Below are 431,902 nucleotides of genomic sequence, written 5' to 3' on the forward strand. Positions count from 1 at the left end.
AACCAGTTCCGACCGACCGTTTGGGGTGAGATCGACTCCAGCTCCGCGAAACCGGGCCATCCCGACCCGCCGGAACACCCGACATCAGGAAACTCCGTGTCGATCGCCCGACAGGAGGGACATCGTTTGGCCGACCGGCCACTCGGGCACAGGACGGTGGTGACCAGCCTCGATGCCTCGTCCGTGGTGGAATTCCACTACTCGTCGCGCCGACATCGCACCGCCAAGCTCCTCGCTGTGCTGGGCGCCGCTGCCCTCGTCGCCGTGTACGCGGCGCTGTTCGATGAGCCGTGGTGGCAGGTGCTGCTGCGGTTCGGCACGATCGGCGTCGGCGTCGCGTTGACCACCGCCTGGCAGCTGCGCCGTCAGCCTCGGCTGCCGCTGCGGTTGACCGACGAAGCGCTGGAACTGACCGGACCGCACGGCAGCAATCTCCGCATCGACTGGGCCAACGTGGCGCGCGCTCAGGTCCGTGGCCGCCTGGAACCGCGACTGGTGGTCACGCCACTCGATCCGCAGCAGACCCGGCCGCCGATGCGGCCCGGCCAGTGGTCGACCCTCGGACGCGGCCCGTACGAGTTGGTCGCCCGGCTCGCCTGGATGACGCCCGGCCCCGACGTGCTGCGCCGTGAGCTGGCCCGGCGGCTACCGACCACCTGACCGACGTCGCGACGACATGCAGCTCTCAGGAGCGGGCGAGCCGCCGCAGCAGCGAGTCGGCGCCCAGCGGGTAGGCGCCGTGCCGGCGTACCCCGTCGGCGACCTCGCGGTCGGAGGAGACCACCACCACGGGGCGACCCGCCGGCTCGGCACGGACCAGCCGCCGGATCAGCTCGTCGGCGGTCTCGCCCTTGCGGGAGAAGAGCACCCGGACGCCGCGCGGCGCGGGTGGCAACCCGTGCATCCGCTCGGCGCCGTCGAAGACGACGGTGATCTCGTCGCCGGTCTGCGCGGCGATCCCGCCGAGCCCGGTGATGAGACGTTTGCGCTGCTGCTCCAGGGACATGTCACCGAAGCCGCGCTTGGTGACGTTGTAGCCGTCCACCACGAGGTGCGCCCGGGGCAGGGCGAGAAGCTGGTCGAGCCGGGCCGGGTCGTCGGTGTCGCGGGCGCGTGCGGCGGGGCTGGCCGGGGCGGTGCCCGGTTGCTCGGCGAACGCGTCGGCCACGAAGTCGGCGGGGAGTTTGTCCACCGGGTCGAGGGCCAGCTCCCGGCGCAGGCCGACGGCGGCCTGACCGATGGTCTCCAGCAGCAGCCAGAGCCGGGCGTCGTCGACCGAGCGGGCCTCCTTGGCGCTCGCGCGGGCCACTCCGGCGGCGGCCTCCGCCTCGGCCAGCCGGGCCCGGGCGCGGCGCAGCTCGGCGTCCACGTCGGCGCTGGCCCGCGCGGCCCGGCCGCGTTCGGTGGCCAGCAGTTCGGTGGCCTTGCGCTCGCGAGCCTGGGTCTCCCGCAGGGTACGGGCGACCTGCCGGGACTCCTCGCGGAGCTGACCCAGCTCCTCACGGACGCGGGCCAGCTCGTCGCGCAGCTTCTCCGCCTCGACCCGGGCCACCGCCCGGTCGTGCTCGGCGCGGGTGGCCCGTTGCTCGGCCTCCCGGACCAGCTCGGCGACGACAGCGCTGTCCGCCTCGGCGCGAACGGCGGCGCCGCTGGCGTCGATCAGCTCCCGCCAGCCGCGCGGCCTGGCCAGGTAGGCCAGCGCGGCGACCTCGACCGGGTCGGCGGCGGCGGGCGCGGTGCCCTCGACGACGGCGGCCCCGAGGTCACCCGCGTCGGCCAGGACGCGGGCGGTGACCCGCTGCCGGAACAGCGGGTCGGCGGTGAGCTGGGCGGCGATGACCGGCGCGCCGAGCCGGGCCCGCCGGTTGGGGGCGAACTTGGCCACCCGGCGCAACGGCACCGGCACCTCGTCGGCGGGCAGCGTGGGCAGGACGGCGGCGGTCAGCGTGACGATCCGCTGCCGGACCGGCTCGGGCAGGGTCGGCTCCGGCTCCGGCAGGGCCGGCTCCGGCTCGGACACGGCCGACTCCGACTCGGCCGACTCCGGCTCGGTGCCCTGGCCGTCGCCTGCCACCGTGGGGTCGGATGCCCCGGATGTCTCGCTGACTACGTTGTCGTCCGGGTTGCTGACGACCCCGTCGAGCGCGACCAGATCCTCCTGTGGGAGGTGGTCGTCGTGCGGCTCGGCGAGGGGCATGTGGCAAGTCTCCCACCGCGACCGGGCCCACCGCCCGGTGAGTGAGCCGATCTCTCATCCTAGCCCCATGGTGACTGGTGGGACGGCTGCGACGGGAGTGTCGGACCGAGGCGCTAGCGTGCCGCCGATGGCACAGGCGGAGTACGTCCAGGAGTCGCTGGCCGGTCTCGACCCGGCGGCGGGTGGGGTGGACCCGGCGCTGCCGCTCTACGCGACCACCTTCGTGGTGGTCGACCTGGAGACGACCGGCGGCGCGCCGGACGGCGGCGGCATCACCGAGATCGGCGCGGTCAAGGTGCGCGGTGGTGAGCAGTTGGGTGTGCTCGCCACCCTGGTCAACCCGGGGCAGCCGATCCCGCCCTTCATCACCGTGCTCACCGGCATCACCCAGGCGATGCTGCTGCCTGCGCCGCCGATCGAGCAGGTGCTGCCGAGCTTCCTGGAGTTCATCGCCGACGCGGTGCTGGTGGCCCACAACGCCCCGTACGACGTGGGCTTCCTCAAGGCCGCCTGCGCGAAGCACGGCTACCGCTGGCCCAATCCCCGCGTGCTGGACACGGCGGCGCTCGCCCGTCGGGTGCTGACCCGCGACGAGGTGCCCAACCGCAAGCTCGGCACCCTGGCCGCCTATTTCCGCACCACCACCCAGCCCACCCACCGGGCGCTCGACGACGCGAAGGCGACAGTCGACGTGCTGCACGGGCTGATCGGTCGGCTCGGCGGGCACCGGGTGGACACGGTCGGCGACGCCATCGAGTTCGCCCGGGCGGTCACGCCGACCCAGCGCCGCAAACGGCACCTGGCCGAGGGGCTGCCCAAGGCCCCCGGGGTCTACATCTTCCGGGCCGCCGACAACCGCCCGCTCTACGTGGGCACCTCCGTCGACATCGCCACCCGGGTGCGCAGCTACTTCACCGCCGGGGAGAAGCGCGCCCGGATCTCCGAGATGTTGGCGGCGGCCGAGCGGGTCGAGGCGGTGGAGTGCGCCCACTCGCTGGAGGCGGAGGTCCGCGAGCTGCGGTTGATCGCCGCGCACGCCCCGCCGTACAACCGACGGTCGAAATACCCGGAGCGCATGCTCTGGCTCAAGCTGACCGACGGTCCGTACCCTCGGCTGTCGATCGTGCGCGACCTCTCCCCCACCGACACCGCGTATCTCGGGCCGTTCACCTCCCGGCGGGCCGCGGAGCTGGCCGCCGCCGGTTTCCACGACGCGGTGCCGCTGCGTCAGTGCACGCACCGACTCTCGCTGCGCACCATCACGCCGGCCTGCGCGCTGGCCGAGCTGGGTCGCTGCCCGGCACCCTGCGAGCACAAGATCACCCCCGAGGAGTACGACCACCAGGCCGCCGCGCCCTTCCGCACCGCCACCGCCAGCGACCCGCAGCCGGTGGTGGACGCGCTGCTCGCCCGAATCGACGTGCTCTCCCGGGACCAGCGCTACGAGGAGGCGGCGGTAATGCGGTCCCGGCTGGCCGCGGTGCTGCGGGCCACAGTGCGGATGCAGCGGCTGGCCGCGCTGACCGGCATCGTCGAGCTGGCCGCGGCACGGCCGGCCGCCCGGGGCGGCTGGGAGTTGGCGCTGGTGCGGCACGGCCGACTGGCCGGTGCGGGGGTGTCCCCGCCGGGTGTGCACCCACGGCCCACCCTGACCACCATCCGGGCGACCGCCGAGACGGTCTCGGGCGGGCACGGCCCGGTGCCTGCGGCCACCGCCGAGGAGTCCGAGCGGATTCTGTCCTGGTTGGAACGACCGGAGACCCGGCTGGTGGAGATGTCCTCCGGTTGGTCCTCCCCGGCCGGTGGTGCGGGGCGGTTCCGTGACCTGCTGGCGAAGGCCGAGAACGGCGCGTCCCATCAACTCTCGACCGAACGCTCATGACCAACTGACCGATCGGACTACGTCGACTCGCTTAGGCTGTTAGAGAAGTGCAGTCCTGCCCGATTCGTGGGCCTGCTCCCCGCCGCCGGGTTTCGGCGATGCGGAGCCGGGGTGAGGAGGTGTCCCTCGTGGACGTCGACGCCGGACACGGCGCCGCCCTGGGGGGCGCCCTGCCGACACAGCCGGGTGAGCTGCCGCTCGCCCGCCGGCTGCGGTCGTTGCTCAGTTGGCCGACCACCGACTCCGACCCGGTCACCCAGCTGGTGCGCACCCACCGGGGCATCCACGCCGGCACCGACCCCGCGGTGCTGCGACGGGCGTACACGATCGCGGAGAACATGCACCGCGGGCAGTTCCGCAAGAGCGGGGAACCGTACATCACCCATCCCCTCGCGGTGGCGCAGATCTGCGCCGAGCTGGGGATGGACACCACCACCCTGGTCGCGGCGCTGCTGCACGACACCGTGGAGGACACCCGCTACACCCTCCAGGCGCTCTCCGAGGATTTCGGCGGCGAGGTGGCCCACCTGGTCGACGGGGTGACCAAGTTCGACAAGGCGTTCTACGGCAAGGCCGCCGAGGCCGAGACGATCCGCAAGATGATCGTCGCGGCCGCCAAGGACGTCCGGGTGCTGATCATCAAGCTGGCCGACCGGCTGCACAACATGCGTACCCTCGGGGTGCGCTCGGCCTCCTCCCGGGAGCGGATCGCCCGCAAAACCCAGGAGGTGCTGGTCCCGCTCTGTGACCGGCTGGGCATCCAGACCCTCAAGCGCGAGCTGGACGACGTGGTGCTGCTGCACCTGGAACCCGACGAGCACGCCCGGCTGGCCCGGCACGTGCACGACCGGCCGGGGTGGGACGCGTACCTCGACTCGGTGGTCACCCGGGCCAAGGTGGCGCTCAAGCGCAGCCGGGTCGACGCCGAGGTGAGCCCTCGTCCCCGGCACCTCTACTCGATCTGGAAAGACACAATCGCCGGCGAGCACACCGCCCCGTACGATCTGCCCCGCATCGTGGTGGTGGTCGACGGCCCGGCCACCGACTGTTACGCCGCGCTGGGCGCGATCCACGGCACCTGGCGACCGATCCCCGGCCGTTTCAAGGACTTCATCGCCTCCCCCAAGAACAACCTCTACCGCTCGCTGCACACCAGCGTCTGCGGCCCACAGGACCGCACTGTGGAGGTGCTGATCCGCACGGAGGAGATGCACCGCTCGGCCGAGTACGGCATCGCCGCCGACTTCCGCTTCCCCCGTTCGGGGGCCAGCAGCGCCGGGGCGCGCGCCGAGCAGTTGGACTGGCTGCGCCGGGTGCTCGACTGGGAGCCGGGTGCGGCCGACCCGGCGCAGTTCCTCGAGTCGCTGCGGTGCGACCTCGCCGAGGGCCAGATCCAGGTCTTCGCCGAGGGGCGGCAGATCGTGCTGCCGGCCAGCGCGACGCCCGTCGACCTCGCGTACGAGCTGGGCAACGAGCGGGGCGACCACTGCCTCGCCGCACGGATCAATGGTCGGCTCGCCCCGCTGAGTTCGGAGCTGGACGAGGGCGACGTGGTGGAGATCTTCACCGAGAACGACGGCGACAACGGTTTCGAGGCCGGTGTCGCGCCGCGCGGCCCCCGCCGGGAGTGGCTGAGCTTCGTCAAGTCACCGCACGCGCAGATGCAGATCAACCGGTGGTTCGCCGAGCACACCGAGCCGGGCATCACGATCAGCGACAAGGTCCGGCTCGGGCGGGCCACCATCGGGCTGACCCTGCGTCAGCACAATCGTGGCCTCGCCAGCGACCTGCCACTGCTGCGCCTCTCCGAGGAGCTGGGCTATCCCGACCTGGAGACCCTGCTGGTCGCGGTCTTCGACCGGGTGATCGAACCAGACACCGTCGTACGCCAGCTCATCGACCTGGTCGACCACCGGCAGTGACCGGGCCGGCCCCGGCGCGTCCGAAGGACATTCGTGACCACTAGCCTGGAGTCATGATCCCCCGCTCCCGCGCCACCGGTCGGGCCATCTTCTACCAGGCCTTCTACCGGCTGCCGCTGCCGGTGCGTCGGCGCCTGGTCCGGCTGGCCGTGCCCAAGTACATCGTCGGCGCGGTCACCCTGGTCCGCGACAGCGAGGCGACGGGCGCGGGCCGTCTGCTCATGCTGCGCCAGCCGCCCGGCCGGGGCTGGTCGCTCCCCGCCGGCCTGCTGGACCGTGGCGAGCCCCCGGTGGTGGGAGCGGCCCGCGAGCTTTTCGAGGAGTCCGGCATCCGGCTCCCCCCGTCCCGGTTGCGCCCGGCGGTGCCGAACGCGATCGTGCACGCCAAGGGCTGGGTGGACATGGTCTTCGAGACGGAGGTCCCGGCGTCCACCACCGAGCTGGCGGTCGACGGCGCGGAGGTCTTCGAGGCCGCCTGGCACCCGCTGGACGACCTGCCCAAGCTGAGCTGGGCCACGGCCCGGCTGCTCGCCTACTACGACATCGGGCCGCTGGCCGGGCAGTTCCCGCCACCGGTTCCCGACAACCTGCCATGACCGGCGCGGCTGGCGTGCCGGCGGAGCTGTGCGCGGTGGTGCTCGCCGCCGGCGAGGGCACCCGGCTGCGCCCGCTCACCGAACGGGTCCCCAAGGCGCTCTGCCCGGTGGGCAACGTGCCACTGCTGGACCTCGCGCTGGCCCGGCTGGCAGGGCTCGGCCTGACCGGTGCCGCCCGGGTCGCGGTGAACGCCTGCTACCTCGGTGACCAGGTGGTCGCCCACGTCGGCGAGCGCGCGCACCTGTCCGTCGAGCCGGGTGACCCGCTGGGCACCGCGGGCGGGGTGGCCCGTCTGCAGGACTGGATCGACGGGCGGCCGGTGCTGGTCGGCAACGCCGACGCGTACCTGGCCGATCCGGCGGCTGCGCCCGGCCCGGACGTGGCGGCCATGCTCGACGGGTGGGACGGGCACACCGTACGCCTGCTGGGTCAGCCCGCAGCGGACCCGGCGGCGCCGGGCACCTTCGCCGGGCACTGCTTCACCGGGTTCTCGCTGCTGCCCTGGCGGCTGGTCCGCGACCTGCCGGTCGTCGTCTCCGACCTGGTCCGCGCGGTGTGGCGCCCCGCCGAGGCGGCGGGCGCCCTGGAGGTGGTGCCATTCCCGGGCACGTTCTACGACACCGGCACCCCGGCCGACTACCTGGCGGCCAACCTGCACGCCGCGGCCGGTGGCGTCCTCGTCGACCCGTCGGCCACGGTGACCGGTCGCTGCGTGGAGTCGGTGGTCGGCGCGGGCGCCCGGGTCGGCGGCGACGTCCGCCGGGCAGTGGTCTGGCCGGGCGCGACAGTGCGCGACGGCGAGCGGCTGCACGACGCGATCCGGGTCGGGGACGACCTGACAGTGCCCTGCGCCGCGCACGGCTGAGGCCCGACGGCTCCCGCCTCCAGTTCCCGACCGAAACATCTAGCATGGGCGACGACGCCGACGAACGGAGAGATGTCCCGTGATCACCGCGATCGTGCTGATCGACTGCGCCACCGATGCGATTCCCGAGGTGGCGGAGACCCTGGCCAACCTCCCCGGCGTCAGCGAGGTCTACTCGGTCGCCGGGCACGTCGACCTCATCGCCATCGTCCGGGTCCGCGAGTTCGACCAGATCGCCCAGGTCATCGCGGGCAGCATCTCCAAGGTGCCGGGTGTGCTCAACACCGAGTCGCACATCGCGTTCCGGGCATACTCGCAGACCGACCTGGAAGAAGCGTTCGCGATCGGGCTGGCCAGCGCCGACTGAGCCGCACGCACGGCGGCCGGTCCACCGCGCGGGTGGACCGGCCGTCTGCTGTCGCTACGTCAGCTCTCGCTGGGAGCCGGCGTTTCGGTGGTGCCGCCGCCCGGAACCGGGGACTCGGTGTTGCCACCCGGAGCCGGCGACTCGGTGCCGGTGCCGCCCGGAGCCGGCGACTCAGTGCCGGTGCCGCCCGGGCTGGGCGTACCGCTGGCGCTGGTCTGCGGAACCGGGATGCCCAACTGGTTGGCGAGCTGCACCAGCTCGTCGTAGTGCGCCTGCAACGTCGGCAGAGCCGTCTGCGCCAACTGGACCACCGACTGCTCGGAGCCCTGCGAGATCTCCGTCTGGGTGGCCTGGATGGCCTGGACGTGACCGGCCAGCTCACTGGTCACCCAGAGCCGGTCGAACTCCGCACCGCTGGCGTTGTTCAGCTTGTCGATGACCGCCTGCTGATCGGCGCTGGGCTCGTTCGGCAGTTCCACCCCGAGCTGGGACGCGGTCTGCTGCACCGTCTGGTCCAGCTGGGTGTGGTCGGTCTTCAGCATCGCACCCAGGTCCTTGACCCCCTGGTCCTGACCCTTCTGCTGGGCCAGGTCACCGGCGGTGATCTCGAACAGGTTGACCTGGTGAACCGCCTGCAGGTACTGGGTGTCCTGCGTTGACGGCTGTGCCGCGGCCTGCGCGGCCGCAGCCGGCGCGACACCGACGAGTACAAGCGCGGCCAACAGGCCGAGGCGTTTGATACCCAACATGCTTCCCCCCCTTGAGACGTTGGACCGCACGGATACCCGGCTCACCGGGGTTATTCCTGCGATCGCCCGTCGCGCGGGGTCTACCGGTCCCGTCGTGGCCGTCCGACTCCGCCTCGCCTGGGCGGCGGGTGCGGATACGACGTGGCGCCCGCCGGAATCCGGCGGGCGCCACGTAACGGTGCGATCGGGCGATCAGCGGCGGCTCTCTCCGCTGCCGATCTCCTCGCGCTCGGGCCGGGCCTCGACCGGCGGGTACCCCGGCGAGACCGGCGCCTCGACCGGCTTCTCGATCGGGTAGAAGAAGCCCCGGATGGCCGGCCCGAGGGCGCCCAGCCGGTTCATCTTCTTCGGCACGACCCAGCCGACGTACTCGAGCTCGCCGTGACCGTCCGCGTGCCCGTTCGACGCGCTGAGCGGCTGGTGCACCTCGACGAACCGGCCGTCCGGCATGCGCCGGATGATGCCGGTCTCGACGCCGTGCGCGAGAACCTCCCGGTCGTGCTGCTGCAGACCGAGGCAGAGCCGGTAGGTGATGTAGTACGCGATCGGCGGGAGCACCAGCAGACCGATCCGACCAGCCCAGGTCATCGCGTTCAGGCTGATCTGGAACTTGTCGGCGATCACGTCGTTGGCGCCGGAGAGCGTCAGAACGATGTAGAACGCGACGGCCATGGCGCCGACGGCGGTCCGGGCCGGAACGTCACGGGGCCGCTCGAGCAGGTTGTGGCTGTTGCGGTCCTTCAGGTGCCGGGCTTCCAGGAACGGGTACATCGTCGACAGGCCCACCAGGATGCCGGGCAGCACGACCGTCGGCCAGAACAGCGGCGGGATGACGTACCCGTCGCCGAGCGGGATGTTGATTTCCCAGGCCGGCATGAGTCGGGTCGACCCGTCGAGGAACATGACGTACCAGTCGGGCTGGCTGGCGGCCGAGACCACCCACGCCTCGTACGGGCCGAACAGCCAGATCGGGTTGATCTGGAACAGACCGCCCATCAGCGCGATGACGCCGAAGACGACCATGAAGAAGCCGCCCTGCTTCAGCGCGTACCGCGGGAACATCCGCTCGCCGACCACGTTGTTGTTGGTCCGGCCGGGGCCGGGCCACTGGGTGTGCTTCTGCTTGAAGACCAGGCCCAGGTGGACGCTGATCAGCGCGACCAGCAGACCCGGGATGAGCAGCACGTGGGCGATGAAGAACCGGCTGATGATGATCGTGCCCGGGAACTCGCCGCCGAAGATCGACGAGGTGAGCCAGGAGCCGATCACCGGGATGGACAGCATGATCGCCGAGGCGATCCGCAGGCCGGTGCCGGAGAGGCCGTCGTCCGGGAGCGAGTAGCCGGTGAAGCCGGCCAGGAAGCCGACCCAGAACAGCAGCGAGCCGATGATCCAGTTGGTCTCGCGCGGCTTGCGGAAGGCGCCGGTGAAGAACACCCGCAGCATGTGCACGACGATCGCGGCCATGAACAGCAGCGCTGCCCAGTGGTGCATCTGCCGCATCACCAGACCGCCGCGGACGTCGAACGAGATGTCCAGGCTGGAGGCGTACGCGGCGGACATCGGCGTGCCCTGCAACGGCGCGTAGCTGCCGTCGTAGACCACCTCGGTCATCGCCGGCTCGAAGAAGAAGGTGAGGAACACACCGGTCAGCAGCAGCACGACGAACGAGAACAGCGCGATCTCGCCGAGCAGGAAGGACCAGTGGTCCGGGAAGACCTTGTTCAGCAGTTTGCGCAGCGGGGTGGCCACCGCGAAGCGGTCGTCCACTCCCACCGCGGCCTTACCCGGCGTCGCCGCAAGGTCAAGCTTTCGACGCTTCATGGCCGCTCCCAGAAGTCAGGCCCGACGGTCTCGGTGTAGTCGGACTTCGCCACGAAGAACCCCTCGGAGTCCAGCTCGATCGGCAGCTGCGGCAGCCGCCGGCTGGCCGGGCCGAAGATGGGCTTGGCGTTGTCGGTGATCAGGAACTGGGACTGGTGGCACGGGCAGAGCAGCCGGTTGGTCTGCTGCTCGTAGAGGCTGGCAGGGCAGCCGGCGTGCGTGCAGATCTTGGAGAACGCGACGTAGTTGCCCCACATGTAGTCGCCGTGGCCGATCTTCTCGTTGGCCTGACGCGAAGCCAGCGCGTCGGAGTCGCGGAGGTGGATCAGCAGCGTCGGCGAGTCGGCGTGTCGGTTGCTCACGCCGTGCTCGATGCCGGGGAAGACGGTCAGCTGCCCACCGCTGCTGATGTCCGCCGGGCGGACCGGCCGGCCGTCCTCGCGGACGAGGCGGATCCGCTCGCTGCCCTTGGCTGCGGCGAACCCGGTGGTGAACATCTGGTTGTTCTTGTGGGGATCGGAGATCAGACCGCCGACCAGCGGTGCGGCGGCGACCGCGGCGACCGGCGCGAGACCGGCCAGCAGCGAGATGCCGAGTAGGGGGCGACGCTTCACGCCCAGCTCGTCCGCCATGTAGAGCATGGTCTGGCCGGTGATGATGCGACCTTCGGAGTCCACCTGGCCCTCGTGCCGGTCCTGGATCGAGACCTCCTTGGGCAGCAACTTCTTGCCCCAGGTCAGGATGCCGAAGCCGACGGCGAGCAGTGCGATGCCGAGGGTGAAACCGAGCAGCGGGGTGTAGAACTTGTCGCCGCCCCGACCCGGCTCGTACTGCCACGGCCACGCGATGTAGATGACCATGAAGGCGGTCGCGGCAAGACCGGTGAGCAGGAAGAAGCCGGCGACCACCCGGGTCAGCCGACGCTCCGCCTTGGTGCCGGGCAGCACCTGCGGCTCGTAGTGGACGATCTCGATGTCGTCCCGACGCGCGCCCTCACGAACGATGTCGAACCGGGTCAGCTTGGGGTCGTTGACGTCGAGCGGCTCCCGGCCCTGGGGGGTCGGGTGCTCGGTGGGGGTGCTCATGCCGTCACCTCGCTACGGGTGGCGCCGAGCGGCACCACTGCGCTGATGGGGAGTATCCGCTCGGTCACGACTTGCCCGCAATCCACAGGCTGGCGAAGACGAGCGCCACGATGCCGACCAGGAAGATCGCCAGGCCTTCGGTGGAGGGGCCGTACCGTCCGAGGTTGAAGCCGCCCGGGTCCTGGTCGTGCTTCAGCGTCTCCTGGATGTAGGCGATGATGTCGGCCTTCTGCTCCGGCCGAAGCTGGTTGTCGCCGAACACCGGCATGTTCTGCGGGCCGCTCAGCATCGCCGCGTAGATCTGGCGGTCGGTCGCGGGGCGCAGGCTCGGGGCGAACTTGCCCGAGGAGAGCGCGCCGCCGCCACCACCGAACGCGTGGCACTGCGAGCAGTTGATCCGGAACAGCTCACCGCCGGACGCGATGTTGCCGTCCTCGCCGAGGTCGTCTCCCTCGGGCACGACCGGGCCGCCGCCCAACTCCTGGATGTACTGGGCCAGCTGACGGGTCTGCTCGTCGGTGAAGAGTGGGGGCTTGCGGTGGGCCTGGGCCTCCTGGCGGGCCATCGGCATCCGCCCGGAGCTGACCTGGAACTCGACCGAGGCCGCGCCGACGCCGATCAGGCTCGGCCCGCGGCCCTCGACACCCTGGGCGTTGCGACCGTGGCAGGTCACACAGCTCACGTCGAACAGCGCCTTGCCCTCGGCGGCGGCGCCGGTCAGCTGCGGGTTGTCCTGCGCCTGGGCACCCGGGGCGAAGACGGTGTAGGCGCCGCCGGCGAGCATCAGCGCGGCGATCAGCCGGACCGCGGCGCCCAGCCGGCGGCGGCCCCTGCTGCGCGCGGCGGGCCGCTCGCGCAACCGCGCGAGCAGACCGCGTCGGCGGTCGTTGTCAGAAGTCATGAGCGGTGTCCTTAACCGGTTGGACCTGTCTCAGGGGACGGAGCAGCAGCGCGGAATGTGACGCGCAAGATCACTGAAGCCAGTAGATCATGGCGTACAGCCCGATCCACACGACGTCGACGAAGTGCCAGTAGTACGACACGACGATCGCCGAGGTCGCCTGCGCCGGGGTGAACCGGCCCATGGTCGTACGGACCATGAAGATGATGAAGGCGATCAGACCGCCGGTCACGTGCAGGCCGTGGAAGCCGGTGGTCAGGTAGAACACCGACCCGTAACCGTCTTCGTTGATCTTGATGCCGTCGGCGACCAGGTGCCGGTACTCGTTCAGCTGGCCGAGCACGAAGATCAGGCCCATCACGAAGGTGATGGTGAACCAGCGCCGAAGCGCGTGCACGTCACCCTTCTCCGCCGCGAAGACGCCCAGCTGGCACGTCACGGAGGACAGCACCAGGATCACCGTGAAGGTGGTCGCGTACGGGATGTTCAGCGCTTCGGTGTGCTTCTCCCACTGCTCCGGCGCAGCCGCGCGGATGGAGAAGTACATCGCGAACAACGCCGCGAAGAACATGAGTTCGCTGGAGAGCCACACGATCGTCCCGACGCTGACCATGTTCGGTCGGGTCAGAGAGTGGATCCGGCTCTTGTCAATGGCTGGGGCCGCAGTCACGCCGTCATTATTGCCCCTGACCGGGGGCGGCGATCAGCGGGGTGGCAAACCTGCGCCTTCCGTGGCCCCACCGTCAGGGTCCGGTTCGCCTGGCCTAGCCTGAAAAGCGTGCTGCACGTCGATCCGATCCTCGCCGCCACCTCGGCCCCGCCGCCGTTCACCGTCGGCACGGTGCTGACCGAGACCCGGCTGGACAGCTGGCTGGCCCTCGGCCTGGTGCTCGCCGCAGGCCTGTACCTCTACGGGGTGTACCGGCTGCGCCTGCGGGGCGACCGCTGGCCGATCGCCCGTACCGTGTTCTTCATCGGCCCCGGCCTGGGCGGCATCGCGCTGGTCACGGTCAGCGGACTGCACGCGTACGACACCGCGCTGCTGTCCGTGCACATGATCCAGCACATGGTGCTGTCCATGGTGGCGCCGATCTTCCTGGCGCTGGGCGCGCCGATGACCCTGGCCCTGCGCACCCTGCCGGTCGGGCCGCGCAAGCGCCTGCTGGCGATCGTGCACAGCCGTGTCGCCCGGGTCTACAGCTTCCCGCTGGTGGCGTTCGCCATCTTCGTGGTCAACCCGTTCGTGCTGTACTTCAGTGATCTGTACCGCTTCACCCTCGAACACGCCTGGGCGCACGAGCTGGTGCACGCGCACTTCATCATGACCGGCTGCGTGTTCTTCTGGCCGCTGCTCGGGCTCGACCCGCTGCCCGGCCGCTGGCCGTACCCGGCGCGCGCGCTGCTGATGCTGCTCTCCGTGCCGTTCCACACCGTGCTCGGCCTCACCATCATGCAGAGCACCACGCTCTTCGGCGGGGACTGGTACCCGTCGCTCAACCTCGCCTGGTCGGACCCCTGGGACGACCAGGTGGTCGCCGGCGGCATCCTCTGGGCGGGTGGTGAGTTCGTCAGTGTGACCATGCTCGCGGTGCTCGTCGTCCAGTGGGTCAAGCAGTCCGAACGCGAGGCCCGACGGGTCGACCGCGAGCTGGACCGCCAGGAGGCCCGCGAGCGCGCCGCCGACGCCGCGGCCACCTGAGCTGCCCGGACGGTACGCCCCGACGATCGGTGGCGGGCGGGATGTCGGCTACGTCACCCCGACCGGTACGATCGGCGGGCAGCTACGAGGTGGGAGTCAGTGCCGCAATGAGTGAGCGCAGCGAACGAATCATCAAGCGCAGTGCGATGGTGCCTCGTGACGGCACGGAGCGAAGCGGAGTGCCGGCATGAGCGATCGTCTTTGCACCGTCCTGCTCTACAGCGACGACCCGAAGGTCCGTGATCGGATGCGGATGGCCGTCGGCACCCGGCCCGCGCCCGGTCTGCAGATCGAGTTCGTCGACGCGTCGACCTACGCGGAGACCATCCGACTGGTCGACGACTACGAGATCGACCTTCTGGTGCTCGACGGTGAGGCGAGCCCGGGTGGAGGCATCGGCATCGCCCGGCAGATCAAGGACGACCGGGACGACGCTCCCCCGACCTGCCTGGTGATCGCCCGCGCCGCCGACCGATGGCTGGCCGCGTACGCCGAGGTCGACGCGACGCTGGTGCACCCGCTCGACCCGGTGACCACCGGCGGCACGGTGGCCGAGCTGCTGCGGACGCACGCACCCGCCTGACGTCCCACGCTCCTCCGGCACCGCCACGGCGCCGGACACTCGGCGCTGGTTCCAGCCCACCCGCACTTCGCACGCTCGGGAGGCCCGTCATGGGCGATCGGACCTGGCCGCACCTGCTCAACTCGCTGCTGCGCGGCGACGAGCTGTCCACCGCCGACACCGCCTGGGCGATGGGCGAGATCATGGCCGGCTCGGCGGGTGCCGCGCAGGTCGCCGGCTTCGCGGTGGCGTTGCGGGCCAAGGGTGAGACGTCCGCCGAGTTGGCCGGGCTGGTGGAGACGATGCTGAGCCGGGCGGTCCCGGTGGACCTCCCCGACGAGCTGCGTTCCACCGCGCTGGACGTGGTGGGCACCGGCGGTGACCTCGCCCACACGGTCAACATCTCCACGATGGCCGCCCTCGTGGTGGCGGGTGCCGGCGTCCGGGTGGTCAAGCACGGCAACCGGGCCGCGTCGTCCTCCTGCGGCACCGCCGACCTGTTGGAGTTCATGGGTGTCCCACTCGACCTCGATCCGGACGCGATCGTCCGCTGCGTCACCGAGGCCGGCATCGGGTTCTGCTTCGCGGCCCGGTTCCACCCGGGGATGCGGCACACCGGCCCGGTTCGACGGGAGCTGGGCGTGCCGACCGTCTTCAACTTCCTCGGCCCGCTTACCAACCCGGCCCGGCCCCGCGCGGGCGCCGTGGGCTGCTTCGACCTGCGGATGGCCCCGGTGATGGCCGGTGTGTTCGCCGACCGTGGTGACTCCGTCCTGGTGATGCGCGGCGAGGACGGGCTGGACGAGTTCACCACCGCCGCGCCGACCCGCGTCTGGGCGGCCCAGGGAGGGACCGTACGCGAGGCCGTGCTGGACGCGACGGACCTGGGTGTCCCCAGGTCCACCCTCGCGGACCTGCGGGGCGGTGACGCCGCGTACAACGCGGATGTGGCCCGTCGCCTGCTGGCTGGCGAGACGGGCCCGGTCCGGGACGCGGTGCTGGTCAACGCGGCGGCGGCGCTGGCCACCCAGGGCCCGCTCGACGGCGACCTGACCGAGGCGTTGCGCGCCGGCCTGGACCGCGCGGCCGAGTCGATCGACTCCGGTGCGGCCGCCGTGACCCTCGACCGCTGGATCGCCACCGCGACCGCCACTGCCACCGTGGCCTGACCTCGGCGTCGCCGCTCGGCGGCGAGGGCCTGGATCGACTCGGGTTCCTTGACACTGCGGCGTCCGAGCCGCCCGGACACCCCGATGCCAATGATGTCGAGTGGATCACCCTGGCGGCACCAACGGCAGGGGGTCCCAGCGACGGGCCACGGGAGATTTGTCGGACCCGCGTGGGAAACTACAGGCGAGTAGTTATCCGATTCCGTCCGTGCGCCGCTGTCGCGTTCGGGGGCGGGTCGCCTGGTTCGAGAGGAGACGCCCGTGTCGCACCGCGAGCTGTACTGCGACGTCTGTGAGGGCGTGGCACCGTTCGAGGTGCCGCCCTGCGTCGACGGTCACGACGCCGACTGTCCTGAGCTCATCTGCACCGGCTGCGGTGCCGCCGTGGTGCTGGTCACCGCGATCGCCGTTCCGGTCACCCAGCTGGCCGGCCGTCGACGTCGCCAGCCCACCCGCCGCCACGCCGCCTGACCCACGGCGCCGCCAGACACGCAGTGCCGTCCGGCCTCCCGCACGACGAAAGGCCCGCTCCCCACTCGGGGAACGGGCCTTCGTCACGCAGGTCGGTCGCGAGCGACCGGGTGGATCAGTGCTCGGCGGTGCGCCGGGTGCCGCTGTAGTACTCGAACAGCAGCCCGCAGGCGGAGAAGACGACAGCCACCAGACCGGCGCCGATCAGCCAGTACTGCCAGAACACCATGCCGAGCGCGGCGATCGCGGCGGCCAGCGCCAGGCCGAACGGCCAGTAGCTGCCCGGGCTGAAGAAGCCGACCTCGCCGGCGCCGTCAGCGATCTCGGCGTCCGGGCGGTCCTCCGGGCGCAGGTCGATACGCCGGGAGACGAACCAGAAGAAGCCACCGCACATCGTGCAGAGCAGGAACGACAGCAGCAGGGCCACAGTGCCGACCCACTCGATGCCACCGGACGCGCCGTTGGTCCAGGCGCCGTAGAGGATGGTGGCGCCGAGCAGGAACGCGGCAATGATCAGGAAGATACGCCACTCGGTCTTCATATGGCTGCCTCAGCTTCCCGTGCGGGCCGGAACGTCGTCCGGGTTGAAGTTGCCCTGCGTCCGGCGGGTGTCGAACGGCCGCGTGGTCTCCGCGTACGGCTGCTCACCGATCTCGGTCAGCGCGTCCTGCGTGGACTTGCCGCCCTGCTTGGCCGCCAGGAACTGGTCGTACTTCTCCGGCGACACCACCCGCAGCTCGAAGTTCATGAACGCGTGGTAGCTGCCGCACAGCTCGGCGCAGCGCCCGACGTAGGCGCCCTCGGCGTCCAGGCTCGAGACCTCGAACACGTTGCGGATCTTGCCCGGCATGACGTCCCGCTTGAACAGCAGCTCCGGCACCCAGAACGAGTGGATGACGTCGCGGCTGGTCTCCTCGAACCGGATGGACCGGTTGGTCGGCAGCACCAGCACCGGGATGACCTCACTGGTGCCGAGCGTCGACGCGGTGGTGCGGGCCTCCGGGCCCTGGCCGTCGCGGTAGTTGAACTGCCAGTTCCACTTGAAGGCGACAACCTCGACCGTGACGTCCGGGTTCTTCGACAACTTGTCGACGTCGGTCTGCACGATCGCCGTGTAGTAGAAGAGCACGGAGACGATCAGGATCGGCGCGATGGTGTAGAGGAACTCCATCGGCAGGTTGTAGCGGGTCTGCACCGGCAGCGTGTTGCCACGCTTGCGGTAGCGCACGACGCACCAGAAGATCAAACCCCACACGAAGACACCGACCGCGAGCGCGGCGATGCAGGAGGCGATCCACAGGTCGTACATCCGCTTCGACTCCGGCGAGATGCCGCCCTGCGGCCAGCCGAAGCCGTCAAACGCCTGCCCTACGTCACAGCCCGTGAGCAGGACCAGCAGCGCCACGCCACCGAGACCGAGCCCGGCCAACCGACCAGCACCACGCCCCCGGCGGCCACCGACCCCTGGGGAAGCGCTGTGCCGTACGGCCGACGGCCGTACCTCCGAACTCCTTGCGACCACCTGGTCCTGCCTCCCTAGCGCGCCGCGGTGGGTCTTTCCTCAGCACCGACGGCAAAGGCGTCACCGACGGTCGCAGATTACTCGACCATGACGGAGTCGGCCGTGGTGGGGTCACTGTCCACCCCCCATTGGGGGGATGATGGGCATACCACCGCGATAGCGTGTCGATCTGTGAGCGCATCCTCGGTCTACCTGGACGCGGCGACCGCCGCGCCGATGCATCCGGTCGCGCGGCAGGCGCTGCTGGCCGCCTTCGACGACGGCTGGGCCGACCCGGGCAAGCTCTACAGCCAGGCCCGCCGGGCACGGCAACTGCTCGACGCCGCCCGCGAGGCCACCGCGCTGACGCTCGGCGTCCGCGCGGACGAGGTGTCCTTCACCCCCAGCGGTACGACCGCAGCTCACGGCGCGGTGCTCGGTGGCCTGGCGGGGCGCCACCGGGTCGGGTCGACGCTGGTGCACTCGGCGATCGAGCACTCGGCGGTGCTGCACGCGGCGGAGCGGCACGTGGCGGCGGGTGGGACCGCGACCAGTGTGCCGGTCGACCGGGTCGGTCGGCTGGACGTGACCTCGTGGTCGGCCGCCGTTCGCGCACCCGGTGTCGCGCTGGCCGCTCTGATCACAGCCAGTCACGAGGTGGGGACCGTGCAACCGGTCGCCGAGGCGGCCGCGATCTGCGCCGAGGCGGGGGTGCCGCTGTACGTCGACGCCGCCCAGTCGGTCGGCCGGGTGCCCCTGCCGGCCGGCTGGTCGGTGCTCAGCGCGAGCGCCCACAAGTGGGGCGGTCCGCCCGGGGTGGGGGTGCTGGCGGTCCGTAAGGGCACCCGCTGGGAGTCACCCTGGCCGGCCGACGAGCGGGAGGGTGGTCGTACCCCCGGGGTGGTGAACCTGCCCGCGGTGGTGGCGGCGGCGGCGAGCCTGCGGGCCGCGGCGGCCGACGCGGCGGCGGAGGCGGCCCGGCTGGACCCGCTGGTGGACCGGATCCGGACGCGGGTCGCGGCGGACGTGCCCGACGTGGAGGTGGTCGGCGACCCGGTGCTCCGGCTCCCCCACCTGGTCACCTTCTCGTGCCTGTACGTCGACGGTGAGGCGCTGCTGCACGCACTGGACCGGCGGGGCTTCGCCGTGTCGTCCGGCTCGTCGTGCACGTCGTCCACGTTGCGTCCCTCGCACGTGCTGGAGGCGATGGGGGTGCTCTCGCACGGCAACGTGCGGGTCAGCCTGCACCGGGAGACGACCGAGGCGGACGTCGAGCGGTTCCTCGACGAACTGCCCGGGATCGTCGCCGAGCTGCGCGCCGACGCCGGGGTGGTGGGGCTGTGACGATGCCGGACGAGGTCATCGACTGCCGGGGGCAGCGCTGCCCGCTGCCCGTGATCGCGGCGGCCCGGCGGTTGCCACAGCTGCCGGTGGGCACTGTGGTCCGGGTGCTCGCCGACGACCCGGCGGCGGCGGTCGACCTTCCCGCCTGGTGCCGGATGCGCGGCCAGGAGTTCCTCGGGTCGGTCAAGGGCCCGGACGGCCCGGCCTACGACATCCGCCGCCGCCACTGACCCCGCTTCATTCGTCGATCCAGATCAGCCTCAGTCGACGGCCCGGCCGGGCAAAGGGCCGCCCCGTTCGTGATCGTTGGCTGCTGAGCAGCAGTTCGCTCGGCCTGTCGTGCTGCCCAGCTGCCAACGATCACAGGAGGCAACGAGCTATGGCAGGAGGTGGGGGCGGACCTCGTCCGCCGCGGTGTCACCGTAGGACTCGGCGAGCCGCTTGACGAACAGGTCGCGGCGGACGTCGTACTCCTGGGTGCCGACCGTCTCCAGGACCAGCGTGGCCAGCAACGAGCCGACCTGGGCGGCCCGCTCCAGGCCGACCCCCCAGGAGAGCGCGGTGAAGAAGCCGGCCCGGAAGCCGTCCCCCACCCCGGTCGGGTCGACCGCCCGGATCTCCCGCGCGATCGGCACGTGGATCGGGTCGATGCCCCGTCCGGCGATCTCCACACCGTGCTTGCCAAGCGTGGTGACCCGCACCTTGACCAGGTCCAGCAGCTGGTCGTCGCTCAGCTTCGCCTTGCTCTGCAGCAGCGACTTCTCGTAGTCGTTGGTCATCAGGAACTCGGCGCCCTCGATCAGCGCCACCACGTCCTCGCCGCCCATCCGGGCGAGCTGCTGCGACGGGTCGGCGGCGAACGCGTACCCGCGGGTCCGGCACTCGGCCGAGTGCCGGAGCATCGCCTCGGGGTCGTTGGCGCTGACCAGCACCAGGTCCAGTCCGCCGAGCCGGTCGGCGACCGGGGCGAGCTCGATGTTGCGCGCCTCACTCATCGCACCGGCGTAGAACGACGCGATCTGGCACATGTCCGTGTCGGTGGTGCAGACGAACCGGGCGGTGTGCGCCACCTCGCTGATGTGCACGGAGTCGCAGTCCACGCCGTGGCGCTCCAGCCAGGAGCGGTAGTCGGCGAAGTCCGCCCCCACAGCGCCGAGCAGCACCGGGCTCAGACCGAGCTGCCCCATGCCGAAGCAGATGTTCGCCGCCACGCCACCTCGGCGGAGCACCAGGTCGTCCACCAGGAAGGAGAGGGACACCTTGTGCAGCTGATCGGCGATGAGCTGGTCGGCGAAGCGGCCGGGGAAGCTCATCAGGTGATCGGTGGCGATCGAGCCGGTGACGGCGATCTTCATGTCAACCCTCGGGGTCGGGAGCAGGGCGCGGTCAGACTACCGGCCCGGCAACCCGGCGGTGACCGGTCGGTCGGACAACGGCAACCGGCCCGTCACGAAAGCGTCGGGACCGCTCCCAGGCGGCATCACGCCCGGGCCGGAACGACGACGGGGCCGTCCCGAAGGACGGCCCCGTCGTCGTTGGTGCGTGGTGCGTGACTCAGTTGAACGAGTCACCGCAGGCGCAGGAGCTGCCCGCGTTGGGGTTGTCGATGGTGAAGCCCTGGGCGTCGATCCGGTCGGCGAAGTCGATCGTCGCGCCGGAGAGGTACGGGGCGCTCATCCGGTCGACGACGACCTCGACACCACCGAAGTCGGTGACGACATCACCGTCGAGCGAGCGCTCGTCAAAGAAGAGCTGGTACCGCAGGCCGGAGCAGCCGCCCGGCTGCACGGCGACGCGGAGCCGCAGGTCATCGCGGCCCTCCTGCTCGATCAGGGCCTTGACCTTCTGCGCCGCGACGTCGGTGAGGACGACGGAAGTAGGGGCCTGGGCCTCGACGGAAGTAGGGGCCTGGGCCTCGGTCGACTCGGTCTGCGCTGGCGTGGTCACGTGGAAGTCTCCCTGCGCGGTTTTGGGTCCGGACGCACTGGCCAACGCCGCGCGCCGTCCAGTGATTCCCGGTTGTGGTCCTCCGCCGATCGTACGCCGCCTCGGCCGGGTGCACCCGCGTGGCGTGACGCCCGCCCCAGGTGGACCCGGTCGTCAGGCGGCCGGAACGCTCAGCGGCTCCACTGCCGGGCCAGTCGGGCGCCCAGCTCGCGCAGCCCCTCGGCGGGCCGGCTCAGCGCGGCGTCGAGCCCGCCGCCCGCTTCCCCACCGAAGTGCTCGACCAGGCTGTACGCGTCGGTGACCCCGGCCGAGGCGGCCTCTCGCCGGCCGGTGCTCACCTGCCCGGCCACCACCACGCAGGGCACACCCCGGTCGCGGGCGGCACCGGCCACCCCGGCGACCACCTTGCCGCGCAGCGACTGGTGGTCGAACGACCCCTCGCCGGTGATCACCAGGTCCGCGGTGTCCAGCGCCGCGTCCAGCCGGGTGGCCCGGGTGACCAGGCCGATCCCCGACTCGCAGCCGCCGCCGAGGGCGAGGAGCGCCGCGCCAATGCCGCCGGCGGCGCCGCCCCCGGGCATCGTGCCGAGCCCCGCCGGGCAGCCGGCCAGATCGCGTTCCAGCACCGCCGCGAAGCGCTCCAACGCGGCGTCGAGCAGCAGCACGTCGGCGCGGTCGGCGCCCTTCTGCGGGCCGAACACGTTGCTCGCGCCGTGCAGACCGAGCAGCGGGTTGTCCACGTCGGTGGCCGCGACGAGCCGGACGCCACGCAGCCGGGGCACGCCGTCCACCGCGTCGACAGCGGCGAGCGCAGCCCCGCCGTACGGCAGCGCGGCACCACCGGCGTCGAGCGGTGTGACACCGAGCGCGGCGAGCATCCCCGCCCCGGCGTCGTTGGTGCCCGAACCACCCAGCCCGATCACCACCGTCCGGGCGCCGCTCTCCACAGCGGCGGCCACCAGCACCCCCAGCCCGTACGAGGTGGTGGTCTTCGGGTCGCGCTCGTCCGGAGAGAGCAGGTGCAGACCACACGCCTGGGCGCTCTCCAGGTAGGCGGTCGCGCCGTCGGTGGTGAGCAGGATCTCACCGGCGGCCGGACGGCCCAGCGGGTCGACCGTCGGCACCGGCACCCGCCGGCCGCCGAGCGCTTCGGCGAGCACCTCCACGAAGCCCGGACCCCCGTCGGCGAGCGGTCGGATCAGCAGGTCGTCACCATCGGTGACGGTGCGCCAGCCGGCGGCCACCGCGGCGGCCACCTCCGGTGCGGGCAGGGTGCCGGCGAACTTGTCCGGGCAGAGCAGCACGCGCATGCCGAGCAGTGTGGCAGCCCACACCGACGGAAGCTGCGTCGCGCTCGCGCTGTGGGACCATGGCTACGTGACTTCGACCTGGGTGGAACCCTCCAACACGGCGACGGCTCTGCTGCTGCTCGGCCGGGGCAGCGACCCCGACACCGAGCGCGGCGTCGAGTGTCCGGGCGACCTTCCGGCGCCCAGCGACCCGGATCTGGTGGCCCGCGCCACGGCCGCGAAGGCGAAGCTGGGCAGCAAGGTCTTCGTGCTGGGGCACCACTACCAGCGCGACGAGGTGATCCAGTTCGCCGACGTGACCGGTGACTCGTTCAAGCTGGCCCGGGAGGCCGCGGCCCGTCCGGACGCGGAATACATCCTCTTCTGCGGCGTGCACTTCATGGCCGAGAGCGCCGACATCCTCACCACCGACGCGCAGCGGGTGATCCTGCCCGACCTGGCGGCGGGCTGCTCGATGGCGGACATGGCGGTTCTGGGCCAGGTCGAGGCCGCGTGGGACACGCTGACCGAGCTGGGCATCGCCGGCGAGACCGTCCCGGTGACGTACATGAACTCCTCGGCCGACATCAAGGGCTTCGTCGGTCGCAACGGCGGCGTGGTCTGCACCTCCTCCAACGCCAAGCGCGCCCTGGACTGGGCGTTCGAGCAGGGGTCGAAGGTGTTCTTCCTGCCCGACCAGCACCTGGGCCGCAACACGGCGGTGCTGGAGATGGGCCTGTCGTTGGACGACTGCGTGCTCTACGACCCGCACAAGCCCGGCGGCGGGCTCACCCCGGAGCAGCTGCGCGACGCCAAGATGATCCTCTGGCGGGGGCACTGCTCGGTGCACGGCCGGTTCACGCTGGAGAGCGTCAACGACGTCCGGGAGCGGGTGCCCGGCGTCAACGTCCTGGTCCACCCGGAGTGCCGGCACGAGGTGGTCACCGCCTCCGACCACGTGGGCTCGACCGAATACATCATCAAGACCATCGAGGCGGCTCCGGCTGGCTCGGCCTGGGCGCTCGGCACCGAGCTGAACCTGGTCCGCCGGCTCGCGCTGGCGCACCCGGACAAGCAGATCATGTTCCTGGACAAGGCCGTCTGCTACTGCTCGACGATGAACCGGATCGACCTGCCGCACCTGGTCTGGGCCCTTGAGGAGCTGGTCGCGGGCCGGGTCGTCAACCAGATCACGGTCGACCCCGACACCGCGCACCACGCCCGGGTCGCGCTGGACCAGATGCTCGCGCTGCCCGGCGCGGACACCCCGCCACCGACGGCGTCCTGATCACGATCTGTAGCGCTCTTGGTACGCAAAAGTGCCGGATCACCGATTAATGCCACACACGCCGATGTGACCGAGTCCTTTTTCGTCACGGAGGGCTATGCTGCCCGGAGCGAAGAGACAGGCGGGCCGTTTCGACATGGCCGCATCCGGGGTAGCGAGAAGGCTCAGGCGCCCCACCAATAACACTGCAGCACCGACGCGCTGGAGGTTGCGTTGACCGACGACGTCCTGGTCGTTCACGGAGGCACTCCGCTCGAAGGGCGGATCCGCGTGCGCGGCGCGAAGAACCTGGTTTCGAAGGCGATGGTCGCCGCGCTCCTCGGCGACAGCCCGAGCCGACTGTTCGACGTGCCGAAGATCCGCGACGTCGAGGTGGTCCGGGGTCTGCTCGGTCTGCACGGCGTCAAGGTCACCGACGGCGCCGAGGACGGCGAGCTCGTCTTCGACCCGGCGAACGTGGAGAGCGCCAGCACCGACCAGATCAACGTGCACGCCGGTTCCAGCCGGATCCCGATCCTGTTCTGCGGCCCGCTGCTGCACCGACTCGGGCACGCGTTCATCCCGGACCTGGGCGGCTGCCACATCGGCCCGCGCCCGATCGACTTCCACCTCCAGGCGCTGCGCGAGTTCGGCGCCACTGTCGAGAAGCGGCCCGAGGGTCTGCACCTGTCCGCGCCGAACGGGCTGCACGGCACCAAGTTCGCCCTGCCGTACCCGAGCGTCGGCGCCACCGAGCAGGTGCTGCTGACCGCGGTGATGGCCGAGGGCGTCACGGAGCTGCGTAACGCCGCGGTGGAGCCGGAGATCATCGACCTGATCTGCATCCTGCAGAAGATGGGCGCGATCATCAAGGTCCACACCGACCGGGTGATCGAGATCCAGGGTGTGCCGAAGCTGCACGGCTACACCCACCGGCCGATCCCCGACCGGATCGAGGCGGCGAGCTGGGCGGCCGCCGCCCTGGCCACCCGTGGCCACGTCGAGGTGCTCGGCGCTCAGCAGGCCGACATGATGACCTTCCTGAACATCTTCCGATCGGTCGGCGGCGAGTACGAGGTCACCGACGCGCGCGCGCCGAAACTGGGCGACCTCGGCCAGGAGGGCGGCATCCGCTTCTGGCACCCGGGCGGTGAGCTGAACGCGGTGGCGCTGGAGACCGACGTGCACCCCGGCTTCATGACCGACTGGCAGCAGCCACTGGTCGTGGCGCTCACCCAGGCCCGCGGCCTGTCGATCGTGCACGAGACGGTCTACGAGCAGCGGCTGGGCTACACCGAGGCGCTCAACTCGATGGGCGCCAACATCCAGGTCTACCGCGACTGCCTCGGCGGCACCCCGTGCCGCTTCGGCCGGCGCAACTTCAAGCACTCCGCGGTGATCGCCGGGCCGAGCAAGCTGCACGCCGCCGACCTGGTCATCCCGGACCTGCGCGCCGGGTTCAGCCACCTGATCGCGGCGCTCGCCGCCGAGGGCACCTCCCGGGTGTACGGCGTCGACCTGATCAACCGGGGCTACGAGGACTTCGAGGCGAAGCTCGCCGACCTGGGCGCGCACGCCGAACGTCCGTAACCCCGCTCACCCATCGTTCGACCACGACGGCTCCAGGTTGCGCTGCGACCTGGAGCCGTCGGCCGCTGTACCGCGATGTGCACCGGGCGCGGACCGTTGGCTACCCTTGCCGCGTGCCGTCGCTCTTTCGCCGCAAGTCCACCGACCTCGTCGACGAGGCCGTCACCTCGGTGACCCCCGAGGAGACCGCCGAGCGGTCCCGGGGTTACACCCCTGCCAAGGGTCGGGAGACGCCCAAGCGGCCGACCGTCGGTCGCCGTCCGGCCGGCCCCAGCCGCCCCCTCACCAAGGAGGAGGAGCGGGAGCGTCGCCGCCAACTGCGCGCCGAGGCCGCCTCGGAGTTCCGCCGTGAGGGCGGCCCCCGCGACCGTGGCCCGGAGCGGCTGTTGGCCCGCAACGTGGTCGACTCCCGGCGTACGGTCGGCACCTGGTTCTTCGGCGGCGCGCTGATCGTGCTGATCGGGTCGAACGCGGCCATGCCGCCCCTGGTCCGGTTGATCTCGAACGTGCTCTGGGGCGCGCTGGCGCTGGGCGTGGTCATCGACTCGATCCTGATCTGCCGCAAGATCAGCAAGCTGGTCCGCGAACGCTTCCCGAAGACCGACCAGCGCATGGGCTCGCTCTACCTCTACGCGGTCATGCGGTCGATCACCTTCCGGCGCATGCGCGCCCCGGCTCCCCAGGTCAAGCTCGGCGACAAGGTCTGACCGGGTCGGCCCCAGGGTCACCCACGCACTGGACAAGATCCGCACAACATCAGGGATGACGCTGCCTCCGGCACACCGGAGGGAGCACTTTCCCCGAAGTTGTGCGGTTCCTGCTTGAGGACGGGTCTGGTTCAGCATGCTGAACAGCTGATGCTGTTCGCCGAACCGAACGTTGATCCAGTGGAGCGACCGTATGCCTCCGGAACCCGCGGCCCCGCTGGCCACCATCGCCGCCGCCCTCCGCCGGGAGCGCGAACGCGTCGGCATCTCGCTCACCGAGCTGGCCCGGCGGGCGGGGGTCGCCGAGTCCACGCTCTCCCAACTGGAATCGGGCACCGGCAACCCGAGCGTGGAGACGCTCTGGGCTCTGGGCGTGGCACTCGGCGTCCCGTTCAGCCGGCTGGTGGAGCCGACCAACGACGGCGTACGGGTGGTCCGGGCAGGGGACGGTCCTCGGGTCCGCTCCGAGCGGGCCGACTTCACCGGCACGCTGCTCAGCGCGGGCGAGGCACACCTGCGCCGGGACGTCTACCTGATCGAGCTGGAACCGGGCGCGATCCGCGCCGCGGACGGGCACACTCCCCACAGTGTCGAACACGTGGTGCTCGCCGCCGGCCGCCTGCGGGTGGGCCCCGAGACGGCTCCGGTCGAACTCGGCCCCGGCGACTACGCCACCTTCCCCGGTGATGCACCGCACCGCTACGAGGCGCTCACGCCCGGCACGTTCGCCGTCCTCATCATGGAGCACCCCTGACCGAAGCCGGTGATCCCGCCCGATACGGGCGGTCGGCCAGTGCGGTAAGGTCGGAGACCAGATTCTGTTATAGGACCAAATGTCCGAAACCATTGGGATAACGTTTGCGCCCGTGGGCGGCGCCACAGTGGCGGTGAGCGAGCCCACGCCGTTACCCTCCATCGGCAGCCACGGGCTGCCGGAGCGGGCGATCTGACCGGCACGCGAGGCACCAGCGCGACAATTTGCAACGAGGTGACAAACGCCGTGAGCGAGCGGACGCGAGCTGGCCACCGGGGCGTGGCAGGCGGCGACCGGACGCCCGGAGGTCACCCCGCTGCGGCTGCGGACAGCTCGCCTCTGTCGAGGATCGGCCGAGTGGCCGGGTGTGGCGACGGGCTCGGCGGATGAACGGCCGTTACGACGACCGGTGGCCAGACCCGAACGAGCCGTCCTGGGTGGTCGAACCGACCACCGAGTGGCACCCCCAGTTCCCCGGCCAGCGCTACCCCGGCGACATCGGCGCCATCCACCAGCCGTCACCGCGTGGCCGCGCCACTGTGAGCGGCCGAGCCGAGGTGCCGCCGCTGGCACCGACCCGCCCGGACGGCACCTACCTCGGCCGTTCCTGGGCCGACGAACCGCCGGCGGAACAGGCGCCCCCCAACCGCTCCTGGGTGGACGAGGGGCCGGACGAGACACCGACCTACGGCCGGGCCCGCAGCGAGGTCGACGCGTCCGCCTACGGGCGGTCCGACAGCGCCGACTCCCGTCACTACGACCACGAGCCGTACCGCAGGCCCCTGCCCGAGCCACCTCGGCGCGACGAGCGCCGCACCTCCGAGTCGGACCGCCGTACCGCCTGGTCCGACCGACGCCCCGCCGACGAGCGGGGGCCGGCGCGGGAGGCCGCCTGGCACCGCGACCAGCCCGCCTCCGAGCGGTACGACGGCCGCCGCCCGCAGCACGACCCCAGCGAGCGGGATCGGGGGTACCCGGGCGGAACCCCGGTCTCCCCCGCGCCCCGGTCCGACTCCGGCTGGATGCCCGAGCCGGACGACTCACCGCGTCGACGCGGCATGCAGGAGCGACCGGCCGCCGGCTACGAACGGCACCCCGGCGACGGGTACGGCGAACGACCCACCCGTGACCACAACGGCCGCACTGCCGACGACCACCTCCCCGACGCATCCGACCCGTGGGCGTCCGCGGACGCCCACCAGCGGTACCGCTCGGATGGATACCCGGACCGGACGGCCGACGACGTTCGACGCCCGGAGCGGCGTTACCGCGCGGACGAGGGCGTCGAGGCGGCACAGGCACAGGCACCCAACGGTGGACGACGGCGACGACCCGAGCCGGAGATGCCCGAGCAGCCCCGCCGCGACGACGACCGGCGTCGGCCCGACACCGAGCCGCAACGGCAGCAGCCTCGTGAGGCGGCAGCCCGCGCCGAGTCGTACCCGGATCGGCGCCCCCGCGAGGAGGCCCGACCGGACGCCTACCGCGAGGACGGGTATCGAGAGCACGGGCCACGCGAGCACGCGCCACGCGAGGACGGGTACCGCGAGCATGCGCCGCGCGAGCACGGGCCGCGCGAGCACGCGCCACGCGAGGACGGGTACCGCGAGGACGGGCCACGCGAGAACGGGTACCGCCAGCCTCGGCCGCAGCCCAGCCAACCGCCGGACGGCAGCCTGCCCTGGCCACCGCCGGGTCCGCTGCGTCCGGACCGCACCCGCGAGCAGAGCCACCGCACCGAGCCGCGCCGCGCCGCGGAGCCGCATCGTGCCCCCGACCCACACCGCGCCCCCGAACCACACCGCGCCCCCGAACCACACCGCAGCCCCGACCCGTATCGCGGCGCCGACCCGGGCGTCCCGTCGCGGCCGGCCGCTCGGCCGGAGCGGCCGCCGGTCCCGCCGTCGCGCCCGGACAAGCGCCCGGAGGCCACCCCCTCCCGGTACGACCAGCGCCCCGCACGTCCCGCCGCGACGGCTCCACCGGTCACGTCGGGTCGCGCCACGCCGGTCTCCCCGGAACGACCGGTGTCGCCAGCGCCCGTTTCTCCGGCTGCGCCCGGTCGGGATCGCCCGGTGTCGCCAGCGCCCGTCTCCCCCGCCGCGCCCGGTCGGGACCGCCCGGTGTCGGCAGCCCCGGTCTCCCCCGCCGCCGACCTGCCCGTCTCGGGTCCACCTGCCGCACGCCTACGGCTGGAGTACCTGCCCGCGCCGGTGGACCCACCCGTCTCCGACGAGCGGTCGGACGCCCCGCTGTCACCTGAGCGCCGAACGCCGGCCGACCCGACGCCGGCTGCCGGGCCACACCCCGCCCCGCCGCCGCGTTACCCCGGTCCGGACGTCGGGGACCGCCCGGTGGACCAGCGGCGCGGCGAGGACCTGGACCGTCGACGGGTCGACGACCCGGTGGACACCGGCGCGCCGACCGACCGCCGGCCGGTCCCGCCGGAGCGCCCCCACTCGCCGGCCCAGACGGGCTCGCCGGAGCGCCCCCACTCGCCGGCCCAGACGGGCTCGCCGGAGCACCCGCACTCGCCGGAGCGCCCGCACTCGCCGCAGTGGCCTTCCTCGTCCGAGCAGCAGGCCCCCACGGCGGACGCCCGCCCGCCGGTCGCGGCACCGCCCGCCTGGCAGGTGCAGGCACCGCCGGCCACCCGGCCGGCCCCGACACCACCCACCCCTGCCACCCCGATCCCTGCCACCCCGATCCCTGCCACGCCGAGCTCAGCCACCCCGCCCCCTGCGGCCCCGGCGCCCTCCGTGGAGGACGTCGACCTGGCGCTCCCACTGGCCCCCGGCACACCGCGCCGCTACGTGCCCCCGCCGCCCTCGGAAGAGCCGGTGGCGCCCGTTCGGCAGTCCGACGAGGTCTCGGCCGCCCGTGGGCCGGACGCGTGGTTCAGCCCCGCTCAGCAGGCCGAGCCCGAGCACAGCGAGGCGCCACCGTCGTCCGCCTCGGTCGACGAGGAGTCGGACGACAACCTCGATCTCTCGGCGTCGGCCACGACAGACCGGGACCCGTCGACACCCACATCCCTCGCTCACGACGCTCAGTCCCGCGAGCCCTCAGTCGGGTCGACCTCGGCCGACCTCCCGGAGCCGATCTCCGCGCCACCCACGGACCCGGCCACCGGTGCCACCCACACGTGGGCGGACGACCCAGACGACACACCGTCGGCCGCCGAGCTGGATTCGCTGGAGGGCGACCGGCCGGTCTCCGGCATCCCTGCCACGACGCTGCCGCATTACCAGCACGAGGACGTCGCCACTCGTCCCACCGAGGACACCGCCCCGATAGAGCACGACCCGACGGACGAGGCCGCGACACACGACCATTCGGGGTACGCGCCGGACGGTCAAAGCAGCACAGGACCGACGGACGTGTCGGCGGCCGACGACTGGTCGTTCCCCGTTGTGCCGCCGTCCCGACCCGAGACAGCTGACGGCGGCGCGCACGAACCCGTCTCGGCACCGCCGGTTTCGGCCCCACCGGTCTCCGCACCGCCCGCAACCCCGGTCTCCGCGCCACCGGCCTTCGCGCCACCTGTGTCCGGGCCACCTGTGTCCGCACCGCCGGTCGCCACGACACCCGTATCCGCACCACCCGCACCCTCGACCTTCGCGCCACCTGTGTCCGCGCCACCGGTCGCCTCAGCACCCGTATCCGCACCCCCCGCGCCGGTCTCCGCGCCGCCCGCACCACCGGTCTCCGCGCCCCCGGTCTCGGCACCACCGGTCTCGGCACCGCCCGCGTCACCGTTCGCTGCGGCGCCCGTGTCCGCGCCGCCCGCGCCGGCAGAACCGACCTTCCTGGCGCCGGTGTCCGCACCGCCCGCGTCGATGCCACCGCCCGACGCGGCGCCCGTCTCCGAAGGGCCGACCTCCCCCGCGCCCATGCCGGCAGCGCCCGTCTCCGCGCCACCCGCTTCGACGATGCCGACGTCCGCGCCACCCGTCTCCGCGCCACCTGCATTCGCGCCACCCGTCTCCGCGCCACCCATGCCGATGTCCGCGCCACCCGCCTCGGCCGTCCCCGGTCCGAGGAACGGCTTCAGCGGGGACAGCGCGCCGGTGTCCGCACCACCCGCCGCACCACCCGCGGACACCGCGCCGGCGGTGGCCCGCCCGTCGCTGGCCGACCCGGGCGACCCGGAGCAGGTCCTGGCCGCGTACCGCTGGCGGTTGGACCCGGTGACGCTGCGCGAGGAGCTGACCGAACCGGACGACCTGCGGGCCATTCGGCGGCGACTGACCGAGAAGCTGGGCTCGGCGAACGACAACCGCGCCCGGGCCCGGTTGCTGAGCCTCCGGGCGGTGGCCTCGCGGATCCTCGGCGACCTGGACGACGCGCTGGCCGATGGTCGGCTCGCCCTCACCTACGCCGAAGCCACGGGCGAGCTGCGCCGGACCGCGCTGGCCCAGGCCCGGTTGGCGCACGTCCTGCGCTGGCGCGGCAACTTTGCCGAGGCCGACCAGCTCTTCGCCCAGGCCAACTCGATCGAGCTTCCCGACCGGTTGCGGGCGGCGCTGCACGAGCACGCCGGGCGGTCGTGTTACGACCAGGGACGGCTCATGGAGGCCTGCGAGCACTTCGAGCAGGCACTCAACCTGCGCGGCGCCGGCGACGCCGAACTGCTGCACCGGGTCCGGGTGGCCCTCGACGCGGTCAGCGTCCGGGCCACGGCGGACGGCTTCGGGCCGTACCCCCGGGGTCGGGACGAGGTGCTCGACCGTGACCGACCCCCGGCGCCGGAACGCGACGGGTCGCTGTGGGGTTACACCGGCCAGGACGGCGAGATGGTCATCCCCGCCCGGTACGCCGAGGCACAGCCGTTCCACGACGGGTTGGCCTGGGTCCGCCGGCCGGACACCGACCGGTGGTCGTTGATCAACCTGCTCGGTACGACGGTGATCCCCCCGTCCTACCGGGCGGCGCACCCGTTCAGCGACGGCCTGGCCTGGGTGGTCGGTGAGGGCGGATGGTCGGCGATCGACGCGACCGGCACGGTGCAGGTGCCGCCCAACTTCGCCGAGGTACGACCGTTCCGCCGCGGGTTGGCCGCGGTACGTCGCGAGGGGTGGGGCGCGGTCGACCGGACCGGCCGGATCGTCGTGCCGACCCGCTACCACGGGTTCGTCACCGAGTTGGCCGACGGCCAGCAGGTCGACGGTTTCACCGACGAGGGGCTCGCCGTGGTCGACGTGGCGGGCCGGCGCGGTGTGGTGGACCGCACCAATGCGGTGCTGGTGCCGCCGACGCACCCGATGCTGGTCATCCACCCGGTGGCGTTCCTGTTCGGCAACGAGACCGGGCGGTGGGGTGCGCTGGACCGGCGCGGCCTGCCACTGATCGACCCGGTGCACCGCGATCGCGACGAGGTGCTGGAGGAGATCGACCGGCTACTGACCGACGCCAATCCGGTGCTCTGAGTGGCCGGTCGACGGTCGTGATCCACCGGAGTTAGGGTCGGTACATGGAATTCCGACACCTGGGCCGTTCCGGCCTGATGGTCAGCGAGATCTCGTACGGCAACTGGATCACCCACGGTTCACAGGTCGAGGAGGACGCGGCCTTCGCCTGCGTCCAGGCCGCACTCGACGCGGGAATCACCACCTTCGACACGGCCGACGTGTACGCCGGCACCCGGGCCGAGGACGTGCTCGGTCGAGCGTTGCAGAACGAGCGCCGCGAAGGGCTGGAGATCTTCACCAAGGTCTACTGGCCGACCGGGCCCGGCCGCAACGACCGTGGCCTCTCCCGCAAGCACATCATGGAGTCGATCAACGGCTCGCTGCGGCGGCTGCGCACCGACTACGTGGATCTCTACCAGGCCCACCGGTACGACAGCAGCACGCCGCTGGAAGAGACGATGGAGGCGTTCGCCGACGTCGTGCACTCCGGCAAGGCGCACTACATCGGCGTCTCCGAGTGGAGCGCCGCGCAACTGCGCGCCGCGCACCCGCTCGCCCGGGAGCTGCACATCCCGCTGGTCTCCAACCAGCCACAATATTCGATGCTCTGGCGGGTCATCGAGGCCGAGGTCGTGCCGGCCAGCGAGGAGCTGGGCATCGGGCAGATCGTCTGGTCGCCGATGGCGCAGGGCGTGCTCTCCGGCAAGTACCTGCCGGGGCAGCCGCCGCCGGCCGGTTCCCGCGCGACCGACGAGAAGTCCGGCGCGGGCTTCATCTCCCGGTTCATGAACGACGACGTGCTGACCCGGGTGCAGCAGCTCAAGCCGATCGCCGAGCAGGCCGGGCTGAGCATGGCCCAGCTCGCGGTGGCGTGGGTCCTGCAGAACCCGACCGTCTCGTCGGCGATCATCGGCGCGTCGCGTCCCGAGCAGGTGCACGACAACGTGAAGGCGGCCGGGGTCAAGCTCGACTCCGCACTGCTCAAGGCGATCGACGAGATCGTGGAGCCGGTCACCGAGCGGGACCCGTCGAAGACCGAGTCCCCCGCGCAGCGTCCCTGACGCCGCTCCCGGGTCGGCCGACGCGAGAGGTTCGCACCGGCCGGCCCGGTCAGCTCAGCCCGTTGCCAGGCCTGGTCAGCTCAGCCCTGCCGGTCAGCTCAGCCCTGCCAGAAGCGGATCAGGTCCAGGCCGGTGGCGTAGAGCCAGGACGGCAGACCCAGGGCGTCGCCGACCGCGAAGACCCCGTCGAAGAACCAGCCGCCGATGCGCGGGTTCCACAGCAGCGCGAAGAGCAGGATGAAGCCGTACGGCGCGAACAGGTCGTACATCTTGCGCCACTGCGGGTTGAGCCACGGCTGGATCATGTTGCCGCCGTCCAGACCCGGCACCGGCAGCAGGTTGAGCACGCTCGCGGTGATCTGCAGGAAGGCGAGCAGCGCCACCCCGGCCCAGAACTCCACCGGGCCACCCGCCGACTGGGTGCCGATCCGCACGGCCGCCACCAGCACCAGCGCGAACACCACGTTGGTCGCCGGGCCGGCGAGGCTGACCAGGGTGTGCCGCAGTCGACCCGGGATCGAATGCCGGTCCACCCAGACCGCGCCGCCGGGCAGGCCGATGCCGCCGAGCAGCACCACCACCACCGGCAACACGATCGACAGCAGCGGGTGCGTGTACTTCAACGGGTTGAGCGTCAGATAGCCCCGGTGGGCGATGTCCCGGTCGCCAGCCCGGTAGGCGACCACCGCGTGGGCGTACTCGTGCAGGCAGAGCGACACCAACCAACCGGACACCACGAAGAGGAACACGTTGAACCGGGCATTGCCGTACCCGTTCCAGGCCAGCACCCCGCCGGCCGCGAAGAGAGCGACCAGGCCGAGAAAGACCGGGCTGGGCCGGAAGGCCGCCTTGGGCACGCCGAGAACCAGCCCGTCGGCACCCGGCCGGTCGTGGGCCATCACTCGGCCGTGGGCAGCAGGCTCATCCGGTAGTCCACCCGGTCGTCCTCCATCAGCGCGACCGAGGTGACGCCGGACGCCGCGAGCTCCCGCCAGGTCTGACCGATCCAGGATTCGGCGTCGGCCTGGCTGCCGAACGATTCCGCCGGCCCTTCGACCGTCTGACCGTCCGTGCCCTCGTACCGCCAGCTCCACGCCATCTGCGCGTCTCCCCTCGCCGCTGAGTCCCGCCGGGACGAACCTTCGCGCAAGCGTAGTCGGCCACGCCGACGGCCGGACCGCGCGGAGGTTCCACCGCGCCTACCTGAGGGTATGCCGGCGGCATCGGCACGGAACGACGGCGCATGACGGGGGGCGAGACGATGAGCAGGCCGTTGCGGGAGTGGGACACCGCTGATCTACGGAACATCGCGGTACGGGGTGGCATCGAGGGTGCGAGGGAGATGGACCGGGAGGAACTGGTCGATTCTCTGCTCGCCCGGCCCGGCGGAGGTCTCTGGCAGGAGGATCCAAAGCCAGCGGACGTCAACCCCAACGACTACCTCTATCGGGCACCCGACGAACGGTGACCCCGGCCGGGAGAGCACACCTGTGCTGTCGGCACCTTCCGGGTGGCCCTAAGGTACGAGCATGTCCGTAGACGGGTGGAACACGGTCCTGGTGCTCGGCGGTACCCGGTCTGGCAAGTCCGAGTTCGCCGAGTCCCTGGTCACCGACGCGCCGGTGGTCCGCTACGTCGCCACCGCGCCCGAGGGCGACCCGGAAGACACCGAGTGGGCCACCCGGCTGGCGGCGCACCGCGCCCGGCGGCCGGGCAGCTGGACCACCGAGGAGACCACCGAGGACCCGCGCCGGTTGGCCGACGTGCTCGAGTCCGCCGAGCCGAACGAGACGCTGCTCGTCGACGACCTGGGCGGCTGGGTGACGGTGCTGCTCGACCCGGACCACCAGCCCGCCGACGACGTCGCAACGATCGCCGAGCTGGCCGAGGCGCTGCGCGGCTGCGCGGCGAGGGTGGTGCTGGTGAGCCCCGAGGTGGGGCTGTCGTTGGTGCCGACCACCCCGCTGGGCCGGGCGTTCACCGACGCGTTGGGCGCGGCCAACCGTGCGGTCGCCGACGCCTGCGACGCGGTGGCGCTGGTCGTCGCCGGTCAGCCGGTCTGGCTGAAGCCGGCCGCCACCACGATCGCCCAGTCCGCCCCTGCCGCCGCGCCGTCGGCTTCGGCCCGCGTGACCGGGCCGGTCGTCGCGAGCCTGGCCGACGCCGAGCCCACCCCCGAGGTGCAGCTGCCCGATGTGTTGACGCACGCGCCGCCGGCCGCCCCGAACCAGGAGCCCGGCAACCCCTGGGCCGCGCCGACCATGGCACTGCCGATGGTGGCCACCGGGCTGGTCATCCAGCCCGGCATGGAGCTGCCGATGCCCGACGAGTACGCGGGCCCACAGGCGGTGGACCGGCTGGCCAAGCTGGACGTACCGGGCGCCGGGCTGGGCGTGCTGGACCGGGTGGTCGGCTTCGCCGCCGGCACCCAGGGCACCTCGACCCCCCGCGCCTGGAGCTCGGTGCGGGTGTTGCTGCTGCACGGCGACCACGCTGGCGGCGGGTCGGCCGGCACCATCGCCGGTGAGTCGGCGCGACGAGCCGCGCAGGCCCGCGCGGGCAAGGGCGCGTTGGCGCGGCTGGCCGCCGAGAGTGGCGCCAGCCTCCAGGTGGTGGACGCCCCGGCCTCCGCCCCGATGGAAGACCAACCGGCGCTCTCACCCGATCAGGTGGAGTCCGCGCTGCGCTACGGCTGGCGGCTTGCCGAACAGGCGGCCGACGCCGGCGTACAGCTGCTGGTCCTGGGGGCGTGCGGAGCCGGCACCGAGGCGGCGGCCGCAGCGGTGCTCGCGGCGACGGCCGGCGCGGAGCCGCCCGCCGTGCTGGGCCGGGTGATCACCGACTCCGGTGAGATCGACGACGCGGCGTGGATGATCCGCTGCGCGGCGGTACGCGACGCCCTGCACCGCACCCGCCGCTCGTCGCGCGGTGCCAAGGACATCCTGGCCGAACTGGGCGGCGGCGACGTCGCGGTCGCCACCGGTGTGCTGCTCGGCGCCACCGCGCGCCGGGTGCCGGTGCTGCTCGACGGGCCGGTCGGGGTGGCCGCCGGCATGGTCAGCCGGGACCTGGCCGGGCAGGCCCGGCACTGGTGCCTGCTCGCCGACCACGGTGGGCACCCGGCGGTGCGGCTCGCCGCCGACGTGCTCGGCCTCACCCCGCTGCTCGACCTGCGGATGGATCTCGGTGAGGGCGCGAACGCGTTGGTCGCGCTACCGCTGCTGCGCTCGGTGCTGGCGCTGTCGGCCGCGCTGCCGGTCCACCCGTCGCTCGGCGGCGACGACGACGAAACGGACCCGGCCGCCGACGAGCCGCAGCCCGGCTACCCCGCCGTGAACGACCCGTACGTGAACGACAGCGACCCGGACCTCGCCGAGCCCGACTTCGCCGAACCGGAACCGGCCGGGCCGGGCCCGGCCAGCACCGGTGCGGACGAGCAGCCGGCGTCGGGCTGGCGTGCCGGCTGAGTCGCGGTTCCTCGCGGGCACCCGGCTCGCGCTCACCACGTTCACCACGCTGCCGGTGCGCGCCGGACGGATCGACCGCCCGGTGGCTGGCGCCGCGATGGCGCTCGCCCCGGCGGTCGGCGCGCTGCTCGGCGCCCTGCTGGCCGGTGTGCTGCTGCTGACCGGCGCTGTCGCTCCCCCACTGGTGGCCGCCGGTGTGACGGTCGGCGCCGCCGCGCTGCTCACCCGAGGGCTGCACCTGGACGGGCTCGCCGACACCGTGGACGCGCTCGGCTCGTACCGGCGGGGCGCGGCCGCGCTGGAGATCATGAAGAAGCCGGACGTCGGCCCGTTCGGGGTGGTCGCCCTGGTGGTCGTACTCCTGGTGCAGGCGGCGGCGCTGGCCGACCTGGCGGGGCGGTCCTGGCCGGCGTGTGTCGCGGCGGTGGTCACGGCGACCGCCGCCGGGCGGCTCGGCGTCACGGTGGCCTGCCGGCGGGGAGTGCCGGCGGCCCGGCCGGACGGGCTCGGCGCGCTCGTGGCCGGCACCGTCGGCCCGCTTGCCCTGACCGCCGGCGCGGTCGCCGTCGCGCTGCTGGCGGTCGGCGCGGTGCCGGGCCGCCCGTGGCAGGGGCCGCTGGCCGTGGCCGTCGCGCTCGCCGTCGCGTTACTGCTGCTGAACCACGTGGTACGCCGGCTCGGCGGGATAACCGGGGACGTTCTCGGCGCGACAGTCGAGGTGGTCACCACGCTGGTCTACCTGGGTCTGGTGCTGTCCGGCTGAACCGGGCGCGGCGGGCCGGGTAGCGTTCGGCTCGACAGCACCGGCACGGCCACCGGGGGAACCAGAAATGCTCATCACGGACGACTTCCTGCCCGTACCGGTGCCGGAGTCGCTCAGCGCGACCTACCTGGTGCCGATGGCGGGGCTGCCGAAGGTCAGCGCGAAGACCGCTGTGGCGGCGCTGACCGGCCGGCTGGCCGAGCCGGTCCACGGGCTGGCCAGGCAGATGCTGGACAGCCCGCTGATGAGCGTCGACACCCGGCCGATCACCGAGTTCCCCGAGCTGCCACCGGACCTGCTCACCGCGTTCGGCGCGACCGAGGAGCAGCTGGCCCGGCTGGCCGCGGCGACCCACCTGGTGGTCGTGCAGGCCGAGTACCGGCCAGGTTGGCCGCCCGCGCACGAGTGGGCGGCCCGGGCGGTCGCGGCCGCCGTGGCGGAGTCCGTCGACGGCGACGTGGTGGACGTGTTCGGCCTGCAGTTCCTCGACCCGGCGACCGCGTTGCGCTCACTCCCGGACGAGCACGGCCGCATCCGGCTGGTCGACTGGGTCCTGGTGCCGTACTCGTCGGACACCGAAGGGCTGTGGTTCACCACCAAGGGGCTGCGCCGCTTCGGGCTGCTGGAGTTGCAGACCCAGGGGGTGCCCGACCACCTCACCCGCGCCTGGGGTGCGGTGATGACCGGGGCGGCACGCCGGCTGCTGCGGGACTGGACCGACGGGCTCACCGGCGAGGAGGTGCCGGCGTTCGTGCAGCTCCCGGTGCTCGCCACGGTCACCGGTCACGACATCGCGGTCGCGTACGGCAACCCGGAGCAGCACGGCGCGACCGCCCCGGTGCTGCTGCGCCTGGAGCTGGACCCGGCGACCGACCCGGAGGCCGACTCGTTCCTCAGCCTGCGCCCACCGGCCGGGCACCCGGGTCCGGACGGGCGCTACTACGCCGCCGCCTGCGCGACCCTGTTCTCCGGGATCCAGCCGGACGTGCGCTACGCCCGCTCGGGTGACGCGATGAGCCGGGCGGTCGCCACCGCCCGGGCCGCGCTGGGTGACGCGCGCGCCCGTTTCGTCGCCGGCCACCTTCCCGCCGAGTCGCAGCTCGTGGTCAAGTACGGCCTGCCCGGCGACGACGGCCCGGAGTACGTCTGGGCGGGCGTCACCTCGTGGGAGGCCCCGGAGCGGATCGTCGGCGTGAGCGCCAGCGACGCCAACACCGACCCGTCGGTCCGCATCGGTGCCCCGGTCGTGGTGGAGGCGACCGACGTGGTCGACTGGGCGGTCCTGGACGCGACCGGCGTCATCGAGGGCGGCTGGACCCAGGCCGTCCTGGATTCCGGCGAACCCCCAACCCCCACGCGCTGACCAACCCCCACTTTTCCCAGTTGATCAAGAGGTTTGCGTCAGAATCTCGTCCGGACGTGACGCAAACCTCTTGGTCACCGGGGCGGGGCGGGGCGGGGCGGGGCGGGGCGGGTTACTTCACTGAGGGGGTTACGAAGGGGGGTTTTGTCAGCTTCAGGGGGGCTCGGCGGCCTCTGATGTCGATCTCCACCTCGTCACCCTCGGCCAGGTTGGCGTCGGTGTTCAACAGGGCCAGCGCAATGCCCTGCTTGCGGGTCGGCGAGAAGGTGCCGCTGGTCACCTCGCCGACCTGGGTGTCTCCCACGTGCAGGGTCATCCCGGGCCGCGGGATCGCGCGGTCGACGGCCACCAGGCCGCGCAGCGTACGCCGAGGGCCGGCGGCCTTCTCGGCGAGCAGCGCGTCGCGGCCCCAGAAGGCCGGCTTGTCCCAACCGACCGCCCAGCCGGAACGGGCCTGCACCGGGCTGATGTCCAGGGACAGGTCCTGCCCGTGCAGCGGATAGCCCATCTCGGTACGCAGCGTGTCCCGGGCGGCCAGGCCGCAGGCCCGCAGCTCGAACGCCGCACCCGCGGCGAAGAGCGCGTCCCAGACGGCCACGGCGTGCTCCGCCGGCACCACCAACTCGTAGCCCAGCTCGCCGGTGTAGCCGGTACGGCAGACGGTCAACTCCATCCCGGCCAGGCTCGCGGCGGAGAAGCTCATGTAGCCGTGCTCGACGGGCAGGTCGAGGGCGGCCAGCAGCTCGGCCGAGCGGGGGCCCTGGACGGCCAGCACGGCGTACGCCTCGTGCTCGTCGGTGACGGTGACCTGAGCGGGCGCGGCGGCGCGCAACCGGCGCACGACCTCGGCGGTGTTCGCGGCGTTCGGGATGAGGAAGACGTGGTCGTCGGCGTACAGGTAGGCGATGATGTCGTCCACCACACCACCGGTGGCGTCGTCGCAGCAGAGCGTGTACTGCGCTCGGCCGGGGCCGATCCGGCCCAGGTCGTTGCTGAGGCAGGCGTTGACGAAGTCGGCCGCGCCGGGGCCGCTCACCCGCGCCTTGCCCAGGTGCGACACGTCGAAGACCCCCACCGCGGTCCGCACCGCTGTGTGCTCCTTGAGCACACCGCCGCCGGCGTACTCCAGCGGCATCTCCCAACCCCCGAAGGGGGCGAACTTGGCGCCGGCGGCGATGTGCCGCTCGTGCAGCGGGGAACGACGCAGCCGGGTCGCGGCGGCGTCGGAGGTCACGTCGGTCATGGGTGGCAACTTACCGGGGGCAACGTGGCTGGTTAGCATCGGCGGGAGCCCGCTGGCGCTGTCGGCGGGACAGCCATGACGTCCGGCGGGTAGGTTCCGCCGGAGACCTTCACCGCCGGTACGCGACGCCGCGACCGGCCCGGCCCGCCCGGAGTAGCTTCAGTGACATCACCCCGCACCACCAACCTGAGCCTGGTCGACACCGACCCGGCCGAGCTCGCCGTCGACGCGATCGTGATCGGCGTGCACAGCCAGACCGGAGAGCAGGACGCCACCAGCGGCCTCGCCGGCACCCTGCTGCTCGCCAGCGGCGCGGAGAGCATCGCCGTCGCCTTCGACGGCAAGCTGACCGAGACCCTCGCGCTGCTCGGTGCGACAGGTGGGCCGGGTGAGGTCGTCAAGCTGGCCACGCTGGGCACCGTGACCGCGCCGCTGGTCGTCGCGGTCGGGCTCGGCCCGGAGCCGTCGGGTGCCGCCCCGGCCCCGGAGACGCTGCGCCGTGCCGCCGGTACGGCGATCCGGGCCCTGGCCGGCGCTCCGAAGGTCGCCCTGTCCCTGCCGCTGCCGGACGACGCGGACGCGTCGGCGGAGCTGCGCGCGGTCGCCGAGGGTGCGCTGCTCGGCGGGTACCGGTTCGCCGGCTACAAGACCCGCCCGCAGCCGACCCGGCGCGAGCCGGTCGCCGAGGTGCTCATCGCGGTGCCGGACGCCGGTGACGCGGGCGCCCAGGCGGAGGTCACCCGGGCGCTGGCGGTGGCGGGCGCGGTCCGGACCAGCCGGGACTGGGTGAACACCGCGCCGAACGAGCTGCGTCCGCCGTCGTTCGCCGACGCGGTCGCCGACGCTGCCCGTGCCGCGGGCCTCGGTGTCGAGGTGCTGGACGAGGCGGCGCTGGCCGCCGGCGGGTACGGCGGCATCGTCGCGGTCGGGCAGGGTTCGGAGGCCCCGCCGCGGCTGGTGAAGCTCACCTACACCCCGCAGAGCGGTGGCAACGGCAAGCGGGTCGCGTTGGTCGGCAAGGGGATCACCTTCGACACCGGCGGCATCTCGATCAAGCCGGCGCAGGGCATGTGGGAGATGAAGTCCGACATGGCGGGCGCTGCCGCGGTCGGCGCGGCCATGCTGGCGATCGCCGCGCTGAAGCCGGCGGTGGCGGTCAGCGCGTACCTGCCGATGGCGGAGAACATGCCGTCGGGCACCAGCTACCGGCCGGGCGACGTGATCACCATGTTCAACGGCAAGCGCGTCGAGGTGCTCAACACCGACGCCGAGGGCCGGATGGTCCTGGGTGACGCCATGGCCCGCGCCTGCGCGGACGGCACCGACTACCTGTTCGAGACCTCCACCCTGACCGGCGGCCAGGTGATCGCGCTGGGCAAGCGGATGGCCGGCGTGATGGGCACCCCGGAGCTGTGCGACCGGGTCCAGGCGGTCGGCGACGCGGTCGGCGAGCCGGCGTGGCCGATGCCGCTGCCCGACGACGTGCGCAAGGGCATGGAGTCCGACGTGGCGGACATCTCGCAGGTCAACGCCGGCATGGACCGGGCCGGTCACATGCTGCAGGGCGGGGTGTTCCTGCGCGAGTTCGTGACCGACGACGTGGCCTGGGCGCACATCGACATCGCCGGGCCGGGCTACCACTCGGGCGAGCCGACCGGCTACTGGACCAAGGGCGGCACCGGCGTCCCGGTCCGCACCCTGGTGCAGCTTGTCGAGGACGTCGCCGCCAACGGCTGACGGATTTCCGGAAGGGCCACCTGCGTTGGCAGGTGGCCCTTCCGCACGTTCAGTACTGCTCGGGGCGACGTTTGCGGCGCTCGTTGAAGTCGCGCATCCGCTGCGGGTAGCCCATCAGCCGGACGTCGTACACGGGGATGCCCATCCGGTACGCGAAGCGCCGGGCGCCGTCCGGGCCGTCGATGCGCCGGCGGGTCCACTCCCCGTCGTCAGCGATCAGGATGACAGTGGTCTCCGTCACCGTCGTGCGGGGTTCGATGTACGCCTCGACGCCGCGCCGACTGCGGATGAAGTTCTCCAAATGGTCCAGATCGCCGCGACTGGCAGCGCGGTCATGGCTCGGCACAGCCGTCTGTTTGCGGCGCCGGAACAAGCCCACCGGATCTCTCCCCCATGTTGCGTCATCGACGACGGTGCCAAGGGTACGTGTCGATGACGTGTCGTTGGGCACCTCGGTACGCACCCTGTGCCCAGTGGTGACAAGATGACCGAGGTGGGGTGTGTCCGTGTTACACCTCTGTGACCCCCGATGCAGCGACGCGACCTGGGAGTTGGACGTGAGCGAGCCGAACGAAGCGACCTTCGACATTGTCATTCTCGGAGGTGGCAGCGGCGGCTACGCGACCGCGCTGCGCGCCGTCCAGCTGGGCCTGAAGGTCGCGCTGGTCGAGAAGGGCAAACTCGGCGGCACCTGCCTGCACAACGGTTGCATCCCGACGAAGGCCCTGCTGCACGCCGCGGAGATCGCCGACCAGGCCCGCGAGTCGGAGCAGTTCGGCGTCAAGGCCGAGCTGATCGGCATCGACATGGCCGGGGTCAACTCGTACAAGGACGGCGTGATCGCCCGCCTGTACAAGGGCCTGCAGGGCATGTTGAAGGGCAACAAGGGCATCACGATCGTCGAGGGCCACGGCAAGCTGGTCGGCAAGAACGTGGTCGAGGTGGACGGCAAGCGTTACACCGGCCGCAACATCGTCCTGGCCTCCGGCTCGTACGCGAAGAGCCTGCCCGGCCTGGAGGTCGACGGCGAGCGGATCATCACCAGCGACCACGCCCTCACGATGGACCGGGTGCCGTCGTCGGTGATCGTGCTCGGTGGCGGCGTGATCGGCGTCGAGTTCGCCAGCGTGTGGAAGTCCTTCGGTGTGGACGTGACGATCGTCGAGGCGCTGCCCCGGCTGGTCGCCGCCGAGGACGAGGAGTCGTCCAAGGCGCTGGAGCGGGCGTTCCGCAAGCGGAAGATCAACTTCAAGGTCGGCAAGCCGTTCGAGAAGGTCGAGAAGACCGAGAGCGGCGTCAAGCTGACGATCTCCGGCGGCGAGACCGTCGAGGCGGAGTTGCTGCTGGTCGCCGTGGGTCGCGGCCCGAACACCGCCAACCTCGGGTACGAGGAGCAGGGCGTCAAGATGGACCGCGGCTACGTGCTGACCGACGAGCGGCTGCGCACCAGCGTGCCGAACGTCTACGCGGTCGGCGACATCGTGCCCGGCCTCCAGCTCGCGCACCGCGGCTTCCAGCAGGGCATCTTCGTCGCCGAGGAGATCGCCGGGCAGACCCCGGCCGTGATCGACGAGGTCGGCATCCCGCGCGTCACCTACTGCGACCCGGAGCTGGCGTCGGTGGGCCTCACCGAGGCCAAGGCCAAGGAGCAGTACGGCGCCGACAAGGTCAAGACGTACAACTACAACCTGGGTGGCAACGGCAAGAGCCAGATCCTCAAGACCACCGGCTTCGTGAAGCTGGTCCGGGTCGAGGACGGCCCGGTGGTCGGCGTGCACATGATCGGCGCCCGGGTGGGTGAGCTGATCGGTGAGGCGCAGCTCATCTACAACTGGGAGGCCTACCCGGCGGAGGTCGCCCAGCTCGTGCACGCCCACCCGACCCAGAACGAGGCCCTGGGCGAGGCGCACCTGGCCCTCGCCGGCAAGCCGCTGCACGCGCACGCCTGATCATCCACAACCGCGGCGTCCGGCGACGGGCGAAGATCCCACCAGGGGAATGAAGGAGTCTCAGAAAATGCCGGTATCGGTCACCATGCCCCGGCTCGGCGAGAGCGTCACCGAGGGCACCGTCACTCGCTGGCTCAAGCAGGAGGGCGACACGGTCGAGGTCGACGAGCCCCTGCTCGAGGTCTCCACCGACAAGGTCGACACCGAGATCCCGTCGCCCGCTGCCGGCGTGCTGAGCCGGATCGTGGTCGGTGAGGACGAGACCGCCGAGGTGGGCAGCGAGCTGGCTGTCATCTCCGGTGAGGGCGAGTCGACCGGCGGTGGCGAGGCCGCCCCGCAGGAGCAGGCCCCGGCCGAGGAGGTCGAGCCGGCCGCCGAGCCGACGGCCGCCGCCGAGGGCACCGCCGACGAGGTGGCCCAGGACGAGGCGCCGACCGAGGCGCCGGCTCCGGCCACCGCTTCCTCGGGCGAGGGCACCGCGGTGAAGATGCCGGCCCTGGGTGAGAGCGTCACCGAGGGCACTGTCACCCGCTGGCTCAAGCAGGTCGGCGAGACCATCGAGGTCGACGAGCCGCTGCTGGAGGTGTCCACCGACAAGGTGGACACCGAGATCCCGTCGCCGGTCGCCGGCACTGTGCTGGAGATCAAGGTCGCCGAGGACGAGACCGCCGACGTCGGCGCCGACCTGGCGATCATCGGCGTTGCCGGTGCGGCCCCCGCCGAGGCCAAGCCCGAGCCGAAGCCCGAGCCGAAGGCGGAGGCCAAGCCGGCGCCCAAGGCCGAGCCGAAGCCGGAGCCGAAGGTCGAGGAGCCGACCCCCGGCATGTCGTACAACGAGCCGGCCGCGGAGACCGAAAGCTCGGCGCAGCCGGCGAAGACCGAGCAGGCGTCGCAGCCTGCCGCGCCGGCCTCGACGCCGCCGCGTCCGTCCGCCCCGGCGCAGGGTGGCGGCGAGGAGGCCGCCGGGTACGTGACCCCGCTGGTGCGCAAGCTGGCCGGTGAGCACGGCGTGGACCTTTCCTCGCTCAACGGCACCGGTGTGGGTGGCCGGATCCGCAAGCAGGACGTGCTGGAGGCCGCCGAGAAGGCGAAGGCCGCCAAGGCCACCCCCGCTGCCGCACCCGCGCAGGCCACCGCACCGTCGGCGGCTGCTGCCAAGCCGGCCGAGAAGCCGCAGCCGAGCGGCAAGCGGGGCACCACCGAGAAGCTCCCCCGGATCCGCAAGGCCATCGCCAAGCGGTTGCACGAGTCGCTGCACGAGATGGCGCAGCTGACCACTGTGGTCGAGGTGGACGTCACCCGGATCGCCAAGCTGCGGGCGCAGGCGAAGGACTCCTTCGTGCAGCGGCACGGCGTGAAGCTGTCCTTCCTGCCGTTCTTCGCGCTCGCCGCCATCGAGGCGCTCCAGACGCACCCGATCGTCCAGGCCAGCATGGACCTGGAAGGTGGCACGATCACCTACCCGGCGGCCGAGCACCTGGGCATCGCCGTGGACACCGAGCGGGGTCTGCTGACGCCGGTCATCCACAACGCCGGCGACCTCAACCTGGGCGGCATCGCCAAGCGGGTCGCCGACCTGGCCGAGCGGACCCGGACCAACAAGATCAGCCCGGACGAGCTGGCCGGTGCGACCTTCACGCTGACCAACACGGGCAGCCGGGGCGCGCTCTTCGACACCCCGATCGTGCCGTCGCCGCAGTCGGCGATGCTCGGCACGGGTGCCGTGGTCAAGCGGCCGGTCGTGGTCAACGACCCGGAGCTGGGCGAGGTCGTCGCGGTCCGGTCGATGGTCTACCTGGCCATGTCCTACGACCACCGGCTGATCGACGGCGCCGACGCCGCTCGCTTCTTGACCACGGTCAAGGAGCGGCTGGAGGCCGGCAACTTCGAGTCGGAGCTGGGCCTGGCCTGATCTGCCCGCAACGCCGAGAGGGCGCCCCGGTCGTCGACCGGGGCGCCCTCTCGTGTGCGTCCTCAGGCCTTGAGCAGCGCGGTCGACACCTTCCAGAGCCGCTCGGCGGCCTCCGGGTCCAGCGCGTACGCGGCGACTCCCGTCCGCCCGCCGGGCTGGGCGGGGGCGGCCTCCTGACAGTCCTCGAAGTAGCGCCCGCCCACACCGTCGAGCAGTGGCGACGCGGCGACCAGCACCGAGGTCGCGGCACCCTGTTCGACGGTCTTCCAGGCCGCCGCGTTGCCCGCGCGCAGCCGGTCCAGTTCCTCCTTGCTGACGTAGCGCTGGAGGTTGGTCCGGATCGCCCCGGGCATCAGCGAGTTGGCCGTGATGCCGTCGTCGGCCCAGAGCCGGGACGCCTCGACGGCGAACAGCACGTTGGCCGTCTTGGACTGCCCGTACGCCTGCCACGGCTCGTACTCCCGCTGGTCGTACTGGATGTCGTCGAAGACCACCGGTGAGCGCAGGTGGGCGGCGGAGCTGACCGAGACGATCCTGGCCCCGTCGCCGGACGCGAGTGCCGGGCGCAGCCCGGTGGCGAGCGCGAAGTGGCCCAGGTGGTTCGTGGCGAACTGCATCTCCCAGCCCTGCGGGGTGCGGGACAGGGGCGCGGCCATGATGCCGGCGTTGTTGACCAGGATGTGCAGCGGTCCGTCCCAGTTGGCGACGAAGTCGGCGATCGAACCCTGGTCGGCGAGGTCGAGCGGGGCGACCAGGACGCGGTCGTTGCCGGTGGTGCCGGTGATGTCGTCGGCGGCCTTGTGGCCGGCGTCGGGGTTGCGGACGGCCAGGGTGACCTCCGCGCCGGCGCTGGCCAGGGCGCGGGCGGTTTCCACGCCGATGCCGGACGACCCGCCGGTGACGATCGCCCGCCGACGGACGAGGTCCACACCCCGGATCACGTCCATGGCCGTGGAGGTATGGGCGAACGAGGTGGTGATCGGGTTGTTCGTCGTCATGATCCATCCTTGTCCAGGGTGGGTCGGACCGACCGGCCCGCTGCCGGAGGCGGTAGTCCCGGTGTTTTCCCGAGCCGGACCGGAGGTAACGCCGGACACCGTCGCCATCGCTGTTCAGGCCTCCGAGCAGGCCGGACGCTGCCAGAGTGGGATCGTGGGCGGCTACCGGCGGGGTGGACAACTGGGACCGGCCGTCCCGATTGCTCCCGGTGCCCGGGTGGACAAGTTCGAGGTCTTCTTCGACCTGGTCTTCGTCTTCTCGTTCTTCATCATCACCCGGGCGACCGCCGCCAACATCTCCGGCCGGCAGCTGTTGCACGCCGCTCTGGTGCTCGCCGTGCTCTGGTGGATCTGGGTGGTGCACAGCCTGGTGGCCACCCGGGTCCGGCTCGGCGAGGGCTACGTCCCGGTGCTCATGGTGATCGCGATGGTCGCCCTGTTCGCGTTCGCGCTGGCGCTGCCGCAGGCCTTCAACGACCCGAAGGGGAGCGCCGCCGGCCCGATGCTGGTGGCCATCAGCTACGTCGTGGTCCGGGCCGTCCACATGATCCTCTACCAGCATGTGGTGCGGGACAGCCCGCAGGAGCGGCGGCAACTGCGGCGCTTCGCCCCGGAGCTGGCGGTGAGCATCGTGCTGCTGCTGGCCGCCGCGCTGATTCCGCCGCAGATCACCGACCCCGACCAGGCCGCCATGGTCCGCGACGGGCTGTGGATCACCGTGGTGGTGGTGCAGTACGCCACCGGCTTCATCGTCGGCACCTGGGGCTGGGGGGTGACCAGCGCCGAGCACTGGACGGAGCGCTACGACCTCATCCTGATCATCGCGCTGGGCGAGTCCATCATCTCCACCGGGGTGGGCGGCAATCTGCTCGGCAAGCCGGTGACCTGGCCGGCGGTGGCTGCCGCGGCGCTCGGCATCGTGGTCACCGCCGCCCTGTGGTGGGCGCACTTCGACTTCATCGGGCCGGCCGCCCGGATCGCCCTGCACGCGGCGGAGGGCGCCCCCCGGGTGGCCATGGCCCGCGACGCGTACGCGTACCTCTACCTGCCGATGATCGCCGGGGTGATCCTCTTTTCCATCGGCAACGAGGAGGTTCTGCACAAGATCACTGACCCGGCCGGCGGGATCGCCGAGAAGGTCGAGGGACCGGCCGTGCCGATGCTCTTCGGCGGGTTGATCTGCTACTTCGCCGTCAACCTGTTGTTCCAGCTGCGCACCCTGCACACCGTCAGCTGGACCCGCGTCGGCGTCATCGTGGTGCTCATCGCGGCCCTCCCGGTCGGTCAGCACCTGCCGGCGCTGGGCGCGCTCACCCTCGCGACAGTGATCTGCGTGGCGCTGGTGGCCGTGGAGGTGATGGTGATGTCGGATTCCCGGCACGCGTTGCGCTCCGCCGTCTTCCAGGAGCGGACCAGCCACGAGGCCCACGAGGCCGCCTGGCGGGCGCGCTGGCACGACGTCCGGGAGACCGACGAGCCAACCACGCCGTGATCGGTTCGGGATAGACTCCGGGGCAGCGTCGCGGTGTACCCGGCACGAAGGCCGCCGTGGGCATGGAGGCGCGGGGACAGCATGGGACAAACGTGCACCCGACCGGTTCACCGGCCGACCGGCTCGCCGCCGTCGGCAATCAAATGATCGAGATCCACCTCTGGCTCAGGGCGGAACTGACCCGTCTCCGGGCAAACCTCGACGCCCCGTCCCGGGACCTGCGGGCGCACTGCCTGACCTTCTGCGCCGCACTGGGCCGACACCACACCGGCGAGGACGCGGGCGCGTTCCGGCTGCTGGCCGAGCAGGTCCCCGAACTACGCCCGGTCATCGCGAATCTGATCACCGATCACGAGGTCGTGGCGGGGATCCTGGAGCGGGTCGAGGCGCTGCTCGCCGGCGACACGGCGGTGCCCCTCGCCCAGGTGCGCGGCGAGCTGGACGGGTTGGCCGCGCTGCTGGAGTCGCACTTCCGTTACGAGGAGAAGCGGTTGGTCTCCGCGCTGAACGCGCTCACCGGCCGACCCGGGACGGCCGAGGAACTCCTCGGTCTGACCGTGCCTCCGCAGGTCACCGACTGACGGCTGGGCCGGGCCGGGTTGCGGTGGGCCGCTCGGCCTCCGGCGCCGGCCCGGGCAGCCGCTCGTAGAAGCGGATCTTCTCTCGCAGGTGCTCGTACTGGCGGCTCAGCAGGAGCATCTGCTCCTCGACCCGAACAGCGTGCTGTTTCAGCAGCTCCCGCCGCTCGTCGACGGTGTGGTCGCCTTCGCGGGCCAGCTCCGCGTAGCGGCACATCTGAGCGATCGGCATCCCGGTGTCGCGCAGACAGCGAAACAGCACCAGCCAGCCGAGGTCGTCGTCGGTGAAGACCCGTTGACCGCCCGTCGTCCGGCCCACGTCGGCGAGCAGGCCGATCTTCTCGTAGTAGCGCAGGGTGTCGAGGCTGAAGCCGCTGCGACGGGCAGCCTCCGAGGGGGCGTAACCACTCATGTCGCGAGATCGTAGTGCTTGACCTGGAGCGCACTCCAGGTTGGAGGCTGGTGACCATGACGACGACACGAACGCTGGGACGCAGCGGCATCGAGGTGAGCGCGATCGGGATGGGGTGCTGGGCGATCGGGGGCCCGCTCTGGGGTGACGGTGGGCAGCCGTTCGGCTGGGGCGAGGTCGACGACGACGAGTCGATCCGCACCATCCACAGGGCAATCGAGCTTGGGGTGACCCTGTTCGACACGGCCAGCAACTACGGCGCCGGGCACAGCGAGCGGATCCTCGGCCGGGCCCTGGCCGGCCGGCGCGACAGCGCGGTGATCGCCACCAAGTTCGGCAACGTCAGTGAGGAATCCACCCGGCGGGCGCTCGGCACCGACGCCAGCCCGGCCTTCGCGGTACGCAGCCTGGAGGACTCGCTGCGCCGCCTCGGCACCGACCACGTCGACCTCTACCAACTCCACATCAACGATCTGCCGGTGCCCGCCGCGCTCGATCTGGTCGACACCCTGGAGGCCCTGGTCGACCAGGGCAAGATCCGGGCGTACGGGTGGAGCACCGACAACCCCGCCTCGGCGGAGGCGTTCGCGGCGGCCGGCCCGCACTGCGCCGCGATCCAGCACGACGAGTCGGTGCTGCGCGACAACGCGGCGGTGCTGGCGGTCTGCGACAGCCATGACCTGGCCAGCCTCAACCGTGGGCCGCTGGCGATGGGGCTGCTCACCGGGTCGACCCGGGCCGTCGGGGCGGACGACGTGCGCGGGCGGGCGCCGGAGTGGCTGGAGTGGTTCACCGACGGCCGGCCGACACCGCGCTGGGCGGCCCGGGTGGAGCAGGTCCGCGCGGCGCTCACCGCCGACGGGCGGACCCTCGCACAGGGCGCGCTGGGCTGGCTGCTGGCACGCAGCCCGCGTACCGTCCCGATCCCCGGCCTGCGCACGGTGGCCCAGGCCGAGGAGAACCTGGCGACCCTGACGCTCGGCCCGCTGAGCGCCGAGACGTACGCCGAGGTGGAGCGACTGCTCGCCGACCTGCGCCCGGCTCACGCGGCCTGACCGCCGCGGCCCTCGCCCCGGGCGCCGTCACCGGAAGTCGTCCGCGTGCTCGGCGGCCCACTGCCGGAACGTGCGCCCGGGGCGTCCGGTCACCTGCTCGACGTCCGGGGCGACCCAGCCGTTGCCGTCGGGATGGCGACCCATCTCCAGGAACCACTCGATCACCTCGGTCGGGTAGTGGTCCTTCCAGTACTCGCGGGCCTGTTCCGGGGTCAACTCGTCGAAGCGCACCGGACGGCCGATCGCCTCGCCGATCATCCGGACCGCGTCGCGGCGGCGAACCGGCTCCGGCCCGGTCGGCTGGTACACCCGGCCGGCGTGGCCGTCCTCGGTCAGCGCGGCCACGATGACCGCGGCGATGTCCGCCTCGTGGACCAGCGCGCTGTTCCAGTCCCCGAACGGCGCGCGCACCACCCCCTCGGCGCGGATTCCTGCCGCCCACTCGCTGGTGTTCGCCATGAACTCGCCGGGAAAGACGTGCGTCCACTCCAGGCCCGAGTTCTCGACGGCCCGGTGCAGCGGCCGGTGGGGCGCCTCGATCGGGTCGTCGTCCGCCCGGCTCGGATCGTTGTGGCCGAGATGGGTGACCCGGCGGACGCCGGCCTGTCGGGCCAGCTCCAGGATCTCCGCACCGGTGGTCAGCGGCCCGTACCCGTCCATCGCGACCAGGTGCATCCGCGTCACGCCGCGCAGCGCCGCGACCAACGTGTGGGGCCTGGCGAAGTCACCCGCCACCACCTCCACCCGGTCGGGCAGCGCGGTGGCCGCCGGCGACGCGGGATCGCGGGTCAGTGCGCGTACGTCGTGGCCGGCGCTGACCAGTTGCCGGACCACGCTGCCTCCGACGGTCCCGGTCGCTCCGGTCACCAGGATCGGCATGGTTCCTCCTCAGGGGATCGCCCGACGGCGGGCACGGCGAGCCGACCCCGCCATCCGGGGGCGCTCTCGGATGACTAATGCTCAGCCAGATCGAGGCCGGAAGCAATCGCGAACACCCCATTCACGTTTGCTCTGACCTGCGGAAACGCGCTGACCACCGAATGCGCGCGGCAGCCTATTTTGGCCCCGGGACCATTCGTTGACCTGCGCTTTCACACCGCACGAGGGTTCCGCGCAAAATCGTTCACCGGAACGCCCCCGCCACCGGCGGCCCCACGCATCTCCCGGTGGCGTTCTGGACGAAGATGGGGGTATGCGCATCCTTCTGGCCGGCGCGTCCGGCTTCCTCGGCACCCGGCTGGCCGACCGGCTCACAGCGGACGGGCACCAGATCACCCGGCTGGTCCGTCGGCCGCCGCGCGACCCGCAGGAGCGGCGGTGGGACCCCGCCGCCGGGCAGCTCGACCCGGCCGTGGTCGCCGAGGCGGACGCGGTGATCAACCTGGCCGGCGCGGGCGTCGGCGACAAACGCTGGAACGACGACTACCGGCGGTTGATCCGGACCAGCCGGGTGGACAGCACCACCACACTGGCGACCACCATCGCCGGGCTTCCCGCCGCCGACCGACCACGGGTGTTGCTCAACTCTTCGGCCGTGGGGTGGTACGGCAACACCGGTGACCGGGCCGTCGAGGAGGACGCGCCGGCCGGCGAGGGCTTCCTGGCCGACGTCTGCCGGGTGTGGGAGGCCGCGACCCGGCCAGCCGAAGACGCCGGGGTACGCGTCATCCGGATGCGCACCGGCCTGCCACTGGACCGCGACGGCGGGCTGCTCAAGCCGCAGCTGTTGCCATTCAAGCTGGGCATCGCCGGCCGGCTGGGCAGCGGCCGGCAGTGGCTGCCGTGGATCTCGTTGGCCGACTGGCTGGGCGCGACCCTCTTCCTGCTGGACCACGACGAGGTCGCCGGCCCGGTCAACGTGGTGGGGCCGAACCCGGTGACGAACGCCGAGTTCACCCGCGAGCTGGCCCGACAGCTGCACCGCCCGGCGATCATCCCGATCCCCGCGCTGGCGCTCAAGGTGGCCCTCGGCGGGTTCTCCCACGAGGCCCTGACCAGCACCCGCGTCCTCCCCGGCGTCCTGACGAGAGCCGCCTACCGCTACCAGCACCCCACCCTCCCCGAAGCTCTCCAGGCGGCCCTGACTCCCTGAACACCCCTGCCGCCGTTCGCGTTGATCATGAAGTTGTTGTCACCCGCCTCGGCGTGTCGTGGCAACAACTTCATGATCAGCAGGAGCCGGGGGCGCCGGGCGGAGCCTCGGCCCGCCTACCCCCGGGTGGTTCGGCCCTCGGCAGAATCGGCGGCCGGCAGGTCGCCGGCAGGCTGGCGTGGGCCGATGCTGGACCAATGGCGACCTTCTCCCTCCAGGCCACCCCGACCGACGCGACGAGCTGGGCCGAGCTGGCCCGCCGGGCCGAGACCGCCGGCTTCGACGCCCTGCTCGCCGCCGACCACCCCGGCGACGTGACGTCACCGTTCGTAGCGCTGGCCGCCGCCGCCCCGGTCACCTCGACGATCGGGCTCGGTTCCTACGTGTCGAACCTCGGCGTACGGGAACCGATGCTTCTCGCTGCCGACGTGGCAACCCTCGACCTGATCTCCGGTGGTCGGGCCCGGCTCGGTGTCGGCGCCGGTCACACCCCGGCGGAGTGGCGCGCGGTGGGCCGGGAACGCCCCGACGTGGCCGGCCGGGTCCGCCGTTGCGTGGCCGTCGCCGAGGCAGTCCGCGCCCTGCTCGACGGCGCCTCGGTCACCGTCGACTCGGCCGAGCTGACGATGCGCGAGGCGGTGCTGCGCGAACCCCGGCCGGTGCAGGACCGGATCCCGCTGACGATGGGTACGGCGAACTCGACGCTGCTGCGCTGGGCCGGCGCGCACGCCGACGTGGTCGGGCTGACCGGGTTCGGGCGTACCCTCGCTGACGGCCACCAGCACGAGGCGCGGTGGCGGGCCGACCAGATGGAGGCGCAGCTGGCCTGCGTGGCAGCCGGCGCGGCCGGCCGGACCGACCCGCCGGCGCTGGAGGCGCTGGTGCAGACGGTGGTGGTCACCGACGACGCGGAGGCTGCCGCCGCGGAGCAGGCCCGGCGCAACGGTATGACCGCCGCCGAACTGCTGGCCACCCCGTTCGTGCTGATCGGCACGGTGGACGAGATCGTCACAGCGGTCGCCGAGCACGAACAGCGCTGGGGGGTGACCCGGTTCGTGGTCCGCCGCGACGCGTTGGATTCGCTCACGCCGGTCCTGGCCCGGCTGGCCTGAGCCCGCGCCGACGGCCCGCGTCGGCCACCGGGTTGATCAAGAGGTTTGCGTCAGATTCCGGCCTCCGGATGACGCAAACCTCTTGATCAACAGGGCCTGGGGCGCGGGGTCAGCAGCCGATCACCCAGTAGTTGGGGGCGGTCTGCTTGAGCGCGCTGGTGTAGAAGGTGTTGTAGAGGCCCATCCGCTGGTTGGAGCCGTTCGCGTAGGCATAGCCACCGGACTGGTACGCCCGACCGGCCACCACGTGCGCGTAGTTGCTGGCGGTCACGCAGGTCACCGGCGTGGTCGGGGTCGGCGTCGGAGTCGGGGTCGGCGTGGCCGTCGGGGTCGGGGTCGGCGTGGCCGTCGGGGTGGGGGTCGGGTTGGTGCCGCCGCCGTTCAGGCCGAAGAAGAGCGCGTCACGGTACGTCGAGCAGATGGTGTCCAGGAAGTACGCGCCAGCGGTGCCGCACTGCTCCGCTGCGGAGCCCGGGTCGACCGGAGTGCCGTGGCCCATCCCGGAGACCCGGTAGAGGCGTACGTCGTCGTTGCCGTACACCTCCAGGCTGGTGTTGCCAGGCAGTGACGAGGTGCTGCTCGGGGTCTGCGAGACCCCCCGCACGTTGGTCCACTGGTCGCGGGACTCGGTGCCGTTGAGCGGGGTGACAGTGGTGTCCGAGGTGCCGTGCCAGATGGCCACCCGGGGCCGCGGGCCGGTGTAGCCGGAGTACGCGCCACGGACCAGGTCGCCCCAGGCGGCCGGAGTCTTGTCCGCGCCCGGGCTCATGCAGCTGAACGCGTTGACCATGCTGGTGGCGCAGCGGTAGGGAATCCCCGCGATGATCGATCCGGCGGCGAAGACGTCCGGGTAGGTGGCGAGCATGACCGCGCTCATCGCCCCGCCCGCGGAGAGGCCGCTGACGAAGACCCGGGAGGCGTTCACCCCGAAGTTCGCCTTGGCGTGGTCGACCATCTGCTTGATCGACAGCGCCTCACCCTGACCGCGGGTGGTGTCGCCCGACTCGAAGAAGTTGAAGCAGGAGTTGGCGTTGTTGCCGGAAGGCTGCTGGGCGACGATCAGCGAGAACTTCCACTGGTCGGCGTACTTCTGCCAACCGGAGTTGGCGAAGTAGCCGGACGCGTTCTGGGTGCACCCGTGCAGGAGGACGACGGCCGGGGAGTTGGCCGGCAGGTTGTCCGGCCGGTAGGCGTACATGGCGAGGTTGCCCGGGTTGGAGCCGAACCCGGTGACCTGGGTGAGGGTGGCTGCCTGGGCGGGGGCGGCGATGGCGACCGCTCCGGCCAGGGCGAGGGCGAGCCCGGCGAGCCCGCCGATCAGGCGGGTGATGGTGGACGAGGAGCGGCGCACGGCGGCCTCCAGAGGGGGCGGACTGTGAACTGGGTCACGGTCGAATTGCCGTGACGTTACGACGATGTGTCGCCGCGATGACATGGGGCACGCTCACACATTCACGACGGACACTGTGTACGCCAGACCGTCGACGTGGCGGGCCGAATCCGTCCCCAACGGTCCTGTCCTTGCAGGTCTGACCGGCCCGTCCAGGTCCGGTTGGTAACGTCCGCTGCGTGCCGTCCTCCCCGTCGCTGGCCACCGGGCCCGCACCAGCGTCACCGCCGCGCGTCGTCCGGGACCGCCGGGCCGACCTGATCGTCGTGCTGGTGGCGCTCGCGCTCGCCGTCTGGGTGACCAGTGGGCTGTGGCGGGACCCGAACACCCGGACCATCACCGTCAACTCCAGCGACCAGGCGCTCTTCGAGTGGCTGCTGGCCTTCGGCGGGCACGCGGTCACCCACGGGGACAACCCGCTCTTCACGTACCTGATCAACGTCCCCGACGGCGTGAACCTCGCGGTCAACACCTCGATCACGGTGTACGCGGTGGTCTTCGCCCCCCTCACGTACCTGATCGGGCCACCGGCGACGTTCCTGGTGATCCTCACCCTGAACCTGTTCGCCACCGCGCTGGTCTGGTACTGGTTGCTCTCCCGGCACCTGGTCCGCAGCCAGCTGGCCGCCGGGATCGGCGCCCTGTTCATCGCCTACTCCCCCGGCATGGTCTCGCACGCCAACGCGCACCTGAACTGGACCGCCGGCTGGCTGGTGCCGTTGCTGATCTGGCGGCTGTTCGCGCTGCGCCGAGCCGGGCACTGGCTCCGCGACGGGGTGATCCTCGGCGTGCTGGTCGCGGTGGCCTTCTCGATCGCCGCCGAGGGGCTGTTCTTCACCGCACTGGCGCTCGGGGTGTTCGTCGCCGTCTGGGCGCTGCACCCGGCCAACCGGGCCGAGGCACGCGCCGCGCTGCCCAACTTCCTGCGAGGGCTCGGGGTGACCGCCGTGGTCGCCGGCGTGCTGCTGTCGTACCCGCTGTGGCTGCACTTCGCCGGGCCGCAACGGTTCCACGGCACCGGCTTCGACCCGGTGATCCACTCCGAGGACATCGCGGCGTTCGCCGCCTTCCCGCGCCGCTCGCTGGCCGGTGAGGCGGGGCTGGGCACCTCGCTGGCACCGAACCCGACCGAGGAGAACTCCTTCTTCGGTATCCCGCTGCTGGTGCTCACCGTGGTCTGCTTCGTCGCGCTCTGGCGGCGGGCCGACCCGAGCCGCCGGGCCACCCTCTGGGCACTGGGCGTCCTCGCGCTGATCTTCTCGGTGCTCTCCTTCGGCCCGATCGCCAAGATCGACGGGCGACGCACCGACCTTCCCATGCCGTTCGACCTGCTCGGACAACTGCCTGTGGTGAACGCCGCGCTGCCCGCCCGGCTGGCGCTGGTGGTGGCACCGGTGATCGGGCTGTTGCTGGCGTACGCCGTCGACCAGTTGCGCGCCGCGCCACCCCGGCACCGCTCCACCGAGCTGGTCTGGCTGGTCGGGTTCGCGGTGGCCCTGGTGCCGCTGCTGCCCACCCCGCTGCTGACCGACGAGCGGGAACCGATCCCGCGGTTCATCACCTCCGGCACGTGGCGCGACTACGTCTCACCGGACGGGGTGCTCACCCCGGTGCCGCTGCCCGTGGACATCTACCCGGACGGCCAGCGCTGGCAGGCGTACGCGTTGTCGCACCGGCAGGGCGAGTTCGAGATCCCCGGCGGGTTCTTCCTCGGCCCGGGCGGGCCCGACGGGCGCGGCCGGATCGGTCCGGTGCCGCGCACCCTGAGCGCGTTGATGGACCAGGCTGGCCGTACCGGGCTGGTGCCGATCGTGACCGACGGGACCATCCAGGAGGTCCAGTCGGACCTGCGGCACTGGCGGATCGAGACGGTGGTGCTCGCCGACCAGGTGCACGGCGCGAAGTTCGAGGTCGACGAGGAGGCGCTGCTGCGTACCGGCACCGCCCTGCTCGGCGAGCCGCAACGGGTCGACGACGTCTGGCTCTGGCGCATCCCGCCCGCCGACCGGTAGACCACGACGCGGCCAGCCGGGGCATCACGACCGGCCGCCATCGCGTCTAATGGGCCGATGAGATTGACCGGCGGGCGACTGCGGCGTGCTGCCGTGGTCGCGCTCGTGCTGGGGCTCGTCGCGCTCAACACACCAGCCGCAACGGCCGCCGGGAGCGCGGCCGGGGTGGTGCCGACCCGGGTGCACGATCCCTGGCTGTGGCAGGCCACCGTGGGGCAACGCCCGGCCGGTCCGGCCGCGCTGCTGTTCTTCACCGACCGCACCCGCTATTTCGAGTCGACAGGTGTGCTGGTCGACCGGGACGGCGCGTACCGGCTGATCCCGATCCGCATCGGCGAGGGGCACGGACTGCTCTCCCCGGATGGACGGCACTACCTTCGGCCGGACTCCGGCGAGCTACTGGATCTCACCACCGGTCGGCAGCGCCGCACGGTGAGCACGGGCGTGTACCCGATGGCCTGGTCTTCGGACGGGCAGCAGGTGCTGGGCACCCGCAGCAACGATGACAGTGTGATCAGTTACGGACCGGACAACCAGCAGCTCAACGATCCGGAGAAGCCCGACGACCTGCTCGTCGTCGACCCGTTCCGGGGCACCGAGCGGACGCTCGACGTGGGCACTTTCGCCGCGCACGCCGCAGCGGCCTGGTCACGCGGTGGCGACCTGGTGGCGGTCACCGGCTCGCCGGACGTGCCAGCCCAGCTCGCCGAGCGCCAGCGACTTGTGGTCGTGGACCCGGCCGGCGGCGGCACTCGTTGGCAGGTCGACCTCGGCGACCGGCGGATACTGGCCGGCGCCGCCGCCTGGCATCCCGACGGCCGGCGGCTCGCGCTGCTCGCCTTCGACGGCTGCGCCGGGCCCAGGTGCACGTCCGAGCAGGCGGCGGCGCGCACCTGGCGGATCGAGTTCCTGGACACTGTCACCGGCCAAGCCGTCGGCCAGGCCCTGCCGGCCGGCACCTCGGTCAGCGGGGTCATCGGCTGGCGCGGAGACGACCCGATCCTGCGGTATGTCAGCGAAACGGAGGCGGACACAGACCGGCAAGCCTTTCTCGCCGCGCTGTCGCCCGACGGCGGTCGTGAGGTGCTGGTGACCACGCCGGTCGGGTCGACCGACCTGATGGTGCCGGGCGACCTGCTGACCCGGGCCGCGTTCGGTGGGTCAGAGCCCCGGCCGTCACCGTTCGCCGCCCCGCTCTGGGTCTACCTGACGCTGGCCGTCCCACTGCTGCTCGCCGTCGCCCTCCTCACCCGCCGTCTGCGGCGCCGCCGCTCGGCCGCCCCGACACCCAGCGCCTGAGCCCGGCCGAGTCGCGGCAGGGGTGCCCGGTGAGGCGGCTCACCAGGGAAGATCGCTCGTTGCGGGACTAGGCTGGACGCCGTGACGACGACGACCCCCGGCCTGACGGCCGTCCGCGGCGGCCTGCTCGACTACCAGGCCGCCTGGGACGAGCAGCGACGCCTGCACGAGTCGGTGGTGGCTGGCGAGCGCGGCGACACCGTGCTGCTGCTGGAGCACCCGAGCGTCTACACCGCGGGCAAGCGCACCGAGCCGTGGGACCGGCCCATGGACGGCACTCCGGTCGTCGACGTGGACCGCGGTGGCAAGATCACCTGGCATGGGCCGGGGCAGCTCGTCGGTTACCCGATCCTGCGCCTGCCCGACCCGGTGGACGTGGTCGCCTACGTGCGCCGGACCGAAGAGCTGCTCATCGACGTGTGCGCCGAGTTCGGGCTGACCGCCGGTCGGGTCGAGGGGCGCAGCGGGGTCTGGGTGCCCGAGGACGACCGGGGGCCGGCCCGCAAGGTGGCGGCCATCGGCATCCGGGTGGCCCGGGGCGTCACCCTGCACGGCTTCTCGATCAACTGTGACTGCGACCTGACGTACTTCGACCGGATCGTGCCGTGCGGCATCCGCGACGCCGGCGTCACCTCGCTCACCGCCGAGCTGGGCCGCCCGATCAGCGTCGCCGACGTGCTGCCGGTGGTCGAGCGCCGACTGTCCACCCTGACCGAAATCTGAGCGCACAGCCGGCGCATGGCCCTACGGGGTCAGGCGGTGCAGGTCCCGCGGGAACGCGGTGACCTCCCGGATGTTGGCCGCGCCGACCAGCCGGGCCACGAACCGTTCCAGGCCGATGGCGAAGCCACCGTGCGGCGGCATGCCGTGCCGGAACGCGTCCAGATAGCCGGCGTACGGCTCGACCGGCTCACCCCGGGCCACCAACGCCGCCAGGTAGTCGGCGTGCCGGTGCAGCCGCTGCCCGCCGGTGACCAGCTCCAGACCACGGAAGAGCAGGTCAAAACCGTTCGAGTACGCGGGCCGCTCCGGGTCGGGGTGGGTGTAGAACGGTCGTTTCGCCATCGGGTAGCCGGTGACGAAGAGGAAGTCGGAGCCGTGTTCGCGGCGGGCCCACTCGCCCAGCGCCCGTTCGTGGGCCGGCGCGAGGTCCGGCTCGTCGGCGGGCGCGCCGGCGATCGTCAGCGCCTCGGTGAAGTGCACCTCCGGGATCTCCGTGGGCACCTCCGGTGGCGTGACGCCGAGCGTCGCCAGGGCGCCACCGGCCCGTTCGCCCACCGTGCCCAGCATCCCAGCCACTGCGTCGCGCAGCACCCGCATCACGTCGTGGTGGTCGGCGACGAAGCCCAGCTCCGCGTCGAGCGACGTGTACTGCGCGAGGTGCCGGACGGTGTCGTGCGGCTCGGCCCGGAAGACCGGCCCCACCTCGTAGACCCGTTCGAAGACGCCGACCATCAACTGCTTGTAGAACTGCGGCGACTGGGCCAGGTACGCGGGCCCACCGAACCAGTCCAGCGCGAACACGTTCGCCCCGCTCTCGGTGGAGGAGTTGACCACCTTCGGGGTGTGGATCTCCACGAAGTCCCGGGTGTCCAGGGCGGCCCGGAAGCCGGCCACCGCCGCCGCCGAGATCCGCAGCGCCGCCGACCGGGTGGGGTGCCGCAGCGCGGTGGGCGCGTTGTCGAGCTGGGTGGGCAGGCTCGCGGTCAGCGCCGGCCGGTACAGGTCGAACGGTGGCGGCACGGCGGGCGGCCCCAGTGGACGTACCGTCGGGTCGGTCAGCTCGACCCCGGCGGGCGCCGTTTCGTTCGCGGTGACCGTCGCGGTGACCTCGACGACCGTCTCCTCGGGGAGTTTCTCCAGCTCGGCGCGGACGGTCGGGTCGGTGACGACCACCTGGGCGAGGCCGGTGGCGTCGCGCACGATCAGGAAGGCCACCGACTTGAGTAGTCGGCGGCGGTGCACCCAGCCGGCGATCCGCACTGTCGTGCCGATCCGGGTGGGCAGGTGGTGGGACAGGGTTCGTTGCATGGCGGGCTGCTCCTCGGTCCATCGCCACGCCTTCGCCGCCCTGGGGGAAGCGATGCGTCGCATCAGCCCCAGGGAGGTGTGGGCGAGCGGGAACCTCGCGGTGCCACCACACCTTCACCCCCGCCGGAGCGGGGGCCTCGTTCGTCGCCTGATGACCGGGGCCAGCCGGGCGGGCTCTACTGGGCACGGGTGACCCGCAACCGTTCTTCCCGCAGCTCGGGAGGGTCTTCGCACACCGGCGCCAGACCGCCTCTCAGCACCGGCGGCTCTCTGCACTGGCGGGTCGGCGCGCTACTCGGCTCCGTCGTCGCTGTTGGCGGTGACCGTAGCACCCGAATCCCTCTCGTGTGACGCACATTTTCGACACTCCGGTGTCCGGCGTCACAACGTTCGGGGCGTGACGCCGGTCGCCCGACGCACATAGACACCCGCCGTCCGGCGTAGGCTCGTTTTCGTGACGATCGAGCACTCCGCGCCGACGACCGGCCAGGCAGCGCGCACCGCAACGGCGGCCCCCGAGGGGCGGCGTCTGCTGCGGATCGAGGCGCGCAACGCCGAGACGCCGATCGAGCGCAAACCTCCATGGATCAAGGTCAAGGCCAAGATGGGTCCGGAGTACACCCAGCTGCGCGGGCTCGTCTCGCGCGAAGGGCTGCACACCGTCTGCCAGGAGGCCGGCTGCCCCAACATCTACGAGTGTTGGGAAGACCGGGAGGCCACCTTCCTCATCGGTGGCGACCAGTGCACCCGGCGCTGCGACTTCTGTCAGATCGACACCGGCAAGCCGGCCGAGTTCGACGCCGACGAGCCGCGTCGTGTCGCCGAGTCGGTGGTCTCGATGGGGCTGCGGTACGCCACCATCACCGGCGTCGCCCGTGACGACCTGCCCGACGGCGGCGCCTGGCTGTACGCCGAGACCGTCCGACAGATCCACGCCCTTCAGCCGGGTTGCGGCGTCGAGCTGCTGATCCCCGACTTCAACGCCGTTCCCGAGCAGTTGGCCGAGGTCTTCGGCTCCCGTCCCGAGGTGCTGGCCCACAACGTGGAGACCGTGCCGCGCATCTTCAAGCGCATCCGGCCGGCGTTCCGCTACGACCGCTCGCTGGACGTGATCCGCCAGGCCCGCGCCGACGGCCTGGTCACCAAGAGCAACCTCATCCTGGGCATGGGCGAGGAGCGGGCCGAGGTTTCGCAGGCGCTGCGCGACCTGCACGAGGCAGGCTGCGAGCTGATCACCATCACCCAGTACCTGCGGCCGACCCCCCGGCACCACCCGGTGACCCGCTGGGTCAAGCCGGAGGAGTTCGTGGAGCTGCGCGAGGAGGCCGAGGAGATCGGCTTCGCTGGCGTGATGAGCGGGCCGCTGGTGCGTTCGTCGTACCGGGCCGGCCGGCTCTACAAGCAGGCGCTCGACGCCCGCGCCGGGGTGGCCGTCACCACCGCCGGCTGATCCGCCGGCAGCGCCGCACGGGCCGTGCGGCGTCCGAATGCCATGATCGTGCGATGACCGCCGGCGTACGCGAACAGCCGCGCGGCGCGGACTCCCCGCGCCCGCGGCCCGGCACGCGCTTGCGCCTGGTCGGCTGGCTCACCGCGGTGGCCGTGCTCGCCGGGGTGGGTTACCGGCTCTGGCTGCTGGTCAACGCGGCGCCGCCGACGAACAGCGACGAGGCCACCATGGGGTTGGCCGCGCTGCACATCGCCCGAGGCGAGGGCTTCCCGGTCTGGTTCTACGGCCAGCAGTACATGGGCACGCTGGAGGCGTACCTGGCCGCGCCGGTGTTCGCCCTGGCTGGCGGGCCGTCACTGCTCGGCCTGCGGTTGCCCACCCTGGCGCTGTACCTGCTGTTCCTGCTGCTGTCCTGGCGGTTGACGCTGCGGCTGACCGGGGACCGGTGGTTCGGGCTCCTGGTGGTGGCGTTGCTGGCGCTCGGCTCCGACCGGATCGTCAAGAACCAGCTCATCGCCGGCGGTGGCTACCCCGAGATGAACGCCGCAGGGGTGGCGCTGGCCATCCTCGCCGTGGATCTGGCCACCGGCCGGCCGGGATGGCGGCTGACGCGGTGGGCCGCGTGGGGGTTCCTGGCCGGCCTGATGCTCTGGGTCGACCCACTCGTGCTGCCGTACGTGGTGGCGACGGGGGCGGTGCTCGTCGGGTTCTGCCGCCGGGAGCTGTGGGGTGCCGCCGGGGCGCTGCTCGGGGCGACCGCCGTGCTGGGGGCGGCCCCGCTGCTGCTGCACAGCCTGCTGAACGGGCGGAACCCGCTGCACGCGGTGCTCGCCGCCAGCGGCGCGAACGCCACCGCCAACTGGGCGGACCGGCTGCACGGCGGCCTGCTGCTCGGCCCGCCGCTGGGCATGGGCTTCTGCGCTCCGGTGCGGTGCGACACCTGGCAACTCTGGTGGGCGCTCGCCCTGCCGCTGCTGCTGGCCCTCGGTGCCGCCACCGCCTGGCGGGCACTACGCCGACCGCCCACCGAAGCCGGCCCCACCTCGCCAGCCGATGCCGCCTCGCCGGCGGACCTTGCGTCGCCAGCCGGTCCTGCCTCGCTGGTCGATCCCGCTGATCCTGGTGACCCGGTGCTCGTTGCACCCCGGGTGGCGGCGGCGATCCGGCTGGCGCTCGTGCTGGCCGCCGTGGTCACCCTCGGGGCGTACACCGTGAGCAGTTCCGCCGGCCTCACCCCGGTGGAGAGTTCCCGCTACCTGTCCTGCCTGCTCATCTCCCTGCCGGCGCTGCTCTGGCCGGTGTGGACGGTGGCCCGGCGCGACCCGCGCCCGTCGGCGACCGACCGGCGCGGCCTCGGGCGGACGCTGGCCCGGCCGGTCGCCCTGGCGCTGCTCGCGGCCACGCTGGGCACCGCAGCCCAGGCCACCTGGCGGTCAGCGCAGACCGCGCCGGCCACCCGGGCCGCCGAGGCCCGGCACGCCGAGTTGGTCAGCACCCTGCGGCAGCTCGGCGTACGGCAGGTGCGCGCCGGCTACTGGACCTGCAACCGACTCACATTCGCCTCCGCAGAGCAGGTGGTCTGCGCGGTCGTCGACGACGCGCTGCGTCCCGGTTTCGACCGCTACCCCGCGTACCGGCGGGAGGTGGACAGGGCGGCGGCGCCAGCCTGGGTCGCACCGGCCGGCTCACCGCTGGCGAACGCGCTCGACGAGCGGCAGCGCGCCAACCCGGGCGCCCTCGACCTGGTCACGATCGACGGCTGGCGGATCTACCTGCCGCAGTGACCTCGCCGGGTGAGCGTCAGTGCGACAACACGGTGCGCGTCAGTGCGACGCCGCCGGCTCGGTGAGCAGGCCGAGGCGGTGCGCCAGGGCGGCGGCCTCCACCCGGTTGGTCACGTCCAGCTTCGCGATGATCCGGGAAACGTGCACGCTGGCCGTCTTCGGGGAGATGAACAACTGCTCGGCGATCCGGCTGTTGCTGTGCCCCTCGGCGACCAGTCGCAGCACCTCCCGCTCCCGCGCGGTGAGCAGGTCAGCGCCGGCACCGCCCTGGCCCGTGGTGCGCAGGCCGACCCGCCGCGCCAGGGTGGCAGCCGCCTCGACCAGCGGCACCGCACCCAGCCGTCGACCGATCTCGGCGGCCTCGGTGACCGCCGCCGCCGTCTCGTCGCGCTCGCCAGCGGCGGCAGCCGACTCGGCGAGCGCCAGCAACGCGCGACCCAGCGGGTACGGCTGCCCGTCGACCCGCCACGCGTCGACCGCCTTCCGCCAGGCCGGCAGCGCCTGGTCGCCGACCGCGAGCAGGGCGGCGACCTGAGCGGCGTGCGCCCGCGCCGCCGGGTGCCGGACGGGCAGGTCGGCGGCGAGCGCCGCCACCGCGACCGACAGGTCCCGGTCGCCCACCCGGGCGGCGGTACGCGCGACGGCGCTGAGCACCGGCCAACCCTCGCGGGGCAGTTGCGGCAGGCTCTCGTCGACCGCCGCGACCCGCGCCGCCCGGACTGCCTCCACCTTGTCGTCGGCGGCCAACGCTGCCTCGATCGCCAACTCGTGCAGGGGCAGCCGGTGGCTCGGCCACAGGTAGGGCCGGCCGAGGAAGGTGAGCGCCCGGTCGACCACTTCGTCGGCGGCCGGGTGGGCGCGGGCCAGCCGTAGCCCGGCACTCAGTTGGAGCCAGTGCAGGCCGGTGACGCCGGACAGGTCGATCCGCGCGGCCTCCGCGCACACCGCCTCGGCCTCGTCCCAGCGACCCAGCGCGATCAACGCCTCGGCCCGGTTGGACAACAGGTACGCCCCGGTGGAGCGACTGATCCCCACCCGACGCGCCTCGGCGACGCCGGCCTCGGCAGCCTGCGCGGACTCGGCGTAGCGGCCCAGCTCGCACAGCACGTCCGACTGGTACACCCGGGCGAGCACCAGCCCCGACGCGTCCCCGGACGCACGGACGACGGCCTCGGCCTGGCTCAGCTCGGCCAGCCCTCGCTCCAGGTCCCGCTCGCCGTGGCAGAGCAGGGCGATCCGCGCGTGCAGCAGGGCAACGTCCTCGCCGAACGCCTCGGCGTCAACGGCGGCCTCGGCGGCCACCCGGGCCGCCTGCTTGGGGTCGATCTTGACCAGGTGCGCGGCGATGTCGGCGAGCAGCCGGACCCGCTCCGCTCCCCGGGGGCCGCCAGCGGCCAGCCGGTACGCCTCATCCAGCTCGCGGCGACCGTCACTCTTGCCGAGCAGGGCCATCAGCCGACCCCGCTGGTTGAGCAGGCGGGCGGCGCGCAGCGGTGCGGCGTCGGCGTCCACCTCGGCCAGGCCGGCCCGGGTCAGGGTGATGGCCCGGCTGAAGTCGCCGGCCGTGACCGCCGCGGCCAGCGTCTGCTCCAGCAACGCCAGGTGGTCCATGCCCAACAGGTCGGCGGCGTCGGGCACCAGCTCCCACAACTCTAGCGCCCGCTCCAGCAGTCGGCGCTGCTCGGCGTACGCGTACCGATCGCCGGCAGCGACCGCTGCGGCCCGTGCCGCGACGAGGGCCCGCGGGTGGTCGTGCGCGGCGTACCAGTGGTGGGCGATCTCCGCCGGGGCCCGGCCGGCGGGGACCAGGTGCGGCTGGGCCTCGATGGCGGCGGCGAAGCGGGCGTGCAGCCGGGCGTGTTCGCCGGGCAGCAACTCGTCGTGCACGGCCTCGCGGACCAGCGCGTGCCGGAACTCGTAGTCACCGTCGCGGTCGGCCACCACCAGCTGGGCGGCGACGGCGACGCGTAGCGCGTCCTCCAGTTCGGCCTCGGGCAGCCCGGCGACCTCGGCGAGCAGGTCGTGGGCGAAGCGGGTGCCGCCGGCAGCCGCGATGCGCAGCACCCGCTGGGTCGGCTCGGGGAGTCGGTCCACCCGGGCCAGCAGCAGGTCGCGCAGCGTCTCGGGGAGCGCCGCGCAGCCGAGCGGGGAGCCGGCGACGGCCAGCTCCTCGATGAAGAAGGGGTTGCCCTGGGTGCGGCCGTGGACATCGTCGACGGCCCGGGCGGGTGGCTCGGCGCCGAGCAGGTCGGCGAGGATCGCGCCGGTGCCGTCGCGATCCAGTCGGCCCAACTCGACCCGCTCCACACCGCGGGCGCGGTCCAGTTCGGCGAGGAACGGGCGCAGCGGGTGCCCGCGCTGCAACTCGTCGGTGCGGTAGGTGCAGACCAGCAGCAGGCGACCCGGCCGCGCGGCCCGGACCAGGAAGCCGATCAGGTCCCGGGTGGAGCGGTCGGCCCAGTGCAGGTCCTCGATGAGCAGCACCAGCGGGCGGGCGTCGGCGAGTCGTTGGAACAGCTCGGCGACCAGGTCGAACAGGTAACCGCGCGGGGCGTCACTGAGCGGGACGGGACGAGGGCCGGCCAGCGCCGCGGACGCCCGTCCCAGCTCCGGCAGCAGCGGAGCGAACTCCGCCTCGTAGCCGGCGAAGACCTCGGGGCCGTCGGCGCGCAGCACCGCGCGCAGCGCGGCGGCGAACGGAGCGAACGGCAGGCCCGCCTCGCCCAGCTCCAGGCACTGGCCGACCAGCACCCGCGCCCCGCCGCCGGTGGCCCAGCCCCCGAATTCCTCCAGCAGCCGGGTCTTGCCCACGCCGGCCTCGCCACCGACCAGCACTGTGGTCGGCTCCCCTACCCGGGCGCGACCCAGGGCGTCGCGCAGCGCCGCGATCTCACGCTGGCGGCCGACGAGGACGGAACTGGCGGCACGAACGGTCACAGGTTCGAGCATGCCATGACGGCTCCCGCCGACAGCCCCGCCGATCGGCCGGTGGCCGGGCGGCGGGGCGGCGTCGAGTCGGCCGGCCGGCACGGCGGGCGCCGTGGCCGCCGAGGCTGGCGCGGTCACCGGCGGGCGTCGCCGGTGCGGCTGGCGTGCCTGCGCCGACCCAGCCAATCGCGGCCGGCCGGACGCGGCAGCGACCGGGCGAGCCGTTCCGCGGCCGCCTCGGCGCGCAGCTCGGCGGTGTGCGTACGGTGCAGGGAGAGCAGGAAGTCTGCGTCGTTGCCGAACATGTCGGGCTCCTTCGTGGCGTCGTCGTCTTCTGCTGATGACTCTTCGCGCGAAGGCCCCACCCGGGCATGGGCACACCGCCTCATCTTCCCGGCCGGCACCCTCCTTACCCGTCCGTTCTGCGGCGGTGAGGAGACGTAAGGTACTCAGCTGCCCCGGCACCCGGACGCGGATCAACGGGGCAGGCGGCGACCACTAGACTCTGCGGCATGGCAAAGCCCCAGGAGAAGGTCTCGTTCGGCCAGCGGCTGAAGCAGATCGGGATGGTGTTCAAGTTCACCGCCAAGCAGGACCGGTGGTTCGCGCCGTTGGTCGCCGCCGCGGTGCTCATCCCGCTCGCCCTCACCGTGGTCGCGGTCATCCTCTGGAGCTGGATCTGGCTGCCGATCGGCATCCTGTTCGTCCTGCTCGCGGTGCTGATCGTGCTCAACCTCCGGTCCAACAAGGCGATGATGAACGCCGCCGAGGGCCAACCCGGCGCGGCAGCGCAGATCATGGAGAACATGCGCGGCGACTGGCGGGTGACCCCAGCGGTCAGCTCGACCACCCAGATGGACATGGTCCACCTGGTGATCGGCCGCCCGGGCGTGATCCTGCTGGCCGAGGGCAACCCGCAGCGGGTGCGCGGCCTGCTCGGGCAGGAGAAGCGGCGGCTGTCCAAGGTGATCGGCTCCGCTCCCCTGCACGACTACGTGATCGGGCAGGAGGAGGGCGAGCTGCCGATCCGCAAGCTGCGGACGACGCTGCTGCGCCTGCCCCGCGCGCTCTCCGGCAAGGACGTCAACTCGCTGGACAAGCGACTCAAGGCGCTCACCGCCCGGCCCCAGATGCCCAAGGGCGCGATCCCGAAGAACATGCGACCGCCGGGCGCCTTCCGCCAGTCGCGGGGCCGCTGACCCCCCAGGTGTACGCCTGAAAAGAGCCGGACCCGTGTGGGTCCGGCTCTTTCTCGTTGTTCGGCGGGCTCAGCCGCGCGGCGCGTCGACGATGACCGAGTCGGCGAGCCTGTCGTGCAGGCCGCGACGGTGCCCATCCATGATCAGCGCGGGGACGACGAGGGCCAGCAACAGGCCTCGGATCAGTCCTCGGAGCACCCCGATCCGACCGCCGTCGTGCCAGTTCACGCAGCGGATCTTCGTGACGTACATGCCCGGCGTCTGGGCGAACAGGCCGAGGAAGATGCCGTACATCAGGACCAGCACCAGCACCGGCGCCCAGCCGTCGCGTACCGGGTCGGCGAAGATGTTGGACACCAGCAGGCAGAGCACCCAGTCGATGATCAGCGCCCCGAAGCGGCGTCCGAGCGTCGGCGGGGTGAAGGTGGGGTCGGTGGCCGGCGCTGCCGGGACGTGCGGATTGGTCACAGCGATCAAGGGTATCCGCGTCGCGACGAGGGCTCGCCGGGTGCCGCCACCGCTGTGTGCCGATTCAGGCCAAAGGCATCAGATGTCACTACACTGGCACAGTCGGTACGACGTTCGCGGCGGGCCGAAGGCGTGGACAGGAGCGCCGCTGACGCTCCGCGAGGGACGTAACACGGCAGAAACAACGGAGACACGGCCGGGCAACCCCCCGGCCATAGCGTCGCCAGAAGCCTAGCCACCCCGTGGACGTGCCAGGAGGATGTGTGTTCGCCAACCCCGAGGAACTGCTGCGATACCTCAAGAACGAGGACGTGAAGTTCGTCGACGTTCGTTTCTGTGACCTGCCCGGCGTGATGCAGCACTTCAACCTGCCGGTCGAGTCCGTCAACGACGATCTCTTCACCGACGGCCTCGCGTTCGACGGTTCGTCGATCCGCGGTTTCCAGGCGATCCACGAGTCGGACATGCTCCTGCTCCCGGATGTCGCCACCGCGTTCATCGACCCGTTCCGCGCGCAGAAGACTCTCGCGCTGAACTTCTTCATCCACGACCCGTTCACCCGCGAGGCCTACAGCCGCGACCCGCGCAACGTGGCGAAGAAGGCCGAGGCGTACCTGGCGGCGAGCGGCATCGCCGACACCGCCTACTTCGGCGCCGAGGCGGAGTTCTACATCTTCGACTCGATCCGCCACGAGACCTCGGCGCACCAGTCGTTCTACTACATCGACTCGATCGAGGGCGCCTGGAACACCGGCCGCGAAGAGCCGGGCGGCAACCGTGGTTACAAGACCGCCTACAAGGGCGGCTACTTCCCGGTGCCGCCGGTCGACCACTACGCCGACCTGCGCGACTCCATCGTGCGCCGCCTCGTCGACACCGGCTTCAACGTGGAGCGCTCGCACCACGAGGTGGGCACCGCCGGCCAGTCCGAGATCAACTACCGGTTCTCCACCCTGCTGCACGCCGGTGACCAGCTCCAGCTCTTCAAGTACATCGTGAAGAACGAGGCCTGGGCCAACGGCAAGACCGCGACGTTCATGCCCAAGCCGCTCTTCGGCGACAACGGCTCCGGCATGCACACCCACCAGAGCCTCTGGCTCAACGGTGAGCCGCTGTTCTACGACGAGACCGGTTACGCCGGCCTGTCCGACATGGCCCGCTGGTACATCGGTGGCCTGCTGCACCACGCGCCGTCGCTGCTGGCCTTCACCAACCCGACGATCAACTCGTACCGTCGTCTGGTGCCGGGCTTCGAGGCGCCGGTCAACCTGGTCTACTCGCAGCGCAACCGCTCCGCCTGCACCCGCATCCCGGTGACCGGCAGCAACCCGAAGGCCAAGCGCGTCGAGTTCCGCGTCCCGGACCCGTCGGCCAACGTCTACCTGGCCTTCTCGGCCATGATGATGGCCGGCCTCGACGGCATCAAGAGCAAGATCGAGCCGCCGACGCCGATCGACAAGGACCTCTACGACCTCCCGCCGGAGGAGTGGGGCGACGTCAAGCAGGTGCCGGGCTCGCTGTCGGCCGTGCTCGACTCGCTCGAGGCCGACCACGACTACCTGCTCGACGGCGGCGTCTTCACGCCCGACCTGATCTCCACCTGGGTCGACTGGAAGCGCGCCAACGAGGTCGACCCGGTGCGCCTGCGCCCGACTCCGCACGAGTTCGCCATGTACTACGACTGCTGAGCAGTCTGGGCACGACGACTGCTGAGCAGTCACCGCACCACCGGCCGGGCCGGCTCCGCGATCGCGGAGCCGGCCCGGCCCCGTTACACGCCCACCCTCGCGCCCCGCAGGCCCCGCGTCCCACGTCCCACGCCCTGCGTCCCACGCCCTGCGTCCCACGCCCCACACCCCACGCCCCACGCGCCCCACGCCCCACGCGCCCCACGCCCCACGCGCCCCGCGCCCCACAGGCCCCGCGTCCCGCGCCCCACGCCCCACGCCCCACGCGCCCCGCGCCCACAGGCCCCGCGTCCCGCGCCCCACGCCCCACGCCCCACGCCCCACGCCCCACGCCCCACGCAACTTCGGGGATGTTGCTGCCTCCCAGGCACCGTAGGCAGCACTTTCCCTGAAGTTGCGCGGATCTTGGACTGGGCCGGGACGGGGATCGTGCTCGATCACGGTTGTAGTGGCCACCAGGGCGGTTCGAAGCCCTTATATCCATGATCGAGCACGATCTTGGCCGCCCAGACACGTCGATCATGATGCTGGCCGGGCGTTTCGTCCGAATTGTCTCCGCCAACCTCATGATCGACGGGTTGGACCCGGGCGGTGGGTGGTGCGCAGGACCAGTAGGACCACGGTCAGGAGCAGGGCGGTCATCGCCAGGGCGCCGGGTGCCTTGGTGAAGCGGGCCAGGTTGGTGCCGTCGGGCAGGGCCAGGAAGGCCGCCACCGCCACTGGCAGCACAAACCACGTCGTTCGGGCGGCGGTGAGTGCGAGCAGCGCCAACGGCCAGGTCGCGTACCAGGGGTGGAAGACCGGGGACAGGACGACGGTGGCGACCAGCGCCAGTGCCGCGCCGTGCAGCACCACCCGAGGGCACGCAACCTCGACCCGCGCCCCGTCGACCCGCGCCCCGTCGACCCGCGCCCCGTCGACCCGCGCCCCGTCGACCCGCGCGCCGCCGACCCGCACGCCCTCGACCCGCACCCCCACGACCCGCGCGCCCTCGACCCGCGCCACCCGCCGGGCATCGCCGAGGCCGCGCAGCGCCCGCCAGGACCGCCACCAGAGCACCACCAGCACCCCGGCGAGCAACAGCAGGGCGACCGCCCGGACCACCGGCACCGCCTGCGGGTCCCGGCCAACCAGCGCACCGGCGTAGTCCACCACGAACCCGACGGCGGTGGGTGGCGACGTCCACTGCTCCGAGTCGCCACTGTGGGTCAGCCCGCCCACCCAGCCGAACCCGAGACCGGACACCGCCGAGGTGATCAGCACCGCTCCGAGCAGCCCACCGCCCAGCCAGCCGCCGTCGCGCAGCAGTGCCCGTACGGTGTGACGACCACGGACTGCGGCCAGTGCGGCGAACGGCACCACCACGACCGCGCTGGCCTTCACCGTCACCGCCAGCCCGAGCAGCGCCCCGGCCAGGAGCAGTGTCGGAGGCCAACCCGGTCGACGGACCACGATCAGCAGCCCACACAGCAGCAGACCCAGCATCACGGCGTCGTTGTGCGCGCCGGCGATGAGGTGCACCCCGACCAGCGGACCGGCCAACGCCAGCCACGCGGCCCGCCGGGTCGGCACCCCGGCTGCTCGTGCCAGGCCGGGCAGGCAGATCGCGGCCAGCAGCAACCCCGCCACGGCGATCACCCGCAGCAGCACCACAGTGCCGGTGAGCCCGCCGCCGAGCGTGACCGCGAGTGCCGCGAGCAGGACGAAGACCGGCCCGTACGGTGCCGGAGTGTCCCGCCAGATCGGTGCAACCGTGTCCAGCCACGGGCAGCCCGCCGCCGCCACCCCCACCGCGTACGGGTCGACGCCGTGCGCGTACGTCCAGCCCTGGCAGGCGTACGAGTAGACGTCCCGGCTGCCGAGTGGTGGCGCGACGAGCAGCGGCAGCGCCCACAGCCCGGCCGTGACGTACGCCCACCGGGTCGACGGTGTGCCGCCGCGCAGCGACCACCAGGCACCAACCAGCAGCGCGGTGCCGACCAGCCAGCAGATCAGCGTCGCCGGGCCGTCCGGGGTTCGCCAGATCGACGCCGGTGTCACGCCGAGCGGGGCGTCGGGCAGCGCCCCGCCGAGGTAGCCGGCCACGGTCAGCAGGACCGCGCCGGCCAGACCCGCGTACCGGGCAAGGCGTGCCGACAGAGGACGAGGCGGCGGCGGAACACGCGAGGGCGGAACAGGCGGCGGAACAGGCGCGCCGGGAGCGGTCACCGGCGCACCTTCCCTCAGTCGGCGGCGACCGGCTGACGGGCCGCCCGAGCCGACCGTACCAACCGGACGACCACCACGATCACCAACAGCGTCATCAGTGGCGCCCCGACCGTCTTGGTGAACCGGGGCAGCCCGGTGCCGTCCGGCAGCACCAGGAACGACGCGACGAGGGCGACCACTGTGAACCAGCCGGTACGGCGGGCGGTGGCGGCCAGCACGAACAACGGCCACGCCCAGTACCAGGGGTGCACCACGGGAGAGAGCGCGACGGTGACGGCGAGCGCGAGGCCGGCGTAGTACAGGGGGTCGCGGGTGCGGGCCCGCCACCAGAGCCAGACGAGGAGGACGGCCAGGACCACCACGGCGATCCCGCGCGTTACCGGCAACGCGTCGATGTGAGCGCCGAACAGCGCGGCGACGTAACCGACGGTCTGACCGACGGCGGTCGGCGGGGACGTCCAGGCGACGGCGGCGCCGCCCTGGGACAGCCCGCCGACCCAGCCGAAGTCCAGCCCGCCGGCGATGGTCACGCCCAGCACGGTGGCGACCGCACCGCCGACCACCCAGCCGCCGTCGCGGATCAGCGTCCGGAGCCGGTACGGGCCGGCGGTGGCCGCCAGCGCTGCGAACGGGACCACCACCACGGCGGTGACCTTGATCGACACGGCGACTCCGAGGAGCAGCCCGCCGACCAGCAGCATGCCGCGTCGGCGCGGGTGTGCGGCCACCACGGCCAGCCCACCGACCAGCGCGGCGAGCATCAGTATGTCGTTGTGTGGGCCACCGATGAGGTGCGCGGCGACCAGCGGGGAGCCCAGCGCCAGCCAGACCGCCCGCTTGGCCGGCACCCCGGCCCGGCGTGCCAGCACCGGCAGCGCCCACGCGCTCACCACCACGCCGAGCAATGCCAGCGCCCGGAACAGCACGATGCTGGCGGTCAGCGAGCCGGCGACCTTGACCACCGCAGCCGCGACGAGCACGAAGAGCGGCCCGTACGGCGCGGGGGTGTCCCGCCAGATGTAGGAGACCGAGTCCAGCCAGGGGCAGGGCAGCGCGGAGACGCCCTGCTCGTACGGGCTGATGCCACCGGCGAAGCTGGCGCCCTGACACGCGTACGCGTACACGTCGCGGCTGCCGAAGGGCGGCGCGACCAGCAGCGGCAGCAGCCACAGCCCCACGGTGAGCAGCGCCCAGCGAGTCGACGGGCCGCCGTCGCGCAGCGCCCACCAGGCGTACGCCATCAGGCCGGTGCCGACCGCCCAGGCGGCCAGGATCAGCGGGCCGTTGGTGCCCTGCCAGATGCTGACCGGGGTGCTGCGCAGGGGGCCGCTGGGAAACGCGCCGCCGAGGAACGCGGACAGCGCGAGCAGCATCGAGCCGGCCAGGCCGGTCCAGCGCGCGAGGTGGGGAGGCACGCCCGACATGCTGCCAGCACGCCGGTGGGTGACCGACGGCAGGACCGTCAGCAGTGGTTGGCCGGTGCCAGGCTGCTGGAGATCGAGTAGTCGCCGGCCGCGCGTACCCGCACCTCGGTCCACCCGTCGGCGCCGGGTCGCAGGCAGCCGTCCGGGCCATCGAGCGACAGCCACCGTGACCACCGCACCTTGACCGGCACGTCGCCGGGCGTGGCCGTCAGCCGGACCGCGCCCCGGTCGGCGGTGACGAGCCGGCCGGGCGCCCCGACCAGCGGCGTCGGATCGACCACCTCGTAGAGGCGCCAGGTCGGATCGCGCCAGACCTCCCGCAGGTACGGCAGGTCGCCGCGGATCAACGCGGCCTCGTCGCGGCCCCACCGGTCGGCGGGAGCGTCCGGGGCGACCACCACGTAGGTGACCGCCTGGTCGCGGAGCCACTGCTCGTAGGTCTGGGCGCTCAGGGTGCCGTCGTAGAACAGCGCGTTGCGGTCGCTGTCGACCTGGCGCTCCCAGCCACGGGCCAGCGGCACGGTCGGTGGCAGGTACGCGGACTCCCAGTGGTCGCGCAGCGGCACCACCTCGACCCGCCCGACGGGCTGCCGTCGGTCGAGTTCCGCGACGAGCGGGCGGTAGAACGCCGGGGCGCTCTCGGCGGCGCCGGCCCGGGTGACGTCACTCAGCATCACCGGGGACTGCCACCAGACCGTCGCGGCGAGCAGCCCGGCAAGCCACGGGCCGGGCAGCGGCGCGTACCCGGCCAGCACGGGCAGCGCGAAGAGCAGCGGCAGGCGCAGCGCGTTGGAACCGATCGGGCTGGGCACGTAGTACGCGCCGACCAGGAGCAGCACGGTGAGCAACGCGCCGACGCGCAGCACCCGGCGGCGACGCGGCAGCACGACCGCCACCAGCACCGCGAGCGCGACGTTGATCCGCATCGACTCGGCCGAGTACGGCTGGGTGCCCCCGTTGCCGAAGAGCAACGCGATCGGCGCCAGGGTGACGGCGGGCGCCACGGCCAGCACGAACCCCTCCGCCAGTGGTCGCTCCGAGCGCCACCCACCGGGCAGTGCACGGCCGGGCCCGTCGCCTCGGCGCAGGGCGGCCAGCAGCAACGCCGCGCCGGCCAGGCCGGTGAACAGGCCGGCGACCGGGCTCGCCGCCGTCGCCAGGGCGGCGCAACCGGCGGCGAGTGCCAGGCGAACCGGGCGTGGCGGGCGTTCCGCGCTGACCGCGCAGAGCGCCAGCAGCCCGAACGCCAGCCCGACGGCGAAGGTGACCCGACCGCTCGCCAGGTTGCCGACGAGGACCACGGCACCGAGGACGCCGGCCAGCAGCGGCCGGCGGGCCCGGCCCCGGACGAACAGCCAGCCCAGCGCCGCCGCGCCGAGCACGGCGGCGCCGGCCCCCAGCGGACGCATCCCGATCAGCGCGCCCAACCTGGCCGTGAACAGGCTGTAGCCGTACTGGTTGACGCCGCCGTACCAGCCGAGGTCGATCGGCGCGGCACCGTACCGGTCGGCGAACTCGGCGCGGGCCACCTGGGCCGCGAGGTCCGTGCCCATCCGCGGCGCGAGCAGGAACGCGGCGGCGAGCACGACCGCGGCCCCGGTCGCCGCCGCCCAGACCACCTGCGGGGACCGCGTGGCCGGGCGGGTCGACGCGTCAGGCATTCAGGACCCGTTCCGTCGCGGCACGGGAGCGGCGGCCGACGCGCAGGTACTCGTCGAGGAACTCCCCCGGGTCGTCCCGGCCGAGGAGTCGGACCACGCCGGCCAGCTCCACCCCGTGCCGGGGCAACTGGTCGCCGGCCCGGCCCCGGACCAGCATCAACGCGTTGCGGACCTGCGCGGCCAGGGACCACCCGGCGGCCATCTCCGCGGCGTCCGTCGGGTCGATCAGGCCGGCCCGCTCGGCGGCCGCGAGGGCATCGAGGGTACGCGTGTCGCGCAGCGACGGGACCCTGCCCGCGTGCCGGAGCTGGACGAGTTGCACGGCCCACTCCACGTCGGCCAGCCCGCCGCGCCCCAGCTTGGTGTGGGTGGCCGGGTCGGCGCCCCGGGGCAGCCGCTCGGTCTCCACCCGGGCCTTGATGCGCCGGATCTCGACGACCTGCTCGCGGGTCAACCCCTCGGCCGGGTAACGCACCGGGTCGATCATCGACTCGAACTCGGCGCCCAGCTCGGCGTCGCCGCAGACGAACCGGGCGCGCAGCAGCGCCTGTGCCTCCCACACCCGCGACCAGCGGGCGTAGTACGCCGCGTACGCGGCGAGGCTGCGGACCAGCGGGCCCTGCCGGCCCTCCGGGCGCAGGTCGGCGTCGACGCCCAGCGGCGGGTCGGGCGCGGGCACGCCGAGCAGTCGGCGCAGCTCCTCGGCGATCGCGTGGGCGGCGGCGCTGGCGGCGCTCTCGCTGGACCCGGCGGGCGGGTCGTAGACGAAGAGCACGTCGGCGTCGGAGAGGTAGTTCGACTCGTACCCGCCGAGCCGTCCCATGCCGATCACCGCGAACCGCAGCCCTTCCGGGGCCGGCTGGCTGGCCTGGGCGGCGCGCAGCGCGGCGGCAAGGGTGGCGTCGGTGACGTCGGCGAGGGCCGTGCCGACCTGGGTGATGTCGGCCAGCCCCGGTGCCGGCCGGTTCGCGCCGTCCGGTCGGGTGGGTGTGGGTGCGAGCGCGCCCGCCCGGCAGAGCACGTCGGCGCAGGCCACCCGGACCAGCTCCCGGCGCCGCAGTGCGCGTACCGCGCGGGTGGCCTCGACCGGGTCGGCGTGCCGGGCCGCTGCGGCGAGGAACCCCTCCCGGAGCACCTCGCGGGAGCGGGGCGCCAGCTCGTTCTCCTCGGCCAGCAGCCGCAGTGCCTCCGGGTCGCGGGCGAGCAGGTCGGCGACGTACCGGGACAGGGCCAGGACCCGGGCCAGCCGACGGGCGACCGGGCCACCGTCGCGCAGCAGCCGCAGATACCAGGGGGTGCTGCCCAGCTTGTCGGACACCTTCCGGTAGTTGAGCAGCCCCCGGTCCGGTTCCGGCGCGTCGGCGAACTCGCTGAGCAGCACCGGCAGCAGGGTCCGCTGGATGGCCGCCGTGCGGCTCACCCCGCCGGTGAGCGCCTGGAGGTGCCGCAGCGCCCCGGCCGGATCGGCGAAGCCGAGGATCTCCAGCCGGTGCCTGGCCGCCTCGGGGGTGAGGCGCAGCCCGTCGGCCGGCACCCGGGCCACCGACTCCAGCAGCGGCCGGTAGAGCAGCTTGGCGTGCAGCCGGCGTACCTCGGTGGCGTGGGTGACCCACTCGGCCCGGAAGCTCTCCACGGCGCTGCGCCCCGGCGCTGCCGTGAAACCCAGCGCGGCGGCGAGCCACCGCAGCGCGCCCGGCTCGGTGGGAACGGTGTGCGTACGACGCAGTCCCTGCAGTTGCAGCCGGTGCTCGACGCTGCGCAGGAAACGGTAGCCGCGCAGCAGCGCCTCGCCGTCGGCCCGGCCGACGTAGCCACCGGCGACCAGCGCGCGCAATGCCGGGATGGTGCCCGGCGCCCGCAGCGTCTCGTCCCCGCGACCGTGTACGAGTTGCAGCAACTGGACGGCGAACTCGATGTCGCGCAGCCCGCCGGGGCCGCGCTTGATCTCGCGCTCCAACTCCTTCGGCGGGATGTGGTCGATGATCCTGCGCCGCATGGCGCGGACGTCCTCGACCGCCTCGGGCCGCTCGGCCGCCCGCCAGACCAGCGGCGCGAGCTGGTCGATCCACTCCTGGGCCAGCGGGAGGTCCCCGGCGGCCGGGCGGGCCTTGAGCAGCGCCTGGAACTCCCAGGTGCGCGCCCACCGCTGGTAGTAGGCCAGGTGACTGGCGAGGGTCCGCACCAACGGGCCCCGGTTGCCCTCGGGGCGCAGGGCGGCGTCCACCGGCCAGGCGACCAGCCCGCAGATGTGGATCAGCCGGGTCGCCACCAGGGTCGCGGCGGCCAGGTCGGCGTCCTCGGCGGCCACGAAGATGACGTCCACGTCGGAGACGTAGTTCAGCTCGCCGCCGCCGCACTTGCCCATCGCCACCACCGCGAGGCGAGGCCGCTCGGTGCCCTCCGCCAGTTCCGCGACGGCCACCTCGTAGGCGGCAGCCAACGTCGCGTCGGCCAACGCGGAGAGCGCGGCCATCGTCTGCTCCAGGCCGCGCCCGCCGGTCAGGTCGGCCGCCGCGATCCGCAGCAGCGCCAACCGGTACGCGGTCCGCAGCACCGCCACCGGGTTGCCACCGGCGGCCGGCTCCAACCGACCCTCGGCGATCGGCGCGAGCCCGTCCGGGGCGGTCCGCAGCGCCGTGCAGTGGTCGGGATGGGCCACCAGGTGATCGCCGAGCGCCGACGAGGCACCCAGCACCGCGATCAGCCGCCGCCGCAGCCCCGGGTCGGCGTGCAGCTCCGCGAGCAGCGGCGAGTCGGCGGCGCCGTCGGTCGTGCGACGTTCGGCCTCGACGATGCGGTGCAGTTGGCGCAGCGCCAGGTCCGGGTCGGCGGCCCGGGACATCGCGGCGAGCAGCTCACCGGCCGGCTCGTCGGCCGGCTCCTGCTCCTCCGGCCGCCACAGCCGCAGCCCGTCCGGGCCGAGCAGGTCGGCGGCACGGGCGCCGCCGTCGCCCTCGGCGGTGCCGAAGCCGTACCGGGCGAGCCGGCCCGTTGCCCTGGTCGGCCGGCTCATCAGTGCCCGAGCAGCGGCAGGCCACGCCGCATCGTGCTGTCGTCCAACTCACCGAGGGCCAGCGCGGCGAACCGGGCGGCGAACGGCTGCCAGACCTCCTCGATGTCGGGCAGCACCGAGGCGCAGGCCGCGACCACCAGCTCCGGGTCGTAGCCCAGCTCGGCGAGTTGGGCCGAGTCGGTGGCCCAGTCGGCGATCATCGCGGCGTCGCACTCGATGTGGAACTGCAGACCCCAGGCCCGGTCACCGAGCCTGAACGCCTGGTGCGGGTAGCGGGTGGACGCGGCCAGCAGGGTGGCACCCCGGGGCAGCTCGGTGATCTCGTCGGCGTGCCACTGGAGCACGTCCGGGATCAACGGCACGTACCGGAACAGCGGGTCGTTCTCGGCGGCGTCGCGCCGGCCGACCACGCCCGGGCCGATCTCCGGCCCGGATGGACTCCGCTCGACCAGGCCGGCATGCGCGGTGGCGAGCAGTTGCGCGCCCAGGCAGACGGCCAGGGTCGGCACCCGGTAGCGGACCGCCTTGCGCAGCAGTCCCTCCACCGCCGGAAACCACTGTGCGCCGGGCGAGCCGTCCGGCAGCGGGTACGCCTGCTGGTCGCCGCCGAGCACCACCAGCGCCGCGTACCCCTCCAGGTCGGCGGGGAGCTCGTCGCCGGCGTGCGGGCGAACCACCCACAGCTCCAGCCCAGCCTCGGTCAGCCACTCGCCCAGCCGACGTGCGTCGTCGGTCGGGTCGTTCTCGATCACCAGCGCGGTTGCCACCCGTCGAGGCTAGCCGGTGCGCCGCGCGGCGCAGCGCCCCGCCACAGGCCCACGCTTCCGGTGGTGTCCCTCTGCGGCGGCCGGGACCTGGCGTGGTCGTTAGGCTCAGCGGTTGTGATCAGCGACGACACCGCAGCCGTCCGCCCGCCCGTGCTGCTCCCGGGCGACGCGGTGCTGCTGGTGTCGCCGTCCGGCCCGACCTCGCCGGAGCGGGTGGCCCGGGGCATGGAGCTGCTCACCGGGTGGGGCCTGCGCCCGGTGCCGGCGCCGAACGCGTACGCCCGCCACGGCTACCTCGCCGGCACCGACGACCTACGGGCCGCCGACCTGAACACGGCCTTCACCGACCCGGAGATCCGCGGGGTGATCTGCACCCGGGGCGGGTACGGCGTCCAGCGGGTCGTGGACGCCATCGACATGGCCGCCGTCCGCCGCGACCCGAAGGTGGTGGCCGGCTTCTCGGACATCACCGCGTTGCAGTTCGCACTGTGGCGGGGTGCCCGACTGACCGGAGTGCACGGCCCGGGGGCGGCCTGGCGCGACGAGCGGACCCCGCTGCGCTCCGCCGAGTCCCTGCACGCGGCGCTCATGACGACCGAACCGGTGTCGATCACCGCGGTGCCCACCGAGGAGACCTTCGACGTACGCGTCCCGGGCCTCGCCACCGGCACCCTGCTCGGCGGCAACCTGTGCATGATCGCCGCCTCGATCGGCACACCGGACCTGCCCGACCTGACCGGGGCGGTGCTGTTGATCGAGGACGTGCAGGAGCCCCCGTACAAGGTCGACCGGATGCTCACCCAGCTGCGCCGGGCCGGCGCGCTGGACGGGCTGGCCGGGGTGGCGGTCGGGCAGTTCACCAACTGCGGTGACGGCTGGGACACCACGATCGTCGACGTGCTCACCGAACGCCTCGGCGACCTGGGCGTACCGGTCCTCGGTGGCCTCCCCATCGGCCACGGCCCCAACCAGCTGACCGTCCCGGTAGGCACCCAAGCGACCCTCAATGCCGAAAACGGCACCCTGACCGCATCCCCCGCAGTCCAGTAACGCACCCCCACCCCACCGCTGCCCTCCCCGCCCCGCCCCGCCCCGCCCCGGTGATCAAGAGGTTTGCGTCAACTTCGGGCGGGATTCTGACGCAAACCTCTTGATCAACCAGGGAAGGCGGGGCGGGGAGGGCGGGGCCGGGGTGGGGTCAGGGGGTCAGGTGGGCTACTGCTCCTATTTCCAGGGCGACCCAGACGCCCTGGGGGGTCAGGGTGATGCCGTGGGGTTCGGCGTTGGCGGTGGGCAGGTCGTGGCCGTCGATCCGGCTTGCGCCGTCGATGTGGCCGATCCGGTTGGCACCCCACTCGGTGAACCAGGCGCCGCCGTCCGGGTCGGCCACGATCGCGTGTGGGCGGGCCGCCCGATCCGGCAGCGGGAACTCGGTCACCTCGCCATCCGGGGTGATCCGGCCGAGCTGACCGGCGGCGATCTCCACGAACCAGATCGCGCCGTCACCGTCGAGGGTGATGCCGACCGGGCCGGCGTTCGCGGTGGGCACCGGATGCAGCGTCACCCGGCCGTCGAGGTCGATCCGGCCGATCGCGTTCGCCTGGTTGAGGGTGAACCAGAGCGCCTGGTCCGGGCCAGCGGTGATCATCGAGGCGAACCCGCCGGTCACCGGCAGCGGGAACACCTCGACCGTGCCGTCGGTGCCCACCCTGCCGATCGTGTCGGAGTTCATTCCGGCGTACCAGAGTGCGCCGTCGGGGCCGGCCGCGATGCCGCACGGCGCGGCGCCGGTTGGCAGGACGACCGCGCGCTGCTCGCCGTCGACGCTGATCCGGCCGATCCGGTCATCTCCGGAGCGGGTGAACCAGAGGGCACCGTCCGGTCCGGTGGTGATGATCAGCGGTCGGCCACCGGCCGGGTCCAACGGGTAGGTCCGGATCGCGCCGTCGGGGGCCAACCGGGCGATCGCACCGGCGTGGACCAGCGTCAGCCAGAGCGCGCCGTCCGGGCCGGCAGTGATGCCGTACGGGCCGGCGCCCGGCGCGGCGAGTGGGATCTCACGAATCTCGGCGGTCGTCACGAGGCGTGGTCCTTTCGTCGGGGTTTTCCCACCCTGATCGCAGGGACGTCGACGTTGCAACCGGTTTGTCCGGCCGCTGGTCGCAGATTGTCAGCCCGCTGACAGGTTCGCCATGGGCCGCGCCCAGACTTTCCGGTCACTGTCGGTGACGTCATCGCAGCATCAACGACAACCTGGAGGACTGATGTTCCGCACGATGTCGAAGAAGCACCTGCTGGCCAGCCTGGCCGCCGCCGGTGTGCTCGGCGTGGGGATCGCCGCCCCCACGATGGCGTTCGCCGCTGACGGCAGCACCCCGACGCCGAGCGCCAGCAGCAGTGAGCAGCCGCAGCAGCAGGACCGGCAGGGCGACAAGAAGGGCGAGCGGCAGGGCGAGTTCGCCGAGAAGCTCGCCACCGAGCTGGGCGTCCCCACCGACAAGGTGACCGCCGCGCTGGAGAAGCTGCGCGAGCAGCACAAGCCGGCCGACCGGCCGGAGCGCCCGTCAGCCGAGGACCGGCAGGCGGCGCTCAAGGAGCGGCTGGACCAGGCGGTCAAGGACGGCAAGCTCACCCAGGAGCAGGCCGACGCCATCACCAAGGCCGTCGAGGCCGGCGTCTTCCCCGGCCCCGGCGGCCACCGCGGTCCGGGCGGTCACGGCGGTCCCGCGGGTACGCCGGGCAAGTAACCCCGGCAGACCCCCGGGTACGCCGGGCAGTAACCCCGGCAGCCCTCTGGTCGAACCGGGCCCACCCCGGCTTGATCCACTCGGGTTTCGTGAAGTGGCGGTGTCCGGCGCACCCGGACACCGCCATTTCCTTGAGCCGGAGTTAATCATCACTGCCGAGCCCCAGCGGGGCAGGTACGCCAGCCCCGAGCCGCACCGGCACCGACGCAAGGAGTCAGCCCCGAGGCGCCGGCCGGGAGCGCATCAGCCCTGGGCGGGCGGAGGGCTGAACACACCCAGGTGGTTTCCGGCCGGGTCGAGCAGGTGGGCGAGGGTGAGGCCGCTCGGCGCCGTACGGGCCGCCACCAGCACCTTGCCGCCGGCCGCCTCCGCTCGCCGGCAGGTTTCCGACACGTCGGTGACCTCGGCGTAGAACACCGCGTAGTTCGGTGACGTCCCGTCGGTGGCCCGGATCGCCCCGCCGATCCCGGTGTCGCCACCGGCGCCGGTCACCCGGTAGGACCCACCGCTGCCTGCGCCCTGCTCCTCGAAGGTCCAGCCGAACAGCTCTCCGTAGAAGCGCTCCGCCTCCTCCGGCCGGTCGGTGCCGATCTCGAACCAGGTGATGGGCGTCGTGGACATCTGCTGCCTCCAGAGTTTCCGTGCCGGCCGTTCGGCCGTCGTCTTGAGCAGTCTCTGGGTCGTCCGCGACACCGTCCTGTCGGTGTTTCCGGATCACCAACGGAGACCCGCTCTCGAAAACCCGTCAGACCAGGCTCAATGAGCGGACCCGCTCGCGCGGAATGTCCAGGTCGGTCGGGCGCAGCTCGCGGGACACCACGTCGGGCAGCGCCTGGACGCTTTCGATCCGGTCGGTGCGGAAGCAGCGCAGCTCGTCGCGCAGTCGGCACCAGGCCAGCAGATACCAGTGTCGTGGGTTACCGAGGTAGCCCAGCGGCTCGACGTCACGGACCGAGCCGGCGCCGGCCCGGTCCGCGTACCTGATGCGCAGCACCCGCCGCGCGGCGACCGCGTCGGCGACGAGGGCCGGGACGGGCGTGGCCGGCCCATCGCCGACCAGGTGCACGCGGCCGGCGAGGCGGTGCGCCTCGACGGCGTCGGCGGCCGGCAGCACCGCCATCAACTTGCGCAGCGCGGTGCCACCCGGCCCGGCGAACGGCGTGCCGGCGAGCCGGCGTAGCGCGACGGCCATCGCGACCGCCTCGGCCGCGGTCAGGTTGACCGGCGGCAGAGTGCGGGCGCGATCCACCACGTAACCGCCGGTGCGCCCGGGCTCGGCCCAGATCGGCACCCCGGCCTCCTGAAGCGCGCCGATGTCCCGTTCGATGGTGCGGCTGCTCACCTCGAAACGCGCGGCCAACCAGCGGGCGCTGCGCGGCCTCGGCGACACCGCCCGCAGCTCCTCGACCAGCGCGTAGAGACGGTCCGTACGGTTCATGCCCGGCACGCTACGGCCGGGGTACGACGCCCGTCGGCGACCGACCGCACTGCGACGCGGGCGGCCGCCACAGCAAGACGCGGACGGCCGCCACAGCGAAGCGGACAGCCGCCTCAGGCGATGCAGGCGCAGACGATCAGCGCGGCGCCGAAGTGGGTGGCGGCGCTGACCCAGGCCGCCGGGTGCGGCTCGTCCGAGCAGATGACCTCGCCGAGCTTGCCCGGGGTTAGCAGGTCGAGCACGAAGAAGGCCAACGCCATGATGGCCAGCCCGACGATGCCGAAGATCACCGTGGAGGCGAGCCCCCTGCCGAAGTCGCTGTAGCTGGTCAGGATCGCGGTGAACACGATCCCGGCGATGCCGAGCTGGTTGGCGGCCAGCAGCAACCCCGCGTTGGAGTTGCGCTGCACCCAGATCAGGTCGCGCAACCGACCGGGCGTGAGCAGGTCGACCAGCACGAAGCCAGCCGCCATGAGCCCCACGCCGACGATCCCGAACACGACGCTCTGCCAAGCACCGCTGAGCAGATCCTCCAGCACCGACTGCCTCCCGACTCTCCGCCCGGAGGGGGTACCGGCGCGGTGATCGAGACGATAGCGGCAGCGCGCAAGCGCGTCAGCCCCGCGGTTACAGCGCCAGGTAACGCTGCCGCTGCAACCGCGTCAGCCCGCGGTTAAAGCGCCAGGTAACGCTGCCGCTGCAACCGCGTCAGCCCGCGGTTAGAGCGCCAGGTAACGCTGCCGCTCGTACGGGGTGACCTCGCGCCGGTACTGCTCCCACTCGGCCCGCTTGTTGCGCAGGAAGAAGTCGAAGACGTGCTCGCCGAGCACCTCGGCGACCAGCTCGGAACCGGCCATCACGTCGATCGCCTCGGCGAGGTTCTCCGGCAGCGCCTCGTATCCCATGGCACGCCGCTCGGCGCTGGTCAGCGACCAGACGTCGTCCTCGGCGCCCGGCGGCAGCTCGTAGCCCTCCTCGATGCCCTTCAGGCCGGCGCCGAGCAGCACCGCGAAGGCCAGGTAGGGGTTGGCCGCCGAATCGGGTGAGCGGACCTCGACGCGGGCCGAGTTGGGCTTGCCGTACGCGGGAACCCGGACCAGCGCGGACCGGTTGAGGTGACCCCAGCAGACGTACGCGGGGCTCTCGGTGATCCGGTCCGGCAGGGCCTGCGGGAAGAGCCGCTTGTACGAGTTGACCCACTGGTTGGTGACCGCTGTGTATTCCCGGGCGTGCACCAGGAGGCCGGCGATGAACGACTTGGCCACCTTGGAGAGCTTCATCGGGTCACCGCTGTCGTGGAAGGCGTTGCGCTCCCCCTCGAACAGCGACAGGTGGGTGTGCATCCCGCTGCCCGGCTGGTCGGTGAACGGCTTCGGCATGAAGCTGGCCTGCACTCCGGTGGAGAGCGCCACCTCCTTGACGACGTGCCGGAAGGTCATGATGTTGTCGGCGGTGGTCAGCGCGTCGGCGTAGCGCAGGTCGATCTCCTGCTGGCCGGGCGCGACCTCGTGGTGGCTGAACTCCACTGAGATGCCGATGCGCTCCAGCGCCAGCACGCCCTGGCGGCGGAAGTCGCGAGCCACGGCGTGCGTGGTGTGCTCGAAGTAGCCGCCGGTGTCGACCGGGGTGGGCACCGAGCCGTCCTGCGGGCCGTTCTCCAGGAGGAAGAACTCGATCTCGGGGTGGGTGTAGAAGGTGAAGCCCTTCTCGGCGGCCTTGGACAGCGCCCGGCGCAGCACGTGCCGAGGGTCGGCCCAGGACGGACCGCCGTCGGGCAGCAGGATGTCGCAGAACATCCGGGCGCTCTCGCCGCTGACCCCGCCCTCGAACGGGAAGACCTGGAAGGTGGTCGGGTCGGGCATGGCCACCATGTCCGATTCGAAGACCCGGGCGAAGCCCTCGATCGCCGAACCGTCGAAGCCGATGCCCTCCTCGAAGGCCGCCTCCAACTCCGCCGGCGCCACCGAGACGCTCTTGAGCGTGCCCAGCACGTCGGTGAACCACAGCCGGACGAACCGGATGTCCCGCTCTTCCAGCGTGCGGAGGACGAACTCCTGCTGACGGTCCACTTCCCCAACCCCTCGCGACGCTCTGCTGTCCGCCTTGGTCGGGCTGCGCGCCCGACCTGATCGCCCAGTCTTACCGGGCCTGGTTACGCAGACGTTACGCGAACTGCCGCCCGTCGTCCCCTCGCCTCCCGCTCGGCGGGCAGGGCCCGGCCGTGGACGGGCTCGTGCCCCGCCGGACGGCGGGGGCCGTCGCCGCAGCGTGGCGGCCATCTCGTCGGAGGGTGGGGATTGTCCCGTTGAGGCTGGGGCAAGATGAAGGCATGCCCACCCTGCGTCTCGCCCTGTCCCAGGTCAACCCGAGCGTCGGCGACCTCGCCGGAAACGCCGACCTGGTCCGCAGCTGGACTCGCCAGGCCGCCGGTGCCGGTGCCCAGCTGGTGCTCTTCCCGGAAATGATGCTCACCGGTTACCCGGTCGAGGACCTGGTCTTCCGGCGCTCCTTCGTGGCCGCGTCCCGGGCCGCAGTGGAACGGCTCGCGGCCGACCTCGCCACGGACGGCCTCGGCGAGTTGCCGGTCGTGGTCGGCTACCTGGACGCCGACGGGCCGCCGCAGGTCAGCGGCGACGCCGAGCCGGGCCGGGGTGCCCGCAACGCCGCCGCACTGCTGCACCGGGGGGTCGTCGCCGCCCGCTACTTCAAGCACCACCTGCCCAATTACGGGGTCTTCGACGAGGACCGCTACTTTCTCCCCGGCGACACGCTGACGGTGGTGCGGATCGGTGGCGTGGACGTCGCGCTGACCATCTGCGAGGACCTGTGGCAGGCCGGCGGCCCGTTCGCCGCCGCCCGGCAGGCCGGCGTCGGCCTGGTCGTCAATATCAACGGCTCGCCGTACGAGCTGAACAAGGACGACATCCGGCTGCCGCTGGTCCGCCGCCGGGCCGCCGAGGCGGGCGCCGCCATTGCGTACGTCAACATGATCGGCGGACAGGACGAGCTGGTCTTCGAGGGCGACTCGATGATCGTGACCGCCGACGGTGAGCTGCTCACCCGCGCCCCGCAGTTCGTTGAGCACCTGCTCGTGCACGATATCGAGCTGCCGGCCGCCACCGCCACGACGACCACGGAGGCCGTCGCGGACGGCATGCGCATCGTGCACAGCACGCTGGACGGCATTCCGGCCGCGCCGACCGGCCCGGGCGCCACCGGCGGTCTGATCGAGCCGGTGGCCGACGAGGCCGAGGTGTGGCAGGCCCTGGTGCTGGGTCTGCGCGACTACGTCAACAAGAACCGGTTCCCGTCGGTGGTGCTCGGCCTCTCCGGCGGCATCGACTCGGCGGTGGTGGCCGCGTTGGCCGTCGACGCCCTCGGGCCGGACCGGGTGGTCGGGGTGTCGCTGCCCAGCCAGCACTCCTCCGAGCACTCCCGGGAGGACGCCGCCGACCTGGCCAAGCGCACCGGCCTGGACTACCGCGTCGAGCCGATCCAGCCGATGGTGGACGGCTTCCTGGCCAACCTGTCGCTGTCCGGTGTGGCAGTGGAGAACCTCCAGGCCCGGGTTCGTGGCGTGATCCTGATGGCGCTGTCGAACCAGGAGGGCCACCTGGTGCTGACCACCGGCAACAAGAGTGAGCTGGCGGTCGGCTACTCCACGCTGTACGGCGACTCGGTGGGCGGCTTCAACCCGGTCAAGGATGTCTGGAAGACCCTGATCTGGCGGCTCGCGAAGTGGCGCAACACCGACGCGGCCCGGCGCGGCGAGACCGCCCCGATCCCGGAGAACTCGATCGGCAAGCCGCCGAGCGCCGAGCTGAGCCCGGGCCAACTGGACAGCGACAGCCTGCCCGACTACGACGTACTGGACCCGATCCTGATCGGCTACGTCGACGGCGACCTCGGCCGCGACGGGCTGGTCGAGTCGGGTCACGACCCGGCGATCGTGGACAAGGTGCTGCGGCTGGTGGATACCGCCGAGTACAAGCGGCGGCAGTCGGCACCGGGCACGAAGATCTCCATGAAGGCGTTCGGTCGGGACCGCCGTCTGCCGATCACCAACCGGTGGCGCGAGCACGGCTGAGGCGTACCCCTGGGGATGTCGGGTCGGTGGCGCGACCCGGCGCCGCCTCGCGGGGGCCGAGCGGCGCGGGCCTCGCGGTTTCGCTGTGGAGTGACATCTTGCACTGGGCCCTGCCGTCACCCCGTCTCACGGTGCGACGATCGCGACGGAACCCGGGGACCGCGCAGGCGGCCTCGAGGAAGGGAGACAGAGATGGTGGAGTCCACTCCGAACGAGGTGACCGCGCTGTACGGCGGCCCGGCCACCCGACGGGCCCGCACCCGGGACCTGATCGCCGCGAAGGAGCGCGGTGAGCGGTGGCCGATGCTGACGTCGTACGACCAGTACACGGCGTCGATCTTCGACCAGGCCGGTGTGCCGGTGCTGCTGGTCGGCGACTCGGCCGCGAACAACGTGTTCGGCTACGAGACGACTCTGCCGGTCACGGCCGACGAGCTGCTTCCGCTGGTGCGGGCCGTGGTGCGGGCGACCCGGCAGGCGCTGATCGTCGGTGACCTGCCGTTCGGCTCGTACGAGGAGGGGCCGGCGCAGGCGCTGCGCACCGCCGTCCGGTTCATGAAGGAGGGTGGCTGCCACGCGGTGAAGCTGGAGGGTGGCCGCCGCTGCGCCGAGCAGATCGCCGCGATCGTCGGCGCCGGCATTCCGGTGATGGCGCACATCGGTTTCACCCCGCAGAGCGAGCACACCCTGGGCGGCTACCGGGTGCAGGGGCGGGGCGACGCCGCGGACGAGGTGCTCGCCGACGCGCGGGCGGTCACGGAGGCGGGGGCGTTCGCTGTGGTGCTGGAGATGGTGCCCGGCGAGGTGGCCAAGCGGATCACCCACGAGCTGCCGATCCCGACGGTGGGCATCGGCGCCGGCCCGGACACCGACGCGCAGGTGCTGGTCTGGCAGGACATGGCCGGCCTGCGGACCGGAAAGACGCCCCGCTTCGTCAAGCGGTACGCGGACCTGGCCGGCGTGCTCACCGACGCCACCCGGCGTTTCGCCGACGAGGTCCGAGGCGGCGAGTTCCCGACCGCCGAGCACACCTTCTAGGAATACTCACGGCGTGATCCACTCGGGCTTGCCGAAAACGCGGTGTCCCTGACCTCGGGACACCGCGCTTTCACGAAACCGGAGTGGATCACGCCGCCAGAGAATGACTCAGATGTCGGTGACGCGGATGCCCGCGTGTGCCTTGTAGCGCTTGTTGATCGCGATCAGGTTCGCGGTGAACGCCTCGATCTGGTGGGCGTTGCGCAACCGCCCTGCGTAGATGCCGCGCATCCCCGGGATCCGGGCGGCGAGCGCGCCGACCACGTCGACCAGCTCGCGGTCCTCGGTGCAGATCAGCACGTCCAGGTCGATCCGGTCGACCTCCGGGTCGGCCAGCAGCGGGGCGCTGACGTGATTGAACGCCGAGCAGACCCGGGAGTCGGGCAGCAAGGCGGCGGCCTGCTGCACGGCGCTGCCCTCGGCGACGGTCAGCGCGTACGGGCCCTGCTTGTCGAAGCCGAGCGGGTTGACGCAGTCGACGACGATCTTGCCGGCGAGTGGCTCGGCCAGGGCGGCGACGGTGGCGGCGTGCCCGTCCCACGGCACCGCGATGATCACCACGTCGCTGCGTCGGGCCACCTCGTCGTTGGCCCCGCCCGTGACACTGCCGGTGGCCGGCACACCGGGCAGGGCGGCGATCTCGGCTGCGGACTCGACGGCCCGCTCGGCGTTGCGGGAGCCGATCAACACCGTCTGCCCGGCCCGCGCGAACCGGTAGGCGAGGCCTCGCCCCTGGTCGCCGGTGCCACCGATGATGCCGACCGTCAGCCCGGACACGTCGGGGAGCGTGCTCGCGTCGTATGCCATGGGTTCATCCTCGCAAACCGACCGGTCCGCCAGCAGCGCGGAGCACTGTGACGATCCCCGCTGCCCCGCGACCGCAGGGTCAGGCCAGCTCAAACAGGACCGTGCGGGCCGTCGGGTCCGCGGTGACCAGCCGGACGCGGACTCGTTCGCCGAGCGGCAGGTCGCCGAGGCAGCGGCTGCGCACCGGCGGGGCGTCCAGCGCGACAGTGCCACCGGGCGGTCGGGTGCGGGCCCGACCGTTGGGCGGCGCGTCGACGTCCAGCACGGCCGCGTCGAACGTCTCACCCACCCGGTGCTCCAGCAGCACCGCCTCGGCCAGCTCCACGGCGCCCCGGGTGGCCGTCGAGGCGATCCGGTCGGTGCTGGCCATCACCTCGGGCAGCCGGGGCAGCGCGGCGCGGGCCCAGTCGGGCACCGGCTGGCCCGCGTGCAGGGCCAGGCAGACCTCCGTGGCGTACCGGTCGGCCAGACGCCGCAACGGCGCCGTGACGTGGGCGTACGTGGCTGCCACACCACCGTGCTCCGGTTGCTCCGGCACCGTCCCGTCGAAGGCGGTGTACGCGGCGCCGCGCATCAGCTCGGCCGCCTGGTCGATGAACGCGGCGGCGCGCGGCTGGGAGGCGTCCAGACCGGCGATCACCTGACCCGGGCCCACGTCGTCCGGCCAGTGCACGCCCAGCGGCGCGGCGGCGGCCCGCAGCCGCTGCACGGCCTCCGGTTTCGGCGCGGGCATCGTCCGCAGCAACCCGACCCGGCCGGCCAGCATGATGTCGGCGGCGGCCATCCCGGTCAGAAGGGAGATCTGGGCGTTGTGCTCCTCCATCGGCACCGGCGCGCGCAGCACCAGTTGCCAGCCGTCGCCGTCGGGCTCCAGATCCTGCTCAGGCAACGGCAGGTTGATGGCGCCCCGGCGCAACCCGCGGGCCGTCAGCCGGTCACCGATCTCGGGCAACAGTGCGATCGGCTCGGGCAGCCGCCCGGCGTCGGCTGCCGCCTGCACCCCGGTGTAGTCGAGTTTGGCCCGGCTGCGAACCAGGGCACGTTCCAGCTCCACGGCCACGGTGCCGCCGTCGGCGTCCAGGTCGATGGTCCAGACCACCGCGGCGCGGTCGTCGTCGGGCAGCAGGCTCGCAGCGCCCTCGCTGAGCGTGTGTGGGTGCAGCGGCACGTTCCCGTCGGGCAGGTAGATGGTCTGCCCGCGCCGCCAGGTCTCCGCCTCCAACGCGCCGCCCGGGGCGACGTGGGCGGCGACGTCGGCGATCGCGTACCGCACCCGGTAGCCGCCACCTGGACGGCGGGCGAGGTGCATCGCCTGGTCCAGGTCGCGGGAGGTGGCCGGGTCGACAGTGACGAACGGTACGTCGGTGCGGTCGACGGGCGGGCGCGGCGGCGCGCCGGCCGCCTCGTCGGCCTCACGTTGGGCGTCGGCCGGGAACTCCCCGGGCAGGCCGAGTTCGCGGCGCAGTGCGCCGAAGTCGATGCGGGGCGCGAGTACGCGTCGGATGACCACGGGTCAATCCTGACAGCGCCGCCGGTGATCCGCTTCCGGTGACCGGCCGAGATATCTCTCCCCGGGCGAGCCCGGGTCGACCTGCGCTCAGCCGGTCGCCTTCCGGGCAGCGCTGCGCGGGCTCCGGGGCGCGGTGGCCCGTGCGGCGGCAGGGCGGGCCGGTGACTTGCGGGCGGTCACCTTGCGGGCCGGGGCCTTGGCCGCGACGGTCTTCTTCGCCGGGGCCTTCTTGGCCGCCGCCTTGCGCGCGGTGGTCGACGAGGTGCCCGTCGCCTTCGCGGCCGGGGCCTTCTTCGCCGGAGCCTTGCGAGCACCGCCGCTGGGACCGGTCGACGCGGTCTTCTTCGCCGGCGCCTTCTTGGCGGCCGTCTTCGTCGCCGCCGTCCTCTTCGCCGCTGTCTTCTTGACGGCGGACGCCTTGGTCGCGGTCTTACGCGCCGGCGCCTTCGCCGCTGCGGTGGTCTTCTTCGCCGCCGAGGTGGTGGTCTTCTTCGCGGCGCCCACGGTCTTCTTCGCGGCGCTGGTGGTCTTCTTCGCCGTGCTCGTGGTCTTCTTCGCCGTGCCCGTCGTCTTCTTCGCGGCGGCGGTGGTCTTGCGCGTCGCGGACGCCGGGGCCCGCTTTGCCGCGACAGTTGTCGAGCGGGTGGTGGTCTTCTTCGCGGGGGCCTTCTTGGCCGTCGTGGTGGCCTTGGTCGTGGTCTTCTTCGCGGGAGCCTTCGTGGCCGCCGTGGTGGTCTTCTTCGCCGGGGCACGTCCCGCGCCGCCGGCGGCCTTCCTCGCCGGGGCCTTCGCCGCCTTCGCACCCGCCGTGGACTTGCGGACGGGGGTGGTCCGGCTCGCGGCCGTGTTGCGCTCCGCCGCGGCGGTCTTCTTCGCGGTGGTGCGTCGGGCGGCCGGGCGGGTGGTGGCCTGCTTTGCTTCGGCCATCGTGGTTCCCTCCTTGGGGACGTGCTCTCGCGTGCGTCCTCGCGGAGCACGAAATGCCTCGGCGCGGGCCGTCCCGCGCCGCCTACTTGTTCTCCCCGGCCCAACGAGCGTCCTCGGCATCCCACGCCTCGTTCCGCTCCTGCACGCGTTGCAGGGCGTTCTCCGCGTCGGCCGCCGAGTTGTACGGGCCGAGAACGTGCTTCGCCGGACACACGTCGGCGTCCGTCTCGACCCGGTGATGCCGGGTGCACCAGTAGAACTGCCCACCACGTTCGCTGTCGCTCATGGGAATCACTGTGCACCGCGAACCGTCAGGCCGCCACCGGATCGCACAAGTCGCCGACCCTCTCCACAGTAGATATGCATGGGGCCCCTGGGGCCCGAACAGCGAAACGCGTGGGACTGGAGACCGAAAAGATGCGCAGGTCAGTCTCCCCGCGCAGCGGCCTATGATCGCCGGATGGGGACACCGGACTACATCGTGGGGATGCGCAAGCACGTCGGCCACGACCTGCTCTGGCTGCCCAGCGTCAGCGCGGTGGTCCGCAACGACGCCGGTGAGTTGCTGCTGGGCCAGCGTTCCGACGACGGGCGCTGGTCGGTGATCAGCGGGTTCGTCGAGCCGGGCGAACAGCCGGCCACCGCGCTGGTCCGCGAGGTGCGGGAGGAGACGGGCCTGGACGTCGCGCCGGTGCGGATGTCCAGCGCCGTGTCGCACCCGCACACGTACCCCAACGGGGACCAGTGCGAATACCTGAACCTGGGCTTCCTCTGCCGGGTGGTGGCCGGCACCGCCCGGGTCAACGACGACGAGTCGCTGGCCGTGCGGTGGTTCGGATTGGACCAGCTGCCCGAGCTGGACAAGCATGCCCTGCTGGTCATCGCCTACGCCCTGCGCGACAACCCGTCGGCCGGTTACCTGGAGCCGGGCGTGACGTGGGACGACGTGCCCGACTGAAGGGGTTCACGCCGGGGTGGACGCGAGCACGACCGGAGCGGTCGGCGCCGACCGCGCCGCCCGGATGGTGTACGCGAGCGCGTACGGCGTGCAGGCCAGGTAGAGCATGGGTTCCGTCGGCACCCGGTTGCTGATGATTCCAAAGATCTCCCATGGAATCGTGGGTCGGGGTAGGCCGATGTTCCAGTCTGTCCAGGCGGCGAGGAGCCACAGCGGCGCGGAGATCCGGTCGATGCTCTCCACCGGCGTCGGACCGATGACCGGGCCAGCGCGATAGCCCGCCGAGATGGCGTCGACAACGGCGAGAATCATCGCGAGGTCGGCGGCGGCGAGTGCGCCGAGGACGCCCACCCACCAGGCCGCGTGGAGGCGATGCCGAACGGCGAGGCTCGCCGCGGCCCAGAGGGCCAGCGTCAGACCGGCCAACCAGAGCAGCAGCCCGGGCAGGGTGGAAGCCAGGTCATCCGGGTAGAGGACGTACAGGAACACGACTGCGGCCACCCCGACGGGGAGCACCACCCCGAGCGCGATGTGTAGCGGGCCGTCGAGTGCGGTGTGCCGGGCCCAGCGACCGGCGAACACCGCCAGCAGCAGCGCCAACCCGACGGTGAACGCCGACCAGAGCGGCCTCTGCGCCCGCTCCGACCAGCTCTCGGCCAACACGCGCTCGATCGGGTACAGGGCGTACGCACTGACGAGCACGATCCCGACGCAGGCGATCGGGGACAGCAGCAACGCGGCCGCGGTGCGGCCGATCCGACCGCGCATCACTGTGCGGTCGACGATCGGGGCACCGGCCCGGCTGACGGCCAGGCTCACCGCGAAGCCGAGCATCTTCGTCCGGTGACCGCTCTCGATGAGCACGTGCAGCTCGGCGGCCCACTCGCGGCGCAGGTCGTCGCGGACGTCGGCCGGCCAGCGGCGCGCGGCCATCTCCAGCAGCAGTTCGGCGGCCCGGCGGGTCATCACGCTGGCGCTCCGGTGGGCTCGGTGCCGCCCCAGGAGGGACGAGCGTCGGGGATCGCGGCGCGCAGATCGGCGAGCGCCTGGCGGGCCTGCGTCACCCCGACGGCGGTCAGCCGGTAGTAGCGACGGGCCGGCCGGCCGGCCGCGACGGGGTCGATCGCCTCCCAGTCGGCGTCCAGCCAGCCGGCCGCGCTCAGCCGGTGCAGCACCGGGTAGAGGGTGCCGCTGGGCAGGCCGGTCAATCGCATCAGGTCCAGCCCGTAGCGCTGCTCGTCGGGTTCGGCGAGCAGCGCCGCGAGCACCTTCGCGACCGGAATGGTCATCCGCATCCGACCACTGTATCGGAACTCTACATAGGGGTGGGTGCCCGTTCGACGGGAATCCACAGCTCGGCGTCCGCCTCGGTGCCGTCCGCGGACACCCGGACCCGGGAGATCTCCGGTCCAGGTCGGCTGCGGTACGGGTTGGACGGAAACCACTGGGTGAACACGTCACGCCACAGGTGCTGCACCGCCTGCGGGAACGCTCCGGAGGTGGTGAACACCGCCCACGTCCCGGCCTGCACCGGCAGCGCGTCCAAGTCCTCCGGTGGCACGGCACCGGTCACCACCCCGTGCCAGTAGTCCAGCTCGGTGCCCTCCTCCCGGCTGTCGGCGAGGTTGTCGCTGACGTTGACGATCCCCGCCGGCTCCTGATCGGAGAGCGCCTCGATCCGTGCGGTCGTCTCCTTGTCGATGCTCCGGATGAACGCGACGATCGCCGGGTTCATCCCCTCGTGCACCAGCGGGACCCGCGCCTTGCGCCCCACCAGCGCGAACGCGTCCTTGCTGACGATTCGGTACTCCATGCTGCCGCTCCCTTCGACGGTGAGTCGGAAGGACATCCGGGGCTGGGCACGCAGCGCTGCCCCCGTACGCCGAGCCTCTCCGGGCCCCACGCCGTGCACGGCGTGGAACGCCCGCGCGAACGCCTCGGCGGACCCGTAGCCGTAGTGCACCGCGACGTCGAGCAACGTCCGCTCCCCCGCGAGCACGTCCGCGCCGGCGACGGTGAGCCGACGCCGCCGGATGTACTCCGACAGCGGCATCCCGGCCAGTGCGGAGAACAACCGCCGGAAGTGGTACTCCGACGTCAGCGCGATCCGCGCAAGGTCGGCCACCTCGATCTTCTGGTCGAGGTGACGCTCGATGTGAGCCATCGCCTCGTTGAGCCGATCCAGCACCCGGGCCTCCTTCCCTTTCGAGTACCGACGTTAGGTCGCGGGGTCGGTGGCCCACCCGACATCCGATGCCCGCATCGGTCGGGTGGGCCCGCACCGGTCGTCGTGTCGTAGCCTGGCGGACTTTGCTTCTCCAGGAGGTTGACGTGGCCGAGTATCCGCAGGACGTCGTGCAGCGCTTCCACGGCACCCCCGAACAGGTCGACGCCGGCCTGGTGGGCGACCCGCCGCGCACGTGGGAGTCCGTCGTCATCGAGGAGTACGACAGGGCCTGGGCGCAGCGGTTCACCGCCCTCCGGTCGTCGCTCACCGAGGCGCTGGGCGCTCTGATCATCGCGGTGGAACACGTCGGGTCCACAGCGGTGCCGGGGCTCGCGGCCAAACCCGTCATCGACATCGACCTGGTCATCGAGGACACCGCCGACGAGTCCGGGTATCTCCCCGCCCTGGAACGGCTCGGCTACCGGCTCGTCCTGCGGGAGCCCTGGTGGCACGGGCACCGGATGCTGCTCAGCGCCGCCGAGGACGTCAACCTGCACGTCTGGCCGCAGGGTGCGCCCGAACCCGTCCGGCACCGGCTCTTCCGCGACTGGCTGCGCTCGCATCCACACGACCGGGAGCTCTACGCCGCGACCAAACGACGCCTCGCGCAGGACACCGCGCACCGACCCCGCGACTACAGCCTGGCGAAGAACGACGTCATCGACGAGATCTACGCGCGCATCTTCGCCGCCTCGGCGGCAGCAGCCAAGGCCGAGCAGCCGGGCGGAACCACCCAGGCCGACGGTTGATAATCCTGGCGGTCACTCTGCCGGAAAAGGGGTCTTCGATGGTGCGATGGCACTGGGTCGTCGGGGTGGTGGCGGCGGCGATGCTCGCTGGTTGTGACACCGACGCGAACGCCCCTGTCGACGCCGCGCTCCCCCGCGGGGAGAGCCTCGGCGAGCTGCGTCAGCAGGCACGGGAGGCATTGGCCCGGTACGACCAGGCCGTCATCGACGCAGGTGGCGCTGGCGCCGTCACCCCGACACCACCACCGTGGAACTCCCCGCCGGGCATCGCCATCGAGTCGGCGACCACAACCGGGGCCGGTGCGCAGCTGACCGTCGACTTCACCGGCGCCTTCGGGCCGGCGACCGGACGCTGTGGCGCCGACTACCACGCGGAGTCGGTCGAGTCGGCCAACGCCGTCGTGGTCATCGTCATCGCGCAGCACCACAACAGCGGCGAGGTGTGCACCCTTGCGGGCTTCCCGCGTATCGCAACCCTCAATCTGGCCCAACCGCTGGGCAGGCGGCCGGTCCTCGAGATACGCCAGGGGCAACCGGTCCCGCTCACCCTCAGGTGAGCGCAACCAGCGTGTTCGGCGCGACGGCCGCGCGTAGATCTTGGACAGTTTCCGTCATCAGCTAACGGAAACTGTCCAAGATTCGGCCGTAGGCCGGGGATGTGAGCCTGCCAGTGACCATCCGGATTCGTCAGGAACAGTCGAAGCGGTAGTCGAACGGCCTGGTGGGGCAGGTCGTGCAGACAAACAGGTAGATCCCGCCGACGTCACCCAGCATGAGCCCGCTGGGGTTCTGGATCGTCCACCACGGGTGATCGTCGGTGGTGGCCGTTTCCCAACCGGCCATCGCCGGACGGTCCTCTACTGGGATCCATCTCTTCTCGTCACCGCGGCTGAACTCCCAGCTGGCCACCGTCAGCAGATGGTCCATGGACGAGCCACACTCGCAGACCGGCCAGTCCGGAGACTGCGTCCAGCCGGGGTAACCGCCGACCTTGATCCCCGAGGCGACCGCCAGATCGGCTTCGTAATTCCAACCGGTCTCCTGCGCCACCCGCTTTATGGTGTCCTCGATCTGTGGCCAGACGGCACGCGGGAGGTCCCAGGATGGGTACTCGGTAACCCGCTCCGGGTCGAGCACACAGCGGCGGGGGACGTGCGATGGATCTGACTCCACATCCGGTACGGGCATTTCTTGAAGCCGGGCACCGATGTCGGCACCGCGACGCCACCGCAGTTCGGGGCGAGGTGACGTCCACGGTTCATGCTCGAATGGGCACCACAACACCTGTAGGACGTCCGCGCCGGCCGGGAACGGCACCTCAGGCACGTCCTCGGCCAGCAACTGCACCACCGGCACCAGCGGCGCCGCCGGTTCACCCGGAGAATCGAGATAGTGGTCGCCGGGCTCCGGTCCGTCGCACATCGGCCAGGCTTCGTCGGCCGGCCACAGCAGCGGGCCGCCCACCGAACTCTGCTCCGCTGTCGGCGCACCCGGACGGGGATGCAAGCGGACGGTCGTCCGCGCCAGTGGCGCAACCGCCGGAAAGATCTGTGGCACGTCGATGGGGCTGGAAGGGGTGGTGTGCACGCCGCCGATCGTAGGAGGCGCGCAATCGGCGTGTTCAGCGCGGCGACTGCTGCATGACCCAGGTGGGCACGGGCTCCGACAGGGAGCCCACCACCTCCCAGCCGGCGCGGCGGTACAGCTCGACGTTGCCCGGGTTGCTGGTCTCCAGGATCGCCGGCAGACCGTCGGCGGCGGCGCGCTCCAGCCCGGCCCGCATGACGGCGCGCCCCCAACCGCGTCCGGCGCTGTCGGGGTGGGTGCCCAGGACGCCGAGATACCAGAACGGGAACTCGGGCAGGGCTGCGTGCACGGCATCGTCGTAGCTCTGCACCCGAGCCTGCACGTCAGCGGGGTATCGAGCTGGCGTCGAGTGGCCGGCCGCCGGCTCGGCCGGTGGCTCCCAGATTGCCACTGACGCTCCCCCAGCGATCGTCCAGATCGACGACCGGTGCACCCGCTTGTCGAAGAGGTTCCCGAAGAAGGTGGCGGCGTACTCGGGATAGGTCTCCTCGTCGGGGAACAGGTGCCGCAGCACGGGATCCTTGACGAACGCGGCGACCAGCGTGTCGACCACTGCTCGACGGTCCGCTGGGGTGGCGATGGTGATCTCGGGCGCTGTCACAGCAGTCGACACTATCCGGAAAGGCACCTTGACCCTGACACCGTGGCGGACCGGAGACTGGCCCCATGGACCTCGATGACTACCGGAACCACTCCCCCTACAGCGACCCCGGTCGGCACGGCGGGCTTCTCGACGCCGTGGCGACCGACATCCCCACCGTGGCGGCGACCGCCCGCAACGTGATCGTCCACTACCGGGCCGGCGGCGTAGAGCTGCCGGACGACCGGCTGGACGAGGTGAACTGCCGCTGGGTGGACCGCATCCTGGACACGGACCAGTCTCGCTTTCCCCTGCCACTCACCGCTGAGCGCCCGGCCGTCGACCGGGTTGCCGGCTGCTGCCGGGACCACACGTTGCTCTCGGTGGCGGTGCTGCGCCAACACGGCATTCCCAGCCGCAGCCGGGTCGGGTTCGCCTCCTACTTCACGCCCGGCTGGCACCACGATCACGTGCTGCTGGAGTACTGGAACGGCGAACGATGGGTCTGGGCCGACCCGGAGATCGACCCGGCCGGCGACTGGCGGTTCGACGGCTACGACATCGACCCGACAGCAGGGCTCTTCGACTCGGCAGCACGGGTGTGGTCGGCGTACCGGGCCGGGGCGATCGACCCCGACGTCTACGGCGTGGCCCCGGAATCGCCGATCCGCGGTGCCTGGTTCATCCACGACTACGTCATCCAGGAGCTGGCTCACCGGCAGAAGGACGAGCTGTTGCTGTGGGACAGCTTCGGCGCGATGACCGACGACCTCACCGACGCCGACCTCACTCTCGCCGACGAGATCGCCGCCCTGCTGCTCGCCGCCGACGACGGCGACGAGGGCGCGGAGAAGGCGCTCGCCGACCGGTACGCGACGGACAGCCGCCTGCGTCCCGGCGCTCAGGTACAGAGCTTTTCACCGGTCTCCAACACGGTGAGCACAGTCGATCTGCGCCTCAGCCGAACGTGAAGGCGTACGCCTGGGCACCAGGCTCGCCGAACGTGATCTCCAGGGTCCGCTCCCGGACCGCGCCGGCCTGGCGGACGAGCTGGTAGAGCCGGCCGTCCTGGAGCACGCCGTTGCCATCTTCGTCGACGTCGACGCCGTGTGACGGGCCAGGAGCTTCGCCGTCGAGGAGCACCCGGAACGGGATCGACCGTCCCGCCCCGGGGGCCAGCACGAGATGCGCGTCGCGGCCGTGGAACCGGAAGGCGATGCTGCCGCCGGCCCGATCGGCCACGACGCTCTCCGACCCGATCGTCCACTCGCCCGCCAGGGCCCACTGGTTGAGGCCCAGGCTCTCCGGCAGCTCGTAGGCGCGGCGTTCGTCGAGTGCCGGGCCGTTCGGCGACGCGAAGTGCTCGCCACGACTGAATCCGAGGTACGTCTCGGGCGTCCGCAGTTCGCCCCAGTCGGCCTCCGCCTCCGGGCCGACCCCCTTCACGGGTACGGGGGCGCGCTCGATGCCGAGCAGTTGCTGGAGAACCCGCTCGGACTGCTCGTAGCGCCCCTCACCGAAGTGCTCGTCGCGGATGACCCCGTCGGTGTCGACGAAGTACAGCGCCGGCCAGTACTGGTTGCCGAAGGCGCGCCAGATCGCGTAGTCGTTGTCGACCGCCACCGGGTAGTCGATCGATCGCGCCGCGACCGCCCGCCGCACCCCGTCGACGTCGTGCTCGAACGAGAACTCCGGCGTGTGCACCCCGATGACGACAAGCCCGTCGTCGCGGTAGGCCTGCGACCAGGCACGCACGTACGGCTCCTGGCGCAGCCAGTTGATGCAGGTCAGCGTCCAGAAGTTCACCAGGACGACGCGCCCGCGCAGGTCGGCGGGGCCGAGTGGCTCGGAGTTGAGCCACTCGGCCGCCCCGTTCAGCGGGGGCAGGTGCACGGCCATCTAGCGAAGCGACCGGAAGGCGGCCCGCATCTCTTCCGAGAAGAGTTGCGGCTGTTCCCAGGCCGCGAAGTGCCCGCCCTTGTCCAGCTTGTTGTAGTGGATGAGATTGGGATACGCCTGCTCTGCCCAACTCTTCGGAGCCTGGTAGAGCTCGTCGGGGAACACGCTCACGGCAACCGGGATCGACACACCCTTGGTCGCGAAGAAGGAGAGCAGGTTCTCCGCATACAGACGAGCCGAGGAAACCCCGGTGTTCGTCAGCCAGTAGAGCGAGATGTTGTCGAGGAGGTCCTCCGGCGTGATGCCCCGGGGCTGCCCCGCGACGGACTCGGAGATGAGCTTCAGGCTGGCGGCGTCATGGTCGAGCATGTAGGTCGCCAAGGCGACGGGCGAGTCCGCCAACCCGGTCAGTGTCTGCGCGCGTCCCATCTCAAGGGCGTAGCTGGAATGCTTCCAGAAGAAGTCTGCCTGCTCACAGGCGCGCCTCTCATCGTCCGAGAGATTGGACGGGAGCGACCCGAGGGGGTTGTTCGCACCGGTGATGCCGGACTGGAGCATCGCATCGATGTCGGGCGGATACACACCCGGCATGTTGGTGTGAATGCCGATCAGTTCCGGAGGCGCCTGCACACCCATCAGTTCCGTGATGAGCGCACCCCAGTCGCCGCCCTGCGCCACGAACCGCGTGTAGCCAAGGCGCCTCATCAACTCGATCCAGGCGTTTGCGATGTGCTGCGGGTCCCAGCCGGGCGTGCTCGGCTTGCCCGAGAAGCCGTAGCCGGGCATCGACGGGATGACCAGATGGAAGGCGTCCGAGGCGCTGGCACCATGCGCGGTGGGATTGGTGAGCGGGTCAATGATCTTCATCTGCTCGATCACCGACCCCGGCCACCCGTGCGTGACGATGAGCGGCAGGGCGTCCTCGTGCTTCGAACGGATGTGGAGGAAGTGGATGTCGAGGCCGTCGATCTCGGTCATGAACTGCGGTAGGGCGTTCAGCCTCGCCTCGACCTTGCGCCAGTCGTAGTCTTTCTCCCAGTAACGCGCAAGGGCCTGCATCGTCGCAAGCTGCACGCCCTGCGACTGATCCGGCACGGTTTCCTTTTCGGGCCAGCGTGTGGCGGCGATGCGCGCGCGCATCGCCTTTAGATCCTCCTCGGGGATTTCCACCTTGAACGGCCGAATTTCCGTGGTGCCGGGTCGCGTCATGGTCTTGACAGCCATGGGTGCTTCCTCTCCGTCTGAATTCGCGCCTCGCGAGGGGAATCATCAAATGAAGGTGGTGGCCACACGAGCAGTTGAGCGGTGTTTCCCAGGCTGACCACGTTCAGGCACGGTCACGGGGGTCGGAATTGTGGCGAGACCACCGCGCGGGCAGGAGCAGCCGTGCCCGTCAATGCGCGCGTCCGGGATCGGCGACGGCATGCTCGGCGGCTCGGCTGACCTGCTCCCAGCCCGCCCAGGTGTCCATCCGCCGACGGGAGACGTCGAACGCCAGGTCGTACACCATGCTCCCGAGCAGGAGCCGCAGCGGCGGGTCGTCGCTGTCGACCAGACGCAGCAACGCCTCGGCGGCCAGCCGGGGCTCGCTGTCGATCGAACCCTCCGCCCACTGTCGTTCCAGTTCGGCGCGCAGCGGCGCGTACGCCTCGATCGGGGTGGTGGCGCTCAAACTGGTGTAGAGGTCGGTCCAGTAGCCGCCCGGCTGCACGATGCTGAGCTTGATGTCGAAGGCCGCCGCCTCCATTGCCAACGCCTCGCTCATGCCTTCCAGGGCGAATTTGCTCGCGCTGTACATGCCGGTGCTCGGAAAACCACCCAACGCGGCGATGCTGGACACCTGCACGATGTGGCCGGACCGTTGGGCGCGCAGATGCGGCAGCACCGCCTGACTGACCCACAGCGCGCCGAAGAGGTTGACCTCGAACTGGGCTCGCGCCTCCGCCTCGGTGAACTCTTCGACCATTCCCATGGACAGGGTCCCGGCGTTGTTGACGACGATGTCGAGCCGTCCGAAGTGCTCGACGGCGGTGGCCACGGCGGCGAAGACCGCAGCCCGGTCGGTCACGTCGAGGGCCAGCGTCAGCAGCCGGTCGCCGTGCCGCTCGTCGAAGTCGTTTCGGGCGATGGTCCGGGCGGTGGCGACCACCCGATCCCCCCGGTCGAGCGCGGCGTCGGTGAAGGCGCGGCCCAGGCCGCGGCTGGCGCCGGTGATGAACCAGGTGCGCATGTCGGAACTCCATCCTCGGGGCGAGACGAGACGGTCCGTCTCGTCATGGAGGAGAGATTAGGCCGCACCACCCCGGCCGTCAAGACGAGACGGTTCGTCTCGTCGCTGATATCGTGGGGCCCCATGACCCCCAACACGGCCCGCCGGAGAGAGACCTCCCGACGCGCCATCCTCACCGCGGCCTTCGACCTGCTCCAGGAGATCGGGTACGCGAAGGTCAGCATCGAGGGCATCGCCGCGCGCGCCGGCGTCGGCAAACAGACCATCTACCGCTGGTGGCCGTCCAAGGGCGCGGTCATCTTCGACGCGTTCCTCATGCTCAGCGAGGCCACCGAGGGCGGGCCGCCGACCTTGCCGGACACCGGCGACCTGGCCGCCGACCTGACCCTGGTGCTTCGCGCAACGGTCGAGGAGATGAACGATCCCCGGTACGAGCAACCGATGCGCGCGCTGGCCACCGAGATCGCGCTCGACCCCGAGCTGGCGGTGGCCTACGCCGAACGGCTGGACGGGCCGTTGAAGGAGGCCAAACGGCAGCGCCTACGCAGCGCCCAGCAGGCCGGGCAACTCGCCGACGACATCGACCTCGACGTGGCGGTGGACCTGATCTGGGGACCGTTGTTCAGCCGATGGCTGCAACGCAGCGGACCGCTCACCGCCGAGTACGCCGACCTCGTCGTCACCACCGCCCTCGACGGGTTGCGCCCCCGCCGGCCGGCTTGATCCACTCGACTTCCGTGAAACCGGCCCATCCCCGGCGCCAGGAAACCCCGCCTTCCTTGAAACCGAGTGGGCGCTCCCTGAACGGACTGCTACCCCACCGGTGCGGCGAGTGACAGTTTGCTCGACGCTTTTGCGCTGCCGCAGCACGCTGCGGCAACATCAGGCGCCGTGACGGCACCAGGCTCGGCCCCCTTCAACGACACCCCGGTCGGCACACTCCGGTCGCGTCGGCGGGTCAGACACTGGTTGGCCGGCGCCGGGGTCACCGCCCTGGCCGCCGTACTCGGCATCACCCTCGCCGTACGCGGTGGTGCCACCCCGGCCTGCGCCGCGCCACCAACCGGAGACACCGTCCACAAAGCCAAGGCCAGCTTCTACGACGCCGGCCGCTCCGGCGGCAACTGCTCCTTCCCCGGCCCACCCGCGGACCGGCTCTACGTGGCCCTCGGCTCATCGGCGTACTCCGGGTCCGCGGCCTGCGGCAGCTACCTGGACGTGACCGGCCCGAAGGGCACCGTCCGCGTCATGGTCATGGACCAGTGCGGCGGGTGCGGTTCCGGCAAGATCGACCTCTCCGACGAGGCGTTCGCCAAGGTTGCCGACCGGGCGCAGGGCATCGCGCAGGTGACGTACCGGGCGGTGGTGAACCCGCCGCTCGACGGAGGCCTCACCTTCCGGATGAAGGGCGGCGCCTCGCGGTACTGGTTCGCGGTGCAGGTCGGCAACCACGGCAACCCACTCCGCTCGGTCGAGGCACAGGGGCCGGGCGGCGGCTTCCGCAAGGCGGCCCGCCAGAGCGACAACTACTGGACCGTCGAGGGCGGGATCGGCCCCGGGCCCTACAACATCAGGGTCACCGACGTGTACGGAGGCCAGGCGACCGCCACCGCCATCCGGCTGGTCACGAAGCAGGTCCAACGCAGCACGGCCACGCTTGCCTCCCCCACGCCGCCCAGCAGTTCACCGTCGGCTCCGCCGTCCCCCAGCATCGCGCCCTCGCCGACCCCGTCGGAATCGGTCGCACCAACGGCGACCGTCGAAGCGCTCGCCGGTGCCGCCCCGCTCAACGCCCCTCGCTGCTGACCCACCCACCGACGCCGACTTGCCGTGCCGCTGACGAGAGGGCGTTGACGACCGCCTGAAGGCACCCCCTTACGGTGCAGCGCGCAGTCGGACCTGGTCAGAGGACACTCGTTCCGGATCAAGGTGCAGCTCACGAGGGCCATAGCAGTCCGCCATCAGCGTCGCCACCTCGTCGCCACAGGCACAGACCTGATTCGGGCCGTTGTCGCCGCTCAGGCCACAGCATCCGGTCAGACGGAGGCGCTCCGGGTGTGGCTGAAGCGAGGGAGCGTCGTCCGGGTGAATGACGATGGTGTTGCGGGGGCCAGCGGACTCAAAGTCGACGCCCTCAACGGACAAGCCCACACCTGGCATGGCTTGTGCAGAGCCATCCTGATTTTCGGCCGGCACGAACGGGGCGCCGAACGGCTCAGTGTCGATGGCGAACCACCCACGTGCCACTGTCGATGGCCCGGGACCACGGTAAAGGTATGGCTGACGGACCAACTCGCCAGGCGAATGCGTCAGGTCGGGCGTCAGCGCAAGGCCACACGAGACGCACGTGAATACGGCCATGCGGGCAGTGTGCCAGGGAGATGAGTTCAGGTGGGGGCCCGGAAGCGGTACGAGAGGCGACGGGACGGCCCGCCGCGTGTGCGGAGCTTCCGGCTGCCTCGTCAGTTCAGCCCTGCGCGGCCGGCCACCGGTCCGCCTCGCCTCGGCGTGGCATGCCCCAGGTGCCGACTCAGCAGTTATCGGCACGATCGTTCTTCTCCGACAGTGCAGCAAAGGGCAGGGGGCAGCAGGAGCTTTCGGCGCAGGCGACGAGGTCGTCACAGCCGGCCGAGATGGCGTCCCGCAGCGTGTCGCGGATTACGGTCAGGTCCGTCAGCCTCTGCTCGACCTCGATGAGCTTCTCCCTGGCACGCGATTGGAGGCCGGTGTCGGATCGACCCATGTGCTGGTGCCGGCCGGCGTCGAGCAGGTCGGCAACCTCGTTGAGGGTGAAGCCCAGGCGTTGCGCGGTCTTGATGACTCGCAGCAGGGTGACCGTCTCGGCCGGGTAGAGCCGGTGCCCGCCCGGCGATCGCTGCGGCGAGTCCAGCAGGCCCCGGCGCTCGTAGTAGCGCAGCGTCTGCTGGTTGACTCCTGCCGCCTCGGCCAGTTGACCGCTGCGCAGGCCAGACCCGGTCACCTCTGATCCCGCAGGGACACGGCCCGCGCGGCGAGGGCGTCGAGCACGTCGACGTGGGCTGCCGGCACCCGGACGTCCAGCGAGAGCGAGTCGGGGCCTGGCCGGGAGAGGCCGAACGTGAAGAACGAGCAGCAGGACGACTCACGGGCTGTCAGGTCCCGCGCCGTCTCCTCGACCTGCGCACCACCATCGAGCCGCAACCGCAGGTGCTGCGCCGACAGCCGGTCGAGGCCCCGCACCGCATCGGTGAAGAACTGGTCAAACTCGGCGAGCCGTAGCGGCCGTTCAGCCGTCGGGAGGGTGCAGGCGTCCGGCACCCAGGCGTCGTCCGTCGTGATGTGGCGATCACTCATATCGTCGACGGTAAGCCTGTACCCAGGTATCAGATGCAAGCCCGACGCCTGGCTGGGCTGGAATTGCCAGGCGTCGTGTGGTTACCAGGCTCAACCGGACCGGCGGGGCCGTCGGGCCAGGGACAACCACCCGAGGAACCGCGCGTGCATCGCCGGCGGGTCAGGACGCAGACCCAGACCGTGTACGTCGTCGATCGGAGCGGCTCGCGGAGTCCTCATCGGCCGACGGCCCCCTTCGGGTAGTGGCGGCGCAGGTTGGCGGCGAGGACGCGGTCGAGCGTGCGGTCGGAGAGCATCGGGCCCAGGCGCATGATCAGGGCAGCATCCCGGCCGGCGGTGTAGCGGGTGCGCGGTCTACGCGTCGTCACAGCCCTCGCGATGACCCGGGCGGCGGCGTCGGCGGTCAGCCCTGAAGCAGTGCCCGAGGTCATCAACTTGTTGTTCGCCTGGACGAGGCTGCCGTAGCGCTCGTCCTGCTCCGGCGTCATCTGGGCAGCCAGGTGGTTCGCCGTCTCGACCCCGCGGGCCGCCATCTCCGTGCGGACGCCGCCGGGCTCGACCACCACCACCTGTACGCCAAGCGGAGCGACCTCCCGGCGGAGCGAGTCGCTGACCGCCTCCAGGGCGAACTTGGCGCCGGCGTACGCGCCGTATGTGGCCATGGCGAACTTGCCGCCCACCGAGCTGATGTTGATTACACGACCCTTGCTGCGTAGCAGCGCGGGCAGGAGCGCTTGAGTGACAGCGATGTGGCCGAACAGGTTGACTTCGAACGCCCGCCGCCACTCCGTCATCGGCAGGACTTCGACTGGAGCGTTCACCTGAACGCCGGCGTTGTTGACGAGCGCGTGCAGTGCACGCGGGTCATCGGCGACCCGCGCGGCGAGTGCCTCCACGTGCTCGGACCTGGTGATGTCGAGGATGACCGGCTCGATGCCTGTCGATCGGATGACGTCGGCGTCACGGTCGCGTCGCACGCCGGCCAGGACGTGAAATCCCTGGCGAGCCAGCTCGCGGGCGGCTGACGCGCCCACGCCCGTGGACGCTCCGGTTACGACGACCAGCCTTTGGATTTCAGATGACGTTGTCATCTTAGCTACCCTACTGTTTCAGATGACACTGTCAACCCTATGATGGGCGTCATGACCACCCGTGCGGAGTCCGCCGCCGCCACCCGTCGCGCTCTGCTCGACGCGGCCGCCGAACTCCTCGACCTCGGCGGCCCCGACGCGGTCACCTTGCGCGAGGTGGGCGCTCGGGCAGGCGTGACCCGGGGAGCGCCGTACCGGCACTTCACGGGCAAGGACAGCCTGCTGACCGTCGTCGCGGCCGAAAGCTGGGAACGGATCGGCGACCAGGTGCACGCCCTTCGGACCGACCCGGCCCTGTCTGCCTCCGAGAAGCTGCGCGGCGCTCTCCGCACCCTCATCGACGTCGGCCGGGAGCAGCCGCACCTGTACCAGGTGTTGTTCAGGCGGCGCGCAAACCTTCCTGGGCAACTCGGCGACGGGATGGATCGCATCCGGCGTCAGCTATGCGGGCCGGAAGGCGACCCGGCCGTGGCCGACCGCGCGGCCGAACGCTTTCAGGGCGAGTTCCTGAACATCGTCGCCGACCTCGTGGGAGAGCGAAACGCACGGCGCCATGGCGCCCTGCTGCTGACCAGCGCCCACGGCATCGCGAGCATGGAGATCAGCGGCTACCTCGACACAGGCAAGTGGCACACCACCGTCGACGAACTCGTCGACACCCTCGTCCGCATGGTCACGGACGCCGGCGAAATGCCATAGCAACGCCCCCGCCCCCTCGACGGCAGACGCCCCGTGCGGATCCGCGGCGAGCGACCCCCTTGTTGAGAGCCATCATGGACCTCAGTAACGCCCGGTGGCGTAGTCCACACGCAGCGGTGCGAGCGGCGAAAACTGCGTCGAGTGGCAAGCAACCTGCCCGGTGTCGTGGCAGTCCGCGATCGGAAGGGTGTAGGCGTCCGGCACCGCCGTTGCGTGCCGCCACCGCGGTGACTGAAACGGCACGGAACCTCAGGCTCGACCGGACCGGCGGGACCGTCGCGCCAGGGACAACCACCCGAGGAACCGGGCGTGCATCGCCGGCAGGTTCGGACGCAGACCCAGACCGTGTACGTCGTCGATCGCCTCGTGCATCGACGCGGCTAGGTAGAAAGCCAGGGCGATCGAATGACCGTGGAACTCGGCCGCGAGATCCAGCCGAGCCGGGCCACACGGCCAGGGCGCGGCGCAGTTGCGGCACAGCCAGGCCGGGCGCATCGGCAGGTGCGGACGAGGGCGGGCGGTCATCCGACCCTCACCGGACCCCGGCGGACGGGCCGGCGCCTGGTGGCCTTCGTCGGAGCGGCGGGCTGGGCCTGGAACCGCACGCCCCCACGCAGCACGTACAGCTCTCGTCGCGCCACCGCATCGCCGGCGGCGTTCAGCTCGTAACCCTCAATCCACACCCAGCCGTCGTACGTGTGCCGCTCGGGCAACTCACGGATGACGCGCACGAAGATCGGGCGCAGGAACTGCACACTCGCGGCAGTGGTCAGAAGGACCACATCGCCGGCCTTCATCCTCCCCATCACTGCAACCCCCAGGGGTACGCGAAAGCGCGGCTCACGCCCGAACGCAGGACGTGGGGACGGACGGCCTCAGGCGGCCACGGGCCGTACGGGACGTTCGGCGCATCCGGGCTCGCGGGCTTGGGCTTCTCGGGCTTGTTGTCAGGCACGGTTTCCCCTTGGTGCCGTTGGGAAGGGGCCGCTCCCGTGAGTGCTCGCCCGTCGGGAGCGGCCCCGCTACGAACGCGACCGCCGGACCTCGATCCCTACCGGCCGCGCCGCCTGGTGACACTCTGCTGTGGAGACCACTACGCTCGGAAGGCATCCCAGGTGTCCGGGCTGACCTGGCGGAACAGGCTCAACCCATGGGGAATCTCGGGAAGCGGATCTCCGATTTGAGGAGCGTTGCATGGCTGATGTGCCAAGTCCCCTCGCGGACTTCATCGTGAGTGAGATCCGCCGCGCTCGTGGAGCGTCCGGGATGACGCAGGAGGCGTTCGGCCGGGCAGCGGGCTTCAGCGCGTCGCATGTCAGTGCCGTGGAGAGCGGCACCCGGGCGCTAACGATCGACTTCATCCGCGGAGCGGACCGGGCCTTCAGCAACGGCGGGCTGTTCGGACGATTGGTGGTGAAACTCGGCGCACCATCGTGGTTCCTGCCGTGGCTGGACGCCGAGCGCGGAGCGCGACAACTCCGCCTTTTCGAGCCACTACTGATCCCGGGACTACTCCAGACCGAGAACTACGCCCGCGTGGTGATGCGCTTGAACGACCTCATGTCAGCTGCCGAGGTAGACCAACAGGTAAGCGCTCGCATGAGCCGACACAAGATCCTGACCGGAGACTCGCCGCCTCAGGTGGTAGCCGTGCTGGATGAATCCACGCTCCGTCGCGCCGGCGACGAGCACGCCGGCATCATGGCGGAGCAGGTCGCGCACCTCATCACCGTCGCCGAGTTGCCGCACGTTCACGTGCACGTGATCCCGGCGGGAGCCGGCCTCCACATCGGGCTGTCCGGACCATTCGCGCTGGCGCGGGCCAGCGACGGAACCTGGGTCGGGCACCTCGAGAATCAGCTAGGCGGGATCGTGGTCGACAGCGAAGATGGGCTACATACTCTTCAGACGAGGTGGGAGAACGTGCGGAACGAAGCGCTCCCGCGCCGACAGTCCAACGAGCTGATGAAGGAAGTGCACAGCGATCATGGACCTCACTAACGCCACCTGGCGCAAGTCCCGGCGCAGCGGATCGTCCGGGGGCAACTGCGTCGAGGTCGCCGACAACCTGGCCGGCGTCGTCGGCGTTCGGGACAGCAAGGACCCTGCCGGTCCGGCACTCACCTTCGGTCCGGCGGCCTGGCGGGCGTTTGTCGCTCACGTCGCCCAACGGCCGTAACCGACGCAAGACGCACGAGACTGTCCGTACCCACTACATCCCGACAGGCAACCTGCGTTCGCTTCGCCAGGCTAGTACTGCAACGGCAGTTGGTCAGGGGTAGCCGTGTCGTCGGTAGTGGCAGGTTCGGGCTTGGTGTTGGCGTCGTCGGCGCCATCGGGACCAGGCCCAGACGTGCTCTGGTGGGTGCGTTGATCGGACTGCGAGTGCGGTGAGCAGTCTTCGGATCTCCGGTACGGTGTAGCCGATCATCATGTCGTCGCCTGAGCTGGGTCCCCTTTTGCGGTAAGGGATCGGGCGACCGACAGCCAGGCGTGGGCGGCCATGGACAGGGTGATGTGGGCGTACCAGGCCCGCCAGTCACGGACCTGGTACTCGTCGAGGCCGGCTTCGTTCTTGGCCTGTTGGAAGCACTCCTCGATCGCCCACCGCGCCCCCGCGATGCGGGCCAGGTCGACCAGGCGGGTGCGGCGGGGCCCGTAACAGACGTAGTACGCGATCTCCCCGGTCGTCATGCTGCGCCGGGCGAGCAGCCAATGCCCCCGGCCCGGTTGCCAGCAGATACGCACCGGCACCCGCGCCCACCAGTATTCGCGCGGGCCGTGCGCACCGGCGCCGGCGGACAGCCGGCACCACGCCCGCGCTGGCAGAGCAGCGATCAGATCGTCCGCGCGGGCCTGACCCATCGTGGTCGTGATCATGTCGTCGTTGCGGCGGGTCGCGACCACATAACCCACATCCCGGTGTTCCAACCAGACCCGCAGGGATTTCGACTGGCCGTAGGCCTCGTCCATCGTCACCCACCCGACGGGCACCCCGGCATCCAAGGCTCGGGCCAGCATCTCCCGGGCCATCTGGACCTTCGTGGCGAACTGCACCTCGTCCGGGATCCCCGCGTCCCGGCACCGATCCCGGTCATCGGTCCACGACGCCGGGAGGTAGAGCTGCCGGTCGATCAGCGCGTGTCCCTTCGCCGACCGGTAGTCCAGGAACGTCCCGACCTGGCAGTTCTCCGTCCGACCAGCGGTGCCCGAATACTGGCGCTGCACCCCGGCCGACCGGGTGCCCTTCTTCAGGAACCCGGTGTCGTCGACGATCAACACACCGTTCGGGTCGCCGAGGTGCTCGACGACGTAGTCCCGCACGTCGTCACGGACCGCGTCGACGTCCCAGTCCGCCCACCGCAGCAACCGCTGCATACCGTCCGGCGACACATCCCCGGCCTGCTCAGCCAGGGTCCAGCCATTCTTCCGGCCCAGGCCCGACACCAGGCCGCACAGGTACTGACGCACCCGCCGCCGCGGCTCCTACCGCCGAAACCTGGGCCCGATCCGGCCATGCAACCGGTCCAACTCCCCGTGCCAACGATCGACATCAACGTCCGTCACAGGCAGACCAACGAACGCGAGCCGAACTCGATTCGCCTACTGCCGTTGCAGTACTAGGGCCGCAGCCCCGTGTGGAGCCGGTTGACCACCGCCACGCCTTTTTCTCTAGCGGGACAGGCTGTGATGACGTGCGACGGCGTGCCTAGTCCTAGTCCCACCACATCCTTGACGGATCCGTCCCAGCACATGCTTGACAGTCGACCTTGATGCGCAAGACTTCGGACGCCGATGTCACAGGAGGATGGCGTGGATTCGTTGGACTTGGAACTCTTCGCGGACTACCACCAGATCCACCTGAGCGACGAGGGGTCAACGGGCGACCTAAGCGAGGCATGGACCGGCCAGGCCTCTGTCGACCGACTGGTCGTAGTCGATGACGCGATAGCCCTCGGCACGTCGGTCAACGTTACGGTCGCCGTCACAGTTGACGTGTTGGACGCCCCGCCTGTCGACGACCTCGCCGACTACGACCATGTAGTCGAGGGAAGTATGCAGGTTCAGTCAGGCCGAATCGTGATCATGGGCTGCACCGACTACGAGCCGGACGCTGCGAGGTTCCGGGTGCCGCCGGGATCGGTTCGTGTCCGGGCGGCGAGTAGCAACCTGGCCGAGGCAGAGCGCTTGGGGATCGACTCCGACGAAGCCCCACAGACGATGGAGCGGCTGCGGGTGCAGGTGTGGCCCGCCCCGACTGGGGAGCCGGTTGTGCTGAAGCGCTGGGAGTCGTCGGTCGCTTAGCGACGCAGCGACTCAACACTGTTGGCGACAGCGATCATGCCAAGCGTCTGGTGAGACGCGAGTGTCAAGCATCAGCCGTGACGGGACAGCCGGACTGCCGGCGTGTGATGGGTCAGCTGATGCGCGACGTAGCTCTGCCAGGTGATGTGCGACGGGTGGTCTAGGAAACTGAGGTAGCGATCCGCGGTCGCTGGCCTTTGATGCTACGGACTGGCTGGGTGGTGGTGCGTCGGATGACTTTGGTGTCGCCGTCGGTGAGTTCGATGGCCAGGGTCGTTTCGGAGACGGTCACGGTGACGGTCTGGTGCCGGTGTAGCCGGCCGAGGGCGACCTTCTGGCCGGCGACCATGATGATGCCGCTGTTAGATGCCCGCCGTTGCACTCGGACGGGTTCGACCGAGGGTCGTGGTGGTGGCCCGGCTGGTCGGGCGCCGCGTAGGCGCTTCATCTGTTCGGGGCGGAGCGGGTTGGCGCGGGTGCGCAGGAGTTCGCGGGTGTCCAGGTCGTAGAACATGAGAAGGGTCGGCTCGATGCGGATGCCGACGCGTCGGCCGGCGAGGATCTCGGCGGCCAGGACGATGTGTTGGCCCAGCGAGACCCCTCCGCCTCGGTTGACGCAGCGTTCGACCTCGATGGCGTCGCCGTCCTCGATCGGCGGCAGAGGTGACGGCCCGGCTGGGGTGGCGCCTTGGCGGGTGAGGGTGGCCAGGTCGTTGACGCTCAGGTGGGAACGGACGGTTTTGATCCGGATGCCGGCGATGAGGACGTGGATCAGGTCGCAGTCGGCCCAGATCCGGGCCACCATGCCGGCGCGGTGGGTGCCCATCCAGAACTGGCGTTGGCACACCATCAGGTTGCCCGACGCCGGGACGACCCGGTCGAACTCCACCGGCCCACCCGGCTCGACCGCCGGCGGCTGGACCTGGACGGGCTCAGGGTCGGTCGAGGGCTGATGGAGCGGGGTGGAGGAGACCGGGTCCAAAGTGGGTGGCAGCCACAGATCGACCAGTGCCCGCTGCTGGGCCGGGATCGGCTGGAATCGGTCAGCCGGGGTGACCGGTGTCTTCGCATCGAGGGCCTGGTGGGGTCGGTCAGTGTTGTAGTGCAGCACGTATGCGTCCACCGCGGCCTGGGCCTCGGCCAGGCTGGTGAACGCCTCGGCGGTGTCGAGGAAGTCGGGCCGGACGGTGCCGTGGAACCGTTCGACCTTGCCGTTCTGGTTTGGTGAAGCGGGTGCGGTCAGCCGGTGCGTGATGCCGTTGTGGCGGCAGATCTTGTCGAACAGCACCTCACCGGTGCGGGGCCGGTACTTCCCGAACCGGTCGGTGAACTGCTTGCCGTTGTCGGTGATGATTTCCTCGGGAACCCCGAAACGGGCCAGGGCCTCCGCGAGGGCCAGACACACCGCCCGGCCGGTGGCCCGCTCCACCACCTTCGCGATCACGCAATACCGAGAGTGGTCGTCGACCGCCGTGACCAGCTTCGCCTCCCGCAGCACACCCGTGGCCGGGTTCACCAGCTGCACCCCACCGACGATGTCCATCTGCCACAACTGCATCGGAGCGGGCCGTTCCCACCGCTTATACGAGTCCTTCGGTCGTTTCCGGGGCCGGACCCGCAGCAGACCCTGTCGCTGCAAAATCCGGTCGATCGTCCGTTCCGACGGCACCACCAACTCATCGACCGCCCACGGGCCGGGCCTGCGCAGCATCTCCAACCGGATCCGCCGCGATCCCCACCGAGGATGCTCCCGGCGCATCTCCGCCACCGCGACCTCAACCGCCTCCGCCACCTGCCCCGGACAGGAGTGCGGCCGATGCGACCGGTCAACCAACCCGGCCAACTGCTCAGTCAGATACCGACCCACCCACCGATGCACCGTCGACCGATGCACCCCACAGTTGGCCGCTACCTCTGTCACATCCGACCCGGCCAACACCGCACGGACCGCATCCAACCGTTGCTCGACAACCGACAAGACAACCAGCGCCAATCCCGGCCTCCCCGAGTCCCGACGTCCCGCGGAGACGTCCGGCCCAGAGTGCCGAAACCGACCACCGTCGCAGATCACTTGGCGGACGCGTGTCGCACATCAGCCGACGGAGGACAAGCCGGCTGCCGGCGATGTCGAGTCTCAGGACGTGCGTGACAGATCAGTCTCGGGACGTGGGTGACACGTCCGGCTAGACGATCTTCAGTTTGCTTGCGTTGGGTTATCCGAAGGAGCCGTCGTCGCGGTTGGCGAAGGCGGCGCATCCGTCGTGTTCGAAGCGGACCCGTCCGTCGAAGTTCGAGGCGGGGTTCGTGCAGGCACCGTAGTCGTGGCCGAGTTCGCCGTCGAGGGGGATCCAGAATCGACATCCGCCGCATTGCTCGTCGTACCAGGCTGCTGGGTAGGCCGGGTCGGCGGTGTCGCGGTTGCGTTGTTTGATCCACCGCTGGTGGCAGTGGTTGTTGTGGTCCGCGTCGTTGCCGGTCCACGGTTTGCCCTGTGCCATGGGATCAGGGTGCGTCACGAGAGCCGATCGGAGGAGGGATTTTCGGGCGGGTAGGACGTCGAGGCGGCGTGCCGTTGCCGGGGCAGCTCCGGCTTGCGGACCTTGAATCGTGTGATGGGCTTGGTGGTGGTGCGCGGCACTTCGGTGAGGAGCTGGTCGCCGTCGTGGACGCGGAAGGTGGTGTCGGCGGCTTCGACGGTGAGGGTTGTTCCGGCGTGGGCGATGCCGACGTGGATGCGTTGACCGGCGATGACCAGAGATCCTCGGCAGCTGACACGGCGTTCGACCCGGACCGGCTCGGGTGCCGGGGTGGGTGGTGGTCCGGCGGGGCGGGCGTCGCGGATACGGGCCTGTTCGGCCGGGGTGAGTGGGTTGGGCAGGCTGCGCAGCAGGACACCGTCGGCGGTGATCTGCATGAGGCCGCGGTCGAGTCGGACGGTGACACGCCTGCCGGCGAAGTGGTAGCCGACGGGGTGTTGCCGGCCGGCGAGGCCGATCAGGCCGGTGGCGTTGACGAGCCGTTCGACCTCGATCGGGGCACCGACCTGGACGGGCCCTGTGGTGATCGGTGGTGGCCCGGCGGGTTGGCCGTCGTCGTCGAGGAGCTGCCGCAGGTGGGCAGGGGTGAGCCGGGACGGCACGGTTTTGAGTCGGACACCGTCGATGAGCAGGTGGATGACGGTGGTGTCGGCCCAGAGTGTGACCGGGAGTCCGGCGCGGGTGGGGCTGAGCCAGAACTGTTGCCCGCAGACGGTGAGGTTGCCCGAGGCGGGGACGATCCGGGTGACCTCCACGGCCAGGCCGACACCTTCGCCGGTTGTCACTGGTGCGGCTGCAACGGTGGCCGACCCAGTGGGCGCCGGGGGCATCGGCAGCGGCTTTCGGGGCGCGGGGATTGTGGTGGCCAGCGTCGGGGGCAGCCGCAGCGGCAGCTGCTCGTCGGCTGGTGGGGCGGTGAACCGGTCAGCGGGGAATGCCATGTTCAGGGACTGGTGCGGCCGTTGGGTGTTGTATTCGTCCCGGAACGCGTCGATGGCGGCTTGGGCCTCTTCCGGGCTGGCCCAGACTTCGACCTCGTCGAGGAGTTCGCGTTGCAGGGTCTGGTGGAACCGTTCGACCTTGCCGGTGGTGGTCGGGGTGCGGGGTTTGGTGTTGCGGGACACGATGCCGTTCTCGCGGCAGACGCGTTCGAACATCACCTCGGCCGGGCGGGGCTGGTTGAACCGGCCGGTGAACTGCTTGCCGTTGTCCGTCAGGACCTCCTCGGGGATCCCGAACCGCTGCAAAGCTTCGGTGAAGGCCAGGCACACGGCCCGGCCGGTGGCCCGGCGGACTACGGCAGCGATGACGCAGAACCGGGAGTGGTCATCCACGCCGGTGACGACCTTCGCCTCACCACCGTCGGCCAGTCGGATGCCGCCGACGATGTCCAGCTGCCACAGTTCCATCGGCCGGCTACGTTCCCACCGCTTGTAGTCCTCCCGACGACGACGGCGAGGTGTCGGGTTGACCAGGCCGTGCCGGATCAGCACCCGATGCACCGTGACCCGCGACGGGATCGGACCAGGACAGTCCCGACGGCCCAGCTCGAAGACCAAACGACGCGCACCCCAGCGAGGATGATTCCGCCGCAGCTCACAAATCAGCGCCTCCACCTCCGGCGGGGTCTGACTGGGCGAGGAACGCGGCCGGCTGGACCGGTCCGCGAGGCCTTCCAGGCCCTCGTTCTGATACCAGCCAAGCCAGCGATGCACGGCCTGGCGGGAGACTCCGAACCGTTCGGCGACGTCCCTGACCGTGGATCCGGCGAGCACGTCCTGGACGGCTCGGTACCGCTGTTCCATCACGCTCATCTCCACCAACACTCGGCGGAGTGTCACCCAGGTCCTGATACCGATGTGTCACGCAGGTCCCGAGACCGGACAGCCGGCTGCCGGCGAAGTGGTTCAAAGTTTCTGTACGTCTTCAAGGCGGCCCGCAACGGGCCGCACGCGCCGCCGCCTGGGCGCGCGCCGGCCGCTGCCGCTGTCGCTCTGCGGCCGTCACGCCTGACGCCCGGCGGCTGGCGCGGAGAGCGGGAAGCCCGGAGGGCCGCCGCAGAACGACAGACCGTTGACCGGTGGTGTGGTGGGCCGGCAGCCGGCCGGGCCGCGCGGCCAAGACCCGCGCGGCGTAGGAAAACGCACTCCGGCCGCGTCGGCGAGCTGGCGCGCGGTGCGCGGTTGCGGTTCGTGCGCCTCCGGCGGGGGCGCTCCGGCTCCAGGATGGCGGCGGCTCCGTCGGCGAGTCGCTGTCCGTGGGTGGTCGCGGCAGGCCATCCCGCCTGCCATCGACCCGGGCAAGCCGAGCAGACCACCGCCCGACCCGCCAGCGTCCGAACGAGCAGTCAAGGTCCGCTTGACGTGGCGGGACGGGCGGCGGCCCGCTCCCCAGGAGGGCGGGCCGAGGGCAGACGGGATGGCAGATTCGGTTTCGAAAGTCTTCGACTCAGGGATCTGGAGCCGCGCATCTCCCGACCATTAGAACGGTGGTTCATCCTCGCCCCAAACGGGTGCTTCGGTCGTCCCCCGACGTTCGCTCACATACCTCTGAACCCACTCCGGTCCACTAATATTGCCGGCTGACGTTATGACACAATCCCGTACATCGACGTTCTCAATGGCCGCTTTCTCCATTCGCGAGAGGTCATCGTCGGAGACCGCCTTCAGGCGATCGAGCAGTGGCACAAGAGTGCGCGTAAAGTTCCAGCTCATGGAGTTAACGAAGGCGTCCACTAAACTCGGCGTAAGGCGATTATGGAGAGACGGAGTTTTGGTGACCCAGTCCATGACGTAGCCGGCGACCTGATGGGGTTGGGCTCCATGGCATGCTTGGCTCTGATACTTCGCCATGAATCCGTAGGGGTTCAAGCCGTAGTTGAGGGGAAGGACTGGCCTGCGACGGCCAAGTGCCCACCCTGCCTCTTGAGCACACCATTCGCTGGTTCCGAACTCCCGGTGCATGAACACGACCATTGCGTCGCAGTCAGCAAGGGCTGCTTCAATCACCTCCCGCCACTCACCGCTAGGCTGGATGGAGTTGTGAGCAACGAATGGCTCGACTCCATATTGAACTAGGGAGTTGGCCACCTGCTCAACTACAGCGGCATGTTGAGCGACGTGGGAGAAGAACAGCCTAAGCTTATTGCCAGACCAAGGGCTTTTGCCAGGCTGGCTACCACCGGCCTGGTCTGTCAGGTAAGCGTGCAGCCCCGTAAGCTTTGCATCCTCCTCCTTCTGGATCATCCGCCTTACATAGTCGGCCCTAGTGTCTTCGTCGTGGTAACTGTAATTGGGGAACCCAAATTGATCGAGAATTAGATCAATGTCGTCCCATTCGTGCTTGTCGAGCAGGGTGATGCAGTCCCGAATTATTGCGATTCGTTGGGGTGGAGATAGCGGCAAGTTCGTCTCCCTATGCGTCCAGCGCTACCCGTCCGAGGGCTTCGGTATGGCAGTGCTCAAGTCCTCCACCCCGCAGGCGCAGGCCAGAAGTCCAGCGTATGCCTCAAGCTGCTGGCGCGTCATTTCGAGCGCTATCCGCAACTCTGGCTCTCGTTTCCAGGCGCGCTCATGTTCAAGTCGGGAAGTGCCCTCAGCTCGACTGCTTTCCCATGAGTCCAACTCTGGATGCCAATAACTCAACACTGGTCTCAACGCGTAGTTAAGCATGGCGACAACGAGGAACCCCAGATTGACTTCCCCCTCACCTTTCGGCTCGGCTACCCGGGGGCCGTATCGCCTAAGCACGTCCCGGCTACTTGAGAAGAGGGAGTACAAGCTCGTCAGCGCTTCCCGGAGTAGCCCGTATTGCAAGGGGGCAACGGCCGTCCGCGTGAGTAGCTCTACATACAGCTCCCATGCGGCCTCCCGCTCCGAAGTATTGGGCTCCCACGTCCCGGCGAGCTCGAATATTTTCAGGTTCAACTTCACTTCGATACTTTTTGGTGGTCGAATTGGCACTTCTCTGCCCCTTCTTTGCTACGCTTCATTTCAGTAAAGCTGCGGCGGCATTCCCTTGCGATCCACGACGGTTCGAACCTGAGCTTCCCACTTAAATATTAAGTCGTCCCACTCGGGGGATCTGAAGTAATCGTCGAGTGGCTCGTTGGGGTCGAATTCCGGCATATACATCCCAACGACTCCCTTTTGCAGCAGTCCGTCTTCAAGCACGCCCTTCTCGCGCAGTATTAAAATCGGCAAACCGAGTTGATAGGCCATAGCCGGCTCAATGTGAGCCCAGGGACTCGTTAACCATGTGGTATCAAGGCTGTAGGGCTTTAGGGCGAGATTGGTGCGAAAATTACCTGTCCCCCTGTCGATGTATGTGCGCTTCAGGGCGACGGTAATTAAGCCGTTTGATTCCAGCATGAGGCGCCTGATCGCCTTGAGTGGCGCATCCATGTCATAGTCGGTCACACCGAGAGTGCGTGGAGCGAATCCTCGGGAATCGAGATATGAGCACACCTTCTCGATAAAGAGGGACTGTTCTTGCATGCAAGGCTTCGGGTAACTCAAGAATATCGATATCTTGAACCTATTTCTGCCGCCTTGCACACCAGATGTCATCGTTCTCCCTCGGCAGGCCCGCCTCCGTCGAAGCGTAGGTGATGCCTCGTAGGCTTAGGGACGCGATTCTAAGGTGTCCACGTCCACAGTTGGGCACTCTGGATCATGCACTATCGCCCTGGCTTAGAGGCGAAGAGTCGACCTGGCTGTTACGGGCCGCCTCGATCGTCGTCCGGCCGCCAAGCGGCGAACAAGGATGCCGAGCGCGACCAGCGGTACTTTCAGAAACACCAGGTCAGCGACAACGTGAAGGTTGCTGACCTGGTGAGCGACGGGCGAGTCGACCCGTAGGCGAGATTCTGCGGCCCGACGGATCGGATAGTCGACACATGGCCAAAGGGCATGCCCCGGTGGGGATACCTTGCTCCGATGACCCCTCAAGGCTATGAGTTGTGGCTGTCCCAGCCAGCCGAGCAAGGCTCTGAGCGTGAGGTTGGCAGGGTGATCGGCTGGGAGTCCGACGGCCGCGAGTATGTACCGGTCATCGCCGTCACCCTGCCTGACGGATCGCTGCTGGGGGTTCAGAAGGCGCGGTCGGACCCTGACGGCTGCATGCTAGGCAGCAGTCGCGAGGAAGTCAGTCCTGCGTAGCGTCACAAGATCCGGAACATGCGCGGAATGATGAGGGCTTGGCTGGGAAGTCGGAAGACGTAGATCCTGGTAGAACGCGGGGTGCTTGTTGCAGCGCTACTTCCTTCCTAAACCGTGTGCTTGAAGGCCGGCGGCAGCTCGCAACGTAGGTTGTGATGGCCTGCTTTACTGACCGAGTGCCTGCCCGCCTACTTCTCTGCGTTGCGTTGCTGGCTGCGGGCGTGACGATGGCAGGGACCGGACTCGTGGTCGCCCTGGGATACATCGATCAGCCCGGGCCCTTCAACGAGGCGATACTCGGCGCGATCGGCACAGCCACGGTCTCGGCTGGTTTCGAGCGTTGGAGGAAGTGCCGCTCCTCGGGCTTGGGGCACACACGGGGCACAAGACAGCGTGAAACATCGGCAACCAGTCGGCAATGACGTGAGCCCAAGACGCGGCGGGACCAGCACGCCGAGCAGGTCGGTGCAGGTCGCGGGAGCGGCCATCTAAGTTCCGCCTCAACTCAACGCGAAGTCCTTGATGCCGGTGGCGATGGCCGAGACGGTCCCGACCAGACCCGTCACGGTCGCCAACCTGGAAGCTGGGGTCGCCCAGGTCCCGCGACTGAAGTCGGCCCATCGGCGATTCCAAAAGAGCAGCTTGAATTTCTGCCATCTGTGCTCGCGTATATGGCACCCGAGCAGCAGTCCGTAGGAGTTGTTGCGGCAGAAGGTTCCCTGCTTGCGGGTACCGGCACCACACCACGCAGGTGCCTGAAGCAGCGACCATATGACCACTCCGGCGGACAGGAAGTAGAGAAGCTCAGGGCCAGCGTTGCCGGACCACCAGACGGCGATCAACGCCAAGAGAGCGAGCAGCCCCCAGTACCGCCGAAGGATCTTCATACAGGATCTGTAGTTGATCGATGACGAACGGTAAATAGCTTTGACAGATGTCGGTCGTTAGGTGGCCATCCGACGGATGGCTGCTCTTGGGCCGTCCCTGGGCCGTCTGGGCCGTCACGGGCCGTCAAACGCTGACCAGAGACAACCACCGACGACCATCAGCGCCTTAAGAAACAGCAGTTCAGCCACCGTGTCGGGGCGGCTGACCTGGTGGGCGACGGACGAGTCGACCTGTACGCCGGATTCTGTGCGCGACGCGTACCCCAAGGGTTTTGCGCCGGCGGCGGCCATCCATCTCGGCCTGCCGTTGCCGGCAGGCTCCAGCGGCCTACCCGCAGACATCGGGCGGGCAGCCCTCAAGCGTCTGCGCCGGGTCGTCAGCTTGCGGTGACGGCCCTTGCTTGGCCTTGCTCCGGGTGGGGTTTACCTAGCCACCCCGGTCACCCGGGGTGCTGGTGGGCTCTTACCCCACCGTTTCACCCTTACCGTCCCCGTTGGGGTCGGCGGTCTGTTTTCTGTGGCACTGTCCCGCGGGTCGCCCCGGGTTGCCGTTAACAACCACCCTGCCCTGTGGAGTCCGGACGTTCCTCGGCGGCGGGCCTGAGCCCGCCGACGCGACCGCCCGGTCGACTCGTCCGTCGCGCCCCTATCCTAACGACGGACGGTCCGTCGGCACTCCCGCCCCACCTGGGTAAGATCGCGCAGGTCAGGAGGGGTCGAGGGCGAGGTCTTCGCCCTCGACGGCGACGACTAGCCTCGTGGGGCTATGGATCTCTCCCACGCCGCGCTGCTGCTCGCCGCCGGTCTCGCCGCTGGCACGGTCAACGCGGTGGCCGGTGGTGGCTCCCTGATCACCTTCCCGGCGATGATCGCGGTCGGGTTGCCCCCGGTGCCGGCGAACGTCAGCAACTCGGTGGCGGTGTTCCCCGGGTACCTGGCCAGCGTGGCGGGTAGCCGGCAGGACCTGCCGCGTCCCCGCGCGTTGGCCACGCTGGTGCCCACCACGATCGTCGGCACGATCCTCGGGGCGCTGTTGCTGCTGGCCACGCCGGCCCGCGCGTTCGAGCTGGTCGTACCGTTTCTGGTCCTCGGCGCGACAGCGGTCCTGGCCTTCCAGGATCCGTTGCGCCGGCTGGTCGGTCACCCCCGGGACATGTCGCCCCGCCAGCGGACGGTCGCGGTGCAGACGATGGTCGGGCTCGGTGCGGTGTACGGCGGGTACTTCGGTGCGGCGCTCGGGGTGATGCTGGTCGCCGGCCTGGCCCTGGTGTTGGACGCGACCCTGGCGCGGGTGAGCGCGATCAAGAATCTGCTGTCCGCGGTGGTGGGGTTCACGACGCTGGTGGTGTTCGCCCTGTTCGGCCCGGTGAACTGGGCGGCCGTCGCGGTGGTCGCGCCAGCCACGTTGATCGGGGGGTACGCGGGTGCCCGACTGGTCCGCCGGCTGCCGCCGGTCCTGCTGAAGACGCTGATCGTGGTGTTCGGTACGACGATCGGCCTATACCTGCTCTGGCGCGCGTTGAGCTGACGCCAGGAGTCGCGCAACTTCGGGGAAACTGCCGCCTCAGCGCGCGTCGAGGCAGCAGTTTCCCGGAAAGTGCGGGTCTTGAAGGAGGTCAGCCCACCGGCTCCTCGGCGGCCTTCTCGGTGTCGGCGGCGGCTCGGTTCCAGCGGGACCAGAGCACACGCTCGCCGTAGCCGGCGGCCATCAGGTGCGCGAAGGCCAGGTAGACCAGCACGCCGACGGCGAGCACACCGAAGCCGACCCAGAACGGCAACGACAGCGAGTGCTCGGCGAGCTTGCCGGAGATGATCGGCGCTGGCGCGGCGGCGCCCCAGCGGACCAGGTTGAACGCGCCGGTGGCGACGCGCCGGTCGCTGGAGCCGAGGCCGAGCGCCAGGTCGGTGAGGTTGGCGTTGGCCAGGCCCATGCAGAGTCCGGCGAGCACCAGCACCACGAGCGCTTCGGCTGTGCTGCTGGAGGTGGCGAAGAGGACCATGCAGACCAGCAGCCCGGCGATGGCCACGCCGACGGTCTGCACGGCGCCGATCCGGTGGGCCAGCCGGTGGCCGATCACCATGATGCCGGCGGCCAGGCCGAGCCCCCAGCCGGTGAAGGCGAGCCCCAGCGGGATGACGTCCAGGCCGAGGAAGAGCGGCGTGTAGCCGAGCACCACGAAGAACACGAAGTTGTACGCGCCGGTCACCACGCAGAGGGCGATGAACGCCGGCCGGCGGTAGGTGGCGAAGATCTGGCCGACGCGCACCGGGGCCTGGCGGTTGGTGGGCTCGCGCAGCTTGCGGGAGGCCACGCCGAGGGCGAGGACCATGAAGACGCCGCAGACGAAGAACGGCAGCCGCCAGCTGATCTCACCGAGCAGGCCGCCGATCAGCGGGCCGACGGCGAAGCCCATGCCCAGGGCGGTCTCGAAGAGGCCGACCACCCATTCCCGGTCGACGGCCAGGTTGACCAGCACCACCATGGCGGTGGCGAAGAACATCGCGTTGCCCAGACCCCAGACGCCGCGCAGCACGGAGAGCTGCACGATGTTGTCGCTGAACGAGGCGAGGATCGCGGCGAGGCCGACCACGGAGACGCCGGTGATGAGCACCGGTTTGAAGCCGAAGCGGCCGCTGGCCAGGGTCGCCGGGATCATGCCCAGGGCCATGACCGCGATGTACGCGGTGAACAGCAGCTCGACCTGCCAGGCGGTGACGCCGATCGCCTCGCCGATGGCGGGCAGGATCGGGTCGACGACGGCGATGCCGGCGATGGCGAGGAAGGCCACCAGCGTGGTGGCGTAGATGGCACTGCGGTTCGGTTCGGAACGCCGATCCACTCCGACTCCTCAAATAGCTGTATGGCACAGGTACTTATCCTGTATCATACAGCTATGAGTGACGACGACGAGATCACCCTCGGCCGCATCGAGACCGAGGTTGCCCTGCTGATGCGCTTCGGCGAGGCGACCCGGCGGGCCACCGGCACCGCCGAGCACCGGGTGCTCGACCGGGCGGCGTACGTGATCCTGCGTCACCTGGACACCGCCGGCCCGCAGAACGTCTCCGCGCTCGCCGCCCGGCTCAATCTGGACGGCTCGACCGTCACCCGGCAGGTGTCGGCGCTGCAACGCGACGGCCTGATCGTGCGCGCCCCCGACCCGACGGACGGCCGCGGCACGGTCATCTCCCCCACCCCGGCCGGGCTCCAGCGGATGGCCGCCGTGCAGAACGCCCGCACCCGGCTCTACGGCGACATGCTGGCCGACTGGAGCGCCGAGGACCGCACCGCCCTGGCAACCCTGCTGGGCCGCCTCAACCAGGCCCTGGTCTCCCGCAGCCGCCCCCGTTGAGTGCCGAAACGCGCCTGAGCGGCGGGAAACGCCCCTGATTCGTTTACGACATCAGCTCCACAGCGTCCGAGCAACACCCGCAGCGCCCGGACGCCACCCCACCCGATCGCGGCGGAAAAGGTGCGCCCGGGCACCGACCACGTCGGCACCCGGGCGCGTACCCGATCTCAGGCGACCGGCTCCCGGGCGGAGTCGGCGTCGCGGTCGGCGCCGGGGGTGACGCGGGGGTCGCCCTCGTCGGCGAAGTAGTCGTCCGGCTCGGTGCCGTCGACTCCCTCGTCCACCTTCGCGGCCCGCAGAGCCAGCGTCACCAGTGCCGCGACGGCAAGGTTGACCGCCACCGCCACGATCCCGACGTAGATCGTCCTGGTGGTGTCGAACCCGAACTCCGACAGCGGGAACGCCGAGCCACCGAAGTGCTTCCGGGTCGGGCTGGCCACCTGGTAGAGCATCCACATGCCCAGCCCCATGCCGACCGCCCAGCCGACGATCAGGCCGGTGCGGTGGAACCAGCGGGTGTAGAGACCCAGCGCCACCGCCGGGAGCGTCTGAAGGATGATCACGCCACCGATCAGCTGAAGGTCGATGGAGAACTGCGGGTCGAGGAAGACGATGCAGGCCACCGCACCGACCTTCACCACCAGCGAGGTGATCTTCGAGACGTTGGCCTCCTGGGCCGGGGAGGCGTCCCGCTTCAGGTACTCCTTGTAGATGTTGCGGGTGAACAGGTTCGCCGCCGCGATCGACATGATCGCCGCAGGCACCAGCGCGCCGATGCCGATCGCCGCGTACGCGACACCGGCGAACCAGTCCGGGAACTGCTGGTCGAACAGCAGCGGCACGACGGTGTTGTTGTCCACGCTGCCGGCAGAAGCCCCGGGCAACGGCTTCACCCCGGCCGCGATGGCCATGTAGCCGAGCAGCGCGATCAGCCCGAGCAGCAGGCTGTACGCCGGCAGCGCCGACATGTTCCGCTTGATCACGTCGCGGTTCCGGCTGGCCAGCACACCGGTGATGCTGTGCGGATAGAGGAAGAGCGCCAACGCCGAACCGAGCGCCAACGTCACGTACTGAAGCTGGTTGTTGCCGTTGAGCAGGATGCCGTCGTTCGGATTGGGCGAGGCGTCGAACTTCGCGTCCGCGGCGGCGAAGATGTCACCCCAGCCGCCCAGCTTGTAGGGCAGGTAGACGACCGCCACCAGGATGACGATGTAGATCAGGCTGTCCTTGACGAACGCGATCAGCGCTGGCGCGCGCAGCCCCGACTGGTAGGTGTACGCGGCCAGGATGGCGAACGCGATGATGATCGGCAGGTGCCGGGCCAGCGCGTTGTCGCCGGTGACCCCCATCGTCTTGAGCACCGCCTCGATGCCGACCAGCTGCAACGCGATGTACGGCATGGTGGCGACGATTCCGGTGATCGCGATCAGCAGCGCCAGCACCGGCGAGTCGAACCGGCTGCGGACGAAGTCGGCCGGCGTGACGAACCCGTGCCGGTGCGACACCGACCAGAGCCGGACCAGCACCAGGAAGACCAGCGGGTAGATGACGATGGTGTACGGGACGGCGAAGAACCCGGCCGCTCCGGCACCGAACATCAGCGCCGGCACCGCCACGAACGTGTACGCCGTGTAGAGGTCACCGCCGACGAGGAACCAGGTGATCCAGCCGCCGAAGCTGCGACCGCCCAACCCCCACTCGTCCAGGTGCGCCATGTCCTTCGGTGCCCGCCAGCGCGCGGCCACGAAGCCCATCACGCTCACCAGCAGGAAGAGGAACGAGAAGACGATGATCTCGGTGAGATGGTCACGCCACATCAGCGGTCACCCCGCTTCTTCGTCATCTGATAGACCAGCGTCGTGGTGCTGACGCCCAGCAGGATGAACGCCAGTTGCAGCCAGTAGAAGCGTGGGAAGCCGAAGACCCGGGGCGAGTCGCCATTGAAGAAGACCGGGATCAGCGGCACCACGATGGGAATGAAGAGCAACCAGTTCCAGGGACTGTGGTCCTTCGCCCTGGTTGGCGCCGCGGTCGGCGCCTCCGGTTCCGGTGCAGCCATCTGACACACCTCCGGGGAGTCGTGGCTCTCGATGTAACGGCCGGAGGCTACGACTCTGTGACGGCGGTCACCCGACCCGCCCGGAAGGTGCTGCGCCGAACGGCCGACCGGCTGCGCCGAACGGCGCGACCGACCAGCCGGGCGGATACGTCCAGTAGCGCCGGCTCAGAGCGCGGCGAGGTGGGCGGTGTCGTTGACCGTACGAACGGCGACGCCGCCGTCGGGCCACATGTCGAGCACGGAGATGCCGGCCGCGTCCAGGAAGAGCCGGTGCAGGAACCCGTCGCCGGCAGCGAGCGCGTCGCGGAGCATCAGCTTGATCGGCGAGACGTGCGAGACGACCACCACGGTCTCCCCGGGGTACGCGGTGAGCAGCCCGGTGACGACGCGGTGCGCGCGTTCGGCGACGTGAGTGAACGACTCCCCGCCCGGTGGGGCGATCCGGGGGGAGGCGAGCCAGGCGTCCATCTCCCCCGGCCACCGCTCGCGGACCTCGGTGAAGGTGCGACCCTCCCACTGGCCGAAGTCGCACTCGATCAGGTCGTCCTCGGTGCGCACCGGCACGTCGCCGTCGAGCGCTTCGGCGATCGACGCCGCGGTGGCCGTACACCGGGACAGCGGTGAGCTGAGCACGGCCCCGACGGACGGGGCCAGCTCGGCCACCCGGGCGCCGGTGGCGCGGACCTGGGCGCGGCCCTTCTCGGAGAGCGGCACGTCGCCGCGGCCGGAGTAGCGCCGCTGCTCGGTGTACTCGGTCTCGCCGTGCCGGACCAGGATGAGCCGGGTGGCCGTGAAGCTCGGCCGGGGCTCCCAGGACGCCGGCGCTGTGGCCGGGTCACTGCCGGTCGCGGGCGTCGCCGGCGGTTGGCCCGTCTTCGGGGCCGACGGGGGTCGGCCGGCGGCGGCGTCCATGGCGGCGTTGGCGAGCGCGTCGGCGTGCCGGTTCTGCTCGCGGGGGATCCAGGCGAACCGGACCGCGGCGAAGCGGCCCACCAGCCCGGCCGCCTTGGCGGCGAGGGGCCGCAGGCCGGGGTGCTTGATCTGCCACCGGCCGCACATCTGCTCGACCACCAGCTTGGAGTCCATCCGGACGTCCACCTCGGCGGCGCCCAGCTCGGCGGCGGCGGTCAGCCCGGCGATCAGCCCCTGGTACTCGGCGACGTTGTTGGTCGCCGTGCCGAGCGACTCGGAGCGCTCGGCGAGCACCTCGCCGGTCTCCGCGTCACGCACCACCGCGCCGTAGCCGGCGGGGCCGGGATTGCCCCGGGACCCGCCGTCGGCCTCGACGCTGACCACCCGCGGTGCCACGACCTACAGACCCGACTCGTTGGTGCGGACCATGATCCGCCGGCAGTCCTCGCAGCGGACCACGTCGTCCGGAGCGGCCTTGCGGATCCGGGCCAGGTCGGCGCCGGAGAGATCCAACCGGCACCCGCCGCAGCGGCCCGCAGTGAGCAGGGCGGCACCCAGCCCGGTGTCCGCGCGGATCTTGTCGTAGAGGTTGACCAGGTCACTTGGGAGGTCAGCGGCGAGGGGCTGACGGGCCCCGCGCTTGAACTCCTCCTCCTTGGCGATCTCGGCCATCGCCTCGTCGCGGCGCTGCTCGGTGGCGGCCCGCTTGTCGCGGGTGTCGGCCAGCCGCTGCTCCACGCCGTCCAGTACGCCCTGCGCGGTTTCCCGCTGCTCCATCAGCTCCAGCTCGGCGTCCTCCAGGTCACCCTGGCGCCGGTTCAGCGAGACCAGCTCGTGCTGGAGGGCCTCCAGCTCCCGGGCCGGGCCGGTGCCGGCGGCCAGCCGGTTCTCGTCCTTCTCCTTACGGACCCGGACCTGCTCGACGTCCTTCTCCAGCCGGGCGATGTCCCGGTCGAGGTCGTCGACCGCCACCTGGGCGCGGACCCGCTCGTCCTCCAGCGACGACAACTCCCGGGCCAGCGACTCCAGCTCGGCCCGCTCGGGCAGCGTCCGCCGGCGGTGGGCGAGCTGGGCGAGGTTGGTGTCGATCGCCTGGAGGTCGAGCAGGCGGCGCTGCACCTGAGGGTCAGCCTTCACGGTCGGGCTCCTTGTCGTCCACAACGGGTGCGGCGGCGTGCACGGTCCACGGATCGGTGTCCAGGTCGGACACCAGCGTCTCGACGCCCAGCGCCTCCCGGAGGAGGGCGGCCAGGTCGTCCAGCCACGGTCGTTCGGTCGCCCAGTGGGCGGCGTCGATCAGGGCGGGACCATCGGCGGCGAGGTGCTCGCCGGCCGGGTGGTGCCGCAGGTCGGCGGTGAGGAAGGCGTCCACCCCGGCGGCGGTCGCGGCGCCGAGGAAACTGTCCCCCGACCCGCCGCTGACGGCGAGGGTACGAACCATACGCCCGGGATCCCCCGCGGCGCGAACTCCCCAGGACGTGACCGGAAGCACGGCGGCGGCGTGCCGGGTCAGCTCGGCGAGGGTCATCGGGTGGGGCAGCTCGCCGATCCGTCCGAAGCCCCGGTCGTCGCCGTGGGCGGGCGAGCCGGGCGCGGGGCGCAGCAGCGGGCGCAGCCCGGTCAGCCCGAACCGGGCAGCGAGGGCGTCCGAAACGCCCGGGGAGGCGACGTCGGCGTTGGTGTGCGCCGCGTAGAGCGCCACCCCGGCCCGGATCAGCTGGTGGATGATCCGCCCCTTGAAGGTCGTCGGGGCGACCGACGAGACCCCGCGCAGCAGCAGAGGGTGATGCGCGATGATCATGTCGGCGTCGGCGGCCAGCGCCTCGGCGACCGTCTCGGGCACCACGTCGACGACGCAGAGCACCCGGCGCACCGGGGCGGACGGCTCACCGAGCACCAGGCCCACCCGGTCCCACTCTTCGGCCCAGACCGGCGGATAGCGCCGTTCCAGCTCGGCCACGACGTCGGTCACCGTCGGCGCGGATCCGCTTGTGCTCACGGCGGCCCAGCTTACCGGCGCGGGGACCGTGGGGCGGCGACGCCCGGCCCGGCCGCGCCGACTGGGAGCCCTGCCGGGAGCGCTAGGCTGCGGTCACCGAGACGGCGCGCAGCGCGGCCAGCGGCTTCGCCCACGGGAAGGCGGGCAGGTGCTGCTCCCCCGTTCCCGGCGGGTGCAGGGCGATCACGTGATCACCGAAGAGCACCGTGACACCCCACTCGGCCAGGCGGGCCACCCCGGCCCGAAACGCCGGGTGGGAGGCCATCGCCGCATTGGTGTAGGGCACCGCCACGATGGGGACGCCCTTGCCCTGCGCCTCGATCAGCAGCCCGAGCGCGAGGGTGTCGGTGATCCCGGCCGCCCACTTGTTGACCGTGTTGACGGTGGCCGGGCAGACGATCATGGCGTCGGCGGGCGGCAGCACGTCCGGGTCACCGGGATTCTTGTAGTGCGTCCGCACCGGGTGGCCGGTCTGCCGAACCAGTGCCGACTGGTCGACGAACTTCGCGCCGTCCGGCGTGGTGACCACGCAGACGTCCCAACCATCCTGCTGGGCAAGGTCGACCAGACGGCCGACGTGCCGTGCCAACGGCGAACCGCAGGCGATGACGTAGAGCACCTCGCGGTGCCCGCTGGTGCACGGTGGGCCGGCCATCAAGCCGGCTCCGCGCTCATACCCCTACTCCCATGTGCTCAGCCAACTCCGCTACCGGAGAAGGCGGCGCACCACGTGTGCGACGCAGGATGTCCGACATCACCTCGTGCGCGATCGGACGGCAACGGATCTCGGACGGAGCGAGTCGATCACCGAGCAGCAGCATCTCGCCGGCGTTCGCCACGTCGCCGATCTGGGCGTACCCGCGGGCGATGTCGAGCAGGTGGTGGGCGCGACGTTCGGGCAGCAGCGCGTTGAAGGAGGGCTCGGCGATGCGCAGCTGGTGCACCTCCACGGCCCGACCGCCGTCGCCCAGCTCCACCGCGGCGGCGGCCCGGTGCAGCTCGACATTCGTCGGGCCGAACGACGTCCAGTAGTGGTTGTGGTCGCCGCCGAGCAGGGTGGCGGCCTCCTGCGCGCAGTTGATCAGGTCGTCGACGCTGGCCGTGTCACCGATGCGGGAGGCGGCCATCGCACCCTGGAGCAGCAGCATCCCGTAGACGGACAGCCGGGCCGGGGAGACCTCGTTGCTGCCGCCCGGTGCCAGCCGGTTGGCGATCTGGACGTTCAACTCCAGCGCGGGACGGGCCCGGCCCATCGCGACCAGGGCGGCGCACACGCGGGTGGTGGCGATCCCGGCCAGCAGCGGGTCGTTGGCCCGCTGGGCCACCGCCATCGACCGGTCGGCGGCCAGCCAGGCCAGCTCGCACTCGCCGAGCTTGCGCAGCACCGACGAGGCGATCTGGTAGACCTGCCCGAGCAGGTGGGCCGCCTCGGGGGCCCGCTCACCGCCGTACGCGGCGTCGGCCGCCTGTGCGTCGCGCAGCAGCTTGGGCAGCGCCCGGGTGAGCATCCCGTAGCGGCCGTACTGGTAGGTGAGCCACGCGTGGTTGACGGCCTTGCGCATGTCGTCCAGCGGCGGCGGGGAGGGCGCCGCGTCGAAGTACGCGCTCATCGAGTCGTAGCGTTCCAGCGCCGCCCGGATCTCCTGCACCTCGATCTGGTCGATGCAGTTCAGCGCGTCGGTGCGGCGCTCCGGGTCCTTGCCCATGAGCAGTTGGACGTCCACCTGGAGGATGTCGGCGATCTCGTACAGGACGGAGAACTTGTCCAGTCGACGGACGCCGCGTTCGACCTTGTCCACCCAGCTCTTGGACTTGCCGAGCCGGTCGGCGAAGACCTGCTGCGACATCTTGCGTCGCCCCCGCCAGTAGGCCACTCGCCGTCCTATGGGTAGCTCGTCCATCTGCCCATCCTCCCCTGCCGCCCAGGACCCATTGAGTCGAGGCGATGTCCGCGGGTGCGGCGACTGTCGTTCACTTTCAGGTTTTCGCTGGTCGCACACGATGTACGTCAGCCGTACAGCCAGTCCTCGTACTTTTCGTGCAAGTTGCACGAGCCGTTCGTCAACCTCAACGATCGTGGGTTACGGCAGTGACGGTGCTCGACATGCGACCTGGCGACCGCCGGGCCAGAAGAGGGGAGATGGCACACATGTGGGGAAATGTCGCACCGCGCGTGGCCGAACTGTCGCCGCTGGAACGGGTCCGGCTGCGCCGGGTCGCCATGCGGTACGCCGCACACGGCTGGGAGGTGACCCCGGGTGCCTGCCTGGCCCGCAGTCGCTTCGTCTGCGGCCGGGCCGGCTGTCCCACGGTGGGCTGCCACCCCGCCCTGGAGAACTGGGAGCTGGCTGCCAGCGCCGACCCGGCCCGGGTGGCGACCTGGTGGCGCAGCCGCCCGCACGGGGTGCTGCTGCCCACCGGCCGGGCCTTCGACGTGCTGGAGGTGCCCGCCCACCTCGGCCGGCACGTGCTCGACGCGGTGCAGATCCACCCCGCCGGCACCGGCGTACGCGGGCCGGTGCTGGTCACTCCCACCGGGCGGTGGATGTTCCTGGTCCGCCCCGGCGACCCGCTCCGACCGGAGCTGGAGCACTGCTTCCACGTGGTCCGGCACGGCCCGGGCTCGTGGATCCCCGCGCCGCCGACCCGGCTGCCCGAGGGCACTGTGCGCTGGGCGGTCGCCCCCGAGCAGGCCCGCTGGCAACTCCCGGACTCGTACCTCGTGCAGAACACATTGATCGGGGCGCTGCGCGCCACCGGGGTGACGCTCACCCCCGACCTGCTCCCCGGTCACCTGCCCCTGCCCCGACGAGGCATGTGAAACAGGCCCGGTCGACGATTCCATCCGGTGCCCGACAGCGTCGCCGGAGCGCCGGTCCTCGTTGACAGGGGGACGGCGCGAACGCGCGCCACGAACGGGGGAACGATGTCCACGGACGACAGAGCCTCTCATCCCGGCGGCACCGAGCCGCCCCGGCGCAACCACCCACGACACCGCTGGGCCGGCACCCGACCGTCCGGATCGCGCCCCGGCCGCCCACGCCCCACCGGGTCCCGCCCGGCCGGCACCCACCGCCCGGTCCGCTAGGGCCCGCGTCTAGTCGGTCAGCGGGATGGCGGCGGAGTAGTACTGGCGGCCGTCGTCGGTGACGACGGCGTGGGTGTGGTCATCGTCCAGACGGTCCAGCCAGCCCAGACCCGTGGTCCCCATGGCCAGGGCGGCGGTGGCGTACGCGTCGGCCACCCCCAGGTCGGTGCCGACCACTGTCACCGAGCGCAACCCGCTGGCCGGCGCGCCCCGGCGCGGGTCCAGCACGTGCCGGCCCCTCTCGTACACGCCGGACGTGGCCACGGCCAGGTCGGTTCCGGTGAGCACCAGGCAGGTCGACATCGCGTCCCACGGGTGCCGGATGCCGATCCGCCAGGGCTCCCCCGACGGCGAGAGCCCGCGTACGCGCACGTCACCGCCGGCGTTCACGCAGTGGTTCGCGGCACCGGCAGCGAGCAGGCGGTCCGAGGCGACCTGGGCCGCCCAGCCCTTGACGAAACCGGACGGGTCGAGCCGCCCGGTGGCGTACGCGTCGAAGAACCCGTCGGTGGCGCCCCACAGGTCGGCGCAGGCCTCCAGCACGAACCGCAGATCCGCGGACGCCTCGGAGAGCAGCACCTCACCCCGGTCGAAGCGGCCCACCTCGCTGTCCGGCTTGTAGGTGCTGAACCGGGCGTCCACCTCACGCATCCAGGCAAAGACCTGGTCCGCAAGCTCGCGCAGTGCCGCCGGTGGCAGGTCGTCGGCGAGATCCAGGGTGATCGCCGTACCCATGATCTGTTCGACCCGGCACAGCCCGGGTCGGGTCAGCGCGGCCGGCACGTCAGAATGCCTGCTCGATGGCGGACCGCAGGGACTGCTTGTAGGCGTTGCTGGTCTCGGTGGCGCCGGAGACGGTGTTGAGGTTGGCGCTCTGCTTCTGCACCACCTCGCCGCCGGTGCCGTCGTAGCGGTTGCTGACGTCGCCGCTGTGGATGTCGGACTCACCCCCGGTGGGCAGCGACAGTGCGACGGCCTCGACGATCCGGTTACCGGAGACCACGATCTGCACCTGCACGTACCCGTAGTTCTCGCTGCCGTCCTTCGCGTCGAAGCCGGCGCCGGTGACCCGGCGGGTGGTCGACTGGGGCGCCTTGGTGGTCCGCGGGGCGCTGGGGGCCTTCGTCGTCCTGGTGGCAGACGGGCGGGCGGTGGTCTTGCCGGGTTTGGGCGACGTCGACGGCCCCGCGCTGGCTGATGACGTCGGCGCTACGCCCGCCGGGTCGGCACCCGGCGCGTCCGGGGCGGCGCTGGGATCGGTGCCCGGCCCGGCGGGGTTGACCGGCTGGGCGGTCGGCAGGTTCTGGGCGACCGGGGTGGCGCTCGTCGAGCCCTTGAACACCACCAGCGCGGTGGTGCTGGCGGCCAGACCGGTGATCGCGAGGAACGCGCGACGCATGGGATGCCTCTCCTACAACTCGAACGTGGCCAGGTGGATCTGCCGTCGGGGCACGCCGGCTCGGCGCAGCGCGCGCACCGACTGTTCCACCAGCCCGGGTGGCCCGCACAGGTAGACGTCGCGGCGGGCCACGTCGGGCACCAGCTGACGCAACCCGTCCGGGCTCATCAACTGGCGGGGGCCGGGGTCGTCGCGGGAGCCGATGACGTACCAGACGGAGGTGTCGCGCTCCTGGGCCAGCCAGTCCAGCTCGCGGCTGAGCAGCACGTCGGCCGGGGTACTCGCGCGGTAGATCAGGGCCGCACCCGGGGGCAGCTCCTCCAGCATCGCCCGGATGGGGGTGATGCCGCTGCCGCCGGCGATCAGCAGGGCCCGTTCGCGGACCCGGTGCGCGGCGGTGAAGGTGCCCGACGGACCTTCGGCCCAGACCCGGGTGCCCGGCTCCAGGTCGCGCAGGTCGGCGGTGTGGGTGCCGACCACCTTGACGGTGACCCGCAGCCAGCGGCCGTTGGCGGCGGCCGAGACGGAGAACGGGTGCGACTGCCACCAGCAGCCCCGGGTGAGGAACCGCCACCGGAAGTGCTGGCCGCCGAGCATCGCCAGCCGGCCGAGCCGCTCCCCGGTGAGGTAGACGGAAATGGTGTCCGGGCTCTCGGCGACCACGTCGGCGACCCGCAGCTTGTAGCGCAGGTTGAACGCCAGCGGCGCGATCACGCGACCCCAGAGCAGGGCGGCGACCACCAGCAGGTAGAGCGCGATCCAGCCGGTGCGCACCGGGCCGGGCCGGTACAGCTGCGCGCCGTGGGTGAACTGGTGGCCGAAGCCGAGCAGCAGCACCAGATAGCTGGACAGGTGCAGCAGGTGCCACATCTCATAGGGCAACGCCCGCCGGATCACCCGGATGCTGCTGAACCCGACCAGCATCATGATGCCGGCGGCGACGAACGCCGAGACCATGTCCTCGTACTCGCCGAGCAACGTGCCGACCTCGGCGAGGACCGACTGCTTACGCAGGTCGGCGTAGCCGACGAGGATCAGCGACACGTGCGCCAGCACGGTGACCAGCAGGGTGGCACCGATGTCCCGGTGCCAGCGGGCCGTCTGCTCGCCGCCGATCCACCGTTCCAGCACCGGCAGTCGGCTCATCATCAGCACCTGCACCAGCAGCAGGTAGCCGGCGATCAGCCCGGTGATCCGGCCCGCCGCCGTGACGGTCGCCGCGGTGGTCTTCAACGAGCCGGCGGACGTGCCCAGCCACCACGGCAGCACGCTGGCGACCAGGCCGACCAGGAGCAGCACGCCCAGCAGCCGCCGGCCGCCGGGTCCGCGCCGGTCCGGGATCTGCGGGGGTACGGGCGCAGCCGACCGGCCGCCGTGCCGGGACGAGGTCCCGGTACGACGGCCGGCGGCGTGGGTGTGCGGGTACGTCACGCGTACAGCTTCATCGGGGCGTACTTCTGGCGGGGGAAGACCTTCTCGACCTCCGCGTTCGTGAGCCCGAACCGGCCCTGAGCCACAGCGCCGTAGACGTTGAACATGTTGTTGTACTCCGGCACGTCACCGGAGTCCAGCTTGTCCAGGCCGTTCCAGGTGCCGAGCAGCGAGCCGGCCAGCTTCTTGCCGGACAGCAAAGTGACAACCCCGCCGTGCCCGTGGTCGGTGCCGCCGGTGTTGGAGCCGACCCGACGGCCGAACTCGCTGGACACCATGATCGTCACGTCGGCGGCCTGCGGGCCGAGGTCGGTGAAGAACGCGGCCATGGCACTGGCCAGCTCGTTCAACCGGCGGTGCAGTTGGCCGCCCGCACTGGTGCCCTGGTTCTCGTGGGTGTCGTAGCCACCCATGCCGACGGTGGCGACCCGGACGTTGGCGCCGCCCTTGATCAGCTGGGCGAGCTGCTTGAACGCGTTGCCGACGCCCTCGTACTTGACGCCCTCGACGGGCTGGTACGGCTTGGCGGCGAGCTTCTGGGCGGTGGCCAGCGCGCCCATGCCCTCCTGCACGGCTTCCTCGACCGGGTGGTTGATCCCGGTGAACAGCCCCTTGATGGCCTTCTCGGTGGCGGCCCGGAACCGCTCGTCACCGTTGAGCCGCAACGATCCGATGTTGTTCAGCGAGATCGCGCCGTTGTTACCCACCAGCGAGCGGGGCAGGGTGCTGCCGATGCCGACGCTGCGGAACGCGGTGCCCTTGCCCAGGTTGTCGACCAGACCGTCCAGCCAACCGCGACCGCCGGTCTCGTTGGGCAGCCCGCCCAGGTTGCAGGCGTCCGCGGCCTGGAAGTGGCTGCGCGACAGCCGCTCGTCCGAGACCGCCGGGATGAAGCCCAACTGGCCGGCGCCGAGCCACTTCTCCAACGGCTTGAAGGCGCTGGTCAGCTTGAAGCCGCGGCCCAGGGCCAGCGAATCGTTGCCGAGCAGCAGGTCGGGGCGGGCCTTGGCGAGCACCGGGTCGTTGTTCGGTGCGATCAGGCTCAGCCCGTCCAGCCCGCCGTAGAGGAAGACGTGGATCAGGGTGCCCGTCTTGGTCGCCGCGAACGACGCCGACGTGGTGACGAACTGGGCGGTGGCCAGGGCGGTGGCGGTGGCCGCGGCACCGGCGACGAAGGTACGCCGGGTGACGCCACGACCGTCCTGCTGGGCCTCCTCCAGGTTCTCCAGCGTGCGGTAGCGGTCGAGCTCCGCGGCGTTCTCGGCGGCGACGATGTCCGCCTCCGCGCGCAGCAACGCCTCGGCCGGGTTGTCGGCCAGCCGGCGCACGTCGGGGCATTCGGGGTGCAGGGGGAAAGAGTTGTACACAGTCTTCTCCATCGGGTGCCTCACCGGAGGTGGTGCTGGGGGGAAGCGAGGATCGCCCGCGCGACGGCGGTGATGGCCCCGTTGAACGTGGCGTCGACCTTGGCGGTCGCCGGCACGCCGGCCACGCCGAGGATCAGATTCTTTTCCCGCGTGCTCAGCTTCTGGCCCACCAGCCGCTGGGAGAGCGCGTCCACGTACGCCCCGGCGGTGGCCGGCGGCTTGGCGACCAGCTTCTCCGGCGCCGTGTACGTGAAGGCGGTGCGGTAGCCGGCGAGGACCTCGCCCGCCTCGTTCCAGCCGTTGACCATGGTGCCGGCCGACGTCCAGGCGACGTAGACGTCCGGGTAGCCGTCCGGGGTGGGATGACCCATCGGGTAGTGACCCAGCTCGCGCAGCTTGTCGTGGATCTGCCGCAGGCCGCGGGCGTACGGGGTGCGCTTGCTGTCACCGTTGTTGTGCTTCGGCGACGCGTCCGGCGAGACACCCAGGGTGCGGTACGTGGCGACCAGGTACTCCATCGGCCGGCGCACCTTCTGGCCCACGCCGGCCCAGAACTCGGAGGAGCAGAACATCGCCATCAGCACGGGCTTGATCAGGCCGTTGTTGGTGATGTAGATCTTGGCCAGCCGGTCCACCAGGGACTTCGGCGGGGTGTCCGAGACGAAGCGGGTCGCCAGGCTCTGCGCGACGTACTTCGCGGTCGACGGGTGCAGCGCGATGTACGTGATGTACGCGTCGATCGCCGCGTCGGCCTTCTTCGGGTCCGTCGAGTTGTTCGCGTGGGTGAAGCCGAGGATCTTCACCTTGCCGACGTAGTGCTGCTCGGGCTTGAAGACGTACTTGCCGTCCTTGTCGATGCCGCGGCCGGTCTGGAGCATGGCCGCCTGGCGCACGTCCGGCTCCTTGTAGCCGCCGTCGACGCCCACCGAGTAGAGCTCGAGGTTCTCCCGGGCGAGGTTCTCGTTGATCGCGTCCTTGCGGGAGTCCTTCTGGTTCAGGTAGATCAGCAGCGCGGGGTGCTTGTTCGCGGCGACCAGCATCTCCGGGTAGCTGCCCAGCGCGTACTTGCGCACCACGTCCTGGTCGAACGAGTTGCGGTACGCCTCGCCACCGTCGAAGTCGGCGGCGACGTGCAGGAAGTCGTTCCAGAAGTCGACCATCACCTCGAACAGCTGGCGCTTCGACCAGATCTGCCGGGCGATGGTGGCGTCGATCATCTCCCGTTCCGGCTGGGCGCCCTGCTCGTTGAGCTGGTCCCGCTGGGCGCGCAACTGCTGCACGTTGAGCTTCTGGGTGGGCAGCTCGGCGAGCTTCAGCTCGGCCTTGCTCGGCGCGATCTTCTCCGGGTCCATCTGGGCGCGGATCCAGGCGTCGATGCCCTGGTTCTTGATGTCGGCGATCACCGCGGGCGTCGGCCCGAAGGTGGTCCGCCGGGCCAGGTGCAGGATCGGATCCTTGGCCAGCACCGTCTTCACTGTCACCTGGGTCGCCGCGGCGGCGGCGGCCGGCCCGGAGAAACTCCGTCCACCGGCCGGCGCGTTCTTCTTCAGCGCCTCGCCGGCCCGGGAGCCCATGTAGCTTTCGTTCTGCTCGGTGTAGGTACGCACCGTGCTGGGCTGCTGGCCACTGGGCCGCGCCGCGGTGCCGTCGGTCACCGTGCTGCCGGTGGCGTCACCGGCCGCCGCCTCGTCACCGAAGAGGCCGCGGATCTGCGGGGTCATGGCGAGCGCCGCGCCACCGGCGACGACGGCGGCGGTGCCGCCGAGAGCCACCATGGCCTTGCGCCGGCCGACCTTGCGGCCCGGCTCGTCGTCATCGTCCAGGGTGGGCAGTCCGCTGCCGGCGGGCCGCGCCGGGGCCGGGCGTCCGAGCCCTTCCGGGCCGACCCACTGCGGCCCGCGCGGGGCGGGGGCGGGGTGCCCGGCGGGCGGGTAAGCCTCGCCGTACTGCTCACGCGGGTCGGCCTGCGCCGGGTAGCCGCCCTGGTAGGGGTGGGGCGAGTCGTACCCGTAGGGCGCGGGCGTGTTGGGGTCGCCGTAACCGTCCGCGTTGTGGTGCTGGCGTCCGTCCCAACCGCGGTCGTCCCGCGGTCGACGTGGTGGCACATTCTGGTCGGCCATGTACCAATCCCGATTTCTGATGAGCGCCGGAAGCTGCGACCGGACAGGTGCGGCAGGTGCGGCGACTGTTGCCTGAGGGGGTTGCTACGGCAAGGTAACCAAGGCCCCATGGGCCTTCAAGGTGGGCCGATCACCCTCGTGAGGGCACTTAAGACAGCGCTCAGTACGACGTCGGCGACCAATGTCTGACCGGGCACCGGCGCGGACCTCCCCAGCAGGGCGTACGCGCGGCAGCCGGGCACGGAACGGACCACACGGCAGTACGCGACACTTTCCGCGCCGTTCACCACCACAGACAAACTTAAGGTTCAGATAAGCCTTACATGAGGTGCCCTCACGTGGAGGAAAAGTAGCAGCGGCGGTCGAGCGTGAGCCGCTGCCGCAGCGGGTATGCCGCGGAACCGCTGAACGCGTGAGGGGAAGGCAGCGCCATGCTCAGCAAAGAGGATCAGCGCAGGTTCGACCAGATCACCCGTCAGCTCCGGGAGAGTGACCCGGCCTTCTTCGCCCGGCTGGACCACCGGGTCCGGGCCCGCAGGGGCCGCTATCTGATGTTGTTGACCATCGTGCTGTGGGCGTCGCTGCCGGCGATCGCCGTGTTCGCCGGTCGGATGACCGGTGCGATCTGCGCGGTGGTGCTCGTGGTCAACGCCGCGATCATGTGGCGGTTCCGCCGCCGCTGGACGTGACGGCTCACCGCTCGCCCGGGCCGAACGCCCGGTACGCGCGGCGTAGCCGTTCGAGCAGTCCCGGCCCGCCGATGGCTGGGGCTGGCGCCCCGAGCTGGCGTAGCAGCAGGTCGGGACCGGTCGCCAGTCGCGGCGGCCGATCGGGCAACGGCACCGGCGGCAGCCAGAACCGGTCAGCCGCCTCCGGTAGCGGCGTCGTCGACAGCCCGGCGAGCGCGCGGGCCGCGCCGACCGGGGCCGCGACGTCCACCGTCGACTGGTCGGTGTCCGGTTCGGACACCGCGAGGACCGGCTGGGGCTGTGGGACGGCGCCGGTGGCCTGCACCCGACGGGCGCGCAGCTCGGCGAGCAGCTCGGCGCGGGACCGTCCGCGCCAGTGCAGCAGCTCGAACGGGTCCGCGTCGAAGGCCTCGGCCAGCAGATAGAACGTCGCCGCGAGGTGCTTGCACGGCACCGCGAAGTCGGGGCAGTTGCACCGCTGGGTCAGCTCGTCCACGGCGGCCGGGAAGAGCGGCGCGCCGGCGGCGACGAACAGCTCCTCCAGCTCGTCGGGGAGGTCCCCGGCGAGCAGCCGGGCGCTGAAGAACGCCTGCCCGGCCAACTCCTCCTCAATTTGGGACCAGAGCGCCGCCGGGAACGGCCGCAGCGCGATGGACACCTGGTACGGCTGCGGCCGGGAGCCCTGCACCACCGCGCTGACCAGCCCGGGTGTGATGTCGAGCGAGAGCACCTGACCGGCCCGCGCGTACGACCGGCCGCGGGTCAACCGGGTGCCGAGCGCGAACGACTCCAGCACCTCCAGGAAACGCCGGGACCACCAGGACCGGCCGATCGCGCCCCGGGCGCTGCGCGCCCGCAGACCCCCGTCGACCTTGCGAGGGCGGCCGTAGTCGGCGAACCTGTCGGTGCTCACGCCAGAGCTCCGCTGCGCTCCGCGCTGCCGCGAGGCACAACGCTGCTGTGTCTGATGGTTCGCTCGCTCCGCTCGCTCATCACTCCACCACCGCCCCGGCCTCCAGGGCGAACAGCTCGCGCAACTGGCCGGTGGACAGCTCGGTGATCCACTGCTCGCCGGTGCCCACCACCCGCTGGGCGAGGGCACGCTTGTCGGCGATCATCGCGGCGACCTTCTCCTCCACAGTGCCGGCGCAGACGAACTTGCGAACCTGCACCCGTCGGCGCTGCCCGATCCGGAACGCCCGGTCGGTGGCCTGGTCCTCCACCGCCGGGTTCCACCACCGGTCCACGTGCACCACGTGGTTGGCGGCAGTCAGGGTGAGCCCGGTGCCACCGGCCTTGAGGGAGAGGACGAACAGCGGTGGACCGTCCGCCGACTGGAAGCGCTGCACCATGGCGTCCCGCTCCGCCTTACCGAGGCCGCCGTGCAGGAACAGCACCTCCCGGCCGAAGCGCGCCGACAGGTGACCGCGCAACATCGCACCGAACTCGGCGTACTGCGTGAACAGCAACGCCCGCTCCCCCGCCGCCAGCACCTCCTCCACGATCTCGGTCAGCCGGGAAAGCTTGCCGGAGCGGCCCTCCAGCGCCGAGCCGTCGCGGAGCAACTGCGCCGGGTGGTTGCAGACCTGCTTGAGCCGGGTCATGGTGGCCAGCACCAGGCCACGTCGCTCGATGCCGTCGCTGGTCTCGATCCGGGTGAGCATGTCGTCGACCACCACCCGGTACAGGGCGGCCTGCTCGGCGGTGAGGTTGCAGAGAACCTCCATCTCCAGCTTCTCCGGCAGGTCCGAGATGATCGACGAGTCGGTCTTGAGTCGGCGCAACACGAACGGGCCGGTGATCCGGCGCAGCCGCTCGGCTGCCTCGGCATCGCCGTGCCGCTCGATCGGCTCGGCGAACCGCTTGCGGAACGTCGCCGCCGGGCCGAGCAGACCCGGGTTGGCGAACTGCATGATCGACCACAGGTCGGCGAGCCGGTTCTCCACCGGCGTACCGGTCACCGCCACCCGCTGCCGGGCCGGCAGCGCGCGGACCGCCTCGGCCTGCCGGGTCGACGCGTTCTTGATGGCCTGCGCCTCGTCCACCACCACGCGGTGCCAGTCGATGCCGGCCAGGTCGACGGCGTCGCGGGCCGCCACCGAGTAGGTGGTGAGAACCAGGTCCGCGCCGTGCGCTGCCGCGGTGAACTCCGCCCCCCGCGCCCGCTCCGCCCCATGGTGTACGTGCACACGCAGCGTCGGCGTGAACCGTGCCGCCTCCCGCTGCCAGTTGCCGACCAGCGACATCGGACAGACCAGCAGGGTCGGGCCGGCCTCCGGTGGGTCCCCGGCGAGCAGTGCGAGCAGTTGGACGGTCTTGCCCAGCCCCATGTCGTCGGCGAGCACACCACCCAGCCCGAGCGAGCGCAGGAAGGCCAGCCACGCCAACCCACGCTGCTGGTACGGCCGCAGCGTCCCCACGAAGCTCGGCGGCGGATCCAGCGGGGTGAGCCGGCGCTCGACCGCACCGGCGAGCAGGTCGCCGAGCGCCCCGTCGGCGCTCACCTCCAGCACCGGTAGCGCCCCGGTGGCCTCACCGTCGGCCAGCCCCAGGCGGAGCAGGTCGGCGACGGTCAACTCACCCGCGGAACGGAGCAGGCGCAGACCGGCGGCGAGCCGCCCCGGGTCCAGCTCCACCCACCGGCCGCGCAGCCGCACCAGCGGGGTCTTCAACTCGGCCAGCGTCGCCAACTCGTCGGCGGACAGCGGATGGTCACCGAGGGCGACCTCCCAGCGGTAGTCGACCAGGGCGTCCAGACCGACGCCGGCTTCGGTGCCACCCACAGTGCCGGGCGCGGTGCGACTGCGGGCACGCAACCGGGCGCCGAGCCGCGCCGACGGGCGCTGCCACCAGGACGGCAGCAGCACCCCGAAACCGGCCGCGTGCAGCACCGGAGCGCCCTCGCTGAGGAACCGGTGCGCCCCCTCGACGTCGAGGTCCATCGCCTCCGGGGCGGCGGTCCGCAGCGCGGCGTCCAGATCCGGCCAGAGCCGGCTGGCCCGGCCCAGCTCGGCGAGCAGCGTCTCCTGCGGGCTGCTCGTCCGACCGGCCAGGCCGCCGAGCGTCTGCGGCGCCCGCCAGACCTGCCCGGCGTCGACGTGCAGGCCGGGTTCGTCGGCGGCCTGCAACCCGAACTCCAACCGCCAGCGCCCACCGCCGGTCGGCTCGACAGACGCCGGGACGACGTCGGTCGGCGCCGGGCGGGTGGCCAGGATCGGTTCGGTGACCTCGTCGGGGGCCGGTTCCACCAGCCGGAAACTGGCTCGCACCGGGCCGCCCGCGGCGTCGCGCTGCCAGTTGTCCAGCTCGTCGCGCAGGGTGGCCAACGCGGTCGGGTCGACGGTGAAGTCGCGCCGGGGCCCGGCGAGCGCGGCCAACCACGCCGGTGCCGGGCCACCCGGGCGCAGCCCACGCGCCAGGGTGGTGGTCGCCAGAGCGGCCCGCGCGGCGGCGTCGGTCAGCGCGTCCAGCGCATCCGCGACCACGTCGGCAGCGGTCAGCTCACCATCAACCGGGCCGGTGGTCCCGGTGGTGGTGACGGCTCGGGCGGCTGGTGGCAGGGCCAGCGCCAGCGAACGGGCCCATGCGGCGTCGGTGCCGGTCAGCAGGGGACGCCAGACCGCCAGCGCCGGCACCTGCGCCCCGGCTTCCAACGGCGTTTCGGCGGCCGACCGCGCTTCGGCGCCTGACGGTGTGCTCGGCTCCGTCGTGCGGACGCCGGGGAGGACACGGCCACGGGTCACCAGGTCGGCGGCGAAGTCGGCCAGCTCGGCGAGGTGACGCAGGGTGGCCCCGGGCACCGCCGGGAGTTCGTCCAGGGCGCGCAGGAGCGGCAGCGCGTCGTCCGGGGCGTACACCAGCACGGGGACCCGCCACCCGGCCAGGGTGAGCCGGCCGCGGGTCGGGGGTGCGACGGCGGTCCGGATCAGCTCGGGTGAGTCGGTCGGCGCGCCGGCCCGGGTGGGCAGGGTGAGCAGCGCGGTGTCCGGGCGGGCCGGCTCGGCGGCGTCGGCGAGGACGGCGACCAGGTCGGTGTGCCCGGCGGCGAAGGGGTGCGGGCGTTCCCGGGGTGACCGACCGGAACGGGTCGGTGCGGAAGGCGCGGCGCTGTCCTCGGCCCAGACGGCGAGACCGCCGGTTGGGCTGTCGCCGGGCAGCCACAGCCCGTGGATGACCAGCACCTGCTCCCCCTCGTCGCCGCCCGCGCCCAGGATAGGCGGCCCCCTGCGGGTCCGGCGCATCCCACCCAGGGCTCACCGCGTCGCCGTCAAAGGCCGCCCGGGCGTGATCGGAGATCAGATCGCGCCGGACTCGCCGTCGGTCAGCTCGCGCAGGATGTCGGCGTGACCCGCGTGCCGGGCCGTCTCCTCGACGGCGCGTTCGTCGGCGGTGCGGGCGAGCACCGGACCGAGCGTCGGATCGATCGTCTGCTCCATCCGCCGACCGTAGTCACGAAGCGGGCCTCCCCGCTGCCCCGCTATCCGCTGCGGGCGGGCGGCACTACGGGCAGGATGGGCGCATGGCTTCATCCGTGCAGATCCTTCTCGTCGGCGGCACGGCGGACGGGCAGACCATCACCGTCGAACTGGACAGCAACGGCCGTCCGCCGCTGACCCACCACCACATCGGCTCGGGTGGGCTGGCCGACGCGCAGATCTACGAGTTGGAGACCGCCCGGGAAGAGGCCCGCGAGTGGCGCTACCGGTGGACCGGCCCGGCGGTGTGACGGCCCAGGTCAGACCCGGGTGAGGGCCTGACTGCGCAGGCTCTCCAACACGCCACGGGTGACCTCCGAGGTGCCCCGCGCCTGCTCGCACACCTCCGCCACCCGGCGGGCGGTGGCCTCGGCGCGTTGCTCCCGCTCGTCCCACAATCGGTCGACCTCGGCCAGCAGCGGCCCCTCGACCTCCCGCTCGACACCGCGCAGGGCCGGCACGCCGAGTCGTTGGGCCAGGTCGAAGACCTTGCCGGCGTACGGCAGGGGCAGGAACGGTGTGCCGACCATCGCCGCGAAGATCAGGAAGTGCAGGCGCATGCCGACGGCCAGGTCGAAGTGGCGCATCAGCCCGAGCACCTGCTGCGGCGAGTAGGTGCCGTGCAGGATCCGGCCCCGCTCGGCGGCGACCATGTGGGACAGGACGCCGTGGGCGTGCCGGATGTCGTCGCGTTCCATCGGCACGAACAGCACGTACGCGTCGATCCGGTGCACCAGGAAGTCACCGATCTGGGCCAGCAGCCGGTGGTAGCCGTCCACGTCCAGCCGTTCGGCGGCCCGCCCCGGCTCCCGAACGCTGATCCCGACCAGGCGCTTGCCGACCGGCACACCCTCCTCGGCCAGCAGGTGCGCCGGGAACTCCTCCGGTTGCAACAGGAAGGCCGGGTCCGCGGTGACCGTGATCGGGTTGAGCAGGCCAGCCTCCTCCAGCACCATCCGGGACTCCTGGTCACGGACGGTCACCTGAGTCGCGCCGGAGAGCGTCTCCCGGACCATGCCGGTGTCCACCCCGTCGCTGAGCGGCCCGACCCCCACCGCGTACGTGATCAGCGGCAGGCCCCGCTCCTGGGCGACCCGGACCACCCGCAGGTAACGGCGAGCCTCCCGGTCGTAAAGGATGCCACCGCCGCCCAGGATGAGCAGGTCGAGCTGGGCCAGGACCAGGGCGGAGTCGGTGCGGCTGACGCCCTCCCAGGGCACCGCCTCGACGTCCGGATGGGCGGCCCGGGTGTGCTCCGGATTACGGGAGAAGACGATGATCCGGGCATTCGGTTCCTGCGTACGCAGATCGGTGAGCAGGCCGGTGAGGATCGCCTCGTCGCCGAGGTTTCGCCCACCGTACGAGCCCAGCACACCGATGGTCAGTCCGGCACCGTGCGTCATCCGTCGCTCCTCCCCAGGTGCGGTCCGCGCCGGTTTCCCGCTGGGCAGGTGAACAGTCCTGCCGGGGGGACCGTCCTGGGCCTTGCTTCCGACCTCAGCCCGCCGGGTCGATCCGCTTCGCCATCTGCTGTGAGGTGACCTCGAAGCCCAGACTGCGGTAGAGCCCGATCGCCACGGTGTTCGTCCCGAACACGTTCAGACCCAGCTCGGGCACCTTGAGCTGGGCGAGTTCGACCTCGATGAGCTGGATCATCCGGCGTGCGTACCCGTGTCCCCGGTGCTCCTCGTGCACCTCGATGTTGTGGATCCACGCCTGGTCCGGGGCGGCGGCCGTCGGCAGGGTCACCCAGATCCAGCCGACCTCGGTGTCACCGACCCGGCCCATCCGCAGCAGCGCCCCCTCGGTGGCCGCGCCCGCCGGCAGCGACTCCCGGATCTGGCTGCTCGACCGATCAAGGGCCGCCTCCGGGGTCATCCCACGGTGCGCCACCAGGTCATCGGCGTACCCCTGCTCCAGCGACACCAGCAGCCGGGCCAGCTCCTGCGCCGTCATCGGCGTCAACGTCAATTCCACAGTCGCTCCCCTTCGTCGTTGCCAGCGGGCAGTGCAGCAGAACCCGCCCGGACACGCCACCGGGTTGGCCACGGCGGGACGGCCAGGCGTGGGCGACCCGGCCATGATGACGAGTTCACGTCAGCGACGGCCACCTCGACAATCCGGAGGGGGTGGCCACCGGAGGGGAAATGGGTTGTCCGGCGGCGTGGACGGGGCGCACGGTGAGTAGGTGACGCAGCAGACCACCAACCGGATCGGCTGGACGGACCTGCCCGAGCGGGTCCGGACGTCAGTGCAGGAGATCATCGGCGACCGGGTGGTCGAGGCGGTGTCCCAGCCGGGCGGCTACTCGCCGGGCACCGCGGACCGGGTCCGCACCGCGACCGGCCTGCGGGCGTTCGTCAAGGCGATCAGCCCGGCGCAGAACCCGGACAGCCCCGGAATGCACCGGGCGGAGGCCCGTACGGCCGCCGCCCTGCCGGCCTCGGCACCGACGCCCCGCCTGTTGGGCTGCCACGACGACGGCGAGTGGGTGGCGCTGGTCTTCTCCGACGTGGACGGTCGACACCCGGCCACCCCGTGGCGGGCCGACGAGCTGACCCGCGTCCTGAAGGCATTGGAGGTGATGGCCGCCGTGCTCACCCCGAGCCCGGTGACGCACGTGCCGACCGCCGCCGACCTGCTGGCCGAGGACTTCGCCGGGTGGCACCGGATCGCCGCCGACCCACCGGCTGTGCTGGACCCGTGGGCCCGGGAGCACCTGGACCAGCTGCGCGCCGCCGCCGACCACGGCATCGCCGCGCTGACCGGTGACACGCTCTGCCACGTGGACGTACGGGCCGACAACCTGCTGCTCGACGCGACCGGCACGGTCACCGTCGTCGACTGGCCGTGGGCCTGCCGGGGGCCGGCCTGGCTGGACACCGCGCTGCTGCTGGTCAACGTCCGGCTGCACGGCGGGCACGACACCGAGTCCCTGCTGCGCCGGCTGCCGATCACCGCCGCGGTCGACCCGATGACGCTCACCGGCGTGTACGCCGGATTGGCCGGGTTCTTCGCCGACGGCGCTCGTCGTCCGCCACCGCAGGGCATCCCCACCGTCCGCGCGTTTCAGCAGGCCCAGGCCGACGCCCTGCTCCCGTGGCTGGCCACCCGACTCCGGTGACCCGGCGGGCGGGTCAGGGCGCCGTCGGCGTCGACTGCAGGTGGCGTGCCAGTTGCGCCAGGTCGGCAAGGCGCAGATCGCCGTCGAGGCCCTTCAGCGCGGCGGTCATCGCACCGGCCGCCCGCCCAGCCCGCAGCCCCACCTCGGCGTCCTCGACCACCAGGCACCGCGCCACGGGCACGCCCAGCAGAGCGGCGGCTTGCAGATAGCCCTCCGGGTCCGGCTTGCCCACCCGCACGTCCTCCACGGTGACCAGCACCGGCGCGACGATGCCGGCGGCACCGAGCCGAGCCTCGGCCAGTCGCGCGTCCGCGCTGGTCACCACCGCCCAGGGCAACCCCAAACGGGCCAGCGCGCTCAGCAGGTCGTGCGCCCCGACGGTGGCCGTCACGTCGGACAGGTCGTCGTACTGCAACGAGAGCTGCCGCGCCGCAGCCGCGGTGACCGCGCTGTCGTCGAGCGCGGGCAGCAGCCGGCGGATGGTCCGATCGGCGGGGCTGCCGTGGGCGATCGCCAGCGCCGCAGCGGGGTCGACGGTGTATTCGACGGCCCACCGCTCCCAGGCCCGCTCGACGGCGGCGTCGGAGTCGACCAGAGTGCCATCCATGTCGAACAGCACCGCGCCGATGCCTGCCAGTGTCACGCCACGCTCCCCCTGATGCTCGTCAGACGACGATAGCCGTCCCGCTCCCCCGCCCCAAGATCCGCGCACCTTCGGGGATCCTGCTGCCTCACCGACTGCTGAGGCAGCAACAACACTGAAGTTGCGCGAATCTGACGGGTGGTGTCCTCGGCTCGGCAGGGGGCCTCAACCATCCGCCGTACGGGAGGCGTTCTTCTCACCGAGGGGGTGGGCATGACCGAGACGTTCCACGAGTTCGTGGTGCAGCGTTCGCCGGCGCTGTCCCGGACCGCCTACCTCCTCACCGGTGACCATCAACTCGCCGAGGACCTCGTGCAGACCGCCCTGGCGCGCACCTACCGCCACTGGCGGCGCATCCGCGACGGCGACCCCGAGGCGTACGTCCGCCGCGTGATGTACCACCAACAGGTCTCCTGGTGGCGACGCCGACGCCTCGCCGAACGACTCGAAGCCGAACCCACCGAACGAGCCGGCGGCGACCACACCGACACCACCGCCCTACGACTGACCCTCACCGCCGCGCTGCGCCACCTCACGCCCCGCCAACGGGCCGTCATCGTGCTGCGCTACTACGAGGACCGCACCGAAGCGCAGGTCGCCGACCTGCTCGGCTGCTCTCTCGGCACCGTCAAACGCCACGCCCACGACGCACTGCGCCGACTCCGAGCGGTCGCTCCCGACCTGCTCGACGCCGCCGCGGAGAGGAGCACACGATGACCGCCCGGCTCCGCGACGCACTGCGTGCCACCGCCGAGGACGTGCCCACCTACCCGGTGTACGAGCGCGCTCTCGCCACCGCCCGCCGCGACCGTCTGCGGCGCGTGAGCGTCGGCGCCGCGGCGTTGTTGCTGCTCGCGTTGGCCGGCGTCGTGGTGCCGCTGACGCGTACCCCCGGCCTCGACCCGGCCGCCGCCGCGAACGCCGCGCTGCCCGACCACATCGCCCTGCCGCCGATCGGCACGCTGCATGTCACCGACCGTCCCCGGCTCGGTCCCGCGTCAGTCATCTTCGACGGGCCGGCACCGCGTCTGCACGGTTGGAACGACGTGAACGTGGTCGGCGTGGTCGACGCGGACTCCGACCGCTACCGGATCATGCGGATGGGCGGGGAGTCACTGGCGGGCGTGTCGGTCCACCTCTCCCCCGACGGCCGGTACGTGGCCCAGCCGGACGGGGCCCAGGACGATCCGGGCGTCGAGGTCATCGACCTGATCACCGGCCGGACCCGGCGACTCACGTCGCCCGTCGACCGCAGTGTCTGGAGCACACCTGTCGGCTGGTCCGCTGACGGCGGGTCGCTGGTGGTCAGTGACGACGTACCGGTCGCGTTCGAAGGGGCCACGTACACCACCGTGCTCAGCGTGGTGACCCTCGGCGGGGAGCGTTGGACCAGACTGGCCGCCGGCGCCCAGGAGGCACGCTTCGGCTCGACCGTCGCCGCCGCCCCGGGTCGGCTCGCCTACCAGTACGGCCGCACCGTCGCGGTGACCGACGTGGCTGGCCGTGAGCTCTCCTCGTTCGCCCTGCCCGACGAGACATGGCTGGCCGGCAAGGGCGCGTGGCGTCCGGACGGCAGGAACCTGACCCTGGCCTCCCGCCGGGCGGACAGCGGGTGGACCCTGCGCCAGGTCGACCCCGCCAGCGGCCGGGACGTCGGTCCACTACGCCTGCCCGCCGTGTCCGGGGTCGTCGCCATCCGGCTGCTCGGCTGGGCACCTGACGGGTCGGCGCTGGTGGCGGCCTATCAGCCCGACCCCCTCGCCCCCGACCTGCCGCTCGAGGAGCAGACGGCCCCGCCCACGAGCGACCAGCGCGTGCGCACCGTGCGCGTGCTGGCGCTCACGCCCGGCGCCACCGCACCGCGAACCGTGTTGACCGCACCGGACCAGGTGACCGCCGTCGACGTCGCCGACCAGGTGATCCGCAGCGGACGCGTCCGCGACGCGCAGCCGCCGGGCGGAGTGGGTGGTCGGTTCTGGCTCTGGACGGGTCTCGTCACCATGCTGGTCACGATCGCAGTTCTGTACGTGAGCCGCCGGCGGATCGCGCTGTGGCGCGACGATCGACGCGTCAGGCGAGCGCGCCGGGCTGGTGGGTGAGAAACGGCTGCAGCACGCAGCGTCACCCGTCCCGATCCAGCACCGAGCGAACGGCATCGACGAACGAGATCCGGCGATTCGTGCGTGCCTCGATCGCGACCAGCCAGCGCTCCCGATGGCGCTCACGCAAGGGCGCCGTCGCGCCGCCCGGCTCCTCGCCCAACCGACGCTGGTCGACGCGCTCCGCACCGATGCTGGTCAACACAGCCCGGCTCGCCGCCTCGACCTCCGCCGGCCCTTCCAACAACACCAGGTTGTACGCCTCGTCCACGGCGCGCATCGCCGCGTACGTCTCGTCGTAGCCCGAAACCGGCTCACTCCCGCCGGCTTCGAGCCACCGCTGGTCCAACTGCCGGTACGCCTGGTCGCAGGCGCTCAGGAACCCGACGTACGCGTCCCGCCGTAGCTCTTCCCGGCGCGTCGCCCTCCGTTCGACGCTCTCCTGGCGGGCCACGGCGAGCTGGTGGGCCAGTTGCCGTCGGGTGCTCAGCGCGCCGACCAACCCGGTCAGGGCGGCGGCGGCCAATGTGGACAGTGAGGTGATCAACGCGACGGCGACGGTGTCCTGCACCCGCCCATCATGGCGGCGCGCGCAGTGGGCGTCATCACCCGGGCGCGGGTCGACTCCGGGTCAGCACGCGGTCGATGGTTGACAGCTCAGCAGTTCGACACGCCGAACGCCACGCTGCTGAGCTGCCAGGGATCGTTCGCGGGCACGTACTGCTGCCGTTTTCATGATGAGGGGTGGGCGCGGCAGGTTTCGAACCTGCGACCCCCCGCTTGTAAGGCGGGTGCTCTCCCACTGAGCTACGCGCCCGGATCGCCCGTGCGGCGGGCCGGTGGTGGGCAAGCTTACCTTGCCCGCCACCGGTCCGGGCGCACGGCGTACCCCGGTCAGACGGTCGCTGCGGCGATGGCCTTGCGCCAGCCCTGCTGGTCGCGGGCCTCGCCCGGGCCGTTCATCTCGGCGAAGCGGACCACGCCGGCCTTGTCGATGACGAAGGTGCCCCGGTTGGCGAACCCGGCGACGTCGTTGAAGACCCCGTACGCTTGGGCGACACCGCCGTGCGGCCAGAAGTCGGCCAGCATGGGGAACTGGTAGCCCTCGCGGTCAGCCCAGATCTTGTGGCTGTAGGCCGAGTCGACGCTGACGGTCAGCACCTGGACGTCGTCGTTCACGTACTCGTCGAGGTTGTCCCGTATCTCGGACAGCTCACCCTGGCACGTGCCGGTGAAGGCGAGCGGGTAGAAGACCAGCAGGACGACGCGCCTGCCCCGGAAGCCCGAGAGCCGGACCTCCTGGTTGTTCTGGTCCTTCAGCACGAAGTCCGGTGCCTCGGCACCAACCTCGATGGGCATGCGAACTCTCCTCGGGTCGGGTCACGAAAACGGCACCGGCTTGCCACCCGGCGGTGCGGACCGCCGGGCGCGCGAAGCGGCACGGGCTACTTCTTGGCCTTGGCCCCTCGGCGCAGCACCAGACGTGCGCCGCTCCAGTCCCGGCCGGCGTTGACGGTCGAGGTCTGCTGAAGGCCGGCGGTGGGTGCGGACTCCGCGACCTCACTCGGCTCGACGTGCCCGTCACGCCCCGCCTTCGGGGTGAGGAGCCACACGACCCCGTTGTCGGCCAGCGGGCCGAGGGCATCGACGAGAAGCTCGAAAAGGTCACCGTCGCCGTCGCGGTACCAAACCAGCACGGCGTCGACCACCTCGTCGGTGTCCTCGTCGACCAGATCTCCACAGCGGTCGGTCAGGGCGTCTCGGAGATCCTGGTCGACGTCGTCGTCGTACCCCATCTCCATGACGACCATCCCCGGTTCGATTCCGAACCGGTCCGCCAGGCTGCGTACCCCGTCGGCGGCCTGACCAGCGGTCGCGCTCACTGTCGCGTGCCTCCTCATCTCGTCCCTGCTCGCGGCGTCGGTGCGACGCCGTCAGGCAAAGTCCACACAGTTGTGCGTCCGCGCGCAAGTGGCGCACCGGGTGGAACGGAATTTACCGTGCCAGCAGCGTACGGGCACCGTCGGTAATGGCTTCCGCGGAGACCAGTACGTGACGTGCTGCCGGACCTAATGGTACAAACGAGTCAACTGCCGCTACTCGTCGCGCGGCACCGACATATCCGGCGTCGACCAGCGCGGCGATCACTCCCTCGCCGACCCCGCCGGACCGGCGTGTCTCGTCCACGACCAGCACCCGGCCGGTCGCCGAGGACTCCCGGATGATGTCGGCCACCGGCAGGGGGGCCAACCAGCGCAGGTCCACCACCCGGGTGCCCACCCCCTCCTCGGCGAGGACGGCCGCTGCCCGCAGCGACATCCGCACCCCGTTACCGAAGGTGATGATGGTCAGGTCGTCCGCCGAACCGATCCGGTAGACCCGGGCCCGCCCGATCGGCACGTGCCCGGCCACCCACGCCCCCGGCTCCGGGTATCCGGCCAGCCACTCCCCGTCGCCATCGGCGTACAGGTCGCGGGTGTGGTAGAGCGCGATCGGCTCCAGGAACACGCAGACACTGCCGTCCACCGCCGCGCTGGCCAGGCAGGTCCGCAGCATGGGCGCGGCGTCGTCCGGCCGCGCCGGCACCGCGACCACCAGACCAGGCACATCCCGGAGTACGGCCACCGAGTTGTCGTTGTGGAAGTGCCCGCCGAACCCCTCCTGGTACGCCAGCCCGGCCACCCGCACCACCATCGGGTTGCGGAACGCCCCCTGCGAGAAGAACCGCATGGTGGCCGCCTCGCCGCGCAACTGGTCTTCGGCGTTGTGCAGGTACGCCAGGTACTGGATCTCCGGCACCGGCAGCATCCCGGCCAGCCCCGCGCCCAGGCCCAACCCCAGCACCGACGTCTCGTCCAACAGGGTGTCGAAGACCCGGGCCGCCCCGAAACGGTCGCGCAGCCCCTTCGTCACCCCGTACACGCCGCCCTTGGCAGCCACGTCCTCACCGAAGATCGCCATCTGCGGGTGGTCGAGCATCCCGTCGGCGAGCGCCGCGTTGATGCTCTGCGCCAGGGTCATCGGCCCACTCAGCTCCGGCGGCTTGCCACCGAACGCCTCCGCCCGGGCACCCGCGCCCGGGCCGCTGGCCCGCGCCGCAGCGTCGGCCACCGCCCGCGCCACCCGCATCGGGCGGCGGGGCGCCAACGCCGACACCACGTCGGCCGCGGAGGCCAGCTTCGGCTCGCCCAGCACCTCCTCGGCCAGCCGGCGTACCTGCCAGCCGGTCTCGTCGTACCGGGCCAGCAGCTCCTCGCCGGTCGCCACACCGGCGTCGACGAGCAGCCGCGCGGTGGCGGCCACCGGGTCCCGGTCCAGGTCCTCGGCCAGCTCGGCCGGGCTGCGGTACGCCGACTCCGCGTCCGCCCCGGCGTGCCCCATCAGCCGTACGGTGCGCAGGTGCAGCACGGCCGGCCGCCGGGTACGGCGTACCCAGGCCGCGGCCTCCGCCGCCACCGCGTACGTCTGCACCGGGTCGGCCCCGTCCGCGCTGAAGTAGCGGATACCCGGCTTGGCCCGAAGGGTCGCCTCGACCCAGCCCTCCGGTGAACGGACGCTGATGCCCAGCCCGTTGTCCTCGCAGACGAAGAGCACCGGGATGCGCAGCTTGCCGTGGTCGTACCACCCGGCGGTGTTGAAGGCGGCGGTGGCGCTGGCGTGGTTGACCGAGGCGTCGCCGAACGAGCAGACCACGATCGCGTCCGGTGGCCAGGGAGCGTGCGCGGCGCCCGCGCCGCTGCCGACCCCGACCCCCGCCCCGGTACGCCGCCCGGCGCTGTCCAGCCGGCGCAGCCGTTCCACGGCCAGTCCCATGCCGACCGCGCGGGGCAGGTGCGAGGCGATGGTGGAGGTGGTCGGCACGATGGCCAGGTCGGCCCGGCCGAACACCTTGTGCCGACCGCCGGCGATCGGCTCCTGGCTGGAGGCGACCATGCCGCGCAGCACGTCCCGGGCGGCGTCCGCGTACGCCGCGAACCCGCCGGTGGGCGGCTCGGTCCCGGACGGCTCGGACGGCTCGGACTGGTCGGCCGCCTCGGGTTCGGCGGCGGGCCCCGGGTCCACGGCTCGCTGCGGGTCCACGACGGGCTGCGTGCCGGTGGCTGGTTGCGTGTCGGTGGGTGGTTGCGTGTCGGCGGCCGACTGTGCCTCGTCCGCCGGCGTCGCCTCGGCGGCGGCCTGCGCGGCGCGCTGGCAGTAGAACGCGCCGGAGCGGTAGTGCAGCAGCGCCGGATCGGTGGGACGTAGCGCGGCGGCGACCGCGGCGTTGCCCTCGTGCCCGGCCGAGCCGATCGTGTAGAAGCCCTCCCCGAAGCTGCGCAGCCAGCGGCCGGCCAGGTCGAGCTGCCGGCTGGTCACCTGTGCGTCGAACAGGTCCAGCACCTGCGCGCCGGTCAGTGGGGCGTCGTCGGTGACCGGGTCAGCGGGATCACGCCGTTGCTGCGCGGCGGGCAGCGCCGCCAGCGTCTCCCGGAATCGGTCGTCGAGGTCTTGCGGGGTGGTCACGTCGGACAGCATTACCGACGGGAGGCCGCCTCGCCCAGTGGGACACGGCTGGGGCGGGTCGGCTCACTCCGGCCCGCAGGGCTCCGGGCAGCCACCGTCGGACACCTTCCACACCAGGTCACGAAGGGTGCTCAGCTCCCGGTCGGTCAGCCCCGACAGGAGTCGGGAGTCAGACATCACCTCGGTCACCCGGTCCCGTTCGACGCGCCCCTTCTCAGTCACCACCAACGTCTTCTGCCGCCGGTCCGCCGGGTCGGTGCGGCGCTCGACCAACCCGGCCTGCTCCAGCTTGTCGACCAGCACCGTCACGTTCGACCGGTCGCAGCCCAGCTGGCCGGCGAGGTCACGGGCGGGCAGCGGGTGGTCCGGGTCCAGTTCACGCAACGCCCGGGCCGCCGCCGGGGTGAGTCCCAACTCGGCGAACGCGGAGCCCTGCCGGTGCCGCAGGGCGTCGCTCACGTGGGCCATCCGGCGTAGCACATCGGCGGCGAGACCAGCCCGATCCACCGGTCCACCTGCTGCGGAACCCACCTCCTGCGTCACGGCCACATCGTACGCACGGGGCCGGTCGCCGAGGCCCCCGACCGAAGCCTCTAGATCCGCGCAACATCAGGGAAGTTGCTGTCTCGGCGCGCGTTGAGGCAGCACTTTCAGGGAAGTTGCGCGGATCTTGAGGGCGTGACGGCGGCGCCAGGTGCGGTCAGCCGGGGAGGAAGGAGAAGCGGACCTGGCGGGTGGGGTTGTCACCGTTGGTGTCGACCAGGCAGACGGACTGCCAGGTGCCGAGGGCCAGCCGGCCGCCGAGCACCGGCAGTGTGGCGTACGGCGGAATGAACGCCGGCAGCACGTGGTCCCGGCCGTGGCCGGGCGAGCCGTGCCGGTGCCGCCAGCGGTCGTCGGTGGGCAGTAGCGCGTCGATGGCGGTCAGCAGGTCGTCGTCGGAGCCGGAGCCCGTCTCGATGATCGCAAGGCCGGCGGTGGCGTGTGGCACGAAGACGTGCAGCAGGCCGTCACCCTCACTGGAGACGAACTGCTGGGCCTCTGCGGTGATGTCGTGGACGCTCGGGCGGGACCCGGTCCGGACGGTGATGACGTCGCTGCGCATACGTCGCATTCTGCCCGAGCGGGTCAGGACCCGCCGCCACCGCCACCAGAGTCCCCACCACCCCCACCGCCGGAGTCGCCACCGCCGCCGGACCAGTCCCAGCCGCCCGAGTCGCTCCCGTAGTAGGTCGCCGGGATACCTGTGTCCGCGTGCCTGCGGCGCTGGCCGGGCACGGGCCGCGCCCTCCGGTCAGCAGGTGCCCGCAGGCCGCCGCGCAACTGGGCCGCGCCGAAGACGGCTGCGGCCAGGGTGAGGACGATGATCGGGAGCACGGCGGGATCACCCGACAGGAGCACCCAGGTCGCTGGGATCGCCACGAGCACCCCGACCGCCAGGAGTGCACCGCCGACAACTACTCGTCGCCCGAACATGTCACCACGGTAGGAAACGAGAACAAGGGTCGAAAGCTCGTCGTCGCGCTAAGTTACCGGCGGGTACCTGTGTTGAGCGTCGCGTCAGGGGCCCCTAGACGTGACGACAGGTGCCACCAGGGGGCAGGATGGCGCTAGAGACCTATCCCACACACAACCGAGGGAACGCCTGTGGCTACGGAACGCAAGCGCCCGGTGATCAGCGACGGCCTACCGAGCCAGCTTCCGGACATCGACCCTGACGAGACAAGCGAATGGGTCGAGTCGCTTGACGGTGTCATCGACGAACGCGGCGCCAAACGCGCCCGCTACGTCATGCTGCGCCTGCTGGAGCGGGCCCGTGAGCGCCAGGTCGGGGTTCCGCCCCTGACCACCACCGACTACATCAACACCATCCCGTCGGAACGCGAACCGTGGTTCCCGGGTGACGAGCACGTCGAGCGGCGGATCCGGGCGTACGTCCGGTGGAACGCCGCGATGCTGGTGCACCGGGCGCAGCGCCCCGAGATCGGCGTCGGCGGGCACATCTCGACCTTCGCCAGCTCGGCTTCGCTCTACGAGGTGGGCTTCAACCACTTCTTCCGGGGCAAGAACCACCCGGGCGGCGGCGACCACATCTTCTACCAGGGCCACGCCTCCCCCGGCATGTACGCGCGGGCGTTCCTGGAGGGGCGGCTCAGCGAGCACCAGCTCGACGGGTTCCGCCAGGAGTTGTCACACCCCGGCGGCGGGCTGCCGTCGTACCCGCACCCGCGGCTGATGCCGGACTTCTGGGAGTTCCCCACCGTCTCGATGGGTCTCGGCGGTCTGAACGCGATCTACCAGGCCCGGTTCAACCGGTACCTGCAGCACCGCGGCATCAAGGACACCTCGCAGCAGCACGTGTGGGCGTTCCTGGGCGACGGTGAGATGGACGAGCCGGAGACGCTGGGCGCCATCGGTGTGGCCGCCCGCGAGGAGCTGGACAACCTCACCTTCGTGATCAACTGCAACCTCCAGCGGCTGGACGGCCCGGTCCGGGGCAACGGCAAGGTCATGCAGGAGCTGGAGTCGTTCTTCCGGGGTGCCGGCTGGAACGTGATCAAGGTCGTCTGGGGCCGCGAGTGGGATCCGCTGCTCGCAGCGGACACCGACGGCGCGCTGGTCAACCTCATGAACACCACGACCGACGGCGACTACCAGACCTACAAGGCGGAGTCGGGCGCGTACGTGCGGGAGCACTTCTTCGGGCGCGACGCGCGGACCCGCAAGATGGTCGACCCGCTCAGCGACGACGAGATCTGGAACCTCAAGCGGGGTGGGCACGACTACCGCAAGCTCTACGCGGCCTACAAGGCGGCCACCGAGCACACCGGTCAGCCCACCGTCATCCTGGCGAAGACGATCAAGGGCTGGACGCTCGGCTCGCACTTCGAGGGCCGCAACGCGACCCACCAGATGAAGAAGCTGACGCTGGAGGACCTGAAGACCTTCCGCGACCGGCTCTACCTGGACATCCCGGACAAGGCGCTGGAGGACAACCCCTACCTGCCGCCGTACTACAACCCGGGTGAGAAGTCCGAGGAGATCCAGTACCTCAAGGAGCGGCGCGAGCAGCTCGGCGGCTACCTGCCGTCCCGGCGGACCAGCACCAAGCGGCTGACCATCCCCGGTCCGGAGCGGTTCGCCGACGTCAAGCGCGGCTCGGGCAAGCAGAAGGTGGCCACCACGATGGCCTTCGTCCGCCTGCTCAAGGACATCATGAAGGACAAGGAGTTCGGCAAGCGCTGGGTGCCGATCATCCCGGACGAGGCCCGCACCTTCGGTCTCGACTCGATCTTCCCCACCGCGAAGATCTACTCGCCGCACGGCCAGCGCTACACCTCGGTCGACCGGGAGCTGTTCCTGTCGTACAAGGAGTCGACGACCGGGCAGATCCTGCACGAGGGGATCAACGAGGCCGGCTCGGTGGCCTCGTTCACCGCGGCCGGTTCGGCGTACGCCACGCACGACGAGCCGATGATCCCGATGTACATCTTCTACTCGATGTTCGGGTTCCAGCGGACCGCCGACGGGCTGTGGGCGGCGGCCGACCAGATGGCCCGGGGCTTCCTGCTCGGCGCCACCGCCGGTCGCACCACGCTCAACGGTGAGGGCCTCCAGCACGAGGACGGCCACTCGATGCTGATCGCCGCCACCAACCCGGCGGTGGTCGCGTACGACCCGGCGTTCTCGTTCGAGATCGCGCACATCATGGAGCACGGCCTGCACCGGATGTACGGGGACGCGCAGGAGAACGTCTTCTACTACCTGACGGTCTACAACGAGCCGATCCTTCAGCCGGCCGAGCCGGCCGGGGTGGACGTGGAGGGCCTGCTCAAGGGCATCTACCGCTACTCCCCCGCACCGGAGGTCGACGGCCCGAAGGCCAACGTGCTCGCCTCGGGCACCGGCATGCAGTGGGCGCTCAAGGCCCAGCAGCTGCTCGCCCAGGACTGGGGGGTGGCCGCCGACGTCTGGTCGGTGACCTCCTGGACCGAGCTGCGCCGCGACGCGGTGGAGACCGAGGAATACAACCTCCTCAACCCGGGCGCCGAGGCGAAGGTTCCGTACATCCAGCAGAAGCTGGCCGACGCGGACGGGCCGAAGGTCGCGGTCAGCGACTGGATGCGTGCGGTGCCGGATCTGATCGCCCGCTGGGTGCCCGGCGACTACACGTCGCTCGGCACCGACGGCTTCGGCATGTCGGACACCCGGCACGCGCTGCGTCGGCACTTCCACGTCGACGCGGAGTCGATCGTGGTGGCCACGCTGCGGCAGCTTGCCCGCAGCGGCGCGGTGGCGGCCACCGTGCCGGCCGAGGCCGCCAAGAAGTACGCGATCGACGACGTCAACGCCGCCCCGGTCGGCGAGACCGGCGGCGACAGCTGATCCAGCATGACCAAGAGGAAGGGCCCGGCGCTTGCGCGCCGGGCCCTTCCCTTCGGTACGACCCACCCCCACTCGGGTCGATCATGGAGTTGTGGTGGGGGGACGAAGCGGTCAAGTCACCTGGCACCGGGCACCGCAACTCCATGGTCGACCGCAGCGGACGGCCCAGCGGGTTCGGGGTCCGGGAGCCGGAAGCGGCGGCGGTCCGGGGTCCCTGGCGGGGATCCGGACCACCGCCGTCGCGGGTGACGCCGGGAGGATGTGCGCTCGTCAGCCGACGGCGGCCAGGTCGGTGAGCCGGGCCAGCGAGTCCTCCAGGTCGGCGCCGACCCGACGTAGTCCGAGGCGCAGCAGGGCCGCCTTGACCGGACCGGCCGGCCAGCGAACGACGATGAGCCGCACGACGGTCCCGCCCTCCTCCTCGTCGGTGGTGAGCTGGACGTAGATCTCGGTGCGCGCCTCCGCACGAGCACCGGCACCCTTGGCCCGTTCCCGCCAGCCGATCAGCGTCGGCTCCTGGTAGGCGATCACCTCGGCCTCATGCGCCGAGCCGCGCCCCGCCTGGACCAGTTGTCGCCGGCCGAAGCCCTCTCCCGAGAGCACTTCGGCCGCGCGGACACCCGCCAACCAGGCCGGCAACTGCTCGGCCCGCTGGACAACATCCCAGACCACTTCAATCGGCGCCGCCACGTGCGCACTGCGTTCAACGAGGATCATTTCCGTCTTCCTCCGGTGAGGACATCCCACGATATCGGCACTCTATGCGTTAAATCGGACTTACCTGGACGGGTTCGGAAAAAGACACGCCGATCAACCATTGCGGATTGCGCCAAGCCGGCCTATGGCGCATTCATCGAGAGCGCCCTAAAGTCCCGAGCACGTTTCACGTTGACCGGGAGGGCGCATGTCGACCGCACCGATGCCCCAGTTCCCCACCGGCTTCCGTTGGGGTGTCTCCACCTCGGCCCATCAGATCGAGGGCGCCACAGCGGTCGACGGGCGTGGTCCGTCCATCTGGGACACGTTCGCGCGCTCCCCCGGGCGGATCGGCGACGGCAGCACCGGCGAGGTGGCCTGCGACCACTACCACCGGCACACCGAGGACGTCGCGTTGCTGGCCGGGCTGGGCGTTTCCGCGTACCGGTTCTCGATCGCCTGGCCCCGGGTGCAACCCACCGGCACGGGCCCGGCCAACCCGGCCGGCCTGGACTTCTACGACCGGCTGGTCGACGAGCTGCTGGCCGTCGGCGTCGACCCGGTGGCGACCCTCTACCACTGGGACCTGCCCCAACCCCTGGAAGACGCCGGCGGTTGGCTGCACCGCGACACCGCCGCCCGGTTCGCCGAGTACGCCGACCTGACCGCCGCCCGACTCGGCGACCGGGTCCGGCTCTGGATCACCCTGAACGAACCATTCGTCCACATGAGCCTCGGGTACGGCATGGGCGTGCACGCTCCCGGCCGGATGCTGCTCTTCGACGCCTTTCCGGTCGCCCACCACCAACTGCTCGGGCACGGGCTCGCGGTCGCCGCGCTGCGGGCCCGCACCACCAGCCCGGTGGCGATCGCCAACAACTACTCGCCCGTGCGGGTGCTCGGCGGCCGTGACGCCGACCGGGCCGCCGGGGCCGCCTACGAGGCGCTGCACAACCGGCTCTTCACCGACCCGCTGCTCGGTCGCGGCTACCCGGAGCTGCCCGGCTTCGACCCGGGCGTCGTCCGCCCCGGCGACCTCGACACGATCGCCGCGCCGATCGACGTGCTCGGGGTCAACTACTACAACCCCACCGGCGTACGGGCGGCCGACGAGGGTTCACCGCTCCCGTTCGACCTGGTGCCGCTGGACGGCTACCCGCGTACCGCCTTCGACTGGCCGGTGGCCCCCGACGGGCTGCACGAACTGCTCGGCTGGCTGCACGACACCTACGGCGACGCGCTGCCACCCGTCGAGATCACCGAGAGCGGCTGCGCGTACGACGACGCGCCGGACACCGACGGGCAGGTGGCCGACCCGGAGCGGATCGCGTACCTCGACGGGCACCTGCGCGCCGTCCGCGCCGCCATCGACGACGGAGTCGACGTGCGCGGGTACTTCGTCTGGTCGCTGCTGGACAACTGGGAGTGGGCCGAGGGGTTCACCAAACGCTTCGGCCTGGTGCACGTCGACTACGCCAGCCAGAGGCGTACGCCGAAGTCGTCGTACACCTGGCTGCGGGACGTGATCGCGGCCTCCCGGCCGGGGTCGGCGCGGTGACCACCCTCGACCCGACGCCGGCGTCGCTGCCGGCGGCGCTCGCCGAGCCGACCGTGCCGGTGCGACGCGGCTGGATCGGGTTGATCTTCGCCGCCAACCTCGGCGTCTGGATGGCATTCTTCACGCCCATCCAGGTGCTGCTGCCTCAGCAGATCGAGCAGATCGCACCCGGCGACAAGGAGAACATGCTGGCCGTGGTCACCGGCCTCGGCGCCCTGGCCGCGGTGCTCGCCAACCCCCTCGCCGGCGCGCTCTCCGACCGCACCTGCCTGCGGGTGGCCGGCCGCGAGTTCGGTCGCCGGCACGTCTGGACGGCGGGCGGGGCCCTGCTGGGCGCGGCGGCCCTGGTGCTGCTGGCCCAGCAACGGACCATCCTCGGGGTAGCGCTCGGCTGGGTCGCCGCGCAGGTCTGCTTCAACGCGATGCTGGCCAGCCTCAGCGCCGCCGTCCCGGACCGGGTCCCGGTGACCCAGCGCGGCGGCGTCTCGGGCTGGGTGGGCATCCCGCAGGCGCTCGGGCTGGTGCTCGGCGCGGTGCTGGTGACCGCAGTGGTCACCGGCAACGCCGCCGGCTATCTGGCCATCGCCGTGGCCATCCTGCTGTTGTCGCTGCCGTTCGCGCTGTTCACCCCCGACGAGCCGCTGCCACGTACGCACCGGCCCGTGGTGCGCACCCGGGCGTTGCTGGCCTCGATGTGGATCAGCCCGCGTCGGCACCCGGACTTCGCCTGGGCCTGGATCACCCGGTTCCTGGTGCAGCTCGGCAACGCGCTGGGCACCCTCTACCTGCTGTACTTCCTCACCGACGGGGTGCGCCACCCCGATCCTGAGGGTGGGCTGCTGGTGCTGATCCTGCTCTACACGCTCGGCATGATGCTGACCGCTGTGGTCGCCGGACGGCTGTCGGACCGTTCCGGACGCCGCAAGATCTACGTCATCGCGTCCGGGGTGATCATGGCGGTGGCGGCGCTGCTGCTGGCGGTGGCGCCAGTCTGGCCGATGGCGATCGTCGCCGCGCTGCTGCTCGGCGCCGGCTACGGCGTCTACCTCGCCGTGGACGCCGCGTTGATCACGCAGGTGCTGCCCCGGGCCACCGACCGGGCCAAGGACCTGGGCGTCATCAACATCGCGAACTCCGCGCCGCAGGTGCTCGGCCCTGCCCTCTCCGCCCCGCTCGTCGTGTACCTGGGTGGCTATCCCACGCTCTACGCCGTCACCGCCGTGGTCACCCTGATCGGCAGCGCGCTGGTCGTCAAGATCCGCTCGGTTCCCTGAGTCGAGGCCCCTGGCGGAATGCGCTCGACCGTCGCCGTAGGCTGGGGGACGTGACAGTACGTGTGCGCTTCGCCCCCTCCCCGACCGGCATGTTCCACGTCGGCGGCGCCCGCTCGGCGCTGCAGAACTGGATCTACGCCAAGCAGCAGGGCGGGGTGTTCGTGCTGCGTATCGAGAACACCGACGCGGCGCGCAACAAGCCCGAGTGGACCGAGGGGATCCTCTCCGCGCTGGACTGGATCGGCATCTCGCGGGGCAGCTACGAGGGCCCGCACTTCCAGTCGGAGAACGCCGGCGAGCACCGGGCCGCCGCCGCCCGGCTCTACGAGTCGGGTCGCGCCTACTACTGCGACTGCACCCGCGAGGACGTGCAGGCCCGCACCGGCTCGCAGTACCAGGGCTACGACGGCTACCACCGCGACCGTGACCTCGGCCCGGGCCCGGGGCACGCGCTGCGCTTCCGTACGCCGGACGAGGGCGCGACAGTGGTCGTCGACCTGATCCGCGGTGAGCCCACCTTCGAGAACAAGCTCATCGAGGACTTCGTCATCGCCCGGGGCGACGGCTCGCCGGTCTTCCTGCTGGCCAACGTCGTGGACGACATGACCATGGGGATCACCCACGTGATCCGGGCCGAGGAGCACCTGCCCAACACGCCCAAGCAGCAGCTGCTCTGGGACGCCCTCGGGGTCAAGCCGCCGATCTGGGCCCACGTGCCGGTGGTGGTCAACGAGAAGCGGCAGAAGCTCTCCAAGCGCCGGGACAAGGTCGCTCTGGAGGCGTACCGCGAGGAGGGCTACCTCCCCGGCGCCATGCGCAACTACCTCATGCTGCTCGGCTGGGCGCCGTCGGGCGACCGGGAGATCGTTCCCTGGTCGGTCATCGAGGAGGAGTTCCGGCTCGAAGAGGTCAACCCCTCCCCCGCGTTCTTCGACGAGAAGAAGCTCCGCGCGTTCAACGGCGATTACATTCGCGCGCTGCCGGTGGACGAGTTCATCGACGCCTGCCAGCCGTGGCTGACCGGCACCGGCACCATCGCGCCGCCGCCGTGGCAGCCCGAGGAGTTCGACGCCGACGCGTTCGCCGCAGTCGCCCCGCTGGCCCAGACCCGGATCACGGTGCTCAGCGAGATCGTGCCGAACGTCGACTTCCTCTTCCTGGCGTCGCCACTGATCGACGAGGCCGCGTGGGCCAAGACGATGAAGGACGGCTCCGCCGAGTTGCTCGACGACGCCGTCGCGGCGTTCGAGGCGCTGGAGTCCTGGGATGCCGAGTCCCTGAAGTCGACGCTGGAGGCGGTCGGCGCCGAACGTGGCCTCAAGCTCGGCAAGACGCAGGCGCCGGTACGCGTCGCGGTCACCGGCCGCACCGTGGGCCTGCCGCTGTTCGAGTCGCTGGAGGTGCTCGGTCGTGAGCGCGCCCTGACCCGGATGCGCGCCGCCCGGCTCCGACTGGTCTGACCTCCGAGCACCGGCGCCGTCTCCGCCGCCGGTCGCCAGCCAACCGGGCTGGTGCCCGGCCGCTCAGCGGCGTCGGGCTCGGAGCCACCGCTGCAACCCGACGACGAGCGCGCCCACCAGCAGGGCCGCCGCGATCGTCCACAGCCAGCCGCGCATCTGGCTGCTCTCCTGCGCGGCCGGCACCGGGCTGCCCGCCGCGGTCGCCCCGGCCGTCGCGGTGACGGCCGGGGCCGACGACGCCCCGCCGCCGGTCGGACCCGCCGCCGCGGTCGGGGCGGTGCCACCGGCGGTCGGGGCAGAGCCGCCAGTGGTCGCCGGCGAGGCGGACGGGTCGGCGGCGGTGCCGGTCGTGAGGGTGAATCGCACCTCGCCCTTCACCGGGTGTCCGTCCGAGGACGCGAGCTGGTAACCGACGATGTAGAGCCCGGCCGCCGCCGGCTTGAACGGCACCCGCACCCGGCTGCCGTCGAAGGCCGGCGGGCCGCCAGCGACCACATTGTCCGGCCCGGTTATTGTGATCTTCGTCGTAGCCGGTGCCGGCTTGGCCAGGAACCGCAGCTCGATCTGGGCGGGTGCCGTCGCCACCCGGGCACCGTCGCGCGGGTCGCTGCCAGTCAGCGAGTTGTGCGCGGCGGCTGGCGTTGCCGGCGCCAGGAACGACACACCGAACGCCACGCCGAACACCACTGGCACGACCCGTGCCATACGTGTAACCCTGCCCCCCATTGAACCCCTCCGTAAGGGTACGATCCGCCCGCTGATCTAACCGCTCCTCATTAGTCGAGCAGAGATCGCAGATAGTTCCAATTACTGTTCCACAAGCTGCAACTCATCGACGTTTTCCGGAGTCTGTAAGGGTGAGCCCGACCAGCTGGTCGGTGCCGCATCGGCAGACCGAACCAGACGTCACAACGATGCCATCCATCGAACGGGGCGAGGAGGCGGGATGGTCCGTCACATGAGGTGGTTGGCAATCGTGCTGGCGGGCGCGCTGGCCACGGCGTTGCTGTCACTCGGCACTGCCGGCCCGGCCTCGGCGGCGCCGAAGCCGCCACCCGCCGGAGTGGACATCGCCGGCGAGGGCCTCTCCGCGCCGCTGCGGTTGCGCGCCGACACCCAGCCCACCCACGTGGGCGCGGTCATCGACCAGGTCAACTTCCTGGACCACACCGGCATGCCGAAGGGCCCGAAGCCGGCCGACCTCGGTCCGAAGTACACGGTCGTGGTGCTCGCCGGCGAGAAGCCGAAGCAGACCTACGATCTCTATCCCAAGGCGGTCGGCGGCCCCCGCGTCTACCGGCCGGCGAAGCAGCCGGACGGCCGCAAGATCAGCGCCGGTTGGTTCCTGGGTCGGCTCAGCATGTCCGAGACCCTGCGCACCGCCGGCGTCCCGCTGGAGCGGCAGTTCGACACGGTCAGCGGCGGCGTGGGCGGCGGCGAACGGGTGCTCCCGGAGAACACGCTCGACCCCGCGAAGGACCTTGACAAGGCGCTCGGCGACCTGCAACGCCTGCTGCTGCTCAACGTCGGGGTCATGCTCACGATCACGGTCGGCCTCGCCGGGATCGCCCTGCTGATCCGTCGCCGCACCCGCTGAGCTACCCCCGCCCGGTGGTCAGCACCAGCGGCGCGGTGGGCGTTGCCGGCGGGTGGCCCGCGGCCGAGGTCGGACCGGGCCGTGCCGATGCGCCCCGGCCCAGCCGGGAAGTTCGCTGAGGCAACCAGCGGGAACGCCCGAGTCGGGCTCGACGAGGATCTTGGGCTCCCCGGAGCGCTGGCGCGGCAGGGCGGCGTCGTCGTCGGCCCGGCCGGCGAGCGGCTCCACCGGGTGCGACGGCGCGCCGCCGACCGGCCGGCGGTGCTTGCCAGCCGCCTGCGGGTCGTGGTGCCCCGGTCGGCAGGGCTCGCCCTGGGCGCAGCCGTGCTCGGCCTCCCCGTGCGCCATCCCCGGTCTCCTCACACTCGTCCCAACCTCGGGTGCTCCCCCGACGTGCCCTGTCACCGTACTGGCCGGGACCGGCGGGCCGCGCGCCGCGTACCCCGGGGTCAGGACCGGGCGGTTCATCCGGACGACGGGAGCGCGGGACCTGGTTACGCAGTTCACAGCTTCTTTTCGTGCCGTTCACCGTGGGGGCGCGGCCGGGGCGGCGCGGTGCTCAGCGGGTGCGGTGAGCCTCCAGGTCGGCGCGGGTGAAGAGCGCTCGCAACGCCACGCCGTGGCCGGCGAGCGCCTGCGCTCCACCCTCGGCCCGGTCGATGACGCAGAGGGCGTGCTCCACCCGGGCGCCCAGGTCGCGCAGTTGCCCGGTGGAGATGACCACCTGGCCGCCGGAGGTGACCACGTCCTCGACCACCAGCACCCGCCGGCCGACCAGCTCCGCCCCCTCGGCCAGCCGGGCAGTCCCGTACGGCTTGGCGCTCTTGCGGACGAAGGCGCAGGGCAGCCCGGTGTGCCGGCCGAGCGCGGTCACCACCGGAATGCCGCCCATCTCCAACCCGGCCAGCACCTCGGTGTCGGTCGGGACCAGGAGCGCCAGCTGGGAGGCCACCCGGTCCAGCAGACGGGGGTCGGCCTCGAAGCGGTACTTGTCGAAGTACTCGTCGGCGGTCCGCCCGGAGCGGAGCACGAACGTGCCGGTCAGCCGGCAGGTGGTGTCGATCTCGCGAGCCAGCGCGGCCAGGGTTCCCACATCGGTCATGATGATCATTATCGCGTCGGCGGCTCGGGGTCCGCGTACCCCTTTCGGCGCATGTCGGCGCCGTCGGGCTCCTCCTGCGGACGGTGTCCGAGGGTCGGCGGCTGTGGTGGGATCGGGGCATGCGTCCGCCACCGTGGCTCGGCTCCGGCACCCTGGCCCGCGACGTCGCGCTCGCCGGCGCGTCGCTCGCCGGCGGCCTGGCGCTGTACGCCCTGGCTTGGCAACCGCAGATCCACCGGGAAGCGGGCCTACCGACGACGCTGTTCCTGCCCCCGCTGCTGGCAATGTGCGTGGCCGTCGGCCTGCGCCGGGTCGCCCCCCGCACCAGCCTGGCCACCGGCACCGTGGCACTGGTCGTGGACGTCGCGCTCGGCGGCTCCCTGGGGACGATCCTGATCTACACCCAGGTGCTCTACGACGCCTGCGTGTACGGCCCACCCCTGCTGTGGCGTTGGTTGCTGCGGGTGACCGTCGTGCTGAGCCTGGTGGGTGGGGTCGTCGGTGTCCTCGTCCTCGGCCAGTGGCGCGGGGTCGCCGTGGGGGTGCCGGTGGTGCTCGCCGGGTTGCTGCCGGTCCTGACCGGGATCAGCGTGCGGCAGTACCGCGACCAGGCCGCCGCCGAGCGGGCGCGGGCCGAGCAGACCGCCCGGCTGGTCGAGATGGACCGCCGGCAGGCGGTCAGCGCCGAGCGCGCCCGGATGGCACGGGAGCTGCACGACGTCGTCGCCAACCACCTCAGCGCGGTGGCCATCCACGCCACCGCCGTGCTGTCCGTACCCGGGCTGGACCGCGGCCAGGTCGAGTCGGCGTTGCGGGTGATCCGGGAGAGCAGCGTGCAGGGGCTCGCGGAGATGCGTCAGATGATCGAGGTGTTGCGCGAGCCGGGGACCACCGGTGGGCCGGCCCCGGTGGAAGACGACCCGGCCGTGCCGGAGATGGTCAGCGCGCGGCTGGCCGAGGCGGACGGGTTGGTCGAGCGGATCCGCGCCGCCGGCCTGGCGGTGCGGGTCCGCACCGACGGCACGCCGGCGCCGCTGCCGGTGGCGGTGGACCTGGCCGCGTACCGGATCGTGCAGGAGTCGCTGACCAACGCGCTCAAGCACGGCACGGGTGAGGCCGATCTGACGATCGCGTACGGCTCGGCGGAGGTGGTGCTGACGGTGGAGAACCCGGTGCGCCGGAATGGGATCGGTCTGCCCGGCGCCGGGGCCGGGCTGATCGGGATGCGGGAGCGGACCACACTGCTGGCCGGTCGACTCACCGCCGGGCCGCAGGACGGTCGCTGGCTGGTCCGGGCCGCCCTGCCCACCGGGGAGGGCGGGTGACCGGGCCGTCGGGAGACGCGGGCGCGGCAACGGTGCGGGTGGTGCTCGCCGACGACCAGCCAGCGGTACGGGCGGGGCTGGCCCTGATCCTGGGTGGCTCACCGGGCATCGAAGTGGTCGGCGAGGCGGCCGACGGCGACGAGGCGGTGCGGCTGTGTCGGGAGTCGCGCCCGGACGTGGCGGTGCTGGACGTCCGCATGCCCCGCCGGGACGGGATCTCCGCGACCCGGGCCATCGTCGCCGACGGGCTCGCCGACGTGCTGGTGCTCACCACCTTCGACCTCGACGAGTACGTCTTCGGCGCGTTGCGTGCCGGCGCGGCCGGGTTCCTGTTGAAGGACACCGACGCCGACGGCCTGGTGGCCGCTGTGCGTACGGTGGCGCGCGGCGACGGCTTCATCGCCCCCGCGGTGACCCGCCGGTTGATCACTGCCTTCGCGGCCACCACGCCGGGCGCGTCCGCGGCCACCCGGGCCGCGCTGGGCACCCTCACCCCGCGCGAGCGGGACGTGCTGGCCTGCCTCGGCCTGGGCCTGTCCAACCAGCAGATCGCCGATCGGCTGGTGCTGGCCGAGAGCACCACCAAGACGCATGTGAGCCGGATCCTCGCGAAGCTGGGCCTGCGTAGCCGGGTGCAGGCCGCGATCCTGGCCCAGGATCTGGGGCTGACCGCTCCCCCACAACCCTGAGCCCGCGTGTCCACTCCGGACACCCACAGACCGCCCGCCTGCCGTACGCTGCGCGCCACCGGTGCCGATGCCGGCCGCTGAGAAATGGGGAGACCGTGCGACGGTGGTGGGGGACGACGATCCTGACGGCGCTGATCGTGGGGGTCGGTGGTTGTGACAGCAGCCCCTCCGAGGAGTCAGCCTCGACCTTCGCCCCCAAGGCGGGCGTGTGCCACGCCACCGCTTCCGACGAGCGCAGCCCCGAGGCGTACACCCCGATCCCCTGCTCCTCGAAGCACGAGGCGGAGACGTTCCTGGTCGGCCGGATCTCCGGCGCGGAGGGTGCCGCACCGAAGCCGCCGGCCGCCGACAGCGACGGGCTGTGGCGGCTGTACGAATCCTGCGACAGCGAGGCCGCCCGTTTCCTGGGCGGCGAGTGGCGCGAGTCGCGGCTGGCGATGCGGACGCTGACCCCGTCGGCCACGCGATGGAAGGCGGGTGAGCGGTGGTACCGCTGTGACCTGGTGGAGATGAATGCCGTGGACCGGTGGTCGCCGAACCCGCGGGCGAACAGCCTGCGCAACGGTCTGACCGGTGATTCGCCGCTGCGGTTGAGCTGTTTCACCGAACCGGAAGAGACCTCCGAGGCCCTCGTCAACCTGCCGCCCACCGACTGCAAGGGGCCGCACGCCACCGAGTTCGCCGGCCTCTGGTGGCCCGGTCCGGAGATCGCGGAGGTCACCGAGGAGATCATGGAGGCGGGGTGCCTGTCGGTCATCGCACAGCACGTCGGGGTGCCGGAGCGGGACCTGGACGGCCGGTTCGAGGTGTTGGCGTACTACCCGACGGACGAACCTGAGTGGCTGGCGGACTACAGCGCCTGGTGCTTCCTCCACACCCCCGATCGACCGCTCACCACCTCACTGAAGGGTGTCGGCCGAACCGGCCTTGCGGCGGCCCGCTGACCGGTGCCGACGTGGATGGCCTGCTCACCACGTGTCAGGCTAGGGCGGTGAGCACGCCGGGCGGTGGAGACCTGTCGGCCACGCTGCGCCGGATCGAACGTTCGGCGGGGGCGTTGGCCACCTCCAGCGTGGCCCGGATGGACGACACGCTGCCGTGGTTCCGGACCCTGCCGGCCGACCAGCGCTCCTGGGTGATGCTGGTGGCGCAGGCGGGCGCCCGGTCGCTGGTGCAGTGGCTGCGTGACGGCGGCGGCACGGCGGACAGCACCCAGGAGGTCTCGGACGAGGTCTTCGCCGCCGCCCCGCAGGCGCTGGCCCGGTCGATCACCCTCCAGCAGACCGTGGCGTTGATCAAGGTGACGATCGACGTTGTCGAGGAGCAGGTGTCGCACCTGGCCGCCGAGGGTGAGGAGCAGCAGCTCCGCGAGGCGGTGCTGCGCTTCTCCCGGGAGATCGCGTTCGCCGCCGCCCGGGTGTACGCGCGGGCGGCCGAGTCGCGCGGCGCGTGGGACGCCCGGTTGCAGGCTCTGCTGGTCGACGCGCTGCTGCGCGGTGACTCGCCGGACGTGCTGGCCAGTCGGGCCGCCGCGCTCGGCTGGGCGGACGCGCCGCCGGTGGCGGTGGCGGTCGGTCGGTCGCCCGGCGGCGAGGTGTCCGCGGTGCTGCACGTGGTCTACCGGCAGGCCCGCCGAATCGGGGTGGAGGTCATCGGCGGGGTGCACGGCGACCGGCTGGTGATCGTGCTGGGTGGCGCACCGGACCCGTTGACGGCGACCGCCAAGTTGTTGAGCGCGTTCGGGGACGGCCCGGTCGTGGTGGGTCCGGCCGTGCCGAGCCTGGACGAGGCGACCGAGTCGGCGCGGGCGGCGTTGTCCGGTTTCCGGGCGGCACCGGCATGGCCCAGCGCCCCCCGGCCGGTGCCGGCTGCGGACCTGTTGCCGGAGCGGGCCCTCGCGGGCGACGCGGAGGCCCGCCGGCGTCTGCGGCACGACGTGTACGCGACGCTGGTACGCGCCGGTGGCGAGCTGCTGGCGACCCTGGACGCGTTCCTGGCCGCCGGCGGCACACTGGAGAGCGCAGCGCGGGCGCTGTTCGTCCATCCGAACACCGTGCGTTACCGGTTGCGCCGGATCGCCGAGGTGACCGGCTTCTCGCCGCTGTCACCGCGGGACGCTTTCGCTCTCCAGGTCGCGCTGACAGTGGGTCGGTTGGATCCGGTCGCCCCGCTCATCTCGCCCGTTCCGACTCAGACAATGACCCCGGCCACCCGGAAAACCACCCAAAACGAGGATGATCCCCGCCGATCTTTGTAGGAAACCTCCAAAGGCGCTAGTGCGGTTTGGTCGAAGGCGGCACAGCGTTACCCGCGCGTATCCGGGAGAGTCATAGGCGTGCTCGCCGTACTTAGTCCCGGCCAGGGTTCCCAGAAACCCGGCTTCCTGACCCCCTGGCTCGACCTGACCGGCACCGAGGCGCGTCTGCGCGAGTGGTCGGCGTTGGCCGGGGTCGACCTGATGCATCTGGGCACCGCCGCCGACGCCGACGAGATCAAGGACACCGCCCGCACCCAGCCCCTGCTGGTCGCCGCGGCGTTGCTCGCCGGCGAGCACCTGCCGCTGGACGACGTGACGCTCACCGCCGGGCACAGCATCGGCGAACTGGGCGCTGCCGCCCTGGCCGGCGTGCTGTCAGCCGAAACGGCGATCACCCTCGCTGGCGTCCGCGGCCGGGAGATGGCGGCCGCGTGCGCGCTGGAGCCGACCGGCATGGCCGCAGTGCTCGGTGGCGACCCCGACGAGGTGCTCGCCGCGATCGAGGCGCACGGGCTCTACCCGGGCAACCGCAACGGCGCCGGGCAGATCGTCGCCGCCGGCTCGCTGGACGGGCTCGACAAACTCGCCGCCGAGCCGCCCGCCCGGGCTCGGATCATCCGGCTCAAGGTGGCCGGAGCGTTCCACACCCCGTACATGGCCCCGGCCGAGACCGCGCTCGCCGCGGTCGCCGCCGAGATCACCCCCGCCGACCCGGTCCGCCTCCTGCTGTCGAACCTCGACGGCACCACGGTCGACAACGGCGCGGACATGGTGCAGCGCCTCGTGCGCCAGGTGACCGCACCGGTGCGCTGGGATCTGTGCATGCGTACGCTGGCTGACCTCGGTGTCACCGGCGTGATCGAGCTACCACCGGCCGGCACCCTCGCCGGGCTGGTCAAACGGGACCTCAAGGGCGACGGAGCCCCGGAGATCGTCACCCTGAACACCCCGGACGACCTGCCGGCCGCACGGGACCTGATCGCCCGCACCGGAGGTCGCTCATGACTGGCAGTCGCATCGTCTCGATGGGGCACTACCAGCCCTCCCGGGTGGTGACCAACGACGACATCGCCCAGCTCGTCGACACCAACGACGAGTGGATCCGCGACCGGGTCGGCATCGTCAGCCGGCGGATCGCCGACAGTGAGACGGTGGCCGACATGGCTGCCGCCGCCGCCGGCAAGGCGCTGGCCAACTCGGGCCTGACCGCCGCCGACATCGACCTGGTCGTCGTCGCCACCTGCACCTCCATCGACCGCAGCCCCAACGTGGCCTGCCGGGTCGCCGCCAAGCTGGGCATCACCGCGCCGGGCGCGTTCGACGTCAACACCGCCTGCTCGGGCTTCGCGTACGCGTTGGGCACCGTCGACCACGCCATCCGGGCCGGCGCGTCGCGCAACGCGCTCGTCATCGGCGCCGAGAAGCTCTCCGACTTCACCGACTGGACCGACCGCTCCACCTGCATCATCTTCGCGGACGGCGCCGGCGCCGCGGTGGTCAGCGCCACCGCCGACGACGAGCCGGCCGGGATCGGGCCGGTGGTCTGGGGTTCGGCGCCGGAGAAGAGCGACGCGGTCCGCATCGAGGGCTGGCGCCCGTACGTCCAGCAGGAGGGGCAGGCGGTCTTCCGCTGGGCCACCACCGCGATCGCGCCACTCGCGCTGCAGGCCTGCGAGCGGGCCGGGGTCGATCCGTCGGAGCTGGCCGCGTTCGTGCCGCACCAGGCCAACGCCCGGATCATCGACGGCATCGCCAAGCGGCTCAACATCCCCAACGCGATCATCGCGAAGGACATCGTCGAGTCCGGCAACACCTCCGCCGCGAGCGTGCCGCTGGCCCTGTCCAAGCTGGTCGAGCGCCGGGAGGTGCCCTCGGGCGCACCGGTGCTGCTGTTCGGCTTCGGCGGTGGCCTGACCTACGCCGGTCAGGTCATCCGCTGCCCCTGATGACCCCCTCGGCGCGTACGCGTCCAGGAGCGGCGGTCGGCGACGCCGTCCGCCGGAAACCCCGATGAAAGGAACCAACCGTAATGACCCGTGACGAGATCACCACCGGCCTCGCCGAGATCCTCGAAGAGGTTGCCGGGGTGAACCCGGACGACGTGGCCGAGGGGAAGTCCTTCACCGACGACCTCGACGTCGACTCGCTCTCCATGGTGGAGGTCGTTGTCGCCGCCGAGGAGAAGTTCGGCGTCAAGATCCCGGACAACGAGGTGCAGAACCTCAAGACCGTCGGTGACGCCGTCAGCTACATCGCGGCGCAGTCCTGATCATGAGTCGTCCCGACGTCGTCGTCACCGGGCTCGGCGCGACGACCCCGCTTGGCGGGGACGTCGCGTCGACCTGGGACGCCATGCTCGCCGGCCGCTCCGGGGTGAGTGCCCTCACCCAGGAGTGGGCCGCGCAACTGCCGGTCCGGATCGCCGCCCAGTTGGCCGTGGAGCCGTCCGAGGTGCTGGACCGGGTCCGGCTGCGCCGACTGGACCGTTCCGAGGCGATCGCCATCATCGCGGCGCAGCAGGCCTGGGCGGACGCCGGCCTCGCCGGCTCCGACCTCGACGGGGAGCGGCTGGCCGTCAGCGTCGGCTCCGGCATCGGTGGCGCCACCACCCTGCTCGCCCAGGACGACATCCTGGAGGCCTCCGGGCCACGGCGGGTCTCCCCGCACACCATCCCGATGCTGATGCCGAACGGTCCGGCCGCCTGGGTCGGGCTGGAGCTGGGCGCCAAGGCCGGCGTGCACTCGGTGGCCAGCGCCTGCGCCACCGGCGCCGAGGCGATCGCCCTCGGGCTGGACATCATCCGCGCCGGTCGTGCCGACGTGGTGGTGGCCGGCGGCACCGAGGCGGTCATCCACCCGCTGCCGATCGCCGGCTTCAGCTCGATGCGGGCCATGTCGACCCGCAACGACGACCCCGAGCGCGCCTCCCGCCCGTGGGACCGGGGCCGGGACGGCTTCGTCCTCGGCGAGGGTGCCGGCATCGTGGTGCTGGAGCGGGCCGAGCACGCGGCAGCCCGGGGCGCCCGGGTGTACGCGCGCCTTGCCGGTGCCGGCATCACCTCCGACGCGTACGACATCGTGCAGCCGCACGCCGAGGGTGAGGGCGCCATCCGGGCCATCGCCAAGGCGATCGCGGACGCGGACGTGGCGAAGCGGGACATCGTGCACGTCAACGCGCACGCCACCTCGACCCCGGTCGGGGACATGCTGGAGATCAGCGGGCTGCACAAGGCGCTCGGTGACCACCCGGTGCTGTCCGCGACGAAGTCGATGACCGGTCACCTGCTCGGTGCAGCCGGAGCGCTGGAGTCGATCGCCACCATCCTGGCGATCCGCGACAGTGTCGTCCCTCCGACCATCAACCTCGACGACCCGGAGCCAGGCCTCACCCTGGATGTCGCCGCGCACAAGGCCCGCCACATGGAGATCCCGGCCGCGTTGAACAACGCGTTCGGCTTCGGCGGCCACAACGTGGCGCTCGTCTTCGCCCGGCCCTGAGATCCCGCGGAAGGGCCCCTCCTCGTCGAGGAGGGGCCCTTCTGTCGTTCAGCCCCGGTTGCGGGGGTGCTGTTTCGCGGTGCGCTCGTTGCCGTGGCGATAGTTGCCGGTCCAGCGGGCCATCACCAACTGCGGGTCGTCGTCGACCTCGGCGAGGAACTCCGCAGCCCGAGCGCCGCGCAGCGTGCCGGCGACCCGTCCGTGGTGTGTGATCACCACAGTGCCGTCCGCCCGTTGCACGTGCCGAAATCCTTCTGCCACTCCCATGGGGGGAGGTTGTCAGACCGACCGGGATGGGGCGACCCGATTTCCGTCGCGCGGGCACGGACCCGATTGACGTCGGGGAGACCGCACGGCTTAAATGGGCCGACTGAAGATCGACTGACGGGGATCACCACAATGGACACTCGTACCCGCGTTGCCGTGTCGGCGGCGCTCGCCCTCGGCCTGCTGGCCGGCTGCGGCGACGACGACGTCACTCCCGCCGGGCCTGCGGCCGGCGGCCCGGCCCCGCAGGCCACGGGCGAGCCCTGGTACGACGAGACGACCCCGGCGTCGCCCGGCGGCACCACCGGCGGCACGGGTTCCCCCTGCCCGGTACCGGTGTCGTTTCCGCTGGCCGACCGGTGGACGGCGAAGGCGATCGAGGCGCCCAAGGGCGAGCTGGCCGAACTGGTCGGCGAGGCGCTCACCAAGCGCGGCGGCACCACAGTCCGCTGCGAGGTGGACGGCCGGGCGGCCGGTGGCGGATTCCTGCGGATCTGGGCGGCGGACTCGCCGACTGTCACGCCGCGCGCCGCGCTGGATAGTTTCGCCGCCGGGGCCGGCGAGACGGTTGCCGGCCAACAGTTCCGCGACGTTCGCGCCGGCAGCTTCGACGCCACCGAGATGACCTGGCTCGCCACGAACCCGCTGGCCGAGGAGGATGAGTCGCGGAACTGGGCGCTGGCCGTCCAGTCGGCGGGGCAGACGCTGGTCTTCGCGGTCAACGAGGGGCTGATCACCGAACGGACCGACGTGCTGCCGGCGTACCGGCTCGCGGTGCGAGGGCTCGCGAAGGGCCAGTGAGATGGGCGCTGACCCGTCCGGGCCGGCCGGTCAGGTGCGACAGGTCGTGGCGGGTAGTCCGGGGACAGCCACCGGGGACCGGCCGCCCGGCCGGGCCTTGCCGGCCAGCACGGCGGCCAGCCCGGTCATGGAGGCCCGGCTGGAGGAGTACGTGGCCAGCAGCGTCGGCGACTTCGCGCCGCTCAGCACGTACGGGGTGTCCATCGCGACAGTGACCGCCGCGTCGGCGCGCAGGTCGTTGGCGCCGTCGCCGTAGCCCACCAGGTGCACGATCGTGCCGCCGCTGGGCTTGACCTGCACCCCGGCGGCGGTCAGTGCGGCGGTGAGCACCGTCCGGGTGCCGTCGCGGCCACCGGAGGAGGTGACGGTGACCGGCCCGCGTACGGCACCGCCGCAGGTGCCGCGCAGCACGGTGACGGCGGCGGTGGCCAGTGCGTCGGCCGCCGCGCGGTGCGCCGGGGCGTTGAGCATGGACATCTGCGCGGCCGGGGTCTCCGCGAGCCGGAACTTCATGGTCAGCACCCGGGTGACCGCTTCGACGAGCCGGGCGCGTGGCAGTGAACCGCCGCGCAGCGCGGCGAGCAGTCCGTCGTACGCCTGGCCGACGTTCGGGGTCATCAGGATGAGGTCGTTGCCGGCGTTCAGCGCGCGGACGGCCGCCTCACCGGGAGCCCAGCGCTTCGCGGGCGGCATGTTCATCCCGTCGGTGATCACCACGCCCTTGAAACCGAGCTGACCCCGCAGGATGTCGGTGAGCAGCTTGTGCGAGAACGTCGCCGGGGTCCCCGGGTCGATCGCGCGGGCGTCCAGGTGACCGGACATCACCGCCATCGCCCCGGCGTCCATCCCGGCGGTGAACGGCGGCCACGCGCCGCTCCGCAACGCCTCGGCGGACTGGGTGAGCACCGGCAGGTCCTGGTGGGAGTCGTCGGCGCTGTGGCCGTGCCCCGGGAAGTGTTTCAGGGTGGCCGCGACCCCGGCCGCCTGGAGGCCGCGGACGGCGCCGCCCACCTGCACTGCGGCCTGTTTCGGGTCCGAGCCGTACGACCGGGAGCCGATCACGGTGCTGCGGGTGGCCAGCACGTCGGCCACCGGGGCGAAGTCGACGTTGATCCCCATCGCCGCCAGCTCGGCGCCGGCGGCCTGCCAGGCGGCCTCGGTCAGCTTCGGGTCGCCGGCCGCGCCCGCCGCGAGGGCGCTGGGCAGCACGGTGACGCCGTCGGTCACGCGGGTGACGACGCCGTACTCCTGGTCGGTGCCGATCAGCAGCGGCGCGGGGCCGGCGGCGAGCCGACCGGCGGCGGTACGCAGCCCGCTGGTGAGCTCGTGCACCTGCTTCGGGTTGTCGACGTTCGTGGTCTCCTGGTTGCCCTTGGTCGGGTCGTCGGCGCTGAAGCCGACCAGGATGAGGCCACCCAACCGGTACTTGCTGATCATGTCGGCGGGGGTGTCGACCCCAGCGAGGGCCTGGTTGCCGGCGGCCGAGCCGGCCGAGACCTTGGTCGCGGAGTCGCCGTAGGCGTACGGCATCAGCACCTGACCGACCAGGTCCTCGTCGGACAGCGTGGTGACCAGCGCGGCGGCCCGGGCGGCCGGGTCGGTGGCCGGCGGCGCGGCGGGTGCGCTCGGGGCTGCGGATGTGCCGGCCGGGCTGGGTGTCGGCGCGGGGCGCTCGGGGTCGCTTGAGCAGCCGGAGACGAGCAGGGCGGTCAGGGCGGCGACTGCGACGGTGGCGCGCCACGGGCGATTCGACACGCCGCCCATCCCACCAGCTTCCCCCTTATCGGGGCAACTTGACCTTACCGGTCGCACCCTCCCGGGGGCGTGCGGCCAGCCGATCGACGGTCGGGTCAGCCGACCCGGGTGAGCAAGGTCACCGGGGCGCCGTCGCCGGCGTACCGGTAGGGCTCCAGGTCGGCGTCCCAGGCGGTGCCGAGCGCCTTGTCCAGGGCGTGCGCCAGCGCCTCCGGGGCCCGCGAGGAGACCATCAGCGCCCGTAGCCGGTCCTCGCCGAGCTGGATGTCGCCGGCCACGCCGACGGTTGCCCGGAACAGGCCACGAGCCGGCACGTACATGAAGCGTTCACCGTCGACGCCGGCGCTCGGCTCCTCGGTGACCTCGAAACGGATCATGGGCCACTGCCGTAGGGCAGCAGCCAGCTCGGCGCCCGTTCCCGGACGACCGGTCCACCCGCACTCGGCCCGGCGTGCGCCGGGGTCGACGGGCTGAGCCGTCCACTGCAGGTTGACCGGCGCGGCTAGGACGCGCGCGATCGCCCACTCGACGTGTGAGCACACGGCGAGCGGGGTCGAGTGGACGTATACGACGCCACGCGTTGGCACGGTGACCTCCCGGAGAGCGAGGTGCGTCTTCCCCTACGACCTCGTCCACCCAGGTGGTTCCTGCAACACATGATTACTCCTGTGACGGGTGGTGCGCCAGGGAATCGGAAAAATCGCCGGGTGGAATAGCCGGACGGGTGGTCGCCGTTGCCTCTCAGGACACCGCGACAACCAGCGTGATGTCGTGGTCATGTACAGTTCCACCGGCGGCTTATGCCGCGTTACACCTTCGCGAGCCGAGTCAAGTGCGGCCCGCACACAGCCCCCGGACGTCCAGTCCTCCCGTACGTCTTGCAAGGAGTACCTCCGTGGCGAGCAACACCTCTAAGACCGCGCGCGCGTCCGTCCGGGCCGGCCAGGCTGGCCAGGGTGGCGCCCTCAGCGTGCTGGGCGAGTTCAAGTACCTCATCCCGCTCAACGGCGGCAAGCACGCCTACGTGCGGAACCTGACCAACGGCAAGACCGCGCACCTGCGTACGGACTCCGACGCCTTCGTCGAGGAGATCCGCGTGCTGGCCGCCGCCGGTCACGCCACCAAGATCCGGGCGGAGATCAACAACCTGGCTGCCACCCACCCGGGTGACGGCTGGGAGGCCACCGAGAAGCGCCTGGTCGCGGCCGGCGTCTTCGAGGGCTGAGCTCTCCCACCGCAACACGTAAAGCGCCCGCCGGGAGTCCCGGCGGGCGCTTTCGCGTGTCCGGCGTGAGATCGAGAAGGCCACGGTCGAGCGCGTCGGGGCGGGTTCAGCCCGGATCGAGCAGCGCGACCTCACCGGTGGCCAGGTCGTAGAGGCCACCGACCACGGCCACCCTTCCGGCGGCGATCGGCCCGGCCAGCAGGTCGTCGGCGCGCAGCGTGCCCACCGTTCGCCGGACGTGCCGGCGGATCGCCAGCGGATGCACCGCCGGGTCGTCGATCCCCACCTCGGTCACCGCCGGGGCGATCTCGTCCACCAGGTGCGCCAGCGACCCCCCGGGACGTTGCCCGCTGCGCAGCGCGTCCACCGCCGCGCCCACCGCGCCGCACCGCTCGTGGCCGAGGACCATCACCAGCGGTACGCCGAGCTGGCCGACCACGTACTCGATCGAGCCGCACACCGCGCGGTCGAGGACATGCCCACCGGTACGGATCACGCAGATCGCGCCGAAGGTCTGGTCGAAGATCGCCTCCAGCGGCACCCGGGAGTCGATGCAGCCGAGCACCACCGCATACGGCTGCTGATCGCCGGAGGCGGCCGCGGCGGCGGTGACGTCGTGTCCGTGGATCGGCTGGCCGCTGACGAACCGCCGGTTGCCGGAGAGCAGGTCGGCCAGCGCGGCGCGGGGCGTACCCCCGGCCTGCCGTCCCTGCCCCGCCGCCCCGCCCATGGACGCCCCCGACGACCCCATGCCGTTCAGCTTGGTCCCCCGCCGACGACCACGGGCGCGGTCGGGAATGTTAGCCCCGGCGCGATTGACGTGGTCTGATGGCGGGTAGCCCGTGTTACCGCCGGGTATCCCGGTGCTGGTGATGCTGGGCGGCCCTGGGAGGCGGCGATGCCGGAGCGGTTCGAGGTGGGTCTGCCGGACGGTGTGCGGCTCAACGTCGAGGTCAGGGGGCCGACGGACGCCCCGGTGACCGCCATCCTGCTGCACGGTTGGACGCTGGACGGGCGCGCCTGGCACCGACAGGTCGATGCGCTCACCGCGGCGCCGCTCGGCGGGGCGGTGCGGGTGGTCACCTACGACGCGCGCGGGCACGGCCGCTCCAGCTGCATGGCGCTGCCCACGGCCACAGTGGCCCAGCTGGGTGACGACCTGGCCGCGGTCATCGACGCGGTGGCGCCTCCCGGGCCGGTGGTCCTGGTCGGGCACTCGATGGGCGGCATGACGATCATGGAGTACGCCCACCGCCACCCCACGCACTTCGCCGCCCGTACGGCCGGGCTGGTCTTCGTCTCGACCACCGCCGAGGGGCACACGCACACCGTCTACGGGCTCTCGCCGCGGATCGCCCGGTTGATCCGGCTGGCCGAGACGACCGGAGCCGGAGTGCTCGCCCGATGCGGGTCGTGGCGAGCGCCCCGGGCCCTGCTGAACGCGCTGCAACCGAGCATCCGGTGGATGCTCTTCGGCGACCGCTGCGAGCCCTCCGACATCCGCCTGGTGACCTCCGCGGTGGCTCGTGCCTCGCTGCGCTCGATCGGCGGGTTCCGCGCCTCCATCGGCACCCAGCACCGACTGGACACCCTCGCCGCGTTGGCCCACCTGCCGGCCGCCGCCCTGGTCGGCGACCGGGACCGACTGACCCCACCGCCCTGTGCCGAGTCGATCGCGGCGGCGCTGCCGGCCACCGAGCTGACCGTCTGCCCGGGCGCCGGGCACATGCTGATGATGGAGCGCCCGGACGAGGTCAACGCCGCCCTCACCGGCGTCCTGCGCCGGGTGCTCGCCGCACCGCAGCGCGCTCAGACGCCCGCCGGGACGGGCGTCTGAGCGCGTTGCCGCACCTCGGGCGCGGCGGGCCGGGCCGGGGGCCGTACCCTTCTGCGGTTGGCTTGCGCGGTTTCCGCCGCCTGCCGGCGACCTTCGAAGGAGCGTGCGTTGACCGACCAGACCGGCCTGGAGCAGGAGATCGCCGTCGAGCAACGCCACCTCGACAGGGTGTACGCCCGACTCGCCGAACTGCGGCAGTCGGCGGTCCGCGCCGAGCGTGACGGCTACCGGATGGCTCGGGTCGGCACGCACGGGGCGCTGGTCGAGCGCGACGCGATGGTCTTCCACGCGGCGCAGCGGCGACACACCCTGGACGCCGAGCACGAGGGGCTGGTCTTCGGCCGGCTGGACCTGCGCGACAGTCAGGTGCTGCACGTCGGGCGCCTCGGCATCCGCGACGAGGACGCCCGCACGCTGGTCGTCGACTGGCGGGCGCCGGCCGCCGCCGCCTTCTACCAGGCCACCCCGGCGCAGCCGCTGGACGTGGTGCGCCGCCGCACGATCCAGTCCCGCGCCGAGCGGGTCACCCGCATCGAGGACGACCTGCTCGACCCGAACGCCGCGCCGGAGGGCATGACGGTCGTCGGTGACGGCGCGCTGCTGGCCACCCTGTCCAAGGCCACCGGCCGGGGCATGCGGGACATCGTGGCGACCATCCAGCGGGAACAGGACGAGGCGATCCGCTCCCCCGGCTCCGGGGTCACGATCGTCGCGGGCGGCCCCGGCACCGGTAAGACCGCTGTCGCCCTGCACCGGGCCGCCTTCCTGCTCTACTCCGACCGCAGCCGGTACGCGGGCGGCGGCATCCTGGTGGTCGGCCCGTCGTCGGTCTTCGTGGAGTACATCGGCTCGGTGCTGCCGTCGCTGGGCGAGGACACCGCGACCCTGCACTCGCTGGGCACCCTGTTCCCGGGCATGAGCGCCACCCGCCCCGACCCGCCCGAGGTGGCGGCGGTGAAGGGCTCGCTGCGGATGCGTCGGGTGCTGGAGCGGGCTGCCCGCGACGCGGTGCCGGGCGGCCCGGGTGAGCTGCGGCTGCTCTACCGGGGCACGCTGCTGCGGCTGGACCGGCCGGCACTGGACCGGATCCGGGACCGCGCGTTGCAACGGGGTGCCCGCCGCAACGAGGTGCGCCGGGCCGGCTTCGACGGGGTGTTCGCCGCGCTCTGGGCGCAGGCCCGTGAGGTGGGCATTCGACTGCCGGACCAGCGGACCTTCGAGGCGGAGATCGCCGAGCGGTCGGAGTTCCGGGAGTTCCTCAAGGCGTGGTGGCCCCGGCTGCACCCTCGACACGTTCTGGGCTGGCTGGCGCAGCCGGACCGCCTGCGCCGGTACGCCGGGGGGATCCTCTCCTCCGCGGAGATCCGGCTGCTCAGCGCCGCGTACCGGCACCTGGACACGACCGGGCTGACCATCGCCGACATCGCGCTGCTGGACGAGCTGGACTCCCTGCTCGGCAAGCCGGCGCAGTCGGCAAAGGCCCGGCGCGACCCGTTCCAGCTGGCTGGCGGCGTACGCGAGTTGAGTACCCTCGGCGAGCGGCAACGGGCCGCCCGTGCGGCGGCCCGGGAGCGCCCGGAGGACTACCGGGACTACGCGCACGTGGTCGTGGACGAGGCGCAGGACGTCTCACCGATGCAGTGGCGGATGGTCGGTCGACGTGGCCGTCTGGCCTCCTGGACGGTGGTCGGCGACCCCGCCCAGACCGCGTGGACCGGGGACCCCGACGAGCTGGACCGGGCCCGGGACCAGGCGCTGGGTCGGCGCAAGCGGCACGATTTCACGCTCACCACCAACTACCGCAACTCCTCGGAGATCTTCGCGGTGGCGGCGGCGGAGATCCGCCGGCTCTATCCTGACCTGCCGCTGCCGACCGCGGTCCGCTCCACCGGGGTCGACCCGGTCGAGCTGGCGGTGCCCCCGAGCGGGTTGGAGACCGCGACAGTGGAGGCGGCCGCCGGCCTGCTGGCCGAGGTGGAGGGCACCGTCGGCGTGATCACGCCGGTCCCCCGCCGCGACGAGGTCGCCGGCTGGGTCGCCGCACTCGGCGCGCCGAGGCTCCAGGTGGTCACCAGCCTGGAGGCCAAGGGCATGGAGTACGACGGGGTCGTGCTGGTCGCCCCGAGCGAGATCCGGGCGGATCCGGGTGCCGGGGTGCGCACCCTGTACGTGGCGCTCTCCCGGGCCACGCAGCGCCTCACCACCATCGACCCGACCGGCTGATCCGTGCTGGCGAGCCGCCGGCGAGAGTTGCCACCCCTACACTTGCATACATAGCGATGTGAACATACATTTGACCGGGTCCCGGCTGGCGGCGGAGGGTGGTTCTCGTGGGCGCAGGTCATGACCACCACCACGGGTCCGTCGCCAATGCCGCACACCAGCACCGGGGCCGCCTCTGGGCGGCATTCGGGCTGCTCGCCACCCTGATGGTGGTCGAGGCGGTGGCCGCCCTGCACACCGGCTCGCTCGCCCTGCTCTCCGACGCCGGACACATGTTCACCGACGTGCTCGGCATCGGGATGGCGCTCGCTGCGATCACCGCGACCCGGCGGGCCACCGGTGACCCGCAGCGCACCTTCGGGCTCTACCGACTCGAGGTGCTCGCCGCGCTGGCCAACGCCGTCCTGCTCTCCGGCGTCGCGATCTACGTGGTGATCGAGGCGATCCGCCGCTTCGGCGACCCGCACGAGGTCATCGCCGGCCCGATGCTCGCGGTGGCCGTGCTCGGCCTGCTCGCCAACATCGCCGCCTTCGCCCTGCTCCGCGCCGGAGCCCGGGAGAGCATCAACCTTCAGGGTGCCTACCTGGAGGTGCTCGGCGACCTGCTCGGCTCGGTCGGCGTGATCGGCGCCGCACTGCTCATCACCGTCACCGACTGGTGGTGGGCCGACCCGCTGGTCGCCGTCGCCATCGGCGTGTTCATCCTTCCGCGCACCTGGCGGCTGGCACGGGCCGCCGTCCGCATCCTGGTGCAGGCCGCCCCGGAGCACCTCCAGGTGACCGCCGTGCACGACCGACTGGCCGCGGTCCCCGGTGTGGTCGAGGTGCACGACCTGCACGTCTGGACGCTCACCTCCGGCATGGACGTGGCCTCCGCACACCTGACCATGGCACCCGGGGCGGAGGTCGGCGCGGTGCTCACCGCCGCGCGTACGGCCCTGCACGACGACTTCCGGATCGAGCACGCGACGTTGCAGATCGAGCCGGGTGCCGCCTCCGGAGCGTGTGGCTCGATCGAGTGGTGACAGCAGCCTCTCGTGACGACGAACGCACCTTCGGTCACATTGGCTGCAGCCACCCCACTGGCACCGGTAGGCTCGGTCCCGGCCTCCACCAGGCGGCGCCCTCCCGGCGCCGGTGGTGGTCGCCGCCTAATCGCCCGCGAGGGCGAACCGGGGAACCACGTACCTGGGGTGCATCCGCGTCAGCGGTAGGGATCTTCCGTCCCGAACCCGTCAGCTAACCCGGTCGGCGGCTGACGGAAGGACATGCACAGTGGCACCAGCACGACCACCCGCCGCCCGACTGGCGGCCCTGATCGTCGCGATGTTCGCCCTCGGCGTCGCGCTCCCGGCCGGCACCGCCTCGGCCGCTCCCCCGACCGGCCTGCGGGCCGCCGCCCCCGACTCCGACGAGGAGGGCGGCACCCCCGCGCTGCGAGCCCAACTCGAGGCGGCCAGCAAGGGCTACCTGGACGCGAAGCGCGCCCTGGACGCCTCGGTGCAGCGGCAGCAGCAGCTCACCACCCAACTGAAGACCATCGAGGTCGAGCTCAACCAACGCAGCGGCAAGGTCGGCGAGATCGCCGGCGTCGCGTACCGCACCGGTCGGCTCAGCGCGATGTCGGCGCTGCTCAACAGCGACAGCCCGGAAGGCTTCATGGACCGGGCAGCCGCACTGGACGCGGTGGCCGCCAACGAGGACCGGGTGCTGCGCGACCTGCTCAGCAGCAAGGACGAGGCCAACCGCACCCAGGTCGCCCTGAACGGTGAGATCAACGAGCAGCGCAAGCAGGTCGCGGTGATGGCCAAGCGCAAGGAGCAGGCCGAACGGGCCCTGACCGTGGCCACCACCCCCAAGCCGCAGCCCGCCGCCGACACCGACTCCAACCGGGGCACCTCCGCCGCCAACGCGAAGGCCGCGCCGCGCAACTCCGACGGCTCCTGGCCGTCGGAGACGTGCAGCGTCAACGACCCCACACCGGCCAGCGGCTGCATCACCCCGCGCACACTGCACGCCCTCAACCAGGCCAAGGCCGCCGGCTTCACCCGGTACGTCTCCTGTCACCGCCCCAGCGGCTCCGGTGAGCACCCGAAGGGCCGGGCCTGCGACTTCGCCGCCCAGAAGGGTGGCTTCGGCGGCGACGCCACCGGCGGCGACAAGACGTACGGCAACAACCTGGCCGCGTACTTCATCCGCAACGCCGACCGGCTCGCCGTGCTGTACGTGATCTGGTACAGGCAGATCTGGCTGCCCAGCAGCGGATGGAAGTCCTACAGCGGGGCGGGTGGCGACCCGTCCAGCGACCACACCAACCACGTGCACCTGTCGGTCTACTGATCCGGCCGTTCCCCAAAGTGTGTGATGCCTGTGAGTCATCTTGATGACTCACAGGCATCACGTTCGTCCGGGCAGAGCTGTCCGACCGGGCTACGTCGCCGGGCGTACCCCTGATGTCGTCGCTCGTCGGACGACCCGGCGGCGGTCGGCGGGCAGCATCGCGGTATGCCTCGGATCCCACCCAGCGCCCGCAAGGGGCTGCTCACCCTGCACCTGGTCACCTCGCTGGGCTGGCTCGGCGCCGACCTGGTGCTGCTCACTCTCGGCATCGCCGTGCAGCGTGGTGCCGACCCTGCGGTGCTCTACCCGGTCGGCGCGCTGGTCGGCACCGTCCTGTTCGCGCCGCTGAGCGTCCTGGTCTGGCTCATCGGTGTCGCCAGCTCGCTGCTCACCCCGTGGGGCCTGCTGCGCTACCGGTGGGTGGTGGTCAAGCTGGTGCTCACCACGGTGATGGTCGGGCTGGTGCTGTTCCTGCTCACCCCGAATCTGCGGCACGCCGGAGCGGTGGGCGCCGCCCTGCCCACACGGGACCGTGCCGACCTGGTGATCGCCCCCGCGGTGTCGACCAGCCTGATGATCATTGCGACGGTGCTGTCCACGTACAAGCCGTGGGGACGGCGTCCCGCCGCGCGGCCCGCCCTGGCGGGCCGCGCCCGCAACCGGTGACCCCACTGCCGTCCCGCGCTCGGGTCAGGCTGGGGGCGGCGGGTCGCCGGTGCGGTCGAGGGCAGCGCCGAGGCGGGTGGCCAGGGCGAGGTGGGCGGCCCGGGCCTGACGGAACGCGTACCGGAACAGCGGGGTCGGCGCGGTCAGGGTGATGTCGACGTCGATCCGGGTCAGGCCGTCCGGCTCGGGGCGCAGCCGGGTGTGGTTACGCACGGTGGTGGCCGGCCACTGGCGGGCCACCATGACGATCTCGTCGTCCTCGCTGATCAGGACGTCCGCGTGGTAGGTGGTCCGGAAGCGCAGCGGGCCGGCAGCCAGCCGGTCGTTGATCGTGTAGCTGGCCTGCGCACCGGGTCGGGGCGGCAGTCGGCGGACCCGGACGATCAACGGGTGCAGCTCACCCTGCCGGGTCAGGTCGCTGAGCAGCGCCGCCGCCTCGGCCGGCGAACACCGGGCCTGCACGGTGTAGCTGAAGGTATCGCTGCTGAGCACACCGTCTCCCGCCGTCGATGGTCGCACGATCGTCCCGTACCGATGTCTGGCTGGCAATGTCCGAGGGCCGGCCCGGGCCGGCCCGATGACACGCCCAGTCACCGGTTGGCGCATTAAGGTCGTTCAGTGAGGAATCACCCGACCGTGCTGGAGGCGGACATCATGAACGGCGACGATCCGGTGAGCGGGCACGTGATGGTCTTCGCGCCCACTCCACAGCTGACGGTGACCGTTGACCAGCCGAACGACCACCCCGAGCTGCACCTGCACCCCGGCGGGCAGGGCGTCTGGCAGGCCCGGATGGTGATGTCGCTCGGTGTCGAGGTGGTGCTCTGCGCCGCCCTCGGCGGCGAGATCGGCCAGGTGCTGGAGCCGCTGCTGGTCAGTGAGGGCGTGGACCTCAAGACGGTGGCCCGTGATTCCGGCAGCGGCGGGTACGTGCACGACCGCCGGGACGGCTCCCGGCAGGAGATCGCCGACGTGCCCGGTCAGCCGCTGAGCCGACACGAACTCGACGAGCTGTACAACCTGGCCCTCGGCGAGGGCCTGTCTGCCGCGGTGAGCATCCTCAGCGGGCCGAACGAGCCGTGGCTCGTGCCTGCCGACCTGTACCGACGCTTCGCCGCCGACCTCAGCGCCAACGGCGGTCGAGTGGTGGTCGACCTCTCCGGCGGTCACCTCGGCTCGGCGCTGGAGGGCGGCGTCTTCTTCCTCAAGGTGAGCCACGAGGAGCTGATCCGCGACGGCCGCGCCCGCAGCGACGACATCGTGGAACTGACCCGGGCCATGTACGAGCTGCACGCGGCCGGCGCCGAGACGGTGGTGGTGAGCCGGGCCGACCAGCCGGCGCTCGCGCTCATCGACGGGGAGCTGTTCGAAGTCGAGATGCCCCGGTTGGAGGCCGCCGACCCGCGCGGCGCGGGCGACTCGATGACCGCCGGGGTGGCCGCCGTCGTGGCCGGCGGCGGGGACATCCGGACCGCCATCCGGACCGGGGCCGCGGCCGGCGCGCTGAACGTCACCCGGCACGGCCTGGGCACCGGACGACTGGACTCGATCACCGGCCTGGTGGAACGGGTCCGACTGGTGCCGGCGGACAGCCGGCAGCAGGAGCGGACCACCCCGGACGAGCTGGCCGACCGGGCGGTCGACCGATGACCCTGCGGGTGCTGATCACAAACGACGACGGGATCGCCGCGCCGGGCATCCAGGCACTGGCCTGGGCTGCTCGGCAGCGGGGCCTGGACGTGGTGGTCGCCGCACCGCTGGAGGAGGCGAGCGGCACCAGCGCCGCGATGAGCGCCATGGAACGGGACGGACGGGTGGTCGTGAACGACCACCCGCTGCCCGACCTGGAGGGCGTGCCGGCGTACGGGGTCGGCGGCTCACCGGGCTTCATCACGCTGATCGCCCTGCACGGCGCGTTCGGTCCGCCGCCATCGGTGGTGCTCTCCGGCATCAACCGTGGCGCCAACGCCGGCCGGGCCGTGTTGCACTCCGGGACGGTGGGGGCCGCGTTCACCGCCGCCACGAACGGGTGCCGGGCGATGGCGGTCTCCCTGGACGTGCTCTCCGCGGGCGAGGCGACGGCGGCGAGCGGTGGCGCGGCGGTGGACGCGGCCGCCCGGGTACGCGACGCCGAGCGGCACTGGAGCACCGCGGCGCGGGTCGCCCTGGACCTGCTCCCCCGGTTGACGTCCGCACCGATGGAGAGCGTGCTCAACGTGAACGCCCCGGACCTGCCGCACGGACGACTGCGCGGGGTGCGGCGAGGCACGCTGGCCAGCTTCGGTCAGGTGCAGATGACGGTGGCCGAATCCGGCCACGGCTTCGTCCGCACGTCGCTGGAGGAGCCGGGGCAGGCCGCCCAGCCGGGCACCGACGTGGCGTTGCTGGCCGCCGGGTATGCCTCGGTGACGGCCATCCGGGCGGTCACCGAAGCAACCGACATCGACCTGACCGGGCTGGACGAGCAGCCCTGACCGGAATGCCCGGTGTGCTCAGGCGCCGGGCAGCACTTCGGGGGTGGCGGCACCGGCGAAGTAGGGCTCCGGGGCGCCGAACAGGCCGAGCAGACCGGTCACCCAGAGCTGTCGGTGCACGAACCGGCTCGGCTGCGTGACCACCAGCTTGACGTCGCTGACCTCGGCCGTCTGGAAGCCGGCGACCATGGCGCTGATGCCGACGGAGTCGATGAAGGTGACCAGCCTCATGTTCAGCTCGATGCGGAGTGGGCGGCCCTTGGCCAGCACCTCCGCGATCGCCTCGCGCACCTCGTACGCGGTGTCCACGTCGATCTCGCCCCGCGGGGCGATCTCCACAACACCACCGGACAGAACCGACTTCACGATCGACAGGCTCACGCGAGCACCTCCACCCGCCCGTCCCCCGGGCGCCTCATCAGTACGCGGGCCGCGACCGACAGTATTCCTCCGACGGCCTCGGTCGCCACCCCTCGGGATGAGTAATTCGCGGATCCGGACCCACAAAGCCGCCCATATCCGTACTTTTCAGTATCTGATTACTCAACACTTTTCGTTATCTGACCCTCGGCGACCAGTCCGGACCGACGCGCCGCGGACAAGGGTGGCCGCCCGGACCCGACAGGCCCGACAACCGGCCCACCACGTACGCCCGCCCGTGTGCCACCGGCGTGTCGCCCGCGAACGCCCGCCCCGATCGGCACCCGTGGTTGCCGATGCGCCCTAGCATCGAGCCGGGACACCCACCGTGACGGAGAGGACCTTCGATGATCAAGCGACTTGCGGGGCTGGCTGGCGTCGGCGTCTTGCTCGCCCTCGTACTGGCCTGCGGTTTCGGCGGTGGAGGCGACGATGACGACGATGACGACGACTTCGCCCGGGGCGTCGCCGTGACAGTGGTGCGCTGAGTTTCCTCCGAGCCAGGGCCGGCCGGGTTTGCGCTCGGGCGGCCCTGGGCACTGCGGGGTAGGCGAACCGTGACGCGCTGAACAGACGCCGAAGTCCGAAGTGGCCGGCGGCTTCGGCACCCGAGGAGGTAACCACGATGTTCGGAACCAACCTGCTGGACCGCCGCAGCAAGCCGGAGCGGATCGCGGACCAGGCCTGGGAGCACCTGCTCTCGGCCGTGAGCTCCGCCGGAGACAGTGTGCGGGACACCGCCCGGTCGGCCCGTCGCAACAGCGGCGACCTTGCCGATGGCGCGGGTGACCTGGTGGGCTCCGCCGCCGAGGAGGCACGTCGACGTGCCTCGCTGGCCTTCGACGCGCTCGCCGGCCGCCAGCCGGCACTGCCCTGGACGCTGCTGATCGGTGCCGCGCTCGTGGGCGCGGCGGTCGGCTGGGCCGTCGGGTCCGCCGCGCGGGCCGCCGGCAGCCACGACGACCGTGCCGTCGACGACGTGGAGTTCGTCGACGTCGACCGCCCCAACTCCCCCGCGGTCTGATCACCCGCTCTCCCCGCGCCACCACGGGCCCCACTCGACCACGGTCGAGCGGGGCCCAAGCCATCCCCCAACCCCCACCCCCCCCACTGCGTCGATCATGGAGTTGTGGTGGTGGACAAAGGTGGCGAGAAGCAGCACTTCGCCCACCACAAGTCCATGATCGACGCCGATGGGCGGGCGGGGGCCGGTCCGCCGGGTGCCGGACCCCTCAGGCCGCCGGCGGACCGGTGCTCGGGTGGTGGGGCGCATGGGGGCTGCTGGGTGGGTGCTGTTCCTCTCGGGCGGAGCCCCGGGGGACGGGGTCGACCGCACGTGAACGCCGCGGCCCGGGGGACGGGCACAGCGACGGGGACGGGAAGAGCTGCCCTCGCTCCACCACCCGACGCGAACGGCTCCCGCAATCGAGGAACGCCACTACCGTAACTGAAGACGGCTCGCTTTGGAAGCGCTCCCATGGCGGAAATCCGGCCGTCCCGGAACAGCACAACCGGGCCGTCACCCCTTCCGGGCGAGGATGGTTCACCCGGAGCAGCGGCAGGATCGGACGACGGCGGACCTCCCGGCCGCGACCGCCGCCCGGTCCGCCGACAGAGCACGGGAGGAGGGGCAGATGGCCATCGCGGAGATCAGCCGAACCGACCAGGACATCCAGTCCGCCGTACTCGACGAGCTGACCTGGGAACCGCGGGTGCAGCCGCACGAGATCGGCGTGACCGTCGCCGAGGGCGTCGTCACGCTGACCGGACGAGTGGACAGCTACGCCAAGAAGTGGGCCGCCGAGCGAGCCACGCACCGGGTCGCCCGGGTCCGGGCGGTCGCCAACGACGTGGCCGTGCAACTGGACAGCGGCTCCGAGCGCGCCGATCCCGACCTGGCCGCCGCCGCCAGCCACGCGCTGGAATGGGACGCCTTCGTGCCCATCGAGAAGCTCCAGGTCACCGTCTCGGCCGGCTGGGTGACGCTGCACGGCGACGTCGAGTGGGAGTACCAGCGCCGGGCCTCCGAACGGGCGGTCAGCCGGCTGACCGGCGTACGCGGGGTGAGCAACGGCATCACCGTCCGTCCGGCCGCCCCACCCGACGGCCGGGATCTGGCCGAGCGGATCGTCGACGCCCTCGCCCGGGCCGGCGCGACCGAGGCCGAACGGATCAGCGTCCGGGTGCACGGCGACACGGCGGTGCTCGCCGGTCTGGTGCACTCGATGCCGGAGCGGGCCGAGGTGGAGCAGGTGGCCTGGTCCGCGCCCGGCATCCGCGAGGTGCAGAACCACATCGCGGTCGCCCCGGTGCTGCGCTGAGCGGACGCGGGCGCCCGCTCAGCGGGCGCTGAACGGGCGTGGAACCACCCGGGGTGGGTGAGTCCGTCTCACCCACCCCGGGAGCAGGCTGGGGGCATGAGTGATCCGAACGGGCTGATCCAACCGGGCCGCCCCGCGCCCGGTTTCACCCTGCCGGCCACCCCGGACGGGGCCCTCGTCGGCCCTGAGCAGTTCCGTGGCCGGCCGGTCGTGCTCGCCTTCTACCCCGCTGACTGGAGCCCGGTCTGCGGTGACCAGATGTCCCTCTACCAGTCGGCGGCGCCTGTCTTCGCCCAGTACCGGGCAGCGGTGCTCGGCATCTCGGTGGACAGCATCTGGTCGCACCGGGCCTTCGCCGAGAGCCGGGGCATCGAGTTCCCGCTACTGGCCGACTTCGAGCCCAAGGGCGAGGTGGCCCGCCGCTACGGCGCGTACATGTCGAACGGTGAGGCGGCCCGCGCGCTCGTGGTGCTGGACCCGGCGGGGACGGTGACCTGGAGCTACCTCTCCCCGCCCGACGTCAACCCGGGCGCGGACGGCATCTTCGACGCGCTGGACCAACTCGCCGCCGATCGGAAGGTGATGGCCGGATGACCACGCCACTTCAGGTCACCGCCCGGCTTCGGGACCCGGTGACGACCGATGACCACATCCGCGGCCCGGCCGACGCGTCGGTGACCATCGTCGAGTACGGCGACTTCCAGTGCCAGTTCTGCGGTGCCGCTTACCCGAACCTGCACGAGTTGCTGCGGCAGCGGGCCGACACCGTGCGGTTGGTCTACCGGTACTTCCCGATCGCCAACATGCACCCGTACGCGGAACGCGCCGCCGAGACGGCCGAGGCCGCCGGGGTCCGGGGCCGGTTCTGGGAGATGCACGACTGGCTCTACGAGCACCAGGACCAACTCGACCCGGTGCACCTCTCGCTCGGTGTCGAGCAGGTCGGGTTGCCGCCGGACGAGTTGAACGCCGAGGTGGAGGGCCGCAGTCACGCGGACCGGGTGCGTCGGGACTTCGTCGGCGGCATCCGCAGCGGGGTGAACGGCACCCCCACCCTGTTCGTCAACGGCGTTCGGCACGACGGTGGTTACGACCTGCCCGACCTGCTGGCGGCAGTCGACGCCGCCGGCAACGCCTGACCGCCGACCGCTGAGAACCGTCGACCTGCTCAGATCAGCCGCAACTCGCGCGCCCGCCGGACCGCCTCGCGCCGGCGGGTCGCGTCGAGTTTGCGGTAGATGTTGCGGACGTGGGTCTTCACCGTGTTGACCGAGAGCGACAGTTCGCTGGCGATCTCCACGTTGGACAGGATGCTCTGCAGGTAGCGCAGGATGGTCAGCTCCCGCTCGGTGAGCGGCTCGTCGAGCGTGTCCCTCGGCTCGACGGCGGGCCGGGCGGTGCTCCTGCCGGCCCCTCGCACCAGGTCGCTGACCAGCGCGAAGTGCGCGGTGCCGGCGTCCAGGTGGGCGGCCAGCAGGTCCCGCACGGGTGGTTCGGCGCGGGTGAAGACCCGTCGACAGCCCTGCGGCCCGGCCAGGTCCAGCACCTGCTCCAGGATCCGGCCCGCCCGCCGCCCGTCGCCGGCCCGCTCGGCCAGCAGGGCGTCCAGCAGCCCCGCGTCGAGGCGTACCGGCAGGGGCCAGGAGGTGGCCGCTGGTGACTGCCAGCCCGGCAGGGCGCGTCCTGCGGCAGCGGCGTCACCGGCCAGCAGCTCCACCTTCGCCGCCGCGACCGCGAGGACGGGTTCGCTCGCGCCGACCAACAGGTCGCGGGCGGCGTCCAGGTCACCCCGCTCGGCGCGCAGTTCGGCCTCGGCGGCCCGCAGCAGGCCGGCCAGCTCGGTCGCGGACGGCCGGTCGGCCAGCGCCTCCCGGGCCCGGACGAGCAGTCGTTGCCCGGCTGCCGGGTCGCCGGAGTCGCGGTGCAGCTTTGCCCGGCACAGCGCGGCCACCGTCGCCGCTACCGGTTCGTCGGCAGCGGCGGCCGGCCAGTCGTCGCCCGCATCCGTCTCGAGGCCGGCGATCCAGCCGCCGACGATGCCGAGGGCCGGGCCGGCGAGAGCAAGGTTGGCGGCAGCCTCCTCAGGCTGGTCGCGGAGCTGCGCCACCAGGGCCAACGCCAGGTACGCGTAGGCGCAGTCGAGCCGACAGGACCAGCCCCGACAGGGTGGCATGCCCAGCGCGTCCCGAGCCGCCTGCTCGGCCGCCCGCAGCTCGCCGCGCACCGCGAGCAGCAGCGCAGCACGGCTGGCGCCGACCAACTCGGTACGCGGACGGCCGGCCTCGCGCGCCGCCGCCCGGGCCCGGACGAACCGGGCGGTCGGGAGTGCGCCGTCGGCCAACTCGACCAGCCCGAGGGCGGTGCCGGTGAACGCTCTCAGGTCCGCGTCGTCGGCCGCGCCTCCCCCACCGGCCGTCGGGGCGGAGCTGGCCGCTCCGGTCGGCGCGGAGTCCGGCACCCGGGTCGGCGTGGCGCCCGCAGGGCGGGTCCGCAACAGTCGGGCGGCGGCGGCCCGGACCTCCGCCGGGTCGTCGGAGAGGCGTGCCACGCTCACTTCCAGCGCGGTGACCAGGCGTAGGAACCGGTCCCGCCGCGGCACGGGCAGGCCAGCGGCATGGTCAGCGGCCGAGCGCAGGTGGCTGCTGGCGGCCGGCAGATCACCGGCGTACGCGCGCTCGGCGGCGCAGGCCAACGCCACCTCCGGGTCGGCGCGGATCACCTCCGCCGGCGGGGTCATGGGGGCGGGGGCGTGCACGGGGTCCCGGTCGTACCGGGTCAGTTCCGGCCAGCGCGCGACGAACAGGTCGCCGGCCAGGTCCCACCGGCCGGCGGCCAGCGCGTGCCGCAGACCGTCGGCCGGCCGCCCGTCGCCCGCGTACCAGTCGGCGGCCCGTGCGTGCAGGTCACGCAGTTCGTCGGGGGGCAACCGGGCCAGGTCGGCGCGGAGCAGGTCGGCGAGCAGGGGCTCACAGCGGTACCAGGGTGGGCGGGTGTCCTCGCGGTGCAGCAGGCCACCGGTCCCGGCCAGGGCGGCCAGCACCTGTGCGGCGTCGGCCCGGCCGGTCAGCGCCTCGGCCAGGTCGGCGCAGACGGTGTCGACGATGGCGGTCCGGCGCAGCAGATCCTCCTCGGCCGGGTCGAGTGCGGGGAGCACCTCCTCGTGCAGGTAGCCGGCGATCTCCGGCTGGTCACCGCCGAACTGCCCCACCCAGCGCTCCGGGTCGGGCTGCCCGCGCACCGCCAGCGCGGCGATGCGCAGCGCGGCCGGCCAGCCCCCGGTCCGGTCGCGCAGCTGGTGCACGGCGGCTGCCGGCAGCGCGGCGGCGTGCGCGGTGAGCAGGTCGGCCACCTCGTCGTCGGTGAACGCCAGCTCGTCCGGGCCGATCTCGGTCAGCTCGCCGGCGAGGCGTAGCCGGTGCAGGGGCAGGTGCAACCCGGCCCGCGCGCCGATCACCAGGCGCAGCCGCTGCTCGGCATGTCGCAGCAGGAACTCCAGGCCGGTCAGCGCCGCCGGGTCGGCGACCCGGTGCAGGTCGTCCAGGACCAGCAGCACCGGCCGGTCAGCGGCGGCGAGCGTGGCGGCCAGCACCTCCAGTTGCTCCGGGCGCGGTGGCCGGTCCGGCAGCGGGCCGTCCTCCGCCGACCCGGTCGCCGACCGCAGGGCCGCCGCGAGGTACGCCCAGAGCCGGTCGCCGTCGTCGCCCACCTCCACGGACAGCCACGCCGGGACCGGGCGGGCCTCGGGTGGCACCGACAGGTTGCCGGAGTCGGGCACGACCGCACCCGGCTCGACGTCGGGCTCAGCACCGCCCAGCCGTACCCAGGAGGCGAGCAGCGTGGTCTTGCCCCAGCCGGCGGGAGCAGCGATCAGGGTGACCGGCCCGGCACTGCCCTCGTCCAACCGGCGCAGCAGTCGGGGCCGGGCCACCACCGGCTCCGGCGGCACGGCCGGAGTCAGCCGGGACGCCAGCAGCGGAGACTCCGCCGGGCGCCCCGGTGCCGTATCGACCTGTCGTGCGGTTTCGACCCGTACGCGATTCCGCTGTTCCGGCACCCAGCCCCACCCCCACCACGCGCTCCGCCCCCGGTCGGCGAGCGGTTACCCGGCGGGGGCCGGTTCACCCCTTCCGGGCGAGCACGCTTCACCCGGCCGGGACCGACGATCGGGGGACGTGGACCGCGAGGACGGGTGGGGACGAATGGGACGGCTGGCGCGGGCGGGACCCGCCCTCGGCAGCGCGGCGCTGACCGGGGCGGCGCGGTTGCTGCGCGTACCCCGGCGGCGCGGCCGGACCGGCGCGGACGGCGACCCTGGCGCGCCGGCCCGGTGGCAGGTGGTGACTGTCGACCGGCCTCCGGAGCAGGTGCTCCCCGATGGCCGCTGGCCCGAACCGCTGCGCCGCCTCGGCGGCGCGGTCGAGGTGCGGGTGCGGCCGGCGCCCGGCGACCGGGGCACGGAGCTGGCGGCCCGGCCGCTGCCCGGCGGCACCCCGCCCCCCGGGCTCGCCGCGCACCTGGTCGGTGACGACCCGGGCCTGCTGGTGCGCCGCACCCTGCGCCAGGTCAAGCAACGGGTGGAAGCCGGCGAGGTGCTGCGCGCGGACCGGTCGGCGCTGGACCGCCGCGAGGTGCACGGGTGAGGGCGCTGTGCTGGGTCGCCGCCGACGAGGTGGCGGTACGCGAGGTGAGCGACCCGGAGCTGCGCAACGAGCGTGACGTGATCGTCCGGGTTCGTCGCAGCACCACCTGCGGCGGTGACCTGCCGCTGCTGGCCGGACGGGATCCGCTGCTGCGGGCCGGTGACGTGCTCGGGGCCGAGTTCCTGGGCGAGGTGGTCGAGGTCGGGCCCGCCGTCCGCCGGCACCGCACCGGCGACCGGGTGGTCGTCGGCGCGAGCGTCGCCTGCGGCGGCTGCTGGTACTGCCGTCAGGGCCTGCACTCCTGCTGCGACAACAGCAGCGTCGACCTGGCGAGCGCCGACCCCGACCAGGGACGGGACGCCGGCGGTTTCGGCCGGCCCCGGGCGGCAGGCGGCTTCGCGGGCGGTCACGCCGAGTACGTGCGGGTGCCGTACGCCGACGTGGGCGCGTTTCCGGTGCCGGACGCCGTCGACGACGACCGGGCGTTGTTCGCCGCCGACGCGGCACCGGCCGGCTGGTCGGCGGCTGAGCTGGGTGCGGTGCGCCCCGGCGACGTGGTGGCGATCTGGGGCGCCGGAGCGGTGGGCCAGTTGACCGCCTGGGCGGCGGTGCGGCGCGGTGCCGCCCAGGTGCTGGTGGTGGACCGCTACAAGGAGCGGTTGCGGATGGCGGAGCGGCACTGTGGCGCGGAGCCGCTGGACTATCGCCACACCGACGTCGCGGCGGAGCTGCGTGACCGCAGCGGCGGACGCGGGCCGGACGTGTGCGTGGTGGCGGTCGGCTGGTCGGCGGCCGGTCGCTTCGGTGGCCGCACCGCCGACCACCCGGACGCCCTGCGGGAGGCCGTGTACGCCTGCCGCAAGAGCGGTGTGGTGGTGGTGCTCGGCGAGGCGGCCGGTTTCGTCGACGCGTTTCCGCTGGGCACGGTGACCGACCGGCGGCTCACGCTGCGCGGGGCCCGGCGGCCGGACCTGCGGGACGTGCCGATGCTGCTGGACCGGATGGCCCGCGACGAGCTGCGCACCGAGCAGCTGGCCACCCACCGGCTGCCGCTGGAGCAGGGCCCGCAGGGGTACGCGCTGTTCCGGGACCGGGCCGACGGATGCGTACGGGCCGTGTTCACGCCGTGACGGCCCTTTCGTGATCTGCCATCGGGCAGCGCGAATGGCAGACTCTGGGGATGGCTGGGGAGCGAACGTACGACGTGGTGCTGTTCGGGGCGACCGGGTTCACCGGGGGCCTGACCGCTGAATACCTGGCCCGGCACGCGCCGCCGGGGCTGCGCTGGGCGCTGGCCGGGCGAGACCCAGGCCGCCTCGCCTCCGTCCGGGACCGGTTGGCCGCGATCGACCCGACGTTGACCGACCTTCCGCTGCTCACCGCCGACGTGACCGACGCGGCCTCGCTGCGCGCCGTCGCGGAGAGCGCCCGGGTGGTGGCCAGCACTGTCGGCCCGTTCATCCACCACGGGGAGCCGCTGGTCGCCGCCTGCGCCAGGGCCGGCACCGACTACCTGGACATCACGGGTGAGCCGGAGTTCGTCGACCTGATGTACGTGCGCCACCACGCCGAGGCGGCCCGCACCGGCGCGCGACTGGTGCACGCCTGCGGGTTCGACTCCATCCCGCACGACCTGGGCGTCTGGTTCACCGTCAAGCAGCTGCCCGCCGACGTGCCGATCACCGTGGACGGTTACGTGCGCGCCGGTGGCCGGTTCTCCGCCGGCACCTACCACTCGGCGCTCACCGCGTTCTCCCGTACCGGGCAGGCCAGCCAGGCCGCCCGGGACCGCCGGGCGGTCGAGCCGCGCCCCACCGACCGCCGGGTGCGGGCGGTGCCCGGCCGGCTGGGCCGCTCGGCGGAGCTGCGCATCTGGACAGTGCCGCTGCCGACCATCGACCCGCAGGTGGTCCGCCGCTCGGCGGCGGCCCGCCCGGAGTACGGCCCGGACTTCCGTTACCGGCACTTCGCGGCCGTGAAGCGGCTGCCCACAGTGCTGGCCGGCGCAGTCGGGCTCGGAGCGGTGGTCGGGCTGGTGAAGCTGCCGCCCAGCCGACGGTGGCTGCTCGGCCGGCTCGCGTCCGGGCAGGGGCCCACCGCCGAGCAACGGGCGGCGTCCTGGTTCCGGGTCCGGTTCGTGGGCACCGGCGGCGGGCAGCGGGTGGTCACCGAGGTGGCTGGCGGCGACCCCGGTTACGACGAGACGGCGAAGATGCTCGGCGAGTCGGCGCTGTGCCTGGCGCTCGACGAGCTGCCCCGGACCGCCGGTCAGGTCACCCCGGTCGCCGCGATGGGTGACGCGCTGCTCGACCGGCTCGTCCGGGCCGGGCTCACCTTCCGGGTGCTCAAGGATGAGGCGGCGGAGCACTCGGCTTGACCCTCGACCGGGTCGAGGGGGCAGGATGCCCAGCGTGAGCGACCTGCACAGCATCGGTGAGCTGGCGAGGGCCAGTGGCCTGACCGTCAGCGCCCTGCGTTTCTACGACTCGGCGGGGGTGCTGGAACCGGCCCTGGTCGACCCGGTGACCGGCTACCGCTGGTACACCGATGAGCAGATCGCCCCGGCCCGGCTGGTGGCCGGGCTGCGCCGGATCGGCATGCCGGTGCCGGAGATCGCCGCTGCGGTCCGCGCCGAGCCGGCTGCGGTGCACCGGTTGCTCGACACGCACCTGCGCCGGTTGGTCGACGGGCTGGCCGACGCCCGTCGGGAGGTGACCCGGCTCCGGGCGCTGGTCGACCCGGCCCAGCCGAGCACCACCACGCTGCTGCTCTCCCCCGCCGACCTGGCCGCCGCGCTCGACGCGGTGCGCTTCGCCGTCGGCGCGGACCCGGAGATGCCGATGCTCTGCGGCGTGCTGCTCGACGTTGAGCCCGACGGTGTCCGACTCGTCGCCACCGACCGGTACCGGCTCGCGTTGGCCCGCTCCCGGGCCGACGTCGACGGTCCTCCGGTGCGGGTGTTCGTCCCCGTGGCCCTCGTCGACCAGCTCCGGCCGCTGCTCGACGCCGCCGACGCCTGGCCGGTGTCGTTGACAGTGGCGGGCGCGGACCTGCGGGTGCTGGTGTCGGACCGGACGTTGACCGGCACCGCCCTGCCGTACGACTTCCCGGACTACCGCCGGTTGCTGCGCAAGGCCGTCGGCGAGCGGCCCACCGCGCGCCGGATCACTGTCGACGTGGCCACGCTGCGCGCCGCGTTGGCCGACCCGGCGGCCCCCACCGTCGCCCGCGACGACGACGGCACGGCCCGGGAGGTCACCGTGCTCGGCGTCGACGACCAGGGCGGTCTTCGGCTGCTCCCCGCCGCCGACCTGGACAGCGACGCGCTGCGGGTCGGGGTGGACGGTCGCTACCTGCTGGACGCGTTGAACGCGGCCGGCGCGCCGCAACTGGTGCTGGAGCTGGACGGGCCGATCTCCCCGCTGGCCCTACGCCGACCGGACGACGCGGACACCTACTCGGTGCTCATGCCGATCCGGCTCTGAGCCGGCGGCCAGCAATCCCCGTCCCGCGAGGAAAAGCCCGCGACGGTAGCATCTGGTGGTTCACCTGTGAACCCCGGACGGAGGCGTACAGAGCAGCATGCTCGACATGGAGTTGATCCGGAAGGATCGCGAGGCGGTGGCGACCGCGCTGGCGAAGCGTCTGGATCCCGCCGAGGTCACCAGTGCCCTGGACGAGATTCAGCGGCTCGACCAGGAACGACGCGCCCTGATCACGGAGATCGACGCCGAACGGCAACGCCGCAAGGCGGAGGCCCGGGCGTACGCGCAGGCCAAGCGCGCCGGCGAGGAGCCGCAGGCCGCCGCGCCGGAGGCCGAGCGTAAGCAGCTCGCCGAGCTGGAGTCCCAGCTGGACGAGGTGCAGGCCCGGCTGCGCGACGCGATGAGTGAGCTGCCCAACCTGCCCAGCGACGACGTCGTGGCCGGCGGCAAGGAAGCCAACCGGGTCGTGAAGACCTTCGGCGAGCCGCCGGTGATCGAGAAGGTCCGCGACCACGTCGAGCTGAGCCGCGCGCTGGGCCTGGTCGACTACGAGCGGGGGGTCAAGCTCGGTGGGTCCGGTTTCTGGATCTACACCGGCGTCGGTGCCCGGCTGGAGTGGGCGCTGCTCAACTACTTCGTCGACCAGCACATCAAGGCCGGTTACGAGTTCCTGCTCCCGCCGCACCTCCTGCTGGACTCGGCCGGCTTCGCCGCCGGCCAGTTCCCCAAGTTCTACGACGACGTCTACCACCTGGACTCGGCGTCCGCCCCGCGCGGGCAGTTCCTGCTGCCCACGTCGGAGACGGCGATCCTCGGTGCGTACCAGGACGAGATCCTGGAGACCCCGAAGCTGCCGCTGAAGGCCTTCGCGTACACGCCGTGCTACCGGCGGGAGTCGGCCGGCTCGCACTCCGACGAGCGCGGCACGGTGCGCGGGCACCAGTTCAACAAGGTGGAGATCTTCCAGTTCACCCTGCCGGAGCAGGCCGACGCCGCTCTGGATGAGATGCTCGCCCACGCCGAGAGCCTGGTCGAGGGGCTGGGCCTGCACTACCAGCGCACGCTGCTCTCCGCCGGTGACGCCAGCGCCTCGATGAAGAAGACCCTCGACATCGAGGTGTGGATGCCGAGCACCGGCAAGTACAAGGAGGTGTCGTCGGTTTCCTGGGCCGGCGACTACCAGGCCCGTCGGGCGGCCATCCGCTACCGGGAGCCGGGCGGCAAGCAGACGCGCTTCGTGCACACCCTCAACGGCTCGGCGCTGGCCACGAGCCGGCTCTTCCCGGCCATCCTGGAGCAGAACCAGCAGGCCGACGGCTCGGTGCTGATCCCGAAGGTCCTCCAGGACCGCCTGGGCACCGACCGTCTGACCCCGCGCTAGCCGGTCCGTTCGACGGGGGCCGGGTCCGCCCCGCGCCCCCGTCGACGCATCCAGGCGCCCAGCGCGGCGAGCAGGGCGAGAGCGGCCAGCAGCACTGGTGGGCCGACGGCGTCGAGAGCGTCGGCCAGGGCGTGCTGCACCTCCGACGCCACCCGGATCACCGGGTCCCGCAGGGCGTCGCGGCGGCCGGCCGCCAGCCGTAGCTCGTACCAGCCGTACCAGGCGACGTAACCACCGGCGAGCAGCAGCATCAGGCCACTGAGCCGGGGCACGAGCGCGCCGGCGACGCGCAGCCGCGCCACCAGGCCGTCGCGCACCAGCGCCACGCCGAGCGCGGCGACCGCGACGACCAGACCCATCCCGAGGGCGTACGCGCCGAAGAGCGCCACCCCCTGGCCGGTCGAGCCGGCCTGGAGGCTGGTCACCACGATGGCCAGGAACGGCGCGATGGCACAGCCGAGCGACGCGAGCGCGTACGCCGCACCGAACAGGACCATCGACGGCCAGGAACGGGTCAGCCGGGGCGCTCGGGTCGACCAGCCCGGGGAGGGCAGTCGCCGTCCGGCGAGCAGCCAGCAGCCCGCCACCGCCAGCAGCACGCCGAGCGTCACGGTCAGCCAGGGCAGCCGGGGTCGCAGCCAGCCGGCCAGCGGCGCGAGCGCCAGCCCGAACGCGCCGAAGACCAGCACGTACCCCACTGTCAGCCCGGCCGCTGCGGTGAGCGCGCGGCCGACCGCGCCGCGGGCGTCCGACGCACCGGCGACCAACAGCGAGAGGTACGCGGGCAGCAACGCGAAGCCGCACGGGTTGACCGCGCCGAGCATGCCGGCGGTCAGCGCGAGCAGCAGTGCGGCGGTCACGCCCCGGCCAGGGCGGCGACGCGGGCGGTGAGCGCCTCACCGTCGAGGAAGCCCTGGTGGACCACTGTGCCGTTCCGGTCGATGATCACGAAGATGCTCTGTTCGGTCACCTTGAACCGCTTCCAGAGCGCGCCCTTGCGGTCCTCGATCTGCGGCGTCCCGGCGAGGTCGAACTCGGTGACGAACTCCTTCATGGCGCGTTGCTCGCCCAGCCCCGCGACGCCGATGATCGGCACGGTGTCCCGGTATCGGGGCGCGACCTCGGCGACAGTCCAGGCCTGGCTGGCGCAGGTGGCGCACCACGGCGCCCAGAACCACAGGACCACCGGCTTGCCGGCGAGCTGCGCGGCGTCGAACGCGGCGCCGGTGAGGGTGGTGCCGGTGAAGCGCAGGATGTCCGGGACCTGCGCCGGGGCTGCGGGTGGCCCGCCGGCCGGCGTACCGGTCGGTGTGGTCGCCGTACCGGTCGAGGCCGGGGCCGATCCGGCGACGGCGGGGCCACCCGGCGCGGTGCCGGTGCAGGCAGCAGCGCCGGACAGGGCCACGACGAGTGTCCCGGCGGTGGCGGCGCGGCGTAGATGCCCGGCCGCCGTCCATGCCATGCCACTGGGCATCCGCTTCTCCGTTCCGGTCAGGAAGGGACCCTTCCCGACGCTCATCAGGCGTTGACTGGGTGCCCTTCCCTACTCGGCCTTGGCGAGGCGCAGAGCCAGCTCCGGGCACACCTTGACGGCCTTCAGCGCGCCCTCGCGCAGCCAGGTCGGCACGGGGGTGGGCGGGAAGGCGGGGTATCCGTTCGCGTCGAGCCGGATGAAGTCCGGTACGACATGCGCGCAGAGGCCGTGCCCGTCGCAGCGCGACCAGTCCAGGGTGAGCTTCTGCGGGTTCTCGTCGGGTGCGCCCGGCAGCCCCATCACGCCCTTGACCCGCCGCCCACAGCCGTCGCCGGTGCTGTGCAGCCGCAGGTCCTCGGCGAAGACCTCGATCGCGGAGAGCGCGAACCGGGCGGTGCCGTCCGGGTGGCTGCACGCGCCCCGGCCCTTCACCTCGCCGGCGGCGGCTCGCACCACGTCCGCCGGTTGGCTGCCGGCCACGGCCAGGTCCACGGCGCGGGCCAGGTCCGGCAGGCCCATCTTGCACGGCCCGCACTGGCCGGCGGACTCCCCGGCCAGGTAGCGCACCACCTGGGCGGCCTCACCGAGCGGGCAGGTGTCGACGCCGAGCGGGATGATGATGCCCGCGCCGAGGGTGCCGCCTACCGCAGCCAGGCCCTTGCGGGAGACCTCGGCCGTCTCCGCCGCCTCCGGGGTGATCCACTTGCCGTGGTAGCCGCCCATCAGGATGCCCTGAATCTCCGGCACCTCGCACAGGTCGAGGACGTCGCGCAGCGGCATGCCGGCGGTGCACTCGACCACTGCCGGCCGGCCCGCCGCGCCGGTCACGGTGAGCAGCACGGTGCCCGGCTCGTCGTCGGTGCCGAGGGCCGCGTACTCGTACGGGCCGAGTCGGGCGCCGACGGCGAGCTGGGCGTACGTCTCGGCGTTGGAGAGCAGGGTGGGCAGGCCGCTGACCCCGGAGTCGCTGGAGCGCTTCTTGGTGCCGGGCGGGATGTGCGGCAGCCCGTTGATCCCGTTGACCAGTGCGCCGCCCTCACCGGAGATGAACCGGTGCGGCACTGTGACGATTGTCGTCTGCACCGGCATCCGGCGCTCTTCGAGCGCATCCATCAGCGAGTCCCGGCCGACCCCGTCGTCCGCCACGCCGATCACGATCTCGTCGGCGTCCAGCGCGTACGCGGCCAGCGCCGCCCCGTCCAGGATCAGGTGCGGCGCGCGGGTCAGCAGCACCTTGTCCTTCCAGCTGGCCGGCTCCCCCTCGGTGGCGTTGACCACCACCACGGCGGCGAGGTCCTGCCGCTCGCAGGACTCCAGCACCGCGCGCAGTTTGCGGGCGAACGGGAAACCCGCTCCGCCCTTGCCCTTGAGCTGCATGCCCTCGGCAAGCCGGAGCAGCTGCGCCGGCTCCATCGGGCCGATCGGTCCGTGCACCTCCTCGTGCGCGAGCAGGTCGAGTCGGCCGTACTCGGCGAAGCCGGCGGTGAGCCGGGGTTCGCCCACACAGGCGACCGGTGGTACGGCGGTACGCATCACTTCGCCTCACCTCGCAGCCCGGCCCAGTACGCCCCGTCCACCGCGTCGGCGCTGGCCTTGCGGCGCTTGGCGGACCGGCCTTCGCCGGCCGTCCGGCGCGCGCGCCGGGAGGCCAGGTCGACCAGGGTCGGGGTGTCGTCGACCGGCGGCGGCACCTCGTCCGGTACGTACCGGGCTGGCGGGCGCCAGTAGTCCGGCTCGTCCGCCAGGTCCTCGTCGGCGCTGTGCCAGCCGCTGTCACTGCGCGGCGTCGCGGAGATCGGGCTGCTGGAGATCGGGCCGGCGGAGATCGGCTCGGCGGCCTGCCACCGGCGCGGGCTGTCCCACGGCTCCTCGGGCTCGACCGTCGGCGGGGCCGAGTACCGGCTGCCGTCGTCCTCGCTGCGGGACCGGCGGCTGGACCGTTCGACGACCGGGTCCTCGGCGCGTCGCCGGCCGGTCGGAACGTCCTCGTCCCGGGTACGCGAGCCGCGACGCCGGGCCACCGGCTCCAGCTCTTCCTCGTCGCGCCGGCGGGTGTCGGTCTCCTCGACGCCGCGGCGGGTCGACCGGCGGGTCGTGGGCTCCACCTCGTCGCGCCGGCCGCGGGAGCGTTCGGTGTCGCGGCGGGCCACCGGCTCCTCCTCCCGTCGACGTCGGCTCGGCCGGGTCGGCTCGACGAGGGAACCGGGCTCGGGCACCACGGGGACGGTGAACCGTTCGGGGTCACGTCGCGCGGCCGGCGCGGCCCAGGTGGCGGTGGTGGTCTCCGCCCAGGCGGGACGCTTGTCGGCGGCCTTGCTGCGCCGACCCAACCCGGCCAGCAGCGATCGGGCGGTCTTCGCCTCCTCGGCCCGGCCTACCATCACCGCGTTGCGCACCGCGGCCTGGTGCTGTTCGCGGCTGCGCCGACCGATGGTGACCGAGAACCGGACCAGCAGGGCAAGCACCACCAGCAAAATGCAGCCGAGGTAGCTGAACATCACCCAGGGCGCTGCGGCCCGACCGGCGTTGAGGCCGTGAAAGACAGCGAACGGCCAGGCCAGGTACGCGGTGGAGTGCAGCGTGCGCCACAGCCACTTCGGACCGACGCCCGCGAAGCGGGCCCGGATGATTCCGGTCCAGATCACGCTGACCATGAGCAGGGCGGCCACCGTGCCGAGCCCGACGTAGAGCCCTCGGCCGCCGACGAAGGGCACCACCGCGTCGGTCGCCGCCGCCCGGCCCGTGGCGATCTTGGTGAGGACGTGGAAGCCGAGCCCGGCCACGCCCAGCACACCGGTGGCCCGGTGCGCCGACTGCATCAGCACCCGGTGCGAGATGCGCAGCACCAACCGGTCGGTGGCGAGCAGACCGAGCATCACGGTGAGGCTCAACGCCACCAGGGAGATCACCCCGGCGAAGAACTCGGTGAAGAAGAAGCCGTAGGCGTACGCCTTCTGGCCGGCGCCGGTCAGCATGACCGCAGCCCAGAGCGCGGCGAGCACCGACGCGATCAGCATGGCTGTCGCCGACCGCGACCGGGTCCGCACCCCCCGACTGCTGGCGCTGGTCCGGACGGTCGCCGCCTTCTTGTCCTGCTGTGCCCGGGCCATCTGCTCCTCGATCGTCTCGCGGCGGCGTACCACCGGCCGACCCCTGCTCCCCCATCCAGTACGGACGGTGGGGGCGCGCGGATCACCCGCTGCCAAAAATTTCTGGGGCGGGATCGAACCGACTGCCGCCAACGTGCGTTGCGCACGCTCACCCGCGCGGGTCGTTGCAGTGACGACCGTCCATGCATTGACAGCGGCTGCAACAGGCTTGTAATCTTTCGGAAATTTTCAGCATGGGTTGCAAGATTCCGACAACCCAGCATTTCCCGCCGCGCCCCCACCCCCACCCCCACCCCCGCCCTGCGTTCGTCAGGAGTCCTCGATGCACCGACGTCGACGCGGCTCGGCGATCCTCGCCCTCGGCCTGGTCGCCAGCCTGCTTCTCCCCGCCACCGCGCCGGCATCACCGGCCGTCGCCGCCCCGTCCGGCTCCAAGAAGGTCATCGTCCAGCTCTTCGAGTGGAACTGGCCCTCGGTGGCCAGCGAGTGCCAGAGCACGCTCGGCCCGAAGGGCTACGGCTACGTGCAGGTCTCGCCCCCACAGGAACACGTACGGGGCAACCAGTGGTGGCTGGCGTACCAGCCGGTCAGCTACCGGATCGAGTCCCGCAAGGGCACCCGGGCCCAGTTCCAGTCGATGGTGAACACCTGCCACGCGGCCGGGGTCAAGGTGCTCGTCGACGCGGTGATCAACCACATGTCCGGTCAGGACAACGGCGGCACCGGCTGGGCCGGCTCGTCCTTCTCGCACTACGACTACCCGGGCATCTACCAGACCCAGGACTTCCACCACTGCGGTCGCAACGGCGGCGACGACATCGCCAACTACAACGACCGGTACGAGGTGCAGAACTGCGAGCTGGTCAACCTGTCGGACCTCAAGACCGAGTCGGAGTACGTGCGCACGAAGATCGCCTCGTACCTCAACGACCTGCTCTCCCTCGGTGTGGACGGTTTCCGACTGGACGCCAGCAAGCACATGCCGGCCGCCGACATCGCCGCGATCAGGGGCAAGCTCTCCCGCTCGGCGTACATCGTGCAGGAGGTCATCTATGGTGCCGGCGAGCCGGTCCAGCCGACCGAGTACACCGGCAACGGTGACGTGCACGAGTTCCGCTACGGCAAGGACCTGGCCCGGGTGTTCCGCTCGGAGCGGTTGGCGTACCTGCGCAACTTCGGCGAGGGCTGGGGGCACCTGCCCACCGGAAAGGCCTCGGTGTTCGTCGACAACCACGACACCCAGCGCGACTCGGGTGGGGTGCTGACCTACAAGGATCGGGGCATCTACTCCCTGGCGAACGCGTTCATGCTGGCCTGGCCGTACGGCTCGCCGACCGTGATGTCCAGCTACACCTTCAGCAACCGGGACGCCGGCCCACCCTCGGACGGCGCCAACAAGACGCTCAACGCCACCTGCTACTCGGGCTGGGAGTGTGAACACCGCTGGCCGGTGATCGCCAACATGGTGGGCTTCCGCAACGCCACCGAGGGCGCCGGCGTGGCCAACTGGTACGACAACGGCAACAACCACATCGCGTTCAGCCGCAGCGGCAAGGGCTTCATCACCGTCAACGACGAGGACTCCGCTGTGAACGGCCGCTCCTACTACACCGGGCTGCCCGCCGGTCGGTACTGCGACGTCATCCACGGCACGTACGCGGGCGGCACGTGCAGCGGACCGGTGATCACGGTGGACGGTAGCGGCTGGTTCGCGGCCAACGTGCCGGCACACGACGCCGTGGCGATCCACATCGGCGCACGGGTCTGACGCACCGCCGGGAAGAGCCCTCTGTTATCGCATTTTGTCTGGCAAGGGGCTCTTCCTGGCGAACCTGCGTCCTATACAGTCATTTGGTGGAGTTTGCCGGAAAGTCCCCGTACCGCCGCCGTGGCGTCTGGGTGGCCGCCGCCATCGCCGTGCCCGTGCTGCTGGTGAGCGCGCTGCTGATCGGCCAGGCCCTCACCCCGAGCCCGACGGCCCCGGAGAAGGTCGTCGCGGCGGCCGACCCGACGCCGAGCAGTGTCGAGCAGAACGCCGAGGAGCCGATCCCCCCGGCCGCGCCCGCCCCGGCCGGGCTGCCGGTGGTCGACTACGACCCCGCCCCCAGAGGGTTCCCAGCCGACCCGGCCACCATGGACACCACACCGCTGACCGAGGGCGCGCACCCGACCACGCGGATCGCCGCGTACGACGCTCCCGGCGGTCGTCCGCGAGCGTTCCTCGAACCGACGATCCGCGGCGTCGAGCTGACCATGCCGATCGCCGATCGGCACGCCGGCTGGACGGCAGTGCTGCTGCCCTCGGCCAACCGGCGGCTCGCCTGGCTGCCCCCCGGTGGGTTCGACACCGTGCCACTGCGCGACCAGATCGTGGTGGAACGCAAGGTCCACCGTCTCACCTGGTACCGGGCCGGCAAGGCGGTGCGCTCCTGGGAGGTCAGCCTCGGCCAGTCGGGGCAGGAAACTCCCCTCGGGCGCACCTTCGTCCTGGGTCGCACCCCACCGCCGGAGTCGGTCTACGGCGGGGTGGACATCTACGCCCTCGGTTCGGTGCCCGACGACCCGGAGTCGGTGCCGGCCGGGTTGCGCGGCGCGCACATCGGGGTGCACACCTGGCACAACGACGACGAGCTGGGCGAGAACACCACCAACGGCTGCATCCGGCTGACCCGCTCCGGCCAGCGGGAACTGCTCGCCGAGGTCCGCCCCGGCAGCAGCGTGCTGGTGGTCGACCGGTTGCCCACCCCGCCGCCGACCGCCTGACCGTCAGCAGGCACTGTCACTCGCCGAGCAGCCAGCCGTTCTGCTCGGCGACCCGGATCGCGTCGGCGCGGTTGCGGGCACCGGTCTTGCCGATCGCCGCCGAGAGGTGGTTGCGCACCGTCCCCTCGGACAGGCGCAGTGCCCGGGCCAGGTCGGCGACCGTTCCACCGCCACGGGCCGTACGCAGCACCTCGGTCTCCCGCTCGGTCAGCGGACTCACACCGGTGGCCAGGGTCTCCGCAGCCAACGTCGGGTCGACGACCCGCAGGCCGGCGTGCACCCGGCGGACCGCGTCGGCGAGTTGCCGGGCCGGGGTGTCCTTGACCACGAAGCCGCTCGCGCCGGCCTCCATGGCCCGGCGCAGATAGCCGGGCCGGCCGAAGGTGGTCACCACCAGCACCCGGCAGGTCGGCAGCGCGGCGCGCAACGCGGTGGTGGCGGCGATCCCGTCCAGGCCGGGCATCTCCACGTCCAGCAGGGCCACGTCGGGGTCGGTCCGCCGGGCCTCGGGCACCACCTCGTCGCCCCGGCCGACCTCGGCCACCACTGTCAGGTCCTCCTCCAGCGAGAGCAACGCGGCCAGCGCACCCCGGACCAACGCCTGATCGTCGGCGAGCAGCAGCCGGATCCGCGCGGACCCGCCGCTCACCGGGCCTCCGCCGGCGAGTGCACCCGCAGCAGGAAACCGCTGCCCTCCGGCCGGCGACCGACGGTCACCACGGCGTCCAGCCGCCGCGCCCGCTCCCGCAGACCGACGAGCCCGTGGCCGGTGGTGTCGGGAGTGGACGGACCACGGCCGTCGTCACTCACCTCGACCCGGTCCGGGTGGACCCGGACCGTGCAGCACCGCGCCCCGCTGTGCCGGACCACGTTGGTCACCCCTTCCCGTACCGCCCAACCGAACAACCGGTCCCACTCCTCCGGCAGGTCCGGCACCTCGGCCGGCAGATCCGCCGCGATGCCCGCCGAGGCCAGCGCGGAGCGGGCGCCAGCCAGCTCCGCGGCGAGAGTGACCTCGCGGTACGCCCCAACCGTCTGCCGTACGTCGGCCAGCGCCGCCCGGGCCAACGCTTCCACCTCGGCGATCTCGACGGCGGCCCGGTCCCGGTCGACGCCGATCAGACGCCCGGCCAGCTCGGCCTTGATCGCCACCACGGTCAACGAGTGCCCGAGGATGTCGTGCAGGTCGCGGGCGGCGCGGGCCCGTTCCTCGGCGACCGCGAGCCGACCGATCTCCTGCTGGGCGGCCTGGAGCTGACTGTTGCGCTGGGCCAACTGGGACACCCCGAACATGGCGAACGACGCGAGCAGCACCGCGAAGACGATGCCGCTCTCGGCCTGCCATCCGGGCACCAGCCAGGAGGCCAGCGCGGGGGTCACCGCGCAGACCACCACCACCGCCAAAGCCTCCCAGTGCGGCAGCAGGAACACCGCCGCGGCCGCCACGTAGACCAGGGTGGCCAGCCAGTCCCCGCCGGTGCCCGGGATGCTGGCCAGGCCCACCAGGAGCAGCAGTGCCAGCCCGGCCCGTGCCCGGGCCGCCGGGATCGGCGCCAGCACCTGGCGCAGCCGGCGGGCCCACTGGAACAGCAGCACGTAACCGATACCGAAGGCGATCAGTGCCGTCACGCCGAGCACCCGCCGCCACAACTCCGGCTGGTGCAGCGCGGTGGCGAGCGGCACGTTGAGGAAGAACAGCCAGACGGCGGCCAGCAACCAGCCGGTGACCCGCCAGTGGCGGTTCGCCGGCCGGGGCTGTCCCGTCGAGAGGTCCATCGGGTTGACGCTAGCCGTCGGTGCGCTCAGATCCGCGCGGTGTCCCGGCGGAACAGCCGCGCCGCACCGACGCCGAAGACCAGCGCCCAGCCGACGAGGTTGACCACCGCCGCCGCGCTCACCCCGTCGCCGGTCAGCGGGGCGCGGGCCAGGACGCCCATCCCGTACACCGGGGTGAACTTCGCGACCTGCTGGAGCACCTCCGGCAGCACCTCGACCGGGACGAACAGGCCGCCGAACATGGCCAGCACGGCCAGGATCGGGCCGATGAACTGCATGACGTTCTCGGCCGGCACCAGATAGCCGATGAACAGACCGAACGCCGCGAACACCAGCGAACCTAGCCAGGCGGCGAGCCCGGACAGCAGCCAGACGTACGCCGGGATGCGGACGCCGGCCGCCGCGCCCACCAGGAACTCGACGACCACCGCGAGCAGGCCGAGGGTCATCGCGGTGACCAGCTTGGTGGCCACGTACGCGCTCGGGCGCAGTGGGGTGAGCCGCAACTGACGGCTCCAGCCCAGCGCCCGCTCGGTGGCGACCGCGCCACCGGCGCTGGTGGTCGCCACCATGGCCGCGTACACGGCCAGGCTGATCATGACGTACGCCGTCACCGGGCGGCCGTTGTCCAGGTTCTGCCCGCCCTGCGGCAGGCCGAAGATGAGGAAGAAGACGCCGGGCATGATCAGCGTGAAGGCGAGCGTGCGGCGGTTGCGCAGCACCCGGCGCAGCTCGATGCGCAGCACCCCGGGGGCGAACCCGCCCAGGGCGGGCAACCGACGGTCCGGCTCGACGGTACGGGTGGGGGTGGCCGGCAGGGTTGTCATCTCAAGGCTCCGGTCTGCGCGGTGGTCAGGGCGAGGAAGGCGTCTTCGAGGTTGCGGGAGGTGATCTCCACGTCCCGGGCGGCGGTCCGGGTGAGCAGGTGCCGGGCGATGGCGTCCGAGTCGCTGGTGCGCACCAGCACGCTGTCGCCGCGTACCTCCACGGCGTCCACCCCGGGCAGCGCGGCGAGGGCGGCCTGGTCGGCGCCGGGCAGGGTGGCCCGCACGGTACGACCCGCGGCCAGGTTCTTGATTGCCGCGGTGGTGCCGTCGGCCACGATGCGCCCCTGCCGAACCAGCACGATCCGGTCGGCGTACGCGTCCGCCTCGTCCAGGTAGTGGGTGGCGAAGATGACGGTCCGTCCGGCCCGCGCGTCGCGGCGCAGCGCCTGCCAGAAGTCCCGGCGGCCCTCGACGTCCATGCCGGTGGTGGGCTCGTCGAGCACCATCAGGTCCGGGTCGGGCAGCAGGGCCAGCGCGAAACGCAGTCGCTGCTGCTGGCCGCCGGAGCAGCGCCCGACCACCCGCCCGGCGATGTCGGCGATGCCGGCCCGCTCCAGCACCTCGGCGGCCGGGCGGGTGTGCCGGTAGAAGTGCGCGGACATCTCGACCGTCTCGCCGACGGTGAGGTCCTTGAGCAGCCCGCCGGTCTGGAGTACGGCGGCGACCCGGCCCCGGGCCACCGCGTCGTCCGGGGTGCCACCGAGGATGCGGACGGTGCCCGCGTCCGGGCGGGCCAGCCCGAGCAGCATGTCGATGGTGGTGGTCTTGCCCGCGCCGTTCGGGCCGAGGAAGGCCACCACCTCGCCGGGCTGCACCCGCAGGCTCAACCCGTCGACAGCGGTGACCGCGCCGAAGGTCTTGGTGAGGCCGTCCAACTCGACGGCCGGATGCGTACTGGTCATGGCACAGATGCTCCGCCGGCGCGGACCTCGATTCCCGGAGCGGCCGTCACGTCCCGGCCGTGACATTTGTCAGGGGCCGTCGCCAACGGCCGGCGTCATCGCCTGGTGACACGAAGGTCAGCAGCCAGTCCTGGCGGCGAGGAATTCCGCGAACGGCAACGGGTACCCGCCGGGCCGGGACGCCGCGACACCGGGAGGACGCGATGGGTGCCACACCGCAGGGCCAGGTCGACACTGTCGTGCTGGTCCACGGGCTCTGGATGACCCCGCGGAGCTGGGAGGGGTGGGCCGACCGGTACGCCGCGCGGGGTCTGCGGATCCTCGCCCCGTCCTGGCCCGGGATGGAGCGGGAGGTCGAGCAGCTGCGCGAGGATCCGACCCCGATCGCGCAGCAGAGCATCGCCACGATCGTCGCGCACTACGACCGGATCATCCGGACGCTGGTCCGACCGCCGATCATCATGGGGCACTCGTTCGGTGGACTGATCACCCAACTCCTGGTCGACCGGGGTCTCGGCGCGGCGGCCGTCGGCGTGGCTCCTGCCCCGATCAAGGGTGTGCTGAAGCTGCCACTGAGCACGCTCCGCTCGGCCTTCTCGATCCTGCGCAACCCCGCCAACCGCAACCGGGCCGTACCGTTCACCGCGGAGGATTTCCACTACGCCTTCGGCAACACGATGAGCCGCGCCGACTCCGACCGCGTCTGGCAGCGCTACGCCGTCCCGGGCGCCGGGCGGGTGCTCTTCGAGGGCGCGTTCGCCAACCTCGACCCGACCTCGCCAGCGAAGGTGGACACCGGGCGCAACAACCGGGCTCCGCTCCTGCTGATGGCCGGCGAACTCGATCATGTGGTGCCGCCGTCCGTGGCGCGCTCCAACGCGGGGCTCTACCAGAAGTCCCGGGCACTCACCGCGTACCAGGAGTTTCCCGGCCGCTCGCACTTCACTGTGGGGCAGGACGGCTGGGAGGAGATCGCCGACTACGCGCTGGACTGGGCGCTGCGCGCGGCGGCACTCCCCCGCGAGGTGACCATCGCCAGCGAGTCCCCGCGCCGCTGAACCGGGCGAGCGCACGATCCACTCGGCTCTCCGGAAGTCGAGGTGTCAAAGGGTCGTGGATACCCCGGTTTCCGTGAACCCGAGTCGATCACCAGTCCTTCGGGCACCAGGGCCGGCATGGGTGGGTCTGTCCGGGGTATCTCACCGGGATGAGGGCCAGTTTCCGGCTTGGCCGGGTCGCGGGAGTGCCGGTCGGCGTCAACTGGAGCGTTCTGTTCATCTTCGCGCTGATCGCGTGGGGGTTGGCCGCCAACCAGTTCCCCCGCTCGTACCCGGACCGCTCGCCGGTCGCGTACGCGATTGCCGGGCTTGCCGCCGCGGTGGTGTTCTTCGTCGGCCTGCTCGCCCACGAGGTGTCGCACGCGGTGGTGGCCAAGCGCAACGGGCTGGAGGTCGACGGCATCACGCTGTGGCTGTTCGGCGGTGTGGCCGAGTTGCGGGGCGAGCCACGCGACCCCGGCGCGGAGCTGCGGATCGCCGGCGTCGGCCCGCTGGTCAGCCTGCTGCTCGGGGCGTTCTTCGGTGTCGTCGCAGCGCTGCTCGCGCTGGCCGGTCAGGGCGGGCTGCTGCTCGGGTCGGTGGCCTGGCTGGCGGGCATCAACGTGCTGCTGGCCATCTTCAACGTGCTGCCGGCCGCGCCCCTGGACGGCGGACGGCTGCTGCGCGCCGCGGTCTGGAAGGCAACCGGCGACCGGACCCGGGCATCGGTGGTGGCCGCCCGTGCCGGCTGGGTGCTGGGTGTGCTGCTGATCGGCCTGGGGCTGTGGCAGTTCCTGTCCGGGGTCGGTTTCGGTGGGCTGTGGCTGGCCCTGATCGGCTGGTTCCTGATCGGGGCCGCCGGGATGGAGGAGCGGCAGGCTCGCACCGGCAGCGCACTGCGCGGCATCCGGGTCGGCGACGTCATGACCTCGCAGCCGCAGACCGCCTCGGCGGAGATGACGGTCGCCGACTTCGTCGACCACTACCTGTTCGCGTACCGGCATTCGGCGCTGCCGCTGACCGAGGACGGCCGGCCCATCGGCCTGGTCACCGTCGACCGGGTGCGCGGCGTACCGCCCGAGCGGCGGGCGTCGACCACGCTGGCCGAGGTGGCCTGCCGGGCCGAGGATCTGGTCCTGGCCCAGCCCGGTGAGCAACTCAACGACCTGCTCCCCCGCCTCAGCGCGTGCGCCGACGGCCGAGCCCTGGTGGTGACCGAAGACGGCCGCCTGACGGGCATAGTGTCCCCCAGCGACATCAGCCGAGCCGTCCAGAGCAGCACCCTCCGCACCCCCGCACCCTCCCGTTGATCATGAAGTTCGCGGCGCGACACGCCGACATCCACGCCGCTAACTTCATGATCGACGGAGTGAAGCGGGGGGCCGGGGGCCAGCGGGAGGGGTCAGCGGGGGAAGTAGCGGTCCAGCAGCTCGGTGCGGAACGTGCCGGTCGGGTCCAGGTGACGCAGCAGGGCGGCGAAGTCGGCGTGCCTCGGATAGCGGGCGGCCAGCTCCGCCGGGTCGGTGACGAAGACCTTGCCCCAGTGCGGGCGGGGCGCGAACGGTGCCAGGCGCTCCTCCACCTGGGCCACCACCGGCAGCACGGCCGCCGTGTCGTCGACCCAGGTGAAGTGCAGTACGAAGCTGTCCCGCTGGTGGTTCGGGCTGAGCCACAGCTCGTCCGCCGCCACGGTACGCAGCTCGGACACCAGCAGCACCGGGGCGATCAGGTGCGCCACGTCGTCCAGGGCGGCGAGCGCGTCGGCTGCCGCTGTCCGTGGCACGTGGTACTCGGACTGGAGCTCGTCGCCGCTGCTCGGGGTGAAGCCGAGCCTGAAGTGCGGCAGCCGCTCGTGCCACGGGCCCGGCTCGCCGAGTTGCGGGGTGCAGTTCTCCACCGGCATGCCGAGCACCGGGTGCCGTGGCGCGTCGGCCGCGGTGGTGCCCAGCCAGTCCGCCGGGGGTGGCGGCTGGTCCGCCACCTGCTTGCGCCACACCTCGCGCAGCCGGGGGGAACGGAAGTCGGTGAAGACACTCACGCTGTACGCGGAGCCGAGCGCCTCGTCCAGCGCCTCCCGGTCGAGGTCGAGCCGCACGTACTGGCGCAGCTCGAAGGTCGGCACCACGTCCAGGGTGACCCGGGTGACCAGGCCCAGCGCGCCGAGCCCGACCACCATGCCGGCGAACGTGTCGGCGTCGCGGTCGACCCGCAGCAGGTCGCCGTCGGCGGTGACCAACTCCAGGCCGGCGACCGCGCTGGCCAGGTTGCCGTGGGTCTGGCCGGAGCCGTGGGTGGCGGTGGCCACCGCCCCGGCCACGGAGATGTGCGGCAGCGACGCGAGGTTGGCCAGCGCGTACCCCTGGGTGTGCAGGTGCCGGGCGAGGTCGCCGTAGCGCATCGCGCCACTGACGGTGACCTGCCCGCGCTCGCGGTCCAGGTCGACGACCGGGGGCAACCCGGCGAGGGAGACCAGGTCGCCGTCGGTGTCGCCGAAGCGGTTGAAGGAGTGCCCGCTGCCCACCGCCCGGATCCGGTTGCTGCCGGCGACCAGCCGGCGCAGCTCGTCGACGGAGGCGGGGCGGTGGAACGCCCGAGCGGCGTACCGCACGTTGCCGGCCCAGTTGCGGCGCGGGACGTCGGCCGCGGTGGTCGACGTGGCGTGCTCTCCCTGGGCGGTCATGTGGCGGTCTCCCGATCGGTGGACTGGTGGTCGGCCAACGCGGCGACGAGGGCGTCCAGAACCGTATCCGTCTGGAACGTGCTGTAGCCACGCTGGGCGACCGGCAGGCCGGCCGCGCACACGCGTTCGATCTCGCCCCGGGCCGCCTGCCTGGTCTGCGCGTCCCCGGAAACCAGGGCGTCCTGGCCGCGCCGGATCAGCTGGTCGACCCGGTCCATCCGGTAGCCACGCAGGCCGACCGGAAGGTCCGGGGTGGCGAAGGCGGCGCGGCGCAGCGCGGCCAGATCGACGAAACGACCTCCGGCATAGCGGGTGAGCGCGGCCGACACCTGCTCGGGCTGCTCGCGAACCTGGTCGAGGACGAGCAACTCGATGGCCGGGCGGCCGTCGAGCGGGTGGCGGGCGGTCACCGGCTCAAGCGTCACACCCGGCACAGGCACCAGCAGCAGTCGCGGTGGTGCCGAGTAGCCGGCGCGTCGGGGCGGGTCGTCGAGGACCAGCGCGTCGACCTCGGCCCACGGGATCTCCCGGCGCAAGCCGGGCCGGCGGATGCTGACACCTTCGGCGTCGATCCGGAACCGGAACGGCCGCAGTGCGCTGACCAGCGCCAGGCAGCCGAGCACGACGGCTCCCACCGCGATGATCATCCGTAGCAGGGCGCCGTCGCTGGGGTAGACCAACAAGAGCACTCCGCCGAGTACGCACACCAGGGCGAGCGCACGGGCTCCCCGATTCCGGCGCAGTTCCACGCTCGGACCCCCGTTCATGACCGTGGCGTCGGTCCCAGCATTTTCCGCCAAACCCGGCACCGGGGACACCGGTCGATCGGGCACGGTTGTTCTCGTCATCGTCGGGGAACCCTACGCCCATGAGCAGCTACCGTGATCCGGCCGCGCGAGGCGACGTCTTCCCCTCCGAGGAGGAGCTGGACCCCACCGGCACCGGTGTCGAGCAGGCCAGCGCGCCAGCGGTCGATGGATTGCCGAGCCACCCGGCGCCGACGCCCGGCCCTCGCCCCACACCGGCGCCCGCGCCGGCCCCGACGCCGGTGCCGGCACCGGGGCCGCCGCCGCGCACGCCCGGTGCCGGCCCGCAGTCGATCGTGACCCGACACCTGGACGGCTCGGTGGAGGTGGTCACCGACCTCGACGGCGACGGTGTCGCCGACGTCGTGCAGATCGACGTGGACGGCGACGGGATCCCCGACATCACCTATGTGGACAGTGATGGGGACGGGCGGCTGGACACCGTGCTGGGCGACCCGGACGCGGTCGCGACGGGCGCCCACCGGGCCTGACCGGCAGCGCTGTCCCACGGCCACCCGGCCGAGCGCTGTCCCACGGCCACCCGGCCGACTCAGAGCTTCGCCATCACCTCGCTGGCGACGAACTCCAGGTGCTCCAGGTCGCCGAGGTCCAGCACCTGGAGGTAGATCCGTTCGCTGCCGATCTTTGCGTACCGGCCAATGGTGTCCAGGACCTCGGCGGGGGTCCCGGCCAGACCGTTGGCCCGCAGTTCGTCGGGGTCGCGCCCGATGGCGGCGGCCCGGCGGGCCACCTCGGCGTCGTCCCGCCCGCAGCACAGGACCAGGGCGTTGGACCAGACCATCCCGGCCGGGTCCCGGCCGATCTCGGCGCACGCCGCGCGGACCCTGTCGAACTGCGCCGCCGTGTCCGCCACCGAGGCGAACGGCAGGTTGAACTCGTCGGCGTAGCGGGCGGCCAGCCGAGGAGTGCGCTTCGGGCCCGTCCCACCGAGCAGGATCGGTGGGCGCGGCTGCTGCACGGGCTTGGGCAGCGCGGGCGAGTCCTGGACCGGGTAGTACCGACCGGCGTGATCGAACCGCTCGCCGGTCGGCGTGGACCACAGCCCGGTGATCACCGCGAGCTGCTCCTCCAGGCGGTCGAACCGCTCAGCCAGCGGCGGGAACGGGATGCCGTACGCGGTGTGCTCCTCCGCGTACCAGCCGGTGCCGATCCCCAGCTCCACCCGGCCGCCGCTCATCTGGTCGACCTGCGCCACCGTGATCGCCAGCGGGCCGGGCAGCCGGAAGGTCGCGGCGGTCATCAACGTGCCGAGCCGGATGCGGCTGGTGTCGCGGGCCAGCCCGGCCAGCGTGGTCCACGCGTCGGTGGGGCCGGGCTCGCCGCTCGCCGCACCCATCATCAGGTAGTGGTCGGACCGGAAGAACGCGCCGTAGCCAGCGTCCTCGGCGCAGCGGGCGACGGCGAGCAACTGGTCGTAGCTGGCGCCCTGCTGGGGTTCGGTGAAGATCCGCAGTTCCATGATCCGAGCATAGGGAGCTGATCGGCGACGCCACGTCGGGACGGAGACTCCTGTCATATGCTTTGACAGTCATATGAAGGACCAGGCATATTAGGCTGGTGTCCACCGATGCCTTCACCGTCCTCGCCGAGCCCACCCGGCGCCGGATCCTCGATCAGCTCCGCGACGCCGAACGCAGCGTCGGCGAGCTGGTCGACGGGCTCGGGGTCAGCCAGCCGGCCGTCTCCAAGCACCTGCGGGTGCTCCGCGACGCCGGCTTCGTCACCTGCCGGACGGCCGCCCGCCAGCGGATCTACCGCCTCGACCCCGGCCCACTGCGGGCCGTCGACGGCTGGCTGGACCCGTACCGCCGGCTCTGGGCCCGGCACCTGGACGCCCTGGAACGGCACCTCGACAGTCAGGAGCAGTGAATGGACCGCGACGCGTTCCGCCCGAGCCCACCCGCCGAGGTGCGCGCCGAGCCCGCCGACGACGGCGCGACACTGGTCTTCGTCCGCGACCTGCGGCATCCGCCGGCCACCGTCTGGGCGGCCCTGACCGACCCGACCCAGCTCGCGCAGTGGGCGCCGTTCCTCGCCGACCGCGACCTCGGCCACGTCGGCACCGCCGTGCTCACCCTCGTCGACGGCGAGACCACCCAGGAGGACCCGGCGACGGTACGCCGCGCCGAGCCGCCACACCTGCTGGAGTACACCTGGGGCGACGACCTGCTGCGCTGGGAGCTGAGCCCGCTGAGCAGCGGCACCCGGCTCACCCTGCGGCACACCGTCGCCGACCGGGGCATGCTGCCGATGGTCGCAGCCGGCTGGCACCTCTGCCTCGACGTGGCCGACCGGCTGCTCGACGGCGACCCGGTCGGCCCGATCCGGGGCGCGGAGGCCAGGGACTTCGGTTGGCCCGAGCTGCGCGACGCGTACGCCGAACGACTCAGTGCGGGCTGACCGGTCTGTCCCGGCGGCCCCGGAGCCCCGGAGCCGCCGGGACCGCTCAGACGTACGGCCGCTTGGCGTACGCCTCTCGCAGCGCGGCCAACCCGACCGCCTTCGGCGTCAGGGTGCCCCAACCGGAGTTGAAGTAGTTGGTCCGCGTGATCCGCGGCCCACGCTCGGCGTTGAGCTGAGCGATCGCCGCCGGCACTGTCGCGATCCAGGCGGCCTGGTTCGGAATCTCCGCCGACCGGACCCCCCACTCCGCGATGATCACCGGACGGGACAGGGCCACCGGGCCGAGATCCGCCACCGCCCAGTCCTTGGTGCGGCGGAACCGGGCCAACGCGGTGTGGCTGGCGTTGGTGGCGTACGCGTTCCACTGGAGATAGTCGAGGCGGGTCATCAGCGACTCCGGGTGCATACGCTGGAAGCAGGCCCGGTCGAAGCCGCCCAGCCCGACCGAGAAGGTCGTCCCGGCGGGCAGGGTCCGTGCCTTGAACCACGTCAGGATGTAGTTCACCGCCTGCACCGCCCGAGCGTCCGACTCGGCCCAGGTGTAGGCCTTGCCGTCCTCGGTGGTCCCGAACTCGTGGTCGGTGTCGAACTCCGAGGCGAGCTGGATGTTCACCCCGAAGCCGAGCGTCCGGTACTGCGACAGGGCTCGGGCGAACAACCCGTCGCACTGTCCCTTGATCACCTGGCCGTACCCGTACGCCCTCGGCCAGGTGGTGCCGGGACGCTGCTGGATGGTCATCGACGGTGCCGGCACGGTGTAGCTGACGCCGTCCACCGCGAAGCTCTGCGGCCCCTGGTTCGGGGCGCCGTAGTGCTTCAACTCCAGGACCATGTTCATCTGCACCCCGGCCTTGCCGAGGCTGGTCAGCCAGGGGCGGTTGTAGCCGGGGAACGTGTAGCCGTCGGCGAAGCTGCGGTACTGGGTCAGCGACCGGAAGTTGCCGCCGGCCATGTCGGCGGTCGGGTCGGCGCCCCCGGACAGGTAGTAGCCTCCCAGCACGGGCTGGCTCAGGTTGTAGTCGGCGGTGGCCGTCGCGGTGTTCCCGGCGGCGTCGCGGACCTGGACGGTGACCCGGGGCATCACGCCACCGCCCGGTAGACGGCCACGGAACCGTTGTCGGACACCCGGGTCCAGGTACGCCCGGAGTTGTCGCTGACGGTCAGGGTGAGTGGGTCGATGACGGCGGTGACCTTCACCGGCGCGCTGCTGTTGCCCTGCGCGTCGGTGACCACGATGGTGACGGTCAGCGGTTTGGTGTCGGCGTCTGAGTAGGTGACGGTCAGCAGCATCTGGTCACCCGGCGCGAAGACGGATGCGTTCAAGGCTGCTGTCGCGGTGGGAGCGGCCATGTCGGGCCCTTTCTGGCTCGGTCGCCAGGCCGGCGCGCGGTTTGGGCGACACCGGACGGCGGGGTCCACAGTGCGAAAGGCCGGCGGGGCGCGGGGACGACAGGCACGGCCGGCGACAGGCGTCGCCTGACTGCCGACGGTGCTGACGTCCTCGTCCCGATGGGCGGAGGCACCGCTGCGGGCGCCCGCAGGGGTGTCGGTGGCAGCCACAGCCTGTGGTACGCGTGGCCGGCACGGCATCTGTGCCGTGACCGCCGCGGCGTCGGGGCCGGGCTGGGTGGGGACGGCACCGGTGCGGACGATGTTGTCCCCACCGGGCCGGAGGCTCTGGGTGTGGCCCGCCACCCGTCTACCTCCACCTGCTCCAAGGGTGCTCTACCAGGACCTTTACCGTCTTGTCCGGTTTGTTACACCGCCGCCGACGGGGCATCAGCGAAACCGAGTCGATCACCGTCCTGGCGGGCCGATAACTTGTGATCATGGCGGACTGGGAGCTTCGACCGGCTTCGGCGGAGGACGTCGAGGCGGTGGCCGAGTTACGGGCGGTGGTGCTGCGGGCGGATCTGGAGCGGCTGGGGCGCTACGACGAGCAGCGGGTGCGGCAGCGCCTGCGGGACGGGTTCGCACCCGCGTACACCTGGGTTGTCGAGGTGGGCGCAGCTTTCGCCGGCTGCGTGGCGCTGCGGCCCGCGGCGGACGCCCATTGGCTGGAGCACTTCTATCTGGCCCCACACCTGCAGGGCAGCGGCATCGGGACGGCCGTGCTATGCGCGCTGCTGGACCGGTGCGACCGCGACGGCACCCGCGTCCGCCTGAACGTGTTGCAGGGCAGCCCCGCCCGACGGTTGTACGAGCGGCACGGCTTCACAGTGGAGACCGAGGACCCGATCGACGTGTTCCTGGTGCGCGAGCCCAGCCGCATGTCAATGTAACGTTGACACATGACGTCGGAGCTGGCCCGGTTGGCCGAGGTTCGTGTCACCCGCGCCCGCCTCGACGAGCAGGAGTTGGACCTCATCGATCGGGCGCGCCACGACGGCGCGACGTGGGAGCAGATCGCGACGGCACTGGGTCTCGGCAGCCGGCAGGCCGCGGAGCAGCGCCGGCAGCGACTGGTGGCCGCGCGGTGGTCACGCCGCCAGCACCTCGACCTCCGGTTCGCACCACGAATCGTGGCGCTGCGAAACGCCGTTGCCGACCTCGGGCGGTGGATCGCCGCCGATCGCCGCTGGGACGCCCGGTTCGATCGGGCGGGGCTCGTGCGGAGCACGGTGGAGGTCGCCCTGGATGCCGCCCCGGGTTCGCTGTACGCGTTGGCCGAGCATCTCGCCGCCGATCTCGCCGAGGCGGGCGAGCGCGTGCCGGCACCCGTTCGCGCCACCGCAGCGAAGATCGACGCGGCACTGTCAACGATTGATTGACAGAGCCGTGAGAGTCTTGCCCACACCAGACTCCAATATCCAGGATATGAGTCATCTCGGCTCAACCTGGAGGGCTCATGCGGCGCAACGCGGGACTGTTCGTGGCGATCTCCCTGCTGTCCGGCTTCGGCAGCAGCGCCATGACCCTGGTGGCCGGGATCTGGATCCTCGACCTCACCGGCTCCACCGGCCTCGCCGCCCTCGCCGGACTCTGCGTGTACGCCCCGGTCCTCGCCGGCCCGTGGCTGGGCGGTCTGCTCGACCGGGCATCTTGGCGACCCCTGGTCATCGCCGTCAACCTCCTGTTGGCCGCCGCGCTGCTGGCGCTCCTCGCGGTGCGCGGGCCGGGACAGACCTGGCTCATCTTCGCCGTCTCGTGCGCCTACGGCGTCAGCTACGTGCTGATCGACGCGGGTGAGACCGCGCTGCTGCCGTCCGCGCTGTCACCGACGGAACTCGGCGACGTCAACGGCTGGCGCTCCAGCGCGCAGGAGGGCATGAAGCTCATCGCTCCCCTGCTGGGGGCGGGCCTCTACGCCTGGCGCGGCGGTCACGCGGTCGTCGTGCTCAGCGCGGCCATGCCGGTCCTGGTCGCCATCCTGTACGCGGTGATCCGCCTGAATCGGACCCCCGTCGACAAGCCCGCACGACGCGACGGTGGCCTGCGTACCGGATTGGTGGTGTTGTTCGGACAGCGAGCGACGCGTCTGCCGGTCATGCTCGCCGCCGTGTCGATTGCCATGTCCGGGTTCACGACGGCGGCGATCTACGCGACCGTCGTCTCGGAGTTGCGCCTGCCGACGACGTTCTTCGGCGTGCTGACCAGCGCACAGGGCGCCGGTTCCATCATCGGTGGCCTCGTCGTCGGCCGGCTCATCGCCCGGCGAGGTCCCGTCGCGGTCGGTGTCGCCGGGACACTGCTGTTCGCTCTCGGATGCCTGGCTCGTTGTCTGCCGTGGTGGCCGGTCACGGTCGCCGGCGCGATCCTCGCAGGCGTCGGCCTGCCCTGGACCCTGATCGCCGCCGTCACCGCCGTGCAGACGCACACGCCGACAACACTGCTGGGCCGGGTCTCCGCGACCGCCAACACCGCCATGTTCGGACCTCTCGTGGTGGCAATCCCACTCGGCTCCGCGGCCGTTCACCTCGGCGCGCGTCCACCGCTCATCGCTGCGGCCGCGATGTGCCTCGCGGCGGTGGCCGCCACGCCTGGCCATCCACTGTCACGACGAACAACCCGCCTCGCTGCTGAGGGAGGTCGCGCCCCTTGGTAGAGAGATCGCGTCAGCGGCCACGACGAGTGCTGCCGTGGCCGCTGCTACGGCGTCCCTTCGCGAATCGCGAGCGTGAAACCCGCCTGGATCCGCTCGCCCGGGGCCAACAAGGGAGCGCCCGCGTGGGGCAGGGACCGGTCGGGGCCGAACAGCGGGGCGTTGGCGGGTTCGATGCCGAGCGCCCAGCCTCGCCGCGAGGGATACATCCATTGGAAGCAGCGCGGGAGGACGGTCGAGTCCCAACTCACCTCCGCGTGCAGCCCCAGGCCCGGTGAGTAGACGACGGCGGAAGCTCGGTCAGCCGCGAAGTCGGTGTGCTCCCAGACCGTCTCGCCGACCGTGTCGGTCGGGGCGGGAAACGTCCGCCAGTCCGTCTCGTCGTCGCGGGCGGTGTGGCGGGCGGCGTGCGCGTCCACCCGTGAGCCGGGCGCGAGGAACGGAGCCCCGAAGTTGATGTGATAGAGCAGGCTGACTGGTTCGGTGGTGATGCCCTCGTTCACGATGACGTCGCGTACGGTCAACGCGGGTTGGCCTGCTTCGGCCTCGATCTCCCGGTGCAGGTGCAGTTGGCGGCCGAAGACTCCCGCCGCCGCGACGGTGCCGCTGACGATCGCCCCCGCCGGGGCGGTACGCCGGACGTTGACGTCGACGGCTCTGGTGTTGTGGTGGGCGCCATGCTGGCCGTAGGTCTCTCGGGGCTTTCCGATGTTGTCCAGACCGCAGGTGGCGAGCATGCCGCCCGTGAAACGGCCGACCCAGCCAGCGCCGGTGGGGTTGGCATCCGGACCGGCGGCCAGCACGGGCGAACGCCAGGCGATCGGGTGGCCCCCGTACCACAGGGAACCGATGTCCAGCCCGCGCTCGGGGAGCACCTCGAACGCCAGCCCGCCGGCGAGGGCGACCCGGTAGGAACGTCCACCGGGCCCGGAGTGCGGATCGCCGGTCGATTCACGGATCTCCACGACGGCATCCGGGTTGGAGAGCAGGCCCTGCGCGAGAAGTTCGGCCACGGGTGCGGCATCCATCGATCTCATACCTTCCTGCCTCACGGAGCTTCGACGATCATGGCGGCGCCGACGGTGCGGTTGGTGGCTTCGTCGATGACGACGAAGCCGCCGGTGGTGCGGTTACGGCGGTACTCGTCGGCCAGGAGTGGCACGGTCGTGCGCAGACGGACCCGGCCGATCTCGTTGAGCCGCAACTCGGTGGCGGACTCGTCGCGGTGCAACGAGTTGATGTCCAACCGGTAGTGCAACCCCCGCACGATCGCCCGCGCCGAGCGGGTGGTGTGTTTGATCGCGTACCGGCCACCGACGCGCAGCGGCGCGGTCTCGTCCATCCAGCAGAGCATCGCCTCGATGTCCTGCGCCACCGCCGGGGCGTTGTTCGGCCGGCAGATCATGTCGCCGCGGGAGATGTCAATCTCGTCGGCCAGACGCACCGTGACCGACATCGGGGGGAACGCCTGAGCCACCGGCCCGTCAGCGGTCTCCACCGCCGCGATCCGACTGGTGAACCCGGAGGGCAACACCATCACCTCGTCACCGGCCTTGAGCACCCCCGAGGCGACCTGACCGGCATACCCCCGATAATCGGTGACCGTCGTCGACTGCGGCCGAATCACGTACTGCACCGGGAACCGCACATCCACCAGATTCCGATCACTGGCGATATGCACCCGCTCCAGATGATGCAACAACGACGGACCCTCATACCACGGCATGTTCTCCGACCGGGCAACGATGTTGTCACCCCGCAACGCCGAGATCGGCACCACCGTCAGATCCGGCACGTCCAACTTCGCCGCGAACGCCGTGAACTCATCAGCGATGCGCTCGTAGACCTCCTGCGACCAGTCCACCAGGTCCATCTTGTTCACACACAACACCAGATGCGGCACCCGCAACAACGAACATAAGAACGCATGCCGACGCGACTGCTCCACCAAACCCTTACGCGCATCCACCAGAATCAGCGCCAGGTCCGCCGTCGACGCACCCGTCACCATGTTCCGCGTGTACTGAATATGCCCCGGGGTATCAGCGATGATGAACTTCCGCCGGGGGGTGGCGAAATACCGGTACGCCACATCAATCGTGATGCCCTGCTCCCGCTCAGCCCGTAGACCGTCGGTGAGCAACGCCAAATTCGTGTACTCATCACCACGCGCCGCACTGACCGCCTCCACCGCGGCGAGCTGATCGGTGAACAACGACTTCGTGTCATACAACAGCCGCCCGATCAGGGTCGACTTGCCGTCGTCCACACTCCCGGCAGTCGCGAACCGCAACAGATCCATCAGAAGTAGCCCTCCCGCTTACGGTCCTCCATCGCGGCCTCACTGACCCGGTCATCACCACGGGTCGCGCCACGCTCGGTGATCCGAGTCGCCGCCACCTCCTCGATGACCTTCTCCACCGTGTCCGCGTCGGAGAGCACCGCCGCGGTCTGCGACGCGTCGCCCACCGTTCGATACCGCACCCGGCGCACCTGCGAGGTCTCCCCGTCGCGCAACCGGAGGAATTCGTTCACCGCGTAGAACATGCCGTCCCGCTCGACGACCTCCCGGTCGTGGGCGTAGTAGATGCTCGGGAGCACAATCTGCTCCAAGGCGATGTAGTGCCACACGTCCAGCTCGGTCCAGTTGGACAGCGGGAACACCCGGATCGACTCACCCGGATGATGCCGACCGTTGTACAACGACCACAGCTCCGGACGCTGATTCTTCGGATCCCACTGACCGAACTCGTCCCGAAAACTGAACACCCGCTCCTTCGCCCGAGCCTTCTCCTCATCCCGACGAGCCCCGCCGAACAACGCGTCGAAGCCGTACTTCTCCACGGCGCGCAGCAGCACCGGCGTCTGGATCCGGTTTCGGGTGCCGTCCGGAAGTTCACGAACCAGGCCGGCGTCGATCGCCTCCTGCACGCTGGCCACCACGAGTTCCGCTCCCAGATCCCGTACGGCTGCGTCGCGGTATTCCAGCACCTCGGGGAAGTTGTGCCCGGTGTCGACGTGCATCACCGGGAAGGGGATGTTGGCCGGAGCGAACGCCTTCGCCGCGAGGTGCAGCATCACGATCGAGTCCTTGCCGCCGGAGAAGAGCAGCACTGGGCGTTCCATCTCAGCCATCACCTCCCGCAGGACGAAGATGCTCTCCGCGACCAGGGAATCGGTGTGTGATATTTGCTGTGCCACTGGGATCTCCCGTCCTACACGCGGGTCGAGATGGTCAGCTGCTCATCGCGGTCTTCGCGACCGGGTCCGCCTCCCTTTCCGCAGGGGCGGCCTGGAAGTCCCGCCGGACCAGGAAACTGAGGGCCGCGGCGATGACGAGCATCGCGGCGATGATGGTCAGAGCGCGGGACAGGCCGTAGCTGTCTGCCAGGAATCCGATCGTCGGCGGAGCGAGCAGGATGCCGCCATACCCCAGGGTCGACGCGATCGCGATCCCGTTCGGACCGCCCTTCGAGCCGGCCAGGGCCAACGCGGTCGGGAAGATGTTGGCCAGCCCCAGCCCGGTGACGACCAACCCGACGAAGACCAGCCACAGCTGCGAGGAAAGGGCCATCAGCAGGGCGCCTCCGGCTGCGACGAGTCCTCCTCCGACCAGCACCAGCACATGCCCGTACCGCTCCAATAGCCGCACCCCGACGATCCGTCCGATGGTCAACGTGCCGGCGACCGTGGCGTAGCCGGCGGCCGCGACGGCCGAATTGCCGTTCAGGTCGGTCTCGATGTGCAGCGGGACCCAGTTGTCCATCGCGCCCTGGCTGTACGCGGCGCACAACGCCACCACCGAGGCGAGCCCGACGATCACGCCGAAGTGCCGGCCTCCGCCGAGCGCGACGCCGGTCTGGCTGGGCCGGTCCGCGCGGGCCAGCGGAGCGGACATCAGCATCCGCGCGGCCCACGCCGTGGCGAGCAGGCTGATCGGCATCGCGACCAGCATGTGCGTCAGTGGCGTGAGGCGGATCGCCAGCACCGCTCCCAGACCGGCCCCCACCAGGCTGCCCACACTGTTCGCCGCGTGCAGCCCGGACATGATCGGCCGCTTGACCGCCGCGATGAGGTCGACCGCCACACTGTTCACGGCGACGTCGATGGCGCCGTACCCGACCCCGAAGATCAGCAACGTGAGACCCAGAGTCAGCGGCGAATGTGTCAACGTCGGCGGCACCACCGCCAGCGACAACAACACGGCCGACGCGATGGTCACCTGTCTGCTACCCCACCGCCGACACATGCTCCCGGTGACCAGCATCGTGACGACCGCCGCGCCGGAGATGCCGAGCAGCGCCAACCCCAGAGACCCGGGCGACGCCTGCACCTGCTCCTTGATGGCCGGGATCCGTACCGACCAGCCGGCGAAGAGGAACCCTCCGATGCCGAAGAACAACGTCGTCGCGACGCGCAGTCGGGCGAGTTGTACGTTTCGGTCAACACCACCGGTGGGCTCCCCCTGCCGGGAGATCGTTGGTTCCGTCATGCGGCGCCTCCATCTAGATACCGCTCCGTGAACGCGTTGCCGAATTTTCCGCTGGGGTCATACCTGAGCGCCAGCGCCTGGAAGTCGGCGAGTCGCGGGTAGAGCGGTCGGATCCGGTGGGGTGGAACCTCGGTGAGCTTGGCCCAGTGCGGGCGCGCGCCGAACGGTTCCAGGCGTTCCTCGACCAGCCGGATGACCTCGCGTACGGGAGCGTCTTCGGGGATCCACGTGAAGTGGATCGTGGTGACGTCGGCACCGTAGGCGGGGCTGAGCCAGAACTCGTCGGCCGCCACCGTACGGACCTCGCAGATCTGCAGCACCGGATGGATCAGCGCGGCGATCTCGCCGAGCGCGTCCAGTGCGGCGACCGCGTCGCGGGTCGGCACCGCGTACTCCGACTGCAACTCCGCACCGGAGCTCGGGGTGAACTCCGGACGGAAGTGCGAAAGCCGGGTGTGCCAGGGGCCCGGCAACCCGCGCTGGGTCGTGCAGGAGGCCGCCGAGTTCGTTATCACCGGATGTACGTCGCGGGTGGCCGGCACGGCGGAGAACCAGGGTTGACCAGGCACCTTCGGTTCGGGTTCGTCGGTACGCGCGATGATCCACACCTGGGTGAAGTTGGTCGATCCCCAGTCGGTGAAGAGGCACACGCTGTAGGCGTCGGAGACCAACTCCTGGAAATGGTCCAGGGCGGCGCGCACCGGCAGGTCGAGGTAGACGTTCTGGCGGACCTCGTAGGCGGGTTCGACGTCCAGCGTGACGGTGGTGAAGACGCCGAGCGCGCCCAGACTCACCGGCACCCCGGGGAAGTCCGGGTCACCGCGCTGCACCGTACGCAGGTCGCCGTCCGCGGTGAGGAGTTCCAGCCGCCGGACCGAGCCGGCCAGGACCGCATTGCGTACACCGGAACCGTGGGTGCCCGTGGCACACGCGCCGGCGACCGAGATGTGCGGCAGGGACGCCAGGTTGGCGAGGGCGAAGCCGGCGGAGTCCAGCTCCCGTGCCAGTTCGGCGTAGCTCACCCCGCCGCCGACGGTGACCGTCGAGGTCTCCGCGTCGACCTCGATGACCGGTGGGAGGTTCTCCAGGGTCACCAGGTCGGCGGTCGTGTCGGCGACGTCGCTGAACGAGTGTCGGGTGCCCAACGCCCGGATGCGGGGGGTGCCGGCCACCACGGCGCGCAACTCGTCCATCGTTGCCGGCCGGTGCACGTGGCGTGCGCCGAAGGTCAGATTGCCGGCCCAGTTGACCAGATCAGATGACACGAAGCACCACCCCCTCCAGGGCGCCGAGCGGCACCGCCGTCATCCGCACCGGCCCGGAGGCGCGTCCGGCAGCGGTCGACAACTCCACCACCGCGGAGCCCTCGCCGATGCCCAGGACGATCGGTCGATCGGCAAAGTTCAGCGCGATGATCAACTCTTCGTCACGGGCGTGACGGCGGTACACGTAGGTGTCCTTGGCCGAGGGCAGCGACTCGTACGCGCCGAACCGCAGCGCCGCTGACGTACGCCGGTAACGGATGAGCTGCCGGTAGAGGTTCAGCATCGACTCCGGGTCACGATCCTGGACCTGCACGTTCGCGGTGGCGATGTCCCGCCCCAACGGCAGCCATGGCGTGCCCCGCGTGAAACCGGACCCGGTGGGTTCCCACTGCATCGGGACGCGCTGCCCGTCCCGGGCGTCGACGTCGAGCGCCTGCTCCGGTGGGGAGTCGGCCATCCCGATCTCCTCGCCGTAGTAGACACACGGCAGTCCACGCAGGGTGAGTTGCATCATCGCCGCGACACGGGCCTGCGCGAGGCCGTGCCGGCTCACCGTGCGGGAGATGTCGTGCGTGGCGAGCGCGTAGGTGCACAGCGCGTCGGGGCGAGCCAGCGCGGCCATTCCGTCGATCGTGCTCCGGAACGCGGCCGCGTCCCACGGCTGCTCCCAGAAGGCGATGTGGAAGGCGGTGTGCATCCCGTCGGTGCCGAAGTACTCCACCAGTCGGCTGTCGTCGCTGATGGGTACCTCACCCAGCAGCAACCCGCCGCCATAGCTGTCGAGGAAGGAGCGCAGCTCGCGGAGCAGGTCGTGGCACTCCGGCAGGTCTATGTTGAACTGGCGCAGCTCCGGATGGCTGCGGTGCCGCCGGTACGCGGCCAGCGGCTCCGGGTTGTCCCGCAGCTCGCTGTCCTTGAAGAACCGGTGCGCGACGTCGATTCGGAAACCGTCCACACCCTGCTCCAGCCAGAACCGCCACACGTCCCTGATCGCCGCCCGGACCTCCGGGTTGCGCAGGTTCAGGTCGGGCTGCTCAGGGGTGAAGCTGTGCAGGTAGTACTGGCCGGTGCCCGGGTCGAGCGTCCAGGCCGGGCCGCATCGCTCGAACGAGCTGAGCCAGTTGTTCGGCGGCCCACCGTCACGGCCGTCGGCCCAGATGTACCAGTCCCGTTTGGGGTTCGACCGGCTGGATCGGGATTCGGTGAACCAAGGGTGCTGGTCGGAGGTGTGGTTCATCACCAGGTCGACCAGGAGACGCATGTCCCGCTGGTGCACCTCGTCGGCGAGCTTGGCGAAGTCGGCCAGGGTGCCGTACGCCGGGTCCACGGCGGTGTAGTCGCTGATGTCGTAGCCGAAGTCCGCCTGCGGTGACGGGTAGAAGGGCGACAACCAGACCGCGTCGACGCCCAGCGACTGCGGCGTCCCGTCGTTGAGGTGGTCGAGGTGCTCGATGATGCCGCGCAGGTCGCCGATGCCATCCCCATCGGAGTCGGCGAAGCTGCGCGGATAGATCTGGTAGATGACGGCGCTGCGCCACCAGTCCGTGGTGTCCATGTCGCCCTCCCCTCCCACCGCTAGATGTCCACGCTCGACATGTCCGGGTACCGGTCACCTGCCGCGGCACCCAACGGAGCGACGCTGTCGAGCAGCGCCAACTCGTCGTAGGTGAGCGCCACGTCGACGGCGGCGACGTTCTGCTCGAGACGCGCGACCGTCTTCGTGCCGGGGATCGGGACGATGTCCGGACCCTGCGCCAGCACCCAGGCCAGGGCGAGTTGCGGCACGCTGATCTGCCGGCGCTCCGCGAGTTCGCGGATCCGGTTCGCGATGCCGACGTTCCGCTGCAGGTTCTCCCCTCCGAACCGGGGCAGGGTGCTGCGGAAGTCGTCGTCCGGGAACCGGGTGTCGGTGTCGATCGTCCCGGACAGCAGACCGCGGCCCAGCGGCGCGTACGCGATGAAGCCGATCCCCAGCTCCTGCAGCGCCCGCAGCAGACCGCGCTGCGGATCCCGGCTGACCATGGAGAATTCCGTCTGGACGGCCGTCACCGGGTGCACGGCGTGTGCGCGACGCACGGTGTCCTCCGATGCCTCGGAGATGGCCAGGTAGCGCACCTTGCCCTCCTGCACCAACTCGGCCAGCGCGCCCCAGGTCTCCTCGACGGGGGTGCTCCGGTCCACCCGGTGCTGGCAGTAGATGTCGATGACATCCACACCCAGTCGGCGCAGGGAGCCCTCGCAGGCCCGCCGCACGTACTCCGGGCTGCCGTCGACCCGGACGACCCGGCCGGTGTCGTCCTTGACGTTGCCGAACTTGGTGGCGATGAGGGCCTCGTCGCGGCGTGTCCGCAGGGCTCGGCCGATCAGCTCCTCGTTCGTGTACGGGCCGTACATGTCGGCGGTGTCCAGCAGATTGACGCCCAGGTCGAGGGCACGATGGATGGCGCGGATCGATTCCGCGTCGTCGCCCGGGCCGTAGAACTGTGACATCCCCATGCAGCCGAGCCCGATGTCGAAGGTGACCGGGCCGTTCTTGCCGAGCTGGCGCATCAGCGTCCTCCCTCGTCCAGCAGCGTTTCGATCAACCGGCACCAATCCAGCAGGTGCCGGTCGGGCAGGTACTGCTCGTGCACCCGGTTGCGGGCAGCGTTGCCGAGCCGTTCGGCGAGCTCGCGGTCGCCCAGGACCCGGGTGATCGGCTCGGCCGCGCCGGTGGGCTGGGCGGGATCGAGCAGAAGACCCGACTCGTCCGGCACCACCTGCACCCGAAGGCCGCCGACCGCGTTGGCGAGCAGCGGGCGCGACTTCCACATGGCCTCGGTCGCGGTGAGACCGAAGCCCTCGGCGATGCTCTTCTGTACGACCACCGATGCGTGCTGCTGCAACGCGTTGACCACCAGGGCGTTCTCCCGTGGGTCGTCCATCGGCAGGCAGAGCAGCTGGATCCGGGATCGCATCGACGGTGGCAGCTGCGACCACTCGTGGCAGCACTCGTTGAACATCTCCTCGGCCTCGGGATCGTCGCTGACACCCGTGACGTCGGAGCCGGCCAGGGTCAGGTAACTGCCGGGAACATCGGCCGCGACGAACGACCGGAGCACACCCGCCATGTCCTTGAGCCGATCCCAGCGCGACACCTGCACCACCATCGGGACGTCCGCGCCCGGTGGGCCGCCGTCGCGAACCGCGATGACGGGATGCCGCAGCTCGATCGGCGTGCCCCCGCCCGGCGACACGGTGACCGGCCGCTCTCCCCCACCCGCGAGGACGCCGACCGCGCGGAGCACCTCGATCGCCTCGGCGCCGCCCAGGGCCGTGTTCTTCGGGGTGCAGGGATCGATGGAGGGCGGGACGACGTGCGGGTTCGGTGCCCAGGTCTGCACATGCGGCGGGATCAGGAACACCGTCGCGTCGGCCTCCCGCACGTAGGGCTGGATGAACGACCAGCCACGGGCGGTGTGCTCGTTGGGCGTGTCGCAGCCGGTGTGGGACCGGTAGACGACCCGCGCCCCGAGCTGCCTGGCCGCCGGGATCAGACCGGCCGGCTGCGCTTCGTGCACGATGACCACGTCGCCGGGTCGGGCGTAACCGGCCAGGTCGTCCGCGTTGGCCCGCAGCACCTTGCGGTAGTGCTCCTGTTCCGCCTCGCCGGTCGGGCCACCATCGCCGGGCGAACCGTAGACCAGCGTGCAGAGCCGCTTGGTGATGGCGAAGAAGGGCTCGTCACCGTCGATGACCAGCCACCGCACCGGGATCCCGAGCGCGCGGGCGAGCGGGACCAGGGAGTGCAGCAGCTCGGCGACACCGCCCCCGGCTGCGGTGGAGTTCACGTTCCAGATGGTCCGCCCGGCCAGCAGCGAAGCGAGGCGCTCGGCGCCCGAGCGCAGCGACACGCTGCGCTCGGGGCCGAGAACCTGCTGGTACGCCGCGAGGTCGGCGCTGCCAACAGTCACCTCACGCATCGGCCGGCTTCTCCTGCTTCGCCAGCGGCTCGAAGCCCTCGGTGATCCAGACACCGGTCCAGAACTCCGGGTCGGACGGCAGGACGAGCTCGATGAGCGACGGTCCGGCGTGACCGACCGCGGAGCCCAACGCCTGCCGGAAGTCGGCGAGCCGAGTGGCGGTGTCGTCCTGGTCCAGCCAGTTCGTCAGGTCCACCCGCCGCGACTGCAGGCCCAGGACCGCGGCGGTCTCCGCGTACCGCATCCCTGCGGCGTTGTCGAGGTAGTAGTGGAAACCCGCGTCCAGCAACGTCTGGCCCCGCGACTGCTTACGCAGCGAGACGCTGCCACCGTTGTTGCAGACGACGAAGGTGACCGGCGCGTTCTCCTGTACCGCCGCCACCAGACCCTGAATGCCGTTGGTCAACCCCTGGTCGCCGAGGGTGCAGATCACCCGCATACCCGGCTCCCCGACGGCCAGGCCGGTCGCGGTGGCGGTGCCGCCGCCAACGAAGCCGCCGTGGTCACCGAAGATTCGCAGCCCCTTGGGCAGGAGGTGGTAGACCTCCGCGAGGAGACCGCCGAACATCTGGCTGTCGTCCACCAGGGAGACCGGCCGATCCTGCTCGTCGGCGACCTCGCAGATCGCCTGGGCCAGCCCTTCGCGGACCGTCAGCGCCGCCTGCGGCACCACGAAGCGCGGCGACGAGGGCTCACGGACGAAGTCCGCGTACCAGCGCGGGGCCCCGTTCCGGTCGCCGAGGGCGGCGGCGAGCGCGTTCAACGAGCCGACGACATCGCCGTTGACCACGATCCCGTCGTCACCGAGGTAACCGTTCTTCGCGACCGCCGACGGCTTGGAGGTGATGGCGATCTTCGGCCCCGCCGGCAGTTCACCGATGACCCGGGGGTACATGTTCCGGTCCTCGATCGTGACGATCAGGTCCGTGCTCTCCATGATCTTTCGGTGTGCCGCGTCGTTCGGGTCGTACCAGCCGACGAAGCCGGGCACCTCCGCCTCGCTGATGCGCTCGAAGAGCATCGGCCCACGCCGGTACTTGACCTGCATCACGGCGCTGCCCGTCGCCCGGCTGAAGGCCGCCAGCGCCGCGCGGATCTGCGGGTGCTTGAGCGCGTAGTCGTCGATGAGGGTCACCGGACGCGCGACCGTCGTCAGGCGGGCGGCGGCCTCACGCACCGCATCCCGGTCGACCGGCTGGTACACGTCGCCCGCCCGGAGGCTCAACTCCTCCAGCGGCACCCAGCAGCTCTCCGCCACGTCCTGCGGAACACCGATCAGCACCGGTCCGAACGGCGCCTGGTGAACGGCCAGGTCCGCCTGGCGCAGGGCGTCGACCAGCACGGCGACGGCGGCGGCACGCTCCACTGGTGCGTCCTCCGGCGGCACCGCCCCGAGTTCGAACGACGCCTTGGCGAATTCGCCGGACGCCTGGATGAGGCGGGGCTCGCCGTGCGGAGGCAGGAACGGCGCGGACCCGGTGGAGGGCATCCCCACCAGCACGAGTGTGCCGACCTCGTTGCGGCGGGCCGCACCCACCGCGCCGAGTGCGTTGGTCAGGCCCCGGGCCGCGTGCACGATCGCCGAGCCGTGCCCTGGTCGCAGCAGGCTGGCGCCTGCGGCCTCGAAGACGCTCTCCCGGTCACCGCGCCCGTTGCGGAGCAGACCGAGCCGGGCCGTCGCGTCGCAGAGGGCCAGTTCCGACGTACCGGCGTAGGTGAAGGCGACAGTGATGCCGAGCCGGCGCATGACCAGCGCGATCGCCTCCGCACCGGTGAGCATGACCCCTCCCACGCCGTTGATCGCCTCGTCCACGGCGTACCGGATCGAGTCCGGAGAGCAACCGAGGACCGTGGCGACCGCTTCGCGGAACGTGGCGGTCCCGCGATCGGCGATCAACCCCAGGGTGAGACCACGGGGTGCGCCGGTCGGGTGGTGCAGCAACTCGCGGAGGAACTCCTCGACGGTGGCCGCCGCCCGGGCGGCGCGCACCTCGGCGGGGTACAGGCCGAACTCGAGCAGCGTTTCATCACGAAGGCCCTCGGGCACCACGTCGAACTCGATGTCCGCGGCGTTTTCGGCGTGCAACTGGTCGAAGACCGGGCCGTCGTCCTGGGCGAGCGTGACCCGCAGACGGTAGCGCCCCGGCTCCTCCGGAACGCGTGCCCGGACGATCACCCGGGCGGACGACTCCGGTGGCAACGAACGCGGCAGGGCTGCCTTGATCGCCTGGGTGTCGACCGGATCGCCGTCCGCGTCGTACCAGCGGTAGACCACGCGCACCGGCTGCGGTGGTGCCGGGGTGAGCAGACCGGTGCCGTTGTTCTGGATCCGGCAGGTGAGAGTGAGCAGGCTGTTCGCCTCGATCTCCTCGAAGATCGGCTCCTCGGGCGTGACGGTGACCCGGCACTCCTCCTCGGCGAGGTGGTCGCCGACCGCCCACAACTGCCGGGGCTGCTTGCCGAGTTGGTCGAAGAGCCGGCGCTGGCCCTGCTCGTGGGTACGGGTGTGGTTGGCCTGGAAGCCGTGGCGGGCTCCCTCCGCAAGAACCTGCGGGACGATCGCCAACGAGTAGACCTCACGGGCCGGAAGGTCGACCACGCCGAGCACCCGCCATTCTTCCCGGTCGACGATGGCGACGGCCGCGGTCTTCACCGACGAGTCCAGGTAGCGGTGCGGGCTGACACCGATGAAGAGGTGGCGGTCGGTGGCGGCGAAACCGCGCGGCCAGCCGGGCAGCGGCAGCCTGCGGGCAGGCCGTCGGGTCGCGTCCGGCAGCTCGACGAGTTCGCCGGCGGCGGAGTCGCAGACCAGCCACACGCCGTCCTCGTAGTACGGGTGGTGCGGTGCGCGGAACCCGCTCAGCAGCGGCTCGCCGGTGTCGAGCGCGACGATCCGTCCCGTCGAGGGCTTGCCGTTCTCGTCCCAGCCGCGCCGTCGCAGGAACGGGCCGAAGCCCGAGACCACGACGCGGTCGCCGTACTTGGCGAGGCTGTTGAGGTGCCAGCTGTCTGGCTCGCCCGGGGCCCGCCAGCGCCAGAGGATCTCGCCGTCGCGGGCGATCGACTGGACCTCGTTCTGCGTCGTGGCGACCACCAGCACCTGCTCGTTGACGCAGAGGATGTCGTGGGGCGTCGACACACCGTCGAGTCGCTGGTAGCGCCGCACGCCGGCGGAGTCGTAGGCGACGAGTTCGGCGGGGCTGCCCTCAGCGCTCCACAGGCAGCGGTACAACAGTGAGCCGTCCGTGCACATGCCGGTGCTCGAAACGGTGTCCACCACCTCCACCGATTGGCCGATGGCGAAGAGACCACCACCGATGGTGTGGTGAGCGTCGAAACACGAGGCCAGCAGAACGTGGTCCTGCGGCAGCAGTTCGTGCGCTCCCGACCAGGTGTCGTACGAGTGTTCGGTCACGACATTAGCTCCTTGCTTCCCGTGGCTGCGAGGGTCGATGGCTGCCGGGCGTTGATGAGCCGCTCGGCGACCAGGGTGGGGTCTTCCTCGGCGCACACGTCGATGTGTGCGCCGTCGTACGCATCCGTGCGGGCACGCGCGACCAGGCAGGCCAGGCCACGGTGCTGTTGGCGGGCGAAGATCGCGTTCGCCGCGTCGGGTAACTGTTCGTCCTGGGTGAGGTCGACCACGATGTCGAAGCCGCCGAAGTTTCGTGCCGCCTCCCGGACGACGAGGCGGGGTGCGGAGATCGTCGCGGCGAGCGGCACGACCGCGCGCCCGTCGGCCGCCTGTTTCGCGGCGGGCCCGGCCACGAGGACGTACGCTCCGGCTGCGGCGAGGTCGGCCGTTATCTGGGTGACGGCCTCCCCGGTGCCGCCCGCCACCAGGACCATGGCGTCCGAGAGCGGACCGGCTGCGGTACGCAGCAACGGCTTCAGCCGCATCAGCGGCCAGTACTCGTCGGCGATCCCCTGTTGCTCGGTGAGGCTCGTGTAGCCCCCGGCCGCGTCGGCGGCCTCGATCACCGATCGGGTCTGCTCGAAGTGCTCGGCGCAGATCGCCGCCTGCTCGGCGTTGGTGCCGCTCGCCACCACTCCGACGCCGGGCAGCAGCAGCACTCGGGGCAGGTCACGGCGGGGTCCGTTGCGGCGTGCTTCGAGGTCGGCGTACCGGTCGAAGGTGGCGGCGTACTCGCTGCGGTACCGCGCGACAGCGGCTCGTACACCGTCCGGAGTCAGTTCCGAGGGTGCCAGGACGAGCGGCCGGTAGCCGACCGTCACCAGGGAGTCGGGGCACCCGGGGCCGACCTGGGTGTGCGCGGGGCCGCGCGCCGAGGAGACGAATCTGACGGCGTCGGGGCTGGTGTCGGTGCGCAGCACGAGGCCCAGTCCCTCGACGCGCAGGGTGCCGCGGATGACGGGCAACAGGTCGGCGAGCAGGTGCTCGGCCTGTTGCGGAGGTGTCGGCGCGACGGCCGCCCCGCCCAGGTCGCCAGGACGGTCGTCGCGGGCGACGTGGAGGGCGCGATTGGCGCGGTGCACCGCCTCCGTCGCGTTACGATGGCATTGTTCGCTGGTGTCGGCCCAGGTGAAGATGCCGTGATTGGCCAACAGTACGAAGCGGCACCGGGGCTCGGCGGCGATGCGGTCGGCGAGTTCCTGGGCGACGCCCATGTCGAACTGCCGGTAGTCGAACCAGATCGCCTCGTCACCGAACTCGGCGGCGGCCCGCTCCCGACCGTCGGGAATGCAGGTCAGGGCGATGACGGCGTCCGGATGGCAGTGGTCGACGTGTCGGGCGGGGATGAAGGCGTGGGTGAGCGTCTCGATACCGGGCGGCTTCTGGTCCTCGTGGACGGCCGCAGCGGCGATCCGCTCCAGCATCGTGCGATCGTCCAGCATGGGGGCGTGCCGCAGTTCGAGTAGGCGGTTCAGGTACAGCGCCGGGAAGTCGTCCTCGGTGGTGGCCGCGCCGTCGCAGCCCCAGGAACTCATCCACAGCACCGGTTCGTCGCCGATCAGGCCCTTGGCGGAGAAGTTGCCGCCGCCGGCTCGGGTCAGCATGGGGTCCCTACCGACGAGGTGTGATCGGTGTAGGACGAGTTCGCGGGGGGACTCGACGCCGGGCGGTGGCTCCTCATGCGTCGTGGGAGGGTTGAGCAGACCAGACATGGCACCGTTTCCAGGCAGGGTGGACCGTCGGCGGAGCATTGCCGCCGAGTGGGGTCTGAGGACTGTTCGGAGGGACGGGGCGCGCCTTACGGGGTGCGTGCGCCTACCCGCGCGAATGGCAGAGTGGTGTAATCGCCGATCCGCAACTGGTCGTTGGCCGGTTCGTAGCGGGTGTCCCGGAAGTCCGGCACGACGGTCAGGGCGCCGATCTCCCTGAGTCGGGCCTCGCGCCGGGGTGGGCCGATGCCCACACAGGTGGCGCCTGCCGAGACCGCTGCCGTCACACCGCTGAACGCGTCCTCGAAGATCACGCATCGTTCGATGGCGACGTCGATGCGCCGCGCCGCGAGGTGATAGCAGGCTGGGTCCGGCTTACCCACCGGGATGTCGTCGGCGCGGATCTGGACGTCGAAGGAGTCGGTGTGGCCGAGCTGGTCGAGAACGGCGATCGCCTTCCAGTCCTGAGCTCCGGTGACTAGAGCGACAGGCACTCCCGCGGCACGTAGTTCACCGATCAGGCGGGAGGCTCCCGGTATCTCCGAATACCGCAGAGTCTGGTCGTTGACCCGCAGTCGCTCGTAGATCGGTCCGTGCTCGCCGGCGGCGATCGCGGGAAAGAGCACGCGGAGAGTGTGCTCGGCGTGCCGGCCGAAGACGTGCTCGTCAAGGTCCTCGTCGCTGATCACGAAACCGTGATCGCGGGCGAGGTCCTGCCAGAACGCGACGACAGTGCGCTCCGTGTCGACCACGACGCCGTCCATGTCGAACAGAACCGCCTCGTATTTCTCTTCGGGCATTGCTGGCACCCCCGTGCTGGGAATCTGTCAGGGCAAGGGCAGTACGACGTCGGCGTACTCGGCGGTGAAGGCGCTCTCCGCCTCTTGCGCCGCCGGATCCCCGGTCAGGGTCCGGAGGACGTCGAGCGGCGCGGTCACCGCGTCGGCTCCATCGCGGTAGGCCTGGACGACCTGGCCGGGGTTCTTCACCGAGGCGGCGATGATCCGGGTCGCGCCTCGGCGTAGTTCGGCCAGGGAACGGACGAGGTGGGTCTCGGTGCGCTGGTCCCGCCAGGCCCGGTCGACGTACGGGATGACCGCCACGCAGCCGATCGCCTCGGCGAGGATCATCGCGTTCGGGCTCTGCGCCGCGGTGAGCGCCACCCGCGCGCCGCCGTCGACCAGCCGACGGGCCAGTGCGACACCGTCCGGGGTGGACATCAGCTTCAGCGTGATCCGCTCCGGGTCCAGTCGCCAGGCGGCCCAGGCTTCGGCCTGAGGGTCGGTGTACGCCCCGGTGGGCTGATAGAAGAGTTCCAGTTGGTCGGTCTTGGCCAAGAGGTCGGAGCAGTGTCGCAGTGGGTCGTCGGTGACCCGGCGCAGCAGGGTGGGGTTCGTGGTGACGCCGTGGATGAGACCGTTCTCCACGGCATCCCGGACATCCTCCGGGTCACCCGAGTCGAGATAGATGGGCATCGCAGGCTCCTCGCATTTGCGGTGGAGAGTCACCCGTCCGCAGGGTTCTTAAACCATTCCGTTTGGGCGCTTGACCAATAGAACACGTGATCTCTGACCGCGCAAAGCGATCTTGGGCGCGCAACGGCCTGCATTGACAGTGATGCTCCTGCACACGAGGGGTGGCGATGAATTCCTGGAGGCGTCTTTCGCTATTTGAACTGGGATAAAAACGCCTAAACTTCTCAAAAAAAACGCCCATACCCTCCCAGCAGGGCGGAGATCTCCGCGCAACATACCGGAAACAAGGCGTTGCCAGTAGGACTCAACCCCGGGTTGTTTCTGGGTTGTTAAATGTCCCGAAAACCTTCCGACCAGCTCGCACGGGGAGGTGTTCGCCGAGCGCAGATGCCACATATCTCGACCGGTACAGTCAAATGCTACTAGACCGGTAAAGCCAAGCAGGTCGTGGTATCCCGGACGGACCCCCACCAGGTCGACCGTTCGCCCCCCGCTCTCCAGGTCCGGGCGCTGGTACCGTGGCACTTGTCGATGGTGTGCAGCTGCGTGACCTCACCGGTCGGGCACCACCGCCGGCTCCCGACCACGGCCGACACGAGCGTCCAGCGGCGGGAGACTCCGTGGGGGGTGGGCGTGGGGGAGCGGGTGACACTACAGACCATCGCCGACCGGGTCGGCGTGAGCCGGATGACCGTGTCCAATGCTTTCTCCAAGCCTGATCAGCTCTCCGCTCCCCTGCGGCGACGGATCCTCGCGACCGCTGACGACCTCGGCTACGTCGGTCCGGATCCCGCAGCCCGCACCCTGGCGACGGGGACCGCGGGTGCCGTCGGCCTCGTGCTCACCTCGTCCCTACGATTCGCCTTCACCGACCTGGTCGCCACCAGATTCCTCGGCGCCATCGCCGAGGAACTCGCCCCCACCGGTCTGGCACTGACGCTGCTGACGTCATCCGACAGCGGAGATGTCATCCCCGCACGGGACGTCGCGATGGACGGCGCCCTGATCTACTCGTGCGATCCCACGTCGCCCGCGCTGGATTACCTCATGCGGCGCCGGCTGCCCTTGGTGTACGTGGACCAGCAGCCGGTCGACGTGTTCTCCTGCATCAACGTCGAGGACCGGTCCGGGGCCCGTGCCGCCGCACAACACGTCATCGAGCTGGGGCATCGACAGATCGGTCTGCTCATGTCCGGTTTGCACGGCCCGCACGGCGTGATCGACCCGGACGAGATCACGATCGACGGCTACGCGGCGATTCAGCGGCTGCTGGGCTGGCGCGACGCGCTCGACGCCGCCGGCATCCACCCGATGGTGGTGCGCCAGCCCGCGACCGACCCGGAGCAGATCCGCGTCGGGGCACGCTTGCTCCTTGATCGCCCGGACCGGCCGACCGCCGTCCTCTGCTTCTCCGACGCCATCGCGCACATGGTCCTGCAGGTCGCTGACGACCTGGGAATCCGCGTCCCCGACCAACTGTCCGTCGTCGGCTTCGACGACAATTCGCTCGCGGTCCGACTCCAGCCGAAGCTGACCACCGTACATCAGGACGTCGAGGCCAAGGGCCGGGCGGCGACCGCCGCGTTGAAGGCGGCGATCGCCGACGCCCGTAGCGGCACGACGCACACTCCGCGTCGGCTCGTGTTCCCCGCCGAGCTGGTCATCCGGGAGAGCACCGCACCGCCGCCGGCGTGACCATTCCCGGGTGCGGGCCTACCGCAGGAGCCGGAAGAAGGCCCGCAGGTCCGCGACCAACAGCTCCGGGACCTCCAGAGCCGGGAAGTGCCCGCCACGGTCGTGTTCCTTCCAGTACCGGATGTTCGGGTAGCGGCGGGCAGCCCACCGTCGGGAGGGCCGGGGAATCTCGGCCGGGAAGATCGACGCACCGACGGGTACGCGTACCGGCACGATGTCCTCGCCGTCGACCCAGGCCGAGACCTGGTCGATACTTTCCGCGTACAGCCGTGCTGAGGATGCCCCGGTGCCGGTCAGCCAGTACAGCGTCACCTGGTCGAGGATCTGGTCTCGGGTGAGGCCGCCGGATCCGTCAGCGGGGTCGGTCCAGGTGAGCAGTTTCTCGCCCATCCACGCGCACAGGCCGACAGGTGAATCGGTCAGGGCGTAGCCGATGGTCTGCGGGGCGGTGCGGTGGACGTCGGAGTACGCCGAGCTGGACTCACCCCGTTCGCGCAGTCGCGCCAGGGCCTCCTGTTCCGCGTCCGTGCGGTCTCCGTCGTCGGCCGGGTCCGGGCCGGCCAGGGGCGGGACGAGATGGATGCCGGCCACGTGCTCGGCGTCCAGTGCCCCGAGGATGCTGGAGATGCTGGTGCCCCAGTCGCTGCCGGCCGCGCCGTAGCGGGTGTAGCCGAGCGCGGCCATGATCTGTGCCCACGTGGCGGCGGTCCTTTCGATGCCCCAGCCAGGGCTCGCAGGTTTGGTGCTGAAGCCGTAGCCGGGCAGCGACGGGATCACCACGTCGAAGGCGTCGTCGGCGCGACCGCCGACGCACACCGGGTCGGTGAGTGGCGTGATCAGGTCGACGAGTTCCAGGATCGAGCCGGGCCAGCCGTGGGTGAGGATCAGCGGCATCGCACCCGGATGCGGGGACCGGGCGTGCAGAAGGTGCACCTTGAGTCCGTCCACGCTGACGAGGTACTGCGGTACCGCGTTGAGCCGTGCCTCGGCGGCCCGCCAGTCGTACTTCTCGGCCCAGTACCCGCACAGACTCCGCATCTCCTGCAGAGGAATGCCCTGGGTCCAGCCTGGTGCGGTCGCCGCCTCCGGCCAACGGGTGCGTGCCAGTCGTCCGCGCAGCTCATTCAGCTCGGACTCCGGCACGTGCACGCGGTAGGGCTGAATGTCGATGGGCATGAAGCGAACATATCGACCCGGGCTCTGCTGGCGTTGACGACACCGGCCCGGATCGGGATTCGTGTACGCCGTCGATCCGCCGGGGCGGTCGCCTGCGTGGTTAACTGTCGAGCCATGCGGCTGAGTCCGGACGAGGTCGAGCTGTTCGAGCACTCCAGGGCCCGCCTGGAGGCGATCGCCTATCGCCTGCTGGGCTCGGCCAGCGACGCCGAGGACGCCGTTCAGGACACGTTCCTACGCTGGCAGGCCGCCGACCGGGAACGGGTCGAGACACCCCAGGCGTGGCTGACGAAGGTGCTCACCAACCTGTGCCTCAACCAGCTCACCTCGGCACGGGCCAGGCGGGAAACCTATGTGGGCACGTGGCTGCCCGAGCCGGTTCTCGCCGGGGACCGGATGCTCGGCCCGCTCGACACCGCCGAACAGCGCGAATCGGTCTCGATGGCGGTGCTCACCCTCCTGGAGCGGCTGTCCGCCAACGAGCGTGTGGTGTATGTGCTGCGGGAGGCCTTCGGCTACTCGCACGGTGAGATCGGCGAGATCCTCGGCCTCAGCGAGTCGAACTGCCAGCAGATCTACCGGCGCGCCAAGCAGCACGTCGCCGCCGAGCGGGCCCGCGCGGAGGTCGACCAGGCCACCGCGCGGAAGATCGTCGCGGAGTTCCTCACGGCGGCCCAGCACGGCGAGATCCAGCGGCTGGTCGAGTTGCTCACCGACGACGTGACGAGCACCGGTGACGGCGGCGGCAAGATCCCGGCCCGGACCACGCCGTTCTCCGGGGCACTGGCGGTGGCGAAGTTCCTGCGCGGCCTGTTCAAGCCCGCCGACGTCAAGCGGGACCTGATCGGCGGCAGTCCCGCCCTGTACGTCGCGGTCGTCAACGGCAGTCCGGCGGCGGTGGTCGTGATGGACGACCGCGTCATCGGTGTCATGTCCCTGGAGGTGACGCCCGAGGGGGTCGCGGCCATCCACACCCAGGTCAACCCCGACAAGCTCGTCCGCGCCACCCGTCAGTGGTCCGCCGCCGACCACGGCGAACCCCTCATGCACGTGTGGTGACCCAGGTCATAGCCGGCGCCTGTCAGGAATCACGTCGCTGTCCGGTTCAGGAAGCGACCACCGCCGAGACAGGAGTGACACCATGAAGCACCGCATCGTCGTCCTCGGAGCCGGCTACACGGGAGCCGTCGCCGCCGGGCGTCTCGCCAAGCGACTGCACCCCGACGACACCGAGATCACCGTCGTCAACGCCGACCCCGATTTCGTCGAGCGGGTCCGCATGCACCAGGTCGCCACCGGGCAGGACCCCGAGCGCCGCCCGCTGAGCAAGGTCTACGCCGGCACCGGCGTCACGCTGCGACTGGCGCGGGTCACCGCCGTCGACGCCGACCGCAGGTCCGTCGCGCTCGCCGACGAGCACGGCACCGACGAGATCGCGTACGACACCCTCGTCTACGCCCTCGGCAGCACCGCCGCCGACCATGGCGTTCCCGGCGTCGCGGAGCACGCGTACGACATCGCCGGCAGGCCGTCGGCGCTGCGGTTGCGCGACCGCCTCGACCAACTCTCGGCCGGCGGGACCGTGCTCGTCGTCGGTGGGGGTCTCACCGGCATCGAGGCGGTCACCGAGATCGCCGAGGCCCGGCCGGACCTCGACGTCGCGATCGCCGCCCGTGGCGTCCTCGGTGACTGGCTCAACGAGAAGGCGCAGCAGCACCTGCGGAGGGTCTGCGACCGGCTCGGCATCACCGTGCACGAGCACGCGGACATCGCACGGGTCGAGGCGACCGCTGCGGTCACGGCCGACGCCCGGGTGATCCCGGCCCAGGTGACCGTCTGGACGACCGGCTTCGCCGTCCACCCGATCGCCGCCGCCACGACCCTGACGGTCGGGGCGACCGGCCAGATCATCGTCGACGCCTCGATGCGCTCGGTCTCACACCCCGAGGTGTACGCGGTGGGCGACGCCGGACTCGCCGAAGGCGCTGGCGGCAAGCCATTGCGGATGTCCTGCGCCTCGGGCATCCCGATGGCCTGGCAGGCCGCCGACGCCATCGCCGCGCGGCTGGCCGGTCGGGAGAAGTTCCCCAAGGCCCCGCTGCGTTACTTCAACCAGTGCATCAGCCTCGGCCGCCGCGACGGCATCATCCAGTACGTGACCGCCGACGACAGGGCCAAGCCGTCCTTCCTCGCTGGAAGGCTGGCGGCCCGCTACAAGGAGGTCGTCTGCAAGGGCGCGGCCTGGCAGATCTCGCACCCGGTGCTCTACCCGGTGCGCCGCCGGCGCATCGCCGCGACCCGGACGGAGACTGTCACAACGATGTCGTGAGGCGTCAGGAGAACGTCCGACGCGCCCACGTACGGAAATCGGTGGTGGGCAGGCCGAGGGCGCGGGTCATCTCCGGTCGGGCGGGGCTGCCGTTCTCGTTGATCTGCTCCACCGCGTTGACCATGGCGGGCAGCAGGCCGCGCTCGACGGCCTGCTGCGGGGTGAGCACGGGCGCGGTGACCGCCCGGCCGGTGACCTCACTGAAGATGGCGGCGCGTCGGGAGCATCTGCGCCGGATCCGGCCATCCCCGCCACGACGCTCGCCGGCTGGTCGAGGTGGTCGTCGCAGGGCTGAGTCGAGCACACTGACCACGCGCTCCACCACGGACGCCGCAGCGGTCCGTGGTGGCCGTCGGAGCGGCTGATCCACCCGAATCGGTCCGCGCCGGCATGCGCGTCCAGGTCAGCGGTCGGTGGCGCACAGCGCCGTCTCGACGCTCCGGTTCACCGCGCCGAGCATCTGCTCGCTGGTCGGCAGGCCGGTGACGGCGACGACGGCGCTCCGGCCGTCCCTGGTGGCGAGGTTGCGGGTCTCGAAGCCCTGGATGTCACCGCCGTGACCCCAGGCGTAGCCGCCGCAGGGCAGCTCGTACCGGGCGACACCAAGCCCGTACGCGTACTCCCCGGCCGGCTCGAACCCGGGCGCGGGCACGGTGGTCATCAGGGCCGTCTGCTGCGCGGGCTTGAGCAACCTGCCGCCGACCAGCGCGTCGAAGAAGGTCCGCAGCTCGTCCGGCGTCGACACCAGTTGGCCGGCGGACCAGCCCAGGGACGGGTCCATCTCGGTGACGTCCACCCACGGCGCGCCAGGCGCCACCGCGACGTAGCCGTGAGGGTGGGTGCCACGGAGCCGCTGCTCCCCGACGCCCGGCCAGTAGGTGTCGCGCAGACCGAGCGGCCTGATGATGCGGTTGGTGATCTCCTCGCCGATCGGACGTTCGGTGACCTGCTCGACGACGAGCCCGGCGAGGACGTAGTTGGTGTTGCTGTACTCCCACTTCTCCCCCGGCGCGAAGTGCGGCGCGCCGGTGAGAGCCGCGTCCACCAGCCGACGCGGCTCGTAGTACGAGTGGCTCTTGTCGATCAGGTCCTGCGACCTGGTGAACAGCACGTCGTCGTAGTCCGGCAGACCGCTGGTCTGTTGCAGCAGCTGTCGTACGGTGACCCTGCCGCCGTCGTTGCCGTTGCCGCGCACGACCCCGGGCAGGTAGTGCTCGACAGTGGCGTCCAGGTCGATGCGGCCCTCGCCCACCAGTTGCAGGACGACCACCGCGGTGAAGCTCTTGGTGTTGCTGCCGACGCGGACCTGGCCGTCGCGGGGAACCGGGCGGCGGGTCTGGAGGTCACCGACACCGGCGGTGTAGTCCCGGACCCGCCCGCCGGCCCCCCGCACTGAGGCGAGTACGCCGGGGAAGCCGCTCTCGCTGACCAGGCCGTCCAGTTGTCGCTGCACGACGTCGCGCGGGCCGTCGCGCCGGGCGGTGTCGGCGAATGCCGAAGGGCCGGTCAGGGCGGCGCCGACGGTGACGGCGGCCAACGCGGCGGCGGCCATCCGCACGGTGCGACGGCGGCGGGAGGGATCGTTCGGTGTCACGAGCATGATGACTCCTCGGTATCGGAAACGCTTGACACCATCAATGGTTCAAGAAGTCCGATACCTGGACGATCCCTCCTGCTGCCCTCCTTCGGTACAGCCTGCGCTACCCCGGCTGGCCGGTGATCAGTACCTGACCTGGCCCCCGACAAAGGGTGACGCCTCGCTCGGCCGGCCGTCGACCGTCGCGCCAGCGAAGGCGAGGCTCGGCGCGAGGTAACGGTTGTTGTCTGCCGGGAAGTTGAGCGCCGGTGTCGACACCTCGTCGAGTCGTGCCGTCTGCTGCGGCGACAACCGCACGTCCACCGCGGCCAGGTTCATCTTGAGTTGATCGAGGCGTCGCGCCCCGATCAGCACCGAGCTGACTCCCGGCCGGGCGCCGACCCAGGCCAGTGCCGCTGCCGCCGGTGTCACCTCGGCATCCCTCGCGACCTCGTGGAGCGCGTCGATCACCTGCCAGTCACGCTCCGCGGGACTGCCCACCAGTCCGGCACGTGTCGTGTCGACGGCGCTGTTTCCACGGACGAACTTGCCGGAGAGCCAGCCGCTCTTGAGCGGGCTCCACGGCAGTACGCCGAGACCGTGCTCGGCCGCCATCGGGATGAGTTCCCCTTCGACCGTCCGTTCGAGCAACGAGTATTCGAGTTGCATCCCGATCGCTGGCGTCCACCCACGGAAGTGTGCGACGACCTGCGCCTCGGCCGCCTTCCACGCGGGCAGGTCCGACAGGCCCACGTACCGGATCTTGCCGGCCGTGACGAGGTCGTCGAGGGCTCGCAGCGTCTCCTCGACCGGGACGCCCCGGTCCCAGTTGTGCAGCCAGTAGATGTCCAGGTAGTCGGTGCGCAGCCGGCGCAGCGACTCCTCGGCCTGGGCGACCACGGCCTTGCGCCCGGCGCCGCCACCGTTGGGATCGCCGGCGAACAGGTTGCCGAAGAACTTGGAGCCGAGGACAACCCGGTCGCGTAGCCCAGGCCGAGCGGCCAGGTAGTCGCCGATGATCTTCTCGGAGTGCCCGTTGGTGTAGATGTTGGCGGTGTCGATGGAGTTGCCGCCACGTTCCAGGTACTCGGTGATCATCGCCTCGGACTCGTCGACCGGGGCACCCCAGCCATGGTCATCGCCGAAGGTCATCGCGCCCAGGGTGTAGGGGCTGATACGCAGGCCAGAGCGGCCCAGTGTGATGAAACTGTCGAGTGGCATGCCCCCAGTGCACACCTGCGGGCCTCCGACCGGGTAGATCAGAACTGGCAGCGCGTTGCCCGATCCTGCCAAAGTCGGCAGGATGAGCCCCATGAGCGCGCTGCCCGAGATCCGCGACCTGGTGCTGCGCCACGCCGGCCGACCCGCACCGGGCGGCCTCGTCCTGCACCGCAGCGACTCCCCCACCGAACCGATGCCGTCGCAGTCCGCGCCGGTCTTCGCTCTGATCGCACAGGGCGCGAAGTACGCGGTACTGGGCGAACGGGTCTTCTCGTACGGTGCCGGGCAGTTCGTCGTCGCGTCGACGGAGCTCCCGGTGATCGCCCACGTCAGCGAGGCCAGCCCCGCCACGCCGTACCTGGTGCTGGGCCTCGCTCTGCGCCCGCCACTGATCGCGGAGCTTCTGCTGGAGACTCCACCGTCGCGCGGCGAGCCGGTGGCGGGCATAGCGGTCAGCACCGCGAGCGACGACCTGCTCGACGTGGTGGTGCGGCTGCTGCGACTGCTCGACCGCCCCGACGACCAGCGCGTGCTGTGGGCGGGGGTGGAACGCGAACTCGTCTGGCGGTTGCTGACCAGCGAGCAGGGTGGCACGGTCCGGCAGATCGGGCTGGGCGACGGCAACGTCGTGCAGATCGAACGGGCGATCCGCTGGATCCGCGAGCATCACGCCGACCTGTTCCGCGTCGAGGACGTGGCGCGCGCCGCCGGGATGAGCGTGACGTCGCTGCACCGCCACTTCCGGGCCGTCACGACCATGACACCCATTCAGTTCCAGAAACTGATTCGGCTCCAGGAGGCACGGGCCCGACTGCTGGCCGAGCCCGGTGACGTGGCGGGCGTCGGGTTCGCTGTCGGCTACGAGAGCGCGTCGCAGTTCAGCCGCGAATACCGGCGACTGTTCGGGCTCCCACCGGGACAGGACGCGGCCCGCCTGTCCCGCGTCGACCCGGCGCAGCTCGCCGACGTGTGAGGGCGCCTCGCCTGACTGTCAGGACGCCGCGAGCAATCGGATCTCGCAGCGAACGCCGCTGGCCTTCGCGAGCCGACCATCACCGGTTACGAGTGGACAGGCCATCAACTCCGCTGCCGCGACATACGCCGCGTCGTACGCCGTGACGTTGCCGCGCAACTGCCACATCCGGTCAAGCAGAAACGGGACGCCAACCTCGTCGATGACCAGTGACGGCAGGATGTCGATCGCCTCCTGAGCCCGGGCCAGGCCGAGTTTCCCACCGAGGACCTTGCCTTCGATCACCGACATGACTTCGACCAGGAGATGGCCTGGCGCGGCCCAGTGCGGATCTCCGGTCAATTCCGCTCGCGCCGCGTCCCCTACCGGCCCGTCATCCACCAGGGCGTCGGACAGGACCGACGCATCCACGACTATCACGCCGCGCTTCCCCATGGCCCACGCTGCTCCCGCTGCTCGCTCAACTCCGCGGCACTCTCGCCCGGCAGGGAGCGAGCACCGTCCGATCGGCCGGCGAAGCGATCAAGGGCGGCCGTGTTGCGGAGACGTCGAGCCTGCGTCTCCACCAGTTCCAACAGATACGTCTGGAGTGACTGGCCACGTGCCTTTGCCTGGGCCGCCAGAGCGTCTCGTACTTCTTCCGGCACGTCCCGAATCTGAAGAGCAACCATGCATGCATTATGCATGCAGCATCCCTTGGTGCTCTGGAAGACGCGGAATCCCGCTCCGCCTGCACCGGAAAGGTCGAGGCGGAGCGGGGTTCTCGGCGCCCAGCCGCTAGAACCCGTCCCACTGGCGGGCCGAGCACTTCCAGGTCTTCCCGCCATCCTGGGAGATGCAGACCACCAGGAGCTTCCCGAGGAGAGGAAGGCTGACGGTGAAGATGTGGGCCTTCGTCTTCGCGTACACGACTCCGGAGTTCTCGGCGATGTCGGCCAACGCCCACCCCGGGTCCGGTCCTTGCACCGTCGCCACCCGGCGCAGCGAGTCGACGTCCTTGCCGTCGAGGAGCATCTCGACGTCCTTCGCCGAGGGCTCGCGCTCGCCGACCAGTGTCTCCACGGCGTACGGGCCATCCACTGTGACTCCGTTGGCCTTCTCGAAGGCCGCCTTCGTCCCGCCGATCGTGGTGTCGCCGCCAAGGTCGAGGGTGATGACCGGTTCGCCCGTCCGGCGCGACAGCAGGCATTCCCAGACGGACTTGCCCGACGCGACGCACATGGTCAGGCACCAGTCTCGACCGCCGGGCACCGACGAGGCGAAGATCAGCGACGTGGTCCCTGTCGCGGTGCCACCCTTGCCGTCGTACGCGCCGTCGGCGAGGTCGGCCATGGTCGTGCCGAGGATGTCCCGGCCGCCCGGCATCGTGCCCACAACCTTGACGCCGTCGACCTTCTCGCCGGCAACAAGCGCCGCAAGCTGGTCGCTGGTGAGATCCCGGCCTCCCGCGTCGACGGCCAGCACCTTGTCCAGGTCGCCGACGGGCCGGCCGGTGAGGTCCTCGAACCGTTGGAGCATCGTCCCCGGCGCACCGGGGTGGTCGGTGACCGTCGTCCGGGCCTCACCCTCGGCGGCCTGCGACGGAGCGTACGAAGCGGTCAGCCCGACGATCAGGGCGGTCGTGACGATGGTGGCGCGCCTGGTGATGTCCCGCAGAGTTGTCATCCTGTCCTCATCTCGGTGATCGGTTTTCGGCGGGGTCGAACGGGCTACCAGCGACACGTGACCACGTCGCCAAAGTCGTTCGGGGATCCCAGGTCGCAGTGGTCGTCGATCCACTCGCCGATGTCGCCGATCGTGTCCACGATCCATGCGAACACCGACTTGATCGCGCCCCAGATGCTGAAGTAGACGACAGTCGACTCAGGGGTGCCGCCGGCCTCGTCGATGACGTCCTTCGTCGACATGGCGGCGTTCGGCTTCTCGATGATGTCCAGCACCCGTACGCCGGTGTCGTCCTTGCCGGCCAGCAGCGCCTCGATCTGCTCCGGGGTCCGCTCCTTGCCGTCGTCGACCGCCACGATCGCGCGGTCGATCAGCACCTCTCGGCTGCCGCTGACGGCCTGGGCGATGGTGGCGATCTCGCCCACCGTGAGGTCGTTGCCGAGCGCGGGACCGGTGAACCGCCGGGCCGAGACGGCACCGGCCGGATCGACCTGGATCTCGCCGACCCTGATCATGTCGTCCGCCCCGAACGGGTCCCACGCGAACGTCCACTGCCCGCCTTCACAGCGGAACTGGCCGTGCTCCCGGCCCTCAGGCTCGGTCTCGGTGCGGACGATTCCGCCGCGCTCGTCGACGTGCTGGACCACGCAGTCGGTGCCTTTTGTCGGCGGCTTGTCGGGCCGGGCCACGGCCGCGGAGGACATGGCCAGCACCGTCCCGCTGACCACCCCGATCACCGCGAGGCGGTGTGCCAAACGCTTCATCGAACGCTCCATTCCTCGGAAAGAATCTGGTGTCCGAAGAGTGGCGGGCCGCGCTGAAGCGGCCCGGAAACGGCGCTGAAAGCGGGGGTACGTCAGTGGAGTCGACTGGCGTCGAGCTGTGCCAGGTCGGCACGGATCGCGTCGGCGTCGGCGTCGCCGAGCTCGTCGAGGATGCTCAGGGCCCGACGCCACGCCACCCGGGTGGCACCGACATCGGCGAGGGCCCGGTGGCTGCCGCCGAGGTTGACGTACGTGCTGGCTTCCGCGTACCGGTCGTTGACCTGGGTGAAGAGGTCGAGTGCGTGCTCGTAGCAGGCGATGGCCCGCCGGTCGTCGCCGAGTTGGTGATGGGCGTGGCCGAGGCTGTCCCACGTGTCGGCCTGTCCCTGCACGTCGTCCACCTCCTGCAACTTTCTCAACGCCTCGCCGCACGACTCAAGGGCACGGCCGTAGTTGCCGAGCAGTCCTTCCTGCCAACCGACCGCGTTGAGGGTGTACCCCTGCCCGGCCTCGTTTCCGGCCCGCCGGAACAGGGTCAGCGCCCGTCGGGAATGGTCGAGTGCCTGGTGGTGCTGCCCCTGTCGCTCCGCCAGCTGGCCAAGGTTCAGGCAGGTGTGTGCCCGCCCGGCGTCGTCGCCGACGTCGGTGAACAGGTCGAGCGCGCGGCGCAGGTGGTCGTCGGCCTCGTCGTACCGTCGAAGCCTTGAACAGGCGAGACCGAGGCTGCGGTGCGCGTGGCCCTGCCCGGTCTGATCGCCGATGCGGGACGCGGCGGCCAGAGCGATGCGTTGCGTGCCCAGCCAGTCCTGCCAGTGCCCCTGCCGGTGCAGGAAGCCGGCCATGGTCCAGGCGAGCCGCCAGGCGTGGCCCTCGAACCCGGTCCGCGCCGCCAGTGGCACGGCCGCGAGCAGAACGGGAATCTCGGCGGTGAACCACGCCGTGGCGGCCAACTTGTTCTTGGGCCGTTCCGGCGTCACGCCCGCTCGCGGTGGCGGGAGGCTGATGTCGCTGAAGTGCGGGTGCAGTGCCAGGTCGGCCGCGTGTGCGGTGTGCAGGCAGTGGTCGAGCAGTCGGTGGACGGCGGCGTCGCGCTCGGCCGGTGCCTCAGCCTCGTCGGCGAGGCCGGCGGCGTACGCGCGCAGCAGGTCGTGGAACGCGTAACGCCCGTACGTGTGCTCGGTCAGGAGGTTCGCCCGGGTCAGCTCGGTCAGCAGCGGACCGCTCGCCTGCGGGGTGATCCCGGCCAGGCTGGCCACAGCCGGGACGGAGACGTCCGGGCCGGGATGCAGGCTCAGCAGCCGGAACAGCCGGACCGCCGGCGGGCTGAGTGTCCGGCACGACCAGGAGAAGACCGCCCGGACGTCGGTGGCCTCGTCACCGCCGTGGAAGGCGCCCAGATCGCCCAGCTCACCGGCGACCGCCGCCAACGAGAAGTGCCGGTTGGTGGCGGCTCGGGCCGCGACGATGGCCAGGGCGATCGGCAGCCGCGCGCACCGTTCGGCAATCTCGTCGGCCGCGCCGGGTTCGGCGGCGATCTGGCCCGCCCCGAGTCGGCGGGCCAGCATGTCTCGGGCTTCGCCAGGGCTCAGCAGGTCGAGGGGCACCGGTTGGGCGCTCTCGGTGACGACCAGTGGGAGGAGCTGGTCGCGGCTGGTGACGATCGCCAGACAGTCGGGTGAACCGGGCAGCAGCGGCCGGACCTGTTCCGCGTCGCGCGCGTTGTCCAGCACCACCAGCAGGCGCTTGCCGGCCACCGTCGTGCGGTACAGGCTCACCATCGGGTCCCTGTCGCTCGGCATCCGTGACACCGGCACACCGAGCGCCTCCAGGAACCCGTGCAGCGCTCGCGCCGGGTCGGTCGGTGTGGCCGCCGGGTCGAAGCCGCGCAGGTTGACGTAGAGCTGCCCGTCGGGGAAACGCTCGGCCGCCCGGTGCGCCCAGTGCACGGCAAGTGCGGTCTTGCCGACGCCCGCGGTCCCGGACACCACCACGGCGCCGCCCCGGTCGACCAGCGCGTCAAGGGCGGCCAGCTCCGCGTCGCGCCCGGTGAACGTTGGTACGGGAGGAGGCAGTTGCGCCGCAACCGGCGGTTGTGCCGCCGCGGCCGGGGCGGGTGCGGCGATCGCGGTGTCCTGGCGCAGGATGGCGCACTCCAGATCCCGGAGCCGCGGGCTCGGGTCGATGCCGAGGTTTTCCCGGAGGGTGTCGCGCAGCCGCCGGTACGTGGCGACCGCCTCACCCTGTCGGCCGTCGCGATACAGGGCGAGCATCAACTGCGCGTGCAGGTGCTCGTCGAAGGGATGCTGCCGGACGAGCCGTTCCAACCCGGGGACCAACCCCGCGTGCTCACCGACGGACAACCGGGCCTCGGCGAGCGATCGTTCGGCCTCCAACCGCAGGCGTGCCAGGTGGTCCGCCTGCTCCTCAAGCCAGGCCGACCCTGCCACGTCGGCCAGCGGTGGGCCCCGCCACAGCGCCACCGCGGCCGTCAGATGCTTCACCTGCTCGTTGCGGTCCGTCGCACGCCGAGCCAGCTCGATGAGGCGCTCGGCGGCCTGGACGTCAGTGGAATCCGGCCCGGTGTCGAGCACGTAACCGGGCTGACGCGCCACGATCGATCCGGGCTCGCCGAGCACCCCGCGTAGGTAGGAGACGTGGCGCTGCAACGTGTTCGTCGCGGTGGCCGGCAACTGCTCACCCCAGACCACGTCGATGAGCCGGTCCACGCTCACCACCCGGCCCACGTGCAGCGCCAACGTCGCCAGTACCGCCTTGCGGCGCACACCGTTCACCGCCTGCGGACTGCCAGCGACGATCACCTCCACCGGCCCGAGCAGCCTGACGCGTACGCCCGTGCCAGCCATCGAAATCACCGAATCAGGCTAAATCCGGAGCCCGGCAACCTCGATCTCTTCGTCGCGCAATGGACACGATCAACGGCTGAGCCGGCTCGTCAGCCGGTGTACCTGCCGCTGCGGCGTCGACCACGTCTCGCCACGCGTCCTGTCCGGAACCCATGCTCGAAGCGGTGTCGCTCCCTCCCAGTAGCCTGCCCGGCGAGCTGACTGGAAGCTGCGGCGGCAGAGTCGTACGAGGGAGAGTGTGGTGTCTGCGATCGCGTCCTTGACCCTGGTCCCCAGGGGCAGCGTCACCGAGCTTGCCCGCCTGGCCCGCACATCGCCGTCGTCGCTCCACTCGTACCTGGCGGAACACGGGGGCAGGGCGCGGCAGGAGTACGACTGGTCCGGCTACTGCATGCTCTACGTCCTGACCTATCTGGAGGAGCGCGGCATCGACCTGGAGCCGTCGGAGTTTAATGCCGAGTCGGAGGCCATCAACAGCGTGTACGGCCTGACCATGCTCATCACTCCAGCCCGGCGGTTACTGGATCAGCTTGATCCCAGCGCGCACCGCGAGGATGAGGTGGCCGCCCACTTCGAGGAGATGGAGATGGGCTTCGAGGAAAGCGGCATGGCGGGTCTGGACACGCTGAGACTGTTGCGCGACTGCATCTCCGACCTCCGCGAGGACCAGGTTCTGCTGCTCAACATCGGCTGAGGCCGACTCGTACCAGGCGGTGTCACCACTTCGACCTGGGGGCTGCGGCGGGGTGGACATCGACCGTTGTAGGGTGCGCGGCGTGGGATACACGGTGATGCCGTCAGGTCGTCTGAACCTCCCGGAGTCGGAGGACGGCGCTGCGGTCGCCGCTGTCCAGACGGCCATGGCTGGACGAGGTGACTGGTACGAGCCGGATGCGTTCCCGGCGAACGGCACGCTGGTCGACCTGGCGGAGGTGGCCAGAGCCTCAATCATCCGCGACGGAGACTGGATCGAGTTCGGGCACGACGACGAGGGCGATCCCAAATGGTCGAACCGGGCGACGGCCTTCTACGTCGCGATCGCGCCGTTCGTTCGCTCGGGAACCGTCCAGATCGAGGGTGAGGACGGGGCCCGCTGGTCATACACCTACGCCGACGGGCAGGTCACCCAGCAGGGTTGGAACGGTTGGGATGGATCCGTCGAGCCGTTCGGCGATTATGTGGACCTCCCTCCCCTGGACCGCTCATAGGTGCGGCTCCCTCTCAACTGACGACGCTCGTCACGATCGCCTGGACGACCGGTGGGGGTGCCGCTATCGGTCACCATAGTGATACCTGCAGGCGATGATCTCGACGTCTTCCTTGGTGATCCGGTACACCAGCCGGTGTTCACGATCAATGCGGCGGGACCAGAAGCCGGACAACTCGTACCCGTTGCGCATCACGTCGCGTCACCATCCTCCAGCTCTGCCATCGATCGACGGAGGGCGGCTGCGTTGCTGGGGCTGCGCAGGAGGTACTCGGTTTCCTTCATCGACTCGTACTCCGCGAGTGGCACGATCACCACCGGCTCGTGGCCTGACCGGGTCACCACCATTTCCTCTGCGTCGTTGACGACGCTGTCGAGCTCGGCGGCCAGATTCTGCTGAAGCTGGGTGAAATTCACGGTCCGCATGACCACCTCCGGATAAGTACAGAAGATTGTGCCTCAGGCGGTAGATGTGTCCGATGATCAACACAGTTGAGCCGAGAAGCACCGACCGTCGCGCCTGCGTCACGCGAGGTCGACCGTTGTGCCAGGAGCGCGTAGGGTCCCAGCTTCATGAAGGCATTGATCTCGGTGGACCTGGAAGGCATCTCGGGGATCGTGCATCCCACCGAGACGAATCCGGATCGCTACGACTACGAGCGCGGCCGGGCCTTGATGACGGCCGAGGCGAACGCGGTGATTGCGGGCGTCTTCGACGCCGAACCCGACGCCGTGGTGTGGGTCGCCGACGCACACGGGACGTTTCGGAACCTCCTGCCGGAGGATCTCGACCGGCGTGCTCGTCTCGTGCGAGGCAAACCCCGCCCGCTGGGCATGCTCGCGGGGCTGGACGAGCAGACCGATGCTGTCTTGTTCATCGGCTATCACGCTCGGGCCGGTGCCGGGCCTGCCGTGCTGGCGCACACGATAAGTGACAGCATCCTCGACGTACGGATGGGTGGACGCTCGCTGGGCGAGATCGGCCTCAACGCCGCCCTGGCGGGACACCTGGCCGTGCCCGTCGTTCTGCTCAGCGGGGACGACAGCGCCTGTGCGGAGTTCAGCGAGCTGGTGCCCTCGGCGGTCACCGTCGCCGTCAAGCAGTCCCTGGGTCAGGCCGCCGCGGTGGCCCTGCACCCGCAGGAGGCACGCGAGCGGCTGCGCCGCGCCGCCGCTGATGCGATCACACAGCGCGGATCGATTCCCGCACTGAAGATGGCCGGGCCGCTGGACGTCGAGGTCGATCTGTACGGCCCCTACATGGTTGACCTCGCAGTTCTGGTGCCGGGCGTGACCCGCGTCGGTGGCGGCCGAACGGTCGCCTTCCAGGCCGGTGACTTCGGCGACGCCTACCGGCTGATTTCGCTGCTCGTCCAACTCGCGAGCATCAAGCCCAGCTGAGGCGTGAAGCGGACTTGCGAGCAATGGCCTGAGCCGCAGCACCACAACGGCTGCGACTCGATCTTTGCCACTGCCGCATGCGGTGCCGCCGGTCCACGGCAAGCGGTCACGCCGACCGCGTGCGCTCCGGAGACCGGAAAGTCAGGAGTTCTGGAAAGGCAGGCTCCTACGCGGGTGTGGCGACCGCTCAACGGTGTCCAGGTCCCAGAAGCGCAGATTGCCCGTACTGTCACCGGAGGCCACGATCGTGCGTCCGTCCACCTCGGCCGCCGCGACGCAGCAGACATTCGCACTGTGCCCGGTGTACTGGAATTCGTCGAGCCTCCCGGACTCGGCCCCGACGCCAGCGTCGATGACGTTGACGACCGTTAGTAACGGCACCAACGCCACGAATCTGCGCCCGGAACGGGCAAAGGTCGCCACACTTGCCCCGGCCGGTGGCCTACGGTATTCCTTCAACACCTTGCGCGTGGCGACGTCCACGACCCAGAAGTCGTCGGTCTCTTCCAGGAAATACTCGGACTGGTAAGGATTGTCGTCCTCGTCCTCGTCCTCGTCCTCGTCCTCGTCCTCTTCGTCGAACTCTTGCTCACTGCGGTCGAGCTTCTGTTCATCGTCGACGTCTACTCCGTCGCCGAAATCGTGGTAGGGGTCGATCCCCCGAATGGCGACGAGCTGGCCGTCCAGTGTCGCGAAAGTCCCGAGGCCTTCGGTCTCCTCGGGCACGCCGCCGGGCTCGTACAGCGGACGACCGGAGGCGACGTCCCACATGGTCAACGTCGCCAGACTGGGCCGGTACACGGCGGGGTCGCGCGCGATGGTCAGCGCCACCAATCGCCCGTCCAGCACGCCGATGTCCGCGCGGTTTAGTTCCCACCCCGCGTCGACACGCACCTCGGCGTGGTGCTCGCCCGTGACGGCGTCGATGATTCGCACCGCCCCGTCTCCGGTCCCGACACCCACCAGCGCTCGGCCGTCCACAGTGGCCACCCCGAGCCCGACGATCCTGCTCTCCAGCCGCGCGAGGGACTCGCTCCTCGGGACACCGGCGTCGGAGCGCCAACGCAACACCACACCGCTGTCGTCACCCGTGACGAGAATATCGCGGTGCGGTCCGGCGAAGGCCACGTATCTGACCCTGCCCGCGTGTCCGGTGAGCGCATGGCCGAGCGGCTGTCCCGTGGCCGCCTCCCAGAGCCGCAAGGTTCGGTCGTCGCTGCCCGAGGCGAACACTGTGCGACCTTCCCAACGCCCGGCGGTGAGGTCCCGAACAGCGTCGGTGTGCCCGCCTCCGCCGCCCGCGGGATTCTCGCCCCTGCCGGGTGTCTTCGGGATCTGCCCTGAAGCATCCATGCGGGACAACGTAGCGGAACTGCATTCTCGACCGAGCTCCGGTTGCAGAGCATTTCCGTTGGAGCGCGTTTGACATTGCTGTCAGGCGGGTGTGTTGAAGATGAGGCGTTGTTGGCGGGTGGCGGCTTCGCCTCGGGCGTGGCGGCGGAGCACGCCACGGTGGCATCGACTCGATGATCTCCCACTCGGCGTCGGCCAGGTCAGAGGGTTACGGCCGCACCCGATCCATGCCTGCCTACCGACCAGCTGAGGCCATCGACCGGACCCACTGTTCGACACACCCGACCAACCCACAAACCAAACGCGCTCTCAGGGACGACAGGTGTCCGCCTTGATGCTGTCGACGAACGCATCCCAGGCGGCGGGCTCGAAGCTCAGCATCCCGGTGTCGGGCGACTTCGAGTCGCGCACGTCAACTGCCGCAGCCCGGTCGCGCACCTCCACGCACTGGCCGTTGCTGCCGGAGCGGCTCGACTTGCGCCAGGCGTTACGTTCCATGCGCGCTCAACTCCTTGACGAACTTGATCGACTCAGCGGGCGACATCGCCAGCGTCTTCAGATTGTCGTACGCCGCCGACAGCCGCGCCAGGTCACGGCTCGACTCAAGGAACAGCTCGCCTGCCAGGGTTTCGATGTAGCCCAGTGGCGGCTCGTCCCGCTCAAAGCTGAGCAGGGCGAAGCCGCTGCTGTCCGCCAGGTGGGCGCCGGCCTCGAAGCGCAGCACCTGGATCGTCACGTTCGGCAGCCGACTCAAGGTGACCAGGTGATCGAGTTGCTCACGCAGCACGTCCGGGCCGCCGACCTCGGTGCGCAGCGACGCCTCGGAGAGGATGGCGTGCATCCGTAGCGGAGTCGGTTTCCGGCGCAGCACCTCCTGCCGGGTCATCCGGGCAGAAACCCGCTGGTCGATCGTCGCCTGGTCAGTCTCCCGGCCGATGACGTTGACCTCGCGGGCATAGCTCTCGGTCTGCAGTAGACCGGGCACGAGCATCGGCTCGAAGTTCTTGAGCTCCACCGCCTCGATCTCGTACGCGATGTAGGTGGCGTACTTGCCACCGAGGCGCTGCCACCAGCCATCCTCCCGCAGACCGCGCGCCTGATCGAGCAGCGAGGTCCCTGGCTCCTCGTCAATCTTGACGCCGTACGCGACCAGCAACTCCATGACGTCGCCGACCCGAGGTCTGATCTCGCCCGACTCGATCCGACTGATCCGGGACGGTGAGCAGTCGACGATCGCCGCCGCGGCCTCGCCGGTCAGTTCCTTGGCTTCGCGGAGCTTGCGTAGCTCCCGGCCCAGTCGCCGAGAGCGCGGTGTCGCTGGCGTAAATCGAGGCATGTCGTGATTCTGCACCTCGTCTCGCCTTTTCACTTGCCTTGGATCACATGCTCGGAGTGTCGATCATGCCCTTTGCCTTGCTTTGCATCACATGATGCGCAACTCTGATGACTGTCGGCCACGGAGCTTCACCACAGCGTGAGCTGCAGGCATGACGACCTTCCGGTCTCCGGCTTCGTCAGAAAGCGAGCCTGCGCATGGCGTCTGAAGTCGTGTCGATCGTGTTCGGTGGCCTGGTGCCGGGCTTCCTGTTCGGGCTCCTCGCCTTCCGCGTCAAGTCGCGATGGTGCCCTCGCTGCGGCGAATCCACCGAAGCCATCGAGCCATCAGCGGAGCGGCAACCATGACCGGGCCCGGCCGACGCAACGGCAACGAGCCGCCGATCGGACGACGGATGGCGGAGCTGCGGGCACGCCGCGGAATGAGCCAGCAGGTCTTCGCCGACCGGATCCGCAGGTCGAAGAGCTGGGTGGACAAAGTCGAGCGAGGAGTGCGTACCCTCGACCGGCTCTCGGTGATCGAGACGGTCGCCGCCGCCCTCGGCGTCGCCCCCGACGTCCTGCTCGCGGGCAAGGCCGCGCGCGACCCGGTCGCCGACACCGGCGGCGACGTGGAACGACTCCGCGCGGCGCTGGCCCGCTACGACATACCCGACGGCCGGCCAGCGCCGTCGTTGGCTCAGCTCGACGCCCAAGCGGGGTACGCGTGGACGGCCTACCGCAACGGTCACCACCCTCAGGTGCTGCGGCTGCTGCCCGACCTGCTCTGCGATAGCCGCACGCAGCCGGGAGACGCCACGGATCTGCTGGTACGGGTGGACCGGCTCGCCGCCCAGGTGCTGGTCAAACTCGGCGAGGCAGACCTGGCCTGGCTGGCCGCCGATCGGGCGATGAGCGCCGCCTCCGGTGATCCCTGGCGTACCGGCCTCGCGGCGATCTCTCTCGCGCAGGCGCTGCGAGCCCTGGGGCGAGGCCGGCTGGCGATGACCGCCGCCGTCGATGCCGTACACCAGTTGGACCTGGCACCGTCCCACGTCCGCCAGTCCGGCGTAACCGGGACCCTGCTGATCGAAGCGGCGCTCGCCGCCGCCCTCAGCGGGGACGCCAATGCCGCGAGCGAACTCACCGAACGCGCCGCTGACCTCGTCGATGGCGAGCATCGCGACTACGACGGCATTGCGTTCGGTCCCGCCCCGGTCGACCTCGCTCGTGCCCTGATCGCGATGTGGTTTGGCGACCACCAACTGGCCGTCGCGGTCCACCGACGGGTCACCAGCGGTAACGCCTGGCATCTACTTCCCGCCGAGCACCGGGCCGCGCACCTGATCGACATCACCCACGCCCACCTGAACCTCGGCGACGCCCGCGCCGCCGGTCAGGCGCTGGTCGCTGCCGACCACATCGCCCCTACCGAGACGAGAACCCGCCCCGCCGCCCGTGCGGCGCTGACCGCAGTGCTCCGCGCCGGCCCCACTGCTGCCGACGTGACCCGTCTGGCAGCAACCATCGGATTGACCCGGCACCAGCTCTGACGAAACCGCCCGGTTAGACGAAGTCTCTCCAGAAGGTGACGGTAGCCTGCGGCTCCTGGCCTCGATCCGGTGCCGGTCCACCGAACTCCGAATGGATGTAGTCCTCCAGGTCATCGCCGTAGTAGATGATGTCGGTCTGATACATCGACAGGACCGGGTGCCCGTACGAGCCGCGGCCGGAGGGCAGGAAACGGTGCCCGAACACGGGCACCATCTGCGGCACGTTCTGGAGGTACGGCTTGGCAGCTGCTACAGCCTCACGGCGGTTAGTGGGCCGCTCTCCCCAGCTCCAATGCCAGTAGCCGTTGTGCTCGACATCGAACAACACGCCATCCGCAGGCCACGCAAGGCGATCGCGGAGGGTCGACTGGTCTCCTCGTCGCCAGTCTGGCCAGGAAGGCCCGGTAGGTAGCCCGGCGACCAGGAAGGCGCGGTGGTCGTCGGCGAACTGAAAGTCGAAGGTGTGCTCCACGCGAGCAAGTTCCGCATCCGTCAGACCGCGCTGAATCTCGACGTGGCGAAGTTCCCTCAGCTGGCGGGACGCCGCGATACCGAGGGCAGCGCCTTCCGGGTTGAGGCCCGCAGCAGGCTCACTTCGGTCGACCTTGCGAAAACGATGCAGGAACTTGCCCACGGCTTCCTCCCTGTCAGGTCGCGAAGCGTAGCAACCAGGCAGGGAAGCTGATCTCCTCGTCGGCATCTCTGAAGAGGGCCTGGGTTCGGGGCGGAGACCCGAGGTCTTCCAAGATGTTCGTCCATCCGCGTGGCCGGCGCCGCCCGCTTGCGGGCCGCCTTGATCTGATAGAGCGGCTAGGGACGACAGGATGGCCGCCACGCGGCGGGCAACTCAGTTGGCCGACGGGCGACCGCAGCGTTCGCCTCATTCCTGATGCCTTGACAGACTGACTGCGTGACGGATGAGCAGGGCCAGGACGAACCCGACACCGACCAACCGCCCCGGACACCAACTCTGAAAATCGCGAGGCAGTCGGCAGAGGAACTGGCTGGGATGGCGACTGTGAAGGTCGACAGCATCGGGGGCGGGATCACGGTGGACGTCACACCACGTAACCCCAATGCTCGTGCCTTTGGATGGACGGACTTCTCCGACGAAATCATCCTGGGGATCGGTGACCGTGGCGGCCGCTGGGAACTGGGAGCCGGCCCTGAAGATGTCGCCCTGCTCCAGGACATCGCTCGCTCGGTGATCGCCGGCAGGGTCCGGGAGGTATTCGCTCCAGGCCGATCGGCTGTCTCGGTCACGCTCGCTGATGGCTCGGTAGAGACCGAGATCGGAGGCGAAGCACCGATCGGCTGCCTGCCGCTACCCTTCTGGCGGCATTGGTCCCGCAGCGTCCACCACGCACCGTATGCATAAGCGGTGTGAGCGTCAGTTGGGCGCCAACGTCAAGGCGGTACAGCGGATGCTCGGGCACGCCCCGGCGGTCATGACGCTGGACGTGTACGTAGGCCTGTTCGAGGAACACCCCGACCTCTCGACATCACACCCGTCGACCTCTTGCGAACTGGATGCGGGTTGCAGGGTCGCGCTGCCCGGAGCGCCAGTCCCGGCCCGTAACTGTCCGGCCGACGTCGGCGTCAGTGGTTCACCGAGGCTGTACGGGTGGCTGTGCGACGGCGACGCGCTGTCAGGGAACGCCCTAGGCTGGCCCCATGTCGGCGGAGCGCGAAGTGATCGACCTGGATGAGCACAACCACCAGCCGACAGCGGCGGGCAGCGTCGTTCCCGACCGCCTCCTGACCAGACGGAAGATGAGCGTTCGGCTCGTCGCTGCCTTTCTTGTCGGCGGGGCACTTGGTGGCTTTGGTGTGAGCGAGCTGCGGGACTCGCGGGAGGAGCGGGAGCGAAATGCTTCGGTCGCACTCGTGGCCTTCCCCGCATCCATCGCTGGCGTGGGTTCCGACGTCCTGGGCGTTCTCCAGCTGGACGGGCAACTGGCAGTGACCAACGCCAGCCAAGCGCCGATTACGGTTCGTGCGGCGACCGGGCAAGGACCAGGTGCGCTGGTCCGTGACACCGGCAAGTCTCGCTTGCTACGCCCCGGCGACACCGACCTGATCAATGTCGAGCTACGCCTCGAATGCGCGACCGCGTTCGGGAGTGAGCTGTTGTCGATGCGATTCTCGGTCGAGACGGGCGATCGCCAGACCAGAGAGATCGACTACCCCATCGCTCTGGTGGGGAGTATCTGGCACGTCAGGAGTGAGCAGCCGTGCGCGCACTTCCGTGAGATGAAGAAGCGCGGCGGATAGCGCTGCAGCGGATCTCCTCGTCGGCAGTGCCGCTCCCCCGGTTCCTGGCGGAGCCGATCGCCGCGCAGAGCGCCGGCCGCGCTGCTGTTCACGGCCCCGGCCGGCGAGATTCGACAGTATGGCTGACCAAGGGGTTACGTGGTGGGCCGGAGGTACCACCATGCGAACCGCACCGCCACGATCGCCGGTAACCCGCTACCGCTGTCTTTGCCCAGCTCACGGGGGTCGGGCGGTGCCCGATGATCCCGGCCCGACCGACCGAACCACCGGTGCGGTTCGCCGACGCGGAAGAGATCAACCCGTTCCAGCTCCTTCTCGATCTTCACGACCATGCCGTCGTTCGGACGGCGGAATCCGGTGGCGATCACGTCTCGACGGAGCTGGCGTTGTCCGCTGCGGTGGTTTCCTGGTGGACTCGCTGGCAACCCGCGAGGATCCACGCTGCCCTGCAGGCGGGCGCGCATCTGGCGGACATCGTTGACGCGATCGGCCTCGACGCCGGCGAAGTCGTCCGACGGTGGCGGCAATGGGTCGATGTCCAGACGCGGCTGGACATCGGCGGACGTCCGGCCGTGGATCCCGTCGAGGTCCAGGCCATCGAGCGACGGCTCGGGCTGGGGGTGGTCCAATGACGCCGACCCGGATCGCCCGAGACGTGAGCACGGTGACGGTGGCCGGAATAGCTGCCTGGTCGTCTTGGAGTCACATGGTCGCCGTGGCGTCGAGGTTCGGTGAGCGTCCCGAGGTCGCCTATGTGCTGCCGCTGTCGGTCGACGGGATGCTCGTCGTCGCATCGGCTGCCATGGTCGAGGATAAGCGCGCCAGCCGGAAGGTGCGTTGGTCGGCCCGGATCGCCTTCGCGGTCGGGGTAGCGGCCAGTATGGCGGCCAACATTGCTGCCGCCTCGCCAAGCCTTGGTGCACGCATTGTCGCTGCCTGGCCGGCAGTAGCGCTGCTGCTGGTCGTGGAGATGCTGTCCAGATCTTATCCGGCAGCACGGAACAACTACCGCACGTCAGACGTCGCCGGCTCGCATCAAGCGTCGCCAGCCCCCGACGCCGCGCCGACACCACTGGAGCTGCACCCAACGGACATTTCTGTGGCTGAGGCGGGGGAAGCGCATCAGGCGAAGGTGCCCGATGGTCCGGCTGCGAGTCAGTTACCGGCGCAGCCGCAGCGGCGTACCGCGCGACACAAGCGGACGACGGGGCGCCCGGAGCAGACGGCTGAAGTCGTAGCTCGGCTGCGTACTGAGCGTCCGCATGCCAGTCTGGCCGAGTTGGCCCTGGCCGCCGGCGTGTCCGAACGTCATGTCCGACGCCTTGTTGCAGGCAAGCCCGGGGAGGCGGGACCACGAGCAGCTCGTTCTTGAGCACTGTGGCTGACCTGCCGTTCTGGTCGCGACGTGCCTCGACATCGGTCTACGTGATCATTTGTTGGGCCAGGCCGGTACCGGCACGAGGCAATACATCGCTTGCCGGCGAACGCCGACTCACGTACGTCCCTGCACACTCTCGGGTGGGGGCGGATATAGGCTGTGGCGGACTCGCACGGACGTACGAGCTAGGCGACAGCTCCGATCAACTTTCAACTCGAAGTCATGCTAAGGGAGAACCCATGGCTGATGAACCAACGGCGCAGCAGTCGAAGCCGAGCTCACCGCCGCCTCCACCCCCGCCGCCGCCATCACCCACTGGTTTCATAACGACGGTCCAGGTGCGCGGGAGCAAGAAGCCGTCGATTAAGGCGGATGGACGGACGGTTCACACGACCGAGAGCGGTCGTGACCGTTCAGAGTGACGTCTACTCGGACTTCATCGCGTCTGAGCTGAAGACTGAGCGAGAACGTAAGGCTGCGATGGACACACGAGCCGCTTCGCTGGTTACGACATCAGGAAGCCTCGTGACCATCTTGGCGGCCGTAGGCGCTTTCGTGGGCAAGGACGCTGAGGCGTCCTTGCCCAGACAAGCCTTACCCCTGATGGTGCTTGCCCTTGTGGCCTTCACTGTCGCCTCGTTATCCGGAATCTGCGCTGGCTGGAGCAGGCGGTACGACGTGGCAGCCATCACCCCAATGAAGTTGATGCTAAATGAACGATGGGCCGACGACGAAGATCTTGCCCGTAAGGAGGTAGCACTCGTAAACATCGCGATGATCGGCACTCTTCGCTCAGTGAATGAGACGAAAGAACGTTTCTTGCGCGCGGGCTGGATAAGTCAGATCATCGCACTAGGCTTCTTGGCTGCCGTCGTGCTAATCATCCTTGCCACTCGATAAACCCAGGGTGGCCCCAGATGCCCAGCCTCCGAATGCTCAGGCAGCTGAAGTAGGCAATTCGCTGTGATTGATGCTGGCACTGCGAGTGCCACTGGGCGCGCAGCCCACCGGCGGCCACTGAACCTTAGCTAAACGAGTAACCGCTGGCCAGTCAGCTTCATTGGAAGCCTTGGGCGAAACTCTATTTACTTAGGTTTTGACGTAGCGCCGCAGCGATCACAGGAAGATAGCGAGCAACCTGCTCTCGGTCGCTGTTCTTTTCTTCCTCCGACAGTTGCGCATAGGGCGTCGTCATCTGCTTTGCCCAGCGTGCAGCGAGTTCCGCGGGAATCACAAGGGATTCGTCACTGGCAGGTAGGCACTGTGAGTGCAGGTAGCGCTGCCAGTGCGACCAGCGCTCGTGTTCTAGCGCAGCCAAGGCCTCCATAAAGGTACTGGACTGCAGAACCGCCAGAAGCTCAGTAGATGACTCAGACATTTTAAATTAGCCCCTTCCTGACGAGGTTCCAGTAGTGCTGCCCAAGCACCGTGAGTTCGCAAGATTTACTTTGCATCGCGGCATGCCACATGTGAGGAGCCTCAACGGGTCGAACGAGATTAACTCTTACATAGCTTTGAAGAACCTTGAACGTGGCGGTGTTTATCGGGTCGGGTGGTGGAATCGAGGAGTCCTGAAGCTGCTCCGAAGAGCGTTCGGGCTCGAACGATGGGTCAAGACGGAAGCTATGATCTGGAGCTGGAAAGTGCTTCGTCAACGCTTGGAGGTCAGCGAGACCAATCGGTGACTCGGCCTTCCTTAGCGACACGAACGTCTTTACGTTGGTTTTGAAAACCGGACGCTGCGCCCACGGGCCGAGGGATTGATCTATGTGGGCATAAACGCTTCCTGGCGTAATTTCCCCCACCAAGTTAGCCGCCGCGCCGCTTAGGGCATCGACGAGCAGGCTTGTGAAGACACCCGCGCCTCCGCCTGGCACCTCAGCGGCGTATTGATCTGCCGTTGACGCGGTCAAGATAGTGACTCCATCGGAGAGTTCCGCGAGTCCGGAAGTGGCCAGACCTCTATCGCCCGCGATACCACTGTGGCAACTGTCGAGAATGACCACCTTATTCTTGGCCCTAGAGACGTTGGCCATGGTCATGATCTCGGACAGGGCGACGCCGTCGTCGCCAGTCTCGCAGTCGCTGGCGCACAAGAATCCGCCCGTGTCCTCGATGTATCCGTGTCCAGCGAAATACAACAGCGCTATCTCGGCGTCATCAGAAAAGAGTTCCCTAATGGCCTCCTTGAGATCCCGCTTCAGCACAACCTTATCCGGGCTCATTCCGGTAAGCACCTGAGGAGCGGCGAAATTCAACGTCCCGTCCGAGTGGCGCTCCAGAACAGCCCTAACCGAATGCGCGTCGTTAACACAGCCGCTGAGGGCTTCGATGTGCGAGTAGTAGTCAATGCCAACTATCAGTGCCTTGCGCATGTCGGTTTACAGCGACTCAATGAAGTCGTTGATGTTCTTGTCATTCCAAGCGTAGGTAGAGACTCCGGCGATGCTGGTTCGATCTCCTGCGTAGGCCCAGATCCCCCTGATGGGCTTGCGCTCATCCTTGGCGCATTGGATCTCCCATTTCTGTCCACTAGAGGTGAGCGAGTTGGCGCTAACCAACACGATGACGCCGTGCGACCGCCTGATTCGGGTGCGTACCCGATCTTTCCAGTCGTTGTCGTACGGCTCCTTGACTGACATGTCGATGAATTCATAAGGGGCGCGAGGGTGAAGGGACTGGCCCTTTAGGAAGTCCCGCTGACGCTCGTCCTCGATGGCGAAAGCTATAAAGACTACCTTCTTGCCTGACATGTCGTCTCCTCTGATCAAGCTCCGAGCAGCGTCGCCGCGTCCAAGCCCTCAACTCTTTCAACTTGAGCCAATCGCTGTTTCGGAGCGGCAAGGCCGTCGGGCCGATTGGCTTGGGCTGCGACTCTACCCTGTAGTCGACCTTACGTGCAGTCCGGTGAAGGCAAGATTTGCTTGCGGGCCTCAACGGTCTAATCAACGTGCCGACACGGCGCAGCCGCTGACGTAGAGGCAGCCCGCCGGCGGGAATTGGCACCGGGTAGCCACGCTCAGTGGGCGATTGTTGCTTAAGCGGCCAGGAGCTGTCACCCATCTGACAGAGCCATCGGACGCGATTGCGCCAGTTCCTTCGTCACGCCGACCAGCGACTGCGGCACCTCCTGGTGATGGGCGGCACGGACACGCGGTGTGAGCGCCGTCAACCAAGGTCGTGGAATCCCTGCCAGGCGGATGGGTCAGCAGAGCGCCCCGCTTACGCCACTTCCCGGCTTTTGTATGAATTTGTCAACGCCGCTTGCAACCTGGATCTGGCCGGATTCACGTGATGCTCGAAGCAGCGAGCGTGGCGCTACCCGGTTGCCCGCGCGGTGCGTGCCAGCAAATAGCTCGTGCGGTGCACGCCAGGACAAAAGTCGTGACGATACTGCGTGACGCGGGTAGAGGGCGGAAACCTTGGCTGGCCCCGGCCAAAAACACGAGGCGAAGGTCGCGGCGCCCCCCAGATGCATACCGATCGTTGGCGTATCGTCTCGAGGTGCCTTCGACTCTGGACCTCGAGCAAGCTCGCTCCGCCGCCGAGCTCGCGCGCCTCGAGGACCGTTCCGCTTTCGGCGAGGTCTTCACTCGCCGCTGGATCGTGGACACGCTGCTGGACATGGTCGGTTACACGGTCGATGCGGACCTTGCCGGGCTGACTGTCGTTGATCCATCCGTGGGGTCGGGAGCGTTTCTGACTGTTGCCGTTGAGCGACTTCTGGTGGCTCGGCGCCGGGTCGGCGCAACTTATGGGGACCTGGGTGGCTGCGTACGGGCTTTTGATGTGCAGTCCGAGCACGTCGCGCACTGCCGCCGCGTGGTGGAGCAGATCTTGGTGGAGGACGGGTGCTCTGCCACGGAGGCCGCCGAGCTGGCCATGATGTGGGTTGTGCGCGCGGACTATCTGCTGGACGAGTGTGCCGGTACGCAGGCCGATGTCGTGATTGGCAACCCGCCCTACGTTCGCATCGAGGACCTGCCGGCGACGGTCAACGCGGCGTATCGACGCCGGTGGAGCACCATGACGGGACGCGCGGACCTGTACGTCGGGTTCATTCAGCGAGGGTTGTCTACGCTGCGGCCGGGCGGACGACTTGGGTTCATCTGCGCGGACCGGTGGATGCGCAATCAGTACGGGGCGGCGCTGCGCAGGTTCGTGACCGACGGCTACGCGGTTGACGCGGTCTGGACCATGCACGACGTGGACGCCTTCGAAAGCCAGGTGTCGGCCTATCCCGCCATTAGCGTGCTGCGCCGAGGCGAGCAGGGCTGTGCGGTAGTTGCTGACACCGACTCCTCGTTCGGTGCCGCGTCGGCGGCAGAGCTGGTCAAGTGGTCCCAAGGGTCAGAGATCGACTCTGTTCAGGGCGTTGGTTACGTCGCGCATCGGCTGCCGCACTGGTTTCCCGGTGATGAGATGTGGCCTGCCGGTTCGCCGGCCCGGCTGGCGATGATCGAGTACTTGAAGGACAATTTTTCGCCGCTGCATGACCCGGACGGCGGCACCCGGGTTGGTATCGGTGTGGCCACCGGCGCGGATCAGGTCTTCGTCACCACCGACGAGAAGGCGGTCGAGCCTGACAGGCTGCTTCCTCTCTCGATGGTGCGTGACATCACCACTGGCGCCTTTACCTGGTCTGGACGTTATCTGGTCAACCCATGGGAGGCCGATGGGTCGCTGGTCGACCTGAACGCCTACCCGAGGCTGCGGTCCTACTTCGCCAAGCACGGCACCGCCCTGCGTGGCCGGTTCATAGCCAAGCAGCGGCCGGTCACGTGGTACCGGACGATCGACAAGGTCAACCACGAACTGACAGCGCGGCCGAAGTTGCTGCTGCAGGACATGAAGACGACCATCCATCCTGTGCTGGAGCAGGGCGGCTCCTACCCGCACCACAACCTGTACTTCGTCGTCTCCAACCTGTGGGACATGGAGGTGCTCGGCGGGTTGCTACTCTCCGGAGTCGCGCAGGCGTTCATCGAGGCGTACTGCGTACGGATGCGCGGCGGCACCCTACGGTTCCAGGCCCAATACCTCAAGCAGATTCGCGTACCGGAGCCAGAAGCCATCGATGCCACGGTAGCCGAACAGCTCCGGTTGGCGTTCCGTCAGCGCGACCGGCAGGCCGCAACCCGTGCCGCCGTCGCCGCATATGGCCTCGACACATTCGACCTCGACTGACACATAGCGCCTTGGGAAGGGCAGCAGATGGATCGTGCGGCGATTCAGCACGCGGTGGAAGACTTCTGGCTCAAGCGCAGTGCGCAGGACGAAGCGCTGGAAGACGGAGGTAAGGCCGGAGGCGGGGCGCGCGCCAACGGCCATATGGGCACCCTAACCAACATTGTCGCGCAGGAGTTCTACGAAGCGGGTCTGCCCGGGGCTGAAATCCATACCGGCAAGCCGTACCTGCCCGGCTACTACCGCGCCCGCAAGCAGTGGGACATCGTGGTCAAGTACCGAGGCATCCTCGTCGCCGCGATCGAGATGAAGTCACAGATTAAGAGCGTCCAGCGCAACATCAACAACCGCTTCGAGGAGGCGCTGGGCACTGCCACGGACACCCACGCCGCCCAAACCAAGAACCAGGCGTTCGGCGAGGTACCACCGTGGCTCGGATACGTGTTCATCCTGGCCGAGACCATAGAGACCGAGACCGTGCCGCGCGAACCGACGATGCTGTACCCCTGTGACCCGGCGTTCCACAAAGTCACGTACAACCAGCGCTACCAGGAGATGCTGCGCCGCTTCATCGGCGACAACATCTACCAGGCCGGATGGTTCATCACCTCGAAGATGACACCGGGATCGATCAGCTACACCGAACCCCTCGCCACCGCCACCGCCCTCGCTTTCCAGACGGCCATCCGTGGACGACTGGAGTTCGTCAAGGCTGTCGCCCAAGGCATGAGCACCGAGCGGACGACCCTGCTCTAAGGGGTCCGACAGAGCCGCATCAGGCGAGATCCACCTGAGATCCCGTCCTGGCAAAGCGGGTCCGCCGATGTCTTTTTTGGGACGCCTTGGCCTGTTCTGCTCATCGTCCTTTCGGGTGGATCTTTCAAGATCACAAAATTGAGGCGTTCGCAGAATCTGACAGGAGCCGGTTTGGGGGTGTAGGGAACCTGGTCAGTCGCGGCAGCGGCGCTCTCTGGGCGACGGTGGTCAGCTTGACCGATCGCGGATCCTGGCAACGGCCGTAGCGAGGAGTGCGTTGTCCGGGTGGTGGCGGGCGGCGACGTCGAGGACGGCGATGGCTTCGGCGGGCCTGTCGGCGAGGGCTTCGGTGAGGGTCACGGCCGCGGTCACGAACTCGTGGGCTACCGCTTGCTGGTGCCGGGCGAGCCAGAGGTATCCGGTGTCGGCGGCGAGTGGCCCGTGGTAGGCGGCGACCGCGCGGCGCAAGGCGTTGACGCTGGCTGCGGGGTCGGCGCCGCGTTGCGCGGCGGTCATCGCCTCGCGCATGGCCCAAAGGTCGACGTCGAGAACATCAGTGTTCAGGGTGTAGTGGTGTCGCCGCAGCCGCAGGTAGGTGTTGTCCCCGCCGGCGGAGCGGAAGATCTGGCGCAGGTTGTAGGTGTGGGTGTGCAGCCGCTGCGCCGCGAGGCGGTGCGGCGGCTCGGGCAGGAGGTCGCCGAGGATCTCGTGCTGGTAGGCCGACCCTCCCCGCACGATCAGGTAGACGAGGAACTCTCCAAGGCCTGGGGGCGGACGTGCTGCTCCTCGGGGACGCCGAGAATGGCCGGCGGGCCGAGCACCCGGACACGAACCCGGTTCGCTCCGACAATTCCTCGCTGGCCGAGGGGGTCGCCGGTCGTGCAAGCGCCGGGTGGGTCGGCGTTGGCGCCAACCGCAGGGCTGATCACGGAAGGGTCCCCGGGTCGGGAGTCGTTCATGGCTGGGTGCCAGTGACCGCCCTCGGCGTCGCGTGTGAGGGTCCGTTGCTCATCATTGACACGGTACAGATCCTGTCGACCTGTCGTGAACCCGCCGAACTCGTGCCGACTGGTCAGCGGTCAGAGAGATGACCGACGGGAGCGCCACTGGATCTGAGCTTCCGCCTAGCCGTGCTGCCGTTGTTCTTCCACGGTGGAGGGCTCGATGTCGGCGTGTTCGTGTCCGCGGTCTGTGCAGTGCTGCCACATCTCGTGCAGGTGGTGAAGCATGCGGGCGGTGGCGGGATGGTGGGGGCAAGTGCGGCGGTGCGCGGTGATGGTGTCGGCGAGTAGGCGTCGGGCGGCGGCGCAGTGGCCGAGGTCGCGCAGGACGAGGGCGAGGGTGGCCTGGATGGCGAGGGTGGGGTGGGCGTCAGGCCCGACGGTGGTGATGAGTTGGTCGGCGAGGTGTCGGTACGCGTGGTAGGCGCGCTGGTGGTGCCCGGCCTGCCGGTGGGCGGTGGCGAGCATGTGGACGGCGGCGAGGGTGGACCGGGCGGAAGGGCCGTGCAGGTGGGCGCGGCTGTGGTGAGCGGAGCCGGCCCAGCGGATAGCCGCTGCCGGATTGCCGAGCCGGGTCAGCAGTTCCGCGTAGAGCTGGGCGGCGTCGGCGTGTGTCGGGTCGGCTGTGGTCGTGTCGGCGGTGGCGAGGGCTTCGCGCAGTGTCTCTCGGGCGCGCTGCGGGTCGGTCGCGGCGAGGGAGCGGGCGGATCGCAGCCGTTCGGCGAGGGCAGGACCTGGCTGGCCGGGTGTGGGGGCGGGGGCGGCGCGCCAGGTGAAACGCAGGTCGGTGGCGGTGGATCCGGCGGTTACGCGGGCGAGGATCCGGCCAGCGTGGACGGCGGCGAGGTTGGTGCTCTTGGGATGGCCGGGGGCGGTGGCCAATGGGCCGGCGGCAACCGCCCCTACGGCTACCTCGTCGACCGCGACACCCAACGCCTGGTGCCCCACCCCGACGAGGCACCCATCCTGCGCGACATCTTTCACCTCTACACGCGCGACCGTCTCGGCACCCGCGCCATCGCCACCGAGTTGAACTCCCGCGGCGTCCCCAACCGCACCGGCAAACAATGGTCCGGACACACCATCAACCGGATCCTGGACAACCCCGCCTACCTCGGGGACATCGCCTACCGCGACATCCTCGTCCCCGACGCCCACGACGCACTCATCGACCGGGACACCTTCCGACGAGCCCAGGACATCGCCAACGCCCGAGGCGACGTCCAAACCCAGCGGGCCATGTCCGACTCGGACTACTACCTCACCGGCCTGTTGACATGTCCGCAGTGCGGACAGCGCTACATCGGCACATCCGCCAAAGGCCGGACCCGCCGCTACCGCTACTACACCTGCTTCACCCGCACCCGCTACGGCAAACACGCCACCTGCACCGCACCCCGGCTCCCCGCCGACGACCTCGACCACATGATCCTGCAGGCCCTACACGACTTCTACACCACCGCCGAACCCGTCCTGGCCGCCATGATCGAACGCGCCCACGCTCAACACGACACCACCAGCGACGACCGGCGAGCCGAACTCACCGCCATCGCCCACCAGATCACCAGCACCGAAAACGCGATCGACCGCTACCACACGGCGTTCGAGAACGGCACCATGGACGACGCCACCGCCGGACCACGCATCCGGGAACTCCGCCAACGGCTCGCCCAACTCCAGGCTCGGCATACCGAACTCGACGCCGGCTTGACATCGCAGCCCGCGCCCCCGCCGCCTGGCACCGTCGCCCGGATCCGCGACCACCTCAGCACCATCATGACCAGCGGCACCGCCACGGAGCGCAAGGCCGCGATCGAGGCTCTCATCGCCGAAGTCCAACTCACCGACCAGGGAGTCGTACCCGTTTTCAAAATCCCCACCGACACGACAATGCCCCCGGCCCAAAACGGACGGGGCACCTCAGGAGTACCACCGGTTCGCACAATGGTGCGGTCGGTGGGGCGGGCGGGACTCGAACCCGCGACCGAGGGATTATGAGTCCCCTGCTCTAACCGGCTGAGCTACCGCCCCGAACACCGCGCCGGATCTTATCCCGCTCGGCGGTCAGCAGCCAGCACCGAGCCGGCCGGCGCCCACGCCTGCACCAGCACGATGGGCTACAGGAATATAACAGCGTGCTCGGGTACGCCCGTCAGCCGGCGCGCAGCTCCTCCAGCACCTCGCCAGCGGCGCGCCAGCCGCTGGCGAGAGCGCCCTGGATGGACGGGCTGTCGCGGTGGTCACCGGCCACGAACAGCCCTTCTCCCAACGACACGGGCTTGCGTAGCCGCCCCTGCGGTGGTGGCGCGGCGGGCAGCGCGTTCGGGACGGCCACTGTGGTGAGGTGTGTCCAGTCAGCGGTGGAACGGCCGTACAGCCGGGTCAACTCGGCCCGTACGGTCGACTCGGGTGGGGCGCTCGGGCCGACCACCGACGTCGCGACGAGGTGCCGTCCGGTGGGCGCGTAGGTCGGGGCGGCGTTGCTGAGCACCACCGTGTTCGCCACGATCTCGCGCCGGTCCCCGTCGACGAGCAGGATCGGTTCGGTCAGCGGCGGCTCGGGCGCGCTGTGGTAATAGGTGGTGTAGCTGTGCATCCGTACCGTGGCCAGGGTCGGCAGCAGCGCGGACGCGGCGGGTGGGTCGACGGCGACCACGACGGCCCGGCAGCGGATGTCGCCGGCCTGGGTGCGGACCCGACGGGGAGCGACCTCGGCGACCGGCATGTCCAGGTCGAGCAGGTCGGCGGGGAGCGGGTCGGCGATGGCCCGGGGCAGCGCGGCCATTCCCTCGGCGGGCAGGCCGATGCGGCCGCGGGCGAACGACCGCAGCACCATCGCGAGGACGTGGCTGGACGTGGCCAGTTCCCGGTCGATGAAGACACCGGACAGGAACGGCCGCAGCAGCTCCTCGATGATCGCGTCGGAGAGGCCCGCACGGCGGAGCGCGGTCTCGGCGCTGGTCTCCGGTGCGGCGAGCAGCCGGGACGTGGGCAGTGTGGCGCAGCCGGTGGCGAGCGCGGCGAAGCGCAGCCGGTCGCGCAGGGAGCCGATGCCGGCGAGCGCGGTCCCGGGGGCGCCGGTCGGCTCCCGCAAGGGGTTGACCAGCCGCAGCAGGTCGTCGCCCTTGCGCACCAGCACGCCGGAGGTGAAGTACCCGAGGTCGAGCCGGTCGGTGTCGAGCAGCGTGCCGAGCCGGGGGTAGGCGGTGTTGAGCACCTGGAAGCCCCGGTCGATGAGGTGTCCGTCGACCACGTCGGTGGCGACCCGGCCGCCGAGTCGCCCGCTGGCCTCCAGCAGCCGCCAGGGCACGCCGGCGCGGTGCAGCCGGCGGGCGGCGGCGAGGCCGGCCAGGCCGCCGCCGACGATGACCACGTCGGTCTCAGCCAGCATCGCGCGCCTCCCGCTCACCGTTCGCCCGGGACAGCCGGCCCGGCCACCAGATCTTCGGCCCGATGTCGTACGCGAGTGCGGGCACCAGCAGCGACCGGACGATGATCGTGTCGATCAGTACCCCGATCGCGACCGCCGTACCCAACTCGACGAGCACCACGAGGGGCAACACGGCGAGGGCGGAGAAGGTCGCGGCGAGCACGATGCCGGCGGAGGTGATCACCCCGCCGGTGACGGCGAGGCCGGCGAGCACACCGGCGCGGGTGCCGCGCTTGACCGACTCCTCCCGGACCCGGCTCATCAGGAAGATGTTGTAGTCGATGCCGAGCGCGACCAGGAACACGAACGCGAACAGCGGGAACGACGAGTCCACGCCGGGAAAGTCGAAGACGTGGCGGAACAGGATCGCGCAGAGGCCGAGTGTCGCCCCGAAGCTGAGCAGCACTGTGGCGATCAGGAGCACCGGGGCGAGCAGCGCGCGGAGCAGCAGGGCCAGGATGACCGCGATGACCACCAGCACCACCGGGATGATGACGTTCTGGTCGCGCTTCGCGGCGTCCGAGGTGTCCACGTTGATCGCGGTGAAGCCGCCGACCACGGCGTCCGCGCCGGGCACCTGGTGTACGGCCACCCGCAGCTCGCGGAGGGTCCGCTCGGCGCCATCGCTGTCGGGTGGGTCGGCCAGGGTCGCCTCCAGCTGGACCCGCCCGTCGACGACCTTCGGAGTGGCGCTCGGATCGGGTGGGCCGGTCTGCGGGCCGGTGGAGAGCGGGCGGACGTCGGCCACGCCGGGCACGCCCTGCGCCACCTGGGTGACCTGCCGGGCGGTCTGTTCGGTGGTGAAGATGGTGGCCGGGCTGCCCGTGCCGGCCGGGTAGTGCCGCGCGATCACCTCCTCGCCGTCGACCGAGTCGGTGCGCTGGGTGAACAGGTCGGACTGGCCGAGGGTGGTGGCGTCGAGCTGGGTGAGCCCGAGCGTGAGGACGGCCAGTACGACCGCGGTGCTCAGCCAGATCGGTCGGGCGTGCCGGGCCACGAAGCCGGCGATGCGGCTCCAGATGCCGTGCTCGGCGCGTGGGTCGGCCTGATCCTCCCGGGGCCGTCGGGGCCAGAACGCCCAACGGCCGCCGAGCACCAGCAGCGCGGGCAGGAAGGTGAGCATCACCAGCAGGGTGGCGCCGATGCCGATGGCGGCGACCGGGCCGAGCGCCCGGTTGGAGTTGAGGCTGGACAGCAGCAGGCAGAGCAGACTGACGATGACAGTGCCGCCGGACGCGATGATGGCCGGCGCGGCGCCCTTCCACGCGGTGCGCATGGCGGCCCAGGGGCGGTCGTGGCGGTGCAGCTCCTCCCGGTAGCGGGCGATCAGCAGCAGCGCGTAGTCGGTGCCCGCGCCGAAGACCAGCACGGTGAGGATGCCCTGAGCCTGCCCGTTGAGCTTCACCACGTCGGCGTCGGCGAGCAGGTAGACGAACACCGAGGCGAGGGCGTACGACATGCCGGCGGCCAGCAGCGGAAAGATCCAGAGCACCGGGCTGCGGTAGACGACCAGCAGGATGATCAGCACCACGACCAGGGTGACCAGCAGCAGTGGCCCGTCGATGGCGGAGAACACCTTGATCAGGTCGGCGAGCAGGCCGGCCGGTCCGGAGACGTCCACGGTGAGGCCGTCCCGGTCCCCGCCGGTGATGTCGCGCAACTGTTCGACGACAGTGCCGATCTCCTCGCCCTCGGCGTCGTCCACCGGTACGACGATCTGGAGTGCCTGGCCGTCCTCGCTGGGGATGGGCGGGGGCAGTGGGGCGACCACGCCGGGCACCTGGGCGAACCGGGCCGCGTCGGCGCTCACCCGCTGCCGGTCGGCGTCGGTGATCCCAGAGGGCCGCTCATAGACGACCAGAGCCGGGATGGTCTGCCGGTCGACGAACTCACCGGCGAGGTCCTGGGCGCGGGTCGCCTCGGCGTCGGTGGGCAGGAATGCGGCGTTGTCGTTGGTGGCGACCTCGCTGAGGCGCCCGGCGTACGGGCCGGCCACGCCGCCGATCACCAGCCAGGCCAGCACGACCGCCACCGCGATCAGCGTGGCCCTGGCGCCTCGTCCGGACATCCGCACTCACCCCAAGGATCGACGCATGAATCGACGCAGCGGGGAGCCTGAGCGTCGACATCGACCATCCTGCCGCCCAGGCAGGCGGCAAAGGACCGAAACCGGCATCCCCACCAGCGTCGATCATGCAGTTGTGGTGCTGGACGAAAGGTGCACCACCCCCTCAAACCGGCGCCACAACTCCATGATCGACCGGGCTGGGGTGGGCACACGGAAACGCCCGTCGGCCGGAGGCCGACGGGCGTTGGGTGGAGAAGCTCCCCCGATTGGACTCGAACCAATAACCTGCCGGTTAACAGCCGGCTGCTCTGCCAATTGAGCTACAGGGGATCGTGCACCGCTCGGAATCGGATCTCGCCGACGCCGTGCGACGGGACAAGAGTACAGGACATTCCCCGGTGGTGGTCCAGTGGGTTCCGCCCCACCGCCCGATGATCAAGACGTGCAGGTCAGGATCCGAAGGGCATCGACAATCGGGGTAAATCGCCATCCGGGCACAAGCATGCTTGAGCGGAGAGCAGGATGGGTAGTTAGCTGCGGACAGAGGACGCAGGCGCGAATTGGTCGCCTTCCGACGGGGCAACTCGACGGAGCGACAGGCGCGTCAGGTACGGAAGGAGCCGCCATGCGCGGAAAGATCATGTTTCTTGGCGGGCTGGCTGCGGGATTCGTCCTGGGCGCCCGTGCCGGCCGGGAAAAGTACGAGGAGCTCGTTGTTCGGGGCCGCAAGGTGCTCGACCACCCGACCGTCCAGGAGGCGGCCGGGGTCGCGCAGGCCCAGGCCAACAAGTTCTACAGCGAGGGCAAGGACAAGCTCGGCCAGACCAAACTGGGCGAGAAGCTGGGCAGCGGCAACGGTAACGGCAGCTCCGACAAGCAGGAGCTGACCGCCGCCGACGACGCGTTCGCCGGCACGCCCGCAACCGTGGGCGCCAAGGCGGGCACCAGCACGGTCGGCACGACCTCCGGGTCGCCGTCGTCCACCAACACCCCCCGCACCAAGCCGTCCGGCTCGGGCACGAACGCCAGCACGCTCTGACCAACCGCACGTCGACGGGCCGGTCGCCGCAGGGCGACCGGCCCGTGGTCTGTCCGAGGTGCGGTCAGTCCTTGCTGCTGAACGCTGCGTCGAAGGCAGCGCTCGGGGCGTCGAAGGCCAGCCGGCGGACGAACTGCAACGCCTCCGGGGCGCCGACCAGGCGGTCCATGCCGGCGTCCTCCCACTCGATCGAGATCGGGCCGGTGTAGCCGATCGCGTTCAGCGCGCGGAAGCAGTCTTCCCAGGGCACGTCGCCGTGCCCGGTGGAGACGAAGTCCCACCCGCGGCGCAGGTCGGCCCAGGGCAGGTGCGAGGCGAGTCGGCCACGCCGGCCGTCCCCGGTGCGGACCTTGGCGTCCTTGCAGTCCACGTGGTAGATCCGGTCGGCGAAGTCGAAGATGAAGTTCACCGGGTCCAGCTCCTGCCACACGAAGTGCGACGGGTCCCAGTTCAGCCCGAACGCGGGCCGGTTGCCGATGGCCTCCAGCGTCCGCTTCGTCGTCCAGTAGTCGTACGCGATCTCGCTGGGGTGCACCTCATGGGCGAACCGCACCCCCACCTCGTCGAACACGTCGAGGATCGGGTTCCACCGGTCGGCGAAGTCCTGGTAGCCGCGCTCGATCATCGACGGCGGCACCGGCGGGAACATCGCCAGGGTGTGCCAGATCGACGAGCCGGTGAAGCCGACGACGGTCTTCACCCCGAGCTTCGCCGCCGCCCGCGCGGTGTCCTTGATCTCCTCGGCGGCCCGCTGGCGGACCCCCTCGGGCTCTCCGTCACCCCAGATCCGACCGGGCAGGATGTCCTGGTGCCGCTCGTCGATCGGGTGGTCACAGACCGCCTGACCGACCAGGTGGTTGGAGATCGTGAAGACCTCAAGGTTGTGCTTCGCGAGAGTCTCCCGCTTGCGCTCGACGTAGGAGTCGTCGGCGAGCGCCTTGTCGACCTCGAAGTGGTCGCCCCAGCAGGCGATCTCCAGGCCGTCGTAGCCCCACTCGGAGGCGAGCCGGCAAACCTCCTCGAACGGAAGGTCGGCCCACTGGCCGGTGAAGAGCGTGATGGGTCGCGCCATTGTTCTTCTCCCCTGTTGTCATGGGGGATTCCAGGTGCGGACCGGGGCGAGGGTGACCGGACGTACGCGGCACCGGGCGGTCACCGGTGGGTGCGGAACACACCTGGGCCCAGCGGGTTGCGCCTCCCACCGGGTCACCGGCCACCAGCACGGTCGCCGCCCCCACCTTATTTCCGCAGCACCCCATCGGGGAAGCCCTGCGGTCGGCCGATCATCCGATCATTTCCTCGGGTGCGGGCAGCGCGGCCCGCACGGCGAAACCGCCACCGGCGCGTGGGCCTGCGGAGAACGTGCCGCCGAGCCGCTCCGCGCGCCTGCGTACGCCGAGCAGACCCCGCCCGGCCCCCTGGCCGCGCCGGCCTGACGGCGCGGCACCGGTGCCCTCGTCGCGTACCTCGATGGTGATGCCCGTGGCGTCGTAGCGCAGGCGGACCGCGACCGGCGCGCCCGGGGCGTGCCGGCACGCGTTGGTGAGCGACTCCTCGATGATCCGGTACGCCACGACGTCGACCGGCCCGGGCAGCGGCCGGGGTTGCCCGGCCAGGCTCCACCGCACCGGCTGACCGGCGGCGAAGCCCTCCACCAGCGCGTCGAGCCGATTCAGGCTCGGGGTCGGCCCGGTCGGGTCGTCCGGCTCGTCGGGCGGGCGCAGCGCGTCACCCAGTCGGTGCCCCTGCGCCAGCACCATCCCGCGCCACTGCGCGAACCGCCCCATGCAGGTCAAGGTACGGCAGTCGGCTGTGAGCCGGTCCGCGGGCGTCCGCGGGGCGGCCGACGCATCACGCTCGTGAGGGACACCGCTTCCCGACCCGGGCCGTCGCGACGGCCGCCGGGGCACGCCGGCCGGGCTTCGTCGGCGCTCGGGCCGGGTGCCTGGAGGGGCCGACGCCGTGAGCGGCGGCCCCTCCCGGCTCAGTCGGTCAGGGCAGGGTCCACTTCTGGTTGGCCGCGTTCAGGCAGGTCCAGAGGTGTACGACGGTGCTGTCCGCCGAGTTGTTGCCGGAGACGTCCAGGCACTTGCCCGACGACGGGTTGCGCAGGGTGCCGTCGGACGCTGCCGCCCAGTTCTGCGCGCCGCTGCCGTTGCAGGTCCAGAGCTGGATCTTGGTGCCGTCGGCGGTGCCGCTGCCGGAGACGTCCAGGCACTTGCCGAGGGCCTTGATCGTCGAGTTCGGCGTCACGGTCCAGGTCTGTGCCGCACTGCTGTTGCAGGTGTAGAGCTGGATCTGGGTGCCGTCGGCGGTGCCGCCGCTGCGCACGTCCAGGCACTTGCCGGCCAGACCCTTGATCGGGCCGACCCCGGTGCCGCCGCCACTGCCCTTGACCAGGGTGAAGTCGTCCAGGTCGAAGAGCCCTGTGCCGTTACCGGTGAAGGTGAGGTAGAGGTTCTGGGTGCTGGACGGGACGTTGGACAGCGCCGTGGAGACGTTGGCGAAGGTCGTCCAGCTGCCGGTGTTCGGCACCGCGACAGTGCCGAGCACCGGGCCGGTGGCCGAACCGGTGCGCACCTGGATGGCGCCACCCGCGCCGCCGGAGACGACCCGGGCCGTGAACGAGGTGACCCCGGCCAGGTTGACCCCGTTGTACGCGGCCCAGTCACCCGGGTCGATGTAGCCGACGGTCTGCCCACCGTTGGCGCCCGCCTTGGTGAACGCGGAGACACCGTTGGCCGAGCTGAACGCCTCGGCCTGGATCGTGCCGGTGGGCGGTGGTGTGGTGCCCAGCTCCTTGACCCGGATGTTGCGGAACGAGGCGTCGTCACCGGTGCCGTGGTTCTGGATGCCGATGTGACCGGCCAACGAGCGGACCGGGTTGGTGTTGGTGAAGTCGTTGATCTTCACTCCGTTGAGGAAGATCTGCAACCGCTCGCCCTCGACCAGCAGCTCGTAGGTGTTCCACTCCCCCGGCGCGTTGAGTGCCGCGTCGCGGGCCGCCGTGTCAGCCGACTTGAAGGTGTAGACCGACCCGGTCGTGCGGTCGGCGGCGTCGGTGGCGTCGATCTGGATCTCGTAGCCGTTGTCGACTGCGGACCACGGGTCACTGGACGGCGGGAAGCCGATGAAGATGCCGGAGTTGTCGTCCCCGGCCAGCTTCCAGTCCAGCTTGAGCGAGTAGTTGGTGAACTGCTTCGTGTTGTACCAGTACAACCCCATGCCACCGACCGAGGTCAGGGTGGCGTCGGAGTTGGTGAAGTTGCCCGGACCGGCCTGCGACCAGCCGGCCGTCGAGCCGTTGAAGATCGGGGTGTAGCCGGTCTCGGGCCGGCAGTCGGCCTTGCTCCGGCCGGAGGCGTACCGGATGCCGCCGAGCAGGTGCGCCCGGAACGCCGGCTCCGCGTACGACGCCTGGGTGTGCCCGGCACCGGTGTAGAACGACCGGCCACCGTTGTAGCTCTTGCACCAGCTCAGCGGATGGTCGGAGCCCATGCCGCCGCCGGAGTACGACGACTCGTCCAGCGTGGCCAGCACGTGGGCGGTCGACCGGGCGTTGGTCCGGTAGTTGTACCACTCGTCGGTGCGGGTCCAGGTCTGCGGCAGGTGCGCGGTCGCCGCGTGGCCCCGGTCCTCCACCTTCATGTTGGCCTGCTGGATCGCCGGGTGCGAGGCGAACCACGCGCCCACGAGGTTGCCGTAGAACGGCCAGTCGTACTCGGTGTCGGCGGCCGCGTGCACACCCACGTACCCGCGGCCGGAGGCGATGTACGACTCGAAGGCGGTCTGCTGGCTGGCGTTGAGAACGTCGCCGGTGGTGTTGAGGAAGACCACTGCCTCGTACTGGGCGAGGTTGCTGGTGGTGAACGCGGCGGCGTCCTCGGTGGCGGTGACGGTGAAGTTGTTCGCCCCACCCAGGTCGCGGATGGTCTGGATGCCGACCGGGATGGCGTCGTGGCGGAACCCGGCGGTCTTGGAGAACACCAGCACGTCGTACGGGGCGTCGGCGGCGTTGGCGGGGCTGGCCGGGGTGGTGCAGGCGATGACGGCGAGTGCGGCCATTGCCGCACCGAGGACGGGTCGCAGGCGTCTGCGCATATCGCTCTCCTAATTGCGGTTAGGAGGGGCCCCTCGCACCACACTAGGCGTTGACAAGAGGCCCCTCCGCTCAGCTCAGGGCAGGATCCACTTTTGGTTGGCGGCACCGCTGACGCAGGTCCACAGGTGGACCGCAGTGCTGTCGGCGGAGTTGTTGCCGGAGACGTCGAGGCACTTGCCGGACGACGGGTTACGCACCGTGCCGTCGGCCTGGGCCGCCCAGTTCTGCGCAGCGGTCCCGTTGCAGGTCCAGAGCTGGATCTTGGTGCCGTCGGCGGTGCCACCGCCGGAGACGTCCAGGCACTTGCCCAACGACCTGATCGTCGAGTTCGGCGTGACCGCCCAGGTCTGCGCGGCGCTGCCGTTGCAGGTGTAGATCTGGATCTGGGTGCCGTCGGCCGTGGCGGCGCTGCGCACGTCCAGACACTTGCCGCCGAGACCCTTGATCGGGCCGCCCCCGCCGGTCGGGGGCGTGCCGGTGACGAAGGTGAAGGCGTCCAGGTCGTAGAGCGCCCCGGTGCCCGACCCGGCGAAGGTCAGGTAGAGCGTGGTCGTGCCGGTCGGCGGGTTGGTGATCGTCCCGGTCACCGTGGCGAAGGTTTCCCAGCCGCCGGTCACGGGGACCGTGGCCGAGCCGAGCACCGTGCCGGTGGCGGAACCGGCCCGGACCTGGAGGGTGCCACCGGCACCAGCCGAGGAGACCCGGGCGTTGAACGAGGTCACGTTGCCGAGCCGGTACGGCTGGAACGCGATCCAGTCACCGTTGTTGATGTCGCCGACAGTCTTGCCGCCCTCGGCCGTGGTCTTGCTGAACACGTTGATCCCGGACGAGGTGCCGTAGAACTCGGCCTGGCGGTGCCGCGGCGGCAGGGTGTGCTGGGTGTGCGTGGTCAGACCGCCCGCGTCGGTGTACTCGGCGTCGAAGATCGCGAAGATGTTCGCCGCGTCGTCGTGCTCACCGTCGACCGGGATGGTGATCGAGCCGGAGCAGCCGGTCTGCGAGGTGATCTGGTGCCCGTGCTGGTCATGCCCGAGCACGTAGGTCATCTTGACCTTCGTGCAGTCGATCGTGCCGTCCTCCGGGTCGGTGACCGTGATGCTGAACGGCACCGTGTCACCGAAGCTGAACAGCTGCCCGTTGCCGGGGTTGTTGATGGTCACCGTGGGCGCGGTGTTGCCGACGCTGATCCGGACGCTGCTGCTGCCGGTGGCGCCCTGCGGGTCCCGAACCGTCAGGGTGGCGGTGTAGCTGCCGTTGGCGGTGTAGGTCTTCGTGGGGTTGGCCGCGGTCGAGGTGGTCCCGTCACCGAACGCCCAGGAGTACGTCAGCGCTCCGCCCTCGGGGTCGGACGAGCCGGCCGAGGAGAAGGTCACCGCGAGCGGCGCCGCACCGGAGGTGCGGTTGGCGCTGGCCACGGCTGTGGGTGCCCGGTTGCCGCCACCGACGTAGTCGAAGCGGTAGAGCGCCGAGTTGGCGTCACCGTTGAAGTAGCCGGTGCCGTAGTCGAGCACGTAGTACGCGCCGTCCGGGCCGAACGCCGAGTCCATCACCTGCTTGCCGACCCAGGGAAAGGTGTCGATGGTGCCCCGGGAGCCGTCGGAGTTGACGTGGATCGGCTTGATCCAGCCACGGCCGAACTCGGTGGCGAAGAACTGCCCGTCGAAGGACTGCGGGAACTTGGTGGTGGAGGTCGACGAGGCGTTGTACCGGTAGACCGGGCCGCCCATCGGCGACTCGGAGCCGCCGCCGAACTCGGTCGGGGTGCCGGCGTCGCCGGCGTACCGGATCCAGGCCGGCTGGGCCGGCGGCAGGGTGGTCAGGCCGGTGTTGCGGAACGAGTTGTTGGTCGGCCCGCCGGTGCAGTTGTACTTCGCGCCGCTGGTGTTGGCGGCGAAGTCCCACTCGTTGTACGTCTCGGTGGAGGTGTTGGTGCCGGTGCAGTACGGCCAGCCGTAGTTGCCCGGCGCGGCGACCCGGTTGAACTCCACCTGGCCGGACGGCCCGCGGGTGGAGCTGGTGGTGCCGGCGTCCGGCCCGTAGTCACCGACGTAGACGACACCGGTGGCCTTGTCCACGCTGATCCGGAACGGGTTGCGGAACCCCATCGCGTAGATCTCCGGCCGCGTCCTGGCCGTGCCGGGCGCGAACAGGTTGCCCGACGGGATGGAATAGGTGCCGTTGGCGTTCACCTTGATCCGCAGGATCTTGCCCCGCAGGTCGTTGGTGTTGCCGGCGCTGCGCTGCGCGTCGTACGCCGGGTTGCGGTTGGTCCGCTCGTCCAGCGGCGAGTAGCCGGCCGACTCGAACGGGTTGGTGTCGTCACCGGTCGACAGGAAGAGGTTGCCGGCGGCGTCGAAGTCGATGTCCCCGCCGACGTGGCAGCACACGCCGCGGCTGGCCGGGACGTCGAGCACGTCGACCTTGCTCGCCTGGTTGATCGTGAAGTCGGAGTTGAGGGTGAACCGGGAGAGCCGGTTGACACCGTTCCAGGCCGAGAAGTCGGTGCCGGTGGCCGGTGCGTCGCCGGCCGGCGTCGACAGCGGCGGGGCGTAGTACAGGAAGATCTGGCGGTTGCTGGCGAAGTTCGGGTCGACGCCGACGCCCTGCAACCCCTCCTCGTCGTGCTGGTAGACCGACAGGGTGCCGATCACGGAGGTGGTGCCGCTCGCATCGGTGCGGCGCAGGGTGCCGTTGCGGGCGGTGTGCAGCACGGAACGGTCCGGCAGCACCGCCAGCGACATCGGCTCACCCATGTCGCTCACCCCACGGGCGAGCTCGACCTGCTGGAAGTCGGTCGCGTTGATCGTGTGCGCCTGCGCGGGGGTCGAGTCGGCGCCGAGGGCGACCGTCCCGGCCGCGACCACCAGCAGCGCTGCCGATCCGGCGGAGAACCATCGTCGGGATCGTTGTCTTGGAGCGTCCTTCATGGACATGTGTGCTGCCCCTTCCTGACGAGTGACTGCCAGGCGGGCGCGCGCCGTCGCGCCGGATGCCGTAGCGGTGATGGTGGGGGTCGATGGGTTACCGCGCCGCCGGTTCACCTCGACGAAACATTGTCGTGTTGGTCACGACACTAAGTTGGACGTGTCGATGTGTCCATACCTTCCGGCGATTCAGCATCAACTTTCGTCGATCTGATCGAAAGTTGCCGGTCAGGCCCTGCGGTCGATCGCCTGCCCGGCCAGCGCGACCAGCGCCGAGCGAGCCTCGTCGGCCACCGTCGCGGCCCGCAGGGCGACGAGCGCCGCCTCCGTCCGCACCCGGATCATCTGCTCGATCCGTTCTCGGGCACCGGTCGCCTCGATGATCGCGCGCAGCTCCGCCGCGCCGTCGGCGTCCAACGCCGGATTGCCGAACAGCTCCCGCAGCCGGGCGGTCTGCGACCGGTCGGCGGCGCTGCGGGCCAGCGCCATCATCACCGTGGGCTTGCCCTCGCGCAGGTCGTCCAGGACCGACTTGCCGGTGACCGCCGGGTCCCCGAAGACACCCAGCACGTCGTCGCGGAGCTGGAACGCGTCGCCCAGCGGGTCACCGAACTCGCCCAGCGCGGCGATCAACTCCGGGCCGGCGCCGGCCAGGGCCGCGCCGATCTGGAGCGGCCGGGTGACCGTGTACCGGGCAGCCTTCATCCGTATCACGGTGAGCGCGCTGGCCACCGAGCCGTCACCCACGCCCGAGACCAGGTCCAGGTACTCCCCCGCGATCACCTCGGTACGCATCAGCGCGAACACGCCGTACCCGCGGTGCACCTGTTCGGTGCTCAGCCCGCACTCGTGGAACATCTGATCCGACCAGGCCGCGCAGAGGTCCCCGCAGAGCAGCGCCGTGTTGCGGCCGTACGCCTCGGGGTCACCACGCCAGGACGAGCGGGCGTGCAGGTCGGCGAAGAGCCGGTGCACCGACGGCTCACCCCGGCGGCGGTCGCTCCCGTCCAGGATGTCGTCGTGGATCAGCGCGAACGCGTGGAACAGCTCCAGGGCTGCGGCCGCCACCACGATCGGGGTGCCGTCGGCCGCGCCCGCCCCGCGCCAGCCCCAGTAGCAGAAGAGCGGGCGCAACCGTTTGCCACCAGCCAGCACGAACCGTTGCAGGGCGGTGAACACGCCACGCGGCGCGCCGTCGGGCCAGTCCGGGCCCTGCCGTTCGAGGAACCCGGCCAGCTCCGCGTCGAAGCGCGCCCGCAACCCGCTCGCGTCGGTGGGCGCGACGGTGACCGTCATGCCCCCTCCCCCGGCCCGCCCGTACCGCCGGCGCCCAGCCCAGCCAACTCCAGCAGCAGCGCCTTGACCTCGGTGGCCGCGATCCGGTCCCGGGCGGCCGTCGGGTCGGAGCAGAGCAGCACCGGGGCGTCCGCCGGGTCGTCCGGCAGCCGCCCGTGCGAGCCCCGTACCGCCTGCGCGCCGGCGTCCAGGCCGACAGCGCTCATCAGGTACCGCATGCCGAGCTTCTTTCGGGCCAGGGCCACTCCTGCGCGGGCCTTCGCGGCACCGGGGTTGGCCGGGTCGAAGAACAGCTCGGCCGGGTCGTAACCGGGCTTCCGATGAATTTCCACGAGGCGGGCGAAGTCCGGCGCCCGGGCGTCGTCCAGCCAGTAGTAGTAGGTGAACCAGGCGTCCGGCTCGGCCACCAGCACCAGCTCACCGGCGCGCGGGTGGTCCAGACCGTGCGCGGCCTTGCCCTCGGCGTCGAGCACCTCGGCCACCCCGGGCAGGTTGGCGCAGAGCTTCGCCACTGCCGGCACGTCGGCCGGGTCCTTGACGTAGACGTGGGCAATCTGGTGGTCGGCGACCGCGAACGCCTTCGACGTCCACGGGTCGAGGTATTCCATGCCGGCCTGGGTGTGCACCCGCAGCAGCCCTTCGGCGCGCAGCAGCCGGTTGACGTCCACCGGCCGGGACACGTCGGTGATGCCGTACTCGGAGAGCACCACAACTGTGGCGTCGCGCGCCCGGGCGGCGTCCAACAGTGGCCCGAGCACCGCGTCCAGCTCGGCTGCCGCCGCGGCGGCCTGGGCCGACGAGGGACCGAAGCGTTGCAGGTCGTAGTCCAGGTGCGGGACGTAGACCAGGGTCAGGTCGGGTGACACGTCGGCGAGGATCTGTTCGGCCGCCTGGCAGATCCACCGCGACGACGGCAACCCGGCCGTCGGCCCCCAGTAGGTGAACAGCGGGAAGGTGCCCAGCCGCCCGGTGAGCGCGTCGTGCAGCTCCGGCGGGTCGGTGTAGCAGTCCGGCTCCTTGCGCCCGTCGGCGTAGTAGACGGGGCGTGGCGTGACCGTCCAGTCGACGTCCGCACCCATGGCGTACCACCAGCAGACGTTGGCGACGGTGTAGCCCGGCTCGGCCTTGCGGGCCGCCTGCCAGAGCTTCTCCCCGCCGACCAGCGCGTTGTGCTGCCGCCACAGCAGCACCTCGCCCAACTCCCGGAAATACCACCCGTTGCCGACGATCCCGTGCCCGCTGGGCGGCTCGCCGGTGAGGAAGGTGGACTGCACCGAGCAGGTCACGGCGGGCAGCACGGTGCCCAGCTCGGCCCGGAAGCCGCCGTCGGCGACCCCCCGCAGTCGAGGCATGTGTGCCAGTAGTCGAGGTGTCAACCCCACCACGTCGAGGACCACCAGTCGCCGGCTCATCGCGTCACCCCCATGCTCACGGATCGCTCTGCGGTCAGGCCGAGGCCGACCAGTTCGTCCCGGGCGAAGGCCAGCTCCGCGGCAATGCCCGCGGCCAGCTCCGCGTCGGTGCCGGGCCGTCGTGCGGCCGGCAGCACCCCCCAGGTGTACGTCTCGACGTCGAGGTGGTCGCAGCCAGCGGTCGGGCCGTCGAAGAGCGCTCTCAGGGCCGCGCGAAGAACCGGCAGGGTCGAGCCGAGCGGTTCCTCGGGTGGGGCGTGCAGTGGCACGTGGTAGTGCACCCGCCACGGCCCGGGTAGCGCCCTGTCCAGTGCCTCGTCCAGGTCGTCGGCCGCGTACGCCGGGTCGGCCGGGTCGGCCAGACCGGCGCAACCGGCGCCCCGGGTCTGGTGCAGGAAGCGTGGCTCCACCCAGCGGCGCAACGCCTCGGCCCCACCATCCGGGTCGGTGGCCTCGACTGCGGCGGAGACCTGCACCTTCACCACCGGCAGCCCGGCCGCCCGCAGTCGTTCCAGTGCCTCGGCCGGCTCCTCCCAGGCGCAGGCCAGGTGGGCCAGGTCGAGACAGACGCCCAGCCGGTCGGTGTCCATCCCGGACAGCAGCTCGGCGGCCTGGCCGGTGCTCTCCACGACACAGCCGGGCTCCGGCTCGAAGGCGACCCGCACCTCGCGGCCGGTGTCGCGCTGCACGGCGGCCAGGCCGGCGGCCAGCTGGTCGAGCCGGCGTCGGGCCGCGTCCGCCCGATCGGTGTCCCACGGTTGCCGCCAGGCCAGCGGCAGGGTGGAGATCGAGCCCCGAGCGGCGTCGTCGGGCAGCAGGTCCGCGAGCACCCGGGCCAGATTCAGCGTGTACGTCAGGCGCTGCTCGGTGGTCCAGTCCGGGTGGTACACGTCCTGCTTGACCACGGGGGCCTGGAAGGCCGCGTACGGGAAGCCGTTGAGGGTGACCACCTCCAGCCCGCGCGCGTCCAGTTCGGTGCGCAACCGGCGGCGCAGCGTCGGGTCGGCGGCCAGCTCGGCGGCGACCGGGGCAGCCAACCACAGGCCGAGCCCGAGCAGGTCACTGCCGAGCGCCTCGCGGACCGGCACGGCGTAGGTGTCCAGTTGACCGAGGATGCCGGCGAGGTCCTCGGCGGGGTGCACGTTGGTGCAGTAGCCGAGGTGGACGGTGTCACCGCCGGCATGGCGCAGCCGCATCAGCTGCCGCCGCGCAGGATCGAGTTGCCGGTCTGCGGGTCCACGGCGGTGACCTCCAGGTCGGTGAGGTCGAGCCGGCCGGACTGCCCGTAGAACTCCACCGGGTTGCGCCACAGCACCTGCTCGACGTCGTCGTCGCTGAACCCGGCCAGCAGCATCGCCTCGCCGGTGGCCCGGGTCAGCAGCGGGTCGGAGCGCCCCCAGTCGGCGGCCGAGTTGACCAGCATCCGCTCCGTGCCGTACTCCCGCAGCAGCTCGACCATCCGCGACGGCGTCATCTTGGTGTCCGGGTAGATGGAGAAGCCCAGCCAGCAGCCGCTGTCCCGGACCAGCTTGACGGTCACCTCGTTGAGGTGGTCGACCACCACGCGACCCGCCTCGATTCCGGATTCGGCGACCACGGCGAGGGTCCGTTCGCATCCGCGCGCCTTGTCCCGGTGCGGGGTGTGCACCAGCGCCGGCAGGTCGTACGCCACCGCCAGGGCGAGCTGCGCGGCGAACGCCTCGTCCTCCTCCGGCGTCATCGAGTCGTACCCGATCTCGCCGACCGCCACCACCGCGTCCTTGTCCAGGTAGCGGGGCAGCAGGTCGAGGACCGGGCGGCAGCGCGGGTCGTTGGCCTCCTTGGGGTTCAGGGCCACCGTGGCGAAATGCCGCACCCCGAACTGACCGGCCCTGAACGGCTCCCACCCGATCAGCGAGTCGAAGTAGTCGGTGAACGAGGCGGCGCTGGTGCGCGGCTGACCCAGCCAGAACGAGGGCTCCACCACCGCGCGCACTCCGGCTGCGGCCATCCGTTCGTAGTCGTCGGTGGTGCGCGAGGTCATGTGGATGTGGGGGTCGAAGATGCGCATTCACGCCTCCCGGGGCAGTGCGGCGGTGAGCCGGTCGAGCAGGTCGGTGGCGTCGGCGGGCAGGTCCCGGCCGGCGGCGTGCCGTTCGGCGGCGAGCGCGGCCAGCATCGCGGCCAGTTCCCCGTCGGCCCGGGTGTCCAGGTCGGCCACCGCGGCGAGGGGGACGCCGCTGAACACGCACTTGAGCACCGCCTGCCGCCAGGCGGCCGGGTCGAGGTGCCGGGCGTACGGGCCGAGGGCTGCGGCGACCAGCCGGGTGTCGTTGGTGCGGATCGCGTCGTGCAGCAGCGGCACGCCGGCGGCGCCGATCGGCAGCAGCGGCAGTGCCCGCAGCACGGCTCGCCGCTCGGCCGCGTCGCCGTGCTGGTAGAGGCTGTCGGCGTACGCCGCGTGGTCGCCGGGCAGCGCCGTGAGCAGCAGCACCCGGGCCGCGTCGTCGGCGGTCCAGCCGGGCGCTTCGGGCAACGCGCCCCGACCGCAACGCCGACCTGCGGCGGGGAAGAGCCGGGTGATCGCGGTGGGCTCGGTGGTGACCCGGCGCAGCGCCGTGTCCAACCAATCGGGATCGGGTACGCCTCGCAGCGCGGCCCGTAGTGAATCCGGTGTCATCCCGTCTCCTCCCTCTTGCTGCTACGCGGTGCCCGCCACCTTTGCTCTGCACCTACATATGCACCGGGGCCTCTTTGGTGGGTGTCGCCTCGGTGGGTGCAGAGCAAAGGGTGCGGGCAGGGTGGTGATCGGTGGCGGCGGCGGCGCGCAGGAACTCGATCGACCGGGCGGCCACGGCGGGCGCGGCGTGCGAGTCCCGGGGCAGCTCGACGGCGACCAGGCCGCGGTAGCCGGCGTCGCGCAGGGCGGCCAGCACCGGCGGGAAGTCGATCTCGCCGACACCGAACTCCAGATGCTCGTGCACGCCCCGGCGCATGTCGTCGATCTGCACGTTGACCAGGTGGTCGGCCACCTCGGCGACGCACTGCGGCACCGGCCAGGGCTCCAGGCACCGGCAGTGGCCGATGTCGAGGGTGATGCCGAAGCGGGCCGGGTTGTCGAGAGCGGCGTGCAGCCGACGCCAGTCGGCGATGTCCTGCACCAGCATGCCGGGCTCCGGTTCGAAGCCGAGGGTGACGCCGGCGGTGTTGGCCGCGTCGACCACTGTGGCGCAGCCGGCCACCAGCCGGTCCCAGGCGCACTGCGGCGACACCGCCTCGGGTCGGACACCGGCCCAGAACGAGACAGCCTCGGCGCCCAGGTCGGCGCCGATTCGCACGGCGCGGCGCAGGAACTCGATCCGCCGGGTCGGGTCGTCGTGCAGCAACGTCGGAGCGTGTTTGTGCCACGGGTCGAGCAGGTAGCGCGCCCCGGTCTCGATCACCACGGCCAGTCCGAGCGCCTCCAACCGTTTGCCGACGGCGGCGACCCGGCGGGTGAGGCCGGGCGCGAACGGGTCCAGGTGGTCGTGGTCCAGGGTGAGCGCCACCCCGTCGTAGCCGAGGTCGGCGATGACGGCGAGCGCGTCGTCGAGCCGGTGGTTGGCGAAGCCGTTGGTGCCGTACCCGAGGCGCAGCGTCGTGGCGTCGGCGGCCGGCGGCGCGGGTCGGGGCTGGGGAACGGTCATGTCGGGGAGACCTTCCGGGCCAGCCGTCGACCCAGCGGTGCGGCCGCCGCGACGGCCAGCCCGAGCAGACCTGCTCCACCGCGCGCGGTGAGCGCCCCCTGGAGGGCGGGCAGCCCGGTGATCCCAGCGCCGACGGCCGCGCGGACCCGCCCGGCCGACGGGTCCCGGACCACCTCGGCCTGGGCCGCGCCGTAGCGGGCGGCGTACCAGCCGGCCAGCACGGCGGGCAGCACCGCAACCCGCCGAGGGGCGGCGACGGCGGCACTGACCGCGACCAACGCGGTGCCCGCGAGGGTGCGCATCGGCAGTTTGGCGTCGGCGCCGGTGACCTCCCGGCGGGACAGTGCGGTGACCGTCCAGGTGTGCGCGGCGACCGTCGCCGCCGCCGGCAACGCCCGGGCCACTCGTCCACCGGACGCGCCGAGCAGCACATCCAGCCCCCGGCAGGCGGCCATCACGGCCGGACCGGCGGCGGTGTTCTTGGCCAACAGGTCGTACCCCCAGATGGTGGCGGCCAGCGGCACGGCGAGCGCGACGGCGCGGCGACCGCCCACGGCGGCGGCCAGGCCCACGCCGGCGGCCGTGAGGCCCGCCGCAAGGCCCACCGCGGCGGCCGGGGTGACCCGACCGCTGGGGATCGGCCGCTCGGGGCGTTCCACCGCGTCCAGGCCCCGGTCGGCCCAGTCGTTGGCGGCCATGCCGGCCCAGTAGAGCAGCACCGACGCGCCGGCCAGGGCGGGCGTACGCGGGCTCAGCGCGCCGGCCGCCGCCGCACCGGCGATCACGTCACCGGGCACCGAGAGCGCGGCCGGTGCCCGGACCAGCTCGGCGAGATCAGCCAACGTTGTCATGGACACCGTCCCCGCCGGCGTGCAGCTGCCGGGTGAAGTCGCTCAGCCGGGCCCACTGCTCGCCCAGCGAGTGGGTGGGTGAGCCGAGCGGGTCCTTGAAGAAGAAGCCCAGCTCAGCCAGCGGCCCCACGTGCCCGGCGGCGTGCGCGGCGGCGGTGAGCCGGGCCAGGTCGAGCACCAGCGGCGCGGCCAGCGCGGAGTCGCAGCCGTGCCAGGTGAACTCCATCCGCATGCCGGTGCCGAGGAAGCCGGCGAAGGTGATCAGATCCCAGGCGGTCTTGAAGTCGCCCAGATCCTCGACGTACTCGATGCGGGTGCCGCCCTGCGGGACGTAGCCCAGCGTCTCGCCGAGCACCCGCTGCTTGCTCTGCACCTTCGCCGCGTTGGCGGCCGGGTCAGCGAGGGTGGCGCCGTCGCCACCGCCCAGCAGGTTGACCCCGGACCAGGAGCGCACGGCCAGGTTGCGCATCGCGAACATCGGCGCGAGCACCGACTTGACGAGGGTCTCCCCGGTCTTGCCGTCATGCCCGGCGTGCGGCAGTCGGGCCTCCTCGGCCAGCGCGGCCAGCGCCGGCAGCCGCAGCCCGGTGGACGGGGTGAAATCGACGTACGGGCAGCCGGCCAGCACCGCCGCGTACGCATAGAGGGAACTGACCGGCAGCACCTCGTCCGGCCCGGCGAGGGCGGCGCGCAACGCGGCCGGGTCGGCGTGCCCGGGGTGCGGCTCCGGTGCCGGTTCGGTGGCGGAGACGTTGACCACCACCACCCGGTCCAGGTGGTGCCGCTCACGGAAGCTGGTGAGGTCGCGGACCACGGCGTCGGCCCGGTCGGCCTGGGTGGCACCGACCGGTGCAGGACGCAGCTCCTGCTCGACCGCGTTCAGCTCGTCGGGGAGCGCGGCGACCAGCCGCCAGGGGATGACACCGGCGTCGGCGAGGGCCTCGGCGCGCTTGGGCAGCGGGATGGTGGCCAGGTCGTGCCCGCCGAAGACGAGGTCGGCGAAGCTCGGCAGGGCGGGGCCACGCAGCTCGGGCAGCTCGGTGACGCAGCCGGTGGGCCCGGCCAGGCCAGCCCGCAGCGCGAGCCCCCCGACGATGCTGGTGGTCGCGACGGAACCACGCGCTCCTACCAGCCAGACACCTGTTCGCATGGTGCTCCTTCCCCGTTCACGAGGAACCGCGGTACCGCTAAATATAGGAATATCAGAATATGTTTCGGAAAGATACGCCCCGGTTTTGCGGGGCCCCGTCCGCCCGTCCCACACCGGTTTGGCACCGGGCTCCGACGTCGGCGTCGGCGGCGACGACGCCGGACCGGTTTCCGGTCCGGGCGCGGGCAGACGGGGCTTGGTAGACAGGGTCGGGTCGGCGTCTCGACCCTGTCTCCCCCGCACCCGACCGGCCGGGGCGCTGATGCGTCCCGACCGGGCGTCTCAGGCCGCCGTGCCCACCAGGTCACCGACCGCAGCACGACCCGCCGGACGTCGGCGAGTGGTTGCGGTACGGGTGGGGGCAGCGGCGGGCGGTGCCATCAGGTCCTCCGGATCTCCGGATTGGTGGCGGTCCTCCGGTGCGGCCGGGGAATCCCGGTCCGGTCGCACCGGACGACCGTCCTGCTCGTGCGCCACCGGGCCGCAGTGCCCGGCCGCACGCTCTCCGACGCCGACCTCGTCCCGGCCGCGGGGCGCAATCCGCGGCCGGTCCCTCGCCGGTCGGCTTCGGGAAGCTGGTAGGGCGATGGTGGTGCGATCACCACCATCGCGGATGGTCGATGGTCAGACGGCCGCCGCGATCAGCGCCGGCTCCACCTCGGTCCAGGAGGAACCGAGTTCCGCCGACCGGGTCACCGCGTCCAGCACCAGCTGGACCTGCAACGCGTCGGCGAAGGACGGAGTCGGGTCGACGCCGGTGGCGACCGCCTCGATGAAGTCGCGCATCTCGTGCGTGAACGAGTGCTCGTAGCCGATGATGTGGCCCGGAGGCCACCACGCCGACATGTACGGGTGCTCGCCCTCGGTCACCAGGATGCGGCTGAAACCCTGCTCCACACTCGGCCTGGTGGCGTCGTAGAACTCCAGCTCGTTGAGCCGCTCCAGGTCGAAGATCACGCTGCCCAGCGAGCCGTTGATCTCGACACGCAACGCGTTCTTGCGACCGGTGGCGAACCGGCTCGCCTCGTACGTGGCCAGGGCGCCACCGTCGAGCCGTGCCACGAAGACCGCGGCGTCGTCGACGGTGACCGGCCCGGTGGGCGCCGTGTGGCCGTCCACAGTGGCCGCGAGACCACTCGACTCGGTTGGCAACGGCCGTTCCTTGACGAACGTCTCGGTGACCGCGCTGACCCCGCTGATCCGCTGGCCGGTAACGAACTGGGTCAGATCGATGATGTGCGCACCGATGTCACCGAGCGCGCCGGAGCCCGCCCTGTCTTTCTGCAACCGCCAGACCAGCGGGAACTGCGGGTCCACGATCCAGTCCTGCAGGTACGTCGCACGGACGTGTCGAATCACCCCGAGTCGTCCGTCGGCGACCAACTGACGCATCATCGTGACCGCGGGGACCCGGCGGTAGTTGAACCCGCACATCGACCGCACCCCGGAGGCCCGGGCAAGTTCCGCCGCAGCGGTCATCGCCCGTGCCTCCGCCACCGTGTTGGCCAACGGCTTCTCGCACAGGACGTGCTTACCAGCAGCCAACGCGGCGAGCGCGATCTCGGCGTGACTGTCGCCCGGTGTGCAGACATCGATCACGTCGATGTCGTCCCGGTTGATCAGGTCACGCCAGTCCGTGGTGTACGCGTCCCAGCCGAGCCGGTCGGCGGCATCCGCCACCTTCGTTGTGTCTCGACCGCAGATCAGCGCCATCCGGGCCCGCGCCGGCAGGTCGAAGACGCGGTTCACGGTGCGCCACGCCTGTGAGTGCGCGGCGCCCATGAACGCGTAGCCGACCATGCCGACCCGCAGTTCTTTGTCTGTCGTGGACAAGGTGGGTCTCCCCCCGGTATGTCAGAACCCGAGCTTGTCGTAGCTGCTCGCGTTCTCCTTGGTGATCGTCTCGGAGGCCAGGGTTACTTCCTTGGGAACCTGCAGTTCCGTCAGGTCGCCCAGGCCCCGGCCCTGCGCGATGAGCCGTGCGAGGGAGACTGCCGACGAGGCCATCGACGGGTTGTACGTGACCGTCGCCTTGAGCACGGTGTTGTCGGCCTTGATCGCGTCGATCGCGAGCTTCGAGCCGGCGCCGCCGACCATGAAGAACTCCGACCGGTTGGCCTGCTTGATGGCGGCAAGCACACCGATGCCCTGGTCGTCGTCGTGGTTCCAGACCGCGTCGATCTTCGGCAGCGCCTGGAGCAGCTGGGCCGCCTCACGCTGACCGCTGTCCGAGGTGAACTCGGCGGAGCGACGGTTGTTCACCTTGAACCCGTAGGTCGCCAGGGCCGCCGCGAAGCCGGCGCTGCGCTCGACGGTCAGCGGGATCTCCAGGCCGGCGATCTCACCGATCACCGGGTTGGCGATGCCCTTGTCCTTGAGCTGCTTGCCGATGAAGTGCCCGGCCGAGACGCCCATGCCGTAGTTGTCGCCCTTGATGACCAGCCGCGAGGCCAGCGCGTCGGGGAACGCCCGGTCGAGGTTCACGATCGGGATGCCCGCCTGCATCGCCTGGAGGGCAACGGCGTTGACCTCCTTGCCGTCGTGCGGCAGCACGACGATGATGTCCGGCTTCTGGGCGATCAGGGTGCCGAGCGTGGAGCGCTGGGCCTCGGAGTTCGACCCACCGTCGACCTCCTTGAACTCCACGTCCGAGTAGGCCGCGGCCTGAGCCTTGGCGTTGGCGTGGATCGCACCCATCCAGCCGTGGTCGGCGGCCGGCGCGGAGAAGCCGATGACGACCTTCTTGCCCGGCGCGTTGTTGCCGGCACTGTCTCCGGCGGCCTTGGTCTGGGTGCTGGCTGCCGGCGTCTCGTTGCTGGTGCAGGCCGTGAGCAGGGTGGCGGCGCCTACTGCGGCTCCACCGAAGAGCAACCGGCGGCGCGACAGGTCGCGACTGTGCTGGGTCATGAATGACCTCCTGGGAGCGGGATTTGAGTTGGTGAGGGTGTGCGAGGCCCGGCCACTGTCGAATTTCTCGACGTCGCCCGGGACAACGGTGCGGTGCGTCAGGTTGCGGTGGTGACCCTGTTCCGCGCGAGGAGCCGAGTGACGGACTTGAACTGGAACTGCTGGACCAGGACGGCGGCGACGATGATGCCGCCCTTGACCATGTTCTGCGCCTCGATGGAGAGGCCGTTGATGGCGAAGAGGTTGGTGATCGTGGCGAAGATGATGACGCCGAGCAGGGAGCCGACGATCGTGCCCCGACCACCGCTGAGCAGCGTTCCACCGATGATGGCTGCGGCGATGGCGTCCAACTCGTACAGGTTGGCCATCGCCGCCTGCGCCGAGGTGGCCTGCGAGGTGAGCATGATGGCGGCGATGCCGCAGCACAGACCGGAGAGCGCGTAGAGCAGCATGGTGTGGCGGCGGACGTTGATGCCGGCCAGCCGTGCCGCCTCCGGGTTACCGCCGACGGCGATGGTCCGCCGGCCGAAGGTCGTCCGGTTGAGCACGACCCAACCGGCCAGCACCACCGCGCCGAGGATGTAGACGAGGATCGGGATACCGATCACCTTGCGCGCCGCGATGTCGTTGATGAAGGTGCTGCTCGACACCTGGGTCTGCTTGTTGGAGATCGACGCCGCGAGGCCCCGCGCGGCCACCAGCATCGCGAGCGTCGCGATGAACGGCACCAACCGCCCGTACGAGATGAGCACCCCGTTGACCAGGCCGACACAGATGCCGACCGCGAGGGCCGTGAAGATCATCCCACCGGCGCCGTAGCTCTGGGTGGCCACCGTGGTGCACCAGACGCCGGCCAGCGCGACGATCGCCCCGACCGACAGGTCGATGCCACCGCCGATGATCACGAACGTCATACCGACCGTCACCACGCCGACGACCGAGGCGAGCTGAAGGATGGCCAGGACGTTGTTCCAGACCCAGTTCGGGTCACCGTAGAGATCCGGCTTGGTCACCGCACCAACCACGATCAGTGCGGCCAACACACCGATCAGACCGAGGTTGCGCTTGGCGCCGTCGCCGCCGTCGCCCCGCCACCAGGAGAGCCGACCCGCGGATGCTGCTTTATCGCCGGCCACCGCCGTCTCCGCCGGGTCCACCGGCGGCGACTGCGCCGGAAGCTGCGGGCGCTCCGGTGTCGCGGTGGGAGTGGGAGTCGCGTCGCTCATGCCGGTGCGCCTTCCATCAAGGACCCCGCCATCACGAGGTCAAGCACAGTGTTCTCGTCGAGTTCGCCGGCCGCGGCCTCGCGGACGACCCGCCCTTCCCGCATCACCAGCACCCGGTCGGACAGACCCAGCACCTCGGGCACCTCGCTGGAGACCAGCAGCACGCCGACGCCCTGGGCGGCCAACGCCCGGATGACCTGGTAGAGCTCAGCCCGGGCGCCCACGTCCACGCCCCGGGTGGGCTCGTCGAGCAGCAACAACTTCGTGCCGCCGAGCAACCACCGCCCGACCACGACCTTCTGTTGGTTGCCGCCGGACAGCGTGCGTACCGGCCGGTCGACGTCCCGGGGCCGCAGCTCCAGGGTCTCGGCGATCCGGTCCGCCTCGGCGCGTTCCTTGGCGGCGTTGGTGAAGCCGAGCCGCGCGTACCGGCCGAAGGTGGCCAGCGTGACGTTGCGGTAGATCGGTTCACCGAGCAGCAGCGCCTGGCTCTTGCGTTCCTCCGGGGCCATCCCCATGCCGGCCCGCACCGCCGCGCCCACGCCGGGACGCAGCACCTTGCCGTTCATCCGGACCGAGCCGGCCTCCGCGAGACGGGCGCCGTAGATGGTCTCCAGCAGCTCGGAACGGCCGGAGCCGACCAGCCCGGCAATGCCGACGATCTCCCCGGCACGCACGTTCAGCGAGACGTCGGCGAACTCGCCGGGCCGGGTCAACCCCTGCACCTGGAGCAGGTCGGCACCCGCGGCGTCGTCGCTCGGCCGGTCCGGGAAGACGTACTCGATGGTCCGGCCGGTCATCCGGCTGACCAGATCGCGGGTCGGGGTGTCGCGCGCCGGCAGGTTCGCCGCGGTGGTCCGGCCGTCCTTGAGTACGGTGACCCGGTCGCCGATCTCGCGGATCTCCTCCAGGCGGTGGGAGATGTAGATGACTGCGATGCCCTGCGCGGTCAGCTCCCGGATGATCCGGAACAGGTTGCCGACCTCGTCATGGGCCAGCACGGCGCTCGGCTCGTCCATGATGATCAGTCGGGCCTCGTGCGACAGCGCCCGGGCCATGCTGACGATCTGCTTGCCCGCCGCCGGCAGCGACCGGACCATCCGCCCGGGCGGAATCTCACCGTGGCCGAGCCGACTGAGGATCTGCCGGGTGTGCCGGGCCATCCGGCCGCGCCGGACGAACCCGAAGCTGCGGTATTCGTGGCCGAGGAAGGCGTTCTCCGCCACCGACAGGTCCTCGACGAGGTCGAGCTCCTGGTAGATGGTGGCGATGCCGGCCTTCATCGCGGCCTGCGGGTTGGCGAACGTGGCCGGCTCGCCGCGCCACTCCACCTGCCCGGAATCCGGTTGGTGCACCCCGGAGAGCACCTTGATCAGGGTGGACTTGCCGGCGCCGTTCTGACCGAGCAGACAGTGCACCTCGCCGGCACGCACCTCCAGCTGCACACCATCCAGGGCGCGTACGCCGGGGAAGGTCTTGACCAGATCGGTGAGGCGCAGGACCACCTCGCCCGCGACGGTGTCAGCGGGAGCCTCGACCAGCGGTGCCTCGGCGACGGCCTCAGCCGACGCGGTGGCGGCGTCATCCTCGGGCAGAGCCACAGTCTCCTCCTCGCTCACGACAGGATCTCGGTCAACTTCACGGCATTGGCCGCTGGTCGCGACTGCGGGGCTCGCAAGCCCGGCTCGCTGCTCGCGCTCATGACGCCTCCGCGAAGGCGACGTCACTCGCGAGCACCGCCGCCCCGGTGACACCGGCACGGCCACCGAGCTCGGACAGCACGACGGGCAGGTTGCCGGTGGCCAACGGCAGCGACCGGCGATAGACCACGCTGCGGATCTCGGCGAGCAGGATGTGCCCGAGCTGGGCCAACCCGCCACCGATCACGATCATCGACGGGTTGGTGAAGCTGACCAGGCCGGCGAGCACACCGCCGACCCGCCGCCCGCCGTCACGGATCAGCTGGATGCAGGCCACGTCTCCCTCGACGGCACCCTCGGCGACGTCGAGAGCCGTCACCACACCGCGCAGCGTCATCCGCTCGGCGAGCGCCGGCGAGACGCCACTGCGGGCGGCGGCGGTGGCCTCCTTTGCCAGCGCGGCACCGCTGAACAGCGCCTCCAGGCAACCGATGTTGCCGCAGGAACACATCGGACCGTGCGAGTCGACCTGGATGTGGCCGATGTCGCCGGCGCAACCGTCGGTGCCCCGGTAGACCTCGCCGGTGAGGTAGATGCCGCACCCGATGCCGGTGCCGATCTTCACGAAGAGGAAGTCGTCCACCGAGTGGGCGACCCCACCGTGCCGCTCACCGATCGCCATGATGTTGACGTCGTTGTCGACAACCGCCGGGCAGCCGTGCTCCCGGCTGAGCAGCTCGCGCACCGGGAACCGGTCCCAGCCCGGCATGATCGGCGGCGAGACCGGAACGCCGTCGCGGAAGCTGACCGGGCCGGGTACGCCGATGCCGACAGCGTCCAACCGCTCGTACGCGCCGTCGACCCGGGCCTTGTGCAGCAACTCGTTGACCCGTTGCAGGGTCACCTTCGGACCGTTGCGGATGTCGGCGGCCTCGCCGTAGTGGGCCACCGGTTCGAGGCGGCCGTTGACCACCTCGATGTCTATCGAACTGGCGCCGAGGTCGACGGCGGCGAAGCGGAGCTTCGGGTTCAGCTCGACCAGGGTCGAGCGACGCCCACCTCGGGAGGCGGCGAGCCCCGCCTCGGCGACGTAGCCCAGCGCGACCAGACGTTCCAGCTCGGCCAGCATGCGCGGGCGCGGCATCTGGAGCCGGTCGCCCAGCTCGGCCCGGGACACGGCCCCCTCGTCGCGGAGCAACCGCAACAGTCGTACGTGCAGGGGATCGACGGTCCGCAACGGGGGCCACCTCTTCATCAGCCTCGTTCACATCGACGTCATGTCGATGTGTTGTGTCCGACACAGTAGGAGCGTTCCGCGCCGCCTGTCCAGAGCTTCAACCGTTCCGAGACCAACTTTTGTCCGAAAGAACAAAAGCTACTAGTCGATCAAGAAAAGGATCACGGGCCGCCCGCATCCGCTTGCCAGCAGTTCCATCGATGGACACGAAATCGCCCCGCCAGCCGGACGTGCGGTGGCGGGGCGATTCGTGCGAGGCGGTCAGCTGCGGTCGGCGGATCCCCTCTTCTTGCGAAGCTTGCGGTCGTCGCGCAGCTCGACGTAGGGCTCGTCGTCGACGTCGTGACCCGCCTCGATGGCGCGGCCCCGCTCCAACTCGGCGTCGAACTCGGCCCCCAGCAGGATCGCGATGTTGCTAAGCCAGAGCCAGACCAAGAAGATGATCACGCCGGCGAGCGCCCCGTACGTCTTGTTGTACGAGCCGAAGTTGCTCACGTAGAAGGCGAACAGGCCGGAGATCACCAACCAGATCACCACGGCCAGCACCCCGCCCGGGCTGACCCAGCGGAAGCCGCCGTGCCGCGCGTTCGGCGAGGCCCAGTAGAGGATCGCGAACATCAGGCTGACCAGGATCAGCAGGACCGGCCACTTGGCGATGTCCCACACCGCGACGGCCGTCGAGCCCAGCCCGATCACGTCACCCACCGATTCGGCGAGACGACCGGTGAAGACCACGATCACCGCGCTGACCAGCAGCAACACCCCGACCACCGCGGTCACGCCGAGCCGGATCGGGAGCGTCTTCCAGATCGGCCGCCCCTCCTGCACGTCGTAGATGGTGTTCGAGGCGCGCATGAACGCGCCGATGTAACCAGAGGCGGACCAGAACGCGGCCAACAGACCGACGATCGCCGCGATGCTGGCCAGACCGCCGTTCTTGTCCGCCGTGCCGATCGCGTCGGTGAGAATCTGCCGGATGCTGCCCTCCGGCACCGCCTGGTTGACGGTGTCCGTGACGCCCTGGGTGGCGGTCTCGCCGAGCAGACCGAGGAGGGAGATCAGCACCAGCAGGCCGGGGAAGATGGACAGCACCCCGTAGTAGGTCAACGCCGCCGCCCAGTCGGTCAGGCTGTCGTCCTGGAATTCGCGGACCGTCCGGCGCAGAGCCGCCTTCCAACCGCTGCCGGGCAGATCGGTGGGGCTGTCCGGCCCCGCGTCGGGCCCGACCGGCGCGTTCGCGGGACCACGCTCCCGCTGCCGCTGGACGGAAGACTCGTCCGAGGCCATCGCCCCTCCTCTTCGTCGGTGGTGTCACCACCGGACATGCCCCGTTAACGCGCGCGGATAACCCCTACTTGTAGAGCAACCTGCCCATCCGGCGAGAGGCCACGAACAGGCCGACCACCAGCATCGCCAGCAGGTAGAGCACGTCGAGCACCCAGACCCAGCCACCGCCGCCCAGCGCGACCCCGCGGATCAGGTGCACCGACCGGTACAACGGGGTGACCTCCACCAGCCAGTGCAGCAGAGTCGGGTAGGCCTGCGCCGGCACGAAGGTGCCGGAGAACAGGAACAGCGTGAACTGCGCGGAGCCCACCAGGTCGAAATCCTGCCAGCTGCGCATGAAGGTGGAGATCGCCATGCCGAGCGCCCCGAACGCGAACCCGACCAGCACCGCAGCCGGTAGGGCGGCCAGCGCGCGGCCGACGCTGGTCAGGTCCAGAGCGACCATCACCCCGAGGAACGCGGCCGAGTAGGCGCTGCCCCGCAGCATCGCCCAACCCAGCTCGCCGACGGCGATCTCGAACGGCCGTACCGGGGTGGCGATCATCCCGTCGTACAGCTTCATGTATTTCATCTTGCCGAAGAAGTTGAAGGTGGTCTCCGCGAGCGCCCCGGTCATCGCCGAGGACGCGAGCATCGCCGGGGCCACGAACTCCGCGTACGAGACCAGTCGGCCGTCGGGCAGCGGCAAATCGCCGACGAGCGCCCCCACGCCCACCCCGATGGAGAGCAGATAGAGCAGCGGCTCCACGAAGCCGGACAGCAGCAGCAGCCAGTAGACCGACTTCAGTGCCGAGAGGTTGCGCTCGACCACCGACGCCGACCGCCGGGACGCGGCGGAGACGTCGACCAGCCGGGGCAGGATCAGCGTGACCACGGCGGCCTCCCTAGACGACGAGCTTGCGACGGAACGTGCGCAACGCCAGCAGCCAACCGGCGACGGCCCAGGCGGCCAGGTAGAGCACATGCCCGGCGACCGACCACTGTGGGGCGACGCCGAGCGTGGCCGCGCGACACAGGTCGACGGCGTGCCACAGCGGCGTCACGTACGCCAGCCACCGCAGCGCGTCGGGCAGGGACTCCACCGGGAAGAACACCCCGGCGAAGAGCGTCATGGGGATGACGGCGAACCGGAACAGCATCGCGAGCCAACTGTCGCTGGACACCGACGCGGCGTACGCGAAGGTCGGCGCGGCGACGGCCAGCACGAGCAACGCGACCACCGGCAGGGTGACCACCGCCCACGGCGACCGCAGCGCCCCGAACAACCCGGTGACCAGCAGAAACGCCACGATCGTGGTGAGCACCCGGAACAGCACGAAGGCCAGGTGCCCGGCCACGATGTCGCCCACCCGCAGCGGCGACGCGCTCTGCGCGAAGTAGGTCTTGACCCACTGGAAGTTGCTGAACACCGGCCAGGTCGAGTCACCGACGGTCACCTGGAGCGCGGTTGAGGCGATCAGCCCGGGCACCAGCCAGTCGAGGTAGCGCACCCCGCCGACGCCCTGGTCGATGTAGGCGCCGACGCCCAGCCCGAAGCCGAGCACGGTCAGCACCGGCAGCAGGAACGACGAGAACACCCCGGCCCGCCAGGTGCGTCGTAGACCCACCAGATAGTGCTCGAAGACCGCGTACGCCGGCACCCACGGGAACCGCCCGCGCGTCGCTGTCGCCACGCTCACCACGACCACCCCCGCCCACCGTGCCGACCACCACGACCTGTCTACCCCCGGGGTACGACAGGCCGCCGGTCACCCTACGACGCCCCCGGAAGCGTGTCGCCCGGGTTTCAGCGGCTTGATCGACTCGGTTTCCAGGAACTCGCGGTGTCCACGTTGCCCGGACGGCCCGACTTCCAGAAAGCGGAGTCGATCAACCCCCCGGGGCGGGTGCGCGCGCAATTCCCGCCTGCCTCGCGTGCCGGTCAGGCCGGACGGTAGGCGCGGACCAGCGCCTGCACGGCGTAACCGAGCAGCAGCACCCCCGCGCCGATGCCGACCACAAGCCCGGCGGACACCGCCGAGGCGAGGCCCGTGACGAGCCCCGCCGCCGCCACCACGCACAACGCGGCACCCAGCGGCCGAAGCAGCGGGTCCCTCAGCAGAGGGGCGAGCGGGAAGAAGTGCAGGCCGACTACCAGACAGACCAGCACCGGGACGTACTCGGACCAGCCGGCGGCGACCAGCACGGCGGCACCCAACCCGGCGGCGGCGAACTCGGCGACGACGATGAGCAGGTACGGGCGGTCGGCTGCCCGGTCCCGAGGGCTGCCGGCTCCCCGAAGTCGGGCCGACAACACCCCGCCCGCCACGGCGGTGAGCAGTGCGACGATGCTGCCCACCACGAGCAGGGCACGCAGCGGTTGCTCCGCCGCCGGCACACTGAACCAGACCATCGCGAAGATGCCCAGGTAGAGGGCGGTCAATCCGGCCTGACGTCGATTGGCGATCAGTGGATCGGACATGAAACCCCCGTGGTCGATGGCCGACTCGGTGAACTCACTGATTCGGTCGGGCGATGTTACGCCCAAGATCGAATGCAGTCGAACGGCGATCGTTGGCAGCTGAGCGGTGCGACACGCCGGAGAAGTTGTCGCTGAGCTGCCAACGATCAGCCGAGGTCGGTCAGTCGACCAGGGTGCGGCCGGTCAGGTGCAGAAAGACGTCCTCCAGGCCGCTGCGCCGCACCAGCACGTTGGCCGGGTTGAGCCCCAACGCGGTGACCTCGGCGACCGCCGCGTCGCCGTCGGGCACGTAGAGCAGGACCCGGTCAGGCAGCACCTCGACCCGCTCCCCCAGCCCGTCGAGCTTGCTGGCGAACGGTTCCTGCGACTCGGCGGCGAAGCGCAACTCGACCACCTCGCGGGTGGAGTGCCGCTCGATCAGCGCCCGGGGCGACCCCTCCGCGACGATGCGGCCGCCGTCCATCACCACCAGCCGGTCGCAGAGCTGCTCGGCCTCGTCCATGTAGTGCGTCGTGAGCACCAGCGTGACGCCCTGCTGCTTGAGCCGGAACAGCCGCTCCCACACCAGGTGTCGGGCCTGCGGGTCGAGCCCGGTGGTCGGCTCGTCGAGCAGCACGATCTCCGGGTCGTTCACCAGCGCGCGGGCGATGGTCAGCCGACGCTTCATCCCGCCGGAGAGCGGGTCGACCTTGCTGTCGGCGCGCTCGGTGAGCTGGACGAAGTCGAGCAGCTCGTCGGCCCGCTCGCGGGCCGCCCGCCGTGAGATGCCGAAGTAGCGGGCGTAGACGGTGAGGTTTTCCCGGACCGTCAGCTCCGGGTCGAGATTGTCGAGCTGCGGGCACACCCCGAGCCGCGCCCGGATCGCCGGGCCGTCAACCACCGGGTCCAGGCCGAGGATGCGCAGCTCGCCCCCGCTCGGTGGAGAGGTGCAGCCGACCATGCGCATGGTGGAGGACTTGCCGGCGCCGTTGGGCCCGAGGAAGCCGAACGCCTCACCCGAGCGCACCTCGACATCGATGCCGTCCACGGCGGTGAAGCCACCGAACCGCTTCACCAGCCCGCGAGCCTGAATCAATGGTCGCCCCGAAGTCACCGCCCGACCCTAACCGCCCGGTCCGACAGCCCTCCACGCAAATATCCGCCCGTGCCCAACCGGCCACCCCGTCAACAGCGAAACCCCGATCGGTGCCCCACCGGTTTGCTGATCGACGTGTATCGTCCCCTCGTGCCGCCCATCAGCTCGCCCGATGGTTCCTCGTCACCCGTCCGACCAGCCAACTCTCCCGCCGGTGAGCCCGCGACGGGCCCCAGCAGCGCGGCCCCGCGACCGCGACCATCAGCCGAGCTCACCGCGCCCACCGAGCTCACCGCGCCCGCCGAGACCCCTGCGACCGGCGACGACCCGCGCAGAGACGACCCCACCAGGCACGACCCGAGCAGGGACAACCCGACCGGCGACGGCGACTCCGTCGCCGAACGGGCGACCCGGGATCTGGCTGCCCAGTTCGAGGACGAGAAACCGGGCCGCGTGTTGTCCGGGCCGGCGGGTCTGCTCCTCACCGCGGCGGCGCTGGCGGTTGGCGCCCTCTCCCTCTGGCAGGTGTTCCGCCCGCTGTCGCAGGGCAGCAAGTATTACTTGATCATCTTCCTGGCCGGCGTACTCCCGCTGGTCTTCCTCGCCTACCCGGCCGACCTGCAACTGCGGGCCCGCCTGGCGGCCCGGCGCGGACGACGCAGCACCAAAGGCAACGGCAACCACGACACTGACGCACCTGTCCTGACACGGCTGGCGTCCACAACGCCCACCGCAGCGGACTGGGTCCTGGTCCTGCTGGCGGTGGCGGCCTGCCTCTACCCCGTCCTGCCGGTCCCGCTCGGCTCGGGTGGCGGCGGCTACAACGCCTTCCTCGACCGGCAGGGTCTGCTGGTGTCGGCGGACCTGGCGATGGGCACCATCCTGCTGCTCCTGCTGCTGGAGGCGTGCCGACGCACGACCGGCTGGATCCTGCCTGCGGTCTGCCTGCTGTTCCTCGGCTACGGCTACTACGGCGGGTTGCTCCCGCAGTCGTGGCCGGTCGCCCATGCCGGGCTCGACTTCAGCCAACTGGTGGACGCGTTCTACAACTCCGACAGCGGCTTCTACGGCACTCCGCTGGACGTGGCCGCTTCGTACATCGTGCTGTTCACCATCTACGGCGCTGTGCTGGAGCTGTCCGGGGCCGGGCGGTTCTTCGTCGAGCTGTCGGCTGCGGCGTTCCGCCGCTCGCGTACCGCCGCCGGGCGGACGGCGGTGGCCTCCGGCTTTCTGCTCGGCACCGTCTCCGGCTCCGGGGCGGCGACGACAGTGAGCATCGGGGCGGTCACCTGGCCCCTGCTGCGCCGCGCCGGCTATCCCCCGGAGCGGGCCGGCGGCATGCTGGCCGCGGCCGGGGTTGGCGCGATCCTCTCCCCACCGACCCTGGGTGCGGCGGCGTTCATCATCGCCGAATACCTGGGCGTCTCGTACCTCCAGGTGCTGGGCTGGGCGACGGTGCCGACGGTGCTCTACTACCTCGGCATCCTGCTCTCGGTGGAGATCGACGCGCGCCGCTCCGGCGTACGCCCTGTCGTGATCGACGTCGGTTCGCCCTGGCGTCTGCTGGCCCGCTTCGGCTACCACTTCGCCTCGCTGATCGCGATCATCGTGTTCCTCGCGGTCGGCGTGTCCGCGACGAGGGCTGTCGTCTTCGCCACCCTCCTGGCGGTCGCGCTCTCCTTTTTGGACCGCACGAAGGACCGCGCGTACCGGCTCACCCCGGCCCGGCTGGTGACCGCGCTCGTCACCGGCGTACGCGGCGTGCTCGCGGTCTCCGCGGTCTGTGCCGCCGCCGGCATCATCACGGCGACCACCACGAAGACCGGCCTCGGACCGCAGGCGGCGGCGTTGCTGATCGGTGGGGCGAAGGCGGCCACCTCGGACCCGACCCTGGTCCTGGTGCTCACCGCGCTGCTCGCGGCCGTCGCCCTCAGCCTGCTGGGCCTGGCGGTGCCGGTCACTGCCTCGTTCGTGATCGGTTGGGTGATCGTCGGTCCGGCTCTGCTCGACCTGGGCGTGAGCGCGCCCGCCGCGGCGATGTTCGTCTTCTACTTCGCGGTCCTTTCCGAGGTATCCCCGCCGACCGCGCTCGCCGCGGTGGCCGCCGCCGCGGTGACCGGCGGCCGGCTGGTGCCGACCATGTGGCAGACCCTGCGGTACGCGCTGCCGGCCTATCTGACCCCGATCGCGTTCGTCATCACCCCGGCCGGGCTCGGCCTGCTCGGCATCGGTGGCGTCCAGCGGATCGCCTTCGCCGCCGTGGTGACCGCGCTCAGCGTGGCGGTGCTCGCCGTCGCCGCCGGTGGCTGGCTGCCCGGGGTGGGGCCCGCCGGCGCCCCGGAACGCGTGCTCGGTGCCCTCGCCGGTGTCACCCTGCTCTGGCTCGAACCCGTCCCGGTCATGGTCGGCGCGGCACTGGCCGCCGTCGCGGCGGCAGGTGTGTTCGTCCGACGTGGATCCGCCGGTCGGCCATCGTCCGGATCACCAGCAAATCCTGTGGAGGAACAACTGTGAGACGAATCGACGTACGCCTCGCGGCGGGCCTGAGCGCTCTCGCCCTCGTCACGGTCGGCGCCACGGCTTGTGGAGGTCAGCAGGGCGGCGCCGACAAGGACGACGCGGCCAGCGAGGTCACCTGCGAGGTGACCAAGGAGACCCGTGTCGGCATCGCCACCGGCAACGCGACGGGCGTCTACTACGTGGTCGGCAACGCCCTGGCCGGGCAGTTGTCCGGGGCGACCGGCGGCAAGCTCACCGGCACCGCGGCCGAGACCGGCGCCTCGGTGCAGAACGTCGAACAGCTCGTCGGTGGCCAGTACGACGTGGCGTTCTCCCTGTTCGACACGGCGGTCAACGCGGTCGAGGGCAAGGGCAGCTTCACCGCGCCGCAGCCGGTGGAGGCGCTGGCCCGCATCTACGACAACTACACGCAGGTGGTGGTCCGCAACGACTCCGGGATCACGTCGGTGGCCGACATGCGCGGCAAGCGGATCTCCACCGGTTCACCGAAGTCCGGCACGGAGGTGATTGCCAACCGGCTGCTGGAGGCCGCCGGCCTCGACCCGGCCAAGGACATCCGGGCGCAGCGGCTGGACCTGACCAAGACGGTCGAGGGGGTCAAGGACGGCAGCGTCGACGGTTTCTTCTGGTCCGGCGGTCTGCCCACCGGGGGCCTGACCGACCTGTTCACCACTGCCGGCGACTCGGTGAAGTTCGTCGACATCGCGCCGTTGCTGCCGAAGATGACCGCGTCGAGCCCCGGCTACCAGGAGGGCACGATCGGGCGGGACGCGTACGGGACGGCGACCGACACCCCGACCATCGTCGTGCCCAATGTGCTGTTGGTCCGCAAGGACCTGGACGCCAATGTCGCCTGCGCGATCACCCGGACGGTGTTCGACAAGCGCGACGCCCTGGCCCAGGCCAACCCTGCGGCCAAGGGGATCTCGCTGGAAAAGGCCCGCAGGACCCTGCCGGTGCCGCTGCACCGCGGCGCGGAGAAGGCGCTGAAGGATCTCGGCGCCAACTGACCCAACCGGTCAGAGATCGGCCGGCGCGGTGGCGGCACGGGCCGCGCCGACCAGACGGTCGGTCTCGGCGAGCAGTGCCTCGTCGTCCGCGGGGGTGCCGGGGTCGAGTCGGACCGTCCAGGTCAGACCGTCGGCCCCGGCCACTCGGCGGGCCGCGACCCGCGCCGCGCCGCCGGGCACCGGCTGGTGCTCGGTGTACGCGACCGAGCGGGTCACCCGCGCCCGCACCTGGTGCGGCAGCTCACGCGGGTCGAGGAGGAAGTACGTCTCGGCCGGGCCGTCGGCGACCACCGTGTAGCCGTCGCGTTCGACGACGGTCTCGGCGGGGGTGACGGTCAGCTCCCGGCCGGACCAGACCGCCTTGAGGATGGTGTGCCAGCCGAGCCGGTGCCCTCGACCGGGCAGCCACAGCCCGAGGTTGGTGGCGACCACCACTCCGTCGCCCTCGCCGTTGCCAACGGCCGCCCATGCCAGCACCCGCTCGTCGGCGGTCAGCGGCGGCCGGTCGGCCGGCGGCAGCTTCGGCTTGCGGCTGAACAGTCCCATCTAGAGGCCTCCCGCAGCCTGCTCGCGCAGCGCCCGGGCGTGCTGCTCCAGGGACAGCAGCTCACCGAATGCTGCGAAGTACTCGTCCTTGTTGTTGACCGGGTTGATCCGCTGGATGCGGGACTTGATGTCCCGGATCCGGGAGGTCACCGACCCGAACTGCACCCGCGCCATGGTGATCGACACGTAGCGTGGGTCGGCTTCCCCGTCGATCCGCAGCGGCTCCACCGCCAGCTCACCGACCAGCGCCGCCGACGCCAGGTCGTCGCAGGCGTCGCGGACCGACTCGATCCACACCGCGCCGCCGGTGGCTGACGCGGCGCCACCGGCCGCCGCGATGGCCGCTCGCACCCCGACATGCACCGGGTGGCGGTATTCGGTGGCCTCGACCGCGTCGAACATGGGCCCGGCCAGGACCGGCTGCTGGAGGGCGAGTTTCAGCGCCTCCCGTTCGACCATCGACTGCGGGCTGTCCGGGGTCGGCTCGGGGCGGGCCGATGCGGGGCGGGTGGCGGGTGCGGCGTCGCGGGTGCCGGCCTGCGGGGTGTTGGCGGCGGCGAGCACCGCCCTCTGCACCGGCTCGATCTCCATGCCGAGGTCCATGGCGAGCTTGCGGACGTACTCCGGGCGCTTTTCCCGGTCCTTGAGTCGCGCGACCAGCGGCGCGGCGTGGCGCATGGCCTCGACCCGGCCGTCGACGGTGTCCAGGTCGAAGCGGCCGATCACGTGTCGCAACGCGAAGTCGACAAGTGGCTCGCGACGCGCGACCAGGTCACGCACCGCCAGGTCACCCTTGGCCAGTCGCAGGTCGCACGGGTCCATGTTGTCCGGGCTGACGGCGATGAACGTGCGCCCGACGAAGCGCTGGTCGTCCTCGAAGGCGCGCAGCGCGGCCTTCTGGCCGGCGGCGTCGCCGTCGAAGGTGAAGATGATCTCGCCGGCCACCTCGTCGCTGTCGAACAGCAGGCGGCGCAGAACCGAGATGTGGTCCGCGGCGAAGGCCGTGCCGCAGGTCGCCACCGCCGTGGTCACCCCGGCCAGGTGGCAGGCCATCACGTCGGTGTAACCCTCGACGATCACCGCTCGCCCCTGCTTGGCGATCTCCCGTTTGGCCTGGTCGATGCCGTAGAGCACGTGCGACTTCTTGTAGATCGGCGTCTCGGGGGTGTTCAGGTATTTCGGGCCGTCGTCGTCGTCGAAGAGCTTGCGCGCGCCGAAGCCGATCACGTCGCCGGCGAGGTCGCGGATCGGCCAGAGCAGCCGGCGGCGGAACCGGTCGATCAGGCTGCCGGAGCGGGCCTCCCGGGACAGCCCGGCAGTGACCAGCTCCTGGTGGGTGAAGCCCTGCTGGCGCAGGTGCTTGGTGAGCAGGTCCCAACCGTCCGGCGCGAAGCCACAGCCGTAACGCTCGGCGGCGGCCCGGTCGAACCCTCGCTGGGCCAGGAACTCCCGGGCCGGCCGGGCACCCGCGGTGCTGAGCTGCGCCCGGTAGAACTCGACCGCGGCGGCGTGCGCGGCGACCAGGCGCTGGCGCTGGCCCTGCTGCGGGCGAGGACGCGGGGCGCTCCTGTCGTCCTCGATGTAGCGCAGCTGGATGCCGGCGCGGCCGGCGAGCCGCTCGACGGACTCCACGAAGCTGAGGTGGTCGGCGTCCATCAGGAACTTGATGGCGTCGCCGCCGGCCCCGCAGCCGAAGCAGTACCAGACGTTGCGGGCCGGGGAGACGTTGAACGACGGGCTCTTCTCGTCGTGGAACGGGCACAGACCCTTGAGGTTGCCGCCGCCGGCGGACTTCAGGGTGACCGTCTCGGAGATCACATCCCCGATCGAGGTGCGTTCCCGGACCAGCGCGATGTCCTCGTCCCGGATCCGCCCAGCCATGCGCCACCCCCTCGGCGTACATCCTGCCCTGCCGGGCCGACGACACGCCGGCCGGGGGACGCCGGTGTGGCGGCCACCGCTGCCGGCTGGGCGGTTCCGGCCCGCAGGCCGGGCCCGCCCGGGGACCATGACCAGATGCGCAGGGTACGGGCCGACGTCCCCCGCCTGCCCAGATGGTTGGCCGGTCGGATCGGGCTACGCGGACAGGCCCCGCCTGCGGACGAGGCCGGACACCGCCATGCCACCTGGTTGGAGCTCTTCCTCGACCTCATCTTCGTGTACGCGCTGGCGGCGGTCGTCGCCCGGCTGGGCAGCGACCCGACCCCGTCGCCGAGCGCCGTGCTGGCCGTGATCGGGCTGTTCGTGGTGATCCAGTGGGCGTGGGTGGGGCAGGTCTTCTACGACACCCGCTTCGACCCGGATGACGCGCTGCACAGGGTGCTGGTGCTGTTCGCGTTGGTCGGCGCGGGCGCGATGACGCTCGGCGTCGACGAGGTGCCGGAGAGCGTGCTCCTGCCGGTCGGCTACCTGATCGTGCGCGGGGTGCTGCTCCTCCTGTACCTGCGGGCCCGGCCGACCAGCCCGATGGCCGGCATGGTGACGACGGTCTACCTGATCGGCTTCGGGTCGGGCTGGCTCATCTGGCTGGCGTCGCTGACCGCGCCCCCCGACCGGCGCCCGACGCTGTGGGTGGTCGCGATGGTCATCGAACTGGCCACGCCCTGGGTCGGGGCGCGCTGGCTCAACCGCTGGCCGGTGGACAACCGGCACCTGCCGGAACGGATCGGGCAGTTCACGATCATCGTGCTGGGTAGCGCCCTGGCCAGCCTGCTCTTCGCCGTGCCGGACCATCCCCCGCCCCACATGATCCTCACCGCCGGGTTGGCCTTTCTGATCCCGGCGGCCGTCTGGTGGGTCTACACGACCTTCGTCACCACCCGACTCCTCCAGAGTCGTCTGCGAGGCGGGCAGGCGTACAGCTACCTGCACATTCCGCTCGGCGGTGCGCTGCTGCTGCTCGGCTGGGCACTCGGGCAGGTGGTCCGGCTGGTCGACGACGACGCGCCCCGGCTGCCGCTGGAGCTGCGGCTGCTGCTGGCCGCCTCGATGGTGGTGTGGACGGTGTGCGGCCTGGCCCTGTACTGGTTGTGGACCCGGCCGAGCCTCGCCCGGTTGGCGATCGCCGCCTACGGGGTGGTCTCGGTCAGTGTGATCACCGCGACGGTGCACGAGCCGAGGCTGATGCTGTCCCTGCTCGCCGCGGCGATCGTCGGGTACGCCGTGCTGCTCAGCCGCCGACTCGCCCGGGCCAGCGAGTCGACCCAGACGCCCGAGGGATGATCCGCCCTCAGGCGGCCGCGGCCTGCTCGGTCACCACCGCGGGGGTTTCCTCCTCGGCGGTCACCTGCCGGTTCCAGTCGGCCTTGGTGGAACGCCAGCCCTCGTCGTCCATGCCGCGCCGCCAGTAGCCGGAGATGGAGAGCCGATCGAGAGGCACGCCGCGCTCGCCGCGCAGCAGCCGGCGCAGGTCCCGGACGAAGGCAGCCTCGCCGTGCACGAAGGCGTGCACGGTGCCGGCGGGGAACTCCAGCGCCCGCACCGCCGCGACCAGCGCCTCGCCCACCGGGCGGTCGCCGCGGTGCAGCCAGGTCACGGTGACCGCGCCGGGGCTGAGCAGCTTCTGCTCATCCGCCGGGTCGTCGATCTCCACGAAGACGTGGGCCGGTGCGCCCAGCGGCAGCCGTTCCAGGGCGGCGGCGATCGCCGGCAGGGCGCTCTCGTCGCCGACCAGCAGGTGCCAGTCCGCGTCCGGGCTCGGGGCGTACGCGCCGCCGGGGCCGACGAAGTGCACCGGGTCACCCGGACGCAACGCGGCGGCCCACGGGCCGGCCAACCCCTCGTCGCCGTGGTGCACCACGTCCACGGTCAGCTCCTCGGCCAGCGGGTCCCAGCGTCGCACCGTGTACGCGCGCAGCCGGGGCCACTGCTCCCGGGGCAGGTCCCGACGGATCGCGGCGAGGTCCAGCGGCTGCGGATAGTCGACACCGGGCTGCGGGAACACCACCTTGATGTAGTGGTCGGTGAACTCGCCCACCGGCAGACCGGTCAGCTCGTCCCCACCGAGGACGAGCCGGATCAGATGCGGGGTGGGCCGCTCGGTGCGCAGCACCCGGGCCGCGGTGACGTTCCTGGGGCGTTCCGTCATATCAGTTAGGCTAGCCTAAGCTGCCCCGTCGTGGGTCGGCGGTGTGTCCCCGCCGACGAGACGGGTGTGCCAGGTCACCGCCGCCGGGTCGGTGAGCGACGCGACCTGGTCGATCACCACCCGCAGTCGGGCGGTGTCGTCCGGGGCGGCCCGCCACAGCGGAGCAAAGATCGGGTCGAGCCCTCCCGGAGCCCGCCGCACCAGCGCGGCGACCAACTCGGCCAACATCGTCCGCTGCCGCTCGTAGCGACCCCGGAAGCCGGTCCGACGCATCACATACCGCAGCGCGATGCCCTTGAGAAGGGCGCACTGCGCCCGGACCAGCCGAGGCACCACCAGGTCGGCGGCATAGCGGCGATGTGGTCCGGGGCCGAAGCGCTCCTCCGTGGCAGCCACCGCAGCGGACACGAAACGCCCGGTCACCCCGCTGGTGGTGGCCTTCAGCGCAACCTGCGCGCGATGACTGCCGTCGTACCCGGCCAGAGGGGCGAGCAACGGGTCGGCCAGCAACTCGACCAGCACCTCGGCCAGGTCGGCCGCCGACTCCCCGGAGTAGGCGCCGGCCACGTCGGCGCAGAGCGCGGCCCGCTCGTCGGCGTCGCCGAGCAGCGGACGCAGCGACACGTACCCGCCGTGAATGCCGTCCTCCACGTCGTGCACCGAGTACGCGACGTCGTCGGCCCAGTCCATCACCTGCGCTTCCAGGCAGCGCCGGTCGCCGGGCGCACCCTCCCGGATCCAGTCGAAGACGGTCACGTCGTCGGCGTACACCCCGAACTTGCGCTCGCCGGGGCGGCGCGGCCAGGGGTACTTGCCGATCGCGTCGAGCGACGCCCGGGTCAGGTTCAACCCAGCGGACGACCCGTCCGGGGCGAGCACCTTCGCCTCCAGCCGGGTCAACACCCGCAGGGTCTGCGCGTTGCCCTCGAAGCCGCCGCAGGGCGTGGCCAGCAGATCCAGAGCCGCCTCGCCGTTGTGCCCGAACGGCGGGTGCCCCAGGTCGTGGGCGAGCCCCGCCACGTCCACCACGTCCGGGTCACAACCCAGCCGGGCGCCCATCTCCCGGGCGATCTGGGCCACCTCCAGCGAGTGCGTCAGCCGCGTACGCAGGAAGTCGTCGGTCCCGGCGGTATGCACCTGGGTCTTCGTGGCCAGCCGCCGGAACGCCGCCGAGTGCAGCACCCGGGCGCGATCACGCTCGTACGGTGAGCGGCGGTGCCCGGTGTCCTTGGGCGGCTCCTCGACCAGCCGGGCATCCGCCGCAACAGGCTCACTTCTCACGCAGGACGCAGAACTCGTTGCCCTCGGGATCTGCCAGCACCGTCCACTCCACGTCACCCTGACCGATGTCGACGTGCCGGGCGCCCATGTCGACCAGCCGCTCGACCTCGGCCTCCCGGTTGGCGGGGCGCAGATCGATGTGCAGCCGGTTCTTGCGGTCCTTGGCGTCGGTCACGGGCACGAAGACCAGGCCGGGCAGGCGGTCCGCGGACTGGCGGATCTCCACCTCGTCCGGACTCTCGCTGACGACCTGGTAGCCGAGCGCCTCGGCCCACCAACGGGCCAGTCGCGCCGGATCGCGGGCATCGACGGTGAGGTTCTCCCAGACGCTGGTCATTCAGTCACCTTTCCCGTTCGACGGCATACGCAATCGGCCGTGTGCGAGCGAGCCAAGATTACGCCCGCCACCGCTGGTCGACCCGCCCACGACGCATCGACGATTGGCCCACAACCGCCGATTGGCTTGGAGTTGTCAACCGATCGCTGAGGGTTATGGGCTCGCGGGCGGAAGTCGCGCCCGGTAGCGTTCCCAGCGCGGAACGTGACCAGCCGACCGACATGCGGGGCCCGACCGGTAAGGGGAAATCTCGTGGACGCGGACACGGTGGTGGGAACGGAACTACGCGGGCTGCGCCGGCGCCGGCCCGAGATCGCCGGCACGGTCCTGGCCGGCACCGACGGGCTGCTCATCTCCAGCGATCTGCCCAGCACCGACGCCACCCATCTCGCCGCGCTCGCCGCAGCCAGCTTCGGGCTCGGCCACCGGGTGGCCGACACGGTCCAACGTGGTGAGTTCCGGGAGTCGGTCGTCTGCACCACCGCCGGTTGCGTGGTGACCTACCCGGCCGGGCGCAGCGCCCTGCTGACCCTGGTCACCGTGTCTGCGGCCGAGGATCTGGAGGCGCTGCACGAGGAGGCCCGTGCCGTGGCCCGTCGGGCGGGCTCGGTGCTGGACAGACGCGGTGGGGCAGTCGGCGCCACCTCGATTCAGGACGCGCACGGGCCGCTCGCCGTGCGTACGCCGATGGCCACCCTGCCGGCGCAGTTGCGCCGCTCGTCCCGGCCCACCTGGCGTCGCCCGCCGATCTGACCGCAAACAGCCAAACCTCCTCGACGGCACAACCCGGGCCTGCTGCGCAAGAACTAGCCGGCGGCCGTGCGGGTGGCCGGGCGCCTGGTGTCGACGTTGCCGGTCATGGCGTTGAGGATGGCGGGCAGTTCGGCCACGGTCTGGGCGGGCAAGCCGATCACGGTTTCCTCGGCCAGACCATGCCACAACTCCTTGACCTGGTCGGCAAGCGCCTTGCCGCTGTCGGTGAGTTCGACGATGCTGGCGCGCTTGTCGGAGGGAGCGGGCCTGCGGCGGATGTGGCCGGAGGCTTCGAGCTTGCGCGTCATGAGCGTGACGCTGGGCGGCTCACAGCCGAGCGCCTCGCTGAGCTGGGCCTGAATTCTCGGGCCGGTCCGGTCGAGTTCGAGCAGGAGTGCCTCTTGGCCAGGGTGCAGGCCGAGGGGGGCCAGCAACGCGGCGGCCCTGGCCCGGTGGCGCAGGCTCAGCAGGCGGATGGCCTGGTTGAGGGCGTCGGCGTACTCGAAGTCCACGAACTCTCCTTGACAAGTTAGTTACGCGCATAACATTATGCGGATAACTAATTCTAGCAACACCGAGGAGCGCGACATGACCGTGAAGGTCGCTGTCATCTACTACAGCGCGACAGGCAGTGTGCACACACTCGCAGAGGCCGTCGCCGAGGGGGCCGCCTCGGCCGGGGCCGTCGTGCGGCTGCGGCGGGTCGCCGAGCTGGCACCCGACAACGCGATCGACCAGAACCCGCAGTGGCGGCGGCACGCCGACGCGACCGCGTCTATTGCCCAGGCATCCCTCGAGGACCTGGCATGGGCCGACGCGTACGCCTTCGGGACGCCGAGTCGATTCGGCGCGCCGGCCGCGCAGCTCAAGCAGTTCATCGACCAGGCCGGCGGGCTGTGGCGGGAGGGGAAACTGGCCAACAAGCCGGTGACCGCCTTCACCTCGGCGTTCAACCGGCACGGTGGCAGCGAGGCAACGATCTTGTCGCTAAGCAACGTCTTCTACCACTGGGGATCGCTGATCGTGCCGCCCGGATTCACCGATCCGGTCGTGTCCGCCGCAGGCGGCAACCCCTACGGAACGTCGCATGTGGCCAGCCCGAACGGAGACGGCCCCGATGCCGCGGCGCTGGACGCGGCCAGGTACCAGGGACTTCGGCTAGCCAAGATCACACTTCAGCTGCTGGGCGACCGCGTCGTCACCGATGCCGTCGTGGGTGACGGAAACAGCCAGGGAGCTCTCGCCGGAGCAGCCTCCCGGACCGCGTGAGCGGCGGGTAGGCAGGGAGAGAAGTCATGACAAGCACCAGCACCGCAACTCAGCGGGCCAGGCTGCAGGCCGGATCCTCCTGGATGGTCCTGGCGCTGGCATGCGCCTGCCAGTTCATGGTGATCCTGGACGTCTCCATCGTCAATGTCGCGCTGCCCTCGGTCCAGCGGGATCTCGGCTTCACCGCCACCGGCCTGGCCTGGGTGGTGAATGGGTACGTGCTTACTTTCGCCGGCTTCATGCTGCTGGGTGGCCGGGCCGCCGATCTGTTCGGCCTGCGCCGGATGCTGGTCGCCGGGCTGTTCCTGTTCTCCGCCTCAAGTGTGGTCGGTGGCCTGGCAACCGCTCCGGAGATCCTGGTGGGGGCCCGCGTCGCGCAGGGTGTGGGCGCCGCCATGCTGGCCCCGGCCACGTTGGCCGTGATCAACACCTACTTCACCGAGCCGCAGGCGCGGGCCCGGGCGTTCGGGGCGTGGTCCGCCTCGGGCGGTGTGGGCGGGATGGCCGGCGCGCTCGCCGGCGGTGCCATCACCACGGGCCTGTCGTGGCGGTGGGTCTTCCTCATCAACGTACCGATCGGCGCCGTGCTGATCGTGCTGGCCATGATGTCGCTGGTCCGTACGCGAGCCAGCCGGCGAGAACCGCTCGACCTCGGTGGCGCGGTCACGGGCACGGCGGGGCTGGCCGCGTTGATCTACGGGGTCATGCAGAGTGCCGACCAAGGCTGGATGTCCGTGCGGGTTCTCGGGCCAGCCGTGGCGGGCCTGCTCCTGCTCGTCGTCTTCGCCGTGGTGGAGGCGCGTGTCGCCACCCAGCCGATGGTGCCCCTGCGGCTGTTCAGGATCCGGACCGTGACCGTCAGCAACGCCATGTTGCTGCTGTTCGGCGGGATCGCCATCGCAATGTGGTATTTCACGTCGCTGTTCATGCAGAACGCACTCGGTTACAGCGCTCTTGAAGCCGGGCTCGGGCAGACACCCGCGGCGGTGGTGTTCGTGGTGATCGCGCGACTGTCCGCCAACCTGCTGCCCCGAACCGGTGCACGCCCTCTGGTGCTGGCCGGCAGCGTCTGCTTCGTGGCCGGCTTCGGCTGGCTCGCCCAGGCCCACACGGACAGCGACTACGTCACAAGCATGCTCGGACCCACGCTCCTCATCGCCGTCGGCATCGGCCTGACCTTCCCCACCCTGATGGCTGCGGCCACCGCCGACGCACCCGAAGGCGACGCGGGCATCATCGGCGGCCTGGCCAACACCGCCAGCCAGATAGGTGGCTCGATAGCCCTGGCCGTACTCGCCACAGCCGCCAGCGCCAAGGTCGGAACAGACGCCGCCGACGCAGGCACTCCTGCCGCCCTCGCCGCCGGCTACGACCTGGTCTTCCTCATGGCAGCCGGGATCGGCCTGGCTATCGCGACAGTCAGCCTGCTGCTACCACAGCATCGCCGCGGCTGACCACGGCGGCGCGGCGGCGGACCGGGTCACCGGTCCGCCGCCGGCCCACGTCAGCGGCTGTCCGACCCGCCGGTCTCCACCACGGCCCGACCGGCCTCCAGCCGAGCCACCGGCACCCGGAACGGCGAGCAGGACACGTAGTCCAGGCCAACCTCGTGGAAGAAGTGCACCGAGTCGGGGTCGCCGCCGTGCTCGCCACAGACGCCGAGCTTCAGCCCCGGACGGGCGGCCCGGCCCTCCTCGGCGGCGATCCGCACCAGCCGCCCGACCCCGTCACGGTCGATCGACTCGAACGGCGAGATGCCGAAGATGCCCAGCTCCAGGTATCGCCAGAAGAACGCGCCCTCGACGTCGTCGCGGGAGAAGCCCCAGCCCATCTGGGTCAGGTCGTTGGTGCCGAAGGAGAAGAACTCGGCCGCCTCGGCGATCTGCCCGGCGGTCAGCGCCGCCCGGGGCACCTCGATCATGGTGCCGATCAGCACCTCGACCCCGCTGTCCCCGACCACCTCCGCGATGATCTTCTCGGCCTCGGCGCGGACGGTCTCCAGCTCCTGCACGGCCCCGACCAGCGGCACCATGATCTCCGGCTTGGCCACCCCGCCACCACGGGCGCAGGCGACGGCAGCCTCGGCGATGGCCCGGACCTGCATCGCGAACAGGCCGGGGATGACCAGGCCGAGGCGGACGCCCCGCAGCCCGAGCATCGGGTTCTCCTCGTGCATCCGCCGGACGGCGGCGAGCAGCGCCTCCTCCTTGGCCACGTCCTCGCCCCGTTCCTGGGCGACCGCGACGTTGACCGCGAGCTGCTCCAACGGAGGCAGGAACTCGTGCAGCGGCGGGTCGATCAGCCGGACGGTGACCGGCAGGCCGTCCATCTCGCGGAAGATCTCCTCGAAGTCGGCCCGCTGCAACGGCAGCAGCGCCTCCAACGCCGCTTCCCGCTCGCCCGGGGCGCGGGCCAGGATCAGCCGCTCGACCAGCTCCCGCCGGTCGCCGAGGAACATGTGCTCGGTGCGGCACAGCCCGATGCCCTCGGCGCCGAAGCGCCGGGCCCGGGCGGCGTCCGCGCCGGTGTCGGCGTTCGTGCGGACCGCGAGCCGCCGCTTGCCGTCGGCGTGCGTCATGATCCGGTGTACGGCCCGGACCAGCGCGTTGTCGATGTGCTCCGGGTCGAGGCTGCCCTCGAAGTACTGCACCACCTCCGACGGCATGACCGGCACCTCGCCCAGGTAGACCTTGCCGGTGGTGCCGTCGATGGACACGACGTCGCCCTCGTTGACGGTCTGCCCGGCTACGGTGAAGCGTTTCGCCGGGACGTTCACCTCGATCTCGTCGGCACCGGAGACGCAGGTCTTACCCATGCCGCGAGCCACCACCGCCGCGTGGCTGGTCTTGCCGCCGCGCGAGGTGAGGATGCCCTGGGCGGCGATCATGCCGTTCAGGTCGTCCGGGTTGGTCTCCCGGCGGACCAGGATCACCGACTTGCCCTCGGCGGCCATCTCGACGGCCCGCGCGGAGGTGAAGACCACAGTGCCGGACGCCGCGCCGGGCGAGGCGCCGATGCCCTTGGCGACCGGCTGGAAGTCGTGATCGAGCTGGAAACGGGGGAACATCAGCTGGGCCAGCTGCGCCCCGTTGACCCGGTGCAGTGCCTCGTCCAGGTCGATCAGACCCTCGTCGACGAGTTGCCCCGCGATGACGAACGCGGCGGCGGCGGTGCGCTTGCCGACCCGCGTCTGCAGCATCCAGAGCTTGCCGCGTTCGATGGTGAACTCGATGTCGCAGAGGTCCTTGTAGTGCTCCTCCAGCCGAGCCATGATGCCGAGCAGCTGGTCGTAGGAGGTTTTGTCGAGCTGTTCCAGCTCCTGCAGGGGCACGGTGTTGCGGATGCCGGCGACGACGTCCTCGCCCTGCGCGTTGGCCAGGTAGTCGCCGTAGATGCCCTGCGCGCCACTGGCCGGGTCACGGGTGAACGCGACGCCGGTGCCGGAATCCGGGCCGAGGTTGCCGAACACCATGGTCACCACGTTGACCGCGGTGCCGAGGTCGGTCGGGATCCGCTCCTGGCGACGGTAGAGCACCGCGCGCTCGGCGTTCCACGACTCGAAGACCGCCCGGATGGCCAGGTCGAGCTGTTCGCGCGGCTGCTGCGGGAACTCCCGACCGGTGTGCTTCAAAAAGATCTTCTTGTACGCGTCGACCAGCCCACGGAGGTCGTCGGCGTCCAGGTCCAGGTCGTTGTGGGTGCCCTTGGCGCTCTTGGCCTCGTCCAGCGCGTGCTCGAACTCCTCGCCCGGCACCTCGCAGACGGTCTTGCCGAACATCTGGATGAGGCGGCGGTAGGAGTCCCAGGCGAACCTGTCGTTCCCGCCGGCCTGCGCGGAGAGCCCGACCACGCTCTGGTCGTTGAGGCCGACGTTGAGGACTGTCTCCATCATGCCCGGCATGGAGAACTTGGCGCCGGAGCGGACGGAGACCAGCAGCGGATCCTGCGGGTCGCCGAGACGCTTGCCCATCGCGCGCTCCAACGATTCCAGGTGCGCCTCGATCTGACCGGCGAGCCCGTCCGGCTGCTGGCCCGTCGCGAGGTACGCCTTGCAGGCCTCGGTGGTGAGGGTGAAGCCGGGCGGAACGGGCAGGCCGAGGTTGGTCATCTCGGCGAGGTTGGCCCCCTTGCCGCCGAGCAGGTCCTTGAGATCCTTGTTTCCTTCAGAGAAGTCGTAGACGTACTTGTGATCGACGGTCTCTTGCGCTGCCACCAGAGCCTCCACAACACACGCGCCGGATTGACACTTAACGAAGGTTCAGTTTTCTTCTACCCCGCAGCGGACCACCGGTAATCCCCGGGTCGACGCCGATCGGTGGGCGAAGGTTAAGCGAACATCGAGCGACCTGGGACCGTTCGGTGACAATTGGCACAGCCATCACGACTATCCGTGTTCGTACCGGTTTTTGGGAACGCTTCCATGCGCACCATCACGCATCCCGGCCGCGCGCCGTACGCTGGATGGCACGCCAGCCGGTGAACGTCGCTTTTGCCATAACCGACGCGAATACACCCCCCGGAGTCGCCGCCGTGCCGACCACCCCCTCCCCCAGCCCCACCGCCGTCCCCGCGCCACTGCCGGCGGAGGAGCCGGACGCGGCCACTCTGGCCCGCGCGGCCGAGCAGAGCGCGGTCACGGTGCTCACCGCGGCGACCACGCGCCGGCTCGCCGACGTCGTGCCCGCCCCGCAGCAGGTCCAGCCGGACCCGACCGGGGACTGGGTGCTGCCGGCCGAAGCGGTCATCGTGGTCAGCGCCGACCCGGCCGCGCTGGCCGTCGCCGAGCACCTCGCCGAGCTGCTGCGCCCGGCCACCGGCTACCCGCTCCCGGTCACCGACGCCGCCGCCCACTCGCTGCCGGTCGCCGACGCCGCCGGGCCAGGGCCGGTCGGCGGCATAGCGTTGGTGCTGGACGAGGCCGCCGACCTCGGCGCGGAGGGCTACCGGCTCGACGTCGCCCCCGACGGGGTACGCCTCACCGCCGTCACCGCCACCGGCCTCTTTTACGGCGTGCAGACCCTGCGCCAACTGTTGCCGGCGGCGATCGAGAGCCCCACCCCGGTCACCGAGCACTGGGCGCTGCCCGGCGGGACGATCACCGACGCACCCCGCTTCCCGTACCGGGGCGCGATGCTCGACGTCGCGCGGCACTTCTTCGCCGTCGAGGACGCGCTGCGGGTGATCGACCACCTGGCCCGCTACAAGCTCAACCACCTGCACCTGCACCTCACCGACGACCAGGGCTGGCGGATCGCCGTCGACTCCTGGCCGAGGCTGACCACCGTCGGTGGGGCGACCGAGGTCGGCGGCGGCCCCGGCGGGCACTACACGAAGGCCGACTACCAGCGGATCGTCGCCTACGCGGCCGACCGCCACATCACTGTCGTCCCGGAGATCGACCTCCCCGGCCACACCAACGCGGCGCTGGTCGCGTACCCGGAGCTGGCACCGGACAAGATCGCGCCACCTCCGTACACCGGCACCGAGGTCGGTTTCAGCTACGTCGACCCAGCCGACGAGCGGACGTACGACTTCATCGCCGACGTGCTGGGCGAGGTGGCCGCGCTCACCCCCGGGCCGTGGCTGCACATCGGCGGCGACGAGGCGTTCAAGGTCACCGGCGAGGTCTACACCGGTTTCGTCGAGCGGGTCCAGCGCATCGTGGCCGACCTCGGAAAGACCGTCGTGGGTTGGCACCAGCTCGCACCGGCCGCCCACCTCGACGGCCGGATCCTGCAGTGGTGGGGCACCACCGGCGCCGACCCCACCACCGCCGAGGCCGTACGTCAGGGCGCCCGGCTGATCCTCTCCCCCGGCAACCACGCCTACCTGGACATGAAGTACGCCCCGGACACCCCGATCGGGCACGACTGGGCCGGCCTGATCGACGTACGAAAGGCGTACGACTGGGACCCGGGTACGCACGTCGCCGACGTACCCGCCGAGGCGGTTCTCGGTGTGGAGGCCCCGCTCTGGACCGAATCGGTCACCTCACTGGCCGACATCGAGTTCCTGCTCCTGCCCCGACTCCCCGCCATCGCCGAGTTGGGCTGGTCCACCCGGACGACCCACGACTGGGCCAACTTCCGCGACCGCCTGGCCAGCCAGGGCCCACGCTGGGCAACCGCCGGCATCACCTTCCACCGAGCGCCCGACATCCCCTGGGCAACCACCGCCACCATCCCCACCCAGCGCGACACGCCCCAGACCGACACTCCCCAGACGGGCACCGCCGTCCACTGACACGGCCCGCTGACGCTGCCTGCTGACACAGCCCGCTGACGCTGCCCGCAGTCGCGGCGAGCCCCGGTCGCACACTCTCGATCCGCACAAACCGCGCAAACCGCCAGGATTTACTCGGCTTCCTTGATGTCGGGGTATCCCGGCCGCCCGGATACCCCGACATCACCAAACCCGGGTGGATCATGCGAGGTGAGCGCGGCCGGTCGGGCAGGCTGTCCGTTTTGTCGGATGCCGTCCCGTGGTCGGGGCCACCCTGGGGGCGGAATCGTGGGCCGGGCGGGGTCGTTATACCTGGCATGCCACCGCGACTTTCGGGTCGTGGGGCGAGGCAGCCGCCGGGAACACCCGACCGGCCGCCCCGGTTACATCCCCCGGAGCACGCAGGCCGGAAGCCCGGCGGAATGACTCGCCGGCCCGGCCGGTTACACCCCGAGCCACACAGGCCGGAAGCCCGGCGGAATGACTCGCCGGCCCAGCCGGTTACACACCCCGCACCCCCGAGCACCACAAGCCGGGGCCAGGTGGAATGACCCGCCGCCCCGCGCCGTCACACCCTTCCCCGACGCCGGCCCCCTGTGGCCACCGGGCAAGAACCTCCAAAACTTTCCCCCCTTGCACGTGCGGCACGCCCACCCCCCGGGCGTGCCGTGCACCCCCAATCGCAGAGGAGCACGCCATCATGCGTACCGATCTGATTCGTAAGACCGCACTCACCGCCGCTGGCCTCGCCTTCACCGGCGGCGCCATCGTCGGACCGATCACCGCCGCGTACGCCGCGACGGATGCCAAGCCCACTACTCAGACGCAGTCTGATCGCAAGCCGTCGGGTGAGCGTCAGCTGGGTGTGCGCTACGAGGCGCAGCCGAACTTCTACTACTGCGGCCCCGCCGCCGCCCGTAACGCCCTGAGCGTGCAGGGCAAGGACATCAGCGTCGACGCGATGGCCAAGGAGATGGGCACCACCGAGGCCGGCACCAACTCCATCAACGACATCACCCCCGTGCTGAACAAGGAGACCGGCAAGAACGACGCCTACCGGTCCGTGGAGATCAGCACCCCGGATGCTGACGCCAAGCAGACCGACAAGCTGCGCGCCGACATCGTCAAGACCGTTGACGACGGCCGGGCCGTGGTCGCCAACATCGCCGGCACCACGACTGACACCGATGGTGGTATCCACTCGTTCGAGGGCGGGCACTACATCAGCGTCGTCGGCTACCGCGACAACGGCAACACCGTCAAGATCGCCGACTCCGCCGACCCGAACACCGCCTCCTACGACGTCACCGTCGAACACCTCGCCGACTGGATCGCCACCCGCGGCTACGCCACCAGCTGACCGCGACCGACACACCACGAAGGGCCGGCCCCCACCACGGGGACCGGCCCTTCGGCATGACCGGGTCACTGTCCACGCGCCCTCGTCGGGCGCTGACGGATCGAGGGGTCGTCCGAGCCGACCAGAGCGCCCGCCACGGCAGGCCGCCCACCGGGCCAAGCCGTCCCGACCACAGCAGGCCACCCCACTGGCTGTGGCACGGGTCCTTTGGAGCTGATGTCGTAGACGAATCAGGGGCATGGCCGACCGAGGCGAGCTGGTGATTCGTTCACGACATCAGCTCGATAGGGCGCCGAACTCATCTGCCCAGCCTCTGCGAGCGGATCGTCGAGGAAAGGCCGAGCGCCACGAGACCGAGGAGGGATGGCCGCGCCGGGCGTCTCCGCCCAACCGGTCGGAGGCTCGATCAGCCGCCGGAGTCGTCCATCTCGGCGCCCTCGGGGACGGTGTCGTCGTCCCGGCTGGCCAGCCACCCGTCGGGCAGGGAGACCTTGCCCGGCGAGTTGGTGCGCCCGCGCGGCTGCCCGAGGGCGGTCATCGGGAACGGCTCCGCGGGGTCGAGCTTGCCGAGCAGGTCGTCGAGCTGGGCCAGGCTTTCGATCATCGCCAGCGAGCGGCGCAGCTCGCCACCGACCGGGAAGCCCTTGAGATACCAGGCGACGTGCTTGCGGAAGTCGGTGCAGCCGTCCCGTTCGCCCCGGGCCGGGTTGCGGGCACCGGCCACGAACTGGTCCACCAGCAGCTCGGCGTGCCGGCGCATGGTCACCGCCACCTCGCCGAGGCTGGGCAGTCGCCGCTCCGGCCGGCCGTTGAAAGCGGCCTCCAGGTCGGCGAAGAGCCACGGCCGACCCAGGCAGCCGCGCCCGACGACCACGCCGTCCACGCCGGTGTGCGCGACCATCCGCAGCGCGTCGTCGGCCTCCCAGATGTCACCGTTGCCGAGCACCGGCACGTCGAGGGCCTGCTTCAGGGTGGCGATCGCGTCCCAGTCGGCGGTGCCCGAGTAGCGCTGCGCCGCCGTCCGCCCGTGCAGGGCCACCGCGGCCACGCCGGCTTCCTGGGCGGCGAGCCCCGCTTCGACGTACGTCAGGTGGTCGTCGTCAATGCCCTTGCGCATCTTGACAGTGACCGGCACTCCGGCCGGTGACGCGGCGTCCACCGCGGCCCGCACCAGTCGGGCGAAGAGCCGGCGTCGCCACGGCAACGCCGCGCCGCCGCCACGCCGGGTGACCTTGGGGACCGGGCAGCCGAAGTTGAGGTCGATGTGATCGGCCAGGTTGCGCTCGACGACGATCCGGACGGCGGCCGCGGTGATCTCCGGGTCGGTGCCGTAGAGCTGGAGGCTGCGCGGCTTCTCGTCGTCGCCGAACGTGATCATGCGCAGCGTCTTCGGGTTGCGCTCGACCAGAGCCCGAGTGGTGATCATCTCGCAGACGTAGATGCCGCCGCCCTGCTCACGGCAGAGCCGGCGGAACCCGACGTTGGTGATCCCGGCCATCGGCGCGAGCACCACCGGCGGCCACACCTGGTACGGCCCGAGAGTCAACGGGCGCAGCGCGGGCATGGTCGAGACAGTCACCGGACAAGTGTACGGGGCCCCGACCGGCGCTTATCGCGTCGGCCGAGGCCCCGTGCACGCAGCCTCAGCAGCCGGGCAGACGCTCGATCAGGTAACGCTCAACCTGGTCCAGGGAGACCCGCTCCTGGGCCATCGTGTCCCGGTTGCGCACCGTCACGGCGTTGTCGTCCAGCGTGTCGAAGTCGACAGTCACGCAGAACGGGGTGCCGATCTCGTCCTGCCGGCGATAGCGGCGGCCGATCGCCTGCGAGTCGTCGAACTCGACCACCCAGCGCTTGCGCAGCAGCGTCGCGAGATCCTTGGCCTTCGGCGACAGCGCCTCGTTGCGGGACAACGGCAGCACCGCCACCTTGACCGGGGCGAGTCGCGGGTCGAACCGCATCACGGTGCGCTTGTCCACGCCGCCCTTGGTGTTCGGTGCCTCGTCCTCGTCGTACGCCTCCAGCAGGAAGGCGAGCACCGCACGGGTCAGACCGGCGGCCGGCTCGATGACGTACGGCATCCAGCGCTCACTCTTGGTCTGGTCGAAGTACGACAGGTCGACGCCCGAGTGCTTGCTGTGCGTGGAGAGGTCGAAGTCGGTGCGGTTGGCAACCCCCTCCAGCTCGGCGAACTCGGTGCCGCCGAACTGGAAGCGGTACTCGATGTCCACCGTCCGCTTCGAGTAGTGCGAGAGCTTCTCGGCGGGGTGCTCGAAGAGGCGCAGATTGTCCGCCGAGAGGCCGAGGTCGAGGTACCAGTTCCAGCGCTCCTGGAGCCAGTACTCGTGCCACTGCTCGTCGGTGCCCGGCTCGACGAAGAACTCCATCTCCATCTGCTCGAACTCGCGGGTGCGGAAGATGAAGTTGCCCGGGGTGATCTCGTTGCGGAACGACTTGCCGGTCTGCGCGATGCCGAAGGGCGGCTTCTTGCGGGCGACCGTCTCGACGTTCTTGTAGTTGACGAAGATGCCCTGCGCGGTTTCCGGGCGCAGGTAGTGCAGCCCCTCGTCGCTCTCCACCGGGCCCAGGTAGGTCTTCATCAGGCCGTTGAACATCTTCGGCTCGGTGAAGGTGCCCTTGTTGCCGCAGTTGGGGCAGTTCAGCTCGGCCAGTGAGGTGAGCGGCTTGCCGTGCTTCTCCGCGTACGCCTCCTCCAGGTGGTCCGCCCGGAAGCGCTTGTGGCAGAACTGGCACTCGGTGAGCGGGTCGACGAACTCGGCGATGTGACCGGACGCCTCCCACACCTTGCGGGACAGGATCACCGCGGAGTCCAGGCCCACGACGTCGTCGCGCTGCTGGACCATGGTCTTCCACCACTGCCGGCGGACGTTCTCCTTGAGCTCCACGCCGAGCGGACCGTAGTCCCACGCCGATCGGGTGCCTCCGTAGATCTCGCTGGAGGGGAAGACGAAGCCTCGTCGCTTGGCGAGGCTGACGACGGCGTCGATACGGTCGGCTGGCATGTTTCCTCCTACGCCGGCTGGCGGTCGGCGGGGGCGAGATGTGGATGGAACGGTCAGTTCAGGACAACGGTACGACCACCGCCGCCCTGAGCCCAGCAGAATACCGGGGGCGGGTCAGCTCACCCCGCAGACCTCCACGCCGCCGGTCTCCCCGTCCTGCCCGAGCCTGACCTGCTGCTGCTCCCGGTCACCACCGGCGAGTGTCACGTCGACCGGCACGGTCAGGCTGGTGGTGTCCACCTCACCCACGCGGAACGCCGAGACCTGAGGTTCGGCGGAGGCTCGCCGCTCGAACTCGGGCCGGGACTCACGCCGCTGCGCGTCGTCGCAGAGCTGCTCGTACGCCCGCCCGTAGTCCCGCTCGACCAGCGCCTGGTAGTAGTCACCGGTCACGGTGCGGGCCTGCTCCCGGATCGCCTGCACGCCGCTGACGGCCAGGCCGACGACGGCGGTGCCGCCCCCGCCACAGCAGAGCACCACGGCGAGCGCGCCGACGCCGAGGCCGATCCAGAGCCGAGTCCGGCGACCCTCGGTGGGCGGCGCGGCGAACGGCGGAGCCACCCCGGGACCGGGTGGCGGGGCGGGTGCGGTCATAGGAGCAGCGTAGTGTCCGGCGGCTCAGCGGTAAGGACCCGCAGCCCGATCACTCTCGGCGACGACCACCGCTCCTCCGGGCGCCGCGGTCGCCAGTGCCTCGTACGCGGAGGGTTCGTCGACCGACTCGGCGAGCAGCGGCACGGCGCTGACCTTGACTTCGAAGGCCCCCAGGGCCCGCCGGTACGTGCCGACCGACTCCCATTCGGTGACCAGCGACCAGTGCCGGGGGTCGTCGAGCGCCCGGACCAGTTGACCGCGCAGGTAGCCGCGGCAGGCGGCCAGGGCGGTGAGGGCGGCGTGCGCCCGTTCGGTGAAGTCGTCGGCGACATCGACGTCGACCACGAACCGGTTGGTCACCAGCAACGGTGGTCCCTCCTCGTAGAGTCTGTGGGATGCAGCGTACGCAGCGCCCCCTGCTCGCCCGGTTGGCCGGGGCGAACCCGACGTCGGTGTTCCTGCTCACCCTGGTGGTGGTGCTGGTGGCGTTCTTCACGCCCGGGGTGATCGGCGGGCTGCTGACGCTCGCGCTCGCCGCGGGCCTGATCGCCCTGTTGGCGACGACCTGGGCGGTTCAGGCGCCGCAGACCCGCCTGATTCGACTGGTGATGCTGGCCCTGCTGGTGACGGTGGGCCTCGCCAAGCTGCTCTGACATGCAATCATGCGTTTTTGACAATCATTATCGTTGCCACGGACAGTTGACGACATGACCAACCGCGCCACGTACCGTGTCCTGGCCGCCGCGACCGCCCTCCTCGCCCTGGGTGCCGGGGCCGGCTGCTCCAGCGGCGACGCCGCCGGCGCCGACCCCCAACGGGTCGACGTGGTGGCCGCGTTCTACCCCCTCCAGTTCCTGGCCGAGCGGATCGGCGGCGACGCGGTCCGGGTGACCAACCTGGCCAAGCCGGGTGCCGAGCCACACGACCTGGAGCTCAACCCGAGCCAGGTCGGCCAGGTCAGCGACGCGGAGCTGATCGTCTACCTCAAGGGCTTCCAGCCGGCGGTGGACGACGCCGTCGCGCAGAACGGTGGCGACCGGGCGTTCGACGTGACCAGCGTGCAGCCGCTGCTGGACGCGTCCGCCGGCGGGCACGACCACGAGGGCGAGGAGGGGCACGCCGAGGAGAGCGGCGGCAAGGACCCGCACGTCTGGCTCGACCCGACCCGGCTGGCCGGCATCGGCGACCAGCTCGCGCAGCGGCTCGGCAAGGCCGACGCGGCCCACGCCGCCGACTACACCGCCCGCGCCGCGGCGCTGCGCGCCGACCTGACGACCCTGGACGGGGAGTTCAAGCAGGGCCTGGCGACCTGCCAGCGGCGCGAGATCGTCACCAGCCACGCCGCGTTCGGCTACCTCGCCGACCGCTACCAGCTCGACCAGGTCGGCATCACCGGGCTGAGCCCGGACGTCGAGCCCTCCCCGCAGCGGCTCGCGCACGTGATCGAGGAGGCGAAGGAGCACCAGGCCACCACGATCTTCTTCGAGACGCTGGTCAGCCCGAAGGTCGCCGAGACCATCGCCGGTCAGGTCGGCGCGAAGACCGCGGTGCTGGACCCGATCGAAGGGCTCGCCGCTGGCAGCAACGGGGACTACCTTTCGGTGATGCGTACCAACCTGCAGACCCTGCAGACGGCCTTGAGCTGCTCGTGACCTCACCTGTCATCACCGTCGAGCACGGGGTGGTCGGCTACGACGGCCGCCCCGTGCTCCGGAACATCTCGCTCACCGTGACCGCCGGAGAGGTGGTCGCGGTGCTCGGCGCGAACGGCTCCGGCAAGTCCACCCTGATCCGCGCCGTGCTCGGGCTGGTGCCACTCAGCGCCGGCTCGGTCGCCCTCTTCGACCGGCCGTTGCGCCGGTTCCGGCAGTGGGCGCGCATCGGGTACGTCCCGCAGCGCCTGGGCGCCGGCGGCGGCGTGCCAGCCACCGTCCGCGAGGTGGTGGCCTCCGGCCGGCTGGCCCGCCGGGGGGTGCTCCGCCCGCCGGGTCGAGCCGACCGGGCCGCCGTGGACGCCGCACTGCTCGCGGTCGGGCTCGCCGACCGGGCGGGCGACCCGGTGTCCACGCTCTCCGGCGGCCAGCAGCAGCGCACCCTGATCGCCCGCGCCCTGGCCGGTGAACCGGAGCTGCTGGTCCTCGACGAGCCCACCGCCGGGGTGGACGCGGCCAGCCAGGAGGCATTCGCCGGCGCGCTGCGCGACTTCGTCGGCAACGGTGGGACGGTGCTGCTGGTCGCCCACGAGCTGGGCCCGCTGCGACCGGTGATCAGCCGGGCGGTCGTCGTCCACGAGGGTGGCATCGTCCACGACGGCGCGGTGCCGGACCCGGCGGGCCATCACGCGGAGCCCGACCACGACCACGTGCACCCGCACTGTTACGACGAGCCCGCCGGGCTGTGGAGCAACTGACGCATGGAACTCTTCCAGTACCCCTACATGCAGCGTGCCCTGATCGGCGCGCTGGTGATCGGCCTGGCCGCGCCGGCGCTCGGCATCTACCTGGTGCAACGCCGGCTGGCGTTGATCGGCGACGGTGTCGGGCACGTGGCGCTGACCGGCGTCGGGGCAGGCCTGCTGCTCAACCGCTCACCGGTGCTGGTCGCGGTGATCGCCGCCACCATCGGCGCGATCGCCATCGAGGTGGTCCGCGCCCGAGGGCGTACGTCCGGTGACCTGGCCCTGGCCCTGCTCTTCTACGGCGGCATCGCGGGCGGCGTCCTGCTCGTCGGCCTCTCGGACGCGACCAGCGCGAACCTCAACGCCTACCTGTTCGGGTCGCTGACCACCATCTCGCCCGACGACCTGGTCACCATCGCGGTGCTCGGCGCGGCGATCCTGGTCACCATGATCGCGTTGCGCCCGGCGCTCTTCGCGGTCAGCCACGACGAGGAGTACGCCCGGGTCTCCGGCCTGCCGGTGCGCACGCTGAACCTGCTGATCGCGGTCGCCACCGCGGTCACCGTGACCATCGCAATGCGGGCTGTCGGGGTGCTCCTGATCAGCGCGCTGATGGTGGTGCCGGTCGCCACCGCCCAGCAGGTGACCCGGGGCTTCCGCAGCACGATGGTCGCCGCGATGGCGCTCGGGTTCTTCGCCGCCGGTTCCGGTGTCTGGGTGGCGGCTACGGCGGACACCGCGCCGGGCGCCTCGGTGGTGCTGGTGGCGATCGCCTCGTTCCTGGTCGTGGCCGTGGCCGGCGGCGTCTGGCGGACGTTGCGCCGCCGGGCGACACCGACCGACGCTCCGACGCCGGAGCCGCACGAGGTCGTGCTGAGCTGATCCTGATCAGCGAAGCGTCGGTGGTAATGGGTACCGTTGCGGAATGACCAGCGCGACGGGCTACGACGGGTTCGACGGGGCCAGCGAGTTGCTCCGCGCTCTGTCCGCGCCGATCCGGCTGGCCATCGTCAGCGAGCTGGCCGGCGGTGAGCGGTGCGTGCACGAGCTGGTGGAGAAGCTCGGTGCCGCACAACCGTTGGTCTCCCAGCACCTGCGGGTGCTGCGAGGCGCGGGAGTGGTGCGAGGCTCCCGCCGCGGTCGGGAGATCGCCTACAGCCTGGTCGACGAGCACGTCGCGCACATCGTGGCAGACGCGGTCAGCCACGCCGGGGAGGGATCATGAGCGAGAGCACCGCCGCGGTGCGCAACACCCGGCAGCGCTCGGCGGTGAGCGCGCTGCTGGGCGAGATGGAGGGCTTCCACAGCGCCCAGGACCTGCACGCCATGCTGCGGCAGCGCGGCGAGCGGGTCGGCCTCACCACCGTCTACCGCACCCTGCAGGGGCTCGCCGACGCCGGCGAGATCGACGTGATGCGCCCACCCGGCGGCGAGCACCTCTACCGCCGGTGCAGCGAGGGGCACCATCACCACCTGGTCTGCCGGGCCTGCGGGCGCACAGTCGAGGTGGCCGGCCCGGCGGTGGAGAGCTGGGCCGACCGGGTCGCCGCCCAGCACGGGTACGCCGACGTCAGCCACACCCTGGAAATCTTCGGCACCTGCCCGACCTGCGTCCGCTGACTCAACATCGCGGACTGGTCGCCGCGCCTTGAGGCAGCAATATCCCCGATGTTGCTGCCTCATTCGACAGCGAGGCAGCAATATCCCCGATGTTGCTGCCTGCCCTGGCCGCCCGGGCCGTCCCGCCGGCTGATCTGACGGGTGCCACACCGAGCCGTCCGTGACACGCTGTCCGGCGTGAAAATCTATGCCGATCGGTTTCCGACCGCCGCCCGTCAGTTGCTCACCGACCTGCTCGTCGTCGCCTGGGTGTACGTGGCGATCCGCGGCGCGCTGTGGCTGCACGACCTGGTGCAGAAGCTCGCCGTACCGGGGCAGAAGCTGGAGGGCGCGGGCAGCGGCCTCGCCGACAACCTCGCCGACGCGGGCGGCAAGGTCCGCCGGGTCCCGCTGGTCGGCGACGAGCTGACCGCACCCTTCCAGCGGGCCGCCGACGCGGCCCGGGGGCTCGCCGACGCCGGCCGCGACCAGCAGCACCTGGTCGACCAGCTCGCCCTCGCCCTCGCCATCGCGGTCCTGATCTTCCCGCTCGGCATCGTGCTGCTCGGCTGGCTGCCGCTGCGGGTGCGCTGGATGCGCCGGGCCGGGTCAGCGGCGAAGCTGGCCGTCGGACCAGCCGGCCGGGACCTGCTCGCCCTGCGCGCGCTGGCCACCCAGCCGCTGGGCAAGCTGACCCGGATCGCGCCGGACGTCGCCGAGGCGTGGCGACGTGGCGACGACGCCACCGTTGACGCCCTCGCCGCGTTGGAGCTACGCCAACTCGGCCTGCGCGGCAGGAGCCGCTAGGTCTTCGGGTGTTCTACTTCCTCCTCGTCATCGCCGTCCTGCTGCTCGGCTACGCCGCCGTCCTGGTCTCCTTCGTGCGCCGGGGCAGGAAGATCCCCCCTGCGGCGTACCTGGCGCTGGCCGGCTCAACGGCCTGATCCTGGCCGGGCGCTGCCTGGGCGGTCGCCCGCTGACCGGCGCCAACGACGCGGGCCCCAACGAGCACGGCCGACATCAAGCACGGCCACCAACAAGCACGGCCACCAACAAGCACGGCCGACGACCAGCCCGGCCAACGACCAGCCCGGCTTACGGCTTCGGTGGGATGCGGCGGCGGACGTCCTCGGCGGTGGACGGGCCGGGTGACCAGCCGGCCACCCACGGCAGTTCGTCGGAAGGGGTGAGCACACCCTCCTCCAGACCCGCGTAGCGGCCGGCGAGGATCCGCTTCGCCGCCGAGGTGTCGACCGAGTCGGTGTTGTCCCACAGTGCGGCGAACAGGGCGTCCACCCGCACCCGCGCCTGCCGACAGAACAGGTCGGCCAGCTCCACGTTTTCCGGTCGGCTGTCCCGTTCGGCGACGGCCCGGACACAGACCGCGGACATCGCGAACAACTCGGCGCCGATGTCCACCACACGGCCCAGGAACGCCTGCTTACGCTCCATCTTTCCCTGCCAGCGGGACATCGCGTAGAACGTCGAGCGGGCCAGCTTGCGCGACGAGCGCTCGACCTGGCGCAGGTGCGCGGCGAGCGGCCCGAACTCGGCGTACGCCGAGGGCCTCTGCCCCCGACCCACCGCGAGGGTGGGCAGCCACTTCGCGTAGAAGGCACCGGCTCGGGCGCCGGCCCGTGCCTTGCGGCCCAGCCCCGCGTCCGGGTCGATGATGTCGCCGGCCACCGACAGGTGGGCGTCGACCGCCTCCCGGGCGATCAGCAGATGCATGATCTCGGTGGAGCCCTCGAAGATCCGGTTGATCCGCAGGTCGCGCAGCATCTGTTCGACGGCGGCCGGGCGTTCGCCACGGGCGGCCAGCGAGTCGGCCGTTTCGTAGCCGCGCCCGCCCCGGATCTGGATCAGCTCGTCGGCGATCTTCCAGGCCATCTCGCTGGCGTACAGCTTGACCAGCGCCGCCTCGATCCGGATGTCGTTGCGGTCGTCGTCGGCGAGCAGGCAGCAGAGGTCCAGCATGGTCTCCATGCCGTACGTGGTGGCGGCGATGAAGGACAACTTCTGCGCGACCGCCTCGTGCTCGCCCACCGGCCGGCCCCACTGGACCCGGTCGGCCGCCCAGCCCCGGGCCACGTTCAGCGCCCACTTGCCGGCGCCCACGCACATCGCCGGCAGCGAGAGCCGGCCGGTGTTCAGCGTGGTCAGGGCGATCTTCAGACCCTTGCCCTCGCCGCCGATGACGTTCTCGGCGGGTACGAACACGTCGTGGAACCGGGTGAGGCTGTTTTCCAGGCCGCGCAGGCCGATGAACTCGTTGCGCCGCTCGACGGTGATGCCCTCGCTGTCGCCCTCCACCACGAACGCGGTGATCCCGCCCCGACGCCCCTCGGTGGCGGGCACCCGGGCCATCACCACCAGCAGGGTGGCCACGATGCCGTTGGTGGCCCAGAGCTTCACCCCGTTGAGCCGGTAGCCGGTGCCGTCCTCGGTCGGCTCGGCGACGGTGCCCAGGCGGGCGGGGTCGGAGCCGACATCGGGCTCGGTGAGCAGGAACGCGGACACCTCACCGGCGGCGAGGCGGGGCAGGAAGAGCTGCTTCTGCTCGGCGGTGCCGAACATCTTCAGCGGCTGTGGCACCCCGATCGACTGGTGCGCCGAGAGCAGGGCGCCGATGGCCGGGCTGACCGACCCGGCCAGCATCAGCGCCCGGCAGTAGTGCAGGTTGCTCAGCCCGAGCCCGCCGTACTTCCGGTCGATCTTCATGCCGAACGCGCCGAGGTCGGCCAGACCGTGGAACACCGAGTCCGGAATGGACGCGTCGCGTTCGATGGCGGCGCCGTCGACCTCGGTCGTCAGGAAGGCGCGCAACCGACCGAGGAACTCCTCGGCGCGCGCCACGTCGTCCGGGTCGGACCGGGGCCACGGGTCGATCAGGTCGAGCCGGAACCGACCGAGGAACAACTCCTTGCCGAAGCTGGGTCGGTCCCAGGTGGACTCACGGGCGGCCTCGGCGACCTGCCGGGCCTCCTTCTCGGAGACCTGCCCGGCCTCCTTGGGCAACGGGGCCGCGGCACCGGCGGTGCTGGGCGCGGCGTCGGAGTCGGGGCCGTCCGGTGCCGGTCGGCCGTCCTGCGTCGTGGTCACGGCTGCCCCCTCGAAGCTCGGTGCGGCTGCGTCGACGTGCGCGACTACCCGCCACGCTACCCCCGGTTGTTACCCAGGGGTAGCGCTGCGTGAAGATCTGCGCGATCAGCGATCAGCGACCGGCGATCGCGTCCGGGTCGTCGTCATCGTCGTCGACGTCGTCCTCACCCCAGCTGCGCCGGGCGAACGGCAGGATCACCCAGAACATCAGGAACCAGAGGCCGGTCAGCGCGCTGAGCAGGAAGGCGATCGGCCGGTCCAGCACGAAGTCGGTGATCAGCAGCACCGCGCTGACCATCGCGATCAGCATGAAGGCGAGACCACCGGTGGCCATCCGGTGCGCGAAGCGCACCAGCTCCGGCTTGCGCCCCTGCCGGAACAACGCCCGGTGGAACGCCACCGGCGAGATGATCAGCGCGGTGGCGGCGGCCGCCGCGAGCAACGCCACGATGTAGACGTCCCGCTGGAACTCCGTGGTCTCGGTGAACCCGTTGCTGAACGGCAGGGTGAGCAGGAAGGCGAAGAGGATCTGCACGCCGGTCTGTGCGACCCGCAACTCCTGGAGCAGGTCGGCGAAATTGCGCTGCCAACGCTGCTTGTCGGTCTCCTTGGACACGCGCTACCTCCGGTGAGACGCTACTGCCGGCGGTCCCGGCCGCCGGCAGCAACGCCAATGCCCCACCCGCCCGAGCGCGAAACAGGTTCACAACATCTTCCGTTCACCTCGGGGACGCAGGTCGGTCACCAGCACCAGCCGATGCCGGGCGACCGTGAGCACCGTCCGGCGGCGTCAGGACCCGCGACGGATGCGGCCTGCGTACCGGGCCTCCAACGCCGTGTTGTGCGCGTCGCCGTCCGGGATGTTCGCCGACAGGTAGACCGGTGGCCGCTCCCCCGCTGCCAGCAACCGCGCCACCACCTCCACGGTGATCTGCTGGGCGAGCAGCGCAGCGGTGATCGAGGAGACCGCGCCGACCGCGCCACCACCGGGAAGCGGCAGCGTCGCGTCGCCGTACGGGGCGCCGTTGTCGAGCACCACGTCGGCGAGGTCGCCCAGCTTGCGCCCGGACGGGTGCCGGGAGGTCATCCGACCGGAGTGCTGCGCCGAGGTGATCGCGACCAGCCCGTGGCCACGTTCCTTGACCAGCGTGGCGAACTCCACCATCGCGCCGTTGACCCCGGAGTTCGAGGCGAGCACGAAGACGTCGGTGGGCCGCACCGGCGCCAGCTCGTAGAGGCGGTGCGCGACCGACGGGTCCCGTTCCAGCATCGGGCCCAACCGATCGGCCGGTTCGCCGCCGAGCAGCACCAGGTCGCGCAGCGCGATCCGGTTGGTCGGCACCAGACCGCCCGCCCGGCCGGCGATCTCCATGGCGAGGGCCTCCGAGTGCCCGGTGCCGAACGCGTGCACCACGCCGTCGGCGCGTACGGCGTCGGCGATCAGATCCGCGGCCCGCCCCACCGCCTCCCGCTGGCTTTCGGCCACCCGGCCGATCGTCTCGGTCACCACGGCCAGGTAGTCCTCGGCACTCACCGTCATGCGTCCTCCGTCATCCGATTGCGGGCCAACCAGTGCACCGCGAAGTCGACCGCCGCCCGCTGGCGCATCAACCTGCCGGTCCCGGCACCCACCGGGCCGGTGCGAACCTCTCCGGTGGCCTCCAGGGCCACGCCCAACGCGTCGAAGTCACCCGCGTCGAGCCGTACGTCCTGCCACCACACCCATTCCCGGCCGCCGTCGGCGGTGCGCACCGCAGCGCCGACCCGCTCCCGGGGCGAGCCGGTGCTGCGGTATTCGGCCAGGTGCAGCGAGGTGCTCGCCCAGTGGCCGACACCGAGCAGCAACACGTCGGCGTCCAGGTCGTAGAGCCGGCCCAGCGGGGACTGCTCGCCGAGCATGTCGGCCAGGGCGTGCCCGGTCACCACCTGCTCGGCGGCCGGCCCGAGCGCGGCGAACGACACCTGGGGATGCGAGCTGCGCAGAGCGCCGGGCCAGCCGCGGACCGTCTCGGCGAGCGCCCCCATGAACCGGCTCGGGGTGATCGCCGGGTCGAAGCCGGGCATCTCCGAGCGGATCAGCGGCCACCAGTCCGCCGGCACCGGCGGGTTGCGCCACTGGGCGGGATCGCTGTTCTCCGGTGTGTGGGTGGGCACGACGATCGTGCCGTCCGGACCGAGCGCGTCACGCAGGGCCAGCACCACCGCGTGCGGACCACCGCTGATGAATCCCAGCGGACGGAGGCCGGCGTGCACCAGCAGCGTCGCGCCGGCGCGTACGCCCAGCAGGCGTAGTTGCGCGGCGATCGAGCGGCGGCTGCCCGGCCCTCTGCCGTCCGTCGTCATGATGGCCCTCCCCCGCTGACCCGCACGACTCAGGCCGTTGTGCTGACTCGGGCCAGGATCGCCTCGGCGAGCGGGCCCGGGGCCGCGTCCGGGATCCAGTGGCTCACACCGGCCAGTTGCACGAAGCGGTAGTCCCCGGTGACGTTCGCCGCACACGCCTCGGCGGCGGTCCGACCGATGGCGATGTCCCGGTCACTCCAGACGTACGTGGTGGGCACCGCGACCGGGCCGACCGCTGCCAGGTCGGAGCGGGACATCGCCCGGTACCAGTTCAGGGCGGCGGTGAGGGCTCCCGGCTCGCGCATCGGGTCGGCGTAGCGGTCCACCCGGGGCCCGTCGCCCACTCCGCCGAGCAGTTTGCGCAGCGCGGTGGCGTGCCACGCCAGCAGCACCTTCTCCGCCTTGTCCGGCTTACGGAACAGCGCAATGTACGACGAGCGGGCCTTCTGCTGGCTGTCGTTGGCCAGGGCGTGCGCCATGGCCGCCGGATGTGGCACGGACACCGCCGTCAGTGTGCGGACCCGCTCGGGGTGCCCGGCCGCGACCGCCCAGGCCAGGATCGCGCCCCAGTCGTGGCCGACCAGGTGGACGGCGTCCAACCCGAGGGCGTCGAGCACCGCCACCACATCGGCGACCAGCTCGGGGATCCGGTAGTCCGCCACCGCCGTGGGCCGGGCACCCGGCGAGTAACCCCGCTGGTCCAGCGCGTACGTGCGCAGCCCGGCCGCGTGCAGCGCCGGCACGACCTCGTCCCACTCGCCGCTGTGCTGTGGGAAACCGTGCAACAGCAGGACAGGTACGCCCTCCGGCGGACCACCGGCGGTTACCTCGAACGTGAAGCCTCGCGCGTCAACCCGCATGATCGGAAGCGTACCCAGCCGACGACGGGCCGGCTGCTCGCCGCAGGTCAGGCGGATGCCCTCCTGGGCCAGCGGCCCACGTCGGTGTTAGCGTCAGCGAGACAACTTCACATCCGACAGGGGAGCGCACAGCGCTGAGAGTGCGGGCATGCCCGCAGACCCTCGAACCTGATCTGGGTAATGCCAGCGCAGGGAGTTCGGTCGACCTCCAGCCGCGCCGCAGTCCGGTGCCACCGGACGCGGCGTGCGTCTTCTCCTGGTTCGCACTCACGAACTGGGAGCAACACATGAGTTCCACCACCGACACACACCGTTGGCGGACCATCGACATCGTGGTCGCCTCGGTGATCGCGGTCGCCTTCGGCGTCATCTTCTGGGCCTGGGGCCTGGTCTGGAGCGCCACCGAGGGTGCGTTCGCCTTCTTCCCGCCGGCGCAGGCACTGTTGTACGGCGTCTGGCTGATGCCGGCCGTGATCGGCGGTCTGGTCATCCGCAAGCCCGGTGCCGCGCTCTACTGCGAGACGGTGGCCGCGGTCCTCTCCGCGCTGCTGGGCAGCCAGTGGGCCGGCACGGTGATCCCGCAGGGCATCGTGCAGGGCATCGGCGCGGAGCTGGCGTTCGCCGCCTTCCGGTACCGGTCGTTCCGGCTGCCCACCGCGGTGGTGGCCGGCGCGCTGACCGGTCTCAGCGCCGCGCTGTTCGACTTCTTCATCTGGAACGTCGACTACGCGCTGGCCGACTACCGCATCCCGTACGCGCTGATCACCATCGTCAGCGCAACGGTGATCGCCGGAGCGGGCGGCTGGCTGCTGACCAGGGCCCTGGCCAACACCGGTGTCCTGGACCGTTTCCCGGTAGGCCGGGACCGCGCCCTGATCTGACCCCACCCACTCGCGTCGATCATGAGGTTGACGGGCGGATGGATCTTCAGAACCACCGTCAACCTCATGATCGACCGTGCAGGGTGGAGCCGGGGCTTGGGAGGGGGTGTTTGGTGGGCGGGGTACTGCTGCGGGGGTTCGGTTGGCGGCACGCCGGGCGGCGCGCGTGGGCTCTGCGCGGGGTCGACCTGCGGGTTGAGGTCGGGGAGCGGGTGCTGCTGCTCGGGCCCTCGGGGGCCGGTAAGAGCACCCTGCTCAGCGCGCTCGCCGGGCTGCTACCCGAGGACTCCGGCGAGCAGGAGGGCACCGTCGAGATCGACGGGCTCGACCCCCGCAAGGGCCGGGAACGGGTCGGCATCGTCTTCCAGGACCCGGAAACCCAACTGGTGATGGCCCGCTGCGGCGACGACGTCGCGTTCGGGCTGGAGAACCGGGGAGTGCCCGCCGACGAGATCTGGCCCCGGGTGGACGAGGCGCTGCACCGGGTCGGCTTCCCGTACTCCCGGGACCGCAACACGGCCGCACTGTCCGGCGGCGAGCAGCAACGCCTGGCCCTGGCCGGCGCGCTGGCCCTGCGCCCCGGCCTGCTGCTGCTTGACGAGCCGACCGCCAACCTCGACCCGGCCGGGGCCGAGCTGATCCGGCAGGCGGTTGCCGGGGCGCTGGACGCCGACACCACGCTGATCCTGGTCGAGCACCGGGTCGCCGAGGCGCTGCCACTGGTCGACCGGGTGGTCGTCCTGGACCCGGGCGGCGGGGTCCGTGCGGACGGCACGCCCGAGGCGGTCTTCGCCGCCCACGGCCCCGCCCTGGCCGCCGAGGGAGTCTGGGTGCCGGGTCACCCCATCGCGCCCCGGCGGGCCACCGCCGCTCCCGGCGAGCTGTTGCTCACCGCCGACCGGCTCGGCCTGCCACCCCGGCTGGCCTCCACCGATCTGGCGGTACGCGCCGGAGAGGCACTCGCCGTACGCGGACCCAACGGCGCCGGCAAGTCCACCCTGGCGTTGCTGCTCGGCGGGCTGCTCCGGCCAGGCACCGGCCGGGTCAACGCGTCCGCCGAGTTGGCCGGCGCGGACCATCGCACTCCCCCGCACCGCTGGCGGGCACCCGCGCTGACCCGGCGGATCGGGTCCGTCTTCCAGGACCCGGAGCACCAGTTCGTCACGAGCACCGTCTTCGACGAGCTGGCGCTCGGCCCGCGCCGCACCGGTCAACCCGAGGCAGCCGTGCGGGAGACCGTGGCCGGGCTGCTGGAGCGACTACGACTGGATCGGCTCGCCGCCGCCAACCCGTACACCCTCTCCGGGGGCGAGGCGCGGCGGCTGAGCGTGGCGACGGCCCTGGCCACCGCGCCCCGTCTGTTGATCTGCGATGAACCGACCTTCGGCCAGGACCGGCGGACCTGGCGGGAGCTGGTCGACCTCTTCGCCGAGCTGCGCGACGCCGGGCACGGCGTCGTCGCGGTCACCCACGACGCGGCTTTCGTCGCCGCTCTCGCCGACCGCACCGTCACCCTGCACCGGGCCGTGACCGGCGACGGTGCCCGATGATCAGCATCGAACCGGTCGCCGCGCCCGGTGCGCCGTTGGCCCGCCGCAACCCGGTGGCGAAGGTCGCCGCAGCGCTGGTCTTCTCGTTCACCCTGCTGGCCACCCTGGACCCGGTGGCCCCGGCGATCGCCATCGCGCTCGAACTCGCCGTACTCCCGCTGTTCGGCATCCGCTACCGGGTGCTGGCCCGGCGGGCCTGGCCGCTGCTCCTCAGCGCCGTCGGCATCCTGGTCACCCTGGTGCTCTTCGCCGCCGACCGGTCCGGTCGGGTCCTGCTGGACGCGGGGCCGGTGTTCGTGAGCACCGGCGTGCTGCTCACCGCGCTCGGCCTGGTGCTGCGGGTCTTCGCGGTGGCACTGCCGGGCGTGATCGTCTTCGCGACCACCGACCCCACCGACCTGGCCGACGCGCTGATCCAGAACGCGAAGGCGCCGGCCCGGTTCGCCATCGGGGCGCTCGCCGCGTTCCGGCTGGTGCCGCTGCTCGGTCAGGAGTGGCAGATGATCAGCATGGCCCGGCGGGCGCGGGGCGTCGACGCGGGACGCAACCCGGTGGCGAAGCTACGACTGTTCGCCTCCACCGCGTTCGCGCTGCTGGTCGGGGCGATCCGCCGCGGCACCCGGCTGGCCGTGGCGATGGACGCGCGTGGCTTCGACGCCGGCACCCCCCGGACCGTGGCCCGCCGGCAGCGCTTCACCCGGGCCGACGGGCTGCTCGTCGCCGGGGCGGCCGCCCTGGCCGCCGGCGCACTGACCACGAGCATCCTCCTCGGCAGCTTCCGCCCCCTGATCGGCTGACCTGACCCCTTCTCTCCGAGCAGGGCGCCGCCCAGCGTCTCTGAGCGTCGCCGCGCGGGCATGATCCGCACAACTTCAGGGATGGTGCTGCTTCGTTGGGCGGTGAGGCAGCACCATCCCTGAAGTTGCTGTCTGCCTCACCGCCCACGGGGGTCGGGACCGCGCGGGTGGGTGCGGGGTCGGTCAGCTGCGGCGGAAGGCGTAGCGGCGGCTCTGGCCGGCTTGTTGACCACGCCCGCCGGCCGAGCGTGTCCCGCCACCCTGCGGCGGTCCAGCGGTCGGTGCCTTCGGTCGCCCGGCGACCTTCGGCAGGTCTGCCACCACCGGCGCGTCGACTGCTGCCGGCACGTCGAACGGCGGCACCAGCTCACCCGGCACCACCGCTGGCGGAGCCGGCTGACTCAGCACCGCCGGCAGCGCCGGCTCGACCAGCACTGCCGGCTCACCCAACTCCGCCGGAAACGCCGGATCGACCAGGAGAGCCGGTTGGACCGCGAGATCGAAGTCGGGGCGGGTCGGTAGGAGCGCGTCATGGCCGGCCGCCGCGTCTGTGCCGGCGGACGTGGGTACGACTGAACGGGATTTCTTCCGGTTGCGCCTGGCAGGCATCCGGGCCTCCTTCAAAGCCGACCGGCACGGCCGGTCCCGCGCGCCGGCGGTCGGTCGGATCGGCTGATGACCGTCGTCGTGCGACGGTCCAACGGGGAAGGGACTGCTCACCGGGGTCGGGACACAGCCAGCGCCGCCGAACGGCGGGTGGGAGATGCGGGACGCCCGGGAGCGCACGGACCGCGACGCGGGGCGGCGGGCCGGCTCGGAAGTGGGGCGTCAGTTGCGCATGCCCGCACTCTATCGGCACCAGGTGGGGCGGTGCAGCCGATTTTCCTGGCACCATCGGCGGCATGCTGATCGCGTTCTCGATAACCCCGCTCGGTGTCGGTGAGTCCGTCGGTGACCTGGTCGCCGAGGCGGTACGGGTGGTCCGCGACTCGGGCCTTCCCAACCGCACCGACGCCATGTTCACCACCGTCGAGGGTGAGTGGGACGAGGTGATGGCGGTCGTCAAACAGGCGGTCGACGTGGTGGCCGCGCACGCACCCCGGGTGAGCGTGGTGCTCAAGGCCGACATCCGGCCGGGGGTGACCGACGCGCTCACCGCGAAGGTGGCGCACGTGGAGAACCGGCTGGCCCAGGGCTGAGCGCCATCGGTCGGTGACCGGCTGTTGGGCAGCGCTCCCCCATGGCCCCTGCGTCGCGATACCGTCGCAACACATTGACACGACGGCGAGAGGTGGCGGCACGGATGGTTGAGCAGGCGAGGGCGCAGATTGGTGTGACCGGGCTGGCGGTGATGGGTCGGAATGTGGCCCGCAACCTGGCCCGCAACGGCTTCACGGTGGCAGTGCACAACCGGTCGCCGGAACGCACCCGCAGCCTGGTTGCCGAGCACGGTGACGAGGGCACGTTCCTGCCCGGCGAGTCGATGGCCGATTTCGTGGCGTCGTTGGAGCGCCCCCGCGCGGTCATCGTCATGGTCAAGGCTGGCGCACCCACCGACGCGGTGATCGACGAGTTGGTGCCGCTGCTGGAAGAGGGCGACATCATCGTCGACTGCGGCAACGCCCACTTCGCCGACACCCGCCGTCGGGAGGAGGCGCTGCGCGCGCAGGGCCTGCACTTCAGCGGCACCGGCGTCTCCGGTGGCGAGGAGGGCGCGCTGCGGGGGCCGAGCATCATGCCGGGCGGTTCCGCCGAGTCGTACGCCAAGCTCGGGCCGATGTTCGAGAAGATCGCCGCGCAGGTGGACGGTGTGCCGTGCTGCATGCACGTCGGGCCGGACGGCGCCGGGCACTTCGTCAAGATGGTGCACAACGGCATTGAGTACGCCGACATGCAGCTCATCGCCGAGGCGTACGACCTGCTGCGGGCCGGTCTGGGCGCGGAGCCGGCGGAGATCGCGGAGATCTTCCGCGACTGGAACAACGGCGAGCTGGAGTCGTTCCTCATCGAGATCACCGCCGATGTGCTCGCGCACACCGATGCGGCGACCGGCCGGGCGTTCGTGGACATCGTGCAGGACCGTGCCGAGCAGAAGGGCACCGGCCGGTGGACGGTGCAGAGCGCCCTGGACCTGGGCATCCCGATCACCGGGATCGCCGAGGCGACCTTCGCCCGGTCGCTCTCCGGGCACGTCGACCAGCGGGAGGCGGCCCGTCGGGCGTTCCCGGACGCGGGTGAGAAGTGGCAGGTCGCCGACCGGGACGCGTTCATCGAGGACGTCCGCCGGGCGCTGCTCGCTTCCAAGATCGTTGCGTACGCGCAGGGCTTCGACCACATCCGGGCCGGCAGCGAGGAATACAACTGGGACATCGACCTCGGCGGCACCGCGACGATCTGGCGGGGCGGCTGCATCATCCGGGCCCGCTTCCTCAACCGGATCCGCGAGGCGTACGACCAGCAGCCCGACCTGTCGACGCTGCTGGTGGCACCGTACTTTGCCGAGGCGGTCGCCGCCGGTGTGCCGAGCTGGCGCCGGGTGGTGGGTGACGCCACCCGGGCCGGTGTGCCGACGCCCGCGTTCTCGTCGTCGCTGGCCTACTTCGACGCGCTGCGCGCCGAACGGCTGCCCGCCGCGCTGATCCAGGGTCTGCGGGACAACTTCGGGGCGCACACCTACCAGCGGGTGGACCGGGACGGCTCGTTCCACACCACCTGGGCCGGCGACCGCGCCGAGTCTCCCGCCTGACCTGAGCGACGGTCACCTGACCCCGCCCACGTGGGGTCAGGTGACCGTGGCGTGCATCTCCCAGACGAGGATCTCGGCTGGTTCGTCGGCGGTGACCCGCCGGCCGCCGGTCATGGTGAGCCGGGCCGCGTCGCCGGTGCCGAGCGGGCCGCTGCCCTCCAGGGTCACCGTGCCGTTGGGCACGTACAGGTGCACGAAGGGCGCGTCGGGGATGGTCACCTCGTCGCCGGGGGCGAGTCGGGCGGCGTGCAGGGTCGCGTACCGGTTGCGGATCCGGATGGCGGACGCCCCGTCGTAGCGTTCCATCCCGGAGGCGATCGGCACCAGGCCGCCGCGGAGCAGCTCGTCCTCGATCTCCAACTGCTCGTAGCCGGGGTCGCCGCCGTCCTCGTCGGGGAGCACCCACATCTGCACGAAGTGGACCGGGTCGCTGTGCGGCTCCTGGTTGTTGAGCCGCCAGGCGTCGTTCTTCTCCGAGTGCAGAATGCCGGTGCCGGCGCTCATCCGCTGCGCCAGCCCCGGGTAGATCACCCCGGAGTGCCCGGTGGAGTCCTGGTGCACCAGGGAGCCACGCAGCACCCAGGTGACGATCTCCATGTCCTGGTGCGGGTGGGTCTCGAAGCCGGCACCCGGTCGCACGACGTCGTCGTTGTTGACCAGCAGCAGACCGTGGTGGGTGTTGGCCGGGTCGTAGTGCCGGGAGAACGAGAACGAGTGGTGGGAGTCGAGCCAGGAGATCCGGGTGGAGAAGCGGTCCTCGCCACGACGGATGTCGACGGCGGGCGCGGTCACCAGGCACGCTGCCCGGTGTCGGAGGTCGACGGCGCCCACGTCAGGGCCGGTTCGCCGGTGGCCAGCTCGGCGATCTCGCCGGTGCGCAGCTGCGGGGTGTGGCCGAACTCGGCGCAGTGCTGCTCGGCGATCTCGGCGCAGATGTCGGCCACCTGTTCGCAGATCGGGTCACCCAGATCGGCCGCGTTCAACGCCATGATCATCTTGAACCGAAGATCCCGCACACCCACCCCAACCGCAGTAGTCCCGCCACGTCCGGACCCTACCCGCCGCCCTTTCGCGAGACCCCGAAACGACAGCTCAGTCCCCCAGCCGGAACCCCTCCGCCCCGGCCGCGTCGATCATGCAGTTGTGGTGCCGCACAGAAGCGGCGAAAGCGGTGGAACCACCCACCACAACTCCATGATCGACCGGGTTGGGGGCGGGTTTGGGGCACAGGGAGGCGCCGCCCACACGGGGTGTGGGCGGCGCCGGTGGGTCTGGGGTTAGAAGAAGCGGCGGCGCTTGGCCTTCTGCGGGCGCATCAGGTCAGCGCCCCTGGTCAGCAACCGGGTAGCCCCGGAGGGACCACGCCGGGCCTCCAGGGTGTGGCTGAGCCGGCGAGCACCGGCAGCCGCCAGTGGCACCGCGACCGCCATCACCGCCCACTGGGCAATGCGCTTCTGGATCATGTGGGTTCACCTCCGTCAGTGGCTTCTGACGTCACTGATACCCAGAGTGACGTGCAGGTAAGCGTCGGTTCAGAGAACCGGGGCGACCGGGTTGGGCAGCGCCCCGCCGAAGCGCCGGTCCCGCTGCGCGTACAGCTCGCACGCATACCAGAGGTGGCGGCGATCGAAGTCGGGCCAGAGCGTGTCCAGGAAGACGAGCTCGGCGTACGCGGCCTGCCAGAGCAGGAAGTTGGAGATCCGCTCCTCGCCGGAGGGGCGCAGGAACAGGTCGACCTCCGGGACCTCCGGGTGGTAGAGGTACTTCGCGACGGTCTTCTCGCTGACCTTCGCCGGATCCAGCCGGCCGGCCGCCACGTCCCGTGCGATCGCGGCTGCGGCGTCGCCGATCTCGGCCTGCCCGCCGTAGTTGACGCAGAACTGCAGGGTCAGCGTCGAGTTGTCCCGGGACATCTCCTCGGCGGTCTGCAACTCGGAGATGACGCTCTTCCACAACCGCCCGGCCCGGCCCGACCAGACCACCCGGACGCCGAGGTCGACCAACTCGTCGCGACGGCGACGGATCACGTCCCGGTTGAACCCCATCAGGAACCGGACCTCGTCGGGCGAGCGTCGCCAGTTCTCGGTGGAGAACGCGTACACCGACAGGTACGGGATGCCCATCTCGATCGCACCCTCGATGGTGTCGAAGAGGCTGTGCTCCCCCGCCTCGTGCCCCTTCGTGCGGGGCAGCCCGCGGTCCTTGGCCCAGCGGCCGTTGCCGTCCATCACCACCGCCACGTGCTTCGGCACCGCGTCGCCGGGCAGTGCCGGCGGCCGGGCGCCGGACGGGTGTGGTGTCGGCGGCGTCGGCTCGCGCCGGCCGGCCTTCTTCGATCGGATCACTCGGTCACTCCCTGTTCGCGCCGTCCGCCCCGGCCTCGACGTCGCCACGTGGCCGGAGCACCACGGCCCCGGTGCCATCCGGCGGCGAGGCCGTGCTGGTCGCCGAGGGACCCCGGTCGACCAGCGGCAGCGAGCGTAGCGCGCGCTCCAGGTGCCACTGGAGGTGAGCCGCGACCAGCCCACTGCACTCCCGGCGTACGCCGGCTTCGGTGGCGTCGGCGAGCACCCAGTCACCGGTGGTCAGCGCGGACATCAGGTCGACGGTGGCCGGCGCGGGGTGGGCCGCGCCGGGTGGTCGGCAATCGGGACAGACCGTGCCGCCGGCGGGCACGGAGAACGCCCGGTGCCGGCCGGGGGTGCCGCAGACGGCGCAGGCGATCAGCGCCGGCGCCCAGCCCGCGAGGGCCATCCCCCGCAGCAGGTACGCGTCGAGCACCAGGGTGGTGGCGTGCTCGCCCCGGGACAGCGCCTTCAACGCGCCCACGGTGAGCTGGAACAGCCGCAGCGACGGCTCCCGCTCCACCGGGGTCAGTCGCTCGGCGGTCTCGGCGATCGCGCTCGCCGCCGTGTAGCGCGGATAATCCCCCAGGAACCGCTTGCCGTACAGGTCGATGCCCTCGACCTGGCTGACGCTGTGCAGTGAGCTGCCGTGGTTGCCCTTCGGGTCGCCGGCGAGCTGGAGGTCGACGTGGCCGAACGGTTCCAACCGGGCGCCGAACTTGCTGGTGGTGCGGCGGATCCCCCGGGCCACCGCGCGCAGCCGGCCATGTCGACGGGTCAGCAGGGTGATGATCCGGTCGGACTCGCCGAGTTTCTGCACACGCAGCACCACCGCGTCGTCGCGGTAGAGCTGTCGGCGATACCCGGCCATCGGGCCATTCTCCCTCGGGGTGTGAAATCAGGGTCGGTTCGGGGTGGATGCGCGGATGAACCCCGATGCGCGTGGCTCCGCACCGGCCGTAGCGTGCTGGCCATGGCAATGCAATCCACCACCGACGCCCGCCGTCGTCGCGCCGCCACCCCCATCGCCCTGGGGCTGACAACCGCCCTCATCGTGCTCGCAGGGTGCGACAACCTGGCCATGCGCCGGCTCGACTACGACGACACCGAGGCCGTGAAGATCACCACCATCCGGGTGCTGCCGGGCGCCGGCGACGTGATCGTCCGGGGCACCGCCACCGCCGCGGAGGCGCGGATCAAGCGGGTGGTGCGCTACCAGGGCGGCGAGCCCAAGGCCCGGTACGAGATCAAGGGCAGCGAGCTGGTGCTGGACACCGACTGCGGCGACCGGTGCAGCGTCTCCTACGAGGTGGCCGTGCCGGAGGGCGTCGCCCTTCAGGGCGAGTCCGGCTCCGGCGATGTCGAGCTGAGCCGGGTCGGCGCGGTGGACCTGCGCCTGGGCTCCGGTAACGTCCGGGTCAACGGCGCCTCCGGCACGGTCGGAGTGGAGACCGGGTCCGGAAACATCGACGTGAGCGAGGCCAGTGGGACGATCCGCCTGCGCGCCGGCTCGGGGGACATCACGGCGCGCCGCCTCGGTGGCACGGCGGACGCCGAGGCCGGCTCCGGCAATGTCACAGTCGAGCTGGACAAGCCCGCCTCGGCCCGGGCGCACGCCTCCAGCGGCGACGTCACGATGCTGGTGCCTGCGGGCAGCTACCAGGTGCGCTCCAGCACCGGTTCCGGCGACGCGCGGATCACCGTCACGCACGACCCGGCAGCGACCGACGTGCTCGACGGCTCGGCCGGCAGCGGCAACGTCACGATCAGCCAGCGCTGACATCGCTCCGTGCCGCCGCAGCCCGCTGCGGTGGCACCACCGCCCGCCCGAGGGTGGCCACGGCCGGCTGCTCGTCGGGACGGTCGCGGAGCTCGGTGTCGAGCTGGTCGGCCAGCTCAGCTGCCTGGACCGGGCCGCCGGGGATCAGCTCCGGGCGGCGACGGGCGGCGACGTCCTCGACCCAACCGACGGCCAGGGTGACCACCCCGACCAGCGCGAAGACCAGCACCACCCGGATGGCCAGACCCACCGGGTCCTGATGGGACCAACCCACCACGTCGACCAGCGGAGTGAGCGCCACCACGAACGGCATGTGCCAGAGATAGATGGTGAGCGCCCGCCGGTTGACCACGGTCACCGCCCGGTCAGCCAGCCGGCTTCGGGCCAGCCAGGCCACCCCGGCGGGGGCTCGGCCCAGCACGATCAGGATGAACGCGGCCGACCAGAGCGCGTTGCCGAGGTGGTTGTCGTTGAGGTCGTACCCGCGCGGGCCGGGATGCCCGACGATCCAGGCGCCGCCGGTCACCGCGAGCGCGAGCGCCACCGGGTACAGCATCCGACCTGCGAGCCGGCGCAGCATCCCGGCGTGATGGGCGAAGCCGAGCATCCATGCTCCGAAGTAGAGCCCGAACTCGCGCAGCACCGGAGGCGCCGGGTAGATCCCCACCTCGATCGCCACCAGCAGGAGGTACGGGGCGAGCAGGGTCGGCAGCGGGGCACGCCGGAACAGCCCGAACGCGACCGGTGAGGCGAGCACGAACCACAGGTAGTCGCGCAGGTACCAGATGATGCTCAGCGCCAGGGCGCCCCAGTTGTTGGCCGGCGGGTCGGCGATCGGAAACAGCCACAGCAGCACTCGGGGGCTCATCGGCATCCCGCTGAGCAGCATGGCCGGCACGAAGACCAACGCGAGCACCCACAACGACGGCAGCAGCCGCCGCAGCCGCCGCCCGACCGCCGCCGGCCCGGAACGGGTCAACGAAGCGGCCATCAGCGAGCCGGCCAGCGCGAACATCACCGACATGGCGGGGAAGACGAGGGTGAGGGTCGCCCATCCAGTGACGTGGTAGACGACAACTCGAACGATGGCCAGGAAACGGAGTAGATCGAGATACCGGTTGCGCATCAGCCTGCATCTGGGTCGGGGACGCGGGGCGTAACTCCCCTACCCTGCGCGGTGGCCGCGCGAAACGGTCACCACCCCGACCAAACGTGAGCCTTTCCACCCACCTGACCGAAGACGATCATGAGTTGCACGGCATGTTCACCGACGATTGCGGGGCCGGCGGCTCGGCCGGCCCCGCAACCACAGTGAGGGACGATGACTGAACCACTGTCCAGCGTGGAGGCACTGCTGGCGCCAGCTCACCGCGTCATCATCGTCGCGGGCGCGGTTGCCGAGTTTCTGGACCTGCCGGGCCGTGCCAGCGCGCTGTGCTACGCCGGCGACGACGTCCTTTACCTGATGAGTGCTTCGGGTTCCTATCACCGCGCGCGGGTAGTGCTCGAGTCGTGGGCCGCCCCCCCGCCGGACGACCGCACGGGCGTGGACGCTCAGCAGCAGGTGACACTGGCACTGAGCGACGGCACCGTGCACGTCTCCGGCATGTTGGAGTTCCAGGCCAGCCCGATCCTGACCCTCGGTCCACCGGGCCGCTACCACGCGCGGGTCGATGTCACCGGGCGTGCCGAACTGCGCAGTGTCGAAGCCCGGCCGGACCACCCCGTCCCCATCATGGACGTGGAACGGTTCCTGGTCCGCTTCTGGGCCGAGCGTCAGGGCGAGGGGTGACCGGATTTCTCTGGTCGATCCCGGCCGGTGTGGTGGATCAGAAACCCAGCTTGCGCAGCTGCTTCGGGTCGCGCTGCCAGTCCTTCGCGACGCGGACGTGCAGGTCGAGATAGACCCGACTGCCGAGCAGCTCCTCGATCTGCCGACGGGCGTTCGTGCCGACCTCCTTGAGCCGGCTCGCCTTGTGACCGAGAACGATGGCCTTCTGGCTGGGCCGCTCCACGTAAAGGTCGGCGTAGATCTTCATGACCTGACCCTCGGGGATCATCTCCTCCACCACCACGGCGATGGAGTGCGGCAGCTCGTCACGGACCCCCTCCAGGGCTGCCTCCCGGATCAGCTCCGCGACGAGAACCTGCTCGGGATCGTCGGTCAGCATGTCGTCCGGGTAGAGCTGCGGCGACGGCGGCAGATATTTGGTCATCACGTCGACCAGGGTGTCCACCTGGTGCCCGGACACCGCGCTCACCGGCACGATCTCGGCGAACTCCCCCATCTGGCTCACCGCGAGCAGCTGCTCCGCCAGGCGGCGCTTGTCGACCAGGTCGGTCTTGGTGACCACCGCCAGGACTGTCGCCTTCAACTCGGCCAGCTCACCGGTGATGAACCGGTCACCGCGCCCCACCGGCTCGTCCGCCGGAATGCACAGACCGATGACGTCGACCTCCGTCCAGGTGGAACGGACCAGGTCGTTGAGGCGCTCGCCGAGCAGCGTACGGGGGCGGTGCAGGCCCGGGGTGTCGACCAGGACCAGCTGCGACTCCGGTCGGTGCAGCACGGCCCGGATGACGTGCCGGGTGGTCTGCGGCTTGTTCGAGGTGATCGCGATCTTGGTGCCGACGATGGCGTTGGTCAGCGTCGACTTGCCCGCGTTGGGCCGGCCGACGAAGCAGCCGAACCCGGCACGGTACGGCCGCGCCTCCGGGTCCTGCACGGGGCTCACTGGGTCACCGTGCCGAGGACCGTGCCGTCGGGAGCGGCCACGTGGATCGGTGCGTCCACCGTGAGGTCACGCACCGCCGCATGACCGGCGCCGTCCAGCGTCGACGCCTCGGTCACCACCGCCGCGGCCTCCAGCCGGCTCGCCCCGGCAGCCACGGCGGACGCGACCGCCAACTGCAACGCGGTGAGGGTCAACGAGGGCAGCGCGACACTGGCCGCCGCGTACGTCCGACCGTCCTGATCCCGGACCGCGGCGCCCTCCACGGCGCCGACCCGTCCGCGGGCTCCCCGGGCCAGGACGACGAGCTTGCCGTCCTCGGCGCTGAGCGTCGCCGACTCGGTGGGGGCGGGTCGGGCGGCGGGCGCGGCGGGTGTGTCAGGCATCGGCAGCTTGCCTCTCGTCATCTCGGTAGTTGTCCGTGTCGTCCCCGGGGCCGGCGTGGTCGCCACGCCCCGCGGTGTCCTGTTCGTGGCCCGACTCCACCCGGCTGACCAGGACGGTGTCGATCCGGTTGCGCCGGCCGGTGGTGCCCTCGGCGACCAGCCGGAGGCCGGCGACCTCCGCCTCCGCACCGGGGATCGGCACCCGCCCCAGCGACTGGGCGAGCAGGCCACCGACCGTCTCCACCTCGTCGGTGGGCAGATCGGTGTCGAACATCTCGCCCAGGTTCTCCACCGGCAGGCGGGCGGTCACCCGCACCGTGGAGTCCGCCAGACGTTCGACGGGCGGGCGTTCGACATCGTACTCGTCGGTGATCTCACCGACGATTTCCTCCAGGATGTCCTCGATGGTGACCAGACCGCCGGTGCCGCCGTACTCGTCGACGACGATGACCAGGTGGTTGCGGGCCGCCTGCATCTCCGACAGCAGGTCGTCGACCGGCTTGGACTCCGGCACGAAGGTCGCCGGGCGCATCAGCTCGGCCACCGGCAACTGCTCGGCCTCCGGGTCACCGCCCCGGGAGCGCCGGATCAGGTCCTTGAGGTAGAGCACACCCAGCACGTCGTCGACGCTCTCGCCGATCACCGGGATGCGGGAGAAACCGGAACGCAGGAAGAGCGCCAGCGCCTGCGCGAGCGTCTTGCCCTCCTCGATCCACACCATCTCCGTACGCGGGACCATCACCTCGCGGGCGATGGTGTCGCCGAGGGCGAAAACTGAGTGGATCATCTGGCGCTCGCCGTGCTCGACCACGCCGCGTTGCTCGGCCAGGTCGACCAGCTCCCGCAACTCCACCTGGGTGGCGAACGGCCCCTCACGGAAGCCGCGCCCCGGGGTGACCGCGTTGCCGATCAGGATCAGCAACGACGCGAGCGGGTTGAGCGCCCGGCCCAGCCAGCGGACCATCGGCGCCACCGCACGACCCACGGCGTAGGCGTGCTGCCGGCCGATGGTGCGCGGCGCGACGCCGACCACCACGAAGCTGACCACGGTCATCGCGCCGGCGGTCACCAGCGCGGCCCGCCAGCCGGCACCGAAGCTGTCCACCGCGACAAGCGCCACCAGCGTGGTGGCGGTCAACTCGGCGAGCAGCCGCAACAGCAGGAGCAGGTTGAGGTGCCGGACGACGTCGCCGGCGACGACCTGGAGGGTGCGGGCGCCGCGCACACCGTCACGGGCCAGCTCGGCGGCCCGGGCCGGCGAGACCGCCGCGAGAGCCGCCTCGGTCATCGCGATCAGACCGGCCAGCACCACCAGGCCGGCCGCAAAGACGATCAGCTGCAGGTCAGGAAGGCCGGCGGTGGCACCGGCCGCAAGTAACGGAGAAGTGGACATCACTGGGTGCGGGTCGACCGCCAGCTGGCCAGCAGTCGGGCCTGGAGCGCGAACATCTCCCGCTCCTCCTCCGGCTCGGCGTGGTCGTAGCCGAGCAGGTGCAGCACCCCGTGCACGGTGAGCAGGTGCAGCTCGTCGGCCGGCGCGTGCCCGGCGGTCGCCGCCTGCTTGGCCGCGACCTCCGGGCACAGCACGATGTCGCCGAGCAGGGCGGGCTCGCCGCCGGCCGGCGCGGACTCACCGGGGCCGTGGTCGACGCTGCCCTCGTCCATGGGGAAGGCGAGCACGTCGGTCGGGCCTTCGCCACCCATCCAGCGGTGGTTCAGCTCGGTCATGTAGTCGATGTCGACCAACAGCACGGACAACTCGGCGAGGGGGTTGACCCCCATCTCGTCGAGGGCGTGCCGGGCGACGGCGAGCACGGCGTCAGTGTCGACGTCGACACCGGACTCGTTGGCGATCTCGATGGACAACTGCTTTCCTCTGCTTTAGCGGCGACGGCCGGCCCGGCCGCCCTGGGCGGGTCGCCCGGGCACGGCGTGGACGCCCTGCGCCTGCTGGTTCTCCCGCTCGGCGTCCCAGCGGGCGTACGCGTCGACGATCTCCCCGACCAGACGGTGGCGGACCACGTCGGTGCTGGACAACTGGGCGAAGTGCACGTCGTCGACGTTTCCCAGGATCTCCCGGACGACCCGCAGGCCGCTGCTCGTCCCGCCGGGAAGGTCCACCTGGGTGACGTCACCGGTCACGACGATCTTGGAGTTGAAGCCGAGTCGGGTGAGGAACATCTTCATCTGCTCGGGCGTCGTGTTCTGCGCCTCGTCCAGGATGATGAACGCGTCACTCAGCGTCCGGCCCCGCATGTATGCCAGAGGCGCGACCTCGATCGTGCCCGCGGCCATCAGCTTGGGGATCGTCTCCGGGTCGAGCATCTCGTGCAGCGCGTCGTAGAGCGGGCGCAGGTACGGGTCGATCTTCTCGTTGAGCGTGCCGGGCAGGAAGCCCAGTCGCTCACCCGCCTCCACCGCCGGCCGGGTCAGGATGATCCGGTTGACCTGCTTGGCCTGCAACGCCTGGACGGCTTTCGCCATCGCCAGGTAGGTCTTGCCGGTGCCGGCCGGGCCGATGCCGAAGACGATGGTGTTCGAGTCGATCGCGTCGACGTAGCGCTTCTGTCCGAGCGTCTTGGGGCGGATGGTGCGCCCGCGACGGGAGAGGATGTTGAGCGTCAGAACCTCGGCGGGCCGCTCGGCGGTGCCCTGCTCGAGCATGCCGACGGTACGCCGGACGGCGTCAGTGGTCAGGGTCTCGCCTTTCTCGATGAGTTCGAGCAGCTCACTGAAGACGCGCTCGGCGAGGGCGTTGTCCGCGGGCTCACCGGTGATGGTGATCTCATTGCCGCGAACGTGCACGTCACTGGCGACCGAGCGTTCGACGAGTCGGAGGATCTCGTCGCCTGCGCCGAGCAGATTGACCATGATCTTCGAGTCGGGCACGGTGATCCTGGTCTGCACCCGGGGCGGGCCGGGAGGTGGGGTGCCGGTCATAGGTCGGGCCCGGAGGGCCCTGCGCCACCTGCTCTCGATCTCGGCGCCGGCCTGCTGGCCTGGCGTGCGGACGTTACACCCATCGTATCCGTTCAACGCGGGCCGCATCGCGCCCATTTCCGCTGGCCGCGATCAACTGCCGGCCCGGAAGTCGTACCCCTCGAAGGTCTCCTGGTGGCGGGTGAACCGGTACGTCGCCCAGTGCATCCGGACCACCGCCCCGGCCTCGTCCCGGGTCAGCCGCAGCAGCTCACCGGCCTCCCGACCGGAGGCGGTGCGGAACACGTCCGGCTGGTCCGGCAGGGGCGTGAAGATCGCCGGCGGGCGTCCGGCGGCGTCACCGGCCCCGCTCGCCCGCAGGGCACCGTCGCGCCAGGAGAACACGTACTCGAAACCCTCCCCCCACCAGCGACCGAGCACGCCCCGCAGGGCCGCCGGGGCGGGTGCCCCCGGTCGCCATGGCTCGATCTCAGCCGGGTCGTGCTCGACCGCCGCGGCGAGCAGCCGGTGCGGCAGGTCGAACAGTTCGGCCGCCGTGCCGGACGAGCCGAGCACCGCGGCACCCATCGCGCCAGCCGTGCCGTCGCCGCCCCGCCGGCCGTACACCCCGGCGAGGAAACCGGGCATGGCCCCGTCGTGCCCCACGTGCATCACCCGCTCCCCCTGCGGGACGAGGATCAGGCCGAGTCCGAAGCCCGCGCCCCAGAGCGTCTCGTCGGTGGTGGTCAGCGGCCAGCGCATCTCGTCCAGGGTGGTGGGGGCGAGCACCGTGCCGGTCGGGTCCAGTGCCGCAGGGTCGGCCAGGAACGCCGCCCAGCGCGCCATGTCGGTCGCGGTGCTCCAGAGCTGGGCGGCCGGGCCGACCGCGCCGAAGTCGGTCGGCGGCTCCGGGTGCGCCTCGTCGGAGTACGCGTCGACCAGGAAGCCGGTGGCCGCCGTCGGCCGAGGGGTCACCGTGGTGTCGGTCAGTCCCAGCGGCGTGAGGATCCGCTCGGTGAGCACCTGCGCCCAGCTCTCGCCGCGCAGCCGGGCGACCAGTTGACCGAGCACGGCCAGGCCCAGGTTGGAGTAGTGGAACCGGCGGGCCGTCGGCAGCACCCGCTCGGCCCGGTCCAGCTCTGCCACCAACTGGTCGGCGTCCGGTGCGCGCAGGCTGTCCCAGACGTCGCCGAACGGCTCGCGTTGCAGGCCAGCGGTGTGCGACAGCAGCCGGCGCACGGTCAGCTCGCCATGTGCGGGAAGGTCCAGGTGCCGGCCCACCGGGTCGTCCAGGTCCAGCAGCCCGTCGTCGCGACACTGGAGGGTGAGGGCCGCGGTGAAGGTCTTGGTGACCGAGCCGATCCGGAACTGGGTGCCCGGCCCCAGCGGGCTGTCGGTGCCGGTCTCGCCGACGGTGCAGCTCCAGAGCGGGCGGTCGGCCCGGTGCAGCGCCGCCGACACCGCCGGCACCCGGGCGTCGGCCTGCACCCGCCGGACCAACCGACCCAGGCGCTCATCCACCCGGCCGTCCGGCGCCGGACCTGCGCTCACGTCAGGTCCCGGGCGAGCATCGGGCCGAGCGGCGCGCCACCGAGCAGATGTGCGTGCACGTGGAACACCTCCTGACCGCCGTACGCGCCGGTGTTGAACATCAACCGGAAGCCGTCGCCGAGCAGGCCCTCGTCCTCCGCCACCGCGGCGGACGTCGCCAGCACGTCGGCGGCCAGCGCAGGGTCACCCTGGGCGAGCGTGGCGACGTCGGCGTAGTGCTCCTTCGGAATGACCAGGACGTGCACCGGCGCCTTCGGGTCGATGTCGCGGAAGGCGAGCGTGGTGTCGGTCTCCCGGACCACGGTGGCCGGGATCTCCCCGGCGACGATGCGGCAGAACAGGCAGTCGGATCCCATCGGGGCAGTGTAAGGACTAACGGGCCGAGGGCGCCCCGGCGCAGCATGCGCCGGCCTGTTCGCAGGAGAGACCGGCTGAGGCAGGATGGCCGGCATGAAGGATCGGGCGGTACTCGTGACGGGGGCCTCGCGCGGCATCGGCCGTGCGGTGGCGACGGCGTTCGCGGTCGGTGGCGACCGGGTGGCGATCCACCACCGCGACTCGGCCGACGCGGCCGAACAGCTGCGCGCGCAGTTGCCCGGCACCGGGCACGTGGTGGTCCGCGCGGACCTCACCGACCCGGACGCCGTCCGGACCATGGTCGACCGGGCCGCCGAGCTGCTCGGCGGGTTGGACGTGCTGGTCAACAACGCCGGGACGTACGGCGACCGGGACGAGCCGCACCCGATCTTCGGCACCTCCTACGAGCAGTGGCAGCAGCGCTGGCAGCGGGTGGTGGAAACCAACCTCACCGGTGCCGGCAACGTCACCTGGTGCGCCGCCCAGCACATGCGCGAACGCGGTGGGCGGATCGTCAACGTCTCGTCCCGTGGCGCGTTCCGGGGCGAGCCGGACCAGCCCGCGTACGGCGCCAGCAAGGCGGGTCTGAACGCGCTGGGTCAGTCGCTCGCCGTGGCGCTCGCGCCGTACGGCATCACTGTCGCCACCGTCGCGCCGGGTTTCGTGGCGACCGACATGACCACCGAGCACCTGCGCGGCGAGCACGGTGCGGCGATCCGGGCGCAGAGCCCGTTCGACCGGGTGGCCGAGCCGGAGGAGATCGCGGCCGCGGTGCACTGGCTGGCCTCGCCGCAGGCCGAGTGGGCCTCCGGCACGATCGTCGACCTCAACGGCGCCTCCTACCTGCGCAGCTGACGGCGGAACAGCTGCCCACATCACCCGGCCAGGGGGTGGTTCTCGGCACGAGGGCGGGTAAGTCTCTGCGACATGGCCGACTCCGCGCTGCTGGACCTCACCGCCGACTACCAGGTGGCCGATGGCCACGACGACGACCCCGTCCTGCTCCGACCCGACGGGACGCCCGTCGAGACCTGGCGGGAGGACTACCCGTACGACGAACGGATGGACCGCGACGAGTACGACCGCGACAAGCGGCTGCTCCAGATCGAGCTGCTCAAGCTCCAGGACTGGATCAAGGAGTCCGGCGAGCGTCTGGTGATCGTCTTCGAGGGTCGGGACGCGGCCGGCAAGGGCGGCACCATCAAACGTTTCATGGAACACCTCAACCCGCGTGGGGCGTCGGTGGTGGCGCTCGCCAAGCCGGACGAGCGGGAGGCCGGCCAGTGGTACTTCCAGCGGTGGATGGCGCACCTGCCGGCGGCCGGTGAGATCGTGCTGTTCGACCGTTCCTGGTACAACAGGGCCGGCGTCGAGCGGGTGATGGGCTTCTGCTCCCGCAAGGAATACCTGGAGTTTCTGCGTCAGGCCCCGGAGCTGGAGCGGATGCTGGTGCGCTCGGGCATCCGGCTGGTCAAGTTCTGGTTCTCCGTCTCCCAGAACGAGCAGCGCACCCGGTTCGCGATCCGCCAGGTCGACCCGGTCCGGCAGTGGAAGCTCTCCCCGATGGACATCGCGTCGCTGGACCGGTGGGACGAGTACACGGAGGCCAAGGAGGCGATGTTCTTCTGGACCGACACCGCCGACGCGCCGTGGACGGTGGTGAAGAGCAACGACAAGAAGCGGGCCCGGCTGGAGGCGATCCGGCACGTGCTGCACCGCTTCGACTACGCGGGCAAGGACCCCGAGGTGGTCGGCACGCCCGACCCACAGATCATCGGGCCGGCCGGGCTGGACCTGACGCCGGAGGAAGAGGTGGTGCCGGTGTTCCCCCGCCCGTAAACGAGCCAGCAGCCGACGGGCTACCAGCGGCCGAGGCGGGTGGCGAGCACGCTGAGCGCCGCCACTCCGGCGGTCGACGTACGCAGCACCGCCGGCCCGAGCCGCACCGGCCGGCCGCCGGCCTCACGGAACGCGGTCAGCTCGGCCGGGGCGATGCCACCCTCGGGGCCGACCACCAGGACGATCTCACCGGTGGCGGGCAGCTCGGCGGTGGTGAGCCGCTCGTCGGCCTCCTCGTGCAGCACGAACCCGGCGGCGGCACCGGCGATCCGGCGGGCCACAGTGGCTGTCGACTCGTCCGGCGCACCGGCCACCACCGGCAGCCACGGCCGGCGGGCCTGCTTGGCCGCCTCCCGGGCGGTCGCCACCCACTTCTCCCGGGCCCGTACGCCCCGGTCACCCCGCCACTGGGCCACCGAGCGCGACGCCGCCCAGGGCACGATCTCGTCGACGCCGACCTCGGTCATCGCCTGCACGGCCAACTCGCCCCGGTCGCCCTTCGCGATGCCCTGCACGGTGACGATCCGGGGTACGGGCGCGTCCGCGTACCCCCGGGAGGTGATGGTGACCTCGAGGGTGCCCCGGCCGACGGCGGTGACCACGGCGGCGGCCGTGCCACCCCGGCCGTCGGCGAGCAGCAGCTCCTCGCCGACGCGCAGCCGCTGCACTGTGGCGGCGTGGTGCCCCTCGGGGCCGTCCAGGGTCAGCGCGTCGCCGGTGGGCAGCGCCTCGACCAGGAACAGCGGCGCGGACACCTCAGGCGTGCCCGTTGAACGCGTCGCGCATCCGGGAGAAGAAGCCGCCCTGCTTGGACAACTCGGCGACCTCCTCACCGCGGGTCTTGGCGAAGTCGCGCAGCATCTTTTCCTGGTCGGGGTCGAGCTTGGTCGGCGTCCGCACGTCCAGGTGCACGTAGAGGTCGCCTCGGCCGGTGCCGCGCAGGTGGGGTACGCCCCGGGCGCGCAGCCGCAGCGTGCTGGCCGGCTGGGTGCCGGCCTTGACGTCGACCGTCTCCTCGCTGTCCAGGGTCTTGATGGTGAGCCGGGTGCCCAGTGCCGCCGCGGTCATCGGCACGGTGACGCGGCAGTGCAGGTCGTCGCCCTTGCGGGAGTAGACGTCGTGCGGCCGCTCGTGGATCTCCACGTAGAGGTCGCCGGCGGTGCCGCCACCCGGGCCGACCTCACCCTGCTGGGCGAGCCGGATCCGCATGCCGTCCTCGACGCCGGCCGGGATCTTGACGGTCAGCGAGCGGCGGGTGCGCACCCGGCCGTCGCCGGCGCAGGTGGGGCAGGGGTGCGGGATGGTCGTGCCGTAGCCCTGGCACACGGTGCACGGCCGGGCGGAGACCACCTGGCCGAGGAAGGTGCGCTGCACCGACTGCACCTCGCCCCGCCCGGCACACGCCTCGCAGGTCGCCAGGTGGGTGCCGGCCGCCGTGCCGGCGCCGGAGCAGGTGGTGCACAGCACTGCGGTGTCGACGGTGATCGGGGCCTCGACGCCGAACGCCGTCTCGTGCAGGTCCAGTTCGAGGCGCAGGATCGCGTCGGCGCCCGGCCGGGTACGCGGACGCGGACCACGGGCACCGCCCGCGGCACCGCCGAAGAACGCGTCCATGATGTCCTGGAAACCGACGAACGGGCCGGCACCTCCGGGACCTCCGGGGCCTCCGGCACCGCCGCCGCCCGGGGCGAGCGGGTCGCCACCCAGGTCGACGATCTGCCGCTTCCGGTCGTCCGAGAGGACCTCGTACGCGGCGTTGATGTCCTTGAACTTCTCCTGAGCCTCCGGGTCCGGATTGACGTCCGGGTGGAACTGGCGCGCCAGCTTGCGGTAGGCGCGCTTGATCTCGTCATCGGAGGCTTCCCGGCTCACACCGAGAATGCCGTAGTAGTCCCTGGCCACTGCGTTCCGTGTCCTCATGTTCGTCTCGCGTTGTGCCGGTCGGCGGCCGCAGCCGGCCGCATCGGCCCTGACCAATCAGTTCTGGGCCAGCAACTCGCCCACGTAGCGTGCCACGGCGCGAACCGTGGCGATGTTGCCGGGGTAGTCCATCCGCGTGGGCCCCAGCACCCCCAGGCCGCCGACGATCGTGGCGCCCGGGCCGTAGCCGGTGCTGACCACGGAGGCGGCCCGCAGGTTGTCGAACTCGTTCTCGTCGCCGATCAGCACCCGGGTCGTGCTCGGCTCGGTTTCGCCGATGAGCTTGAGCAGGACGACCTCCTCCTCCAGCGCCTCGAGGATCGGTCGCAGGGAACCCTGGAAGTCGAGCAGGCCACCCCGGGTGAGGTTGGCGGTGCCGGCCAGGGCGATGCGTTCCTCGTGCCGCTCGACCAGGGTCTCCAGCAGCACAGTGGCGAGCGTGGTCATGGCCGGACGCAGCTTGGGCGACGACTCCTCGACCAGCGCCTGCACCAGCGGCGGCGTGTCGGACAGCCGGGCGCCGGCGAGCTTCTCGTTGACCAGTCGGCGCAGGTCGGTGACGTCGTCGGCGGGCACCGGACCGGGCAGCTCCACCAGACGCTGCTCCACCCGCCCGGTGTCCGCGATCATGACGACCATCAGTCGGGTGGTGGAGATCGGCACCAGCTCCAGGTGACGCACCGAGGAGCGGGCCAGGCTCGGGTACTGCACGACGGCGACCTGCCGGGTGAGCTGGGCGAGCAGGCGCACGGTGCGGTGCACCACGTCGTCGAGGTCGACCGCGCCGACCAGGAAGCGCTCGATGGCCCGGCGTTCGGCCGGGCTGAGCGGCTTGACCCGGGACAACCTGTCGACGAAGAGTCGGTAGCCGCGGTCGGTGGGCACCCGGCCGGCACTGGTGTGCGGCTGCCGGATGTAGCCCTCCTCCTCCAGCACGGCCATGTCGTTGCGGACCGTGGCCGGGGAGACCCCGAGCTGGTGCCGCTCGACCAGCGCCTTGCTGCCAACCGGCTCCTGGGTGGAGACGTAGTCTTCGACGATGGCGCGGAGCACGGCGAGTTTCCGGTCGTCGAGACCCATCCTCCGCACCTCCTGTCGCACGTCGGCCGCCGGCGTCCTCGGCCGGCCGGGCTGTCCTGGCACTCGACTGTAACGAGTGCCAGTCTACGTCGGCGTGCCCGCCAGCGCGATGATCAACGGCTGTCCGTCAGTGCGGCCCGCGCCACCCCGCCGGGCCGATCGACCCTCACCGCCGGGCGGTGTCGCGCTGGTGCCGCGTTGCCACGTGCCCCTACGGTGGCATCCATGACTGAACCTCCTCGCCCTCCCGGCGCGGGTGACCCCGGTAACTACCCGCCGGAGCCGCCCACCGCACCACTGTCCGGGGCACCCGGCCCGGGCGGCTATCCCCCGCCCGGTGGCTATCCGCCGCCCACCGGTGACCAACCGCCGTCAGGCGGCTACCCTCCGGCGGGTGGCTATCCCCCGCCTGGCGGCTATCCCCCACCCGGTGGCGGCTACCCGACCGGCGGCGCCTACGGCGGCCCTGGCGGCTTCGCCAACAACGAGGACAAGACCTGGGCGCTGGTCGCCCACTTCGGCGGCGCCGTCGGCATGATCGTCAGCGGCGGTGTGCTCGGCTGGATCGCCCCGCTGGTGGCGATGCTGGCACGTGGCAGCCAGTCCCCGACGGTGCGGGCGCACGCCGTGGCGGCGCTCAACTTCCAGCTCATCTGGTCGATCGTCGGCCTGGTCGGCTGGGTGTTGACCTGCATCCTGATCGGCTTCATCGGGGTCGGCGCAGCCGTCATCCTCGGTCTCGTGTTCGGCATCATCGCCGGAATCAAGGCCAACGAGGGGCAGCTCTACCGCTACCCGCTCTCCGCGAACTTCATCAAGTGATGCCGGGTCGGCCGCTCCCCCGGCCGGCCCGCACCACCGGAACGGCCCGCCCACTCAGGGCAGCAGGTCACGCACGACCGCGTCGGCGAGCAGCCGCCCGCGCAGGGTGAGCACCGCCCGGCCGGCCGCGTACTCGTCGGCGGCCAGCAGACCGTCGGCCAGGGCCCGCTCGGCGCCCGCCCGGCCGGTGGCATCGAGCACCGCCAACGGGAGGCCGCTGGCGAGGCGCAGCCGGAGCATCACGTCCTCCATGTGCGCCTCGTCGCCGGTGAGCACCTCCCGGGCCAGGCCAGGTGACGCGCCCGCCGCCAACCGCTGGGCGTACGCAGTGGGGTGTTTGACGTTCCACCAGCGCACCCCGCCGACGTGGCTGTGCGCCCCCGGCCCCAGCCCCCACCAGTCCGCGCCGGTCCAGTAGAGCAGGTTGTGCCGGCAGCGGGCGTCGTCGGTGCGCGCCCAGTTGGAGACCTCGTACCAGGAGAGCCCGGCGGCGTCGAGCGCGGCCTCCGCGGCCAGGTAGCGGTCCGCGGCCACGTCGTCACTGGGGTACGCCAGTTCGCCGCGCCGCATCCGGGCGGCGAGCCGGGTGCCGTCCTCGACGATCAGGGCGTACGCGCTGACGTGGTCCACCCCGGCGGCGACGACCTGCTCCAGCGAGGCGGCGAAGTCCTCGGTGCGCTCACCCGGGGTGCCGTAGATCAGGTCCAGGTTGACGTGCTCGAACCCGGCGTCGCGTGCCTCCAGGGCGGCGGCGGTGGCCCGGCCGGCGCTGTGTTTGCGGTCCAGGATCGCCAGCACTCCCGGGGAGGCGGACTGCATGCCCAGCGAGATCCGGGTGTAGCCGGCGGCCCGCAGCAGCTTCAACGATTCCGGGGTGACCGATTCGGGGTTGGCCTCGGTGGTCACCTCGGCGTCGGCGGCCAGCCCCCAGGTGCGGTCGATGCCGTCGAGGATGCGGGCCAGGTCGTCGGCGGGGAGCAGGGTGGGCGTTCCACCGCCCACGAAGACGGTGTCGACCCGGGGCGGCGGGCTGTCGCCCAGCACCCGGGCGGCGAGCGCCAGCTCGGCCAGGACGGTGTCGGCGTACCCCTCGCGGCTCGCACCGCCGCCCAACTCGGACGCGGTGTAGGTGTTGAAGTCGCAGTAGCCGCAGCGGCTGGCGCAGAACGGCACGTGGACGTACACGCCGAAGCCGCGCGCGCCGACCGCCGTGGTGGCGGTGGCGGGCAGCGATCCGTCGACGGGGACGGTCTCACCATCTGGAAGGACGCCGGGCATGGCCACTAGTGTGCCCGGCATGACCTCTCCCGACGTCCTCGTGCGGGTCGCCACGGCCCACGGGGTGACCACCCTCACCCTGGACAGCCCGCACAACCGCAACGCGCTCTCCACCGGCCTCATGACCCAGCTGCTGGCGGGGTTGGGCGATGCGGTCGCCGACGAGACGGTTCGAGCGATAGTGCTCGACCACACCGGCCCGGTCTTCTGCTCGGGTGCCGACCTGAAGGAGACGGCCGCGGCGTACGCCAGCGGCACCGTGCCCGCCGCGATGCTGGGTGACGTGCTCGCGGCGATCTGGGACTGCCCGAAGCCGGTGCTGGCCCGGGTGGGCGGGCCGGCGCGGGCCGGCGGGCTGGGCCTGATCGCCGCCGCCGATCTGGCGGTCTGCGCCGATGAGGCGACGTTCGCGTTCACCGAGGTGCGGATCGGGGTGATCCCGGCGGTGATCTCGGCGACCGTGCTGCCCCGGCTGCACCCGCGCGCCGCCGCCGAGCTCTACCTGACCGGGGACACCTTCGACGGCCGACGGGCCGCCGAGATCGGCCTGGTCACGGCCTCGGTCCCGGCGGACGGGCTGGACGACGCGGTTCGGCGCTACTGCGACTCGCTGGTGCGCGGAGCGCCGGGTGCGCTGGCCGGGGCGAAGGAACTGCTGCGCCAGCCGGGCACCGCCGAACTGCGCGGTGACCTGGCCCGGCTGTCCGCCATCTCGACCGGCTATTTCCTCTCCGACGAGGGGCGCGAAGGGATCATGGCCTTCCGCGAGAAGCGACCGCCGGCCTGGGTGCCTGCTCCGGACGGTGGTTCCGGTGATCATGCCGGCTAGGACCGGGGCCGCCGGTGATCATGCCGGCTAGGACGCCGGAGCAGGGTGGACCGCAGGGCCATACGGGCAGGTGAGAGCGCGGCCGGAGCGGGAATGCCGCGATCGGAACGGGTCGGCAGAGCCGGCCTGGAACCGCGCGGACGACCCGGAGAGGCCCGTGGGGGACGTACGCTTGTCAGACTGTCGATCTGGGGGTGTGGGTGCGAACTCGGGCAACCGTGGCGGGTGGAGTGGTGCTCATCCTCGTCGCCGTGATCGCGATCTGGCTCGTCGTACGGCAGGTCGGTGACCGCCTCCAGTTGCCGCTGGCGGCCCGGAAGTGCACCGTGCAGGCCGACGGTCGGGTCGCGCTCGACGCCGACCAGATGGCCAACGCGGCGACCATCGCAGCCATCGGGGCACAGCGCGGGATGTCCGAGCGGGCCGTGGTGGTCGCGCTGGCCACTGCGTACCAGGAGTCCGGGCTGCGCAACCTCGCTGACGGCGACCGGGACTCGGTCGGCCTGTTCCAGCAGCGGCCGAGCCAGGGCTGGGGCACCCCGGCCCAGATCAGGGACCCGCGCTACGCGGCCAACCGGTTCTACGCGGCGCTCAAAAAGGTGCGCGGCTGGGAGAAGATGCGCGTCACCGACGCCGCCCAGCGGGTGCAGCGCTCGGCCTTCCCGGAGGCCTACCAGAAGTGGGCCGACGACTCCGAGGTGCTCAGCCGAGCGCTGATGGGCGACGCGACCGGCGCGGTCGCCTGCACCGTCGGGCGTACCCCGGTGATGCACGGCGCGGCGGCGGCCACGCAGCTGACCCGCAACCTGGTGCTGGACTGGGGGCTGAAGGGCACCGACCCGACCGACCCCACCGGCTTGGCGGTGACGCCGGACGACCAGCGCGACGGCTGGCGGTACGCGCACTGGCTGGTTTCCCACGCCCAGGACCACGGCGTGAAGCGCGTCCGTTTCGGCGACCTGGAGTGGACCGCCCGGGCCGGCACCTGGGGCCGGGCGGACGGCGAGCAGAGCCCCGCCGGCCAGGTGGTGGCAGAGGTGTTCAACGAGGGTTGACCGACCCGGATCTCTTAACCGGCAGTCACCGCACAATCGGACAAGTCTCTGCAAACACCTCTATTGATCACAGTCAAATCACTCTCCGCAGTCCTCTCGCTGCACGGGGTCCCCCTGTGGCCCACCAGCCCCACACGCCGTCCCCGGGCCCAGATCCGTCGCGTTACGATCGGCGGCCTGTGCCAGAAAAGGTTTCACCTCATGGGGAGGGGTACGACGCGGTGTTCGATTACGGCGACCGGACCGGTTACGAACCGATCAGCGACACTGACCGCAAGGAGTTCCACGAGCAGGGCTTCCTCCTGCTGCGCAACGTCCTGACGGAGGACCACCGGGCGGCGCTGGAGGCGGCGGTCGACCGCGTCTACGCGGAGGAGCAGGCGAAGGGCACCACCAAGAAGGACGGCACCCTGCACCTGCTGGGCTTCCTGGAGCGCGACGAGCTCTTCGGCGAGCTGCTGACCCACCCGATCGCCTTCCCGTACATGTGGGGGCTGGCCGGCTGGAACATCTACACGCACCACAACCACCTGGACGTCACCCCGCCGGCCGCCGAGCCGGAGAAGCCGTACTGGGGTTGGCACCAGGACGGGTACCGGCAGAACTCCGACCCGGAAACGATGGACCCGAACCTGCCCCGGCCGATGTTCTCGCTGAAGGTCGCGTACGTGCTGTCGGACCTCTCCGAGACCGGCCGCGGCGCCACCAAGGTCATCCCGGGCAGCCACCTGAAGAACTCGCTGCCCCGGCCGGCGGACCTCACCGTGCAGAACCCCGACCCGGAGGGCACGGTGGAGATCACCGCCAACCCGGGCGACGCCTTCATCTTCGACCGTCGGCAGTGGCACTCGCGGTCGACGAACCTGTCGACCGTCACCCGCAAGATGCTCTTCGTCGGTTACACCTACCGGTGGATCCGTCCGCTGGACGAGCTGCACCCCGACGTGAACGGCGAGTGGTACCGCAACCGCACTCCCGTGCAGCGCCAGCTGATCGGTGAGGGCACCCACACCGCCAACTACTGGGGCATCAACTGGGACGGGTACGTCGACGACGAGATCCCGCTGCGCAAGGAGCTCAAGGAGCGCGGTCTGCTCGACCGCAACATCCCCTGGCTCCGCTGATCCGAGAACAGAACGGCTGGCGACGGCCGGGCCGCAGGGATTGTCCCCTGCCGCCCGGCCGTCGCCGTCGGGGTCGGCGTCGCTCGGGCCGGCGCCGCGCCCGGGTCGGTCAGGTGATGTCGCGACGCATCGGGACGAGCACGGCGACAGCCGAGGCGGTCAGCGCGTACGCCGTGAGCAGGAGGGCACCGGCCGCCGGTGGGAGCAGGTGGACGGCCTCGCTGCCGAGCTCTGCGGACATCGCGTCGGCGAGGTAGGTGAAGTCGGTGAGCGCGGCGGTGGCTCCGCCCGGCAGGATCGGGTAGAGCGTGTTGACACCGGGGATCATCATGAGCACCGGCTCCCCCACGTACAGATAGCCGGTCACGACACACAGCGCCGCGATCTGGTGGTGGACGAGGGCACCCACCCCCGCCCCGAGGAGCAGGTAGACCGCCATCGCGGCGGCGATGCGGCCCAGCAGCGCCAGCACGGTGGTGACCGGCAGACCGAGTGAGACGCCGCGGGCGGCGGCGACAGCGAACAGCGCCACCGCGGCAGTGCCCGCGAGGACGAGCCCGTAGGCGAGGCCGAAGACCGCGTAGGTGGCGAGTTTCGCGGCGAGCACCCGCCCACGGCGCGGCGCGAACAGGAACGTGACGGCGGCGGTGCGGTGTCGATACTCGGATGTGACGGCGAAGGCCCCGGCGGCTGCCGGCACGAACGCGGTGTAGCCGAGGATGCCGAGGATCGCGCGGAGGCCGGCCTCGGTGTCCAGGCCCGGCATCGGGGGGTCGAAATTCTCCGGGCCCGCCAGCGCCATGGCGCCGAACAGGCCGCCACCCAGCACCGCGGCGGTGAGGAGCAGTCCACCCCACATACGGGTGGCCAGCAACCGACGGAACTCCGCTCTGATCACCAGGTTCATCGGGTGGCCGCCTCGTCCCTGGTGAGCTGGAGAAACAGGTGTTCCAGGCTGGTGCTCTCGACCACCAACTCGTGCACCCGCAGGTGGCGGGCTGCGGCACGCTCGGCGATGCCCGGCGCGTCCAGCCCACGCACCCGCAGCCGGTCGGGCCCGATGGCTTCGACGTCCGGGACGGCGCCGCCATCGGTGGGGCCCGCCGTCAGTACGGCCGCGAGAGCGTCGGCGTCGGGTGAGGTGACCAGCACTGCAAGCGGGCCGGCGAGCCGGGAGCATGGCCCGGCGGCGACGAGTTCGCCGCGACGGATCACCACGACGTCGTCCACGAGCTGCTGGATCTCGCCGAGCGCGTGACTGGAGATCAGGACGGTGCGACCCCGGTCGGCCAACTCGCGCAGGAAACCGCGCAGCCACGACATGCCCTCCGGGTCCAGGCCGTTGCCGGGTTCGTCCAGGAGCAGTACGCGGGGGTCGCCGAGCAGCGCGGTGGCGAGGTTGAGCCGCTGGAGCATGCCTGTGGAGAAGCCGCGAGTCCGGCGATCGGCGGCCCCGGTGAGGCCGAGCAGGTCGAGCAGGTCGGTGACCCGGCTGTCCGGATGTCCGCCCATCGCGGCGTACACACGCAGGTGGTCGCGAGCGGTGTGGCCGGGGTGGAACGCGGTGGCGCCGAACACCGCACCGACGGTGCGCGACGGCCGAGCCAGTCGGCGGTACGGCTGCCCGCCGATCGTTGCGGTGCCGCTGGTGGGCGTCACCAGCCCGGTCATCATGCGCATGGTGGTGGTCTTGCCGGCGCCGTTCGGGCCGAGGAAGCCGGTGACCACACCGGGTTCCACGGTGAAGCTCAGATCCCGCACGGCGGTGACGTCGCCGAAGCGCTTGGTCAGGCGCGACACCTCGATGGGGAGCCCGTCGCCGGTCATCGGCGGGCCGCCAGCGCACTCTTGATCGTGGCAACGAGGCCGGGTGCCGCTGGGCTGGAGAGCACCACCTCGTCGAACTCAGCGCCGCCCGCCGACCGGTCCAGGACGAGGTGCACCCCGGGCTCCGCCCGGCGGGCCGCCACGAGCTGTCGTGGGCCGCCGAACACGCCCCAGACACCGATCTTGGCGAAGCCGGACACCGCGTACCCCCGGCGGGCGCCACGGGCCAGCCGGAGCGGATGCTCCTCCAGGTCGACCCGCCGCACCGCTGTGAGAGGCAGCGCGAGCTGATCCCGCCCCGTCCACACCCGCTCCCATCCGGTGAACCGAATGTCGATCACGTCTTTGGTCACCATGACCGATGCCATCAGCCGTTCCCCTTCGTTGGTTCGGAATCGTCAGCCGGCGCCGGACGATCTGCCGTCGGCGGGTCGGTCGGCAGCAGAACGGTCGCCAGCAGGCGGCTTGTTCGTCCGTTGCCGGGCTTGTTGGCCAGCAGTGGACCGACCAGCGCGTTGAGACCTGCGGCGAACTCGCCCAACTCGGCGTCGGTCAGGTGCAGCACGAGTTGCTGGTAGCCCACCCCGTCGGCGACGAAGTCGATCCGTTCCCGGGCGAGGTAGCGGGAGAACTCCGACAGAAGACTCGACACGAACGCCGTGAAGTAGCGAGCGTGGTCCTCCGGCGTGGCAGTGGCCAGGCTCGTGGGGTCGAGCGTCGCGCCCTGCGCGGGAAGCGCGTACACCCGCTCGACGGCACCGCGTATCTTGCGCTCCTCGACCACCTCGAGCAGCCCCGCCTTGGCCAGGATCACCAACTGCCGGTACATGGTGGCCTGCGGGACGTCGGGCAGCAGCTCGATCAGCGCCTGGGTGGTCAGGCGTGTGCCCGCGACCGCGCGCAGGATCCGGATCCGCACGGGGTGCAGCGCCAGATCGGCCCAGCGTTCTTTCGACATCTCCACGGCACAAACATTATCACTATTGATAGTGAGAACGTTAGGTCTTCATCTGCCTCGACTCTGCCCAGACATCGCGTGCCGCTCCTCACGGGGGGCAGCGTGGTGCTCACGTGCGAACGGCGAAACCAGAGCCGACAGGCGGATCAGCGTCCCAGCCGGCGGCGAGCCTTCTCCCGGATCTTCTCCGGCAGGTCCTCGGCGTCGAGCAGCCGAGGCAGCAGCTCGGGCTCCAGACTCGTCGCCCGGAACACCTCGCCGATGGTGACCCCGTGCGCGGGGCGTTCCACCACCTCGACCGGGTCGCCGGCGCCCACCTCACCCGCACGCAGCACCCGCAGGTACGCCCCCGGCGTCGCGCGGACGGTGAAGCGCCGGATCAGGTCCGGAACGCCCCAGAAGCCGGCGAACGTCGTGCACGGCGTACGCGGCATCGTCACCTGGAGCACAGCCGTGCCGACCGCCCACTGCTCGCCGATGACCGCCCCGGTCACGTCCACCGCGTAGGTGGTCAGGTTCTCGCCGAAACCCCCTGGGCGGATCGACCGGCCGATCTCGGCCGACCACCACGCGGCATCCTCCTCGGCGTACACGTAGACGGCCTTGTCCGGCCCGCCGTGCACGGCCCGCTCGCCGATGAAGTCGCCGGCGAGGCCCTCGGCGAGCACCGGCACCGGACCGTCGACAGGCCGCTTGTCGATGCCGCTGCGACCGCTCGCGTCGCCGGCCCACTGCGCCTCGGTCACGATGCCGAGGTTCACCGCTGCCACCCTGCCCGTCATGACCGTCAGCCTAGGTGAATTCGCGGTGCGGGCTTGACCTTGACGCTGCGTCAACCCCCCATGCTGGCTGGCATGAGCATCCCGCCCACAACCGATCAGGTCGAGCCGCCCGTGATACACGTGCGGGGCCTGGAGAAGTCGTTCAAGCAACTGAAGGTGCTGCGCGGTGTGGACATCGACGTGGGGCGCGGCTCCATCTTCGCCCTGCTCGGATCCAACGGTGCGGGCAAGACCACTGTGGTGAAGATCCTGTCCACGCTGCTCAAGGCCGACGCGGGGACCGCCCAGGTCAACGGCTTCGACGTCGCGGCGCAGGCTGCCGAGGTGCGCGAGTCGATCAGTCTCACCGGGCAGTTCGCGGCGGTCGACGAGGTCCTCACCGGGCGGGAGAACCTCGTCCTGGTCGCCCGGCTCAGGCACCGCCCAGCGCCGGGCACGGTCGCGGATGACCTGCTGAGGCGCTTCTCGCTGACCGAGGCGGGCACCCGGAGGGTGGCGACGTACTCCGGTGGCATGCGCCGCCGGCTGGACATCGCGATGAGCCTCATCGGGAACCCACCGGTGATCTTCCTCGACGAGCCGACAACCGGGCTGGACCCGGAGGCGCGCATCGAGGTGTGGCAGGCCGTCAAGGAACTCGCCAAGGGCGGTACGACCGTACTGCTCACCACTCAGTACCTCGACGAGGCGGAGCACCTCGCCGACCGGCTCGCGATCCTGCACGAGGGACGGATCATCGTGAACGGCACCCTCGGCGAGCTCAAGCAGCTCCTCCCACCCGCAAAAGTCGAGTACGTCGAGAAGCAGCCGAGCCTCGAGGACGTCTTCCTCACCGTCGTCGGCGCCCGCACGAGCAAGGAACAACGATGAACAGGCATTTCGTCGGCGACACCGCCGTTCTCCTGGGTCGCTCGCTGCGCCACATCGCCCGCAGCCCGGACACCATCATCACCACCGCGATCATGCCGATCGCCTTCATGCTGCTGTTCGTCTACGTCTTCGGCGGCGCGATCGAGACCGGGTCCGACTCCTACGTCAACTACCTGCTGCCGGGCATCCTGATCATCACGATCGCCTCGGGCATCTCCTACACCGCCTTCCGGCTCTTCCTCGACCTGAAGGGCGGCATCTTCGAACGGTTCCAGTCCATGCCGATCGCCCGCTCCGCCGTGCTGTGGGCGCACGTCCTGACCTCGCTGGTCGCCAACCTGATCTCGATCGTCGTCGTCGTCGGCGTCGCCCTGATCATGGGCTTCCGTACGGGGGCGGGCGTGTCGGGGTGGCTCGCGGTCGCCGGCATCCTCGTCCTTTTCACCCTGGCCCTGACCTGGATCGCCGTGATCCCCGGCCTCACCGCGAAGACGCTGGACGGCGCGAGCGCGTTCTCCTATCCGCTCATCTTCCTGCCGTTCGTCAGCTCGGCCTTCGTGCCCACCGGGTCCATGCCCGGCCCGGTACGCGCCTTCGCCGAGCACCAGCCGGTGACCTCCATCGTCAACGCGATCCGGGACCTGTTCGCCCAACAGCCGGTCGGCGCCGACATCTGGATCGCCCTCGCCTGGTGCGCCGGCATCCTCGTCCTCGCCTACCTGTTCGCCACAGTCACCTACCGTCGCACGATCTCCTGAACCGGTGTCCACCAGAGCTGGACGGACTACGGGCAGGATCAGGGCATGCTGACGATCGGCCAACTCGCGGCGTACGCCGGCGTCACGGTGCGGGCGGTGCGGCACTATCACCAGATCGGGCTCCTGCCCGAGCCGGAGCGGGACGCTTCGGGCTACCGGCGGTACAGCGCAACGGCAGTCGTGTCGCTCATCAAGATCCGCACCCTCGCCGACGCCGGCGTGCCACTGTCGCAGATCAGTCGGATGCTCGAAGCCGACGCCTCAGCCTTCGCCGAAGCTATCCGGACCATCGACAACCACCTGCGCGACGAGATCCAACGGCTGGAGACCAGCCGCAGACACATCGCGCAACTCACCGCCGGGGACAGCCTGGCGCTCCCACCGGAGGTCGCCGCCTATCTCGACCGACTCCGGGGCATCGGGGCGTCTCAGCGGATGGTGGAGGCCGAACGGGACGGGTGGATCCTGGTCGCGGCGCGCTGGCCCGACCGCATCGTCGAGTGGATGCCCGGCAAGATCGCCCACCTCAATGATCCGCAGGTCGTCCGGCTCTACCGGGTGCTCTCGGAGATCTTCGACGGTGACGAGGAGGACGACCCGCGGCTGGCGGAGGCCGCCGACATCATGGCCTGCCTGGCAGAACAGGCGTACGACGCCAGCGAGGTCCTGAACGTCGAGGAGGCCAATGACGATCTTCCACACGACCTGATCGACGCGCTTGCCGTCGAGTCCGACCCGCGGGTGCGGCGGCTGCGGGAGCTGATGCGCGAGCGCGGCTGGTCCGGTTGGAACCGGATGGAGCGACTGCCGAAGCCGCCGCCCGACTGACCGCCGGGCGGCGTTTCCGACCGCTCAACCCTTGACGGCGCCGGCCACCAGGCCGGAGACCATCCGACGCTGCACCAGCAGGAAGAAGATGATGACCGGCAGGGTGAACAGGGTCGACGCGGCCATCACCGGCCCCCAGTTGGTGTCGTCGCGGCCGAAGAAGAAGGTCATCGCCACCGGCAGGGTGTAGCTCCCCTGGTCGTTGATGAACGTCAACGCGAAGATCAGCTCGTTCCACGCCGTGATGAAGGAGAAGATGCTGGTGGCCACCAGGCCGGGCGCGACCAGCGGGAAGAGGACCCGCCGGAAGATCTGGGCCCGGCTCGCCCCGTCGATGGCCGCCGCCTCCTCCAGTTCCTTGGGCACCGCGGCGACGAAACCACGAAGCATCCAGACCGCGAACGGCAGCGAGAAGCCCAGGTACGTGAGGATCAGGCTGGGCAGGGTGTTGTAGAGCCCCAGTCGCTGGATCATCAGGAACAGCGGGATGACCAGCGCCTCCAGCGGGATCATCTGCACCACCAGCAGCATGATCAGGAAGCTTGTCCGCAGCTTGAAGCGGAACCGCGCCACCGCCGTCGCGGCCAGCAGGGCCACCAGCCCACTGAGCACCACTGTGGAGACGGCGACCAGCGCGCTGTTGAGGAAGAAGTCGAGGAAGCTCACCCCGGGGATCAGGTTGCCGGTCAGGATCTCCCGGTAGTGCTCCAGCGTCGGGTGAGTCGGCACCGGCTGCGGAGTGGACGAGAAGATCTCCCTGCTCGGCTTCAGCGAGGTGGAGATCATCCAGTAGACCGGGAACGCCGCGAAGAGCGCGACCAGCAGCCCGGCGCCGTTGAGGGCGACCTTTTTCACGACTCGTCCTCCTGCCTGAGCACCATCCGTACGTAGAAGCCGGTGACCATCAGCAGGATCAGCGTGAGGATCACCGCGATGGCCGCGCCGAGTCCGTACTTCGGCGGCGGGGAGAAGGCTTCGGCGTACGAGTAGATGGCGAGCATGAACGTCGGCCGGTCCTGGGTGCCGCCGGCCAGCACGAACTGCTGGGTGAAAACCTTGAAGTCCCAGATGGTGGAGAGCACGATCAGGATCCCGAAGACCGGCCGCAGCAGCGGAAAAGTGATCTTCCAGAAGACCCGCCACGGGCTGGCGCCGTCCACCCGGGCGGCCTCGTGCAGCTCGCTCGGCACGCTCTTGAGACCAGCGAGCACGCTCACCGCGATGAACGGGAACGAGTGCCAGACCACCACCAGGGTGAGGATGGCGAAGAAGAGCAGCGGCGAGTTGAACCAGCCGTAGCCGGTCCAGTCGCTACGGCCGAAGAGACTGTTGGACAGCCCGTCGGGCAGGGCGTTGAACAGCCACGTGACGAGGCCGCTCGTGTCGTCGAAAATCCACTTCCAGACGATGGTGCCGGTCAGCGCCGGGGTGGCCCAGGCGAGCATCACGCAACTGGCCACGAAGGTCGCCATCTTGCGGCCGAGCCGGTTGAGCAGGAGCCCGACCAGGGTGCCGAGGACCATGGTGAGCAGCACGTTGGCCGCGGCGAACAACACCGTGTTGCGCAGCACCGTCAGGAAGAACGGGTCGGAGAGGATGTCGGCGTAGTTGCCCAGCCCCACCCACGGCCACTCCCGGTCGCCGCGCAACTGCCGGACGGTGTTCAGCCGGTAGAAGGACATCACCACCACCTGGCCGAGCGGCCAGAGCAGCAGCACCCCGATGATCACCAGTGCGGGCAGGAGCAACAGGTAGGGCAGGCGGTCAACCCGGCGACGCCGCCGCGCGGGGGTCTCCCGCGCGGCGGCCGTCTCCGGGTTCTTTGTCAGCGTGGTCACTTGGCGTTGAGAATGCTTTCCATCTCACCAGCCGCGTCGGCGGTAGCCTTCTCGACCGTCTTCTGACCCTTCATGACCGAGCTGTTCATCGCCTGGGTCACCGTCTTGGTCCGGCTGACCTCCACCCACTTCGGGGTGAGCGGCGTGAGCTTGGTGTTCTGCATGGTGGTGGCGAACGCCGCCATCACCTTGTCGTTGGCGTACGCGTCACCGGCCACCAGGTCCTGGTAGACCGGGAAGAAGCCGAGGCTGCTCGCGAAGCTCTGCGAGTTCTTCTTGTTGAGCAGCACGGTCAGGTAGTCCCAGGCCAGATCCTGGCGCTCGCTGTCCTTCCAGATCGCCACGTCCGAACCGCCGGCGAAACCGGGTGCCGCCTTGCCGTCCGGGCCGGGGATCGGGAACGTACCCCAGACCTTCTCGATCTCGGGGTTGTCCTTCTTCATGGCGCCCTGCTGCCAGCTGCCGGCGAAGGCCATCGCGGCCTTGCCGGTAGCGAACTGGGTGCGGGCGTCGACCTCGTTCCAGCCCGCCGCCGCCGGCGGAGCCACCTTGTGCACTGTCACCAGGTCGGTCCAGAACTTGACCGCCCGCTGCGCCTCCGGCGTGGTGTAGCCGGACTTCCAGGTGCCGCCCTGGTTGCTGGCGATCTCGCCGCCGGCGCCCCAGAGGAAGGAGTAGAAGGGCAGCTCCGAGTTGCCCGGCAGGGCGATCCCGTAGGTGCCCTTCTTCTTCGCCTGCACGGCCTTCGCCACGGTGACCAGGTCGTCCCAGGTCTTTGGGGGCTGCACGCCGGCCTCGGCGAACCAGTCGGTGCGGTAGTAGACCGCGCGCACACCCGCGTACCAGGGCACGCCGTACTGCTTGCCGTCGAGCTGCGCGTTGCGCACCAGGTCGGGCAGCAGGGCCTTGCCGTCGGCCCAGCCGCCCATCCGACCGCTCACGTCGGCGAGCGCCTCCTGGGCCGCCCAGCCCTGGGTCTCGGTGTTGCCCAGCTCGGTGATGTCCGGTCCCTCGCCACCGGCGAGCGCGGCCTGGAACTTCTTGGGCGCCTCGAGCCAGGGAATGTACTGCACCACCACGTCGGTGTCAGGGTGCTTCTGGCGGAACTCGGCCTCGACCCCGTCGAGGAAGGTGTTCTGCGCGTCGCCGCCCTCGCCCATCATCCAGACCGTGAGCTTGCTGTCGTCGGCCGCCTTGTCGTCGGAACCCCCACAGCCGGTCAGCACCATCGCGGCCGAGGCCACCATGGCGGTGACCGGGGCCAACCGCTTCCACCTGTTCACGCCACTGCTCCCCTCGCGCCGCCTGGAACTAACCTTCTCCGCCGCACCCTAGTACGGAGAATTCCTTTACGACAGTGGGCGGGACTGGCCGAAGCGTCGCGACCGTACCGCAGAGGCCCGACCAACGGCACTGCCGCATCGGATCGAAGTCGGGTGTACCAGCACGAAAGAGCGCCCGGCCTTTGGCCGGGCGCTCTTTCCAGTGTTGCCGTCTTGCCGGTGGTGCTGTTCGACCAGGTGATGCCGGGTCGTTATCGGGTGACGCTGCGGCGGCGACCAACGCCAGCCACCAGCGCGACCGCGATCGCGGCCACCACGACCTGCACCAGCAGCTCGGCCCAGTCGATACCGCTCGTCTCGGTCGCGATGCCGATGGCCCGCGCCAGCACGGTGCCCAGCAGAGCCGCACCCACACCGATCAACAGGTGCAGCCAGATCGGCATGTTCTGCCGACCCGGAACAACCAGGCGGCCCAGCGCGCCGACGATGAGACCAACAACGATCGCAGTGATGATGCCCCACACGGTGAGCTCCACGGCCACCCTCCTTCAAAGAATGTCTGACACACAAGCGTGTGCTTCCTGTCGTGACCACTAATTGCCCGACCCACCGAAAATCCAAACCGACTCCATCCACCAAACGATCACGATTTGGCAGACACGAACACGTTCCGCCGACCGCCGACCGCCGATCGGACGCGGTCCTGCCGAGGTCCGCGACCTGGCGGCGGTCCCCGGCCTACCGGCGCCGCCGGCGACATGATCAACACGGAATCCTTGAAACTGGGGTATCGGAGGCCCTGGGACACCCCGACTTCCCTGAACCCGAGTCGATCACGGCGGGCTCGACCGGCCGAGCTGGCGAACAAGGGTTACGGTCGGCCACCTACTGAAGAGCCAACCACCCTCCGAACAGGAGGAACGCCGATGGGCGCCCGACCTGTCGGTCGGGCGCCCATCGAAGATCTAGCAGTGGTACGGGGTGATGCTGGGTGTTACCGGGTCACGCGGCGGCGGCCACCCACACCGGCCACCAGCGCGACCGCGATCGCGGCCACCACGACCTGCACCAGCAGCTCGGCCCAGTCGATACCGCTCGTCTCGGTCGCGATGCCGATGGCCCGCGCCAGCACGGTGCCCAGCAGAGCCGCACCCACACCGATCAACAGGTGCAGCCAGATCGGCATGTTCTGCCGACCCGGAACAACCAGGCGGCCCAGCGCGCCGACGATGAGACCAACAACGATCGCAGTGATGATGCCCCACACGGTGAGCTCCACGGCCACCCTCCTTCAAAGAATGTCTGACACACAAGCGTGTGCTTCCTGTCGTGACCGCTAATTGCCCGACCCACCGAAAATCCAAACCGACTCACCTCAGATAGCAGCGCCAGACGTCAATGCCCAGAGCTGCGTCGGTTCCGCGTGGGAGCGCATCCACAGAGGTGGGAGCCCATCTGGTAACCCCCGGTGCTCCGCGACAGCGCAAGAAAATTTCTTCCCGGCACTGGCCGGTGCCGGGTGGCCGGTGCCGGGTGGCCGGTGGCCGGGCCGGTGGCCGGTGGCCGGGCCGGTGGCCGGTGGCCGGGCCGGTGGCCGGTGGCCGGTGGCCGGGCCGGTGGCCGGGCCGGTGGCCGGGCCGGTGGCCGGTGGCCGGGCCGGTGGCCGGTGGCCGGGCCGGTGGCCGGTGGCCGGGCCGGTGGCCGGTGGCCGGGCCGGTGGCCGGTGGCCGGGCCGGTGGCCGGTGGCCGGGCCGGTGGCCGGTGGCCGGGCCGGTGGCCGGTGGCCGGGCCGGTGGCCGGTGGCCGGGCCGGTGGCCGGTGGCCGGGCCGGTGGCCGGTGGCCGGGCCGGTGGCCGGTGGCCGGGCCGGGGCCGGTGGCCGGGCCGGGGCCGGTGGCGGTGGCACGCCCGGGGCCGGTGGCCGGTGGCACGCCCGGGGCCGGTGGCCGGTGGCACGCCCGGGGCCGGTGGCCGGTGGCACGCCCGGGGCCGGTGGCCGGTGGCACGCCCGGGGCCGGTGGCCGAACCCAGTGGCCGGCGCGGGGCCGGTGGCCGAACCCAGTGGCCGGCGCGGGGCCGGTGGCCGAACCCAGTGGCCGGCGCGGTGGCGGTGGCCGGTCGACTCGCGTTTCGGGAAGTCGGGGTATCGCCGACCCGTTGACACCCCGACTTCCCGGAAGCCGAGTGGATCTAGCGCCGAGCTGAGCCAACGATGCGGCGCAGGCGCACGCCGCCGTAAGACGGCAGCGCCCCTGAGAGCGGATACATCTCGACCACGCCCGCACGCAGGGCGCCGACAGCGGAGCTCCAGCTGCTCACTCTCGGCTTGCTCGACGCTTCTTGATCGACTCGGGTTGCAGGAAGGCGGGGTGTCAAGCAGCCCCGGATACCGCGATTTTCATGAAGTCGAGTGGGTGGGCTGTGGACTTCGGTTACGCCGGGCGCTTCGTGCAAGGCCGCGCCACCCGAGGCCACCCCACGACGCGAGAGGACCCCACGACGCGAGAGGACCCCACGACGCGAGAGCACCCACCACGCGAGAGCACCGCGCCGGCGGACCCGCCGCGGGAGCTGCTACTTCTTCCCGGCCGCCTTGCCGTCGCCGGAGTCGGAGGAGAGCGCGGCGATGAAGGCTTCCTGTGGGACCTCGACCCGGCCCACCATCTTCATCCGCTTCTTGCCTTCCTTCTGCTTCTCCAGCAGCTTGCGCTTACGGCTGATGTCGCCGCCGTAGCACTTGGCGAGCACGTCCTTGCGGATCGCCCGAATGGTTTCCCGGGCGATGACCCGGCTGCCGATGGCCGCCTGGATCGGCACCTCGAACTGCTGGCGCGGGATCAGGGTACGGAGCTTGGCGGCGATGGTGACGCCGTAGTTGTATGCCTTGTCCTTGTGCACGATGGCGCTGAACGCGTCCACCGGCTCGCCGTGCAGCAGGATGTCCACCTTCACCAGCTCGGACGCCTGCTCGGTGGTGGGCTCGTAGTCGAGCGAGGCGTAGCCCTTGGTACGGCTCTTCAACTGGTCGAAGAAGTCGTAGATGATCTCCGCGAGGGGCAGCGTGTAGCGCAGCTCCACCCGGTCGGCGGAGAGGTAGTCCATGCCCAGCAGGTTGCCGCGCCGGCCCTGGCAGAGCTCCATCACCGCGCCCACATAGTCGTTGGGCGTCAACACGGTGGCCCGCACGACCGGCTCGTACACCTCGGCGATCTTGCCGGTGGGGTACTCGCTCGGGTTGGTCACGACGATCTCCTCACCGTCGTCCGTGATCGCCCGGTAGACGACGTTCGGCGCGGTGGAGATCAGGTCGAGGTTGTACTCGCGCTCCAGCCGCTCCCGGATGATCTCCAGGTGGAGCAGGCCGAGGAAGCCGCAACGGAAGCCGAAGCCGAGCGCACCGGAGGTCTCCGGCTCGTAGTCCAGGGCGGCGTCGTTGAGCTTGAGCTTGTCCAGAGCCTCACGCAGGTTGGGGTAGTCGGACCCGTCGATCGGGTAGAGGCCGGAGTAGACCATCGGCTTCGGGTCCTTGTAACCACCCAACGCCTCGGCCGCCGGACGGCTGTTGATGGTGACCGTGTCACCGACCCGGGACTGCCGGACGTCCTTCACACCGGTGATCAGGTAACCGACCTCGCCGACCCCGAGCGCCTCGGCCTTGACCATCTCGGGCGAGATGACGCCGATCTCCAGCAGCTCGTGCACGGCGCCGGTGGACATCATCTTGATCCGGTCCCGGGCGCTGATCCGCCCGTCGATGACCCGGACGTACGTGACGACGCCGCGGTACACGTCGTACACCGAATCGAAGATCATCGCCCGGGCGGGCGCCGCCGCGTCGCCGACCGGCGGGATGAACTGCCGGACGATCTCGTCGAGCAGGTACGGCACGCCCTCGCCGGTCTTGCCGGAGACGCGGATGCAGTCGGCGGGGTCGCCACCGATGAGGTGGGCCAGCTCCTCGGCGTACTTCTCCGGCTGGGCGGCCGGCAGGTCGATCTTGTTGAGCACCGGGATGATGCGCAGGTCGTTTTCCAGGGCCAGGTAGAGGTTGGCCAGGGTCTGCGCCTCGATGCCCTGCGCGGCGTCAACCAGGAGCACGGCGCCCTCACAGGCGGCCAGCGACCGGGACACCTCGTACGTGAAGTCGACGTGCCCCGGGGTGTCGATCATGTTGAGCACCGCGTGCTCGCCGGTCCGTTCGCCCTCGCGGATGGTCCACGGCATGCGAACGGCCTGGCTCTTGATCGTGATGCCGCGCTCGCGCTCGATGTCCATCCGGTCCAGGTACTGGGCGCGCATCTGCCGGGGGTCGACCACACCGGTGAGCTGCAACATCCGGTCGGCCAGGGTCGACTTCCCGTGGTCGATGTGAGCGATGATGCCGAAGTTCCGGATGCGACCGGGGTCGGTGGAACCAGGGGCGTTCGCGCCGGGATCGAGCTTCGGTGGCACAGCGGTCCGTTCTGGTCGGCTGACGTGAACAGGCCGGCGCGCCGCCGACCCCCTCTATGTTCCCACGCCGCCGGGGCACGCCCGCTGCGTGGGCGATGGATCGGCCCGAGGACCCCTCACTCCATCGGCGGTTCGACGAAGAGCGCGGCCAGCCGGGGCAGCCGTCGGCGGGCCTCCTCCTCGTCGTCGAAGTCCCAGAAGTCGTTGAGGTCCGGCGTACGCACCGGGTCGCGGTCCGCCGGCAACTCGGTCGCGGTGGCCTTGCGGTACGCGTCCCAGGGCACCGACAGCATCTGCTCGGCGGAGAACTCCTCGCCGCTGAGCGAGGCCGCCCGCACCTGGGGCAACTCGGCCAGCGAGTCCGGTTCGGCGACCGCCCGGGCAAAGACCGCCCGACCCTGGCTCATCAGCCAGCCCCGGAAGTGCTCGAAGCCGTCGGCGGAAGCGCCGCCGTTGATCAGGTACGCCGCACCCCACAGATCCGCCTTGTGCGAGGCGGCCAGCACTCTCGTCTGGTGCCGGGCGTACCCGATGATGTCCTCCGGGTCGCGTTCGGCGAGCAGCGCGACCGCCCGCGCGGCGACCGGCCCGGGCTCTCCCCCACCGCCCACTCGCGCCTGGTCGATCAGCTGCCAGAAGTCCTCGGTCCTCATGGCTTGGCAGTCTGGCAGTGTCGCCGCGCGTCGCGCACGTACCCCGGGGCAGCATGGTGTGGTGCCTCCTCCCCCGCTGCCGCCGGTGCCCTACCACGCGAGTGCGCTGCGCCCGTCCTGGCCGACGCTGCCGGCGGCGCTGCGGGCCGCGGTCGCCGACCGGCTGGGCGCGCCGGTGGTCACCGCCCGGGTCGCGGGTGCGGGCTTCACCCGCGGCTTCGCCGCAGTGCTCCACACCGCCGACGGTGGCCGGGCCTTCGTGAAGGCGGCACCCACCGCCGAGCAACCGCATCTGGTCCAGTGGTACGCCCGGGAGGCCGCGATCCTGGATCGGCTGCCGGCCGACCTGCCGGCGCCCCGCCCCCGGTGGACCCTGTCCGAAGCTGGCTGGTTCGTGCTCTGCACCGACGCCGTCGACGGCCACACCCCGCGTCTGCCCTGGGTGCCCGCCGAGTTGGACGCCACCCTCGCCGGGTACGCGCAGATCGCCGCCGCCCTGGCCGACCCCCCGATCGAGCTGACCGCGCTCGGCCTGCCGCAGCTGTCGGACCTGGCCCGCTCGGACATCCTCTGGTGGGAGGAGGTCGCCGCCGGGCGCGAGCCGGCCCCACCACTGCCCGCTCCGGCGCAGGGTCGCCTGGCCGAGCTGGTGGCGCTGGAGTCCCGCCTCCCCCGGTACGCCGCCGGGGCGACCAGCCTGATCCACGGCGACCTGCGGGTCGACAACGTGCTGATCGACGCGCACGGCCGAGCCTGGTTCTGCGACTGGACGTGGGTCTGCTCCGGCCCGGCCTGGTTCGACCTGGCCGGCCTGCTGCTCACCGCGTACGCCAGCGGGCTGGACGCGGACCGGCTCTTCGCCACGCACCCGGCGACCGCTGGCGCACCCCCGGACGCGCTGGACGCGACCCTGGCCGCGTTGGCCGGCTACTACCTCACCGGTGCTGCTGCGGCGCCGCCGACGGCCTCGCCGCACCTGCCCGCCCACCAGCGGTGGAGTGGCGAGCAGTCACTCGACTGGCTGGCCCGCCGCCAGGGCTGGCGGTGAGCCGGCCGGCCTGGCGGCGGGCTGGCCTGACGGTGACGCGGGCTGGCGGCGGGCTGGCCTGGCGGTGACGCAGCCTGACCTGGGCGCCACGCGGGTTGGGGGTGAGCCGCCGTAATGGTCGAGGGCGTAATCTGGTGCCTGACGGGCCGGGTCCGTCCGCGCGAAGGCCGAGCCGTTTTGGCTCGTCCCGGGCGACCTGGTAACCTGGCTCTTCGCGCAGCGGTGACGCATGTTCGTCATCCAGCGCACAAGCTGACCAACCCGAGCTATCAAGACGAGGCTGTCGCGTGGCGAACATCAAGTCCCAGATCAAGCGCAACCGGCAGAACGAGAAGGCCCGGCTGCGCAACAAGTCGGTCAAGTCGTCGCTGAAGACCGCCGTCCGGAAGTTCAACGAGGCTGCCGAGGCCGGTGACGTCGAGAAGGCCACCGCGCTGATGCTGGACGCCTCGCGCAAGCTGGACAAGGCCGTCAGCAAGGGCGTGATCCACTCCAACCAGGCCGCGAACCGCAAGTCCGCGATCGCGAAGCGTGTGGGTGCTCTCTCCGCCGCCTGACGACTCAACCGTCAGACCGATTCGGAAAGCCCCGGGCTCAGGCCCGGGGCTTCCGCGTGTCCGCAGGCCGGTGTCGTGCCCGCAGCCCAGACGGCTCAATCTCACGGGCCGACGCCCAATCCGCTGGGCCGCGCTGAGTCGGACGGCCGGCGCTCGATCCGACCGACCAGCGCTCGGCCTGACGGGTCGGGCTCAGTCTGACGGGTCGGGGCGGCGGGCGGGCGGCACCGAATCCGCGGTGATCACCACGCCGGTGACGCTGTGCGAGATCCACTCCACCTGGGCTCGGCCGACCGCCGGCTCCATCTGCCGTCGGAACCGGTCCCGTTCCTGCTCGGGCACGAGCGCGGCGGAACGGACCACGATCGCGGCCACCATGTCGTTGAGCTTGACCATGGCCGCCACCACGACGGGCAGCACCAGCACCGCCCACCAGGTGACCAGCTCGGCGAGGGCGAGTAGCACCGCCAGAGCGATGGTGCCCTCGAAGAAGAGGAAGCACAGCACGCCGCCGGGGTTGACGAACCGCAGGCCGAGGAGCCGGGCGTAGAGCGGCCGGTAACGCTCCTCGTCCACGGGGATGGTGGCCCAGGCCGGGCGGTTCGCCCCCGTCACCTGGTGCTGCCCTGCCGGGCCGCGGCGACGGAGAAGACAGCACGCTCCAGGGCGTACGCCCGATCGTCGGAGCCGCCCTTGACGGCCGCGTTGCACTCGGCGGCGACCTGCATGGCCCGGACCAGGCCCTCCGGAGTCCAACCACGCCCCTGCCGCTGCGCCCGCTCGATCTTCCACGCGGGCATCCCGAGGCTGCTGGCGAGCTGGTACGGGTTGCCCCGCCCAGCCGAGGCCACCCGGGCAACCGTGCGTACACCGTCGGCCAGGGCGTCGGCGATGGGCACCGGGTCGACCCCGACGTGCAGGGCCCAGCGCAGTGCCTCCAGCGCCGCCGGCACGTCGCCAACCATGGTGGCGTCCGCCACGGTGAAGCCGGTCACCTCGACCCTGCCGCGGTAGTAACGGGAGACCGTGTCGGCGCTGATCCGCCCGTCCGTGTCGGCGATCAGTTGGGAACAGGCGGCGGCCAGCTCGCGCAGATCGTTGCCGACCGCCGCAATGAGCGCCTCGGCGGCGTCGTCGGTGCACTTTCCGCCAGCTCGGCGGATCTCGTCGCGGACGAAGGCCACCCGGTCGCGGTGCCCCTTGAGCTTGGCCGCCGGAACGACAGTCGCACCGGCTGCCCGCAGCCCGTCGACGAACGCCTTGCCCTTGGCGCCGCCCAGGTGCAGCACCAGCAGTTGGACGTCCGGGTCGGGGTTCTTCGCGTACGCGAGCAGTGCGGCGACCAGATCCTTGCGGGCGTCCTGACCGGAGCGCAGGATCAGCAGCCGCCGCCCACCGAACAGCGACGGGCTGAGCATCTCGGCGATCTCGCCGACGGTGAGCGCGCTGGCCTGGTATTCGCGGACGTCCGCTTCGGGGTCGGCACCGCGAACCTTTGCGACAGCTTCGGTGACCGCGCGCGTGGCGAGCAGCTCCTCGTCACCGAGGACGAGCAGAATGGGGGCGAGGCTGGCGGGGGTCACGCCGCCCATATTCGCACGGCCCGGCTCGGGATCGTGCCTGCTCATTCGCTGCTTGGTCGGCGCAGCCCGCACACAGCGCAAATCCCGACATCCATCTCAATTCCCCATGCAATCCGCAATTTACCCGCATCTTCAGCCCTGACGGCGACCTGGGCCGCGCCGGAGCGACCGCATGGAGTTGATCCACACGGGATCAGCGATATTGCGGTGTCGGACAGCTGTTCATACCGCGATATCAGCAACCCGGAGTCGATCAGCACCTCCCCCGCCGTCGGCTCAGGGTCGCCGGCCCACTGGGACACCTCTCCGGGCCACACCCAGGCCGTGGCTGGTCCGAACCGCCGCAAGGTCGCCATCGGTGTCGGTACGCAGCACCCGAGCGCCGCCCCTGCTCAATCGCGCGAGCAGCCCAGGGCTCGGGTGTCCGTAGGTGTTGCCGGTGCCGACCGGCACCAGCGCGACGGAGGGCCGCACCGCGTCCAGGAAACCGACGTCCTGGTACGCCGAACCGTGGTGGGCGACCTTCAACACGTCGGCCCGCAACTGGCCGGGGGTGGCCCGCGCCACCATCGCGTGCTGCTCCTCGGTCTCCGCGTCTCCGGGCAGCAGGATCCGCACCCCGGCCACCGTGGCGAGCAGCACCAACGAGTTGTTGTTCGGATCGGACCTCGTGCCGGCCAGCGGGTACGGCGGGCCGAGCACCAGCAGGTCGACGTCCCCGATCGGATGGCGGGCCCCGGACACCGTGGTGAACGACGCGGCCCGTCCGGCAGTCGCCGCCGCCCGAACCACGTCCCGACCGCTGTCCGGCTCAGTCGAGGACGGCACCAGCACGGCGTCGACCCGCCGCCCCCGGAACACCCCGGCCACTCCACCCACGTGATCGGCGTGGAAGTGGCTGATCACCAGCAGCGGCACCTCCCGTACGCCGAGCCGGCGCAGGCAACCGTCCACCGCCCCGGGTTCCGGACCGGCGTCCACCACCACCGCCCGACCGGGGGCGACCGGCAACACCACGGCGTCGCCCTGACCCACAGCGCAGACCACCACCACCCAACCCGGCGGCGGCCAGCCGGCGAACACCAGCCGCACCGGAAGCGCACCGAGCACCGAGGCGACGCCGACGACCGCCACGAGTCGCCGTACGAGTGGCCGGCGCACCGCGATCAGCAGCGCGACGGTCAGCGCGGTCAACAGCAGGGCGCCCGGCACCCCGCCCGGCCACGGCAGGGTGCCACCCGGCAAGCGGGCGCCCTGGTGGGCGATGACCACCAGCCACCAGGCCGGCCAGCTCGCCAGCCAGGCGAGGAACTCGGCGCCGCCCGGCCAGATCGGCGACATCATGGCCGCCAGCACGCCCAGCACGGTCGCCGGCGCGATGGCGGGCACCGCCAGCAGGTTGGCCGGCACCGCCACCAGGCTGACCGTGCCGGAGATGCCGGCGACGACCGGCCCGCAGGCCAGCTGCGCCGCCGCCGGCACGGCCAGCGCCTCCGCCAGGCCGGGCGGCACACCTCGCCGCCGCAGCCCGTCCCGCCAGCGCGGCGCGAGCAACAACAGGCCACCGGTGGCCAGCACGGAGAGCGCGAAACCGGGATCACCGGCCAGCTCCGGGTCCACCAGGACCAGCACGGTGACGGCGGCGGCCAACGCGGGCAGCGCGGCACGAGGACGACCGGCAGCCAGCGCTGCCAGCCCGATCGCCCCCATCGTGGCGGCCCGTACGACGCTCGGTGACGGCCGGACCAGGATGACGAAGCCCACCAGCGCCACCCCGCACAGCCCGGCGGCGAGCCACGGGCCGGCCCGCGCCCACCGGGCCAGCAGCAACACCGCGCCTACGACGATTGCCACGTTGCTTCCCGAAACGGCGTTGAGGTGTGTCATCCCAGTGGCGCGGAAGTCCTCCTCGACGGCGGGTGGCAATCGGCTGGTGTCCCCCACCACGAGACCCGGCAGCAGCCCACCCGGATCGTCGGGCAGCGGTGCACAGGCTCGTTGCAGGCCGGCGCGGAGCGTCCCGGCGGCGCGCTGCGCCCAGGACGACGCACCGTGCCGCTCCGGAGGGCCGTCGGTGCTGAGCACCGCCGCGGTGAGGTCACCACCGCGCGGAACGCCGAGCCGGCCGTCGGCGGTGAGGCGTTGCCCGGGCAGCAGGCCCCGCCAGGCCGGGTCGGTCGTCAGGACGAGCAGCCGCACCGACGCGTCGACGCGTCGGCCGTCCGGGCCGGTGAGCCGGATCAGTTCCGTCGACACCAGCAACATGCCGGGCCGACCGGCGCTGCGGATCGGACGCGGATCGTCCCGGACCACCAGGTCGGCGGTGACCGAAGCGCGCTGTTCGGCAAGGGCACGGATCGGCGGTGCGTCGCGGACGGCGAGCCGGGCTGCGGTGGCCGCTCCTCCGCAGACCACGCCGAGGCCGACCGCGACGGCGATCCAGCCGTAGCGGCGGACAGCGGCCCGGGGATGGCCGAGGCCACCGAGCAGGTGCAGGGCGCCCGCCGTCGTCACGCCGGCCGCCGCCACGGTGACCGCCAGAAGTGGGCCGGCGCCGAGGTGCAGGCCGGCGAGCGCGGTGAGCCAGGCGGCCACCGCCAACCCGGCCAGCCGCAGGTCCGGCGGGGAGGTCTCGGCTGGAACGCCACCGGCACCGTCCGACGGCCTCGGGGCACCGCCGCTCACACCGTCACCAGGTCCTTGAGCTGCTCATACCGCGCATCGCCGATCCCGTCGACCTGGCGCAGGTCGCCGACGGCCTTGAACCCACCGTGCTGGTCGCGATGGGTGAGGATCCGCTGGGCGAGGACAGGCCCGACCCCGGGCAGCGCGTCGAGCTGGGCCAACGTGGCGGTGTTCAGGTTCAACGGCCCGGCGGCGGGCCCGGCCGCACCGCCGGATGGCCCGGCCGCACCACCCGGCACCGGCGGTGGCGTCACCCCGACCACGATCAACTCACCGTCGGTGACCTTGCGGGCAGGGTTGAGCAACGCCACGTCGACACCGGGCAGCGCGCCGCCAGCCGCCTGCACCGCGTCGGCGAGCCGGGACCCGGCCGGCAACCGCACCAGCCCTGGCTTGCGAACCTTCCCCGCGACCGCCACCACCAGCTCGCCGGAGCCGGACGCGCTGGGCTGCTCGGCCGGTGCGGCAGAAGCGGCCACGCTGACCAGCGGGGCGACCGGTTCCGACTGCGGGCGTGACCGCCAGGCCCAACCGGCCGCGCCCAGCACGACCACCACGGCGACGACCGCCAACGCCCGCACGCCGCGCCGCCCGGGGTCGAACGCCCCAGGCCCGGGCAGCCGCGACCCGGGCCCGGCCGCGAGGCCAGCCGATGCGCCGCGCGCGTCAGACTCAGCGGGCGGCGCATCGGCCCGGGGCGGCAACACACCCAGCGGGGGTACGCCCGCAAGCGGCACCTCAGCCCGCATTGGCGGCGAACCCTCCGGCGGGTCGGTCAGCCAGCGCAGGCGTTGGCGGACCTCTGTCTCCTCGTCGTGCGACACGGCCCGACGCTAGAGCGGAGGACAGCGCTACGGGGCGAGCCGTCCTCCCCTCTGTGGACAACCGGCGTCCTGTGGACAACGCCCTGATCACCGCACGATCTGCTAGGGGCACACCTCACCGACGAGGCCAAGCCGGATCAGCCCATGAGCGTGATGCCTCTGAGTCATCAAGATGACCCTGAGGCATCACGCTCACACCTATGTGGGTCCCGAGTGCCGGTGCCGTCGACGCCGCTCGCTACACGTACGGCCGGGTGATGATCTCGATGGCGTGGCCCGCCGGGTCCATGAAGTAGAAGCCCCGTCCACCGTGCTCGGTGTTGGTCTCGCCCTCACGCTTCAGCTGGGGGTCGGCCCAGTACGTGATGCCGCGCCCCTGGACGAACGCCAGGCACCGGGCGAACAACTCGTCGTCGACGAGAAACGCGTAGTGCTGCATCTGGATGTCCACCGGCGGCTCGGCGAACTGGAGCAGCACACCCTCGTCCAGCTGGACGTTGACGAACGGCCCCCACGACGGCGCCTCCGGCAGCTCGAACAACTCCCGGTAGAACGCGGCCGAAGCCTGCTTGTCCTTCGTGGCGATGATGGTGTGGTTGAACGTGACTGTCATGCGTACCGTCTTCTTCCCGGTTGATCCGAAGACCCGACCGGAAGCCCACAGCGCTCAGCCAGCCACACCCATGACGACCCCCCGAGGGCACCGACGCCCGGATTCCGCACGAGAGACGCGTGCATCGCGTCGATCTCGGCGTGGTGGCTGAAGTAGCCAGAACCTCCGGGGGGTAGGCCCATCTGGGGCGCGCAACCAGGCTACCCGACGGGTACGCCGTCAGCGGGCCTCCGGGTCGAGGCCGAGCACGGCCCGTCCCCCGTCCACCGGCAGGACCACCCCGTTGACGAAGCTCGCCGCAGGTGACAGCAGGTACGCGACGGCCTCGGCCACCTCATCGACCCGCCCGATGCGTCCCACCGGGTGCAGCCGGGTCAGCTCGGCGTCGATCCACTGAGCCTGGGAGGGTTCCTGCGCGGCCAGGAAGTCGGCGTGCCGCTCGGTGGCGATCGAACCGAGCGCGACCGCGTTGGCACGAATTCCGTGCCTCCCGTACTCGACGGCCAGCGCCCGGGTCAGCCCCTCCACCGCGGCCTTCGCCGTCGCGTACGGCAAGGCGCCTGACACCGGCCGGCGGGCCTGGTGCGACGAGACGTTGACGATCGCGCCGCCGGCGGCCCGGGCCAGGAACCGGCGTACGGCCACCGCGGCGCCCACCACTGCCGGGCGTAGGTTCAGCTCGATCAGTTCCAGCACCGTGTCGGCGGAGGCGGAGTGCAGGGCGGCGTCGCGGAAGACCGCCGCGTTGTTCACCCAGCCGGACAGCGGCGCGGCGCGTTCGGCCAGCTCGGCGGCGTGCTCGGCCACCTGCTCGTCGGCGGCGTCGCCGATCATGGCGACGAGCCGGTCGGCGGCCGGGTGCCCGGTCAGCCAGTCGACCGCGTCCGCGTCGCGCTCCAGCACGACGACCGTGACACCGGTCGCCACCAGGCGCTCCACCACGGCCCGGCCGACACCACGCCCACCGCCGGTGACCACACAGGACGTCGCCATCGGCTCAGCCGGCCGGCCTGCGGTGGACGACCACGCTGGCCAGACCTGGGCCCGCGTGCGCGGCGACGACCGCACCCGCCTCGGAGACGTACGTGTCGTGCAGCCGGTCACCGAACCGTCCGGTCAGCGCGGCGAGCAACGCCTCGGCCCGCTGCGGCGCGGCCAGATGATGCACACCGATATCCACATCGTCGTCCCCGGCCGCCTCGACGGCCAGATCCACGAGACGGGCCACTCCACGGCTGGCGGTGCGGACCTTCTCCCGCAGCACGATCGCCCCGTCCGGCATGTGCATGATCGGCTTGACGGACAGGGCGGTCCCCAGCAGCGCCTCGGCGGCGTTGATCCGGCCGCCTCGGCGAAGGAACTCCAGCGTGTCGACGTAGAACCAGACGGTGGTGCGGGCGACGGCGGCGAGCGCCGCGTCGCGTACCCCGGTCAGGTCGGCGCCCGCCTGGGCGGCGGTGGCTGCCGCGATGGCCGGGAAGCCGAGCCCCATGCCCGTGGAGCGACTGTCCACGACCTCGACGCGGCCGTCGAAGTCGGCGGCGGCGAGCCGGGCCGCCTCCACCGTGCCGGACAGGGCGGCGGAGATGTGCACCGAGACGACGCCGTCGGCGCCGTCGTCGAGCAGTCGGCGGTACGTGCGGGCGAACTGCTCGGGTGCCGGCCGGGAGGTGGTCGCGGTGACCCGCCGGGCGCTCAGCGCCAGGGTGGCGTCGGCCGGCTGGGTCTCCACCCCCTCCAGCCCTTCCGCGCCGTTGAGCACGACGGTCAACGGAACGACGGTCAGCCGGTGCGCCTGCACCAGCTCGGGCGGAAGGTAGGCGGTGGAGTCGATGACAACCGCGACGGGCATGCCCGGCACGCTAGCCGATCGAGAGGTCGAACGACGAGGCGGAAGCGTTCAGATCGCGTCGACGACGACCGGGGCGGTGACCAGGCCGACGTTGTGCGCCCGCAACTGCCAGCCCCGGACGTCCTGCGGACGCCCGACAGCCGGCGCGCGGTCGTCGTGCCGTAGCTCGCTCCAGTGGCAGTTGGCCAGGGAGCCGATGGTGCGCAGCACGCTGGTGTCCCAACCGAGCAGGTGGCCGATGCCCTGCCGGGAGCCACCACCGTGGGTGGCGATCACCACGGTGCCGCCCGGTGCCGCTTCGGCCGCTTCCCGCAACGCGGCGCCGACCCGCTCGCCGAGGCCGTGCAGAGGCTCCAGGTCCGCACCCGGATCGGGGTCGCCGGCCCGCCATCGCGCGTACTCCTCGGGGAAGCGCTCGGCGACCTCGGTGAGGTGCAGACCCTGCCACTGACCGAAGTGCCGCTCGCGCAGCCGGGCGTCAGTGCGAACCGGAAGGCCCGTCAGCGCGGCGAGCGCGCCAGCGGTCTCCGCGGCGCGGCTCAGGTCGCTGGACACGATCGCGTCGGGCCTCAGCGCCGCGAGCAGCGGGGCGGCGGCGCGGGCCTGGTCGCGGCCCAGCTCATTCAGGGGTACGTCGGTCTGCCCCTGCACGCGGTTGGCGGCGTTCCAGTCGGTGTTGCCGTGCCGCCAGACGATCAGCCGGGTCATTCTGCTGCGGCGGACCCGCTGGCGTCGGCCTCGACCAGGTCGCGGTCGACGAACGGGATGGTGGGGCAGTCCTTCCAGAGCCGGTCGAGCGCGTAGAACTCGCGCTCCTCGGTGTGCTGGACGTGCACCACGATGTCGACGTAGTCGAGCAGCACCCAGCGACCACCGCGCTCGCCCTCACGCCGCACTGGCTTCGCCTTCTCCGGAAGCTCCAGCAGGCTCGCCTCGATGGCGTCGACGATGGCCAGCACCTGACGCTCGTTGGGGGCGGCGGCGAGCACGAACGCGTCGGTGATGGCGAGCTGGTCGCCGACGTCGATGATCGTGATGTCCTGCGCCTTCTTGTCGGCAGCGGCCTGGGCAGCCGCGATAGCCAGCTCGTGAGCGCGTTCGGAAACTGTCACCGTTCTCCTTAGATCAAGCGTGCGATCCTCCAAGCGTCTCATACCCGGCGACACCCCGACCGGTCAGTTCTGGTCGGTCAAGCGCACAGACCGGGCCATACCGGGCGTGATCAGCCCTGATAGAGGCGCCGCTTGGCGATGTACTGCACCACACCGTCGGGCACCAGATACCAGACCGGCTCACCACGGGCGACCCGAGCGCGGCAGTCGGTCGACGAGATGGACATCGCGGGCACCTGGATCAGACTGACGGTGTCGGCCGGAAGGTGCTTGTCGGTCAACTGGAAGCCGGGCCGGGTCACCCCGACGAAGTGGGCCAGCTCGAAGATCTCGTCCAGGTCCTTCCACGACAGGATGCGTTGCAACGCGTCCGCGCCGGTGATGAAGAACAGCTGCACCTTGGGGCCGTACTCGGCCTGAAGATCACGCAGGGTGTCGACCGTGTAGGTGGGGCCACTGCGGTCGATGTCGACCCGGCTGACCTGGAAGCGGGGGTTGGAGGCGGTGGCGATGACCGTCATCAGGTACCGGTCCTCGGCCGGGCTGACCGGCTCGTCAGCCTTCTGCCACGGCTGACCGGTGGGGACGAAAACCACCTCGTCCAGACCAAACCGGTCCGCCACCTCACTGGCCGCGACGAGGTGCCCGTGGTGGATCGGGTCGAAGGTGCCACCCATGATCCCGATCCGCCGGATGTCTTCCTCCACCCCGTGATCGTAGGCCGGACGTCGTGGGGCGCCGTTGGGGCCCGGCATCGGGCGCACGTCAGGCCACCGGATGGCAGCCTGCCGGGCAGAAGACTCGGCTTGGCGCTGATCGACTCGGCTTTCTGGAAACCGGGGTGTCACGCCGGATCGGACACCCCGGTTTCGTGAAAACGGAGTCGATCAAGCCGCGGGCCGTGTGAGGGTCGCGGGGCAAGCCGGCGCGGGCATATACTCGTCTACGAGTAATCGTCCGCGAGCAGAGGAGACGTCGTGCAGAAGCGGCGCAAGGTCGGCAACCTGCTGGCGCTGGCCGTGCTGTCTGCCCTGGTCCAGCGGCCGATGCACCCGTACGAGATCGCCACCGCACTGCGTGCCTGGGGCAAGGACCAGGACATGGAGTTCAAGTGGGGGTCCTTCTACACGGTGATCCGCAACATGGACAAACACCGCATGATCGAAGCGGTGGAGAGCGTCCGCGAGGGTCGGCGCCCGGAACGCACCGTCTACCGCATCACGGATGCGGGGCGGGCGGAGCTGGTCGACTGGGCCCGCGAGCTGGTCTCCACGCCGATGCCCGAGCATCCCCGTTTCCGGGCCGGCCTGTCCGTTCTCGCCGCCCTGCATCCCGACGAGGCTGCCGCCCTGCTGCGGCAACGGCTCGACCTGCTGGAGGACATGATCCGCCAGGACCGGGAAGCGCTCGACGCGCACCTGCGGGAGGTTCCGCGGCTGTTCCTGGTGGAGTCGGAGTACGACCTCGCCATGCGCGACGCGGAGGCCTCCTGGCTGCGGGGGCTGCTCGCGGAGCTGACCTCGGGCAGCTACCCGGGGCTGGACACCTGGCGGGCCTTCCACGAGACCGGCGAGATGCCCGCGGAGCTGACCGAGCTGTCCGAGAGAACCACCACCGCGAAAGCCACCGCCGAACGCAACAACACCACCACACAGAAAGCCAGCACCCCGACAACCAGCAGCCGGGAAGCCGACTGAAGAACGGCTCCGGCGGGGTGCGCCAACACCCCGCCGGAGCCCTTACCCCGAACCGATGCCTGGGAAGGCGCCCGGCCCGAAGCGGCAACCAGAGGATAACCGGGCTCCCTCCCAGGTCGGTCGCACGCGACCACACACCTCAGGGAGAAGAGCATGACCACGGTACGAACCGCGATCGTCATCGGCGGCGGCATCGCCGGACCGGTGACGGCACTAGCGCTGCGCCGCGCCGGCATCAGGGCGACCGTCCACGAGGCGTACCCGGCCACCGCCAGCGGAGTTGGCGGCATCGGCGGCACCCTCGCGCTCGCGCCCAACGGCGTGGCGGCCCTACGTACGGTCGGCGCGGACCAGGCGGTGACGGCGGCCGCCACCCCGATCACGCGCAGCGTGATGGCGGTCGGCCGACGCCGCATCGATCTGCCCACGCTGAGCGGAGTGCCACCGCTGCGCGTGGTGCACCGCGCCGAGCTGCATCGGGCCCTGCACGACCAGGCGGTCGCCGAGGGGGTCGGTTTCGCGTACGGCAAGCGCCTGGTCGACGCCGAGCAGTCGGAGGGCGGCGTGACCGCCCGCTTCGAGGACGGCAGCACCGCCACCGCCGACGTCCTGATCGGTGCCGACGGCATCCGGTCGACCGTTCGTGGCCTGATCGACCCGGCCGCACCCGGTCCCCGGTTCACCGGCCTGCTCGGCTTCGAGGCGGTGGCGCGGCACGAGGTGGACGCGGAGCCGGGCACTATGACGTTCGCGTTCGGGCGCCGCGGCTACTACCTCTACTGGCCGGAGCCGGGCGGTGGCACCCGGTGGGGGGCCAACCTGCCGTACCAGCGGCCGATGAGCCTGGTCGAGGCCCGCACGGTGCCGTCGACGAAGTGGCTGGCCACGCTGCGCGACACCTACGGCGACGACGACCCGGGCCGGGAGCTGATGGCGACCAGCACGGCGGACGAGCTCCAGGTGGTCGGGGCGTTGCAGATCATGCCGCCGGTGCCGCACTGGCACCGGGGTCGGATGGTGCTGGTCGGCGATGCGGCGCACGCACCGTCGAACAGCTCCGGGCAGGGCGCGTCACTGGCCATCGAGAGCGCGGTGCAGCTCGCCCGTTGTCTGCGTGACCTACCGGACGTGGCGTCGGCGTTCGCCGCGTTCGACCGGCTCCGCCGCTCCCGGGTGGAGAAGGTCGCCGCTCGCGCGGCGCGGATCAACCACACCAAGGCGCCGGGGCCGGTCGGCCAGACCCTGATGCCGTTGCTGATGCCCCTGCTGGTGCGCACCGCAATGGACCCGGAGAAGACGATCGCCCACGAGCAGCGGTACGTCATCGACTGGGACGCGCCGGTCACGGCGGAGCCCGCGCTGAGCTGAGCTACGGGCGCGGGAGCACTTCCTGATCGAGTCGGGGTCCGGGAGTCGGGGATCGCCCGTCCCGGACCCCGCGCCCAACCAGCCCTATGCGGACGCGGCGGCCACCGCCGTTCGGGCGACCAGCGCGCGGCGCAGGTCGTCGTCGGCGTCGGTCACCACCCGGCGTAGGCCGGGGGTCAGGTCATCGCGGGCCAGCAGCGCCGCGGCCGCTTCCCGGGTCGGCTGCGCCACGGCATAGCGGGGGAACGCCAGGGCCGCGACCCGGTCGGCCGTCCAGGGGGTACGCCGACGCGCGGCGGTCGGCATGTCCGCGAAGTACCGATCGATGTACGCGGAGGTCAGCTCGGCCTGTTCGGGTTGCCAGAACCCTTCGGCGGTCGCCTCCAACGGCCGGCTGGACAGCTCGGTGTCCCGCACGATGATCTCCCAGGCTGCCTCCTTCGCGGCCGGGTCGGGCAGGGCGGCCCGGCAGCGGGCGGCCCGTTCCGCCCCCGTGGAGCTGTTGTCGGCGGCTGCCTCGATGGCGATCTCCGCCTCGCCGGCGGCGCCGAGCACCACCAGCCGGCGCAGCACCGCCCAGCGCAGCTCCGCGTCGACCTTCAGGCCGGACGGCACGTCCCGGCCTGCGAGCCAGCCGACGAGCAGGTCCGCGTCGGTGGTCGCGGCGATCCAGCCGCGGGCTGCGGCGAGTTGCAGCGACTCCCCCGCCTGCGCACCGTCGAGCAGCCGCTGGCACGCCCCGGCGACCCGGGCCAGCGCCGTGGACCGGGCCAGTGGGTCGAGATAGCGGTCGATCAGCGACCGGCTGAGGGTCAGCACGTCCTCCGCGATGATCACCTCGGTTTCGGCCGGCAGCGCGGCGACCATCAGCTCGACGAGGCCGGTGACCGGCCGCTCCCCGTCGGTCGCCGCGTCCAGCGCCTCGCTCCAGAGCACCGCCCTCGCCAGTGGGTCGGTCAGCCCGGGCAGCACCAGCGGAACGGCGTCCGCCGACGCCGGGTCGAGGCGCACCTTGGCGAAGCTGAGGTCACCGTCGTTGAGCAGGAGCAGCCGGGCCGCCGGGGCGCCGGTCAGCTCACCCAGCACCGTGCGGCCACCGTCGGCGGCGGGGTCGATGTCCACCTCGTCGCGCTCGACGGTGCCGTCCATCGAGTAGCGGCCCACGCCGATGCGGTGCGGGCGCAGCACCTGGTGTGACTCGGGCGCGGTCTGCACCACGGCCACCTCGGCGTAGTGGCCGTCGGCATCGACGGCGACCTCGGCACGCAGGGTGTTGACCTGTGGCCGGCGCAGCCACAGCTCGGCCCAACCGGACAGGTCCCGCCCGCTGGCGGTGGAGAGGCTGGCCAGCAGGTCGTCGAGGGTGGCGTTGCCGAAGCGGTGCGCCGCGAAGTGCGCGTTCAGGCCGGCGAGGAACGCCTCGTCACCGAGCCACGCGACCAGTTGCCGGAGCACGCTGGCGCCCTTGGCGTACGAGATGCCGTCGAAGTTGAGCAGGCCCTCGTCGGTGTCGGCCACCTCGTCCGGGGCGACCGGGTGGGTGGAGGGGCGCTGGTCGGCGGCGTAACCCCAGGCCTTGCGGCGCATGGCGAAGGTGGTCCACGCCTGGTCGAAGCGGGTCGCCTCGGCGGTGACCCGGGTGCCCAGGTATTCCGCGAAGGACTCGTTCAACCACAGATCGTCCCACCAGCGCATGGTGACCAGGTCCCCGAACCACATGTGCGCCATCTCGTGCGCGATGGTGGTGGCCCGCAGCTCGCGCTGGCTGTCGGTGACTGCCGAGCGAAACACGTAGTCGTCGCGGAAGGTGACGATGCCCGGGTTTTCCATCGCGCCGGCGTTGAACTCGGGCACGAACGCCTGGTCGTACTTGCCGAACGGGTAGCGCTCGGTGAAGAGCTGGTGGAACCGGTCCAGGCACTGCCGGGTGACGGTGAAGATCTCCTCGGCGTCCGCGTCCAGGTGCTCGGCGAGCGACCGGCGGCAGTAGATGCCCAGCGGCACGCCGTCGTGCTCGGCCCGCCGGACGTGGTACGGACCGGCGATCAGCGAGAAGAAGTATGTGGCCAACGGCGCGGTTGGTGCGAACTCCCAACGACCGGGCGCGGGATTGGCGGCCACCTCGGCGTTGCCGGACACCGTCCATTCCGGCGGAGCGGTCACCGAGAGGGTGAACGGCGCCTTGAGGTCGGGCTGGTCGAACGCGGCGAAGATGCGCTGCACGTTGTCGAGGAAGGACATCGCGTAGAGGTAGGTCTCGCCGTCGGCCGGATCGACGAAGCGGTGCATCCCCTCGCCCGTCCTGGAATACGCCATCTCCGCCTCGACGACCAGCGTGTTGTCCGCGAGCAGGTCGTCGAGCGGCAGCCGGTTGTCGGTGAGCAGACCGGGGTCGAGGTCGCGGTCGTTGAGGCGTACGCCAAGAAGTTTTGCGGGCTTGACCTCGGCGAAGGTCGCGGTGCCGGCGGTCGCCCGGAACCGGATCTCGACGCGGGAGCGGAACAGCTCGGTGCCACCGGTCAGGTCAAGGTCCACCTGATAGGACTCGACAGTAATCGCCGCGCCACGCGCGGTCGCCTCTACACGGGTCAGGCTCGGCATCCGCTTATCCTGCCCGATGGGGATCGGCACCCGGTCACCACACGACCCTCGGCACTGGAGGAAAGAACAATGGCGCAGCACCCCAAGGGCGACTTCGACCTCTCTCGGGCGGTCTGGCAGCGGGCCGAAGGGGACACCTCCGACAGCGCCGTAGAGGTCGCCTTCGTCGACGATCTGATCGGGATGCGCAACTCGGCCGAGCCGGACGGGCCGGTGCTGGTCTTCACGCAGGCCGAGTGGGACGCGTTCGTGGCCGGCGCGCAGGACGGCGAGTTTGACCTGGACTGATCGTGCCCGCCGGCGGGCGGTGGCCGTCGACCCGGGACCGGCGACCCCGGGTTGGCGGTCAGTCACGGGCGGGGCCGTCGCCGTCGCCCCAGCCGAGACCGCCGGGGCCCGGGGCGTGGTGGAAGCCGGGATGATCCGCCACATCGACGCAGCGCTCGCCGTCCGGGCCGAGCGCACCGCAGAACAGCCGCTCAGCCCGCTGCCAGGCATCGGCCGGTGACAGGGCAGCCGCCCCGAGCGCCACCTCCGGGCGGAGCAGGTTGAGCGCCTCCGCGTACGCCACGGCCAGCTCGCGTGCCTCGACCACGCTGGGGGCGGTGAAGCCCAGGTGCACGGTGAAGAAGCGGTGTGGCCGGGTGGGCCGCCGGGGCGGCCCGATGAGTGGCCGCGCGTCGCGGCCTCCGCCCAGCGCACCGACCGCTCGTCGCTGCCGCCAGTGCGGTGATGTGTTGTCGCGCATCCGCCCTCCCCGTGGTTGCCCCACCAGCAGCAAACCAGGTTCCGCTGCCCCTGGGAGGGGCCAGCCGGCGTGCCGTCGACGCGGGGATTCAGCGGCCGTGACGGGGGTACACGCAGCCGGCCGGTGGCGACCGGCCGCACCCGCGCGTGAGGAGACCCGATGGCGACCATGCCGGCCGACCGCAGCCCGGACAGCACCCTCGCGTTGCTCCGGGCCGGCTACCGGTTCATCGGCGAACGCTGCGAGCGGTACGGCAGCGACGTCTTCCAGACCCGGATCCTGCTCGCCCCGACCATCTGCCTGCGCGGCCGGCCGGCGGCGGTGCTGTTCTACGACAACGACCGCTTCCAGCGCGCGACCGCCATGCCGTTGCGGGTGCAGCGGACCCTCACCGGTCGGCGTGGCGTGCAGGGGCTGGACGGGCCGGAGCACGCCGACCGCAAGGCCATGTTCATGTCGATCATGACGCCGAACGCCATCCGGCAACTCGGCCAACTCTTCGACGAGGAGTGGCAGGCGCGGATCCCCGCCTGGGAGGCCGCCGGGCCGCTGCCGCTCTACGACGAGCTCGGCCGGTTGCTGACCCGGGTGGTCTGCGCCTGGGCGGGGGTGCCGCTGCCCACGTCCCAGGTTGAACGACGCGCCGTCGAGCTGCACTCGATGATCGAGGCTCCGGCGGCGGTCGGCCCCCGGCACTGGCGGGGACGGCTCGCCCGTCGTCGCGCCGAACGCTGGCTCGGCGACCTCATCGAGCGGACCCGGATCGGTCTCTTTCCGGCGCCGCCCGGCAGCGCCCTGGCCGTGATCGCCGAACACCGCGACCGGCAGGGCCGGCTGCTCCCCCGCCGGGTCGCGGCTGTGGAACTGCTCAACGTGCTGCGGCCGGTGGTCGCCGTGGACCAGTACATCGCGTTCGCCGCGCTCGCCCTGCACGACCATCCAGGCTGGCGGGAACGGGTCCGCGGCGACGGCGAGGCCACCGAGAACTTCGTCCAGGAAGTACGCCGCTACTACCCGTTCTTCCCGATCGCGGCAGCCCGGGTCCGGCATTCCTTCGACTGGCAGGGCCACCACTTTCCCCGGGGGCGACGGGTCCTTCTCGACCTGTACGGCACCAACCACCACCCGACCCTCTGGCCGGAGCCGGAGCTGTTCCGACCGGATCGGTTCGCCGACCGACGCGTGGACCCGTTCGAGCTGATCCCGCAGGGCGGCGGTGACCACTGGGCCGGGCACCGTTGCGCGGGGGAGTGGATCACCATCGACCTGATGAAGCGGGCGGTCACCAACCTGACCAGCACCATGCACTACGACGTGCCCGTCCAGGACCTGGCCCTGGACCTGCACCGGATGCCGGCGCTGCCGCCCCTCGGCCTGACCCTCACCAACATCCGTCGCACCGCCTGACGCTCAGCACCGCCTGACGCTCAGCACCGCCTGACGCTCAGCACCGCCTGACCTCCGCCTCGCCGGTCGTTCGGGGTGACCGGCGAGGCGGCGTGCCCAGCGGGTCAGGGGTGCAGCACGCTGCGGAGACAGCCGTCCTGCTTCTTCTCGAACAGCTCGTAGCCGTGTGCGCCCTCTTCCAGGGAGATCGGGTGGGTGGCCAGGTAGCCGGGGTCGATCTCGCCGGCCGCGAGCCGGTCGAGCAGCATCGGTATGTAGCGCTGCGCGTGCATCTGCCCCATCCGCAGCACCAGGGCCTTGTTCATGGCCGCGCCGAGCGGGAACTTGTCCACCAGACCGGCGTACACCCCGACGATGCTCACCGTGCCACCCTTACGGCAGGCCATGATCGCCTGGCGTACGGAGGTCGGCCGGTCGGTCTGCAACCGCGCCGCCTGCTTCGTCCGGTCGTACGCGTAGGTCGGTCCGACGTCGTGTGACTCCATGCCGACGGCCTCGATGCAGGCGTCCGGCCCACGGCCGGCGGTCAGCTCCCGTAGCGCCTCCAGCACGTCCGTCTCCGCGTAGTTGATCGTCTCGACGCCGACCCGCTCGGCCGCCGTGGCGAGCCGGTCCGGGAAGCGGTCGATCATGATGACCCGCTCGGCGCCGAGGAGTTGCGCCGACCGGGCCGCCATCTGCCCGACGCCGCCGGCGCCCCAGACGGCGACCACCTCGCCACCGGTGAGCCCACAGAAGTCCGCCGCCATCCATCCGGTGGGCATCGCGTCGGAGGCGAACACCACCGAGTCGTCCGGCACCCCGTCGGGCACCGCGAACGCACCCACGTCACCGAACGGCACCCGGATGTACTCGGCGTGCGACCCCGAGTAGCCGCCGGCGGCGTGCGAGTAGCCGAGGATGCCGGCCGGCGAGTGCCCCCACAGCTTCTCGGTGAACACCGGCTGGGGGTTGGAGTTGTCGCAGAGCGAGTACTGCTCGGTGCGGCAGTACCAGCAGCCACCGCAGGCGACCACCGACCCGACCACCACGCGGTCACCGACCTTGTGCTGCCGTACGCCGGGCCCGGTCTCCACCACCTCGCCCATGAACTCGTGGCCGAGGATGTCGCCCTCCCGCATCGCCGGCAGGTACCCGTTGATCAGGTGCAGGTCGGAGCCGCAGACACTGCTGGCCCGGACCCGGACGATGATGTCCCCCTCGGCGCGGATTCTGGGCTCCGGCACGTCCCGCACCGCCAGCTTGCCGACGCCTTCCCAACACAGTGCCCTCACGCCCGGCCTCCCGTCATCAGCTTCTCCCGGACCTTGTCGGTCGCCTTCTCCTGCCTCGGGCTGCGGCCGGACGGGTCGTCGCGGGTGTCCATCACCTGGCCACACTCGATCAGCGACTTCACCCGCCGCAGGGTGTCCCGCAGCGCCAGATCGGGGTCGTCCCCACCGATCAGGCCCAACACCCGGCGCACCGGGCCCGAGCGGTACCGCAGCTCGGCGCGGATCTCGGTGCCCCGGCCCTGGGGCGCGTCGGCCAGCTCGATCCGCCCCTCCTGCGGCACCGGCCCGTCCTCGACCCACCACCGCAGCGTGCCGGGCCCGTCGACGGTGATCTCCGCCCGCCACTCGGTGTCGCCACCGGCCCGGTCCCGAGCCACGCACCGCCAGCGCCGGTCGTCGAGTTGCTCCAGGCTGGCCCACCCGGCCAGCGCGCGGTCCAGCCGTTCCCGGTCGGTCCAGAAGCCGATCACCTCATCCCGGGGCCGGTCCACGGTCACCCCGCGACGTACCACGTACCAGCCGTCCTGCCGCTCCGGCTGATGCCGGTGCCGACGGCGAGCCACCGCCCGGCCCACACCGACCGCCGTGACCGCGGTGACGCCGAGCACCGCCCATCTCGTTCCGTTGTTGGTCATCTCGTCTCCTCCGCCCGGACGTCCGGGTATGGACAGCTCTTTCCGGCAGCGCTACCCGGCGTCGGGCGGTCGAAACAACACGTCCGTTTGATCAGCGGGAATGCGGGCACGTGCTGCTCAGCCACCGTTTCACGAAGTCCTGCCGAGGAGGCACGTCGATGTCCCTGTTCAGCCCACCTGGTGACGCCCGGCGCGCCGCGCGCCGGTGGGATGTCGAACACGGCCGCGCCAGCACGTCGCCGGTCCGTCTGCCGATGACGTACGTGCTGCCGCTGCGCTGGCACGCCGACACCGGCCTGGCCGAGCTGACCGGCTACCTGCGGTGGCTGGCCGACCGGGTCGACGTGATCGTGGTCGACGGCTCCGCACCGGACCTGTTCGCGCGGCACGCCGACGCCTGGCGGGGGCTGGTCCGTCACCTCCCGCCCGACGCCACCACTCGCGGGCTCAACGGCAAGGTGCTCGGCGTACGCACCGGTGTGCACGCGGCGGGTCACGAGCACGTGGTGATCGCCGACGACGACGTCCGGTACGACGAGGCCGGGCTGACCGCCGTGCACCGGCTGCTGGACCGGGTCGACCTGGTGCGACCGCAGAACTACTTCGACCCGCTGCCCTGGCACGCCTGGTGGGACACCGGCCGGACGCTGCTCAACAGGGCGCTCGGCGCGGACTACCCGGGGACCCTCGCGGTGCGTCGCAGCACCTTCCTCGCCATCGGCGGCTACGACCCGGACGTGCTCTTCGAGAACCTGGAGCTGATCCGCACCCTGCGCGCGAACGACGGCACCGAGGCGGCGCCGGCCTGGCTCTACGTACGCCGGCTGCCTCCCGACGCCGCGCACTTCCGCGGTCAACGGGTCCGTCAGGCGTACGACGATCTGGCCCAGCCGGCCCGCCTGCTGACCGCGCTCGCGGTCCTGCCGGCGCTGGCCGCGGCGGTCGCGGCCCGGCGGCCCGCGCTGGTGCTCGGCGCGGCGGCCGGCACCGTGGCCCTCGCCGAGGTGGGTCGCCGTCGCGCCGGCGGCACCACCGTCTTCCCTGCGGCCACGGCGTTGGCGGCTCCGGTCTGGCTGCTGGAGCGCGGCGTGTGCGGCTGGCTCGCGGTCGGCCAGCGGTTTCTGTTCGGCGGTGTCCGCTACGGCGACACCCGAATCCGCCGGGCCGCCCACCCGACGCGCGCCCTGCGACGCCGCCGCCACTGACCTGACCCCACAACGCGACAGCTCGCGGTCACCGAGGTGGCCGCGAGCTGTCGGGATTGGCGTGGGGTCAGGAGTTGACCTGGTGCCGGGCCTGCTGGGCCTGGTCCTTGACGTCCTGCGCGGCCGACGTCGAGTCGTCCTTGACCGCGTGCACGGCGTCCTGGGCGGTGGACTTCACCGACTGAGCGGCCTGCTGGGCCGGCTCGCGCAGCTCTTCCTTGAGCTCGTTGGCCACCTCGCCAAGCTTCTCGGTCACCGCACCGCTGTGCTCGCTGACCCGCTCCCTGAGCTGGGTCGCGGCCTGCTGCTCACGGCGGGAGGCCGGGATCAGCGACGAGGCCAGCCAGCCGACCCCGAACGCGATCAGGCCGGCGGCGAGGGGGTTGCCCTGGGACTTCTGCCGGATCACCCGCGGAGCGCTGTGGGCGGCATCGCTGACAGTGGTCGCCGCCGACTGCGCGGCGTCGCTGACGCTGGAGGCCGCCGACGAGGCGCGGTCACCCACCGAGTGGGCGGCCTGGCCGGTGCCGTGGCCGAGGTCAGACGCGGTTCCCATGACCTTGTCCCTCACATTCTGCAGAGCGGAACGGGCCCGCTGCTTACGGTCGTCGACGATGCGGCTGGGGCTGACCTTGTACGCCAGCGCGTCCACATCGGAGCTGAGGCTGTTACGGGTGGCTTCGATCTCGCGGCGGATCTGATCGGGATCGGTGCTCATCGGGTGACTCCCTCCGGGTGCGGCTTGAGCGCGTCGGGGATCCGCTGCACGCTGTCGTTGGTCTGCTTGAGCCCGCGTACGTGCTGGGCGTTCTGCTTCGCCTTGGAGTAGAGGACGGCGGCGACCACGGCCCAGATCACGGCCACGATCAGCGCGGCCAGACCGGAGTCCATGACGTTGTCCAGGAACTGCCAGACGGCGATGGACACGAAGAGGGCCACCATGTAGCCGCCGAAGCCGGCCCCGCCGAAGAGGCCGGCGGCCTTGCCGGCCTTCTTGCCCTCCTGGCGGATCTCCGCCTTGGCCAGCTCGACCTCCTGACGCATCAGCGTCGACAGGTCGGTGGTGACCTGACGCATCAGGTCACCCAGCGAGCTGCCCTTCACCTCTGCGGCGGTGTGCGAAGCACCCTCGTCGAGGTGGTATCCGGAGCCCAGTCCGGGCCCCTGCGTCGGCATGCTCATGCCGTCGCCTCCCTTCGGATGACTCGGCGACTCACGGGCGCGGGCTGCCGCTGGACGGCACGCCCGGCAGCGGGTCGGTCTGGGTCACCGGCGGCAGCGGCTGCCCGGTGCCGGTCGGCTCGGTGTAACCACCGGGAGCCGGCGCGGTGTAACCGCCGGGGGTCGGGTCGGTGTAACCGCCGGGGGTCGGCTCGGTGTACGTGCCGGGGGTCGGGTCGAGGTAACCGCCCGCCGGGGTGACGTCCGGCGCCGCGCGGGGTGCCGGCGGCGGCGTCGGGATCACGGCGGTCTGCTCCGGGTCGTACGCACCGGCGCCCCGGTAGGCCGAAGATCCGTTGCCGGAGTCGTCGCCAGCGGAGGAGATGCTGCGGGTCAGCCGGCCGGCCAACACGCCGAGAACCGCCGCGCCGACCAGGAAGGTGCCCGGGTTGCGCCGCGCGTAGTCGCGTACCTCGGTGATCATGTCGCCGGGCTCGCGCTCCTCGAGCCAGCCGGCGACGCCGTGCACCCGGTCGGCGGCCTGGCGGGCCAGCTCGGTCACCGGGCCGGCCTGGCCACCCTGCTCGGCCATCGAGCGCATCTCGTCGGCCAGCGAACGCAGCCCACCGGCGGCCCGGCGCTGCTGCTCACCGGTCTGGCTGGCGAGCTGGGTGCGGGCCTCGCCGTACAGGTTGCGGGCCTGCCGGGCCGCCTCGCGGCCAACCTCGGTGCCCTGCTCCTTGGCGGTCTGGGCGACCGCACCGCCAGCCTGCGCGGCCTCGGAACCGACCTGGCGGGCCTGGTCGCGAACGCCACCGCCGTTCGTCGACTCCTGCCCGTACGTGGAAGACGTGGGTGAAAGATCGTAAGACATGATTTCCCTTCCGCTCGGAAAGTCGTCGCGGTTGTGCTGGGGGGATGCGGTGCGTTGCCGCAGCCGCTGACCATTCACCTACCCTCCGTTTTGGCTTCCATACCTCTTCGTGCATTTCTCTGCGGGACCTGCCGATCCGACTTCAAAATGGAGGATCGTCGGGCTGCGTCACGTCGCCGCTGCGGACAGTGAGGTTCGCGGGTGCTGGCAGATCCATGGAGGGGGCAGCGATGGCACGAGACGCGCGAGGTGGCCGACGGGCGGGCCCCCGACCCCGGGTCCAGCTGGCCGCGCTGGCCGTCGCCGGGGTCTTCCTGCTGATCGGCGTGCTCGGCTTCATCCCCGGCATCACCACCGACTACGGCGAGCTGAGATTCGCCGGACACCACTCGGACGCCCGGCTGCTGGGGCTGTTCCAGGTGTCGATCCTGCACAACGCGGTGCACCTGCTCTTCGGGCTGGTCGGCCTCGTGATGGCCCGCAGCATCGCCGGTGCCCGCGTGTTCCTGGCCGCCGGCGGCGCGATCTACCTCGCTCTGTGGCTGTACGGCCTGGGGATCGAGGCGATCAACCCGGAGAGCGGGGCGAACATCCTGCCACTGAACGACGCCGACAACTGGCTGCACCTCGCGCTCGGCTTCGGGATGCTCGCGCTCGGGCTGCTGCTGTCGAACCAGGCAGGCACCGGCGGGCGCCTCGACAATCCCGCCGAACGGCACTGACCTGGAGCTTCGGTGGTTTCGTCGCCACGCCGGCAGGGGTAATCGACCGCCGAAGGAGGTACGTCATGCCTCGTTGGCTACGCGACAACGGCCTGGCCGTCGCCATGTTGGGGGCCTTCCTGGTCTTCCTCGTGTTGCAGAGCGTCTTCGGCTGGCAGACCCACAATGAGGAGCTGACCGAGTTCGGTGCCGCGCCGCTGAGCTGGCCGGCGTACCTGACCAGCGGGCACTTCATCGAGTCGGTCTTCGAGAACTGGGAGTCGGAGTTCCTCCAGATGGGCGGGTACGTGCTGCTCACCGCGCACCTGGTGCAGCGGGGGTCGGCCGAGTCGAAGCCGGTGGACCAGACCGACCGGCCGGAGGACGACGAGCGCCGGGCCACCCCGCAGTCGCCCTGGCCGGTGCGTGTCGGCGGTCTGCCGCTGGTGATCTACCGCAACAGCCTCTCCATCGCGCTGCTGCTGATCTTCGCCGGTTCGTTCGTCGGTCACCTGTTCGGTGGCACCGCCGCCTACAACCAGGAGCAGGCGCTACAGAGCGGCGCACCGCCGATCGGGGTGTGGGACTTCCTGGGCACCAGCGACTTCTGGTTCCAGTCCATGCAGAACTGGCAGAGCGAGTTCCTCGCGGTCGGTGCGCTGATCCTGCTGAGCATCGTCCTGCGCCAGCACGCCTCACCCGAGTCGAAGCCGGTGACCGTCGAGCACGCCACCACCGGCGCCTGACCGGCGACGCGACCCTCAGGCCGCGACCGGCAGCCGCTTGGCGAAACAGACGCTGTACGGGTTGCTCACGTACTCGCCGTAGACCGGGATCTGCTCGTAGCCACACGAGGTGTACAGCGCGATCGCCGTCGGCAGGTAGGTGCCGGTCTCCAGGCAGACCACCGAGTGCCCCTGTCGGAACGCGCACTCCTCCAGCGCGGCCACCAACTGGCGCGCGATGCCCCGCCCCCGGTACGCGGGCCGCACGTACATCCGCTTGATCTCGCCGGTTTCGGCGTCGAGCGACTGGAGCCCTCCGCAGGCGACCGCCCGATCGTTGACCACCACGGCCAGGTAGCGGACGTCGTCGTGCGGCATGAAGACCTGCCCGTCCAACCCGCCATCGGCCTCGCGCAGCTCACGCTGCTGCGCGACGACGAGGGCGGCGATCTCCGGATCGGTGACAGGCCGGGACTCGATCAGCATCACCCCACGCTAGAACGGGTGGATTTCGCGGAGGTTTCCGGAAATCAACCCGGTCACAGAGCGCAACGAACTACTCGGCGTCGTCCTCGTCGTCGAGGTCGTCGAGGTCGTCGGACGCGTCCGCGCCCACCTCGTCGGCCGACCGCACCCGGCGGGCCTTACGGGCGGCGAGCCGGTCCGCCGCCGAGGCCCGGTTCGACTTCTCCTCCAGGCGGACGTCGGTGCCCCGGTTACCGGGCACGAAGTCCACGCCGGCGAACAGCGTCGGCTGCCAGTCGAACTCGCGCGCGCCGATCCGGACCAGGTCACCGGGCTGCGCGCCGGCCTTGGCCAGCTTGTCCTCCACCCCGAGCCGGGCCAGCCGGTCGGCCAGGTAGCCGACCGCCTCGTCGTTGTCGAAGTTGGTCTGCTTGACCCAGCGCTCCGGCCGGACACCGCGCACGGTGAACGAGCCGTCCGCCTCGGCCGTGATGGTGAAGCCGTCGTCGTCCACGGCCATCGGACGGATCACGATCCGGGTCGGCTCGGCGGGCGGCGCGGCCTTGCGCTCGGCCTCGACCAGGTCGGCCATCGCGTAGGTCAGCTCCTTGAGCCCCTCCCGGGTGGCCGCGGACACCTCGAACACCCGGTAGCCGCGCTCCTCCAGGTCGGGGCGCACGATCTCGGCGAGGTCCCGGCCGTCCGGCACGTCGACCTTGTTCACGGCCACGAGCCGCGGGCGGTCGGCCAGCCCGCCGTACTGGCTCAGCTCCGCCTCGATGGCGTCGATGTCGGCGACCGGGTCACGCCCGGGCTCCAGGGTCGCCGAGTCGATGACGTGCACCAGCACCGCGCAGCGCTCGATGTGCCGCAGGAACTCCAGGCCCAGACCCTTGCCGGTCGCCGCACCCGGGATCAGACCCGGGACGTCAGCGACGGTGAAGGTGTGGTTGTCCATCCGGACCACACCGAGGTTGGGCACCAGGGTGGTGAACGGGTAGTCGGCGATCTTCGGCTTGGCCGCGGAGATCACCGAGATCAGCGACGACTTGCCGGCCGACGGGAAACCCACCAGACCCACGTCGGCGACGCTCTTGAGCTCCAGCACGATGTCCAGCTGGTCGCCGGGCTCGCCCAGCTCGGCGAAGCCCGGAGCCTTGCGCTTGGCGTTGGCCAGCGAGGCGTTGCCCCGCCCGCCGCGCCCACCGCGGGCCACCTCGAAGGTGGTGCCGGCGCCGACCATGTCGGCCAGCACGGTGCCGTCGGTGGTCTGCACCACGGTGCCGTTGGGCACCTTGAGCACCAGGTTGTGACCGTTGGCCCCGTCCCGGTTCGACCCGGCGCCGCCCTTGCCGTTGTCGGCCTTGACGTGCGGGTGGAAGTGGAAGTCGAGCAGCGTGGTCACCTGCGGGTCGACCACCAGCGACACGCTGCCGCCGTGCCCGCCGTTGCCGCCGTCCGGCCCGCCGAAGGGCTTGAACTTCTCGCGGTGGATCGAGGCACAACCGTGCCCGCCATCGCCGGCCTGCAGATGCAGAACGACCCGGTCAACGAACGTTGCCACGGCGTCAATCCTTCCAGCGAGGTCCAACCCCGCACTTCGAAAAAAGCCAAACGGGCCGGGACCCGTAGGTCCGCGGCCCGCTTGGCTCGAGAACTACTGCTGCGGAACGATGCTGACGGTCTTGCGACCGCGCTTGGTGCCGAACAGGACCGCACCGGCCGACAGCGCGAACAGCGTGTCGTCGCCGCCACGGCCGACCAGGTCACCGGGGTGGAACTTGGTGCCGCGCTGCCGGATGAGGATCTCACCGGCGCTGACAACCTGACCACCGAAGCGCTTCACGCCGAGTCGCTGGGCCGCGGAGTCACGACCGTTACGCGAGCTGGACGCACCCTTTTTGTGAGCCATTGGAGGACGACCTACTTCCCGCTGGAGATGCCGGTCACCTTGACCTGGGTCAACGGCTGGCGGTGACCCTGGCGCTTGTGGTAGCCGGTCTTGTTCTTGAACTTGTGGATCCGGATCTTCGGGCCCTTGGTGTGCGCGGCGATTTCGCCGGACACCGCGACCTCGGCAAGCTTCGCCGCGTCGGTCACCAGGTCGTCACCGTCGACGAGGAGCACCGCGGTGAGCTTCACCGCGTCACCGGGGGCACCGGTGAGCTTCTCGACCTCGATCACGTCGCCCTCGGCGACCTTGTACTGCTTGCCGCCGGTCTTGACGATCGCGTACATCGGAGGCGGACTCCCTGTCGTTGAGGCTGCTGGCGGTCGTCCCCGCAGCGGCTCGCCGGGTAGCAGTGCACGGCGGCGCGGGCACACGGGAACTCGGCACACCAAAGGTGGGCCGCAGGCAAGAGTACGCCATTGCCGGCCCCGACCCCAAACCGGCCCGCCCTGGTCAGCGCGCGCAGAGCTGGTCGAGACGCTGCTGGAGCCGGTCCAACTCAGTCTCGTCGATCGACTCGACGTCGACGCTGAGCGCGGCCACCTCGGTGCCGAGGTCCGTGAGCAGAGTCTTGAGCTGCGGATCGGTGGCCTGCTCCGACTGCTCCCGCAGCTCGGTGCGCCAGCCGTCCAGTGCCGCCTCAGCCCGCCCACGGGCGGCCTCGGCCGTGCTGCTGTCCCCGGCGCCCACCGCCGCGACCATCCGGCCCAGCTCCGCCACGTACGTCCGTACGGCGGTGGTGCTGGCCTGCTGGGCGGCGACGCAGACCTTCGTGCCGCCGCCCGCCGCAGCACCACTGGCCGGAACACCGCTCGGCCCGGAGGCCGAGCCACCGGTGGTCACGCCGGTCGGACCTGGCCCGACGCTCCCCGGCCGGTCGGCGGAGCAGCCAGCCAGCACGGTGACCAACGCGGTGACGGCGAGCAGACGACGCATCTTCTTCTCCTGACCCGGGACGACCGATCCTGGACCGGGGTGGCCGCAACGGCGAGGTCCCTCCCCCGTCACATTGCCGGGGAAGGGACCTCGTCAAACACTTGGCCGGTCAGGCGGTCAGGGGCGCGTCCGCCGGCGGGCGCCACCCCGACGTGAACGGCGTCGGCCGGCGCCACCCTCGGTGGCGTCCTCGTCGCCGTCACCGTCGGCGAGCGCGTCCGGGTCGTCCGCCGCCGCCAACCGAGCCGACTCCCCCTGCTGGCTGTCGGAGATCGCCGGCGCGGCGGCGGTGTCCGACTCGTAGCGGGACAGGTCGTAGCCCATGGTGTCCTGGTAGTCGGCGTCCGGTTCGGCGCTGGTGTCGGTGTCGACGACCTCCACGACGGCCCGCTCGGCCGGGGCGTTCTTGCGCGCCCGGCGGCGGGACGAGGTGGTGGCCTGCTCGGCGGCCGGGGCGGGGGCGGCCACCGCGGAGGCGACCGCCTTGACCTTCTCCCCCGCGCCGGCAGGGCGCGGCTTCTCCGGCACCGGCTCGGTGTGCATGATGACGCCCCGGCCCTTGCAGCACTCGCAGGTCTCGCTGAACGCCTCCAGCAGGCCCGCGCCGATCCGCTTACGGGTCATCTGCACCAGACCGAGCGAGGTGATCTCGGTGACCTGGTGCTTGGTCCGGTCCCGGCCCAGGCACTCGGTGAGTCGGCGCAGCACCAGCTCACGGTTCGACTCCAACACCATGTCGATGAAGTCGATCACCACGATGCCGCCGATGTCGCGCAACCGGAGCTGGCGGACGATCTCCTCCGCCGCCTCCAGGTTGTTGCGGGTGACGGTCTCCTCCAGGTTGCCCCCGGAGCCGGTGTACTTACCGGTGTTGACGTCGACGACAGTCATCGCCTCGGTGCGGTCGATCACCAGCGAGCCACCGGAGGGCAGGAAGACCTTGCGGTCCAGACCCTTGATGATCTGCTCGTCGATCCGGTACTCGGCGAAGACGTCGCTCGTCCCGACGTGCCGGCGCACCCGGTCCACCAGGTCCGGAGAGACGTGCGACAGGTACGACTCGACGATGTCGTACGACTGCTCGCCCTCGATCACCAACTCGCGGAAGTCCTCGTTGAACAGGTCACGGACCACGCGGATGACCAGGTCCGGCTCCCCGTAGAGCAGCGCCGGGGCGCCACCCTCGGCGGCCTTGGCCTGGATGTCCTCCCACTGCGCCTGGAGCCGCTTGACGTCACGGGCCAGCTCGTCCTCGGTGGCGCCCTCGGCGGCGGTGCGGACGATGACGCCCGCGCCGTCCGGAACGAGCTTCTTGAGCACGTCGCGCAGCCGCTTGCGCTCGTTGTCCGGCAGCTTGCGGCTGATCCCGGACGCGTTGCCGTTGGGCACGTAGACCAGGTGCCGGCCGGAGAGCGCGATGTGGCTGGTCAGCCGAGCGCCCTTGTGCCCGATCGGGTCCTTGGTGACCTGGACCAGCACCGAGTCGCCGGAGCGCAGCGCCTGCTCGATCGAGCGGGCCCGCCCCTCCAGGCCGGACACGTCCCAGTTGACCTCGCCGGCGTACAGCACCGCGTTGCGGCCCCGGCCGACGTCGACGAACGCCGCCTCCATGCTCGGCAGCACGTTCTGCACCTTGCCCAGGTACACGTTGCCGGCCATCGTGCCGGAGGAGTTACGGGTGACGTAGTGCTCGACCAGCACGCCGTCCTCCAGGACGGCGATCTGGGTACGGTCGCCGCGCTGGCGGACCGCCATCACGCGATCGACGGCCTCCCGGCGCGCCAGGAACTCCGACTCGCTGAGGATCGGCGGTCGGGTACGCCGCTGCTCCCGGCCGTCGCGGCGGCGCTGACGCTTGGCCTCCAGGCGGGTCGAGCCGGAGACGCCCTGCACCTCGTCGACGGTCCGGCGCGGTTCGCGGATCTTGACCACGGTCGGCACACCGTCGTCCGCGGCGCCCTCCGTGTCGCCCGCACCACGGCGACGACGACGCCGGCGGCGACGGGTCAGGCCATCGCCGCCCTCGGTCTCCTCGTCCTCGTCACTCTCGGCCTCGACCTCTGCGGTCTCTTCCTCGTCGGCCTGCGCCGCCTCCTCGGACTCCTCGTCCTCGGCGTCGTCGGCCCCGCCCTTGCCGCGGCCCCGGCCCCGGCGACCACGCCGGCGCCGACGGCGCGCGGCGGCGCTGTCCTCGTCGTCCTCATCCGTCTCGGCGGCCTCGTCGGCCTCCTCGACCGGCTCTTCCTCGGCCTCGATCGCCTCGACCGGCTCGACCGGCTCGATGTCGCGGCGACCACGTCGGCGGCGGCGGGACGGCTCGGCGGCCTCCTCCGCAGCCGGCTCCTCGGCGACCGGGGCCGGCTCCACCGGCCGGGTCACCGGCACGGCGTCCGGCTGGGGTGCCATGAACAGCACTGTGGGCGCCGAGAGGGCGGCCCTCCGACGACGGGTACGCGGCTGCTCCGGCTCGACCTCGGCCGGCTCGATGGGCTCATCGGCCACAGCGGGGACGGCCACACCCGGCGGCACCTCGCCCGAGCGCTCCTGCGCGCCACCGGTCCAGGCCAGTTCGGCGGCGCTCGCCCTCGGGAGGGTGTCGGTGTCGTTCAGCTCGGCCTCGGCCTCGCGCAGGTCGGACTCCGCCGGCTCCTCGTCGACAACCGGTTCCTCGGCGACGACCGGCTCCTCGATCGAGGGCTGCTCTTCGACGGCGGCCGGCTGCTCGGTGGCGGCCGGCTCCTCGACGGCAGCCGGGGTGGCCTTCTTGCGTCTGGTGCGGGTCACCTTGACCGGCGGGACCACCTCGGCCGAGGCCGCCTCCGCGGAGGCCGCGACCAGCGGCTCCTCGGCGATGGTCTCGACGGGGGCGGCCTTGCGGCGGCGCCGGGGGGTCTTCGGTGCGACGTCCTGGTCACCGGAGACCGGGGCGAAGACCTCCGCCTGCGGCGACTCGACGCTGCCGGACCCACCCGTGGACGCCTCGATCGGCGCGTCGGTCTGCTCCGGCTGGTTGAGCGGGGCGGCCCGACGACGGGTCGCCCTCGCACGCCGTACCGGCGCGGCGGGCTCAGCCGTCTCCGCGCCTGCCGGTTCGACCGAGGCCGAGCCGACGGCCGTGGTGGGGGTCGCGACGGCGGCGCCGTCGGTCGTGGTGCTCTCGTCGGCGGTTTCACCGGCCGGCTGTGAACCGGTCCGTTCGCCGCCCTCGGGCTCGTTCTCGAGCATGGACGTTCTCCAGTTCTGGCTAGCCCGGGCGCGGGTGAGCGCTGCCACGCAGGGTCGCCGCAAAAGTGTTTCCGCCGGGCGCGCGTGGTGCGCGACCGCCGAAGTCTGCCTGCCAGAACACCGACCGTCGGTCAGTGCCCAACGATGGCTGCCCCGTCGCGGTCCGCATCCAACGGATCCACGATCGCACCCTGCGCGGTCAACGTGCCCTGAGCCAGCCGGGTCACCCTCGGCGAAACCGGCGGCTCCAGGTCGGCCACCACGCGGAGGCCGGAAAGGACGTCATCGGGCCGTACGGACGGGGTGACCTGCCGCACGACCAGTTCGAGTATCGCACACGGTACGGCCGGCGCCCCGGAAGGCGTCGGTGCCGGCGCCGAGGCATCGATGGATATCACGGCAGCGCGGGCGTCGAACGTGCGTCGGCCCTGCTTGGTCATCCGCTCCACCAGCACCTCGTCGGCCGCGACGAAGGCGTCCACCGCTGCGCGCAGCACCGTCGGGTCGACCTCGGGCATCTCGATGTACCAGCGCGACGCCTCGATCCGGTCCGGGAGACTGCCTCCCTCGGCGATCACGGCGTCCAGAACGTCCAGCCCCGGTGAGAGCGCGGCGTCCAACGCGGCGCGCAACGCCTCGGGGTCGACCTCCGACTGGAGGGCGATCTCCAGGTATTCCGCCTCGCTCGCCACCCCGGTGGGGGCGGCGCTGGCGTAGGAAATCTTGGGGTGCGGGTGGAAACCCTGGGAGAAGGCGATCGGCACGGCGGCCCGGCGCAGCGCGCGTTCGAAGGCGCGGGCGAAGTCCCGGTGCGAGGTGAACCGCAGCGGGCCGCGCTTGGCGTATCGGATGCGGACGCGCTGGACGACCGGTGCCTGGCCGCCCTCGGGTTGAGGCTTCTTGGCGATCGTGGGCTCCTCGGGGGTACCTGCGTGTGGACCCATCCTGGCGCAGTGTCCGTGACGGTACGCAGCCGGGGCGGTCGCCTCGCTCCGACGAACCGGGTGAAAACGGTCGACAGGGCCATGATCAGCCGTCCAGGACGCCGATGGCCGGCCGGTGACGCGTAGGTCACCCGGCCGGCCATTGGCGATCAGGACCGGTTGTCGCGCCCCGGTGGAGCCGACGGGCCCCCGCCGGGCGGGCCGTAGCCCGGCGGCTGCGGCGCGTACCCGGACGGTGGGGCGTAGCCCGGGGGTGCGGGGTAACCGGGCGGCGGGGCGTAACCAGCACCCGGTGGGGCGTACCCGTCGGTGGCCACCTGGTCGAGCAGGTCGTCCGGCAGGTCGGCCGCCAGGGCCGCCTCACGGCGGTACCGACGTCGATTCCAGATCAGGAACACCGCCAACCCCAGCAGCAGCACCAGCACCACGGCGATGCCGATGACGACCACCATGACCTGCTGGTCGGTGGGGCCACCGCGGTCGCCGTGCTGGGTGACGTCGAACTCCTCGACCGCGTCCGCTGTCCGAGTGGGTGCCGGGTTGGCCGCGACGGCCGGGTCGAGCAGCGGATTGGCGCTGACCGGCGGCACGTTCGCGCTCAGCGCGGTCACCGGGTCGATCAGGCCGAACCCGTACTGCGGATCCCGGCCGGCGGGGCCGGCGTCCCGGGCGGTCCGGATGATCCGATTGATCACATTGGCGGCGTCGAGGTTCGGGTACTTCGATCGGATCAACGCGGCCACACCGGAGACGATCGCCGTGGAGTCGGAGGTGCCGTCGCCCCAGCCGTAGCCCTTGTTGCGGCCGGCGTTGTAGATGTCATCGCCGGGTGCGGCGACCACCGCCTCGGGGCCCTGGACGGAGCCGGACCAGAATTTGCCACCCCGGGTCGTCCCGGTCACGGCGATCACGCCGGGGACGCTGGCGGGAGCCTCGACCTTGACGCTGCCCTTGGCGGTGTTACCGGCGGCGACCACCACGACGACGTCGCGCTCCAGGGCGTACTGGATGGCGCTGACCTCTACGGGGGTGACGGCCGACGACTTGCCCAGTGACACGTTGATCACCTTGGCGCCACCGTCGACGGCCATCCGGATGCCGCGGCTCACCGTCACTTCGTCGTACGGCGCGTCATCCTTCCCAGAGGCGTCCAGTCTGATGGGCAGGATCTTCGCGCCGGGGGCGATGCCGTCCACGCCGTCGGGGCTGGCGTTCGTCGCCGCGATGATGCCGGCCATGTGCGTGCCGTGCCCCTGCGCGTCGACCCGCCCATCTCCGCTGCCGCCGTCGCTGCGGCCACCGGCGAGCACCTGGCCCTTGAGATCCGGGTGATTCGCGTCGACGCCGCTGTCGACCACTGCCACGATCACGCCCTGCCCGGTGGACAGCTTGTGCGCCCGCGCGATCCGGAGCTCATCCAAATACCACTGCTCGGCCCGCCGAGGCGCGGCGGCCGCCGGTTGGGCGGCCCCCACCACCATGAGACCCGCCAGCAGGCAGGCAGTCACCGACCGGAACGCTGCAGTATTCACCCTCATCCGTCCGTCCTCATCGGAGGACGCCCGGGGACGCCCCGTCACCAGGGCCCCACGGATCGTCATCCTCAGTCAACCACGACGAGTGTTCGGAGCCGGTGCCACCGCCGTGCCCGGCACCGCCCGCGCCGCCCATCATGCCGCCGCCCATCATCCCGGCGCCGCCCATCCCGGTGCCGCCACGCGCGCCGCCCGGCATGCCGGCGCCACCGGCACCCGCGCCAGCGGCGGTACGCAGGGCGTTGGCCGCGCTCGTCACCGGCGGAATCTTTCCGTTGCCGCCACCCACCATGCCGGGGATACCGCCGACACCGATCCCGCTGGCGGCACCCAGACCACCGCCGGACCCGAGCCCGCCGCCCGCGCCGACGCCGCCACCGAAACCACCGCCGGCTCCACCGAGACCGGCGCTACCGACCCCGGCGCTGCCAACCCCGGCGCTGCCAAGGCCACCACCCACGCCACCAATGGTGGTGGGCGCGGCACCGGCCAGGCCGGTGCTGTAGCCGCCGTCGCCGTCCGGATAGCCGGAACCGGTGGTCGGCGGCGCGAATGGGCCGGAGCCTTCGAACGAGGGGCCGCCACCGGGGCCACCGGACGTCGTCGGGTCGAACGGGGCCACCGCGGACGTGGGGCCACCGTTGATGTCGCTGATGCCGGGCGGCCTGCTGCCGATGGACGGGCCACCGCCACCGCCACCGCCACCGCCACCAATGCCGCCGGTCTCAGGCAGCCCCTTCGGGGGCACCCGATCGTCGGGTCGGTAGCCGTCCGAATAGCGTGGGTCTGGTGGATGGCCGTCCAGCTTCGGACCGTTGACCACCAACTTTGGACGCTCGGTGTACACGGCCGGGGGCAGCGGTGACATCGCCGTGTTCGCCGCCTGCTGATTGTCCCGGTACCAGTTGTCCAGATGGGCCTTGGTGTCCCAGAAGCCGCCCCGCTTCTGGTCACCGGCCTGGCCGTCGACCTTCATGGTCGCCTCGAGGTCGTCGGCCTTGTCGCGGAACGCCCCGTCGGCGTACGACGCGGGGTTGCTCTGGTAGTCCGCGCGCAGCGCGGCGAGGAAGCCCGACGAGCTCTCGCCGTCGCGGGCGTCATCCAGCTCGGTGCCGTTGGGCAGGCTCCACTCGTTCCACCCGAAGTCGTCCCCCAACGGGATCGGGATCGTGGCCACCACCTTGCGGATGTCGCCCTCGATCCGCGACAACGCGCCGCTGACGTTGCTCGCTTCGGTGATCAGATCCTCGATCTGCTTGCCGACCTTGCCGAGGTGCTCGCGGTACGCGTCACCGCCGCTGCCCTTCCAGCCGGCGAGCATGCCGGGCAGACCACCCACGTGCGGACGCTCCTGACCCGTCGCGATCGGGCCGACGAACGACCGACCGACGAGGGCGTCCCGCAGATGGCCCAGGCCGGCGGAGAGGTTGCTCCACCCCATCCCGACCGAGCCGACCGTTTCCGGGTCCGCGGAGAGCGTGACCTCGCGGACGCACCGCTCCCAGGTTCCTCCAGCCATGACGTCCCCCTCAGGCCGTGTACGGGTATGTGGGCGTGCCGCCGGCAGGGGGCGGCGGAGCAGCCGACTCCAGCAGCCGCTCGATCTCCTTGCCGTTGGCGGCGTTGCGCGCCTCGGCGTCGCGGAACGCCTTGGCGATGTCCTCGGTGCCCTGCTTCAGCGCGGCCAGCTTCTGGGAGAGCGTCTTGAGGTGCATCTCCATGGTGGCCGTGGATGTCTCCAGCGTCCGCCACTGCAGGCGGGCGTCCTCGAACGCGCCGAAGGGCGTGCCGTTCGGAACGGCCTGGGCGTTGTTGCTGTCGCCCTTCATCCGCTCCTTGATGCGCTCCATCTCGTAGCTGAGAGTGTCCTCGACATACTGCTTCAGCCGTTCGACGTACGCGGCGGCGGCGTCCAGGTCCTCGACGCTGACGTGCAGATCGCCGGTGTTCGGCGGCGGCAAGCTCCCCATGCGGTTCCTCCCCCGTTTCCGACCCTCGGGGTCGGTCCATGTCAGACGCAGCGTATCGAAGTCTGACCACGTCGGGGCAGCCCTGGTCGCCGCCCGAACGAACCGACAGTTGTCGATGTCGTGTGCGGGGGGCGTCAGGAAGCCCGACCAACGCCAACGGGTCCGCGAGGAGCGGACCCGTTGGGTGATGTCGGAAGTGGAGAGTAGTGGGTCAACGCCGCCCGGCGCTGCCCCGGAGGCGCCTCAGTGTGAGTGGCCGGCTGCCGGCACGTTCATACCGTTGCCGCCCAGCGGGGTCAGCGGCAGCAGCTTCTTACCGGTCGGGCCGATCTGGATCTCGGTGTCCATCGACGGGCAGACGCCGCAGTCGAAGCAGGGCGTCCACCGGCAGTCGTCCTGCTCGAACCCGCTGACCGAGTCCTGCCAGTCCTGCCAGAGCCAGTCCTTGTCCAGGCCCGAGTCCAGGTGGTCCCACGGCAGGACCTCCAGCTCCTCGCGCTGCCGGGTGGTGTACCAGTCGAGGTCCACCCCGAACGCGGGCAGCGTCTCGGCAGCCGCGTCGACCCAGCGCTGGTACGAGAAGTGCTCGCTCCAACCGTCGAACCGGCCGCCGCCCTCCCAGACCTTGCGGATCACCGAGCCGACCCGGCGGTCACCCCGGGAGAGCAGTCCCTCGATCAGCGACGGCTCGCCGTCGTGGTAGCGGTAGCCGATGGCGCGGCCGAGCGACCGGTCCGAGTTGATGGCCTGCTTGAGGATCTTGAGCCGGTGGTCGATGACCTCCGGACGCTCCATCGAGGCCCACTGGAACGGGGTGTGTGGCTTCGGCACGAACCCGCCGATCGAGACGGTGCACCGGATGTCCTTGGAACCGGTGGCTGCCCGACCGGCCCTGATCACCTCGTGGGCCATCTCCGCGATCTCGAGGACGTCCTCGTCGGTCTCGGTGGGCAGGCCGCACATGAAGTAGAGCTTCACCTGCCGCCAGCCGTTGGTGTACGCGGTGACGACGGTGCGGATCAGGTCTTCCTTCGTCACCATCTTGTTGATGACCTTGCGGATCCGCTCCGACCCGCCCTCCGGGGCGAAGGTCAGGCCGGTCCGCCGCCCGTTGCGGGACAACTCCTGGGCGAGGTCGATGTTGAAGGCGTCCACCCGGGTCGACGGCAGCGACAGCGACACGTTGGTGCCCTCGTACTGCTGGGCGAGACCCGAGCACATGTCGCCGATCTCGGAGTGGTCGGCCGAGGAGAGCGACAGCAGGCCCACCTCGTTGAAGCCGGAGAACTCCAGGCCCTCGCGGACCATCTGCCCGACCGTGGTGATTGACCGTTCCCGGACCGGACGGGTGATCATGCCCGCCTGGCAGAACCGGCAGCCGCGGGTGCAACCCCGGAAGATCTCCACCGCGTACCGCTCGTGGACCGTCTCGGCCAGCGGCACCAGGGGCTTCTTCGGGTACGGCCAGGCGTCCAGGTCCATCGTCGTGCGCTTGTGCACCCGGAACGGCACGTCCGCCCGGTTCGGCACGACCCGCTGGATGCGCCCGTCCGGGAGGTAGTCGACGTCGTAGAAGCGCGGCACGTAGACGCTCTCGGTGCGGGCCAGCCGCAGCAGCAGCTCGTCGCGGCCGCCCGGGGAGCCCTCGGCCTTCCACTCCCGGACGATCGCGGTGATCTCCAGGACCGCCTCCTCGCCGTCGCCGAGCACTGCGGCGTCGATGAAGTCGGCGATCGGCTCCGGGTTGAACGCGGCGTGCCCGCCGGCCACGATCACCGGGTCGGCGTCGGTGCGGTCGGCGGCCAGCATCGGGATGCCGGCCAGGTCGATCGCGGTGAGCATGTTGGTGTAACCCAGCTCGGTGGAGAAGGAGATGCCGAACACGTCGAAGCCGCGTACCGCCCGGTGCGCGTCGACCGTGAACTGCGGCACGCCGTGCGTGCGCATCAGGTTCTCCAGGTCCGGCCAGACCGCGTACGTCCGCTCGGCGAGGGTGTCGGGCAGCTCGTTCAGCACCTCGTAGAGGATCTGCACGCCCTGGTTGGGCAGGCCCACCTCGTACGCGTCGGGATACATCAACGCCCAGCGCACGGCTGCGGCATCCCAGTCCTTGGTCACCGCACCCAGCTCGCCCCCGACGTACTGGATGGGCTTGGAGACCTGGGGCAGCAGTGGCTCGAGCTGGGACCAGACCGAATTGGTCGCGGCCGCGCGCGGCGTCGTGGACGGGGCACTCATGATGGCCAAGGGTACGCGCCCGTCCGACGGTGGCGACGCGGTACTAACCTCGGACCGGCGCGAGAGGAGATTGCCGCGATGCCCGAGCCCCAGACGGGAGCAGGGCCGGCCGACGGGAACACCCCGGGCGCGGAGCCGGACCGGGATCCGGCGGCCGCCGACGAGCCGAGCTCCCCACCCGTACCATCGGACCAGCCTGAGCCCTCGGCGCAGCCCACGGCTGCGGACCAACCCGAGCCGTCGGGCCAGCCCGAGTCGACCGCCACCGCCGACGTTCCGGCGCCCCGGTGGAGCGGCTCGGCCCCGGTGCCGCCTCCGTCGCCGCGCCGACCCGCCTGGGGGGAGTCGGCCGAGCCGACGCCGCCGCAGGCCGTGCCCGTCGGGCCGCCGGAGCACCAGACCCCGGTCGACCCGTGGGCCGGCGTGGACACCGGTGGCTGGGACCTGCCGTCCGCCGAGCTGCCCCCGCTGCCTCCGACGTTGCCCTACCCGTCGCCGCCGTCGACCCGGCAGTGGTCGGGTCCGCCCGCTCCCCCGGTCGGCCCGCACCCGCTGCCACCGCAGGCCGTCCCGGTGCCTCCACAGGCCGCGAGGCCCACGATGCCGAGTCGGCCGATGTCGCCGCCCGCACCTCCCCCGGCGCCGGCCCGACCGCCGAAGCAGCGCCGCGGCCGGCGGTCCGACCCGCCACCACCGGCGCCACCACCGGACTGGCAGGCCCCCAAGGGGTACGTTCCGGTGCCGGTCCGCCGACGTCGCCGCTGGCCGTGGCTGCTGCTGCTCACCCTGGCCTGCTGCTGCGGGTGCCCCGCCTACTACGGGTTCCCGATCTCAGCCCAGTACCCGGCCCGCGCGGCACTGCCCGTCCAGATCGAGGACCTCAGCCTGCGTCAGGACAGCCGCAGCGCGGAGACCGCCAAGCAGTTGGAGAACGAGGTACGCCAGGAGCACTGGCTGGCCGAGGACACGTTCGCCGCCGTCTACTCCACGAACAGCGGCAAGCGGGTGACGGTCTTCGGTGGCACCGGCTTCCGGCTGAGCCCGGAGTCGGACGCGGAGGCGGAGATCAGCCGGCTCACCGACCGCTACGCGCTGAACGCCCCGGAGACGGTGGACACCGGCGTACGCGGCCGGCACGAGCGTTGCGCGGTCGGCCGGGCGGACGGCAGCGACGTGGTGGTCTGCACCTCTGTCGACCATGGCAGCATCGCCACCGGAGTGTTCACCCGGCTCTCCGTCGGTGACAGCGCCACCCTGCTGAACACGCTGCGCGCCCAGATCGTCCAACCCGAGCGGGGCTGAGTGCCGACCCACCCAGGTTGATCAAGAGGTTTCGGTCAGAATCAGCCCCGCGAATGACGCAAACTTCTTGATCAACCGGGGGTGGGCCGGGGTGCGGGGGTGGTGCGGGTCAGGCTTCGCGGGTCGGGTCCGGGTGGGCGCGCGGCGGGGCGTAGCGGGGCACGTACTCCTGGCCGGTGAGCTTCTGGATCTCGCCCATCAGCTCATCCGTCATCTGCCGCAGCGAGGTGCGGTCGTCCGGCCGGCCGGTGAAGTCCAGCGGCTTGCCGAACCGGACGGTGATCTTGGCGGTGCCGGGACGCGGCACCCGGGCACCGATCGGCTGCGCCTTGTCCGTGCCGATCATGCCGACCGGGATGATCGGCACGCCGGCGGAGAGCGCCAGTCGGGCCGCCCCGGTCCGCCCTCGGTAGAGCTTGCCGTCCGGCGAGCGGGTGCCCTCCGGGTAGACCACCACCAGGTCACCGCCCTTGAGCGCCGGGATCGCCGCGTCGAACGCGGACAGCGCGGCCCGACCGCCGGCCCGCTCGACCGGAATGGCGCCCAGACCGGTGAGCACGAACTTGGAGATCGCACCCTTCACACCGGCGCCCTTGAAATACTCCGACTTGGCCCAGAACGCGAGGTGGCGGGGCACGACCGTGCCGAGGAACAGCTCGTCGGCCACGGAGAGGTGGTTGCCGGCGAAGACCGCGCCGCCGGTCGCCGGCACGTGTTCCAGCCCCTCCACGGTCGGGCGGAACGCCAACCGCAGCGTCGGCGCCACGGTGAGCTTGCCGATGGTGTAGAGCAGGGGCACTGGTCCTCCGGCAGATGAGGTGCGAACAGGCGGTGTCACGGTAGCGGACGCCTCCACACTCCGCCGACGGAGGTGTGGAGGCGTCCGTACCGTGCCTACGAACGGCGGACGGTGACCGTCACCCGCTCGCCGTCGCCGACCTCACCGGCGAAGCCGTCGATGCCCTCGGCGAAGTCCACCGAGTCGGCCAGCACCTCCCGGGAGACGAAGTCGACGTACGCCGCCACTGCCGCACGCACCTCGTCGGACGCCGACACCGACACCACGATCCGGTCGGAGACGTCCAGGTCGGCGTCACGGCGGGCCTGCTGCACCACCCGCACCACGTCGCGGGCCAGCCCCTCGGCGGCCAGCTCCGGGGTCACGTCGGTGTCCAGCACCACCACGCCCTCGCCGCCGGGCAGTGGCGCCGAGTGTTCGGCGTCGGCGGCGACCAGGCGCAGCTCGTACTCACCCTCGGCGAGGGTGACGCCGGCAGCCACCGGGGCGCCGTCGACCAGCTCCCAGTCCCCCGCCTTGACCGCCTTGATCACCTGCTGCACCTGCTTGCCGACCCGCGGGCCGAGCGCCCGGGGCACCACGGTCAACACCTGCTCGCAGTACGCGGACAGCTCCGCGCTGAACTCCACGGCCTTCACGTTGACCTCGTCGGTGACCAGGTCGGCGAACGGCCGCAACTGCTCCGCCGCCGGCGAGGCCACTGTCAGCTTCGACAGCGGCAGCCGCACCCGCAGACCCTTGGCCTTGCGCAGCGACAGCGCCGCCGAGGCGACCGCCCGGGTGGCGTCCATCGCGGCGACCAGGTCGTGGTCGGCCGGGAACTCGGTCGCCTCCGGCCAGTCGGTCAGGTGCACCGACCGCTCCCCGGTCAGGCCACGCCAGATCTCCTCCGCGGTCAACGGCGCGAGCGGCGCCACCACCCGGCAGAGCGTCTCCAGCACGGTCCAGAGCGTGTCGAACGCGTCGGCGTCCCCGGACCAGAACCGGTCCCGGGAGCGGCGCACGTACCAGTTGGTCAGCGCGTCCAGGTAGGACCGGACGGTGGCGCAGGCGCCGGAGATGTCGTACGCGTCCATCTGCGCGCCGACGGTGGCCACCAGCTCGTTCGTCTTCGCCAGCACGTACCGGTCGAGCAGGTGCGTCGAGTCGGTACGTCGACGCGCCTGGTGCCCGTCGGCGTTGGCGTAGAGCGTGAAGAAGTACCAGACGTTCCACAGCGGCAGCAGCACCTGCCGGACGGCGTCGCGGATGCCCGCCTCGGTGACCGCCATGTCACCGCCGCGCAGCACCGGCGAGGACATCAGCATCCACCGCATCGCGTCCGAGCCGTACGCGTCGAAGACGTGGTAGACGTCCGGGTAGTTGCGCAGGCTCTTGGACATCTTGCGCCCGTCCGAGCCCAGCAGGATGCCGTGACTCAGGCAGTTGCGGAACGCCGGCCGGTCGAACAGCGCGGTGGCCAGCACGTGCATCGTGTAGAACCAGCCGCGGGTCTGCCCGATGTACTCGACGATGAAGTCACCCGGGTAGTGGTGCTCGAACCAGTCCGCGTTCTCGAACGGGTAGTGCACCTGGGCGAACGGCATCGAACCGGACTCGAACCAGCAGTCCAGCACCTCCGGCACCCGGCGCATCATCGACTGACCGGTCGGGTCGTCCGGGTTCGGGCGGACCAGGTCGTCCACCGCCGGCCGGTGCAGGTCGGTGAGGCGTACGCCGAAGTCACGCTCGATGTCGGCGAGCGAGCCGTAGACGTCGAGCCGGGGGTAGTTCGGGTCGTCGGACTTCCACGCCGGGATCGGCGAACCCCAGAACCGGTTCCGGCTGATCGACCAGTCCCGGGCGTTGGCCAGCCACTTGCCGAACGAGCCGTCCTTGATGTGGCCGGGCGTCCAGTTGATCTCCTGGTTCAGCTCGACCATCCGGTCCCGGAACTGCGTCACGGCGACGAACCACGACGACACCGCCTTGTAGACCAGCGGGGTGTCGCAGCGCCAGCAGTGCGGGTACGAGTGGGTGTAGGTGTCCTGCTTGAGCACCACCCCCCGCTCCTTCAGCTCCCGGATCACCGGCTTGTTGACGTCGAAGACCTGCTCACCCTGGTACGGCGGGACCAGCGCCGTGAACCGGGTGTGGTCGTCCACCGTGACGATGGTCGGGATGCCGGCGGCGTTGCAGACGTTCTGGTCGTCCTCACCGAAGGCCGGGGCGAGGTGCACGATCCCGGTGCCGTCCTCGGTGGTGACGAACTCCGCGCCGAGCACCTGGTAGGCGTTCTCCCCGGCCTGCTCGACGAGGAAGTCGAACAGCGGCGTGTAGCGGCGTCCGACCAGGTCACGGCCGTACACCGTGCCGACCTGCTCGAAACCGTCCAGCTCCTTGGCGTACGCGGCCAGCCGCGCCGCGCCGACCACGAACCGCTCCCCGTCGCGTTCCAGCACCGCGTACTCGATGTCCGGGCCGACGGCGAGCGCCAGGTTCGACGGCAGGGTCCACGGCGTGGTCGTCCAGACGCCCAGCTTGACCGGCCCGCGCAGCAGCTCCGACGCGGACTCGTCGGCGGTCAGCCCGAACCACACCGACAGCGTGGGGTCGTGCCGGTCCCGGTAGACGTCGTCCATCCGGGTCTCGGTGTTCGACAGCGGCGTCTCGCAGCGCCAGCAGTACGCCAGCACCCGGAAACCCTCGTAGATCAGACCCTTGTCGTGCAGGGTCTTGAAGGCCCACATGACGCTTTCCATGTAGTCCAGGTCGAGGGTCTTGTAGTCGTTGGCGAAGTCGACCCAGCGGGCCTGCCGGTTGATGTACCGCTCCCAGTCCTGGGTGAACTCCAGCACCGAGGCACGACAGGCGTCGTTGAACCGGGCCACGCCCAGGTCGATGATCTCCGCCTTGCTGGTGATGCCGAGCTGCTTCTCGGCCACCACCTCGGCGGGCAGGCCGTGGCAGTCCCAGCCGAAGCGCCGCTCGACGTGCCGCCCGCGCATGGTCTGGTAGCGCGGCACCACGTCCTTGACGTACCCGGTGAACAGGTGGCCGTAGTGCGGCAGGCCGTTGGCGAACGGCGGGCCGTCGTAGAAGACGTACTCGTTCTTACCGTCGTCGCCGGCCGGGCGGGCCTCGACGCTGGCCTCGAAGGTCTTGTCGGCCGTCCAGTGCTCCAGGACCCGGCGCTCGACCGCGGGCAGGTCCGGGCTCGCCGGGACACCGGCGGCGGTCGGGTCGTGCAACGGATAGGCCATCGGGGGTCGCTCTCCTCATGCAGCTCACTCAACGTGGGTCTGCGAGGACGAACCGTCCGGGGTACGCCTCGAACGGCGCTCCCGGGTGGTCCGCGGTACCACCCCGCTTGGCGGTCAGGATCGACCGCCCGCTCATTGCCGGCTGTGACGGGCCGCACCCGTCCGGTTCTACTGGGTCGGTAGCCCGACTGTTCTTCCGGAGGCTCACCGGTGATGGCCGGGTCATCGCCTTACAGCGCTCAACGATACAAGACTCAGCCGCCACCCCGCCGCCGAGTAAACGCGCGAACGCACCGGCGCTTGACGCGGGTGGGGCGCTCACGCGAACTTCGCCGGTGCGTTCGCCTCGGTACGACGAGTTCCAGGCGATGCGCCGGTTCCCCGCCCTGGGCGGGCTGCGGGCGGTGGCCGCGCGGCTGAGCCACCCGGCGCCAACCGCATGACCCGGATCACAGCCGGAGCTGTCACGGTTGGCCCCGGTCGGTCCGTCGTCACGGTGTCGGAACCGATCAGGGAGGTAGTCAGTCATGCAACGGATGAACACCGCCGAGGTCATGCCGCAGGGATACCGGGCCGTGCTGGGCCTGGAGAAGTACGTCCAGACGAACGTCGACAGCACCGTCCTGGAGCTGGTGAAGCTGCGCGCGTCGATGCTGAACGGCTGTTCCTACTGCGTCGACATGCACAGCCGGGACGCGCTCGGCGCCGGCGAGTCGAGCCGTCGGCTCTTCGCGGTGGCCGCCTGGCGGGAGGCGCCCTTCTTCGACGAGCGGGAGCGGGCCGCGCTGGCGCTCACCGACGCGGTGACCCGCCTCGGCGACCACGGCGTACCGGACGACGTCTGGGACGCCGCCGCGAAGGTGTGGTCGGAGAAGGAGCTTGCCGACCTGGTACTCGCGATTGCCACAATCAACGTGTGGAACCGACTGGCGATCACCACTCGCACGGAGCCCCCGGCGCAGGTGTGACCACCGAGGCGGCGCAGGCGGCCGGTGCGCTCCAGGCGCACCGGCCGATGCTGCTCGGGCTGGCGTACCGCCTGCTCGGCAGCCGGCACGACGCCGAGGACGTGCTCCAGGAGGCATACCTGCGGTGGCTGGGTGTGGACCGCTCGACGGTGGCCGAGCCACGCCGCTACCTGTCCCGGGTCGTCACCCGGCTGGCCCTGGACCGGCTGCGGGCCAGGCAGGCGACCCGGGAGACGTACGTCGGGCCGTGGCTTCCCGAGCCGGTGCCCACCGAGCCCTCGCCGTTCGGGCCGTTGGACCGCGCGGAGCTGCGCGACTCGCTGTCCACCGCCCTGCTGCACGTGCTGGAGCGCCTCACCCCGCCGGAGCGGGCGGTCTACGTCCTGCACACCGCGTTCGACCTGCCGTACGCCGAGATCGCCGAAATCCTGGACCGGACCCCCGAGGACTGTCGGCAGCTGCACCACCGGGCGGCCGCCCGGGTACGCCAGGAGCAGCGACGGTTCACCGCCACCCGCTCGGAGCGGGAGCGGTTGCTGGACGCGTTCCTCGCCGCCGCCCGCGACGGTGACCTGGCGACGCTGACCGGGCTGGTCGCCAAGGACGCCACGGCGTGGAACGACGGCGGCGGCCGGGCGCGGGCCGCCCGCAACCCGGTCACCGGGGCGGACCGGATCGCCCGCTTCTTCGCCGGGATCTACGGTCCGGGAAGCCGGAGCTGGACACTGCGTCGGCTGGAGTTGAACGGCGAACCCGGCGCCCTGCTCGTCCGCGCGGACGGCAGCCGCTACACGTTGACCGTCACGGCGGCCGACGGCCGGATCACCGGGGTCTACGTGGTGGGTAACCCGGCGAAGCTGCCGTCGGTCAACTGACCCCACCGCCCGCCAGCCCCGTGTCGACGACCCCTGGTCAGCCGAGCTCGGGGAACCAGAGCGCGATCTCGCGCTTGGCGCTGTCCGTCGAGTCGGAGGCGTGCACCAGGTTCTCCCGGTTGGACAGCGACAGGTCACCCCGGATGGTGCCGGCGGCGGCCTTGCGCCCGTCGGTGGCGCCGACCAGACCGCGGACCACGTCGATGACCTGGTCACCCGAGAGCACCAGGGCGACCAGCGGACCGCCGGTCATGAAGTCCTTCAGCGGCGGGTAGAACGCCTTGTCGACGTGCTCGGCGTAGTGCTCGTCGGCGAGCGCCGCGTCCATCGTCCGGTGCGCCATCGCGTCGATCCGCAGCCCCTTGCGCTCGAAGCGGGAGAGAACCTCGCCGACCAGGCCGCGGCGGACCGCGTCGGGCTTGATCAGAACGAGGCTGCGCTCATCCGGGCTGTTGCTGGACACGCTGGGTTCCTCCTGTACGCGTTGAACGCTCGAGATCGGTACGGTCAGCGTAGCGACCCGGTCCCGGCGCCGGCGCGGCGGCCGGTCTTTCCCCCGGCGGCCGATCCGGCCTAGCCTGGCCCTGACCCCCGGGAGGTCCACTGTGGCGAATGGCGGGAGCCGGCCCATCGCGCCGGTACGCAAACTGATCGGCACGGTGCTGGGCACCGTGGCCACGTTCGTCGTCCTCTTCGGGCTGGGCATGACCAGTTGGGCCATCGTGGCCCTCGGCGTCGCCCTGCTGGTGCTGGCGATCGCGCTGGCGACCGTGCGCGGCGGCGGGCGCACCTGGGTGGTCGGCGTCGGGCACGTGCACAGCGCCTCCGAACCACCCACCCAGTACGCGTTCGGCCGCTGCGAGCTCCAACTGGTGATCGACGCGCCCGGCCTGCCACCGCGATCCAAGAAGATCATCGAACCACGGGTGCCGGTCTCGAAGTGGCCGTCGCTGGGCCAGACCCTGCCGATCCGGGTCGCGCTCGACGACCAGCGGCACGTCAAGGTCCTCTGGGACGAGGTGCCGACCCACGCCGAGACGGCCGCCGCCGTCGCCGACCTCCCGCCGGAGTTCGCCGACGTCGACGCGGTGGACGAGGTGTTGATCCAGCAGGACGCCCCGCCGTGGGCCGACCGTGGGCCGGACGACGATTTCCGGGACGACCTCCGCGACCCGCTCGGTGACCCGTTCCGCGACCCGCTCGGCCCCGACCCGGTACGCAGCGATCACCTGCGCACCGACCCCCTGCACGACGATCCGCTGCGCGACGACCCGGGCATCGTGCCCGAGGAGCGCGAGCCGGTGGTGATGCACCAGAGCCCGGGCGGCCCGGTGGTGTTGGAGGGCGTCCTCGTCGAGCAGCAGGCCAGTGGTGGGCTGCCCCGACGGGCCACCCCGGCGCCACGCTCACCCGTTGAGGAGCGCTTCGACGAGCCCGACGCCGACCGGTTCGACCTGCCGGAGGACGACCGGGCGACCCCACCCCCCGCTGACCCCGTCGACCCGTCCAGGGCGCAACGCGCCGACCCGCCGCCCGCGCAGCGCTCCGGGCCGGGCGCGACCGACCCACTGGACCCCCTCGACCTCCCGCTGGACGACCCCACCCCGGCCGGGGCGGGCCGCGAGACGGTCACCGACGAGGAGTTGGACCAGGCGATCTTCGGGTTCGACTCGGACGCGGCCGCGGATCCGACCGCGCCGATCAGCGGGGTGGGTCTCACCCTGCTGGTGACCGATCTGTCCCGCTCGCTCGGCTTCTACCGCGACGTGCTCGGCTTCACCGAGGTCGACCAGGGCGCCCACAACGCCATCCTCGCCTCCGGCACGACCCGGCTCGTCCTGCGCGAGGTGACCGGGGCTGCGCCGATCAGCCGCCGACTGGTGCACGTCAACCTTGAGGTGAACGACATCGAAGCGGCGTACGAGCGGCTACGCGGGTCGGGCGTCCGCTTCACGTACGCGCCCCGGGTGGTAAACCGCGGCACGAAGCTGGAGGTGTGGGCGGCGGCGTTCCGTGACCCGGACGGCCACGGCATCGCCCTCACCCAGTGGCGTGAACGCGCCGACGCCTGACCCGTCCCGTCGCGCCTCGGGCTGACGGCCGACGGTCGGCCGTCAGCCGAGGATGACCCGGCGGACGTGCAGCGCGTACGCCCAGACCAGGGCGAAGATGATGCCCAGTCCGAGCAGCGACCAGTGCAGCAGACCGCCCAGCATCAGCAGTCCCTGGAGCACGGTGCCGGCATTCCACGCCCACGGGCGACGCATCATGCCGGCGAGCACGATGGCAGCCACCGCCAGTGCCACCACGACACCGATCGCGGCGCCGCTCAGGTCACCGCCGACCACCCGGACCGGCTGGATCGCCAGCAACAGCACCAGCGCCTCCAACCCGAGGGTTCCCGCACCCAGGCCGCGTACCGCCGCCTCCGGGTTGCGCAACCCGGAGCGTCGCGGCTGCCCGGCGACGGGCTCATCCTCGGGTCGATCGGCCGGCGAGCCGGGTACGGCCTGACCAGCCGGGACGCGGGCCGCGGCCTGATCAGCCGGCGAGCCCGCCGGGGCCTGGTCGGTGGGGTCGTCGGTGACGTGCGGGTCCCGCTCCGGGCCGCTCATCGCTTCAGCAGCCGGCGGGCGTCGGCGACCGTCACCACCGAACCGGTGACCAGCACCCCGACCCCGCTGAGCTCACCGGGGACGTCCTCCTCGGCCAGCGCCACCGCCAGCTCGATCGCGTCCGGCATCTCCTCGGCCGTCGACACCCGCTCCTCACCGAAGATCTCGGCGGCCAGCGCGGCGAGGTCGTCTGTGGGCATCGCCCGTGGCGAGCTGTTGCGGGTGACCACCAGCTGGTCGATTACCGGCTCCAGCAGCTCCAACAGCCCTTCCGCGTCCTTGTCGGCGAGGACGCCGACGACCGCCACCAACTTGCTGAATGCGAACTCCTCCTGGAGCGCGGTGACGGTGGCGGCCATGCCGTGCGGGTTGTGCGCACCGTCGAGCAGGATGGTCGGGGCGTTGCGCACCCGCTCCAGCCGACCCGGGGAGCTGGTCGAGGAGAAGCCCTCCCGGACCGTCTCGACGTCGAGCTGCCGGCGACTCCCGGCGCCCAGGAACGCCTCCACGGCGGCGAGCGCCACAGCGGCGTTCTGTGCCTGGTGGGCCCCGTGCAGCGGAATGAACACGTCGTCGTAGACGCCGCCCAGGCCCTGGAGGCTGAGCACCTGGCCGCCGACGGCGACCGCCCGGCTCAGTACGCCGAACTCGCCGCCCTCCCGCGCGATGGTGGCCCCGACCTCGGCGCACCGATCGAGGAGGGGGCCTGCCGCCTCCTCGTCCTGCGCTGCCGCGATGACGGTGGCGCCCGGGTGGATGATGCCGGCCTTGGCCAGCGCGATGTCCTGAATGGTGTCGCCGAGCCACTCGGTGTGGTCCAGGCCGATCGGGGTGATCACGCAGACCCCCGCCTGGATGACGTTGGTGGCGTCCTCGGCACCACCGAGGCCCACCTCGACCACCGCGATGTCGACCGGCGCGTCGGCGAACGTGGCGAACGCCAGCGCGGTGGTCATGTCGAAGTACGTCAACGGCTCGTCGGACCGCGCGTCGATCAGCTCGGCCAGTGGCTTGATCTCCCGGTACACCGACGTGAACCGCTCCTCGCTGACCGGCTCACCGTCCAGGCTGATCCGCTCCCGGACGGTCTCCAGGTGCGGGCTGGTGTACCGCCCGGTGTGCAGCCCGTGCGCCCGCAACAGCGAGTCGATCATCCGCGCGGTGGAGGTCTTGCCGTTGGTGCCGGTCAGGTGGATCGCCGGGTAGGCCCGCTGAGGGCTGCCGAGCAGGTCGAGCAGTGACTCGATCCGGTCCAACTCGAAGACCATGCGGGTGAAGCCGCGAGCGTTCAGCTCGGCCTCGACAGCGGCGAATTCGGTACGGTCGGTCACGAGGAAAGTGTCTCCAGAGCAGCGTCGATCCGGACCAGGTCGGCCTCGGCGGTGGCGAGCCGGTCGCGGATCTTCGCGACCACCGGCTCGGGGGCCTTGCCGATGAAGGCGGGGTTGTCGAGCTTCGCCCGGGCCTGCGCAACCTCCTTCTCGGCGGCGGCGCGGTCCTTCGTCAGCCGGGCCCGCTCCGCAGCCAGGTCGATCGACCCCCGGGTGTCCAACGCGACACCGACCGCGCCGGGCATGGCCAGCGTGGCGCTGGCCTGGAAGTCGTCCCCGGCCGGGTCCAGCCGGACCAGCGAACGGATCAGCGGCTCGTGGGCGGCGATGCCCGCCCCGGTCAGCCCGTCCAGCCGGGCGGCCACCCGCTGCGTCGGGCGCAGCCCCTGGTCGGAACGGAACCGGCGGATCTCGGTGACCACCCGCTGCACACTGATCAGCTCGGCCTCGGCGGCGTCGTCGATCAGCGCACGGTCGGCCACCGGCCAGGCGGCGTTCTGCACCGTCTCGCCGCCGGTCAGCGCGAGCCACAGCTCCTCGGTGACGAACGGGATGACCGGGTGCAGCAGCCGCAGCAGCTGGTCCAGCACGTGCCCGAGCACCCGGCGGCTCGCCTCGGCCCGCTCACCGCCCTCACCGAGCACCGGCTTGCTCAGCTCGACATACCAGTCGCAGACGTCGTCCCAGGCGAAGTGGTAGAGCAGGTCACACACCTTGGCGAACTCGTACGCCTCGAACTGCTCGTCGACCTCGGCGGTGACGTGCGCCAGCCGGGACAGGATCCACCGGTCGACGGTGGAGAGCTGCTCGGCGGGCGGCAGGTCGCCGGTGGTGTGCGCACCGTTCATCAGGGCGAAGCGGGTGGCGTTCCAGAGCTTGTTGCAGAAGTTGCGCGAGCCCTGGCACCACTCCTCGCTGACCGGGACGTCCTGCCCGGGGTTGGCGCCACGAGCCAGCGTGAACCGGGTGGCGTCGGCCCCGAACCGGTCGATCCAGTCCAGCGGGTCGACGACGTTGCCGAACGACTTGGACATCTTCTTGCCGTGCTCGTCGCGGACCATGCCGTGCAGGGCCACCACGTCGAACGGCTGCTTGCCGTCCATCGCGTACAGGCCGAACATCATCATCCGGGCGACCCAGAAGAAGAGAATGTCGTAGCCGGTGACCAGGACGCTGGTCGGGTAGAACTTGGCGAGGTCCGGGGTCTGCTCCGGCCAGCCGAGAGTGGAGAACGGCCAGAGTGCGCTGGAGAACCAGGTGTCCAGGACGTCCTCGTCCTGCCGCCAGCCGTCGCCGGTCGGCGGCTGCTCGTCCGGGCCGACGCAGACGATCTCGCCCTGCGGGCCGTACCACACCGGGATCCGGTGCCCCCACCAGAGCTGGCGGGAGATGCACCAGTCGTGCATGTTGTCGACCCAGGCGAAGTAACGCTTGGACAGCTCGGCCGGCTCGATGCGCACCCGACCGTCGCGCACCGCGTCACCGGCGGCCTGGGCCAGCGGGGCGGTGTTGACGAACCACTGCAACGACAACCGCGGCTCGACTGTCGTCTTGCACCGTGAGCAGTGCCCGACCGCGTGCACGTACGGCCGCTTCTCGGCCACGATCCGGCCCTGCTCGCGCAGTGCGGCCACGATCGCGGGCCGCGCCTCGAACCGGTCCAGCCCTTCGAACGGGCCGGGCACGGTGATCACCCCACGCTCGTCCATCACGGTGACCGCGGGCAGGTCGTGGCGCTGGCCGATCTCGAAGTCGTTGGGGTCGTGTGCCGGGGTCACCTTGACCATGCCGGTGCCGAACGACGGGTCGACGTGCGCGTCGGCGACGATCGGGATGCGACGGCCGGTGAGCGGCAGCTCGACCTCGGTGCCGATCAGGTGCTGGTAGCGCTCGTCGTCCGGGTGCACCGCCACGGCGGTGTCGCCCAGCATCGTCTCGGCCCGGGTGGTGGCCACCACGACCTCGTCGCTGTAGCGGATCGAGATCAGCTCACCGTCGTCGTCGGTGTGCTCGACCTCGATGTCGGAGAGGGCGGTGAGGCAGCGTGGGCACCAGTTGATGATCCGGTTGGCCCGGTAGATGAGCCCCTCGTCGAAGAGCTTCTTGAAGATCGTCTGGACGGCGCGGGTCAGCCCCTCGTCCATGGTGAAGCGCTCACGGTCCCAGTCGACGGAGTCGCCGAGACGCCGCATCTGCCCGAGGATCGCCCCACCGGACTCGGCCTTCCACTGCCAGACCCGCTCGACGAACTTTTCCCGGCCGAGGTCGTGCCGGGACAGGCCCTCGGCGGCGAGCTGGCGCTCCACCAGGTTCTGGGTGGCGATGCCAGCGTGGTCCATGCCGGGCAGCCACAGCGCCTCGAAGCCCTGCATCCGCTTACGCCGGGTCAAGGCGTCCATCAGCGTGTGCTCGAACGCGTGGCCCATGTGCAGCGAGCCGGTGACGTTCGGCGGCGGGATGACGATCGTGAAGGGGGGCTTGTCGCTGTCGGCGGACGCCCGGAAGTGCCCGTCGGCTACCCACTGCTCGTACCGTCGCTGCTCTACCTCGCCGGGCTGGTACTGGCCGGCAAGGGTCGGGGCTGCGGGGCGGTGGGCATCCAGTCTCTCGGTCACCTGACAAGTCTACGGAGGGCTTCCGCAGACCTGACGTGCGCCACCTGTGGTTCGCGTACGGTGTCGGCTATGTCCGACGCACATCTCACCGAACGTTCGCTCGACGGCGGTCGCGAGCCGGTCGAGCTGACCGAAGAACCGATCCAGCTGAGCACCCGCGACTCCGGTGGCGACCCGGACGAGCGGTCGGGCGGCTGGTCCCGCCGGCGCAAGATCGCTTGGACTGCCGCCCTGGTGGTCGGCCTCGCCGGCGCCGGGGTGCTGGGTGTGGGTGGGTGGCGGATCGCACAGCAGAAGGACACCCAACTGACGTCGCCGGACCAGGTGGCGGGTCTGACCCGCGACGACAGCGAACGGGCGAAGAGCACCGCCGACTACCTGCGCAGCGGCCTGGCGGCGGACATCGAACTGGACCGCAGCTTCGGCACCGTCTACCGGGACCCGGCCGACGACAAGCGCTCGGTCCTCATCTTCGGAGGCACCACGCTGCTGTGGCAGCCGGAACGGGACCTGGACAGTCTCTTCCGCCTCATGTCGGATGAGACCGGTGCGGTGAGCGGCCTCCGCGAGGTGCCCGCCGGTGACCTGGGCGGCGTGATGAAGTGCGGCAGCACCAGCGGCGAGGGCGGCGACTTCGCGGTCTGCGGCTGGGCCGACCACGGCAGCGTGGTGATGGCGATGTTCCCGGGACGGTCGGTCGGCGACGCCGGCGGCCTGCTGCGTAACCTCCGCAACGGCATGCAGACCCGGGGCTGACGCGGCCCACCGGCCGCCCCATCGGTTTTCCTGATATCGGGGCTATGGAGTGGCCGCGGATACCACGGTTTTCTGGGGAAACGCAGAAAGGGCCACCCGGTAACGGGTGACCCTTTCTGGAAAGATTGTCCGGCGGCGTCCTACTCTCCCACACCCTCACGAGTGCAGTACCATCGGCGCTGGAGGGCTTAGCTTCCGGGTTCGGAATGTAACCGGGCGTTTCCCCTCCGCCATGACCGCCGTAACTCTATCGACATGTCAAACAACACCAACACCAACATGTGTGGTCTGTTGTTCGTTTATCGAGAGTTGCACAGTGGACGCGTAGCAGCTTAGTAGTCAAGTCCTCGGCCTATTAGTACCGGTCAACTGAACCCGTTACCGGGCTTACATTTCCGGCCTATCAACCCAGTCGTCTAGCTGGGGGCCTTACCCCACCAAGGTGGGTGGGATACCTCATCTTGAAGCAGGCTTCCCGCTTAGATGCTTTCAGCGGTTATCCCTTCCGAACGTAGCTAACCAGCCGTGCCCTTGGCAGGACAACTGGCACACCAGAGGTTCGTCCGTCCCGGTCCTCTCGTACTAGGGACAGCCCTTCTCAAGTATCCTACGCGCACGGCGGATAGGGACCGAACTGTCTCACGACGTTCTAAACCCAGCTCGCGTACCGCTTTAATGGGCGAACAGCCCAACCCTTGGGACCTGCTACAGCCCCAGGATGCGACGAGCCGACATCGAGGTGCCAAACCATCCCGTCGATATGGACTCTTGGGGAAGATCAGCCTGTTATCCCCGGGGTACCTTTTATCCGTTGAGCGACACCGCTTCCACTCGCAAGTGCCGGATCACTAGTCCCGACTTTCGTCCCTGCTCGACCTGTCAGTCTCACAGTCAAGCTCCCTTGTGTACTTGCACTCAACACCTGATTGCCAACCAGGCTGAGGGAACCTTTGGGCGCCTCCGTTACCTTTTAGGAGGCAACCGCCCCAGTTAAACTACCCACCAGACACTGTCCCTGAACCGGATAACGGTCCGAAGTTAGATACCCAAATCAACCAGAGTGGTATTTCAAGATTGCCTCCACCCATACTGGCGTATGGACTTCACCGGCTCCCACCTATCCTACACAAGCTAATTCGAGTACCAATGTCAAGCTATAGTAAAGGTCCCGGGGTCTTTCCGTCCTGCCGCGCGTAACGAGCATCTTTACTCGTACTGCAATTTCGCCGGGCCTGTGGTTGAGACAGTGGGGAAGTCGTTACGCCATTCGTGCAGGTCGGAACTTACCCGACAAGGAATTTCGCTACCTTAGGATGGTTATAGTTACCACCGCCGTTTACTGGCGCTTAAGTTCTCCGCTTCGCCCCGAAGAGCTAACAGGTCCCCTTAACGTTCCAGCACCGGGCAGGCGTCAGTCCATATACATCGAATTACTTCTTCGCATGGACCTGTGTTTTTAGTAAACAGTCGCTTCCCCCTGCTCTCTGCGGCCATACAACGCTCCACCCGCGCGGGGCTTCACGTCTCCGGCCCCCCTTCTCCCTAAGTTACGGGGGCAATTTGCCGAGTTCCTTAACCACAGTTCGCCCGATCGCCTCGGTATTCTCTACCTGACCACCTGTGTCGGTTTGGGGTACGGGCCGCTAAGAACTCGCTAGAGGCTTTTCTCGGCAGCATAGGATCACTGACTTCACCTGAATCGGCTCGGCATCACGTCTCAGCCTTAAATGTGTTGCGGATTTGCCTACAACACGGCCTACACGCTTACCCCGGCACAACCACCGGCCGGGCTCAGCTACCTTCCTGCGTCACCCCATCGCTTGACTACTACCCATCAGGTTCCCAGCCTCCCCGACATCCGTCCGAAGACATCAGTCAGTTCAGGTGGTTAGCACAACGAGGTTCATCAGGGACGCT

406 protein-coding genes, 3 tRNA genes, 2 rRNA genes, 1 other RNA gene, 6 pseudogenes and 2 riboswitches are annotated in these 431,902 nt (G+C 71.1%); of the genes and pseudogenes, 166 read left to right on the forward strand and 252 right to left on the reverse strand.

The window, feature by feature from the left end; genetic code table 11:
• Positions 1-159 precede the first annotated feature (159 nt).
• A complete protein-coding gene (locus CLT68_RS30410; protein WP_099856112.1) occupies positions 160-660 on the forward strand; it encodes a hypothetical protein in 501 nt (166 codons plus the stop codon).
• Between the two features lie 25 nt (positions 661-685).
• Here the strand turns inward: CLT68_RS30410 and CLT68_RS30415 are convergent, their stop codons facing one another.
• Positions 686-2,020 carry an NYN domain-containing protein gene (locus CLT68_RS30415; protein ID WP_486482470.1) on the reverse strand — a complete coding sequence of 445 codons (1,335 nt, stop codon included), beginning with the start codon at positions 2,018-2,020 and terminating at the stop codon, positions 686-688.
• Positions 2,021-2,324: 304 nt separating this feature from the next.
• On the opposite strand from CLT68_RS30415, the gene CLT68_RS30420 reads away from it, so the two are divergent.
• The 5 genes from CLT68_RS30420 (at position 2,325) to CLT68_RS30440 (ending at position 7,830) form a co-directional block, all read left to right on the forward strand.
• The gene (locus CLT68_RS30420) at positions 2,325-4,079 is read left to right on the forward strand and encodes a DEDD exonuclease domain-containing protein (protein WP_099856116.1); all 1,755 of its coding nucleotides are present in this window, start codon (positions 2,325-2,327) and stop codon (positions 4,077-4,079) included.
• 128 nt (positions 4,080-4,207) lie between these two features.
• On the forward strand, positions 4,208-6,001 hold the full coding sequence (locus tag CLT68_RS30425) for an HD domain-containing protein (protein ID WP_099857815.1): 1,794 nt from the start codon (positions 4,208-4,210) through the stop codon (positions 5,999-6,001).
• A gap of 53 nt (positions 6,002-6,054) precedes the next feature.
• A complete protein-coding gene (locus tag CLT68_RS30430; protein WP_088949447.1) occupies positions 6,055-6,597 on the forward strand; it encodes an NUDIX hydrolase in 543 nt (180 codons plus the stop codon).
• Complete coding sequence (locus tag CLT68_RS30435; protein WP_099856118.1) at positions 6,594-7,463, forward strand: sugar phosphate nucleotidyltransferase; 870 nt, start codon at positions 6,594-6,596, stop codon at positions 7,461-7,463. Before CLT68_RS30430 ends, CLT68_RS30435 begins: the two co-directional genes overlap by 4 nt.
• 79 nt (positions 7,464-7,542) lie before the next feature.
• Positions 7,543-7,830, forward strand: a complete 288-nt coding sequence (locus CLT68_RS30440; RefSeq protein ID WP_088949449.1) for an Lrp/AsnC family transcriptional regulator — start codon at positions 7,543-7,545, stop codon at positions 7,828-7,830.
• Positions 7,831-7,889: 59 nt separating this feature from the next.
• Here the strand turns inward: CLT68_RS30440 and CLT68_RS30445 are convergent, their stop codons facing one another.
• The 5 genes from CLT68_RS30445 to ctaE form a co-directional block, all read right to left on the reverse strand.
• The gene (locus CLT68_RS30445) at positions 7,890-8,579 is read right to left on the reverse strand and encodes a DUF4142 domain-containing protein (RefSeq protein WP_099856120.1); all 690 of its coding nucleotides are present in this window, start codon (positions 8,577-8,579) and stop codon (positions 7,890-7,892) included.
• A 192-nt stretch (positions 8,580-8,771) separates the two neighbouring features.
• Positions 8,772-10,403, reverse strand: a complete 1,632-nt coding sequence (gene qcrB / locus CLT68_RS30450; RefSeq protein WP_099856122.1) for a cytochrome bc1 complex cytochrome b subunit — start codon at positions 10,401-10,403, stop codon at positions 8,772-8,774.
• Positions 10,400-11,488: a cytochrome bc1 complex Rieske iron-sulfur subunit gene (qcrA, locus tag CLT68_RS30455; protein WP_099856124.1), complete on the reverse strand. Its 1,089-nt coding sequence runs from the start codon at positions 11,486-11,488 to the stop codon at positions 10,400-10,402. Before qcrA ends, qcrB begins: the two co-directional genes overlap by 4 nt.
• Positions 11,489-11,552: 64 nt before the next feature.
• Complete coding sequence (qcrC, locus tag CLT68_RS30460; RefSeq protein ID WP_099856126.1) at positions 11,553-12,389, reverse strand: cytochrome bc1 complex diheme cytochrome c subunit; 837 nt, start codon at positions 12,387-12,389, stop codon at positions 11,553-11,555.
• Positions 12,390-12,459: 70 nt separating this feature from the next.
• A complete protein-coding gene (gene ctaE / locus CLT68_RS30465) occupies positions 12,460-13,059 on the reverse strand; it encodes an aa3-type cytochrome oxidase subunit III (RefSeq protein WP_099856128.1) in 600 nt (199 codons plus the stop codon).
• 108 nt (positions 13,060-13,167) lie between these two features.
• Here ctaE and CLT68_RS30470 point away from each other — a divergent pair, with 108 nt between their 5' ends.
• The 4 genes from CLT68_RS30470 to CLT68_RS30485 all read left to right on the forward strand — a co-directional run bounded on the left by CLT68_RS30470 (position 13,168) and on the right by CLT68_RS30485 (position 16,290).
• Positions 13,168-14,088: a cytochrome c oxidase assembly protein gene (locus tag CLT68_RS30470; RefSeq protein WP_371409485.1), complete on the forward strand. Its 921-nt coding sequence runs from the start codon at positions 13,168-13,170 to the stop codon at positions 14,086-14,088.
• A 187-nt stretch (positions 14,089-14,275) separates the two neighbouring features.
• Entirely contained in the window at positions 14,276-14,671 is a 396-nt protein-coding gene (locus CLT68_RS30475) for a hypothetical protein (RefSeq protein ID WP_088949455.1), read from the forward strand.
• A gap of 89 nt (positions 14,672-14,760) precedes the next feature.
• Positions 14,761-15,819, forward strand: a complete 1,059-nt coding sequence (gene trpD / locus CLT68_RS30480) for an anthranilate phosphoribosyltransferase (RefSeq protein ID WP_099856130.1) — start codon at positions 14,761-14,763, stop codon at positions 15,817-15,819.
• A 261-nt stretch (positions 15,820-16,080) separates the two neighbouring features.
• Positions 16,081-16,290: a hypothetical protein gene (locus tag CLT68_RS30485; RefSeq protein ID WP_099856132.1), complete on the forward strand. Its 210-nt coding sequence runs from the start codon at positions 16,081-16,083 to the stop codon at positions 16,288-16,290.
• Between the two features lie 115 nt (positions 16,291-16,405).
• On the opposite strand, the gene CLT68_RS30490 is transcribed toward CLT68_RS30485, so the two are convergent.
• Both CLT68_RS30490 and ctaC read right to left on the reverse strand, forming a co-directional pair.
• Positions 16,406-16,831 carry a cytochrome c oxidase subunit 4 gene (locus CLT68_RS30490; protein WP_088949458.1) on the reverse strand — a complete coding sequence of 142 codons (426 nt, stop codon included), beginning with the start codon at positions 16,829-16,831 and terminating at the stop codon, positions 16,406-16,408.
• 9 nt (positions 16,832-16,840) lie between these two features.
• Positions 16,841-17,812: an aa3-type cytochrome oxidase subunit II gene (ctaC, locus tag CLT68_RS30495; RefSeq protein WP_099856134.1), complete on the reverse strand. Its 972-nt coding sequence runs from the start codon at positions 17,810-17,812 to the stop codon at positions 16,841-16,843.
• Positions 17,813-17,983: 171 nt separating this feature from the next.
• On the opposite strand from ctaC, the gene CLT68_RS30500 reads away from it, so the two are divergent.
• Positions 17,984-19,135: an aminotransferase class V-fold PLP-dependent enzyme gene (locus CLT68_RS30500; RefSeq protein ID WP_099856137.1), complete on the forward strand. Its 1,152-nt coding sequence runs from the start codon at positions 17,984-17,986 to the stop codon at positions 19,133-19,135.
• Positions 19,132-19,365 carry a sulfurtransferase TusA family protein gene (locus CLT68_RS30505; protein ID WP_088949461.1) on the forward strand — a complete coding sequence of 78 codons (234 nt, stop codon included), beginning with the start codon at positions 19,132-19,134 and terminating at the stop codon, positions 19,363-19,365. The genes CLT68_RS30500 and CLT68_RS30505 overlap by 4 nt, the downstream gene beginning before the upstream one ends.
• A gap of 147 nt (positions 19,366-19,512) precedes the next feature.
• Here the strand turns inward: CLT68_RS30505 and CLT68_RS30510 are convergent, their stop codons facing one another.
• The 3 genes from CLT68_RS30510 to CLT68_RS30520 all read right to left on the reverse strand — a co-directional run bounded on the left by CLT68_RS30510 (position 19,513) and on the right by CLT68_RS30520 (position 22,392).
• Entirely contained in the window at positions 19,513-20,490 is a 978-nt protein-coding gene (locus CLT68_RS30510; RefSeq protein WP_088949462.1) for a carbohydrate kinase family protein, read from the reverse strand.
• Positions 20,491-20,689: 199 nt separating this feature from the next.
• Positions 20,690-21,082, reverse strand: a complete 393-nt coding sequence (gene erpA, locus CLT68_RS30515; protein WP_088949463.1) for an iron-sulfur cluster insertion protein ErpA — start codon at positions 21,080-21,082, stop codon at positions 20,690-20,692.
• Between the two features lie 170 nt (positions 21,083-21,252).
• Positions 21,253-22,392, reverse strand: a complete 1,140-nt coding sequence (locus CLT68_RS30520; RefSeq protein WP_099856139.1) for a glycerate kinase family protein — start codon at positions 22,390-22,392, stop codon at positions 21,253-21,255.
• A gap of 67 nt (positions 22,393-22,459) precedes the next feature.
• Between CLT68_RS30520 and nadA the strand changes: the two genes are divergently transcribed.
• From nadA to CLT68_RS30560, 6 genes are all read left to right on the forward strand, one after another.
• Entirely contained in the window at positions 22,460-23,659 is a 1,200-nt protein-coding gene (gene nadA / locus CLT68_RS30525; protein ID WP_099857817.1) for a quinolinate synthase NadA, read from the forward strand.
• Between the two features lie 213 nt (positions 23,660-23,872).
• Entirely contained in the window at positions 23,873-25,228 is a 1,356-nt protein-coding gene (gene murA, locus CLT68_RS30530) for a UDP-N-acetylglucosamine 1-carboxyvinyltransferase (protein ID WP_099856141.1), read from the forward strand.
• 113 nt (positions 25,229-25,341) lie between these two features.
• Positions 25,342-25,935, forward strand: coding sequence for a DUF3043 domain-containing protein (locus CLT68_RS30535; protein ID WP_088949466.1), 594 nt, complete (start codon positions 25,342-25,344; stop codon positions 25,933-25,935).
• A 193-nt stretch (positions 25,936-26,128) separates the two neighbouring features.
• On the forward strand, positions 26,129-26,689 hold the full coding sequence (locus CLT68_RS30540) for an XRE family transcriptional regulator (RefSeq protein WP_099856143.1): 561 nt from the start codon (positions 26,129-26,131) through the stop codon (positions 26,687-26,689).
• A gap of 386 nt (positions 26,690-27,075) precedes the next feature.
• On the forward strand, positions 27,076-32,118 hold the full coding sequence (locus CLT68_RS33585; RefSeq protein WP_486482385.1) for a WG repeat-containing protein: 5,043 nt from the start codon (positions 27,076-27,078) through the stop codon (positions 32,116-32,118).
• 44 nt (positions 32,119-32,162) lie between these two features.
• Positions 32,163-33,161, forward strand: coding sequence for an aldo/keto reductase family protein (locus CLT68_RS30560; protein ID WP_099856148.1), 999 nt, complete (start codon positions 32,163-32,165; stop codon positions 33,159-33,161).
• A 98-nt stretch (positions 33,162-33,259) separates the two neighbouring features.
• Here CLT68_RS30560 and CLT68_RS30565 read toward each other — a convergent pair whose 3' ends face one another.
• Complete coding sequence (locus CLT68_RS30565) at positions 33,260-34,060, reverse strand: site-2 protease family protein (RefSeq protein ID WP_099856150.1); 801 nt, start codon at positions 34,058-34,060, stop codon at positions 33,260-33,262.
• Positions 34,060-34,260: a hypothetical protein gene (locus CLT68_RS30570; RefSeq protein ID WP_088949470.1), complete on the reverse strand. Its 201-nt coding sequence runs from the start codon at positions 34,258-34,260 to the stop codon at positions 34,060-34,062. Before CLT68_RS30570 ends, CLT68_RS30565 begins: the two co-directional genes overlap by 1 nt.
• Before the next feature lie 162 nt (positions 34,261-34,422).
• Here CLT68_RS30570 and CLT68_RS30575 point away from each other — a divergent pair, with 162 nt between their 5' ends.
• From CLT68_RS30575 to CLT68_RS30590, 4 genes are all read left to right on the forward strand, one after another.
• Positions 34,423-34,629 carry a hypothetical protein gene (locus CLT68_RS30575; RefSeq protein WP_099857821.1) on the forward strand — a complete coding sequence of 69 codons (207 nt, stop codon included), beginning with the start codon at positions 34,423-34,425 and terminating at the stop codon, positions 34,627-34,629.
• A gap of 61 nt (positions 34,630-34,690) precedes the next feature.
• Positions 34,691-36,628 (forward strand): bifunctional adenosylcobinamide kinase/adenosylcobinamide-phosphate guanylyltransferase, encoded by a 1,938-nt coding sequence (locus CLT68_RS30580; RefSeq protein ID WP_099856152.1) that lies wholly within the window; start codon positions 34,691-34,693, stop codon positions 36,626-36,628.
• Positions 36,618-37,391: an adenosylcobinamide-GDP ribazoletransferase gene (locus CLT68_RS30585; RefSeq protein WP_099856154.1), complete on the forward strand. Its 774-nt coding sequence runs from the start codon at positions 36,618-36,620 to the stop codon at positions 37,389-37,391. The genes CLT68_RS30580 and CLT68_RS30585 overlap by 11 nt, the downstream gene beginning before the upstream one ends.
• A 67-nt stretch (positions 37,392-37,458) precedes the next feature.
• Entirely contained in the window at positions 37,459-38,754 is a 1,296-nt protein-coding gene (locus CLT68_RS30590; RefSeq protein WP_099856156.1) for a DUF2314 domain-containing protein, read from the forward strand.
• 112 nt (positions 38,755-38,866) lie between these two features.
• On the opposite strand, the gene gcvT is transcribed toward CLT68_RS30590, so the two are convergent.
• Positions 38,867-39,997, reverse strand: coding sequence for a glycine cleavage system aminomethyltransferase GcvT (gcvT, locus tag CLT68_RS30595; RefSeq protein ID WP_099856158.1), 1,131 nt, complete (start codon positions 39,995-39,997; stop codon positions 38,867-38,869).
• Between the two features lie 162 nt (positions 39,998-40,159).
• Between gcvT and CLT68_RS30600 the strand changes: the two genes are divergently transcribed.
• Entirely contained in the window at positions 40,160-41,734 is a 1,575-nt protein-coding gene (locus tag CLT68_RS30600) for a leucyl aminopeptidase (protein WP_099856160.1), read from the forward strand.
• 49 nt (positions 41,735-41,783) lie between these two features.
• Here CLT68_RS30600 and CLT68_RS30605 read toward each other — a convergent pair whose 3' ends face one another.
• Positions 41,784-42,113 carry a hypothetical protein gene (locus CLT68_RS30605; protein ID WP_088949477.1) on the reverse strand — a complete coding sequence of 110 codons (330 nt, stop codon included), beginning with the start codon at positions 42,111-42,113 and terminating at the stop codon, positions 41,784-41,786.
• Positions 42,114-42,291: 178 nt separating this feature from the next.
• Between CLT68_RS30605 and lpdA the strand changes: the two genes are divergently transcribed.
• Both lpdA and sucB read left to right on the forward strand, forming a co-directional pair.
• Entirely contained in the window at positions 42,292-43,683 is a 1,392-nt protein-coding gene (gene lpdA / locus CLT68_RS30610; RefSeq protein ID WP_088949478.1) for a dihydrolipoyl dehydrogenase, read from the forward strand.
• 67 nt (positions 43,684-43,750) lie between these two features.
• The gene (sucB, locus tag CLT68_RS30615; RefSeq protein WP_099856162.1) at positions 43,751-45,595 is read left to right on the forward strand and encodes a 2-oxoglutarate dehydrogenase, E2 component, dihydrolipoamide succinyltransferase; all 1,845 of its coding nucleotides are present in this window, start codon (positions 43,751-43,753) and stop codon (positions 45,593-45,595) included.
• A gap of 62 nt (positions 45,596-45,657) precedes the next feature.
• Here the strand turns inward: sucB and CLT68_RS30620 are convergent, their stop codons facing one another.
• Positions 45,658-46,593, reverse strand: coding sequence for an SDR family NAD(P)-dependent oxidoreductase (locus CLT68_RS30620; protein ID WP_099856164.1), 936 nt, complete (start codon positions 46,591-46,593; stop codon positions 45,658-45,660).
• Between the two features lie 154 nt (positions 46,594-46,747).
• On the opposite strand from CLT68_RS30620, the gene CLT68_RS30625 reads away from it, so the two are divergent.
• Together CLT68_RS30625 and CLT68_RS30630 are read left to right on the forward strand one after the other, a co-directional pair.
• The gene (locus CLT68_RS30625) at positions 46,748-48,085 is read left to right on the forward strand and encodes a low temperature requirement protein A (RefSeq protein WP_099857824.1); all 1,338 of its coding nucleotides are present in this window, start codon (positions 46,748-46,750) and stop codon (positions 48,083-48,085) included.
• Positions 48,086-48,177: 92 nt separating this feature from the next.
• Positions 48,178-48,666 carry a hemerythrin domain-containing protein gene (locus tag CLT68_RS30630; RefSeq protein ID WP_231927113.1) on the forward strand — a complete coding sequence of 163 codons (489 nt, stop codon included), beginning with the start codon at positions 48,178-48,180 and terminating at the stop codon, positions 48,664-48,666.
• Here the strand turns inward: CLT68_RS30630 and CLT68_RS30635 are convergent.
• The gene (locus tag CLT68_RS30635; RefSeq protein WP_099856166.1) at positions 48,656-49,075 is read right to left on the reverse strand and encodes a MerR family transcriptional regulator; all 420 of its coding nucleotides are present in this window, start codon (positions 49,073-49,075) and stop codon (positions 48,656-48,658) included. The two genes, CLT68_RS30630 and CLT68_RS30635, sit on opposite strands and share 11 nt — an antisense overlap.
• Before the next feature lie 56 nt (positions 49,076-49,131).
• Here CLT68_RS30635 and CLT68_RS30640 point away from each other — a divergent pair, with 56 nt between their 5' ends.
• Entirely contained in the window at positions 49,132-50,130 is a 999-nt protein-coding gene (locus tag CLT68_RS30640) for an aldo/keto reductase (protein ID WP_099857826.1), read from the forward strand.
• 27 nt (positions 50,131-50,157) lie between these two features.
• Here the strand turns inward: CLT68_RS30640 and CLT68_RS30645 are convergent, their stop codons facing one another.
• A complete protein-coding gene (locus CLT68_RS30645) occupies positions 50,158-51,009 on the reverse strand; it encodes an NmrA family NAD(P)-binding protein (protein WP_099856168.1) in 852 nt (283 codons plus the stop codon).
• 313 nt (positions 51,010-51,322) lie between these two features.
• On the opposite strand from CLT68_RS30645, the gene CLT68_RS30650 reads away from it, so the two are divergent.
• On the forward strand, positions 51,323-52,222 hold the full coding sequence (locus CLT68_RS30650) for a TIGR01777 family oxidoreductase (protein WP_088949483.1): 900 nt from the start codon (positions 51,323-51,325) through the stop codon (positions 52,220-52,222).
• 197 nt (positions 52,223-52,419) lie between these two features.
• Positions 52,420-53,334 carry an LLM class flavin-dependent oxidoreductase gene (locus CLT68_RS30655; RefSeq protein WP_099856170.1) on the forward strand — a complete coding sequence of 305 codons (915 nt, stop codon included), beginning with the start codon at positions 52,420-52,422 and terminating at the stop codon, positions 53,332-53,334.
• Positions 53,335-53,443: 109 nt separating this feature from the next.
• On the opposite strand, the gene CLT68_RS30660 is transcribed toward CLT68_RS30655, so the two are convergent.
• Positions 53,444-54,685, reverse strand: a complete 1,242-nt coding sequence (locus CLT68_RS30660) for an extracellular catalytic domain type 1 short-chain-length polyhydroxyalkanoate depolymerase (protein ID WP_099856172.1) — start codon at positions 54,683-54,685, stop codon at positions 53,444-53,446.
• Positions 54,686-54,903: 218 nt separating this feature from the next.
• Here CLT68_RS30660 and CLT68_RS30665 point away from each other — a divergent pair, with 218 nt between their 5' ends.
• The 3 genes from CLT68_RS30665 (at position 54,904) to lipB (ending at position 58,758) form a co-directional block, all read left to right on the forward strand.
• Entirely contained in the window at positions 54,904-56,736 is a 1,833-nt protein-coding gene (locus CLT68_RS30665; RefSeq protein WP_099856174.1) for a DUF6311 domain-containing protein, read from the forward strand.
• Positions 56,737-56,793: 57 nt separating this feature from the next.
• On the forward strand, positions 56,794-58,035 hold the full coding sequence (locus CLT68_RS30670) for a hypothetical protein (RefSeq protein ID WP_143743294.1): 1,242 nt from the start codon (positions 56,794-56,796) through the stop codon (positions 58,033-58,035).
• Positions 58,036-58,116: 81 nt separating this feature from the next.
• On the forward strand, positions 58,117-58,758 hold the full coding sequence (gene lipB / locus CLT68_RS30675) for a lipoyl(octanoyl) transferase LipB (RefSeq protein ID WP_099856179.1): 642 nt from the start codon (positions 58,117-58,119) through the stop codon (positions 58,756-58,758).
• A gap of 21 nt (positions 58,759-58,779) precedes the next feature.
• Here lipB and aspS read toward each other — a convergent pair whose 3' ends face one another.
• Entirely contained in the window at positions 58,780-60,066 is a 1,287-nt protein-coding gene (aspS, locus tag CLT68_RS30680) for an aspartate--tRNA(Asn) ligase (RefSeq protein WP_099856181.1), read from the reverse strand.
• Positions 60,067-60,520: 454 nt separating this feature from the next.
• Between aspS and lipA the strand changes: the two genes are divergently transcribed.
• Both lipA and CLT68_RS30690 read left to right on the forward strand, forming a co-directional pair.
• Entirely contained in the window at positions 60,521-61,516 is a 996-nt protein-coding gene (gene lipA / locus CLT68_RS30685; protein ID WP_099856184.1) for a lipoyl synthase, read from the forward strand.
• A 53-nt stretch (positions 61,517-61,569) separates the two neighbouring features.
• A complete protein-coding gene (locus CLT68_RS30690; protein WP_099856186.1) occupies positions 61,570-63,300 on the forward strand; it encodes a hypothetical protein in 1,731 nt (576 codons plus the stop codon).
• 39 nt (positions 63,301-63,339) lie between these two features.
• On the opposite strand, the gene CLT68_RS30695 is transcribed toward CLT68_RS30690, so the two are convergent.
• Both CLT68_RS30695 and CLT68_RS33590 read right to left on the reverse strand, forming a co-directional pair.
• A complete protein-coding gene (locus CLT68_RS30695) occupies positions 63,340-66,237 on the reverse strand; it encodes a helix-turn-helix transcriptional regulator (RefSeq protein WP_486482386.1) in 2,898 nt (965 codons plus the stop codon).
• Positions 66,238-66,362: 125 nt separating this feature from the next.
• Positions 66,363-66,533: a hypothetical protein gene (locus tag CLT68_RS33590; RefSeq protein WP_172862077.1), complete on the reverse strand. Its 171-nt coding sequence runs from the start codon at positions 66,531-66,533 to the stop codon at positions 66,363-66,365.
• Between the two features lie 207 nt (positions 66,534-66,740).
• Between CLT68_RS33590 and CLT68_RS30700 the strand changes: the two genes are divergently transcribed.
• Positions 66,741-67,427 (forward strand): DUF4191 domain-containing protein, encoded by a 687-nt coding sequence (locus tag CLT68_RS30700; protein WP_088949492.1) that lies wholly within the window; start codon positions 66,741-66,743, stop codon positions 67,425-67,427.
• Between the two features lie 69 nt (positions 67,428-67,496).
• Here CLT68_RS30700 and CLT68_RS30705 read toward each other — a convergent pair whose 3' ends face one another.
• Positions 67,497-67,895 (reverse strand): RDD family protein, encoded by a 399-nt coding sequence (locus CLT68_RS30705; protein WP_307871541.1) that lies wholly within the window; start codon positions 67,893-67,895, stop codon positions 67,497-67,499.
• Between the two features lie 263 nt (positions 67,896-68,158).
• Here CLT68_RS30705 and glnA (CLT68_RS30710) point away from each other — a divergent pair, with 263 nt between their 5' ends.
• Complete coding sequence (gene glnA / locus CLT68_RS30710) at positions 68,159-69,583, forward strand: type I glutamate--ammonia ligase (protein ID WP_088949494.1); 1,425 nt, start codon at positions 68,159-68,161, stop codon at positions 69,581-69,583.
• Between the two features lie 564 nt (positions 69,584-70,147).
• Here the strand turns inward: glnA (CLT68_RS30710) and mptB (CLT68_RS30720) are convergent.
• Genes mptB (CLT68_RS30720) through CLT68_RS30740 form a run of 5 tightly spaced genes read right to left on the reverse strand, consistent with a single transcriptional unit; the run spans position 70,148 to position 78,656 of the window.
• A complete protein-coding gene (gene mptB, locus CLT68_RS30720; RefSeq protein WP_486482387.1) occupies positions 70,148-71,791 on the reverse strand; it encodes a polyprenol phosphomannose-dependent alpha 1,6 mannosyltransferase MptB in 1,644 nt (547 codons plus the stop codon).
• Positions 71,792-71,805: 14 nt separating this feature from the next.
• The gene (mptB, locus tag CLT68_RS32755) at positions 71,806-73,206 is read right to left on the reverse strand and encodes a polyprenol phosphomannose-dependent alpha 1,6 mannosyltransferase MptB (RefSeq protein WP_158240971.1); all 1,401 of its coding nucleotides are present in this window, start codon (positions 73,204-73,206) and stop codon (positions 71,806-71,808) included.
• A gap of 47 nt (positions 73,207-73,253) precedes the next feature.
• Positions 73,254-74,876, reverse strand: coding sequence for a hypothetical protein (locus tag CLT68_RS30730; protein WP_486482388.1), 1,623 nt, complete (start codon positions 74,874-74,876; stop codon positions 73,254-73,256).
• Positions 74,869-77,889, reverse strand: a complete 3,021-nt coding sequence (locus tag CLT68_RS30735) for a bifunctional [glutamine synthetase] adenylyltransferase/[glutamine synthetase]-adenylyl-L-tyrosine phosphorylase (RefSeq protein ID WP_099856190.1) — start codon at positions 77,887-77,889, stop codon at positions 74,869-74,871. Before CLT68_RS30735 ends, CLT68_RS30730 begins: the two co-directional genes overlap by 8 nt.
• A complete protein-coding gene (locus CLT68_RS30740) occupies positions 77,889-78,656 on the reverse strand; it encodes a type 1 glutamine amidotransferase (RefSeq protein ID WP_088949497.1) in 768 nt (255 codons plus the stop codon). Before CLT68_RS30740 ends, CLT68_RS30735 begins: the two co-directional genes overlap by 1 nt.
• A 114-nt stretch (positions 78,657-78,770) precedes the next feature.
• Here CLT68_RS30740 and CLT68_RS30745 point away from each other — a divergent pair, with 114 nt between their 5' ends.
• Positions 78,771-79,706 (forward strand): LD-carboxypeptidase, encoded by a 936-nt coding sequence (locus CLT68_RS30745; protein ID WP_099856192.1) that lies wholly within the window; start codon positions 78,771-78,773, stop codon positions 79,704-79,706.
• A gap of 148 nt (positions 79,707-79,854) precedes the next feature.
• On the opposite strand, the gene CLT68_RS30750 is transcribed toward CLT68_RS30745, so the two are convergent.
• The gene (locus CLT68_RS30750; RefSeq protein WP_099856194.1) at positions 79,855-80,736 is read right to left on the reverse strand and encodes a virginiamycin B lyase family protein; all 882 of its coding nucleotides are present in this window, start codon (positions 80,734-80,736) and stop codon (positions 79,855-79,857) included.
• A 184-nt stretch (positions 80,737-80,920) separates the two neighbouring features.
• Between CLT68_RS30750 and CLT68_RS30755 the strand changes: the two genes are divergently transcribed.
• Positions 80,921-81,403 (forward strand): hypothetical protein, encoded by a 483-nt coding sequence (locus CLT68_RS30755; RefSeq protein ID WP_099856196.1) that lies wholly within the window; start codon positions 80,921-80,923, stop codon positions 81,401-81,403.
• Between the two features lie 243 nt (positions 81,404-81,646).
• Here the strand turns inward: CLT68_RS30755 and CLT68_RS30760 are convergent, their stop codons facing one another.
• From CLT68_RS30760 to glnA (CLT68_RS30775), 4 genes are all read right to left on the reverse strand, one after another.
• Positions 81,647-82,024, reverse strand: coding sequence for a VOC family protein (locus CLT68_RS30760; RefSeq protein ID WP_088949501.1), 378 nt, complete (start codon positions 82,022-82,024; stop codon positions 81,647-81,649).
• Positions 82,025-82,148: 124 nt separating this feature from the next.
• Positions 82,149-82,841 carry a helix-turn-helix transcriptional regulator gene (locus CLT68_RS30765; protein WP_088949502.1) on the reverse strand — a complete coding sequence of 231 codons (693 nt, stop codon included), beginning with the start codon at positions 82,839-82,841 and terminating at the stop codon, positions 82,149-82,151.
• Between the two features lie 113 nt (positions 82,842-82,954).
• The gene (locus tag CLT68_RS30770; RefSeq protein ID WP_099856198.1) at positions 82,955-83,380 is read right to left on the reverse strand and encodes a DUF350 domain-containing protein; all 426 of its coding nucleotides are present in this window, start codon (positions 83,378-83,380) and stop codon (positions 82,955-82,957) included.
• A 180-nt stretch (positions 83,381-83,560) separates the two neighbouring features.
• Positions 83,561-84,910, reverse strand: coding sequence for a type I glutamate--ammonia ligase (gene glnA / locus CLT68_RS30775; protein ID WP_088949504.1), 1,350 nt, complete (start codon positions 84,908-84,910; stop codon positions 83,561-83,563).
• Positions 84,911-85,170: 260 nt separating this feature from the next.
• Here glnA (CLT68_RS30775) and CLT68_RS30780 point away from each other — a divergent pair, with 260 nt between their 5' ends.
• A complete protein-coding gene (locus CLT68_RS30780) occupies positions 85,171-86,928 on the forward strand; it encodes an NAD+ synthase (protein ID WP_099856199.1) in 1,758 nt (585 codons plus the stop codon).
• Between the two features lie 192 nt (positions 86,929-87,120).
• Entirely contained in the window at positions 87,121-87,966 is an 846-nt protein-coding gene (panB, locus tag CLT68_RS30785; protein WP_099856201.1) for a 3-methyl-2-oxobutanoate hydroxymethyltransferase, read from the forward strand.
• A 108-nt stretch (positions 87,967-88,074) separates the two neighbouring features.
• On the opposite strand, the gene npdG is transcribed toward panB, so the two are convergent.
• The 4 genes from npdG to CLT68_RS30805 all read right to left on the reverse strand — a co-directional run bounded on the left by npdG (position 88,075) and on the right by CLT68_RS30805 (position 91,496).
• Positions 88,075-88,773: an NADPH-dependent F420 reductase gene (gene npdG, locus CLT68_RS30790; RefSeq protein WP_099856203.1), complete on the reverse strand. Its 699-nt coding sequence runs from the start codon at positions 88,771-88,773 to the stop codon at positions 88,075-88,077.
• Between the two features lie 79 nt (positions 88,774-88,852).
• Positions 88,853-90,283: an RNB domain-containing ribonuclease gene (locus CLT68_RS30795; protein WP_099856205.1), complete on the reverse strand. Its 1,431-nt coding sequence runs from the start codon at positions 90,281-90,283 to the stop codon at positions 88,853-88,855.
• 87 nt (positions 90,284-90,370) lie between these two features.
• The gene (locus tag CLT68_RS34045) at positions 90,371-91,210 is read right to left on the reverse strand and encodes a histone (protein WP_099856207.1); all 840 of its coding nucleotides are present in this window, start codon (positions 91,208-91,210) and stop codon (positions 90,371-90,373) included.
• A gap of 82 nt (positions 91,211-91,292) precedes the next feature.
• Entirely contained in the window at positions 91,293-91,496 is a 204-nt protein-coding gene (locus CLT68_RS30805; RefSeq protein ID WP_088949509.1) for a hypothetical protein, read from the reverse strand.
• A 174-nt stretch (positions 91,497-91,670) separates the two neighbouring features.
• Here CLT68_RS30805 and CLT68_RS30810 point away from each other — a divergent pair, with 174 nt between their 5' ends.
• Positions 91,671-92,168, forward strand: a complete 498-nt coding sequence (locus CLT68_RS30810) for an NUDIX hydrolase (protein WP_099856209.1) — start codon at positions 91,671-91,673, stop codon at positions 92,166-92,168.
• 6 nt (positions 92,169-92,174) lie between these two features.
• Here CLT68_RS30810 and CLT68_RS30815 read toward each other — a convergent pair whose 3' ends face one another.
• The 3 genes from CLT68_RS30815 to CLT68_RS30825 are packed head-to-tail and all read right to left on the reverse strand — an operon-like array spanning position 92,175 to position 94,356.
• Positions 92,175-93,134, reverse strand: coding sequence for a hypothetical protein (locus CLT68_RS30815; RefSeq protein WP_099856211.1), 960 nt, complete (start codon positions 93,132-93,134; stop codon positions 92,175-92,177).
• Entirely contained in the window at positions 93,134-93,463 is a 330-nt protein-coding gene (locus CLT68_RS30820; RefSeq protein WP_099856213.1) for a PadR family transcriptional regulator, read from the reverse strand. The genes CLT68_RS30815 and CLT68_RS30820 overlap by 1 nt, the downstream gene beginning before the upstream one ends.
• Positions 93,464-93,483: 20 nt before the next feature.
• A complete protein-coding gene (locus CLT68_RS30825) occupies positions 93,484-94,356 on the reverse strand; it encodes an AraC family transcriptional regulator (RefSeq protein ID WP_099856215.1) in 873 nt (290 codons plus the stop codon).
• 143 nt (positions 94,357-94,499) lie between these two features.
• Between CLT68_RS30825 and CLT68_RS30830 the strand changes: the two genes are divergently transcribed.
• Together CLT68_RS30830 and CLT68_RS30835 are read left to right on the forward strand one after the other, a co-directional pair.
• Positions 94,500-95,144: a GrpB family protein gene (locus CLT68_RS30830; RefSeq protein ID WP_158240972.1), complete on the forward strand. Its 645-nt coding sequence runs from the start codon at positions 94,500-94,502 to the stop codon at positions 95,142-95,144.
• 38 nt (positions 95,145-95,182) lie between these two features.
• Positions 95,183-95,701: a hypothetical protein gene (locus CLT68_RS30835; RefSeq protein WP_099856219.1), complete on the forward strand. Its 519-nt coding sequence runs from the start codon at positions 95,183-95,185 to the stop codon at positions 95,699-95,701.
• A 130-nt stretch (positions 95,702-95,831) separates the two neighbouring features.
• On the opposite strand, the gene CLT68_RS30840 is transcribed toward CLT68_RS30835, so the two are convergent.
• Complete coding sequence (locus tag CLT68_RS30840; protein WP_199177179.1) at positions 95,832-96,608, reverse strand: hypothetical protein; 777 nt, start codon at positions 96,606-96,608, stop codon at positions 95,832-95,834.
• Between the two features lie 157 nt (positions 96,609-96,765).
• On the reverse strand, positions 96,766-97,332 hold the full coding sequence (locus CLT68_RS30845; protein WP_199177180.1) for a GNAT family N-acetyltransferase: 567 nt from the start codon (positions 97,330-97,332) through the stop codon (positions 96,766-96,768).
• Between the two features lie 65 nt (positions 97,333-97,397).
• Between CLT68_RS30845 and CLT68_RS30850 the strand changes: the two genes are divergently transcribed.
• Complete coding sequence (locus CLT68_RS30850) at positions 97,398-98,282, forward strand: transglutaminase-like domain-containing protein (RefSeq protein ID WP_099856223.1); 885 nt, start codon at positions 97,398-97,400, stop codon at positions 98,280-98,282.
• Here the strand turns inward: CLT68_RS30850 and CLT68_RS30855 are convergent.
• From CLT68_RS30855 to CLT68_RS30865, 3 genes are all read right to left on the reverse strand, one after another.
• The gene (locus CLT68_RS30855; RefSeq protein WP_099856225.1) at positions 98,269-99,210 is read right to left on the reverse strand and encodes a redoxin family protein; all 942 of its coding nucleotides are present in this window, start codon (positions 99,208-99,210) and stop codon (positions 98,269-98,271) included. The two genes, CLT68_RS30850 and CLT68_RS30855, sit on opposite strands and share 14 nt — an antisense overlap.
• Positions 99,211-100,434, reverse strand: a complete 1,224-nt coding sequence (locus CLT68_RS30860) for an epoxide hydrolase (protein WP_099856227.1) — start codon at positions 100,432-100,434, stop codon at positions 99,211-99,213.
• Positions 100,435-100,603: 169 nt separating this feature from the next.
• Positions 100,604-101,440 carry an SDR family oxidoreductase gene (locus CLT68_RS30865; RefSeq protein WP_099856229.1) on the reverse strand — a complete coding sequence of 279 codons (837 nt, stop codon included), beginning with the start codon at positions 101,438-101,440 and terminating at the stop codon, positions 100,604-100,606.
• 123 nt (positions 101,441-101,563) lie between these two features.
• Here CLT68_RS30865 and CLT68_RS30870 point away from each other — a divergent pair, with 123 nt between their 5' ends.
• Together CLT68_RS30870 and CLT68_RS30875 are read left to right on the forward strand one after the other, a co-directional pair.
• Entirely contained in the window at positions 101,564-102,163 is a 600-nt protein-coding gene (locus CLT68_RS30870; protein ID WP_099856231.1) for a TetR/AcrR family transcriptional regulator, read from the forward strand.
• Between the two features lie 168 nt (positions 102,164-102,331).
• Complete coding sequence (locus tag CLT68_RS30875; RefSeq protein WP_099856233.1) at positions 102,332-103,246, forward strand: expansin EXLX1 family cellulose-binding protein; 915 nt, start codon at positions 102,332-102,334, stop codon at positions 103,244-103,246.
• A 724-nt stretch (positions 103,247-103,970) separates the two neighbouring features.
• On the opposite strand, the gene CLT68_RS30885 is transcribed toward CLT68_RS30875, so the two are convergent.
• The 3 genes from CLT68_RS30885 to CLT68_RS30895 form a co-directional block, all read right to left on the reverse strand.
• Positions 103,971-104,420 (reverse strand): MerR family transcriptional regulator, encoded by a 450-nt coding sequence (locus CLT68_RS30885; RefSeq protein ID WP_099856237.1) that lies wholly within the window; start codon positions 104,418-104,420, stop codon positions 103,971-103,973.
• Positions 104,417-104,773 carry a hypothetical protein gene (locus CLT68_RS30890; RefSeq protein WP_099856239.1) on the reverse strand — a complete coding sequence of 119 codons (357 nt, stop codon included), beginning with the start codon at positions 104,771-104,773 and terminating at the stop codon, positions 104,417-104,419. Before CLT68_RS30890 ends, CLT68_RS30885 begins: the two co-directional genes overlap by 4 nt.
• Before the next feature lie 215 nt (positions 104,774-104,988).
• A complete protein-coding gene (locus CLT68_RS30895) occupies positions 104,989-105,864 on the reverse strand; it encodes an SDR family NAD(P)-dependent oxidoreductase (protein ID WP_099856240.1) in 876 nt (291 codons plus the stop codon).
• A 51-nt stretch (positions 105,865-105,915) separates the two neighbouring features.
• Between CLT68_RS30895 and CLT68_RS30900 the strand changes: the two genes are divergently transcribed.
• Positions 105,916-106,563, forward strand: a complete 648-nt coding sequence (locus CLT68_RS30900) for a TetR/AcrR family transcriptional regulator (protein ID WP_199177181.1) — start codon at positions 105,916-105,918, stop codon at positions 106,561-106,563.
• A 249-nt stretch (positions 106,564-106,812) separates the two neighbouring features.
• Here the strand turns inward: CLT68_RS30900 and CLT68_RS30905 are convergent, their stop codons facing one another.
• Both CLT68_RS30905 and CLT68_RS30910 read right to left on the reverse strand, forming a co-directional pair.
• A complete protein-coding gene (locus CLT68_RS30905) occupies positions 106,813-107,088 on the reverse strand; it encodes a hypothetical protein (protein ID WP_099856243.1) in 276 nt (91 codons plus the stop codon).
• Positions 107,085-107,369, reverse strand: coding sequence for a hypothetical protein (locus tag CLT68_RS30910; RefSeq protein WP_099856245.1), 285 nt, complete (start codon positions 107,367-107,369; stop codon positions 107,085-107,087). Before CLT68_RS30910 ends, CLT68_RS30905 begins: the two co-directional genes overlap by 4 nt.
• Positions 107,370-107,757: 388 nt before the next feature.
• On the opposite strand from CLT68_RS30910, the gene CLT68_RS30915 reads away from it, so the two are divergent.
• Both CLT68_RS30915 and CLT68_RS30920 read left to right on the forward strand, forming a co-directional pair.
• A complete protein-coding gene (locus CLT68_RS30915) occupies positions 107,758-108,564 on the forward strand; it encodes a Scr1 family TA system antitoxin-like transcriptional regulator (protein WP_099856247.1) in 807 nt (268 codons plus the stop codon).
• Positions 108,551-108,742: a DUF397 domain-containing protein gene (locus tag CLT68_RS30920; RefSeq protein WP_099856248.1), complete on the forward strand. Its 192-nt coding sequence runs from the start codon at positions 108,551-108,553 to the stop codon at positions 108,740-108,742. The genes CLT68_RS30915 and CLT68_RS30920 overlap by 14 nt, the downstream gene beginning before the upstream one ends.
• A gap of 251 nt (positions 108,743-108,993) precedes the next feature.
• Here CLT68_RS30920 and CLT68_RS30925 read toward each other — a convergent pair.
• A pseudogene (locus CLT68_RS30925) lies at positions 108,994-110,130 on the reverse strand (IS701 family transposase).
• A 246-nt stretch (positions 110,131-110,376) separates the two neighbouring features.
• On the opposite strand from CLT68_RS30925, the gene CLT68_RS30930 reads away from it, so the two are divergent.
• Entirely contained in the window at positions 110,377-110,868 is a 492-nt protein-coding gene (locus CLT68_RS30930) for a hypothetical protein (RefSeq protein ID WP_099857838.1), read from the forward strand.
• Positions 110,869-111,028: 160 nt separating this feature from the next.
• Here the strand turns inward: CLT68_RS30930 and CLT68_RS30935 are convergent, their stop codons facing one another.
• The 8 genes from CLT68_RS30935 to rnpB all read right to left on the reverse strand — a co-directional run bounded on the left by CLT68_RS30935 (position 111,029) and on the right by rnpB (position 120,085).
• The gene (locus CLT68_RS30935; protein WP_099856250.1) at positions 111,029-112,861 is read right to left on the reverse strand and encodes an IS481 family transposase; all 1,833 of its coding nucleotides are present in this window, start codon (positions 112,859-112,861) and stop codon (positions 111,029-111,031) included.
• Positions 112,862-113,081: 220 nt separating this feature from the next.
• On the reverse strand, positions 113,082-113,366 hold the full coding sequence (locus CLT68_RS30940; RefSeq protein ID WP_099849192.1) for a DUF3027 domain-containing protein: 285 nt from the start codon (positions 113,364-113,366) through the stop codon (positions 113,082-113,084).
• 14 nt (positions 113,367-113,380) lie between these two features.
• Positions 113,381-115,219, reverse strand: coding sequence for an IS481 family transposase (locus tag CLT68_RS30945; protein ID WP_433653345.1), 1,839 nt, complete (start codon positions 115,217-115,219; stop codon positions 113,381-113,383).
• A 666-nt stretch (positions 115,220-115,885) separates the two neighbouring features.
• Entirely contained in the window at positions 115,886-116,809 is a 924-nt protein-coding gene (locus tag CLT68_RS30950; protein ID WP_143743296.1) for a toll/interleukin-1 receptor domain-containing protein, read from the reverse strand.
• Positions 116,810-116,833: 24 nt separating this feature from the next.
• Complete coding sequence (locus CLT68_RS30955) at positions 116,834-117,337, reverse strand: hypothetical protein (RefSeq protein ID WP_199177182.1); 504 nt, start codon at positions 117,335-117,337, stop codon at positions 116,834-116,836.
• A 60-nt stretch (positions 117,338-117,397) separates the two neighbouring features.
• Positions 117,398-117,823 (reverse strand): hypothetical protein, encoded by a 426-nt coding sequence (locus CLT68_RS30960; protein ID WP_199177183.1) that lies wholly within the window; start codon positions 117,821-117,823, stop codon positions 117,398-117,400.
• A 1,241-nt stretch (positions 117,824-119,064) separates the two neighbouring features.
• Complete coding sequence (locus tag CLT68_RS30970; RefSeq protein ID WP_099856258.1) at positions 119,065-119,451, reverse strand: hypothetical protein; 387 nt, start codon at positions 119,449-119,451, stop codon at positions 119,065-119,067.
• Between the two features lie 218 nt (positions 119,452-119,669).
• Positions 119,670-120,085: RNase P RNA component class A (rnpB, locus tag CLT68_RS30975), an RNA gene on the reverse strand.
• A gap of 132 nt (positions 120,086-120,217) precedes the next feature.
• Between rnpB and CLT68_RS30980 the strand changes: the two genes are divergently transcribed.
• The gene (locus CLT68_RS30980) at positions 120,218-120,979 is read left to right on the forward strand and encodes a sulfite exporter TauE/SafE family protein (protein WP_099856260.1); all 762 of its coding nucleotides are present in this window, start codon (positions 120,218-120,220) and stop codon (positions 120,977-120,979) included.
• 88 nt (positions 120,980-121,067) lie between these two features.
• On the opposite strand, the gene CLT68_RS30985 is transcribed toward CLT68_RS30980, so the two are convergent.
• Entirely contained in the window at positions 121,068-122,291 is a 1,224-nt protein-coding gene (locus tag CLT68_RS30985) for an MFS transporter (RefSeq protein WP_099856262.1), read from the reverse strand.
• Between the two features lie 54 nt (positions 122,292-122,345).
• Here CLT68_RS30985 and CLT68_RS30990 point away from each other — a divergent pair, with 54 nt between their 5' ends.
• Positions 122,346-122,804 (forward strand): MarR family winged helix-turn-helix transcriptional regulator, encoded by a 459-nt coding sequence (locus CLT68_RS30990; protein WP_099856263.1) that lies wholly within the window; start codon positions 122,346-122,348, stop codon positions 122,802-122,804.
• A 167-nt stretch (positions 122,805-122,971) separates the two neighbouring features.
• Here the strand turns inward: CLT68_RS30990 and mctP are convergent, their stop codons facing one another.
• The 7 genes from mctP to CLT68_RS31025 all read right to left on the reverse strand — a co-directional run bounded on the left by mctP (position 122,972) and on the right by CLT68_RS31025 (position 129,675).
• Complete coding sequence (mctP, locus tag CLT68_RS30995; protein WP_099856265.1) at positions 122,972-124,621, reverse strand: monocarboxylate uptake permease MctP; 1,650 nt, start codon at positions 124,619-124,621, stop codon at positions 122,972-122,974.
• Complete coding sequence (locus CLT68_RS31000) at positions 124,621-124,863, reverse strand: DUF3311 domain-containing protein (RefSeq protein WP_099856267.1); 243 nt, start codon at positions 124,861-124,863, stop codon at positions 124,621-124,623. Before CLT68_RS31000 ends, mctP begins: the two co-directional genes overlap by 1 nt.
• A 165-nt stretch (positions 124,864-125,028) precedes the next feature.
• On the reverse strand, positions 125,029-126,171 hold the full coding sequence (locus tag CLT68_RS31005; RefSeq protein ID WP_099856268.1) for a bifunctional RNase H/acid phosphatase: 1,143 nt from the start codon (positions 126,169-126,171) through the stop codon (positions 125,029-125,031).
• Positions 126,172-126,174: 3 nt separating this feature from the next.
• Positions 126,175-126,912 carry a zinc ribbon domain-containing protein gene (locus CLT68_RS31010; protein WP_099856270.1) on the reverse strand — a complete coding sequence of 246 codons (738 nt, stop codon included), beginning with the start codon at positions 126,910-126,912 and terminating at the stop codon, positions 126,175-126,177.
• On the reverse strand, positions 126,902-127,774 hold the full coding sequence (locus CLT68_RS31015; RefSeq protein WP_099856272.1) for a Nif3-like dinuclear metal center hexameric protein: 873 nt from the start codon (positions 127,772-127,774) through the stop codon (positions 126,902-126,904). The genes CLT68_RS31010 and CLT68_RS31015 overlap by 11 nt, the downstream gene beginning before the upstream one ends.
• A gap of 82 nt (positions 127,775-127,856) precedes the next feature.
• Positions 127,857-128,429: a flavoprotein gene (locus tag CLT68_RS31020; protein WP_099856273.1), complete on the reverse strand. Its 573-nt coding sequence runs from the start codon at positions 128,427-128,429 to the stop codon at positions 127,857-127,859.
• Positions 128,430-128,445: 16 nt separating this feature from the next.
• Complete coding sequence (locus CLT68_RS31025; protein ID WP_099856275.1) at positions 128,446-129,675, reverse strand: helix-turn-helix domain-containing protein; 1,230 nt, start codon at positions 129,673-129,675, stop codon at positions 128,446-128,448.
• A 248-nt stretch (positions 129,676-129,923) separates the two neighbouring features.
• On the opposite strand from CLT68_RS31025, the gene CLT68_RS31030 reads away from it, so the two are divergent.
• The gene (locus tag CLT68_RS31030; protein ID WP_088949537.1) at positions 129,924-130,595 is read left to right on the forward strand and encodes a bifunctional DNA primase/polymerase; all 672 of its coding nucleotides are present in this window, start codon (positions 129,924-129,926) and stop codon (positions 130,593-130,595) included.
• Between the two features lie 276 nt (positions 130,596-130,871).
• Here the strand turns inward: CLT68_RS31030 and CLT68_RS31035 are convergent, their stop codons facing one another.
• Genes CLT68_RS31035 through CLT68_RS31055 form a run of 5 tightly spaced genes read right to left on the reverse strand, consistent with a single transcriptional unit; the run spans position 130,872 to position 137,179 of the window.
• Complete coding sequence (locus CLT68_RS31035; protein ID WP_099857845.1) at positions 130,872-131,597, reverse strand: FAD:protein FMN transferase; 726 nt, start codon at positions 131,595-131,597, stop codon at positions 130,872-130,874.
• A gap of 49 nt (positions 131,598-131,646) precedes the next feature.
• Positions 131,647-132,261, reverse strand: coding sequence for an FMN-binding protein (locus tag CLT68_RS31040; RefSeq protein ID WP_099856276.1), 615 nt, complete (start codon positions 132,259-132,261; stop codon positions 131,647-131,649).
• Positions 132,262-132,273: 12 nt separating this feature from the next.
• Positions 132,274-133,692: a ferredoxin reductase family protein gene (locus tag CLT68_RS31045; RefSeq protein WP_099856278.1), complete on the reverse strand. Its 1,419-nt coding sequence runs from the start codon at positions 133,690-133,692 to the stop codon at positions 132,274-132,276.
• On the reverse strand, positions 133,689-135,071 hold the full coding sequence (locus CLT68_RS31050) for a DUF1501 domain-containing protein (protein WP_099856279.1): 1,383 nt from the start codon (positions 135,069-135,071) through the stop codon (positions 133,689-133,691). The genes CLT68_RS31045 and CLT68_RS31050 overlap by 4 nt, the downstream gene beginning before the upstream one ends.
• An 8-nt stretch (positions 135,072-135,079) precedes the next feature.
• Positions 135,080-137,179 carry a DUF1800 domain-containing protein gene (locus CLT68_RS31055; protein ID WP_099856281.1) on the reverse strand — a complete coding sequence of 700 codons (2,100 nt, stop codon included), beginning with the start codon at positions 137,177-137,179 and terminating at the stop codon, positions 135,080-135,082.
• Between the two features lie 431 nt (positions 137,180-137,610).
• Between CLT68_RS31055 and CLT68_RS31060 the strand changes: the two genes are divergently transcribed.
• On the forward strand, positions 137,611-137,868 hold the full coding sequence (locus tag CLT68_RS31060) for a DUF3040 domain-containing protein (protein ID WP_088949542.1): 258 nt from the start codon (positions 137,611-137,613) through the stop codon (positions 137,866-137,868).
• A gap of 4 nt (positions 137,869-137,872) precedes the next feature.
• Here the strand turns inward: CLT68_RS31060 and CLT68_RS31065 are convergent, their stop codons facing one another.
• The 4 genes and pseudogenes from CLT68_RS31065 to CLT68_RS34055 all read right to left on the reverse strand — a co-directional run.
• Positions 137,873-138,781, reverse strand: coding sequence for an SWIM zinc finger family protein (locus CLT68_RS31065; protein ID WP_099856282.1), 909 nt, complete (start codon positions 138,779-138,781; stop codon positions 137,873-137,875).
• Positions 138,782-138,860: 79 nt separating this feature from the next.
• Positions 138,861-141,026 (reverse strand): annotated as a pseudogene (locus tag CLT68_RS31070) (DEAD/DEAH box helicase); the annotation flags it as partial.
• 71 nt (positions 141,027-141,097) lie between these two features.
• Positions 141,098-142,049: pseudogene (locus CLT68_RS34050) on the reverse strand (serine/threonine-protein kinase); the annotation flags it as partial.
• A 114-nt stretch (positions 142,050-142,163) separates the two neighbouring features.
• Positions 142,164-142,286 (reverse strand): annotated as a pseudogene (locus CLT68_RS34055) (mycothiol transferase); the annotation flags it as partial.
• A gap of 101 nt (positions 142,287-142,387) precedes the next feature.
• On the opposite strand from CLT68_RS34055, the gene CLT68_RS31080 reads away from it, so the two are divergent.
• Positions 142,388-142,594 (forward strand): hypothetical protein, encoded by a 207-nt coding sequence (locus CLT68_RS31080; protein ID WP_088949546.1) that lies wholly within the window; start codon positions 142,388-142,390, stop codon positions 142,592-142,594.
• A 9-nt stretch (positions 142,595-142,603) separates the two neighbouring features.
• Here the strand turns inward: CLT68_RS31080 and CLT68_RS31085 are convergent, their stop codons facing one another.
• Positions 142,604-143,746, reverse strand: coding sequence for a polysaccharide pyruvyl transferase family protein (locus CLT68_RS31085; protein ID WP_088949547.1), 1,143 nt, complete (start codon positions 143,744-143,746; stop codon positions 142,604-142,606).
• Between the two features lie 94 nt (positions 143,747-143,840).
• Positions 143,841-144,320: a GNAT family N-acetyltransferase gene (locus CLT68_RS31090; protein WP_158240973.1), complete on the reverse strand. Its 480-nt coding sequence runs from the start codon at positions 144,318-144,320 to the stop codon at positions 143,841-143,843.
• 211 nt (positions 144,321-144,531) lie between these two features.
• Here CLT68_RS31090 and CLT68_RS31095 point away from each other — a divergent pair, with 211 nt between their 5' ends.
• Positions 144,532-145,467: a phosphotransferase gene (locus tag CLT68_RS31095; protein WP_099856287.1), complete on the forward strand. Its 936-nt coding sequence runs from the start codon at positions 144,532-144,534 to the stop codon at positions 145,465-145,467.
• A gap of 13 nt (positions 145,468-145,480) precedes the next feature.
• Here the strand turns inward: CLT68_RS31095 and CLT68_RS31100 are convergent, their stop codons facing one another.
• Positions 145,481-146,110 carry an HAD-IA family hydrolase gene (locus CLT68_RS31100; RefSeq protein WP_099856289.1) on the reverse strand — a complete coding sequence of 210 codons (630 nt, stop codon included), beginning with the start codon at positions 146,108-146,110 and terminating at the stop codon, positions 145,481-145,483.
• A 213-nt stretch (positions 146,111-146,323) separates the two neighbouring features.
• Here CLT68_RS31100 and CLT68_RS31105 point away from each other — a divergent pair, with 213 nt between their 5' ends.
• Positions 146,324-146,827 (forward strand): SigE family RNA polymerase sigma factor, encoded by a 504-nt coding sequence (locus CLT68_RS31105; protein WP_088949551.1) that lies wholly within the window; start codon positions 146,324-146,326, stop codon positions 146,825-146,827.
• Positions 146,824-148,209 carry a hypothetical protein gene (locus CLT68_RS31110; protein WP_099856290.1) on the forward strand — a complete coding sequence of 462 codons (1,386 nt, stop codon included), beginning with the start codon at positions 146,824-146,826 and terminating at the stop codon, positions 148,207-148,209. The genes CLT68_RS31105 and CLT68_RS31110 overlap by 4 nt, the downstream gene beginning before the upstream one ends.
• A 22-nt stretch (positions 148,210-148,231) precedes the next feature.
• Here CLT68_RS31110 and CLT68_RS31115 read toward each other — a convergent pair whose 3' ends face one another.
• From CLT68_RS31115 to CLT68_RS31150, 8 genes are all read right to left on the reverse strand, one after another.
• Positions 148,232-148,780 carry a hypothetical protein gene (locus CLT68_RS31115; RefSeq protein WP_099856292.1) on the reverse strand — a complete coding sequence of 183 codons (549 nt, stop codon included), beginning with the start codon at positions 148,778-148,780 and terminating at the stop codon, positions 148,232-148,234.
• A 174-nt stretch (positions 148,781-148,954) separates the two neighbouring features.
• Positions 148,955-149,026: transfer RNA gene (locus tag CLT68_RS31120), tRNA-Val, on the reverse strand.
• Positions 149,027-149,103: 77 nt separating this feature from the next.
• Positions 149,104-149,568: a peroxiredoxin gene (locus CLT68_RS31125; RefSeq protein WP_099856293.1), complete on the reverse strand. Its 465-nt coding sequence runs from the start codon at positions 149,566-149,568 to the stop codon at positions 149,104-149,106.
• An 86-nt stretch (positions 149,569-149,654) separates the two neighbouring features.
• Positions 149,655-150,092 (reverse strand): DUF3052 domain-containing protein, encoded by a 438-nt coding sequence (locus CLT68_RS31130; protein WP_007463483.1) that lies wholly within the window; start codon positions 150,090-150,092, stop codon positions 149,655-149,657.
• Positions 150,093-150,204: 112 nt separating this feature from the next.
• Positions 150,205-152,724, reverse strand: coding sequence for a thiamine pyrophosphate-dependent enzyme (locus tag CLT68_RS31135; protein ID WP_099856295.1), 2,520 nt, complete (start codon positions 152,722-152,724; stop codon positions 150,205-150,207).
• A gap of 51 nt (positions 152,725-152,775) precedes the next feature.
• The gene (locus CLT68_RS31140) at positions 152,776-153,180 is read right to left on the reverse strand and encodes a MarR family winged helix-turn-helix transcriptional regulator (protein WP_099856296.1); all 405 of its coding nucleotides are present in this window, start codon (positions 153,178-153,180) and stop codon (positions 152,776-152,778) included.
• A 232-nt stretch (positions 153,181-153,412) separates the two neighbouring features.
• The gene (locus CLT68_RS31145; protein WP_185755388.1) at positions 153,413-153,817 is read right to left on the reverse strand and encodes a secondary thiamine-phosphate synthase enzyme YjbQ; all 405 of its coding nucleotides are present in this window, start codon (positions 153,815-153,817) and stop codon (positions 153,413-153,415) included.
• Between the two features lie 23 nt (positions 153,818-153,840).
• A complete protein-coding gene (locus tag CLT68_RS31150; RefSeq protein ID WP_143743297.1) occupies positions 153,841-154,188 on the reverse strand; it encodes a hypothetical protein in 348 nt (115 codons plus the stop codon).
• 171 nt (positions 154,189-154,359) lie between these two features.
• Between CLT68_RS31150 and aceE the strand changes: the two genes are divergently transcribed.
• Positions 154,360-157,098, forward strand: a complete 2,739-nt coding sequence (gene aceE, locus CLT68_RS31155; protein WP_088949557.1) for a pyruvate dehydrogenase (acetyl-transferring), homodimeric type — start codon at positions 154,360-154,362, stop codon at positions 157,096-157,098.
• Between the two features lie 270 nt (positions 157,099-157,368).
• Here aceE and CLT68_RS31160 read toward each other — a convergent pair whose 3' ends face one another.
• Positions 157,369-157,815 (reverse strand): SRPBCC family protein, encoded by a 447-nt coding sequence (locus CLT68_RS31160; RefSeq protein ID WP_088949558.1) that lies wholly within the window; start codon positions 157,813-157,815, stop codon positions 157,369-157,371.
• Positions 157,816-158,002: 187 nt separating this feature from the next.
• On the opposite strand from CLT68_RS31160, the gene CLT68_RS31165 reads away from it, so the two are divergent.
• From CLT68_RS31165 to gltX, 3 genes are read left to right on the forward strand one after another with little or no spacing between them, the layout of a single operon-like run.
• A complete protein-coding gene (locus CLT68_RS31165) occupies positions 158,003-159,352 on the forward strand; it encodes a GH1 family beta-glucosidase (RefSeq protein WP_099856302.1) in 1,350 nt (449 codons plus the stop codon).
• A complete protein-coding gene (locus tag CLT68_RS31170) occupies positions 159,349-160,626 on the forward strand; it encodes an MFS transporter (RefSeq protein ID WP_088949560.1) in 1,278 nt (425 codons plus the stop codon). The genes CLT68_RS31165 and CLT68_RS31170 overlap by 4 nt, the downstream gene beginning before the upstream one ends.
• 50 nt (positions 160,627-160,676) lie before the next feature.
• Complete coding sequence (gltX, locus tag CLT68_RS31175; RefSeq protein ID WP_099856304.1) at positions 160,677-162,086, forward strand: glutamate--tRNA ligase; 1,410 nt, start codon at positions 160,677-160,679, stop codon at positions 162,084-162,086.
• 63 nt (positions 162,087-162,149) lie between these two features.
• On the opposite strand, the gene CLT68_RS31180 is transcribed toward gltX, so the two are convergent.
• Positions 162,150-162,791 (reverse strand): copper resistance CopC family protein, encoded by a 642-nt coding sequence (locus CLT68_RS31180; RefSeq protein ID WP_486482389.1) that lies wholly within the window; start codon positions 162,789-162,791, stop codon positions 162,150-162,152.
• A gap of 241 nt (positions 162,792-163,032) precedes the next feature.
• Between CLT68_RS31180 and CLT68_RS31185 the strand changes: the two genes are divergently transcribed.
• The gene (locus tag CLT68_RS31185; protein WP_099856308.1) at positions 163,033-163,683 is read left to right on the forward strand and encodes a hypothetical protein; all 651 of its coding nucleotides are present in this window, start codon (positions 163,033-163,035) and stop codon (positions 163,681-163,683) included.
• An 18-nt stretch (positions 163,684-163,701) separates the two neighbouring features.
• Here the strand turns inward: CLT68_RS31185 and CLT68_RS31190 are convergent, their stop codons facing one another.
• Both CLT68_RS31190 and CLT68_RS31195 read right to left on the reverse strand, forming a co-directional pair.
• Positions 163,702-164,031, reverse strand: coding sequence for a hypothetical protein (locus CLT68_RS31190; RefSeq protein ID WP_099856310.1), 330 nt, complete (start codon positions 164,029-164,031; stop codon positions 163,702-163,704).
• Positions 164,032-164,242: 211 nt separating this feature from the next.
• A complete protein-coding gene (locus CLT68_RS31195) occupies positions 164,243-164,785 on the reverse strand; it encodes an orotate phosphoribosyltransferase (RefSeq protein ID WP_088951930.1) in 543 nt (180 codons plus the stop codon).
• Between the two features lie 119 nt (positions 164,786-164,904).
• On the opposite strand from CLT68_RS31195, the gene CLT68_RS31200 reads away from it, so the two are divergent.
• From CLT68_RS31200 to fabF, 8 genes and pseudogenes are all read left to right on the forward strand, one after another.
• Positions 164,905-166,110, forward strand: a complete 1,206-nt coding sequence (locus CLT68_RS31200) for a histidine kinase (RefSeq protein ID WP_099856312.1) — start codon at positions 164,905-164,907, stop codon at positions 166,108-166,110.
• Entirely contained in the window at positions 166,107-166,799 is a 693-nt protein-coding gene (locus tag CLT68_RS31205; protein ID WP_099856314.1) for a response regulator transcription factor, read from the forward strand. Before CLT68_RS31200 ends, CLT68_RS31205 begins: the two co-directional genes overlap by 4 nt.
• Before the next feature lie 95 nt (positions 166,800-166,894).
• Positions 166,895-167,743 carry a septum formation family protein gene (locus tag CLT68_RS31210; RefSeq protein ID WP_158240974.1) on the forward strand — a complete coding sequence of 283 codons (849 nt, stop codon included), beginning with the start codon at positions 166,895-166,897 and terminating at the stop codon, positions 167,741-167,743.
• Between the two features lie 11 nt (positions 167,744-167,754).
• Complete coding sequence (locus CLT68_RS31215; RefSeq protein ID WP_269458518.1) at positions 167,755-169,056, forward strand: PucR family transcriptional regulator; 1,302 nt, start codon at positions 167,755-167,757, stop codon at positions 169,054-169,056.
• Positions 169,057-169,134: 78 nt separating this feature from the next.
• Positions 169,135-170,052, forward strand: a pseudogene (locus CLT68_RS31220) (ACP S-malonyltransferase); the annotation flags it as partial.
• Positions 170,053-170,057: 5 nt separating this feature from the next.
• Positions 170,058-171,002, forward strand: a complete 945-nt coding sequence (locus tag CLT68_RS31225; RefSeq protein WP_088949570.1) for a beta-ketoacyl-ACP synthase III — start codon at positions 170,058-170,060, stop codon at positions 171,000-171,002.
• Positions 171,003-171,085: 83 nt separating this feature from the next.
• Positions 171,086-171,325, forward strand: a complete 240-nt coding sequence (locus CLT68_RS31230) for an acyl carrier protein (protein ID WP_030330276.1) — start codon at positions 171,086-171,088, stop codon at positions 171,323-171,325.
• A 2-nt stretch (positions 171,326-171,327) separates the two neighbouring features.
• On the forward strand, positions 171,328-172,554 hold the full coding sequence (gene fabF / locus CLT68_RS31235) for a beta-ketoacyl-ACP synthase II (RefSeq protein ID WP_088949571.1): 1,227 nt from the start codon (positions 171,328-171,330) through the stop codon (positions 172,552-172,554).
• A 48-nt stretch (positions 172,555-172,602) separates the two neighbouring features.
• On the opposite strand, the gene CLT68_RS31240 is transcribed toward fabF, so the two are convergent.
• A complete protein-coding gene (locus tag CLT68_RS31240) occupies positions 172,603-172,794 on the reverse strand; it encodes a hypothetical protein (RefSeq protein WP_328533664.1) in 192 nt (63 codons plus the stop codon).
• Positions 172,795-172,953: 159 nt separating this feature from the next.
• On the opposite strand from CLT68_RS31240, the gene CLT68_RS31245 reads away from it, so the two are divergent.
• Entirely contained in the window at positions 172,954-173,622 is a 669-nt protein-coding gene (locus CLT68_RS31245; RefSeq protein WP_099856322.1) for a lipoprotein, read from the forward strand.
• Between the two features lie 30 nt (positions 173,623-173,652).
• Here the strand turns inward: CLT68_RS31245 and CLT68_RS31250 are convergent, their stop codons facing one another.
• Both CLT68_RS31250 and CLT68_RS31255 read right to left on the reverse strand, forming a co-directional pair.
• Positions 173,653-175,386 (reverse strand): glycoside hydrolase family 3 protein, encoded by a 1,734-nt coding sequence (locus CLT68_RS31250; protein ID WP_099856324.1) that lies wholly within the window; start codon positions 175,384-175,386, stop codon positions 173,653-173,655.
• A gap of 86 nt (positions 175,387-175,472) precedes the next feature.
• A complete protein-coding gene (locus tag CLT68_RS31255; protein ID WP_088949573.1) occupies positions 175,473-175,964 on the reverse strand; it encodes a DUF3145 domain-containing protein in 492 nt (163 codons plus the stop codon).
• A 308-nt stretch (positions 175,965-176,272) separates the two neighbouring features.
• Here CLT68_RS31255 and CLT68_RS31260 point away from each other — a divergent pair, with 308 nt between their 5' ends.
• Positions 176,273-176,602 carry a hypothetical protein gene (locus CLT68_RS31260; RefSeq protein ID WP_099856326.1) on the forward strand — a complete coding sequence of 110 codons (330 nt, stop codon included), beginning with the start codon at positions 176,273-176,275 and terminating at the stop codon, positions 176,600-176,602.
• 106 nt (positions 176,603-176,708) lie between these two features.
• On the opposite strand, the gene CLT68_RS31265 is transcribed toward CLT68_RS31260, so the two are convergent.
• Positions 176,709-177,353 (reverse strand): carbonic anhydrase, encoded by a 645-nt coding sequence (locus tag CLT68_RS31265; protein WP_231927117.1) that lies wholly within the window; start codon positions 177,351-177,353, stop codon positions 176,709-176,711.
• A 147-nt stretch (positions 177,354-177,500) separates the two neighbouring features.
• Here CLT68_RS31265 and CLT68_RS31270 point away from each other — a divergent pair, with 147 nt between their 5' ends.
• The 5 genes from CLT68_RS31270 (at position 177,501) to CLT68_RS31290 (ending at position 183,668) form a co-directional block, all read left to right on the forward strand.
• On the forward strand, positions 177,501-178,439 hold the full coding sequence (locus tag CLT68_RS31270) for an alpha/beta fold hydrolase (protein ID WP_099856327.1): 939 nt from the start codon (positions 177,501-177,503) through the stop codon (positions 178,437-178,439).
• Positions 178,440-178,547: 108 nt separating this feature from the next.
• Complete coding sequence (locus tag CLT68_RS31275; RefSeq protein ID WP_099856329.1) at positions 178,548-180,662, forward strand: AAA family ATPase; 2,115 nt, start codon at positions 178,548-178,550, stop codon at positions 180,660-180,662.
• Positions 180,663-180,769: 107 nt separating this feature from the next.
• Positions 180,770-181,687, forward strand: a complete 918-nt coding sequence (locus tag CLT68_RS31280; protein WP_099856331.1) for a cation diffusion facilitator family transporter — start codon at positions 180,770-180,772, stop codon at positions 181,685-181,687.
• A gap of 113 nt (positions 181,688-181,800) precedes the next feature.
• A riboswitch (cyclic di-AMP (ydaO/yuaA leader) is annotated at positions 181,801-181,932 on the forward strand.
• A 5-nt stretch (positions 181,933-181,937) separates the two neighbouring features.
• Positions 181,938-183,002, forward strand: coding sequence for a coiled-coil domain-containing protein (locus CLT68_RS31285; RefSeq protein WP_486482390.1), 1,065 nt, complete (start codon positions 181,938-181,940; stop codon positions 183,000-183,002).
• Positions 183,003-183,167: 165 nt separating this feature from the next.
• Positions 183,168-183,668 carry a hypothetical protein gene (locus CLT68_RS31290; protein WP_099856333.1) on the forward strand — a complete coding sequence of 167 codons (501 nt, stop codon included), beginning with the start codon at positions 183,168-183,170 and terminating at the stop codon, positions 183,666-183,668.
• A gap of 24 nt (positions 183,669-183,692) precedes the next feature.
• On the opposite strand, the gene CLT68_RS31295 is transcribed toward CLT68_RS31290, so the two are convergent.
• Positions 183,693-184,160, reverse strand: coding sequence for an SRPBCC family protein (locus CLT68_RS31295; RefSeq protein WP_088949579.1), 468 nt, complete (start codon positions 184,158-184,160; stop codon positions 183,693-183,695).
• Between the two features lie 195 nt (positions 184,161-184,355).
• Here CLT68_RS31295 and CLT68_RS31300 point away from each other — a divergent pair, with 195 nt between their 5' ends.
• Together CLT68_RS31300 and surE are read left to right on the forward strand one after the other, a co-directional pair.
• On the forward strand, positions 184,356-185,318 hold the full coding sequence (locus CLT68_RS31300) for a PfkB family carbohydrate kinase (RefSeq protein WP_099857849.1): 963 nt from the start codon (positions 184,356-184,358) through the stop codon (positions 185,316-185,318).
• Positions 185,315-186,142, forward strand: a complete 828-nt coding sequence (surE, locus tag CLT68_RS31305; RefSeq protein WP_099856335.1) for a 5'/3'-nucleotidase SurE — start codon at positions 185,315-185,317, stop codon at positions 186,140-186,142. Before CLT68_RS31300 ends, surE begins: the two co-directional genes overlap by 4 nt.
• An 18-nt stretch (positions 186,143-186,160) precedes the next feature.
• Here surE and CLT68_RS31310 read toward each other — a convergent pair whose 3' ends face one another.
• Positions 186,161-186,523: an STAS domain-containing protein gene (locus tag CLT68_RS31310; protein ID WP_088949581.1), complete on the reverse strand. Its 363-nt coding sequence runs from the start codon at positions 186,521-186,523 to the stop codon at positions 186,161-186,163.
• 386 nt (positions 186,524-186,909) lie between these two features.
• Between CLT68_RS31310 and CLT68_RS33010 the strand changes: the two genes are divergently transcribed.
• From CLT68_RS33010 to CLT68_RS31330, 5 genes are all read left to right on the forward strand, one after another.
• Entirely contained in the window at positions 186,910-187,050 is a 141-nt protein-coding gene (locus CLT68_RS33010) for a hypothetical protein (protein ID WP_157744063.1), read from the forward strand.
• Between the two features lie 137 nt (positions 187,051-187,187).
• Positions 187,188-187,586 (forward strand): hypothetical protein, encoded by a 399-nt coding sequence (locus CLT68_RS31315; RefSeq protein WP_088949582.1) that lies wholly within the window; start codon positions 187,188-187,190, stop codon positions 187,584-187,586.
• Positions 187,587-188,196: 610 nt separating this feature from the next.
• Positions 188,197-188,883: a BON domain-containing protein gene (locus CLT68_RS31320; RefSeq protein WP_099857851.1), complete on the forward strand. Its 687-nt coding sequence runs from the start codon at positions 188,197-188,199 to the stop codon at positions 188,881-188,883.
• 96 nt (positions 188,884-188,979) lie between these two features.
• The gene (locus tag CLT68_RS31325) at positions 188,980-189,477 is read left to right on the forward strand and encodes a redoxin domain-containing protein (RefSeq protein ID WP_099856337.1); all 498 of its coding nucleotides are present in this window, start codon (positions 188,980-188,982) and stop codon (positions 189,475-189,477) included.
• The gene (locus tag CLT68_RS31330) at positions 189,474-190,022 is read left to right on the forward strand and encodes a DsbA family protein (protein ID WP_088949584.1); all 549 of its coding nucleotides are present in this window, start codon (positions 189,474-189,476) and stop codon (positions 190,020-190,022) included. The genes CLT68_RS31325 and CLT68_RS31330 overlap by 4 nt, the downstream gene beginning before the upstream one ends.
• Positions 190,023-190,051: 29 nt before the next feature.
• Here the strand turns inward: CLT68_RS31330 and CLT68_RS31335 are convergent, their stop codons facing one another.
• A complete protein-coding gene (locus tag CLT68_RS31335; protein WP_099856339.1) occupies positions 190,052-192,937 on the reverse strand; it encodes a winged helix-turn-helix domain-containing protein in 2,886 nt (961 codons plus the stop codon).
• Positions 192,938-193,082: 145 nt separating this feature from the next.
• Between CLT68_RS31335 and CLT68_RS31340 the strand changes: the two genes are divergently transcribed.
• The 5 genes from CLT68_RS31340 (at position 193,083) to serS (ending at position 198,389) form a co-directional block, all read left to right on the forward strand.
• Positions 193,083-193,523: a hypothetical protein gene (locus CLT68_RS31340; RefSeq protein ID WP_088949586.1), complete on the forward strand. Its 441-nt coding sequence runs from the start codon at positions 193,083-193,085 to the stop codon at positions 193,521-193,523.
• The gene (locus CLT68_RS31345) at positions 193,520-194,653 is read left to right on the forward strand and encodes an alcohol dehydrogenase catalytic domain-containing protein (protein WP_099856341.1); all 1,134 of its coding nucleotides are present in this window, start codon (positions 193,520-193,522) and stop codon (positions 194,651-194,653) included. Before CLT68_RS31340 ends, CLT68_RS31345 begins: the two co-directional genes overlap by 4 nt.
• Positions 194,654-194,703: 50 nt before the next feature.
• Positions 194,704-195,900: a saccharopine dehydrogenase NADP-binding domain-containing protein gene (locus CLT68_RS31350; protein WP_099856343.1), complete on the forward strand. Its 1,197-nt coding sequence runs from the start codon at positions 194,704-194,706 to the stop codon at positions 195,898-195,900.
• A 43-nt stretch (positions 195,901-195,943) separates the two neighbouring features.
• Positions 195,944-197,008 carry a DNA polymerase III subunit beta family protein gene (locus tag CLT68_RS31355; protein ID WP_486482471.1) on the forward strand — a complete coding sequence of 355 codons (1,065 nt, stop codon included), beginning with the start codon at positions 195,944-195,946 and terminating at the stop codon, positions 197,006-197,008.
• Between the two features lie 97 nt (positions 197,009-197,105).
• Entirely contained in the window at positions 197,106-198,389 is a 1,284-nt protein-coding gene (gene serS / locus CLT68_RS31360) for a serine--tRNA ligase (RefSeq protein WP_099856347.1), read from the forward strand.
• On the opposite strand, the gene CLT68_RS31365 is transcribed toward serS, so the two are convergent.
• From CLT68_RS31365 to CLT68_RS31380, 4 genes are read right to left on the reverse strand one after another with little or no spacing between them, the layout of a single operon-like run.
• Complete coding sequence (locus CLT68_RS31365; RefSeq protein ID WP_099856349.1) at positions 198,386-199,249, reverse strand: cytochrome c biogenesis protein CcdA; 864 nt, start codon at positions 199,247-199,249, stop codon at positions 198,386-198,388. The two genes, serS and CLT68_RS31365, sit on opposite strands and share 4 nt — an antisense overlap.
• Positions 199,246-199,908, reverse strand: a complete 663-nt coding sequence (locus CLT68_RS31370; RefSeq protein ID WP_486482391.1) for a TlpA family protein disulfide reductase — start codon at positions 199,906-199,908, stop codon at positions 199,246-199,248. Before CLT68_RS31370 ends, CLT68_RS31365 begins: the two co-directional genes overlap by 4 nt.
• A gap of 24 nt (positions 199,909-199,932) precedes the next feature.
• A complete protein-coding gene (locus tag CLT68_RS31375) occupies positions 199,933-201,396 on the reverse strand; it encodes an NADH-quinone oxidoreductase subunit NuoF family protein (RefSeq protein WP_172862083.1) in 1,464 nt (487 codons plus the stop codon).
• Positions 201,396-203,006, reverse strand: a complete 1,611-nt coding sequence (locus CLT68_RS31380; protein ID WP_486482392.1) for a ferric reductase-like transmembrane domain-containing protein — start codon at positions 203,004-203,006, stop codon at positions 201,396-201,398. Before CLT68_RS31380 ends, CLT68_RS31375 begins: the two co-directional genes overlap by 1 nt.
• 289 nt (positions 203,007-203,295) lie before the next feature.
• Between CLT68_RS31380 and CLT68_RS31385 the strand changes: the two genes are divergently transcribed.
• Entirely contained in the window at positions 203,296-204,741 is a 1,446-nt protein-coding gene (locus tag CLT68_RS31385) for an alpha-amylase (protein WP_099856353.1), read from the forward strand.
• A gap of 86 nt (positions 204,742-204,827) precedes the next feature.
• A complete protein-coding gene (locus CLT68_RS31390) occupies positions 204,828-205,736 on the forward strand; it encodes a L,D-transpeptidase (RefSeq protein WP_099856354.1) in 909 nt (302 codons plus the stop codon).
• Positions 205,737-205,752: 16 nt separating this feature from the next.
• Here CLT68_RS31390 and CLT68_RS31395 read toward each other — a convergent pair whose 3' ends face one another.
• From CLT68_RS31395 to CLT68_RS31410, 4 genes are read right to left on the reverse strand one after another with little or no spacing between them, the layout of a single operon-like run.
• Positions 205,753-206,385: a response regulator transcription factor gene (locus CLT68_RS31395; RefSeq protein WP_486482393.1), complete on the reverse strand. Its 633-nt coding sequence runs from the start codon at positions 206,383-206,385 to the stop codon at positions 205,753-205,755.
• Positions 206,382-207,512, reverse strand: a complete 1,131-nt coding sequence (locus tag CLT68_RS31400) for a histidine kinase (protein ID WP_099856356.1) — start codon at positions 207,510-207,512, stop codon at positions 206,382-206,384. Before CLT68_RS31400 ends, CLT68_RS31395 begins: the two co-directional genes overlap by 4 nt.
• A 26-nt stretch (positions 207,513-207,538) precedes the next feature.
• Positions 207,539-208,339 (reverse strand): ABC transporter permease, encoded by an 801-nt coding sequence (locus tag CLT68_RS31405; RefSeq protein WP_099856357.1) that lies wholly within the window; start codon positions 208,337-208,339, stop codon positions 207,539-207,541.
• Positions 208,336-209,241 carry an ABC transporter ATP-binding protein gene (locus CLT68_RS31410; RefSeq protein WP_088949598.1) on the reverse strand — a complete coding sequence of 302 codons (906 nt, stop codon included), beginning with the start codon at positions 209,239-209,241 and terminating at the stop codon, positions 208,336-208,338. Before CLT68_RS31410 ends, CLT68_RS31405 begins: the two co-directional genes overlap by 4 nt.
• A gap of 203 nt (positions 209,242-209,444) precedes the next feature.
• On the opposite strand from CLT68_RS31410, the gene CLT68_RS31415 reads away from it, so the two are divergent.
• Both CLT68_RS31415 and CLT68_RS31420 read left to right on the forward strand, forming a co-directional pair.
• Entirely contained in the window at positions 209,445-210,299 is an 855-nt protein-coding gene (locus tag CLT68_RS31415; protein ID WP_099856359.1) for an alpha/beta fold hydrolase, read from the forward strand.
• A 149-nt stretch (positions 210,300-210,448) separates the two neighbouring features.
• Positions 210,449-211,588, forward strand: a complete 1,140-nt coding sequence (locus CLT68_RS31420; RefSeq protein ID WP_099856360.1) for a site-2 protease family protein — start codon at positions 210,449-210,451, stop codon at positions 211,586-211,588.
• A gap of 92 nt (positions 211,589-211,680) precedes the next feature.
• Here CLT68_RS31420 and CLT68_RS31425 read toward each other — a convergent pair whose 3' ends face one another.
• Together CLT68_RS31425 and CLT68_RS31430 are read right to left on the reverse strand one after the other, a co-directional pair.
• Positions 211,681-212,958 carry an FAD-binding protein gene (locus CLT68_RS31425; RefSeq protein WP_099856362.1) on the reverse strand — a complete coding sequence of 426 codons (1,278 nt, stop codon included), beginning with the start codon at positions 212,956-212,958 and terminating at the stop codon, positions 211,681-211,683.
• Entirely contained in the window at positions 212,955-213,725 is a 771-nt protein-coding gene (locus tag CLT68_RS31430) for a hypothetical protein (protein WP_099856363.1), read from the reverse strand. The genes CLT68_RS31425 and CLT68_RS31430 overlap by 4 nt, the downstream gene beginning before the upstream one ends.
• Positions 213,726-213,826: 101 nt before the next feature.
• Here CLT68_RS31430 and CLT68_RS31435 point away from each other — a divergent pair, with 101 nt between their 5' ends.
• Entirely contained in the window at positions 213,827-214,255 is a 429-nt protein-coding gene (locus CLT68_RS31435; RefSeq protein ID WP_099856365.1) for a hypothetical protein, read from the forward strand.
• Between the two features lie 59 nt (positions 214,256-214,314).
• Here the strand turns inward: CLT68_RS31435 and CLT68_RS31440 are convergent, their stop codons facing one another.
• A complete protein-coding gene (locus tag CLT68_RS31440; RefSeq protein WP_099856367.1) occupies positions 214,315-215,244 on the reverse strand; it encodes an LLM class F420-dependent oxidoreductase in 930 nt (309 codons plus the stop codon).
• Between the two features lie 98 nt (positions 215,245-215,342).
• Between CLT68_RS31440 and CLT68_RS31445 the strand changes: the two genes are divergently transcribed.
• Together CLT68_RS31445 and CLT68_RS31450 are read left to right on the forward strand one after the other, a co-directional pair.
• Positions 215,343-215,654 carry an ArsR/SmtB family transcription factor gene (locus tag CLT68_RS31445; RefSeq protein WP_088949605.1) on the forward strand — a complete coding sequence of 104 codons (312 nt, stop codon included), beginning with the start codon at positions 215,343-215,345 and terminating at the stop codon, positions 215,652-215,654.
• Entirely contained in the window at positions 215,655-216,185 is a 531-nt protein-coding gene (locus CLT68_RS31450; protein ID WP_099856369.1) for an SRPBCC family protein, read from the forward strand.
• 46 nt (positions 216,186-216,231) lie between these two features.
• Here the strand turns inward: CLT68_RS31450 and CLT68_RS31455 are convergent, their stop codons facing one another.
• Positions 216,232-217,269 carry a hypothetical protein gene (locus CLT68_RS31455; protein ID WP_099856371.1) on the reverse strand — a complete coding sequence of 346 codons (1,038 nt, stop codon included), beginning with the start codon at positions 217,267-217,269 and terminating at the stop codon, positions 216,232-216,234.
• Positions 217,269-217,538, reverse strand: a complete 270-nt coding sequence (locus CLT68_RS31460; protein WP_088949608.1) for a hypothetical protein — start codon at positions 217,536-217,538, stop codon at positions 217,269-217,271. The genes CLT68_RS31455 and CLT68_RS31460 overlap by 1 nt, the downstream gene beginning before the upstream one ends.
• Positions 217,539-218,017: 479 nt before the next feature.
• On the opposite strand from CLT68_RS31460, the gene CLT68_RS31465 reads away from it, so the two are divergent.
• The 3 genes from CLT68_RS31465 (at position 218,018) to CLT68_RS31475 (ending at position 220,233) form a co-directional block, all read left to right on the forward strand.
• Positions 218,018-218,470: a GNAT family N-acetyltransferase gene (locus CLT68_RS31465; protein WP_099857857.1), complete on the forward strand. Its 453-nt coding sequence runs from the start codon at positions 218,018-218,020 to the stop codon at positions 218,468-218,470.
• 9 nt (positions 218,471-218,479) lie between these two features.
• The gene (locus CLT68_RS31470; protein WP_099856373.1) at positions 218,480-218,959 is read left to right on the forward strand and encodes a hypothetical protein; all 480 of its coding nucleotides are present in this window, start codon (positions 218,480-218,482) and stop codon (positions 218,957-218,959) included.
• A gap of 77 nt (positions 218,960-219,036) precedes the next feature.
• Positions 219,037-220,233 (forward strand): MFS transporter, encoded by a 1,197-nt coding sequence (locus tag CLT68_RS31475; RefSeq protein WP_099856375.1) that lies wholly within the window; start codon positions 219,037-219,039, stop codon positions 220,231-220,233.
• A gap of 44 nt (positions 220,234-220,277) precedes the next feature.
• Here CLT68_RS31475 and CLT68_RS31480 read toward each other — a convergent pair whose 3' ends face one another.
• The 12 genes from CLT68_RS31480 to CLT68_RS31535 form a co-directional block, all read right to left on the reverse strand.
• Complete coding sequence (locus tag CLT68_RS31480; protein WP_158240975.1) at positions 220,278-221,258, reverse strand: DUF4432 family protein; 981 nt, start codon at positions 221,256-221,258, stop codon at positions 220,278-220,280.
• Positions 221,259-221,278: 20 nt separating this feature from the next.
• A complete protein-coding gene (locus CLT68_RS31485; RefSeq protein WP_099856379.1) occupies positions 221,279-222,532 on the reverse strand; it encodes a GTP-binding protein in 1,254 nt (417 codons plus the stop codon).
• Positions 222,532-223,437 (reverse strand): sulfate adenylyltransferase subunit CysD, encoded by a 906-nt coding sequence (gene cysD, locus CLT68_RS31490; RefSeq protein ID WP_099856381.1) that lies wholly within the window; start codon positions 223,435-223,437, stop codon positions 222,532-222,534. Before cysD ends, CLT68_RS31485 begins: the two co-directional genes overlap by 1 nt.
• A gap of 28 nt (positions 223,438-223,465) precedes the next feature.
• Complete coding sequence (locus CLT68_RS31495) at positions 223,466-224,722, reverse strand: MFS transporter (protein ID WP_099856383.1); 1,257 nt, start codon at positions 224,720-224,722, stop codon at positions 223,466-223,468.
• On the reverse strand, positions 224,719-225,987 hold the full coding sequence (locus CLT68_RS31500) for a D-arabinono-1,4-lactone oxidase (protein WP_099856385.1): 1,269 nt from the start codon (positions 225,985-225,987) through the stop codon (positions 224,719-224,721). The genes CLT68_RS31495 and CLT68_RS31500 overlap by 4 nt, the downstream gene beginning before the upstream one ends.
• Complete coding sequence (locus CLT68_RS31505; protein WP_099856386.1) at positions 225,977-227,542, reverse strand: alpha-amylase family glycosyl hydrolase; 1,566 nt, start codon at positions 227,540-227,542, stop codon at positions 225,977-225,979. Before CLT68_RS31505 ends, CLT68_RS31500 begins: the two co-directional genes overlap by 11 nt.
• 20 nt (positions 227,543-227,562) lie before the next feature.
• Positions 227,563-228,537, reverse strand: a complete 975-nt coding sequence (locus CLT68_RS31510) for an aldo/keto reductase (RefSeq protein ID WP_099856388.1) — start codon at positions 228,535-228,537, stop codon at positions 227,563-227,565.
• Positions 228,537-229,949: a glycosyltransferase gene (locus CLT68_RS31515; RefSeq protein ID WP_099856390.1), complete on the reverse strand. Its 1,413-nt coding sequence runs from the start codon at positions 229,947-229,949 to the stop codon at positions 228,537-228,539. The genes CLT68_RS31510 and CLT68_RS31515 overlap by 1 nt, the downstream gene beginning before the upstream one ends.
• Complete coding sequence (locus CLT68_RS31520; RefSeq protein ID WP_099856392.1) at positions 229,942-233,364, reverse strand: DUF4915 domain-containing protein; 3,423 nt, start codon at positions 233,362-233,364, stop codon at positions 229,942-229,944. The genes CLT68_RS31515 and CLT68_RS31520 overlap by 8 nt, the downstream gene beginning before the upstream one ends.
• Positions 233,361-234,968, reverse strand: coding sequence for a class II aldolase/adducin family protein (locus CLT68_RS31525; protein WP_158240976.1), 1,608 nt, complete (start codon positions 234,966-234,968; stop codon positions 233,361-233,363). Before CLT68_RS31525 ends, CLT68_RS31520 begins: the two co-directional genes overlap by 4 nt.
• A 194-nt stretch (positions 234,969-235,162) precedes the next feature.
• The gene (locus CLT68_RS31530; protein ID WP_099856396.1) at positions 235,163-235,873 is read right to left on the reverse strand and encodes an HAD family hydrolase; all 711 of its coding nucleotides are present in this window, start codon (positions 235,871-235,873) and stop codon (positions 235,163-235,165) included.
• Between the two features lie 27 nt (positions 235,874-235,900).
• Positions 235,901-236,548, reverse strand: a complete 648-nt coding sequence (locus CLT68_RS31535) for a transaldolase family protein (protein WP_099856398.1) — start codon at positions 236,546-236,548, stop codon at positions 235,901-235,903.
• 546 nt (positions 236,549-237,094) lie between these two features.
• On the opposite strand from CLT68_RS31535, the gene CLT68_RS31540 reads away from it, so the two are divergent.
• A complete protein-coding gene (locus tag CLT68_RS31540; protein ID WP_486482394.1) occupies positions 237,095-238,243 on the forward strand; it encodes a LacI family DNA-binding transcriptional regulator in 1,149 nt (382 codons plus the stop codon).
• An 18-nt stretch (positions 238,244-238,261) separates the two neighbouring features.
• Here the strand turns inward: CLT68_RS31540 and CLT68_RS31545 are convergent, their stop codons facing one another.
• A complete protein-coding gene (locus CLT68_RS31545; RefSeq protein ID WP_486482395.1) occupies positions 238,262-239,419 on the reverse strand; it encodes an epoxide hydrolase family protein in 1,158 nt (385 codons plus the stop codon).
• A 114-nt stretch (positions 239,420-239,533) separates the two neighbouring features.
• Between CLT68_RS31545 and CLT68_RS31550 the strand changes: the two genes are divergently transcribed.
• Entirely contained in the window at positions 239,534-240,478 is a 945-nt protein-coding gene (locus tag CLT68_RS31550) for an RNA polymerase sigma-70 factor (protein WP_099856400.1), read from the forward strand.
• An 82-nt stretch (positions 240,479-240,560) separates the two neighbouring features.
• Entirely contained in the window at positions 240,561-241,748 is a 1,188-nt protein-coding gene (locus tag CLT68_RS31555; RefSeq protein WP_099856402.1) for an FAD-dependent oxidoreductase, read from the forward strand.
• Positions 241,749-241,752: 4 nt separating this feature from the next.
• Here the strand turns inward: CLT68_RS31555 and CLT68_RS31560 are convergent, their stop codons facing one another.
• The 3 genes from CLT68_RS31560 to CLT68_RS31570 all read right to left on the reverse strand — a co-directional run bounded on the left by CLT68_RS31560 (position 241,753) and on the right by CLT68_RS31570 (position 244,545).
• Complete coding sequence (locus CLT68_RS31560) at positions 241,753-242,118, reverse strand: hypothetical protein (protein ID WP_099856404.1); 366 nt, start codon at positions 242,116-242,118, stop codon at positions 241,753-241,755.
• A 33-nt stretch (positions 242,119-242,151) separates the two neighbouring features.
• Positions 242,152-243,348 carry a serine hydrolase domain-containing protein gene (locus CLT68_RS31565; RefSeq protein ID WP_099856406.1) on the reverse strand — a complete coding sequence of 399 codons (1,197 nt, stop codon included), beginning with the start codon at positions 243,346-243,348 and terminating at the stop codon, positions 242,152-242,154.
• A gap of 120 nt (positions 243,349-243,468) precedes the next feature.
• Complete coding sequence (locus CLT68_RS31570) at positions 243,469-244,545, reverse strand: aldo/keto reductase (protein WP_099857863.1); 1,077 nt, start codon at positions 244,543-244,545, stop codon at positions 243,469-243,471.
• Positions 244,546-244,636: 91 nt separating this feature from the next.
• Here CLT68_RS31570 and CLT68_RS31575 point away from each other — a divergent pair, with 91 nt between their 5' ends.
• Positions 244,637-245,518, forward strand: coding sequence for an AraC family transcriptional regulator (locus CLT68_RS31575; protein ID WP_199177185.1), 882 nt, complete (start codon positions 244,637-244,639; stop codon positions 245,516-245,518).
• 18 nt (positions 245,519-245,536) lie between these two features.
• On the opposite strand, the gene CLT68_RS31580 is transcribed toward CLT68_RS31575, so the two are convergent.
• The 5 genes from CLT68_RS31580 to CLT68_RS31600 form a co-directional block, all read right to left on the reverse strand.
• Complete coding sequence (locus CLT68_RS31580; protein WP_099856410.1) at positions 245,537-245,953, reverse strand: type II toxin-antitoxin system VapC family toxin; 417 nt, start codon at positions 245,951-245,953, stop codon at positions 245,537-245,539.
• Positions 245,935-246,189: a FitA-like ribbon-helix-helix domain-containing protein gene (locus CLT68_RS34060; protein ID WP_099856412.1), complete on the reverse strand. Its 255-nt coding sequence runs from the start codon at positions 246,187-246,189 to the stop codon at positions 245,935-245,937. Before CLT68_RS34060 ends, CLT68_RS31580 begins: the two co-directional genes overlap by 19 nt.
• 106 nt (positions 246,190-246,295) lie before the next feature.
• Positions 246,296-247,183, reverse strand: coding sequence for a hypothetical protein (locus CLT68_RS31590; RefSeq protein ID WP_099856414.1), 888 nt, complete (start codon positions 247,181-247,183; stop codon positions 246,296-246,298).
• A gap of 44 nt (positions 247,184-247,227) precedes the next feature.
• Positions 247,228-247,947, reverse strand: coding sequence for a hypothetical protein (locus CLT68_RS31595; RefSeq protein WP_099856416.1), 720 nt, complete (start codon positions 247,945-247,947; stop codon positions 247,228-247,230).
• 92 nt (positions 247,948-248,039) lie between these two features.
• Positions 248,040-250,811, reverse strand: coding sequence for a BTAD domain-containing putative transcriptional regulator (locus CLT68_RS31600; RefSeq protein WP_099856418.1), 2,772 nt, complete (start codon positions 250,809-250,811; stop codon positions 248,040-248,042).
• Between the two features lie 241 nt (positions 250,812-251,052).
• Here CLT68_RS31600 and CLT68_RS31605 point away from each other — a divergent pair, with 241 nt between their 5' ends.
• Both CLT68_RS31605 and CLT68_RS31610 read left to right on the forward strand, forming a co-directional pair.
• The gene (locus tag CLT68_RS31605; protein ID WP_099856421.1) at positions 251,053-251,505 is read left to right on the forward strand and encodes a hypothetical protein; all 453 of its coding nucleotides are present in this window, start codon (positions 251,053-251,055) and stop codon (positions 251,503-251,505) included.
• An 82-nt stretch (positions 251,506-251,587) separates the two neighbouring features.
• Complete coding sequence (locus tag CLT68_RS31610; RefSeq protein ID WP_099856423.1) at positions 251,588-252,019, forward strand: hypothetical protein; 432 nt, start codon at positions 251,588-251,590, stop codon at positions 252,017-252,019.
• A 63-nt stretch (positions 252,020-252,082) separates the two neighbouring features.
• On the opposite strand, the gene CLT68_RS31615 is transcribed toward CLT68_RS31610, so the two are convergent.
• Together CLT68_RS31615 and CLT68_RS31620 are read right to left on the reverse strand one after the other, a co-directional pair.
• The gene (locus CLT68_RS31615; RefSeq protein ID WP_099856425.1) at positions 252,083-252,211 is read right to left on the reverse strand and encodes a Txe/YoeB family addiction module toxin; all 129 of its coding nucleotides are present in this window, start codon (positions 252,209-252,211) and stop codon (positions 252,083-252,085) included.
• The gene (locus CLT68_RS31620; RefSeq protein ID WP_199177186.1) at positions 252,211-252,444 is read right to left on the reverse strand and encodes a type II toxin-antitoxin system prevent-host-death family antitoxin; all 234 of its coding nucleotides are present in this window, start codon (positions 252,442-252,444) and stop codon (positions 252,211-252,213) included. The genes CLT68_RS31615 and CLT68_RS31620 overlap by 1 nt, the downstream gene beginning before the upstream one ends.
• A 147-nt stretch (positions 252,445-252,591) precedes the next feature.
• On the opposite strand from CLT68_RS31620, the gene CLT68_RS31625 reads away from it, so the two are divergent.
• The gene (locus CLT68_RS31625; RefSeq protein ID WP_099856429.1) at positions 252,592-253,419 is read left to right on the forward strand and encodes a M55 family metallopeptidase; all 828 of its coding nucleotides are present in this window, start codon (positions 252,592-252,594) and stop codon (positions 253,417-253,419) included.
• Positions 253,420-253,560: 141 nt separating this feature from the next.
• Here the strand turns inward: CLT68_RS31625 and CLT68_RS32760 are convergent, their stop codons facing one another.
• The 3 genes from CLT68_RS32760 to CLT68_RS31640 form a co-directional block, all read right to left on the reverse strand.
• Complete coding sequence (locus tag CLT68_RS32760; protein WP_143743298.1) at positions 253,561-254,772, reverse strand: WD40 repeat domain-containing protein; 1,212 nt, start codon at positions 254,770-254,772, stop codon at positions 253,561-253,563.
• Positions 254,773-255,081: 309 nt separating this feature from the next.
• Positions 255,082-255,270 (reverse strand): DUF397 domain-containing protein, encoded by a 189-nt coding sequence (locus tag CLT68_RS31635; protein WP_099856433.1) that lies wholly within the window; start codon positions 255,268-255,270, stop codon positions 255,082-255,084.
• Positions 255,260-256,108, reverse strand: coding sequence for a Scr1 family TA system antitoxin-like transcriptional regulator (locus CLT68_RS31640; RefSeq protein WP_099856435.1), 849 nt, complete (start codon positions 256,106-256,108; stop codon positions 255,260-255,262). Before CLT68_RS31640 ends, CLT68_RS31635 begins: the two co-directional genes overlap by 11 nt.
• Positions 256,109-256,320: 212 nt before the next feature.
• On the opposite strand from CLT68_RS31640, the gene CLT68_RS34065 reads away from it, so the two are divergent.
• The gene (locus tag CLT68_RS34065) at positions 256,321-256,455 is read left to right on the forward strand and encodes a hypothetical protein (protein ID WP_486482396.1); all 135 of its coding nucleotides are present in this window, start codon (positions 256,321-256,323) and stop codon (positions 256,453-256,455) included.
• Positions 256,452-257,639 (forward strand): helix-turn-helix domain-containing protein, encoded by a 1,188-nt coding sequence (locus CLT68_RS31645; RefSeq protein ID WP_099856437.1) that lies wholly within the window; start codon positions 256,452-256,454, stop codon positions 257,637-257,639. Before CLT68_RS34065 ends, CLT68_RS31645 begins: the two co-directional genes overlap by 4 nt.
• Positions 257,640-257,652: 13 nt before the next feature.
• On the opposite strand, the gene CLT68_RS31650 is transcribed toward CLT68_RS31645, so the two are convergent.
• On the reverse strand, positions 257,653-258,273 hold the full coding sequence (locus tag CLT68_RS31650; protein ID WP_486482397.1) for a hypothetical protein: 621 nt from the start codon (positions 258,271-258,273) through the stop codon (positions 257,653-257,655).
• 276 nt (positions 258,274-258,549) lie between these two features.
• Between CLT68_RS31650 and CLT68_RS32765 the strand changes: the two genes are divergently transcribed.
• The 5 genes from CLT68_RS32765 to CLT68_RS31680 all read left to right on the forward strand — a co-directional run bounded on the left by CLT68_RS32765 (position 258,550) and on the right by CLT68_RS31680 (position 262,191).
• Positions 258,550-259,017 carry a hypothetical protein gene (locus CLT68_RS32765; protein ID WP_143743299.1) on the forward strand — a complete coding sequence of 156 codons (468 nt, stop codon included), beginning with the start codon at positions 258,550-258,552 and terminating at the stop codon, positions 259,015-259,017.
• Between the two features lie 296 nt (positions 259,018-259,313).
• Positions 259,314-259,913 carry a hypothetical protein gene (locus CLT68_RS31660; RefSeq protein WP_143743300.1) on the forward strand — a complete coding sequence of 200 codons (600 nt, stop codon included), beginning with the start codon at positions 259,314-259,316 and terminating at the stop codon, positions 259,911-259,913.
• 239 nt (positions 259,914-260,152) lie between these two features.
• Complete coding sequence (locus CLT68_RS31670) at positions 260,153-260,545, forward strand: hypothetical protein (protein ID WP_099856441.1); 393 nt, start codon at positions 260,153-260,155, stop codon at positions 260,543-260,545.
• Entirely contained in the window at positions 260,542-261,285 is a 744-nt protein-coding gene (locus CLT68_RS31675) for a DUF2637 domain-containing protein (protein WP_099856444.1), read from the forward strand. The genes CLT68_RS31670 and CLT68_RS31675 overlap by 4 nt, the downstream gene beginning before the upstream one ends.
• A 531-nt stretch (positions 261,286-261,816) precedes the next feature.
• Positions 261,817-262,191: a hypothetical protein gene (locus tag CLT68_RS31680; protein WP_143743301.1), complete on the forward strand. Its 375-nt coding sequence runs from the start codon at positions 261,817-261,819 to the stop codon at positions 262,189-262,191.
• 181 nt (positions 262,192-262,372) lie between these two features.
• On the opposite strand, the gene CLT68_RS31685 is transcribed toward CLT68_RS31680, so the two are convergent.
• The 3 genes from CLT68_RS31685 to CLT68_RS31695 are packed head-to-tail and all read right to left on the reverse strand — an operon-like array spanning position 262,373 to position 264,044.
• Positions 262,373-262,669, reverse strand: a complete 297-nt coding sequence (locus CLT68_RS31685) for a hypothetical protein (RefSeq protein WP_099856448.1) — start codon at positions 262,667-262,669, stop codon at positions 262,373-262,375.
• A gap of 1 nt (position 262,670) precedes the next feature.
• On the reverse strand, positions 262,671-263,666 hold the full coding sequence (locus tag CLT68_RS31690) for a caspase family protein (RefSeq protein WP_099856450.1): 996 nt from the start codon (positions 263,664-263,666) through the stop codon (positions 262,671-262,673).
• 6 nt (positions 263,667-263,672) lie between these two features.
• Positions 263,673-264,044: a TIR domain-containing protein gene (locus CLT68_RS31695; RefSeq protein ID WP_099856452.1), complete on the reverse strand. Its 372-nt coding sequence runs from the start codon at positions 264,042-264,044 to the stop codon at positions 263,673-263,675.
• 751 nt (positions 264,045-264,795) lie between these two features.
• On the opposite strand from CLT68_RS31695, the gene CLT68_RS31700 reads away from it, so the two are divergent.
• Positions 264,796-266,478: an Eco57I restriction-modification methylase domain-containing protein gene (locus CLT68_RS31700; protein WP_486482398.1), complete on the forward strand. Its 1,683-nt coding sequence runs from the start codon at positions 264,796-264,798 to the stop codon at positions 266,476-266,478.
• A 27-nt stretch (positions 266,479-266,505) separates the two neighbouring features.
• Positions 266,506-267,234, forward strand: coding sequence for a PaeR7I family type II restriction endonuclease (locus tag CLT68_RS31705; RefSeq protein WP_099856454.1), 729 nt, complete (start codon positions 266,506-266,508; stop codon positions 267,232-267,234).
• Between the two features lie 228 nt (positions 267,235-267,462).
• Here the strand turns inward: CLT68_RS31705 and CLT68_RS31710 are convergent, their stop codons facing one another.
• Both CLT68_RS31710 and CLT68_RS34070 read right to left on the reverse strand, forming a co-directional pair.
• Positions 267,463-267,969 (reverse strand): bacterial transcriptional activator domain-containing protein, encoded by a 507-nt coding sequence (locus tag CLT68_RS31710; protein WP_486482399.1) that lies wholly within the window; start codon positions 267,967-267,969, stop codon positions 267,463-267,465.
• A 389-nt stretch (positions 267,970-268,358) separates the two neighbouring features.
• Complete coding sequence (locus CLT68_RS34070; RefSeq protein ID WP_486482400.1) at positions 268,359-269,219, reverse strand: tetratricopeptide repeat protein; 861 nt, start codon at positions 269,217-269,219, stop codon at positions 268,359-268,361.
• On the opposite strand from CLT68_RS34070, the pseudogene CLT68_RS34075 reads away from it, so the two are divergent.
• A pseudogene (locus tag CLT68_RS34075) lies at positions 269,175-269,666 on the forward strand (recombinase family protein); the annotation flags it as partial. The gene CLT68_RS34070 and the pseudogene CLT68_RS34075 sit on opposite strands and share 45 nt — an antisense overlap.
• A 9-nt stretch (positions 269,667-269,675) precedes the next feature.
• Here the strand turns inward: CLT68_RS34075 and CLT68_RS33015 are convergent.
• The 5 genes from CLT68_RS33015 to CLT68_RS31750 form a co-directional block, all read right to left on the reverse strand.
• Positions 269,676-269,924 (reverse strand): hypothetical protein, encoded by a 249-nt coding sequence (locus tag CLT68_RS33015; protein WP_158240977.1) that lies wholly within the window; start codon positions 269,922-269,924, stop codon positions 269,676-269,678.
• Positions 269,925-270,192: 268 nt separating this feature from the next.
• Positions 270,193-270,266, reverse strand: a tRNA-Ile gene (locus CLT68_RS31735).
• Between the two features lie 121 nt (positions 270,267-270,387).
• Complete coding sequence (locus CLT68_RS31740; RefSeq protein ID WP_099856460.1) at positions 270,388-271,626, reverse strand: NAD(P)/FAD-dependent oxidoreductase; 1,239 nt, start codon at positions 271,624-271,626, stop codon at positions 270,388-270,390.
• Positions 271,616-273,733: an MMPL family transporter gene (locus tag CLT68_RS31745; protein ID WP_099856462.1), complete on the reverse strand. Its 2,118-nt coding sequence runs from the start codon at positions 273,731-273,733 to the stop codon at positions 271,616-271,618. Before CLT68_RS31745 ends, CLT68_RS31740 begins: the two co-directional genes overlap by 11 nt.
• Positions 273,734-273,990: 257 nt before the next feature.
• Positions 273,991-274,063, reverse strand: a tRNA-Asn gene (locus CLT68_RS31750).
• A 295-nt stretch (positions 274,064-274,358) separates the two neighbouring features.
• Between CLT68_RS31750 and CLT68_RS31755 the strand changes: the two genes are divergently transcribed.
• Positions 274,359-274,772 (forward strand): hypothetical protein, encoded by a 414-nt coding sequence (locus CLT68_RS31755; protein ID WP_099856464.1) that lies wholly within the window; start codon positions 274,359-274,361, stop codon positions 274,770-274,772.
• Positions 274,773-274,836: 64 nt separating this feature from the next.
• Here the strand turns inward: CLT68_RS31755 and CLT68_RS31760 are convergent, their stop codons facing one another.
• The 22 genes from CLT68_RS31760 to CLT68_RS31865 all read right to left on the reverse strand — a co-directional run bounded on the left by CLT68_RS31760 (position 274,837) and on the right by CLT68_RS31865 (position 302,023).
• Complete coding sequence (locus CLT68_RS31760; protein ID WP_088949630.1) at positions 274,837-275,844, reverse strand: sugar phosphate isomerase/epimerase family protein; 1,008 nt, start codon at positions 275,842-275,844, stop codon at positions 274,837-274,839.
• A 211-nt stretch (positions 275,845-276,055) separates the two neighbouring features.
• Positions 276,056-276,559 (reverse strand): ATP-binding protein, encoded by a 504-nt coding sequence (locus CLT68_RS31765; protein ID WP_099856466.1) that lies wholly within the window; start codon positions 276,557-276,559, stop codon positions 276,056-276,058.
• Between the two features lie 205 nt (positions 276,560-276,764).
• A complete protein-coding gene (locus CLT68_RS31770) occupies positions 276,765-278,873 on the reverse strand; it encodes a ThuA domain-containing protein (protein WP_099856467.1) in 2,109 nt (702 codons plus the stop codon).
• Positions 278,874-278,948: 75 nt separating this feature from the next.
• The gene (locus CLT68_RS31775) at positions 278,949-281,807 is read right to left on the reverse strand and encodes a PQQ-dependent sugar dehydrogenase (protein WP_199177187.1); all 2,859 of its coding nucleotides are present in this window, start codon (positions 281,805-281,807) and stop codon (positions 278,949-278,951) included.
• Positions 281,808-282,026: 219 nt separating this feature from the next.
• Positions 282,027-283,094, reverse strand: coding sequence for a polyprenyl synthetase family protein (locus CLT68_RS31780; RefSeq protein ID WP_088949634.1), 1,068 nt, complete (start codon positions 283,092-283,094; stop codon positions 282,027-282,029).
• The gene (locus CLT68_RS31785; protein ID WP_099856471.1) at positions 283,091-284,506 is read right to left on the reverse strand and encodes an alkaline phosphatase family protein; all 1,416 of its coding nucleotides are present in this window, start codon (positions 284,504-284,506) and stop codon (positions 283,091-283,093) included. Before CLT68_RS31785 ends, CLT68_RS31780 begins: the two co-directional genes overlap by 4 nt.
• Positions 284,503-285,702, reverse strand: coding sequence for a metabolite traffic protein EboE (eboE, locus tag CLT68_RS31790; protein WP_099856472.1), 1,200 nt, complete (start codon positions 285,700-285,702; stop codon positions 284,503-284,505). The genes CLT68_RS31785 and eboE overlap by 4 nt, the downstream gene beginning before the upstream one ends.
• The gene (locus CLT68_RS31795) at positions 285,702-286,556 is read right to left on the reverse strand and encodes a TatD family hydrolase (protein ID WP_099856474.1); all 855 of its coding nucleotides are present in this window, start codon (positions 286,554-286,556) and stop codon (positions 285,702-285,704) included. Before CLT68_RS31795 ends, eboE begins: the two co-directional genes overlap by 1 nt.
• The gene (locus tag CLT68_RS31800; RefSeq protein ID WP_088949638.1) at positions 286,557-287,165 is read right to left on the reverse strand and encodes an EboA domain-containing protein; all 609 of its coding nucleotides are present in this window, start codon (positions 287,163-287,165) and stop codon (positions 286,557-286,559) included.
• Positions 287,166-287,217: 52 nt separating this feature from the next.
• Positions 287,218-288,171, reverse strand: a complete 954-nt coding sequence (locus CLT68_RS31805) for a sugar phosphate isomerase/epimerase family protein (protein ID WP_099856475.1) — start codon at positions 288,169-288,171, stop codon at positions 287,218-287,220.
• Positions 288,168-289,022, reverse strand: coding sequence for an SCO3242 family prenyltransferase (locus tag CLT68_RS31810; RefSeq protein ID WP_099856477.1), 855 nt, complete (start codon positions 289,020-289,022; stop codon positions 288,168-288,170). The genes CLT68_RS31805 and CLT68_RS31810 overlap by 4 nt, the downstream gene beginning before the upstream one ends.
• Entirely contained in the window at positions 289,006-290,172 is a 1,167-nt protein-coding gene (locus tag CLT68_RS31815; protein ID WP_099856478.1) for an inositol-3-phosphate synthase, read from the reverse strand. Before CLT68_RS31815 ends, CLT68_RS31810 begins: the two co-directional genes overlap by 17 nt.
• A gap of 624 nt (positions 290,173-290,796) precedes the next feature.
• Complete coding sequence (locus CLT68_RS31820) at positions 290,797-291,972, reverse strand: Gfo/Idh/MocA family protein (RefSeq protein ID WP_486482472.1); 1,176 nt, start codon at positions 291,970-291,972, stop codon at positions 290,797-290,799.
• 54 nt (positions 291,973-292,026) lie between these two features.
• Positions 292,027-293,079: a substrate-binding domain-containing protein gene (locus CLT68_RS31825; RefSeq protein ID WP_099856482.1), complete on the reverse strand. Its 1,053-nt coding sequence runs from the start codon at positions 293,077-293,079 to the stop codon at positions 292,027-292,029.
• 98 nt (positions 293,080-293,177) lie between these two features.
• The gene (locus tag CLT68_RS31830; protein WP_099856484.1) at positions 293,178-294,305 is read right to left on the reverse strand and encodes an ABC transporter permease; all 1,128 of its coding nucleotides are present in this window, start codon (positions 294,303-294,305) and stop codon (positions 293,178-293,180) included.
• Positions 294,302-295,810: a sugar ABC transporter ATP-binding protein gene (locus tag CLT68_RS31835; protein WP_199177292.1), complete on the reverse strand. Its 1,509-nt coding sequence runs from the start codon at positions 295,808-295,810 to the stop codon at positions 294,302-294,304. Before CLT68_RS31835 ends, CLT68_RS31830 begins: the two co-directional genes overlap by 4 nt.
• 193 nt (positions 295,811-296,003) lie before the next feature.
• Entirely contained in the window at positions 296,004-297,200 is a 1,197-nt protein-coding gene (locus CLT68_RS31840; RefSeq protein ID WP_231927121.1) for an ROK family protein, read from the reverse strand.
• Positions 297,201-297,443: 243 nt separating this feature from the next.
• A complete protein-coding gene (locus tag CLT68_RS31845) occupies positions 297,444-298,469 on the reverse strand; it encodes a YihY/virulence factor BrkB family protein (RefSeq protein ID WP_099856485.1) in 1,026 nt (341 codons plus the stop codon).
• Positions 298,470-298,533: 64 nt separating this feature from the next.
• Complete coding sequence (locus CLT68_RS31850; RefSeq protein WP_099856487.1) at positions 298,534-299,343, reverse strand: ABC transporter permease; 810 nt, start codon at positions 299,341-299,343, stop codon at positions 298,534-298,536.
• Between the two features lie 10 nt (positions 299,344-299,353).
• Positions 299,354-300,151 (reverse strand): ABC transporter permease, encoded by a 798-nt coding sequence (locus tag CLT68_RS31855; RefSeq protein ID WP_099857875.1) that lies wholly within the window; start codon positions 300,149-300,151, stop codon positions 299,354-299,356.
• A gap of 239 nt (positions 300,152-300,390) precedes the next feature.
• On the reverse strand, positions 300,391-300,930 hold the full coding sequence (locus CLT68_RS31860; protein ID WP_143743303.1) for a hypothetical protein: 540 nt from the start codon (positions 300,928-300,930) through the stop codon (positions 300,391-300,393).
• 160 nt (positions 300,931-301,090) lie between these two features.
• Positions 301,091-302,023, reverse strand: a complete 933-nt coding sequence (locus CLT68_RS31865) for an ABC transporter ATP-binding protein (protein ID WP_088949649.1) — start codon at positions 302,021-302,023, stop codon at positions 301,091-301,093.
• Positions 302,024-302,155: 132 nt separating this feature from the next.
• Between CLT68_RS31865 and CLT68_RS31870 the strand changes: the two genes are divergently transcribed.
• Both CLT68_RS31870 and CLT68_RS31875 read left to right on the forward strand, forming a co-directional pair.
• Positions 302,156-304,519, forward strand: a complete 2,364-nt coding sequence (locus tag CLT68_RS31870) for a TRAP transporter fused permease subunit (protein WP_099857878.1) — start codon at positions 302,156-302,158, stop codon at positions 304,517-304,519.
• On the forward strand, positions 304,516-305,535 hold the full coding sequence (locus CLT68_RS31875) for a TAXI family TRAP transporter solute-binding subunit (RefSeq protein WP_099856490.1): 1,020 nt from the start codon (positions 304,516-304,518) through the stop codon (positions 305,533-305,535). The genes CLT68_RS31870 and CLT68_RS31875 overlap by 4 nt, the downstream gene beginning before the upstream one ends.
• Positions 305,536-305,544: 9 nt before the next feature.
• On the opposite strand, the gene CLT68_RS31880 is transcribed toward CLT68_RS31875, so the two are convergent.
• Together CLT68_RS31880 and dnaG are read right to left on the reverse strand one after the other, a co-directional pair.
• Positions 305,545-306,081, reverse strand: a complete 537-nt coding sequence (locus CLT68_RS31880) for a hypothetical protein (protein ID WP_088949651.1) — start codon at positions 306,079-306,081, stop codon at positions 305,545-305,547.
• The gene (gene dnaG, locus CLT68_RS31885) at positions 306,082-307,962 is read right to left on the reverse strand and encodes a DNA primase (RefSeq protein ID WP_099856492.1); all 1,881 of its coding nucleotides are present in this window, start codon (positions 307,960-307,962) and stop codon (positions 306,082-306,084) included.
• A gap of 135 nt (positions 307,963-308,097) precedes the next feature.
• On the opposite strand from dnaG, the gene CLT68_RS31890 reads away from it, so the two are divergent.
• The gene (locus CLT68_RS31890) at positions 308,098-309,303 is read left to right on the forward strand and encodes a low temperature requirement protein A (RefSeq protein WP_099856494.1); all 1,206 of its coding nucleotides are present in this window, start codon (positions 308,098-308,100) and stop codon (positions 309,301-309,303) included.
• A 7-nt stretch (positions 309,304-309,310) separates the two neighbouring features.
• Here the strand turns inward: CLT68_RS31890 and CLT68_RS31895 are convergent, their stop codons facing one another.
• The 3 genes from CLT68_RS31895 to CLT68_RS31905 are packed head-to-tail and all read right to left on the reverse strand — an operon-like array spanning position 309,311 to position 311,786.
• The gene (locus CLT68_RS31895; RefSeq protein ID WP_099856496.1) at positions 309,311-310,168 is read right to left on the reverse strand and encodes a siderophore-interacting protein; all 858 of its coding nucleotides are present in this window, start codon (positions 310,166-310,168) and stop codon (positions 309,311-309,313) included.
• A 15-nt stretch (positions 310,169-310,183) separates the two neighbouring features.
• Positions 310,184-311,449 carry a deoxyguanosinetriphosphate triphosphohydrolase gene (locus CLT68_RS31900; protein WP_099856498.1) on the reverse strand — a complete coding sequence of 422 codons (1,266 nt, stop codon included), beginning with the start codon at positions 311,447-311,449 and terminating at the stop codon, positions 310,184-310,186.
• Positions 311,439-311,786 carry a VOC family protein gene (locus CLT68_RS31905; protein WP_099856500.1) on the reverse strand — a complete coding sequence of 116 codons (348 nt, stop codon included), beginning with the start codon at positions 311,784-311,786 and terminating at the stop codon, positions 311,439-311,441. The genes CLT68_RS31900 and CLT68_RS31905 overlap by 11 nt, the downstream gene beginning before the upstream one ends.
• 252 nt (positions 311,787-312,038) lie before the next feature.
• On the opposite strand from CLT68_RS31905, the gene CLT68_RS31910 reads away from it, so the two are divergent.
• The gene (locus CLT68_RS31910) at positions 312,039-312,539 is read left to right on the forward strand and encodes a roadblock/LC7 domain-containing protein (RefSeq protein ID WP_099856502.1); all 501 of its coding nucleotides are present in this window, start codon (positions 312,039-312,041) and stop codon (positions 312,537-312,539) included.
• Between the two features lie 53 nt (positions 312,540-312,592).
• Here CLT68_RS31910 and CLT68_RS31915 read toward each other — a convergent pair whose 3' ends face one another.
• Complete coding sequence (locus CLT68_RS31915; protein ID WP_099856504.1) at positions 312,593-313,051, reverse strand: MarR family transcriptional regulator; 459 nt, start codon at positions 313,049-313,051, stop codon at positions 312,593-312,595.
• 76 nt (positions 313,052-313,127) lie between these two features.
• Here CLT68_RS31915 and wrbA point away from each other — a divergent pair, with 76 nt between their 5' ends.
• Positions 313,128-313,808 (forward strand): NAD(P)H:quinone oxidoreductase, encoded by a 681-nt coding sequence (gene wrbA / locus CLT68_RS31920; protein WP_099856506.1) that lies wholly within the window; start codon positions 313,128-313,130, stop codon positions 313,806-313,808.
• A 26-nt stretch (positions 313,809-313,834) separates the two neighbouring features.
• The gene (locus tag CLT68_RS31925) at positions 313,835-315,262 is read left to right on the forward strand and encodes an MFS transporter (protein ID WP_099856508.1); all 1,428 of its coding nucleotides are present in this window, start codon (positions 313,835-313,837) and stop codon (positions 315,260-315,262) included.
• A 50-nt stretch (positions 315,263-315,312) separates the two neighbouring features.
• Here CLT68_RS31925 and ppdK read toward each other — a convergent pair whose 3' ends face one another.
• Positions 315,313-318,021: a pyruvate, phosphate dikinase gene (ppdK, locus tag CLT68_RS31930; protein ID WP_099857880.1), complete on the reverse strand. Its 2,709-nt coding sequence runs from the start codon at positions 318,019-318,021 to the stop codon at positions 315,313-315,315.
• Between the two features lie 248 nt (positions 318,022-318,269).
• Here ppdK and CLT68_RS31935 point away from each other — a divergent pair, with 248 nt between their 5' ends.
• Positions 318,270-320,051 (forward strand): family 20 glycosylhydrolase, encoded by a 1,782-nt coding sequence (locus CLT68_RS31935; protein ID WP_099856510.1) that lies wholly within the window; start codon positions 318,270-318,272, stop codon positions 320,049-320,051.
• A 679-nt stretch (positions 320,052-320,730) separates the two neighbouring features.
• The gene (locus tag CLT68_RS31940; protein ID WP_099856512.1) at positions 320,731-321,390 is read left to right on the forward strand and encodes a C39 family peptidase; all 660 of its coding nucleotides are present in this window, start codon (positions 320,731-320,733) and stop codon (positions 321,388-321,390) included.
• A 406-nt stretch (positions 321,391-321,796) separates the two neighbouring features.
• Here the strand turns inward: CLT68_RS31940 and dusB are convergent, their stop codons facing one another.
• The 4 genes from dusB to CLT68_RS31960 form a co-directional block, all read right to left on the reverse strand.
• On the reverse strand, positions 321,797-322,954 hold the full coding sequence (dusB, locus tag CLT68_RS31945) for a tRNA dihydrouridine synthase DusB (protein WP_099856514.1): 1,158 nt from the start codon (positions 322,952-322,954) through the stop codon (positions 321,797-321,799).
• Between the two features lie 79 nt (positions 322,955-323,033).
• Positions 323,034-324,413: a glycine--tRNA ligase gene (locus tag CLT68_RS31950; protein ID WP_088949663.1), complete on the reverse strand. Its 1,380-nt coding sequence runs from the start codon at positions 324,411-324,413 to the stop codon at positions 323,034-323,036.
• 114 nt (positions 324,414-324,527) lie between these two features.
• Positions 324,528-325,007, reverse strand: a complete 480-nt coding sequence (locus CLT68_RS31955; protein ID WP_088949664.1) for an Rv0361 family membrane protein — start codon at positions 325,005-325,007, stop codon at positions 324,528-324,530.
• 24 nt (positions 325,008-325,031) lie between these two features.
• On the reverse strand, positions 325,032-325,373 hold the full coding sequence (locus CLT68_RS31960; RefSeq protein WP_088949665.1) for an antibiotic biosynthesis monooxygenase: 342 nt from the start codon (positions 325,371-325,373) through the stop codon (positions 325,032-325,034).
• A 29-nt stretch (positions 325,374-325,402) separates the two neighbouring features.
• Here CLT68_RS31960 and CLT68_RS31965 point away from each other — a divergent pair, with 29 nt between their 5' ends.
• The 8 genes from CLT68_RS31965 to CLT68_RS34080 all read left to right on the forward strand — a co-directional run bounded on the left by CLT68_RS31965 (position 325,403) and on the right by CLT68_RS34080 (position 329,948).
• The gene (locus CLT68_RS31965; protein WP_099856516.1) at positions 325,403-325,660 is read left to right on the forward strand and encodes a hypothetical protein; all 258 of its coding nucleotides are present in this window, start codon (positions 325,403-325,405) and stop codon (positions 325,658-325,660) included.
• A gap of 54 nt (positions 325,661-325,714) precedes the next feature.
• Positions 325,715-326,659 carry a metal ABC transporter substrate-binding protein gene (locus CLT68_RS31970; RefSeq protein WP_099856518.1) on the forward strand — a complete coding sequence of 315 codons (945 nt, stop codon included), beginning with the start codon at positions 325,715-325,717 and terminating at the stop codon, positions 326,657-326,659.
• Positions 326,656-327,417: a metal ABC transporter ATP-binding protein gene (locus CLT68_RS31975; protein ID WP_088949668.1), complete on the forward strand. Its 762-nt coding sequence runs from the start codon at positions 326,656-326,658 to the stop codon at positions 327,415-327,417. The genes CLT68_RS31970 and CLT68_RS31975 overlap by 4 nt, the downstream gene beginning before the upstream one ends.
• 3 nt (positions 327,418-327,420) lie before the next feature.
• Entirely contained in the window at positions 327,421-328,287 is an 867-nt protein-coding gene (locus tag CLT68_RS31980) for a metal ABC transporter permease (protein ID WP_099856520.1), read from the forward strand.
• Between the two features lie 43 nt (positions 328,288-328,330).
• Positions 328,331-328,630 carry an ArsR/SmtB family transcription factor gene (locus CLT68_RS31985; protein ID WP_030338189.1) on the forward strand — a complete coding sequence of 100 codons (300 nt, stop codon included), beginning with the start codon at positions 328,331-328,333 and terminating at the stop codon, positions 328,628-328,630.
• Entirely contained in the window at positions 328,627-329,025 is a 399-nt protein-coding gene (locus CLT68_RS31990; protein WP_088949670.1) for a Fur family transcriptional regulator, read from the forward strand. Before CLT68_RS31985 ends, CLT68_RS31990 begins: the two co-directional genes overlap by 4 nt.
• 177 nt (positions 329,026-329,202) lie before the next feature.
• The gene (locus CLT68_RS31995; RefSeq protein ID WP_099857882.1) at positions 329,203-329,811 is read left to right on the forward strand and encodes a hypothetical protein; all 609 of its coding nucleotides are present in this window, start codon (positions 329,203-329,205) and stop codon (positions 329,809-329,811) included.
• Positions 329,812-329,819: 8 nt separating this feature from the next.
• Positions 329,820-329,948 (forward strand): hypothetical protein, encoded by a 129-nt coding sequence (locus CLT68_RS34080; RefSeq protein WP_486482475.1) that lies wholly within the window; start codon positions 329,820-329,822, stop codon positions 329,946-329,948.
• 151 nt (positions 329,949-330,099) lie between these two features.
• Here CLT68_RS34080 and CLT68_RS32000 read toward each other — a convergent pair whose 3' ends face one another.
• The 5 genes from CLT68_RS32000 to CLT68_RS32020 all read right to left on the reverse strand — a co-directional run bounded on the left by CLT68_RS32000 (position 330,100) and on the right by CLT68_RS32020 (position 335,309).
• On the reverse strand, positions 330,100-332,106 hold the full coding sequence (locus CLT68_RS32000) for an acyl-CoA dehydrogenase family protein (protein WP_099856522.1): 2,007 nt from the start codon (positions 332,104-332,106) through the stop codon (positions 330,100-330,102).
• Between the two features lie 112 nt (positions 332,107-332,218).
• Entirely contained in the window at positions 332,219-332,722 is a 504-nt protein-coding gene (locus CLT68_RS32005) for a DUF6328 family protein (RefSeq protein WP_099856524.1), read from the reverse strand.
• Between the two features lie 174 nt (positions 332,723-332,896).
• Entirely contained in the window at positions 332,897-333,646 is a 750-nt protein-coding gene (locus CLT68_RS32010) for a sugar isomerase domain-containing protein (RefSeq protein ID WP_099856526.1), read from the reverse strand.
• Positions 333,643-334,449 carry an AAC(3) family N-acetyltransferase gene (locus CLT68_RS32015; protein ID WP_099856528.1) on the reverse strand — a complete coding sequence of 269 codons (807 nt, stop codon included), beginning with the start codon at positions 334,447-334,449 and terminating at the stop codon, positions 333,643-333,645. Before CLT68_RS32015 ends, CLT68_RS32010 begins: the two co-directional genes overlap by 4 nt.
• A gap of 29 nt (positions 334,450-334,478) precedes the next feature.
• Positions 334,479-335,309 carry an alpha/beta fold hydrolase gene (locus CLT68_RS32020; RefSeq protein ID WP_099856530.1) on the reverse strand — a complete coding sequence of 277 codons (831 nt, stop codon included), beginning with the start codon at positions 335,307-335,309 and terminating at the stop codon, positions 334,479-334,481.
• A 108-nt stretch (positions 335,310-335,417) separates the two neighbouring features.
• Positions 335,418-335,522, forward strand: a riboswitch (TPP riboswitch).
• A gap of 74 nt (positions 335,523-335,596) precedes the next feature.
• Here CLT68_RS32020 and CLT68_RS32025 point away from each other — a divergent pair.
• From CLT68_RS32025 to CLT68_RS32035, 3 genes are all read left to right on the forward strand, one after another.
• Positions 335,597-336,190, forward strand: coding sequence for an ECF transporter S component (locus CLT68_RS32025; RefSeq protein WP_099857884.1), 594 nt, complete (start codon positions 335,597-335,599; stop codon positions 336,188-336,190).
• Between the two features lie 113 nt (positions 336,191-336,303).
• A complete protein-coding gene (locus CLT68_RS32030) occupies positions 336,304-337,740 on the forward strand; it encodes an ABC transporter ATP-binding protein (RefSeq protein ID WP_099856532.1) in 1,437 nt (478 codons plus the stop codon).
• Entirely contained in the window at positions 337,737-338,537 is an 801-nt protein-coding gene (locus CLT68_RS32035) for a CbiQ family ECF transporter T component (protein ID WP_099856534.1), read from the forward strand. Before CLT68_RS32030 ends, CLT68_RS32035 begins: the two co-directional genes overlap by 4 nt.
• Before the next feature lie 183 nt (positions 338,538-338,720).
• On the opposite strand, the gene CLT68_RS32040 is transcribed toward CLT68_RS32035, so the two are convergent.
• Positions 338,721-339,146 (reverse strand): hypothetical protein, encoded by a 426-nt coding sequence (locus CLT68_RS32040; protein WP_099856536.1) that lies wholly within the window; start codon positions 339,144-339,146, stop codon positions 338,721-338,723.
• Between the two features lie 293 nt (positions 339,147-339,439).
• Between CLT68_RS32040 and CLT68_RS32045 the strand changes: the two genes are divergently transcribed.
• Complete coding sequence (locus CLT68_RS32045) at positions 339,440-339,736, forward strand: MTH1187 family thiamine-binding protein (protein WP_099856538.1); 297 nt, start codon at positions 339,440-339,442, stop codon at positions 339,734-339,736.
• Between the two features lie 104 nt (positions 339,737-339,840).
• The gene (gndA, locus tag CLT68_RS32050) at positions 339,841-341,283 is read left to right on the forward strand and encodes an NADP-dependent phosphogluconate dehydrogenase (protein ID WP_099856540.1); all 1,443 of its coding nucleotides are present in this window, start codon (positions 339,841-339,843) and stop codon (positions 341,281-341,283) included.
• A gap of 36 nt (positions 341,284-341,319) precedes the next feature.
• Here gndA and CLT68_RS32055 read toward each other — a convergent pair whose 3' ends face one another.
• The 5 genes from CLT68_RS32055 to recO all read right to left on the reverse strand — a co-directional run bounded on the left by CLT68_RS32055 (position 341,320) and on the right by recO (position 344,499).
• Positions 341,320-342,075, reverse strand: coding sequence for a pirin family protein (locus CLT68_RS32055; RefSeq protein WP_099856542.1), 756 nt, complete (start codon positions 342,073-342,075; stop codon positions 341,320-341,322).
• Entirely contained in the window at positions 342,072-342,272 is a 201-nt protein-coding gene (locus CLT68_RS32060; protein WP_231927123.1) for a thioredoxin reductase, read from the reverse strand. The genes CLT68_RS32055 and CLT68_RS32060 overlap by 4 nt, the downstream gene beginning before the upstream one ends.
• A gap of 288 nt (positions 342,273-342,560) precedes the next feature.
• Positions 342,561-342,746, reverse strand: a complete 186-nt coding sequence (locus tag CLT68_RS32065; RefSeq protein ID WP_088949682.1) for a hypothetical protein — start codon at positions 342,744-342,746, stop codon at positions 342,561-342,563.
• Positions 342,747-342,815: 69 nt separating this feature from the next.
• On the reverse strand, positions 342,816-343,628 hold the full coding sequence (locus CLT68_RS32070; RefSeq protein WP_088949683.1) for an isoprenyl transferase: 813 nt from the start codon (positions 343,626-343,628) through the stop codon (positions 342,816-342,818).
• A 4-nt stretch (positions 343,629-343,632) separates the two neighbouring features.
• Complete coding sequence (gene recO / locus CLT68_RS32075) at positions 343,633-344,499, reverse strand: DNA repair protein RecO (protein ID WP_088949684.1); 867 nt, start codon at positions 344,497-344,499, stop codon at positions 343,633-343,635.
• Between the two features lie 102 nt (positions 344,500-344,601).
• Between recO and CLT68_RS32080 the strand changes: the two genes are divergently transcribed.
• Complete coding sequence (locus CLT68_RS32080; RefSeq protein WP_099857886.1) at positions 344,602-345,408, forward strand: DUF4097 family beta strand repeat-containing protein; 807 nt, start codon at positions 344,602-344,604, stop codon at positions 345,406-345,408.
• Here CLT68_RS32080 and CLT68_RS32085 read toward each other — a convergent pair.
• Positions 345,395-346,534: an acyltransferase family protein gene (locus CLT68_RS32085; protein WP_099856544.1), complete on the reverse strand. Its 1,140-nt coding sequence runs from the start codon at positions 346,532-346,534 to the stop codon at positions 345,395-345,397. The two genes, CLT68_RS32080 and CLT68_RS32085, sit on opposite strands and share 14 nt — an antisense overlap.
• 195 nt (positions 346,535-346,729) lie before the next feature.
• Here CLT68_RS32085 and CLT68_RS32090 point away from each other — a divergent pair, with 195 nt between their 5' ends.
• On the forward strand, positions 346,730-347,200 hold the full coding sequence (locus tag CLT68_RS32090; RefSeq protein WP_143743304.1) for a hypothetical protein: 471 nt from the start codon (positions 346,730-346,732) through the stop codon (positions 347,198-347,200).
• A gap of 37 nt (positions 347,201-347,237) precedes the next feature.
• Here the strand turns inward: CLT68_RS32090 and era are convergent, their stop codons facing one another.
• The 7 genes from era to CLT68_RS32125 all read right to left on the reverse strand — a co-directional run bounded on the left by era (position 347,238) and on the right by CLT68_RS32125 (position 353,352).
• A complete protein-coding gene (gene era / locus CLT68_RS32095; RefSeq protein WP_099857888.1) occupies positions 347,238-348,134 on the reverse strand; it encodes a GTPase Era in 897 nt (298 codons plus the stop codon).
• A gap of 5 nt (positions 348,135-348,139) precedes the next feature.
• Positions 348,140-348,526 (reverse strand): cytidine deaminase, encoded by a 387-nt coding sequence (locus CLT68_RS32100; protein ID WP_088949687.1) that lies wholly within the window; start codon positions 348,524-348,526, stop codon positions 348,140-348,142.
• On the reverse strand, positions 348,519-349,943 hold the full coding sequence (locus CLT68_RS32105; RefSeq protein ID WP_099857890.1) for a hemolysin family protein: 1,425 nt from the start codon (positions 349,941-349,943) through the stop codon (positions 348,519-348,521). The genes CLT68_RS32100 and CLT68_RS32105 overlap by 8 nt, the downstream gene beginning before the upstream one ends.
• Complete coding sequence (gene ybeY, locus CLT68_RS32110; protein ID WP_088949688.1) at positions 349,919-350,392, reverse strand: rRNA maturation RNase YbeY; 474 nt, start codon at positions 350,390-350,392, stop codon at positions 349,919-349,921. The genes CLT68_RS32105 and ybeY overlap by 25 nt, the downstream gene beginning before the upstream one ends.
• 15 nt (positions 350,393-350,407) lie before the next feature.
• Positions 350,408-351,466 (reverse strand): PhoH family protein, encoded by a 1,059-nt coding sequence (locus tag CLT68_RS32115; RefSeq protein ID WP_088949689.1) that lies wholly within the window; start codon positions 351,464-351,466, stop codon positions 350,408-350,410.
• Positions 351,467-351,598: 132 nt separating this feature from the next.
• Positions 351,599-352,996: a serine hydrolase domain-containing protein gene (locus CLT68_RS32120; RefSeq protein ID WP_486482401.1), complete on the reverse strand. Its 1,398-nt coding sequence runs from the start codon at positions 352,994-352,996 to the stop codon at positions 351,599-351,601.
• Complete coding sequence (locus tag CLT68_RS32125; RefSeq protein ID WP_088949690.1) at positions 352,993-353,352, reverse strand: histidine triad nucleotide-binding protein; 360 nt, start codon at positions 353,350-353,352, stop codon at positions 352,993-352,995. The genes CLT68_RS32120 and CLT68_RS32125 overlap by 4 nt, the downstream gene beginning before the upstream one ends.
• A gap of 94 nt (positions 353,353-353,446) precedes the next feature.
• On the opposite strand from CLT68_RS32125, the gene CLT68_RS32130 reads away from it, so the two are divergent.
• Together CLT68_RS32130 and ppk2 are read left to right on the forward strand one after the other, a co-directional pair.
• Positions 353,447-354,208, forward strand: coding sequence for an SDR family oxidoreductase (locus CLT68_RS32130; RefSeq protein WP_099856548.1), 762 nt, complete (start codon positions 353,447-353,449; stop codon positions 354,206-354,208).
• A gap of 72 nt (positions 354,209-354,280) precedes the next feature.
• Positions 354,281-355,192 carry a polyphosphate kinase 2 gene (gene ppk2 / locus CLT68_RS32135; protein WP_099856550.1) on the forward strand — a complete coding sequence of 304 codons (912 nt, stop codon included), beginning with the start codon at positions 354,281-354,283 and terminating at the stop codon, positions 355,190-355,192.
• Between the two features lie 20 nt (positions 355,193-355,212).
• On the opposite strand, the gene CLT68_RS32140 is transcribed toward ppk2, so the two are convergent.
• The 3 genes from CLT68_RS32140 to hrcA form a co-directional block, all read right to left on the reverse strand.
• Positions 355,213-355,947, reverse strand: coding sequence for a 16S rRNA (uracil(1498)-N(3))-methyltransferase (locus tag CLT68_RS32140; RefSeq protein ID WP_099856552.1), 735 nt, complete (start codon positions 355,945-355,947; stop codon positions 355,213-355,215).
• Between the two features lies 1 nt (position 355,948).
• Positions 355,949-357,094, reverse strand: a complete 1,146-nt coding sequence (dnaJ, locus tag CLT68_RS32145; RefSeq protein WP_172862226.1) for a molecular chaperone DnaJ — start codon at positions 357,092-357,094, stop codon at positions 355,949-355,951.
• Positions 357,095-357,169: 75 nt separating this feature from the next.
• Positions 357,170-358,192, reverse strand: coding sequence for a heat-inducible transcriptional repressor HrcA (gene hrcA / locus CLT68_RS32150; RefSeq protein WP_088949695.1), 1,023 nt, complete (start codon positions 358,190-358,192; stop codon positions 357,170-357,172).
• Between the two features lie 225 nt (positions 358,193-358,417).
• On the opposite strand from hrcA, the gene CLT68_RS32155 reads away from it, so the two are divergent.
• Positions 358,418-359,014 (forward strand): DUF4870 domain-containing protein, encoded by a 597-nt coding sequence (locus CLT68_RS32155; protein WP_099856554.1) that lies wholly within the window; start codon positions 358,418-358,420, stop codon positions 359,012-359,014.
• 54 nt (positions 359,015-359,068) lie between these two features.
• Here CLT68_RS32155 and hemW read toward each other — a convergent pair whose 3' ends face one another.
• Positions 359,069-360,292 (reverse strand): radical SAM family heme chaperone HemW, encoded by a 1,224-nt coding sequence (gene hemW / locus CLT68_RS32160; protein ID WP_172862089.1) that lies wholly within the window; start codon positions 360,290-360,292, stop codon positions 359,069-359,071.
• Positions 360,293-360,311: 19 nt separating this feature from the next.
• Here hemW and CLT68_RS32165 point away from each other — a divergent pair, with 19 nt between their 5' ends.
• From CLT68_RS32165 to CLT68_RS32175, 3 genes are all read left to right on the forward strand, one after another.
• A complete protein-coding gene (locus CLT68_RS32165; RefSeq protein WP_099857894.1) occupies positions 360,312-361,121 on the forward strand; it encodes an enoyl-CoA hydratase-related protein in 810 nt (269 codons plus the stop codon).
• A 194-nt stretch (positions 361,122-361,315) separates the two neighbouring features.
• Positions 361,316-362,176, forward strand: coding sequence for a hypothetical protein (locus CLT68_RS32170; RefSeq protein ID WP_099856556.1), 861 nt, complete (start codon positions 361,316-361,318; stop codon positions 362,174-362,176).
• A gap of 221 nt (positions 362,177-362,397) precedes the next feature.
• Positions 362,398-363,300 carry a phytanoyl-CoA dioxygenase family protein gene (locus tag CLT68_RS32175; RefSeq protein WP_088949700.1) on the forward strand — a complete coding sequence of 301 codons (903 nt, stop codon included), beginning with the start codon at positions 362,398-362,400 and terminating at the stop codon, positions 363,298-363,300.
• Positions 363,301-363,409: 109 nt separating this feature from the next.
• Here the strand turns inward: CLT68_RS32175 and CLT68_RS32180 are convergent, their stop codons facing one another.
• The 5 genes from CLT68_RS32180 to CLT68_RS32200 all read right to left on the reverse strand — a co-directional run bounded on the left by CLT68_RS32180 (position 363,410) and on the right by CLT68_RS32200 (position 366,867).
• On the reverse strand, positions 363,410-364,207 hold the full coding sequence (locus CLT68_RS32180) for an ABC transporter permease (protein ID WP_099856557.1): 798 nt from the start codon (positions 364,205-364,207) through the stop codon (positions 363,410-363,412).
• A complete protein-coding gene (locus tag CLT68_RS32185; RefSeq protein ID WP_099856559.1) occupies positions 364,204-365,127 on the reverse strand; it encodes an ATP-binding cassette domain-containing protein in 924 nt (307 codons plus the stop codon). The genes CLT68_RS32180 and CLT68_RS32185 overlap by 4 nt, the downstream gene beginning before the upstream one ends.
• Positions 365,124-365,495 (reverse strand): hypothetical protein, encoded by a 372-nt coding sequence (locus CLT68_RS32190; RefSeq protein WP_099856561.1) that lies wholly within the window; start codon positions 365,493-365,495, stop codon positions 365,124-365,126. Before CLT68_RS32190 ends, CLT68_RS32185 begins: the two co-directional genes overlap by 4 nt.
• Positions 365,495-366,085 (reverse strand): helix-turn-helix domain-containing protein, encoded by a 591-nt coding sequence (locus CLT68_RS32195; RefSeq protein ID WP_099857896.1) that lies wholly within the window; start codon positions 366,083-366,085, stop codon positions 365,495-365,497. Before CLT68_RS32195 ends, CLT68_RS32190 begins: the two co-directional genes overlap by 1 nt.
• Before the next feature lie 146 nt (positions 366,086-366,231).
• Positions 366,232-366,867 (reverse strand): MOSC domain-containing protein, encoded by a 636-nt coding sequence (locus CLT68_RS32200; protein ID WP_099856563.1) that lies wholly within the window; start codon positions 366,865-366,867, stop codon positions 366,232-366,234.
• Positions 366,868-366,939: 72 nt separating this feature from the next.
• On the opposite strand from CLT68_RS32200, the gene CLT68_RS32205 reads away from it, so the two are divergent.
• Genes CLT68_RS32205 through CLT68_RS32215 form a run of 3 tightly spaced genes read left to right on the forward strand, consistent with a single transcriptional unit; the run spans position 366,940 to position 369,323 of the window.
• Positions 366,940-367,737: an ABC transporter ATP-binding protein gene (locus CLT68_RS32205; protein WP_486482402.1), complete on the forward strand. Its 798-nt coding sequence runs from the start codon at positions 366,940-366,942 to the stop codon at positions 367,735-367,737.
• Positions 367,734-368,495 (forward strand): ABC transporter permease, encoded by a 762-nt coding sequence (locus CLT68_RS32210; protein ID WP_099856567.1) that lies wholly within the window; start codon positions 367,734-367,736, stop codon positions 368,493-368,495. Before CLT68_RS32205 ends, CLT68_RS32210 begins: the two co-directional genes overlap by 4 nt.
• Positions 368,496-368,540: 45 nt before the next feature.
• On the forward strand, positions 368,541-369,323 hold the full coding sequence (locus CLT68_RS32215) for a MerR family transcriptional regulator (protein WP_099856569.1): 783 nt from the start codon (positions 368,541-368,543) through the stop codon (positions 369,321-369,323).
• A gap of 24 nt (positions 369,324-369,347) precedes the next feature.
• Here CLT68_RS32215 and CLT68_RS32220 read toward each other — a convergent pair whose 3' ends face one another.
• The 5 genes from CLT68_RS32220 to CLT68_RS32240 all read right to left on the reverse strand — a co-directional run bounded on the left by CLT68_RS32220 (position 369,348) and on the right by CLT68_RS32240 (position 373,723).
• Positions 369,348-370,178: a carbohydrate ABC transporter permease gene (locus tag CLT68_RS32220; RefSeq protein WP_088949707.1), complete on the reverse strand. Its 831-nt coding sequence runs from the start codon at positions 370,176-370,178 to the stop codon at positions 369,348-369,350.
• Entirely contained in the window at positions 370,175-371,161 is a 987-nt protein-coding gene (locus tag CLT68_RS32225; protein WP_099856570.1) for a carbohydrate ABC transporter permease, read from the reverse strand. The genes CLT68_RS32220 and CLT68_RS32225 overlap by 4 nt, the downstream gene beginning before the upstream one ends.
• Positions 371,158-372,444 carry a sugar ABC transporter substrate-binding protein gene (locus CLT68_RS32230; protein ID WP_099856572.1) on the reverse strand — a complete coding sequence of 429 codons (1,287 nt, stop codon included), beginning with the start codon at positions 372,442-372,444 and terminating at the stop codon, positions 371,158-371,160. The genes CLT68_RS32225 and CLT68_RS32230 overlap by 4 nt, the downstream gene beginning before the upstream one ends.
• 251 nt (positions 372,445-372,695) lie before the next feature.
• Complete coding sequence (locus CLT68_RS32235) at positions 372,696-372,980, reverse strand: GlsB/YeaQ/YmgE family stress response membrane protein (protein WP_091410004.1); 285 nt, start codon at positions 372,978-372,980, stop codon at positions 372,696-372,698.
• 458 nt (positions 372,981-373,438) lie between these two features.
• Positions 373,439-373,723 carry a GlsB/YeaQ/YmgE family stress response membrane protein gene (locus CLT68_RS32240; RefSeq protein ID WP_099857898.1) on the reverse strand — a complete coding sequence of 95 codons (285 nt, stop codon included), beginning with the start codon at positions 373,721-373,723 and terminating at the stop codon, positions 373,439-373,441.
• A gap of 247 nt (positions 373,724-373,970) precedes the next feature.
• Here CLT68_RS32240 and CLT68_RS32245 point away from each other — a divergent pair, with 247 nt between their 5' ends.
• Entirely contained in the window at positions 373,971-374,648 is a 678-nt protein-coding gene (locus tag CLT68_RS32245; RefSeq protein ID WP_143743305.1) for a hypothetical protein, read from the forward strand.
• Positions 374,649-375,017: 369 nt separating this feature from the next.
• Here the strand turns inward: CLT68_RS32245 and lepA are convergent, their stop codons facing one another.
• Positions 375,018-376,895, reverse strand: a complete 1,878-nt coding sequence (lepA, locus tag CLT68_RS32250; RefSeq protein WP_088949710.1) for a translation elongation factor 4 — start codon at positions 376,893-376,895, stop codon at positions 375,018-375,020.
• 116 nt (positions 376,896-377,011) lie between these two features.
• Positions 377,012-377,548 carry a DUF4240 domain-containing protein gene (locus CLT68_RS32255; RefSeq protein WP_099856575.1) on the reverse strand — a complete coding sequence of 179 codons (537 nt, stop codon included), beginning with the start codon at positions 377,546-377,548 and terminating at the stop codon, positions 377,012-377,014.
• Positions 377,549-377,609: 61 nt separating this feature from the next.
• On the opposite strand from CLT68_RS32255, the gene CLT68_RS32260 reads away from it, so the two are divergent.
• Both CLT68_RS32260 and rpsT read left to right on the forward strand, forming a co-directional pair.
• Positions 377,610-378,596, forward strand: coding sequence for a phosphotransferase (locus CLT68_RS32260; protein ID WP_199177188.1), 987 nt, complete (start codon positions 377,610-377,612; stop codon positions 378,594-378,596).
• 287 nt (positions 378,597-378,883) lie between these two features.
• Positions 378,884-379,153: a 30S ribosomal protein S20 gene (gene rpsT, locus CLT68_RS32265; RefSeq protein ID WP_088949712.1), complete on the forward strand. Its 270-nt coding sequence runs from the start codon at positions 378,884-378,886 to the stop codon at positions 379,151-379,153.
• 192 nt (positions 379,154-379,345) lie between these two features.
• Here the strand turns inward: rpsT and CLT68_RS32270 are convergent, their stop codons facing one another.
• The 10 genes from CLT68_RS32270 to nadD form a co-directional block, all read right to left on the reverse strand.
• A complete protein-coding gene (locus CLT68_RS32270; RefSeq protein ID WP_088949713.1) occupies positions 379,346-379,768 on the reverse strand; it encodes a hypothetical protein in 423 nt (140 codons plus the stop codon).
• The gene (holA, locus tag CLT68_RS32275; protein WP_099856577.1) at positions 379,765-380,745 is read right to left on the reverse strand and encodes a DNA polymerase III subunit delta; all 981 of its coding nucleotides are present in this window, start codon (positions 380,743-380,745) and stop codon (positions 379,765-379,767) included. Before holA ends, CLT68_RS32270 begins: the two co-directional genes overlap by 4 nt.
• Positions 380,746-381,012: 267 nt before the next feature.
• Positions 381,013-383,421 (reverse strand): ComEC/Rec2 family competence protein, encoded by a 2,409-nt coding sequence (locus CLT68_RS32280; protein WP_099856578.1) that lies wholly within the window; start codon positions 383,419-383,421, stop codon positions 381,013-381,015.
• Entirely contained in the window at positions 383,418-384,245 is an 828-nt protein-coding gene (locus CLT68_RS32285; RefSeq protein ID WP_486482403.1) for a ComEA family DNA-binding protein, read from the reverse strand. The genes CLT68_RS32280 and CLT68_RS32285 overlap by 4 nt, the downstream gene beginning before the upstream one ends.
• A gap of 238 nt (positions 384,246-384,483) precedes the next feature.
• Positions 384,484-384,858 carry a VOC family protein gene (locus tag CLT68_RS32290; RefSeq protein ID WP_099856580.1) on the reverse strand — a complete coding sequence of 125 codons (375 nt, stop codon included), beginning with the start codon at positions 384,856-384,858 and terminating at the stop codon, positions 384,484-384,486.
• 219 nt (positions 384,859-385,077) lie between these two features.
• Positions 385,078-385,851, reverse strand: a complete 774-nt coding sequence (locus CLT68_RS32295) for an SDR family NAD(P)-dependent oxidoreductase (protein WP_099857902.1) — start codon at positions 385,849-385,851, stop codon at positions 385,078-385,080.
• A 4-nt stretch (positions 385,852-385,855) separates the two neighbouring features.
• Positions 385,856-386,710: a DegV family protein gene (locus CLT68_RS32300; protein WP_099856581.1), complete on the reverse strand. Its 855-nt coding sequence runs from the start codon at positions 386,708-386,710 to the stop codon at positions 385,856-385,858.
• A 48-nt stretch (positions 386,711-386,758) separates the two neighbouring features.
• Positions 386,759-387,418, reverse strand: coding sequence for a histidine phosphatase family protein (locus CLT68_RS32305; RefSeq protein WP_099856583.1), 660 nt, complete (start codon positions 387,416-387,418; stop codon positions 386,759-386,761).
• Positions 387,415-387,822 carry a ribosome silencing factor gene (rsfS, locus tag CLT68_RS32310; protein ID WP_088949720.1) on the reverse strand — a complete coding sequence of 136 codons (408 nt, stop codon included), beginning with the start codon at positions 387,820-387,822 and terminating at the stop codon, positions 387,415-387,417. Before rsfS ends, CLT68_RS32305 begins: the two co-directional genes overlap by 4 nt.
• A gap of 110 nt (positions 387,823-387,932) precedes the next feature.
• The gene (nadD, locus tag CLT68_RS32315; protein ID WP_088951954.1) at positions 387,933-388,529 is read right to left on the reverse strand and encodes a nicotinate-nucleotide adenylyltransferase; all 597 of its coding nucleotides are present in this window, start codon (positions 388,527-388,529) and stop codon (positions 387,933-387,935) included.
• 270 nt (positions 388,530-388,799) lie between these two features.
• Here nadD and CLT68_RS32320 point away from each other — a divergent pair, with 270 nt between their 5' ends.
• Together CLT68_RS32320 and CLT68_RS32325 are read left to right on the forward strand one after the other, a co-directional pair.
• Positions 388,800-389,519, forward strand: a complete 720-nt coding sequence (locus tag CLT68_RS32320; protein ID WP_099856584.1) for a PadR family transcriptional regulator — start codon at positions 388,800-388,802, stop codon at positions 389,517-389,519.
• Positions 389,520-389,672: 153 nt separating this feature from the next.
• On the forward strand, positions 389,673-390,887 hold the full coding sequence (locus CLT68_RS32325) for an FAD-dependent monooxygenase (RefSeq protein ID WP_099856585.1): 1,215 nt from the start codon (positions 389,673-389,675) through the stop codon (positions 390,885-390,887).
• 84 nt (positions 390,888-390,971) lie between these two features.
• Here CLT68_RS32325 and pepN read toward each other — a convergent pair whose 3' ends face one another.
• Positions 390,972-393,488 (reverse strand): aminopeptidase N, encoded by a 2,517-nt coding sequence (gene pepN, locus CLT68_RS32330; protein ID WP_099856586.1) that lies wholly within the window; start codon positions 393,486-393,488, stop codon positions 390,972-390,974.
• Positions 393,489-393,557: 69 nt separating this feature from the next.
• Between pepN and CLT68_RS32335 the strand changes: the two genes are divergently transcribed.
• Complete coding sequence (locus tag CLT68_RS32335) at positions 393,558-393,776, forward strand: DUF397 domain-containing protein (RefSeq protein ID WP_030336536.1); 219 nt, start codon at positions 393,558-393,560, stop codon at positions 393,774-393,776.
• A gap of 58 nt (positions 393,777-393,834) precedes the next feature.
• On the opposite strand, the gene CLT68_RS32340 is transcribed toward CLT68_RS32335, so the two are convergent.
• The gene (locus CLT68_RS32340) at positions 393,835-394,236 is read right to left on the reverse strand and encodes a hypothetical protein (RefSeq protein WP_099856588.1); all 402 of its coding nucleotides are present in this window, start codon (positions 394,234-394,236) and stop codon (positions 393,835-393,837) included.
• Positions 394,237-394,395: 159 nt separating this feature from the next.
• On the opposite strand from CLT68_RS32340, the gene CLT68_RS32345 reads away from it, so the two are divergent.
• A complete protein-coding gene (locus CLT68_RS32345) occupies positions 394,396-395,643 on the forward strand; it encodes a cytochrome P450 (RefSeq protein ID WP_099856590.1) in 1,248 nt (415 codons plus the stop codon).
• A 104-nt stretch (positions 395,644-395,747) separates the two neighbouring features.
• Here CLT68_RS32345 and CLT68_RS32350 read toward each other — a convergent pair whose 3' ends face one another.
• Both CLT68_RS32350 and CLT68_RS32355 read right to left on the reverse strand, forming a co-directional pair.
• Positions 395,748-396,917 (reverse strand): zinc-dependent alcohol dehydrogenase, encoded by a 1,170-nt coding sequence (locus tag CLT68_RS32350; RefSeq protein WP_099856592.1) that lies wholly within the window; start codon positions 396,915-396,917, stop codon positions 395,748-395,750.
• Positions 396,914-397,552, reverse strand: coding sequence for a cyclase (locus CLT68_RS32355; RefSeq protein WP_099856594.1), 639 nt, complete (start codon positions 397,550-397,552; stop codon positions 396,914-396,916). Before CLT68_RS32355 ends, CLT68_RS32350 begins: the two co-directional genes overlap by 4 nt.
• A 158-nt stretch (positions 397,553-397,710) precedes the next feature.
• Between CLT68_RS32355 and CLT68_RS32360 the strand changes: the two genes are divergently transcribed.
• Positions 397,711-398,757 (forward strand): glycosyltransferase family 2 protein, encoded by a 1,047-nt coding sequence (locus tag CLT68_RS32360; RefSeq protein WP_199177189.1) that lies wholly within the window; start codon positions 397,711-397,713, stop codon positions 398,755-398,757.
• Between the two features lie 67 nt (positions 398,758-398,824).
• Here the strand turns inward: CLT68_RS32360 and CLT68_RS32365 are convergent, their stop codons facing one another.
• From CLT68_RS32365 to CLT68_RS32375, 3 genes are read right to left on the reverse strand one after another with little or no spacing between them, the layout of a single operon-like run.
• Positions 398,825-399,475: a DUF3618 domain-containing protein gene (locus CLT68_RS32365; protein ID WP_099856596.1), complete on the reverse strand. Its 651-nt coding sequence runs from the start codon at positions 399,473-399,475 to the stop codon at positions 398,825-398,827.
• Positions 399,472-399,939, reverse strand: a complete 468-nt coding sequence (locus tag CLT68_RS32370) for a phage holin family protein (RefSeq protein ID WP_099856598.1) — start codon at positions 399,937-399,939, stop codon at positions 399,472-399,474. Before CLT68_RS32370 ends, CLT68_RS32365 begins: the two co-directional genes overlap by 4 nt.
• 31 nt (positions 399,940-399,970) lie before the next feature.
• Positions 399,971-400,792, reverse strand: a complete 822-nt coding sequence (locus tag CLT68_RS32375) for a hypothetical protein (protein WP_099856600.1) — start codon at positions 400,790-400,792, stop codon at positions 399,971-399,973.
• 230 nt (positions 400,793-401,022) lie between these two features.
• Between CLT68_RS32375 and CLT68_RS32380 the strand changes: the two genes are divergently transcribed.
• Positions 401,023-401,514, forward strand: a complete 492-nt coding sequence (locus CLT68_RS32380; protein ID WP_099856602.1) for a DUF4383 domain-containing protein — start codon at positions 401,023-401,025, stop codon at positions 401,512-401,514.
• Positions 401,515-401,579: 65 nt separating this feature from the next.
• The gene (locus tag CLT68_RS32385; RefSeq protein WP_099856604.1) at positions 401,580-402,239 is read left to right on the forward strand and encodes a DUF6766 family protein; all 660 of its coding nucleotides are present in this window, start codon (positions 401,580-401,582) and stop codon (positions 402,237-402,239) included.
• Positions 402,240-402,254: 15 nt separating this feature from the next.
• On the opposite strand, the gene CLT68_RS32390 is transcribed toward CLT68_RS32385, so the two are convergent.
• The 11 genes from CLT68_RS32390 to CLT68_RS32440 all read right to left on the reverse strand — a co-directional run bounded on the left by CLT68_RS32390 (position 402,255) and on the right by CLT68_RS32440 (position 415,482).
• Positions 402,255-402,704, reverse strand: coding sequence for a GNAT family N-acetyltransferase (locus tag CLT68_RS32390; protein ID WP_088951956.1), 450 nt, complete (start codon positions 402,702-402,704; stop codon positions 402,255-402,257).
• Between the two features lie 70 nt (positions 402,705-402,774).
• A complete protein-coding gene (obgE, locus tag CLT68_RS32395; protein WP_099856606.1) occupies positions 402,775-404,247 on the reverse strand; it encodes a GTPase ObgE in 1,473 nt (490 codons plus the stop codon).
• Positions 404,248-404,340: 93 nt separating this feature from the next.
• A complete protein-coding gene (gene rpmA, locus CLT68_RS32400; RefSeq protein ID WP_074313740.1) occupies positions 404,341-404,595 on the reverse strand; it encodes a 50S ribosomal protein L27 in 255 nt (84 codons plus the stop codon).
• An 11-nt stretch (positions 404,596-404,606) separates the two neighbouring features.
• Positions 404,607-404,921, reverse strand: coding sequence for a 50S ribosomal protein L21 (rplU, locus tag CLT68_RS32405; protein WP_007464063.1), 315 nt, complete (start codon positions 404,919-404,921; stop codon positions 404,607-404,609).
• Between the two features lie 166 nt (positions 404,922-405,087).
• Positions 405,088-405,570, reverse strand: a complete 483-nt coding sequence (locus CLT68_RS32410) for a hypothetical protein (RefSeq protein WP_099856608.1) — start codon at positions 405,568-405,570, stop codon at positions 405,088-405,090.
• A 117-nt stretch (positions 405,571-405,687) separates the two neighbouring features.
• On the reverse strand, positions 405,688-408,795 hold the full coding sequence (locus CLT68_RS32415; RefSeq protein ID WP_099856610.1) for an Rne/Rng family ribonuclease: 3,108 nt from the start codon (positions 408,793-408,795) through the stop codon (positions 405,688-405,690).
• Positions 408,796-408,926: 131 nt separating this feature from the next.
• Positions 408,927-409,739 carry a TIGR03936 family radical SAM-associated protein gene (locus CLT68_RS32420; RefSeq protein ID WP_099856612.1) on the reverse strand — a complete coding sequence of 271 codons (813 nt, stop codon included), beginning with the start codon at positions 409,737-409,739 and terminating at the stop codon, positions 408,927-408,929.
• Positions 409,740-409,888: 149 nt separating this feature from the next.
• Positions 409,889-411,277, reverse strand: a complete 1,389-nt coding sequence (gene mycP / locus CLT68_RS32425; RefSeq protein WP_099857906.1) for a type VII secretion-associated serine protease mycosin — start codon at positions 411,275-411,277, stop codon at positions 409,889-409,891.
• Positions 411,278-411,287: 10 nt separating this feature from the next.
• Positions 411,288-412,793, reverse strand: coding sequence for a hypothetical protein (locus CLT68_RS32430; RefSeq protein WP_099856614.1), 1,506 nt, complete (start codon positions 412,791-412,793; stop codon positions 411,288-411,290).
• A 10-nt stretch (positions 412,794-412,803) separates the two neighbouring features.
• Positions 412,804-413,244, reverse strand: coding sequence for a WXG100 family type VII secretion target (locus CLT68_RS32435; RefSeq protein ID WP_099856616.1), 441 nt, complete (start codon positions 413,242-413,244; stop codon positions 412,804-412,806).
• 243 nt (positions 413,245-413,487) lie between these two features.
• Positions 413,488-415,482 carry a TIGR03960 family B12-binding radical SAM protein gene (locus tag CLT68_RS32440; RefSeq protein ID WP_099856618.1) on the reverse strand — a complete coding sequence of 665 codons (1,995 nt, stop codon included), beginning with the start codon at positions 415,480-415,482 and terminating at the stop codon, positions 413,488-413,490.
• A gap of 78 nt (positions 415,483-415,560) precedes the next feature.
• Here CLT68_RS32440 and CLT68_RS34085 point away from each other — a divergent pair, with 78 nt between their 5' ends.
• A complete protein-coding gene (locus tag CLT68_RS34085; RefSeq protein ID WP_486482404.1) occupies positions 415,561-416,784 on the forward strand; it encodes a hypothetical protein in 1,224 nt (407 codons plus the stop codon).
• A gap of 109 nt (positions 416,785-416,893) precedes the next feature.
• Here CLT68_RS34085 and CLT68_RS32450 read toward each other — a convergent pair whose 3' ends face one another.
• Together CLT68_RS32450 and ileS are read right to left on the reverse strand one after the other, a co-directional pair.
• The gene (locus tag CLT68_RS32450) at positions 416,894-417,583 is read right to left on the reverse strand and encodes a lysophospholipid acyltransferase family protein (RefSeq protein ID WP_099856620.1); all 690 of its coding nucleotides are present in this window, start codon (positions 417,581-417,583) and stop codon (positions 416,894-416,896) included.
• 95 nt (positions 417,584-417,678) lie between these two features.
• Entirely contained in the window at positions 417,679-420,825 is a 3,147-nt protein-coding gene (ileS, locus tag CLT68_RS32455; RefSeq protein WP_099856622.1) for an isoleucine--tRNA ligase, read from the reverse strand.
• 527 nt (positions 420,826-421,352) lie between these two features.
• Between ileS and CLT68_RS32465 the strand changes: the two genes are divergently transcribed.
• Positions 421,353-421,793: a carboxymuconolactone decarboxylase family protein gene (locus tag CLT68_RS32465; RefSeq protein WP_099856627.1), complete on the forward strand. Its 441-nt coding sequence runs from the start codon at positions 421,353-421,355 to the stop codon at positions 421,791-421,793.
• Positions 421,790-422,668, forward strand: a complete 879-nt coding sequence (sigJ, locus tag CLT68_RS32470) for an RNA polymerase sigma factor SigJ (protein ID WP_099856629.1) — start codon at positions 421,790-421,792, stop codon at positions 422,666-422,668. Before CLT68_RS32465 ends, sigJ begins: the two co-directional genes overlap by 4 nt.
• Before the next feature lie 37 nt (positions 422,669-422,705).
• Here sigJ and ndk read toward each other — a convergent pair whose 3' ends face one another.
• Positions 422,706-423,131 (reverse strand): nucleoside-diphosphate kinase, encoded by a 426-nt coding sequence (ndk, locus tag CLT68_RS32475; protein ID WP_088949743.1) that lies wholly within the window; start codon positions 423,129-423,131, stop codon positions 422,706-422,708.
• A gap of 142 nt (positions 423,132-423,273) precedes the next feature.
• Here ndk and CLT68_RS32480 point away from each other — a divergent pair, with 142 nt between their 5' ends.
• Positions 423,274-424,740 (forward strand): VOC family protein, encoded by a 1,467-nt coding sequence (locus tag CLT68_RS32480; RefSeq protein ID WP_099856631.1) that lies wholly within the window; start codon positions 423,274-423,276, stop codon positions 424,738-424,740.
• Between the two features lie 42 nt (positions 424,741-424,782).
• Here the strand turns inward: CLT68_RS32480 and CLT68_RS32485 are convergent, their stop codons facing one another.
• The 3 genes from CLT68_RS32485 to CLT68_RS32495 are packed head-to-tail and all read right to left on the reverse strand — an operon-like array spanning position 424,783 to position 429,229.
• Positions 424,783-425,283, reverse strand: a complete 501-nt coding sequence (locus tag CLT68_RS32485; RefSeq protein WP_099856633.1) for a DUF4233 domain-containing protein — start codon at positions 425,281-425,283, stop codon at positions 424,783-424,785.
• Entirely contained in the window at positions 425,280-426,614 is a 1,335-nt protein-coding gene (locus tag CLT68_RS32490) for a bifunctional folylpolyglutamate synthase/dihydrofolate synthase (protein ID WP_088949745.1), read from the reverse strand. Before CLT68_RS32490 ends, CLT68_RS32485 begins: the two co-directional genes overlap by 4 nt.
• Entirely contained in the window at positions 426,611-429,229 is a 2,619-nt protein-coding gene (locus tag CLT68_RS32495) for a valine--tRNA ligase (RefSeq protein WP_099856634.1), read from the reverse strand. The genes CLT68_RS32490 and CLT68_RS32495 overlap by 4 nt, the downstream gene beginning before the upstream one ends.
• A 69-nt stretch (positions 429,230-429,298) precedes the next feature.
• Here CLT68_RS32495 and CLT68_RS32500 point away from each other — a divergent pair, with 69 nt between their 5' ends.
• Complete coding sequence (locus tag CLT68_RS32500; RefSeq protein WP_099856636.1) at positions 429,299-429,985, forward strand: hypothetical protein; 687 nt, start codon at positions 429,299-429,301, stop codon at positions 429,983-429,985.
• 127 nt (positions 429,986-430,112) lie between these two features.
• Here CLT68_RS32500 and rrf read toward each other — a convergent pair.
• Both rrf and CLT68_RS32510 read right to left on the reverse strand, forming a co-directional pair.
• Positions 430,113-430,229 (reverse strand): 5S ribosomal RNA (gene rrf, locus CLT68_RS32505).
• A gap of 91 nt (positions 430,230-430,320) precedes the next feature.
• A 23S ribosomal RNA gene (locus tag CLT68_RS32510) occupies positions 430,321-431,902 on the reverse strand; the annotation flags it as partial.

The organism is Micromonospora sp. CNZ299 (assembly GCF_002754415.1).

What these genes read in the sequence shown, in the direction of transcription:
- CLT68_RS30420 (WP_099856116.1), top strand. Translation starts at nt 2,325, where the DNA reads ATGGCACAGGCGGAGTACGTCCAGGAGTCGCTGGCCGGTCTCGACCCG.
- CLT68_RS30430 (WP_088949447.1), top strand. Translation starts at nt 6,055, where the DNA reads ATGATCCCCCGCTCCCGCGCCACCGGTCGGGCCATCTTCTACCAGGCC.
- CLT68_RS30435 (WP_099856118.1), top strand. Translation starts at nt 6,594, where the DNA reads ATGACCGGCGCGGCTGGCGTGCCGGCGGAGCTGTGCGCGGTGGTGCTC.
- CLT68_RS30445 (WP_099856120.1), bottom strand. Translation starts at nt 8,579, where the DNA reads ATGTTGGGTATCAAACGCCTCGGCCTGTTGGCCGCGCTTGTACTCGTC.
- qcrB (WP_099856122.1), bottom strand. Translation starts at nt 10,403, where the DNA reads ATGAAGCGTCGAAAGCTTGACCTTGCGGCGACGCCGGGTAAGGCCGCG.
- qcrA (WP_099856124.1), bottom strand. Translation starts at nt 11,488, where the DNA reads ATGAGCACCCCCACCGAGCACCCGACCCCCCAGGGCCGGGAGCCGCTC.
- qcrC (WP_099856126.1), bottom strand. Translation starts at nt 12,389, where the DNA reads ATGACTTCTGACAACGACCGCCGACGCGGTCTGCTCGCGCGGTTGCGC.
- CLT68_RS30475 (WP_088949455.1), top strand. Translation starts at nt 14,276, where the DNA reads ATGAGCGATCGTCTTTGCACCGTCCTGCTCTACAGCGACGACCCGAAG.
- trpD (WP_099856130.1), top strand. Translation starts at nt 14,761, where the DNA reads ATGGGCGATCGGACCTGGCCGCACCTGCTCAACTCGCTGCTGCGCGGC.
- CLT68_RS30490 (WP_088949458.1), bottom strand. Translation starts at nt 16,831, where the DNA reads ATGAAGACCGAGTGGCGTATCTTCCTGATCATTGCCGCGTTCCTGCTC.
- CLT68_RS30510 (WP_088949462.1), bottom strand. Translation starts at nt 20,490, where the DNA reads ATGAAGATCGCCGTCACCGGCTCGATCGCCACCGATCACCTGATGAGC.
- CLT68_RS30520 (WP_099856139.1), bottom strand. Translation starts at nt 22,392, where the DNA reads ATGCGCGTGCTGCTCTGCCCGGACAAGTTCGCCGGCACCCTGCCCGCA.
- CLT68_RS30540 (WP_099856143.1), top strand. Translation starts at nt 26,129, where the DNA reads ATGCCTCCGGAACCCGCGGCCCCGCTGGCCACCATCGCCGCCGCCCTC.
- CLT68_RS33585 (WP_486482385.1), top strand. Translation starts at nt 27,076, where the DNA reads ATGAACGGCCGTTACGACGACCGGTGGCCAGACCCGAACGAGCCGTCC.
- CLT68_RS30560 (WP_099856148.1), top strand. Translation starts at nt 32,163, where the DNA reads ATGGAATTCCGACACCTGGGCCGTTCCGGCCTGATGGTCAGCGAGATC.
- CLT68_RS30565 (WP_099856150.1), bottom strand. Translation starts at nt 34,060, where the DNA reads ATGGCCCACGACCGGCCGGGTGCCGACGGGCTGGTTCTCGGCGTGCCC.
- CLT68_RS30570 (WP_088949470.1), bottom strand. Translation starts at nt 34,260, where the DNA reads ATGGCGTGGAGCTGGCGGTACGAGGGCACGGACGGTCAGACGGTCGAA.
- CLT68_RS30575 (WP_099857821.1), top strand. Translation starts at nt 34,423, where the DNA reads ATGAGCAGGCCGTTGCGGGAGTGGGACACCGCTGATCTACGGAACATC.
- CLT68_RS30580 (WP_099856152.1), top strand. Translation starts at nt 34,691, where the DNA reads ATGTCCGTAGACGGGTGGAACACGGTCCTGGTGCTCGGCGGTACCCGG.
- CLT68_RS30590 (WP_099856156.1), top strand. Translation starts at nt 37,459, where the DNA reads ATGCTCATCACGGACGACTTCCTGCCCGTACCGGTGCCGGAGTCGCTC.
- gcvT (WP_099856158.1), bottom strand. Translation starts at nt 39,997, where the DNA reads ATGACCGACGTGACCTCCGACGCCGCCGCGACCCGGCTGCGTCGTTCC.
- sucB (WP_099856162.1), top strand. Translation starts at nt 43,751, where the DNA reads ATGCCGGTATCGGTCACCATGCCCCGGCTCGGCGAGAGCGTCACCGAG.
- CLT68_RS30620 (WP_099856164.1), bottom strand. Translation starts at nt 46,593, where the DNA reads ATGACGACGAACAACCCGATCACCACCTCGTTCGCCCATACCTCCACG.
- CLT68_RS30635 (WP_099856166.1), bottom strand. Translation starts at nt 49,075, where the DNA reads ATGAGTGGTTACGCCCCCTCGGAGGCTGCCCGTCGCAGCGGCTTCAGC.
- CLT68_RS30640 (WP_099857826.1), top strand. Translation starts at nt 49,132, where the DNA reads ATGACGACGACACGAACGCTGGGACGCAGCGGCATCGAGGTGAGCGCG.
- CLT68_RS30645 (WP_099856168.1), bottom strand. Translation starts at nt 51,009, where the DNA reads ATGCCGATCCTGGTGACCGGAGCGACCGGGACCGTCGGAGGCAGCGTG.
- CLT68_RS30650 (WP_088949483.1), top strand. Translation starts at nt 51,323, where the DNA reads ATGCGCATCCTTCTGGCCGGCGCGTCCGGCTTCCTCGGCACCCGGCTG.
- CLT68_RS30655 (WP_099856170.1), top strand. Translation starts at nt 52,420, where the DNA reads ATGGCGACCTTCTCCCTCCAGGCCACCCCGACCGACGCGACGAGCTGG.
- CLT68_RS30670 (WP_143743294.1), top strand. Translation starts at nt 56,794, where the DNA reads ATGAGATTGACCGGCGGGCGACTGCGGCGTGCTGCCGTGGTCGCGCTC.
- aspS (WP_099856181.1), bottom strand. Translation starts at nt 60,066, where the DNA reads ATGCAACGAACCCTGTCCCACCACCTGCCCACCCGGATCGGCACGACA.
- CLT68_RS30690 (WP_099856186.1), top strand. Translation starts at nt 61,570, where the DNA reads ATGACCGCCGGCGTACGCGAACAGCCGCGCGGCGCGGACTCCCCGCGC.
- CLT68_RS33590 (WP_172862077.1), bottom strand. Translation starts at nt 66,533, where the DNA reads ATGTTCGGCAACGACGCAGACTTCCTGCTCTCCCTGCACCGTACGCAC.
- CLT68_RS30700 (WP_088949492.1), top strand. Translation starts at nt 66,741, where the DNA reads ATGGCAAAGCCCCAGGAGAAGGTCTCGTTCGGCCAGCGGCTGAAGCAG.
- CLT68_RS30730 (WP_486482388.1), bottom strand. Translation starts at nt 74,876, where the DNA reads ATGCCTGACGCGTCGACCCGCCCGGCCACGCGGTCCCCGCAGGTGGTC.
- CLT68_RS30735 (WP_099856190.1), bottom strand. Translation starts at nt 77,889, where the DNA reads ATGAGCCGGCCGACCAGGGCAACGGGCCGGCTCGCCCGGTACGGCTTC.
- CLT68_RS30755 (WP_099856196.1), top strand. Translation starts at nt 80,921, where the DNA reads ATGTTCCGCACGATGTCGAAGAAGCACCTGCTGGCCAGCCTGGCCGCC.
- CLT68_RS30760 (WP_088949501.1), bottom strand. Translation starts at nt 82,024, where the DNA reads ATGTCCACGACGCCCATCACCTGGTTCGAGATCGGCACCGACCGGCCG.
- CLT68_RS30765 (WP_088949502.1), bottom strand. Translation starts at nt 82,841, where the DNA reads ATGAACCGTACGGACCGTCTCTACGCGCTGGTCGAGGAGCTGCGGGCG.
- CLT68_RS30780 (WP_099856199.1), top strand. Translation starts at nt 85,171, where the DNA reads ATGCCCACCCTGCGTCTCGCCCTGTCCCAGGTCAACCCGAGCGTCGGC.
- panB (WP_099856201.1), top strand. Translation starts at nt 87,121, where the DNA reads ATGGTGGAGTCCACTCCGAACGAGGTGACCGCGCTGTACGGCGGCCCG.
- npdG (WP_099856203.1), bottom strand. Translation starts at nt 88,773, where the DNA reads ATGGCATACGACGCGAGCACGCTCCCCGACGTGTCCGGGCTGACGGTC.
- CLT68_RS34045 (WP_099856207.1), bottom strand. Translation starts at nt 91,210, where the DNA reads ATGGCCGAAGCAAAGCAGGCCACCACCCGCCCGGCCGCCCGACGCACC.
- CLT68_RS30805 (WP_088949509.1), bottom strand. Translation starts at nt 91,496, where the DNA reads ATGAGCGACAGCGAACGTGGTGGGCAGTTCTACTGGTGCACCCGGCAT.
- CLT68_RS30810 (WP_099856209.1), top strand. Translation starts at nt 91,671, where the DNA reads ATGGGGACACCGGACTACATCGTGGGGATGCGCAAGCACGTCGGCCAC.
- CLT68_RS30815 (WP_099856211.1), bottom strand. Translation starts at nt 93,134, where the DNA reads ATGACCCGCCGGGCCGCCGAACTGCTGCTGGAGATGGCCGCGCGCCGC.
- CLT68_RS30820 (WP_099856213.1), bottom strand. Translation starts at nt 93,463, where the DNA reads ATGCGGATGACCATTCCGGTCGCGAAGGTGCTCGCGGCGCTGCTCGCC.
- CLT68_RS30835 (WP_099856219.1), top strand. Translation starts at nt 95,183, where the DNA reads ATGGTGCGATGGCACTGGGTCGTCGGGGTGGTGGCGGCGGCGATGCTC.
- CLT68_RS30850 (WP_099856223.1), top strand. Translation starts at nt 97,398, where the DNA reads ATGGACCTCGATGACTACCGGAACCACTCCCCCTACAGCGACCCCGGT.
- CLT68_RS30855 (WP_099856225.1), bottom strand. Translation starts at nt 99,210, where the DNA reads ATGGCCGTGCACCTGCCCCCGCTGAACGGGGCGGCCGAGTGGCTCAAC.
- CLT68_RS30860 (WP_099856227.1), bottom strand. Translation starts at nt 100,434, where the DNA reads ATGGCTGTCAAGACCATGACGCGACCCGGCACCACGGAAATTCGGCCG.
- CLT68_RS30865 (WP_099856229.1), bottom strand. Translation starts at nt 101,440, where the DNA reads ATGCGCACCTGGTTCATCACCGGCGCCAGCCGCGGCCTGGGCCGCGCC.
- CLT68_RS30870 (WP_099856231.1), top strand. Translation starts at nt 101,564, where the DNA reads ATGACCCCCAACACGGCCCGCCGGAGAGAGACCTCCCGACGCGCCATC.
- CLT68_RS30890 (WP_099856239.1), bottom strand. Translation starts at nt 104,773, where the DNA reads ATGAGTGATCGCCACATCACGACGGACGACGCCTGGGTGCCGGACGCC.
- CLT68_RS30895 (WP_099856240.1), bottom strand. Translation starts at nt 105,864, where the DNA reads ATGACAACGTCATCTGAAATCCAAAGGCTGGTCGTCGTAACCGGAGCG.
- CLT68_RS30900 (WP_199177181.1), top strand. Translation starts at nt 105,916, where the DNA reads ATGACCACCCGTGCGGAGTCCGCCGCCGCCACCCGTCGCGCTCTGCTC.
- CLT68_RS30905 (WP_099856243.1), bottom strand. Translation starts at nt 107,088, where the DNA reads ATGACCGCCCGCCCTCGTCCGCACCTGCCGATGCGCCCGGCCTGGCTG.
- CLT68_RS30910 (WP_099856245.1), bottom strand. Translation starts at nt 107,369, where the DNA reads ATGGGGAGGATGAAGGCCGGCGATGTGGTCCTTCTGACCACTGCCGCG.
- CLT68_RS30915 (WP_099856247.1), top strand. Translation starts at nt 107,758, where the DNA reads ATGGCTGATGTGCCAAGTCCCCTCGCGGACTTCATCGTGAGTGAGATC.
- CLT68_RS30920 (WP_099856248.1), top strand. Translation starts at nt 108,551, where the DNA reads ATGGACCTCACTAACGCCACCTGGCGCAAGTCCCGGCGCAGCGGATCG.
- CLT68_RS30940 (WP_099849192.1), bottom strand. Translation starts at nt 113,366, where the DNA reads ATGGCACAGGGCAAACCGTGGACCGGCAACGACGCGGACCACAACAAC.
- CLT68_RS30945 (WP_433653345.1), bottom strand. Translation starts at nt 115,219, where the DNA reads ATGAGCGTGATGGAACAGCGGTACCGAGCCGTCCAGGACGTGCTCGCC.
- CLT68_RS30970 (WP_099856258.1), bottom strand. Translation starts at nt 119,451, where the DNA reads ATGAAGATCCTTCGGCGGTACTGGGGGCTGCTCGCTCTCTTGGCGTTG.
- CLT68_RS30980 (WP_099856260.1), top strand. Translation starts at nt 120,218, where the DNA reads ATGGATCTCTCCCACGCCGCGCTGCTGCTCGCCGCCGGTCTCGCCGCT.
- CLT68_RS30990 (WP_099856263.1), top strand. Translation starts at nt 122,346, where the DNA reads ATGAGTGACGACGACGAGATCACCCTCGGCCGCATCGAGACCGAGGTT.
- mctP (WP_099856265.1), bottom strand. Translation starts at nt 124,621, where the DNA reads ATGTGGCGTGACCATCTCACCGAGATCATCGTCTTCTCGTTCCTCTTC.
- CLT68_RS31000 (WP_099856267.1), bottom strand. Translation starts at nt 124,863, where the DNA reads ATGGCTGCACCGGAACCGGAGGCGCCGACCGCGGCGCCAACCAGGGCG.
- CLT68_RS31020 (WP_099856273.1), bottom strand. Translation starts at nt 128,429, where the DNA reads ATGGCCGGCCCACCGTGCACCAGCGGGCACCGCGAGGTGCTCTACGTC.
- CLT68_RS31025 (WP_099856275.1), bottom strand. Translation starts at nt 129,675, where the DNA reads ATGGACGAGCTACCCATAGGACGGCGAGTGGCCTACTGGCGGGGGCGA.
- CLT68_RS31030 (WP_088949537.1), top strand. Translation starts at nt 129,924, where the DNA reads ATGTGGGGAAATGTCGCACCGCGCGTGGCCGAACTGTCGCCGCTGGAA.
- CLT68_RS31035 (WP_099857845.1), bottom strand. Translation starts at nt 131,597, where the DNA reads ATGGGTACGGCGATCACCCTGGATCTCGCCGACGACCTGCCACCGGCG.
- CLT68_RS31040 (WP_099856276.1), bottom strand. Translation starts at nt 132,261, where the DNA reads ATGCGTCGCGCGTTCCTCGCGATCACCGGTCTGGCCGCCAGCACCACC.
- CLT68_RS31050 (WP_099856279.1), bottom strand. Translation starts at nt 135,071, where the DNA reads ATGGAGAAGACTGTGTACAACTCTTTCCCCCTGCACCCCGAATGCCCC.
- CLT68_RS31055 (WP_099856281.1), bottom strand. Translation starts at nt 137,179, where the DNA reads ATGGCCGACCAGAATGTGCCACCACGTCGACCGCGGGACGACCGCGGT.
- CLT68_RS31060 (WP_088949542.1), top strand. Translation starts at nt 137,611, where the DNA reads ATGCTCAGCAAAGAGGATCAGCGCAGGTTCGACCAGATCACCCGTCAG.
- CLT68_RS31080 (WP_088949546.1), top strand. Translation starts at nt 142,388, where the DNA reads ATGGCTTCATCCGTGCAGATCCTTCTCGTCGGCGGCACGGCGGACGGG.
- CLT68_RS31085 (WP_088949547.1), bottom strand. Translation starts at nt 143,746, where the DNA reads ATGACGCACGGTGCCGGACTGACCATCGGTGTGCTGGGCTCGTACGGT.
- CLT68_RS31105 (WP_088949551.1), top strand. Translation starts at nt 146,324, where the DNA reads ATGACCGAGACGTTCCACGAGTTCGTGGTGCAGCGTTCGCCGGCGCTG.
- CLT68_RS31110 (WP_099856290.1), top strand. Translation starts at nt 146,824, where the DNA reads ATGACCGCCCGGCTCCGCGACGCACTGCGTGCCACCGCCGAGGACGTG.
- CLT68_RS31125 (WP_099856293.1), bottom strand. Translation starts at nt 149,568, where the DNA reads ATGCCCATCGAGGTTGGTGCCGAGGCACCGGACTTCGTGCTGAAGGAC.
- CLT68_RS31135 (WP_099856295.1), bottom strand. Translation starts at nt 152,724, where the DNA reads ATGCTGTCCGACGTGACCACCCCGCAAGACCTCGACGACCGATTCCGG.
- CLT68_RS31140 (WP_099856296.1), bottom strand. Translation starts at nt 153,180, where the DNA reads ATGGCCCACGTGAGCGACGCCCTGCGGCACCGGCAGGGCTCCGCGTTC.
- CLT68_RS31145 (WP_185755388.1), bottom strand. Translation starts at nt 153,817, where the DNA reads ATGCGCAGCGACGTCATCACCGTCCGGACCGGGTCCCGCCCGAGCGTC.
- CLT68_RS31150 (WP_143743297.1), bottom strand. Translation starts at nt 154,188, where the DNA reads ATGTTCGGGCGACGAGTAGTTGTCGGCGGTGCACTCCTGGCGGTCGGG.
- CLT68_RS31160 (WP_088949558.1), bottom strand. Translation starts at nt 157,815, where the DNA reads ATGATCCTCGTTGAACGCAGTGCGCACGTGGCGGCGCCGATTGAAGTG.
- CLT68_RS31165 (WP_099856302.1), top strand. Translation starts at nt 158,003, where the DNA reads ATGTCGACCGCACCGATGCCCCAGTTCCCCACCGGCTTCCGTTGGGGT.
- CLT68_RS31180 (WP_486482389.1), bottom strand. Translation starts at nt 162,791, where the DNA reads ATGGCACGGGTCGTGCCAGTGGTGTTCGGCGTGGCGTTCGGTGTGTCG.
- CLT68_RS31185 (WP_099856308.1), top strand. Translation starts at nt 163,033, where the DNA reads ATGGTCCGTCACATGAGGTGGTTGGCAATCGTGCTGGCGGGCGCGCTG.
- CLT68_RS31190 (WP_099856310.1), bottom strand. Translation starts at nt 164,031, where the DNA reads ATGGCGCACGGGGAGGCCGAGCACGGCTGCGCCCAGGGCGAGCCCTGC.
- CLT68_RS31195 (WP_088951930.1), bottom strand. Translation starts at nt 164,785, where the DNA reads ATGACCGATGTGGGAACCCTGGCCGCGCTGGCTCGCGAGATCGACACC.
- CLT68_RS31200 (WP_099856312.1), top strand. Translation starts at nt 164,905, where the DNA reads ATGCGTCCGCCACCGTGGCTCGGCTCCGGCACCCTGGCCCGCGACGTC.
- CLT68_RS31225 (WP_088949570.1), top strand. Translation starts at nt 170,058, where the DNA reads ATGACTGGCAGTCGCATCGTCTCGATGGGGCACTACCAGCCCTCCCGG.
- CLT68_RS31230 (WP_030330276.1), top strand. Translation starts at nt 171,086, where the DNA reads ATGACCCGTGACGAGATCACCACCGGCCTCGCCGAGATCCTCGAAGAG.
- fabF (WP_088949571.1), top strand. Translation starts at nt 171,328, where the DNA reads ATGAGTCGTCCCGACGTCGTCGTCACCGGGCTCGGCGCGACGACCCCG.
- CLT68_RS31245 (WP_099856322.1), top strand. Translation starts at nt 172,954, where the DNA reads ATGGACACTCGTACCCGCGTTGCCGTGTCGGCGGCGCTCGCCCTCGGC.
- CLT68_RS31250 (WP_099856324.1), bottom strand. Translation starts at nt 175,386, where the DNA reads ATGGGCGGCGTGTCGAATCGCCCGTGGCGCGCCACCGTCGCAGTCGCC.
- CLT68_RS31265 (WP_231927117.1), bottom strand. Translation starts at nt 177,353, where the DNA reads ATGGGGTCGTCGGGGGCGTCCATGGGCGGGGCGGCGGGGCAGGGACGG.
- CLT68_RS31270 (WP_099856327.1), top strand. Translation starts at nt 177,501, where the DNA reads ATGCCGGAGCGGTTCGAGGTGGGTCTGCCGGACGGTGTGCGGCTCAAC.
- CLT68_RS31290 (WP_099856333.1), top strand. Translation starts at nt 183,168, where the DNA reads ATGCCTCGGATCCCACCCAGCGCCCGCAAGGGGCTGCTCACCCTGCAC.
- CLT68_RS31300 (WP_099857849.1), top strand. Translation starts at nt 184,356, where the DNA reads ATGGTCTTCGCGCCCACTCCACAGCTGACGGTGACCGTTGACCAGCCG.
- surE (WP_099856335.1), top strand. Translation starts at nt 185,315, where the DNA reads ATGACCCTGCGGGTGCTGATCACAAACGACGACGGGATCGCCGCGCCG.
- CLT68_RS33010 (WP_157744063.1), top strand. Translation starts at nt 186,910, where the DNA reads ATGATCAAGCGACTTGCGGGGCTGGCTGGCGTCGGCGTCTTGCTCGCC.
- CLT68_RS31315 (WP_088949582.1), top strand. Translation starts at nt 187,188, where the DNA reads ATGTTCGGAACCAACCTGCTGGACCGCCGCAGCAAGCCGGAGCGGATC.
- CLT68_RS31320 (WP_099857851.1), top strand. Translation starts at nt 188,197, where the DNA reads ATGGCCATCGCGGAGATCAGCCGAACCGACCAGGACATCCAGTCCGCC.
- CLT68_RS31325 (WP_099856337.1), top strand. Translation starts at nt 188,980, where the DNA reads ATGAGTGATCCGAACGGGCTGATCCAACCGGGCCGCCCCGCGCCCGGT.
- CLT68_RS31330 (WP_088949584.1), top strand. Translation starts at nt 189,474, where the DNA reads ATGACCACGCCACTTCAGGTCACCGCCCGGCTTCGGGACCCGGTGACG.
- CLT68_RS31340 (WP_088949586.1), top strand. Translation starts at nt 193,083, where the DNA reads ATGGGACGGCTGGCGCGGGCGGGACCCGCCCTCGGCAGCGCGGCGCTG.
- CLT68_RS31350 (WP_099856343.1), top strand. Translation starts at nt 194,704, where the DNA reads ATGGCTGGGGAGCGAACGTACGACGTGGTGCTGTTCGGGGCGACCGGG.
- serS (WP_099856347.1), top strand. Translation starts at nt 197,106, where the DNA reads ATGCTCGACATGGAGTTGATCCGGAAGGATCGCGAGGCGGTGGCGACC.
- CLT68_RS31370 (WP_486482391.1), bottom strand. Translation starts at nt 199,908, where the DNA reads ATGAGCGTCGGGAAGGGTCCCTTCCTGACCGGAACGGAGAAGCGGATG.
- CLT68_RS31375 (WP_172862083.1), bottom strand. Translation starts at nt 201,396, where the DNA reads ATGCGTACCGCCGTACCACCGGTCGCCTGTGTGGGCGAACCCCGGCTC.
- CLT68_RS31385 (WP_099856353.1), top strand. Translation starts at nt 203,296, where the DNA reads ATGCACCGACGTCGACGCGGCTCGGCGATCCTCGCCCTCGGCCTGGTC.
- CLT68_RS31400 (WP_099856356.1), bottom strand. Translation starts at nt 207,512, where the DNA reads ATGGACCTCTCGACGGGACAGCCCCGGCCGGCGAACCGCCACTGGCGG.
- CLT68_RS31405 (WP_099856357.1), bottom strand. Translation starts at nt 208,339, where the DNA reads ATGACAACCCTGCCGGCCACCCCCACCCGTACCGTCGAGCCGGACCGT.
- CLT68_RS31410 (WP_088949598.1), bottom strand. Translation starts at nt 209,241, where the DNA reads ATGACCAGTACGCATCCGGCCGTCGAGTTGGACGGCCTCACCAAGACC.
- CLT68_RS31415 (WP_099856359.1), top strand. Translation starts at nt 209,445, where the DNA reads ATGGGTGCCACACCGCAGGGCCAGGTCGACACTGTCGTGCTGGTCCAC.
- CLT68_RS31420 (WP_099856360.1), top strand. Translation starts at nt 210,449, where the DNA reads ATGAGGGCCAGTTTCCGGCTTGGCCGGGTCGCGGGAGTGCCGGTCGGC.
- CLT68_RS31425 (WP_099856362.1), bottom strand. Translation starts at nt 212,958, where the DNA reads ATGACCGCCCAGGGAGAGCACGCCACGTCGACCACCGCGGCCGACGTC.
- CLT68_RS31430 (WP_099856363.1), bottom strand. Translation starts at nt 213,725, where the DNA reads ATGAACGGGGGTCCGAGCGTGGAACTGCGCCGGAATCGGGGAGCCCGT.
- CLT68_RS31435 (WP_099856365.1), top strand. Translation starts at nt 213,827, where the DNA reads ATGAGCAGCTACCGTGATCCGGCCGCGCGAGGCGACGTCTTCCCCTCC.
- CLT68_RS31440 (WP_099856367.1), bottom strand. Translation starts at nt 215,244, where the DNA reads ATGGAACTGCGGATCTTCACCGAACCCCAGCAGGGCGCCAGCTACGAC.
- CLT68_RS31450 (WP_099856369.1), top strand. Translation starts at nt 215,655, where the DNA reads ATGGACCGCGACGCGTTCCGCCCGAGCCCACCCGCCGAGGTGCGCGCC.
- CLT68_RS31455 (WP_099856371.1), bottom strand. Translation starts at nt 217,269, where the DNA reads ATGCCCCGGGTCACCGTCCAGGTCCGCGACGCCGCCGGGAACACCGCG.
- CLT68_RS31460 (WP_088949608.1), bottom strand. Translation starts at nt 217,538, where the DNA reads ATGGCCGCTCCCACCGCGACAGCAGCCTTGAACGCATCCGTCTTCGCG.
- CLT68_RS31465 (WP_099857857.1), top strand. Translation starts at nt 218,018, where the DNA reads ATGGCGGACTGGGAGCTTCGACCGGCTTCGGCGGAGGACGTCGAGGCG.
- CLT68_RS31470 (WP_099856373.1), top strand. Translation starts at nt 218,480, where the DNA reads ATGACGTCGGAGCTGGCCCGGTTGGCCGAGGTTCGTGTCACCCGCGCC.
- CLT68_RS31475 (WP_099856375.1), top strand. Translation starts at nt 219,037, where the DNA reads ATGCGGCGCAACGCGGGACTGTTCGTGGCGATCTCCCTGCTGTCCGGC.
- CLT68_RS31480 (WP_158240975.1), bottom strand. Translation starts at nt 221,258, where the DNA reads ATGGATGCCGCACCCGTGGCCGAACTTCTCGCGCAGGGCCTGCTCTCC.
- CLT68_RS31485 (WP_099856379.1), bottom strand. Translation starts at nt 222,532, where the DNA reads ATGGATCTGTTGCGGTTCGCGACTGCCGGGAGTGTGGACGACGGCAAG.
- CLT68_RS31495 (WP_099856383.1), bottom strand. Translation starts at nt 224,722, where the DNA reads ATGACGGAACCAACGATCTCCCGGCAGGGGGAGCCCACCGGTGGTGTT.
- CLT68_RS31505 (WP_099856386.1), bottom strand. Translation starts at nt 227,542, where the DNA reads ATGGACACCACGGACTGGTGGCGCAGCGCCGTCATCTACCAGATCTAT.
- CLT68_RS31510 (WP_099856388.1), bottom strand. Translation starts at nt 228,537, where the DNA reads ATGCGCCAGCTCGGCAAGAACGGCCCGGTCACCTTCGACATCGGGCTC.
- CLT68_RS31515 (WP_099856390.1), bottom strand. Translation starts at nt 229,949, where the DNA reads ATGCGTGAGGTGACTGTTGGCAGCGCCGACCTCGCGGCGTACCAGCAG.
- CLT68_RS31525 (WP_158240976.1), bottom strand. Translation starts at nt 234,968, where the DNA reads ATGCTGACCCGAGCCGGCGGCGGCAACTTCTCCGCCAAGGGCCTGATC.
- CLT68_RS31530 (WP_099856396.1), bottom strand. Translation starts at nt 235,873, where the DNA reads ATGCCCGAAGAGAAATACGAGGCGGTTCTGTTCGACATGGACGGCGTC.
- CLT68_RS31535 (WP_099856398.1), bottom strand. Translation starts at nt 236,548, where the DNA reads ATGCCCATCTATCTCGACTCGGGTGACCCGGAGGATGTCCGGGATGCC.
- CLT68_RS31545 (WP_486482395.1), bottom strand. Translation starts at nt 239,419, where the DNA reads ATGCCCATCGACATTCAGCCCTACCGCGTGCACGTGCCGGAGTCCGAG.
- CLT68_RS31550 (WP_099856400.1), top strand. Translation starts at nt 239,534, where the DNA reads ATGCGGCTGAGTCCGGACGAGGTCGAGCTGTTCGAGCACTCCAGGGCC.
- CLT68_RS31555 (WP_099856402.1), top strand. Translation starts at nt 240,561, where the DNA reads ATGAAGCACCGCATCGTCGTCCTCGGAGCCGGCTACACGGGAGCCGTC.
- CLT68_RS31565 (WP_099856406.1), bottom strand. Translation starts at nt 243,348, where the DNA reads ATGCTCGTGACACCGAACGATCCCTCCCGCCGCCGTCGCACCGTGCGG.
- CLT68_RS31570 (WP_099857863.1), bottom strand. Translation starts at nt 244,545, where the DNA reads ATGCCACTCGACAGTTTCATCACACTGGGCCGCTCTGGCCTGCGTATC.
- CLT68_RS31575 (WP_199177185.1), top strand. Translation starts at nt 244,637, where the DNA reads ATGAGCGCGCTGCCCGAGATCCGCGACCTGGTGCTGCGCCACGCCGGC.
- CLT68_RS31580 (WP_099856410.1), bottom strand. Translation starts at nt 245,953, where the DNA reads ATGGGGAAGCGCGGCGTGATAGTCGTGGATGCGTCGGTCCTGTCCGAC.
- CLT68_RS34060 (WP_099856412.1), bottom strand. Translation starts at nt 246,189, where the DNA reads ATGGTTGCTCTTCAGATTCGGGACGTGCCGGAAGAAGTACGAGACGCT.
- CLT68_RS31590 (WP_099856414.1), bottom strand. Translation starts at nt 247,183, where the DNA reads ATGACAACTCTGCGGGACATCACCAGGCGCGCCACCATCGTCACGACC.
- CLT68_RS31595 (WP_099856416.1), bottom strand. Translation starts at nt 247,947, where the DNA reads ATGAAGCGTTTGGCACACCGCCTCGCGGTGATCGGGGTGGTCAGCGGG.
- CLT68_RS31600 (WP_099856418.1), bottom strand. Translation starts at nt 250,811, where the DNA reads ATGGCTGGCACGGGCGTACGCGTCAGGCTGCTCGGGCCGGTGGAGGTG.
- CLT68_RS31615 (WP_099856425.1), bottom strand. Translation starts at nt 252,211, where the DNA reads ATGCGCAACGGGTACGAGTTGTCCGGCTTCTGGTCCCGCCGCATTGAT.
- CLT68_RS31620 (WP_199177186.1), bottom strand. Translation starts at nt 252,444, where the DNA reads ATGCGGACCGTGAATTTCACCCAGCTTCAGCAGAATCTGGCCGCCGAG.
- CLT68_RS31625 (WP_099856429.1), top strand. Translation starts at nt 252,592, where the DNA reads ATGAAGGCATTGATCTCGGTGGACCTGGAAGGCATCTCGGGGATCGTG.
- CLT68_RS32760 (WP_143743298.1), bottom strand. Translation starts at nt 254,772, where the DNA reads ATGGATGCTTCAGGGCAGATCCCGAAGACACCCGGCAGGGGCGAGAAT.
- CLT68_RS31635 (WP_099856433.1), bottom strand. Translation starts at nt 255,270, where the DNA reads ATGGAACGTAACGCCTGGCGCAAGTCGAGCCGCTCCGGCAGCAACGGC.
- CLT68_RS31640 (WP_099856435.1), bottom strand. Translation starts at nt 256,108, where the DNA reads ATGCCTCGATTTACGCCAGCGACACCGCGCTCTCGGCGACTGGGCCGG.
- CLT68_RS31645 (WP_099856437.1), top strand. Translation starts at nt 256,452, where the DNA reads ATGACCGGGCCCGGCCGACGCAACGGCAACGAGCCGCCGATCGGACGA.
- CLT68_RS31660 (WP_143743300.1), top strand. Translation starts at nt 259,314, where the DNA reads ATGTCGGCGGAGCGCGAAGTGATCGACCTGGATGAGCACAACCACCAG.
- CLT68_RS31670 (WP_099856441.1), top strand. Translation starts at nt 260,153, where the DNA reads ATGATCCCGGCCCGACCGACCGAACCACCGGTGCGGTTCGCCGACGCG.
- CLT68_RS31675 (WP_099856444.1), top strand. Translation starts at nt 260,542, where the DNA reads ATGACGCCGACCCGGATCGCCCGAGACGTGAGCACGGTGACGGTGGCC.
- CLT68_RS31685 (WP_099856448.1), bottom strand. Translation starts at nt 262,669, where the DNA reads ATGTCTGAGTCATCTACTGAGCTTCTGGCGGTTCTGCAGTCCAGTACC.
- CLT68_RS31690 (WP_099856450.1), bottom strand. Translation starts at nt 263,666, where the DNA reads ATGCGCAAGGCACTGATAGTTGGCATTGACTACTACTCGCACATCGAA.
- CLT68_RS31695 (WP_099856452.1), bottom strand. Translation starts at nt 264,044, where the DNA reads ATGTCAGGCAAGAAGGTAGTCTTTATAGCTTTCGCCATCGAGGACGAG.
- CLT68_RS31705 (WP_099856454.1), top strand. Translation starts at nt 266,506, where the DNA reads ATGGATCGTGCGGCGATTCAGCACGCGGTGGAAGACTTCTGGCTCAAG.
- CLT68_RS33015 (WP_158240977.1), bottom strand. Translation starts at nt 269,924, where the DNA reads ATGCCGAGCCTGGAGTTGGGCGAGCCGTTGGCGGAGTTCCCGGATGCG.
- CLT68_RS31740 (WP_099856460.1), bottom strand. Translation starts at nt 271,626, where the DNA reads ATGCTGGCTGAGACCGACGTGGTCATCGTCGGCGGCGGCCTGGCCGGC.
- CLT68_RS31745 (WP_099856462.1), bottom strand. Translation starts at nt 273,733, where the DNA reads ATGTCCGGACGAGGCGCCAGGGCCACGCTGATCGCGGTGGCGGTCGTG.
- CLT68_RS31755 (WP_099856464.1), top strand. Translation starts at nt 274,359, where the DNA reads ATGCGCGGAAAGATCATGTTTCTTGGCGGGCTGGCTGCGGGATTCGTC.
- CLT68_RS31760 (WP_088949630.1), bottom strand. Translation starts at nt 275,844, where the DNA reads ATGGCGCGACCCATCACGCTCTTCACCGGCCAGTGGGCCGACCTTCCG.
- CLT68_RS31765 (WP_099856466.1), bottom strand. Translation starts at nt 276,559, where the DNA reads ATGGGGCGGTTCGCGCAGTGGCGCGGGATGGTGCTGGCGCAGGGGCAC.
- CLT68_RS31770 (WP_099856467.1), bottom strand. Translation starts at nt 278,873, where the DNA reads ATGCGCAGACGCCTGCGACCCGTCCTCGGTGCGGCAATGGCCGCACTC.
- CLT68_RS31775 (WP_199177187.1), bottom strand. Translation starts at nt 281,807, where the DNA reads ATGTCCATGAAGGACGCTCCAAGACAACGATCCCGACGATGGTTCTCC.
- CLT68_RS31780 (WP_088949634.1), bottom strand. Translation starts at nt 283,094, where the DNA reads ATGACGGTCACCGTCGCGCCCACCGACGCGAGCGGGTTGCGGGCGCGC.
- CLT68_RS31785 (WP_099856471.1), bottom strand. Translation starts at nt 284,506, where the DNA reads ATGAGCCGGCGACTGGTGGTCCTCGACGTGGTGGGGTTGACACCTCGA.
- eboE (WP_099856472.1), bottom strand. Translation starts at nt 285,702, where the DNA reads ATGCGGCTGCGCCATGCCGGCGGTGACACCGTCCACCTCGGCTACTGC.
- CLT68_RS31795 (WP_099856474.1), bottom strand. Translation starts at nt 286,556, where the DNA reads ATGCGCATCTTCGACCCCCACATCCACATGACCTCGCGCACCACCGAC.
- CLT68_RS31800 (WP_088949638.1), bottom strand. Translation starts at nt 287,165, where the DNA reads ATGACACCGGATTCACTACGGGCCGCGCTGCGAGGCGTACCCGATCCC.
- CLT68_RS31805 (WP_099856475.1), bottom strand. Translation starts at nt 288,171, where the DNA reads ATGACCGTTCCCCAGCCCCGACCCGCGCCGCCGGCCGCCGACGCCACG.
- CLT68_RS31810 (WP_099856477.1), bottom strand. Translation starts at nt 289,022, where the DNA reads ATGACAACGTTGGCTGATCTCGCCGAGCTGGTCCGGGCACCGGCCGCG.
- CLT68_RS31815 (WP_099856478.1), bottom strand. Translation starts at nt 290,172, where the DNA reads ATGCGAACAGGTGTCTGGCTGGTAGGAGCGCGTGGTTCCGTCGCGACC.
- CLT68_RS31820 (WP_486482472.1), bottom strand. Translation starts at nt 291,972, where the DNA reads ATGGTCGGCTACGCGTTCATGGGCGCCGCGCACTCACAGGCGTGGCGC.
- CLT68_RS31825 (WP_099856482.1), bottom strand. Translation starts at nt 293,079, where the DNA reads ATGACCCAGCACAGTCGCGACCTGTCGCGCCGCCGGTTGCTCTTCGGT.
- CLT68_RS31830 (WP_099856484.1), bottom strand. Translation starts at nt 294,305, where the DNA reads ATGAGCGACGCGACTCCCACTCCCACCGCGACACCGGAGCGCCCGCAG.
- CLT68_RS31840 (WP_231927121.1), bottom strand. Translation starts at nt 297,200, where the DNA reads ATGAAGAGGTGGCCCCCGTTGCGGACCGTCGATCCCCTGCACGTACGA.
- CLT68_RS31845 (WP_099856485.1), bottom strand. Translation starts at nt 298,469, where the DNA reads ATGGCCTCGGACGAGTCTTCCGTCCAGCGGCAGCGGGAGCGTGGTCCC.
- CLT68_RS31860 (WP_143743303.1), bottom strand. Translation starts at nt 300,930, where the DNA reads ATGTCCGATCCACTGATCGCCAATCGACGTCAGGCCGGATTGACCGCC.
- CLT68_RS31880 (WP_088949651.1), bottom strand. Translation starts at nt 306,081, where the DNA reads ATGGGACTGTTCAGCCGCAAGCCGAAGCTGCCGCCGGCCGACCGGCCG.
- dnaG (WP_099856492.1), bottom strand. Translation starts at nt 307,962, where the DNA reads ATGGCTGGGCGGATCCGGGACGAGGACATCGCGCTGGTCCGGGAACGC.
- CLT68_RS31890 (WP_099856494.1), top strand. Translation starts at nt 308,098, where the DNA reads ATGCGCAGGGTACGGGCCGACGTCCCCCGCCTGCCCAGATGGTTGGCC.
- CLT68_RS31895 (WP_099856496.1), bottom strand. Translation starts at nt 310,168, where the DNA reads ATGACGGAACGCCCCAGGAACGTCACCGCGGCCCGGGTGCTGCGCACC.
- CLT68_RS31905 (WP_099856500.1), bottom strand. Translation starts at nt 311,786, where the DNA reads ATGACCAGCGTCTGGGAGAACCTCACCGTCGATGCCCGCGATCCGGCG.
- wrbA (WP_099856506.1), top strand. Translation starts at nt 313,128, where the DNA reads ATGACCGTGAAGGTCGCTGTCATCTACTACAGCGCGACAGGCAGTGTG.
- CLT68_RS31925 (WP_099856508.1), top strand. Translation starts at nt 313,835, where the DNA reads ATGACAAGCACCAGCACCGCAACTCAGCGGGCCAGGCTGCAGGCCGGA.
- CLT68_RS31935 (WP_099856510.1), top strand. Translation starts at nt 318,270, where the DNA reads ATGGCACGCCAGCCGGTGAACGTCGCTTTTGCCATAACCGACGCGAAT.
- CLT68_RS31940 (WP_099856512.1), top strand. Translation starts at nt 320,731, where the DNA reads ATGCGTACCGATCTGATTCGTAAGACCGCACTCACCGCCGCTGGCCTC.
- dusB (WP_099856514.1), bottom strand. Translation starts at nt 322,954, where the DNA reads ATGCCCGCGCTGCGCCCGTTGACTCTCGGGCCGTACCAGGTGTGGCCG.
- CLT68_RS31950 (WP_088949663.1), bottom strand. Translation starts at nt 324,413, where the DNA reads ATGCCAGCCGACCGTATCGACGCCGTCGTCAGCCTCGCCAAGCGACGA.
- CLT68_RS31955 (WP_088949664.1), bottom strand. Translation starts at nt 325,007, where the DNA reads ATGACCGCACCCGCCCCGCCACCCGGTCCCGGGGTGGCTCCGCCGTTC.
- CLT68_RS31965 (WP_099856516.1), top strand. Translation starts at nt 325,403, where the DNA reads ATGCAGCGTACGCAGCGCCCCCTGCTCGCCCGGTTGGCCGGGGCGAAC.
- CLT68_RS31970 (WP_099856518.1), top strand. Translation starts at nt 325,715, where the DNA reads ATGACCAACCGCGCCACGTACCGTGTCCTGGCCGCCGCGACCGCCCTC.
- CLT68_RS31980 (WP_099856520.1), top strand. Translation starts at nt 327,421, where the DNA reads ATGGAACTCTTCCAGTACCCCTACATGCAGCGTGCCCTGATCGGCGCG.
- CLT68_RS31985 (WP_030338189.1), top strand. Translation starts at nt 328,331, where the DNA reads ATGACCAGCGCGACGGGCTACGACGGGTTCGACGGGGCCAGCGAGTTG.
- CLT68_RS31990 (WP_088949670.1), top strand. Translation starts at nt 328,627, where the DNA reads ATGAGCGAGAGCACCGCCGCGGTGCGCAACACCCGGCAGCGCTCGGCG.
- CLT68_RS32010 (WP_099856526.1), bottom strand. Translation starts at nt 333,646, where the DNA reads ATGACGGTGAGTGCCGAGGACTACCTGGCCGTGGTGACCGAGACGATC.
- CLT68_RS32015 (WP_099856528.1), bottom strand. Translation starts at nt 334,449, where the DNA reads ATGACGACGGACGGCAGAGGGCCGGGCAGCCGCCGCTCGATCGCCGCG.
- CLT68_RS32020 (WP_099856530.1), bottom strand. Translation starts at nt 335,309, where the DNA reads ATGCGGGTTGACGCGCGAGGCTTCACGTTCGAGGTAACCGCCGGTGGT.
- CLT68_RS32025 (WP_099857884.1), top strand. Translation starts at nt 335,597, where the DNA reads ATGAGTTCCACCACCGACACACACCGTTGGCGGACCATCGACATCGTG.
- CLT68_RS32035 (WP_099856534.1), top strand. Translation starts at nt 337,737, where the DNA reads ATGATCAGCATCGAACCGGTCGCCGCGCCCGGTGCGCCGTTGGCCCGC.
- CLT68_RS32040 (WP_099856536.1), bottom strand. Translation starts at nt 339,146, where the DNA reads ATGCCTGCCAGGCGCAACCGGAAGAAATCCCGTTCAGTCGTACCCACG.
- CLT68_RS32045 (WP_099856538.1), top strand. Translation starts at nt 339,440, where the DNA reads ATGCTGATCGCGTTCTCGATAACCCCGCTCGGTGTCGGTGAGTCCGTC.
- gndA (WP_099856540.1), top strand. Translation starts at nt 339,841, where the DNA reads ATGGTTGAGCAGGCGAGGGCGCAGATTGGTGTGACCGGGCTGGCGGTG.
- CLT68_RS32060 (WP_231927123.1), bottom strand. Translation starts at nt 342,272, where the DNA reads ATGGCGTTGAACGCGGCCGATCTGGGTGACCCGATCTGCGAACAGGTG.
- CLT68_RS32065 (WP_088949682.1), bottom strand. Translation starts at nt 342,746, where the DNA reads ATGATCCAGAAGCGCATTGCCCAGTGGGCGGTGATGGCGGTCGCGGTG.
- recO (WP_088949684.1), bottom strand. Translation starts at nt 344,499, where the DNA reads ATGGCCGGGTATCGCCGACAGCTCTACCGCGACGACGCGGTGGTGCTG.
- CLT68_RS32080 (WP_099857886.1), top strand. Translation starts at nt 344,602, where the DNA reads ATGGCAATGCAATCCACCACCGACGCCCGCCGTCGTCGCGCCGCCACC.
- CLT68_RS32085 (WP_099856544.1), bottom strand. Translation starts at nt 346,534, where the DNA reads ATGCGCAACCGGTATCTCGATCTACTCCGTTTCCTGGCCATCGTTCGA.
- CLT68_RS32090 (WP_143743304.1), top strand. Translation starts at nt 346,730, where the DNA reads ATGACTGAACCACTGTCCAGCGTGGAGGCACTGCTGGCGCCAGCTCAC.
- CLT68_RS32100 (WP_088949687.1), bottom strand. Translation starts at nt 348,526, where the DNA reads ATGCCTGACACACCCGCCGCGCCCGCCGCCCGACCCGCCCCCACCGAG.
- CLT68_RS32115 (WP_088949689.1), bottom strand. Translation starts at nt 351,466, where the DNA reads ATGACCGGCACCCCACCTCCCGGCCCGCCCCGGGTGCAGACCAGGATC.
- CLT68_RS32125 (WP_088949690.1), bottom strand. Translation starts at nt 353,352, where the DNA reads ATGGGATCCGACTGCCTGTTCTGCCGCATCGTCGCCGGGGAGATCCCG.
- CLT68_RS32130 (WP_099856548.1), top strand. Translation starts at nt 353,447, where the DNA reads ATGAAGGATCGGGCGGTACTCGTGACGGGGGCCTCGCGCGGCATCGGC.
- ppk2 (WP_099856550.1), top strand. Translation starts at nt 354,281, where the DNA reads ATGGCCGACTCCGCGCTGCTGGACCTCACCGCCGACTACCAGGTGGCC.
- hrcA (WP_088949695.1), bottom strand. Translation starts at nt 358,192, where the DNA reads ATGGGTCTCGACGACCGGAAACTCGCCGTGCTCCGCGCCATCGTCGAA.
- CLT68_RS32155 (WP_099856554.1), top strand. Translation starts at nt 358,418, where the DNA reads ATGACTGAACCTCCTCGCCCTCCCGGCGCGGGTGACCCCGGTAACTAC.
- hemW (WP_172862089.1), bottom strand. Translation starts at nt 360,292, where the DNA reads ATGCCCGGCGTCCTTCCAGATGGTGAGACCGTCCCCGTCGACGGATCG.
- CLT68_RS32165 (WP_099857894.1), top strand. Translation starts at nt 360,312, where the DNA reads ATGACCTCTCCCGACGTCCTCGTGCGGGTCGCCACGGCCCACGGGGTG.
- CLT68_RS32180 (WP_099856557.1), bottom strand. Translation starts at nt 364,207, where the DNA reads ATGAACCTGGTGATCAGAGCGGAGTTCCGTCGGTTGCTGGCCACCCGT.
- CLT68_RS32185 (WP_099856559.1), bottom strand. Translation starts at nt 365,127, where the DNA reads ATGACCGGCGACGGGCTCCCCATCGAGGTGTCGCGCCTGACCAAGCGC.
- CLT68_RS32190 (WP_099856561.1), bottom strand. Translation starts at nt 365,495, where the DNA reads ATGGCATCGGTCATGGTGACCAAAGACGTGATCGACATTCGGTTCACC.
- CLT68_RS32195 (WP_099857896.1), bottom strand. Translation starts at nt 366,085, where the DNA reads ATGTCGAAAGAACGCTGGGCCGATCTGGCGCTGCACCCCGTGCGGATC.
- CLT68_RS32200 (WP_099856563.1), bottom strand. Translation starts at nt 366,867, where the DNA reads ATGACGGGCAGGGTGGCAGCGGTGAACCTCGGCATCGTGACCGAGGCG.
- CLT68_RS32205 (WP_486482402.1), top strand. Translation starts at nt 366,940, where the DNA reads ATGAGCATCCCGCCCACAACCGATCAGGTCGAGCCGCCCGTGATACAC.
- CLT68_RS32210 (WP_099856567.1), top strand. Translation starts at nt 367,734, where the DNA reads ATGAACAGGCATTTCGTCGGCGACACCGCCGTTCTCCTGGGTCGCTCG.
- CLT68_RS32215 (WP_099856569.1), top strand. Translation starts at nt 368,541, where the DNA reads ATGCTGACGATCGGCCAACTCGCGGCGTACGCCGGCGTCACGGTGCGG.
- CLT68_RS32255 (WP_099856575.1), bottom strand. Translation starts at nt 377,548, where the DNA reads ATGAGGACCGAGGACTTCTGGCAGCTGATCGACCAGGCGCGAGTGGGC.
- holA (WP_099856577.1), bottom strand. Translation starts at nt 380,745, where the DNA reads ATGGGCGGCGTGACCCCCGCCAGCCTCGCCCCCATTCTGCTCGTCCTC.
- CLT68_RS32290 (WP_099856580.1), bottom strand. Translation starts at nt 384,858, where the DNA reads ATGACAGTCACGTTCAACCACACCATCATCGCCACGAAGGACAAGCAG.
- CLT68_RS32295 (WP_099857902.1), bottom strand. Translation starts at nt 385,851, where the DNA reads ATGGCGACGTCCTGTGTGGTCACCGGCGGTGGGCGTGGTGTCGGCCGG.
- CLT68_RS32300 (WP_099856581.1), bottom strand. Translation starts at nt 386,710, where the DNA reads ATGCCCGTCGCGGTTGTCATCGACTCCACCGCCTACCTTCCGCCCGAG.
- CLT68_RS32305 (WP_099856583.1), bottom strand. Translation starts at nt 387,418, where the DNA reads ATGACCCGGCTGATCGTCTGGCGGCACGGCAACACCGACTGGAACGCC.
- CLT68_RS32325 (WP_099856585.1), top strand. Translation starts at nt 389,673, where the DNA reads ATGACCACGGTACGAACCGCGATCGTCATCGGCGGCGGCATCGCCGGA.
- pepN (WP_099856586.1), bottom strand. Translation starts at nt 393,488, where the DNA reads ATGCCGAGCCTGACCCGTGTAGAGGCGACCGCGCGTGGCGCGGCGATT.
- CLT68_RS32335 (WP_030336536.1), top strand. Translation starts at nt 393,558, where the DNA reads ATGGCGCAGCACCCCAAGGGCGACTTCGACCTCTCTCGGGCGGTCTGG.
- CLT68_RS32340 (WP_099856588.1), bottom strand. Translation starts at nt 394,236, where the DNA reads ATGCGCGACAACACATCACCGCACTGGCGGCAGCGACGAGCGGTCGGT.
- CLT68_RS32345 (WP_099856590.1), top strand. Translation starts at nt 394,396, where the DNA reads ATGGCGACCATGCCGGCCGACCGCAGCCCGGACAGCACCCTCGCGTTG.
- CLT68_RS32355 (WP_099856594.1), bottom strand. Translation starts at nt 397,552, where the DNA reads ATGACCAACAACGGAACGAGATGGGCGGTGCTCGGCGTCACCGCGGTC.
- CLT68_RS32360 (WP_199177189.1), top strand. Translation starts at nt 397,711, where the DNA reads ATGTCCCTGTTCAGCCCACCTGGTGACGCCCGGCGCGCCGCGCGCCGG.
- CLT68_RS32365 (WP_099856596.1), bottom strand. Translation starts at nt 399,475, where the DNA reads ATGAGCACCGATCCCGATCAGATCCGCCGCGAGATCGAAGCCACCCGT.
- CLT68_RS32370 (WP_099856598.1), bottom strand. Translation starts at nt 399,939, where the DNA reads ATGAGCATGCCGACGCAGGGGCCCGGACTGGGCTCCGGATACCACCTC.
- CLT68_RS32375 (WP_099856600.1), bottom strand. Translation starts at nt 400,792, where the DNA reads ATGTCTTACGATCTTTCACCCACGTCTTCCACGTACGGGCAGGAGTCG.
- CLT68_RS32380 (WP_099856602.1), top strand. Translation starts at nt 401,023, where the DNA reads ATGGCACGAGACGCGCGAGGTGGCCGACGGGCGGGCCCCCGACCCCGG.
- CLT68_RS32385 (WP_099856604.1), top strand. Translation starts at nt 401,580, where the DNA reads ATGCCTCGTTGGCTACGCGACAACGGCCTGGCCGTCGCCATGTTGGGG.
- CLT68_RS32390 (WP_088951956.1), bottom strand. Translation starts at nt 402,704, where the DNA reads ATGCTGATCGAGTCCCGGCCTGTCACCGATCCGGAGATCGCCGCCCTC.
- rpmA (WP_074313740.1), bottom strand. Translation starts at nt 404,595, where the DNA reads ATGGCTCACAAAAAGGGTGCGTCCAGCTCGCGTAACGGTCGTGACTCC.
- rplU (WP_007464063.1), bottom strand. Translation starts at nt 404,921, where the DNA reads ATGTACGCGATCGTCAAGACCGGCGGCAAGCAGTACAAGGTCGCCGAG.
- CLT68_RS32410 (WP_099856608.1), bottom strand. Translation starts at nt 405,570, where the DNA reads ATGCGTCGTCTGCTCGCCGTCACCGCGTTGGTCACCGTGCTGGCTGGC.
- CLT68_RS32415 (WP_099856610.1), bottom strand. Translation starts at nt 408,795, where the DNA reads ATGCTCGAGAACGAGCCCGAGGGCGGCGAACGGACCGGTTCACAGCCG.
- CLT68_RS32420 (WP_099856612.1), bottom strand. Translation starts at nt 409,739, where the DNA reads ATGGGTCCACACGCAGGTACCCCCGAGGAGCCCACGATCGCCAAGAAG.
- mycP (WP_099857906.1), bottom strand. Translation starts at nt 411,277, where the DNA reads ATGAGGGTGAATACTGCAGCGTTCCGGTCGGTGACTGCCTGCCTGCTG.
- CLT68_RS32430 (WP_099856614.1), bottom strand. Translation starts at nt 412,793, where the DNA reads ATGGCTGGAGGAACCTGGGAGCGGTGCGTCCGCGAGGTCACGCTCTCC.
- CLT68_RS32435 (WP_099856616.1), bottom strand. Translation starts at nt 413,244, where the DNA reads ATGGGGAGCTTGCCGCCGCCGAACACCGGCGATCTGCACGTCAGCGTC.
- CLT68_RS32440 (WP_099856618.1), bottom strand. Translation starts at nt 415,482, where the DNA reads ATGAGTGCCCCGTCCACGACGCCGCGCGCGGCCGCGACCAATTCGGTC.
- CLT68_RS34085 (WP_486482404.1), top strand. Translation starts at nt 415,561, where the DNA reads ATGCCCGAGCCCCAGACGGGAGCAGGGCCGGCCGACGGGAACACCCCG.
- ileS (WP_099856622.1), bottom strand. Translation starts at nt 420,825, where the DNA reads ATGGCCTATCCGTTGCACGACCCGACCGCCGCCGGTGTCCCGGCGAGC.
- CLT68_RS32465 (WP_099856627.1), top strand. Translation starts at nt 421,353, where the DNA reads ATGCAACGGATGAACACCGCCGAGGTCATGCCGCAGGGATACCGGGCC.
- CLT68_RS32485 (WP_099856633.1), bottom strand. Translation starts at nt 425,283, where the DNA reads ATGAGCGGCCCGGAGCGGGACCCGCACGTCACCGACGACCCCACCGAC.
- CLT68_RS32500 (WP_099856636.1), top strand. Translation starts at nt 429,299, where the DNA reads ATGTCCGACGCACATCTCACCGAACGTTCGCTCGACGGCGGTCGCGAG.